The organism is Sphingobacterium sp. SG20118 (genome assembly GCF_044740685.1).
In the GTDB taxonomy this organism is placed as follows: Bacteria; Bacteroidota; Bacteroidia; order Sphingobacteriales; family Sphingobacteriaceae; genus Sphingobacterium.
The window spans coordinates 346,030-807,402 of sequence record NZ_CP172826.1 but is presented as its reverse complement, the minus strand read 5'-3'; the positions used below and the strand labels follow the sequence as shown (position 1 = coordinate 807,402).

Sequence of the window (461,373 nt, the reverse complement as noted above, 5' to 3'; positions counted from 1 at the left end):
ACAAAAGATACTGGATTTTATGCCGTTGGGGTCATTGCCTGGTTTCCAAGTCGTTCAATTTTTAGAAGGTAATGTCATAACTCCAAATATTGTTGGAGGTAAGGTAAGCATCAACCCATTGATGGCTATCATTGCTATCTTGTTGGGCGGGATGATCTTTGGATTGGCGGGTTTAATTTTAGCACTTCCTATGACGGCTACACTTAAAGTTATTTTTGATGCTATCCCTTCTATGGAACCCATTGGTTATTTAATTGGTGAGCCGGAAAAGGAACATCTTAAACGCAATGCAACACAAGAACTCCTACAAAAGTGGGGAATCGTCCGAAAACCGAAAAAAGTGTATAAGCAAAAGGTTCACGAATCGTCAGCGGAAGATACTTCTTCACCGCAATTACCTGATCAGAAATAATCAAGAAATACACATTCTGTTTGTTTTATTCAGCATTTCGACCTGTGTTATGGATAGTCAATAACTATCCATAACACAGGTCGAAACATTTCATGGGATTTGGACACAATCCAAATGTCCATTCCCTTACACCCACATCCTCCAATAGCTATTCTTGTTGAAGATCATTAATTTCTATTAACTTTAGTCCCAAATATCAATAACATGAAATACTTACCTATACTAGAAACGGAAAGATTAATCATTCGCCCTATCACATTGGACGACTTGCAGGGATTCTATGAGATGGATTCACAACCAGAGGTCCATACTTATTTAAAAAAGGAACCTGCAACCGCTATAGAAGATACCAAACTTGTTATCGAGGATCTGTTAGATCAATACCAACAGCATGGTACTGCTCGGGTTGCGGTAGTTGAAAAATCGACCAATCAATTTATCGGTTGGACAGGTTTCAAATTTATGGATGAAGAGACGAATGGTAAAATCTATTTTTTAGATTTCGGATATCGTTTTAGAAAAGAAACTTGGGGTAAAGGTTATGCTACAGAAGCGGCACTCGCTTGTATGGACTTTTACCATCAACACCTCAGCCATTTCCCGCTCCATGCCATGACGGATATCGACAATAAAGCATCTCGAAATGTGTTGGAAAAAGCCGGATTTAAAGTAACGGACACTTTTCATTTGACCGTATGGGGTATCGATTGTTATTGGTATGATTTGGCTTCAGCTTCAAATTAAAGCCATACCGATAAACCCTTTTCATCCTGTTTTAGGCACTTATTTTCACAGGCATTTTGTGGATAAATCTATTTGTTTTACCATTGGATAAAACGAAATGCTTTTCGTATTTTTACGCGTGCAAAAATCTATTCTTTTTGCAGCAAATTAGAATAAAAACACCATATTATTGATTACATGAGTGAAGAAACAAACTATCCTGCAGACGATAATCAAGAAGAATTAAATAACGGACAGACAAATAATAGTAAAACAATCCCACTTTCGGGTTTGTATGAAAACTGGTTTTTGGACTATGCATCTTATGTTATTTTAGATCGCGCAGTACCTCATATCAATGATGGGTTCAAACCTGTACAACGCCGTATCCTGCATTCATTAAAGGAAATGGATGACGGTAGATACAATAAGGCAGCGAATGTTATTGGTAACACGATGAAATATCACCCACACGGTGATGCTTCCATTGGTGATGCCATGGTACAGATAGGTCAGAAAAACCTACTAATAGACTGTCAAGGAAACTGGGGGGACCCGATCACTGGAGATGCTTCGGCAGCACCTCGTTATATTGAGGGCCGATTATCCAAATTCGCTTTGGATGTGGTCTTTAATCCGGAAACTACCAATTGGCAATTGAGCTATGATGGTCGTAACAAGGAGCCGGTTACCTTACCGGTTAAATTCCCTTTATTACTTGCCCAAGGTGCTGAGGGTATCGCCGTAGGTTTGGCGACGAAGATCATGCCGCATAACTTCTTGGAATTGATCGATGGATCTATCCAGGTATTGCATGGTGAAAGACCTCATATCCTACCCGACTTCCCAACAGGAGGAATGGCGGATTGTTCTGCTTATAATGAAGGGCAGCGTGGCGGAAAAATCCGTGTACGTGCCAAAATTGAAGAACGCGATAAAAAAACATTGGCCATTACCGAAATTCCTTTTGGAACCACTACTGGTGGATTAATCGATAGTGTAGTAGCGGCTAATGATAAAGGGAAAATCAAGATTAAGAAAATCGAAGATAACACGGCTGAATTTGTGGAAATCATCGTTCATTTGGCTCCAGGTATCTCTCCTGATGTAACCATTGACGCTTTGTTTGCATTTACGGCCTGTGAAGTTTCTATTTCTCCCAATACCTGTGTCATCAAGAAAGATAAACCTTACTTTTTAAGCGTTAATGATATCTTAATTGAGAACACCAATAATACCAAGAATCTTTTAAAGCAAGAACTGGAAATCAAGTTACATGATCTCCTTGAGAAAATATTCTTCAGCACCTTACTTAAGATTTTCATTCAAGAAGGTATGTATAAGCATTCAGCCTATGAAAATGCTGGAGACTTTGATACCGTTGTAGAAGTACTGGACGGTCTGTTTGAGCCTTTCTTCTCGCAGTTTCTACCGTGCTATCGTTCCTGAAGACTACAAACGTCTGATCGATAAACCGATGAGTAGCATTACGCGATTTGATGTTAAGAAAGCGGATGATCAAATGGCTTCCTTAGAAGAGGAAATCAAAAATGTCAAACGCCACCTTAAAAATCTAACAGAATATGCGATTGCTTGGTATGAGAGGCTGCGTGTGAAGTATGGTAAAGGACGTGAACGTAAAACAGAATTAAGAGCATTCGATAAAGTTGAGGCTACTCAGGTTGCCTTAGCAAATGCCAAACTTTATGTCAACCGTGAAGAGGGTTTCATTGGTTCGAGCATGAAGAAAGATGAGTTTGTTTGCGATTGTTCCGATATCGATGATATCATTGTGTTCCGCTCTGATGGTAAATATGTCGTCACGAAAATTCAGGACAAGGTATTCGTAGGAAAAGATATCATCCATGTTGCAGTCTTCAAAAAAGGCGATGAAAGGACGATCTACAATGCTATCTATAAAGAAGGCGATACAGGTACAAGTTTTATCAAGCGTTTTTCAGTTGTTGGTGTTACGCGCGATAAGGAATATGATATCAGCAAAGGTTCTAAAGGTTCTAAAGTCACCTATTTCACTGCTAACCCTAACGGTGAGGCTGAAATTGTCAACATTCAGCTAAAACCACATACCAAATTAAGAAAACTTAATTTTGATATGAATTTTGCTGAAATTGCAATAAAGGGCCGTGCTTCTCAAGGAAATATCGTGTCGAAGTATCCTGTTAAAAAGATTACATTCAAAAGTGCTGGTGTCTCTACGTTAGCGGGTCGCAAAATTTGGTTTGATAAAACCATGAAGCGCTTAAATGCGGATGAAAGAGGTCAATACTTGGGTGAGTTTGATGGTGATGATAAGATTTTAATGGTGCTATCTGACGGGTCGTATGAATTGTCCAATTTTGATTTGAGCAATTATTTCGATGACAAAATGATTCGTATCGAAAAATATATGCCTGATCATGTCTATACGGCCATTCATCAGGATGGTAAGTCGGGCACCTATTATGTGAAAAGATTCAAGTTTGATGATCTTCCTGTAGGAAAAGGGATGTCGTTTATTAATGATGACCCAGGGTCTAAACTTATTTTATTGACAAATAATACAGATCCACTCGTTCATTTAGACATTCTTAAAGGCAAGTCGCAAATAGAGGAATCTTTGGATCAACCCTTGAACGAAATCATCGATGTTAAGGGGATAAAAGCTCAGGGTAACCGACTTTCATTCCATACGGTGAAAAATGTGAAGTTGCTAACGGAAGAAATTGATTTAGCATTGAGCGTTAAAGAAACAGCTGCGCCTGTTTCGGAAGAAACTACAGCAATAAACGAAGAAAAAACAACAGAACCTGCGGACGCCAGTGATATCAAATTAGAGATAACAAATCCCGATGATATCCAAACAGACAATGGTGGTCAGATTGAGCTGTTTTAAATCAATCTGCTGTTCAATAATTATAATTCATAAAAAATCCGCTTTTAGCGGATTTTTTTATGAATTAAATTCTTTGATGAATTTTTGTAATTTGGGTGCAATCACGACAGAACAGAATGGATTCTCCGGATGCGTATTGAAATAATTATGATGATAGTTTTCTGCCACCCAAAAAGTAACAGCAGGTTCGACAGTAGTGACGATCGGATCTTCAAATATATCTTCACTGTCTAATTCATCAATAAAGTTTTTAGCTAAGATCTCTTGCTCCTCATCATGAAAAAATACAACGGATCTATATTGCGTGCCGACATCATTACCTTGACGGTTTAGTGTCGTTGGATTATGTGTCTTAAAGAAAATCTTCAATAGGTCTTCATAATTCACAAGCTCTTCATCGTATTCGATCTGTACCACTTCAACATGTTCTGTTGTACCTGTACATACTTGTTCGTAGGTAGGGTTATCATTCAATCCCCCCATATATCCTGGTAAAACAGTTTTTACGCCTTCGGTATTTTGAAAAATAACCTCTGTACACCAAAAACAGCCACCTCCAAATGTTGCTTTCATATTTTAATATCTTTATTACTCAAACTTATAAATTATATGACAGAATAAGCGTCATATCAGTTTACTGATTTTAAATTAGCTTTTATAATAATAAGTCCCTGGAATTAAGAGATCTTGTTTTTCTTTATGACAAACAGCGTAAGAAAAACCTTTTTGTAAAGCATAAGATCCATATTCACCCTTCTTATTGAGCGCCAAAAATCCAACTTGGATATCTTTGGCAATATTCGGTTTCTTTTTCACGATACGTTTGACTGCTTCTTTACAGGCATCTTCTGGTGAATATCCCTGACGCATCAGTTCGACTACAAGAAAACTTCCTACCGTACGGATCACCTCTTCCCCTACACCAGTGGATGTTGCCCCTCCTACTTCATTATCTACATACAGACCTGCTCCAATAATAGGGCTATCTCCTACGCGACCATGCATTTTAAAGGCCATGCCACTGGTGGTACAGGCTCCCGAAAGATTTCCTTCGGCATCCAGTGCCAACATACCAATCGTATCGTGATTATATTGATTGCCAGGCAAACGCTCGACAGCGAAAGACTTATTTTCAATATTCATAATCGGTTTATACTGTTTTTCCTTCAGCCATTCTTTCCACGCTTTTTCTCCTTCAGGGGTCAATAGATCTTCTTTTTCAAAACCATTTTCCAATGCGAATTGCAATGCCCCATCACCGGCCAACATCACATGTGGTGTTTTGTCCATAACAAGACGGGCGACAGATATGGGATGAGCGATATGCTCTAATGCGGCTACCGACCCACAGTTTCCTTCTGAATCCATAATACAAGCATCTAGCGTCACAAATCCATCACGATCAGGATAGCCACCTTTACCTACCGTCATATTTTTCAAATCAGCTTCGGGTACGCGGACGCCTTGCTCTACGGCATCAATGGCTTTTCCACCATTTTTAAGCACTTCCCACGCTGCTTGATTGGCTGCAATACCAAAATCCCATGTCGAAATAACAATAGGCTTTATTCCAGCTTTTTTACTGACAGTGGAAAAGCTTGATAATGTTTCTATTGAACCTAAGGCAGTTGCTCCAATAATACCCTTCTTAATAAATTGGCGTCTTGAACTCATATTTTAATCGATTTTTGCAATACAAGTATACACAATTGCGTGTTTCTTTTTGGTAGTTTTTCATCAGAATAATTATTTATGCGTCTCCATTTTTCATTTGTACCCATGAGCTCACTTCTGTCGATTTGTTTAACATACTAGTTATCTTAAATAGAATCTATAAGCTCGTTCCGCTCGTTTTAGAAAAAAAGGCTTATGCATTCGCATTTATGCAAAAGAATCATAAATTAATTCACAAATCGACATCATTTCTTGTGATAATATACAAATTAGTCTATCTTTAAAAAACAAACTAATCAGCATGACAAACAAACTTAGATATGCTATCCTCAGCTGTGCAGGCTTTTTCATGATTAATCATGCTTTTTCACAACAAGTTGATTCAACCATTTATTATCAGGTTAAAGAACTGCAAGAAAACGTAAGGAAAGAATTTGCACCTGATAAACGCACTAAAATATTTGCGCTCACAAAAACTGTAGTTGCAGAAAATGAGTATGAAATTGAAACAACAGAGCCTGCTGCTAAAGCAGCTTTCGAACAACGGTTCAAAAATATCCCGGCTAAGGTAGCAGTAACCCTTCTTCCTGAACAAAACCTCGGTAATAAATGGATCGGTATTGTCAACCTATCGGTTGCCAATATGAGAACCAAGCCCGACCATGCTGCTGAGATGGCCAGTCAGGTATTGATGGGGACACAGGTCGATATCCTACAAAAAGATCGTGGTGATTATCGTATCCGTACGCCAGAGGGGTATATTGCCTGGATCCCGACTTCTTCCATCACAGCCATGACCAAGGAAGAGGCTAAACAATGGAATGAACAGCCTAAAATAATCTATACTTCCGAATTTGGGAAATCACTATCGGAGCCCAATACACAAAGTCAACGCGTTTCAGATCTTGTTTATGGTGATATTTTAGTCCTTAAAGGAGAGAAGAATAATTATTTTGAGGTCTCCTATCCTGATGGTCGTAAAGCTTATATTAAAAAGGATGAGGCTTTATCTTTAAAAAAATGGATTGATTCTCGTAATCCAACTGCTGAAAATTTAATTTCAAGTGCGAAGACCATGTTGGGATTACCTTATCTATGGGGGGGAACATCTGTAAAAGGTGTGGATTGCAGTGGCTTCACTAAAACAGCTTATTTTATGAATGGCTACGTGATTCCCCGCGATGCTTCGCAACAGGTATTGGCTGGTGAAACCGTGGATATTCTCGATTCAGAAGGGCACTTTGACCCCGAAAAAGCACTTAAAAATCTAAAACCTGCCGACCTCTTATTTTTTGCTGCAGGAAAGAACACGAATCCAAATGCGCGCGTAACGCATGTAGCTATCTATATGGGCAATGGAACTTTTATACATGCAGCTGGATCTGTACGGATCAACAGTATGTTGAAAGATGCTGCCAATTATGATGATTTCCAGACACGAACCGTAGTTGCTGCTAAAAGATACCTCGGTGCAAATGACGCTCAAATACAACAAGTACAGCATAACAGCTATTATAGTATCAAATAAAAGATAAGCATGAGCACACATTCAGATTGGATTACTAAAGATTTTGGAGCTTTCAAACTGAGGTTCAAACCGTATACACTAGAAATGCGCTATGTCTTTACTGTGGCATCGTTCAGTAGAACGACTACACCAGTGGTATTGACACAATTGGAATATGATGGAGTGGTTGGTTACGGTGAGGCGAGCATGCCTCCCTACTTGGGTGAATCGCAGGAGAGTGTCATCCATTTTCTTAACAAGTTGGATTTACGTGGATTCAACTCCCCTTTTCAAACGGAAGAACTGTTACAATACATCGATCAGGTCATGGTTAATAATACCGCAGCAAAAGCTGCGGTCGATATTGCGCTCCATGATTTAATCGGTAAACTGCTTGGACAACCTCTATACAAGATTTGGGGTTTAGATCCAGCTATGACGCCGCCGACTTCTTATACCATCGGTATCGATACGGAAGATGTCGTTCGAAAAAAAGTAATGGAAGCAGATCAGTTTAAAATTCTAAAAGTTAAATTGGGACTTGAAACTGATAAAATGATCATCGATACCATCCGTCAATGTACCGACAGACCACTTTGCGCTGATGTAAACCAAGGATGGAAGGTAAAGGAAGAGGCTTTGGAAATGTCACATTGGTTAGCGGAGCGTGGTGTTGTATTTTTGGAACAACCTATGCCAAAAGAACAAGTCGATGATAACGCTTGGCTTACAGCACACAGCCCGATTCCAACCATTGCAGATGAAGCTTGTCAACGATTGGCTGATGTACCTTCCCTGCAAGGTGTGTATTCGGGGATCAATATCAAGTTAATGAAGTGCACGGGGATGCGAGAAGCAAAACGTATGGCCGAATTGGCTCAGACTTTAAAAATGAAGGTTATGATCGGCTGTATGACGGAAACTTCATGTGCCATTTCTGCTGCTGCACAATTGGGTCCTTTAGCGGATTGGGTTGATCTCGATGGTGCACTCCTGATCGGTAATGATATTTATGATGGCATGAAAGTCATCGATGGAAATTGTGTCTTATCTGAGCGACCTGGAATAGGTATTATAGCACAATAAAAAAATACAAATAGCATAAGATCTATGGTTTTTAGGAATAAAACATCATGATCTTATTCTTATCTTATACCTTACTAGGGTATAAAATAGATTGCCTGAACACAATCTATTAAAAGCATAACTAACCAAAACACTCTTATGAATAAAATTTTACTCACCTCGTTATGTACGATGGCTTGCGGGGCACTCCAAGTCGTACATGCACAGCAAATCCAAGTTGCGGGAAAAGTTTCAGATGTGAATGGCACTGCTATTCCAGATGTAACCGTCGCTATCAAAGGAACAAACACCGCTACATCAACAAACTCAAATGGACTGTTCACGCTAAATGCCAGTCAAGATGCAACTCTCATCATCAGTGCGGTGGGCTATGAAAAACAGCAAGTTAAAGTAAGTGGTCGCAAGACATTAACCATTTCCTTGGAAAAAGAAGAAAATGCTTTGGATGAGGTCATGGTAGTTGCTTATGGAACTGCTAAGAAAAGTACATTCACGGGTTCTGCCGCAGTTGTTAAAAATGACGCTATAGATAAACAGCCGGTCACTTCGTTTCAAAATGCTTTGACAGGTCGTGTGGCAGGCTTACAAGTCAGCACGAGTTCGGGGCAAGCAGGCTCTACACCTGCTATCCGTATCCGTGGCATCGGTTCCATGGGTGCTTCGAATGAGCCATTATATGTCATCGACGGTGTTCCCGTAGTATCGGGGTCAACTGGACAGATGAACGATTATCTGGTCAATTCAAATAATGTGATGAGTTCCTTAAATCCTTCTGATATCGAGACAATAACTGTGCTGAAAGATGCCGCGGCATCTTCTTTGTATGGTTCTCGAGCAGCAAATGGTGTTATTATCATCACGACTAAAAAAGGAAAAAATGGAGCTCCAAAAATTAACTTAAAATCTACTCTTGGATTTAGTCCGAGTTGGGCAACAGATAATAATGAAGCGGCACCACTTGAAGACCAGATCAATATGTTGTACAGTCTTCTTTATGATTCTCGTATTGCAGGAGGACTTACAGAAGCAGCTGCCAACAAGTGGGTACTCGATCGATTTGCAACGAAGTTTGGGATACATGGTTACGAGTTTTCTACTCCAGGAACATCCATGTTTGAAAAAGTAAACATTACCGGTAAAACTGATGGTGTCGAAAATCGTGATGGTAAATATTACGATTGGAACAAATCGTTATTCAGAACGGGCATCTTTAATACGAATGATCTATCAGTTAGCGGTGGAACAGATAATACGAACTACTATACTTCGCTTTCTTACACCCAAGATAAAAGTCGCATCATATTGAATGATTATGATCGTATCAGTGGACGTGTAAACCTCAACCAAAAAATCGGTAAATACTTAGAGTTTGGGTCGAATATCAATATTGCTAAAACAAAATTAGTCGGCATGAATGATACTCGTAACACGGGTAGCAACTATTTAATGCAAACGAGAAATCTGTTGTGGCCGCTCTATTGGCCTACAGATTATAAAACGGGTAATGAATGGACTGCGCGATATGGTAGTTTAGCCTACAACCCACTTTACTATAACAAAGAATGGGAAAATAGCTCTAAAACCAGTAAAATATCTGCTGTAGAATCATTGACTTTAAGACTGCTCCCTGAATTGACGCTTAAAACGATCTTTTCATATGATGAGACAGAGTCTAAAGATCATATTTACTACAGTGCAAAACATTATAACGGATCGTCTACAAATGGTACTGTAACTGAAATCACATCGAACAGTCAAAAATTAGTTTCGTCGACTACAGCCAACTATAATAAAACATTTGGACTCCATAATGTGGATTTATTAGCAGGTTTTGAAGCCGAAAAAAATGAGAATAGCTTCGTCCGTGCAACTGGAAAAGACTTACCTTCTTCCGCTTTACATACCGTCTCTACCGCGGGACAATTGGATGCAGGAGCTTATGCTTGGGGCAACAATATGATGTCCGTATTATCACGTGCTGAATATAACTTTGATGAACGCTACTTTGCTTCGGCATCTTTTCGTAGGGATGGTTCTTCTCAATTAGGCCCTATACCTCGCTGGGGTAACTTTTGGTCAGTAGCTGGCTCTTGGAACATTGCTAAAGAAAGTTTTATTTCTCAAGTAGAAGATATCAATGCTTTGAGGATAAGAGCTTCATATGGTGTAAACGGCACTTTACCAACTTCAAATTATGGTTGGCGATCATTGACGAGCTATTCCAATAAATACATGACACAACCGGGTGGCGCTTTAAGTAATATAGCTGACACTAAGCTCACTTGGGAAAGAAATTACACGACCAATCTCGCGTTAGAATTCGGTTTGTTTGAAAATAAAATATTCGGTACCGTTGAATATTTCAATAGAGATTCAAAAGACCTCATCCAAGCGGTCCCTATTTCGACGGTAACTGGCTTCCCCAGTACGATAAAAAACATTGGTGAAATCAACAATAAAGGAATTGAATTTGAATTAGGTTCCGATATCATAAAAAAACAGGATTTCAGATGGACTGCAAGTGTTAATGCTACATTTATTGATTCTAAAGTTAAGAAATTAAGTGATGGTCAATCAATTGTTTGGTACGATCCAACAGGTAAAGACGATCGAGCTCGTTTCATTTATCAAGAAAATCAATCGACATTGGCTTTCTATGGTTTAGAATGGGCAGGTGTTGATAAAACGAATGGTAAAAACATGTGGTTCACGAATGATGATACAGCAGGAGATTTCTTAGTAGATGGCAGAGGTGCGTCTTATAATTATGGTGATGCAAAACAAACCATCATCGGTAACGCTAACCCAAAAGTTTATGGAGGTATCAATACGGATGTGGAATATAAAGGACTATCATTGGGCTTAAATTTTGCATATAAACTAGGTGGTAAATTATACGATGCTAGTTCCCGTGATGTAGCTGATGATGGCTACTATTGGGAAAGACTTCACGCACAATACTTTGTTGATGAGTCATGGTCACCTACCAATATGGATGGTAACTTCCCTATGGTTTCTGGTCGAGATCTAGAAGATGTCAATCAAATCAGTAGCCGCCACCTCTATGATGCTTCATATTTACGATTGAAAAACATTTCATTGTCCTATAAAATTCCCAATGATTATTTGAGCAAAATAGGTATTAACAGTGCCCGTATTTTCTTTAATGGAAGTAATCTTTTGACTTTCTCAAAATACAAATATATGGACCCGGAGGTTAATCAGTATGGTACACGTGGATGGGAAACGCCCACTCCTAAAACCTATACATTTGGATTAGAATTTAATTTTTAACCTATTGAATTAAAAAAAATGAGAAAATTATTTATTGCTTCGTGCATCTTTATATCTGTTTCAGTTTCATCCTGTAAGGACTTCTTAGACGTTAAACCTACAAATTCCGGAGATGCTGAAACCTCCATACAAACGGCTGCTGACGCCAAAGTTATTGTCAATGGCGTGATGAGCATTCTTTCAAATCGAGATTATTATGGTCGAAATTTTCCATTGTATGCCGATGTTAAAGGTGGTGATTTCACTATTTTCGCTGCTGGTCGAGGTTTTGATTATTTGTATACTTTTAACCATAGTGCTTCTTCCAATAGCTATTCTGGTGTTTGGACACAAGGCTTCAATGGTATCGCACAGATCAACAATTTGTTAGCGAGAATTGAAACTTTAAAAGCAGAGGGATCATTGGAAGACTTTAAGTCGTATGAAGGTCAAGCATTAACAAGCCGTGCATTGATTAATTTTGATTTAGTTCGTTTGTATGGAGAACCTTACAATGAGGATAAAACTGCTTGGGGAATTCCAAATATTACAACAAAGTTAGTGTCAAATGCACAAGAATTGAGGTCAAAAGTTGAAGATAACTACAAACAGATATTGATAGATCTAAAAGCTGCTGAAACCTTACTGCCAAAAACTAAATTGAATGGCTATTTAAATTATTATGCCAACAAAGCATTACAAGCACGTGTATATTTATACATGGAAGACTATCCTAATGCTTTGGCTGCTGCAAAAGAAGTAATCGATTCAAAAGTATATACCTTATATAGTAATGCGGAGTGGGTTGACTCTTGGAAATCAGAGTTTGGTAGCGAGTCCATCTTTGAATTGGCGATTTATCCAAATGAAAGCGATTTAGTAAATGCCTCTTTTGGTGCATATTTCAGGAGATCTTACCATGGAAGTTCTGCTATTATAGGAAATTTCTTAGCGAGTGATTATTTATTAAATCGTCTAAAAGAAGATTCTGAAGATGTACGTTGGGGAGTCATGGCTAGGGATGAGACCTCCGCTACACGACTTGGTTCAATCTACAAATACAGTGGTGGTATCAATTTGGAGGGCGACAAAAAATCTTCAAATAGCACTGCTGTCAACTTTAAAGTTATCCGTCTTTCTGAAGTGTACTTAATGGCAGCAGAGGCCGCATTAAAATCAGACAAAGCACTTGCTGCAACTTATTTAAATGCTATCCATATGCGCTCACCTAATTTAGCTCTTGCAGATGCCACTACGATTAATTTAGATATGATCGCAGATGAAAGAAGTAAGGAATTAGCTGGTGAAGGTCATCGATTTTTTGATATGATCCGTTGGAATAAAACCATTGAATTTAATGACGAACTGGGTTCAATTAATACCACTAATCGAGGAAAAACAATTGATAGAAAGTCTAATAAAACAATTCTTCCTATTTTCCTTGATGAAATGAACACTAACCCAGGTATTGCCGCACAACAAAACCCAGGATACTAATTGTATTCCTTTTAATTAAAAAAGAGCCTTCGGATATATAAATCCGAAGGCTCTTTTTTAATATTGTTGAGAATGATTACGAATTGATTTTCTGAAATGCGACACGTGCTGTACCATCACCGACGTAAATAATACCGCAACGTGTGTATCCTAATTTTGTCAATACTTTTTGCATCGGGATATTTGTTTCATGGGTATCCACTCGAATATTAGGACATTGCTCAAAACACCATTCAAAACAACGCATGGCAATGCCTTTCACTTGGCCATTTGATGCCAAACGGTGAACAACAGCATAGGGCTGGTCATTCAACCAATTCCCGCCTTCGATATGGGCGTAATTGGGGTCTGGTTCTAAGGAAAAACAGAATGTGGCTACGATCGTATCTGCTACTAAACAGACATAATTCTCGCCAATATCAATCGTAGATTGGATATATTCGCGAGATGGGTAACCATTTGTCCATTGAACCGTATTGCCACTAGCCCGCATCAAGCCTCGCGCGCTATCAATAATCGCCATGACTTGGTCTATATCCTGTAAATTAGTTTTTCTAATGTCCATATTCAAAAGTAAGCATTCGAACTATTATTCTTTAGAACATCCTGACAAAATTATAGATTTAAGCTATTTTCTGTCCATTCTAAATACCTATATCAGCGTACCACTTGCTTCATATGATCCGGCAGCTTCTTGTCCAAATCAATCAAATAACCGTTGATCACGGCATATCGTATCTCTTCATCTTTTTTTAAGAAAAAATTAGCTTCCTTTCCAAGGTTTAACGTCCTCAAGCTCTGCATCTGCCCTTTTGACAAAACATTGATTGGGTAATGGTGTAAAGGTTCCGCTGGAGAATGTACTATTTTCACAGCTGCATATCCCTTTTTGAGCAAATCTTTGATATCCAATTTTTCTAGATCGCTGATATCGTGAAATAGCTTTTCATATATTTTGCCTTCGACCAGTTCAAATCCGGTTAGATCCAGATCGTCGTAACCAAAAAAATCATGCAGATCTCCTATATCCTCAATATAACCTTTTGCATAATAATCTTCCCCAATGGTAATTTCATCACGGCGAATGGCAATATCTACTTGAAGCGGTAATCCATGTGAAACTGTTGCCACGCGACGTAAGACTAGATCGTGTAATTGTGAGGCATTGACAGGAATCTGTTGATACTCTGCAATGGAATATTGTTGATAACTATCCTCTGCTATTTGTAGTAGCGCACTTAGGATGACTATAAAATTCAACTTTCTGATTTCTTGTTTTTCAGTATCACCTGCAAAGGCTCCAGATTCTATCAATATCGTACTGGATCCCCACTTCTGAAAATTATCGCCAAAAGCTCGTGGTGCATGTTCATCGTCATACTTGGCTACTGCACCGGGGATATACTCTTGTAAGGTATGATTCATACCTGCTATAATTTTCATGGCATTGCCACGCACTTCATTGACTTCCCGTTCCCAATTATAGGCTGGTGCTAATAGGGAAATGGTAACTGGCGTTTTAGTTCCTGGAACATTATAATAAATATTTTGATCGTGCAGATTGAAGCCAAAATGGGGCTTGATAAGTTCTGCTCGACTTCTCAGTACCTTACCTTCTGGTGTTGCGGTATCTCGAGCATCTCGATTCAAATCGATATGCTGAGCATTTCTTCTGGTATATACTTCTGCTCCATCGGGATTGAGCATGGGGATAAAGTGAATTTCTAGTTGTGACTGGAGTATGGTTTCTGATGGGTTCGAATGAATCATCTTTTCCTTCCAAGAAATTGAACAGATCAAAAAGTGCCATCGTTGCGGTAGGCTCATCGCCATGCATTTGGGACCAGAGCATGACTTTCTTTTTCCCTTGCCCGTAGGTCAGCTCGTAAATAGCGCGCTGCTGTACGGACTTCCCTATTGGGGTAACGTGTAAGACTTGACGGTCTTGATGCTTATTGATTAGATCGACAACAGCCTGATGTTTAAATCTTCGCGACTGTAATGCATGTTCTTTATAACGAACATATGCATTCTCGAAATCTTGTTTATTCAAATTCATGGTTTGTGCTGAAATTTTACTCCAGAAAAAAATAAAGATCAAAGAGATGATAATTTTCATCACGTTAATCGGATAACACTTTCTCTAACAACGTGATCGTACCTTGATCGGCATCTATTCTTACCTGTGCACCTACGGGTAAGATAAATTGATTGGCAATATGTCCTATCATCGCTCCTGAATAGGCGGGTATACCTAATGGCTTGATGTAATCGTTCAACACTTGTTCGAAGGTCAGGGATCCATAGCCTGCTGTTGGACTGCAATCTGTACATTTTCCAAACACGAATCCTTTGATCTGGTCTAAGATTCCGGATAGCTTCAATTGACAGAACATACGGTCTACGCGTTCGATATTTTCATCGATTTCTTCGAGGAAGAGGATGGCATTTTTAAAATCAGGTAAATAGTCTGATCCGCATAGTCCAGATATTAAGGTCAGGTTACCTCCTAATAAGATTCCTTCTGCCTGTCCTGAAGTTAGGGTGGTAATCCGCTCTTTATATTGGATGAAATTATCTCCCTTATCAATCGGGTTGGTAAATGTTGTTGTTTTATTCAGGAAAAACTGGTTTTCGAAACTTTGGGCTACGGCATTGGTCCAGGTACTAATTCCAACTGCACCGTGAAAGGATACCAATCCGGTTTTCTTAAATAGAGCCATGATCAGTGCGGTAATGTCACTGTAACCGAGCAGTACTTTTGGATTGGCGGCGATTAATGGATAATCGATATGGGGCAGTAAGCGGGAAGCGCCGGCACCACCTCGTATACAGACAATAGCCTTGACTTCTTGATCTGAAAACATGCTATGGATATCGGCTAGGCGTTCTTCGTCCTTACCGGCGAGGTTACCATATCTACTGCGGATATATTTTCCTTCTTTGACTTTAAATCCAAAGGTCTCGAATATTTCCTTTGTCAGCACGATCGATTCTTCGGTATCAATAACTCCCGCAGGAGCTATTAATCCGATTGTATCTCCTTTACGCAAGACTTGTGCGAGTAGTTTCGTTTGATGGCCAATGGTGTCAAAGAAATCTTCTTGGGCAAATGTTAACGTTGGAATACTTGACGCTACAAAGCCCAAGGATTTTAAAAATGTTCGCTTATCCATAGGTTGTGATGGGATATACTATCTATTAAACAGTAAACGTTGACCTGCACCGTACTCTATTAAACTTCCCTTGGAATAGGCCAATCTTCCGGATACGATGGTATGTTCGATGGATGACTTGAAGGTATGATCTTCAAATGGAGACCAACCACATTTAGATAGGATGTTTGATTTTGATACGGTATAGGGTTTATTCAAATCGACCAAAACAAGATCTGCCCAATAGCCTTCGCGTATAAATCCACGTTCTTCTATCTGGAAACAGATAGCGGTATTGTGTGCTGTTTTTTGAACAATTTGCTCTAAGGTCATCTTACCTGCTTGATACATGTCCAATAAAGCTTGTAAAGCATGCTGCACCAACGGTCCTCCTGATGGAGCTGAACTGTAGGCTTGTGTTTTCTCTGCAATGGTGTGGGGAGCATGATCGGTAGCGATCACATCAATATGGCCATCCAACACTGCTTTCACGATCTCATCCCGATCATGCGCTGTTTTAACTGCTGGATTCCATTTGATAAAATTACCTTTTGTGGCATAATCGACATCGGAGAACCACATATGGTGAATACATGCTTCTGCGGTTATCATCTTTTCTGCCAAGGGTATGTCGTTACGGAATAAAGCAATTTCTTTCGCTGTAGAAATATGTAGGATATGTAAACGTGTGTTATTTTTTTTCGCTAATTCAACTGCTTTTGAAGATGATAGATAACAAGCTTCTGCCGAGCGGATCAACGGGTGCATGTCAATCGTCAGATTCTCTTCTCCAAATTTTTCTTTATAGGCCGCTAAATTCGCTTGGATAGTTGCTTCGTCTTCACAATGTGTAGCTACTAATGTCGGAGAGTTGGCAAATATCTGTTCCAAAGCACGCTCGTTATCAACCAACATATTTCCTGTCGAAGAACCCATGAATACCTTTACACCACAAACATCGCGTGGATTGGTTTTTAGAACTTCATCCAGATTATCATTGGCCGCTCCCATAAAGAAAGAATAATTGGCCAAAGCATTTTGGGATGCGATATCGTATTTATCTTGTAATAATGATTGTGTTAGGGTATTGGGAACGGTATTGGGCATTTCCATAAATGAAGTGGTCCCCCCTGCTACTGCAGCACGACTTTCATGCCAGATATCGGCTTTATAAGTGAGCCCTGGTTCGCGAAAATGCACCTGATCGTCGATCAATCCTGGTAGTAAGTGTAATCCTTCGGCATTGATCTCTTGATCGGCAGGATGATTGATTTCTGCAGCGATCATCTCGATACGACCATTGCTGATATAGACATCCGCAGTGGTTATTTTCCCCTCATTAACGATTTGTGCAGATTTGATAAGTATTGTTGACATTGCTGATTGTAATATTGATATATTAACAAATATAAGCATTTCAATATTTTACAGTCTACTAAATCCACAATTCAATAGCGAATGGCTTTCTTTTATTATGGGACTGCATTTATGATATGACTACTAGGTTAACATGGAGATACGAAAAGTAGTAGTCGGGGTAGTACAACGGGGATTTTATCAAAAATAAGCTCAAACAAAAAAGCAGTAATGAATCATTACTGCTTTTTTGTTTTCTAATATGGACGTCAGCCTTAGGCTACATCAAATTTATATCCTACCCCTTTTACAGTGGTAACATAATCTTCACCTATTTTTTCTCTTAGTTTACGGATATGCACATCGATCGTTCTATTGGTTACTACGACAGAGTCTTCCCAGATACTTTTCAATATCTGTTCTCTCGTAAAAACTTTGTTCGGTTTTGAAGCGAGTAGATACATCAATTCAAACTCTTTTTTTGCGAGAACAATTTTCTGCTCACCACGATAAACTAAAAATGAATCACGATCAATGACCAAATCCATGATTTCTAATCTATCCTGTGCTCTTGCTGCTTCTTCCGAAACATTTCTTCTTAGAATCGCATTGATGCGGCTCATCAAAGCACGAGGTTTGATCGGTTTGGCTATATAATCATCTGCTCCAACATGAAAACCAGCGATTTCAGAATACTCCTCACTTCTTGCCGTCAAAAACACCATAAATGTATTTTTAAACTCAGGCATTGCGCGCATGAGTCGGCAAGCTTCAATACCATCCATCTTAGGCATCATCACATCCAAAATAATTAAATCTGGATTTATATCTTTTGCCACATTGATAGCTTCGTGACCGTTGGATGCAGTAGATACTTGATATCCTTCACGCTTTAAATTAAAAGCAATTAAATCCAAAATATCCTGCTCATCATCAACTACTAATATTTTTTGCTTTGCAATGCTCATGTTCTTTTTTTTGCTAAATTATGAACAAAATGACAACAAAACATTAACGCAGTGTTATTAAATTGTTAAGTAACATTCAGTAAGTTAATATTTAATTTGCGCTATCTTAAAGTTTCTTTTAAAAAATCTTCTAACTCTTTGCCTCTCAGATTTTTAGCAATGATTAGACCTTCGGGATTCAACACATAAGAAGCTGGTATTCCGGTAATACGATACAACCCAACTACGGGTGATCCCCATGCTTTCAGGTCGGATGCATTGGTCCAGCTTAATCCGTCGTCTGCAATGGCACGCATCCATGGTCCTGGATTATCATCCAATGAAACACCGAAAACATCAAAACCTTTTCCTTTATAAGCATTATATAACTTGACTATATTAGGATTTTCTTGACGACAAGGTACGCACCATGATGCCCAAAAATCGACCAATACATACTTCCCTTTAAAATCTGCTAATGATACAGGCTTGTTATTGGGCGTAAAAGATTCGAAACCGGGTGCTGGTTGGCCTATAGCCAAGGTTTCTCAATTTATCTGTTTCTTGCTTAAACTGCGTAACATAATGATTATCTAAAAACTTATCTTTAATCTGATCGGCGTAGGCAATGATTTCGGACTCTGCAATCTCTGGATCTAATGTGCTGATGGCATAAAAACCTGCAATATCATTATGCTGATTAGCAAATGCTACTGCTGCTTTTGTATACGACTGCAATTGCTCCATGAATTTCTGCTTGTACTCGCTTCTCAAATTTTCAATATCATCTGCATCTGCTGCTATACTTCTCTTTCCAAAATCTGCTTGTAAAGAATCGCGAACAGCATCGCGACGATTTCTCATTTTTGAAAAACCCTGAATTGTTGATGATAATTCAGAGCCTTCGATCTGATAATCATTAACATCTTTTTGAAGATCCGCTTTGAACACAATTTCTTCTCCTGGTGAAGCAATCAGGTCATAGCGATTTTTTCCAACACGAAGCGATAATAAGCGTGCTTGACTAGTGGGTCTTTTAAATTGAAACGCATTATTGTCTCCAAAAAACATGGAGTCCAATTTTCGTTCTCCCTCAAATAGGGATATAACTTTCACATTTCCCGTATTTTCAATTTGACCAGAAATCGAAAACTCATCTTTATTTTTACATCCGATAAGAACTAAAAATAAAAATCCTACCATCAGCAACGCCTGTTTCATCATCTTCTCTTTATTATTTTACAAATTCTATTGCTCTTTCTATTGCAGTAACTAAACCTGCGCTATTTTTACCACCTGCTGTTGCAAAAAATGGCTGTCCGCCACCACCACCTTGGATATCTTTTGCTAAATCGCGAATGATATTTCCAGCATTCCAACCTTTAGATTTGGCTAATTCATCAGAAATAACAACTGTCAGACTCGGTTTACCATCAAATTCAGCTCCAATAACCAAGAACAAGTTATTCACGGCACCCTTCAAGGCATAGGCTAACGTTTTGACAGCTTCTGCATTTGGTAGATCAACGATTGTAGCAAGGAAGTTAACTTCTCCAACTTGTTGTAATTTATTTTCTAAATCCGATTTTAACGCTAAGGATTTTTCAGTGATTGTTTTTTCGATTTCTTTTTTCAAAGCACTATTTTCTTCTACGATTTTGCCCATTGCGGAAACAAAGTCTTTCGGATTATTCAATAAAGCTTTGATCTGATCGACCAATTCAAAATGTTCACGGATTACTGCAGCAGATTTTGTCCCACTGATGGCTTCGATACGACGTACCCCAGCGGCAACTGCTGATTCGGATATGATTTTAAAGAATCCGATCTGTCCAGTAGCTTTTACATGTGTACCACCGCATAATTCCTTGGAGAACTTATCTTCGAATGTAATAACGCGTACATAATCGCCATATTTTTCTCCAAACAAAGCCGTTACTCCTGAATCCAATGCTTGTTGGTATGGGATATTACGTTCTTCTTTCAATACAATATTTTCACGAATCTTCGCATTCACGATATCCTCTACTTGTTTGATCTCTTCATCTGTTACTTTTGAGAAGTGTGAGATGTCGAAACGCAGGATATCAGCATTTACTAAGGAGCCTTTTTGATTGACGTGTTCACCTAATACCTGCTTTAATGCTGCATGTAATAAGTGTGTCGCAGAGTGATTATTCTCGGTATCCAAGCGTTTAGCTTGATCCACTTGAGCAACAAATAAACCATCGAAACTTTGGGGCAATTTATCGATAAAGTGAACAAATAGCCCGTTCTCTTTTTTTGTATCTGTAACGTATATTTTCTCTCCTGAAACTTCAGATATCAAGACACCTGTATCCCCTACCTGTCCTCCACCTTCTGCATAAAAAGGAGTCACGGATAGGACCAATTGATACTGATCTTTCCCTTTTGCTGAAACCTTACGGTATTTTATAATTTCTGTTTTTGCAGTTAAGGTATCATACCCTACAAATTCAAAACCTTCATCTTCATTTACTAAAATCCAATCTCCAGTATCAATTGCCGTCGCTGCACGGGAACGCTCTTTTTGAATCTGTAATGCTTTGGTAAAACCATCCATATCGACGCTCAGTCCCTTTTCACGAGCAAGCAGTTCGGTTAAATCAATCGGGAATCCGTAAGTATCATACAATTCGAAGGCAAAATCGCCATCGATAGTGGTATTCGCTTCTGCATAATTCTCAAAACGTTGTACTCCTGTCACTAAAGTTCTCAAGAAAGAAACCTCTTCTTCTAAAATTACTTTTTGAACGAAGCTCTCTTGTGCTTTCAACTCATTAAAGACACCGTCAAATTGGTCTGCCAATAAAGGCACCAACTCGTTGATAAATGGAGTCTTGAAGTTCAAGAATGTATAAGCATAACGTACTGCACGACGCAAGATGCGACGGATAACATAGCCTGCCTTATTATTCGATGGCAATTGACCATCGGCAATGGCGAAACTAATGGCGCGAATATGATCGGCAACAACACGCATTGCGATATCGGTTTTCTCATCTAGCCCATAAGCGATACCCGCTTTCTTGGAGATAAATTGAATCGTAGGTTGGAAAACATCGGTATCGTAATTTGAAGTCTTGCCTTGAATAGAGCGTACCAAACGCTCGAAACCCATCCCTGTATCGACATGTTTTGCTGGTAACGGTTGCAATGATCCGTTTTTAAGGCGATTGAACTGCATGAAAACTAAGTTCCAAACCTCTATTACCTGTGGATGATCTTCATTAACCAACGATTGACCAGACACTTCTTCGCGTTCTTCTGCCGTACGCATATCGTAATGGATCTCAGAACATGGACCACATGGGCCAGTCTCCCCCATTTCCCAGAAGTTATCTTTTTTATTTCCCAATAAAATACGGTCTTCAGGAATCAAGGCTTTCCACAAATCAAAAGCTTCGGTATCACGCGCCAATCCTTCTGAATCATCGCCTTCAAAAATCGTCACGTAAAGACGATCTTTGTCTAATTTATATACTTCGGTAAATAACTCCCAAGCCCATTGAATAGCCTCTTTTTTGAAATAATCACCAAAACTCCAATTTCCTAACATTTCGAATAAGGTGTGGTGATAGGTATCAATACCTACCTCTTCCAAATCGTTATGCTTTCCGGACACACGTAAACAACGTTGTGTGTCGGCAACTCGTGGAAATTTAATGGCGGCTTCGCCCAAAAATAAATCTTTAAATTGATTCATTCCCGCGTTTGTAAACATCAATGTGGGATCATTTTTCACCACAACTGGCGCAGATGGTACGATTTGGTGTCCTTTACTTTTGAAAAAATCCAAAAAAGCCTGACGAATTTCTTTACTTGTCATTGAAATCTAATTGTCTAATTATGATGTTGCAAACTTACTTAAATTTGCCTCGTTATGCAATTAGGCACATGTGTTTTAGTCAATAATAATGTACTCAAATTGTCATGAATTGAAATAAATTTTGACTATTTTTATGAATAATTCAATCCATTACAAAATAAAAAATTAAGATTTAGTGAGATAAGGCATTAAATAATGTATTACAAATCACTTTATTTCATTAATTTAAGCATATGTTTAGGGTAAGGGGTAATTTACCTTTACAGCATAAAAAACTTGACAGGTCTAGTATGTGTTAAGTAAATTCAAAAGACAATAATAACTGTTTTACACCGCGTTGAGGTAGGTGTGAAACACCATACAACTAATGATCTAACACTATGAGCAGTAAAATTTTAGTCCCGATTGATTTTTCAGAAAATGCCAACACCGCAATTCAATTTGCAATTGATTTGGCAATAAAAAGAGGTTTTTCGATTCATTTGTATCATAATTATACGGTTTCATCCAGCAGTTTTGACGATGGTAACGAACAAATCCCTGAAGAATATTTCAAAGCGGATGTTTTGATGTCTAGTTTAATCGATAAACTTAGAGCTGATTACCCCACGCTAACATTTAGTTCAAAGTGCGAACGGGGTATCATTACGGAATCATTATTGAAAGAAACCAAAAATGAAACCTATTTAGCCATCATCATGGGGACAAAAGGAAAAACTGATGATACTAGTGCTATCATGGGAAGTACGACTTATGCGGTGAGTCAAAAAAGTAATATCCCCGTCATCGCTATTCCCTTTAATTACCGTACGAAGAATATCCAAAAAATAGGCTTACTTTCTAATTTCAAATATGAAGAGCTGGATACCCTAAACGAATACATCAAGATTTTCGGTACAAATGTAGAGGTAGAAATTATACACGTACATTATCATGCTGAATCGGAAGCTGATATCGAAGAAAAACTAGAAATCTGGAAGTATCAAATTAAGAAACACACCGAAATCACAGAGGTAGACATTGAAGTGGGCTCCATCAAAACTGACGTGGAAGAACTTGACACGATACCGGAAGTAATCAATAACATGATCAGAGAAGAGGAAATTGATGTCGTGCTAATCACTAAAACACGTCGTTCATTCTTCGAAAGACTATTTAAAAAATCGGTCTCAAAACAAATCATTCATCATCCTATCATTCCTACATTTTTTTCTAAAGCTTAATTATTATGGGTAAAATATTAGTGCCAATCGACTTTTCCAAAAACTCTACCATAGCTGCTCAATATGCAACCAAAATTGCACTTGAAAATCAAGATGAATTGGTCTTCCTGCATGTTTTCACAAAGCATATCAATAAATATGCAAATTTCGTGGTGCATGGCGAAAAAATCATTGATCCAACTGTGCAAGAGTCGCAAGATAAATTAAATGAACTTGTTGAAGAAGTAAAGGCGAAATCTCCAGATTTAACAATAAGCCAACTATTTGACGAAGGTATACTCTCGGAGGTGATTAGTAAAGAAACTGCAAAAAATAGCTACAAGGTTGTTGTGATGGGCACGAAGGGGGCTTCCGGACTTGAATCTGTATTGATTGGAAGCAATACTTATGATGTGATCCGGGAATGTCAAACACCAATATTAGCGATTCCTTCCAATGCTACTGTTTATAGAAAAGATACTGTCGCTTTATTGACAAACTTCAAGCCTGGTGAGATAGAAGTATTAAAACAAGCAATTCCTGTTTTCGGGAAAAACTTCCATTTGCTACTTATCCATATCAACAAACTAGAGGTTGACATGAAAGTCTTGGATAAGAATCTAAGCCAATGGATTAACAAAATCATTACCGAAACAGGAATCGATGATGTTTCATATACTGTAAAAAGTAGAACTTACTTTGCAAATTCTGCTGAGCGCATTGCGAGTGGTATTCAGACGATGATACGCGATGAAAATATCGACATTATCTTAATCACCAAAAGCCGTAAAGCATTTTTCAGAAACCTCTTTTCAGAAAACATCATTAAAGAGATGGCGATGGGCATCGTTATTCCTAATTTTTTTGGCAGAACTGATGCAAATACCCAAATTCCTAAATAAGCGACATTTTAACGTAAGTATGTAAATTATAGTATACATGATGCCAGATTTTAACCTTTTTAACAAGATTTCATGTCACGTATTAACTACACAGACGATAAATTACATGCTAAAAAAAGGAAACGAAACAATATTGGCAACATAATTGTCTTTAACTGGACAGAGAATACGATTTACAATTTAAAGACAAAATTAGATAACATGAAGATTAACCTTAAGAAAACTGGTTTATTAGTGGCGGCTGGATTATTGACATCTGCTTCATTTGCGCAAAATGCAAAAATTGGTTCAATTGAAGGAACTACTCCACTAGGACCATCTACCGAATACAGAAACCTGGTCGATTGGTATCGGTGCTGGAGTTCTCAACCAAACAAATATATTTGGTTTCAACCGTAAAGATTATAACGATTTGGATCATAATATAGGATACTCCGCTTATATTAAGAAACAAATCTCTCCTTCTTTTGGATTTAAAGCATCGTATTTAGGTGGTAAAGTTGGTGGAGCCTATAAAGATGGCACACAATCTTTTGAGACTAAGACACCTTGGTCAGTAGCTTTATCTGGAGAATGGACAATGGCTAACACCAATTGGAGATTCTTCAACAGTTTCATTAAACCTTATGTTTCATTAGGTTTAGGAGTATTGAACTCTGAGGCAACAGTAATGACTGGTTCAACGAGCAATACATTTGATTCGCAATCAAAATTATATGTACCTGCTGACTTTGGTCTAAAATTCGCAATTGCGAAAGGTATTAATCTTGACCTGGGATATCAGTTAAATTGGGCTAATCAACGCTTTGATGGATCTGATCCAGCTGTAGGTCCTGTACCGACTTACAAAAACGACTTATTCTCGTATGCACACGCAGGTTTGGAAATTGCATTAGGAAACTCTTCACTACCTACTTTGAATAATTCAAATCCGGTTGCCACTTTAGTCAATGATTATAATACAAAATATGATGACTTGAAAGCACAACGTGATGCCTTAGTAGCTGCCAACCAAGCATTAGAGTCGAAAGTAGCGTCATTAAACACTGATCTGCAAGATGATGATGGTGATGGTGTAGCTAACAAGTTTGACAAATGCCCAGGTACACCTTCAGGTGTTCAAGTAGATGGTGCTGGCTGTCCAATCCTTGTTAAAAACGAGACTAAAATTGTTGAGAAAGTTGTCATCACTGAAGCTGACAGAAAAACTGTCGATGAAGCGATTAAAAATTTAGAGTTTGAAACTGGTAAATCAGTTATTCGCCCTACTTCTTACAATTCATTGAATAGAGTAGCTGCTTTATTAGTAGAGAAAGATTTCAGTTTAAAATTAGCTGGTCATACCGATAATACAGGTTCTTTACAATTGAACTTAAGATTATCTAAAGAGCGTGCTGAATCAGTAAAAGCTTACTTGGTATCTAAAGGTGCTAATCCTTCACGTATCGAAGCAACTGGCTACGGGCCAAACCAACCTATTGCATCCAATAAAACTGCAGAAGGTCGTCAACAAAACCGTCGTGTTGAATTTACATTATATTAGTAGCATAAGTTAATGCATAATTAAAGGGCTACTCTTCATATGAGTAGCCCTTTTTTATGTCTTACTATTTTCAACTTCGCCAGATTTTTTCGCTTCTTTTTAGTATTTTGAATCGACGAATAGATTATTTTTGTAATCGAAACAGCAGGGTATAGCGATATCAAAGCAACATTGACTGTTGGATTGTCAATCAAAAAACACATTATATCAAATACTTACGGTAAAAATTAGTTTGGTAAAAAATATTTACTTACCTTTGCATCGCCTTAGGCAATTGAGCCTATTGTATAAATTATTTCATGAACCCATTTTTAGAACTGGGAATCCGTGAGGAAATTGTTAATGCCATCTCAGAATTAGGTTTTGAAAAACCTTCTGAAATTCAGGAAAAAGCCATTCCTGTTTTATTGACTGGTAACGACGATTTTGTCGGATTAGCCCAAACCGGCACAGGTAAGACAGCAGCATTTGGTCTTCCATTATTAGAGCAATTAGACTTTTCTCAGAAACACCCTCAAGCGTTGGTATTGTGTCCAACACGTGAGCTTTGTTTGCAAATCTCGAAAGATATAGAAAGATATGCTAAAAACCTTGACAACGTACATGTTGTTGCGGTTTATGGAGGTACAAATATTAGTGACCAGCTTCGTCAAATTAGACGTGGTGTGCAAATTGTAGTAGCGACCCCAGGTCGTATGTTAGATATTATTGGCCGTAATGCCATCGATTTCTCTCAAGTAAGATATGTTGTCCTAGATGAAGCAGATGAAATGCTTAACATGGGCTTCAAAGAAGACATCAACAATATTTTGTCAGAAACCCCTGACACTAAAAAAACATGGTTATTCTCTGCAACGATGCCTTCTGAGGTACGCCGTATAGCTAAAAACTATATGACAGATCCTGTAGAAATGACTGTAGGTACAAAAAACACTGGTAATGCCAATATCGAACATCAGTATTATTTGATTAGAGCAAAAGACAAGTATGCAGCTTTTAAACGCATCGTCGATTCTAATCCTGATATCTTTGGTATCGTGTTTTGTCGTACAAAAATTGAAACGCAAGAAATTGCTGAATCATTAATTAAAGATGGTTACAATGCAGATTCACTTCACGGAGATTTATCTCAACAACAACGTGACAAAGTGATGAAACGTTACCGTGACCGTAGTTTACAATTATTAATTGCTACTGACGTTGCGGCGCGTGGTATTGATGTAAACGACGTAACTCACGTTATTAACTTCTCTTTGCCTGATGAAATTGAAAACTATACTCACCGTTCGGGCCGTACAGCTCGTGCTGGTAAAACTGGTATTTCAATCTCTTTAATCAACATTAAAGAACAAAGTAAAATTCGTCAACTTGAAAAAGTTATCGGAAAACAATTCGAGCGTAAACAAGTTCCTCAAGGACCTGAAGTTGTTGAAAAACAATTGTTAACAATCATCAATAAAGTTCAGAGTGTTGAAGTAAACGAAGAACAAATCAGTCAATTCCTACCTGCTATTATGGAAGGTTTTGAATCGTTATCAAAAGAAGATATCGTGAAAAGATTTGCTTCATTAGAATTCAACAGATTCTTAGATTATTACAAAGGTGCACATGATTTAAATATCGAAGCTCGTGATATCAGTAATGGTCGTGAACGCGGTGAACGCAGCGAAAGAGGTGAACGCGGAGAGCGTGGTGAAAGAGGAGATCGTGGTAGCTCTAAAGGCTTCACTCGTCTATTCATGAACTTAGGCTCTGTGGATGAATTCAGTCGTGGAGACATGTTAGGATTTATCTGTAACAACGCTAAAATTTCTGGAAAATCAATTGGTAAAATTGATTTAAAAGGAGTGTTTACTTTCTTCGAAGTAGAAGATGCTGAGGTAACTAAAGTATTCGAAGGATTCAAAGAAGTAGATTTCAACGGTCGTAACGTACGTATCGAGGTTTCTGGAGACGGAAAAAGCGATAATCGTAGCAGTGGCGGCGGTGGAAGCGGAAGCGGAAGTAGAAGCCGTGGCGGAGAACGCAGAAGCTTCGGCGGTGGCGAAAGACGTGAAGGCGGAGGTGGTTACCGTGGTGGCGGAGAACGCAGAAGCGGTGGTGGTGAAAGACGTGAAGGTGGATACCGTGGTGGAGATCGTAAAGAAGGAAACGGTGGTGGCTTTAGAGACTTTTCTGGAAAAAGAAAAGAGTCTAATAGCAAATACTAATCTGTTCAAGCTATAAATAATAAGAGCGGCTATCGTAAAGATAGCCGCTCTTATTTGTTTATATAACGTTTATATTATTAAACGACCATAACGATATTAATTTATTTTAAACGTTGACGAATAGCTTCGTACAACACAACGCCTGCTGAAACCGATACATTTAATGATCCTATTTCTCCGAACATAGGAATTTTCGCCAAATGGTCGGCAATGCGGATTAAATCATCGGATACACCTACATCTTCAGCTCCCATTATAATACAAGTGGGTACCGTATAGTCCACATCGTAGATGCCATCTTTTGTTTTCTCCGTACTTACTACCAACTGTATACCCGACTCAATCAGAAATTTACCAACTTTAGCTAAACCTTCATGACGACATACTGGAATCTTATATAAAGCGCCTGCCGATGTTTTGATTGCATCGGGATTTACCTCTGCAGATCCTTTTTTCGGCACAATAATAGCATGTACACCAGAACATTCTGCCGTACGGGCAATAGCTCCGAAATTGCGGACATCTGTAACACCATCCAACATTAAAAATAACGGCACCTCCCCTTTCTCATAAACCTCGGGAACGATGTCTTCAATTTTTTGATATATAATAGGGGAAATAATAGCAATAACGCCTTGATGATTTTTGCGTGTGATACGGTTTAATTTTTCGATAGGAACTTGTTGAAATCCAATTTCATGCTCTTTCAAAAGAGCTTTCAATTCTAACAACAAACTTCCGGCTAAACCCCTTTGTACAAATAATGATTCGATTTCTTTACCACTATCTATCGCTTCTATAACGGCACGAATACCGAAAACCATCTGATTGGTTTCACGTTGATCTGATGATCTATCGTGTCTTTGAAAATTTTGCATGCTCAATATTCTAAATAAGAGTTGGTTTCTAGCAATTAGCAAACCAATTTGAAAGGCAAAGATACAAAAAGAAATATGGCTTAGTGCAAGAAAAAGATCTGTAAATATTAACTCAAGCCTAAGTTCAACTCTATTCTTAAAGTCTCGAGTAGTGGATTTTTTTGAACCATGGCCTGATATTTTTCTTGTGAAGTATAGGGTTTACGCACAACATCATGGTTCATGACAACTCCTCTTAAATCTAAAGAAAAATTACGCAGTGCTGGGCGTAGAAAATTTAATAAATCAATTTTCGCCATACTCAGTACATCCATTTGCACCATATTCTCTACATCTACTTCAATTTGAATTCCAACTAACCTAGGAGGGACTGCTGTCATTAAAGTATATAAGTTGATCTTATTTTCTTTTTTGATTTGAATAGCTAATGCATTCCAAACCTGGGAAAATTGCTCAAAGGTCACAATTTCTTGCTCTGTACCTTTAACCAAACTAGGTTCATTATCTGTTTCTTCTACCGATTTTGAATCAAAAATAGCATTCAAATCAGGCAATGACGGCATGGAGCTTTTAGTTGTTCCCCAAGCACCCTTTTTTAGTTTAGGTGGTAGGTTTGTGGCCTCTGGAGATTTTGCTTCCGCAACTATTGGCGTCGTGTTAGCTCCTGCATTTGAATTTTCGACACTATTTTTTTCCGGAACTGGTACTGCGTTTTTTACCTCAGAAATAGGATTATCTGGGATTTGTACTAGATTAGGGAGTTTTTTTTTTAATTCTTCACTAGTATTAGGTAGCTGGATAGTCCCTAACTTACTCAATTGGATGGCACTGGATAAGTGGCACATTTTTAAGAGTGCTAGCTCAACTTGAAGCCTTTGATTTTTACTTGTTTTATAATTAATCTCACATTGATTAGAAATATTCAATGCTGATAATAAAAGTCCTGTTGACGATTTTTGTGCTTGATCTAAGTATTTCGCACGAATACTTTCGCTTACTTCTAATAATTTTAAGGTAGCAGGTTCTTTTGCCACTAATAAATTTCTGAAATGTGATGCTAAACCAGCTATAAAATGACTACCATCAAATCCATTGTTCAAAATATCGTTGAGTACCAATAATGCATTTGCTGGGTTTTCAGTAATAATAGCATCCGTCAGCTTGAAAAAATAATCATAGTCTAAAATATTCAAGTTGTCAATGACAGCTTGATAAGTTACCTGTTTATTTGAGAAGCTGACAATCTGGTCAAACATAGAAAGTGCATCACGCAATCCTCCATCTGCTTTTTGAGCAATGATATGAAGTCCATCTTGATCATATTGAATATTTTCATTCTTAGCAATTCGTGCTAAATGATTGGCCATATCCTCCACAAGAATACGGTTAAAATCAAAAATCTGACATCTTGATAAGATAGTCGGAAGGATTTTATGTTTTTCTGTTGTCGCTAATATAAAGATTGCATAAGCCGGTGGTTCTTCCAATGTTTTCAGAAAAGCATTGAAGGCTTGTTGTGAAAGCATGTGAACCTCATCTATGATATAGATCTTGAACTTTCCTACTTGAGGTGGTATACGTACTTGATCAATTAGACTCCGAATGTCATCGACAGAATTATTCGACGCTGCATCTAACTCATGAATACTAAAGGAGTTTCCATTTTGAAAAGATTTACAACTATCGCATACGCCACAGGCCTCGCTCTTGTCAGAAATATTTTCACAATTTATTGTTTTAGCCAAAATACGTGCGCAAGTTGTCTTACCAACACCTCGAGGTCCGCAGAATAAAAATGCCTGTGCCAACTGATTGTTATGAATAGCATTCTTAAGGGTACCGGTGATGTGTTGCTGACCGACAACCGAATCGAAGGTGACTGGGCGATATTTACGAGCAGAAACAATAAAATTTTCCATTGTACGAAGATACAAATTTTGTATCTCCGTCACAATATAAAAAGTGATACTTCAAAAAAGACCCTTTTTAATAATTATTCCTTAAAATTATACACGAAAAAGAAGTAGCTTCATTTTGCAATGAAGCTACAATTCTTGGGCAAATCTGCGAGTTAATTTCCTTTTGGTTCAAGGGTACGCCAAACAAAAGCAGCAATTATTGCTCCTACTATTGGTGCGATAATGAACAACCACAGTTGCGAAAGGGCTTTTCCTCCAGCTAAAATAGCAGGACCAAAACTACGAGCTGGATTTACAGATGTACCTGTGATCGGAATTGCTACTAGATGGATCAATACCAAGGTAATCCCAATAGCTAATCCGGCCATAGTCGGGTTACCCACTTTAGAAGTTGTGGCAAGAATGACGAATAGAAAAATAAAGGTTAAAACAGCTTCTGTTAAAAATGCAGCTGTTACACCATACTCATTCTGATATTCCTTGCCCCATCCATTTGCTCCATATGCCCACTCTCCAGCATCATAGCCCGCAATTTGCCCACTCAGAATCTGTTGTAAAACAAAAGCTCCCAGTAATGCACCTAAGAATTGTGCAATCATATAAATTACGGCTTCTTTCGCCGTGATTTTTCCGGCGACAAGAACTCCAATGGTTACTGCAGGATTAATATGACAACCGCTTAATCCGCCAATAGCGTAGGCAAAAACAACAACGGAAAGACCGAATGCTAGGGCGATGCCCAACAAGCCTAATCCTGACAACCCGCCCAATGTTGTCGTGCCTGCAACAGCAGCAGCACCACAACCAAATAGCACTAAACCAAAAGTTCCAATTAGCTCAGCAACAAATTTTGTAGAAATTTTTATTTCCATCTCTTTAAATAGTTAATATTTGAATAGGACTCAAATATCTAGCTTCTATTTACAATAACTTTAACAAATTAATTTGAAGTAAGGATTCAACTACATATGCATCATAATTATAAAATCTTATAGATGAATAACGACAATGAACAAAGAAATTATCGAAACATAAAGTCATTTAGCTGTAAACAAATAATTTAGGCATCTATTTTGATATTATTTTTATGTAACTTGATTGTTAACAAATTGTTAAGAACTTGAAATCATTTCATACATATTTGCTTGCTGGCTTATTTTATCTTTTGTTTATTTTTATTCAAAAGCCGAATAGTTATGCACAAGATTATCATGTTGATTTCTATAATGCACCCTTTACATTCTCGTTAGATTCAACATTTTTGATAGACTTTCCTACTGAGGTAAACGAAGGTCATATCCTAGATTTTTACAAAAAAATAGCATCGAATCAAAATTCTTCAATCATAGATGCATTACTAGCTTATAAAAAAAAATACAGACTGAACGATTGGATTTATTATCAACTGATACGTCAGTCGGCTCAAGCGATAAGCGCAAAAGAAGATAACTACAGTAGATACACCCTCTATAAATGGTACTTGATGTGTCGCTCGGGTTATGATGCAAGGCTTGCTGTGGGTAATAACCAGATTATATTTTATATAAAAAATAACGAGGATATCGCTGACATTCCATTTTTTTCTATTGATGACAATCAATATACCTGTTTGAATTATCACGATTATGGAAAACTATTTCAACGTAATGGGGTTTATAAACCCGTCAATATTAAAATAGATGAAGCGGTTCATGATTTCAGCTATAAGGTGACTCAAATGCCTGATTTTAGTCCACAAAAATATGTGGATAGAAAAATTAACTTCAAATACAATGAACGGTTGTATCACTTTAAAGTGAAGATAAATGCTGAGGTAAATAAAATCTTCGCCAATTACCCTGGAGTGGACTATGAAACCTACTTTAATATTCCTTTAAGCAGGGAAACGTATCAAACACTCATTCCTGTCCTGAGAGAAAATATAAAAAAAATGGATACGACAAAAGGTGTTGACTATTTAATGCGTTTTACGCGATATGCATTTCTCTACGAAAATGATGATATTAATTTTGGAAAGGAAAAGAGACTCTCTCCAGAAGAAACGCTCAATACTCCATACAGCGATTGTGATGATCGAGCAGCTTTATTTTTTTACTTGGTGAAAGAGATATACAATCTCCCAATGATTACTTTATTGTTCCCTACACATATTACCATGGCTGTACAATTCGATCAACCCATTGGTGATGCAATTCTATACAATGGCAAATATTATTCTTTATGTGAACCGACACCACAGAAGCAGAATTTAGCCATTGGACAAATGGCGGACAACCTAAAGAATGAAACTTACCAGGTGGTCTATCATTATGAGCCGAAATAGCGCTAAACTTTTATTCTTTCTAATCTAAATTTAGTTGGCTATTAGACCTTGTCATCGCATTGAAAAATAGTAAATCTAAATCCGATGTAGGATACATAAAAACATAAAAAAAGCCCGATCTATTGATCGAGCTTTATATGATTAAGACTATTATTAGTATTTATTATTTTTTGGATCCCAACTAGCCCATCCTTTAGTCCAGTCTTCTGTCGCACCCATCGCACCAACGAAAGTTTCTGTTTTAAAGCTTGCAAAATCAGCACCTTCAAATTTAGCTTTTCCTAACGCAGGAGAGTCAGACTTTAATAATAAATTCGGAGTTGAAAGGGTTGTTGCTGTTAATCCTGCTGCAGCAACAGATGCTACAGTAAAGTCTCCAAATCCATTTAAATAACCTGTTAAATCAGCAACCGACGCAAATGCACTAACATCTTTTAAGCCATAGTTCGCTACATTGCCAAATACCATATTATTTGAGAAGATAGAACGTCCCGCTTTCAATTCTGCAGCAGGGAAATCTGAATTAAATTCTACAGCACTTGTTTTAGCACCTACAATAATTGAATTTGCTAATACAATACGACTATTTAATCCGAAATGAACACCAGCACCATGAGCAGCTGAAGACTCTGTACCTGGGCCAATAAAAGTAAAGTTCGATAATACCGGTCTTGAATATTGATTATTAGCTACTGTACCTTTATTTTCTAATTCGATACCTCTAGAAGTTCCAGCTGCATCAGCAATCATTGGATCTTTAATAGAAATACCATATTGGATCTTACCATTATAACCTTGATCAAAATCAAAATCATCATCCACACCACGGTAAGCGATTAAATGAGAGGCATTAACAGTCCCTCCGAAAAATTCAAAAGAATCATCACCACCATAAGAAACCTGGATATGACTCACTTTTGTTCCCGAACCTACTGCACATAACGTTAAACCATTGATTTCTTTATCTTTCTCAATAGCAATACCTGCAAATTCGATACGAGCATAGGTCAACTCTCCTGAATTATCGTCCAAGACTGGTGATGTTCCACCACCGTAATTTGCTATCGTAGCACCTAAAGCTCCCCCTTCATATTGCGCAGTTCCTGTAGATGTATTCACAAGAGATTTACCACATATTATAATACCTGACCAATCTCCAGTACCTCTGTTACCGTCTGTTTGATCTGACGTGAACACAATTGGCTTCTCGGCAGTACCATTCGCTTTGATTTTACCACCTCGTTCAACAATCAATGCTGCTTTAGTTGATTTTTCACCTTTAATAATAGTACCAGCTGGTATTTCTAAAGTACCACCATCTACTACTTGTACGTACGCTCTTAATAAATAAGTCGTATCTGCACTTAACACTCTACGAGTAGAAATCTTTCCCTCGATAACCGCTTCTTTCTTTTCTTCTGGAGTAGGAGGAGTTACCGGATCATTATCAGATTTACTACAACTTGCAAAACTTACTGAAGTTGCTACTAATGCTAATGCAAACCATTTTGTCGATCTATTCAATTTCATAATCTAATTTTTTGTAAATCTATTTGTTTGTTGTAACCTTAATGTTAAGGAATGATGATTTAATCTTTAAAATTTATAACTAAATGATAGTGAGAAATTTCTACCGTATTTTACTGAATTAATTAATTGATCACTATTGCTGTTATACTTACCACTTTTATCAATGTCTTGGTAAAAAACAACTTTACTATTTAAGATATTACCAGCATTAAATTTCAATTCTGCTTTATTGGCAATGATTTTCTTTGCTAATTGAAAATCCAACATGCTTCTCGGTGCCTCATAGATGGTTGAGTACTCGTCTTCAAACTGACCATTCACATAGTTCCCAAATCCAACAATATCAATCCTACGTCCGATTCTATTGAAAAAAACACTGGACTCCCAGCCACCATCACTCGAGTATTGAAGACCTGTATTTAAAAGGTAAGGTGATTGACCATATAAGGACCTTTTATTTTCCAACAATGATTCTGTTCCTTCAAAATTAACTTCAGACTTAATCAAAGAAGCATTAGCACTGAATGTCAACTTCTTTAAAAAATCAGAGTCTTCATTAAAAATTCCTAAATCATGTCTCACTTCAACTTCGGCTCCCATTATATAAGCTTTCGGCGCATTCGTAAAAGACATTGACTTACTCGCTGATGTAGAACCTGCAATAATATTAGATTCAATAGGGTCTGTTAAGTTCTTGTAAAATGCAGACACTGAAAATAATTTCCCTAAGCTTGGATAAAATTCATAACGAAGGTCGAAATTGGATATTTTTGTTCTTTTCAAATCAGGATTACCGATTTTCACATTACCGGTTACGAAATCATAAAAACTAAATGCTGCGAGTTCACGAAATTGAGCTCTAGCCACTGTATTTGAATAACTGAATCGTAAGTTTGTTTTAGGATTCAACTCATAAGACAAGTTCAATGATGGTAAGAAATCGGTATAAGTATTGTTGACATTATTATCCACATCTGTTGAATTTGATCCTGTCATCAATTTCTCAATATAGTTTTCAACTCTTAACCCTACCGTTGCTTTTAACTTTTCAGAAACGTTACCTGAGATCATACCGAATCCCCCGCTAAGATCCCCAATTCCTTCAAAACTATTCGTTGGATTGGTAATATCATCTAAGAAAAACTTATTCTTCGCAATATTTTCCTCTGCAAACAACTGATCTTGTGGCAACTGTAATAACCTATTGTTTTCTGTATAATCTTCATTTCTATTAACAAAACCTAAAACGCGTGCATTCATATCACGTTTTTTATATTGTTTAAATGCACCAAATTTTAATGTTTGTTCCAATCCTAATAGATTAGCCTTTTGGGACCAATTAAGCGCCGCACTGTAAATATTTTCATTTAAGTTGCTGTAAAACTTTCCAGCTTGCTCGGAAGTAGCCGATCCATTTGGAATAGATGCTTCAAACGGGACAGATGGATCATCTTTATGTGCTATATTCTTCGTGTACGACAACTGTCTTAAATCTGGTGTATCATCATTAATATTGCTGTACGATAAATTCCACGATAGTTTCGTTTGTTTATCCGAATTCAACAGGTATTCACCATCAAGCACTGAGTTCATCATACGTTTTTGGTGCACTTCAAGCAATGTACTTTTACGCAATGACTCATTATCTAAAACACCAAATCTATTGATGAAATTTTGCTCAAGTCCTTGATTGAAAATATTTTTCAAAGAGATTTTAAAATTATCTTTTATATACGATACATTAGCAAGTGCTCCAATTGAAGAATTAAAACGATAATAGGTATCCTCATATTGAGAATAATAACTGTTTAATCCTTGATCACGACCATTAAAATCATTTCTAATTTCATTGGTTATGCTTTCGGAATTGCGATAAGTAAAGGAAACCAATGACTCCGAGCTTACCCTCGTTACGCAAACGATATGAATTACCATAGATAAATTGCATATTTTGATAAGGAAGCGATTTGCCTAGTTTTTTATAACCAAAAGTGTTTTTAAATGCTTTGGTATGATCGGCCTTTTGTTCGGAAGTTAAGTTTGTATAGCTTGCTCTATCTACTGGAAAAGAAGATGGTAAGTTATTATCTGGATTTTTGACTCCAAAATAATTACCCACTGTTCTTTTACTTCCGTAAAAATCTTTAAACGTGGTCTGTGAATTACCACCTAAACCAACACTTATTTCAACAGTTTTTCGCTCTGGAAAATCTTTAGTTTTAACATTAACAGCACCTCCAGTTAAATCGCCAGGTAAATCTGCAGTAGCCGATTTACTAATGACTATATTATCTATTAAAGAAGAAGGAATAATATCAAATGAAAATGCTTTTCGATCTGGCTCTGTACTTGGCAAAGGACTGTTATTTAATAAAGCAGCGTTATAGCGATCACTTAATCCCCTAATAACAATAAATTTATTATCTTGAACACTTGCACCACTCACGCGCTTTAAAACTTCACCTGTATTTTTATCTGGCGTTCTTTTGATGATTTCAGCAGAGATACCATCTGAAATCGAGATGCTATTTTTTTGCTGTGCATATAATGCACCAATAGATTCTTTTTTATAACTCCCTGTTATTACGACCTGCTCTAAAACATTACCTGCCGAATTATCTAAAATAATATCAAGACTTGTGATTTCGCTGTCCTTGATCTCAACGTCTGTTATCTGTTTTGTTGCATATCCGATATAGCTAAATTCCAAGGTATACTTTCCAACAGAAAGTCCAGGAATGCTATAATTACCCGTTACATCTGTACTGCCTGCACGAGCCGAGTTTAAAATTTTCACAGTAACACCTGCAATTGTTTCGCCCGTCTTGCTGTTACTTACTTTTCCAACGACCTTTCCACTACCTTGTGCAAAAATAGCTGTTGCTATTACCAATAGAATTAGGGTAGCAACAAATTTCTTTAGTTTTAATTGTGGTTTCAATTTATTTGTTTTTTTGTTTCTGCAAATCTATTATCATGATATTATGTATATATTATCTTAACATTACTATTGTACTCACTCTGCGTTAAGTAATTGTTAACAACACCATATCGAGACAATGAGGCTACATTATGGGCTTAATATTTGATTAACATGCAAAATGTTAAGTATGGTCGGTCTTAATAATAAATACATATGTGATGTAATATTGTCACAACAATTCGGGTTATGTGCTAGAATTAGGTTAAATTTAGCATTTGAAAAAATGAAGATACCATGCAGACAAATCCGATTATAACAACTCAAGAACTCTCCTTTCAATACAAAGGGGCTGTGTCAATCAGTTTCCCTTCAGTTCAAATTGAAAAAGGTCAACATACTCTTTTGCTTGGAGATTCTGGTACAGGTAAGACAACATTGCTTCATTTATTAGGAGGACTCTCGAAACCGACGCAAGGAAAGGTATGGATCAATCGAGAAGATATCTATCAACTCAATACTTCGAAATTAGATGAATTTCGGTCACAACATATAGGTTTTATTTTCCAAGAGGCACATTTGCTCAAAAATCTGACTATCCTTGAAAACATTCAGCTAGCACAATCACTTGCAAAAAAAACAGTTAATAAAAATGATGTGCTTGATGTATTAACTAAACTTCAACTGGCTGACAAGGCTCACGCCTATCCCAATGAATTAAGTAGAGGCCAGTTGCAGCGTGCTGCTATTGCTCGAGCAGTCATCAATAAACCCTTACTTTTGATTGCAGATGAACCAACAGCTTCACTTGATGATCAAAATACAATACGTGTCTTATCTTTATTGATGGAAATAGCGGATCAACAGGGAGCTACACTCCTCATCGCAACCCATGATAAAAGAATAAAAAACAACTTTTCGAATACCTACGACTTAAATACCCTCAATCCTAATCATAAATAGTATGAATACCATTCAATTAGTTTGGAAGAACATCAGTAAACAAACTGGATCGACTGTACTTAGTATCTTACTCACTGCTTTTGGTGTAGCTATATTATGCGTACTTTCAATTACCAGCGATAGCTTTGAAAAACAACTGGAAAATAATAGTAAAAACATTGATTTAGTAGTAGGGGCCAAAGGAAGCCCACTTCAGCTGATCTTGTCTAGTGTGTATCATATTGATAACCCCACTGGAAATATCTCCCTAGCTGAAGCTGAAAAAATACAGCATAACCCACTTGTAAAACTTGCTGTTCCGGTTTCATTAGGTGACAATTATAAAGGGCATCGCATAGTAGGTACGGATTCGAGTTTTCTTACTTTATATGAAACCAAAATTCAACAAGGGACATTATTTCATCAAGACTACGAGGTCGTTATTGGAACTGATGTTGCCCGCAAGCAGCATATTAAAATTGGTGATCAAATCCATAGTTCACACGGCCTAAGCAAAGATGGCCATAGCCATGCTGAACATCCATTTACAGTTGTAGGGATATTAGCACATAATAACAACATCACGGACAACCTCATTCTGACGAGTCTTAGTAGTGTTTGGGATGTGCATGGAATCGAACATTCGGGCCACCATGACGGGCTGACTACGGAAGAGGCCGAAGCCAAAGAAGATCTAGTGGAGACTAGGGATGCTTATCTCCATCATCATGGTGAAATTAGCGATGATGAACACGATCATACTCATGAGCAACAGAATAATGGTATGATGGTTAAATCCATTGGAGCAGATATGATTCACTCCGCTGGCTTAGAGATTACCGCTTTACTGGTACAATACCGTTCGCCAGCGGCACTTGCTGTATTACCAAAATTTATAGCTCAAAATACACAAATGCAAGCAGCCTCACCTGCGATAGAAAGTTCTCGCTTATTTTCACTATTAGGTGTAGGAATAGACTCTTTACAGATATTAGCCTATATCATTATGTCGATCGCAGGATTAAGTGTTTTTATAAGCTTGTACAACGCGCTGAAACAGCGTAAATATGACTTAGCAATCATGCGCACTTTAGGAGCCTCCAAACTTAAACTATTTTCACTAGTTATTCTTGAAGGTATGGTCATCACAATAATAGGTGGATTTTTAGGTCTTCTTTTTGCACATATCGCACTTTACATGATTAGTTTACAAACAAGTCAAAGTGCTGATTTTATTGATGCTTTCCGTCTAAATCCTATAGAATTTATTTTTATTTTATTAGCTTGTACTATCGGTATCATTTCGGCTTTAATCCCGGCAGTAAAGGCATATAGAACTACCATCTCACAAATTTTATCGCACAATTAGAACACTATGAAACGAGGCGCTTTAAATAACAAACCGAGGGTAACTAGTTCAACTATAACATTCAACTTTATACGCATAAATAATATATTCTGATGAAAAAAATAATCGTATTCTTAAGCTTACTGATAACCTGTTGCTTTACTGCAAATGCGCAGATTGGGCTTGATCCAAGTGTGCCTGACCACACCCCAATGATGAACAAAACTTGGGAAGCAATTGATAAAATGGCCTATCAGGTTTCATATAAAGGGAGTAAAAAAATATACACACCTTTCTACCCTGCTGAATTGAAGGCGTTAGAAAATAAAATTGTTGAGATCCCTGGTTATATGGTTCCCTTGACAAGTGGACGGACGCACAAAAATTTCATGATATCCGTACTTCCGGTAGCACAATGTATGTTTTGTGGATCAAATGGAATCCCACCCATGGTGGAAGTCTTTTTAAAAGGTGATGCGATTAAGTTTACCGAAGAACCTGTCAAACTAAAGGGAAAAATGGTATTCAATAAAGACCCTTTACAAGGGAACTCTGAAATCATGATTATAGATGCAATTCTTATAAAATAAAATAAGCCGCTAAATAGCGGCTTATTTTATTTTATCTATTGAGTAACGAAACTTCAAGACATGAAGTGAGTGCTGCTGTTTCTGTTCTTAATCTTGCTTCTCCTAGTGAAATGGGAAGATAACCTAAGTTTAAAGCTTGTTCGATTTCTGTTGTCGAAAAATCACCTTCCGGACCAATCATTACGATATAATGCTTACCTGGTTGTAATACCTGATTTAGATATTGCTTTTCAGTATCAATACAGTGAGCGATAACTTTTGTAGCGGTATTTTCTTCCTGTTGTTTACAAAACTGAGAAAAAGTAATAGCGGGATTCAGTTTTGGAATATAGGCTTTTAAAGATTGTTTCATCGCCGACACAATTACTTTATTCAAACGATCCAACTTAACTTCTTTACGTTCTGAGTGTTCACATATCAAAGGTGTAATTTCATGGATACCAATCTCTGTTGCTTTTTCTAAAAACCATTCGAAGCGATCGATATTCTTAGTTGGTGCCACAGCGATATGTAGGTGATAAGATGATTTCTGGAAATTCTCTTGAACATGGATTATCGTCAAGACTGTTCTTTTAGGGTGTGGGTCTAAAATTTCCGCTTCATACAATCCGCCGCGACCATCAATGAGATGAACTTTATCCCCTCCTTGAAGTCGAAGTACTCGAATAGCATGTTTACTCTCTTCTTCACTTAGAATAAAGTTTTTGAAATCAGGTCTAATCTCTTCTGTAAAAAATAACTGCATAAGTATTAATCCTCTCGGTCATCATCCATGGATTCAACCAATTCTAATTTTACAAATTCTATATTTTGTTGTGTCTTACGAATAATCGTAAACGTATAACCATATATTTCCTTGTATTCTCCTACTTCTGGAATCTTATCAAATAAATCACTTACCAATCCCGAAACGGTATCGTAATCTTGACTTTCTGGTAAATCAAGAGGTAAAAATTCGTTTACATCATGAATACTTGCACCAGCATCAACCATATATTCTGTTTCAGAAATGCGCTCAACCACTGGGGTCTCCTCGTCGTACTCATCTTGAATCTCTCCTACAAGTTCTTCAACAATATCTTCCAAAGTGACCATACCCGCCGTTCCTCCAAATTCATCTAAAACAATAGCCAACTGAATTCTCTTCAATTGAAACTCGGCCATCAAATCATTAATTTTTTTGGTTTCGGGAATAAAGTATGGTTTACGCATAATATCTTTCAATACGACTTCCTTACCTTTCATAACGATGGGTAGAATATCCTTTGTATGCACGATACCGACAATTTGATCGATGCTATCGTCATAAATAGGAATACGAGAATATCCTTCTTCAGTAACTGTATTAATGAAATCTATGGCTGCACAATCTTCTTCTACAGCAACAATCTTGGTTCGAGGAACCATGATATTCTTTACGATACGTTCATTAAAATCGAAAACATTTTTAATCAACTCATGTTCAGAAGTATCCAAGGCACCACTTTCTTTTCCCTTATCCAATAAATACTGTAATTCTTCTGAAGAATGGGAAGATTCGCTGGAATGAGATTGAATACCGATCAATCTTAATAAAAAGTTAGCAAAGCCATTAAAAACATAAATCAAAGGCATCAATAGCCAATAAAATATCCGTAATGGTATAGCCACTTTCATGGTTGTTGCTACAGGTTTTTGTATGGCGATTGATTTCGGTGCCAATTCACCAAGAACGACATGTAAAAATGTAATGGTACCAAATGCAAGCGCAAAACCTGTCCATTTAGCCCAACTTTGAGAAGTGTCAACATTCAAATATGAAAACATATTTGACACAATTTCGGTCATCACAGCTTCACCTTTCCAGCCTAAGCCTAAGGATGCTAAAGTAATACCTAGCTGGGTTGCAGCTAGGTATTTATCCAAATGCTCTGTAATATTTTTTGCAATTTTAGCAACATTGCTTCCTGATTTTGCTTGGAGCTCAATCTGCGAGGCTCTTACTTTGACAATAGCGAACTCTGCGGCAACAAAAAAACCATTTGCAACTACTAAAAATATTGTCCAAAAAATATCGAGGGCCATTATGGGGTTTATTTATTACCAAATTCTTTATTGTACAATTCTATACTATCCAATAGAATTTGTTGTGCTACCAGACGTCCTTGAACTCCTTCTACAACAACATTTTTCTTTTCTAACGCTTTATAGCTTTCGAAAAATTGAACAATTTCTTTCATACTGTGTGGGGAAAGTTGTTCAATATCTGTAATATAATTATATACAGGATCGTTTTTAGCTACAGCAATGATTTTATCATCTTGTTCACCACCATCAACCATGTTCATCACACCAATGATTTGTGCTTCTACCAACGTCAATGGAAGAATATCAACAGAACAAATCACTAAAATATCTAAAGGATCATTATCATCACAATATGTTTGTGGAATAAAACCGTAATTAGCAGGATAAACAACAGACGAACTCAAAACGCGATCTAATAATAAAAGACCTGTTTCTTTATCTAATTCGTATTTACCTTTTGAACCATTTGAAATTTCAATAATTGCGTTTACTGAATTTGGCACATTAGCACCAGGAGATACTTTATGCCAAGGATTTTGTGTACTCATTTGATTTACTGTATATTATTTTGTTTGTTTTTATTATCATTCAATTTACGTTTGATCAATGCAATGACAATCGGTAAGAAGGCAACGGCAATTAATCCAACAATAATGTATTCGACGTAATCTATTATCCAAGGGAATTCTATCCCCAGAAAATAACCCGATAAGGTTAATAGCAATACCCAAAGCATAGCTCCGGAAATATTGAAAATTACAAATTTCTTAAAATCTAATTTAACGACCCCAGCAAAAATAGGAGCAAAAGTCCTTACTATAGGTACAAATCTTCCAATAATAAGTGCAGTACCACCGTATTTATGGTAAAACTCTTCGGCCATTACGACATATTTACGCTTAAAAATTAAACTATCTTTCCGCTTAAAGAGCATGGGACCCCGCTCGATATCCAAACCAATATCCAGCAAAATTACCGAGTACACCTGCGACAATTAAACCTGCACAAAGTGTAACGATATCAATTTCGATTTTATTTAATGCGCAAAAAAGTCCCGCTAAAAATAACAAATAATCTCCTGGCAAAAAGAAACCAAAAAACAAACCTGTTTCAGCAAATACAATTAGTAAAACTAAATAAAAACCTCCAGAGCTCAATAATTCCTCTGGGTTCAGTAATTGTTGAAAAGACAACAAAAGATCTTGCATAATTTCTTTTTTATGTTTCCACTTATTTTTGTGAAAAAATGTCATGATAATATAATCACAATCTATGACATTTTATATAGACATATAGTTTCTATATAAGCTGCAAAGATATAATATATTATAGTCTTTTTTTATATTTATATTTAAAATACTACTTTAGATAAGCTTCTTTAAGATTAATTATCAGTTGTAACATTGATAATTGACTCTTTTATCGCTTCTGCTATTTCAGTAAATTCTTCGTGTGTAAAGGACAGCCTAGGAAGAGAAAAATTTAAATCAGAAACATTATTAAGGGGAACTAAATGGATATGAGCATGGGCAACTTCTAATCCAATAACTGCTACTCCTATTTTTTTACAAGGAAAAGCACGTTGAATACCTTGAGCAACTATTTTTGAAAAAACCCAAAGGGCCATATACTCGTCGTCATGAATATCAAATATATAGTCTGTTTCACGTTTTGGGATAACTAAGACATGACCTTTAGCTAAAGGGCTAACATCTAGAAAAGCTAAGAAATCATTACTCTCTGCGACCTTATAAGCAGAAATCTCCCCCGACACTATTTTTGAAAAAATTGTAGACATATTTGAGTTGTTTATAAACCAAATATAAAAAAAGGCTGCATGTAATGCAACCTTAATTGATGAGATAATGTTTTAATAATATGCGGTTATGGCAAAACCGCACATAACCGTTATAATTTATCTTGTTATATCGATAATCTCGAATTCGATTTGACCAGCTGGCACATCAATTACCGCTATATCTCCTTTGGATTTACCAAGTAATCCTTTGGCAATAGGAGACTTAACAGAAATCTTACCCAACTTCATATCAGCTTCGGTTTCAGAAACCAGTTGATAAGTCATTTCTGCGCCATTTTTCTTATTTTTAATCTTCACGATAGACAAGGCCAACACTTTTGTCGAATCTAATTTTGATTCATCGATCAATCGCGCACTAGCCATTGTATTTTCCAAGTTAGCAATTTTCGCCTCATGCATACCCTGTGCTTCTTTTGCAGCATCATATTCTGCATTCTCAGATAAATCACCTTTATCTCTAGCTTCAGCGATTGCGTTTGAGATAAGAGTTCTTCCTTCAGTTTTAAGATAGTGCAACTCTTCCTTGAGTTTTTGTAATCCCTCTGCGGTGTAATAAGTTACTTCTGCCATAATTTTAGTTATTATTTTATTTACCTTCTTATTTCAAAAATGAAACAAGACCATGTTATCCTTGTCAGATAACATGGTCTCGCAGTATATAATACGAAGGTAAGAATTGTTTTTAACAAAACAAATTCTTACTCAGCAATTCAGATTAATTCTCTTCTTCGTCTACAAAACGATAACCTAAACCTCTCACAGTCTGTAAATAGTATGGCTTATCTGGATTTTTCTCAATCTTCTTTCTCAATCTCACAACATGCATATCGAGCGTCCTTGTATTGACATTTGAACTATATCCCCATACTACTTCCATTAATTCTTCACGTGTTATTTCTTTACCCACATTTTGTAAAAAATGCAACAAGATCCGGTTCTCTAGAATAGTCAATTCAATCTTTTTACCATCTCTGATGAGCGAATGTATATTTGGTTGATGTTCAGTTTTACCAAAATGATAAACCTCAGGTGTATTTTTAGGTAAGAAAAATCGAACTTTATTTTCAATCATCGCAATCAATACATCCATATTGAAAGGTTTACTGATATAATCCGTTACTCCAAAACTATATGCTTCTATCTTATCTATATCCTGTGATTTAGCAGTCATCATGATGACTATATTTTCAAATCCTGCTTTACGAATGTTTTCACAAATTTCATTACCTTCTTTACCTGGTAACATCCAATCTAACAATACAACATCCGGTTTTTTTTCTAAAATCAACTTTTCAGCTTCATTTCCATCCCCCGTTTGAACAACATTATACCCTTCAGTTTCTAATCTGTGACGAACTAAAAAGCGTAGGTTTTCATCATCCTCAATAACAGCTACAGTTATTTCTTTGCTCATAATTAATTATATTTTTAAACTGAAAAAATGATAGTAAAGGTAGTTTCCCTTACCTATTTCACTTTTAACAGAAATTTCTCCCCCCATAAATTCTGTTATTTCTTTACAAAAGGCTAAACCCAAACCAATACTCCCCTGCTGATTGTATTGACTCTTTATACGATAGAATTTTTTAAATATATTTGAAAACTCACTCTTACTTATACCAATCCCTTCGTCCCTAAAGATAATAACAAAATTCTTTTTATTTTGTTGTATTTTAATATCTAGTATTTTCCGCTTCTGATCTGAGTATTTGTAAGCATTATCCATTAAATTTTGAAATACACTTGTTAATAATACAGGGTCGGCTAGCAAGCTGGATTTCACGTTAATGTCTTTTGATATCTTAAAATCGGTGTGCTTCAACTGGGTAGAAGCAACAATATTATCAACAAAAGAATTTAAATCTATCTCTTCTTTTTTTAGCTTAATTGTCTTATTCTCAATTTGACTAAAGGATAATAGCTTGTTCATTAAATTATTCAGTCGATCTGATTCTTGGTCCAATATATTACCATACATAGTCCGCTCCTCATCGGATAAAGACTGGGCGCTTTTAATGTTATTCCCCGCGATCTTGATCACACTCACCGGAGTCTTAAACTCATGTGTCAAATTATTGATGAAATCATATTGCAATTTAAACAACCTTCCGTTAATTTCTAAATTTCGGTAAATCAAATATAAGATTACAAGTAGTGTAATATACACGAGGGAAATTCCGAGCACAATCGGAAAAAAGCTCCGATTCACCTCCATGGATATAAAAGATTCACTTGAGCGAAAAAGTAATTTATAATCTGCTAAAGCACCTGGCAAAGGCATCTCTGTGACAAATTCTTTAATATCTGAGGTTACCGGTGCTCTGACAATTGGGACTATTTCGATACGTTCATAAAGATTGGGATAGATATTTTTGACTTCTAGAAACGTTGGATCTACATTAAACACAAACATATCTTGTTCGTAATTGACGATGTGATCTAACTTAACATCCATAATATCCTTATATACGAACAAATCATTGATTCTCGGAATGTTGAGATAGGTTATACGCCCGGGCTGTGTAGCATAAAATACCCGAAGTATATCTTTATCCGTCAATTTGGAATTGGCTTGCAATTTATCAATATAACTTGCCACCTTAATCCCCATACTATTGAGTTCTTCATTAAAAGGACCCATCTCTTCTCTTTTGGTAATATACCTTTTGCTTAACCCTCGATTATTAACAGTGAAAACAGATAATGTCTTTGGCCTGATATTTAAGCCATTGATAGAAAATCCGGCAAGTATTCTATTATCGTTACTAAAAAGCATGTCATAAAATACAATCTCTTTCACAAAAGGATAAGAGCTTAAAACGCTGTACGCATATTTCCCAGCCTCCAAAGAATCTAGATAACCCTGATAAAAAGAAACTTCAGGTACTCTATTTTGAAAAAAATCATTGAAGGGCATTAATGTTAAGTCAAATACTTCTGATTTTCTATTTGTAAATTCATTATCAACATGGTTTATCGTGTAATTTCGAGCTGCAAAAATAACGACTAAATACAAAAGCGTAACAAATGCAAAAAAGACAAAAAGCAATCCAAAGTTCTTACGATAGTTATAACTCGTTTCTTTCATCACCCTTAATTACCAATGTATTTATCTAGGAACTTCTCTAATTCTTGATAATATTGAATCACGTTCTCATCCTTTTTAAACGTTCTACCTTCTTCTTCTTTCAAAATATACTGCACTGGAATATTATTATTCTTAAGCTTTTGAACGAATTGATTAGCATCTGTGACAGAACTAAACCGATCTTTACCTCCTTGAGCAATTAAAACTGGAATCTTCACCCGATTGGAATGAAATACGGGTGAAATTTGCTTAAACATGCCCGATTCACGAATAGGATTACCGATAATTTGATAATACTTTTGCAAATATGGTTTTACATATGGTGGTATATCCCTAAAATAGGTAAATAGATTGGTATACCCAGAATAAGATACAGCACATGCATATAGATCTGAATTGAAACAAGCTGCATGGAGTGCCGAGTATCCACCGAACCCCTTCCCTACTATTGCGACCCTATCCTTATCGGCAATGCCTTCCTTAATAAGCCATTTTACACCATCAGTAATATCATCTTGAATCTTACCTCCCCATTCCTTAAATCCAGCAGACCAAAATGATTTCCCATAACCCACCGACCCACGATAATTCATTTGAAACACAACATAACCACGATTCGCAAAAAACTGTGCTTCATGATCAAAGCCCCAAACCTCTCTTTGATTGGGCCCATCATGCGGTAAAACCACAACGGGAAGATTTTTTCGTTTTTCATGCAATGGATAGGTGATAAAGCCCGTAATAATCTTACCATCTCGTGCTTGATATTTCACCAACTCTGTTTGAGACAATTCCCTGTCTTTCAGATTAGGGTTGTTATCTGTAAGCTTATGTAATTCATTATCCTGGCAGTCAAAATAATAAATTGCCCCTGGGTTAGTATCTGTATAAGTTCTGATTATAATTTTACTAAAGGTAGAGTCTGCATCAATAATATCAAATTCAGAGCCTTTTGCCTTATCCGTTATTCTTTTAAAAATTTGGGCTGTATTGCTATTGAAAAAATGACGGTTTTTTTTAGAGATAGTATACGAAGAATACATCATATCGTTCGTGAAGGATGAATAGCCCCCACGGTCAAGATCTACCTCTTTATTACTAAAAACTTCATGAATTTCCAATTTTTGATTCAAGTCGTATTCTACCAAAGACAATTTATCCCTTCCTATGTTGGAAAGTGCATAAATATTAGTCGTCGAATTTTTCACAAAACCCATGGGAATAATAGTAGACCCAAAATCATTTTTTAAAACCTGATGGAAAGGTTGCTGATTGTCTGGCCTATACATCAATGATTCTTCAACACTATCATTAGCCATCACCAATCTTACCTGACCATCATTAGAGACAAACCAAGAATTTAGATTTCCAGGATTTTGAAGAATCATTTCAGATTTTCTACCATCGATATATAGCTTATGTAAGTCAAAAATAGATGAATCCCGATTATTGATTGCCACAATAATTCCATTATCATATAATTGAGCTGGTTGAAACCCAACGGAACTTAGCCTTCATTGGCTTTATTAGTGGTTGAAGCGAATCCGTTAAAATATTAACAGAATAAAGTCTCAGACTATCATTAGAGGTTTGTTCAATTGAGAAAATTATTTCTTTATTATCCCCCCATACAAAACTATTGACATTCATGTCATTCTGATAGGTTAATTGTTTTGAACTATCTCGATTTGCTAAATTCAACAAAAAAATATTTTTACAATGATTATCCAAACCAATGTAGGCGATAAATTTACCATCTGGAGAAATCTTAAAGGAGGTTTTTTCAGGTGTTGAAAAAAAACTTTCTATAGGTATACGCTCTGTTTTATTACTCGAACAGCCAATACCTAGAAATAGTATGATAATTAATGTAGAAAATATAATGTGTGCGCGCATAAAAAACCTCATTCGTCAACCTAATCAAAGATTAAAATTAATTACCAATAACAAATCATGTGCAACTTTAATTTTACAAGAACAACTCATAATTATTGTATTTCAATATATATATTTTATATTTCAATAAGGCAATTAAAGTTTATATTTTTGTCCTCATGTATTTATATAACATATCCATCATATCAGAAGAATCTGTACATCAGGAAATAGTTTCTTGGATTAAAGAAAATCTTCTAAACAATACAACGTTTAATCCTCATTTTTTAGAAATGCTTAATTCTCCACATGAAGGAGTAACCTACTGTTTACAAATACAGGTTCCATCAGAAGAGGATATAGCGTTATTTCAACAAAATCACCTCATTCACCTTCAAAATGAGATTTTATCAAAATATAAGGATAAAGCCTTTATTTTTGATAGTACTATGAAATACTTATAAAAATAAGAGCGATATTAAATATCGCTCTTATTTTTATTCTCCTCTGCAAGCTCCCACTTCGGGTCATAGGCTATTTTTGGAGTCATTAAATGCAACAATACCAATCGGGAATAACGATAGTTGAAAGGTGCAAACATAATAATTGTTGCAAAAAGCACAACCATATATGTCCAAGGTGACTCACTTCCAGTCAATACTCCTGTTATAATTCCTAAAGTAACTACTTGGGCCACGGACAAAGCATAACTAACATACATAGCTGCGTAAAAATATCCGGGTTCGATTTCAAAAGTTAAATTACAAACCGGACATATATCATTTGTCTTTTGTTTACGAAAACCATACGCAGATCCATCAAACATATTTCCCACATGACATCTTGGACATTTTGAATGAATAAGAGCATGAAATTTAGAAGTTGGCATAGTTGCTATTTTTAAAGAATTTTTTCCTGCGATTTATTCGCCTTTGCAATACGAAATTTCTTATACCACAGAAAGCCCAAACCTGCAGCTGCTAAATAAGGAATGGCTAGTAAGAATAAAATGCCATCATTTAAACCTTTCCCTTGCGTATTACCATTCTGTGTAGAATTTTCTGCATTTAAGGAGCACATGGCACATTGTGCTTGTACTGAACTAATAGCCGTTACACTAATCGTGAAAAATAAAACAATCGTAACTAGCAAATACTTAACCGTTTTCATAATACAAAGATACTTAAAAATAGGAGAAAGTTGATTGAGATTAATCTTTAAACTTAGAAAATTTCTCCCAAAAACCGTCATGTTGCAAAGGAGCAGTTAACTTCATAGGTTCTTTTTTGATTGGGTGCACAAAATCTAGAGACCTTGCGTGCAGGCATATACTACCTTTAGAACTACCACGAGGATAACCATATTTATTATCTCCTACAATAGGGCAACCCATAGTCGATAGTTGCACACGAATCTGATGTGTGCGTCCAGTCAACGGCTCAACCTTCAATAAGTGAAAACCATTCAATTCTCCAATCAAGGAGTAATCCAATTCTGCATAACTACTATCTTTGACCTCTTTGTTAAAAGACTTAGTCACCATCTTTTCACGGTTACGCACTAACCAATTAATCAATTTCCCAGTTGGCTCTGCAGGTCTTTGTCTCACAACGGCTAGGTAGGTCTTTTTTACCAGACGCTCTTTGAAAAGTTTATTCATTCGTTCAAGTGCTTTGCTTGTCTTCGCGAAAACTATAAGACCACTTACTGGCCTGTCAAGACGATGAATAACCCCCAAAAAGGCTTCATTAGGTTTGTTGTATTTATTTTTCAAATACTCCTTAACCATTTCTTCTAAGGATTTATCACCTGTATCGTCGACTTGAACAATATCTCCTGCTCTCTTATTTATCGCGATAAGATGATTATCTTCATAGATAACATCTCTATCTGTAATACTATTCATTTATATCAAATAAAATCCAACAATAGTCATAATCAGACTATGATTAATCGAACAAAGATACGGCTAATCAGAATACCTTAAAAAAGTAAAGGACAATTTTTTGAGAAAATTGTCCTTTACTTTCATTCCTATTTTAATTTCTATTGTACAGAGTCCTTTAACAACTCTTCAGTTGCTTTTTTCGCTTCCTTCTCCTTCTTTTTGAAGAAACCTCTCAACAAAAAATTGCTTTGTAAAGCTTCCATATTTTGATCCAATTTAGCTGTACTTGTATTCAAATTACGAACAACATCTCTCAGTTGGTCACCAACTGCAGGGTCATTGATCAGGGTCCCAATGGCGTTATCCTTACTACTTAATTTGTCTGAAGCAGCATTTAAGTTTGTCATCAGCGCATTTGCTGTCTGAGAAACACCTTGCAATTGAGCCGCTGAAGCTCTTAAACTCGCAAACACTGCTGTATCTGTTGTCAGGTCGTGAACCAATCCTTTATTCGAATTCAACTTTTCTGTCAATAACACCAAGTTAGAAGTTGCTGTATTTGCTTTTGCCATTACCAGACTTATTGATTGTAGCGATTGTTGTAAAGAAGAAACCAAAGCCGTATCGGTCAACAAAGAGCCCACGACACCACGTCCTTCAACCAAGCCACGTGAAATCTCAACAAAATCAGTCGTTATTTTTGCTAAATTCTGATTGTTAAGCTGCAATGTTTCCATCATAGCCTCCATATCTGCAGCTTTCGCTGAACGAAGAAAATCATTTGCTTCAATTGAAGGTGCATTTTGAGAAACCGCCTGATATTACAATGATTTTATTACCAATAAGACCATCGGACCCTAATTTGGTAATCGCATCTTTACGAATATATTCAGAAGATTTTTCTTCGATGGTCATAACCACCTCTACGTCTTGCAAGTTCTTGAAATGAATATTTTTTATAATCCCTACTTTCACTCCTGAAAACCAAACATTGCTTCCTACTTTCAATCCTGCAACATCTGGGAAAGACGTAGCTATTTCGAAAGTCTTTGTGAATTTCTTTTGCTGGCTACCCAATACAAAAATACCCGCAATCAGAATAGCTAACCCTATAAAAACGAATAGTCCCACTATTACTGCTCTCTTATTTTCTGCTTTGCTCATTTAATTAAACAATAAAATTATAATCATAAAACGCTTTAACTCGCGCATCATTTGTTTCAAATATTTCCTTAAAAGATCCCTGTCTTTCAAACTTACCATCTAGCAGCATTACCACGCGATCTCCCACCGATTTTGCACAAGACAAATCGTGTGTAATAATAATAGAGGATGTCTTATAACGCTCTTGCACTTCATTTATCAAACTATTGATATCCAAACAAGTTATCGGATCCAAGCCTGCTGTTGGCTCATCATACATCATGATATCTGGTCTTAAGATCAATGTTCGCGCAATACCAATTCTTTTCCGCTGTCCACCAGACAATTCGGAAGGCATCTGATTAATCGCCTGAGATAATCCTACCCCTTCAAGTACATCTTCTACTTCTTTATTAATCTCTGCACGTGTCAGATTTCTTTTATTCCGAATCAGTGGAAATTCCAGATTTTCACGCACGGTCATACTATCGTATAAGGCACTATTTTGAAATGAAAAACCAATACGCAACCGCAATTGCATCAAATCTTTATCTTTTAAATCATTAACAGAGCTGCCTAGAACATGGATTGAGCCCGAATCAGGTTTCAATAAACCTGCTATCAGTTTTATAAGGACCGATTTACCCGTACCGGAACGACCCAATACAACTAAATTTTCTCCGCGATATAAATCTAAATCAACATTTCGTAAAACATGGTTCTCTCCGAATGATTTACTGACGCCACGTATCGTAATGACAGCATCTTGATAATCAATAGGTGTTTTAACTTTTTCCATATCTAACTTATTATCGATAAGATTTGCACGATGATTATTTCCTCAATAAAAACCAAGAACATAGAAGCAACAACAGCTGCATTTGCAGCCTTTCCGACCCCTTCAGTTCCTTTAGAAGAGTAATACCCACAATAGCAGCTCACCGCACCTATAGTAAATCCAAATACAACAGCTCTAAAAACCATTGCCCATATATCTTGATAACCAATTGTTTCAAATACCTGTGTAAAAAAACTCAAAAAACTCAAGTCATCTTTCGCAGCCATACTCAAATATCCGCCCAATAGCCCAACGCCTGCCACATAAAAACATAAAATCGGTATTCCGATTGTAGTTGCAATAATGCGACTGACTATTAAAAATTTAAAAGGATTCGTCCCCGATACTTCCATGGCATCAATTTGTTCTGTGACATTCATAGAAACTCAGCTCTGCCCCCACTTGCGACCCGATTTTACCCGAAGCGATCAATGCGGTAACCAGTGGCGCCAATGCACGAATAATAGCTATAGATATTAAAGATGGTAACCAAGACGTGGCACCAAACTCTTCTAAAGATGGTCGTGATTGTTTCGTAAAAACAAACCCCACAATAAAACCAGTTAAACTGATTAATGGCAAAGATTTATAACCAATCTCAAAACATTGGCGAATTATCTCTTTGAATTCATACGGAGGTGTAACTAGCTCTCGCCAAAAGCGAGTTAAGAACCGATGAATATTTGCAAATTCAGTAAAAAATGAACGAAGTTTATTTAACATTAAAATAAATATTTCCTGTGTATACTATTTTATGACACGATTGAAGGGATAAAGGTACAAAAAATAGATAATTATAATCAACCCATAATCACTTACTTTCATTGTAAGTTCACTTATAGTCTTAAAACACAACAAAATAATATGGATTAAGTTTTCTAATAAAAAAAACCAAAAGTCTAATTAAACCATAGGCCGATTTTAGGTGTCATACTTACCAAATTGAAAGAACTTATTTTTCACGATTTACAAAATTGAATTGTCATGAAAAGAATTAAACATATAAAACTGATAGCACTAACAATATTGAGTGTGCTTTTTTTTACAAATCCAAATGCAACATTTGCCCAGCGCGGGTATAACGATTACCAGAGCGATGTTTCTTTCCAAATGTTCTATGATGAACTCGCTCCTTACGGAGATTGGGTAAATGACCGAGAACATGGTTATATGTGGATTCCGGATGTAGGTCCAAACTTTCAACCCTATTCAACAAATGGCTATTGGACCATGACTGAATATGGAAACACTTGGGTATCTAACTATTCATGGGGTTGGGCACCCTTCCACTATGGCAGATGGGAGTACAATAATAATTATGGTTGGGCATGGACTCCTGATTATGAGTGGGGACCAGCTTGGGTAAATTGGAGACAGGGTTCTGGTTACTATGGTTGGGCACCTTTAGGTATCAATATTTCCATTAACTTACCGATGAATTTATGGGTATTTGTAGGGTCATCCAATATCTATAGTAACCGATTGGATCGCTATTATGTACATCCACGTAATTACAATAATTTCTATAATAAAACCACGATTATCAATAACACAATTATTGTCAACAATAGAAACTATTATGGAGGTCCGAGAAGATCGGATATTGAACGCAGTACAGGCAAACGAGTAAGCGTAAGAAATATCAATAATTCTGGAAGAGCAGGTACTTCACGTGTAACCAAAAACAGTATAGATATGTACCGTCCTAATATTGACCGCAATTCTAGAACAGATGCAAGACCAGGCCGTATTGCTGATGCTTCTTCACGTACTCGTAACAATAATTCGTCATTGCAGAATAGAAATGATAAAGTCATCTCTGGCAGAGACAATATGACAACTACCAGAGGTAACCGAGAACTCTACATTGATAACAAGGGAAACGCTACAGTAAGATCTGGTTCAAATAATAGCACAACAACACGAAACAATGATAGAGCGGCCAACAGAAATCAAAATAGCAGTAACGTAACGGGTAGTAGCCGTACTCGAGATAATTCGAATGCAACGATAAATAACTCTTCTAATACAGGCAACGCCAGAACTGAAACAAATAGTAGTTCAGTTCGCACGGATAGAACTAGGGGTAATACATCATCTTCAAAACAAGAGGAAATACGTAAGAGTGGCCAGCCTGTACAAGGACAAGCTACCAGAAGTAGCAGAAACTACGCAGACACAACCGGCCAGAAACGAACAACCAGCGAAAGTACAATCGACAACAGGTCGTGAAAACAGAAGTAACAGACCTGCACAAGGACAACAGACCAGAAGTGCACAACCTGCAAAGGTACAATCTTCGACAAGCAACGATGCTAGAACAAGTAGACCTGCACAAGGGCAACAGACCAGAAGCGCACAACCTGCAAGGGTACAATCTTCGACAACGGACCGCGGTTCTTCTTCAAGCAGAAGTTCCTCCAGTACAGTAGAAAGGAATACATCTCAATCCGAGAATAATCGTAGTAGTGGATCACGAACTCGATAATCAAAAAATAAAAAAGAGGTTTGATAAATAATATCAAACCTCTTTTTTTGTAAAAAAAATCAGTCATTGATCTATTGGTTTTCTCGAACAATTACCTTAAATTGATGTTAATTAGTAAATTTACATCCTTATTCATATTATATACGAGGCGAATGGCTCAATTAACATCCATACTAGATAACGACTTTTACAAGTTTACAATGCAATATGCTGTTGTCAAGCTCTTTCCCAAAGCAAAGGCTCGCTATCAATTTATCAATCGTGGTCAGCATAAATTTCCTGCAGGGTTTGATTTAAAATTAAGAGCCGCCATCGATGACATGGCGAGTTTAAAGTTGACAAAGGCTGAGAAAACATTTTTCGCTCAAAACTGTCCCTATATCGACCCCACTTATTTTGATTTTCTACAAGGTTATCGCTATGACCCGGATGAGATTACGATCAACCAAACTGGCGATGATCTAGAAGTTAAAATTGAAGGTTACTGGTACCGTACCATCTTATGGGAAGTGCCGATCATGGCTTTAATATGTGAACTATATTACGAAATTACAGCGCAAAAACGCCTCCCTGATAATCAGGTCATTGAAGATGCGAAAAATAAAATTGAAAAATATAAAAAACTAGATATTACAATTGCAGATTTTGGAACGCGAAGACGCCATTCTTTTCATGTTCACCAGCTTGTGGTTGAAACTTTAAAACAATATGGAGCAGGTACCTTCATTGGAACCAGCAATGTATTACTTGCTATGCAATTCCAAACGAAACCAATTGGAACGCATGCACATGAATGGTTTATGTTTCATGCGGCCAAATATGGTTACAAAATGGCAAACCTACTGGGATTGGAGCACTGGTCCGATGTCTATCGTGGCGATTTAGGAATCGCATTATCTGACACCTATACCACAGAAGTTTTTTTCAAACAATTCGACAAAAAGTTAACCAAATTATTTGACGGCGTCAGACATGACAGTGGAGACCCGTTAGAGTTCGCGGAAAAAATTATCATGCACTATGTAAGTAAGGGAATCGACCCTTTATCAAAAACCATTATTTTTTCAGATGGTCTAGATTATGATAAAGTCGCTCATATTACACAATATTGTAAAGGTAGAATTGGCTATTCCTTTGGAGTCGGTACTAATTTCACCAATGATGTAGGTTTGCCACAAATGAATATTGTCCTCAAAATGACAGAAACCCAACCAGAAGATGATGAATGGACACAAGTAATCAAGCTCTCTGATGAACCAAAGAAAAATACAGGTGATCCAGCAACCATTCAATTGGCAAAACAAATTTTAATGATTCATGAATAGAGATATATACGGCGAAGCCTTAAACGATTATTACATTCATCAAAAAGAGATAGCCCCACTGCTTTTACACAGCAGTTATGGTGATATTGAAGAGATGCCTGTAGATATTTTTTTCCGTGACGACGAAGAGATACCAGAGCTAGAATTCATAGCTCTTTCATTGTGTGATGGTCGTGTACTGGATGTTGGTGCGGGTGCTGGATGTCATAGTCTATATTTACAGGATAAGAATTTTGATGTAGAGGCATTAGAAATTTCCAATATCGCCTGCCAAATCATGCAACAAAGAGGTGTTCAAAAAATACATCATGCGGACTTTTATCAATTTGAAAACCAAAAATATGACACCCTTTTATTTTTAATGAATGGTATTGGTCTAGCAGGAGATATTGAAGGTTTTAAGAAATTATTGATCCATGCCGAAACTTTACTGACTGATAGGGGGCAACTTTTATTTGACACGTCAAATATTGATTACTTATATGAAGAGTATAAAATCAAGCGACCTGACCATTATTTTGGGGAGATCAACTTCCAATACCAATACCAGGGGAATTTTGGTGAAAAATTTAAATGGCTCTATCTTGATCAAAAAATGCTTATTAAAATATCCCATGAATTAGGTTGGGTGGTTCAGGTCTTATTCGAAGATGAACATGACCAATACCTTGTACGTATGGAAAAAAGAAAATAATTAGTTATCGCTTAAAGCGATACAATAAAAAAAACACCTTTCAGTACTTCATGCAGAAAGGTGTTTTTTAATGCGCTATGTTTAAATAAAAAAACAAGCGTCCCCATATTCGGGAACTATTTTAATTTAACATAGGTTTCAATGATCACTTGTTTGATTCCCAATTCTGGAAGATTTTCTTCTCCCTTTTGAATTAATGTATCGCCTTTTTGAATCAACTCGAAATCAAATATATTGTTTTCCCAATCCCGCATACTACAATATTGTAAACGCTCTTGGTAATTAACTCCATTAAGCGAATAGGTACCACCACCAGAGACAAATAATGGATCTTTTCCCTTCCCTTTTTCTTTGTCGTGGTTAAAGAACGAGAAATGACTTTCATTAAAGATTTTAATCATTTCTGTTCTTAAAGTATCCGTAAATGCAACAATTGTATCTTTACCCCTAATTGTTTTACTATCTACCAAACGATAGGTGCCAACAATCTTTTGCTTCTGCTCATGTGTTTCTTTATCATGAGTTGAGCAAGATAAAAACATCATTCCGAATAAAATAATAATAAGGCTATGATCTTTTAGGTTTTTCATAAAATGGTTTTAAATAACAGGGGGTCAGCGAATAGCATTGACCTCTGTTAAAATTGCAATAAATTATTTGCCCCACCAAATTCGACCTATCAATTTATTCTAAAATCCTAAATCCATACTTTTTACACCACAAAACATACATCCTAAAATTCAATCATGAAGACTTTAACAACTGTGATAACACTGTTGGAAAAATGAAGGGTCAAGAACCAATTCGTCTATAACCAGGAATACCTACCAAAATTTTTGTTAGGTATTCCCAGCGTTTGTTATTTAAATCTTTTATCCAAATAGCTGCTTAATACTTTGCTCAGCATAGCCAGCACTCGCAGTCATCCCCTTACCGCCGATCCCAGTACGTACATGAATACGATCGCTAACATCGACTTCCAGAATTTCATTTTTATGCTGTGCGTAAAAACCTGCCCATGTGCTAGCGATCATAGTATGATTCATAGGAAGGATACGATTTGCTTCCATTAACATCAATTCATTAATATGGCTATTGATAGAAAACCCCAATTCTTCCAATTGACTGCCTTTAGCATATTCATGCGAATCGCCTATAATGATGCTTCCATCAACAGCTTGCTTAAATAAGATATGGATACCATTTTCACGCAATTCTTTATAATGCTCAGGCACTGCTATCTTGTGAAATGAAGGACAATACTCTTCAAAACTTTCATAACGACGAAGGGTAAGTCCTGTCAGGATATTACCCGGCAGATGCATGGTTTTCATCGGTTTAGTACGCATCATTTGTAATTTACTAATCTTCAAACCACTATCTTCAAATAATGAACGATAGAGCACCTTAAACTCATATCCATTACAGATAACGACTTTATCCGCCTGAAAGGTTTCCAAATCACTTGTTGTTATTTTCACCGAATCAGCATAATCTTCACAAGCCATCACCGTCTTATTAAACCTCAACGTATATTTTTCAAATTTACTTTGCATATACTGATGTAAACGATGGATCATCATCTCAGGCTCCACACTCAGCTCCTGCTTAAATACAATCGCTTCCTTCACATAATCTGCATGCATCATTGGATAGGCTGCCAATATTTGCTCTTTTGACCAAAGCTCATGCTCATAGCCAACTTGCTTATAATGTGTACTCAATTCGTGTGCAATCTGAACTTCGTCACAATCGGATGCAATGTAGATGCTTCCATTATTGCGTACAGAAATATCCATTTCCTTTTGGATAGCCTTATATATTTCTAATCCTCTAACCCCGTAATCAAACCATTTACCGGACATTCCAGAAGGTACGACCTGTCCAAAATTACGAACTGTTGAACTTATAGGAAAATTATCCTTCTCCAATTCTAATACTTTTAATCCTTTTAATAAAGCATGATAAGCGTGAAAAGTCCCCAAAATCCCACCTCCCACAACGATTAAATCATATTTATTTATATCCATTTTATGTTTTATGTTAACTTATTTGAACGTCACTATTTTTTACACACCAAGATTTCACTGTTTCTTGTTCCATTTTGTCGACAGCTTCTTTTTTATCGACAGCATCCTTTTTACGAACAAAATAGTATAATGATAATAAGGATAATCCCCCTCCAATTATTGATGTAAAAAAAACTAATTGTATAAAATAACTTCCCCAAGTCACTGAATTGGGTAATAACTCTTTATTGAGTAAGACAAAGAAACTACCTAAATAGCCAATAGCATCGGCCAAATACATTACAAAACCAATATTACTTTTCATTTTGTATGTAGCAATCATTCTTTCGAAGAATATGGCATTATAGGGGATATAGGCTAAATACAACCCAAGACCTACCATCAACATCCAGCTTAATCCACTGATCATTTGGATACTGAACAGATACGTTGAAACCCCCGCTATAAAAAATCCGCTTATGATGAGCATATGAATTAATTTGAAAGCCTTCAGATTATCCTTGACCAAGATAAGTAGCGCTATTAATATTAAGACAATCAACGCAATCATACCGTCAACTTTTGCAAAAACACCGTTACCTTTTAAATGAAGCATTTCCCATATTTCGATTTCAAAATTATCACGCACATCACGTATTATGGTCAACATAGTATAGATAACCACCGTTAATATAATACCTGGTTTAAACATTTTAAAAAACTCCTTCCTGCTTGTCTTATCCATAGCTACACGTTCTGTCCTTAACGCCTTATCTTGCTCTGTAGGATGGGGTGCCTGCTCTAAAAGCCAGACACAAGCTATAAAAGGTAAAAGAAACAAAAAACCAGTACAGAACGGCATCCAATATTCATTAATCGGAAAAGTGTGCATCAGCCAACGTCCTACCGTCTTGATGAGACCAGAGGCAAAGATTAAACTAACAGCCATCACCGCACCCATTATTTCGGTATATTTCCTACCTTCCAGGTAACTGAAGACTAATCCCCATACCATGCCTAAAGGGAAACCGTTCAACAAAAGAAAGGCAACATTATAAGGACGAGGGAAACCAAGCAAATGCCAATAGACTAAGCCAAGAAATGCAGATCAAAACAATCAGATAGCGCCCACGGTTCTTTTGTTTACTTTCTGCAATAAATTTGATACCGTAAAATTTAGAGCACATATAACCTATCATCTGAGCAATCACCAAGCATACCTTGTAATTAATACCCCAGACCGTAGCATCATCAAAAGAAGCAGCAGTAAACGATTTTCGAAAAGAATACATACAAGTATAACATAGAAATGCTGTGACTGCCAAAAGAATGGCAACAGACTTTTCATCCATTTGACTAATACGCTTTTTAAATCTTTGTGTTATCTCCATTATTTAGTGCTTATATCTGTGATACTTTCTCTACATCCAAAAGTAAACTTCAAAAATTAACACAATACTAAACTTTTGTTAAGTATTTGTAAACAATAAATCGGCTTTTCTAACTCGCTCATATCTTAAAAATAAAAAAGACTTACCTATTAAGGAAAGTCTTTTTTATTTTTAATTTGTCATAGGTTATTTTCGATTTTGATCGAAAAAGTAAATTATCAACATAATCGCTTTATCAGGACCAATATTTCTTGGTGTATGGGACAATCGGCCATTGAAGAAAATAGAGTCACCTTCATCTAACACAATTACCTGATCTTTGAAAACATATTCAACCTGACCACTCAGGATATATTTATATTCAAAAGCCTCGGTTTTGACCATTGGACGTTTGGCGTCAGGCAACAGCTCTAACAATACAATATCTAAAGTTGAACTATCAATAGAGGAAGAAAATATACGCTTGTAATGGAAACCAATTGCTTGCTCTTTTTCAAACGCTTCATAACTATCCTTCTTTCTGACAATTATAGGACCTAATGCATTATCTGAGTTAAAGTCCTTAAAAAACACATTCAAATCCACATCAAGAGCATTGATGATATTGATCAAAACGAACAGAGAAGGAATCGTTCGGTTATTTTCTATCTGTGATATTAATCCCTTACTGACACCAGCTTTATTCGCCAATTCATGAATGGTAATCCCTTTAACTTTACGGATTTCCCTTATTTTACTACTAATTTTAAATATCGTATTATCTTCCATAATCAAATCAAATGTAATCAATTATTTGTTTTCACATACATTAAGTTTCTATTACTTAACATAAGGTGAATCCAATACTGATGATCCCTAATCGCGCAATTCATAACATAAATTTAATATTAAATCAATATAGTATATATAAACATTATTTAGTATTGCAAAACAAATGTGTTGCTTTTTTATTTCTTACTTAAGTTCCGCATCAATAAGAAATAAACATCTTTTGCATAAAAAATCAAGCAATTAAACGTATATTTTTAATCATATTAAAACAAAAAACAAATTAAGCATGAGTAAACTAAAATTAGCTGTATTTGATATGGCAGGAACAACTGTTCAAGATCATAGAGAGGTAGAAAAATGTTTCTTTGACGCCATCACTGCTACTCAATTGGACATTACACCATCTAAAATCAATAGTATGATGGGTTGGTCAAAAATTTTGGTATTCGAGACGATTTGGAAAGAAGCTATAGGTGAAAATCATCCTTCCTTCCATGCTAAAGTAAAAGAATCATACGATTATTTTTGCAATACCTTAGAATCACATTATGAGACAGTGGGTGCTAAACCATATGATGGCGTATTGGAAGTGTTTGAATTTTGCAAAAGCCAAAATATAAAGATAGCACTGACCACTGGCTTTTATAGAAAAGTAACCGATATCATCTTAGCAAAATTGGGTTGGGATAAAGGATTAGACAGTCAGTACTTAAGTCTGGACAATACAGGTCAGAATATCATCAACTGCTCGATTTCCAGTAGCGATGTTATAAATGGTCGCCCAACTCCTGAAATGATCCAATTGGCTATGAAGAAATGCCAAGTAGCCGATCCAAAGCAAGTCATTAATCTGGGTGATACACCATCCGATTTACAATCGGCTGCTAGTGCCCAAGTATTGTACTCAGTTGGTTCGCTTTACGGTACGCATAACGAATCGGAGTTAACTCCATTTGCTCATGACCGATTAATTCACCAACCAACGGATTTAATTGGCCTAATTCAAGAATTAAATCGCTAAAAGTATAAGTCTATAAACAACAAAAGAGGTGAATCATTGGATTCACCTCTTTTGTTAATAGGATTATTGTTTAAAACAGTATACATTCCCCGCAAAATCAGTAACATAGATTAAGTTATCCTTAACCGTCACCTCTGCTAATATCGGTACACCTATATTTATTTCTTCTTTTAGATTACCATTTTTATCCAAGCGATATAGGTATCCATCAGACGCTGCAAAAATAAAGTCATCACCGATACACTGTACAGCTGCTTCGACGGTTGCAACTAGCTTATTTTGATCAGGAGAACTGTAGGAAGAAGTATAGATCAGTGCTTCTTTTGTCATAAAGTTCCAATTCTCATCCAGCGTATTTTTATTTAAAGCGATAACACCATGACCAGAAGTAGACAGTATCAATTGATTATCCCGAATCACTGGGGTAGCCATAACTTTAAAATCATAATCGAAACTTTTTTTACGTAATACATTACCAGTCAATTTATCCAAAACAAATACGGTATTTAATCCCGTTACATACACTTCTTGACCAATAACCGCAGCGCCACCACTTCTAAAGCGGAGACCATCTTCATTCTTCTTCCAAAGTAATTTACCCGATTTGCGATCATGTGCAAATAGACTATTCCAATTGGCACCAGTAAATAACATATCCTCAGTTACCGTTATCTCTCCAGGCATCGCCTCCCCACCATTCCAGTCTTTATTACGCCACAATTCTTGGCCTGTTTTTAAGTCCAATGCCGTTAAATAAGAACCGTAACCTGTATAATATGCTCCATCATAAATAACACCTGCTGTCACAAAACTTGGCAGACTTCCTTGACTTAATTCCTTCTTCCAAATTAATTTTCCAGTTTTAGCCTCCAAAGCATAGGCATTTCCAGCAACATCAGTAGCTGCTACTATCCCATTTTCATAACGCAACTTCTGTTTGATTGAATTAGCTGTCGTAAATGTCCATAAAGTTTTTCCTGATTTTTCATCCAAAGCTGTTATATGAGATTTCCCATTTCCACCATCGTCAAAGGTAGCCCCAAGAACTAATCCCTCTACGACTAAAGGACTTACCTTCCAACTATTCCCTGCTAGATTACCGGTCCATTTAAGTTGAAGGTCATGCTTTTTATCATTCCCTTCAAAATTTTGCTTCTTAATGGACTGTGTGCCATCATTATATTCGACTTCAATGAAAGCCGTAAAAGATTTATTCGTCAACTTCAGAATGGGCTGAGACTCCCATGACCAATCCGAAAGAGCTTTTAAAGGTTCTAGTAACAATTGTTGTCCCTTATCATCAAGCACACGTATATGTACAGACTTTACTTCACGATTACTATCGTATACTTGTACATGAAAATGAATTTTATCCTTTGAGCTTCCTTGCAACGCAGGATCTATAAGTTGAATATGGTCATTTAGATTGCTATATTTTGGAACAACATCAGTCACACCATCTTTAGTCAATTTGATTTGTAGAAATTGACCAACAGCATGATCTATGCCTCCTTTATTAGGTGCGTTTGTTGAAATGACACGTACACCATTTTCCTTATTGACAAAGGAATAATTATTATGCCAGTGACCAAATAACCATGCCTTCAAATTATATTTTTTCAGGTCTATTTCCTCGGTTTTACCCTTCAACACAAAGTCAGGTCCTATTGCAAAATCATGGTTAATAAAAACAACAGGTTTATTTTCATCTTTCAATTCAAGATCCTTTTTCAGCCACGCAATCACCTGATCTTTCGTATAGCTAGGTTGGTAGTCACCACCCCACATAGGTGTCACCACAAAATGAGCTGGGCCAGCATCAAAGGAATAATAGGTAGGGCCAAATAAGTCCTCAAATAATTTTTCTCCATATTCTCCCTTGACCAGATCATGATTACCAACGGCATAATAGACAGGGACTCCCATTAATTGACTATTCACCTGTTGCGCATGGAAACGCATACCTGGTTCGTAACAAATATCGCCAGTATGCATAACCAATGAACTCTGTTGATTTGCTGCATATTTACGCACGTTCTCAACCCAAGAACCATACAATGCCGTTTCGGTATCTGTAATTTGAATAAAATTCAACTCATCGGGATTTTGAGATGGATCCTTAACAAGTCCTATTGAATAATCCTTTTGTTGCGCATCAATCTTCAAAAAGTGAGTTTTAGAAGATTTAAAACCAGTAGGTATTGTTGCAAATACAAAGCGAGCTTTGGGATTGTCAGGCAATTCAAAGTGACCAGCAGCATTTGTTTTTACCACTTGATAACCGTCTGAAACCACTACATTTTCGATTGTATTTTCACCTATATCCTGCTTTCCATTTCCATTAGAATCAATAAAGACCTGACCACGATACTGGGCATTTACCCCTCCTATTCCTAATGCCAATAGGGAGGTTAATAGCATATATTTACTTTTCATTCTAGTGTTTATCATACTTATATAAGTATTCTTCGTTTATAAATGAACCCATAACCACCTATTATTACTAACAAGTCGTTATGGGTTACAACGTTTATTTTTTATCTTACTTAGCCCAATCAAATGGTTGTTTTAAATTTGGATTCAATGTTGTTTGTTGAATTGGTATTGGTCTATAATAATAGTAATCACCCTTCCATTCACGTTTCTGATCCCTGTCTCGCGCAAATAGAATATGACCTTTTGTTCCCTCTGAAAGATAGATTACATTTTCACTAAGGTAATATATCACCAAGTCTTTTTTCTCATCTTCTGGCAAATTTGCAATCGGTGTAACATCATCTTTACTATTTAGGATAGCAATATCGACCTTACCATCACCTGTAACATCAAAAGCACCGAGTCCCTTGACATACATACCTTTCGGATTTTCTGCAAAAAGTTGACCAACATACCAACGATTTAAATCATTTGCGCGAAATCCTTCAGCTGCAAGCTCCACTCTACGCTCCCGACGAATTTCTAAAATCACGGCCTTATTACTTGAGACATTAGGATATCGAGCAGCTAAGATGGGGTCAACAGTAACACTCCCTCCGACTAAATTTGGCATGCCAACACGTTTACGTAATTTGCCAATAGTAGCGTCAAGATCTGCTTGGCTGATATCGTTCAATTCTGCTTTCGCTTCTGCGTAATTCAACAATACTTCTGCATAACGCATGATCGGTAAATCAGTATAGTTTAAATCCCATCCCAAACGGATACTAGGATCACGAGGGTAAAATTTGACTTGTAAATAGCCTCCAAAAGTAGGTTTCAAGATATAAGGAACTGGCAATTCGGGATTCGTTTTAAAACCAGGTTCCATTATGGTCTCTGCTAATCTTGGATCACGATCTTTAAATAGCTCCGTAATTACTTTTTTATCATATCCGGACTGGTTGGTAAAGCGTGTTCCATCCTTCATTAAAAACTCTTCCATCAGATCTTTACTCAAGGCCCATTGATAATCAAATACGGTATGACTATTATTTGCTACCCCTTCTCCAGTACTATTTTTCTTATAGAAGATAACTTCTTTATTTGCTGATAAATCCGTACTTGAAAATAAAGCGCGATAATCTTCCCCTATCTTACCTGTATTGTATATATCAAACCCACCTTGATCCATCACCTGTTTCGCCGCTTTTGCAGCCTTCTCAAAAAAGACATTTGACGTCTGATCTAACTTCAAGTAAGTATGATATTTACGATAACTACCTTCATATAAAGCAATACGGGATAGTAGTGTCAGTGCAGCCCACTTTGTTATTCTGGTATTCGTTCCATCTGGCTTAATATGCTCTGCCGCAAATTCCAGATCAGCCATCACTGAATCTACGACCAATGTTCTAGGATCTTGAGTCTTCATCAACAGCTCTTCTTCATTTTCCTCTATTTTCGCACTATACCAAGGCACATCTCCATAGGTCATGACCATCTTGTAATACCAATTGGCTCTATACAACCTTGCAATACCAATAAAATGATTGATTGATGCCGCATCCCCTTTTGTCTTATGTACATTTTGTAACATAAAATTTATACGGCGTAAACTTTTCCAATCATCCCATCCTCCAGCATTTGCTACAGTCAAATTACTTCTGACCATATTATCAGTTGTTGATGAACCGCTAAGCCCTGCGATATTATCGGAAAACCCATCCGAATAATTTGGCCCTATCATACCATACATGCTATTTGTATAGACTTCCAAATCTTTTACGTTGAGGAAAGTCATATCCTCCGATATATTCGTTTGTGGCATACGGTCTAAAAAATCCTTACTACAAGAACTTAAAAATACCATCAGCATGCCCACACTTAAAAAAATATTAAATCTCTTCATTACCTTATTATTAAAAGCTTAAATTCATTCCAAATGAATAAGTCCGTTGAAAAGGATAGATCTGTCCATCAAGTCCCTCAGGATCTAATGACACTTTCAAATTCGATTTTTCAAATAAATTTTCTCCACTTGCATAAAAGTACAATCTACCCAACCCTGTACGTTCTAACCATTGTTTAGGAATTTCATAACCTACTGTGATATTTTTCACACGCAGGTAACTCGCATCTTGCATATAATGATTATTAGCAGCAGCTAATGATTTTCCACTTTCTTCAGCAGCATAAGCACGAACAGCAGGGAAATAACCGTCTGGATTCTCTGGAGACCAATGGTCCAAATTTTGTTTCGTCACATTCGTCCAAGGTTGTGCGTAGATACCCCAGAAATACACATGACTTCCTCCAGGGTACCAATCTCTTTTACCCACGCCCTGTAAGAACATGCGTAAACTAATGCCTTTCCATTTACCACTCAAGTCCAAACTATACGGATATTGCTTATCACTATTACCAATAATATTCATATCACCATGATCATCCAAGGTATTTTTACCCTTATTAATCCGCTGATCATCATTCTGATCTTTGAATTTTATATCACCGATGTAAGAGTTATTGCCAACATTGGAGTTTCCAATGTCCACCATACTTAAGTCCTTTAATTGCTGTTCATTTTCATACACCCCATCGTAGGTATAGCCCCAAATGGTGCCCAGTCGTTGTCCAACATAATAGTCAGATAACAAATTAGTCGGGTTATCATACTTAGTAATGGTTGCCTTAGAATTGGAAATCACGAAAGCCACATCATAAGAAAATGGAGAGTCGCCTAAATTGAACTGATCACGCCATCCGAGACGAAGATCCCATCCTTGCGTTTTCAAGTCTCCAGCATTCATTTTTGGAGAATTAACACCAAATACACCTGGCAATGTTCTGCCCGGTACCAACATATCTTTGGTCGTTCGGGTGTACATATCTGCTGTCAAGTTCAAACGGTTATTGAGCATGGACACATCAACCCCGAAATTTGTACTTGCCACTTTTTCCCATGTAAAAGATTTTGATATTGCGTTTGGGGGATTGGAACCTATAGGTCTATCTGGGCCGAGAACCCATCCTATTTTTGATACATCCATAGTCGGTATAAAAGAATAGTTACTAACATTCTGATTCCCTAAAGACCCATAAGAACCCCGCAATTTAAATTGGTTAATTGTTTCTTTCAAAGGTTCAAAAAATGACTCTTCTGATATCGTCCAAGCCCCAGCTACCGAAGGAAAGAAGCCCCAGCGATTACCTGTTGGGAAACGTGATGAACCATCATATCGACCATTCAATTCGAGTAAGTATTTACTATCATAGTTATATCCCAGTCTGTAAAAAATACCCTGAACAGCCCAATCACTAATTGTATGTCTAGTTGTCATGGCTCCAGAAGCCAATTCAGGAGATGGTAAATCATTCGATATTAGGTCATTCCTTCTCAATGAAGTCCATTCATTTTTTTGATACTCTTGATTATACCCCAATAAAGCGGACAAATCATGTTTACCAAATGATTTATTAAAATTGGTATATAGATTAAAGACATCATATTTATTATTATCATTACCTTTTGATGCATATGATGTTGTAGATCCAGCATACTTAACCTCCGTCTCAGGGCCAGTGCGGTAAGGAATCGGAATATCAAAAGAACTTGTATTTCCCGAGGTTCTTCTAAATGTTACATCAGCATTCACATCCCAAACATTTTTTATGATGGAAGCTTTAGCATTAAATGTAGTTTGAAATTCGTTAATTTTTCTTCGCGTTCGTCCACCTTCTTGCATACGTCCCAATAGACCTGCTCCAGCCTGAGTCCAACTCCCGTCCGGGTTTTTAGCGACATCAAGTGAACTCGTACGGTTCACATTCCAGAAGAAATCGCCATCCATAAATACAGGAGAGTCAAAATCACGAATGGAAATCATCGAATTATTACCAAAAGACAACCAATCGTTTACTTGAAGATCAACTTTACTACGTGTGTTATATCGATTCATTTTATCGTTACCATATTTCAACATGCCATCCTGTCGTAAATATTCACCAGAAACCAAGTATGATAATTTCTCTGATTTCTTACCTATATTCAGGTTAAAGGTTTGACTTGGTGCATATTTCTTATAGGCTTCTCCCATCCAATCCGTCGAACCATAGTACATGTAATTGAGTGGATTGGTAGGGTCAGTAATAACGCGAGGAAGATCTGGGTTATTTTGGATCTGTTTAGCATATTCACGTACAGCATCTGGAAACAAATCATATAGCGGAGCTGCTGCCAATCTTTTATATTCCATCACTGTTAATGGATCTGTCACAATCTCTGGCAATTTCCCAACTGTTCTCATCGCTGTATTGTAACCAAAATCAACTTGTACCTGATCAGTCTTAGCTGATTTTGTAGTGATCAACACCACACCGAATGCGGCACGAGCACCATAAACTGCTGCCGAAGACGCATCTTTCAATACGGTAACCGTTTCAAAATCGTTGGGATTAAGACGAGCAATCTCATCTGAAGAATAAGGTACATTATCCACTAGAATCAATGGTCCTCCACCATTGATCGATGTTGCACCACGAATATTGAACTCTGCACCTGCAGTTGGACTACCACTTGGATTCGTAATATTTAAGTTAGGAATAAGGCCTTGCAGTGCCGCACCAAGATTCGTCACCGGACGATTCTCCAATTGCTTCGCACTAATTTGATCAACAGCACCGGTCAAGTTCACTTTTTTCTGCTTACCATATCCAACCACAATCAATTCTTCAAGCATTTCACTACTACTCTGCATATTAATGCGCATCGACTCTTCAGCCTTTACTTCCTGAGTTTCGAAGCCGACCGAACTGACCCGAATATAAGCTCCCTGGGGAACTTTAAGTGTAAATTGTCCAGCATCATTAGACATCGTTGCCAGTTGACCGTTTCCTTTAACCACAATTGATACACCTTTTAAAGGTTTCCCATTTTCCAAGATCGTTCCCTTAACAGTGATTTGAGATTGAATGGTTGTTGACGTAGTGGTCGTTTCAGCAAATGCATGCGCGACTCCATTTGCTGATAGAAGCAACAAGGCTAACATTTTTGAGGTACTTGCCTGCTTAAAAAAAGGCAATACCGATCTATCCTTCCATTTGGATACGAAGGAAATCTTTTCCATATTTGAATAATAATTAGGTTATTAAAATTATCTAGAAATTTGATGACTATTTAGAGGAGATGTTGCCGCATCTCCTTTTTTATATTCTTATAATATTTACATAAGCAACTTCATTAGGCATAAGTTATATCTTTATTTATCAACATTTTGCTATTATTAATTTCTGTCAAGAATCATCTCGTTGTTTATAAATAGTAAAACCATAGTGACTCAAATCATTCCAACGATACAAATTTACAACAGATAGTTTAGTATATGTTAAAACTAAAATTAAGGAATTGTTATTTTTAACACACAATTTCTCCTCTTAAAAAGTTTGAAGCACTCTGAAAATAATCCTAATAATACTACTGATACACCTTGACCCAATCGATTACCATTTCTACAGGTAATTGGCTTTGATCAACTTTACCCACCCAGTTTCCTCCTAATTGTTGATCGATAAGTAGAAAGAAAGGTTGATCGTAAGGCCATTGTGACTGATCGACACCAGCTATTCTCGGATACGTAAACGTATCCTTTCCATTTAACTGAAATACGATTCGATCTGGATACCAACTGATACCATAAACGTTGTACTGTCCAGCATCAATTTTCGCTGTACCATGATGTTGCGGGTTCATTTTTTGCCCCAGGTCTAAGGTATAATACGAATGGGTCGTTTGGTAGATTATCGAATCATAATTAAGGTGTTCCATGATATCTATCTCTCCATTCTTAGGATATTTCCCGTACTTATCCAATTCGGCTAACATCCACATGGCAGGCCATGCCCCTTGGGCACTTCCCAATTTAGCCCTTATTTCGACACGACCATATTGAAAGGCAAATTTTCCTTTACTCCAAATTCCTCCAGTCAAAAAAGGACGAGTATCTTTCGTTAAATCGGTATTATTGATCCCTTTTAGGATGAGCTTCCCATCTTTCATTTCGAAACAAGCATCATCGGTGCTCATGTGTCTATTCCAATCCGCACCACCTGAAGGGATACGACTCCATTTAGACGTATCGAGCGTATTTGCATTAAATTGATCTTCCCACACTAACTTCCATTGCTTTGTTGCTCTCCCATCATTTTGAATAAATACATGAGGATGTTGTTTTGGTCGTTGACTGACACTACAACTGGCAAGGAGTATGATGCCTGCGCTAATAAAACTGTAAAATTTAAACATTTATAATTAATCGTTTTGTGTTAGGTATGGTTAGGGTTGAAACAATCCCAATACTTGATATTTACATATTGGGATTGTAGTATAGGTCTATTTTTGAAAAGCTTTAATCGGTTTCCCTCTCCAAACGTCTTCTTGTGCCGCACCTAGTAACCAAGTCAATGTTGGTCCTATATCATACACCATCATCGGTTGATCAATCTGCTTTCCTTTTGGAACACCAGGACCAGTCATGACGAAAGGGATTTCGACTTCCGCTAACGACTTACCCCCATGACCTTTATCGACTCCACCGTGATCAGCAGTTACGACAAATATGGTTTCTTTTTCCATTCCCGCATCCTTAACTGCCTGTACTAATTGCCCAATTTTATGATCTACATTTTTCAGTTCGGCATAATATTCAGGTGTGTTATGACCTATATTATGTCCTACACCATCAGGTTCATCAAAATGTACAAATGTTAAGGTTGGTTTATCATTTTTAATAATCTCGATTGCTTTATGGAGCGCCTTTTCGTCATTATCCTCCATATTGTATACTTGTTGTACAACCTTTTTATCTATCAAATAACCAATACCAGGCCAACTGTGAATAACCGCAAAAGTAGCTTTTGGGTTCTTCGTAGCAACTGCATTAAAAATAGATGGAAATAGTCCGTTTTTGGTTGTAGCTATAGAAGGGATTTCAGGTGTTTGACTTCCCCATTCGGTATACCCATGCATCGTTGGTCCTGCCCCCATCAGCATGGAAGCCCAATTTACAGCACTTGAAGAAGGCAGTACTGTTCTCACATGTAGGCTATGACTACCATTTTGCATCAATTGCTTCAAATTTGGCATATCTGCCTTTGGTATTGCATAAGCACCTAGGCCATCAAAACCGACCATGACGACATGTTTAATTTTCCCAGTTTGGGCTTGACTGATGGTATGCGTAAAAAATAAAGCAAATAAAAAAAATAGATTTTTTTTCATCATTATATATTTAGGTTTTAAGTTCAATCGATATCAATGAGCTCTTTACACTCCGTATTATAATTGCATTAATATATCAACTCTTTAAAGGCCTTTCTGTTTCCTTTGGCCGTTGATTGATTTAATATTTGAATTAAACGGTCTCAAAAAAATCACTCCGCCACGTTTTGTTTCAATGAGGGTATCATGTACCGAATATTACCTCGCGAGCTTGGTACATATCGGCAGTTGAGCTGACTTAAGCTCATAACGGTTTCATTTTTAAAGAATGATAAAGGTTTAGTATAACGTATAAAAATTAAAGAAGAACAATATTACTTAATAAAGTTTAGTAATATTAAACATTAAAAGTTTACTAAAGACATTTGTAACAAAATAGTTGCATAAAGGAGTGTTATTTAAAATTAGCTTCCTTATTCGCTAATCTTAAGTTTACAATTATCAAATAATCCTAAAAAGTATTGTGGGGGTAATTCCTGCAAAAAGGGGATACTAATATTTCTAACTGAGCATATTATAGGAAACCCTCAACATAAAATCAATCATGGATAAATGGAAGAGGATCTTTCAACAGAAATCGGTATTCCTGCTTTACGTTATTTCGCTCAATCTTTAAAATAATCTCTTTTCCCTCTTCGGATTTCAACAAATTGGTAATTTCTTCTAAGCTGAACGAAGTAGCATTTTTACCATTTATGGTTAAAATTAGATCTCCTTTCATAAGCCCAGACAATTCCGCTGGCGATTCTGGTCTCACCATATCAATCTTAAATTGTGGTTTTAGAACAAATTTGAACTGAACTTTATTATCAAAATTTATTTCTTTACTTCCATCTTTTTCCAATGTTACTGGAATCTCCTGTTTTTCCCATTTCACACCATCATGAATAATCTCAAGACCACTCATATTGAGGTAATAGTATTTATTGAAATTCCTATTCTTACTTAAATATATTCGTTTATTGGGATAATCAAATATAATTTTAAATCTTCGTAACAATTCATTCCCAACAGATCCTATTCGTTCGTTCACTATTTTTGCATTCTGCATTGATTGTAACTCGGGATAAGCTACCAAAGGGTAAGACATTTCAAATGGTCCCATACGTAGTGCCTTGATACGGTTACGTAAGCCATATATCTCACCATTAAAACCCTGTCCAATATAATCGGCAATAAATGGAGGGCGTACTTGGTAGTTAGGCATCCGTTCTTTTAACAATAATATAGCATCACTATTCCCCATATCGATTAGTGCCTTCCCAGCAATCAGTTTCTTCATCTTGTTGCACAACAACAGCAATATAAGGTCGACTTCCTATAATCTCAACAGGCAAAACTTCCATTTTAGCTAATGATTTGATTTTATTGTCGTTTGGGAAAATGGTGATTCTCTTTTTTATAAAGTCAAATGCGATCCTGTGGTCAGTAAAGAAACGACTTCCCAAAATACCGTTGACTTCAATCCCTATCCGTGATGAAATATCAATTTGCGCATTTTCTAAGACATAGATTGGATGATCATTATCGACCATTTTTTTTGCGATACGTACCTGATTGTTGATAGCCAATACGCCATCAATACCATCATTCCGTCCCAGACCCTGAAATTTATTTTTAAAGATGGTACTATCGATGTCACCAAGTGACTTACCAAATATCATTGTTTCCTTGACACCGGTATCTAATAAAAAATTCATCATAAATCCATTGACTTCTACGGGAACAATAACAAGATTATGGACGAAAACAAAAGGAAAACTAAGCTTCTTATTTTTATGCAAAACAAAGCCTGACTGCCCAAGAGAATTTTGGCAGAACAAACAGACTAGCAATAGGAGAGCTAATTTCATGAAAGCTTATATTGGTAGATACAATATACGGAAAAAAGCCGAATCACTAATGGAGTGATTCGGCTTCTTTCTAAATAATATTGGTTGATATTAATTTACATCCCAAAATATTTTACTCACTTGTGGATTGATATCTCCTTGAGCATTAACATTCGTACTATTGTAACTATATTCATTTTGAGGGTACATTAAGCGTAAAGGTATTTTTCTATCACCAACACTTGAATTCTTAGAAAGTGGTATATCTTTTGGATAACCCAATCTTCTATAATCAACATATGCTTCAAAATTATTAATCCCAGGAAGAGCTAGGTATTTTTGATTAATAAGTAACTCGAGTTTATTTGAAGCAGTTGCCCAATTTGCAGATGGCGAAGCCAGGAATGCAGTTGCCACAGTATTCGCATTAGTTACTTCTAACCAATTAAATGACTCTTTTACTGCATTTTCATAGGCCGCTTTAGCATCCCCAGAAATCCATCCACGTTGGATAGCCTCAGCCTGCAAAAATAAACTTTCTACAGAAGTCAGCAACCATAATGGTTGCGTTCCATCTTTTAAAACTCCATTACCAATTACGATAGATTCTTGGGAAGATGAGGCTCCTTTCACGTTTGTTGCCCCAAGATCTTTACCAACCCATGGATTACTTGCATCAACTGGATTTCTTGCCTTCAAAAATAAGTATTGATAACGAATATCATTTGTGTTCTTATATCTATTCAATAAATAGTTACTTACACGATTAAAACCATCTGTTAAAGTTCCACTTTGATTCATGACATAAGTGGAATAAATAGGATTAACTTGATTAGCGGCCATAGCAAATGCTATCGTAAGATCCGCAGACTTATCAGCTTCAATAAAGCCACTCCCATCTGCTGTAATTTTAGCAATCTCAGCTGCTGGAGTTTTGTTAAACTCCGACTGATGAATCAATAACTTCAATGCTTGCGTATTAGCCAATTTACGCCATTCAGTCAAATCACCTCCGAATAAAACATCAGAATTTCTGATTTCATCACTAATAGTTAAAGATTGTTTTAAAATAATACGAGCAGAATCGAGCTGTATCAGTAAATCTTTATAAATATCCTCACCTTTATCATATTTTGGAATAACAGAAGCATCACCTTTCAATGCATCTGAATACGGCACATTATTGTACATATCGACCAGATACATAAATCCAATTGACTTCATTATTTTTGCTGTAGCCACGTAGAACAATTCATTTGTGGCTCTACCCTTCTTCTCCATAAAATCAGCATCTGTCAACACATCATACCAAGATGTGGTACTATTCGCCCATTGTGCTTGTTGATATGAAGGTGTAATATCGTAGTTTTCCATCGGCAAACTTGGTCCGAAATCACTACCTCTTCCCCAATATCCTGACCAGGATGCAGCCCAACTATATTGTGTTCCCATTCTTGTAGCAGTTTGCTTCAGAACCATTGGTAACAAATAACTCGCTTTAACTTTAGACTCAGTTGGGTTGTTAGGATTCTCATTAATATCAAAAAAGCTATCTTTGCACCCCGTTATCACCAAAGCTGCTGAAAATAAGGCTATTATAATTTTATTTTTCATTTTAAAATTCTTTTATCGTTAAAACTTAGCATTAATCGTAAATCCGTAGTTTCTCACAGGTGGATTTGCATTTGCATTAACGTTACCATAAGCATTAGGATAATCCGATGTCATACTATTAAAGTCAGGATCCATAAATTTATTTTCTTTCGGCAACCATAATGCTAAATTACGACCAACTAATGCAATTGATAACGATTTCACTACTTTTTGACGTGCTTGCAACCAATCTGAAGGTACATCATAAGTCAGCGAAAGTTCACGAAATCTCCATTGGCTCGCACTAACTATAAAATTGGAAGCTGCATTCCTAAATTCACCAGTGTAGTAATTGTAAATTTCCTCATTTTCACCTATTTTAACTGATGTATTTTCAATATACTGACCAGCATTCTTAGGATCGGCAATAACAGAATTTGGCAATATAAATGGCTCACGATTATTATAGGCCGTTGCTTCAGACACCCCTGTCCACGCCATATCATTCCCTAATCCATAAAAGGATATAACATGACCACCTTTATGTTCTATCATCGCAGATAAATTAAAGTTTTTCCAATTTACTGAAGGAGATAAATTAACAATCCATTTAGGTAAAGTACGACCAAAATTCACATTATCAGAAGATACAGAAGGTCTACCTGTTTTCGAATCTACAATAACACGTCCTAGATCATCACGTTTGTAATCTGTTCCACGCATTTCAAATGCAGGCATTCCCTTTATTGCATAGTTTCCTGCAGCAACATAGCCTCCTATCGAAAGTTCGTTTAGTCCAAGGCTTTCGTCAATACTGGTTACTTCAGAATCGTTCCACAGAAAACTTCCTTTTAAGTTCACCCCACCATTATTAAATTTAATGATAGGTGTTATATTAAAACCAAAATCAACACCATAACTGTTAAATGAAGCTGCATTCCGATAACTTCTAGAATATCCAGATGCTTCTGAAATATTTACACTAATAATTTGATCTGTATTCTTGTTATAAAAATAAGTTGCTTCTAAAGTCAAGCGATTATTCCAAAGTCCGGCTTCAAATCCAGCTTCTGTAGAATTAATACGTTCTGGTTTTAGATTTGGATCAAAAGTAGTATTTCCAGCTGTCAATCCCGACACAGAACCGAAAGGAAATCCACTTGTTGCTGGTTGTGAAAAAGTAGCAGCTAAGAAATATGGTTCAATGTCAGAATTAGCAGTCTTAGTCCATCCTCCTCTAACTTTCAAATAATTAAAAACGTCTGATTTCATTTCAGGAATAGCATCTGTCAAAATAAACGCAGCATTCACACCTGGATAGAAATAAGAATTATTACCCACAGCTAAAGTAGAAGTTTTATCCCAACGTCCTGTCACCTCTACATTTGCCCAATTTTTATAATTTAGTCCCGCACTACCATAAACTGAAAAAAGTCGACTTCTAAATCCATTAGAAGATCCTGATAAAATTCCAATTCTGTTGCTCAAATTATACAGCTCAGATACTACCAAATTATCAGCACCAACCCTTGTTGTTCTCCAATCATTTTGTTTAACGTAAGTACCTAAAATCCCTTTAAAAGTAAAATCATCATCAATTTTAGTATCTACATTAGCAAAGAATTCAGATGTTAGAACTGTTTGATTATAGTTATATTCCTCAATCGCCCCAGGAATTGGATCTTTCCCTCTGTTTATTGCCCAAGTAGAAGGATTAACTCCAACAGTTTTATTTCGCTCAGCAATATTACGTGACGTTAAACCAGCGCGATAGGTGAAGCTCAGCCAATCAGTAGGTTTTAATCCCAATTCTAGATTCGATAATAAATCTTGTTTTTTACCTTCCTTACGCCAGTTTCCAATTGAAAAATATGGATTTAAACCATAATTTGTAAACCAATTCTCATAAGTTGAAAACTTATCATTTTGATAATCTTTATATTTAGACAAAATAATATCTGCAGGTGTATTAATCAGTTGGCTAAATAATCCGGAATTACCTCCAACACCTTGACCTGTAAAATAATCGGCTTGTGCTGTTTGATTATATAGATCGTAATTTTGTTGTGTATAATTAAAATTCATTCCTGCCCTAAAAATGCCAAATTCTCTTTGTGAATTTAACCTTACACCAGTTCTTCTATTTTTATCATCAGGTACAATCCCCTTAACTACCGCATCCTCCAAACTCATGAAGAAATCCTTTGCTGTCAATGAAACACCAGTTTGATTTGTAACTCCTGTATTGTAGAATTTTTCGCGTTCATCAGTTCCACTATAAGTTGTTGTTTGCTGACTTCCATCTGGTAATTTAGGCCCTATATCTATTGTTGACCCATCAAAAGCAGGCCCCCAATTCCAATTTTCTACTGGATCAATTATACCATCATAACCTTGACCAAATTGTTTTTGTAATTTAGGAAAAAATGATACATCCTGCCATTGCGTAGAGTGGCTGACATTTACAGTAGGTGTATCCGAACTTTTCTTAGTCGTCACCATAATTACACCGTTCCTAGCATCAGGTCCATAAATTGCTGCTGCAGCTCCACCTTTTAATACTGAAATGTTATCAACATCATTAGGATTAATGGATGAGAGGTATTTTACATCCATCTGAATCCCATCTAAGACTAATAATGGGTCATTTTTACCTGTTAAGGAGCGAATACCACGTAGATTAATCTTCACATCTTCATTCACGCTTGAACTAGTGGTGGTCACATTTAAACCAGCAACCTTACCTTGAAGACCATTAGCTAAATTAACAGCGCTAGCTTGGTTTACAGTTTTTGAAGATACTTGCTCAGCAGAATAACCCAATTCTCTCTTCTCACGCTTTACACCCAGCGCTGTAACAATTACCTCTTCAAGTTCATTTTCAGAATTACTTAATGTGACGTTAAATGCCGATTGCCCTTCTTTTACAATTAAAGTTTTATCTGAAAATCCAATAGAACGGAAAACGATAACTTTTCCGGTTGGTACAGAGAACGAATAATTTCCATTCGCATCTGTTTGGGTAGCTAGGTTAGATCCTTGAACAGCAATCGTTACTCCAGCCAATGGTTTACCATCAGCTGCAGTCACACGACCACTTACCTTTTTCTCTTGCGCAAAGGCAACAGAGGTCAGGATCATACTACCCACAAAAAAACTGAGTAATGTTTGTTTCATATGTTTGTGTTTATTAAAGTTAAAGTCTCAATAAAAAAAGACTTTGGTTAAGTAAGTTTCTTTTCTTAAAAATCGGTCATTTATCACAATTACTTCAAAATTGAAAATTCTATAAATCAATGATTATAAAATCTAGAATTCAAAGTAAAGTCAATAACGCAATCGATTGCTTTTTTAGATGTAATGAAAAGTCTTTTCAATTACTTTTCAGCTTCAACAAATATTTTATTCGGGCAATGGTAACATGGTTTGCAATTCCATTTTCAACAGTCAAATTGTTAAATAATGTTAAAACAAATATTATAATATATTTTGAATATACAATGCAGACATAATAAAAAAAAAATGAAAAATGACATACAACCACTCAAACAACTGATTAACAAAGAAATAATTTAAAATAGTTTGTAACAAAAACTTAATAAATTATCATTAGATATCCTAAAACATTTATCACACATAATAAAATGGCAGATATATCAATTAAAATGTTACATTAAGAAGGTCCTATATTTGAAAGATTTTAGAATTTACGCGAAAGACGAAGACATCCAATCGATTTTTTAACAAAAAAATAGCTTATCTTAAAGAATAGCTATTTACTTTATTATACTTAGCTTGAAATCAAACCATTAATACCTCTACTTCAGAACGAACAGAGTTCTACATTCGACATCACAGTAACGTCTCGTATTATTATCCTCAGGACAGAAACGGATTATCACTTTACTTAAAACAATCGTATTTAAAAAAAACTAAGATATGCAGTAGGGACTCCGCATATCCTAGTTTAGGAAAATTGCCTTAAATTTTCTCAGAATTATTTACCATATCCAGGATTTTGTTCCAAATTAGGATTTGAAGACATTTCTGATTGTGGCAATGGCCATAAAAATGATTTTTCCTGGTATGGAATACCTGGGAATTTTGGCTCTATTATTAACCCTGGCTTATAATTATCCAAACCCCCAGTAGTAACTTGAGTAGCCTGTACCTTTGACGGCACGCCATTATAACCATACGAACTTAATACCAAGCGATGTATATCAGCCCATCTCTTACCTTCTCCAGCAAATTCAATCCGACGTTCTTGATAAATAGCAAGTTTCAAATCTGCAGGAGCGGTTGCAAATTTTTTATCAGCGGGCACAGATCTATTACGCACTGCATTAAGCAATGAGAATGCCTGTGCATTATTACCATTATAGGCATGAGCTTCCGCCACATTCAATAGCACTTCCGAATAGCGAATAATTGGATTCCAAGAATCTAAAACTGCTACGGCTCTATATTTATAATTAAAAACCATTTGATAGCTCCCTGATTTTTGCACTAATTGTAGTTTAGTTTTTCTGACATCTCCCTCAACCCAAAAAGATGCATTATATAGATTTGGACTTGTCCCAATTAAATCTCGGCCTCGAAGCGAGCTTGCTGAAAACATACTAGCAATAGCTCCATTAACTCCTCCATTTTGCGCTTGAGTTTGTGCAATCGAAAAAATAGACTCTGAATTGTTTTCTTGAGAAGTAAAAGGTGTTTCTGCATCAAGTTCCAATTTATAACCACCAATTAATGATGAAAATTCTCCATTAGAAGCATCAGTACCTAGTTTATTACCTTCGGCAATAACATTCTGATAATCTCCCATATGCAAATATATCCTTGTTTTTAATGCTATAGCTGCACCTTTAGTTGCTTTAGAAATTGAAAGAGATTTATTAGATTTAGTTGCCGGTAAAAATGATTCTGCATTATTAAGATCCTCAATAATTTTGGCATAATCCTCAGCTACGGTTCCACGTTTTTCAGACAAACCCTCTTCTACATCAGTAGTACCCATCATTGCTTTAGTACGATAAGGTACACCTTGATTAGCCCCTTTATTATCAGCATAAGGTTTACAGAAATGCAGCACTAATTCATGATGTGCCAAAGCCCTCAAAAATAGAACCTCACCTTTATATATATCACTCTCTTCTTGTGTTAAAACTCCGCTAGCAACTGCACCTTCAACTCCTTTTATGAAAACATTTGCTTGATTGATCAATGCATAAAGTTGTTCCCAATGATTTACATTGTTTGCTGTAGTAGGAGTATAGGTACCTTCGTATGTTATCTGGTAAAACGCCTGAAGATTTATCATATCTTCCCCACGCATCTCACCTTGTTCTATAGAAGCCCCACCAAAAGGATAACCTCGACCAGTAGTTAAGCCCGTACCCGGATCATAACGCCCTACAGCAGCCTGCCAATAGACACCATTCAAAGCTAAATCAATGTTCTGCTTTGATGTAAATGCCGTCTTATCAGATAATTTATCCAATGGTTGTAGTTCAGTGAATTTCTTACAAGAAGTTACAGATAAAGCCAAAAGTATTGCTGTTAAGGCAATGGTACTTATATATTTTAGTTTCATATTTATTTCAAATTTTATAAAAGCCTAAATTAAAATGATGCATTTACACCAAAAGTAAATGTGCGAGGTATAGGATTAGATCTAAAATCTAATGCAGGTTGTGCATTGGAAGTAGAACTATTTGCCAGATCTGGATCTAAGCCTTTATATCCAGTTAATACAAATGCATTATCTACAGTTGCAAAGACCCGTAATTTGGTAACTAGAATACGTTTCAAGAAATTTGCATTTGAAAAATTATAACCCATTCCAATACGCTGAGCTCTCAGATACGAACCATTTTCTAAGAATCTACTATTCAAACTTCCATTAAGATTAAGTGCATTATCAACACCGTAATACAATTTTGGAACATCCGTTTGTTGACCTGGTGTAGTCCATCTATCTAATAATTCAGTTCCAGCATTAGCAAAATTGGTATTATTCAAAAGCTCTTGTCTGGTTTTATTGTAGATTTTAAATCCTGCTGAAAAACTGAAATTAACCGTCAAATCAAAATCCTTATACTTAAAAGTATTGTTAAATCCACCAAACCACTTTGGATTACCTTGACCTAGCCATTTCTTGTCAGATTCACCCAATGCAGCATTCTCTCTCCGTGAAACATCAGTAGGATTTTCAACATCATAAAAGGCATAATTACTCGTCCCTCCTATATTTTGAACAATGTCTCCATTTCCTTTGTTAAAAAGTGAGTTTCCATTTTGACTATTAACTCCAGCAAATTCATAACCATAAAATGAACCTATCGCATGCCCCACTTCTACTCTATGATAATTATAGGGAATAGGTCTTCCTGCCAAAGTTTCAACATTATTACTTACATAGGTAGCATTTAAATTTGTACTCCATGAGAAGTCTCCTTTATTTAATAAAAGACCTGACAAACTAGCTTCGACACCTCTATTCGACATCAACCCTATATTTTGCGAAATTCTATTATCTGGAATGCCTAATGATGGTGGAGTTGGCACTGCTAGAATCATATTATTAATATCATTCACAAAATAATCCGCAGTAAAGAAAAATCTATCTTGCATAAATGCCAAATCCACACCAAAGTTCCATTTAAAACTCGTTTCAAATTTCAACTTTTCATTTGCCGCTTGAGAGAAATATATACCATTTTCAGCGCCATATTGGGTTGCTGAATACAATCCAGCATATGGATAAAGACCAATTTCAGTATTACCAACCTTAGCGTAACCACCACGAACTTTAAATTGAGAAATTAGGTCACTATTAAAAAAGTTCTCCTTCGCAACGTCCCAACCTGCCGATACACCAGGTAGAAGTGCTCCTTGTTCTCCAAAAGGTAAATCAGACAGCTTATCATGACGTATTGATGCAGATAGCAAATACTTCTCTTTAAAAGCATAATTTACTTTACCAAATATTGAATTGAAAGCCCTCTCTGATGCAGCTCCTCCAAGTAGCTGATTTCCTAGTGATCCAGATATTATATTTTCGTTCTCAGCAAAATAATTAGAAGATAAATCAAATCCATGAGCAAAGAAATAACGTGTTTTAGACTTCTGATATTCAGAACCAACGACAATGGATAAAGAATTATCAGTCCAATCAGCTGAATAGTTTAACAAATTTTGCCAGTTATACAAATTTCTTGGCAACGAGTATTGATACACACGACCATTCACACTTTGTCCATCACCATGACCTGCATCCCAATAAAGAAAATCTTCACCATTTTGAGTAGTCACACCGATTTGTGATCTAAAACTTAAACCTTTGAAGATGTCTACATTAATGAAACCATTGCCATTAAAAGATAAAATGCTTGACTTATAAATATTTTTATCTAAGACATAACGTTGATTCGTATAATTACCATAAATTGGCAATAGATTTGAGCCTTGTCCAAGACTTTTCAAATCACTCGAGAGATTATAGCTACCATCTGCCCATTTGGCTGGAACATTTGGGAATGCAAATATTGCTGCCGCTACATTAGACGATAGTCCAGCTTCAGAAGAATTGAATCCATAATTGGTCTGATTACTTACCGCCGAATTAAACCCGATTGTTACTTTATCATTAAATACCTTTTGCTCAGCTTTAGCTCTTAAAGAAAATTTTTGAAGACTATTGGCATCAGCAATACCCTGCATATTTGTATAGCCTCCAGAAAAGTAATAATTAGTTTTATCAGTAGCTCCACTAAAAGATAATGCGTGATTATGTTGAAGAGCGGTTCTAAAAATTTCTTTTTGCCAATCCTTATTATAAACTTCCCCAGATGTTGGGTCTTTTGTTTCAAATGCAGCAATTGGCCTATTAGAATTAGTCAATTTTTCGTTTGTAATTTCAATAAATTGATTAGCATCTAATAGATCTAAATATTTAGAAGGCGAAGAAACACCTACCCAACCATCATACGTAACGACCGGCGTTCCTACTTTACCTCTTTTAGTCGTAATCAATATGACACCATTTGCAGCTCTAGATCCATAAATAGCGGTTGCAGCACCATCCTTCAAAACCTCTAAATTTGCAATATCATTTGGATTAATATCTGCCAAAGGGTTATTAGCCATAACTGCACCATTATCCGAGGATAAAAAAGGAATTCCATCTATTACATAAAGGGGACTACTTGAACTAGATATTGAATTTGTACCACGAATACGAATTTTTGCAGCTTGTCCCAATACTCCTGAGGTAGTTGAAACTTGGACTCCCGCAGCCTGTCCTTGTAATGCTTTATCTAGAGAGGGAACTGGAACGTCCTGAAGAGATTCTCCTTTTATAGATGTAATAGATCCTGTAATTTCTCGTTTACGTTGTGTACCGTATCCAGTAACGATAACTTCATCCAATGCTGAGGTTGAACCATCTAAAGACACATTATATAAAGCAGAGTTGTTACGAACTACAACAGTTTTATCCGTAAAACCGATGGATCTAAATAATAAAATTTTTCCAATTGGAACATTTATAGAATAGTTTCCGTTAGCATCTGTTTGAGTTGCTTGACTAGTTCCTTGTACGGTTACGGTAACACCTGGCAGTCCACTGCCATCGTCACCTAAAACACGTCCACTAACTTTCTTTTCTTGTGCAAATGCTACTGATGTAAGAATAGCACCACCTAGTAAAAAACTGAGTAATTTTTGTTTCATATGTTTGTGTTTATTAAAGTTAAAGTCTCAATAAAAAAAGACTTTGGTTAAGTAAGTTTCTTTTCTTAAAATCAGACCCTTTCAAAAATTATCTCAAAATTGAAAATTACATAATTAAATGATTATGTAATTTTCAATTCAAAGTATATTGAAGAATTTGGTCGATTGCTCAATTTTTGTATGTTGCAAAAATTACTTTTTCAGCTTCTACAAATATTTTATTCAGTCAATGGAACTGATGGCTCGTAACACATATTTCAACGACCTTATTGTTAAAATATGTTAAAACAAATATTATAATATAATTCGATTTTACAATGAAGAAATAACAAAAAAGAAGTAAAAAGTAGATATCTAAAGTCAAGCAGCTGATTAACAGATAAATACTTTAAAACAAGTTTGTAACAATCACTTAATAAATTATCACTGATAAAAATAAATATCCGAACGCGTTACAAATAATGAATTCTCAGTTTCTTCAATTAAAATGTTAAATTATTAATCTCTTAAACCTGAAATATTCTAGATTTTATGGAATATGAAAAAGTTCAAGCGGTTTTTTTTGAGGTAAAAAAATCGCTTATCTTAAAGAATAGCTATTTATTTTCTATTGACTTAGCTTAAGAAAAAAAAGTAACACCTTTACTTCAAATTGACTAACAAAGGCTCGACATTCGACATCGCAGTAACACTCCAGCTTTATTATCCTCAGGAAAACTGATCATCCCCTTTTGTTCACAAACCAAAAATACCACAAGTATTACATATCTTACTCCCAATCCATCTTATAGTAGACAGCGATAATAAACCATCAACATACTTTCAAATATCCAATTATTTTTAAAAAAAATTATGAATAAAAATAAAATCTACTATATTTGTAGAGTATTCAGAATTGCACGATGCAATACCAACCGAGTTGAGAAACCACGGTGGTAAATTAATATGGGTTTCGACCAAAAATATCTGGATACAGTTTATGGTTTAATCCTTTAAATTTTTAAATTGTATGGCTACAACAAATCTTTATCAACATTTACTAGAAAAATTCAGTTATTACTCGATTAACGAACTGATACAACTCAACAATGATACCATATCCGGAAAAGGTTGGGGTTCCTCCAAATCTACATTTCGTACCGCTCTACTCAGTACCTTCTCAAAAAGAGGCTTAGATCTTTCAAACATTATTTCAAGAGAAGATGGTTTTACCTCGATAAAGCATGTGGCAGTGAGGTTAGAGGAAAATACGCTTATTCCAATTATTCAGTAAAGCAAATTCCGTTTTAGAATGAACTTTCTAGTTGATTTATCACTCACTGAGAAGAACGTTGACTATTTAAACGCTCCTCTTAATGAGTGATAATATTTTAACATATTGTTTTAGCGAGCTCCACCTTTTCAATTCTGACAACCGGTGATAGCTGATAGGATTGGAGTAAGTTACCACAACAACCATATAGTTACACCCTATTAAACCATTGTTACTATGCGATAGTACTCATGAAAAATGTCCTTTAACGCCTGTAGGACCCATTACTAGACTTAATTTACCGCTTACCGGAACTACATTTAGGCTTTCGCTAGTCACTTTTTCGATATCATGCCTCCTATTGTTTAAATCTATTACCACCTTCTCCCAATAACAGCATACCTTCATTTAAATAGAAGACCTTTAGTCGACAAATGATGACATTTATTGTCAACAAGTAGCTAGTTACTAACAACAAGTAGATAATGGCTGTGAATAGATAGATATCTAGTGCCCATAATTTCTCCGCTACGCAAAAAGTATGAACAACTTATCAATAACTAACAGCTTTTTTTTAGTAATGCTGTAGTTATTCAACATAATTCCTTCATTTCAACAGATAACCAAGCAGTATTATAGATTGTTTCCCATTATTAATGTGATATCAAGCTACTAAAATCAAAAAAGGGGTTGTCCATGCATTGACAATAACTACTCATGATGAATAAGTGGATAACATTTGAACCAAAGGCTTTTCCAACAGGCTAACTGTGTTTCATGAAAACAATAAAGTGTTCCTGTTGAAGCCTCCATTATTACAACTTAAGCCCCCAATACAAAAACTATTAGCATGCGAACTATCATGAGACAGATTATTTAGGAATATTTCAGTACTCTTATTTATTTTATGACGGATGTGAACGACAATTTAGTTGTTCAAATATAACTCATAATACCGCTATAAAATATTCCTTATAAAAGAGTGATAGATTGCTAATTGATGCGCCCTTTTCTCATTGTAGACTATATCTCTTTTAAACTCAATATACCCTTATGCCATGATAGCCTGTGATACCTATCACTGGGCATATGTTGTGGTTGTTTATATGGATAGATATGAAGCTTTAGGTCTACTAATAACCAAAAAAACTTAGCTTACCTAAATCAAAGCTTAACTCTATCATAAACTGTTTAAAACTCAAACTTCACCAGCAAAGCCTTATGATCGGTAGGCCATATACCTTTGGGCAATAAAAACTCATCTTGGCTATCTTGCTCTTGTTTTTTACCAAATCTCACCGTTTCTGCAGGACCAACAATTTTGACCGCAGTGACATGAAGCGGTTTATTCGTTGTGTAATAAACATAATCAATCCGGTCACGCTCATCTGCCAAAGGTGCCCAAGTAAGCTTTTCAATGGCTACATCTTTATTAAATGATGAAATGTAAATCCTGGATGTGTAACAGGATCTGGATACTTTTCTCTAAAACTATCTACGAATCCAGCTTTTGTCAATAATACAGAACAATCCCAAGGAAACTACAGCACCTCTATGATCGAACAAATCTTTTGTTGCGTGAATCCAGTCTAGATGTGAGGGTTCGTTAAAATCTCCCGCAATGACAATTGTAGCATCTTTCGATTCTTTGTCGGCGTCTATAATGATATCAAGAATTGCATCATCACGCTTTCCCTTACGATTGGCTTCTAGGATACTTATAGCATTTACAATGGGCGCATCCAATTTTTCCCAGGTAACACCGTCATAACCTCTCGGTAGATAGCAGGCATAATTGGTATAATCTAGATGAACCGAATAAAATGTAAAATTTCTTCCAGCAACTTGAATCTTACTTTTCAACACGCCACCCATTTTACTTACCTCATCATACAAAGGCTGCTGTTGTTTTATAGGAAACTTAGAAATAAATGCTACATCTAATGTTGGTGCACTCGCTATACCATAATATGTAGAACCTTTTCTTTTTAATTCGTCCAAAATACGTTGTACAAAATCGGTCTCCTTATAATTCCTAACTTCGCTGAATAAGATAACATCTGCTTTCTTATCAATGATTTCATCGGCTATAGCCGGAAAACCATTTGGAACGGACGTACCCTCCTGCCAGATATTAATCTGCAAAACGTTCAATTGATTTTTCGTTTGGGAAAGGACCACCTTACCAACAATAAGAATCATTATTGTAAATAGAAACTTCTTCATATATATAATACCACTAATTATTTTAGATTAACATCATAAGTTCTCGATTTAAATTAGAGTGAAGATAATTATTTCTGATATAAAACCAACGTATTCTACTTTTACAGTAATTATGTGCAACCGTAACAAAATAAAAAAAAACGGCAACCTCTTTCGAGATTGCCGTCTAGATTATAAACTATAAACTGATATTATCTTGTTCCACCAGCCCACCATACATTTTCAGTAAAGACATATTGTCCATTACCGTATGCAGCTTGAACATAAGGGTTTGTTGTTGTATCATCGCTACCATATGGCAAACGCAATGGGAACTTACCTGGGTTTTTCAACTCGATCAATTCTTCTCCATTTGCTTTCCAACGACGGATATCGTTGTACATCTCTGTAGACTCACCTGATGCTCCAAAGAAACCTAAGTATTTTTGATTAGCAATTTCTTTTAAAGGATTAGCTACAAATAATGGTTTTACGTTGTCCTCAAAATAATTTGAAATATCCGCATCATTTAAATCTGCTGAAGTTTCAATAATATTTCCACTGTTAAGAACAGTAGCTGCTGAAAAAGCTGCATTTACAGCGATCTCTGAATTTTTAATTGCAGCTGTTATCGCATTCTTTAATACAGGTTCAATAGCGCTAGTACCTTGACCTAAACGTTGCATTGCTTCTGCCTTCAAAAACTGCAATTCATGATAACTCAACAATTGCGTTGGAGCAGTCTGCGCGTAAACAAATGTAGATGTCAAATATTTATTCTGAACTTGCTCATTTTGACCATTCACAGCTAATGAATCATAGGCCGCTTTATTGGTCGCAAGATCCGAAACTTGAATCCAATTAGTTACACGATTAATTGTTTTTGGTGGCGTCATAAAATTACGAGTCAAACGTGGATCTTTACGATCGATCATTTTGTCTACGATACTTCTACTAGCAGCCAATCCATCTCTAGACCATTGAAAGTCAAATAATGGATTTAAGTTAGCCGTACTATATTCTGTAAATTTTGCTTCCTCATTTGCATTGGCAAATGATTTGTCCACATGATTAATTACCGTATTCAACACATCTTGATTACCAACAGTAGTTTTCAACAAACGCATCGCATAACGTGCTTTTAGGCCATGTGCAAATTTCAACCAACTATTTGCATTTCCTCTGAATAATAAATCTTGCCCTCCTGCTGATCCAGTTCCATGCGTATCTCCTTTCGGTAGATTTTCAATTGCTGCATCTAAGTAGGCATTGACCTGTTTGTACAAATCTTCTTGTTTATCCAATTTTGGATTACGAACTTCTAAAGGATTGAATCCTTCAGAATAAGGTACATCACCAAACAAATCGGTCAACAATGCTAAGTTATACGCTGCCATAACCTGACCCATACCTAAAGTGGCATAGTTCCCCTCTTGGCTTCCACCAACTGAACATTTTTCAATGACTAAACGAGCATCGCGCAATGTGGTATACACATTTCCCCAAGTATTATTGAAAGTGGAAGCTACAGCTACCGAGTTACCTCTTTGTTCCGCATTCCACAATTGATTATGCGTACCTATTTCGTGCTCCACATAACTTGATAAATACGTATTGAAATCACCACCAACATTTGAAAATGCAGTACGTGTAATGACGTCTGTTAAAATAAATTTTGCTTGAACGTCTTTTGGTTTATCAACATTCTCGTTGATATTGTCCATCGCATCCTCTGAACAAGAAGTAAAAACCACTGGAGCAGCTAATACTCCCATAGCTAATAATCCTACTATATTTAATTTAAATTTCATTGTCCTAATTTTTAGAATTTAATGTTTACACCTAGACCATAACTTGAGGTTCCTGGAAGAGAGAAACGTTCAAATGCACCTGACATATTGGTGTTTCCTTGAGATACTTCAGGATCATATCCTTTCAGTTCAGACCAAAGAATGATATTACGTGCAAATGCATTGACATCTACTTTGATTTTTGAATTTTGATATACTGGGTAACCTACTGCAATTTCACGCAATTTCACGAATGAGGTACCACGAATCGATGATTCGGAAATATCATTCATTGCAGTGAAATATTTGAAGGCATCTGTATTCGTTTGCTTACCATTTGCATCAAATTCAGGATGTGCATCGATCATAATATCATTCACTTCACCGTTAGCTTTCACCGCTGGCAATTCGAATAAAAATCCATCCCCATTACGGTAATCTGCTGACTGTTGCGTGACACCATAATAACCCAATACTCCTGCTGTTCCATGGAACATCTGTCCACCTTGTTTCCAATCAATCACTGCTGATAAACGGAATTTTTTGTATTCAAAGTTTGTATTGAAACCTAAATTGAAATCAGGAGATACATTACCGATTACTTTTTCTTCACCAGCTTGTGGTAAGCCGTTTTCATCTACAACAATCTGATCTGCCTCGTTTCTTAAGTAAGAAACTCCATAAATAACCGGGAATTTATAACCAATACCTGCACGTACCTGTGGTTTCTACGAAGCCACCCATGAAGATACTGTTTACTCCTTCTTTCAACTCATCTACGTAGTTGTCTATTTTAGTGAAGTTAAAAGCAAAATCCCATTTGAAATCACCGGAACGGTAAGGAGCAACTGCTAAAGTCAACTCATGAACATTTGTATGGATTTTTCCACCATTGGTTACTAAACTTGAATAACCAGTAGAAGCTGCCAATGGCACATCAAAAATCTGATCTTTTACATTCTGACGTGAGAACGTATAGTTCATATTGATCAATCCGTTCAAGAAAGTCAAATCTGTACCCACCTCAATTGCTTGCGTATTTTGAGGTCTCAAGTTTGGATCATAAACTTTAGAATACGGAGTATAAGATGTTATTCCATCACTATTGATTGGGTACAAAATAGGAGTACCTGATGAGAAACCACCACCATATACGGGCTTGTCATAATAACTTTCATAGTAATCACCTGCTTGTCCTACTTCGGCAAATGAAGCCCTGATCTTACCCATGGTTAGGATAGAATTCTTAAGGCTTTCTAGTTCTGTGAAAACAAAACCAGCCGATACTGATGGATAGAAGAACGAACGGTTGTTACGTGGCATCGAAGAAACGATATCGTTACGACCTGTTGCGTTAAAGAACAACATGTTCTTGTAAGCTAACGCTAAACTACCAAAAGTACCGAATGTACGCGTACGGCGTAAGTTCTGCTCTGTAGTAACTGTTGAGGCATTATTGATATTATCCCATCCTGGAAAGTTGAAGTTCATACCAAAGGCATAATCTCTTCTACGTACACGATTAACTATTTCATTACCAACCATCGCATCGAAAACTAAATCATCGTTAATTTTCCAGTTGTATGCTGCAGTACCCAATGAGTTCCACTCCGTTACCGAGATATGGTAGTTCTCCACTTCTCCTTTTCCATTGGAATGTCCATAACCAAAAAGATCGGTATAATTGGATGTATAAGAATCAACACCTGCTTGGTATTTCAATGTCAATTTTTGATTTTCTCCTAAATCAGTCGCATATTGACCAAATCCATTACCAAAAAAACGTTGCGTATCTTCAGAGAATTTATTGTTCTCAGTAGCCCAATATGCCCCATCGAACCCTCCTGTACTACGGTATGTATTTTGTTGTGCAGGATTATTTAAATAGTGAGAAGGGATTCCCTTTAAGTCGTAAGACGAAGGAGCTCCAAATAATGTAGCCATGATACCATTATTGGCACCTGTTTGTTTTGTGATTCTTGAATTGACATAATTACCAGAGAATCCTGTTGTCCATTTATCCGATAATTTAGCTTCACCAGCTAATTTTGCCGTATAACGATCCATACCTGTAGATGGCACTATACCATCGGCATTAGTCGCTCCTAAGGACATCGCATAACTTCCTTTGTCAAATCCTTGCACAATATTGAAAGAGTTGTTAAAAGTACGTCCGATATCGAAGAATTCTTTCGCATTATTGTATGCTTGTGGCGCAGCCCATGGATCTAATCCTGCATTCGCACGTTGCGGCACATAATACATTCCTTCATGCTTACCATATTTCTTTGTATAGTCATTATCAACATTTCCACCATACACTGGATCTAAATGTAATTGATCGATACGTTGTCCCCATGCCGTTGAAGCCATTGGCGAATATTTGCCACCTGCCCCTTGTGCATACGTATTTTGAAAATCTGGAAGAACAGATACTTTATCAAAAGAAACATTAGAATTATAAGAAATCTGAGGTTTCCCTTGTTTTCCTTTTCCACTTTTAGTCGTAATCAAGATAACACCATTGGATGCACGCATACCATATAATGCAGATGCTGCTTGTCCTTTCAAGATATTGATGCTCTCGATATCGTTTGGATCGATATCCAAACCTCTAGAAGCATAATCGGATCCTGTTACGCCATTTCCTGTAGAAACATCATTTCCAGAAGAAATAGGCATACCATCCACTACATATAGTGGTGAGTTGTTACCCGTGAATGAGCGCGCTCCACGAATCGTAATATTAGCAGATGCACCCGGCATACCTGATGAAGGCGTTACCTGTACTCCTGATACTTTACCTTGTAATGCTGTTGCTAAGTTACTATTGGCAGCTTCTGTCAATTTGCTACCTTTTACTTCTTGCGTTGCATAACTTAATGATCTCTTTTGACGAGATTGACCCATTGCCGTAACCACAACTTCTTCAATCGTATTGGTATTATCTTCTAATGAGATATTGAATACTGAAGTATTGTTGTTAACAAGGATTGTTTTTTCGCCAAAACCAATGGAGCGAAATAAAACTACCTTACCTGCAGGTACATTCAATGAATAGTTACCGTTTGCATCAGTTTGAGTAGCTTGATTAGTACCTTGTACAACAACAGTAACACCTGGTACTGCTTGACCAGTTGTTGATGTTACACGGCCACTAATCTTTTTCTCTTGAGCGAATGCTACTGATGATAATATCATCCCCCCTAAAAGAAAACTAAGTAATGTTTGTTTCATGCTATTTAGTTTGTTAATTAATATTTGTTATTAAAATCGGATGTGTAAACAGGAATGTTTAAACTTTAATTGTTAAAACAACCTTAATGACACAACACAAAAATCTACCTCCTATTCAGGTATCCTTTGTTTGTTAACAGATAGAGCGAATGACAGACCGGAAAGAGGACTTTATTATAGTTCCTTTTAAGTGATCTTACGAGAATCTGTAAATTTTCTTTTCAAAAATCTACGATGTATATTGGATAGTAAAATTAACACATGAAGTACATGTGAAAAACGGATAGCAAATATATAGAGTTGTTGTTGTTATTGCAAGTATTTTAATGAAAAAGTTTAAAACAGCAAAGAAACGCAACTGACCACCTCATCTTTTATCAAATAAGCAAAAACATCTAAACATAAACTAAATTTTCATAATAACCGTTATAACAGAATTATATACGGTAATCAATAGATTTAACAAAATTTTAACATAAAAAAAGGCTTGCAATTTTATTACAAGCCCTTCCATTTATATAAAAAAAAATTAATCGATATAGTCAAATCCTGTATATGGAACCAATACTTTTGGTATTTTAATTCCTTTTTCAGACTGATTATTTTCCAACAATGACGCAACTATACGTGGTAATGCTAATGCCGAGCCATTTAAAGTATGCGCCAATTGCATCTTACCGTCTTCGTTTTTAAATCTTACTTTCAATCGGTTAGATTGATAAGTTTCAAAGTTAGATACTGAAGAAACCTCTAACCAACGTTTTTGGGCAGCACTATATACTTCCAAATCGTAAGTCAAAGCTGACGTGAAACTCATATCGCCACCGCATAAGCGCAATACACGATAAGGTAATTCTAATTTCTGCAATAATCCTTGTACATAAGCACTCATCTCTTCCAACACCTCATAAGATTTATCTGGATGAACGATTTGTACCGTTTCTACTTTATCAAACTGATGCAAGCGATTCAATCCGCGGACATGGGCCCCATATGAACCTGCTTCACGGCGGAAACATGGTGTATAAGCACAGTGTCTGATCGGGAATTGCTCTTCCTTAACAATCACATCACGGTACATATTCGTAACTGGAACCTCTGCCGTTGGAATTAAATATAAGTCATCATGTGTCACATGATACATCTGCCCTTCTTTGTCTGGTAACTGCCCAGTAGCAAAAGCCGAAGCTTCATTTACCATAATGGGTACCTGCACTTCTTCATATCCTACTTTTGCAGCCTCATCTAAAAAGAAGTTGATTAATGCACGTTGCAAACGCGCACCTTTTCCTTTATATACTGGAAAACCTGCTCCTGTTACCTTAACACCTAATTCTAAATCGACAATATCGTATTTAGTCAATAGATCCCAATGACTTACGGCATCTTCTGACAATATAGGCACAGCACCCTGCTCTAGTACCACCTCATTATCGTCTGCAGCAACACCAAGTGGGACAGTCTCATGTGGAAGGTTAGGGAGTTGAACGATCTTAGCATTCAATTCCTGCTCGATCGTATTCAACTGTTCAATCAGTTGTTTGATTTGTTCCTTATATCCTGAGGATTGGGATTTCACGGCTTCAGCTTCTTCTTTTTTACCTTGACGCATCAATTCTCCGATTTTTTTTGCGGATGAATTTGCTTCAGCTGAAAGGGCATCTGATTCGGTCTGAATCTTGCGACGTTGTTCATCCAATGCGATGATTTCATCAACTAATCCAGTTTCCTTAAAATTTTTGACACCTAATCTCTCGATTACCTTATCCCTGTTTTCACGGATATAATTCAATTGCAACATAATTGTGTGTATTTTTAAAGAAACAAACTTAGATAAATTTGTTTTATTTACAATTTTAATTCTGTCATTTAATTAAAACAAAGTTATTCGTTCGGGTCCTTTCTATTGGCACTCACGATTGTTATTACAATAATCGATATCTCTTCCTTCATCAAGAAATAGTATGATGAGGAAATATAAATCATTTCCCTCATCATGCTTCTTTATTTAAGAATACTTGTAAATTGCTTATGTAAAATCTAACACCGCGAAAAAGTATGCATTATACACCTAATGACAATCGATATCAAGAAATGGAATACCGCCGCTCAGGTTATTCTGGAATAAAACTACCCGCAATTTCCTTGGGATTATGGCAGAATTTCGGCCATAACAATGACTTTGAAAACAGTCGACAACTAATCCAAACAGCCTTTGATGCTGGTATCACACATTTTGATTTGGCCAATAACTATGGTCCGCCTCCAGGCTCTGCAGAGGAGAAACTTCGGGAAAATAGTACAACGTGACTTCAAAAATTATCGTGATGAAATGATTATTTCGTCTAAAGCTGGATATACGATGTGGGATGGCCCATATGGAGATTGGGGATCAAAAAAATATCTGGTTTCCAGTTTAGATCAAAGTCTAAAAAGAATGCAGCTTGATTACGTTGATATTTTCTATCACCATAGACCTGATCCTGAAACACCACTAGAAGAAACGATGGCCACCTTAAGTCTTCTTGTGCAACAAGGAAAAGCACTCTATGTAGGTATATCAAACTATAAAACCTCTGAAGCGAAGCAAGCAATAGATCTATTGAGAGATATGGGCACTCCCTGCTTGATTCACCAACCCAAATATTCCATGTTCGAACGCTGGGTAGAAGAAAGTTTATTGGATCTTCTGGACGAAGAAGCCGTGGGATGTATTCCTTTCTCACCATTGGCACAAGGTCTATTGACAGATAAATACCTTCACGGTATTCCCAAAGATTCGCGTGCAGCTTCTGACAGCATATCTTTACATGAAAGTGATATCACACCGGAAAAAATTGAAAAAATAAAAACCTTACATGAAATTGCTTCCCAAAGGAATCAAAAACTAGCGCAAATGGCGGTGTCTTGGTTATTGAATAAACCGCAGGTGACTTCAGTTTTGATTGGAGCAAGTAAGGTAAGTCAAATTCAAGATGCAATAGAGGCCGTGAAACACCAACAATTCTCGGAACAAGAATTAAGACAGATTGACCTGATTTTAGCGACATAATAGGAAAGAGAAGGAAAATAGCAAGTCAAAGCCTTGATTGCAATTATTAAAAAAAACTTACCTTTGTAAATGCTTTATTTAGTTCCTACGCCAATTGGCAATTTAGAAGACATGACTTTTCGCGCTATACGTGTGTTAAAAGAAGCAGATGTTATTCTTGCTGAGGATACACGCACAAGTGCGCCCCTTTTAAAACATTTTGGAATCGAGAAAAAAGTGTTCGCGCATCATCAGCACAATGAACATAAAGCGATTTCCGAGATCATTAGATTTCTAAAGGAGGGCCAAAATATTGCTTTGATTTCCGATGCAGGTACACCAGCTATTTCTGACCCCGGTTTTTTATTGGTCCGAGAGGCCATCAAAGAAGGTCTTGAGGTACAATGTCTACCTGGAGCCACTGCTTTTGTTCCCGCTTTGGTAAATTCAGGACTGCCGAACGATCGTTTTTGCTTTGAAGGTTTTCTTCCCGTTAAAAAAGGTCGCCAGACACGCATGAAGTTCCTAGCTGAAGAAAAAAGAACCATGATTTTTTATGAGTCACCGCATCGTATCCTAAAAACAATAGATGAATTTATTCAAGTCTTTGGTGCAGAGCGACAAGCTTCTATTTCCAGAGAATTGAGCAAGTTGTATGAAGAAAATGTGCGCGGAACATTGACTGATTTAAAATTACATTTTGAAAACAATCCTATTAAAGGAGAATTTGTATTTTGTGTGGGAGGTTTAGAATAGGTTTGGCCTTCGTTTATTTAAAATAAATTTAACATGAACTTTGAACTATTTGCCATCGATGGCCAAGATATAAAAATCGTAGAAAGGTTACTCGTCAAATTACAAGATATGATGACTGATGGGGAACGTATCGATTATATTGCAGTACAAAAAAAACCCGCTGTAACTATCCTACCGGATAGTATTACCATCAGTAATAAGCGCATCTTCTTGTGCGAATTCACAAAGTTGGGTCTTGCTACAGATTTCGAAATCTTCAGTTGGAAAGATATTAAGGATATTGCTTTTAAAGAGGAAATATTTGGGTCGAAAGTAACCGTAATCCCCTTTACTGGTGAAAATTTAAGTATCGACTACATTCCTAAAGTTCAAGCTCGAAAACTGTATCAATTGATTAAAGGTGCATTGGAGAATTCCAAGTTAAATGAAATCGCTCCCCCTCCTAGTCAAGTAGCACCAACATTTGAAATCCAGAGACCTATAGAGGTGGAAATCACCAATACTTATATAGAACCTGTTGTAGAAGAAGTTAAAGAAATCGCACTACCACCTATTGCGGAAATAATTATTCCAAAAATAGAGGAAGAAGATGATGAAATGACACTCAAATTAAGGAAATTGAAAAGCTTATTTGACAAACAACTGATTACGCAAGCTGAATACGAAAACAAGAAAAACGAAATCTTATCTCAAATCTAATCGTGAGAAATCAATATTTACTGGCACTTTTAAGTGCCTTTTTATTATGGTTAGGATGGCCTCCTGTGCCCTATAGTAGTCCTATTTTATTAATCGCATTTCTTCCTTTATTAATCGCCATTGAAAATATCATTCGAAGCGATTCTTTTACAAAAAAGGGAAAGAAGGTATTTCTGACTGCTGGACTTACGGCAGTGATCTGGAAACACCGCATCTATCTATTGGGTCTACAACTCCATCTCGGCAGTAATGCCTTGGTATATCGCAATTTTCATTTCACTCATACCCTTCTTATTGGGAGCATTGTTAATGGCAATTGCATTTCGCCTATACTACCAGATGCGTAAGAAAGTATCCATTGGGTTTTCTTTATTCGGATTATTGGCATTTTGGATATCATACGAGTTTTTACATCAATCTTGGGATTTAGCATTTCCTTGGATGACGCTAGGCAATGGTTTTGCTAATTTTCATCAATTGATCCAATGGTACGAATTCACGGGTGTTTATGGTGGAAGTATCTGGATATGGTTGATTAACATATTGGTTTTCTTACTTTATTTGAACAAGAAGAAAATGAATGTATTGATTAGACCGCGTTTGGTGAAGGTCATGCTTGTTCTACTATTGGCAGTCCCAACAATTTATTCTATTGTACGTTACAGTACTTATGAAGAACATATCAATCCTTCTCAAATCGTTACGGTACAACCTAATATTGATCCTTTTGGAAAGTTCGGCTATATCAACCCTGAGGAGCAGCTGCAAACTTTAATGCAATTGTCACGTTCTGTTGCGAAATCGAATACGGAGTTTTTTATCTGGCCAGAAACGGCCTTATCACAAAGAGGTGATTTTGATGAAGAAGATTTCAGAAATTCAAATACGTATCATACCGTTATCGATTTTTTAAATGACTATAAAAATGGAAATGTGCTTTCTGGTATTGAAAGCTATCGACTGTATAACGATAAACGAACGCTTACGGCAAGAGAAATTGCACCAAATGTTTATAAAGACAATTTCAATGCTGCAACACTAATTGACGTATCGTCCAAATTACAGTTTTATCATAAATCAAAATTAGTCCCTGGAGTAGAACAAATGCCGTTTGGTACGGCTATCAACTTCCTTAAACCCTTATTTAGTGCTTTTGGGGGTACTACAGGTGGTTATGGTAAACAGGATAAACCCTCTGTATTCTATTCACAAAGTGGTATAGGAGCAGCACCGGTCATTTGTTATGAATCGATTTGGGGAAGCTATGTAGCACAATATGTGGCGCAAGGCGCTCAATTTATTGCGATCATAACCAATGATGGTTGGTGGGGGAATACTTCTGGAAAAGACCAACATTTAGATTATGCCAAATTAAGGGCTATCGAAAATCGCAGATGGGTAGCGCGCTCGGCTAATACAGGTATCTCCGGCTTTATCAACCAACGTGGTGATATCGTTCAAAAATCGACATGGTGGGAACCAGCAGCGTTAACTCAAGAGATTAATCTCAACGAAGAAATAACACTGTATACTAGAACTGGAGATCTACTTGGATACATAAGTCTTTTCTTTGCCTTACTTGCTATCGTTACTTTTTTCAGAAAAAATCAAAAAAGAGTCAATTCTGTTAAATAATCATGAACAGTACTGTAAGTAAACTTAGTTTTATTTAAATTTGTCCATTATGCAAGTATATTTTGATAATGCTGCAACTACAGCGCTAGATCCAGAAGTCATCCGTGTCATGATAGACACGATGGAAAATAATTTTGGAAACCCTTCTTCTATTCATTCACACGGACGACAAGTAAAAACAATTGTTGAAAAAGCCCGTAAGACAATTGCACATATCTTACATACTTCTCCATCTGAAATATTTTTCACATCTGGCGGTACGGAGGCTGATAATATGGCAATCGTACGTTCAATTGTAGATTTCGGTATCACACATGCGATCACTACGCCCATTGAACATCATGCTGTACTTCATACGCTGGAAGCGATAGAAAAATCAGGAAAAGTTCATCTCGACCTCTTACAGGTAGATGGAGATGGTAACATTGACATGATTCAATTGGAAGATTTATTATCAAAAAATCCAAGAACTTTTGTTTCTATCATGCACGGGAACAATGAGTTGGGAAACTTGAATGATATTGAAAAAATAGCTGAAATTTGTCAAAAATACAATGCCATATTTCATTCGGACACCGTGCAAACAATGGGACATTATCCACATGATCTGAGTAAATTAAAAATCGATTTCATTACTGGAGCTGCGCACAAATTTCATGGACCTAAGGGTGTAGGATTTCTTTATATCAATGCCAACACAAAAATAAAACCAATGATTTACGGTGGTGCCCAAGAGCGAAATATGCGCGGTGGTACCGAGAACGTATATGGTATCGCAGGATTAGCGAAAGCACTTGAGCTGAGCTATGAACACATGGAAGAGCATGCAGCTTACATACAAGGCTTAAAATCCTATATGATGGAACAGCTACAGGCCGCAATACCAGATATCAAGTTCAACGGAGTCACAACTGCTAATAAAGCACTTTATACCGTATTGAATGTATCATTTCCTTGTACCGACATGGCAGATATGTTATTGTTCAATTTGGACATTGCTGGCATTTCTTGTTCAGGAGGAAGTGCCTGTAGCTCTGGAACAGATATTGGTTCGCACGTGCTTGGAGCTATAAGAGCGGATGGCAATAGACCGTCTGTTCGATTTTCATTCTCCCGCGACAATACAAAAGAAGAAATTGACTTTGTTGTCAACCATTTAAAAGATTTATGCAAATAACATCATAAAAAAAGGACCTTCAAATTGAAGGTCCTTTTTTTATCTTGATTGCTGCACAATCATTAATCTTTTATTTTCTCTAATTTATAATTTTCCGCCAATTCCCCAACAATATCATCTCCTGATAAATCCAATTGCCAAAGCTTTGCTTTTTCACCTAGTTTGAATTTATAATCTACTCCTTCTAGCGTAACGATATCGTTTTCAAACTTCCACTTTCCATCTTTTACAAAAACTTCATCGCTCTTATTCAAATATTTAGAGGTATAGCGGTATGAAAAATTTTGATTCAATTTTAATACAGTTTCTATCCCGTCACAATCCGCACAAGGCATAATACCGATATACGCGCCACTAAGCTCTTGTAAGCTAACATATTGTTTATCCACACTATCTTTCACTGCTTCCGCACCCTTACGTTGATTATCGCACGCAATAAACAAAAATTGGATACAACACAGTAAAATTAATAGCCTTTTCATCTTCTTTAAAATCCTCTCTAACAATATTCAAAAAAGTATAGGCAAATTGGATACCAAAAATCAATATCAATATGTTAAAGAAATGTTAATATTCATCTTCATCCTCACCATCGAGTAAATTCAATGCCCCACGTAATTCTCCTAAGGCATGCATATTGCGTTTCTTTTGTGTTATAACGATTCCTTTTTGATAAATATCACGAGCTTCTTCCACACGCGTCATCTTTTCATAAAGCTTCCCCAAATGATAATAGGTTCCAACATAATCACTATGGTTGGTCACTAAATCCAGATACCCCTTAAGTGCTTCCTCTTGGTTGCCTAATTTTAAATATTCTGTAGCCATGGCATATTTCAAAAAGGGATCTTGAGGTGAATCTTTCAAAAATTCCTGTAGTTGTTCTAAACGGTCTGACATCATTTATTTTCTAATTTTATAGAAACAAAGCTACAAATAAATGAACAGGCTCAAAAACCAATATAAAAAACTCATTTACTATGCTAGCATATAAAAATGACAGAATATTGACGAACATGACATCTTGATTATTTTCACAATCTTTAGACAAAAATTACACATTTCATAAAAAATACACCGAATACTCGGAGTTTAAATATAAAATTAGTAATATTTAAACCTAATTTTATTAAAAATAAAATTACAAATCCAAATTGCAGAATGATGAAACTCTCTTAAATTATCTTTACATTTAACCTAATTATAATAAGTTTTAATAAAACGGTAATAGATTATGAAAATATTAGTGTGTATAAGTAATGTCCCTGATACGACATCCAAAATTACATTCACGAATGACAACACCGCTTTTAATAATGCTGGTGTGCAATACATTGTGAATCCATATGATGAAATTGCTTTATCAAAAGCAATAGATCTAGCTGAAGGAGGCAAAGGTACTGTCACTGTTATTTCGGTTGGAGATGTAACCACTGATGCCACCATTCGCAAGGCCTTAGCAACAGGTGCTGATAATGCAATTCGCGTGAATGCCACACCTAGAGATGCTTGGTTTGTAGCCAACCAAATTGCAAACTATGCTAAAGAAAACAACTTTGACCTCATATTGACAGGAAGGGAGTCTATCGATTATAATGGCACACAAGTAGGTGCATTCGTAGCTTCAATTCTAAATATTCCTTCAGTTTCAATCAGTAAAAAATTAACTATTGAAGGCAATACTGCCACTGTTGAGCGTGAGATCGAGGGAGGAAAAGAGGTACTAACCTTAAATCTACCTGCTGTTATTGGAACTGCTGAAGGTGTTGCCGAAACAAAAATCCCTAATATGCGAGGTATCATGACTGCAAGAACAAAACCTCTGGATATTATTGAACCTATTGAGGTCGCGCAATTATCACATATTGTCAAATTTGAAACGCCAGAAACCGCGCGGTGTGGTTACCTTGGTCGATGCGGGAGATGTGGAAAAATTAGTTTCGCTTTTGCACGAAAAAGCAAAAGTTATTTAACCAACACTAAAAGAAAAAGAATATGTCAATATTAGTATATGTAGAAAACACAGATGGTCAGTTTAAGAAATCAGCTTTTGAGGCTGTCTCTTATGCTAAAGCTATTGCTGATCAATCCGGAAATCACGTTATCGCATTATCAATTGGAAATGTAGCAGAAGGTCAGTTAAATCTGTTGGGTAAATATGGTGCTACAAAAGTTCTAAACGTCAATACCGAGCAATTAAAATCTTTTGTTAACCAAGCTTATACTACCATCATCGTCGACGCAGCAAAGTCAATTGAAGCTTCGCTAATTGTCTTATCAAATTCCTTTTCAGGGAAGGGGCTTGCACCACGTGTCGCAGCTAAATTAAATGCGGCTTTAGCCGATGGTGCAATTGAATTACCAACTGGAAGTGGTGACAACTTGCAAGTCAAAACAGGAGCCTTTTCAGGTAAGGCATTTGCATTTGTTGCTTTAACATCGCCCATCAAAGTCATATCGCTCAATCCCAATTCTTTTGAAATCAAAGAGTCGGATATTGCAGCGACGATTGAAAATTATAATCCGAGCATCGATGCTGCAGATTTCAGTACGATTGTCAAGGAAATCGTGAGAGCAACGGATAAAATTTCATTACCAGAAGCAGAAATCGTTGTTTCGGCAGGTCGAGGCTTAAAGGGTCCTGAAAACTGGGCTATGATAGAAGAGTTGGCTAATGTGCTAGGAGCTGCTACCGCTTGTTCAAAACCTGTATCTGATGCTGGCTGGAGACCTCACTCTGAACACGTAGGTCAAACAGGAATCGTCGTGAGCCCTAATTTGTACATTGCCATTGGTATCTCTGGTGCTATTCAACACCTAGCGGGAGTAAGTTCTTCAAAAACTATTGTTGTTATCAATAAAGACCCTGAGGCACCATTTTTTAAAGTAGCTGATTATGGTATTGTAGGGGATGCGTTTGAAGTGGTTCCCAAATTAATTACAGCTTTAAAAACTTATAAAGGATTATAAAATTCTTAATCTAAAAACTCCATTCGCAATAAATTTGTGAATGGAGTTTTTTTTCGCTCCAAATTATTCGCATATTTGTAAACCGTAAAGGTATCATAATGAAGAAAATCAAGTTAGACATCGTTGGTTTATCCTATAGTCAGACACAATCTGGAGCATATGCATTAGTTCTAGGTGAATCTGGTGGCAATCGTCGACTCCCTATCATCATCGGAAGTCATGAAGCACAAGCTATAGCGATTAGAATTGAAAAAATGGTTCCCAGTCGCCCTCTAACCCATGATTTATTTCAAAACTTCGCTAAAGCATTTCAAATTAACCTTCAGGAAGTTCTTATATACAATCTTATTGAAGGTATTTTCTACTCCAAAATCATTTGTTCAGATGGACAAAAAACAGTAGAAATTGATGCGCGGACTTCAGATGCAGTTGCTTTGGCTGTACGCTTTGGTTCCCCCATTTATGCCTATGACTTTATATTATCTTCTGCTGGAATCGTTATAGAAGGCAACGAATTTGCTTTTCTTGAGAATCTAGAGCATGCCGTAAATGCAGATGTTATAACGGATGATATAAAAGAAGAAACAGCAAAGTCACCAATACAGAATCCATTCTCTAGTCTTTCAGACGAGCAATTGAAAACTGTACTCGAGCAGTCACTCCACGATGAGAACTATGAGCAAGCGGCCTTAATTCGAGATGAGATATCTCGAAGAAAATAACGATTGCATAATCGAAACAAAACAAACTCAACTATATATTACTTATGTCTATTAAATTAAGGCTAACCATTATGAGCTTTCTCCAGTTTTTTGTGTGGGGAGCTTGGTTAATTACAATAGCCAATTACTGGTTTGGAACGAAACATTGGGACGGAACACAGTTTGGAGCTATCTTTGCAACAATGGGCTTTGCCTCTTTGTTCATGCCTACTTTAATGGGGATTATTGCTGACCGCTGGGTAAATGCAGAGAAATTATACTTAATACTCCATCTCTTATATGCAGCTGTTCTGTTCTATCTACCTCAAATAAATGACCCCGTTACATTTTTTTATGCGATGCTCTTGGCCATGTGCTTTTACATGCCAACATTAGCTTTATCCAATTCCATAGCTTATACAGTTCTTATACAAGGGAAGTATGATTTGGTCAAAGCTTTTCCTCCTATTCGTGTTTGGGGAACTGTTGGATTTATTGCCGCGATGTGGATTGTCAATTTAACGGGTAGCAAAGCTACGGGCATGCAGTTCTACATAGCTGGTGCTTCAGCAGTGGGATTAGGTCTATTTTCATTTTCCATTCCAAAATGCCCCCCTCGCAATATTAAAAATGAAAATTCATCCCTATTGCATACCTTAGGATTAGAGGCATTCAAATTGTTTGGGAACTATAAAATGGCATTGTTTTTTGTCTTTTCCACTTTTTTAGGTGCCGCTCTTCAATTAACAAATGCCTATGGAGATGTATTCTTAGATGAGTTCAAATTTTTCCCTAAGTACACCGATTCGTTCGTTGTTAAATATTCGACAATTATCATGTCGATTTCACAAATATCAGAAACCCTCTTTATTCTTGCTATTCCATTTTTCTTAAAAAGATTTGGCATCAAAAAAGTAATGCTGATTTCGATGTTTGCATGGGTACTACGTTTCGGACTTTTTGCCTACGGTGATCCATCATCGGGTTTGTGGATGATCGTCCTTTCCTGTATCGTTTACGGTATGGCATTTGACTTTTTTAATATATCAGGTTCATTATTTGTAGAAACATCTACTAGCTCTCAGATTAGAAGTTCCGCTCAAGGCTTATTTATGATGATGACCAATGGTTTTGGAGCCGTATTTGGTAGTTTAGTATCTGGTTTGATCATAGATAAGTATTACTCCATTTCGTTTAACAACATGTCAGATCTTGCGTCTTTTTTAGATACCGATATGCATAATAACACCTTGCTTTCTTTTGTAAAAGAACGAGGGGTATCAATTGGTGAAAATGGGTTATTCAACGCCGATTTAATTCTAAAAGACTGGCATCATATCTGGTTAGCATTTTCGATTTACACCCTAGTATTAGCGATTCTATTTGCAGTACTTTTTAAGCATAAACACGAAAAAACCTTACCTTTGGAGGGTGAATAATTAATATAAAAAAAGCCATTCGTCGAATGGCTTTTTTTATATTTGCACATGCAATTACCGTCTACCGACTTATTAGAGAAAATCAATAAGCAGTCCCAATCAAAAATTTATGATTGGTCATACCAAAAGTTTCTTCAAGCAGGTTTTAATAGCGAATGGTCACATACGATAAATTCTCTATTCTTATTACTAATCGTTATTATTATCTTATTAACGATTGACTTTATTACGCGTAAAGTAGTCCTTACACTGGTAACTCGATTTATCACAAAGTCAAAAAATGTAATTGATGATCATTTAATCAAAAACAAGACCCTAAAATACATCAGTCATTTTATTCCCCTCTTCATTGCTCAACAGATTAGCCCCATTATCTTTTTAGGTTTTCCAAACTGGTTAAAAGCAATCAACAAAGGGATTGAAGTATTGCTCGTTTTAATCATTATGGCCATTATCCATTCTGCTTTAAAAATCATACGCGATATTTTAAAAACCCGGAAAAGCTTTGCTGACAAACCATTAGAAAGTTACTTACAAGTTGCTCAAATTGTCTTAATCTGCATCGGTGGAACAATCATCTTTTCTATATTAACAGGAATTTCACCCAAGACTTTTTTAGTTTCTTTGGGAGCAGCCTCAGCCGTATTAATTTTAGTTTTTAAGGATACAATCCTAGGGTTTGTTGCAAGTATATCAGTGTCTGCTAATGATTCGATACGTGTAGGAGATTGGATCGAAATGCCAAAACATAATGCAGATGGATCTGTCATCGAAATAAACTTGAATAATGTAAAGGTTCAAAATTTCGACAAAACCATCACCACGATACCCACACACACGTTACTTATCGATTCTTTTAAAAATTATAGGGGTATGCAAACCTCTGGTGGACGGAGAATAAAACGTGCGATAAATATTAAAATCTCCACGATCCGTTTTATGACGGAGGAAGAAATAATGGATTTAGAAAAAATCAAACTTCTAAAACCTTTTATAGAGCAGCGAAGATTAGAAATTAACGAATACAACATCAAGAGTCAAGCCGACCAGACAATGCCTGTAAATGGTCGTAAAATGACTAATATCGGATTATTTAGAGCTTATATTACTGCTTACATAAGGCAGAACCCAAATATGCATAAAGAAATGATCAGTATGGTCCGGCAAATGGATCCGACAGAGCATGGTGTACCTTTAGAAATTTACGTTTTCACAAATGATACTCGATTTGAGATCTACGAAGGGATACGTTCGGATTTATTTGATCACTTATTTGCCGCGATTACCTTCTTCAAGCTAGAAGTCTTCGAAAGCCCCGCTTCCGATGATCTGCGAAATTTACGTATCAAAATCGATCAAGAAAAATAAGGTAAAAAAAAAGAAAAGGTAATCTTCTCCAAGATTACCTTTCTTCTTAAAAAACAAACTAAATTTTGGACATGTTTCCCAACAGATCCCACATTAACCCTTACTATATGAATCAAAAATTACTCTGATACAAATATAGAATTGCCATATTAAGCCAGCCTTAAGTAATGTTTAAACTTTCAATAACTTTCATAAAAAAAGCAACCTATTAAAGGTTGCTTACGATATTTTTAGAGTGATTAGTTATTTAACGTGATTGACAACTTGGATTTCTTTCACTGCTGTATGAATGCGATTAAACATATCCGTTGCTTTAATTTCAATTTTATAGTTACCTGCATTTAGCTTCGGTAATTTCAATTTCCATAAATGAGGAGATACTGTACCATCTGATGGTCTTCGCCCTTCTTTGTAACTAATTGCCAAATCAAATTGATTGACACTATCATCGAAAGATGGATCGACTTCTTTCACATGCTTCATATCTTTCCATTCTCCATCATTTATACGGTATTGTACCTGATCATCGCTTTTGCCGATAAAGAAATTGGCATAAATTGGGTAGCGTTGCACATATTTTTGATCAACAACACTTGGCCCTGAAAGCGCTATTTGATATGATGATTCTTTTCCAACCACTTTATAATCAAAACTATATTGATTATCCTTAACATGGAGCATCGCATATCCTTTTGGAGTACCGTCGCGCATGGTCGATTGGGGTATACCATCAGCATCATATTCTCCAGAGTACCAGTCACCAGAGGTGGTTTCCTACATTATATTCATGATGAGGTTTTTCTTGCTTCCACCCTTCCTTATTTCCGAAAAAATTATGCTGTTGATAATGTGTATGCGCTGATAAAGACAATGTGTGCGGATACTCACTTAAGATATCAAATAAACGGTCACGATCCGCCGCACGGAATACAGCAGGATTATCATGTTCTAGTGGAATATGAAAAGCTAAGACGATTAGTTTGTCTTTAGGAACAAATTTCAAATCATTGGCAATAAAATCTAACTGATCTTGACGTAAACCTCCCTTGTATCCTTTGCCTGTATCTGGATTGGGATAAATGATATTGTCGATGATCAAAAAATGAGCATTACCATAATTAAAGGAATATGTTGCAGGACCAAATGACGCTTCGAAAGCTTCATCTGAATATCGATCTTCCTTCGTATCGTAATTTAAATCGTGATTTCCAATTACATTGAACCAAGGTAATCCCATTAATGAAATGGTACTTTTATATGCCGGATGTAAAGACAGATCATCGCCAACTAAATCGCCAAGACTGATACCAAATGCAGCTTCCTTTTTATTCGCTATCCGATCAATGATTCCTCGTTTAAAGTAATCCATCTCTGCCATATTATAAGCTTGAGGATCCCCAAACACAAAAGCAGAAAATTCTTTGGCTTCGGGCTGAGCAGTCAATGCAAAGTTAATCTCTTTTGGCAATTTTCCAGTTGGCGAAACGCCACTATATTTCAAATTTGGACTACCTTCAGGTTTATGAATGTAGTAGAACTGAGGTTCGTGACTCTTGTTCAGTTGTAATCCAAAGTTGGAAGGTTTGATAACAAAGATAATGTTATCCTTAGCAACTGCTAGCTTATAGCGTCCTTTAGCATCTGTTTGAACGACATCTACACCATTACTAACTGAAACATGGGGTATCCCCATCTCATTTCTATCTAAAACACCATTCTTATTGATATCATTAAAAACAATACCTTTCGCGATTTCTTGAGCACTAGCATAGTAACTCAAGGACATAGCTGCAGCAACAGCAAAAATATTTTTCATTTGGATTTGTTACAAAGTTTAGGGCGAAGCTACTGCTCTAATGTGAATGAATAACAACCATATCGTTAACAAACCATTAATTTAACAAATAAAGGGAATCGAATGATTCCCTTTATAATATCTTACTGATTTTTTTTAATTTGATCTAGATTGCGCTGAGGCTAAAATCCTATTGACTTCATCAATCATGGATTTACCAGCATCCCGCATTTTGGGGTTGCCCGCAAAATCCGCATCCATGGTTACTTTTTTAGATTTGTCTTTGTAATTCAGTTCTAAATAATAACGAGGAATAGTAGCGTTCTCTGGGTTTTGCTTTGCTTCAGGACCTGTCATATCATCATCGAGATTCCAAAAACCTAACTCTTGCGCTTTACGGTGTAAGTAAAGTAAATCGTCTTTACTCATGCGTACCGTATCCTTCTCGATTTCATTAGACTTGGTTACATATTGAAAGATACCAGTATTGGAGTCATATTGATTATCCAAATGATTAGGCTCGCCGTACCGAAAGACTACAGATTGGAAATCTGTAAAACGGAAAGGTGCATTACTAATCATGTTACTGTAGTAATAAACACAATACATTAGAAATGGTACAACAATACATAATGCCAAAAAAATCTTTTTACCCTTGATACTCATCTTTACTTTATTTTTGACAAAAATAAGGATAAAAATAGTTTTATAAAGTTTTATCCATTATTTGACACAAAAAAGGGAATTCAAATACTATCACTGTTTAGGATTTGGGTGTCCCTGCATTTTTAAAATATTTAGCATACCAAGAATCTGACAAATCGGAGATAATAACCCCCTTTTTAGTTGATACATGTACAAATTTATTATTATGAAGATAAACCCCTACATGATCCACATTACGTCCGCCAAATGAGAAAAATACCAAATCTCCTTCCTTAAGTTGCGAATTTCTCTTTTTCTTAACCGCAACACTCATATCTCGTGAAGAGCGAGGTAAATCCTCCTGATATACTTTTAGATAAAGGATATTGACAAACCCTGAGCAATCTACTCCGCGTTTTGTACCACCGCCCATGCGATGTGGTATGCCCATCCAATCATCGATAAAAGAGTACAAATTAGGATTGAGTTCTTTTTTCTTCACTTGAAGTAAATCGGCATAACTTTCTAGAGAGCTTTTGCTATAATTCTTTCCTCTTGCCTCACTGGCATCAGTCAACACTCTATTTTTCCCTCCTGAACCAGCTACTTTTTTATTCACGGAACAACTGCTCAAGAAAAATACGAGACTAATAAAAAATAAGAAAATGCGCTGTAGAGCCATGATAAAAAAGATAAATTGTTAATCAAATGTAATAAAACCATATTTAACAGCCAAACACTCGTCTGGTTCTTCTTATACCTCTGCAAATTGTAATTTTGTCCAAATCGGTAAAAAATTCATATGGAAAAATTAAAGGGGGCAATTGCGGTATTTGTGGGGGCTAGCAGTTTCGGGCTGTTATCCACATTTGTCAAAAAAGCATATGCCCAAGATTATACGTTAGGACAAGTTACGGGTGTACAAGCCATATTTGGTATGCTCATCTTATGGATGGTATATGGGTTCATCCAACTATTCAGCCCTAAAGTGAATCAAGCTTATGTTAAGAAAACTAATAAATGGAAAATAGTCATCAGTGGCATCTCTACAGGCTTAGTTAGCATTGTTTATTATAAATGCGTACAAGTGGTACCTGCCTCCTTGGCAATTGTATTGTTGATGCAATATATTTGGATCGGTACTTTAATTGAATTTATTTTCTTTAAAAATAAGCCTTCAAACCGTCAATTGACTGGAATAGCTATTGTTCTTGTCGGAACCTTGCTAGCGACGGGCCTTATAGAACAAGGGATTGATAAACTCAATTGGACTGGCATCCTATATGGTCTTTTGGCAGCAACCGCATACGCCGTATTTTTGATTGTAAATGGACGGGTCGGAAACGACTACCCCCCTATTCAAAAAAGTGCTCTTATGGTTACAGGGTCGTGCATAATGATTTGCTGCCTATTTCCACCCACATTTTTAGTCACTGGAGCATTAGGCGATAGCATATGGCATTTTGGATTTATCCTTTCCTTTTTCGGAACTGTAATACCACCCCTTCTTTTTGCTTATGGGATTCCAAAGATTGGTTACTCATTAAGTGGAATTTTAAGTTCTGCAGAATTGCCAGTAGCAGTTTGTATGTCTTACTTCATACTAAAGGAGGCCGTAACCCCCATACAATGGCTGGGTGTAATCCTGATATTAGCGACTGTTATCTGGCTGAATGCTAAAACTAAAGAGTCAACATTATAATCGATAAAAAAGGATCGGCTCAATTCCAATGGAATTGAGCCGATCCTTTTTTATATTCTTTATTTTGCAAAACCTTAGTGAACTAACTGTTCCTTCAATTCTTCTATTTCTACTTCACCATTTTCAGTTATGGATAAGAATTTCACGTTGGCTACTTCATTGACCAACAAAGGGTCGTAAGCTGTACGTACTTTTACATAATTTTTAGAAAACCCATGCATAAAGCCTTCCTTCTCGTCACTTTCAAAGAGTACCTCCCCCACTTTATCCAGCTGTTTTTCATAAAAAGCACGACGTTTTTTCTCTGATAAAATGTGTAACATCTTACTCCGCTCACTGCGTTGAGATCCAGGTACAGCACCTTCCATCTGCGCTGCTATCGTATTCTCACGTTCGGAATAAGTAAACACATGCAAATAAGAAATATCCATCTCATTCAAGAAATTGTAAGTATCGATAAAATCTTCACGAGTTTCACCAGGGAATCCAACAATTACATCCACTCCAATACAACAATCGGGCATTAATTGTTTAATTTTCTCCACACGCTGTGCATAAAGTTCTCGCTTATAACGGCGGCGCATCATACTCAACACTTTATTATTACCAGATTGTAGTGGCATATGAAAATGAGGGACAAAACGTTTTGATTGTGCTACAAATTCGATAATCTCATTTGCTAAAAGATTAGGTTCAATCGAGGAGATACGAATACGATCAATCCCTTGTACTTCATCCAAAGCTTTTACAAGATCCAAGAATTTATCTTGTCTTAGCCCATCACGAATCCCAAAATCACCAATATTAACTCCTGTAAGTACGATTTCTTTCACACCTGAGGCTGCAATTTCTTCTGCTTGACGCACAATATCATCGATTTTACCCGACCGACTTGCACCACGCGCAAGAGGGATGGTGCAAAAAGTACAAGAATAGTCACAACCATCCTGAACTTTCAAGAATGTACGCGTACGATCCCCAATGGAATAAGCTGACACAAATTGATTCGTTTCATCAATAGGTGCATTATGAACGATTGCTTTTTCGTTTTTTGTCAAATCATTGATGTGTTCAATAATATTGAATTTCTCAGCTGCACCTAAAACCATATCTACTCCTGGAATTTCGGCAATTTCAGCAGGTTTTAATTGGGCATAACAACCAACAATTGTGATATAGGCGTTTGGTGAATACTTGAGTGCTTCCTTTACCACCTTACGACATTTCTTATCTGCATGATCGGTTACTGAACATGTATTAATAACATAAACATCTGCGGCACTATTAAATGGTGTCGTTTCATAACCCGCGTCTTGAAAGACGCGACCTATGGAGGATGTTTCTGAAAAATTCAATTTACATCCTAAGGTATAGAAAGCTACTTTTTTACTCATAATGATTTTGCAAAAATACAACAAAAAGCACCAAATGAAAATTCTTAATCCTGATTTAATCGCTTTTCCACTAATTATGAGATTTTAATGATCCTAAAAGCAGTGATGGACCAAGAGAGAACACACTAAATTCCGTGCAGTCAAAAGCATGCTCTTTAATTTTATATCCCGAGTGAATTCATATATTCTTTGCACCATTTTACTGTTAATTATAGAAAACTTTATGGTGCTCTGACACCTGCTCACTTTTTTTTATGATGACGTAAATCCTTCGAAAATATCTTATCTTCGTATATTAATTTAAACATGAATATACTGTTGGTTAAGATGATTGCTATGAAAACAAACTTAACCACTTAATAATCACAACAAAAGCAGCCGTAACATGAAACAATATCTTGATTTACTACAACACGTATATACCAATGGGGTGACTAAAACTGACAGAACAGGAACAGGAACTAAGAGTGTATTTGGACATCAGATGCGTTTCAATTTAAAAGAAGGATTTCCTCTTGTCACGACAAAAAAGCTACACCTTAGATCTATATTACATGAGTTAATCTGGTTTTTGAAAGGTGAAACAAATATCAAATATTTAAAAGATAACGGTGTTAGTATTTGGGATGAATGGGCTGATGAAAATGGCAATTTAGGTCCTGTTTACGGGTCACAGTGGCGTTCTTGGCCAACACCTAATGGTGGCCATATTGATCAAATTGAGAAAATAATCAAGCAATTAAAAACTACTCCGGACTCAAGGAGAATCATTGTTTCTGCATGGAATGTAGCAGAAATTGAAAATATGGCTTTACCTCCCTGCCATGCTTTTTTTCAATTTTATGTGGCACCTGCCGATCCTGAAAACGGAATTTTGAAACCACAGCTTTCCTGTCAACTATATCAGAGAAGTGCAGATATATTTTTAGGCGTACCTTTTAACATTGCTTCTTATGCTTTGTTAACGATGATGGTGGCACAAGTTTGTGATATGGAAGCGGCCGAGTTTATTCACACCCTAGGAGATGCCCACATCTACAGCAATCACTTCGAACAAACAACATTGCAATTGAGTCGTGAACCCAAACCTTTGCCTCAATTAAAAATCAATCCTGAGATAAAGGATATTTTCGAATTTAAATTTGAGGACTTCGAATTGTTGAATTACGAATCACATCCGCATATTAAAGCCCCAGTAGCAGTATAAGTACAATTATCCGTATACAATTGTGTAAAATATAAAATGAGCAAACTAAAAATAACATTAATCGTAGCCGCTACTGATAACAATGTAATCGGCAAAGGAAATAAAATGCCTTGGCATTTACCCAATGATCTGAAGTATTTCAAAAAAAACACATTAGAACATAGTGTTGTAATGGGTAGAAAAACTTTTGAATCTATAGGAAAACCACTTCCTGACCGTAGAAATATCATCCTAACACGCGACATGACAGCAAAATCAAATGAGGTCGATATCGCCAATAGCTTTCAAGAAGTATTGAATTATTGTAGAGATGAAAGAGAAATTTTTATCATTGGTGGAGGTGAGATTTTTAAACAAACTTTACCATTTGCCAATAGAGTACTACTCACGCGACTGCATACTACGATTGATGGAGATGCATACTTTCCTGAATTACCAGCTCATGAATGGACATTAGAAAGTGAAGACAAACATGAGAAAGATGAAAAACATGCTTTTGACTACAGTTTTCAGGTATATGTAAGAAAATAAAAAAGAGGCTTCCACACTAGGAGGCCTTTGTTATAAATCAACTTTTGAACTAACAGAACATGTACAAATACCTAACATTTTTTTGTATCAGCATCATGTCAAATTCTTTTGCTCAAAATATGGACACTGTTTACCTTGAAAAATTATTGCAAGGTCATCCTGAGCTGTTTCGACATATTTTAGATCACCCGACTAAAAATGAAGTTCAAATTCTTTATACACAGATTGATCGGGACAAAAACAATATTCCTCATTTTACATCCTATAGCTACAGATTAAATCCGAATTGGTACTTCTACCCTGCCAGTACCGTGAAATTACCTACAGCTATCTTAGCTTTAGAAAAAATAAATGAGTTAAACATAACTGGATTATCAAAAGACACGCCGTTACGTATCGACTCAGCTTATGAAAAACAAACAACTGTACTGCGCGATGAGTCTGCCGCCAATGGACTTCCTTCTGTAGCACAATACATCAAAAAAATTTTACTGACCAGTGATAATGATGCGCAAAATAGGCTCTATGAATTTATTGGTCGTGCTGAGCTCAATCGTAAATTAAAAAAACATGGAACCAAAAATAGTCGAATAGTTAACAGATTAGCAATTGGGGATAAAGGTATCTGGGCTAAACATACCAATCCTATTACTTTCTACCAAAATCAAAAAACCATCTATCATCAGGCAGCGCAATTTGACCCAAAGGATTATCCTATTCTGCTTCAAAATACAATTCAGGGTGTCGGCTATATGAATGATAAGGATGAAATTGTTAATGAGCCCTGGAGTTTTGAAGGCCTCAATGTTTACCCACTAGAAGATCAACAATTGGTCTTGAAAAAGCTACTTTTCCCAGAGGCATTCAATCGTGAAGACAGATTCAGATTAACAAAAGAAGACTATGCTCTTATATATGATTATATGTCAAGGTATCCATTTGAATCTGATTATCCGAATTACGACACGAACGAATTTTGGCCTGCGTATAGTAAATTACTTTTTTACGGTCGATATAAAAATGCTTTAATAGACGCTAATGTGCGCATTTTCAATAAATATGGCGATTCATATGGCTACAACATTGACAATGCCTATATCGTTGATTTTGAAAATGGTGTTGAATTTTTATTAGCAGTAGTTATTCAATCTAATGAAAATGGTATATACAATGACGGAGTTTATGAATATGAAACCGTCACCTATCCATTTCTGAAAAATATCGGTCAGCTTATCTATCAAGAGGAGCTGAAGAGAAGTAAAAAATTTAAACCCAATCTCGCTAAGTTCGACTTTAGAAAATAATAAAAAAAGGCTTATCAATAATTTGATAAGCCTTTTTTTATTTCTATATGTCTTTATCTTTTCAGAGCAACTTCAATTAATTCCCCATAAAACTCCTGTTCTGTTATACCTGCCGCTCTTACTTGTTGCGGAATAAAACTCTGCGGCGTTTGTCCTGGAATTGTATTGATTTCAATAAAATAAAACTTATCTGAATCGTTTTCCAAAAAGAAATCAATACGGACCATTCCTTTACAATTCAATCGTACATATACTTCCTTCAGTATCTTAGATATGCGTAATTGTTGCTCTTCATTTAGGCTTGCAGGAGTTATTTCTTCCGTTAAACCTGGAATATATTTTGCCTCAAAATCAAAAAACTCACGTGTAGTTTTAACTTCCGTGGCAGGAAGTACAATCAATTCACCATCAATATTCCGATAAATACCTTCAGAAAATTCACGACCATGAACGAATTCTTCAACAATAACTTGACTTCCTGTATTTTCAGCATCAAATGCCTTATCAATAGCTTCTTTTAATTCTTCTGCTACTTTTACCTTCGTCATGCCAATACTACTACCACCAGCATTTGGTTTGACAAAATACGGCAACGCTAATTTCTCTTCTACAAGAGCAACACCTTCAGCGCGCTGCGCTTCAAATAACAAGACAGATTTTGCGAGGTACAAATCACTGATATCTGCTAGAATAGCTTTTGTATAGCCCTTATTCATCGTTAGAGCTGAAGTAAGTGCATCGCATGATGAGTAGGGCATGCCCACTAAATCAAAATAGCTTTGTAATCGACCATCTTCACCAGGGGAAACCATGAACCATAATAAATGCTAAATCAAATTTTATGATGCTATTATCAAGCGCTAAAGTAAAATTTTCTTTGTTTATCGGAACCTTAATTCCAGAATCACTCACATAAAACCAAGAATCCTGAGTAATAGTAATTTGATAGATATCATACTTATCTTGATCCAGCTGCGAGTAGACAAATGCAGAACTTTTGAAAGAAACTTCTGCTTCGCCTGTATAACCTCCAGTTATTAATGCTATTTTTGTTTTCATAAAAATTATTGTGATTCTTGTAACAAATATAATTTGCTATACACAGAAAAACGAATAATTTTGTTCATTATTTAGCTGGTAGGATAAACGAAACAAATAATGGCTTTAATCTTGCTTGATGAGAATAGTATAAAATGATTTTTTAAAGAAATATAAATGTCAAAGATATTACAATATTTAAGAACGAATACGTTTAGAAACAACCTTCTTATTGCCATCGGATTTGTTGCAGCAATTTTTCTATTTATATATTTAGGCTTAAAGGTTTATACGAAACATGATGAATCAATCGATGTGCCCCTTGTAAAAGGCCTGCATATTAACGCCGCTATTACAGCTTTGGAAAATGCTAATTTGGAGTATCAAATTGACTCTGTATATCAAATGGATGCTAAACCAGGTTTAGTAATTGAACAAGATCCAGAGGCAAAATTTCATGTTAAAAGCGGCCGTACCATCTACCTGACAATTATTACGGAGGTAGCACCGGAGATTGCATTTCCTAAAATTAAGGACAAGACATTAATTGAGGCCTCTTCTATACTAAAAAATCATAATTTGCGTATAGGTGATACCACTTACATCGCCGATATCGCAAGGGATATTGTTTTAGATGCACAATTTGCGGGACAGTCAATCCGTGATGGTAGAATGATTCCAAAAGGATCAAAAATAGATTTAATTCTAGGTAATGGACAAGGTGCTAATGAAGTACAGATACCAAACTTATCTGGCTTAACTGTAGCAGAAGCAAGGTTTGCTTTACAGGGTATCGGTTTATCACTAGGAACAGTGACTTATGATATTGGCGTTTCAGATACGAGCACTGCTCGAGTCATTACGCAATCACCTGGTTTGGAAGTAGGTATTACCAGTATAGGTGCAAAAATAGACCTGACACTATCGAATAGCATTCCAGTAACAACAACTCCCTAATTAGAAAAAAATAAAAAGATCCATAAAAAATGGAAAATAAAAAGAAAATACCAACTTGGATAAAATTAATTGTTCTTCTTTTTCTAGTTATAGGAGGATATTTCGGATGGACAGCATATCGTACTTTTTTAGCTCCAAATGTAACGGATATTCAAAAATATCTCTATATCAATACAGGCGACACCTATGAAAATGTATTGCAAAAGATTAAAGATCAAAAAATTGTGTCAGACCCTGTTAGCTTTGACCGTGCTGCTCAATATCAAAATTACAAGGAAAGTGTTAAAGCTGGCCGATATGCTTTGACTCCTGGTATGAACAACAGAAGATTCATCGGAAATCTAAGAGGTGGCTATCAGGATGCCGTGAAATTTAGATTCGAAAACATTCGTTTAAAAGATAATTTCGCTGGCAAACTAGGAGAAAATTTTGAAGCCGACTCGCTCACATTCCTTAACCTATTGAATAATGAAAGTTTAGCGAAGTCATATGGGTTTACTGCGGATAATTTCTTAGCCATGTTTATTCCTAATACTTATGAGCTATACTGGAACACAGAAACCTGAAAAGCTATTCGCTCGATTTCACGATGAATGGACTAAATTTTGGACTAGTGAACGCCTTGCTAAAGCAAAAGCAATCAATCTAACACCACAAGAGGTAAGTTCACTTGCTGCGATTGTAAAGGGAGAAGCTTTACATAAGGATGAGATGCCTGCAATAGCGGGATTATACCTGAATAGATTGCAAAAGGGAATATTATTGCAAGCTGACCCAACGGTAATTTTCGCCAATAACGACTTTACAATCCGTAGAGTTTTAAATAAACATCTAAGAACGGATAATCCGTACAATACTTACATCTATAAAGGTCTTCCTCCAGGTCCTATTATGATGCCAAGTATCGCGTCAATAGATGCAGTATTGAATTACAAAAAACACGATTTCATCTATATGTGTGCCAAAGAGGATTTTTCGGGTTACCATGCTTTTGCTACAAATATTGCAGAACACCTCGTTAATGCCCGTAAATTTCAAAAAGCTTTAGACGACCGAAATATCAAAAAATAATATGTTTCAATCCGAATATCAAACAAGGGTACGTTATGCCGAGACCGATCAAATGGGATATGTTTACTATGGTAACTATGCTGCATTTTATGAGATAGCACGTACCGAAATGTTGAGAAGTACGGGTATCTCTTATCGAGAACTGGAGGAAATGGGCGTCATGTTACCCGTAATGGAAATGAAATGTAAATACATCAAGCCTGCGCGTTATGATGACTTAATAACGATTAAGACCACTATTCGAAAAAAACCAGCTGTCAGAATTATCTTTGAATATGAACTCTTCAATCAGAATGGAGACTTGCTAAATACAGGCGAAACAACATTGGTATTTGTTGATATCAATAAGAATAAACCAACAATGCCACCCGCTATTTTTCTAGAGAAAATGGCTCAATATTTTGAATAATCATGTCAAATATCCATCCATACTTATTGAAATTAAAACTTTACAATCAAGTTATTGAATGGAGTAAAACGGTCATTTTACCTGGATTCGGCTCTTTACCTTTATATACTGTCGCGGTATTTTTTTTTCAAGAGATATCACGTGATTCCATCTTAAGTAAAGCGTCTTCGCTATCATATAGTTTTATGTTGGCTATTTTCCCGGGTATTATCTTTCTTTTCACATTGATACCTTATATACCGATTGACAATTTCCAAGAGAAACTGCTCGAGTTCCTTGAAGTAGTAATCCCTCACAATGCCTATGAGGTTGTCGAAACGACATTAGAGGATATCATCAAAAATCAAAATGGAGGACTTTTATCTTTTGGTTTTATATTAGCGACATATTTTGCCACCAATGGCATGGCCTCTATGATGCGAGCTTTTAATAAATCGTCTCTTATCGCTGAAAAACGCAGTTGGGTTAAACGTAGAATAATTGCCCTAGGCTTGGCCTTTCTAATCATTACTGCCCTCACAATAGGAATGACCATATTTACTTATGCTGGTATTATTGTCAACTATTTAAAAGATAGCATAGCCATCACTAATAGCTTTTGGGCATTTGTTATTAAAGCTGCACGCTGGCTGGTTATATTTGGAATTTATTTTTTTACGGTTAGTTGTCTCTATAAATTTGCTCCAACATCTTCACGAAGATGGAAATTATTTAGTCCCGGTGCTACATTAGCAACTATTTTAGCCATCTTAACCTTCTCCGGTTTTGCATTTTATATTAATAATTTCGGCACGTACAATAAACTTTACGGTTCGATCGGTACACTGATTGTCATCATGATCTGGATGTACCTTAATACCTTAATATTATTGATAGGTTATGAACTAAATGCTGCAATAGCCCTCTCTAAACAAAGTATAAAATTTGTGAGACCAAAATCATATAACTCTTTCCGGGGTAACGACGACCAATAATATCAAGTTTCTGCCACTCCCCCTCAAACGGTTAAGTATTCGCCAATGCAACTGAAAAGGATATATATTGGCACGCTAGATCATTAGGCATCCTATCAGAACTGTTATTAAAGACACCTAAATTATTCAATAGAAATGCTGTTGACAGATAGCACTTATATAAAATCATGACATCTTCTTGAAGATGTTACAAAGACCTCCTATAATGTTATGAAAATTTCATTTAGCGTACTAACAGTACGCTAGCCTCATAAACATGGAGTAAAAGCTAAAATTAAACTAAAACAAGAACCCAAACTTAATATCTAGGCATTTTAAACTATAAAAGCAGTTGTCTTTTCTGACGTTAATTCGTTCGAAATAACATGATATAAGTAGAATGTGGATAACAATTTAAAAAAAACAAGATATAAATCCTTGTTAATAAAAGTTTTTCGTATTTTTGCAGTCCCTACAATGTGGGGAAAAGGAGAAAAAATAATTAATGGCAAAAAAACAAGAAGTAGAAAAAGAGCTAGCAGCGAAAAACGCGGAGCTACAAGGCGCTGACACCAAAGTGGTGAAAGACACAGAAAAAATTGAATCAGAGGCTGATTCAAAACTAATCGAAGAAATCAAATCTAACACGTGGATCACTCCTGAGGGTGAATTCGACTGGGATGCAGATGACAAAGGTTTCGGAAATTACAGCGATGCTGAGCGCGCTAAATTAGAAGAACAATACGCAGGTACTTTCAACCAAATTAATCAAGGTGAAATTATCGAAGGTACTGTTGTGTCTATCAACAATAAAGACGTTGTCTTAAATGTTGGTTTCAAATCTGACGGTTTGGTTTCATTATCTGAATTCCGTGACTTACCAGAATTGGCAGTTGGCGATGTAGTTGACGTTTTTGTAGAGTCGCAAGAAGATGCTAATGGACAATTAGTATTATCTCGCAAACGTGCTAAAACTCAAAAATCTTGGGAAGCTATCAATGAGGCATTGGAAAATGATGCTATCATTAACGGTTATGTTAAAAGTCGTACTAAAGGTGGTCTTATCGTTGATATCAAAGGTGTGGAAGCATTCTTACCTGGATCTCAAATCGATATCAAACCTATCCGTGATTACGATATTTACGTAGGTAAAACAATGGAATTCAAAGTTGTTAAAATCAACCACGAATTCAAAAACGTTGTCGTATCTCACAAAGTATTAATTGAAAACGACTTAGAGAACCAAAAATCTGAAATCGTATCTAAATTAGAAAAAGGTCAGGTATTAGAAGGTACTGTTAAAAATATCACAGATTTCGGTGTGTTCATCGATTTAGGTGGTGTTGATGGTTTACTTCACATTACTGATATTTCATGGGGTCGTATCGAGCATCCAAAAGAGGTATTAACATTAGATCAAACTATCAACGTAGTTGTGTTAGATTTTGATGATGAGAAAAAACGTATCGCTTTAGGCTTGAAACAACTTTCTGAGCATCCTTGGGAATCTTTAGATAAAGAATTAGTTGTTGGTTCTAAAGTAAAAGGTAAAATCGTAACAGTTGCTGATTACGGTGCTTTCTTAGAAATCATCCCTGGTGTTGAAGGATTAATCCACGTTTCTGAAATGTCTTGGTCTCAAAACTTACGTTCTCCACAAGAGTTCTTAAAAGTAAGTGATGAAATCGAAGCTGAGATCTTAACTTTAGATCGCGATGAGCGTAAAATGAGCTTAGGTATCAAACAATTGACTCCTGATCCATGGAAAAATATCGTTGAACGTTACCCAGTAGGTTCTAAACAAACTGCAGTAGTTAAAAACATGACTAACTTCGGTGTGTTCGTAGAATTAGAAGAAGGTATCGATGGTTTAATCCATATCTCTGACTTATCTTGGTCTAAGAAAATCAACCACCCTAACGAATTCACTAAAGTTGGTGAAAGATTAGATGTTGTTGTTTTAGAATTAGATGAAGAAAATAGAAAATTATCTTTAGGTCATAAACAATTAGAAGAAAACCCTTGGGATACTTTCGAAACTATCTTCACAATTGATTCAGTTCATGAAGGTACTGTATTGAAAGTTGGTGACAAAGGTGATATCGTTGCTTTACAATACGGTGTTGAAGGATTCTGTCCATCTAAACACTCTGTAAAAGAAGATAATTCTGCACTTAAAGTTGATGAAGTTGCTTCATTCAAAATCATTGAATTCAACAAAGAAAACAAACGTTTAGTTATTTCTCACTCTCGTATTTGGGAAGATGAAAGAGCTGAAGCACGTGTTGAAGAATTCAATGCTCGTAAGAAAGAAGCTAAAGTAGCTAACAATGCTGTTAAAAAAGTGAAAGATTCAGTTGAGAAATCTACATTAGGTGACTTAGACGTTCTTGCACAATTGAAAGAGCAAATGGAAGGTGATGAGAAAAACGCTAAATAGTTTTTAATATCAACTCAATAATATAAAGCCCTAGCATTTTGCTAGGGCTTTTTTGTTTATATCAAAAACATAACTAAATTTAGGTTACATAAATTTAGTTAACCATGCACTTTGAAACTTCATTAATAACAATTAAACAACTACAAGAGAACTTTGACAATCCTAAAATAGTAGTAGTAGACTGTACAATTGATAAAGTTGGACAATCCATGAAAGGTTTCTCAACTACGATTGATTCCAAATTCCCTATTTTTTGATATCGAAAATAAGTTTTCAGATGTAAAAAGCTCATTACCCCATACCCTCGTTGCTGCAGATGAATTTACAAAAGAAATACAAACGTTAGGAATTGATAACGATAATATGATAATCCTCTACGATCGATGGGGTATATATTCTAGTCCTAGAGCTTGGTGGATGTTTAAAGTGATGGGATTTGAACAAGTATTCGTATTAGACGGTGGCCTCCCAGCATGGGAAAAAGAAAAACTTCCAGTAAAGAATACATATTTAATTCCGACAAAGGCAGGTAATGCTACTGCGCAATTCAACCCCCAATATTATGCGGGCAAAGCAACTATATTAAGCGCCTATAACAACAGAGATATTAGCATCATTGATGCTAGGAGCCAAGAAAGGTTTAATGCGACAGCTCCAGAACCCAGAGCAGGATTATTGGGCGGACATATTCCTTATTCACATAATCTTCCATTCGACCGTGTATTTGATGGCAATTACTACCGTTCAAAAGAAGAATTAACCTCACTTTTCTCCGACTATTGCGACCATCAGATTTACACATGTGGCTCTGGTGTCACTGCATCCATTCTTGCTTTCGCAAGTTATCTCTCCGGGAATAAAAACATCAGTGTATACGATGGATCTTGGTCTGAATGGGGACAAAAAGAACTTAAATTACCAATCGAACGTTAATCAGCTAGACTGATATAGATAAAATAAACAAATGGACGGGAGAATTATTGACCTTACGTCTCATAAATGAGCAGTTTGCTCCTGTAGAAGTAACTAGGTGGGGTAGTTCAATATTTAAATTCCAAAATAAAAAATGTAATTTCTTTTGCTGGATTTAATGGCCATTTTGTATGCTGGTTCTTTAACAGTTCGCATCTCCAGGATTTAGCAGCAGTATTAACAACGACTAGATTTTCGTGTTCCAATGATACAAATCCTCTACAACGCGTATTTTCAAATGATCAATCAAGCTTCTCACTATTCCCAATTTTGTTTCGTCGTCGCCGAAGGAAATATGCTCTATTAAATCATGGATAGTTTTAGGTTCCTTCAATAAAATCCGTTCTATCTCTAATTTTATATTCATGTGCATCTTAGCCTGATGATTTCGAATAAGGCAAAGATCGCATACTTGGCAAAATAATGCATGCTGTTCACCAAAATAATGCAATAGTGATTGACTACGACATTGCGAATGATCAATATAGTTGAGCATTGCCTCGACCTGCTTTGTCTTTACACGCTTTCTTTCCCTTATAAAAATATGATCTACATATAGATTTTTATAATCTACTCGATCTTGCAAAAAAGATAACTGTGGTGCATCTGTTGGAGGTATATAACTCGCTATTTCCATTTGTACTAGGCCTTGGATTAAGCTTACTATTTGATCAAATGATACGCCAAGCTTCTTGGCAAACTCATATTCATTTATGGTGATGTAATCATCAAATACGCCACCATAAGATCGCAATATAGCCTTGATAAGTTTATCGAATCGCTCATATTGAACTTGGATTTTATAGAGTTCCTGATGATGGACCTCAAATTTAAATCGCGAAGGTATAAATACTGCCTCTGATAATGCTAACCATCCATCTTTCTCCAAAAACTTGAGCGCACTTAGCGTGGGTATTGTTTCTATTTTATACTTTTTTATAAAAGCAACAACATCGAAATCAAAGTTAAGTCCTTCCCCTGCACCATAAGGGATTTGAAAATGATTACATAAGTGATGATAAACTTGTTGAATGAAAGCCACAGTAGGGAAACTGAGTTCTGCATTTTTCAAAAGTCGATTTTTATCTTCTTGTTGATACAATAGGACTGGGAATGCTTTTTTCCCATCCCGCCCCGCACGACCTGCTTCTTGATAATACGCCTCTAGCGATTCAGGAATGCCCAAATGGATAACGAATCTTACGTCAGATTTGTCAATCCCCATCCCAAAGGCATTTGTAGCAACGATAACGCGTGTTCTATTTTGCATCCAATCCTCCTGCTTACGATCTCGATCCTTTCCAGGCAAACCAGCATGATAAAAATCTGCTGCAATACCATTATTCGTTAAAAATTGAGCAATCTCTTGGGTCTCTCTCCTATTCCGCACATATACTACTCCACAACCACCTAATTTTTGAATGATACGAATCATGCGTGCCGATTTATTTTCTTCTTCCAGCGCCATGTATCCAAGGTTATCCCGTAAAAAGCTTTTAACAAATACATGTTTAGTTTTAAACTGCAACTTATCCTGAATATCTGCAATTACTTCTGTTGTGGCTGTCGCTGTAAGTGCTAAATAAGGTACATCGGGATGTAATTCTTTAAGCTTAGAAAGATGTAAGTAAGGTGGTCTAAAATCATACCCCCATTGAGAAATACAATGTGCTTCATCGATTGCGAAAAGATTAACAGACATATGTCTTATTCGCTCTTGAACCAAATCACTATACAGCCGCTCCGGTGAAAGATAAAGAAACTTAATATGACCAAAAATACAGTTATCTAAAATAATATCTACTTCCCTTGGCTTCAGTCCAGAATAGATGGCAACCGCATCAATACCAATATCCTTAAGATGTTGTACTTGATCCTTCATCAATGCAATTAAAGGTGTCACCACGATGCAAATACCTGGCATCAACATCGCAGGAACTTGAAAACAGATTGATTTTCCTCCACCAGTGGGCAGTAAAGCTAATGTATCCTTCTTATCTAAAACAGATTGAATTATTTCCTCCTGCAGTGGTCTAAAACCATCATGTCCCCAGTATTGCCTTAATATGCTAACGCTATCTACACTCATAATAACTCCTTATCCCAAACATACGCAAAATTATTTTTTATGCTATAATGCGGTATCGCCAAACTGTCCAACTGATGCTGCCATACCTGAATATTATGATCACTATTTGTCCCATCAAACAAAACAATTTTAGGTTTAATAAGCTTTACATTATCCACAAAGTTCCATTTACTATTTTTTCTTACAATCAATACATCCGTAGGTAAAACTTGAAGTGTTGCATGCTCCATAATCTGAATAATTAAGCCCGATTTTTGAATGAGATAATTAACTCGTAAAGAATCATCAGAAATCAATTTATGATAACCACTCCTATTCCAATTGGAAAATCTACTCAAATCCCGATATATACTGTACTTTAATGCCCTAGTATTAAGTGAATCAAAAGAACTTATCACAGTCACTTTATTCCTTTTAATAAATGCAAGCGTTATATCTTTTCCTGTATTGTATACTCGAAAACCTTTATAGGTTAATTTAAGATGTTGTTGGTAGTTAAAAATTACGACGAAAATCAATACAAAAAACAGACTAAAATACATTGCATTTTTACTTTTCCATTGAAAGGCATAGGTAAGGGTCAAAAGCATGGTTAAGCTTACAAACACCATAATAGGGGAAAGAACAATTCCTGTCCATGTCGAATAGGGTAATTTATCCAAAAATTTAAGCATAAGAAACATATACTTAACGAGCCATTGTAGCACATGCCCTAGCCATATATTAATAGAATCAAATGGTAAGAACATCAAGACTAAACCAACATACATGATAATCGTGACAGGTAGCACGACAAGCACATTTGCAATCAAGAAATAATTGGGAAACTGACCAAAATAAAATAAAGACAACGGTGCCGTAGAGGTTTGAGCACTTAATGAAATACCAATACTGTCCCATATATGATGACTAAAACGACCGTCCGTATAGGGTGCGATTCTTTTATATAATGGAAAAAGAAAAACAATACCTAAGACGGCACTATACGATAATTGAAAACCAATGTCAAAGAGCATATTTGGTTGAAACAGTAAGAGTAGAAATGCTGATGCAGCTAGTGTATTTAAAATATTCACCTCTCTCCTTAGTAAACGGGTTATAAGAAAAAAACTTAACATAATTGCAGCCCTTAATATGGACGGAGCCATCCCAGTGAGAATGGTATAACTCCAGATTGCTAACAACAACAAAACCGTGCGAGTGATGTGGAGAACATGATTTCCTTTTACCTGCTGCAACAACCACAACAGCAATAAAAAAACTATACCTACATGCATACCCGAAACACTCAATACATGTATCGTACCTGTATTACTAAAGGTCTGTAAGGTATCTGTCGACATAGTAGTACGATATCCGAAAATAAGAGCTGTTGCTATTTGAAATGCTTCTTCATCATCCAAATATTTTCTAAACTTATGGACTAACCCTTGTCTCAAGTTCAATCCTAATGCTTTAATACGATTGCCCTTATTCCGACCGATGACTTTATATTCACCTAAACTTAACCTGTTTTGAAAATAAATACCGCGGTTTGCTAAATAGTTTTTATAATCAAATTCAAGAGGGTTGTAATGGTTGGGTATAGCTTTAATCTTGTTGATAAAAATGATTTCATCTCCGTATTGAATGGGGGCTGTACGATCTAATTCCACAGTCATCATCAGATTACCCGTCGCTTTTCGAAATGTTGACTTTGTTTCTTTTGCACGCAATAGAGCAGAAAATCTCACCGTATTATTTTTAACAATTGGTTCATCGTCCACTATTGCTATAAATTGATCGCTAGCTCCTAAGTGAAAATGATTGGCATCATTCTTAAAGTGTGTTCTAGATATATTCCATAAGCCAAATACAAAAAGTATGACATAGCTGTTAATGATATAAAGGCTCCGAAATCTTGGTTGCATAATGAACCACACAACTTGACTCAGTAAAACAGTGATAAGTATAGCATTCAAAATAGAAAATGTCGCATTACCTGCTGGTATAAAATGCGCAAGTCCAATACCCATACCATAAAAAATTACAATTTTGAGAAATGGGACCTTCTTTACTTGTTCATGGAAGTTAGTCTTCATCAGAATTGAATCCTCAACTGTACTTTAAGTTCTGACTTAATATTTCCTTTAATCTCATCTAGACCAGAACCTATCTGATCTAATTCTGGATAGTAGAAAGCCGAAATTTTAGTCCATAAATCAACATGACGATTTATTCTATACCTCATGTTATTATAGATACGCCATCCCTTTTGATAATACAACGGAAAAGATGATGCGTATAAAACATCGTTTTCAAATGCATAGATTCGAGTATTATAGCTATCTGTATGAAAATAGGCTAATCGTACATTAGTAGTTATTTTACTTTGGTTATGACTGTAAAACAAATCTTGATACACCATCCATCCCAATTCTTTATCTTGATATTCTTTCTCATATTGGATAGCCTCAATGCGATTACGGATGCTCCAAATACTACTTAACTTATACTTGTACTCCAAACGGATTTGATGCCTCTTAACTTCTGCTAAAATGACTTTTTGAGTCTTCGAACTAGGAGTATTTTCTTCCCGCAGACGATAGCGCAAGCGCAGGGATAGCTGTCCCTTCTTATACCATATATAAGAAAATTGGGACATCATATCGTAACCTGAAGAAGGCTCTAATGCCCGATATCGTAACCAAGGAAACTTAAAAAAATCAACATAAGTTGTCCATTGAATTTTCCGTGATGGATGATAGACTATGCCGGAATAAAATCCTTTTTCATTTTGAGTACCACTAGTCTCCCCGATAGCCTGCGAGAAGAAACTATGGTAATTTTTTTGATAATCCCGATACAAGAACACGGTCGAGAACTTCGGAGTAATGCTCGTAATCAATCCCGTTAACCAAGCATACCCCTCGTCTAAACTAGTGGCAACTTCACCAAAGAAATAAGCGCTTTTATAAGAATAGTTATAATAGAGACTTGTATTTCGTAATAAATTACCTTCAAAATCGAATTTATTTTCAGGGGCCTTACCTAGGGTTTTTATACCTTCAAGCTGTGTTGCGACAAAATTTGCCCCTATCTTAAATCTGTTCTTTCCGTAGCGTATATTGCTTCCGTAGACAAGTTGACCAATAGCCTTTCTATAGTTTTGTTCTGTCGGTGTTCGATGTAATCCTGAAATGGCTAAAGTTGATATAGCCCATTCGTCATGCATCTTTTCGACCTTACCATCGATATGTCTATAGGAAACGTAAGGGGTCAACTCAAAACTGCCTAATGAAATGGTACCGGATATTCCTCTTAAAAAATTTGCTTCATTTAAAGATGTATAGGACCGCAACCCTGCTCCTTGCCTAGCTGCACTTTCAATCATACTCCCTTTCCCAAAACTCAATCCATTCCACATGGTTAGCCCCTGCCCTAGCTGCAATGCAAAATCACCAATCACCACATGTTTCAGCTTTCCCAAATCTCGGATGGAAAGACTTGCGGAGTAAAAATCAAAACCGTATTGTTGTTTATCATTAAAAAATGGTTCTCCTGCATCCTTATCCATATTGACTGCTAAGCGAATCTTATTATTATAATTGAACCTATAGCGTAGCAAGTACCTGTTAGGGTCTCCAAGATATCGAGAACGCGCAGTATCTGTTATTGCATAACCTTTAGCCTTATGTGGTATACGCCCGTAACGCATCATAACTTCTTGTTTAGATTTGGTCAATAAATTCTTAACAGTAAAATCTCGATAATGAATGATATTATTCACAGTCACGAAGGGAAGCAAATTTTGAATAGTACTTAATTCAAATCCAGTAATGCTTTGCAACTCTTGTACAGATAGAAAATCACCCGACTCCTTCCGGTGTGTCAATAAATTTTCCACTTGAATTGCGCTTAAAAATATTAAGTCACGCAGTTCTTCTCCATTTGTTTTATTTAGATCTATTGGGTTTTTCAAATAGTAACTCCATTTTTCAGATAGCTCACTAGCATCAACACCCTCTTCCAACTCCTCCAACAGTTGTTCAAATAACTGGTCTAGTGCTAACTGTTCATACTCCTGCCCATAAAGGTAATATGGTGTTAAAAAGGATGACCAAATCAATAAGTAAAGTTTTATTTTCATAGGCTGATTCCATAAAAAGTGAAATATTAAAAAATTAAATTATTAAAAATGTTAACTGTATATTTTTTGATAATATTAGGCGTAACTGATTCGAAAAACCTCCATTCTAAACATGATTTTATCGCACTGATTTGTAACAAGATATATCCAGATTATTAAAAATAAATCCAAATTACCTTTAAATCAAAAAATAAAAATCAAACTATTGAAGTTTAACACAACGCTATCGAACCGGCTATAAACCATCAGAAATTTAACAGACCAGAAAACACAAAACGTAGTTCTACAGACTCGAAATCTTTTTAGAGTTGAGTCAAATCGTTAAAAAACCAGAAATGAACTTATAATCAGTAAGGTTTTATCTTATAATTGGTATAGCATCTACTCCATCAACCTATCCCTTTATCTTATAAAAAAGGGCTGGTTTTAAAAGAAACATATAATCGTAAACTATAAGTTACTTGTAATCTCCAAATTTCACAAAATATTATTTCAAATTTTAAGCAAAAAATAATGAACAAAAAAAGGTCTAACTACGATAGTAGTTAGACCTTTATAAAGTTTATGAAATAAAAACTATTAGATATCTATCTTAGCATAACGTGCATTTCGTTCAATAAACTCACGACGTGGAGCAACTTCATCGCCCATTAGCATTGAGAATATACGATCACATTCAGCAGCATTTTCTATCGTTACTTGACGTAATGTACGCGTCTCAGGATTCATAGTTGTATCCCATAGTTGTTCTGCGTTCATTTCTCCAAGACCTTTATAGCGCTGTACATGTACACTATCTTCTTTACCTCCACCCTTTAATTGCTGAATAGCATTTAAGCGTTGGTCTTCGTTCCAAGCATATTGAAATTCCTTACCTTTTTTCACTAAATATAAAGGTGGCGTTGCGATGTAGATATACCCCTTCTCAATCAACTCTTTCATATACCTAAAATAAAATGTTAGGATAAGAGTTGTAATGTGAGAACCATCTACGTCCGCATCGGTCATAATGATGATGCGATGATAGCGTAATTTATCTAAATTTAAAGCTTTGGGATCATCCGCAGTACCCAAACTAACACCCAGGGCAGTAAACATATTTTTGATCTCTTCATTTTCATAGATCTTATGTTCCATTGCCTTTTCTACGTTTAGGATTTTACCACGTAGCGGCATAATCGCTTGATATTTTCGGTCACGACCAGATTTTGCTGTACCACCAGCTGAATCTCCCTCGACGAAATAAATCTCACATTTAGTAGGGTCATTATCTTGACAATCGGCCAATTTACCTGGTAAACCAGAACCACCCATTACTGTTTTACGTTGTACTAAATCGCGCGCTTTACGAGCAGCAGCACGAGCTTGAGCAGCGATAACAACTTTTTGTACAATTGCTTTTGCTTCTCTAGGGTTTTCTTCCAAATAAATATTTAAAATTTCACCTACAGCAATATCAACAGCACCCATTACTTCTGAGTTACCTAATTTTGTTTTGGTTTGCCCCTCAAACTGAGGTTCTGCTACCTTAACCGAAATCACCGCAGTCAACCCCTCTCGGAAATCATCTCCAGTTATTTCAATCTTCAAATTTTTCAATAAGCCAGACTTATCAGCATACGCTTTTAAGGTACGTGTCAAACCACGACGAAAACCAGCAACATGAGAACCACCTTCAATGGTATTGATGTTATTCACGTACGAATGTACATTCTCTGTATAAGTCTCGTTATATTGCAACGCTAATTCTACAGGAATACCTTGTTTAATACCTTCCACATAAATTGGATGTGGTATAATCGGATGACGATTGCTATCTAAAAACTGTACAAACTCTTGTAAACCGCCTTCAGATAAAAATACGTCCTGACGTAAAGTACCATCTTCTAAGGTTTCTCTTTCATCTACTAAAGATAATTTAAGTCCCTTATTCAAGAAAGACAGCTCGCGAAGTCGACTTGCTAGGGTATCATAATTATAAATAGTGGTAGTTGTGAAAATCTCTTGGTCAGGTCTAAAAGTAACAATTGTTCCTGTTATATCTGATTCACCAATTTCTTTTACCGTATATAAAGGTTTCCCTTTTTCGTATTCTTGCTGAAATACCTTACCATCACGATGGATCACTGCAGATAAATGCGCCGATAAAGCGTTTACACAAGAAACCCCCACACCGTGAAGACCACCTGATACTTTATAAGTATCTTTATCAAATTTACCACCGGCGTGTAATACAGTCATTACAATCTCCAGTGCGGATCTATTTTCTTTTTTATTGATACCTGTTGGAATACCACGTCCGTTATCTTTTACAGAAATAGAATTGTCTGTATGGATAGTGACAAAAATATCTGTACAATAACCTGCAACGGCTTCATCGATAGAGTTATCGACTACCTCATAGACCAAATGGTGCAAACCTTTAACCCCAGTGTCTCCAATATACATGGAAGGGCGTTTACGTACAGCCTCTAATCCCTCTAAAACTTGGATATTATCGGCTGAATAGGATGATGCATTTTTGTTTTCTTCGCTCATTGAAAATAATTAAATACTTGTAATCAAAAATACGAAATTTTAACCACTTTAACAAGTCAAGTATCAGTACTATCAGCCAATATAACCACACTATTATTCCATATTTTTTTTATATTTTAGCAATCTCAAAACTAAAATGTAATTTTTTTATAGTAGGTTTGTTCTTATAATAAACGTGTAATCTAAATAAACAATGAGTAATATATTTTCAACTTTATCAAAAGTAACCTTAGGTCTAGCTATTTCAGTGGCTGCTGTTTCCTGTAATCAAGCATCAAAAACTCCAAGTACTACCTCGACAAAAGATGCTGCATTAACAGAAGAAGCTTCAACAAAAGCTGAAAAAATTGTCTATATCAATTCTGATTCATTATCTCAAAAATATGAATACTTCAAAGATATCAGAACGAAATTAGAAGCAAAGGTTAAGAAGGCTCAAGCAGATTTACAAGGTAAAAGCCAAGCTTTCCAACGTGAAGTTGCAGATTATCAACAAAAAGCACCAAATATGAGTGCCAATGAAAGACAAGCAACAGAAGAGAAATTAGCACGTAAACAAGATGAGTTAAGCCGTCTGGATCAAAATGCTTCTTCTTCATTAGCACAAGATGAGTCTTCAGAATTCAACAATGTCTATAATAAGATAACTGAATTTTTGAAAAAACATGCTAGCGACAATGGTTATACACTTGTTTTAACCTATTCAAAAACAAACCCAACTGTTTTATACGCGGATTCGAAATTGGAAATCACCAATGAGGTGGTAAAACAATTAAATGAAGAGTATAAAAAAGAAAAAAAATAAGATTATAAAAATGTCAATAAAGAAAGCCGCTGATTAGCGGCTTTCTTTATTTATTAACGATTTGCAATTTGAAATTGTGTTCGGTATATTAACATCTAAATCTAATGTAACCTATGATATCCACAATAATAAGTAAAGAGCAGGCTAGTTACGAATGGATTGATGTATTCGAACCCAGTATTGCGGATTTAGAGATCTTGAAAGAAAAGTATAATCTCAATCAAGCATCGATTAAAGACTCGTTAGAACCCGAACATTTACCAAAAATAGAAGAGTTTGATAATTACACCTTCATCATATTACGTATGGTCTCTTCTACATTTAAAGATAATTCCGACAATATTGGTGAAATTACCGACCGGTTGACTATTTTTTATGGTTCAGACTTCGTCATTACGCTTCATAAAAAAAATGTAGAATTCATACATAAGATGAAACTGCTGGATTTTAAATCTGCTAAATTAAAAGATAGTAAACACTTGGCTAATTATTTAAGTATGGCAGCACTCGGAACCTTTGAAAAGATACTACCTAAAATCTCTACTAAATTAGATGAGTACGAGGAAGGTGTCTTTCTAACGCGTCAAAAAAAGTTAGTTCTCAAGCATGTTTATTTTATTAAAAGACAGATTGATGTCGTTCGAAAAGTGATTATCCTTTACAAAGAAATAGTAGAACACTTTCATGCGAGCCAAAAAAGAGATGTCTATAGTCGCGATCTAAAAGATCTATATTTACGAACGAATACCCTTTATGATAATCTTTCGGAAAATACGAGTCAACTATTAAATATCTACTTTAATATCTCTTCTAACCATACCAATGAGATTATGCGTATTCTGACCATTTTCTCTGTTTTTTTCATGCCAATCACATTTGTTGCTGGCATATACGGTATGAACTTTAAAAACATGCCAGAACTGGAATGGTATTATGGGTACCCTGTTGCAATAGGAATAATGCTCGGAATTTGTATTGCAATTTATTATTGGTTCAAAAGAAAAGGGTGGTTATAATACCGGTCTTTTCTTTGGAGTAGTGGCAACAAAATCCTTTAAATAATAAGGTTCAAAGTAGGCGACATCTTCAAATTCCTTAGCTTGATATCGATTGAAAGCTATTTGACTTATATCAACGGCATTGGTCTGAACCCCTGTAATGACCTCTACACCCTTCTCTGCCTTGAAAGTGGCTTCTAGTTTATCTGCACCCGGCCCGAATAGGCATATGCGAGGATATTTAGCCAAATAGTGATCCATACTAGCTTCATCTACAATCAGTGCCTGTGTCGCTGTAACGACCAATCCTTCTTTGTTAAATGCAGTACAGTAGACTTCCATCCTTCTGGCATCTAGCATCGGGATATAAAGATCGTATTCCTGAGCATTAGCATGATGAGCAAGAAATCCAGCGTAAATTCCATATAAGGTATTTACCGCTATTAAGGGAATATCCAAAGCATAACAAAGTCCTTTAGCTGTAGAAACACCAATCCTCAGGCCAGTGTAAGAGCCGGGCCCCATACTCACGGCAATGGCATCTAATTCCGTGAAACCTATATTTTGACGATCTAGCAAAGCCTGTATGAGGAGTGTGAGCTTAGTTGCATGAACATTAGGTTCATCCACACTTTCGTGTTGACAGATTTTGCCTGATTCAACTAAAGCTACTGAACATACAGAAGTAGAGGTCTCGATTTGTAAAATATAAGTATGCATATGATAGTAAAGATATTAAGGAACAGGATCATGACCATGCCCACCCCAAGGATTACAACTCAGAATACGTTTAAGGGTTAACCAGCCTCCTCTAAAAGGACCATGCTTCTGAATAGCCTGATAGCCATATTGGGAACAGGTTGGTGTATAACGGCAATTTGCTCCCAAAAAAGGAGAGATAAAAATTTGATAAATCCTAATAATCGCTAAAAATAACAGACTAAAAATCTGCTTGATTATCTTTTGCCAAATATAATTTAGAACATTCATTCTTTAACTTTATCAACGCTTTTTCCATATGACTATATAAAAAGTCATAGGCTAACTTGCCCTTACCTACATATTGTATCGTGAATAACAAAGGTAAGTGATGTTGTTGTAAAAACGGTGTCAAACCTACGTTTTTTTGCAAGCGAAAACACTCCCTCATACGTCGTTTCATCAAATTGCGATCAACAGCTCTTTTAAAGCGCCTCTTAGAAACCGATATGATGACTTGTGATGCTGTATTTTCTAAAACAAGGTGGTTATCATCTTTTGGAGAATAAAAGACAACACGATAGGGATAACAAACAAAAGAAGAACCTTTATGAAACAATGTATCAATCAACTTGACACTACATAAACGTTCTTCTTTCTTAAATGTATTTTTAATCATAATCGATGACTGAAAAGTCGGCCATGTTATTACACGAGCCTCCTGGCCACCAGCTACGCAAAAAATATTAACCTTTGTGACGACCCTCGTCAGAAACTGTAAGGCGTTTTCTACCCTTTGCTCTACGAGAAGCTAAAATTCTTCTACCATTTGCAGAACTCATGCGATCTCTGAATCCGTGCTTGTTTCTTCTTTTTCTTTGCGATGGCTGAAATGTTCTTTTCATGACGCTTAATATGCTAAATTATTTTTGATTCTATTAATAATACTCCCTAAAGAGGAATGCAAAAGTAAAATATTTTTTAGAGAATTACAAACAATTATTACAACTTCTCTAAAAAATTGGAATATTCCATAAAAAAACAGATAAAGAGTCTAGATTCTTTATCTGTTTATCGTACAACGATATTCGCTTACTTATTCTTAAGTAAATCTCTGATTTCTGTTAAAAGTGTTTCTTCTTTTGTTGGAGGAACTACCGCTTCTGGAGCCTTTTCCTCTTTACGTTTCATCGAATTCAAGGCTTTTATCACCATAAAAATACAAAGTGCAACAATAAGAAATTGAATCACAACGTTAATGAAATTCCCTAAATTAATCGCTACTTCAGGCTTTTTTGCAACTTCGTCTGCTGCTTTAAGTACATACTTAATTTGCGAAAAATCAACACCGCCCGTTAAAAATCCTATCGGAGGCATAATAATATCGTCTACCAACGATGTTACAATTTTTCCAAATGCACCGCCGATAACAACACCGACTGCCAAATCAACTACGCTACCGCGCATAGCAAATTCTTTAAACTCTTTCAAAAATCCCATAAAATAAATTGTTTAATTTTGCAATTATCGTAATAATCTACCTAAATATAAGGTTATTTCAATAAAATCAATATAAAAATATAGCAATTTGTATTACCTTATCGCCAATCTGATTAAAACACAAAGTGCAAAGAAATAAAATAAACAGGAGAGAACTAATCTTTGACTATATTTACACAAATTTTACAACCCGTAACCCAATATTTTTATTTATTTTTAAACAACAAATTTGCAAAATAATATTTACTAAATATTTATCATGAAAAAAATATTAATTGCCGACGACCATAGTATTGTTCGATTAGGAGCATCTGTCATTATAAAAGAGAGTATACCCGAGTGCGCCATTACACAGGCACAAGACTACAAAGAGGTCATACAGTTGCTTAATGAAGAGGATTTCGATTTGCTTTTGCTAGATATCAATATGCCAGGTGGCAACAATATTAGCGTCGTGAAAGAAATTCTCGAAATGCAGCCTAACATCAAAATTCTAATATTCTCTTCTTATGACGAATCGCTTTACGCCTTACGCTATATAGAAGCTGGTGCTGCTGGGTTTGTCAATAAAAGCACTGCTATGGCTGAATTAAACAATGCCATTTTAACGATACAGGAAAGAGGTAAATATATGTCAAACGAAGTAAAAGATCTTTACGTTAAAAAATTGACACAAAGTAAGGCGAAGATGAATACGTTGAGCCCGCTTTCGAGGCTTTCAAATAGAGAAGTTGATGTTGCTAAATACTTAATTCAAGGATATGGAATTATCGAAGTGTCGACAACTTTGGACTTGAGCCCCTCAACAGTAAGTACCTACAAAAGTAGAATCTTCGATAAGTTAAATGTATCCAATATTCCAGAACTTATAGAAATATTTAGAATTCACTCTGCCAATTAGCTGACAAAGTGAATTCTAAAATTCACTATCTCAATTGATCGATAGTCATCACAGGAATATCTTTATCAGTAGTAAATGACAAATCCGATTCCGCTTTATAAGCATATCCATTCTTTTCATCCAAATCCCAAAGCATGGGCGCAAAGTAATTAACACAGGTGGTAAAACCTTGTAAAATCGCTGACATAACACCTGTATCTTTTGAATTCTTAGCTTCGTTTTCGATTTCAAATACACCCGAAAACTTTTTACTTTGAAGCGTATCTACAAACGCTCTCCAATCCATGCTATCCGAACCACCAAAACCAGGAAGCATTGCTTCATAATGATGTCTGTCCCAATCATGTGCTGGTATAGCAATATTAGCCCTCCTAGCAAGTTCGGTATCCACATGTTGCATTGGATACATCCCTCCCCAATCTACACGTGCCTGTGTGCTTAGATTGCGTGTAGTCTTAATGTGAATACGGTGTAGCCTATTGATGTCCATGGCATTTATCACAGCTACAGGGTCGGTATTCTGCCAAACATCGTGTGATGGATCATAAATCTCACCATGAGCCTTACTTGGTATCACTTCGTACATTAATTTTCGCGCAGCCAATACTGCAGGTAAATTATTATAAGTACTGCTATATCGTGATGACCTCCAGCCTTCCATTGGACAGTTCTCATACAACACAGTTACTCCCAGATCTTCCGCATATTTTATAATTGGAGCAAAAACACGTTTATACTCATCGAGATTTTTCTGAAACCCATCAATTTGATTTCCAAGATCATGATTATACCCTACAAAAGTTCCTACCTTAACATTATTAGCATCACCTCCTAATAAATGGGCAATACGAATCAACTTCAATAAATGGTTTTGATTTTTCACACGCTCGCTCTCCTCTCCACCAATCATATTTTCAAATGCACCTAAAGATAGATGCAGTTTTGCCTGATTGAAAATATCAATGGTATGTTTTGCATCCTTAAGAGTAAAACCTTCATAATTCAGGTGAGTCGCAGTATGATCCTGCCGTGTTCCATCTTTTCTAAACACACACAAGTCAATACCCGAAGCGCCTACTTGTTTTGTCTTATCGATTAATTGCGGTAAATCCAGCTTGTCAAATGCCGAACTCATTACCCATATTGGATTATTCATTTTGCTATTCATATGTATACTACTTGTTTTTTATCGATCATATGAAATACCCATAGTACATTCCTCCGCATTCGACAGCTTCTGCTACATGGATATTTCATAAATATTATGCAATTCTATATAAAGGGCACAAATTTAAAGGTACAAAAAAAAGCCATCTCATAAGAGATAGCTTTCATATTATTTATCTTAAAATAAACTAGTCTACATTGTCATGTAGAAAAGAATTATTTGGTCTAATCTCCGTATTTCCGTCTTCGAAAGACAACGTAAATCGTGAAACTTGGGATTGTGAAGAGTGTGGAGTATCATCCAATGACATCTGCTTTCTTTTATAAGCAGGCTCATTTTCTAATTCTTGAAGTCCGTTTGAAGACTTCAACTTCATACTTAATTCCTTTAATCTCAAGATACGTTCTTTTGTACGAACCAATTGGTCCTCAAATGAAACTTGTTCTTCTTCTACCTGCTCGATTTCAGCTCTATTATTGACAGAGGCTGAAAAGTTGCTATTTTGATCTTCTTGTGGAGAAACTGAATTTGTTGAAAAATCATCAAAAACAGTTGGCATCTGAAATTGAAATACAGAAGGTGACGTTTTTAATTGGAAATCATTGCCCTTTTGTTGAGTAGAAGTCTCTTCTTCAATCACTTCCTCAAAATTTAATTCATGACGTATAATTGTATTTTCTTCAACAGCGACTTGTTGAACAACATTCTTAGGTGTTGAAAATAAATCATTCGTTATATTAGGAGCTGATACGTTTTCTGTATTGGTTTGGACAGGATTCACTAAAGGAGTATTTGATACCTCTTTTTGCACAAACTGATTCACCGGTTTAATGAAAGATGCCACTTGTTCTGCAGCTGTCAAGGGTAAAGTAACCTTTGTATTTTCACGTTCAATATCTCTTTCTTCAGAAGTTTGAAAACCTGTAGCAATAATTGTTACTGATAATTCTTCACCGAAATTTTCATCGATACAATTACCCCAAATCAAATCAGCTGAAAGTCCAGCTTTCTCCTGAATATAATCCGTCACAATTGCCACTTCATCCATCGTTACTTCTTTTAAACCTGAAGTAATATTCAATAAGATATAGCGAGCGCCTTCAATTTCATTATCTTTCAATAATGGAGAAGCCAAAGCTCCTTCTACAGCTTTAATCGCACGATCTTCACCTTCAGCGACAGCATTACCCATAATGGCTACGCCACTATCATTCATAACTGTACGCACATCCTTAAAATCGACATTCACATAACCAGGGATTGTTATAATCTCAGCTATACCTTTAGCAGCTGTTGTCAAAATGTCATCAGCTTTTGCAAAAGCTGCTGTCATGGTGAGATTGCCAAATATTTCTCTTAGACGGTCATTAGAAATAACCAAATAAGAATCAACATATTTCCGCAATTCGGCCAAGCCTTCCTCCGCTTGAGAGCGTCGGCGCTTACCTTCGAAAGTAAAAGGAGTAGTAATTATAGCTACAGTCAAAATGCCCAATTCCTTAGCAGCTTTCGCTAATACCGGACTTGCTCCAGTACCTGTTCCACCTCCCATACCTGCGGTGATAAAAAGCATCTTCGTATTCGTACCCAACATACGTTTGATATCATCAATACTCTCGATAGCTGAATTTTCACCAACATCAGGATCTGCACCTGCACCCATACCTTCTGTCAAACTCATACCCAACTGAACTTTATTAGGTATCGGACTTAATTCCAAAGCTTGAGCATCGGTATTACACACGATGAAATCTACTCCACTAATTCCTTGCTTATACATGTGGTTAACGGCATTCCCGCCACCACCACCAACCCCAATAACCTTAATTATTGATGATTGTTCTTTTAACATTTCAAACTGTATCGACATAACTTATCCCTATTTAACTCATAATGAACTCAGTACAAACCTCACTTAAACTCAATATTCGTAATGTAATAATAACATATTTTCAACAATTTTTTTCCACAATTGTTTAAAATGTGGAAAAAAACATTTTATGTTGAAAACTATTTTTTATCTAAGAAAGTGGCATCATCAATTTCGTTGCCATCTTTCATTAATTTCTTGAACCAGGTCAATAAACCGTGTTCCTTTTGTTGCTGCTCACCGACCTCTTTGACGGACTCAACATCTTTCTTTACAACCTTAGGTGTGCGACGGCTTTCTACCTCATCCTCGTGCGCTTGAATACCCTTCATCAACAAGCCTATACTCGTTGCATACAAGGGACTCTTCAATTCCTCGTACAAAGGTTTTGGTAAAACTTCATTTTTTGCTAGGTATTCATTAGGAAAACCTATACGGCAATCGATACCCGTTATGTATTCAACGAGTTGCACTAAATGTTTCAACTGTGCACCACCACCAGTAATAACGATACCTCCGATTAATTTATTTTCATAGCCCGAAGATTTGATTTCATAATAGACATGCTCGATGATTTCTTCCATGCGTGCCTGTATGATATAAGCTAGATTTTTAACCGATATCTCCTTTGGTTCACGACCCTTTAGCCCGGGAACACAAATAACTTCATTTTCTTTATTTTCATCAGCAAGTGCAGAACCAAAGCGTGTTTTTAACAACTCCGCTTGACTTCTTAATACAGAACAACCTTGGCGAATATCCTCTGTTACGATATTCCCACCCAAAGGAATAACAGCAGTATGACGGATTATTCCCTCATGGAAAATAGCCACATCTGTAGTACCTCCACCAATATCAACTAAAACAACACCAGCATTTTTTTCGTCATCATCTAATACAGCTTCAGATGATGCCAAAGGTTCAAGAATCAATTCTGAAACTTCTAAATTTGAATTATCAATACATCTTTTTATGTTACGGATATCCGTAACACGCCCCGAAATAATATGGAAATTCGCCTCAATACGACGACCAGCCATACCAATAGGTTCTCGGATACCAGGCTCATTGTCTATGGTAAACTCCTGAGGCAACACATGGATAATTTCTTCTCCCGGAGGCAACACTAATTTATACATATCTGAAATGAGACGTTCAATATCTTTTCTTGTCACTTCATCATCGCTATCAGTCTTGGTAAAAATACCACGATGTTGGATACTTTTAATATGTTGACCAGCTATACCAACATTCACAACTTTGATATCAACATTCGATTGATTTTCGGCTATTTCAACCGCTTCAAGAATGCTGCTAACTGTTTTCTGAATATTGGCAACTACACCTCGACTTACTCCTGCCGAATCTGCCTTACCAACGCCTAAAAGTTCTATTTTATTTGCACCGCTACGTCTTCCGACCGTAACACAAATCTTGGTCGTGCCAATATCGAGTCCGACAATAATCGGGTTCTCTCTTTCAATTTCTGCTGATTTTGGGTTCATAATATTCTGTATTGATGCTGTATACTATAATGTGTTATTCTTTACTTTCTTCTCTGGATTATACAAGTCGTCAAATGTCCAAGCACCGCGTTTTTCGCAAATAATCTGACCTGCATATTTTACATTCACTTTATTATAAGCATCCACTCCAACTTTTGGAATGATTTCCTTATAGAATGTCTGTAATAAACTAAATTTCTGGGCCAACGAATCAGCAGTTCCAATAATAAGCTGCTGATTACCAACCCGTGGGACCAATTCGATATCCTTATCCTGATTAACAAATACTTGGACTACTTGATTACTCCATAATTCGTCCCTTTCGATAAACTGTGTCACTCGGAATAAATCTTTTACCAAAGTAGAACTAACAGAGTCTAACGGGTTTTTATATCCTTCATCGATGTTACCTGTTGCAATCATCACATGTGGCACATACTTTAACGTAGTAGGTACTTTCAGCCCATTTAAGTCAATGTAATATTCGCGGCCATTCTTATTGATGACACGCATGACAACCTCACGTTGTGCGATATTAATAGCCAATATACCTGTCATATCCAAATGCACCGTTGCTTCTGAGACATAAGGCAATTTTCTTAACATCTGTTCAATCTTATGTAAAGGAATATCTACCAATGGTTTTCCAGTGATATTACCGTAATTTTTACTAATAAGTGCGGAAATATCTCCCTGATCAATAAAAGCTTCCTTTCCTTCAATAAAAATATTGATTTCACGACATACTTGTTGATCATCCTTACGGTTGACCAAAGACATCACGATAACTACAGCTATGACTCCTAGAAAAAAGAGCGATAGATACAGTACGCGATTCCATTGTATGTTGTGTAAAAATTTAAGCATGTTCTATAATTTCCTTCAACGGTTTTACTAATTTGTCAATATCACCGGCTCCAACTGTTACCAATAATTCAAGCTTTTCAGTTTTAGCTATCGCCAACACCTCTTCTGCAGTAACAATTGCTTTTTCCGGAGCTGTAATTTTACTTAACAGCCAAGATGAATTTACGCCTTCAATCGGCAATTCACGTGCAGGATAGATTTCCATTAAAAGTAAACGATCGGCCATCGAAAGCACTTCTGCAAATCCATCTATAAAATCACGTGTTCTTGTGAATAAGTGCGGTTGAAAAACAACTGTTAACTTCTTGTTTGGATACAACTTCCGCATTGAAGACAAAAATGCGCGTAACTCCTCAGGATGATGTGCATAGTCATCAATATAAATAGCAGATTGATTTCTTACAATGTATTCAAACCTTCTCTTGACTCCTTTAAAATTCGTCAAAGCTGATTTAATTTTATCATCTTCGATACCCAAAATACGAGCAACTGTTATCGCCGCTACTGCGTTTTCAACATTGTGTGTTCCTGGTAATCCTAAATGGATATCAACGATCTTCGTCGTTCCCGAAATATAATCAAAATAAAACTCGCCATCTCTAACATGTACATGAGAAGCATAAACATCTGCTACTTCATGCCCTGAATAAGAGATTTCTCCATCAAAAGGTAAACCTTTCTTCACGATGCGTGTCCCCCCATCAACGACCCGATCCAAATACATTTGGAATGATGCCAACAATTGACCTGCATCGCCATAAATATCCAAATGGTCGGCATCAGCAGAAGTCACAATCGCAATATTGGGATGCAATGTTAAAAATGAGCGATCATATTCATCTGCTTCTACAACAACGACATTATTATTCCCGTATAAAACGTTGGTATCGTAATTGGAACTGATTCCTCCCAAAAAGGCAGAACAATCAAAACCACTATCTTTTAAAATATGAGCGACCATTGTCGAAGTAGTTGTTTTACCATGCGTACCAGCCACACCTATTGTAAAACGACTTTCACTAATGATACCTAAGACTTCCGATCTTTTATGCAAGGTATGCCCCACCGCCTCCAAAAAATGTTTAATTTTTGAATCCTTAGGTATAGCAGGGGTAAAAATGATTAATGTTTCCTCATTTGAACAACTAAAAATAGGATCCAACGTGTCTACCTCATCCACGTATGAAATAACGATTCCTTCTGAAACCAATTTTTTAGTCAATTCCGTTTCTGTACGATCATACCCATTTACCACACATCCTAAATGAGCAAAATAACGAGCAAGTCCACTCATTCCAATTCCACCTATCCCGATCAGATATACTTGTTTGATTGCATCAATTTTCATCATCTACCTCCTTTATTTGCCAATTTTAAAACTTCTCTAGCGATGACAACATCTGCATCAAGAAGTGCTAATCTCTTTATATTATAAGCCAAAGAATTTGATTCGACAGCGTTATTCAGCAAAGCTAGAGCTGAGTCGAACAAAGTTACTACGGCCTGATCATCTTTCACCAATACAGCAGCCTGCTTTTGCACCAAAGCCATTGCATTTTTCGTTTGATGATCTTCAGCTACATTAGGTGAAGGAACCAAAATCACCGGTTTACCAACAACACATAATTCGGAGATTGTACCAGCACCAGCCCTACCGATGATTACATCAGCTGCGGCATACGCAAAGTCCATTCGTTGCAAAAAAGCTAACATATGAATTCCCGCTGGCAATTTACCCTGTAGTTCTTGACTTAATTTATCGTAATAATAACTACCACATTGCCAGATCAATTGTACATCTGCATGCTTGAGTTTCTCTAATGAAGCGATAACACTTTCATTTAAAGTACGCGCTCCCAAACTCCCTCCTGTTACTAAAATGGTCTTTTTATCAGGATCTAGACCAAAAAAAGCAAATGCCTCATCACGCTTACCATCAATCTCAACAGAAGCGCGACGAATCGGGTTACCCGTTAACAAAACTTTATCTGAAGGGAAAAATTGTTCCATGCCCTCATAAGCGACACAAATCTTAGCTGCCTTATTTCCCAACCTTTTATTGGTAACACCCGCATACGAATTCTGCTCCTGTACAAGAGTTGGTATATGCAATCGATTTGCAACCATCAATAATGGTCCCGAAGCAAAACCACCAACACCAACTGCAACATCGGGTTTAAACTCCCTGACTATCTTACGTGCCTTGTTCATACTTTTAAAAAGTTTGAATGGTAGAAAGATGTTTTTCCACAACACTTGTCTATTTATCCCTTGAATATCTAAACCAACAATTTTATAACCAGCAGCAGGAACTTTTTCCATTTCCATACGACCATTGGCGCCAACGAAAAGAATTTCGTTTTGCGGATCCAATGCTTTCAGTGCATTAGCAATTGCTACTGCTGGAAAAATATGTCCGCCAGTACCACCTCCACTTATGATCACACGTATAGCCATTCGTTATCTATATTTATGCTGGAATAGTACCAACAACCACTCTTTTTGCTTTAGGTCGTTCGTCCAATTCCTGCTTACCCTTTAATTCTTCAATATTTCTACTTACACTCAGGATAATCCCTAATGCAATACTTGTAAATAAAATAGATGTCCCTCCCATACTGACCAATGGAAGCGGCACCCCTGTAACGGGCCCTAAACCTACTGCTACGGCCATATTTGCAAATGCCTGAATGGTCAAGCTAAATCCTAAACCCGCAGCCAAAAAAGCACCAAACGCTTTAGGGCTTAATGTTACGATGCGAATACACCTATACATCAATGCGAGGTATAGAAAAATCAATACAACTCCACCTATCGTCCCATACTCCTCGATAATGATGGCAAATATAAAATCTGAATAAGGGTGTGGCAGCACATTCCTTTGAATACTATTGCCCGGCCCCTTACCGAATACACCTCCAGTCGCTATTGCAATCTTCGCATTGTTTGCTTGGTAGTTTTTATCATCTTGAAAAGAAACAGGCATACCTTCCTGTCTATCTTTTTCTACCCCCATAAATGTTTTAACACGGCTATAATAAGTGGCACGTCTTGGTCCTACGGAAACAACGATAATCCCTAACAAAAACACACCAGCTGATACAATAGCAATCTGCTTAAAACTAATACGTCCGATCAAAAGCAACAATACACATACCCCAAACAACATAATTGCTGTAGACATATTCGCCCAAGCAATTAACACAAAGACACCACAAACAGCACCCATTATTGGAATAAATGACTTTTTTACATCTTTGATTTCCTCTTGCTTTCTTGAAAGCATACGAGCCAAAAAAGTAATCAACGCCAACTTTGCCAAATCGGAAGTTTGAAATGTTTGATTGATAACAGGTATGGTTACCCAACGACTTGCATCATTTACCTTACTACCAAAAATCAACGTATATAATAACAGTGGAACTGTTATCACCATTAATAATTTGGATATACCCGCATAGTACCGGTAATCCAGTTTATGCGATAAATACATCAAAACAAACCCTACAACAATTAATGAGAAGTGCTTGAACAAATACAACTCCGTTCCCTTTCCTTCTTTATAGGCCAATGTTCCTACAGAACTGTAAACCGCCAACAAAGACCACCCCGAGAGCAGGATCACAATAATCCAGATCCAACGATCGCCTTTTAATTTAGAAAGTAGCTGCTCTACCATAATTAATCCCTTTAGATTTATTTTAAAAACCTATTCTACTACAATTCCATAACCGCAGCTTTAAATTTATCACCACGATCTTCATAATTTTTAAACCAATCGAAACTTGCACAAGCTGGGGACAACAATACCGTATCTCCTTTTTGTGCTAAATGCGATGCCAACTGAACTGCATCATGCATAGAAGAACTGTTTACGATCAGATCCGTATCCTCTTCAAAAGCAGCATGAATAGCTGCATTATCTTTCCCAATACAGACAATTGCGCGTACTTTATTTTTCACTAGATCACGTAACATCTCATAATCATTGCCTTTATCTACTCCTCCCAACATCAAAACGATAGGCGTAGACACACTTTCCAGCGCATACCACACAGAATTGACATTTGTTGCTTTTGAATCATTGATATATTGAACACCTCCAATACATGCAACTTGCTCCAAACGGTGTGCAATATTGACATATGAACTCATACTTTCCTTCATAGCTTGATTCCTCAATTCTTGAACCTTGGCAATAAGGCCAGAAGCCATATTGTTGTACACATTGTGTTTCCCTGTCAAAGACAACTCTTCCGTTCTCATAGTAAATGTATCGCTATTAGGTATGTTAATTATAATATCTTTAATTGAAGACAAATACGCTCCAAATGCTACTTTTTGCTCCTGTGTAAAGGGTAAATGTGTCGCAGCGGTATGATGCCTTTTCAACCCTTCTGTTGTTTGTGGATCATCCAGACAATAAATGAAATAATCATTTTTCGTCTGATTTTGAATCATTCTAAATTTAGAATCCACATAATTCTCCACTTTATAATCATAGCGATCCAAATGATCAGCTGTAATATTCAAAATCACTGCGATGTCAGCTCTAAATTGATACATATCATCCAACATAAAACTTGAAATCTCCAGTACATAAACATCAAATTGCTCGCGCGCCACCTGCAATGCAAAACTTTTACCGATATTCCCAGCTAAACCGACATGTTTTCCGGCATGTTTCAGCATCTCGTACGTCAACATCGTTGTTGTGGATTTCCCATTTGATCCTGTGATGCAAATCAACTTTGCATCGGTATATTGTGCTGCAAATTCTATTTCTGCAATCACGGGAATTTGTTTTGCCTTCAAGGCAACAACAAGAGGAGCATGCTCCGGAATTCCAGGACTTTTAACAACAAGATCAGCTTGTAAAATATGATCTTCACTATGCTCACCCTCTTCATAAGAGATTTGCTCACCCTCTAATTGTGCTTTATACTGTTCAGTAATCATTCCTTTATCAGAAACAAAAACATCAAATCCTTTTTGCTTAGCTAAGATCGCAGTACCGACACCACTTTCACCTGCACCAAGAACAATTAGTTTTCCCGACTGTGGATAATATGTTGATGAAATGTTTGCCATGTCGATTATCTAATTTTTAAAGTTACGATGGTCAAAATGGCCAAAATAATTCCTACGATAACAAAACGGGTCACAATCTTAGCCTCATGGTAACCTTTCTTCTGAAAGTGATGATGCAAAGGAGACATTAAAAATATACGACGTCCTTCCCCATACTTTTTCTTTGTGTATTTGAAATAAGAAACCTGCAGAATTACAGAAACCAGCTCCAATAAGAAAACACCACATAAAATCGGAATCAACAACTCTTTACGAATCAATATTGCAAAAGCAGCGATAATCCCACCGATAGCCAAACTACCAGTATCACCCATAAATACTTGAGCAGGGTAAGTATTGTACCATAAAAATCCAACACAGGCACCAACAAAAGCACCTGCAAAAATCACAAGCTCTCCAGAATTAGGAATATACATGATATTCAAATAATCAGAAAAGATAACGTTACCAGATACATAGGCCAATATCGCCAAGGTAACACCAATGATTGCAGAAGTTTCCCGTTGCCAGACCATCAATACCATCTGTTATATTAGCGCCATTGGAAACGGCTGTTACGATAAAAACAACCACAACCAAGAAGACAATAAATGTTAAAATATCATTATGCAAACCAAACATCTTGAATACTTTAGCATAATCAAATTCATTATTCTTATAAAATGGAATGTTTGTTTTTGATGATTTTACATTCTCTGCATACGTCTTCTCGCCCGTACTTTGATTGATTACAACCTCAACTGGCTTAGTCGATGTGGGTGATGCTACATTTTGACGCACGACAATCTCTGGGTGAAAATACATCGTACAAGCAATGAAAATACCTAAACCTGTCTGACCTATTACTTTAAAACGTCCAGCCAAGCCATCCTTATTATGACGAAAAACCTTAATATAATCATCCAAAAAACCGACAGCTCCCATCCATAATGTGGAAACAATCATAATGATGACGTAAATATTGGTCAACTTAGCAAACAACAAAGTTGGAATCAAAATTCCAGCAATAATGATTAAGCCACCCATTGTTGGTGTACCCTGCTTCTTTTTCTCCCCCTCTAATCCTAAATCACGAATAGTCTCTCCCACTTGCTTATTCTGAAGCACCTGAATCAGTTTCCCTCCAAAAACAGTAGTAATGATCAATGAAGAAATCACTGCCATCGATGTTCTGAAAGAAATATACTGAAACAAACCAGCTCCTGGAATGTGCATGTATTCGTTTAACCATGTGAATAAATGGTACAACATATTATTATACTTCGTTAAATGTTAATTCTAAAATCTCTTTATCATCAAAATGCTGACGTACACCATTTATCTCTTGATATTTCTCATGTCCTTTTCCTGCGACCACAATGATATCCCCTGGTTTTGCCAATTGATAAGCAACACGAATTGCTTCTTTACGGTCTGCAATGGAAAGAACTTTACTTTTTTGTTCGGGAGCAACACCTGCTTCCATTTCTTTAATGATTACGAGCGGATCCTCCGTTCTCGGATTATCTGATGTAATAATCAATCGATTGCTATAGCGCAAAGCCGCTTGTGACATTTCCGGTCGCTTTGTTTTATCACGATCACCACCACAACCTAATACGGTAATGATCTGTTGATTCTGATTGCGCAATTTTTCAATAGTCTGCAATACATTTTCAACCGCATCAGGAGTATGTGCATAATCCACAATTCCAAAGACACCATTTGGCGCTTTCATGGTTTCAAACCGCCCTTCAGCACCTGTCAATACGCTCATCGCTGTTAACACCCGAACAGTTTCTTGTTCAAGCAAAATAGCTGCCCCATAGACCGCTAATAAGTTATAAGCATTAAAGCCTCCAACCAACTTCACCCATACATCATGACCGTCGATATTCAGCAACATACCATCGAAATGACTTTCCACTATTCTAGCACTAAAATCAGCACCTGAATGTAAACCATAAGTCTTTTTATATGCAAATGTGTTTTGCAACATCACTTGGCCATTTCGGTCATCTTCATTTGTAAGCGCAAAAGCAGCTGTATCTAAATCATCAAAGAACTTTTTCTTTGCCTTAATGTAACTATTGAATGTTTTATGAAAATCTAAATGATCATGTGTTATATTGGTGAAAATAGCACCCGTAAATTTTAACCCAGCTATTCGCTGCTGTACAACTGCATGCGAACTCACCTCCATAAAACAATAATCACAGCCTTCTTCCACCATTTCATGTAGCAAGTAATTCAATTGAATAGGATCTGGTGTTGTATGTGTTGCTGGAATGACACGGTCACCAATTTGATTTTGCACTGTTGATAACAAACCAACGTGATAGCCCAATTCTGTGAACAATTGAAATAATAAAGTTGCAACGGTTGTTTTACCATTAGTACCTGTAACCCCTACCAACTTCATTTTCTTCGACGGATTATCATAAAAATTAGCCGCAACTATTCCCAATGCAAGAGCAGAATCTGCTACGACAATATAAACTACCGAATCCAATGTCTCCACCGGCAATTCTTCTACGATAACCGCCCTGGCTCCAAATGCAATAGCTTTATCGATAAATAGATGTCCATCTGTGTGCACACCCCTAACTGCAATAAACAAACTACCCAATACAACTTGACGAGAATCAAAACAAAGCGATACTACCTCAACATCTAGCTGACCGACTACTTCCTGTACGGGAATAGCGTGTAATATGGTTTTTAAATTCTTCATCCTACTTCAATTCTATTGTTACTGCTGTACCAATTGGTAACTTTTGACTAGCAATCAAAGACTGCTTCATCACTTTTCCTTTTCCGATCACGCTTGTTTTAAATCCAGAATTTTCTAAAGCAAACAATGCATCGATCAATCCCATCCCCATAACGTTCGGCACTACACCTTCTTTTATTTGATATTCCACAAATGGAACCCCAAGAGTCGAACTTGTTGTGTCATTCTGTGCAATTGAATTCCAATTTACAATCTTCAAACCTAACTGCTCATATACCTTTTGAGTTGCTTCACGCGACCCTTTAAGTGTCAATGCCTTCGTGTTTAATGCCGAAGTATTCAGTTTTTTTCTATTAAAGGCACTATGCATATCCAAATCATTTGCATATACCATATCAGCCAACTCTTTAAACACAGGTCCTGCAGTAGATGCACCATAATATCCATTTCTTGGATTTCGAATCACTACGATAATCGAGTACTTCGGATCTTCAGCAGGAAAATATCCCGCGAAAGAAGATTGGTATTTACGGTTGCGATATCCCATCGCGCCATCCGCCATCTGTGCCGTTCCGGTTTTACCACCTGAGGTATACAAAGGATTCCGTAACGTTTTTCCAGTCCCCTGCTTCATTGTACCCTCCAACATTCCTCTAACTTGTCCTATTGCTTTATCTGAAGCAATTTTTTCATTGATAACGCGAGCTTCAAATGTTTCAATCGTATTCCCCAGATGTCTGATTTCCTTAACAAATAAGGGTGAAATCATTCTACCGTTATTTGCAACAGCATTATACAATGCCAGCATCTGCAATGGTGTCACCTTCAATTCATAGCCATAGGCCATTTGTACAAGTGACAAACCACTCCAACTTTTACTCTTTGGAGTTTTTATTAATGGAGCTCCCTCTCCTGTTATTTGTAATCCTAATTTTTGATCTAAACCAAAAGAATGCAGTTTAGCTGAAAATTTACCTGGATTATCTTTATAACTCTCATAAATCAGCTTCGTAATACCAACATTTGATGACTGCTCGAAAGCCTCCTGTGCACTCATCACCGATTTTTTAGGTGCATGTGAATCTTTAATCGTATGACGATAGATTGGCCAATTGCCATTTCCAACATTCACATGCGTGCTTGAGTCAATCAAACCATCATCGATAGCCGCTAGATAAGAAGCTAATTTAAACGTAGAAACCTGGCTCTGCACTTTGCGCAATTGCGATATTCATCTTTTCACGATAGACTCCATCTTTGTCTTTCGTGAAATTAGCTACAGCACGAACTTCCCCAGTCTTGACTTCCATCATCACCACACAACCCTCATCTGCATTACTTGCGATCATCTGCTTTTCTAAGGCTCTCTGCGCCATATCCTGCATATTGATATCAATAGTCGAAATAATATCAGCACCATCAACAGGAGCCACCTCAATATCTCGATTTACCGGAATCCAAACTCCTCCAGCTATTCTTTGCATCAATCGTTTACCGCTTTTTCCATCAATATATTCGCCGTACGCACCCTCTAAGCCTACATGAATGTTTTCTTTAACATTCTTATAACCTATTGTACGTGCAGCTAAATTCACAAATGGTAGAATACGCTTATTTTGACGCTCAGTAATCAAGCCTCCAGGATATCGTTCTTTACCCACCCGTACAGCTTTAAAAAGCGGAAAGCTTTTAAGAACCTTCAAATCTTGATGCGAAACAGCACGTTTAATCAAAACATAACGCTGTTTTTTATTTCTCGCCTGCTTCAATAATGTCAAATACTGCCTGGAAGATTTATCTTTAAAAAAACCAGACAACTTAATTGCTAAAGAGTCAACCTTCAGATTAAAATAATCATTTTCCTCTTCTGGAATCGCCATTGCATCGAAACGCAAATCATACTCCGGAACAGACGTAGCCAAAAGACTTCCGTCATTGGAATAGATATTTCCTCTTGCAGCCTCTACTTCACGCTCCTGAATAGACAAACTATCCGATAGAGCACGCCACTTATCACCATCAACGTATTGTAAATGAAAAAGCTTCGTAAACACAGCAATCGCCACAAGGACGATTAAACCGAAAGCAATATAAACACGAAATAGAATGGTAGTTCTGATATTCATAAACGTCTCCTATTTCTTTTTTTCTTTTACAATTTCAATCTTAATTGGTGGTTTCCACTCGCTCTTTCAAACCTAAAGAATCCACACGCTTTGCTATTTCTGTCTGGGTGGACATTTTCATGAGTTCAGCAGAGAGCGATTTATGATCCCAGCCCAACTCTTTGACTTCCCTACTCAATTTATCTATTTTACGTATCGTACGCTCAGCGTAATGCCTATTCGTAATATAAAGCAACATCAACAAGGTAACAAAACCAGCAAAAGGCAAGTAATTTACAATCGAGTAAATTGATAGATTTCCCGCAGTAAGCAACGTCCTCAAAAACTTTTGCGTTTCCTCAGCTTTCTCCTCAACTGCTTCTTGCAACTCCTCTTGAACCTCTTCGCTTAATTCTTGCTGTCTTATCGTATTCTTACCCATCCTGACAATCAATTAAAGCATTAAGCTATATCCAACTTTTCAGCAATGCGTAGTTTCGCACTACGCGATCTATTATTTTCCACCAACTCATTCTCATTTGCCGTAATTGCCTTACGACTAATAACTAGAAATGGTTTAATTTCATTTCCAAAAAAATCCTTTTCCACATCTCCTCTGAATTTACCCTTAGCCATAAAGTTCTTCACCAAACGATCTTCCAATGAATGATAGGACATTACCACTAAGCGCCCTTCAGGCTTTAAGACATCTACAGTTTGCAACAGAAACTCCTGCAGAGCCTCAAGCTCTCTGTTAACCTCAATACGCAAAGCCTGAAAAACCTGCGCATGATATTTATGTTCTTTCCCTCTGGGAACTAACTTTTTTATAGCATCTTTTAACTCTGAGACAGTATTAATGGGTGATGTTAACCGCGCAGTGACAATAGTTTTTGCTAATGTCTTCGCATTGATAATCTCCCCATACATCCCAAATATCCGATGAAGATCTTCTTCCGCATATGTCGCCAATACAGTTCGAGCATCCACATCAGAAATCTGATCCATCCGCATGTCCAAATCAGCATCAAAACGGATGGAGAAACCACGATCGGCAGCATCAAACTGATGAGAAGACACTCCTAAATCCGCTAAAATACCATCTACCTGTTTTACGCCATTTAAACGAAGGTTATTTTTTAGGAAACGAAAATTTTGATGAATCAAAGTAAATCTCGAATCATCAATTACATTATTCAAAGCGTCTGGATCCTGATCAAAAGCAAACAATCGACCTTCTGGTCCTAAGTGTTTTAAAATTTCTCTGGAGTGCCCTCCTCCCCCAAATGTCACATCCACATAAATGCCGTTTGGCTTTATCGCCAATGCATCCATGCATTCCCTCAACATAACTGGCACATGATAAACATTATCCATTTGCTAATCCTCCTAAATCAAAACCTCCCATAACCTGTTCAGCTAAAGCCGAGAAATCCTCTCCCAAATCACCATTCATAAAATCCTCGTACCCGTCTTTAGACCAAACTTCAATCTTATTAACCTGACAAGCCAAAACAACTTCTCCGGTTATACCTGAATATTCCAATAAGCTTTTTGGTAATAAAACCCGACCTGCCGCATCTAAACTCAACTCGGTTGCCCCTCTTGTGAAACTCCGAATAAACATTCGATTTTTCTCAACATATTGATTCAACTGAGCCAAACGAGCAGTTATCGCATTCCATTCCTCGCGCGTATAGATCACCAAATGCTTTTCAAATCCACGATTGATTACAAGCCCCTCGCGCTCAACATCAGGCAACTGCCTTTTGAGCGCTGCAGGCAACACCATTCTTCCTTTGGTGTCCATCTTGCATTCATATTCGCCAATTAAAAAACTCATTTTGTACGCATTGGTTTCAAATTCAATGTAAAAGTATACACTTTCACCCACTTTTACCCACTTTTACCCACAAAAAAGTTTTCCACATAGTGAAAGCGCTACATTTAAGCAAAAACAACCGCATTACAGAGACAACAAAAAGCTGAAAAATAGCTCCCAAATGTAGTTTTTGAACCGTTTTCAAAAACGGTTCACCACAAAAAAAAACTATCAAGAAATTACATTTTTTCGCTATAAATTGTTGAAAGTATAGGTGAAATATCAAATTATTTTAAAAAAATCATGATTTTATGAAATAAAAATTAGATTTTCTACCCTATTTCTTAGTAAATCACAAAATGTTAATAATCAACTTATACTTACAAAACAATGACGTTAAAAACGCGCCATTTATAGCAAAAAAACATCTAAAAGGGGAAACAGAAATAAGAAGAAAGATTGGCAAAGCAATCTTTCTTTAAAATGATTAAAAGTCAGATTTACACGTAGAGAAATACTTCATGCTCACCACAAAGTTGATGTTTCAAAAAAGACAAAAATTGAAGCTATAACGAGTCCCAACTACACTCGAACTTCCCATGTAAATCAGACCTTAGTGAACCTGTTTTAAAACAAAATATCAGGTGTATTTTACCTTAACAAAAAAATGGAAAGGTTAAGCTAAAAACAAATGAAACGAATCGCTATTCCATTCTCAACAATGCGTATTAACTTAATTGAAATGAATAGTTTAAAATTAAAAACGAGTAATTAAATACCATATAAACAATACAAAAATTTACGTTTCGAAATTTTATTTATAGCTCAAATGAAACGAACTAAAAAAAAACGATTGATCTTTCTTTCAATAAAACAAAATTGCCATTCGTTATTCTCCCGAAAAACAGATAATTTTGTATAAAATTATAATTAGAGTATGCATAGAACAAACACGTGCGGAGAATTAACAATAGCTGACTTAGGTAAAACGGTTTCACTAAGCGGTTGGGTTCAAAAATCACGCGATTTAGGCGGGATGACTTTCATAGATGTAAGAGATCGCTATGGCATTACACAATTAACATTTAATTCTGATGACGATGATTCTTTACGTGCTAGCGCTCGTGAACTAGGCCGTGAATACGTAATTAAGGTAACTGGAACTGTTATTGAACGTTCTAGCAAAAACTTAAAGATTCCAACTGGAGAAATTGAAATCAAGGTATCTTCTCTGGAAATATTAAATTCGTCTAAAACACCCCCATTTACTATCGAAGATGAAACAGATGGAGGAGAAGATATTAGAATGAAATTCAGATATTTAGATTTACGTCGTACACCTGTAAGAGAAAATTTAATATTACGTCATAAAACTGCGCAGGAAGTTCGTCGATTTCTTGATGAGCAAAATTTTATTGAAGTTGAAACTCCTGTTTTAATCAAATCTACACCAGAAGGTGCACGCGATTTTGTTGTCCCTTCACGTATGAATCCAGGAGAGTTTTATGCATTACCGCAATCTCCACAAACTTTCAAGCAATTATTGATGGTATCTGGTTTTGACCGTTATTTTCAAATTGTAAAATGTTTCCGTGATGAAGATTTGCGTGCTGACCGCCAACCAGAATTTACACAGATCGATTGCGAGATGTCATTTGTCGAACAAGAAGATGTATTAAATCTCTTCGAAGGTTTGGCAAAGCATATATTCAAAAAAATTAAAAATATTGACCTAGGAGAAGTACCGCGTATGACGTATGCCGATGCGATGCGCTTATATGGTTCTGATAAACCTGATATTCGTTTCGGCATGCAATTCGTAGAATTGAATGAGGTTGCAAAAGATAAAGGATTCCCAGTTTTTGACGCTGCTGAATTAGTCGTTGGCATCAACGCTGAGGGTTGTGCGCACTACACGCGTAAACAATTGGATGCATTAACTGATTATGTGAAGCGTCCTCAAGTTGGTGCAACGGGTCTGGTATATGCACGTTATAACGAAGACGGTACAGTTAAGTCTTCCGTAGACAAATTCTATTCCCCTGAGCAATTATTAGAATTCGCAAAATTACTACAAGCAAAACCTGGAGATCTATTCTTAATCATGGCAGGTCCGAAGGACAAAGTTCGTAAGCAATTAAATGAACTTCGCTTAGAAGTTGCCAATCAATTAGGTCTTCGCGATAAGAATAAATTTGCTCCACTTTGGGTATTGGATTTCCCATTGTTAGAATGGGACGAAGAATCGGAGCGTTATCATGCGATGCACCACCCGTTTACTTCACCAAAACCTGAAGATATAGCTTTATTGGATACTAATCCAGGTGAAGTGAGGGCCAATGCATATGATTTCGTCCTGAACGGAAACTGAAGTCGGCGGTGGCTCGATACGTATTCACGACCGTGAATTACAATCACTCATGTTTAAGCATTTGGGCTTTACACCAGAAGAAGCACAAAAACAATTCGGCTTCTTAATGGAAGCATTTACCTATGGCGCTCCTCCACATGGTGGACTGGCATTTGGATTTGATCGTTTGGTAGCTTTATTAGCAGGAATAGATTCTATTCGTGATGTCATCGCTTTCCCTAAAAACAATTCAGGTAGAGATGTGATGATTGATGCTCCTTCTACAATACATCAAAATCAATTGGATGAGTTGAGCTTAAATTTGAACTTAAAAATTAAATAAATTGATCGCATCATGCGAGAAATAATTTATAAGCGTTATCTTTAAAAGTTGGTAATTTATTACCAACTTTTTTTATAAAATTAAAAGAATTAGATGTCAGTAAGCTCTGCAGATAAATTTTTGAAAGAAAGTGCAACCAAATCTTTCGACAGTAAGCATCGCGATATTATCAATTATAATATCGACAAGTATAATATTGCTTTCGAAAAAGGGAAGAGTAAATTTGTGAATCTGGAGAACTCTCGTTTAGAAGCAAATCTAACAAAATGGAGAGCTATTGAACATTTAGATAAATATCTATTAGAGTTTGAAAGCAAATTCATAAAAAGAGGTGGAAAAGTGATATGGGCCAATGACGCTGAAGAGGCCCGTCATGAAATCTGGAAAATCATGGAACGAAATAATGCCAAAAGCATTATCAAATCCAAATCCATGGCTTCAGAAGAAATTGAACTGAATCATTTTTTAGAGGAAAAAGGAATTGAGGCTTTGGAAAGTGACCTTGGTGAATTTATCATTCAATTACTAGGTCAAAAACCTTATCACATCGTCACTCCAGCGATGCATTTGAGTCTAGCCGATATCGCCCAGTTATTTCACGATAAATTTGGAACACCACTTGAAGCTACTGCAGAAGAATTAACAATGAAAGCGCGCGAACTGTTGCGCGAAAAATATAAAACAGCTGATATAGGCATATCGGGAGCCAATTTTCTAATAGCAGATACTGGTAGTATTGCCATTACGGAAAACGAAGGTAATGCACGTTTAACAACAGCTTTTCCTAAAATTCATATTGCTATTGTTGGTATTGAGAAAATATTACCATCGATAAACGACCTTGATTTATTTTGGCCGTTGCTTTCCACTCATGGAACAGGACAAAATTTAACGGTTTATAACACCTTGCTAAGTGGTCCCAGACAAGCTTACGAGTCTGATGGTCCTGAAGAAATGTACGTAGTCCTATTAGACAATGGCCGCACCAATCTTTTAGCCCAAAAGGAACAACGACAAGGTTTATACTGCATTCGTTGCGGAGCATGCTTAAATGTATGCCCTATCTATCAAAATATTGGTGGGCACACCTATGAAACTACTTATCAAGGTCCTATTGGTTCTCTCATATCGCCACATCTTAGTGGAATGAAAGAATTTAAACACTTAAGCTACGCCTCTTCCCTTTGTGGTAAATGTACAGAGGTATGTCCTGTTGGTATTGACATTCAACGAATGCTATTGTTAAATAGAAGAGATGCTGTAGCGGAAGATTTAGCCCCGTCAATAGAGAAAAAAGCATGGAAAGGCTTTACGTACTTCATACAGAGAAGAAAGCTAATTGATTTATTCGGAGGTAAGTTGAAAAACTTTTTTATAAGTACATTCTTTAAAAAAATATGGGGCAAAAACAGACAGCTGCCAAAACTAGCCGACAAATCTTTCTCTAAACAATGGAAAGAGCAACAAAAGAATAAAGATTAACAAAAATGTAGCAATTGGTTTGAAATCAATTGCTATTTTTCTTGTTAGCTTAGCGCCATCAATAAAAACCTCACTTATTTATGGATTCACAAACAAAAAGAACTTACATTCCCTGGATTGATTTTTTAAGAATTTTCGCTTGCTTTTTAGTCGTATTATGTCACAGTTGTGATGCTTTTGTAGCGTCATTTGACAATAGTATTTCGTTTCATACTGCGGTGTTTATAGGAAGTCTCGTTAGGCCTTGTGTACCACTTTTTGCGATGATGTCTGGCATCTTATTGTTCCCTGTCAAGACAGATCTGGCCACATTTTATAAAAAACGTATTGGACGCATCATTATTCCATTATTATTTTGGTCCATAGCCCTTCCCATAGCATTCGCCCTTTATGCCTATTTTATCAAATCGAGTCCAAATGGGCTAATATCAATTGAAAAATATACTGTAGAGGGTACGCTAACTAAGATAATCACTTCTATTTTCAATTTTAATTATGACACGACTCCGCTATGGTATATTTATATGCTCATAGGTATCTACTTAATCATTCCCATTTTTGGTTCTTGGTTAGATCGTGCCTCAAAAAAAGATATTCAAATCTTTTTGAGTTTTTGGATCATAACCTTGATCTTACCCTACATTAAAATGGCTGCACCTTTACTCGGTTATACAGGTAATTATGGCGATACAGGAATCTGGGGTGTATGTACATGGAATGAATTTGGGACATTTTATTATTTCTCAGGTTTCATTGGTTACATTGTCCTTGCCTATTATTTAGTCAAATTCCCTTTAACTTGGTCTTGGAACAAAACATTAGCGATTTCAATACCGGTATTTCTAGTCGGATTTGCCATCACTTTTTCTGGTTTTTTAATTACTCAAAAGTTCTATCCTGCTAATTATGCTAATTTGGAAATTGTATGGTATTTCTGTTCTATTAATGTTGCCATGATGACTTTTTCGGTCTTTATTATTTTTCAAAAACTAAAAATTAAAGAATCAAAAGCGCTCAAGGATTGGTCACTCACCACCTTCGGTATATTCCTGTCTCACTTTATAATTGTACAAGGAATATCAGATCTATTTTTCAAAGTACCTTACCTGCCAGCAGGTGTAAAAATAGTATTGATTTCGATCATTAGTTTTGTATTAAGTTATTTGGTTACTAAAATATTTGATATGAATCCAATAACTAGAAGGTTTATTAAATAACAAAAAGGTCCGTTCTTACGAGCGGACCTTTCTGAAAAAAAATTAACACAAAACCTTAAAACACATTAACTATTCTTTACCAAAGTTTCTTTACTAACTTCTATATTACCTTTCCCCTCTTTATGATTTCTTTCTATACGATCACGACGCACGGGACGATCACCTGATTTACGCATACGATGCTGTTTACGATTTTCCGCAAATGACTCTTTATACACTTTTTGTTGCTCAGGATTCAAACTTTGAATCAACTTTTCACGTTGCGTCATGCGATCTTTTTTCATTTGTTCCATCGCGACTCGACGATCGGCAAAGTTCTTTTTATCTTTTTTAGCCTGATCCAACTGCAATGAATAAATTTCCTTACGCTGCTTATCTGTAAATTTTAATTTTTTATCCATCCGATCAGTACGGATTTGCGCAATCTCTTCTGCTGTCTTTTTTTCTAACTTAAATTCTTTTTTCGTAGCATGACGGCCATCACGGCTTACATTTTCCTTCGCATTACTTTTTTCTTGTGCAACACCAGCAAATATAACTCCAGATAGCAACAAGCTTAACATTAACTTTTTCATGATATTTCTCTTTTAATACAATTCACATATTTTTGTCTGCGCAATTATGAACACATACTTTTGCAGACATGTGTTAGTAAGATGTTGAAAACTGTCTAAAGTTTAAATCGCTCACTGTTAAATAAAGTTAAACCCGAAAAGCGACATGTCTATTGTGAAACTGTATTCAAACGAATAGGCAATGTATAGGCTACTCGAACGGGTCTTCCATTTTGAATACCGGGCCTCCATTTCTTCGCTTTAAGCAATAATTCGATAGCAGCTTTTCCTGTATCATAGGAGATATCTCTTTTAACCAAAATATCCGTCAGTGTCCCATCCTTTTCTACCACAAAAGAAACTTCAACCACCCCATTCACACCATGCTGTAAAGCTGCTTCAGGATATTGGTAATACTCACCCACCCATTTCATAAAAGCTTGCATCCCTCCATGTGGAGTTGGCATTACTTCTACAGTTTTAAAATCATTAACAACATCCGAATTTCCATATACTGCCCCTTCTTTGACACCTGTAATACCGCCATCGCGTTTTACAGAGCCAAACTCACCCCTAGGTATAGAAGTGCCCGTGGCGCTTGCTTTCAAACTCAAACGTGCCGACATCCTGTTCGTTTTAGTCAATTCATCTTGCGTTGCAATATCTTCTGTAACTCGATCTCTATGCGTCACTTTCGGTTCTACGAAACGTATCAATTCCTCTTTTGGTAAATCTACAGCAATCTGCAAAGAGGTTTTTTCTTGAACAGGAACAGGTTCTTCTACTTGCTTTTCCTTCACTTTTTCTTCCATTTCATACAAAGTGCTAAGATCAACAACAATTTCTCTTTGCTGAACAACTGGCACATCAGGTTTGAAATATCGATTATAAATACTGTTGCCCACCACACCTAAAGCAACCAAACTCAAGACAATCACAATAGACCAATTCGTAGCCCTATTCGATAAATTTCGTAATTCAAAAGCGCCGTAAGATTGATTACGCCCTGCAAAGACAACCTCTAACCATTCTCTTTTATAAATATTCAATTTCGAATTTAGCATAGCTTTAAAAATTAAGTTTACATTTTAAACTAGGATGCACAGTTAATAAAATTCCATAAAAAAGAAAATTTTACTTTCACGATATTTACCGTATTTTTAAAATACAGAATAGAAAAACATACAAGAACAAGGATGAGAACAACCTTAAAAATATGGCTATCATTTAGCATACTGAGCACAATATTAACAAGTTGCATGCAAGAAAAAATAAAAGAAAGCAGTCAAGAAAAAAAAGATAGTACCAAAGACCTAATAATCTTTTCTTTTTTAAATGAGAAAAAAGATTCTTTAGTCAGCTTGCCAGTAGAGAATGAGAAAATAAATCCCAAACTCGCAACATATGCCATCATCAATAATAAAATGACTCCAATTATTTATTCAGCAACAAAACCTGAAAGTGAAGCCTCTAATGGACGTCAAACGAGTTTCAATTTCTCAAACAATGGTGGCGATTTTTTCATTATAAAAGAAAAAATAAATGAGGGGGATTTTGCACTATTAGTGAATCAAAAATTCATTGATGACAACAAATTTTTACCTTTCAAAAAGACCGAAAAAGAGACCAGTCATCAGACAAAAACTACATTATCAAATAAATATAATCGACATATAACAAAAAGCCTAACGATAGCAGAACTGAATAATCAAGATGAAATAAACTTAACGCTTTTTGAAGTTAAAAATGATTCCGCACTCGCTGTACTATCGTATCTACACAATAATCAAATCATCACATTAGATTTTCCTGCAAAATACGATGAAATGAGCACCTGGCGTGTAGATGACGGTGGAATATTCGACTTCGAAAATCTACAAGTATTATCTATTTTTCAATCCGGTAAATCCATCAAAATAGCAACCGTATTTTGGGGAGCTGAGGGCTACAATTTGAACTTTTATGAATCAACTGCCGGAGTTTTTAAAAGTATCGCTGAAGCATACGGTTATAGTGCTCCTCAATAAAATAAAAAAAGACTAGCTGTTTGGGGGTATTGCTGTTTAACTAGTCTTTTTTTACGGTCAAGATCAACGGACTACATATGCATACGTGCCAATGGCCCTACATCCTGTCCGACGAAATCTTTGATTACATATTTCTGATATCCGGCAATAGCAATCATTGCCGCATTATCTGTACAATACTCAAACTTAGGGATAAATACATTCCAATGATAACGCTCCCCCATTGCAACCAATTCTTTACGCAAACCTGAGTTTGCAGAGACTCCTCCAGCAATAGCAATATCTTTGACACCGGTTTCCTTTGCAGCCTTTTTCAACTTATTAAGCAATATCGATACAATACGAGATTGAACAGATGCACACACATCATCAATATGATTTTTTAAAAAATCAGAATCTGACTTTTCTTCCTTTTGCACCATATAAAGAATTGCAGTCTTCAGCCCCGAAAAGCTAAAATCTAAACCCTGTATTTGGGGTTCTGGGAGTTTGTAAGCATCCGGGTTTCCATTTTGAGCATGCTTATCGATCAATGGTCCGCCAGGATATGGCAAATTTAAAATCTTTGCTGTTTTATCAAATGCCTCTCCAGCCGCATCATCTAAAGTTTGTCCCAAAATTTCCATTTCAAAATAATCCTTTACCAATACGATTTGTGTGTGTCCACCAGATACCGTAAGACATAAAAAAGGGAAAGTAGGCTTAGGTCCTTCAATAAAATGTGCTAATATATGAGCTTGCATATGATTTACATCAATCAATGGGATATTACGAGCTAAAGCAAAAGACTTTGCAAATGAAGTTCCAACCAATAAAGCACCTAATAATCCTGGGCCGCGCGTAAAAGCTACTGCATCTATTTGATTTTTATGTATTTTTGCAACACGAATGGCTTCTTCAACCGTTGGTATAATATTTTGTTGGTGCGCACGTGATGCTAATTCTGGAACTACACCTCCATATTTTGCATGAATCGCCTGAGTAGCAATAACATTGGAAAATATTTCTCCATCGATACAAATTGAAGCAGATGTTTCATCGCAAGATGATTCAATACCTAAAATAACAGCCATAGCTTTGGGGTAATTAATATTGTACAAAAGTATCAAAAAAATAATTAAAATAGCACTCATTACATTGGTTAGCATACTCCTTTTGCTAGCTGGATTGGTGCTATCGTTACAATTGAAACCCGTTCAGAACTTTATTGCCAAAAAAGCGGTATCCTATCTCTCTAAAGAGTTAAACACAAAAATTGCGCTAAAAAATATTTATTTCAAGCCTTTCCATTCTTTGATTTTAGAAGGATTTGAATTATATGATACCAAAGGTGATACGATTTTAATCGCTGAAAGATTAAATGCGTCTATCAATCTAAATCAGTATTGGGGAAACAATAAAATTGTTATCAATAAATTGACCTTAGAAAATACATCAGCTTATTATCAAGTATACAAAGATAGTTCAAACATTAAGTTCTTATTAGATTATCTAAACCCTCCTAAAAAGGATAAAAAACAGGTGAGTAAAAATCTGATTTTTGACTTAAAACAGTTGAAATTAGTAAACAATCAATTTCGCTATATTGATCATACGAAGAAGCATTATGCTAAAGTAGTTGATTTCGGAGACCTAGATATTAAACATCTCAATGCAGATTTTCAAGGAATAAAATTTGATAATAATACAATCCAACTTGATATAAAACAACTTAATTTAATCGAAAAAAAAGGGCTAGAAATAAAAGGTCTAGCTACCAATGCTTTTGTAAGCAATCGCAAAATCGAATTAAAAAAATTATTACTGATTACGAATAGTTCTATTATAAAAGATTATGTTAAGCTAGAGTTCAATGGTTTTGAGGATTTCTCAGATTTTAACAATCGTGTTGATGTTGATTTAAATATTAAAAATTCAGTTCTAAATTCATCAGATATTGCCTTTTTTTCTTCCGCAATGCATCGCGTAAAATTTGATTTAAAAATAAAAAAAGCAACTGCAAAAGGTAAAGTAAATCACATAGATGCAAAAAATATTCACATTGAGACCGAAAAATCAACGAAATTAATTGGAAATGTTAAAATAACAGGTCTTCCAGATATCGAGCAAACAGAATTCAAGTTATCTAACCTCAAACTTGAGTCTACGTATAAAGACTTACAAAACATTCTCCCTAAGCTTAGTAATCGAAAAGATTTTAAACTTCCTGAACTTCTAAAAAGTGCAAATACAATCATATACAACGGAAGTTTGAACGGCTTATATAATAACTTCAAAATTCATGGAGAAGTAAAAACTGATTTAGGTTCAATTTATACCGAGTCATCCTTAAACTTTCAGAATGATTTTCAATATGATGGGCTATATCAGTCAAAAGCTTTTAGCATAGGCACACTATTGGACAATCAGGTTTTAAAAACAAGTGGTTTTGATCTTAATCTAAAAGGTAGTGGCACCAGCTCCGACAATTTGTTGTTAGCGATTGATGGTCATTTAGAAAATGTAGACTTCAAGAATTATACCTATCAGCACATTCCATTGACAGGTAAAATTGTTGATAAAAAATTTATAGGCTCAGGAGCAATTGAAGATCCAAATGCTAAAATTGATTTTCAAACTGAGGTAGACTGGTCAAATCCAGCTATTCGATATAACCTTACCGCGGATATTAATGATACTGATTTATACGCACTTCATTTCTCACAACAAAACGGTATCATTGTGCATAGCACAACAATCGAGACTAACTTAATGGGAAGCAATATCAATAACCTAGTCGGAGAAACTACAGGCAAATAATATTAACTTCAGCACACAAAAAGGAAATTTTGATATCAACACATTTTCATTCGAAGCTATCGGAGATGAAAATAACAGAGTACTAACCCTTTCTTCTGATGTCGTCGACGCTTCTCTAAATGGTCGAATCGATTTAAATACCATAGTATCTTACTTCAAGATGCTTGCTATGCGCTATGCCCCAGCAATCGGTTTTGAAACAAAAACATACAATACGCAAAATTTTGAACTTAACCTTGACATCAAGTCATTTGAACCCATAGCCACTTTTTTTAAAAAAGAAATTAGCTTAGATAGTGGTGCAACACTTCATGCGAAATTTTCAAGTGATGATCATCATGCACAATTCAACTTGTATAGCCCCATCTTTAATTATAGTGGCATTAAGGTGGCAAACCTAATTGTTGATCAAATTTCGAATACGGAATCTATGTCAGTCTCTGCCTCAGCGGACCGTATTAATCTCACTGATAGCACCTATATTAAGAATATAAACATTGCTAATATTCTTGCTAACGATAGTCTAAGGTTTAACATCAAATTATCAGAACTAGATGCTAGCAATAATTTAGATCTCAACGGAGTAATTCAATTTGCCCATCAGAAACCTGCATTTATTAACTTCGACCCGTCAACCATTATAATAAATAAGAATAAATGGACATTAAACCAGGGCTCAGAATTAAAAGTTTCAAAAGGAAAATGGTATATTCAAGATTTAGTATTAAAACACGATGAACAAAAAGTACAGCTTAATGGGGTGTTATCGAATGAAGAAAGCGATCGCGTAAATATTTTATTCAAAGATTTTAACCTCAGTTCATTAAATGGTATTACAAAACCACTTGGCATCAATATGCTCGGTGAAATGAATGGAAACTTAGAGATTAATTCCATTTTCAAATCACCCTATTTTATTGCAAATTTATCTACGAGCCCAATAATTTATAATCAAATCCCCATTGGTCAGTTAAAATTAACAGCAAATTATGATCAGAATGCAGATCTCGTTCATCTAGATAGCAAAATTGAAGATGGAAGTAAACGTATTGCACTATCTGGCACATACAACATCAATGACAAAAATGATAAATTAGATCTTAAGGCTGCACTACAAAATACGGACCTGATTCTTTTTCAACCATTTCTTAAATCTTTGGTATCAAATCTCCATGGAAAAGCGGATGCTGAACTAAATATCAAAGGAGATATACAAAACCCCAAAATTAGCGGAAATGCTAATTTTACAGACGCAGCATTTATCATCAACTATTTAAAAACACCTTATCACCTATCAGATAAGGTGATTATACTTTCCAATGGGATTTTCCTAAATAACTTTAAACTCCTTGATCCAAAAGATAATGAGGCCATCATCAATGGCATGATCGATTTGAATAAACTATCTGACCCTAATATTGATATCAAAATTAAAGCAAATAATTTTTTAACACTTAATACCACAATTAAAGATAACAACCTCTATTATGGAACAGCATATGCCAGTGGTGATTTCAATTTCAAAGGAGTAACTTCAGCTATCAATATTGATATCAAAGCTAAATCGAACGATAATACCATTATAAATATTCCATTCAATAGTTCAATGACCATTAGTGATAATGATTTCATTTATTTTGTTTCGAAAGATAGTCTGAATAGCACTGATCAAATGAAAAGGAAAAGTTTCAATGGTATTACTATGAATATGGATCTTTCCCTCACTCCTAATGCCGAAATGAACCTCTACACATCTCTAGGGGGTGTATCGGGTCGTGGGACAGGTAACATTACCATGAAGATCGCTTCTTTAGGTGATTTTGGAATGTTTGGAGATTATATCATTAGTTCTGGAAAATTCAATTTTAAAGCCCAAGATTATATCAACAAAATATTTGATCTTAAAGAAGGAGGTACCATTCGCTGGGCGGGCAACCCATCTGAAGCGAATATTAACTTAACGGCAATTTACCAACAGAGGACTTCTTTATCTGCTTTGTATAATGCCGCTGGACAAACAGACAATCCACAACGTATATTAGCGCAGGCAGATATGAATTTAAAAGGGTTATTAAGCCAACCTGAAATCAATTTTGATTTAAACTTCCCTCAGGATCCGTATGTTAAGGATGAATTACAAGGATATCTTTCCGATGTAAATAATATCAACCAACAAGCGCTGAGTTTAATCGTCAGACGCAGTTTTACACCAGGTTCACAGACTGATTTTGGAAAAGAGGTGAATAATACATTATTATCTGCCGGTACCGAAATAGCCTTCAATCAATTGAATAATATCATTGCTGAATCATTAAACATTAACTTTTTCGACATCAATATCAAGTCTTTAAACGATGCCTCAGCATCCCTTAGACTTTTCAACGATCGCTTAATTCTTACTGGAGGAATCACCGATAACAGAAGTAATCAATTGACAGATTTAAATGTATTCTCAGATCGTGTTTCCACCGATGCAGAAGCCCTATTCTACCTTAGAAAGGACGGTCGCTTGTTATTAAGAGGTTCAAACCGCCTCAATACACGAAATTTTCTTATTAACCCTAATGGTGAGGAATATGTAAGCGCAGTAGGATTAGTCTACCGTCAAGAATTTAATTCATTTTCTGAATTTATAAAACGTATGTTTCCTTTCGGAAAAAAGAAAAAAGCTGTCCAACAATAAGCTTATAAATACACTGAAAGCATATCTACATAATTAAAGAACACTGTAATTCTAAAAGCTTCTTGAACAGCTAATTCAAAACCTACAAGTAGCTGCTTATAGCATATCTACCCTTCTGTATACAAAAAACAAAGAGAACAACAGGACAGATCACAAATAAAAAAAGCCCTTCCAATTAAGGAAAGGCTTTCTATAAAGTTAGAAGGAATTAGCTTATGCTAATTTTTCGAATGCTGTGTATTCAATCTCTTCCTTGTTAATTTTAATTTGACCTTTTAAGAATTCAAACACTTTAAGTGCTTTTGCTTCTTCGAACAAACGGTTACCCTGCTCTTTATCTTGCAATAATTGAATAGCATATTGTGATAATTGCTCATCAGTAGGCTCTTCATTGATATTATACATTTTAATTTGTGCGTAGATACGCTCTTTTGCCAAGTTGATTACCTCATCATACTTAACTTCAAGATTATTCTCAGTTACGACACGGTTTTCGATAATAGTCCATTTCAAGTTATTCAAGAAATCAGCAAAACCTTCGGTCAATTCCTCTTCAGAAATACTTGGGTTTGTAGCTTTTAACCATCTTTTCAAGAATTCTTCAGGGAAAGAAACAGCAACTTTTTCCATACCGAAAGTATACATATCATTACGTAAACGTTGGTCAGAATTTTGTTTGAACAAGTTTTCAACTTCTTCTTTTACTTTTTCTCTGAACTGAGACTCTTCTGTTACTTCTCCTTCAGCAAACAATTTATTGAAAAATTCCTGATTTAAATCAGACTCTTCAAGACGATTGATGTTTTTTACTGTAAGATCGAATTTAGTAACATCTAGAGCTTCAACTTCTTCAGGAGTAATACCTAATAAGCGAGCAATGTCTTCTGCTTTGAATGCTTTTTTGATATCAATTTTAACTGAATCATCTTGTTTAAGACCTATCAAAGATTTTTTAATCTTTGCATCTTCGATAATATCAGTACGCACAGAAGTTGTTTTCTCAATACCTTCTTCTTTATCTTGTTTCAAAGTAGCATATAACACATCACCTTCTTCAGAAACTTCAGGGTTGGTCATTTTACCATAGCTACGACGTAAATTTTTGATACGAGACTCCAAAGTTTCGTCATCCGCTTTAATATCGTACTCTTTAAATTCTGCATCTTTAGTAAAAGGATTAGCAAATTCTGGAGCTAAACCAATTTCATATTTGAACTGGAAAGTATCTTTATAATCCCAATTGTATTCAGCTGTCTCTTCTAGAGGAAGAGGTTGACCCAATACTTCTAGTTTATTTTCTCCAATATACGCTGTAATGCTATCATTAACCACTTTGTTGACTGTGTCAAGCAAAATTGATTTACCATAAGTACGTCTAATATGTGCAGCAGGCACTAATCCAGGACGGAATCCAGGTAATTTCGCTTTTTTGGCTTGATCCTTGATTTCTTTGTCTACTTGTGGGTTATAATCTTCTGGCGCTAATTCAACTTTAATTACTGCGTTGATCGCGTCAACTTTTTCGTGTGAAATGTTCATACTCTTTCTAAACCTTTACGCATTATTTTGATAAAAAAAATCCTCCCGAGGATTTTAAATTCGGGAGGACATTCAAGTGCGGAAGAAGGGACTCGAACCCCCACGTCTTGCGACGCCAGATCCTAAGTCTGGTGCGGCTACCAATTACGCCACTTCCGCATTAGGATTTCTTGTTGGCACAAAGATAGAAACCATATGCATACAATGCAAGTCTTTTCTCAATAAATTTTCATTATTTTTTGATTTATTTTTCCGGTCAAAAAATAAATTTGCATAATTCATTCTTATTCATTTACTTTGAAAAACAAAGTACTTTTATGAAACAAGAAGATTTAGTAAAAGAAATAGCAAGTATTCGAAATTTGATGGAAAAATCCAGCAAATTTATCTCCATTAGCGGAATTTCCAGTGTACTCATAGGTACATATGCACTACTCGGATCAGCATATGCTTATTATGAAGTGTATGGTTTTAATAGCCAGATGGGCTATCGGGACCATTATGTCAATGAGCCATTGGTTATAACGAAACTTTTAACAACAGCAACGCTCGTTTTATTAGCTTCTATTTTTACAGGAGTATATATGGCCATAAAAAAAGCCAAAACCACCCGCCAAAGTATCTGGAATACGACAAGTCGCTCCCTATTGTTTGCGATGGCCGTCCCCCTATGTACCGGAGGTCTTTTTGCAATCATATCCATCTTCAAAGAAAACTATGCTATAGTTGCCTCTATCCTATTGATTTTTTATGGTTTAGCACTTACAGCAGGTAGTCATTATACATTTAATGAAATAAAAGGCCTTGGAATTTTAGAAATCGTGCTAGGACTATTAGCTTTGCTTTTCCCTGGTAACGGGATTATCTTTTGGGCTTTGGGATTTGGTGTACTGCACATCATATATGGAATAATCGTTCATAAAAAATACGAATAGTGAATTTCGACTTAACACAATACAATAAAATATTTGAAAATAAAGTCCGCCTCCAAATTATGAGCGTATTGATGGCTAATGACGAATATGATTTTAATTCTTTGAAAGCTATTTTGGATGTTACTGATGGTAACCTCGCTTCTAATTTAAAGACTTTAGAAAAGGAAAGCTACATCGAAGTGTTCAAAACATTCGTTGACAGGAAACCAAACACACGGTATAGAAGGACTATTGCTGGTGAAAGAGCTTTCGAAGATCATTTAAAAGCGCTTGAAAAATTGATCAAACAACAGTACTAATATTTTTTTTACCCATTTACTTTGAAATTCAAAGTACTTTTAAAACAAATAAAATGAATATACGACTAACCATAATGATTGCCTTATACAACTCAAGTCAAAAGATTTACACACAATTATTCAAGCAACATAAACTAGCTTGGAATATTCGCAAAGAAGATTTTTTGAGCTTCCCAAAAGAATCGTTGGGATATCACCTCGGTTTATTTTATCATGAAAAAGGCTTTGATGTTATTCCAAAATTAGAAAATCACGATGTTTTTCATGTCATCACGGATTCTGGTACTGAAATACAAGATGAAGTTGCTATGCAATATTTATTATTGGGCAATGGGAAAATAAGTTTATACCAATTTGCTATGATTGGAATCGGAACCTGCATCTACCCTGAATACTTCAAAATGTACTTAATGGCTTTTTCAAAAGGTAATACCATGCAAAAATTCTATGATTTAGATTTCGAAAATTTATTAAAGATTCCACTGCATGAAATTAAAAGCTCATTAGCATTTGACTTAAAAAAATACCTCAACCATCATAATTTAACAACACTATAAATCCAAAAATCATGGAAACGAATCAAACATCCCTTTTAGACCGTATTGGAACTTCTGTCTTCACTAAACTGATCACAATTGTTATTCTTGTCTTACTACTTCTTATTCCCCTATTCTGGGTCAAAAATCTAATTGAAGAAAGAAAAAATCGCCAATCTGAAGTTAGTGATGAGATTGCCTTTAAATGGGCTGGTCAACAGGTCATTTCAGGCCCTGTTATCGCCATCCCCTATCAGGTTGTAAAAGAAATCGTCACTACTGATAAAAATATCATTTCTACCAAGAATACTTATGTAACACAGTACGTGTACTTGTTACCAAAGACATTAAACATCAACAGTACCATCTCCCCTGAATCGCTAAAAAGAGGTATTTATAAAAGTGTTGTATATAATGCTCAATTAAACCTAAAAGGTTCATTCGATGAAATTGATTTTAATAAATTAGATCTGAATGGAGTTGATCTAGAATGGAAAAATGCTAAGATAATAATTGGTCTAAGTGATCTTAAAGGACTTGGAGCATCTCCCACTCTTGTCTTCAACCAAAAGGATATAGAATTTGAACCCAATATGTCAGTATTGAATCCTTTTGAAAACAATATGATTGCAGCAATTGATCTTTCTACTACAAAAACCACCTTAGGTGATTTTCAGATTAAGTTTAATATCAGAGGTTCACAATCCATCAACTTTCTCCCCCTTGCAAAACAAACGACCATTCAAGCAAAAGGTACTTGGGCAAATCCAAGCTTCAATGGAGCAGTTTTAGCTGACGACCGAAAAATAACAAACAATAGTTTTGAAGCAACTTGGAATATCCCAAGTTTCAACAGGAAGTTTTCTCAGCAGTGGACAGGCGCCGTTGAGAAGTTATATGAAATAAATAACAATTATGCGATCAACGCCCCCATGAATGACGGCTATAATAACCAGACAGAAACCTGCTCCTTCCACGAATAATCATATTGCATCTGAAAAAGATATGATTCAAATCAATTTCTTAGAAGAAGTCAATAATTATCAAAAAACAATGCGGGTAGCCAAATATGGGATACTCATTATTATTTTGACATTTGCAGCACTATTTTTCACAGAAATCATTAAAAAACAACGCATCCACCTCATACAATATATGTTGATTGGTTTTGCTATGGTCCTATTTTATTCGCTACTTCTATCAATTAGTGAACACCTCGGTTTCAATATGGCCTATCTCTTAGCCGCAATAGCAACAATCATCTTAATTGCATCATTCATCAAGTCCATTACTCGAGATATAAAATCAGCCTTTATATTCTCTGGAGTTTTAGGGCTTTTCTATAGTTTCATATTTATCCTGATGCAACTTCGTGATTATTCGCTTATCGTAGGCACTATAGGTATATTTATTATATTAGCTATACTCATGCGACTATCTACAAAAATCAATTGGTATCAATTCGATAAACGATGAGATTAACAACAGAAGGGATCAAGATGTATTTAACATACATCTTGATCCTACTAAAAAAGAAAGTATTATAATAGGAATGGTAGTTTTATCCCCAAATGCCATCAGCTTTCATATATTCTTCAGAAATTGAACATGACCTACATTCTCATCCAATTAATTAACTTGAATTCACGGAAAATCCTTTTCATACCCATCTGATAATGCACGAATAATAATTTCATCTATAGGTAGGTATATGACACATCACTTTATATACTTTGATACAAATGCATTTGAAGGGTAACAAAAAACAGACAGACCAAAGAATCGTATTGGGTTAGATAAGGTAGATTTTTGTATCTTGCATGCTCATATTCGTATTTTTATGAAAAAAAAATCTTTAATAACACTTTCTCTTTTGTTGGGTGCTTCGGCAATAATAGCACAAGAAAAAAAAGAAGCTAAACTTATTCTCAATATGGAAACACCTACAAAAACTCCATTAGATGCTCAGACACTTTGGAAGTTAGGTCGTGTTTCTGCAGAGGGGATTTCAGCAGATGGAAAGACCCTTGTTTATGGTGTCTCGAATTATGCCATGGAAACCAATAGTTCCGAGAAAAATCTCTACACGCTATCTTTGGTAACAGGCACCTCAGCTCCATTAACAAATGAAAAGGGTGCAGAATCTGTTGTGCAGATTACAGAAAATGGTGATATCATTTATTTGTTAAATGGCCAATTGTGGAAAAGGAACCGATACAAAGGCGAAGCCACACAATTGACCAATAATGTTACAGAACTAGAAAATGTAAAACTATCGCCAGATGGAAAGCATATCTTATTCAGTAAATCAGTATTATTAAAAAAGTATCACAGTACCGACAAGTATCCAGATCTTCCAAAATCTGATGCATATGTATTCGATAATCTGGATTATCGTCATTGGGATACCTTCAATGATGGAAAATTTATTCACCCGTTTGTAGCTCCATATGATAATGGCAAACTTGGAGAAGCAATAGATTTATTAAAAGACGAGCCATTTTATAGCCCCCAAATGCCATTTGGAGGTTCTGAAGATTTTGAATGGACACCAGATAGTAAAGGCATCTTATACGTAAGTAAAAAAAGATTTGGAACGGATTATGCCCTTAGTACCAATACCGACATCTATCGCTATGATCTTAAATCGAAAGAAACCATCAACTTAACAGAAGGAATGTCCGGATACGACACCAACCCCACTTATAGTCCGGACGGCAACAAGTTAACCTGGTTAAGCATGAAAACGGATGGTTATGAAGCAGATAAAAATGACATCATCATATTTGATAAATCCTCATCCCAAAGATTAAATTTAACGGCACATTGGGATGGTACGGTAAACTCATTTATGTGGAGTAAGGACAACCGTAAAATTTATTTTGTAGCACCATCCAAAGGTACAGTTCAACTTTTCGAATTAACCATTCCAACCAACTTCAAAAACAAATCCCTAGCTACCATCAAACAAATATCAGAAGGGAACTTCGATATTACAGGTATTGTCGGACAAGTAGATAATCAATTAATTGTTACTTCCACGAAATTCACACGTGCTACTGAAATTTATAAATATGACTTAGCTACGAAAGAATTAACCACTCTAACAACTGTTAACGATAATATGTATGCTAAAATTAGTGATAACAAAGTTGAATCAAGAGTTACAAAAGCCTCAGATGGTGCTGATTTATTTTCTTGGGTAATTTATCCCCCTGATTTTGACCCTACAAAAAAGTACCCCACTATTCTATACTGTGAAGGAGGTCCACAATCTGCTTTAACCCAATTTTATTCATTCCGTTGGAACTTACAGTTAATCGCTTCTCAAGGTTATATTGTTATCGCACCTAACCGTCGTGGTATGCCAGGTTGGGGTGTTAAGTGGAATGAAGCCATATCAAAAGATTGGGGTGGACAACCCATCCGTGATTATCTATCTGCTATAGACGATATCTCCACAGAAAAATACGTAGATACAGCACGCCGCGCCGCTATTGGAGCAAGTTACGGCGGTTACTCAGTTTATATGCTCGCTGGAGTCCATGAAAACAGATTTAAATCATTAATTGCTCACAATGGGCTATTTGATATGAGAAGCTGGTACGGTACAACAGAGGAAATGTTTTTTGCAAATCATGAATTAGGTGGCCCTTATTGGGATAAAGCAAATGAAAAATCATACACAACATTCAATCCATCGGAATATATTGAGAAATGGAATACGCCAATTTTAATCTTTCAAGGTGGTCATGACTATCGTGTACCAATCGGTCAAGGACTTGGAGCTTTCCAAGCAGCGCAATTAAAGAAAATTAAAAGTAGATTAGTTTATCTACCTGACGAAAATCATTGGGTACTCTCTGGTCACAACGCTCAAGTATGGCAAAGAGAATTTTTCGGATGGTTAAAGGAAACCTTATAAAAAATAAAAAGGCTTGATTTGAATCAAGCCTTTTTATTTGCTATTGTTCTCCCTTTTTACCAAAAATGGATAACTTGATATATTTACCCGGTTTTTCTTTTATATCCTTCATCAAATGATCAAGACTTTGTGATGCATTATTCAAATTATCATAAAGCTTATCATCATTGATCAATAAGCCTATTGAACCTTGCCCCTTATTGATCTTATCTACTATCATTTGGAAATCGGTCATGGCAGTATTTGCTTTATCCATCGTCTGTTGGAAATCCAACTTAGCAGCTTTATCTGTAACAGTACCTAAGTTTGACATAATCGTTGTAATTTGATCGCTATTATTTCTAAATGTATTGGTAATAACTTCCAAATTACCCAAAATAACAGATAATCTTTTTCTTTCCGAACCAACAAGTCCTTCTACATCTTTTGTAATGACCTCCACATTTTTTAATGATGTCGAAATACTGTGAATACTTTTCTTAAAATCTGCTTGAAACTGATCGTCCAGTACTGAATTGACCACTGTTAACACAGAATCTAACTTCACGGTAATCGTTTCCACCCTTTTTTGAATAGGTTCTACCTTATCCATGATATTAGCCTGGATACCCGAAGCCAACATATCCCCATCTTTGGCAAACTCTGGACTGTCTCCCATATCAAAAACAATCGCTTTTCCTCCTAACAAATCTGTACTGGATATCCGTGCTACTGTATTTTTAGGCACTTGATATTCGGCGTTGATTTTAAATTGAGTCAAGATACTACCATCAGCTTGCAGCGTCATTTTAGAAACACGACCAATCTGATAACCATTAACCAATACAGGTTTGGAAGCTGTCAAACCATCTACTGATTCATAGGTACTATAATAAGTATTGTCGCTACTAAAAACATCGTTACCTTTTAAAAAACTATAACCTATAAATAATAATGCTACAGCAACTACAGCTAAAATTCCGACCTTGGTCTCGTTTGATACTTTCAAAATAATATTTCCTTAAGATTTTTTAATGAATTCTATTTATCCTTTAAACAAGACAATAGTAAATATGTTTATCGTTCTACACTTTTTTTGAAAGCACTAACCGCATCCACCAAGTTCTGAACAATTTCCTGCTGCCCTTGATCAGATATCATAAAAGCTTCCTCTTCTCGATTGTTCATAAAACCAATTTCTGTTAACACCGCGGGCATTCCTGCTTCTGCTAAAACCGCCAACCCTTGCTCTAAAATACCCCTGCTTACACGGCCAGATTTCACGTACTCTTGCTGCATCAAATTCGCCAATTTGACACTTTTCTCTCGATATTGATTTTTCATCAATGAAAAAATAATGTAGCTTTCTGGATCTTTAGGATCAAAACCTTGATAGTTTTCCTTATAATTTTCTTCTAATAATAAGGAAGCATTCTCACGTATCGCCGCAGCTTGTTCTCCTAATCGATGAGAACCTGATACGATAGTTTCTGTACCTCTAGCAGAACGGCCAGGGGCAGAATTACAATGGATTGAAATAAATATATCCGCCTTAGCAGCATTAGCCATACGAATACGCTTATATAAATCAATAAACTCATCTGTTCTACGCGTATACAATACACGCACACCTGGCAATTGGCGCTCTATTTCCTTTCCCAATTTCAAGGCCACTTCCAATGCCAGATTTTTCTCCAAAGATCGAGACCCCTTTGCTCCTGAATCTTTACCTCCATGCCCCGCATCAATGACAATCGTTCGAATTTGATAAGCCTGCGGCGGAGTAGCACTGGTTAAAACCATTAATAAAAAAATCGCTGGGGCTAAAAAAAATATAAATTTCCGCTTACTACTATTCAAATCTGATTTCATGTATATATTTTATAAATTCTGTAATTTAATAACAAAATGTAATGAGTATTATTGTACAACAAAAGTAGGAAATGTTAATCTCGTTAAAAAACATCACTTTCTATTTGTTTTTGACTAATTTTGTCAAGCTTAGTTTAATATATTTACAAAAATAACATTTGTCTTTAATTTTGAAGTCGTTAACACACATTTTAACAATATTTCTTATTCTTTCGCTAAGTGTTCATGCAGCATTTTCGCAAGGAAAAATTCCAGTAAAGACAACGTCAACGAGTCTAAAAGATTCAGTTTCGGTCAAAGGAAACCCCGACTCCGTTAAAATGACGCGGGACTCTACGCTAATTAACAAAGACAGTACCAAAAATAATGGTGGACTTCAAGCAGAAGTGAGCATTATCGCGCGCGATTCACAGCGTACCGAAGTGGATAAAAACATAAGTCATTTATATAAAGGCGCTAAGGTTAAATATCAAGATTTTGAATTATCTGCAGATTATATCAGACTCGACCGAAATAAAAAACAGATATTTGCTTCAGGTATTTTAGACCACAACGGAAAATACACCGGACGTCCTATTGTCATGATGGGTGGAGAAAGCCCTAAAACGGTAGATTCACTGCTATATGATTACGAGAAACAAGAAGGTAATACTTATGGTATTATGACCGATGTAGAAGGAGGTTTCATCCAAGCGAAAGTAGTTCGTAAAAACCTATACGATGAAATGTCTTTATATCATGGACTTTATAGTACCTGTAATCTGCCTGAACCACATACACACTTTGGTATTTTTCTGAGCAAAGGTATTGTTACTAAAAATCAGATCATAGCCGGGCCTTCCTACCTTGTTTTACAAAACATTCCTTTAAAGTTTATAGGATTCCCTTTCGCCTTTTTCCCAAAACCAGACAAAAGGTCTTCAGGATTTTTATTTCCTTCATTTGGGGAAGATTATACGCGCGGATTTGCTATTCGAGACGCAGGTTGGTATTTAGCATTTAATGATTACTGGGATAGTGAAATACGCGGTAGTATCTATTCAAAAGGATCTTGGGAAGCCTCTGTTAACACGAGGTATATGGTCAATTATAAGTACAACGGTGGCTTTAACATACGTTACGCGTCTACAAAAACAGGCATTGAAGGAACTGATAATTATGGTGCTAACAAAGATTTTAATGTGACCTGGAATCACTCTCAAAGACAGGAAGCTAATCCTGGAACCTCCTTTTCCGCCAATGTGAATTTTGGAACTACATCCTATTTTAGAAATACCGGAGTAAATGGCACCAATAATATTGATGACTTAACTAAAAATAGGATGGGCTCTTCCATTGCGTATGGACGTGTATTTGCAGATGGAAAAGTCAACTTTACTTCAACCATAAGTCATAATCAAGACATGGCGTCAGGTAGTGTACAGTTACAACTTCCTAATTTTAGTTTAAACGTTTCTTCTTTCAATCCTTTTGATTCTAAAGACCGTGTGGATGAACAAAAATGGTATCAACGAATCAATGTCGGTTATAGTTTACAAGGAACAAACACGTTAAACACAGGTGATTCTACTTTATTCTCTAAACAGACCTTAAAAAAATTTACAAACGGCTTTCAACATAATATCCCCATCAGTTTATCTTTAAATGCATTCAAGCATTTCCAGTTCAATACAAGTGTCAACTATACGGAAAGATGGTACCTACAAAGTACCCGTCAAAGGATGGAAAACACGAAAGAAGGATATATTCCTGTAACTGATACAGTGCAAGGATTTAAAAGAGCATACGATTATTCGGTATCAACTGGTTTGTCTACCAAAATTTATGGTAGCTATCCAAAAATGGGTAAAATACAAGCAATAAGACATGTCATCACGCCATCGGTTAATCTAAACTATAGACCCGATTTTTCGGATGCTATGTACGGTTTTTACAAGAATTATATTGATGAATTTGGTATGCTTAACCGTTACTCAATTTTCCAAACCAATGTTTATGGCTCACCTTCTGCAGGAAAATCAATGGGTATTGGCTTCTCGATCGACAATAATATCGAAGCAAAAATAAAAAGTAAATCGGACACGACAGATGGTGGAATTAAGAAAATCCCTTTACTTCAAGGATTGTCCCTGAGTGGAAATTACAATTTTGTAGCAGATTCATTGAAATTATCACCCCTTAATTTTTCAGGTAGAACGGCATTATTCAAAGAAAAGGTAAATATCAACTTCAATGGTACTTTAGACCCTTATGCTATTGACCAAATGGGGCAGCGTTACGACAAATATGTATTTAATGACGGTAAGTTAGCGCGATTAACTAATTTCGGTCTTTCTTTTGATTATAGTTTTAATCCCAAAGCAGCTCAAAATAGGAATAACAATATTGACTCCCTTCGGAACCAAATGGGAGGCAATATGACACCGGAAACAAGCGCAGGCTTTATCACGCATCAGCGCCGATCCGAATGCATTTGTCAATTTTAGTATTCCCTGGAATTTAGCGGGCTCATTTAGCTTTCAATACTCTAAACCGGGTCATACTTCTTCCATTACGAGTACTGTAAATATTCATGGAGACTTTAGTTTAACACCAAAATGGAAAGTTACATTTAACTCCGGATACGACTTAAAAGCGAAAGAAATTACCTTAACACAATTCAATATTTATAGAGACCTTCACTGTTGGGATATCGCAATGGGATGGACACCCTTTGGAAGGTACCAAAGTTACAATGTTACCATCAGGGCTAAATCTTCGATTCTCCAAGATTTAAAACTTTCGAAAAGAAATAGTTCGGGCGGCAGTTATTATTAATAACTGCTTTTTTATTTTTCAATTGTACACCAATTCTTCTAGAAATTTTCATAGCTTATGCTATTTAATATAACAAGGATTTTTAAACATATCTATGAAAGCGCACATCATCACTATAGGAGATGAGATCCTAATTGGTCAAATTGTAGATACCAATTCAGCTTGGATAGCATCCCAACTCCAAAACAACCACATTTCGGTATCACAAATCCGTTCTATATCCGACAAAGAAGGTGAAATTTTAGCAGCATTATCCGAAAGTCATAATCAAGTTGACCTGGTATTTATAACTGGTGGATTAGGTCCCACAAATGACGATATTACAAAACAGACTGCTGCAAAATACTTTAATACCCACCTCCGAAGAGATCAAACAGTCCTTCATCATGTAACGCAATTATTCGAACAACGCGGAAAAAAGATGCTTGATATAAACAAGCAGCAAGCAGATGTTTTAGATGGATGCAAAGTACTATTCAACCAATATGGTACAGCACCAGGGATGTTAATTGAAAAAGAGAAAACTACTTATATCTTTATGCCTGGTGTCCCTTTTGAAATGAAACACTTAATGGGCACACAAATATTACCCCTATTTTCAAACCAAAATAATAACACTTTCCTTTCTCAAGAAAATATTATCATAGGAGGAATCGGAGAATCATATCTTGCCGAAAAAATAGCCGATATCGAATCCGAATTACCGGCATTTATAAAATTGGCTTATCTTCCAACACTAGCATTCGTTCGATTACGACTATCGGGTAGCGGAAGCAATAAAGAGGAGATTGAAAACAATACGAAGCGTTATGCCCAAAAGCTAATAGACAGACTAACTGGTCATGTTATCGCGGATTATGATACATCAATAGAGAATTTTTTGATTAAAAATTCATCCATCTAAAATTAACATTGACAACCGCAGAAAGTTGTACTGGTGGTAGTCTTGCTGCCCTAATAACAGCTGTAGCTGGTTGCAGTGAAATGTATGTAGGTGGAACCGTCCCCTATTCGAACAAACTAAAACAAGAGTTATTAGGTGTTCAAGCAGAGACTTTAGCTCAATTTGGTGCCGTAAGTGAACAAACAGTAATTGAAATGGCTGAAGGCTCCAAAAGTAGATTTGAAACCAACTATGCTATTGCTACAAGCGGTATTGCAGGTCCAGGCGGTGGAACAACAGAAAAGCCTGTCGGTACTGTTTGGATTGCAATTGCAGGTGAACAGGAAACAGTAACTAAAAAATTTCAATTTCAAAATGACCGAGCCACAAATATTGAACGGACGAAACAGTTAGCGCTTTTTATGCTTTGGCAACTTCTTGTCAAAGAACATCAAATAGGTATCAGTTTTTAAAATATTATTCCGTAAAAGTTGATTTATCAAAAATTATATTTTACTTTGTAAAATATAAACCTTAAAATAACTAACTTAGTGTTTAAAAGGATTGCAGTTGAATTATTATGGCATTATATAAATTATTACTTCCTAAAATGGGGGAAAGTGTATCTGAAGCTACTGTAACGAAATGGTTAAAACAACCAGGTGATACCATTAGTGAAGATGAAGCAGTTTTAGAAATCGCAACAGATAAAGTAGACTCTGATGTGCCTTCTCCAGTAAAAGGAATATTAAAGGAACAACTTTTTTCAGTTGACCAAGTTGCACAAGTAGGTGATATAATCGCTATTATCGAAATTGAAAATGGGGAAAATGAAATACCTCAATCAAGTTCGAAACAACCCCAAGATCAAATTGTTGAGAAATTAGAGATCGTTTCAACGGAGGTACAACTTGAAGATAAAGGAATTGAAATACCTGGATTGAATCAAATTCAGCCTACTATTCAAAGTCAACAACCCAACCTCCATAATGGAATCAGGTTCTATTCTCCGTTAGTTAAAAATATAGCTGCTCATGAAGGTTTGAGTCAACAAGAACTAGATCAGGTTATAGGTACTGGCTCGGAAGGCCGTGTCACAAAAGAAGACATTTTAAAGTATGTAGCGAGTAAGGGTGGACAAATCGTTCATACAAGCCCAAATACGCCACATACTACTCCAGCAGCTTCTGTACCTAGTGCCGAAAAAGTTAAATGTTGTAAAGCAACTACAGAAACAGCTCATACCATAAATTCTGGTGGCGATGAAATCATCGAAATGGATAGGATGCGCAAAATCATAGCGGATCACATGGTAAAAAGTGTTCAAACTTCGCCACATGTATGCTCATTCGTAGAGGCTGATGTCACAAATTTGGTCACTTGGCGTACTAAAGCTAAGGAAATTTACAAAAAGAGAGATGGTGAAAACATTACCTTCACTCCTATCTTTATTGAGGCAATTGCCAAGGCATTAAAAGATTTTCCAATGGTTAACATTTCCGTAGATGGAAATCATATTATCAAAAAGAAAAACATCAATATCGGAATGGCTGCAGCATTACCAAACGGAAATTTAATCGTTCCCGTCATAAAAAATGCTGATCAGTTGAGTCTAGTAGGACTTAGTAAGTCGGTCAATGACCTTGCTAACCGTTCCCGTTCAAACAAATTAAAACCAGATGATACACAAGGAGGAACATTTACCTTCACAAATATTGGTGCTTTTGGTAATATTATGGGGACTCCGATCATTAACCAACCACAAGCTGCCATCCTAGCAGTCGGTTCGATTAAGAAGAAACCTGCTGTCATAGAAACAGAGCATGGTGATCTGATTGGTATCAGGCAAATGATGTACCTTTCCCTATCTTATGACCATCGGGTTATAGATGGAGCTTTAGGAGGTACATTTTTGAAACGCGTGGCCGATTATTTAGAAAATTGGGATATCAATCGAGAAATATAAAGTGCGCTATCGCATAAAAAAGCCTTCTTTGAACATTCAAAGAAGGCTTTTTTATGCCGAAAAACAATTGTACTATGAGTTTAAATGCTTTTGAATAACAATTCTATAGCGCCAATATAGTAAAACGGATGATGTCAATAACCCTAAGGTTAAGCCATACCAGATTCCTTCTACCCCCATTCTTAAATGTACTCCCATAAAATATCCACTTGGCAATCCAATTACCCAATAGGCTATAAAAGTAATAAGTGTTGGGATATTTACATCCCCCATTCCTCTTAATACACCAAGTCCGACTACCTGCGTTCCATCAAAAAGTTGAAACAAACCCGCTATAATTAATAAATGTGAAGCAATGGTGACAACTGCCATATCCTTAGTGAAAATAAAAGGTAAGTAATTGTTGAAAATTGCAAAAATAGAGGCTGTTAACAGCATAAATACCAAAACCAATTGATAAGATGAAATCGCGAAACGCTGCAAACGGAAATAATTTTTATTACCAAAACTATTTCCAGTTTTAATGGTTGCAGCTGCTGCAATACCACTTGCCATCATATAAGTCATCGCTGCGAGTTGAATCGCAACTTGATGCGAGGCCTGTTCAACAGCCCCAATAGTCCCAGCTATAAGTGCAGCACCAGCAAATGCACCAATTTCAAAAACATATTGCATAGCCACTGGTGTACCTATCTTAAGTATTTTACCGACACGAATGGTATCCACGGCCCATATACTAAACTTACTGATATAGGGCTTAAAATAAGAAGATCTCATCACATAAAATAACATGACTACCATCATCATGACACGATCGATTAAAGTACTATATCCAACTCCACTTACACCCATTGGCTTTATACCAAACATCCCATTGACAAAAATAATAGCCAAAATGATATTCAGCAGATTACCCCAAATGGTAATATTCATGGCTTGCTTTGTAAAACCCAGACCCTCAGCAAATTGTTTAAAGGCACTGAAAATCATTAATGGAACAATAGAGAGGCTTAAAATAAGCAAATAAGGTTTTGCTTCCTTCACAACTGCTGGATCTTGATCTAAATGATCAATAGCTAACATGGATCCAAAATATACAAGACAAAATAAAAGAATGCCTGCCAGCGCATTAATCCAAATACTATTAGACAATAATTTAGCACACTCCTCTTTATTACCCCGTCCATTCTCTTGCGCAATCAAGGGTGTGATCCCATAAGCAATTCCTAAACCAATAACCATGACAATCATAAAGACCGAATTGACCAATGATACCGCAGCTAAAGGGATGGTGCCAGCAAAGTGACCGACAATAACACTATCAGCCATATGAACCATAGTGTGTCCAAGTTGAGAAATTACAACTGGCCCAGCCAATATAAATGTACTCCAATAATAAGGCTTATAAGATTTTAATCGCTTCAACATATTTCCTGCTACTTAATTAGAAAAGATTGCAAAAGTACGAGATTTTTATCAATCTTACATTTCTTATCTATGAATAAACCAAAATGAAATTATCAAATTTGCCTACAAGATTTTTACAATCGAATTGTTAATATTTCTTGAAACACTATTTCATTTTTAAAATATTGCTGTAACTTAGCATTTATAATTTATTAAAAAGATAGTAAGATGTACAGTCAAATATTTGCATTTCTTAACATAGGAACATCAGAAATGATGTTGATTTTGGTAATCGCTCTTTTATTATTTGGTGGTAAAAAGCTTCCAGAATTAGCCCGAGGCCTAGGTCGTGGGATAAGAGAATTTAAGGATGCCTCAGAAGGCATTAAAAGAGAAATCTCAGATCAAATTAATAATTTCGAAAAAGATATAGATTTAAAAATTGAGGAAAATCCTTTAGCAGAAGCACAAGCTGCAGAGCAAAAGGTAAAAGAAGAAGCTGAAAACACGGAGGAATCAGAAAAAAAGACTCCACAGTTAACAGCGCCTGAAGGTACGATGCAATATAATCGTCAGCCTGAATATGGCGAAGAACCTAATCATTTTCAGTATGGTTATTCCGATCATTTTGCTGAAAAAGAGCAAACTACATCCTCAGAAGAAAACCCAACAACTTCTGTAGAAAAAACAACTCCAGATATAGCTAAGAATCCTTCGGAACCTTCTAAAGAAGCATAGATTTAAAGCGAGTATTATCAATAAGATATTGTCGAATAAAGCTGTTGGATTATCTCCAACAGCTTTCTATTTTAATACATATTACATTCCCTATTTATGGCACATGAAATTATAGTCTCGAAGGAATTAGCAATAAGCGAAAAACAGGTACGAACAACGATTGCGTTATTAGACGAAGGTGCTACTGTCCCTTTCATCTCTCGCTATAGAAAAGAGATGACTGGTAGTTTGGATGAGGTACAAATTACAACGATTCGCGATCGTATGCAGCAATTACGCGACTTGCTAAAAAGGAAGGATGCTATTTTAAAATCCATTTCAGAACAAGGAAAACTAACTGCAGAGCTGGAACTTAAAATTCAAACGGTGGAGACAATGGCAAATTTGGAAGATATTTATCTTCCGTATAAGCCAAAACGTAAAACACGTGCTAGCATTGCGCGTGAAAAAGGCCTTCAACCGCTTGCCGACATTTTATTAGCACAAAAGTCTACAGATTTTAATACGTTAGCAAACGATCTAGTAGATGAAGAGAAGGGCGTGAAATCAGTGGAAGAAGCACTTTCAGGAGCAAGAGATATTATTGCTGAAACGATCGCTGAAAATGCAGAAGTAAGAGATAAGACACGTAAGGTATTCTTAGAAAAAGGTCAATTCGTATCGCGCGTAGTTCCAGGTAAAGAGGAAGCAGCAATAAAATATAAAGATTATTACGAATGGTCCGAATCACTAAGAAATGCGCCATCTCATCGCGTATTAGCGATGCGTCGTGGGGAGAAAGAAGAACTCCTTTACTTAGATATTGAAGTTTCGGAAGAATTGGTTATCCCTGCTATTGAACAGGTATATATAGTAGCGAAAAATGATGCCGCTACACAGGTTCGTTTAGCATTATTAGATAGTTATAAACGTTTATTAAAACCTTCCATGGAAACGGAAATCCGGGTCTTAACACGTCAGAAAGCAGACGAAGAAGCGATTAAAGTATTTGCTGATAATGTACGCCAATTACTTCTTTCTGCTCCCTTAGGACAAAAACGAATCTTAGCAATCGACCCGGGCTTTAGAACAGGCTGCAAAACTGTAGTATTAGATCAACAGGGTGCATTATTAGAAAATACGGCAATCTTTCCACACAGTGGTTCTGGAGGTCTAGCAGAGGCAACACGAACGATTCCTTTTTTAGTAAAAAAATACGATATCGAAGCTATTGCCATTGGTAATGGAACTGCAGGTCGAGAGACAGAAGAGTTTATTCGTAAACTTAATTTAGAGCATGCCACTATCGTCATGGTCAACGAGAGCGGTGCATCCATTTACTCTGCTTCAGAAACTGCAAGAGAAGAATTTCCCGATCAAGACATCACAGTCCGCGGCGCTGTTTCAATAGGGAGACGATTGATGGATCCCCTTGCAGAATTAGTTAAAATCGATGCAAAATCAATAGGTGTTGGACAATATCAACATGATGTAGATCAAAACAAACTGCAAACATCTCTTGACGACACGGTCATGAGTTGTGTCAACAATGTTGGTGTTGAGTTGAATACAGCTTCAAAACAAATCCTAGCTTATGTATCTGGTTTAGGTCCTGCTTTGGCACAATCCATTATCAACTATAGAAAGGAAAATGGTCCATTTAAGTCACGTCGTGAATTGAAAAAGGTTCCTCGTTTAGGAGAAAAAGCATTTGAGCAGGCAGCAGGTTTTTTAAGAATCCGAAATGCTGAAAATCCACTAGACGCTTCAGCAGTACATCCTGAACGCTATAAATTGGTCGAACAAATGGCAAAGGATTTAGCAACCAGTGTCCAAGACTTACTGAAAGATTCAGAGTTAAGAAAAACGATACCTTTAAAAAACTACATCACAGATGAAGTTGGTCTTCCGACTCTCAATGACATCATCGCTGAATTGGCGAAGCCTGGATTGGATCCGCGTGAAAAATTCGAAGCCTTTTCCTTTACAGATGGGGTAAATGCTGTTTCAGACCTACGAGTGGGAATGAAATTGCCAGGCATAATTACCAATATCACCAATTTTGGTGCTTTTGTTGACATTGGTGTTCACCAAGATGGTCTTGTACACTTAAGTCAACTGTCAAATCGTTTTATTTCAGACCCACATGAGGTCGTAAAAGTACAGCAACATGTGGAAGTTACAGTGACTGAAATCGACGAAAAAAGAAATCGCATAGGTCTTTCCATGAAGACTAACGAAGTTCCCTCATCCCCAAAACCTAAAAGGGAAATGAAGAACTTCAACAATAAAGATAAGAAAGAAAAAGAACCAGTAACAGATATGGCCTCTAAATTGGCTGCACTGGCAAGTAAATTTAAATAAACAAAAGGGTGATTATTAAATAATCACCCTTTTTTATGGCAAAATTAATTATTTTAGAATCATGTTAACATTCGAAAAATTTTCATCCTCTACAGCTATGGCTCTCCCTCCTGCTGAGCTATCGGTATGGTTAGAATCCTTATGGTGGGATAAAAAAGGAGATTGGCAAAAAGCCCATGATCTTATCGATCATCTACAGGATTCTAAATCTGCACATATTCATGCATACCTCCATCGTAAAGAAAAAGACCTATGGAATGCACAATATTGGTATAACCGTGCAAAAAAAACTGAATTTAAAGGTTCCTTAGATGAAGAATGGGAACAATTGGTCCGCACTTACCTCTACTAACATCAATAAAAAGGGGGAACTTCAAATATTTAAGCAAATCCATACATTGAGAACTTTACCTATAATTTGAAATACCCCCTTTAGCTATATAGCCTGATTTTGAAATTAATATCCTGGATTTTGAACTAATTTGTTGTTTCTATTGATTTCATCACGATGAATAGAAATAAAATACATTTTATCAAGCCAGTTTCTATTTTCAATACCTGGAGCTATGGTATTCACCTTATATGAATAGGTGTAATTACCTGTATTGTATTGATAAAGACTTACTTTTTTCCCTGTATTTAAAGACCCAAAGACACTAATATAAGTCACTGGTCTTCCGACCGTTTCTTTCGCTATCATCCAACGACGGGTATCAAAAAAGCGATGTTCTTCATACGCTAATTCTACACGTCTTTCATTACGGTATCTCGCTTTTAAATCTTGTCCCGATTCCGTCTTAGGAATAGCTGGCATACCTGCTCTGAAGCGTATTTTATTGAGCCAATTGCGAGCTTCATCATTTTCTCCCAATTCAATACAAGCCTCTACATAATTGAGCACGACCTCCGTATAACGAAGTATTGGCCACGGTATACGCTGTCTAGAGTTTTGATCTATGATCGTGGGATCCCCATCAACAAACTTGCGCATATAATAGCCCATATAACTACCATTCCAATCTTCCACCGGAGAATTACGGGTATCCAATCCATATTGAATCACTTTAACCCCCTTCTCATTTAACACTTCATACTGTCCTGTTTGGATTTGATTTGCAGGATCTCTTTCCTTCACGTCATCAGTCCTAGGTTTCCAATTTGCACCATCATAGAGGATGGAAGCACTTAATCTTGGATCACGATTGGCATAAATATTCGAGGAGTGTGATGGCTTATTCCAATCAAATTTCTCACCTGACAACATCTCGTAATCATCAACTAAAAGTTGTGTTGGGGTGTTACCGGACCAGTTATGGTAGCCATTAGGACCATTATTTCGTCCTACATAAGCGCCACCTTCATCTTTTAAATCATTAAAAAAGCGACCGAGAATTAAATCGCGTTTAGCATCAATTTCACTCACCTTTGACTTTCCTCCCATAGCTAAAGCAATGTAGTTTGCCTTTCCTTCTGCTGCCGTTACGCTATCTAATAAATCTAGTTTATAAGCCAAAGCGGTTTGATCTAATACGACTTTTGCCGCAGCTTTAGCTTTTTGCCATCTCTCCACACGGCTACCAGAAACATAGCCTAGATACTCCGAATTACCATATGCAGCAATGGTTGGAGACTTTCCTTTTGCTGTGGGTACATCATGGAGGTCAGATGCAGCATAGGTTAATACGCGCGCTTTTAATGCTTGCGCCGCCGCTTGGCTTGTGCGCCCTTCAACCTTAACCGCATCTTGCAACAGCGCTGCTGCCTCGTCACAATCTTTTACGATAAAATCTACACATTCTTCATAAGTATTTCGTGCAGCTGTGAAATCCGTATCTTCTAACAAATAAATTTTTGTAATCAGTGGAATTGCTCCATAAAAACGTAACAATTGTTGATAATAATAGGCTCTTAAGAAATAAGCTTCTCCCAACATTTGCTTAGCCTGCGTTGCATTACTAAACTTAGGCTCTTTTAAATTCTCAATAGCTGTATTTGCAGCTCGAATATACTTGTACATATTTCCATACTCGTAAGAATCTACAATCCAGCCCTGATCTGTTGGCGTTGACCTACTTTCTGTAATCGTGTTGATTCCTCTTCCCGGGTGTGTAAACATAGACTCGTCAGATAAAGAGGCTAACATTTGTTCATTAAAACCACCTTGTCCAAACCCATTATACAAATCATTTACAAATGCCTGTGCTAATCCTGCATCTGCCCAGACCAATTCTTTAGGTGCTTCGTTAAGAGGCTTCGTATTTACAAAATCATCATTACAGCTTGTAAATAAGCCCGTAAATAATAATGCCGAAATAGGTATATAAAATAATTTTATTGTTTTCATAATAATAGCGAATTAGAAAGATAAAAGTATGCCCGTGTTGATTAATCGTGCTTGCGGATAATATTGTCCTATAGCATTCGTCGATTCAGGATCGTACATTTTCAATTTAGACCAGGTCAATAAGTTCATACCACTTGCATAGACTCTAAAACTTGAAATACCTAAGCGTTCCGTAAGTTTTGAACTTAAATTATAACCAATCTCCACATTTTTTAAACGGAGATAATTATTAGAATGCATCCAATAAGAGTTACCACTAGAATAGTACTGATCTGATCGGTCTGCAATACGTGGGTGTATACTACTCGGATTATCTATAGTCCATCTATTTTCGTAAAACTCATGTAGGTAGTTTCCAATTGCACCAGATTCATCTGTACCGACTCTAACCTCGCCTCCTGTAGCTCCTTGAAATAATACGGATAAATCAAAATTCTTATAACGAAGTCCCAGATTCAAACCTCCTTGAAATGTAGGACTTGAATTTTTATCTGACCGTACACGATCATCACCTGTAATTTTACCATCACCGTCATAATCCTTGTATTTCATATCCCCAGGTCTGAGGTTTTTATTAATATCGGAATAATCGAGGGTATTGGCATCAATTTCCGCTTGGTTCTTAAATATGCCATCATATTGATAATACAGTTGAGAATTTATTACACGACCTGTTGATTTTTGCCAATCTGGGGCTCCAGGAGCTTCATCCCAAAAGATAATTTTATTTTTAGCATAACCTCCATTAATGGAAGCACTGTAACCCCAATCTCCTTTTTGATCGCGATATCCTAAATTAAACTCCCAACCTTTATTATCAACCTTCCCAATATTTTCAGCTGGCAATTTCATACCTGTGCTTTGTGGTATCGAAGCATTTCTTAACCACAGAATAGAATTTCTACTATTTTTAAAGACATCAAATTCAAAATTTATTTTACCACCAAGAAATTGTGCGTCAATTCCGAAGTTGTAATTATTAGATACCTCCCAAGTAATAAATTTATTAGGCACGCGACTCTCTGAAAGCGTTTTTACAACTTCATCACCAATCACATAAGATCCAAAACCATAAGTAGAAAAATATTGATATTCTTTAAGTACACCATCATACTCGACGTTATCATTTCCCATCTGACCATATGATGCTCGAACTTTGAAATAATTAATTGCTTTTATATTGTCTTTCCAAAATGTTTCTTCTGAAGCTACCCAACCTAACATTGCTCCAGGAAAAAATCCATAACGTGTATTTTCTGGGAACATATACGAACCGTCATACCGCCATAGTAATTCTGCAATATACTTAGATTTATAATTGTAATTAAAACGACCAAAATAATTTAATCTGGCACGCTCCCAAGCAGAACCATCATTATTCTTTTCCACATCCCCACCAGCAAATAGATAATCAATATTATCGGATAAGAAATACCTACGATATGCTGAAAAATTATCATTTTGAATGGTTTCTCTGTTCACCCCTGCCAATACGTTAAAAGTATGGTCACCAATAACTTTATCATAAGTCAGCACACCGCCCAATAAAATATTTAGCTGATCTTCATCAGATTGATTAAGTCTTGGGTCCGCAGGTCCACGTTTACCAGGAACCAATTGTGGAGTCACTCCATCGGCCTCATAGGCACCTTGCCAAGTATAAAGGTACCAAGGTGTTTCCCAACGTTTGATCTTTTTTATATACTTGTCGACCGCTGCATTTCCAGAAAACTTAAGTCCTTCAACCCATGGAATCGTGATATCGATTTGACCATTAGTTTGAAAGTAATATCGCTTATCGCGCTCATAACCAGTCTCATTAGTCGTAATTACAACTGGATTTTCACCGTACTCGATATCCGGTCCAGGCTTACCATTTGGCCAGTAAGCAGGTTCAGTCGGATTCCCGCGCATTAACATTCTAAAGATAGTTCCTGACGACTTAGTTGGGAAACTACGATTTTCCTGACGCCCTAAGACTCCAAATTTGGTGGTAATGTATTTGCTGATTTTTGCATCCAAATTAATTCTCAGATCATATTGCTTGTAACCTGTTGCTGATTTTTTATAAAAAGCATCTTGATTTTGATACCCAATTGAAGTTAAATATTTAACATTCTCGTTACCACCTGAGATCTGCAGATTATGCTTTTCTTGAGGTGACCAATCTTTTAAGGTCTCACCATACCAATCTGTATTTGGATGCCCCCATGGATCACTTCCATCTTTTAAGAGTCGGATATCCTCTGGTGTAAAAGGTGCAGAAATAGTCGTTTTATCCGGTCGGATATAGTTCCCTGTTGTATTAAATGCATTTTGTGCATCAGCCCATTCTGAAACATTGAGTTTATAGATCTCCAACTCATTTCGCATTTCAGCATATTCAGCTGCATCTGCCAGCTTTGGAATAACAGTAGGTTGCGAAAATCCTTTATTAAAATTGTAAGATAATTTAGGTTTCCCCTCTGCTCCTCGTTTAGTTGTAACAAGAATGACACCATTTGCAGCCCGAGCTCCATAAATAGCTGCAGAAGCATCTTTTAAGATAGAGATGTTATCAATATCAGCTGGGTTTAAGCGTTCAAAACCACCTTCACGTGCAGGAATTCCATCAATAACAATAAGAGGACTTGAGTTTCCTAAGGTATTGGTTCCACGTATACGAATGCTAGACCCATCATATCCTGGCTCTGCAGAGCCATTCGTAGCAATAACCCCTGGTACACGTCCTGCTAACGAGTTAGAAACATTTAAGGCGGGTGATTTTGATAGCTCAGTACCTTTTACAGAAACAACGGATCCTGTCACAGTTTCTTTTTTCTGAACGCCATACCCAACCACCACGACCTCATCTAAATTTGAATTAGAATTTGCTAAGCTTACCATGATACGGGTTCTCCCCTTTACATCTTCATCCGTTGATGTCATACCAACCATTCGGAAACTTATCTTCCCATTACTAGGAACATTTGCTAACACATACTCCCCCTGTTGGTTAGTCTTTGCAGCAATAGTGGTACCGATTACCGAAACGGTCACTCCAGCTATTGGAGAGCCATCATCAGAGTTGGTAACAATACCCTGAACAGAGATTTTCTCTTGTGCTAACATCATAAGGGTTCCTCCCTTAGCATTTGCAAGCACCGGAGATTGGCAAATCGTAGATAAAGAGACTATTGCTCCCATCCAAAAAGCCTTTTTCCAATGACATTGACTTAAATTAAGATTACTCATAATTTCTAGGTTTGGTTTAAAAATAATTGATAACTAAATAAAAGCACAGACAGCCGAAATAGGTCATACTATATAACAATAGACTGTATATGTCTTTGATTCAATGGTTTAAATTGGTGATGTATACATAACACTAAGATTGTATTATGTACACAATCTAAGATAAATGAAATTGTCTGAATCCAAAAAAGAAAATATAAAACCTTAGAAATAATAAAGCAACTACTTGATATTCAATTAAATAATTAAAAGGAAACTTAAATCAATTGTATCATAGCGGTTACGATAACAGTTATTAACATTTTTATGTTAATAACTGTTGCAAATTGTGTAGAATTCAAAAACGAAAGTCGTATTATGGTTACTATATCCTAATATTAACGAGTTACTTAAATTACACCTTAGCATAAATTAAATAAACATATACTCTTCTTTAAAATGTGGAATACTTATTTCACAAAAAATAATTACACATTAAAACAACGTATTATTCACTCATAAACAACAAGTTATATAATACATGTTTTAAAATAATTATTAACATAGTGTATAATTAATGTGGATAACTATCAGAGTCACTTATACAGTTTTCCACATTATGGATTCACATTGTGGAAAACCAAAACCGGTTTATAACAAACGAATTGTAATACAAGCATATAACCTGCATTACATCTTTAACTATAGACTGCCGATATATTCATCTCATATAAATTATCCACAAAAAAAGAGCTATTCATAGGTGAACAGCTCTTTTTTAATATAATATAAGGTAAATTTAAGCGAATAGGTCTGAGCTTAAATAACGATCACCGCGATCACAAGCAATGAACACAATCACACCCTCCTCAATCTCATTCGCTATTTTTAAGGCAGCAGCAAATGCTCCTCCAGTACTCATCCCAGCAAAAACACCTTCTTTTTTGACTAATGCGCGCGCCATCTCAGTAGATTCTTTTTGTGAAATATCAATAATACGGTCGACACGAGAAGGATCAAATATTTTAGGTAAATACTCTTCTGGCCAACGACGTATGCCAGGAATTGAAGATTCCGCTGTTGGTTGACAACCCACAATCTGAATGACAGGGTTTCTATCTTTCAAATAAATGGAATTCCCCATAATGGTACCAGTTGTACCCATTGCGCTCACAAAGTGGGTAATCTTCCCCTCAGTGTCACGCCAAATTTCGGGACCTGTAGTCTTAATATGCGCTTGGTAATTATCAGGATTAGCAAATTGATTCAAGATAAAATAACCTTCAGAAGCAGCCTTCTCTTCGGCATAATCACGACATATTTCCATGGTGTCCAATAAAGTAACCTCTGCACCAAATGCTTCCATGGTAAGCGTTCGTTCCCGGGTTGACGTTATTGGCATCACTAATTCCAAATGCAGTCCATACATTCCAGCAATCATTGCTAATGCAATTCCAGTATTACCACTTGTTGCTTCAATTAATTTGGTGTTTTTTGTAATTTCACCTCTTTCCATTGCCGATCGAATCATATTCAATGCAGCTCGGTCTTTTACACTACCAGCAGGATTATTCCCCTCCATTTTAGCATAAATTTTCACATTTTTATTGGCGTGGAATTTTGTAATTTCAACCAATGGTGTATTTCCAATTGTATCAATGATATTTCCCATATTTAGATTAAAGGTTTGGAATCTATAAATTTAGCATTTGCTTGGTGATAAACGGTGGTATAGGGTTCGACTGAATTAGTCAACCAAACATTTCCACCGATTATTGAATGATGCCCTACGATAGTCTCTCCCCCCAATATCGTTGCTCCTGCATAAATAATCGTATGATCTTCAATTGTAGGGTGCCTTTTCACATCAGATAAGATTTTCTCCACACTTAATGCCCCTAGTGTGACCCCCTGATACAGTTTTACATAATTACCGATAACGCAAGTCTCCCCAACCACTAAGCCTGTACCATGATCGATATACAAATGGTGTCCAATGGTCGCTCCAGGATGAATATCGATACCTGTCTTCGAATGTGCGTGTTCCGTTAAAATTCGTGGAATTAAGGGGACTCCAAGTCGATAAAGACTATTTGCTATCCTAAAGATACTAACGGCAAAAAAGCCGGGATATGTTCTAATTACTTCCCGCTGATTCTTTGCTGCTGGATCGCCCGAAATCAAAGCATCGGCATCCGAGCACATCAATTCATAGAGTTGGGGTAAAGATTGAAAAAAACTATGGGCAACTCGATAATGATCGCATGCTTCACAAGCCTTAGATTTACTCAACAACTGTTCCAGTTCGATTTCAGCTTGTTGAAAAGCAAGTTGCACTCCTTCTACAGATTTTATACTTCCAGCATTACGCTCCGGAAACAACAAGTCTAGGATACCAACTGCCCAACCCGAAATTTTTTTATTGGAGGGCATCTCAAATACCTCTAATTGTTTTTGATAAATATGTTCGTAAAAATTACTCATGGGCTTCATCCCTATTTAAATATGACAACACAAATATACTATACTTATATGATAGACAAAACAGACAATTATAAAACTAACTTTTCAAAAAGTAACTGTAGTGTTACTGCTGGATCATTGCATAATCCTGGATGAACTGGAGAACATTGAATAACCGTACTACGATTTGCAGTCAACCATCGAAAACGTTCGGTGAGATCCAGTGTTGCCAATTTTCCACCATCTTTGTCACCAACACAAATTTTCACAAAAGATTCCAAGTGTTTCCGAATCATCTCCAAATCAACATCCGGACATAACAAATGGGCACGTGTTTCATCGATATGGAACAATACATTTGCAAAACGATTTTTTCGACAATAAAGTGCTACGCCAACATTAATAAATTCTTCCCGTTCCACACGTGGCACCAAACGTACCACAGCATACTCATATAATGTTTTTTCTGGCATCTTCAATTTGGTTTAAAAAATAATCAGCATGTGATAACCGCTTCATAAAAAATGACACATAAACATCGCGCGCTTCAGCGGCCGTTAAATCCCTAGATTCATCGTGAAGCCATTCATCAGGCACAATAGCTACAATATCCCGAATAACCTCCTCTGTAAATCGTGAACGGTAGTATTTGTCTACTGCTCCAACTTGATCAGCAAACCTTAATAACACATGGTCCTTAATTTGAACAAAAGGTTTCAATGCCTGTTCTTCCCAATTATCCCAACTATGATGAAAATATAAAGAAGCACCATGATCAATTAACCATAACTCTTTATGCCAAATTAGCATGTTCGTATTCCGAACAGTCCGATCCACATTCATCAACAGCGCATCCAACCATACGATTCGAGAAGCTTCTTCACCACCGATCTTGTCTACATTTGCATCAAATGTAATCGCGCCATTTAAAAAGTGAACACCTAGATTTTTACCAACACTAAACTTTAGTAAATCTTGAATTTCCTCATCAGGTTCTGTCCGACCAAATGACTCATCCAAATCGGCAAAAACTAGTTCAGGCATCCTGAGTTTGAGAATACGAGCCAATTCTCCACCGATCAACTCTGCAATTAGCGCTTTTCTTCCTTGGCCAGCCCCTCTAAACTTTATCACGTAATTAAAGCCATCATCGGCATCTACCAAAGCCGGCAAAGAAACCACCTTCACGAAAAGGCTGTATATACCGGGTGATCGTTACCTCCCTTATTTCTGGTTTTTTAATACTCATTTGTTATCCTTTTACAATTTACCGATACACAGGCGATAAATCCTTTAATCAAATATCAACAATTTTATTTTTTATTATCGATATTCAGCCAAATTGGACATAATTGTGACGTATAAAAATGGTTAATTCTGATTATATTTGTAACAATAGTTCAATCACTTTCTCGTGAAATACGCAAAAAATAGTTATGAATACGACTCAGGAATACAATACAGTTATCGAGCACTGCCAAGATTTATTTATCAAGAAAACGAAAGATTATGGAACAGCGTGGCGTATTATGCGACTTCCTTCTATAACGGATCAAATTTACATCAAAGCCCAACGCATCCGCACCTTAGAGATTAAAAAAGTCTCCAAAGTAGGCGAAGGTATTTTGGAAGAATATATTGGCATCATCAATTACTGTATTATGGGCATGATCCAACTTGAATTAGGTGAGGGTGGAGAAGAAAATTTAAGTCCTGAATTCGTCAATGAAAAATACAAGGAGAAGGTAACCGAAACGCGCGACCTCATGTTTGCCAAAAACCATGACTATGGCGAAGCGTGGCGCGATATGCGTATTTCTTCTTTAACTGACCTGATACTCATGAAGATTTACCGTGTCAAACAGATTGAAGATAATAATGGTAGCACAATTGCTTCAGAGGGAATCCATGCCAACTATCAAGATATGTTAAACTACGCTGTTTTTGCATTAATAAAAATGGGATTAGCTAATACAAAATAAAGTTATGTCAGAAGTCATTAACCATAAACCACAAAAAACAAACTATCTTTTGTGGTTTGCTAGATTATTTACAGGTTTTCTATTTATATTCTCCGGCTTTATTAAAGCAAATGATCCTACAGGATTTGGATATAAACTTGAAGAATATTTCCATGTATTTCATACCGATTTTTTAAATGATTATGCCACCGGCATCGCAATCGTGGTATGTGCTTTAGAAATTATTTTAGGACTATGGCTTTTACTAGGTTTTTATAAAAAGCTTGTCGCCTGGGGATTATTACTCCTGATTATATTCTTTACTTTTCTAACGTTCTATTCTGCATTTTTCGAAGTCGTTACCTCCTGTGGATGTTTTGGAGATGCAATCCCACTAACACCTTGGCAATCTTTCGGTAAAGACCTAGTGTTACTGGCATTCATATTAATTATATTTGTCTATCGAAATCAAATTACACCAGTCATTAAGGAACCCTTTAATCGTACTCTTATAGCCACTATTACTGCTATCATATCTTTCGCCATCGGAATTTACACCTTTATGTATTTACCATTTATTGACTTTTTACCTTACAAGGTAGGTAATAATATCCCTTCGCTTATGGTTTTGCCAGAAGGAAAAGAAGGTGACGTATATGAACAGATCTACAGTATGAAAAATACGAAAACTGGAGCGACTAAAAAAATTACGGATAAAATCTATATGTCTGAGAAAGTTTGGGAAGATACTGCTTGGGAAATAATAGGGGAACCACAAAGCAGATTGGTAAAAAAAGGATATCAGATACCCATTACCGATTTGTTGATTACAGATGCAGAAGGCAATGATCATACACAAGAAATAATCAACAATCCTTATTATAACCTAATAATTGTTGCTAAAGATCTCTCAAAAACTAATTTAGAAGCGATTGAAAGAGTAAATAAGATTGCCACAAAACTAACGCAAGATTACAATCTTCGCATTGTTTTATTGACAGCAAGCTCTTCTGAAGACGCTGATTATCTAAGTGACAAATTACAGTTAATTTCAGAAATATTTTATGCAGATCTAATTCCGCTTAAGAGTATGATACGTGCCAATCCAGGCATCATCTTATTAAAATCAGGAACAGTGATGCAAAAATGGCATTATAATGCGCTACCTGATGCGATAGAAATTGAAAATAGATACTTAAGTTTAGATAAATAATAGCATGCCAAAACCAATATACTTAATTGGCTATATGGGAAGTGGAAAAACCACATTAGCCAAAAAATTAACGAGCAAATTAGCATTACCATTTATTGATACGGACGAAGAAATCGTTAAAGAAATTGGCATGTCCATTACAGAATATTTTCAACTACACGGTGAAGATAAGTTCAGGGCACTAGAACGCAGACACTTACAAAATACCGCCCTACAAGAAGCAATCGTTTCTACAGGTGGTGGTTCGCCATGCTTCTTTGATAATATGCAGTGGATGAATGAAAATGGTATCACGGTATATCTCGAGATGTCACCTAAGTCGCTATTTGACCGTCTTTCTCAGTCAAAACCTAACAAAAGACCTATATTAATTGGAAAAACCGAAGAAGAATTGTTTCATTTCATTAGTGAAAAATTAATAGAAAGAGAACCTTTTTATAAACAAGCACATTTGACAATTGACCATATCAACACTTCTATTGAAGAGCTCATTTTATTACTAAAGAAACACTCATAATCCTTATTATATGCATCATAGAATAAATCTCATTCTATTTGTAACCTTTATTACAGTCATTTTTGCGTCCTGCTTTAGAAGTGGTACTTCCTCAGACGTACTGACTAACAATAAAAATCTTAACTTACAGACAGTAGAGGAGCTTTATCAATTCTTAACATATGATGAAAACCGATATCCGCTTATCAGCTTGCATCGTGGCGGGCCAACAACAGGCTATCCAGAGAACGCTATAGAAACTTTTGCATTCAATGCTAGCTACAGACCCGTTATCGTCGAATGCGATGTCCAATTAACAAAAGATTCCGCATTAATATTAATGCATGATAAAAATCTGGACAGAACCTCAAATGGTTTCTGGCCCTCTTGATAATAAGACACTTCATGAATTGAAGAACTTAAGATTAAAAGACCCCAATGGAAAATTGACACCCTACCGAATTCCAACATTAGAAGAAGCCTTATCATGGGGGAAAGGAAAAGTTATTTTCACTTTAGATGTCAAGCAAGGAGTGCCATACGATTTAGTGATAAGTGCCATTCGTAAGCAAAAAGCAGAAGGCTACGCTGTTATTATCACCTATTCGGCAGATCAAGCAACGGTTGTCCACAATTTAGCACCAGACTTAATGCTATCAGCACCTATAAAAAATACTGCCGACCTAACAAGGCTCAATGAGCGAGATATCCCAGATAATCGTATTATAGCATTTATAGGTACCAGAGAAGCAGACCGAACGCTAATAGAGCATATTCATGGTCATGGCATCATGTGTATTTTAGGTACATTAGGAAACTTGGACAGACAGGCTAAGCAAAAAGGTGATCAGCTATATGCCCGGTTTATCGAAAATGGTGCGGACATCTTGAGCACCGATAGACCCCTTGAAGCGGGTAGAATTTTGGATTTTTATATCAAAAAACGAAATATCACTTCAAAATTCATTCAGTAATGATGAATAGAAGTAATGTTAAAAGCCGTCACAAAAAATAATATCATCCTATCAGATCTCTATATTAAACTGGAGTATTATAAAACGATTACAAGACGTTATTAACCCAAGTTAATCCACATAACACTGGGCATTGTTCTTTACAAGTAAAGTATTCAAATAAAAACAGAGCAGTCCATCTGGATTGCTCTGTTTTTATTTGAATATTATTATTTCTTCATAGTACCCTGATCGCGCAAATGTACATGCCAGCTAAAAGCCTCCTCAATAATATGTGGTGTATGCCCTCCTCGCTCACAAGCACGGTCATAGTAGTCTTGTAGCTGCTCTTTATAATCAGGATGCACACAGTTATCAATAATAACTTGAGCGCGCTCACGAGGCGCTAAACCCCTTAAATCCGCCAAGCCGATATCCGTGACTAAAATATCAACATCATGCTCGGTATGATCCACATGTGAAGCCATTGGTAATACATGCGAAATACGATCCTCTTTGGAAGCCGCTTGTGTTACGAATATACTCAAGTAGGCGTTTCTAGCAAAATCACCAGATCCACCAATACCATTCATAATATTTGTTCCCGAAATATGTGTTGAATTTACATTACCATAAATATCAAATTCAATAGCTGTATTAATAGCGATAACACCTAGACGACGGATTAATCCTGGTGTATTGGATATATTTTGAGGTCTCAAAACCATCTTATCGCGATATTTGTCCAAATTACCAAATACACGATCGTAGCATGGTTTTGAAACGGTAATTGAAGAAGCAGAAGCAAAATCCATTACCCCAGCATCAATCAAATCAAAAGTACTGTCCTGTAGTACTTCTGAAAACATCGTTAAATTACGGAAACTACTATCCTTAAATCCAGTTAAAACTGCATTTGCAACCTTACCAATACCCGCTTGAAGTGGTAATAAACTAGACGTCAAATGCCCCATTTCAACTTCCTTCTCAAAGAAATTTAAAATATGACCAGCAATAGCCGTTGTTTTACTATCGGGCTCCGCTATTTCAGCTGGGCTATCCTCAATATTACTAAAAACGATACCAACAACTTTTGAAGGATCCAGCGCAATTGTTTTACGCCCAATTTTATTTTCAGGAGCAACAATAGGAATCACATTTCGTCTCGGATAATCTTCTGCTTGATAAATATCATGGATACCACGGATTTCCAAGGGAACAGCTGTGTTAATTTCTAAGATCACTTGCTTTGCCAAGGCTGCAAAAGTGGCCGAGTTACCAACTGAGGTTGTTGGAACAATACTCCCATCAGCTTCAATAGCAGCAACTTCCAATACAGCAATATCAACAGCTGCCAAATTTTTATTATGTAATAATTCAGCAGTTTCACTCAGATGTTGATCGATAAATAAGACTTCCCCACTATTAATCTTCGCCCTAAGTGTACGATCAACCTGAAAAGGCATACGTTTCGCCAAAACACCAGCTTCTGCTAATTTACCATCTGTACCATGGCCTAAAGAGGCACCAGTAATCAATGTTATTTTCAAAGGATCAATTCGTGCTCGTTCAGCCAATGCTGGCAAAACAACCTTGCTATCACCCGCTTTTGTAAAACCACTAGAGCCAACTATCATACCATTTTCAAATAGCTGCGCTGCTTGCTCTGCAGTAATTACTTTATCATGTAAACTTTTAAGTTTAATTCTATCGTACGACATATACCTTTAACTTATTTCCTCAATTCACTCATATTAAACATTACATTTTCTTAGTAATTGTTTGAATATTAGAACAAACAATAATAAGCTATTTTTTTCGTGTCAATTTATTGCAACTAGTCACAAAATTATCCAATAAAGACGATATATTTGTAATTATTTAATAATCAGCATCTAATATTTTAAATGCAACAAAGCCATTCGAATTCAATATTTAAAAAAAACAACTAAACAATTGATATACAGGTGTTTAAATATTGTTAAATTCAGGTAAAATTAGCACACACATACTTACAAGAGCAAAACCACAAACATTAACGGTGAGTACCAACTTACATTCATAAAGAAATACGTCGCTTTTGTATAAAAATTTTAACTTTGTAACGGGAAAGGGAAGAAAAACATGAATAAAAAAAGCACTATTATAGACTCAAAATACGTCCATCGTTATTATGTAACAGAGGTTGACTCCTTTGAAGATAGTATCTATTGTCATCACGCCATTATTGGCGAAAATTTCATTGCAGAGCATGTTCATAATAAAGATCAGTTTTTATATACAGAAGGTGGTGTTGTTTTTTTAAAAACTGCAGAAAAATCGTACTTTCTACCTGCTCGCCACTATATTTGGATACCGGCAGGTATTCGACACAGCATTCATCCCAGTACGCCTGACGTCGTCATGCGTAACCTCTATTTTCCAAAATATGAGACCGATCAAGAGTTTTATAAAAAAATTAGTATCTACCCCGTCGATGATCTCTTAAATGAATTGATCATGTTTACAAATAGATGGAATGGTAATATTTTCCCTGTAGAAGAACCGAAGTACTCGCTAGCAAAGGCTTTTAAATTACTATTACCCGAAATATCACAGCATGAATTACCCCTGGCACTTCCTTACCCGAGTAATCAAAAACTAAAAGATATCGTTACTTTCTTAGAAAGTAGAATTGAGGAGAATGTGAGTTTCAAAACACTCTCTCAGAAATTCAACATCAGCGAACGTACTTTAGCGCGACTTTTTCAAAAAGAACTAAACATGTCTTTTATTCAGTACTATACCATATTGAGAATGTTGACGGCACTTAAACTCCTTTTGGATGAAAAATTGAGCGTTAACGAAGTTGCATTAAAGGTTGGATACAGCAGCTTACCCACATTTAGCAATACATTCAATAAAGTAATTGGGGTCAGACCAAGCGAGTATGTTAAGCAAAAACAATTGTTAATCTAATTTTTTTAAGTATTTTAGGTCTCTAATACCTAAAATCTTAATCATGAATTATAAAAAACTATTTTTTAGTTTAGCAGGAATTGCCCTGTGTGTTACAGTTAGCGCCAGTTCATTAAACAAAAAACCAAAAGCAGTACAATTGTTCAACGGCAAGGACATAAAAAATTGGACAGTAAAAATTAGTAAACACGAAGTTGGAGAAAACTATGCAAACACTTTTCGTGTAGAAGATGGTTTATTAAAAGTTAGATACGATGGTTATGATCAATTTGATCAACAATATGGCCACTTATTCTACAATAAAGAATTTTCTGCCTATATCCTTCGTGTCCAATACCGATTCGTAGGTGAGCAAGCAAAAGGAGGAGAAGGCTGGGCGTTCCGCAACAGTGGCGCGATGCTGCATGGTCAAGACCCTAAAACAATGTCAAAAGACCAAGATTTCCCTGTTTCAATTGAAGGTCAATTGCTCGGTGGCGACGGAGAGAACGAGCGCACAACAAGTAATCTATGTACTCCAGGAACCAATGTTGTCATGGATGGAAAATTATTCACTCCTCATTGTGTCAGTTCAACATCAAAAACTTACCACGGTGATCAATGGGTAACAGCAGATTTCCTTGTATTAGGTGATTCTATTATCCAACATTTTGTAAATGGGGAGAAAGTTTTGGAATATCAAAAACCTCAATATGGTGGTGGTAATGTATCCCACTCAGACCTTGCAAAAGAGAAAGCGGGTCAGTTAATCAGTAAAGGCACCATCTCACTACAAAGTGAAAGTCATCCTATTGATTTCAAAAAAGTTGAAATCTATAATCTAGAACCTTATATGAAAAACCCTGCAACTTTAGAAAAGGCAATTGCAGCAGTAATGGAAAAATAAAAGTAAATAAAAAAGTGTCGAATAATTCGACACTTTTTTTTACATTCATTCGCTTGGAAAAGAGAAAATCCAGGGTAAAGTAAAAACATAAAGAAAAGGGATACAGAGAAACTGTATCCCTTTATATATTATACTGAAAGCTTAAACTAATCCGTTAACGAATTTCGTTAACTTAGATTTGTTGTTAGAAGCTTTTTTCTTGTGGATTACATTTTTCTTAGCCAAACGATCAAGCATAGAAATTATACGTGGCAATAAAGTTTTAGCTTCTTCTGGTGTAGCAGAAGTGCGTAATTTTTTAATTGCGTTACGCGTAGTTTTTGCTTGGTAACGGTTTCTTAAACGCTTTGTAGCGTTTGCTCTAATTCTTTTGATCGCTGATTTATGATTTGCCATTTTTTAGCTAATTTTTATTCGTTCTTTACTTAAAATTCGGAATGCAAAAATAACATCTTATTTCTAATATTCAAAATCTATTTTAAAGTTTTCTATACTTATCTTTGCAATATGCAAAAATTATCAATGGATCAGCTTCAACGCGCTGATGTTGAATCGTTCAAAAAACAGGAGAAAACAGCCATAACACTAGTCCTAGACAATGTGAGGAGTATGCATAACGTCGGATCAGCTTTTAGAACAGCTGATGGATTTGCTATAGAAAAAATATTCTTATGTGGAATCACGGCTACACCTCCACATCGCGAAATTGAAAAGACTGCTTTAGGTGCAACCCAATCTATTCCTTGGGAACACATCAAAGAAACCACTGAAGCGATTAACATATTAAAGGAACAAGGATATACCATTATTGCTATCGAACAAGCTGAGAATAGCGTGCTATTGCAAAACTTTATTCCATCAAAAGATGCTAAATATGCTTTAGTATTTGGCAATGAAGTAAATGGTGTAGACGAAGAAGTTATGGAACAAATAGATCATTGCATTGAAATTCCACAATTTGGAACAAAACATTCATTCAATGTCTCTGTCACAATTGGCATTGTAACTTGGGATTTTATTCAAAAAAGCAAGTTCTGCTAACATTTTATCAACTAAGGACATATAAGTATTCATATTACTTCCTATTTCCAATGCAAAATGGTAGATTTGTGATGCAAAATTTTAAGAAGAAATGAGTGTATTAGTTAATAAAGATTCAAAAGTAGTTGTTCAAGGTTTCACCGGAACAGAAGGTACTTATCATGCTAGTCAAATGATCGAGTACGGAACAACCGTAGTTGGTGGTGTTACACCAGGAAAAGGTGGTCAAACGCATTTAGACCGTCCCGTATTCAATACTGTTAAAGATGCCGTAGAAAAAGCTGGTGCTAACGTTTCTATTATTTTCGTACCTCCTGCATTTGCAGCAGATGCGATTATGGAAGCAGCTGAAGCTGGTATCGAAGTAATCGTATGTATTACTGAAGGTATCCCTACTAAAGATATGATTCAAGTAAAATCATACTTGAGCGACAAAAATTCTCGTTTAATCGGACCTAACTGCCCAGGTATTATCACTGCAGATGAAGCTAAAATCGGTATCATGCCAGGCTTTATCTTCAAAAAAGGTAATGTTGGTATTGTTTCTAAATCAGGAACATTAACTTACGAAGCGGTTGATCAAACAGTAAAAGCTGGTCTTGGTATCACTACTGCCATCGGTATTGGTGGTGACCCAATCATTGGTACTACAACGAAAGAAGCTGTAGAGTTATTAATGAATGATCCAGAAACAGAAGCAATCATCATGATTGGTGAAATCGGTGGTGGTATGGAAGCTGAAGCTGCTCTTTGGATCAAAGAAAATGGTACTAAACCAGTAGTAGGTTTCATCGCAGGCCAAACAGCGCCTCCAGGACGCCGTATGGGTCATGCTGGTGCTATTGTTGGTGGTGCTGATGATACTGCAGCTGCTAAGATGAAAATCATGGCTGAGTGCGGTATTCGTGTGGTACAGTCTCCTGCTGAAATCGGAATAGCAATCGCTGAAGAATTAGCTAAGAAAAAATAAGCGTAAGCTGTATACATAAAAAAAGCCTTGCAAGAACTGCAAGGCTTTTTTTATGTATAGCATCTTTTACTTTCCTTTACTCGTAAATTCCCTTAGATTCTTCCCCATTAACATCACCGTCATTCTAGAGTTATCGTACGATTTTACATCAATTAATAAATCTTCCATATTAACGTCATCCTCAATGTTTGACGTTAACATTTGGACCAGTACGCCTTCTTGCTCTATGGCATACAAGGTTTTCAAGTCTGCTTTTTTAATCACATTTTCAAGAGATTTTGATTCATTGGCTTGTTCTGTACCAATTTGGCAGATGACTAAATCTTGAAGATTCATCAACACTGAATCGGAGAGCATTGGCTTAATATCGAAAAATAGGTCTCCATCCTTAAGTTTAGCAACGTCTTTTATATTCTCATTATTAAATCTAAAAATTTTTATTTCTTTTTGATTTTTTGATAGTGAATTTATAAATTCATTAACTTTTGACACTTGCGCCTGTGCGGTAAACCCACTAAAAACGAGTGCGATTGCAATTATTAATTTTTCCATAACTAGTTTATAATTTTAGCTTTTTCATTTTTGTTTTCATAGTATTCAATCATCTTGGATAATTCATTTAAATCCAAATCGGCTTTTATGTCGACAAATACATAATCTTCATCATCTGCTATCCCGAGTAATACGCGTTTAACTTGATCGTTTTTTATCTCCGTATTAATGGTGATTTTTGACCCCTCGCTGTACAAACTCATCAATTCTTCAAACTTATTTTTAACCAAATAGGCATTAAACTTCTTCATGAGGTCATCTTTCCCATTTCCAGAAATTGTCATAATTTTCATTTTTTTAATTTTCCTTAATGCTAAGGCTACAATTGCATCATCTTCATTAAGTTCCTTAATCTTACCTCTCAAAAATGCCTTCGTCATAAACATAGGTACCCGCACTGAAACGACCTCTGTATCATTTGTTAAATCTTTTTTATCAATAAAAGACATGTTCGGACTGGTTTTTACAAAACAACTCTGTAGTGTCAAGCAAAAAAATAAAAGGGCTCCAATAATTATTGATTGTTTCATATCCCGCTTATTTATTATTCACTAACTTATTCACATCATCATAACTCACCTTACCATCGAGAATCATAAAAATCGTGCTCCCATCAGATTGAATACTGAGCAATAAATTTTTAATAACATCTGTAGCCGTATCTTCAGCTAAAAATTTAATTCTATTACCTTCCGAATTTATCGTTATCAGTTCTTCATATTTCAACTTATCAATAGCTTTTGATACATCAGATTGAACTGTTTGATCGGCCTCTTCTAAGATCAGCATCTTTATACTGTTAATTTTAGAAAGCAGAGGTTTAATACTATTAACCTCATTATCGGACAATTTCATTTTATTCAACATACTAAACATCGGTTTACCGATTTTGATCGAAGTCACCCCCTTACCTTCTTTATATTGCTCGAAAATCTCATCTAATTTTGAAATTTGAGCCTGTGCTAAAGTAGAGCACAGCAATCCAATTATTAATAATATCGTTTTCATAATTTCTATAATTCAATACTTAAACATTTTATATTTTCAACTTCTTTCATTCCTTTTTTTAAATTCAAAGAAGCGAATTGCAAGGCGTTTTCAGTAATCCTTAATGCTTCCTCCTCATTTGTTATCCTTACACCATTTACCTCTACATAAAACTCTTCTGGTTCCAGCTGATTATCTGTAGAAGCTAACTCCTTAGCCAAGACCGGTTCTGAATCTGTAGCTGTACCTCTCTGAACTACTGGTGGTCTATGTGACATTTTTTTTGAATGATCTTGAGCCAACCGATCTACTCTACTCCTATCCGTTATAGATGTCTCTTTGAAAGGAACTGCAACATCCGCTGTTTGCTGGATAGGCTGCACTACTTGTTGATCAGGAAAGAACCATACTCCCAAACAAATCAGTAAAACTGCCGCCGCAATGGATGAAGATATGACCCAAATCTTTCTTTTATGTAGCGGATAAACATGCGGTACGTCATTGGTTTTCGCTAAAAAAGAATCAAAATCTAACGGCATCGCATCAGAATTTTGTTCTGACAAAATTGAAAAATAACCATCCTCACTATATTCCTTCAGTAATCTTTCTTCAGCTAAAGTTGTTTCTCCAGCCAAATATTTAGCCTCTAATTGCTTTAATTCTTCTTTCTTCATAATCAAATACTTTTGTCAAATTGACTTTTACAACATTTCGAGCTCGGGACAAATTCACACGTACTGCATTTTCATCTATTCCAACTAAAGTGACAATATCTGCAATTTCATATTCCTCTATATCTCTTAAGAACATAACCAATCTTTGCTTTTCAGGGAGACGATCAATTAATTTCAAAATTAACTCTCTCGTCAATGACGGATATTTTTCCTTTTGAATATCCTCATCAAGCTGTGCCATATATTTAATCTTTACTCCTTCACGGTTCAATCTATTCAATGCTAGATTTTTTGTCATTCGCATGGCATATGCCTCGATATTCGTTATTTTTAATAGCTCATTCCTCGATTCCCACAATTTCAATAAAACCTCCTGAACCAAATCAAAGGCATCATCTTGATCTAGTAAAAACCTATTTGCAAAACGAAATAAGCGATCCTTATGGATGAAGACTGTCGTTTTAAAGGTTTCTTGGTTCATAAATTTTAATTGCTTTTATATAGAAGACAAACTAGGGTATAGAAACATTACATAATTTTAAAAAATATAATTAGTATCATTTCATTATAGAAAATATGCACCCTATACTAAGGAACATAAAAAAACCGAAGCTTTCGGCTTCGGTTAATACATTTAATTATTCATCGGCAGAAGGGCCATATAATCCTGGTACCGGAATATTAAGCAATCTCAAATACACCGTTAACTGACCTCTATGGTGAATAAGGTGATTGGTAATAATGTAACGTACAGCGCCAACTTTTGGCATTCTTGCCATTTCATAGTCACCAGCCTTTAATACCCATTCCTTTAGCCAATATTCTTCAGGCAATTGTTCAATCATTTCCTGATTAGCAATTAAGCCCTTTGCTAGAATACCTTTCAACTCTTCAATGGCATTAATTTTCAACGGTTGATAATCTGTGTTAAAATCGAAGACATCATTTGAAAGAGCCTTAGAGACCCAATTGTGTAGTTCCACTATATGTGCTGCCAATTCTCCTAAACTCCTCGATTTCTCATGCGGTCGCCAATCCAGATGTTCGTCTGTAATACGTTCTAAAATACGCCCAGTATTGTGTGTTTCTCTTTCTAATTCTATTAGAATACTCTTTTTAATACTCATAAACTTACTTTTAAAAAAATTGATTTATTTACACTATCCAAAAATTAACATTAGTATTCCATACCCTCATGAAGATCATGTAAAACCCAATGTTAGTAAAATGATAAGACCAATGTACTTAAACATCATATTGAAGCCTATTTGTTTCATCGAAAAATTACATCAATAAGTCCAAAGCGTATAATGAGTTAAGGGAGTAATGCTATAAGGTTGAATCGTGGCAGCATGGGCAGCTTGCTTTGCAATTTTACTTTCTACATAACTTATAGAAAGCGGAACAAAAGCATTGTACTGGACATTTTCGTTAAATAAAGCCTCATACCAGACACAGGCGGCAATAAATCGGCCATAATTCAAATTAAGATGGTATCCATCACGCGTGAAATGATCGCCTATATAGGTAGTCCTTGCATTTTGTATTGCTGTGCCAGTAGGAACTAAAATAGAGAAATTACCCCAGTGATAAACTTTTTCAGATGTCGATACAATAGCATTGTACATGTTATTTTGGTTGCGCTCATAAAAACTAAACCCACTATGATCAGCATCATGTTGATAGGCCCATGTTTGATGCAAAATATACTTTGTCTCTGGGTATTTTACATGTTGCGTTACATAAGCATATAAAAGAGGTAAATCTTTTACATAGGTTTCATACTTTCCTGAAAGTGGACTTGCTTGTTGAAAACTGATATAATCCCATTGCTCATCCGCCAAAGCTGTAGAAATTTTCATGTGCTCAATTACAGTTTTTTCACCCGACTCATTTATCTTTCGGTAGCTGTAGGCACTGCTATCCCCCAATGCATTTTTAACATGCAATGCTAATGGAGCCCCTCCAATGTATAGATTCCCAATTACTATTTTTTTACCACGAGCATGTGCCAATTCAAATAAATTGTTTTCAATAGCATCTTCCGAAAAACTATTTCCTATGGCCAATATGCGAATAACACCATCATCTAAAGTATTATCACTGGTTTGTGCAACAAGTTTTGATAAAGAAATAAATATAAAAAAAGTAAGAATAAAACTAATTCGAGAACTATACATATGATCGCCTTTTAGAAAGATAATCTCTAAATTAAAGAATATCTTTCAATATGAACAAAGAAAAAGAGCTTCTCTATGGAGAAGCTCTTTCTAAAAGCATTTTTTCTTAAATCTTATCTTTAATCCGTAATACAGATAACGCACCTAATAACATAAAAATACCAGCTAATAAAATTCCATAAATAGAATTGCTATTGAAAAATAGCTTAATCATATAACCACCTAAAAAACCACAAACAATTTGTGGAAATGTGATAAAAAAGTTGAAAATCCCCATATAAACACCCATTTTTTTTGCCGGTAAAGTATCACTAAGAATGGCATACGGCATCGCTAAAATACTTCCCCATGCTAACCCTACACCAATCATAGGAATAATTAAGAAAATAGGATCACTAATAAGAAATATAGAGATCAAACCAAGACCACCCATAGTCAATGAAAAAGCGTGTGTCTGCTTACGACCATATTTATTGGCAATTTTTGCCAAAAACAAAGCGTATATTGCTGAAACACCATTATAAATACCAAACAAGACACCCACCCAATTCGCTGCATCCATATAGAGTTTCGATTTTTCACCATCTTTCAAATAAAAAATATGCTCTGCAATAGCAGGAGTTGTATACACCCACATCATGAAAAGAGCAAACCACGAAAAAAATTGAACTGTACCTAACTGCTTCATGGTGATGGGCATTAATTTAAAATCTTCTGCGATAGCAAGTAGGCCAGAACGATGCTTCGTATTTTCTACTTCTAAAACAGCATCTTCAAAAGAAACAATTTCTTCGGGCGAATACTCTTTGGTAGTACACAACGTCCATAATATGGATAGCAACAATATTGCAGCTCCACAATAAAAAGAATAAATGACATTTGGAGGAATCATTCCTTCAGCAGCAGTTCCTTCCACTCCAAAATAATGAGCTAGTACATAAGGTAACCAAGAAACCTACCACTGCCCCAAAACCGATAATAAAAGTTTGGATAGAGAACCCTAAACTTCGCTGTGCGCTCGGTAAATTATCCGCGACCAAAGCTCTAAAAGGTTCCATGGTAACATTTATTGAAGCATCCATAATGGTTAACATACCAGCTCCTACTAACAAAGGAGGTAACAAGGCCGTGAATAAAGCGGCATTTGGCATTAATATCAGCGCTATTGCTGTTAAAATGGCACCAATCAAAAAATAAGGTTTCCTACGACCTATCTTATTCCATGTGCGATCACTATAATAGCCAATAATCGGCTGTACGACCATCCCCGTAATGGGAGCTGCTAACCAAAAAAGTGATAAATGCTCAACATCTGCTCCAAATGTTTGAAGAATGCGTGATGCATTACCATTTTGAAGGGCAAACCCTGTTTGAATGCCCAAAAAACCGATGCTCATATTGATGATTTGAACCGTCGACATTTTTGGTTTATGCAGTTTTGAAGTCATAATTTTTATAGCTTAGTGGTTATGCACATGGTTTAACTGTACCTTCCTCTCCGTTAAAAATAACACTAATTTCTTGATTAGACTTATTGATCAGTTCAAAATCATCTTGCTTTATTTTTACAAATAATTTAACCCCTCTAAACTGAACATGAAACGCATAGCTCTCCCAAGTTTTGGGAATAAAAGTTTTAAAACTTAAGGTATTGTCTTTCACGCGCATACCCGCAAACCCTTCTACTATTGACATCCAAGATCCAGCCATCGATGTAATATGTAACCCATCTTCAGTATCGTTATTATAATCATCTAAGTCCAATCGAGCAGTTCTTAAATAGAACTCATAAGCTTTAGCCTCATTTCCAAGTTTTGAAGCTAAAATAGCATGAACACAAGGCGATAACGAACTTTCATGAACGGTTCTTGGTTCATAAAAATCATAATTTCTTCTTATGGTTTCCAAGTCATATTGATCTTCGAAAAAATATAAGCCTTGCAATACATCGGCTTGCTTAATAAAACATGATCTTAAAATACGATCCCAACTCCATTTTTGATTGATAGGCCGCTCCTTCTCCGGTAAATCAGAAACTAAGACTTGCTCTTTATCTAGATAGCCATCCTGCTGTAAGAAAATATCCAATTCGGTATCTATTGGATAATACAAATGATCAATAATATGTTGCCATTCTACAGATTCCTCGTTATTAAAACCAACTTTTTCAAACAGACAAACTAATTTAGTATGGTTACTGTCTTTTAAAGTAAGGATGGATTCCAAGGTATATTTTAGACACCAACCTGCAATGGTATTGGTATACCAGTTATTATTGACATTGTTTTCATATTCATTCGGACCAGTAACTCCCAATATGACATACTTCTCCTTCTCAGCACTCCAGTTCACCCGCTGGGCCCAAAAACGACTGATTGCAATCAACACTTCAAGTCCATAATTTTCGATATAAGACCAATCGCCAGTATACCTTTGATAATTATAGATGGCAAATGCAATTGCTCCATTACGATGAATCTCCTCAAAAGTAATCTCCCATTCGTTATGACATTCTTCTCCATTCATCGTTACCATAGGATATAGAGCAGCGCCATTTGAAAAACCAAGTTTCGTCGCATTCTCAATCGCCTTATCCAGATGTTGATAACGATATAACAATAGATTGCGCGCAACATCAGCTGGTTGCGTTGCCAGATAGAAAGGCACACAATAAGCTTCTGTATCCCAATACGTCACCCCACCATATTTTTCTCCTGTAAAACCTTTTGGGCCAATATTAAGGCGCGAATCTTCACCCGTATAAGTTTGGTATAATTGAAATATATTAAATCGAATAGCTTGCTGAGCAGCAACATCTCCTGTAATTTGGATATCACTTTCATTCCAGAAATTTCCCCATGCCAAGGCTTGTTTATTTCTTATTTCTTGATAGGACAAAGAAGAGATGTTTTCGAGGTTTGCTTTTCCTAATGACATCAATTCTGCTGCTGCATGATTTTGAGAACTTACAATAGAAACACGTTTTTCAATGGAAAACACATCATTAATACCCACAGAAACTGCTACAGTTTCAGAAATACATGATCGTTCTTTTGATAATTCAGATTCAATTGCCACATCATTAATCGTAAATTTATTCACTAAATCGGCTCGAACAATAAAATTAGTTTTCTTTGTTTTCATCGTTACATGTAGCTGTGAATTCAGCGAACCACTTGAAATAAAACTCCAAAAATGTTCATCATAATTACTATCGCGATTCACAACATCCCCTTCCATATATGACACAACCTGTAGAGAGGCTTGCTGATTAAGCACCTGAATAGTATACTTTAAGGAAGCCGTCTCAGATTGGAAAAGGTGAAATATTCTCGTACTCTCAATACGAACCTCTGTACCATTTTGAAGTTTTGCATCAAAAGATCTTATTAGCAATCCATTTTTCATATCGAGTCTACGTTGAAAACTCCGCACATCACAATTTGCTAAATCCAATAATTCATCATTTATTTTTACATGAAGTCCGATCCAATTTACTGCGTTAATTACTTTAGCAAAATATTCAGGATATCCATTCTTCCACCAGCCTACTCGCGTTTTGTCAGGATAATAAATCCCCGCTAAATATGATCCCGAAAGTGTTTTTCCACTGTAATCTTCTTCAAAATTCGCACGCTGTCCCATTCTTCCGTTTCCAATAGAAAATAAACTTTCTGAAACTTCATTATATGCAGGACGAAAGCCTTCTTCTATAATATTCCACTCATCGTGGACAATATAATTCTTCATTACAAAATCAAATTACTAATTCAAAACCTCCATCAAACTACAGACTGACAAGTCAGCTCCCTTTAAATGAGAAACCAACGCCAATTACTTTCATCCCTGCGGTTACTGCTGCATCAACCCCAGCCTGTGCATCTTCAAATACAAGGCATTCTGATGGTTTCAATTTTAGTTGACCTGCCGCTTGTAAAAATACTTCTGGATGAGGTTTAGACAGCGTAACACTATTACCATCTACAAGGGCATCAAAAAAACAAAACATGCCCGTTTTCTCGAGAATAAGTGGTGCATTCTTACTTGCAGATCCTAATGCAATCAGAAAACCATGCTGCTTTAACCAATGTAGCAACGCTATAGATCCCGGTAAAATATCATCTTCTTTCATCTGGGCAACAAATTCCAAGTACCATCTATTTTTTAATGCTGCCCATGCTATTTTTTGATTTTCGGATGCGACTACATGTGCCCAATTCAATATCTTTTCCAATGAATCGATTCGACTAACACCTTTTAACTGTTCATTTTGAATCTCTGTAAAATCAAAATCGAATTCTTGAGCAAGCCTTTTCCAAGCTTGAAAATGGAACACAGCGGTATCTACCAAAACACCATCCAGGTCAAAAATCACCCCTTTTACTTTCTCCAAGAGATCTAATACGCTTTTCATTTTTATTTTTTTAAATCAAACATGCGTGTTTGATAAGGATAGCATGTTATTACTAATGGTATATCTTATTCAACATCTGTTAAGCTATTTTTCATTTGTATGACGCCTTTTTAAATTTCCCTAAAACCGAGGTAAGCACAGCATAATTTTTTGCGCATTACGATTTGTAAAAATGGATACCCTTTATTCTCTCGAACATGCGGTGTAATTCCATATTATAATACCGGATTACTTTAACGAGTATGTGCGGATCAATTGTAGATTGTCGGCTTTCATTCCGTAACATTTATGCAATGATTCGATCCTTTAAATCGGAAAATTATCTTGATAAACGGCATAGGACAGCTGAAGTAGTATAAAAACACTACTCAACAATAGGCATATCATCAGGTAATAAAAGTTTGGTAAATAGGGAGCATGAGCTCCCTATATTTTAGTTCTTAGAAATTTTTGCAGAATACCCTGATGCCGTCCGCGACAGTTCAATCTCATACTTGCCTGCAGCCTCAATCACTATATTTGCTCCATCTTGTTGCAAAGACGAAAGTGTGCCACCAATATTGATTGTCCAATCATCATCCATTCTGAATTTTAATTCCCCAGCAGTCAAGTTTAATGTTACTTTCCAGGTATAGATACCTTTACTGCCGACAAATTTCATGTCCGTATCACTGTCCCAGCCATCCGGAGTCGCACTACCGATAACACCCCACGTTGATTTGGTCAATTCATATGTTTTCGCTTCTGAATCCATACGAATTCTATAAAAATCATCCTCAGAAACTGTGATATTTCCAGCATCGCCATCTTGTAATAAAATTCCCTCAGACGCACCTTTACCAAAAGCATCCGTCCAGTCTACATTCGTCGGCAAAAACTTGATTCCTGAACCATCAACTGTGACGTATTCAAAAATTTCGAACTTTGTTTTACTTTCTTCATCGTACAGACTCATCGGAAGTGCTAACGTTGGCTCCCATCCTGCAGCTATGGAACCCCCTACCACAAACATCTGTGGATTACTCTCCGTAAATGTTATAGGTTTTGTCTTCTCTATAACCTGTCCTCCAGAAGTATAAGTTATTTTCAGCAATGCCTCTCCAATCCAGGATTTTTCATTTGGAATATCAAAATCCTTTGACAAAATAAAGGTATTGGGATCAACAGTAATATGTTCTGTAAGCAGCATTTCGCTGTCATTTACCGGAACAATCGCAAATGTAAATTCCTTAATATTATTAGCTATAAAACCAACTTTTAGTTTTTTCCCAACTTGGATAGTGGACAATGTATTTTCATTGATTGAAACGATAGGGTCATCGATACCATGTTCTACTTTTTTACAAGAAGACAAGAAGCTAAAAACCCCAATACATAAAACTAATAGTAATCGAAATATTTTAGATATTTTCATAATTTATATCATTTAAAGATTATAACCAGGATTCTGATCCAATTTATTATTATTTGCTCTAGCCCTTGCTGGGATTGGAAACAATCGTTTATATTCTTCGCCAGGATTTGCAGGCTTAAACAATTGCGCATCTTCCCATTTACCAAAGCGGATCATGTCTGTTCTTCGAGTCAATTCAAATGTAAATTCCAAGGCACGCTCTTTATAGATAGCTGCCAATGTCAATGTACTTGCTGTAAAATGTTTCTCTGGATTGATAGGAAATGCACGTTTACGTACCTGATTAGCGGCGTCCACTGCTTGCGTTACACTAGCTGCTGTAGCCCCCCTTAAAACGGCCTCTGCTTTCATTAATAGCACATCTGCTAGACGGAAAACAACGACGTCATTTCCTGCATTATTACTGATTTGATTTTTATCAGGATAATATTTAATGCATCGAGCTCCAGCTAAACGCCCACCATCATCTGCCCCACCTATATCAAAATCAGAACCAGGTAACAAGTTATAAGCATATGGATCCAAAACCACATTAAGACCATTATAATCCAACGGCTGTCCCGTAGAATTATATTGCTGACCAAATAGCCATTGTTTTTTGCGATTATCCGCATTATCAAACAGATCAAAATAAGCAGGTTGAGCACTCCATCCATTCCAAGGATTAATACTCAATTCAAAAGTTTGACGATGTCCGTAATGCAACACCCGATTAAACAAGGTATTACCTGTAGCACGAGAAGCATCATATGGAATAGAAAAAATTGGTTCAGGATTTGATGCGCCATTATCTGGTTTAAACTGTGTCAGGAAATCATTTTCTAAAGCATATTTCCCAGAATTAATCACGGCATCACTATGTTCGACCACCTTGTTCCAATTCGCAGTACCACTATATACCTGTGCATTTAGATAAAGTCTTGCTAATAAAGTATGTGCAAACCACTTGGTAGGTCGACCATAAGTAGCCTCACTTTTATCCTCGCTTAAATTTGGCAGATTTTCTTCTAAATCTTGAACAATAAATTGATAAACTTCTGCTCTAGGAGTAGTTGCAGGCAACTCTGTACCGGTATCAAAACTGATTACCAAAGGTATATTTCCATATGCATCCAGCATCAAGAAATAATACCAAGCACGCATAGCCTTTATTTCAGAAATAGTCTGAGCTTTTGTTTCTGATTCTGGAGCTTTTTCTAAAACACTTAATACACGGTTACAAGTACCAATGGCATTGAATCCCCAATCCCAATTATTCTGAACCACTTCATGTGAAGCTGACCAAGTATGATAATGCATATCGCGCCATTTTCCCCCATCAAACCAATCGCCTCCTCTTGTTGGAATAATCACTTCATCGGTTCCCGCAGATTGCAGGCTGAAATAATTATCAAAGTAACCTCTAGCAGCAGTATATACAGGCCCTGTTACTGCAATAAATTGTTCCGGCGTTTTAGGAAACGTATCTTCGGTATATGCGGAATACATCTTATCGTCGAACTTTGTGCAAGACTGTCCTGCTAACAAAAGCCCCGCGAATAAGAATAAATTAATTTTACTGAATCTCTTTTTCATAACTAATTGTGAATAAAGGTTAAAAAGCTAATTTTACACCTACTAAAAATGATCTTGTCTTTGGATAATAATTTCTATTATCAAGACCTGGAGCTAAACCTCCTAAACTAACCTCTGGATCGACACCTGAATATTTGGTAATCGTAAACAGGTTTTGACCAGACACATACAACCTTGCATTTTTAATATACTTTGATTCTTTCGTATCAAAAGTGTAACCCACAGTTGCATTATCCAATCGTAAGAACGAACCATCTTCAATGAATCTGCTCGAGGCAATCAATGGTGTTTCAAATATTCCTTCTTTAACAGCATCCTTAGAGATATTAGTTACATTCGCTTGTTGAAGACGACTCAAATCAGCTCTTGTGGCATTAAAAATTTTATTGCCATACATCCCACGTAGAAAGAAATTTAAATCCCATTTTTTATATTGAAAACTATTATTCCAACCGTAAGTGAATTGAGGAAGCGCCTGTCCCATGACCATATAGTCATCCGGTGCCGAAATCTGATCTTGTGTTACGAGTTCACCTGATGATTTTTGATAAATTGTCTTTTGAGAAGTTTCATCATAACCAATATAATTAGCAACATAAAAGGTTCCCAATGCATGCCCTGGCAGAACAATAGCTGACGTTTGACCTGTCCAACCATCTAAGCCTACACCCCCTTCATAACGTTCTGACACACCAATATTTTCAATATTTGATGATAATGATCCAACTTTATTAATATTACGGGCAAAGTTGACAGTCGTATTGTATGAAAAATTACTATTGCGGTAAACGACAGCATTTAAAGTAATTTCAACACCTTTATTACTCATGCTTGCCCCATTAGCCAATAAGCGATTGAATTGGTACGGGGGCGAAGGCACATCATACTCATACAGTAGATCTTTGGTTTCCTTATTATAATATTCTATGGTACCACCAAAACGACCTTTCCATAATTCAAAGTCCAATCCAGCATTGAACATGGATGTACTTTCCCATTTTAAGTCGGGATTCTCATTTTGATTGACACCATAGGCATTCATCCATTTACCATTGTATAAAAATTGTCCGTTTTGAGGACCAAAAATAATAATCTGACGATAAGGATCTATATTCTGATTACCCGAGATACCATATCCTAAACGTAACTTTAATTCACTGAACAAATCCTGGTCTTGCATGAAACTTTCTTTACCGATTCTCCATGCTCCAGAAATAGACGGAAATGTTGCCCATCTATTATTAACCCCGAATTTTGAAGAACCATCACGACGTACAGATGCACTCAACATATATCGATCATCATAATTATAACCAACGCGAGCATAATAAGAAATTAATAATGACTCAAGAAGATATTGTTTATTTGAGTTATCTTCCACTAAAAAAGGATTGTAACCTTCTGGCAAAGTACCTAGATTCAAATTATTTGATCCCAAATCATCGGACATAAATCCAACCGAAGACGCCCATAGGCCGTCATTATTGTTTGTTTTCTGATAAGAATAGCCAGCCAATGCATCTATATTATGACTATTAATGGAATAACTATAAGTAAGGTAAGATTCTAAAATTTTATCTATATTTTTTAAAATTGTACGTGAACCATACCCCCTACCTAATGCTTTCGAATCAAAATCTGTTCGATGCATATAGTATTTTTTATCAAATTGATTTTGTTGATACGAGATGACATTCGTCCAGGTCAATCCTTTGAAAATTGTAAGATCTGCCTTTAAACTAGCAAGTAAAGTATTATTATTCCGTTCCTCATCGCGTTGATTCAACATCGCAACTGGATTGAAATAGTTTGTTCTACCTGGTACTTGGAAATAACCATCATACGCTGCGTAACCTGCGTCATCTGAGCGTATAGGAGAGGTTGGTAAATAACGTGCAGCACCGTTAAATATTCCATAATCAACATGGTTTGACTTATTCATACTATTGGCTATATTTAATGCCAATTTTAATCGATCGTCAAAAGCATTTTGATCAATTCCAACTCTTGCTACAACACGTTCAAGATCACTTCTCTTAACAATACCTTGATTATTGAAATAATTAACAGAAGCATTATATCGCGTACCTTCCGAGCCACCTGTTAATGATAGATTATGATTATGTGAAACCCCAGTTCTTGTTATTTCGTCCTGCCAATCGGTATCAAAACCAGTTTCAGAAGGAGCAACGGTCAAACCATTATCCATAACAAATTGCTTATGTTCAGCAGCACTTAGCACATTAACGCTATTCGCGACACGCTCAATAGCAGCATAACCACTATAAGATAAAACTGGTTTACCTGCTTTTCCACGTTTTGTCGTCACGAAAATAACACCATTTGCCGCCCTCGATCCATATATAGCAGTTGACGAGGCATCTTTCATGACATCCATAGAAACAATATCATCTGGTGCTACCAATTCAATACTTGCACCAACTACGCCATCCACAACATATAAAGGTGAAGAGCTGGCTGTTAATGATGAGGGTCCACGTAATTGAATCGTCGATGCAGCTGTTGGGTCTCCACCTGATCTATTCACGGTCAAACCAGCAACTTTACCGGCTAATAACTGATCCGGTGAACTCACTACACCTGTATTAAATTCTTTAGGACCTACACTAGAAATGGAACCCGTAATTTGTTTCTTCTTAGCCACACCATAACCGATGACTACGACTTCCTCTAAATCACTCGTTGTTGAGTTTAAGTTAAAGTTTAAAACATTAGCACCATTAATAATTTGAATAGACTGATCTACAGTACCATAACCAATCATATTGACCGTGACAGTCGCCTTACCAACTGGTACTTTACTAAATTGATACTCCCCGTTTTGATTTGTAGCTGTCGAGATTTGACTTCCTTTGATTAGAATGGTTGCTCCCACTAATGTTTCCCCCTTATCATCGACCACTTTACCAGAAAGTGATGAGTTTTGAGAAAAAGCATTTACCCAAAGCAACATCAGAAGACCAAAGGTCATTACAGCTTGTAATGTAAATTTGCTCATAATGTAATTGATTTAAATTTGTTTAGTTTATTAGTTTAGTTTTACTTAAAAGGTAGTATTCACCAGGTTTAATAGCAATATGATGACCTACTTCCCAGTTTAAAATTGAATGTTGCATATTATCATACCAAGTACCCGATAAAGCATTTGTTATGGAAAGGTCCCTATTCACGATATCAAAATTACCGATCACGAGTACCCTTTGATCACCAGCAGTCATAACATAATATTTCAAACCATCCTTTAAAGAGGATAGCTGTAAAGTAGCATTTCGAAAAATTGGATTTGTTTTTTTTAGACGTATCAATTTGGCATAATGGTCGAACAAACCGCTACGAGAAGCATTTTTCAAATAATCCCATTTCAAAGGTTTTTCTCCCGTTCTATCATTTTCATCAATAGAAATATCATAACCAAATTCACCAAATTGCCAAATCATTTTAGGTCCTGGACTTGTTAGTAAGAAAGTCGCAGCAGCTTTAATTCTATCTAAAGCAGTTGAAAGATTTTTAACAGAATAAGAACCAGCCACATTTCCATACTGTGCATTTTTAAACTGAATACGTTCCTCATCATGAGATTCCATATAGCTAATCAAATTGGGCGTTTCAAATCCATGTGCTTCCGCAAATAATCTACTCAAGTCAGATTGAGAGGCCGTATGATAACCCATTGTGGCCTCATTGAAACTCCTATTCATATTATTCCATAACAGCATACCTGTCGCCGCCAATTCCCGTTCTTCTTCATCTACGGCAAAATGTTCTAAAATCACATAGCAGGTAGGGTCAATTGTTTTTAGATAATTATGATAATCTTTCCAGATTGCTATTCGACCAGCATCATAAGCTGACCATGAAGCAACATCATCCCCTGAAACACCTGTATTTTTCTGTGTAAATCCTTTTGATAAGTCGAATCGAAAACCATCTATTTTAAATTCAACCATCCAATACTTCAAGACATCCTTAACAAAATCTTGTGTGTATGCACTTTCATGATTGAAATCATATCCTACATTATAAGGATGACGCGCTTGCATATTAAACCAAATGTTACTAGACGAAGTCGTAATGTTTTCAAAATATAGCTGAGCAAGCGGAGACTGCCCAAATGCATGGTTCAAGACCACATCAACAATAACGGCGATTCCTTGCAAATGCAGATTGTCAACCAAACTTTTCAGTTCATTTTCACGGCCATAATATTTGTCCAAAGCCAAATGAAAAGAAGGATTATAACCCCAACTGGAATTTCCTTCACTTTCTTGAATAGGCAGCAATTCTACTGCATTAATTCCCAACCGTTTCAAATAAGGTATCGAATCACGAATTGACAAAAAATCGTGTGCCATGGAAAAATCACGAGTAAGCAATTCGTATATCACTAAATCATATGGATTTGGTTTAATGAAATTCTGAACTTTCCAATGATATTCCTCATTATTTAAGTCCAATACACTCACATTACCCGCTGTATTTTCTTTAGGATAGGAAGGCAAATAAGCAATTGATTTGCCTATACTGCCATCATAAATTGGATCTAAAATAATATGACTATAAGGATCTGCTATCTTGAATTGACCGTCTATTAAAAATTGGTAAGTATGCTTTTTTGAAAAGTCCAAATCTGTTAAAGTAAGCCACCAAGTATCGCCATTGGGTGTTTGCTTCAAGACATACTTTGATTCAGCCTGGTAATTATTAAAACTACCCAACAGGAAAACATTCAACTTCCCTGGAGCTGTTAGGGCAAAAGTTACAGCTTTACTTTGCTTATCGATAGTTATACCGTTTTTATTGGCATGCAAAGGCAATTCTTCAATTTCAGGCTTATCATTAACAAAGACTCGAATCTGCTCTTCAAAAGTACTTCCATTAGCCTCAATCCGTGCATTAATAATATGAAAACCAAGCTTCCCAAATTTACATGTAAACGTATGTTTTAATACGTCATTTACACTTTCCTGTAATACATTATCAATCCGAATAGAAAGTTTCCCTCTTATATTAGACAAGACATCTATAGCTAATTCTTCGTTTAACATATATGACTCTTTCTCCGTTGTTAAAATATAGGTCGGCTGCGTATTGGGCTGTAAAAATACAAGCGCAGCTTTATTTTTCAGCACTACTGGTATATAGATATCAGATCCATCCTTATTTCTTTGCACTAAAGTACCTGCAGCATTTCGTATCAATAGCGCAATTTTAAAAACTTCACTTCCATTAATGCCTTTAAAAATCTGCGTGGGGTTAATGGTTATAGAATAGCTACCATTAGGTTGACGATTGAGTTTATAAGCTTCTATATTTTTAGACCAATCTGTAGCAACTTCCTTCCAATCGTGCTCATCTTTACTTGCTGTTGTAATGAGACCGATATGTAGGTATAAAGATTCATTTTCAGAAACTAGCGCACGATTACCTTTATTTAAATCAAAAAACAACGTAATCGATTCATCCCAATAATTAAATAGTTGATTTGTGGTTGCTAAACCTATATCATTTGGTGCTACCTCCTCTACTGTTGTTTCAGATGAGGGATTGTTTTTTTTACAACCAAAAAACACGATCGATACACTAAAAAATAGAGAAATAAAATAATGTTTCATAACTATCTATAATTGGTTGCAACATCACTGGGAACGTTCCCATTATTTAGTTCAAATAATGGCTCATTCTATAAAATATACTATAAATTAAACAGTAAAATCTTGTTACAATTGGCTTCATTATACTGGGAACGTTCCCAATATTTATCTAAGATAAAAAGCTAAAGAGTTAAATCCAAACTTTTTAGTAACTTTTTTTACTCGATTTTTGAAAAATTAATGAAGAATCGAGATAAGTAATCTCTTGATTAGTGAAGATAAACGGTTTAGCAATTAATTGGCAAAGGTATTCTGTTGCCATCTTTCCCATTTCATATGCTGGTTGTTTAACAACACTTAAGGCAGGTTCAATGAGGTCTGCTATATCTAAACATGAAAAACAAATCAGTTTTAACTCGGAGGGAATCAATATACCTTCATTCTTGGCAACACGCATAGCTGATATTGCCAAACGTTCAACTGAAGCAAGTAACCCATCGGGTTTTTGTATACGATAAAGATTTCTAATATCTTCCATATTGCCTTCCGGCTCATTTACCGTATCAAGGATTAAATTTGAATCGAAGGGAATTTGATATTTCTCTAAAGCGGCCCTGTAGCCAGCCATACGTATTTTACCAATAGAAACGTTTTGATTGATAACTAAATAAGCTATGCGCTTACAATCATTTTCGATGAGATGTTCCGTAGCTAAGAAGCTCGCTTCAAAATCATTACCTGTCACAAATGGAGTGTATACATCATCATAAGTTCTATCAAAAAAAACGATAGGTAAGTCATTATCCTTTAAAACCTGAAGGTGGCTATGATCATGTCCTTCGCCGGATGCAGACATAACAACCCCATCTACTCGACCATTGATTAATGAACGTATAATAGAGGCTTCTTTGTCTACACGATGATCTGTTACATAAATTAAGGTATGATAATTTTTCGATCTAGCGACCAATTCGATTCCTTTAATAGCTTGGCTAAAGAATTTATTACCAAATTCAGGAATAATAATAGCAATGGTATTGCTTTTATTAGCTCTTAGGTTACTGGCATACATATTAGGCGAGAAGCCTAATTCATCGGCCATTTTCAAAATACGTGCCTTAGTATTTGGATTAATATCATTGCCATCCCTAAAAGCTCGAGATACTGTTGATTTGGATAATCCCAATCGTTCTGCTAGTTCTATAATCGTTATCTGTGACATTATTGCTGAAATAAAGGCATTCCAAATATAGAACAAATTTAGCAGTTTAACTTAGCCTATAACACAAAAAAGGCAACCTTCTAACCCCCAATATTTACGACTACTTACGACATAACATCGGTTGCTGGGTGATGTCCGGTCCGGAGGTGCTCTCCCCCAGAAAATCCAGAACACAAAAAAGCCCTTGCTGTACTGCAAGGGCTTCTGTATAAAAAAAGGCACCGACCTACTCTCCCACCTGTTACGGCAATACCATCGGCTCTGGCGGGCTTGACTTCTCTGTTCGGAATGGGAAGAGGTAGACACCGCCGATATAGGCACCTAAAATAAGGTTATCAGAATATAGAAACAATATCCATTACGGATAAAGTGACCATCTGATCTATAGACAATTGAAAGAAAAACTAAAAGAGGAAGACAACAGTGTCTGCGTTGCTTGAGAAAGCTTCGGGTGATTAGTATTGCTCAGCTATGGTATCTCTACCTTTACACCTGCAACCTATCGACGTAGTAGTCTTCTACGGCCCTATAAGGAAGTCTCATCTCGTGGCTAGTTTCGCACTTAGATGCTTTCAGCGCTTATCTATTCCCGACGTAGCTACCCAGCCGTACACCTGGCGGCATAACTGGTTTACCAGCGGTCAGTCCATCCCGGTCCTCTCGTACTAAGGACAGATCCACTCAAACTTCCAACGCCCACAACAGATAGGGACCGAACTGTCTCGCGACGTTCTGAACCCAGCTCGCGTGCCACTTTAATGGGCGAACAGCCCAACCCTTGGGACCTTCTCCAGCCCCAGGATGTGACGAGCCGACATCGAGGTGCCAAACCTCCCCGTCGATATGAGCTCTTGGGGGAGATCAGCCTGTTATCCCCAGCGTACCTTTTATCCTTTGAGCGATGGCCCTTCCATACAGAACCACCGGATCACTATGTCCGTCTTTCGACCCTGTTCGACTTGTTGGTCTCACAGTCAAGCAAGCTTATGCCATTGCACTCCTCGTACGGTTACCAAGCGTACTGAGCTTACCTTTGAAAGCCTCCGTTACCTTTTTGGAGGCGACCACCCCAGTCAAACTACCCACCAAACAATGTCCTCGATATAACCGAGTTAGAAACCGGATACAGAAAGGGCGGTATTTCAAGGTTGATTCCATGACTCCTAGCGAAGCCACTTCAACATCTCCCGCCTATCCTACACATCCTGTACCCAATTCCAATGTTAAGCTATAGTGAAGGTGCATGGGGTCTTTCCGTCCCGTTGCGGGTAATCGGCGTCTTCACCGATACCACAATTTCACCGAGCTCATGGCTGAGACAGCGCCCAGATCGTTACACCATTCGTGCAGGTCGGAACTTACCCGACAAGGAATTTCGCTACCTTAGGACCGTTATAGTTACGGCCGCCGTTTACTGGGGCTTCGATTCAATGCTTCTCTTACGATGACATCCCCTCTTAACCTTCCAGCACCGGGCAGGTGTCAGGCCTTATACTTCATCTTTCGATTTTGCAAAGCCATATGTTTTTGTTAAACAGTCGCCTGGGCCTTTTCACTGCGGCTTCTCCATTGCTGGAGGAAGCGCCCCTTCTCCCGAAGTTACAGGGCCATTTTGCCGAGTTCCTTAGCCATGATTCACTCGAGCACCTTAGGATTCTCTCCTCGACTACCTGTGTCGGTTTACGGTACGGGTTTTTATAACCTGAAGCTTAGCGGGTTTTCTTGGAAGTCTGTTTACCTGCTCTATCAACGCCGCCGAAGCTTTGCTGTACTATTGGGTTTCAGCAGGGTCGGCGGATTTGCCTACCGTCCCTATACCTACGCCTTTCAACGAACTATTCCGTCAGTTCGCGGCAGTGTCACTACTCCGTCACCACATCGCAGTTATAAAAAGTACTGGAATATTGACCAGTTGTCCATCGGCTTACTCCCTTCGGATGCGCCTTAGGCCCCGACTAACCCTGATCCGATTAGCGTTGATCAGGAAACCTTAGTCTTTCGGTGGGCGGGTTTCTCACCCGCCTTATCGTTACTTATGCCTACATTTGCTTTTCTATGCACTCCACGACCCATTACCAGATCGCTTCACCGTAAATAGAATGCTCCCCTACCAGATGCAACGTATGTTGCAAATCCATAGCTTCGGTAATACACTTGATGCCCGTTTATTATCCACGCCCGGCCGCTCGACTAGTGAGCTGTTACGCACTCTTTAAATGAATGGCTGCTTCCAAGCCAACATCCTAGCTGTCTAGGCAACCGGACCTCGTTAGTTCAACTTAGCGTATATTTAGGGACCTTAGCTGATGGTCTGGGTTCTTTCCCTCTCGGCCTTGGACCTTAGCACCCAAAGCCTCACTGCCGGCCATATCTTATAGCATTCGGAGTTCGTCTGGATTTGGTAGGATTTGACTCCCCCGCACCCAATCGGTAGCTCTACCTCTATAAGACTCTATGCCGACGCTGTTCCTAAAAACATTTCGGGGAGTACGAGCTATTTCCCAGTTTGATTAGCCTTTCACCCCTACCCTCAGGTCATCCGAAAACTTTTCAACGTTTATCGGTTCGGTCCTCCATTACATGTTACTGCAACTTCAACCTGCCCAAGGGTAGATCACAAGGTTTCGCGTCTACCTCATCTGACTATGCGCCCTATTAAGACTCGCTTTCGCTTCGGCTGCGTGGCTGAACCACTTAACCTTGCCAGACAAGAGTAACTCGTAGGCTCATTATGCAAAAGGCACGCCGTCACTGCACCTGGCAGCTCCGACCGCTTGTAAGCACACGGTTTCAGGTTCTTTTCACTCCTCTGTTCGAGGTTCTTTTCACCTTTCCCTCACGGTACTAGTTCACTATCGGTCTCTCAGGAGTATTTAGCCTTATCAGATGGTGCTGACAGATTCCCACAGGGCGTCTCCGACCCCGCGGTACTCAGGGTACTGCTAGGCTAGCATTCTATACGTGTACCGGGCTATCACCGTTTATAGCTGGGCTTCCCATCCCATTCCACTTCTGTTTGCTAATGCCACATCGCAGCCCTACAACCCCACTGATGCCGTAACATCAATGGTTTGGGCTCTTTCCCGTTCGCTCGCCACTACTTGGGAAATCATTATTATTTTCTTCTCCTACGCCTACTTAGATGTTTCAGTTCAGCGCGTTCGCGTATTATACAACATACCTTCAGTATGCTAGGTTGCCCCATTCGGAAATCTTCGGATCGAACTCACATTTGCTGATCCCCGAAGCTTATCGCAGCTTATCACGTCCTTCATCGCCTCTGAGAGCCTAGGCATCCCCCGTGTGCCCTTATTTACTTTCTTCACCTCATAGCCCTTTTGCTACTATGGGTTGCTTTTTGATATATATAACCATGATGCTACGCATTAATCCGTTCGGCCTTGACCGAGGGTCTTCATAATACATCGAGCACATCACAGTATTGTCTCTACTGTTGTCTTCTCTTGTAATTTTTTTCTTTCAATATGTCAAAGAACTCTTTGTCCCCCTTATAATGAACACAATATCTTGGTGTTCGGGCAGACCTGTGGAGAATATCGGAGTCGAACCGATGACCCCCTGCGTGCAAGGCAGGTGCTCTAGCCAGCTGAGCTAATTCCCCGTATCGTTTTATGGTAGTCCCGAGCAGATTTGAACTGCTGACCCCTACATTATCAGTGTAGTGCTCTAACCAACTGAGCTACGGGACTAGCTTATCATTCTCTCTCTGGACCATCCTACAGGGATGGGCACATTTCTTCAAATGTTTCTTTTTGTTTCTATAATATAAATCATGTGTATACGTAACGAGCTTCAATCTTGAATGCTCTAGAAAGGAGGTATTCCAGCCGCACCTTCCGGTACGGCTACCTTGTTACGACTTAGCCCCAATTATCGGTTTTACCCTAACACGCTCCTTGCGGTTACATGCTTTAGGTACCCCCAACTTTCATGGCTTGACGGGCGGTGTGTACAAGGCCCGGGAACGTATTCACCGCGTCATTGCTGATACGCGATTACTAGCGAATCCAACTTCATGAGGTCGAGTTGCAGACCTCAATCCGAACTGTGAATGGCTTTTAGAGATTAGCATCATATTGCTATGTAGCTGCCCGCTGTACCATCCATTGTAGCACGTGTGTAGCCCCGGACGTAAGGGCCATGATGACTTGACGTCGTCCCCACCTTCCTCACTGTTTGCACAGGCAGTCTGTTTAGAGTCCCCGACATAACTCGCTGGCAACTAAACATAGGGGTTGCGCTCGTTGCGGGACTTAACCCAACACCTCACGGCACGAGCTGACGACAGCCATGCAGCACCTAGTTTCGTGTCCCGAAGGACTGATCCGTCTCTGGATCATTCACTAACTTTCAAGCCCGGGTAAGGTTCCTCGCGTATCATCGAATTAAACCACATGCTCCTCCGCTTGTGCGGGCCCCCGTCAATTCCTTTGAGTTTCAATCTTGCGACCGTACTCCCCAGGTGGATAACTTAACGCTTTCGCTTGGACGCTTACTGTGTATCGCAAACATCGAGTTATCATCGTTTAGGGCGTGGACTACCAGGGTATCTAATCCTGTTTGATCCCCACGCTTTCGTGCATCAGCGTCAATGCTAACTTAGTGAGCTGCCTTCGCAATCGGAGTTCTAAGACATATCTATGCATTTCACCGCTACTTGTCTTATTCCGCCCACTTCAAATAGATTCAAGTCCTACAGTATCAAAGGCACTGCGACAGTTAAGCTGCCGTCTTTCACCACTGACTTATAGGACCGCCTACGCACCCTTTAAACCCAATAAATCCGGATAACGCTTGGATCCTCCGTATTACCGCGGCTGCTGGCACGGAGTTAGCCGATCCTTATTCTTCAGGTACATTCAGCTACTTACACGTAAGTAGGTTTATTCCCTGACAAAAGCAGTTTACAACCCATAGGGCAGTCATCCTGCACGCGGCATGGCTGGTTCAGAGTTGCCTCCATTGACCAATATTCCTTACTGCTGCCTCCCGTAGGAGTCTGGTCCGTGTCTCAGTACCAGTGTGGGGGATTCTCCTCTCAGAGCCCCTAGACATCGTAGCCTTGGTGAGCCGTTACCTCTCCAACTAGCTAATGTCACGCGAGCCCATCCATATCCTATGAATATTTGATCATCGAGTGATGCCACTCGATGATGTTATGCGGTGTTAATCTCTCTTTCGAGAGGCTATCCCCCAGATATGGGTAGGTTGCTCACGCGTTACGCACCCGTGCGCCACTCTCATCGGTTCGTAGCAAGCTACTCCCCGAATCCCGTCCGACTTGCATGTATTAGGCCTGCCGCTAGCGTTCATCCTGAGCCAGGATCAAACTCTCCATTGTAAAATGAAGTGTAAGATCAAGACTATTTATAATAAATAGAATTGTCTTGTATTTTATTTCTAATTCTAAAATTGAACAGGTTGATTTTTTTTAACTTTCGTCGTTTCTCAACACTACTCGTTACGTTACATGATTATATTTTTAAAGAACTTTTTTCGCTTCCGCATCTCGCTTCGGCCATATGATGTCGGCATTGCGCCGTTATCGATCTTGTTTTGGTTCCCTTCGTTTCCGTTGGGACTGCAAAGGTAGAGATCTTTTTGGTATATCCAAAATAAATGTGAAAATTTATTTTTGGAGACCTTTTCGATTTCTGCGTCTAAATTAAATAGACCCTCTTTTTTTCAGTGTCAGCCCTTTCGAACCGACCGTTCCTCCCTTGCGGAGTGGTGCAAAGATAGACCATTTTTATAATCACTTCCAAACGTTTTCTTGCTTATTTATTGAGAAAGGGGGTAACTTGCTGTATCATTGGATGATTGTTTTCAATCCTCATTATTAATCCGTATTTTCTCAGTACTCAAATAGGATTAAAACCATTCTTTACCTTTTAAAATGCGGCTTACTCCATTCCCTAATTTTACGCTTTAAATATGAATCTATATTCATCTGCTAATCGTACAGGTATTAAAAACGGTCACATGCAGTAACAATAATAGTCTAAAAAATAAAAACTTCTTCTAAAATGGGACTATGATTACAAAATGCTTATATATTTTCCAAGCATCAGACTTGAAAAAAAGGTCCAGAACAATCTAATCATTATATATTCTTATTTATTTTCTCTTTTATTCTGAATAAAAGAGAAAATAAATAAAGCATGACCTCCCCTAGCTAGCTATTTTTGTCATATATGATACCGTATTATAGATAAAGACCAACTACACTTAGCTAACATACAAGCCTATCATTTCTAAATCGGATAAAAATCAAAAATACACCTGCCACAAACAATAGGATCCATCATAGTAACTACTATAAGGCAGTATCAAGAGATGTTCAGACAGCAGAAATCATCTGTTGAAGATAACGTATGAACAAATATAAAGATGACAATACAGCATTTGAAAAGAAGGGCTACAATGTGTTCCAAAACAAAAAAGGGTTGCAGATAAAATCTGCAACCCTTTTTGTTATTTTAAGAATTATTAATCTTCTTCTTTAGAAGCTAATAATTGATCGTATTCTTCACGAGAAACCAACGATAATACTACTGTACTGACGAAGACCTGTACCTGAAGGGATCAAGTGACCCACAATTACGTTCTCTTTCAATCCTAATAAATTATCACGCTTACCTGCAATAGCCGCTTCGTTCAAGACTTTAGTTGTCTCTTGGAATGATGCTGCTGAGATAAATGATTTTGTTCCTAAGGAAGCTCTAGTGATACCTTGCAATAAAGGACTAGAAGTTGCAGGAATTGCATCTCTAACCTCTACTAATTTAAGATCACGGCGTCTCAAGCTAGAGTTTTCTTCACGTAATTTACGTAACGAAACAATCTGACCAGGACGTAAGTCATTAGAATCACCCGATTCAACAACAACTTTTTTGTCATATAATGAATCATTTTCTTCCATGAAATCCCATTTGTTAACAGCTTCTTTTTCTAAGAAACGTGTATCTCCTGGATCCTCGATATTAACTTTTTGCATCATTTGGTGAACAATCGTTTCAAAGTGCTTATCATTGATTTTCACACCTTGAAGACGGTAGACCTCTTGGATACCATTTACAATATAATGCTGTACTGCTGAAGGACCTTTGATTGATAAGATATCTGCTGGAGAAATCGAACCATCTGATAAAGGCATACCTGCTTTGATAAAGTCATTATCCTGAACTAAAATATGCTTAGAAAGTGGAACTAGGTATCTTTTAATTTGACCATCACGAGACTCAATAGAAATCTCACGGTTACCACGTTTAACACCACCTAAAGTTACAACACCATCAATTTCCGTTACAACAGCTGGATTAGAAGGGTTACGTGCTTCGAATAATTCCGTTACACGAGGTAGACCCCCTGTAATATCTCGAGTTTTACCTGTAGAACGAGGAATCTTAACTAAGATACCACCTTCTTTTACAGTTACACCATCCGATACCGAAACGTGAGCTCCTACTGGAATATTATAGGTACGAATTACTTCCCCTTTTTTATCCATAATCTTGATAGCAGGGTTTTTCGTTTTATCACGAGTTTCAATAATTACTTTCTCTTTGTGACCAGTTTGCTCATCTGATTCTTCGCGGAAAGTAACACCTTCAACGATTGCATCAAATTCAACTTTACCGGCAAACTCAGAGATAATAACAGCATTATATGGATCCCATGCTACTAACTTATCACCTTTAGCTACTTGATTTCCTTCTTCAACGAATAATTGGGAACCGTATGGGATATTTTGTTGGAATACAACTTTTCTCGTTTCATCCAAAATTTTAATCTCACCAGAACGACCCAATACTACTTGATGTGTACCATCTTCACCTTCTTGTGATACTGTACGTAAGTTTTCAAACTCAACCGTACCAGCATATTTAGAAGAAATCTGAGACTCATTGGCAATGTTAGATGCCGTACCACCGACGTGGAACGTACGAAGCGTTAACTGTGTACCTGGCTCACCAATTGATTGTGCTGCAATTACTCCGACAGCCTCACCCAATTGAACACGTTTACCAGATGCTAAGTTACGACCGTAACAAGAAGCACATACCCCACGTTTACACTCACAAGTCAATACTGTACGAATCTCGATACCTTCAATACCTGAAGCTTCGATACGTTCAGCAGTAGCTTCTTCAATATCTTCATTTTCAGAAACAAGTAACTCACCTGTTTCAGGATCATATACATTGTATAAGGATACACGACCTAAAATACGGTCATATAACGGTTCTACAACATCATCATTATCTTTTAATGCAGTCGTGTAAATACCTCTTAAACCACCACAATCTTGAATCATGACAATCATATCTTGTGCCACATCATGTAAACGACGTGTTAAGTAACCCGCATCGGCAGTTTTCAATGCCGTATCGGCAAGACCTTTACGAGCACCGTGGGTAGAGATAAAGTATTCTAATACTGAAAGTCCTTCTTTAAAGTTTGATAAAATCGGGTTTTCAATAATTTCACCACCTGCTGAACCTGATTTCTGAGGTTTAGCCATCAAACCACGCATACCACACAACTGACGAATTTGCTCTTTCGAACCACGCGCTCCAGAATCAAGCATCATATATACTGAGTTGAAACCTTGATTGTCATTCGATAAGATATCCATTACGTGTGATGTCAACTTATTGTTGATACGTGTCCAAATATCGATGATTTGATTATAACGTTCGTTGTTTGTAATGAAACCCATATTATAGTTACCCATTACATCTTCAACTTCGTTAGTAGCTTGTTGAATTAAATCAGTTTTAGCGGCAGGAATATTCAAATCTTGCAAGTTGAACGATAAACCACCTGTAAAAGCTGTTTGGAAACCTAATTCTTTCATATCATCCAAGAACTGCGCAGCACGAGCCATACCCGTAGTTTTTACAATTTCTCCAATGATATTACGCAAAGATTTCTTTGTCAATAACTCGTTGATAAAACCCACTTCATGAGGAACAACTTGGTTGAATATAACACGACCAACTGTTGTATCAATTAATGCATCAACGATATTACCTTCTTTATTTCTGATCTTAGTTTTTACCTTGATAAAAGCATGCGTATCAATTTTCTTCTCATTTAAAGCGATAATAACCTCTTCAGAAGAGTAGAAAGTCATTCCTTCACCATGTACAATTTGCTCTTCAGTACTTTTACGGCCTTTAGTAATGTAATAAAGACCCAAAACCATATCCTGAGAAGGTACAGTTACTGGAGAACCATTTGCAGGGTTAAGAATATTATGCGCAGCTAACATCAATACTTGGGCTTCCAAAACTGCAGCATTACCTAAAGGTAAGTGGACTGCCATCTGGTCACCATCAAAATCCGCGTTAAATGCTGTACACACTAATGGGTGTAATTGAATTGCTTTACCCTCTACTAAAGTAGGTTGGAAAGCTTGAATACCCAATCTGTGTAACGTAGGAGCACGGTTTAATAATACCGGGTGACCTTTCAACACGTTTTCTAAAATATCCCAAACAACTGGATCTTTACGATCAACAATTTTCTTGGCTGATTTTACAGTTTTCACGATACCACGCTCAATCATCTTACGAATGATAAACGGTTTGTAAAGTTCTGCTGCCATATCTTTAGGGATACCACACTCATGTAATTTCAAGTGAGGTCCAACGACGATTACCGAACGAGCCGAATAATCCACACGTTTACCCAATAAGTTTTGACGGAAACGACCTTGTTTACCTTTTAAGATATCAGACAATGATTTCAACGCACGGTTACCTTCAGTTTTCACTGCGTTAACTTTACGTGAGTTATCGAATAATGAATCGACAGCCTCTTGTAACATACGTTTCTCATTACGTAAAATTACTTCTGGAGCTTTGATTTCAATTAAACGTTTCAAACGGTTATTACGGATAATAACACGACGGTATAAATCATTTAAATCTGAAGTCGCAAAACGACCACCATCTAAAGGCACTAATGGACGCAATTCCGGTGGAATAATCGGAACGATCTTAACAATCATCCACTCCGGACGATTCTCAATACGATCTCTTGAACCACGGAATGCTTCTACAACGTGAAGACGCTTTAAAGCCTCATTTTTACGTTGTTGAGAAGTTTCGTTAGCCGCTTGGTGACGTAAATCATAAGATAATTTATCTAAATCAATACGTTTCAACAACTCTTCTAACGCTTCAGCACCCATTTTAGCAACGAATTTCTGAGGATCGTTGTCATCTAAATATTGGTTTTCTTTAGGTAAAGTATCTAAAATATCTAAATATTCTTCTTCAGTCAAGAAGTCCATGTAGTTGATACCATCATCCTCTTTAATACCAGCCTGAATAACTACATATCTTTCGTAGTAGATAATCATGTCTAGTCTCTTAGTAGGAAGACCTAATAAATAACCAATTTTATTTGGAAGAGAACGGAAATACCAGATATGTGCAACAGGAACCACTAATGAAATGTGTCCCATACGCTCACGACGTACTTTTTTCTCCGTAACTTCAACACCACAACGGTCACATACGATACCTTTATAACGGATACGTTTGTATTTACCACAGTGACATTCATAATCCTTTACAGGACCAAAGATACGCTCACAGAATAAACCATCACGTTCTGGTTTGTAGGTACGATAGTTAATCGTCTCCGGTTTTACAACTTCACCACTAGAACGCTCTAAGATTGTTTCTGGAGATGCCAAGCTTACAGTAATTGATGTAAAGTTGCTTTTAATTTTATTATCTTTTTTGTAAGACATACTTATTCAAAAGTTAAAGCTTTATAAAGAAGTTTTAGTGACCAAAGTAGCCACTAAAACTCTATCTTTTGCTTAATTAATCCAATGTGATATCTAGACCTAAACCACGTAACTCATGTACCAATACGTTGAACGATTCTGGCACCGATGGAGTTGGTAAGTTGTTTCCTTTTACGATAGCCTCGTAAGTTTTAGCACGACCAACAACATCATCAGACTTAACAGTTAAGATTTCTTGCAAGATATTAGATGCACCAAATGCCTCTAATGCCCAAACCTCCATCTCACCGAAACGCTGACCCCCGAATTGGGCTTTACCACCCAATGGTTGTTGAGTAATCAATGAGTATGGTCCGATAGAACGAGCGTGCATTTTATCATCAACCATGTGACCTAATTTTAACATATAAATCACACCAACTGTAGTTGGTTGGTCAAAACGATCACCCGTTAAACCATTATAAAGGTAAGTTTCTACCTGAAGCTGGTAAACCTGCTTTAGCTACCCAGTCTTCTACCTCTTCTTTTTCTGCACCATCAAAAATAGGAGTTGCAAATTTAACACCTAATTTTTGACCAGCCCAACCCAAAACAGTTTCGTAAATCTGTCCTAAGTTCATACGAGAAGGTACACCCAATGGGTTTAACACGATATCTACTGGTGTTCCGTCATCTAAGAAAGGCATATCTTCATCACGTACGATACGTGCAACAATACCTTTATTACCGTGACGACCAGCCATCTTATCCCCTACTTTCAATTTACGTTTCTTCGCTACGTAAACTTTAGCCATTTGAACAATACCCGATGGCAATTCATCACCGACAGAAATAGCGAATTTATCACGTTTAAAACTACCCAACTCTTCGTTTAACTTGATGTTATAGAAGTGCAAAGAAGCTTTAATCATTTCATTCTTATCTTCGTCTGTTGTCCAACCTGTTGGGTTGATATTATTATAGTCTAGTTCAGCTAAGATTTTTTGCGTAAACTTAGCACCTTTTGCTACTAATAATTCTTTATAAACATTATAGATGCCTTGAGCAGTTTTACCATTTACAATCGTAAACAACTTCTCTATTAGGCGTTCTTTCAAAATCTTAACAGCTCTATCGTGTGCTATTTCCAATTTATCTAATGTCTTACGTTCAACTTCTTTAGACATCTTTTTAGCACGTGCGAATAACTTCGTATCGATAACTACACCTTTCAATGAAGGAGAAGCTTTCAATGAAGCATCTTTCACGTCGCCAGCTTTGTCACCAAAGATTGCACGTAACAACTTTTCTTCTGGAGAAGGATCAGATTCACCTTTTGGCGTAATTTTACCAATCAAGATATCACCACCATTCACTTCAGCACCAATACGGATGATTCCGTTTTCGTCCAAGTCTTTAGTCGCTTCTTCCGAAACGTTAGGGATATCTGCTGTTAACTCTTCTTCACCACGTTTTGTATCACGAACTTCAAGTTCAAACTCTTCGATATGAAGAGAAGTAAACCAATCTTCTTTTGCTACACGCTCAGAAATTACGATCGCATCCTCAAAGTTATATCCTTGCCAAGGCATGAATGCAACTTTCAAGTTACGTCCTAAAGCTAATTCACCATTTTCAGTTGCATAACCCTCACACAATACTTGACCTTTAGTCACGCGTTGACCTTTACCTACGATAGGTTTTAAGTTCATACACGTATTCTGGTTGGTTTTCTTGAATTTAATCAATCTATAAGTCATGACATCATCATCAAATGACACTAAACGGTCATCATCAGTACGGTCATAACGAATTTTGATTTCATCCGCATCTACGTACTCAACCACACCATTACCCTCAGCATTAATTAATGTACGAGAATCTTTCGCGACACGGCCTTCTAGACCAGTACCCACGATAGGTGCTTGTGGACGTAAAATAGGAACAGCTTGACGCTGCATGTTTGATCCCATCAATGCACGGTTGGCATCATCATGCTCCAAGAAAGGAATTAATGAAGCCGCAATAGATGTAATTTGATTAGGAGCAACATCCATATAATCCAAACGCGTAGGTTCGATTACCGGGAAATCACCAAAATATCTCGCTTTTACTTTAGCATCGATAAAATTACCATTATCATCATATTGTGCATTTGCTTGACCGATTGTTTTCTCATCTTCGTCCTCTGCAGATAAATAATGAACAGGTTCTTCAACCACAACACGACCATCTTCAACACGACGGTATGGCGTTTCGATAAAACCTAAATTATTAATCTTAGCGTGAACAGCTAATGATGAAATCAAACCAATATTTGGTCCCTCAGGAGTTTCGATAGTACACAAACGACCGTAGTGCGTATAGTGAACGTCACGAACCTCGAAACCTGCACGCTCACGAGAAAGACCACCTGGACCTAAAGCTGAAAGACGACGCTTGTGCGTAATTTCTGCTAAAGGATTCGTCTGGTCCATGAACTGCGATAACTGGTTAGTACCAAAGAAAGAATTAATAACAGACGATAACGTACGTGCATTAATTAAATCTGTAGGTGTAAACACCTCATTATCACGAATGTTCATGCGCTCACGAATTGTACGTGCCATACGAGAAAGACCTACTCCAAATTGTGCGTATAATTGCTCACCTACTGTACGTACACGACGGTTAGATAAGTGGTCAATATCATCGACTTCAGCTTTAGAGTTGATTAAGTTAATCAAATACTTCACGATAGCGATGATATCTTCACGAGTCAATACCTTCGTTTCATCTGGCGTATTTAATTTCAATTTACGGTTAATGCGGTAACGACCAACATCCCCCAAATCGTAACGTTTGTCCGAGAAGAATAAACGATCGATGATACCACGAGCAGTTTCCTCATCAGGTGGTTCAGCGTTACGCAATTGACGATAGATATGCTCTACCGCTTCTTTCTCAGAGTTCGACGTATCTTTTTGTAATGTATTATATATAATCGAATAGTCAGCATTATTAGACGCATCTTCTTTCGCTAGAATAATAGATTTAACTCCAGCATCGATGATCATGTCAATGTGATCTTCTTCTAAAACAGTCTCACGTTCAAGGATGATTTCATTACGATCGATGGATACTACTTCACCCGTATCTTCATCAACGAAATCTTCAATCCATTTTTTTAATACCCTTGCCGCCAAACGACGACCAACGTATTTTTTAAGACCAGATTTACTAACTTTAACCTCATCAGCAAGATCGAATAATTCTAAGATATCCTTATCCGAGTCATAACCAATAGCACGTAATAAAGTAGTAACTGGGAATTTTTTCTTACGGTCGATATAAGCATACATGACGTTATTAACATCCGTTGCAAATTCAATCCAAGACCCTTTAAAAGGGATTACCCTTGCAGAATAAAGTTTAGTACCATTTGTGTGTCTACTTTGACCAAAGAAAACGCCAGGTGAACGGTGTAATTGAGATACGATCACGCGCTCCGCACCATTAATCACGAAAGTACCTTTCGGTGTCATATATGGGATAGTTTCCCAAATATACGTCCTGTACAATAGTTTCGAAATCTTCGTGTTCTTCATCATTACATGATAACTTCAGCTTAGCCTTTAAAGGTACGCTATAAGTTAACCCACGTTCGATACATTCTTGAATATCATAGCGAGGAGGATCAATGAAATAATCCAAAAACTCGAGCACAAAAATGTTTCTTGAATCAGAAATAGGGAAGTTTTCCGAGAATACCTTGAACAGCCCTTCCTGATGGCGGTTGTCAGAAGTAGTTTCTAATTGAAAAAACTCCTTGAAAGATTGCAATTGCACATCTAAGAAATCTGGATATTCCAGAACTTTCCTGCTTGTCGCAAAATTTACTCTTTCTTGTTGAATATTATTGTTTGCCAAGGGGATATGAATTTTAGTTTTAAAAAAACTGAGCTTAACTATGCTGTTATTACTACATCTCGACTATGTTCAGCACACACATAGACTAGTAGTCAAATATCATAAATAGGAATAGACTCTAACGAAAATACGTCAGAGTCTAAACCTTTTAAGGGCTTGTTAGCTAAGATTATTTAATCTCAACAACAGCTCCAGCTTCTTCTAATTGTTGTTTCAAAGCTTCTGCTTCGTCTTTAGAAACACCAGTTTTGATTTCTTTAGGAGCACCATCAACTAAATCTTTAGCTTCTTTCAAGCCTAATCCAGCTAAATCTTTTACTAATTTAACTACAGCTAATTTAGCACCACCAGCTTCTTTCAAGATAACATCGAAAGATGTTTTCTCTTCAGCAGCAGCAGCTTCAGCTGGAGCAGCAGCAACTGCAACAGCAGCAGCAGCAGGCTCGATACCGTACTCGTCTTTTAAGATATCAGCTAATTCTTTAACTTCTTTTACTGTTAAGTTTACTAACTGTTCAGCAAGTTGTTTTAAATCTGCCATTTTATTTTGAATTTTTGAATGTCGTTATGAAAAATTGTTATTAATAATAGTACGAATGTTTTATTTTAAAAGAGTATTCGTTAACCTCTTTGTTCTAAAGCTTTTACTAAACCTGAAATCGTATTTCCACCCGATTGAAGAGCTGAAATAACATTCTTAGCAGGAGATTCCAATGCAGCGATAACATCAGCAATGAGTTCATTTTTAGATTTAAGACTCACTAATGCTTTCAACTGATCATCACCTACAAATGCAGTTTCTTGGATATAAGCAGCTTTTAACAAAGGTTTAGCACCTTCTTTACGTAAAGCTTGGATTAATTTAGCTGGAGCATTTGCGATTTCAGAGAACATGATAGTTGACGCACCTTTCAATGCTCCTACTAATTCCTCTGACTCAATGCCAGCTTCGATTAATGCTTTTTTGATTAAAGTGTTTTTAACAGCTTTAATTTGAATATCACTTTCGAAACATTTGCGACGAATGCCATTCACTTTCTCCACCGATAAATCAGAAGTATCAGTAATATAGAAATTACCGAAGGATTTAATCTGCTCGGCCAAAGCTAGAACAATTTCTTGTTTTTCTTCTTTTCTCATGATTAAATACCCGCTACTGATTTAGTTTCAATATGAATACCAGGACTCATAGTTGAGGAAATGTGAATGCTTTTAAAGTATGTTCCTTTAGCTGCAGACGGTTTCAAACGAGAGATAGTTTGTAATACCTCTAATGCGTTTTCATAAATTTTGTCTGCATCGAACGACGCTTTACCAACTGAAGTATGGATGATACCAGTTTTATCAACTTTGAAATCAATCTTACCGCCTTTAACATCTGTTACTGCTTTACCTACATCTGTAGTTACAGTTCCAGTTTTAGGATTTGGCATTAAGTTTCTTGGACCTAAAATACGACCCAATTTACCTACTTTAGCCATCACACTAGGCATTGTAATAATGATATCAACGTCAGTCCAACCGCCTTCAATTTTACTGATATACTCATCTAAACCTACGAAATCAGCTCCTGCCGCTTTAGCTTCTTCTTCCTTATCAGGAGTACATAAAACTAAAACACGAACAGTTTTACCAGTTCCGTGAGGTAAAGTTGCAATACCACGAACCATTTGATTTGCTTTACGAGGATCTACGCCTAAACGAACGTCGATATCCACAGAAGCATCGAATTTGGTCAATGAGATTTCTTTAACTAAAGCCGCAGCTTCTTTTAAAGAGTATGCTTTACCAGCTTCAATTTTGGATAGTGCCGCTTTTTGATTTTTTGTTAATCTAGCCACTTTTCTTAAATTGATTTTAATTAATTGTTCCAAGGAGCATTACCGGCAACGGTAATCCCCATACTACGTGCTGTCCCAGCTACCATTCTCATAGCAGCATCTAAAGTGAACGCGTTTAAATCTACCATTTTATCTTTAGCGATAACTTCAACTTGTTCCCAAGTAACTGAAGCTACCTTTTTACGGTTAGGCTCACCTGAACCGCTTTTCAACCCTGCAGTTTCTTTCAATTGAATAGCAACTGGTGGAGTTTTAATGATAAAATCAAAAGATTTATCGGCGTAAACTGTAATGACAACAGGCAATACTTTTCCTGGTTTGTCTTGCGTACGAGCATTGAACTGTTTACAGAAATCCATAATGTTCACACCTTTAGCACCTAATGCAGGTCCTACCGGTGGTGATGGATTCGCAGCTCCGCCCTTAACTTGTAATTTTACTAACGCACTGACTTCTTTTGCCATCTTGTTTTGAATTAAATTATTAAATGTTTGTTAGTAAGTTGGAAGCAAATAACGTAACATTTATTATTTCACTTGGCGATTAACTTGCGTTTAACCACCAAATGAGGTGCAAAGATATATAGAATTAAATCTAAATGCAAATTTTATTTAACATAAAAAGAGCAAAGTTGAACTTCGCTCTTTTTATTATTCTTTTTCTACTTGCATGTAGTTTAATTCCAATGGTGTTTTTCTTCCGAAAACTTTCACCATTACGATTAATTTTTTCTTGTCTTCGTGAACTTCTTCAATCTCACCTGTGAAACCATTAAACGGACCATCATTCACCTTCACAGTCTCACCAACGTAATATGGTACATTAATTGTCTCACCTTGCTCAGCCATCTCATCTACTTTACCTAGAATACGATTAACCTCTGCTTGGCGCAATGGAATAGCATTACCTGCTTTATCCCCTAAAAATCCAATAACACTATTAACTCCTTTAATGATGTGTTCCAACTCACCATCTAAAGCAACCTCTATTAAAACGTACCCAGGATAATAGTTACGCTCTTTAGCCACTTTCTTCCCATCACGCATCAAATAGTACTTCTCCATCGGAATCAACACTTGAGTAACCAAATGCTCAATTCCTAAACGGCTAACTTCGGCATCAATATATTGCTTTACCTTCTTCTCCTTACCACTCACTGCACGAACTACGTACCATTTTAAACTTTGATCTGCCATAAATAATGTTTGATGAAATTAAGAAGCAATACCGTACAATAACTCTAATACGTTACTTGAAGCTTTATCCATTACAAAAACCAATAATGCTATTATAACAGAAGCAACAAGTACAATTACAGCGGAGTTTTGCAACTGAGCCCAAGTAGGCCAAGTAACCTTCTCTGTAATCTCGACATAAGAGTCTTTAAAAAAATCCAGTACTTTTGCCATTTTCAGTTTATTTATTAAGCACGGGAACAAGGATTCGAACCCTGATCAAAGGTTTTGGAGACCTCTATTCTACCGTTGAACTATTCCCGTGTATTTCTTATTTTGATGATGCAAATATAGTGTTTTAAACTATTCCCTGCAAATATTTTTACTCTTTTTTTATTGTTTTTTAATCAATATTCCGGATGGAAAAAATAAGCTAATCAGTATGAACTGATTAGCTTATTATATGGTATTTTAAAATCTTTTCAGATTATAAAATTTCAGTTACCTGACCAGCACCTACAGTTCTACCACCTTCACGGATAGCGAAACGTAGACCTTTTTCCATAGCGATAGCAGAGATCAATTTAACAGTGATCGTAACGTTATCACCTGGCATTACCATCTCAGTACCTTCAGCTAAAGTGATTTCACCTGTAACATCTGTTGTACGGAAATAGAATTGAGGACGGTATTTGTTAAAGAATGGTGTGTGACGACCACCTTCAGCTTTTGATAAAACGTAAACCTCAGCTTTGAAATAATCGTGAGGAGTTACTGTACCTGGTTTAACGATAACCATACCACGTTTGATATCAGTTTTCTCAATACCACGTAATAATAAACCTACGTTATCACCAGCTTCACCGTAATCCAAAATTTTACGGAACATCTCAACACCTGTTACTGTAGATTTCAAACCTTCAGCAGCACCCATACCTAAAATCTCAACTGGATCTCCAGAGTTGATTACACCTCTTTCAATACGACCTGTAGCAACAGTACCACGACCTGTGATCGAGAATACATCCTCTACTGGCATTAAGAAAGGTAATTCAGTTAAACGTGGAGGAATTGGAATGTAGTTATCAACAGCATCCATTAATTCCATAATTTTAGCAACCCACTCAGGCTCTCCGTTAAGGGCACCTAAAGCAGAACCTTTGATTACTGGAACATCATCTCCTGGATAATCGTAGAATGATAACAATTCACGAATTTCCATTTCAACTAAATCTAATAATTCTTCATCATCTACTAAGTCAGTTTTGTTTAAGAAAACAACAATTGCAGGAATACCTACTTGACGACCTAATAAGATGTGCTCACGCGTTTGAGGCATTGGACCATCAGTAGCAGCAACTACAATGATAGCACCATCCATTTGAGCAGCACCAGTAACCATGTTTTTCACGTAATCCGCGTGACCTGGACAGTCAACGTGTGCATAGTGACGACTAGCTGTTGAATACTCAACGTGTGAAGTATTAATTGTGATACCACGTTCTTTTTCTTCAGGAGCAGAGTCAATTGAATCAAATGAACGAGCTTCTGATAAACCTGCATCTGCTAATACTTTAGTAATAGCTGCAGTTGTAGTAGTTTTACCGTGGTCAACGTGACCGATTGTACCAATGTTTAAGTGTGGTTTACTACGGTCAAATTTCTCTTTTGCCATGTTTATGCGAATTAGTAATTATAAATATTTCTATACTTGTTATACAATGTTGTACGAGCCAAAGATGGGAATTGAACCCACGACCTCTTCCTTACCAAGGAAGTGCTCTACCCCTGAGCTACTTCGGCTTTAAAAAATCCTATCTACAGATTAATGCCCCCACCTTTAGATATAATATTATCAAAGAAGACAGAGACTAAAAATCAATACTTAAAAATTTGAGCGAAAGACGAGGTTCGAACTCGCGACCTATAGCTTGGAAGGCTATCGCTCTACCAACTGAGCTACTTTCGCTTTTTTGCGTTTTTCTTAGACTTTCGTCACCAACAGTACGCTAACTGCTTAGTGTGGGGGGAGAAGGATTCGAACCTTCGAAACCGAAGTAACGGATTTACAGTCCGTCCCATTTGACCGCTCTGGAACCCCCCCATAACTCTAAAGTTATGTTTGAGCCTCTTATCGGAATCGAACCAATGACCTACTGATTACAAGTCAGTTGCTCTACCAGCTGAGCTAAAGAGGCATCTTTATTTAAAAGCTTTCTTAATCTCTAAACGTTATTTCTTTTGTTTAGCGAGTGCAAATATCTATTTAATTTTTGATATGTGCAAGCTTTTTTTTATTTTTTTTCAATCTTAAAAGAACTATCAAACTTTCGGTCAGTAGCAGCGCTATTTCCCTGTTTGCTGATGCAAAGATATACACTAAACCCACATTACAAAAATATTTATTTAAAAAAAACTACACTTTTTCACAACCCCACTGATATGCAGATAAATAAAATTCACTTGAAATCTTGCGATTTATAATGTTGGCACAAAATTCGTTATTTCCGTTATTAAATAATTATTGATCGCAGAGGTGAGGTTGCTAAACCAAAGCCATCATATGTAACACTAAATAAATGTGGATGCATAAATTTGTTCTATATATGACGCAATAAAAATTGTAAATAAAACAAATTTATCTAAGTTTGGCCATGCAAAATCAAGATCATAAAAAGGTCATCAATATATTAGTTTCAGTACTACTCCTTGTTTTCATCACCGATACACAAACATTAAGAGCTCAAAACCCTGTCAAAAAAATTGTCAAAAAAGTCTTTTCCACAGAAAAAGATTCCACTCGATCTGGAGTTTTCATGATTTTACCCGCTTTGGGTTATGCCCAGGAAACAGGTGTTGAATATGGAGTCGCCAGTAATTACAATTTTTATTTAAATAAAAAAGACAGCAGCATCAGGTCATCCAATATACTATTGATGGGAACCTATACTTCAAAAAAACAATCCAATATAAAATTACAAGCAGATCTTTGGACTACTAATAATGATTACCACATTATCTCTGAAATCCGATACCGCGATTGGCCTTCCAATTTCTATGGTATTGGCATGGATACCAAAAAGGCAGATGAAGATTTGATCAGTCAAAAATTATTTCGTGCTAAGATTGAAGTGGAAAAAAAAATTGCTCCTAAATACTATACGGGTATAAATTTACAATACGATTATTTTAAATTTAGGGACAAAGAAACCGACGGTATTTTCAACGAGGCTCCTTTACTGGGGAAAGCAGGCGGCCAACAACTGCTGGTGGGAATCTCACAATTATACGACAACCGAAACAATGTATCCTATACGACAAAAGGCTATTATGCACGCGCAAAATTGGCATATGCTCCAAAACTTTGGACTAAGGAGGATTTTGAAGGTGTAAATTTCGATGCCGATCTGCGTGTATTTTTTCCTTTGCATCAAAAAGTGACACTTGCTGGACAAGCAATATATAGAAGTACGTTCGGTAAGACAGTACCTTATTATGCTTATCGTGACCTTGGCGGTGATATGATGATGAGAGGCTATTATATAGGCCGGTACAAGGATAAAAATTACTTGGCGTCACAAGCTGAGCTTCGATACAGGTTTCATCCTCGATTTGCAATCGCGGGCTTTACAGGATTGGGATCCGTATTCTCAAAAGAATACCAAGCGAGGTTTGTTCCCTCATATGGTGGTGGACTACGCTATTTCTTTAGCTTAGAGCATAGCAGTAATATTCGTCTCGAATATGCATATGGTGAACAACGTCCTGGCGAAAAAAGACAATCAGGCTTTTATTTATCACTAAGTGAAGCTTTTTAAATAGATTATAGTTATTTCAATGATCACCTTTATATGGAGGTGATCACTTTATTTTCTAAGCGGTCGCTTCTCCCCTTAAAAACGAATTAGAAAATTTTCTTTTCTTTGCCCTTTTCTAAAAAACACCAAACCCAGGTGAAAAAGGTCAATCGTTACGACAACATTTTGAGCTCTTTTTAAAAATTCCCAATGCTTTTCCCTGTTCTCAGATAGATGTGGTTCTTCTATAATCAGGATATCATGTTCAGTAATGTCAACCAATATTTCTGAATAATCTGCATCAGTATTGATATAATGAATAGTTCTCTTAAACGAGACATGGCTATGACGTTCAAATAATTGCACAAGATCATGCTGCATTGATTTGTCCGCTATTTTGAATTCCTCAAATGCAAATGCTTTCAACAAGCGTTCCAAGAACAAAAATTTTTTCACAGCCTTCTTCCCTCCCCTTTTATACACTAAAGGCACAGCTTCGACCGCAATCGAGCTGGGTCTCTGATAAAGGACCTCATCCACCAATCGATATACAAAAGGTGAATGCGTACCATGCCGACTATGAGAAACTAAATAATGGCGTAAGTATTTTAAATAATAATGCATTTCGGGTACAAATGTACATAGAGTGCTACAATTTCCAACCAAGTAGGTACCAAATTATAGATTAATATAGCTATTAAAAAGTGCTTACTTAGGGTTAGTAGGGGGTTAATAGGGATATACCCCTATTAACCCCCTACTAACCCCCTGTTAAACCCCTATTAGTACCCACTTAATTACACCTTTGGTAATAAGCTAATCCCTATAGAATAGGAATTTAATTTTCATTGTAAACATGTAACATGAAGCATCTGAAATTTGGTAAGTTAAAAGAAGAGTAGGTGCATTTTTAGGAACAGCTATTTTTCACATGGAACATCCCTCAAACAAGTGAAAGAAAGAAAGAAAGAAAGAAAGAATCTTTATGCAATGACTATTAAAGATAGTATTGATTGGAGGTATACCTAGGTAATACTTTGATAATGATTTAAAATTGCAGAATAAAAACACTTCCTTTTCCCTCTTCACTAGTCACGAAGATCGTCCCTTTATGGAGTAGCATAATTTGCTTGCTCAAGGTCAACCCAACTCCTGTCCCAGTCTTCTTCGTGGTAAAGAAGGGCGTAAAAATCTGTTCCTGTAAATCAGCAGGAATACCAATGCCATTATCTTCGATTCTTACCTGTATTTTACCGTCGACCTCAACCGCAGATAGACTGATATAAGCATCGTCTTTTGTTTTGACAGCATCTATGGCATTTAACATCAAATTGATGATAACCTGTTCGATCAGATTAACATCAGCATGCAGCACCAGTCTGGTATTTTTAAGAATGATATCAACATCTACATTTTTCTGAATAATCGTGGGTTCCAATAATTGATAGATATGCTCAAAGAGCTGGGCCACAGAGATCGGTATCAGCAGCGGTTCATCCACTTTATTGATCATCCGATAACTTTTTGCAAAGTGCAATAGCCCTTGGCTCCTTCTTTGGATTGTAGAGATACCAACTTTTAAATCCTCAATATCTTCCTGACCCCTGAAATGATCCAGTCTACCATTTAAAGTTTCTGCCAATGAACTGATTGGAGCAATAGAATTCATGATTTCATGCGTCAACACTCTAAGGAGCTTATGCCATGCTTTCGTTTCCGTTTCATCCATAGCTTCATTGATATTTTGATAAACTACAATTCGAAATACCGCTTCTTGCGTTTCAAAACTAGAGCTTTGAATGAGTAGCTTTATTTTTCCTTTACTCGATTGCACGGACTCCATCTGTTGCTCCCCTACCTTCAGACGCATCGTTTTTTCATAAAGCTCCGCATGTTTTTTTTTCAAAGCAGCAATATTCCCTAAATGTGGCATATGGAAAAACTGCTTAAAAGCGTCGTTGACCCACATGACTTTACCATTGTCCAATTGATAAAAGATAATGGCCGAATTCAACATATTGATTACCCGATCCAGATACTGATGTTGAATTTCTTTTTCAATGCTGATTTCTTTGTAAGTACTGTTTATTTGATTAAAAGCAGTAAAAAGCTGTCCTTGTTCCGTTTTAGGATTTTTAACAACAAATCTTCGTGTAAAATCATGGTATTTAACCGCTTCGGCAAACTCAACCAACTGTTTGGATAGGAAATGGAACTGCTGATAGAAGCGGTAAGCCAAAACAAGAAGAAGCATAAAAGTTAGAAAAGCATATAGATGCATGCCTAATATCAAAAGATAGGCTGTTGCCACAGATCCTAACAGCAAAAAGAGTAATTTAAAGAAAATCAACAATCGATTACCCATTATTAAATATCATACTTTTCCAATCTCCGATATAAAGCAGCTCGCGTTAAGCCCAATTCTTTGGCAGCTTTGCTAATGTTTCCATTAAACCGTTCAATGGCTGCTTTAATCGCTTTCCGTTCCAATTCTTCCAAATTGCTACCAGAAATTGACACATCGAGAGGTGTTTCTTCAGGTAATTGTTCAATTGGGGAGAAAAAGATATCATTCCCAGTGATACTCACCTCATCAGCCATGATGACTGCACGTTCTATACTATATTGTAACTCGCGCACATTACCAGGGAAATGGTAAGCAAAAAGCTTTTTCAATGCATCGGATTCAAAACCATCAATACGCTTATTATATTTCTTAGCATAGAGTCCTAAAAAATATTCTGCCAATAGTTGAACATCCTGTCCCCTTTGTCGTAAGGGTGGCACTTGAATTTCAACAGTATTGATCCGATAAATCAAATCTTTTCGGAATCTATTTTCATCTGCGAGCACTTTTAGAGTGGCATTTGTAGCGGTAATCAACCGAATATCAACAGGTATCATCTGATGTGACCCTAACGGAGTTACATACCGATTTTGGAGAACCGTCAAAAGTTTAGCCTGTTGCTGTAGCGATATGTTACCAATTTCATCCAGAAACAAGGTGCCACCATGTGCCGCTTCAAAACGACCTTGGCGATCTTCGCGAGCATCTGTAAAAGCGCCTTTTTTGTAACCAAACAGTTCACTTTCAAATAAACTTTCAGTCAACGATCCTACATCTACTTTAACATAGACTTCATGTGAACGGAGCGATCGTTTTTGAATAGCCTGAGCGATTAAATCCTTCCCTGTTTCCATTCTCTCCTAAAATAAGAATATTAGCGTCAGTAGGTGCTATTTTCTCCAATTTATATTGGAGCTCATCCATAATAACAGATTGTCCAATAATATCTGGGGCACCATTTCCACTTAAAAAATCATTTTTTAATTTTTTTTCCTGGTTTTTATTCTCAGATAAAGTACTCGATATGGTCGTTAATAGCTGTTCATTTACCCATGGTTTCACGACAAAATCAGAAGCTCCCTGTTTGAGTGATTTAACAGCGAGATCCACTGCTCCATAAGCTGTGATCATAATGACCCGAATAGCTGGGTATTTTTCTTTTATTCGAGACAGCCAAAATAAACCCTCATTACCGGTATTGATTGTACTTTTAAAATTCATGTCCAACAATACCAGATCATAGGCCATTTTATCTAGGTGTCCTATCAGATTTTCTGGATTAGGTTCCACCTGGACATGCCCTACTTTCGGTTTGAGTAGTATCCTTACGGCTGTTAATAAATCTTGATCGTCATCAACGACCAATATAGCTGCTTTTTTCATTTACAAATCTAAGGTAGTTATAAATTCAAAGAGCCTGCATAGTAATCATTGATATATTTTTGCAATAACCATTCATACTGCTTCACGAGCAATTGATTCCGGCTATTATCCAATTTATTCTTTGCGGTCAAGAAGACAACAGAATTGCTATTCCCGGCTTCAAAATGAACTTGTGCTATACGAAACGATTCGGTATAGCTCTGCTCTTGTTCCCTTAAGTGTACAATATTACTGCTTACATTTTTTAGATTAAATACAGCCTTTGAAGTTTCCATTCGTAGCTCATTTAAGGCAATTTCCTTTTGTAGTTTAGTCGTCTCTAAATCCAATTTAGCTAATTTCACCTGATTATAGACCGCTAGATTATTAAAAATCGGAATCGCTAGATTTAATGATACAGATTTTCCTAAATTATTATTAAACTGTTTCCAATAACCAAAATCGGCCACATTGGAATAGTTTGTCGACAATCCGGCACTTAAAGAAAGTGATGGCCAATAACTCGATTTTGCTAATTTGATATTTCTTTCAGCTGCTTTTATCCGCCAGTCTAAGGCAGGAATGATGGGCAAACTTTCGCGGGCAGTGGCATATAATTGTGATGAAGTTCTGATTTCGGCATCATGCTTCAGCTCCACAGGTTTCAATTCTCCTAAATCCACTTCTTCTATATTAAGCAAATTAGCAAGGCGTAGCCGATTCATATATAAGAGCTGCTTATTATTTTCGATCGTATTGATATCATTCGCATATTGACCTTTTAAATCATAATAATCCCCCGGAGCAAATGCACCTTCCGCATGCATCACATCTGCCCTACGCAACTGTTCTTTTGTCACTTCAGTTTGTAATTCCGATTGTTTCAATACATCCTGTGCCGTTAAAATTTGGATATACGCTTCAATAACATCCAGTTTTAATTCATTGATTTGGGTATCAAATTCCAATTTACTTGCTGCTTTTGCATCTGCTTTCATGCGGATATCATGTAAAATACGAAACCCATTAAAAATAGGAACGTTGGCCCCTACTGAAAAGCCACCTGAAGAATTGTTGGTTGTGGTGTATTGATTGAGTGTTTTATCCAAATAGCGTCCGGAGCTCAAGCCATGGTTTAAATTGGCATTGACATCTGGCAGGCGATTGGCTTTTGCTTGATTCAGTTGGATATTCGCACGCTTAACTTCATATCCATTTTGTAACAAGGTCGGATTTTCCTGTACGGCCAATTGCACACATTCGGCAAGTGAGCGTTCTTGAGCATGTATATGTGTCAAACTATAAAAAAAGCATATACTATATAGGACGATTCGTTTCATATTCCATATTTTTGATTCATTAACCATAGGCCATGCCAAACAAACAAGAAGTTAATTATCAGCGCAATAACAAATACGGTTAATGATACATGTTCATCTTCGTACAATCAGGTGTTCGATTACGAACACCTGTCCTTGGATGGATTTATTTGGGGAATTGTATCCAATTTAATCACTGTTTTTATACAGGATGTTCGACTACGTACAGCTAGTGTCCGTAATCGAACAGTACGACCATTAGCTAAAGCAACCAAACAACTAATTAACAGCAACTTATATTTATGGCACAGCTTTCATAGTTACTTGTGAAATTGATACGAATTATGGACAGACCCTTAGAGAAGAAAAAGTGGAACAATAAACGCATATTAACCTTGGTAGGTATCGCAGGTTTGGTCGGTCTTATTTCAGCTAGTTTTTATTTTACAAGTGGAAACAGTAAGCTGAATGTTGAGGCAGACCGTATCTCTATCGTGGAGGTTACCAACAACAATTTTCAGGAATTTATACCCATTAACGGTAGTGTTCTACCGATTAGCAGCATCTATCTAGATGCTTCTGTAGGAGGTCGTGTGGAGGAAAAATATGTAGAAGATGGAGCAATATTAAAAAAAGGTGATCCCATTATGCGTCTTTCCAACATGGATCAGGAACTCAACCTCATACAACAGGAAACCCAGGTATTAAACTTACTTACGCAATCTCAGATTGCTCAAACCAATGCACAACAGGTTTCGATCAACAACCGTAATCAGATGGCCGATGTAGAGCAGGCTTATAAAGAGGCTGAACGGGTATATCAGTTAAATCAAAAATTATTGAACGAGAAAGCTATTGGTTCGCAAGAATTTGAAAAATCTAAAAATGAATATAATTATCAAAAAGAGCGTGTCAATCTGACTAAACAGATTTTAAAGCAAGATGAAGTTTCAACGAACCAAAAAGCAAATCAGGATAAAGAGACTTATCACCGCACACAAAGTGCGTTGGAGTTAATGAAACGAAAAATAGGTGATTTGGTCATCCGTTCCCCTGTTGATGGACAACTGACTTCATTTGACGCGGAAATAGGGCAAAACAAGAATGCTGGAGAAAGATTAGGGCAGATCGATGTATTGACTGGCTTCAAAGTTAGGGCAGATATCGATGAACATTATATCAGCCGCATCTTTCCAGATTTACAGGGAGAATTCAGCATCGGTGATAAAAACTATAAACTGAGTATCAAAAAGGTTTATACACAAGTGACCAATGGTCGCTTTCAAGTCGACATGGAATTTATCAATGAAGTACCTAAAGGTATTCGCCGTGGACAAACCTTACAGATTCGATTGGCTTTAAGCGATGAAACCAAGGCGCTCTTACTGGCTAAAGGAGGTTTCTACCAACAAACTGGTGGTAACTGGATCTTCAAATTAGATAAAAATGGAACAACTGCTTATCGCGTAGACATCCAATTGGGTAGACAGAATCCAGAGTATTACGAAGTCATTAAAGGTTTGCAACCTGGAGATAAAGTTATTGTTTCGAGTTATGAAACTTATGACAAAGTGCAGGAACTGAATATCAAACGATAGTGGTCATCAAAAAGTATACACACGTTTAATAAAAAAAAACATAAAAAGAGGACAAAAGTATAGGAATGCTCATTGGAATGAGCCCTAAACTGATTAACCAAAACATGCATTAAAATGATTAAGAATTTTTTCACATCCGCCTTTCGTAATCTCTGGAAAACCAAAGGTTACAGCTTTCTGAATATCTTTGGACTAGCCATTGGAATTGCGGCAGCGTCTCTGATTTTTCTATGGGTGGAGAATGAAGTGACCCGAAATGATCACTTTTCAAACAAAAAAGATATCTATGTCGTAAAATCCCAACAGAAATACGATGACGCCATCAGTGTTTTTGAGGCTACTCCAGGGTTGTTAGGTCCTGCTATTCAAGCGGAAATTCCGGGTATCAAAAATGTAGCCCGCTTGGATTGGAGCAATTCGTTTCTTTTCTCGGTGGGTGATAAAAACTTATATCAACGTGGGTACCATGCCGACCCCGCTATACTAGATATCTTATCCGTCGAGTTTTTAGCAGGAAATCGAGCATCTGCCTTAACTGATTTAAACAATATTGTTTTAAATGAACGTGTTGCTCAGAATCTCTTTGGAAAAGAATCTGCTATCGGAAAGACCGTTCGCGTAAACAATAAGGAAAGCTATATCGTATCTGGTATCGTGAAAGAGTTTCCAAAAAATAGTAGTTATCGCTTTGACTGGTTGATTAATTTCAAAAAATATGAAGCGACTAATCAGTGGTTAAACCAATGGGGTAGTAACAGTGTGATGACGTTAGTGCAAACGGAAACAAATGCTGATATCACTAAAATCAATGCTGCAATGCTCGAATTTGTAGCGCGTAAGACTGATGGTCAAGTTACATTTTCCAAAAACTTCATCTACCCCATGGAGCGTTGGAACCTGTATAATCGATTTGATAAAGACGGTCATGAACAAGAAGGGTTTATTAAATACGTCCGTTTGTTTAGCGTGATTGCTTGGGTTGTGCTTTTGATTGCATGTATTAATTTTATGAACCTAGCTACTGCCCGTTCCGAGAAAAGAGCCAAAGAAGTGGGGATGCGTAAAGTCGTGGGGGCAAGTCGTCAAACACTTATATTCCAATTTTTGAGCGAATCACTTTTATATGCCTTTCTATCAACTTTAGTCGCTATAGGATTCGTTTATTTATCCATCAGTTCTTTCAACAGCCTTATCTATAAAGAGCTAAACGTAAACCTATTCAAATCTACACACCTATTTTTTATGATCGGCATCATATTCAGCTGTGGACTATTAGCCGGTAGCTATCCTGCATTTTATTTATCATCATTGAACCCGTTAAAATCAATAAAGGGAGGTAAACAAAAAGGGAAATCGGCTGGTTTTATCCGTAAAGGTCTTGTAATCTTACAATACAGTGCTTCTGTTGTTTTGATTATCTGCACGATTATTATCTATCAGCAAATTCAACATGCCAAAAATAGAGATATGGGCTACGACCGTAGTCAGGTCATCACGACTCCATTACGTGGCGACATGGCAGAGCACTTAGCTGTTATTAAAGATGAACTTAAAGCGACTGGCCATATTGAGGCCGTTGGCATAAGCGATATGAATGTCATGGAGATTTACTCAAATAGTGGCGGCTTTGATTGGGACGGTAAAGACAAAAACACGAACCCTCTCATCGGTATTTTAAAAACAGATGAAGATCTGATCACGAGCTTAGGCATGAAATTATATGATGGTCGCAATTTTCGTTCAAAATTTGTAGGCGATAGCAGTTCCATTATTATCAATGAAACCTTTGCTAAAATGATAAAAGCAGATGGCAAGGCCGCTGGACAGATAATCCGTTTTGGTAGCGACTCTTATATCGTAGCAGGTGTTGTACATGATTTTGTTTACAATAATGTGTATGCTGCATCACCTGAACCTGTAGCTTTTGCTCCTTTTAACGATGTAACGGGGATTGTCAATATCAGAACAAAAGCAGGAACAGATTTACCAAAAGCGATAGCACAAATTGAAAAAATTATAAAAACGAATAATCCTGGTTACCCCTTTGAATATAAGTTTTTGGACGAAACATTTAATACGAAATTTAGTTCAGAGCTGATGATTCAAAAACTAGCATCCGTATTTGCAGTACTTTCTATCATTATTTCTTGTTTAGGCTTATTTGGATTAGCATCCTATTCAGCCGAACAACGCTCTAAAGAAATCGGTATCCGAAAAGTATTGGGTGCATCTGTCAACCAATTAATAGGCATGCTCAATAGAGACTTCATTATACTCGTCGGCGTATCGTGTCTCATCGCTTTTCCGCTCGCTTGGTGGTTTATGCAGGACTGGTTAAACTCCTATCATTATAAAATAGAAATAGGTTGGATTGTATTTGCCCTGGCCGCATTAGCTGCCCTAGCAATTGCTACACTAACGGTAAGCTCACAAGCCTTACGGGCTGCCCTAGCAAATCCAACTAAAACGTTACGGGACGAATAAGGCCTGAATAAAATGGAAGACAACGTAAAAATAAACTTAATTACCCATTGATAACTGAAATAACATACACTTAGCTATGAGCACAAAAAATATGATCAAAATCAGCAACCTTCAAAAGTACTACCGTACAGAAGAAGTGGAAACCGTGGCACTCAACAATTTGAATATCCATGTGAAAGAGGGTGAATTTGTTGCCGTCATGGGCCCCTCAGGATGTGGTAAATCTACTTTGCTCAATATCATAGGTCTCTTAGATGATTTGGATGAAGGAAGCTACCTGTTCAATGATATTGAAGTGGCTAAGTTCAAAGAGCGTGGTCGCTCGGACTTACGGAAGCACAATATTGGTTTCGTCTTTCAGAGTTTTAACCTCATTGATGAACTGACGGTATTTGAAAACGTTGAACTTCCTTTGGTTTATACCAACGTACCTGCAGCTGAGCGCAAGCGTCGTGTAGAAGAGGTCTTGGAAAAAGTACAGATCATGCACCGTCGCAATCACTTTCCACAACAGCTTTCTGGAGGACAACAACAACGTGTTGCCGTGGCTCGTGCGGTGGTCAATAATCCGAAACTGATTTTGGCCGATGAGCCTACAGGTAACTTGGATTCGAATAATGGTAATGAAGTTATGCAATTATTGACCGAATTGAATGAAGCAGGTACAACGATCGTGATGGTTACCCACAGTGAGCATGATGCTAAATTTTCAGACCGTGTGATCCGCATGCTTGATGGGCAGGTGATTATGGAGACAGCAGCTTTGTAAAGAGAATTGCATACACTGATTGAGGACAAATACCATAACAATACATTAGAACCATATCACTTAGTGATACTCAGCAAAAATTAAAAGAGATATCCATACTCCAACACGAAATAATATGATAAAGAACTATTTGAAGTTAACCTTTCGGAACCTTTGGAAAATCAAAGGATACTCGGCCATCAATATTCTTGGACTAACCGTAGGTTTAACCAGTTTTTTGATCATCTTATTATACCTTAATTATGAGCTGAATTATGATCGTTGGGATCCGGAGTTGGAAAAAGTATACAAAGTTTCTTTACGTAAAGCCGAGAGTGATATTTCTCCCAACACACAAGCTCCTTTGGCAAATTTGTTGCGAGAAAAGGGGGCACAAATAGAAGCAAGTACGAAGATTTCGCCAGATGCCACTTTTGAAGCACCCCTTTCGGTGGGTGAAAAAACATTCTCACAAAGCGGTATGATTTCAGCTGATTCGCTATTTTTCAACGTGTTTCCTTATAAGATCGTAGCGGGTGATGCCTTAAATCCACTGCAAAAACCCAATGCTATGGTCATCAGTGAAGCAATGGCATCCAAGTTTTTCGGAAAAGAAAACCCAATAGGAAAAACCATTAAAGTATTCAATTCGTTTGAGTTGGAGGTCACTGCCGTTATGGAAAATCCAAAAGGACCTACCCACTTAGCTATTGAAATCGTACACCGTTCGCCATTTGAAAATGACAATTATCATTGGGGAAATTGGTCATTCCATACCTATGTCAAAACCAAAAATGTCCTAGCGGGAAATGAGCTAGAATCTGCCATCGATCAAATCTACTACAGGGAAAGACTACAGAAAGAAAAAGGGAAAACTTATCCGGAGTATATCAAATCTACTAATCGTGAAAGTCTTTTTGTCGATGCGGTACATGATATCCATAACTTCCCCAAGTATGGAAGCAGTCAAATTAGTACGATTTCCATTTTACTCATTTTAGCCATATTGTTGCTCTTTACTGGTGCGATTAACTTCAGCAACCTTTCCATTGCTTCCTCTTTACGTCGTGCTAAGGAAGTGGGTATAAAAAAAGTATTAGGTTCCAGCCGAGGTAATTTATTTTGGCAGTTTATGATCGAGATTGCGTTGCAATGTATCATCGCTTTACTCCTATCCATCTTAATTCTGAGTATCGCTATTCCCTATTTCAATCGTGAGTTTCCACGTATCGCTAAGCTTATTCGGACTAGGTTCTTCTTGGACATTAATAGCCCAAGTCATCGGATGTCTCCTAGTAGTCACCTTACTTTCTGGTCTTTACCCCGCTATTTTCCTCTCGCGCTACAATACGACAAAGGTACTTAAAGGTGATTATTCTACGGGTAAACAGGGTCTTGCTCTGCGCAATGGGTTGATCGTGGTTCAGTTTGTGGTAGCTGCTTTTTTCATTATCAGCATCGTTGTTGTCAACCGTCAATTAACGTATATGCAGCATTCGGACAAGGGTTTTTCTAGCGAACAGGTATTACGTGTACAGGCATTCATGATGAAAACTCGAGAAGAGAATTTTGATCAGGTGAAAAATGAACTGCTTCGTATCCCAGGGGTACAGTCCGTAGCGAAAACAACAAAAGTACCTGGCGATGTTTTGTCGGATACGTCGACCACAGACTTTAAACATAAAGGTGAATCGTATCGCATGGGATCGGTCAAGGTTAGTCAGGATTATTTTAAAACACTCCATATCGATTTAGTTGACGGTAGGTTATTCAATAATAACCATGGGGACCAACATACCCGTTCGGCGATTATTAATGAAGCTGCTGCTCATAAACTAGGCCTTCAACACGCAAACGGCGGGATGTATATCAGCTACCTTGGTTGTGACAGCATCCCTATTGAAGTGGTTGGAATCGTAAAAAACTTCAATGTATCGGGTTTTGAGCAAGAAATACAACCTACAGTCTTCACCATTGGTAATGAAGCTTGTTACTTTCAATCTGGTGGTGCCATATTGATTAAAATTTCTGGCAGTGATAGCCACAAAACGGTTGCGGGAATTGAAAAACTTTGGAAAGATATCGAACCAGGTTTAGGCATCCGCTACTCCTTTTTAGATGAAAATTTTCAGCAATTATTTGCCAGTCATATCCGTTTGCAACGCATTGTTACCTTTTTCGGATTTACGGCTATTGCGTTGGCCATTGTGGGCCTTTTCGCGCTTACCGCTTTTTTGATCGGACGTCGGACGAAAGAAATCAGTATCCGTAAAATATTGGGTGCAGACTTGGGCGATCTAGGTATTTTACTTGGTAAGGATTTTATTCGACTTGTGGCATTGGCGGTATTGATTGCTCTCCCTCTTGGCTGGTGGGCAGCTGATGCTTGGCTACAAAGCTTTGTCTACCGGATATCGCTTAATGTGTGGCTATTCACGATTTCTGCTGCTGTCCTTCTCGTCATCGCAGCCTGTACGATAGGTGTCCATATCTTAAAAGCATCGCGTTCGAATATTTCTGACAACCTGAGGAATGAGTAAAAAGTAATAGTGCCTTTACAGGCAATAAAATTAGTGTTATAAAAAATACCATGTTAAAAAATTATATCAAAATCGCTTGGCGTAGCCTTTGGAAGAATCGTTTTTTCAGTATGCTAAACATTTTTGGCTTAGCCATCAGTTTAGCCATTGCTATCTTATTGATTACCTATGGCCGTCAAGAATTAAGTTATAATGGACAATTTAAGAAAGAGGCTGACATTTATCGTGTCATCATGCAGGCAAATGCTGAATACAATCACGAAAAAAGGAGTAACCTTCCTAATGCTGTTGGCCCAGCAATGCAGAGTGACATTCCGGAAGTAAACACAACTGCTCGTTTGGTACGCTTAGATTTTACTGGATTTGGATCTATTCGTGCTAATGATCATAATTTCATTGAAAAAAACATTTACCTCACGGATTCTTCCCTGTTTAATCTTTTCGATGTGAAATTTACAGAAGGAAATAGCCTTACCGCTTTTTCGACCCCCAATAGTGTCGTCATTTCTTCCAGTAAGAAGGACAAAATATTTGGTAAAGAACCTGCATTAAACAAAAAAATAATCATCAATCAGCGAGACACACTCAACATATCGGGCGTATTTCAGGACTTCCCGGTGAATAGTTCTTTTGAAGGAGACATTTTCCTGAATATCCTGGATTCGTGGATGGGTAAAAATGTCCATTGGTCCAATGCCAGCTATTTTACTTTTTGTTTATTGAACAAACATGCTGACCCTACAATCATAGCAGAAAAGGCGACTGCTCTCATTGATAAATATGTACCAAAAGAGAATCAATACTTGACCCAATTTCATTTACAACCGTTATCGCATGTTTACCTAAATTCACAGGATTTACGGGATAATATGTCCACCCGTAAAGGAAATATGAAAACGGTAAATACTGTATTTTTCCTTTCTTTTCTTATTATTCTTATCGCTTGCATTAACTACATGAACTTAGCGACTGCCCGCTCCCAAAAAAATGGTAAGGAAGTCGGAATTAATAAAGTATTGGGTGCCCACCGCAACCAAATCAAGTTGCGATTTTACCTTGAAACAGGAATTATCGCCTTTTTTTCCATTATGTTTGGATTGTTGTTGGCAATAATAGCCCTCCCTTCGTTCAGCCATGTCATTGGCTCTGACATTACCATTGCTAACCTGCTCAGCATGGCGAATATAGGTATCTCTTTGGCCATATGGTTCATCATAACACTCCTGGGGGGAAGTTATCCAGCCTTCGTGATGGCCAATATCCCAAGCCTTTCGTTGATGAAAAATAGCATCACGCAAAGTAAGATTGCACAGTACCTTCGTAACGGATTGGTTATATTCCAATTCACCTGTTCCATTGTTCTGATTATTGGTGTTATCATTATTTCCTTACAAATGCGTCATATCGCTAAAAAGGACCTTGGCTATCAACCAACCAACATCGTTACGATGCCAATACGTTACATCACATCGATGGATAAGTTGAAAAATTTAAATGAGTCCATTCAAAGTTTGACTGGTACCCAAAGTATTGCTACGCTACAGACCTTCCCAGGTTTTGGTGAAAGTGGCAAAAAAATCCATCGTCCTGGCGAGACTAAAGAAGGCTTACCGGTCAATACCTCCAGTAGTTTAGGAACCGTAGTTCCTACCCTTGGTCTTCACCTCATTGCTGGGAAAGATTTACCGAATGACCTAGCACCTACGGATTCCTCCTGCTACCTGTTGATCAATGAAGTGATTGCGTCTTATTTAGGTTATACAAACCCCAATGATGCTGTGGGACAGATCATTCCCACTGAACTATCTCCCCGCACAACTATTGTAGGGGTGGTACGCAACTTTAATTTTCAAAGTTTAAAAGATGCTGTAGGTGGTTATATGTATTATCGCACCAATAGCCCGAATGAAAGCTACCGCTACTTACTCATTCGTTACGATACGCAAAGCGTACCATCTTATATCGCTCAGATACAGCAATTATTCAATCATCAGTTCCCTGAAGTGGCATTCGATTACCAATTTTTAGACGAACACATCCAGAAATATTACACAGCGGAAAACCGAACAAACCATATCATTTCAACCTTCTCAGTGCTCACCATTTTTATTGCCTGTTTGGGTTTATTTGGATTGGCTGCTTTCACTGCGGAACAACGAAAAAAAGAAATCGGCGTTCGGAAGGTTTTAGGGTCAAGTTCATTTAAAATTGTTCAATTGCTCTCCACGAAATTTATAGGCTTAATTATCCTGTCTTTACTTATCGCGACCCCTATAGCTTGGTGGATATTCTCTCATTGGCTACAAGACTTTAATGATAAGATTACATTTCCATTGTGGTCATTTGCGGTCGCTGGGGTATTTGCGCTAAGCATTGCTTTAATTACAGTAGGCTATCAGGCATTAAAAGCCGCCCTTATAAACCCCGTAGAAAGTTTACGTGATGAATAGCGATAGATGAATAAAGGTTAAAATCATAAATCCATGATAACATCTTAAAAAACAACAGCCATGATCAAGAGCTACATCAAAATAGCAGTAAGAAACCTAAAGCGGAATATTTCGATTTCATTAATCAACGTATGTGGATTGGCTTTAGGCATCGCGACATGCTTACTCATCAGCCTATATATTACGGATGAGCTCAGCTATGATCGGTACAATAAACAAGCCGACCGCATCGTTCGTGTTGTTTTTAAAGGAAATGTAAAAGGGGGTGATATCAAGGAAGCTCATGTCATGCCGCCTGTAGCATCTACCATGAAGGCTGAATTAACGGATGTCCAAGAAACTGCCCGTCTACGAATAGGTGGTACCCCACTATTTCAAGTTGGTGACAAGGTTTTCCACGAAGAGCAGCTGGCTTATGTGGATGCATCCTTCTTTAGCATGTTTACATTACCCTTATTAAAAGGAGATATGCTGACGGCACTGGCAGAACCTAATACCGCCATCATATCTGAAAAAATGGCTCAAAAGTACTTCAATACGATTGATGTAATCGGAAAAGAGTTGCCGATGAAAGGGAGTGAGTCTATTTTAAAAATAACAGGTGTGATGCAGGCCATCCCCAAAAATTCTCATTTCAATTTTGATATCTTCACTTCTATTGAAGCCCTCGAAGATGCTAGGTCCACTTCCTGGATGACCTCCGAATATTATACGTATGCCCTATTGAAAAAGGATGCTTCTCTAAAACAGGTTGAAAGCAAGCTCGCTTCTTTATTTGATAAACATGTAGGGCCACAGTTTATGGCTGGTTTTGGAATGAGTTATGAGGATTATAAAAAAACTGGAAATAAAATTGGACTTTACCTGCAACCTTTAACCGATATCCACTTACATTCCGATTTCGTTTACGACCTGAGCCCTTCTGGAAATATCAGCTACCTCTACATTTTTGGCGTAATCGGCCTTTTTATGCTATTGATCGCTACCATCAATTTCATGAACCTATCCACTGCTAGTGGATCTAAAAGATTTAAAGAAATTGGCGTAAGAAAAGTCTTGGGAGCGGGAAAGCAAAAGTTATTGATCCAATTTTTCACAGAGGGGATTCTCATCACCTATATCGCACTCCTATTAGCAGTGGTTATTGTCCTGCTCAGCCTTCCAGTATTCAATCATTTTTCAGGAAAATCGCTAGAGATACAACAGCTATCTCCATTTACAACCATTCCCATGTTAATTGGTTTTGGTTTACTGATTGGATTATTCTCGAGTAGCTACCCTGCTTTATATTTATCTTCCTTTAATCCAATAATGATCTTAAGAAACAGATTTAATGTTTCGACAAAAGGTTTGGGACTACGGAGTGGTCTCGTGGTATTTCAATTTATAGTTTCAGTGGGTTTGATCTTCTGTACGGTCGTGGTTAGCCGCCAACTGGATTTCATGCGCCATATCAAATTGGGTTACGATAAGGAAAATGTTATTATTGTTCAAAGTTGGCCTTTAGGTTCAAATGAAAAAGCATTTGCAGACCGATTGGTTCAAGATAGTCGGATATTACATATCTCCCACTCTTCTTACCTACCCGCTGGAGCGACCTATAATAACAATTTTTTCATCTATCCTAAGGAGAACCCAAATCAATGGGTAAAAACACTGCGATATGATGTAGACGATCAATACATTCCTACCATGGGAATGAAGTTAAAGGAAGGACGCAATTTTTCAAAGACATATGGTAACGACAGCCTTTCGGTAGTCATCAATGAAACAGCAGCTAAAAATCTGGGGTGGAATGACAATATCATTGGAAGAACATTGACTGATAAGGATAATCAGGTGCTACAGGTGATTGGTGTGGTCGAAGATTTTCATTTCAAGCCCCTACATGAAACCATTGCTCCCTTAGTGATGGTCTTAAGTGATCAGGCAGGAAATCTGATTATCAAAACCAAAGCAACAAACATGGAAAAATTACTGACAACAGTAAAACAGCAGTACAATGCCTTTCCTTCGGATCTTCCTTTCGACTATTCTTTTCTTGATGAGCGCTATAACCAAACCTATCAATCGGAGCTTAAGACTGGACAGCTTTTAACCATTTTTGCGACACTGACCATTTTTGTGGCCTGTTTGGGACTACTGGGCTTGGCCATATTCACTGCACATCAACGTAAAAAAGAAATCGGGATTCGAAAAGTCATCGGGGCTAAGGTATCCGATATTGCGCGGATGTTATCCTTCGAATTTATCCGGCTGGTGTTCATCGCCATCATCATCGCATCGCCTATAGCTTGGTGGATGATGCACATGTGGTTGCAAGACTTTGCTTATCGTATCCAGGTGCAATGGTGGATGTTTGCTGTCGCAGGACTTCTAGCCATCATCATCGCTTTATTTACGGTCAGTACCCAAGCCATCCGAGCGGCAATAGCCAATCCTGTTAATAGTTTAAAAGATGAATAATGCAATTAAAGCTTAAATGCTCCAACGAAATTAACTACCTAAATTATAAAAAATGATTAAGAACTATATAAAAACAGCATGGAGAAACCTTTGGAAAAACAAGGGTTACTCTTCCATCAACATCGTTGGGTTAGCCATAGGGTTAGCTTGCTGTTTATTAATCGTCTTATATATTCATGATGAGCTATCTTATGATAAATACCATGTTAAAAAAGACCGTATTTACCGCGTTATCAATTCTATCGAAGACAACGAAAAACTAATCAGAAATTATGTATGGGGGGTTGCCCCCATAGGTCCAGCTTTAAAAGCGGATTTTCCAGAAGTCAAAAATGTGGTTCAATTTTCAGGAGTAACCTCTATTTCTTTAAAAAATAAAGAAAAGGTATTCCAAGAAGAACGTGTCTTTTTCATGGACTCAACCGCATTTGATGTTTTTAGCTGGAAAGTATTGGCTGGTAATCCAACAACCGCTTTGACAGCACCCTATACTGCTGTTTTAACAGCAAGTACGGCAAAAAAATATTTCGGAAATGAAAATCCGATTGGGAAAACATTAGAAGGGGGACTTACCGCTGGACGTGCAGACCCGGGACTATACAAAGTCACAGCGGTTATTGAAGATGTACCTACCAACTCTCACTTTACATTTGATGCCTTGTTATCGATGAGAACATTTAAACAAGCGCGTTCAGATGTTTTTGACTCTTGGGGATATGTCGATTTTTATACCTACATACTGGTATCCGATCAATTTAACCTTTCTAATTTTAATCAGAAAATTCCTCAATTTCTCGAAAAGCATGTTCCTTCTGCAAAAGGTAAATTTAAATTCTATCTTGAACCGATGCTGGATGCGTATATGCATTCGGCTGCAGGTAGACAGCCCGGTGTAACAGGTAGTGTACAGAATCTATACATATTTGCCATCATAGGTCTATTTATCCTTTTTATAGCTTGTGTAAATTTCATGAATTTGGCGACTTCCCGATCTATGGAAAGAGCAAAAGAAGTAGGTGTCCGTAAAGCTATCGGTGCAAACCACCGTAATTTGATCCTTCAATTTATGTGTGAATCGTTAGCTTTAGTTTTTATCGCGGCATTATTGGCGTTGCTATTGGTTATCATTCTTCTTCCTTCCATGGAGGCCTTTGCAGGAAAACACTTTGCCTGGAGCAATCTATTCAATTTGACCACACTCGGTATCTTCTTGGGTATTGTGACGATAACCGGTATTGTTGCAGCCAGTTATCCTGCTTTTATTTTAGCGCGTTTTAAACCTATTGAAGTTTTAAAGGGAACATTTAAAACTGCTGCTGGAGGCCAATTTTTAAGAAAAGGATTAGTGATCTTTCAATTCGGTTTATCCATTGTACTTATTTCAGGAACCTGTATTGTCTTTTCACAATTATATCACCTGCAACATACGAATCTTGGTTTTCAGCAAGATCAGATGCTTGTTATCGATTATAATTTTGACGATGAGGTCAACAAAAATTTAGAAGCAATTAAAAATACGTTTAAGAGAGATAAGGACGTCATTGCGGTATCATCATCGCGCAGTGTTCCGGGTACATTTTTTCCTAATGCTGGCACAGAGATAGAATCTACTGAGGGGAAAATGGTTCAAATGGGTCCTGCACTTTTTGAGGTAGATATTGATTTTATCCCTAACATGGGTATTGAAATGGTTGCAGGACGGGCTTATTCCCGGGATTTCCCCGCCGACAGTGCGCATTCCATGATCATCAATGAAGCTGCGGCTAAACTTTGGGGTTATAGCAATCCGCAGGAGATTATTGGGAAACGATTTGCTCAATGGGGTAAAGAGGGACAGGTTATTGGCGTTGTAAAAGACTTTAATTACCTATCTCTACATAATAAGGTTGAAGCACTTGCTTTACGATTAGAGCCGTCGAGCAGCAAGTTTATAACGATTAAATTGCAGCAAGCAAATCAACCGGAAACTATTGCCCGTATCGAAAAGATCTGGACAGGTCTCGCTCCCCAGATTCCATTTAATTATACATTTTTGGATCAGAGTTTTAAACGTCAATATGAAGCAGATTACCGTTTCCAAAGAATTTTCACCACCTTTTCAGGATTTGCTCTTTTTATTGCCTGTTTGGGACTCTTAGGTCTGGTTACTTATACTGCGCAACAACGTACTAAAGAGATTGGAATTCGTAAAGTCTTGGGAGCAAGTGTTTTTGGAATCATACAATTATTGTCTCTTGATTTTATCAAACTTGTCATTATTGCTATCTGTATCGCGACACCTATCGCATATTGGGCGATGCATAAATGGTTGGATAATTTTGCTTACCATATTGATATGCATTGGTGGATGTTTGCCGTAGCTGGCGTTAGTGCCTTGCTCATTGCCTTGTTAACAGTCAGTTACCAGGCTTTAAAAGCAGCTAAAGCTAATCCGGTGACAAGTTTACGGGATCAGTAACTTTTCTTAAAGTGTACGCTTACGAACGCTAAGTGTTCGTAAGCGTACACTTTAACGAATGAAAAAAAATAGCTAAAAATCTATATATGAGCGAATTAAAACAATGGCTTAGGTATTGGACTTTAAAATTAAATAGAAAATTCGAAAAGTGATAACTACCAACTAGAACATAATTTCCTTATGATTTTTAAATATATCAAAACTGGATGGCGTAATCTTAAAAAAAGTAAGTTTTACACAGCCATCAATATTTTAGGACTTTCCATCAGTATTGCAGCTGCCATCTTGATCTTATTTTGGGTACAGGATGAAATTAATTATGACCGGTTTCACCAAGATTACAAACGTATCTACAATGTTCATCACATTTGGAAAGACGGAGATAAGGAACAAATTTCCAATAGTACACCTGGCCCTGTTGGCTTTTATGCAAAAGACGTCCCTGCCATTGAAACATCTGTCAGGATAGCGGCTGAAGATTATGGAATCATAAGTTTAAAGGAGCAAAAAGATGTCTATACGGGACTTGCGATAGCCTATGCTGATAGTTCGTTCTTTAAGTTCTTTTCATTCCCTATTCTACAATCCAGTAAGCCTAACTTATTGACAAACATAGACGAGGTCACCATTAGCGAAACGCTGCGTCAAAAACTTTTCAATGGACAAGATGCCTTAGGCAAAACGCTCCTATTAGGTAAAATACCATTTTTAGTGACAGGGATCTTTGCGGATATGCCTCAACACTCATCAATCAAATATGATGCTATATTTCCCATGGGATATCTTGCTAAATCATTTACTGAAAATGGTGGCAATGGGGCATGGAAAACGATTGATGAAGATTTGGGTAATTATTACTTTAATACCTATTTAAAATTAAATCCAGCAGCTGATCCGGAACAAGCAATTGCACACATTAATAACGCATATATCAAAGCACGGAAAGGAGATACAAAGACGACCTTCAAACTTGGATCACTTACTGATCAGCATTTGATCGCTCCAGACGGTAATAAATCGGCATTGCGCATGGTGCAGATTTTTGGAATAGTGGCCTTGCTATTATTGTTTATTGGTGCTATCAATTATGTCAACCTTTCTACTGCCAGAGCTATGGATAGGGCGAAGGAAGTCAGTATCCGAAAAATTGTAGGAGCCAGTCGAAAGCAGTTGTTCTTTCAATTTATGGCCGAAACCTTCTTAACCTTTATTATAGCGACTTTTGTCGCCGCTCTCTGGGTCGGATTATCCTTCTCTGCGTACAACAGCATCTCTGGGAAATCAATGGTTTTTAACCTGTATAATCCTGCACTTTGGATTTTAATTGGGTCTGCATTATTGTTGACAGTATTACTGTCTAGCATCTACCCATCCATTCAACTATCCTCGTTTAAACCAATAGCAGCATTAAAAGGTAAATCATCGAAACCTATTAATAGTATTTTTCGAAAAGCTTTGGTCGTATTTCAATATGTAACTTCGATTATTTTGATCATCTGTACTTTAGTCATTCAAAAACAGATGAAATTTATCCGTGAATTTAACCTAGGGTACGACACTTCGTATATTTTTACTGTAAAGCTGAATGAAGGGGCCTTTGAAAATAAATCCACTGTAGCTGCTAAACTTGCCGAAGATCCTAGCATTGTTTCTTATTCCATCAATGGTTTTTACGACCCCATGAGTTATGGCAATTCTACCAGCGATATCGACTGGCCAAACCGTCCAAAAGATTATTCGCTCATTGTTGGTAGAGCTACTATAGACAAAAATTTCATTCCATTAATGGGTATGAAATTTGTTGAGGGTGGTAATATCAAAGGTGTGCCTGCTGACTCTTCAAGTTATATTATCAACGAAACCATGGCCAAACAGATGGGGTTGAAACAACCTTATGTGGGAGCTCAAATATCGTTGCATGACGTACCTGGGACAGTCGTTGGAGTAGTGAAGGACTTCAACTTCAATAATTTGAAAAAACCGATTGGTCCGATGGTCTTTTGGACACATAGTTTCGCAGGTACATTGTATATCAAAACCACAGCTTTAAATGCACAAAAAGCGATTGAAAAAGTAAAAACGATTTACAATAGTTATCCTTCGGAACAACCTTTTGAATATACCTTTTTGGATAGTAAGTTTGATCAGATGTACAAGTCGGATTTACGTACCGGACTGCTTTTCAACATCTTTGCTTCGATTGCAATTTTTGTTTCTTCACTGGGGCTCTTAGCGTTAGCGGCCAATTCAGCCCAGACAAAAGTGAAAGAAATCGGAATCCGCAAAGTCTTAGGTGCAACCATACCACAAATCGTTCAATTACTGGGAAAAGAATTTGTTGGTTTATTGGTCATTTCTATTTTAATTTCAGGCCCCTTAGCTTGGTACTTTTCAAATGAATGGTTGACCAATTTTAGTTTTAGAACGGACTTGAATATCGGGTTGTTCTTAATCGGTGGAAGCATCGCACTATTGCTAGCAGGATTGACCATTGGTTATCAAGCTATACGAGCAGCGAAGGTAAATGTCATCGATAGTTTAAGGGATGAGTAATTATAATATGTTGAGTTTGTTAAGTGTTAAGTATAAGAATGAAGGTCGTCGATTTATTGAAATCGACGGCTTTCTATGTTAAAAAAAAAGATAATATTAATTGACCCAATCGATCTAATAACCGACCAATCATGATAAAGAATTATATCAAAATCGCCTGGCGAAGTATTTTTTCTAATAAATTCTATACTGCCATTAATATTTTAGGATTGTCGGCGGGACTAGTCGTAGGCATATTTCTCATGCTTTGGATACAGGATGAATTATCCTTCGACCGATTCCATAAGAATGAGCGGGTTATTTACAAAATTGGCATTGAAGGAGGCACTGGAATATCTAAAAAAATCTTTGAGAATATTATTGCCCCTGTCGGAACTGTTGCAAAAAAAGAGATTCCGGAAGTTAAAGATGCCGTACGTATATTCAAAATTGGTGATGCTCCTATCAAGTATAAAGAAAAAAGATTTATCGAAAAAAGTTTCGCTTTTGTAGATCCTAGCTACTTTTCTGTTTTTAGTTTCCCTTTAATTCAAGGCAACAAACAGTTACCATTTCCTGACAACAATTCGATCATCATCACAGCAAGTACCGCTCGTCGTTATTTTGGAGATGAAAACGCAATTGGTAAGACTGTCACGATTGGAGTAGATGAGCTATGTGTGGTGTCTGGTGTTATAGCAGATTACCCCGAAAACTCGAGTATGCAATTTCAGGTCCTTCTTCCCATTTCGAGATTCAATGAGCAAGCTTATATAAAAAAGAAAACCACCTACGACAATAAGACCTATTTGTCATCAATGGATATGGATTGGTCTAGTTTTTCATTTGAGACTTATCTGATGTTAACACCGCATGCGAACTTAACTGCTTTAACCCAAAAATTACAGCAGATACATGAACGCAATAAGCCAGAGGATACACCTGTACCCTATGTGGCCCAACTTTTGTCTCAAGTACACTTGTACCACATGGATGGCAGCGATGGTGGAATCGGTACGGTACATATTTTTATAGGCGTTGCCCTGATGATTCTGGTGATAGCAAGTATTAATTACATCAATCTGTCGACCGCGCGCTCCTTATATCGTGCAAAAGAGGTTGGTATTCGCAAAATTATAGGTGCAGGAAGAAAGGAACTTTTTTTTCAATTCATCTTAGAGACTACGATGTTATTTCTTTTTGCTGTGGCAATAGCACTAACCGTTGTTTTCATTTTCCTCCCGCTTTTCAATAGCTTCTCTGGTAAACAGCTATCTCTTCATATAAATCAGATTAATTTATGGTGCTATATCTTGATCTTACTTGTTGGTACATTGCTGCTTGTAAGTATCTATCCTGCATTTTTACTTTCAACTTTTGACCCTATCCAGGTATTAAAAGGTAATCTTGGTATAAAGAAATCAAGTTTTCGCAAGGTATTGGTCATCTTGCAGTTTACTGTTTCTATTGTTCTAATAACAATGACTCTTGTAATCGGTCGGCAATTAGAGTTTATACGCAGCAAAAATCTCGGTTACGAAAAGAGTCATATCTTTTCGGTTCCTATGGGTCCAAAAATGGGGCAACATTTTGATGCTATCAAAAATGAATTGCTAAAAAACGAAGGGATAAGTGATGTCATCCGACTTGGCCGAGATATGGTTTATGGTGGTGATGCTACAGGAGATAACGATTGGGAGGGAAAACCTGCAAAGTCAAATCTTTGGTTTAATATTACACATTCAGATCAACATACGCTCGATTTCTTTAAGATAAAACTATTAGAAGGACGAAATTTCACTGGTTCATTGGCGGACTCTACTCATTTCATCATTAATGAAACGGCTGTCAGAGAAATGGGATTAAAAAATCCTATTGGCACACGTTTGAGAATCAGAACTGTACCGGGAACTATTATTGGTGTTGTAAAGGATTTTAATTATGCTAGTGTACGTCAGAAGATCGAACCTATCGTCTTCAAGTTTAATCCAAAAGATGCTTGGCAGCTTTATATAAAAACAAATGAAAATAAAACTGTTGCTGCTATACATGTCATGGAACAAGTTTGGAAGCAATATTATAATGATATGCCTTTCACTTACAATTTCCTGGATGAAAGCTATCAAAAATTGTATACTACTGACCAAAAACAAGGCACTATCTTTAATTTCTTTGCAATAATAACAATATTAATATCCTGTTTAGGACTTTTAGGTTTATGTACGTATACGGCAAAAGTGAAAACCAAGGAAATTGGAATTAGAAAGGTGCTCGGCGCAACAGTATTCAATATTATTCAAATGCTCAATAAGGAATTTTTCATCTTGGTTATTATAGCAAATATAATTGCGATACCTATTGCTTTATATTTTGCTACAAACTGGCTTCAGGAGTTTGCTTTTAGAACTACCCTACCGATATCAGTGTTTTTTCTCTCGGGTATTTTGACTCTTTTAATCACATTACTTACCGTGAGCTTTCAATCTATCAAAGCAGCAATCGTTAACCCTGTAAACAGTTTAAGAGACGAATGATTTCATATATTCAAATAAAGAGACCCTCAATAAGATAATTGTTCAAAAATTATGATAAAGCTATTTTTCAAAACTTTCTTACGTAATATAAAAATTAGTCCATTACATGCAGCGATCAACATTATCGGTCTTGCTCTTGGTTTCACCGTTGCATTGGTAAGTACGCTTTGGATATGGAAACAGTTTTCCTTTGATAAAAACTTTAAGAACTATGATAGCATATATCAAGTCATGGTTACCGGCACTTTCAATAATGAGATATCGACCGACCCGTCAACACCGATTCCGTTGGCAAAACTGATCGAATCTGATTATAAAAATGAAATGGAGGAAGTCACCTTGACGACAGGTTTAGAAAATAGCAGTTTGAAAGTTGGTGACAAAAAACTAACTGCAAACGGGTTCTATACTTTAGGGAAGTTTACCGAAATTTTTAGTTTTGAAGCCACACAAGGAGAAATCTCTACTCCTACTCGAGCTAATACATTCATTATCTCACAATCATTGGCCTCTCGTTTATTTGGAAATGAAAATGCTATTGGAAAAATTGTACAGTTTAATGGAAAGGAGCAATACCAGGTAAAAGGTGTTTATACCGACTTACCTAATAACAGCACCTTTTACGGATTGGACTATATACTTCCAATTTCAGACTATTTGCAAAAAAATGAAGGGATTTCAGATGGATGGAACAATTGCTACTTTAATACCTATGTTAAGATATCCAACAACGCGCTTATTTCTTCACTTGAATCAAAGCTAACGAATTTTTTCAAAACGAAACTTACGGATATCAAGCCAGAAATACTCCTGCATCCCATGGCAAAATGGCATCTATTTGAGTCTTTTAAAAATGGTAAAAATAATGGTGGACAGATTCAATATGTTTGGATGTTTGCCCTTATCAGTATCTTGATCCTCGCATTGGCCTGTATCAACTTTATCAATCTCAGTACGGCTAGAAGTCTAAAAAAAGGTAAAGAAATTGGCGTCCTTAAATCCATAGGGGTCAATAGAAAACAGCTCATTCAAGGTTTTTTGGTGGAATCGATATGTTCGGTAGGTGTTGCCTATATCTTCTCTTTATTATTCACCCTTTTGCTTTTACCTTGGATAAATAAACTTACACAAGCTCAACTTGAACTTCCTTGGAATTCTCCGCTATTTTATTGTATATCTTTAGTTGCGATTATACTGCTTGGATTATTAGCAGGCATTTATCCTTCATTGTTTCTTTCCTCATTCAATCCAATCCTTGCACTTAAGGGAAAACTGCAGTTCAGCAAAGGAAGGTTTCAACCGCGCAAAGTCATGGTGGTGGTTCAGTTTGCTATTTCTATCTTTATGATGATTGCTACCTACCTGGTCATACAGCAATTATACCATGTCAAAGATCGACCGATAGGTTATAACAATCATAATTTAGTTAATGTAACAAGCAGCAGTTCAGAAATCATCAAAAATTTTGACGTCCTTAAGCGGAACCTACAAAATGAAAGTCTCATTCAGGAAGCCACACTTTCTTCCAACTTTGTCAATAACCTTGGACTATCGGGTGGTGGATTTATTTGGGAAGGCAACGACCCTATAGCGGGTTCAATAATGGGTATCTCTACTGTAGATGAAAATTTTGCAAATACGGTACAATGGGATTTTATAAAAGGTAGAAACTTCTCCAAAGATTTCAAGACTGACTCCGCTGGTGTTATTCTGAATGAAGCTGCCGCAAAATTTATGGGATTGACTTCATTGACGAGCAAAGAAATAACGAAACGGGGAAATACCTATAAAATCTTGGGTGTTATCCAAAATACCGTTTCACAATCTCCTTTCAAATCTATAATACCAACCGTTTATTTCTTAGACTTCCTGCCTAGAAATAAGATTACTCTTCGCTTAAAAGATGGGAAGGATCAAAGTGAAACGCTCAAGGCTATCGGAAAGATGTTCACTGCCATAGATCCTAATCTTGTATTTGAATATACTTTTACGGATCAAGCCTACGCTAAACAGTTCGTGCAGATGGAGATGATTCGAAGTCTGACCAGCCTGTTTACCGGCCTAGCAATTTTAATCTCTTGTCTTGGACTATATGCGCTTGTTTCTTTCTTAACTGAACAACGCGAGAAAGAAATTGGTATCCGTAAAGTACTTGGGGCTTCCGAACTGAGTTTGTGGCGATTGCTTTCTACTGAATATATTTGGCTGACAATAATTGGTTTTGCTATAGCCGCACCATTAGCATACCTATTTATGGAGAAATGGTTAGAAAATTATGTTTATCGTATTTCTATAAACTGGTCTATTTTTATTGTGACGGGTGTCCTCGCTTTATTGATAACACTTGCGACCGTAAGTTTTCAGGCCATTAAATCAGCATTGGCAAATCCAGTTGACTCTTTAAAGAATAAATAAGGGAGCATGTTCGAGAACGAACGATCAACTGTCCGTTTTCGAACAACTCGAAAGTGGGTGAATGACAACAAATTATTAATAATCAATACATTATAACTATGGCAATGCAATTGTCTTTCATCACTGTGAACCCTTAACTTAACGATTAAACTATCGCTTCTAGCTAATAAACACTAGCAAAAGGCATAATGCATTACAATCCATGAGACTGAACTATATCAAATTCGCTTGGCGTAATCTTTGGAAAAACAAAGGATATGCCACTATCAATATCACAGGACTAGCCATTGGAATGACTGCAGTCTTGCTTATTGGCATTTGGGTGCAAAATCAATTTCAATTTGACAATTTCTATAGCAATAAAGACAATCTCTATAGACTTTGGAACAAATATGAGGATGAAGGAGAAATCGGACTGCAGAATATCACATCGGGAAAAGCATCTCCCGCTCTAATAGCCGAATATCCCGAAGTGGAGCATACTGCTCGCATGTATTGGGACACGGATAGATTATTATCCTTTGGCGATAAAAAAATCAAATCTAAAGGAACTGAGGTTGACGCATCTTTTATCCAAATGTTTGATTTTAAATTCTTGAAAGGTAATCGAAATCAAGCTCTTGGGGATCCGAAAAATATCGTCTTGACCAAAAGCCTCGCGGAAAATATATTTGGCGATACAGATCCATTGGACAAAACCCTTATTCTAGACAATAAAGAACCTTATAAAGTAACCGGAATCATAGCGGATTTGCCTAGCAATACCGATTTTAATTTCACCTATTTAATTCCCTTGAGCAAGGCAGATAGCTATTCCCCTAATTGGAATACGAATACATTCTTAACTTACATACAACTTAAAGATGGAACAGATGTCACTGCTTTCAATAAAAAACTCGTCAATATCATAGCCAATAAAACGAGTAATGAACTGAAAGGATCGCTCTTCTTATACCCCGTATCCAAAATGCACCTGTATTCAAAATTTGAACAGGGCATCCCCGTTGGTGGTAAGATAGACCAGGTAAAACTAGTTGCTGGCATTGGGCTACTGATTCTGTTGATTGCATGTATCAATTTCATTAATCTCAGTACCGCTCGGAGCCAAAAAAGAGCAAAAGAAGTAGCTGTACGTAAAGTCGTGGGTGCTCAACGCAGCAGTTTAATCACACAGTTTTTAATGGAATCGGTCTTACTTTCTTTCATTTCAGGAATTCTCGCTCTAGCTTTAACGACCTTGGTACTTCCGCTATTCAATAAGATATTGGACAAACCATTGGAATTTTCGCTAGCTGATCCTATGATTTGGGCTTGTTTAATCGGATTTATACTATTAACAGGAGCACTGGCAGGATTATACCCTGCCTTTGTCCTATCCTCTTTCAAACCCATTAAATCATTGAAAGTATTTGGAAATTCTAAAAAATTTAATCTCAATTTCCGTGAAATACTAGTTATTTTTCAATTTGGAATTGCCATTGTCTTGATTATTGCTACTCTAATTATACGTAAGCAGGTTGAATATGCAGGCAAACGCGACGTTGGTTATTCAGCCTCGCAACTTATCGAAATCCCTATGGAGGGTGATATGAACGATAATTATGAGGTCCTCAAATCTGAATTGATCAATAAGGGCATTGCGCAAGCTGTAACACGAACCGGATGGTCAATTACCAATAATGCGTCAAGCGCCAGTGGTAGTTTTTCATGGGAGGGGTCAACGCCTGAACAGGGTGAAAAAATCGTATTTAATATCTCCAAAGCAGAAAGTGATTTTGTAAAAACGCTTGGATTAAAATTATTGGAAGGCCGTGATATTGATTATGAACGATTGGCAGCTGATAGTGCATCTGTATTGGTAAATGAAACTGCCATCAAAGAAATGAAATTAAAAAATCCCATTGGAAGTTACTTTAAATGGGGGAATAAGACATTTACTATCGTAGGGGTAGTAAATGATTACATTAGTGGTTCGCCTTATAGTCCAGTAACACCTTTACTCATCTATCCAACAAAACAATGGATGTTTAATATGGTCGTACGTACCAATGTATCGTCTTCCATGGAACAGAATTTGAAACAAATGGAACAGCTTCTCAAAAAATTCAATCCAGCCTATCCTTTCGAATACAAATTTGTCGACCAACAGTTTGCTGCCAAGTTTAAAGAGCAACAGCAAACAGCACAACTCGCATTCATATTCTCATCTTTGGCTATTTTTATTTCATGCCTTGGGTTATTTGGTTTAGCGTCCTATATCACAGAACTGCGCACGAAAGAAATTGGTATCCGGAAAGTACTGGGAGCATCTGTATCAGGTATTACGGGTATGCTATCAAAAGATTTTATCAAGTTAGTTCTAATCGCGATTCTTATTGCCTCTCCTATCGCTTGGTGGGCCATGTACAAATGGTTACAGGATTTTCCTTACCGCATCGATATGCAATGGTCGGTATTTGTTTTAGCAGGTTTAGCTGCTTTAACTTTGGCAATTGTTACTGTAAGCATGCAATCGATAAAAGCTGCGCTTTCAAATCCTGTAAAAAGTTTACGTGATGAGTAATACAATCAGAAGATTAGCGTTGTTCGGTCTTGAACAGACACTGTTCGAAATCGAACACTTAAACCTTCTGTAATTAATTGTTAGCATTTGACCAGCAGATAGTTATATAAATGGATTGAAGATTGGTATTGTAAATTTCAACTGTAAGTAAATTGTAGCGCAATAGTATCTGTGAACTCATATGATTAATAAGCTAAAGAGAAAACCATGATTAAAAATTATATCAAAATCGCTTGGCGTAATTTATTAAAAAATAAAACTTTTTCTTTCATCAATATCATTGGCTTGGCTATTGGCATGGCAGGTGCTTTGCTCATCGCATTGTGGCTACAGAATATGTTGACCATGGATCGCTTTCATGAGAAGAGCGACAGACTCTACATCATCAGTAATCACGACACTTACCAAGGGGAGATACATGCGTGGACCAATACGCCCAAAATAATGGGTCCTACCTTAAAAAATGATTTTCCAGAAATTGAAAGTTTTAGCCGTATAGATGATGGCAATGAATTCTTAACAACTTATGGTAACAAAAAATTAGTATCCAGTGCCAGTTTTGTTGATCCTGGTTTTTTTAAGATGTTTAGTTACCCTTTGGTAATAGGAGACAAAACGAATCTTCTTAAAGATGCCAATTCAGTTGTAATCACTGAAAAATATGCTAAATCTCTTTTTGGAGATGAAGATCCTATAGGAAAATCTATTAAAATAGAATCCGATAACTTGGTCACAGTTCAGGCTGTAATTAAAGATCCTACAAGTTATAGCAGTATCCAATTTGATTATCTCCTATCATGGGACTTTGCGAAAAAATTAGGATTTGTTGACGAAAACTGGTCCAATAATTCGACCTATACTTATATTTTACTGAAAGAAGGGACGTCTCTATCAAAATTTAATAACAAGATCAAACTTGTTAGCCAAAAACATGTAAACGTAGGCAACAATAAAATTAAGTCAACAAATGAGATTTTCGCATTCCCATACAAAGACACCTATTTATATAATAAAAGCATAAATGGAGCATATACTGCAGGTCGTATTCAATTGGTTCATTTATTTACTTGGATTGGAGCATTTATCTTGCTTGTAGCCTGCATCAATTTTATGAACTTAAGTACAGCGCGTTCTGAAAGAAGAGCCAAAGAAGTGGGTGTCCGCAAAGTGGTAGGTGCTGATCGCAAAAGTTTAATTTTTCAATTTATTGTAGAAAGTATCTTAATCAGTTTTGCAGCCATGATCGTTGCCATCATTTGCATCCTATTGGTCCTACCAGCTTTTAACAATTTGGTTGAAAAAAACCTCACGATATCCGTGCTATCAGGAAGCACTTGGCTATTTTTAATAGGGTTCACTTTACTGACGGGTGTCTTAGCAGGAAGTTATCCCGCATTTTTCCTTTCCGCATTCAAACCATTGAAAACCCTGAAGGGAAAATTGAACACTTATAATAAAGGTATCAGCGTGCGTTCCATTTTAGTAATCATACAATTTTCACTCGCGATTATTTTGACTATAGCAACTATAATCGTTTCCCAACAGATCCGACATACGAAGGATCGCGATCGGGGGTATAATGATAATGGATTACTAACGTCACGGTTTTCGGGAGAACTAGACAAGAATTATTTGAGTCTCCGTAATGAATTACTAGCCAGCAATGCCGTACTTTCGGTATCGAAAAACATGTCTCCTGTGACAGATCGCTACAGTAATGGCTGGGGATTCAGCTGGCCTGGAAGTAATGAAAGTGATAAAAAAATATCTTTCAATCGTTTCAGTACCGATGCTGATGCCGTGAAAAACCTGGGATTCACACTGGTGACGGGACGTGATATTGATGTATACAAATATAAGACCGACAGCAATGCAATGCTGTTAACAGAAACTGCTGTTCGGAAGATGCGTTTACAAAATCCGTTGGGTCAAACCATCAATGGCGACGGTAAAGACTGGACTGTAGTTGGTGTAATTAAAGATTTTATTGTTGAATCTCCGTTTGATGAAATCATACCTATGGTTATATTCGGTCCTAGGTCTTGGTTTACAAATATTCATTACCGATTAAATCCAAACAATGATACCGCAACCAATTTAAAAACGATAGCAGCTATTTTCAAAAAATTCAATCCTGATTACCCTTTTGAATATAAATTCATTGATAAAAATTTTGAAACAAAATTTAAAGAAACACAATCCATTGGTACGATTTCTATGCTTTTTGCAGGCTTGACCATTTTTATTTCTTGTTTGGGATTATTTGCCTTAATTGCCTATATGGCGGAAACACGTATGAAAGAAATTGCTGTTCGGAAGGTACTGGGGGCTAGTATTGCTCAAATTACGGCATTACTTTCGACTGACTTTCTCAAATTGGTGATTATCGCTATACTAATTGCTTCTCCTATTGCGTGGTGGACGATGGATATGTGGTTGAAAGATTATAGCTATCGCATTGAAATCCAATGGCAATATTTTGGCATTGCAGGTCTTATGGCTATTATCATCAGCTTAGTAACCATCAGTTACCAAGCGATAAGAGCAGCACTTGGCAACCCTGTTGATAGTTTGCGTGATGAATAATCTAAAAAGACTGCTATGCTAAACAACAATATAAAAATCGCTTGGCGCAACATCATAAAGCGCAAGTACGAAAGTTTAATCAACCTGTTAGGTCTCCTGTGTAGCATTACTTTTGTTATGTTGGTCGGTGCATATGTATGGGAGGTGCATCAAGTTAATAGTCAGGTACGTAACAAGGAGCAGCAATACATACTTCAGAGTCAATATAAACAAGAAGGTTTTGGTATTCCTTTCACCAGTATTGGTGCCTTACCAAAAGCGTTGAAGGATGAATATCCACAATTAGTGGCCAATTATTATCGGTTCGATGGGTTGACATGTATCGTTTCCAATGGTCAGCAAGTTTTTCAGGAAGCAACAACTATTGGTGATGCCACGCTATTGGATATGTTTGGTTTTTCTTTATTTGAAGGAAACCCGAACACCGCTTTAACAAAACCTTTCTCCGTAGTCATAACAGAAAAGGCGGCTATTAAATATTTTGGGAAAGTAGATGTGTTGGGGGAAACACTGGAGATAAAAAATTTCAATGGCGAGAAGCATCCATTCAACATCACCGGAGTTATTAAAGCTAGTGCGCAAAATTCGGTGATGCACTTTAACGAAGCGACAAAGAGCGATTTTTTTTTACCAATAGCAAGCGAAACGTATTTTGGAAGATCGATCGACAGCTGGCATAACCCTTATATTGTTTCTTTTATCGAATTGCAAAAAGGTGTTTCTGCCGATCAATTGCGCGCTCCTATTGTAGACCTTGTGAAACGCAATACGGATGGAGAATTTTCAGCAAACTATGCTCCAGATATCAAACCTTTAACAAGCTATTTTCTTGATGATAACAACGGCGCTATCCGAAAAATGATTTCCACATTATTTTGGATAGCTGGGTTCGTGTTATTGATGGCTGTGATCAACTTTATTAATATTTCAATCAGTCAGAACTTCACGCGTCTAAAAGAAATCGGGATTCGCAAAGTAATGGGCTCATCCCGTATCCAGATTATCTGGCAATTGCTCACCGAATATATCATCACACTCGTCGTTGCGGTGACCATTAGTCTTCCGCTATATATTTTAGTTGCTCCTGTTTTTGAAGGTATCTTTATGCGTAAGTTACCTGCATTGACGGCTCTTCCTTTTGAGTTTTTTATGTTTCTATTCCTCTTCGCATGTATAGTCGGTCTTTTAGCGGGCATCTACCCTGCTGTCAAATTATCTAGCAATGGTATTCTAGCATCTGTGAAGAACAAATTCACAAGAAATAACAGCAAACAAATCGTCCGTCGAGTCCTCATCTTTATTCAGTTTGCCGTTGCCATCATCATCTTAATGGCTACCATCATCATATCTAAACAGATCAATTTATTTATAGATGGCAACTTAGGCTATAACAAAGAATCGTTATTAGCGGTACAAGTGCCACGAGACTGGAGTGAACAGGGGCTTAAAAAGATGGAGACTACACGAGATGAATTCCGGAGACTTCCACAAATTGCGTCTTTAAGTCTTTCTTATGAAATTCCAGGATTTGTAGGAGGAAATACCGGGACATTGATGAACAGTAAAGCAGAGAAAAAGGTCCATACTCAGATTATTCTATCTGATGATCAGTTTGCTCAGACTTATCAGATTCCAGTATTAGCAGGAAACTTTTTCTCGAAAAATACGGCTGACAATAAGAAAAATTTCTATGTTGTCATCAATAAAAAAGCACTGCATGCATTAGGCTTTGAACATGCCGAAGACGCTGTTGGTCAAACAATAAGTTTGGATGATGCCCATCAACATGTCACCATATCGGGTGTAACGGCAGATTTTATTCCAAATTCGATGTTGGAAGAGACTCCAGCTCTTGCCTGGATCGATATTAACAAATCAATGCAGTTCCGATATTTAAGCTTCCGCTTAAAACCAGGAAATCTGAGTTCTTCTATGTCGGCCTTAGCTGAAAAGTGGAAAGAGCTTCTTCCTGATGCACCATTTGAATATCAATTTATGGATGAACGCATCCAAAAACTATATGAGACGGAACTCCAGTTGCAGCGTGCTTCGCAAGTCGCCACTATTGCATCCTTATTAATTGTTTCATTGGGTATCATCGGGTTGATTACTTTATCCATTAATTTACGCAATAAAGAAGTTGGAGTACGCAAAGTGCTAGGTGCTTCTGCTGTCCATTTAATTTTACTTTTTTCTAAGGAGTTTTATATGATTTTTGTTTTAGCATTGTTTGCGACAATACCCTTAAGTTATTTATTGATGCATATTTGGTTACAGAATTACAGTAACCGGATTGATATTGATTTCATGACTTACTTGCTCCCATTGGGCTTTTTGACTTTATTACTGGGTACATTGATTATAGGCATTATATACCGAGCTACACGGTTTAATCCTATTGAAAAGTTAAGGGATGAATAAAAAAAGCCGTAGGTGCTACTAATTAAAAAAGTGCAAAAACCGACTGAGGAGTGGCGGTTTATAATTGGTGTTTTCCTACGGCTTAAGATTTTTAGAATTCGATGTAAATTTTCATCAACAGTGTACAAGTAAATCTGACTTCCACAACTGCATTAGTATCTATAGACTAACATTATAGATATTCTATACAAAGAAACATAATATGCGGCAATATTCAAAACAATTGTATATTTAAAAATAACATTTAATAATTTTATCTATACATACAAATAGACTTTAATAAGTATTATCAGGGCTAAATCAGGAGAGACTTTAGCGAAAAACTCCTTCAATAAATCGATAGTTACACGCAAGACTGGACTGAGCAAAGCGCATCCATGAACTGACGATAAATGGTACGCAATTTTTCAAATAGCTCAATATTTTATTCTAACAGGTTTGTACGATAATGGACGTAAACTGTTCAATATCGTACAAATACCAACCCTACATAAATAGTAACTTATTAATACACAAATAGATATACATTTGGCAATGCTATTGTCTTTATAAGACATAATCCTTGTTGTAAGATGGATGGGATTTTCTAAATATTCGTAATTGTTATGTTGGTAAATAATCTTAAAATCGCTTGGCGAAATATCACAAAAAATAAGCTGTATTCCAGTATTAAGATTGGTGGCTTTGCATTTAGCATCGCGATTTGTATCCTTATTGTTTTATATATTAAACATGAAACGAGCTATAACAAGTTTTATCCAAATGTAGATCGGATCTATCGTATCGTGTCACAAATTCCAGATGGGGACGATGTAATGAGGGGATTATCTTTGACCGCACCTGCTGCAAAAGCAATCAAAGATGAGGTTCCGGCAGTAGAACAATCGGGTCGTATATTACCTAATCCGCTTTTTGGTGCTGGAGGTAATCAATTGACGCTCGGGTCCAAACCCGAAAACTATTATGACGATGGATTCGTTTATGTTGATCAATCGATTTTGGAAATGTTTCCTTCGCCAATTATTTATGGGCAATTGGATCATGCTCTGGACAATCCGAATACAATTGTCTTGACAAAAGGTAAAGCTGCTAAATATTTCAAGGATAACCCAGTTGGTCAACAGATCTACCTCAACAATGATAAATCAAAACCTTATACGATTACCGCAGTCATCGATGATATCCCGAGCAATTCAACGCTATACGGCTATACTTTTTTTATGTCTTTGGCAGGCGAGCCATTTTATCTTGGTGAGCAAAATAATTGGATGGCAACAAACTATACCGTTTATGTCAAACTGAAAGAAAACAGTGATCCAGAACAGACGCAAAGCATTATTCAAAAAGTATACATCGAAGGTCATCTGATCCCCGAAACGCTGAAGGCAGGAGGTAAAATAAGGTCTTACGTTCATCAGCTAAAAATGACATTGCAAAATGCTGTTGATATCCATCTGTACTCTTCAGGTATTCGTGATGACAAGGTATCTACGCTCAATCGGGGGGATATTAAAATGATCTGGGCATTTGCATCTATTGCGGCCTTTATATTGCTGATAGCTTGCATCAATTTCATAAATCTTTCTACTGCAAATGCAGCGACAAGAGCTAAAGAAATTGGTATTCGTAAAACGATTGGCTCTGACCGAAAATCCTTAATTGACCAATTTATGGTCGAAGCAATCTGCTATAGCTTAATCTCTTTGATCATTGGCCTAATATTAGCCTGGGTACTGTTGCCCTTATTTAACAACCTCGCTAATAAAAGTTTGGACATCCCCATATTTAGCTGGTATTTTATTCCAACACTCCTTGTTGCTTTGATATTCATTGGAAGTATAGCGGGTATTTATCCCGCACTCTATCTTTCTGGATTCAAACCTATTTCAGCATTAAAAAATAAACAGCAATCTAATCCTAAAAGTTCTTTGTTACGCAATGGTCTTGTAACGTTTCAATTTGCAACCTCCATTATTCTAATCGTGAGTGCACTTGTCGCAAATCAACAGATCAATTTTATTTTGAATAAAGATCTCGGATACAGTAAAGATCAGGTCATCGTATTGCGTGGACTTAAAACCTTATCTCAAGATTTAGGTAGCCTAAAAAATGAATTAAAATCCCTTCCTTATATCTCTAATGTTTCTGTGGGAGACTACCTTCCTGTACCTATTGATGGTGTGAAACGTAATGGTAATGCTTTTTCACTTGATGATAAAAAAGACGTGGAACTTCCTAGAGGAGGGCAAGTCTGGCTCGTTGATGATGATTATTTATCCACTTTTGAACTGCGGTTGTCTGAAGGGCGTAATTTCAATCCCAAATTAGCCTCAGACAGTTCTGCGACTATTGTTAACAAAAAGCTTGTAGAACAATTGGGAATCACTCATCCAATCGGAGAAAAAATAAATAACGGCCAGTCTTTGACTATCATCGGAGTGGTGGATGATTTTATATTTGAATCGCTAAAAGAAGAATCTGGACCAGTCTCTTTAGTGCTTGGAAACAGTCCTTCTCTCCTATCCATAAAAGTTAAAGCAGGTCATATAGATCAATCTCTTGCTCAGATTACCAAAGTCTGGGACAAGTTTTCCCCAAGTCAAAAAATCAATTATAGTTTTTTAGATGAAGGTTTTGAAAGTTTATATCAGGATGTTGAACGTACAAAAAATATTTTCACCTGCTTTGCTTTTATCGCTATTTTTATTGCATCACTGGGTTTATTTGGGCTCGCTACCTATATCACTCAACAGCGTACAAAAGAAATCGGAATCCGGAAGGTGCTTGGAGCGAGCAGCATAGGGCTTTTAACACTGCTTTCCAGCAACTTTATAAAATTAGTATTTATTGCTATTGTAATTGCTGTTCCTATTTCTTGGTGGACGATGGATACTTGGCTACAGGACTTTAACTATCGCATAGAAATAAATTGGTTATACTTCATACTGGCAGGTTTTTCAGCTATTCTTATTGCTATTGTCACAATCAGTTACCAAACATTGAAGGTTATTCGAGCTAATCCTGTAAATAGTCTTCGCGATGAGTAGGTTGTGTATTTCTTTCTATTTTTTTCCGAAATCATATCTTTCTGAATGGTTATTCTATACAAATAGCTATAATAAATATGAATATCAAAAACGATTGTATATTTAATAATAACATTATGTAATTTTATCTATACAGATGAACTGATAATAAAAGGTATTATAATGACAAAACTCGGAGAAATTTTAGCAAAGAAATCAGTCAATAAATCGATGGTAGCACGTAAGACCGGATTAAGTAAGGCGCGTATCAATGAACTTACGATGAACGAAACCGCAAAATTGCGATTGGATGAAATGTATCTCATTGCGCTAGCTACGGATAGTGACCCGAATGAAATGATGCTTAGATTATGTGAAGACCTACAATTAAAAGATTTAGATTAACTTAATAGGAACGGATAGCAGAATTTTAAAATAAAGTAATGCACTATCCAATCAGATGATATCGCAAGTATCTTAAATAAAAATTTGTACGATACCGAACGAAAACTGTTCGATATCGTACAAACCCCATCCCAAATAAACCACAACACACTAATAAACAGTAAACTACATATTTGGCAATGCAATTGTTTGATGAACTATAACTCATCATTTCAATTGTAGTATGAGATTTTCTAAGTAAACGCTATCCTAATGATTGGAAATAATCTTAAAATCACTTGGCGAAATATCACAAAGAATAAATTATATTCCAGCATCAAAATTGGTGGATTTGCCTTTAGTATTACGATCTGTATCCTGATCGTTCTTTATATTAAACATGAAACCAGTTACAATAAGTTCTATCCAGAAATGGATCGGGTTTACCGTCTTATTGTCCAAGCGCCGGAAGGTAATAAAATCAATCGTTGGGTATCGCTTTCTGCTCCTGGGGCAGCAACATTAAAGGCGGAAATTCCTGCTATCGAAACATCGGGTCGAATACTTTCCAATCCGCTATTTGGTGCGGGGAGTAATCAATTATCGATAAACCAAGCTGCGGACATTTATTACGATGATGGATTTGTCTATATGGATCAGTCTATATTGGACATGTTCCCCTCTCCAATGCAATATGGGCAACTGCAACATGCACTGGATAAGCCAAACTCTTTAGTCTTAACAAAAAGTAAAGCTGCTAAATATTTCAAAGGAAATCCTATTGGTCAACAGATTTATTTAAATAACAATAAATCCAATGCTTATACCATAACAGGTGTTATCGATGATATACCTAGTAGCTCTACCTTGTCTGGTTATAGCTACTTTATGTCCTTGGCTGGAGAACCATTTTATCCAGGTGAACAGATCAAGTGGACTAGCAATAATTACACCATCTACGTTAAATTGAAACCTCAGGCAAATGTTAAACTTGCGGAAGAAGAAATTTTCAAAAATTACATCACAGGGCACTATATTCCAGAACTCATTAAAGCGGGACGAAAAATTGGTCCCATCGTCCATCAAATCAGAATCAACCTGCAGCCTGCTCTGGATATCCATTTGCATTCATCGGATATCGAGGACGATCAGGTTTCTACTTTGAGTCGTGGCGATATTCGCATGGTATGGACATTTGCTGCAGTAGCATTTTTTATCCTGATGATTGCTTGTATTAATTTCGTTAACTTATCAACAGCTAATGCCGCAACTCGAGCAAAGGAAATCGGCATTCGTAAAACAATTGGATCTGATCGAAAAAGCTTAATCAAGCAGTTTATATCTGAAGCAATGACCTATAGCTTCTTATCCTTGCTTCTTGCTTTACTCTTGGCTTACCTATTGCTCCCTTTGTTTAATAACCTCGCGAACAAAACCATTGAAATCCCTTGGCTAACGTGGTATTTTGTCCCCTGCTTGATTCTTTCGACTGTTGTCATTGGTTTAATTGCAGGTATTTACCCTGCGCTTTATCTCTCTAGTTTTAAGCCTATATCTGCTATAAAAAGTAAATCGGTGAGCAATCCTCGCAATTCTTTGTTGCGCAATGGCCTGGTCATTTTTCAATTTACAACTTCCATCGTTCTGATCATCGGTGCATTGATCAGTAACCAGCAGATTCAATATATCTTACAGAAGGATTTGGGCTTCAACAAAGATCAGTTGATCGTACTACGAGGATTAAATACAATAACCGACCAACTCACACCCCTTAAAAATGAACTCAGGAATATCCCTTCGGTAAACAACGTTTCCATTGGCGAATACCTTCCGGTACCCATCGACGGGGTAAAAAGAAATGGTAACCCTTTTTGGCTAGAGGGAAAGCGAGAGCTGGATCTAGCAACTCAGGGACAGTTCTGGAGAATAGATGCTGATTATCTGGCCACTTTTGGCATCCAGCTGGTAGAAGGTCGCAATTTCAACCCACAAATGGCATCAGATAGTTCGGGTATAATCGTCAACAAAAAAATGATTGAAGAACTGGGTATCAAGAATCCAATAGGTACAAAAATCACCAATGGGGAAACTTGGACCATCGTGGGCGTAGTCGATGATTTCATTTTCGAATCTCTAAAAGGAGAAGGAATGGCCCCCATTGGTTTAGTATTGCGCGATAGCCCCACGCTGCTGACCATTAAAGTAAAACCGCAACATATGGATGAAACGCTGATGGCTATCACAAAAGTATGGAACCAATTTAGTCCTAATCAAAAAATAAATTACAGTTTTTTGGATGAGGGATTTGAGTCGCTATATCGGGATGTGGAACGAACAAAAAATATATTCACCTGCTTTGCAATAATCGCGATCTGTATTGCTTCCCTTGGTTTATTTGGACTGGTTACTTATATCACGCAACAACGGACTAAGGAAATAGGAATCAGAAAAGTTCTTGGCGCAAGTAACATCCGTATATTAACATTATTATCTGAAGATTTCATGAAATTGGTGTTTGCCGCAATTGTCATCGCCATACCAATTGCTTGGTGGGCAATGAACCAATGGCTTGCTGATTTTAATTACCGAATTGCGATTGGCTGGGGATATTTTATGCTAGCTGGATGCTGTGCGACTTTCATTGCCTTGGGAACAATCAGTTTCCAAACACTAAAGGTGATTCGTACTAATCCTGTGGATAGCCTGAAAAATGAATAGGATGAGCTACGATCACCAATTTTCTACTGAGCTGTCTCGGCGCAATTTGATACCAAGTGCGCTTTGTCCAGAACTGAACGTTAACTGTTCAATAACGAACAGTTACTGCTTAAAATAAAAATAGTAAAACACTGACTACCAACTAATAATCAGTGTGGCAAAGCAATTGTATATTTTCATTCCATGTATTGTCCTTATAATTTTTTAACAAGGGACTAAATAGTCAAGTATATTTTTAATAAAACACTTATATGAAAAGGTTTATTCAGACCACAGTATTATTACTGTTGGTACAAGTTTCTTTCGGTCAAAAAATGATACGTAAAGAAACTTTTCAGAACAACAAAATCAAAGATCTCGAAGTCAGCACATCAGGAGGGGCCATCAAAGTAAATGGATCAGATAAAGAATCTGCTTCGGTGGAAATCTGGATATCTCGCAATGGCAACATCCTCGGTTCCTCGGCTGATCTAGAAAAAATATTGAATGAGCACTTTGACGTAACCATTCAATTAGAGGCTGGAAAATTGACAGCATCTGCTAAACGTAAAAGTGGAAAAAGTGGTAACAATCCGATCTCAGTAGCTTTCTATGTCACCGTCCCCGAATCGGTCAATAGCAATCTGAAAACCGCTGGAGGTAGTATACAGTTAAGTGCATTGAATGGCAATCAAATGTTCCAAACCTCGGGTGGCAGCTTACAAATTAGATCGTTATCAGGAAACATTACAGGTAAGACTTCGGGCGGAAGTATCAATGCAAGCAACAGCCAGGGTGATCTCCAACTCAACACCTCAGGAGGTTCCATAACGCTGGATAATTGTTCTGGTAATATCCGGGTTGCTACTAGCGGTGGATCGATTAATGGGAAGAATCTAAAAGGATCGATTGATGCGCACACAAGTGGTGGAAGTATCAATATGGATATGGATACGCTATCGGATGATATGGTATTGGCTACATCGGGTGGTAGCGTGCGGGTTAAGGTACCAAAAGGAAAATACAACATAAACCTCAAAGGATCACGCGTCAGCCTTCCTTCCGCTAGTAATTTTTCGGGTACATCTAAAAAAACTTTGGCTCAAGGAACAATAAATGGTGGCGGCAAAAAAATAGATGCACGCACTTCTGCAGGTTCTGTATCGCTAGATTTTCATTAACTGGTCCTTTATTAAGAACTTACGATATAAAATCAACAGATAATACGTTGTTGAATCAGATTCAACAGCAAGCTTTTAGGGTTACTCGCTTGCTTTTCTGGAAGAAGTAAGCGAGTAAAAATGAGAAAAATTTTCAACGACAGATCTCCCTTTTATAAGGTGTTTCATAAGTCTGAAGTGTCTAACACGAATTGGTCAATTCTGGATAATAAAATAATAATGATCAGACATTACTTCAAAGTAGCCTATCGAAATATGTTTAAGCACAAGACATTGAGCTTTATCCATATTATTGGACTTGCTGTCGCCATTGCTACGGCTACCTTACTCTATCTGACAGCAACGTTTGAGTTATCTTATAATAAGCACCTAAAAGATTATTCAAAAATAGGCCTGCTTTATTTTCAAACGCAGCCACAAAATGGGCTACAAAACAGTGCAACTGCCCCTACACCTCTCGCTCCGCTATTGAAGACACAGATACCGGAAATAGCATACATCAGTCGCTATTATAATGAAGGTATCCATTTGCGTCATGGAGAAAAACAGCTGCAGTCGAATAACAAATACGTAGATGCTGACTTTCTTCCCATATTTAGCTTGCCCACTGTACAGGGGGATAACCATGCTTTGGAAGATCTTGACAATATCGTCATCGATGAAGACATCGCTAAAAATCTGTTTAGTAGCAACGATGTTATCGGAAAGCAAGTAGAAGTATTAGCTGGAGGACAGTGGCAAACAAAAACAATCAGTGCTGTACTCGAGAAACTGCCGTCCAATTCTAGTCTCAACTTCAATACCCTTTTACGCTTCGAACAGAAACCCAACTACAAACAATATAAAGAAGAATGGGGCCATCAGGATCACAATCTTTTTGTAAAAATGAAATCTGATCCTATCAATGATATTGCCTTTACACAGGCTACCCGTTCTTTTATCAAACAATATTATAAAGATAGTGAGCGTATTTTGAAACGAGATGGGGCACTTGCCAATAAAGCCGGTGATTACCTGTCACTACATATCCTCCCTATAGCCGATTATCATTTGAACAATAAAGGTTTGGGAGATGCAGCTTCTCCGACATTCCCGTGGATCCTGCTGCTCATTTCAGGACTCATCTTGTTTGTTGCCTGCTCCAACTTCATCAACCTCTCGCTGGCCAGTTCCTTGGTCCGCAACCGAGAGATAGGTACGAGAAAGACTCTTGGTGGAACTATCAGTAGTTTAACCACACAACTATGGATAGAAGCGCTCTTACTTTGTTTCATCGCCCTATTTCTGGGGCTAGGGATAGCTTTTATACTTCTCCCAGAATATAACGCCAATATGAATTACAGACTGAGTATAGGACAACTGTTTGTTCCGCAAAACCTCCTTATATTCACACTATCGTTTATCACATTAACGCTCTTTGCTGGAGGATATCCCGCTTGGCGCATAGCCCGTACAAATGTCATTGCCAATTTAAAAGGTACGGCTAATATTAGATCAGGTCGATTACGAAACAGCCTTACTGTTATACAATTTACCATAGCTATGGTGCTTATTGTGGCTACAATTGTTATCGGTTCACAATTGCATTATATCACCAACCGTCCACTAGGATTTGATAAAACTGATGTTATCAGTATTCCAATAGGTAGTGGCATTGACCAAGAACGTGCTTTACAACAGATGAGAATCGAACTAGCGTCTCTACCTTGGGTAAAAGGCATCACCGCTTCTGACATCAATTTAGGTTTGGGGAGAGATGGAAGTACAGCTAATAGTCGATTTGGATTCGAATACGAAGGCAAACAAATCTATTCGAATTTTATGCGTATCGATTATGATTATGCCAAGACTCTGGGGATTAAAGTCTTGAAGGGGCGAGATTTTGACCGTACATTTTCGAGCGATACGGCGGCCATCTTAATCAATAGACGGATGGCTGAGCAGCTTGGCGATGTCGAAAATATCGTCGGCAAGACGTTGGACCTAGATGGTAACCCTCAAGTGATTGGTATTATTGACGATTTTAATTTTCAGACACTGCACAGCGAAGTACAACCACTCACGCTATCGATTAATCCAAATCAATCTTCCGTTGAATATTTATTTGTACGAGTAGAAAGTAACAATCCGTCCGAGACTATCCAAGCAATAGAAAATACTTGGAAAAAAATCAATCCAAAAGCCAATGTATCTCCATCCTACTTAGACGAAAATACCAACAATATGTATAAAGCAGAGCAGCGTTTTTCGCGTATTATCATTGGGGGGGCGAGCACTGCTATCTTAATCGCTTGCTTAGGACTATTTGCCTTGTCTTTGTTAATGATAAACCGACGTGTCAAGGAAATTGGCATACGTAAAACACTGGGTTCATCGGTATCGGGGATCGTCCTACTGCTGTCCAAGGATTTTATGAAATTACTGTTTATCTCCTTTCTTTTGGCTTCACCCTTGAGTTGGTGGATGATGAGTGGTTGGTTGGATGACTTTGCATACCATATCGATATAAGTTGGTGGATGATTACCTTAGCAGGTATGGCTATTATGACGATTGCGCTATCCACTGTCGCGGTACAAGCAATACAAGCAGCACGAGCGAATCCTGTAGATAGTCTGAAGGATGATTAACATCATCTGTTTAAATAATCTGCTATTAACAATTGTAAAGGTGCAATATGGATAAATAAATTTTTCTTGTCCAAAACTGAACGTTAACTGTACGATAATGAACAGTGATCATCGTGATTTAAACTACAAGACACTGATTATCAAAACACAAACAAAATGGCAAAGCAATTGTATCCTTTCAGCAAAGTTGGATACCATTTCATTTTTTAACAACGGACTAAATAGGCAACTTATGATCTTGAAGGAAGAGCCAACCCTGTAGATAGTCTGCGCAATGAGTAATATATGGGAGGTAAGGTGATATTTACTTATTGGCTTAGGGAAGCCTAAATGAGAATACATAATAAGCTTTAAAAAATTAACAACGAAAAATAGATGATATGATCCAATTAAAGAACTTATTTAAATGGTATAATGTAGGGAGCACACGTTCATTCGTACTCAAAGATGTCAGTCTGAATATCGAAGAAGGGGACTTTGTATCGATTATGGGCCCGTCGGGTTCTGGAAAATCGACCTTACTGAACATCATCGGTATGTTGGATGAACCGGATGAGGGGGAGTACTTATTTAAAGGAGAAAGTATTTTAGAACTGAAACAAAAGAAAAGAACGCAGCTTTTTCAATCGCATATTGGCTATGTATTTCAATCTTATCATTTGCTTGATGAGATGACGGTATATGAAAACATCGAAACTCCATTAATCTATAAGAACAAATCTTCTTCTGAGCGTAAGTCAATCGTGAGCGATCTGTTGGACCGTTTTAATATTGTGGGAAAGAAGGATTTATTTCCTTCTCAGTTATCTGGAGGCCAACAACAGATTGTTGGGATTGCCAGAGCATTGGCGGGTTCGCCATCCCTCCTGCTCGCGGATGAGCCTACGGGAAATCTGAACTCGAAACAAGGAGAGGAAATCATGGAGCTATTCCAGCAACTCAATGCAGAGGGAGTAACGATTATTCAGGTAACACATTCTGAAAAAAATGCCACTTATGGAAAAAGAACGGTGCACATGATGGACGGTCAATTAAAATAATCAGTACCAATATACCTAAATATATCCCTGCATATGCTTCATTTGGCATATCGCGGGGATTTTTATTAAATTTGTGTATGGATGAAAAAGAATTACAGGCTTTGGTTACCTTATTGGATGATCCTGATCAATTGATTGCAGAAGAAATCGAGCATAAGCTTTTAAGCTTAGGACCTGATATCATTCCTGCTTTGGAGGAATATTGGGAGTCTGCATTTGACCCCTTTATACAAGAGCGTCTAGAGCGTATCATCCATGAAATACAATTTGCCCAAATTAAAAATGAACTCTTGGTATGGAAGATGAGCAACTCTTTTGACCTCTTAGAGGGATTGTTGATCATCAATAGCTACCAGTATCCTTCCTACAACAATAACCTTATACGGGTCACCTTAGAAGAGCTAAAACGAGAAATATGGATAGCGCTAAGGTACGAGATGACTCCTTTGGAGAAAGTGTCCTTGATCAATCATATCTTGTTTGATAAATTTGGCCTATCGGGAAATACACATGACTATCACAATCCTCAAAACTCATTTATTGGCAGGGTATTGGAATCTAAAAAAGGAAACCCTTTGACACTTTCTTGTATCTACAGTATTGTTGCACAAAAACTTGATATCCCTATTTTTGGTATTAATCTACCCAAACATTTTATCCTATCTTATCAAAATGAGTTGCAACCGGAAGATGATTTGTTATTTTACTTGAATGCCTTCAATAAGGGACAGGTGATGCAAAAATCGGATGTTGTATCATTCCTGAGACAACTCAACTTACCCCTATCAAAGGAATATATGTTGCCTTGCGATCACGTGACCATACTAAAAAGAGTACTTCGTAATCTCATGACTGCTTACGAACAAAATGAAAGTACAAGCAAGAAACTAGAAATCGAAACACTCTTTAGGCTCTTAGATGAATAAGTTTTATTCGACACCTTCGCCAGGTCCTCTTGCATCCAATGATAGGGCAACTGGAGTTAATCTAAATTCTTTTGTAATATTCGGTTTGACGTTACCATCATCTGTATTCAAGAAACGCGAGACAGTCTTTGTATCAGCATCGGCAACATAGATGTATTCTGCTCCATCACGGTTATCAATAGCAACGTCCAATGGTCTTTTTAAGCCTGTTAACACGCCTGTAATAATGCGTGTAGGTGTGATAGCGCGATCACTGGTACTGGACAATAATAAAGAAGCTTTTTCAAATAACAAAATCTTACCAACTGATACATCTCCAGTCTTTGTATAAGCAGCAACGGCTAGTAAGTCTTGGCGATCAGAATAACTAAATCCTCTAATTTCACCTTGATCAGCTATGGTCAATACTGCCCTTGGGGGAAAAGACTCAGCATTCAATATGGAATCTACTCCGGGGTTCTTTCTTAAGATATCACTGAATATGGCAATTCCCTTCTTAACCCCTGTGACAGACATATAGAGATCTGAATTCTCTTCAGTTCCTTTAAAAGCCATAGACCATGGCGTAAGTGAACCTAAGGCAATACTTTGTTTTATGTCTGCCCTTCCTCTATAATTACCAGGTCTTTGAAACAAATAGATAGATGATGGTCTGGTCTCGTTACCGATATTGGCTACATAAAGATTTTCCGTCCCTCTGTTATGGTGGTATGCCAATCCTCTGACTTTGGTTAGCAAACCATTTGAAATCAAACCTTTTGCAGCTGGGGCACCTGTTTCTGGGTGTACGGACATGACCTGAATACTGGTATCTTTAACATTTCCACTATTGTCACTGCTTTGGAAAACATATTTTGCAATCGGACTGAATAATATTGCTGCACCACCTTTGATCCCAGAATTATGCGACAAAGAGGATTGAAAAGATGTACTGGAATCTGCACGATCGATAATATCCAGGTTATTATAAGGAGTCTGCGCTTCATCCAATTGAAATTCCGAAAAAGAAACGTAAAGCCTGGATATCGATACTTCGGATAAAGCGGGCTCGTCGTCTTCTCGCACACAAGAAGTTAAACATGTTACAATCGCAAAAAATAGAACAGCTATATATGTTGTTAGTGATTTCATTTTTAATCTGATATAGGTACAAATCTACAAATATGAACGCATATAAAGATAAAAAAAACGAGATTCGGTAGGACTCTCTAAAATCTATTAATCAAATATTTGCTAGTTCAGTACTTTTTGAGTAAAATTGCCAAACTTTTATCAGTAAATAGCAATGGAAGAGAAGGAGTTCGTCAGAGAAAAGTTAACATTACCCAACGAAGGCAAAAAACTGCTTTTACATTCGTGTTGTGCACCCTGCGCTGGAGAAGTAATGGAGGCTTTAATTAGCTCGGATATCGCATTCACGATCTATTTCTACAATCCCAATATTCACCCACGTAAAGAATACGACTTACGAAAAGAGGAGAATATTCGTTTTGCAGAAAAACATAATATTCCCTTTATTGATGCCGATTACGATGTTGATCATTGGTTTGAATTGGCAAAGGGAATGGAAAACGAGCCTGAGAAAGGTTCTCGTTGTACCATGTGCTTTGATATGCGGTTTGAGAAAACAGCAGAATATGCTGCTGCAAATGGATTTGATGTGATTTCAAGCTCATTGGGTATTTCGAGGTGGAAAAACATGGATCAGATCAATGACTGTGGTGTACGAGCTGCATCCCGTTATCAAGATATGGACTATTGGACGTTCAATTGGCGAAAAAAAGGAGGTGCAATTCGCATGCTAGAAATATCTAAAAAGGAACGTTTTTACATGCAGGAATATTGCGGCTGTGCCTATTCCCTTCGCGATACCAATCGATGGAGAATGGAGACTGGTAGAGCAAAAATAGAATTGGGTAAAAATTTTTATGAATAACCGCTTGCAGAAAGGCTAATATCTATAATAACAATTGAAATATATTTTACAAAAAAATTTCAATTCTAACTTATTTATATATACCTTTGCAGGCTCAAATGCAAGATTGTGAAACATCTAAAACAATATAGAATACCGTTTTCGGGGCTAAATGCAGGAAAGCATAATTTTGAGTTTGAAATAAATAAAGAGTTCTTTGATTGTTTTGAGCATTCCATTGTTAAAAGTGGAAATCTAATGGCAAATGTTGAATTACAAAAGCAAGAAAATTTGCTTATATTGAATTTCACAATTGCTGGAGATATCCAATTAACATGCGACGTTTGTTTAAGCGAGTTTCCATCGCCGATTGCAGTTAAAGAGCGTGTTTTAGTCAAATTCACAGCTGAAGACTGGACCGATAATACCGAAGAAGTACTGGTATTATCCAAAAGCGATCATGAGCTAGACCTGACCGAATTGCTATATGAATATATTAATTTAGCAGTTCCTTTGTTCGCTAAATGCAGTGACCAAGGAGAAGATAATACTTGTGACCCGGTGATGTTAGCCCACTTATCAGTTGAGCAAAGCAAGGAAGATCAAGCAAAAAAAGAAAACATTGACCCACGTTGGGCCGCACTAAGAAATATTAAAAATAACTAAAACAGAAATACGAGATGGCACATCCAAAGCGTAAGACTTCTAAATCAAGAAGAGACAAGAGAAGAACACATTATAAAGCAGACAGACCTAGCTTAAGCATTTGTAAAGAAACTGGTGCAGTTCATTTACCACACCGTGCATACACAGTAGATGGTAATTTATACTACAACGGTAAATTGATCATTGATAATACAGCTGTTGTCTAACTTAGATCTTTCAAAACATAAAACATCCCAAAACGAGTATAATTTTCAAATTATACTTTAATTTGGGATGTTTTTTGCGTATTATTGACTTGAAAAATAATCACGAATGAAGATTGGTTTAGACATTTTAGGTGGCGACTATGCCCCTAAAGCAACAATATTAGGTGCAATAGAAGCTCAACAAATTTTATCAAATGATCAAAAACTTGTTCTATTTGGTAATGAAGAAGAGACTAAGTTGCTTATCGAACAAGCTGGGGGTAATCCTTCAGACTTTGAATACGTGCATGCACCTGAAAATATTAGTATGGGAGAACACCCTACTAAAGCGATTACGCAAAAACCTAATTCTAGTATAGCCAAAGGCTTTGAATTACTAAAACGAGGGGAAATTGACTCATTTGCATCTGCCGGTAACACGGGAGCAATGCTTGTCGGCTCACTTTTTAGTGTAAAAGCAGTACCTGGAGTACTAAGACCTGCTATAACGACAATTGTACCAAAACTTAAATCAGGTTTTGGATTACTACTTGACGTCGGCGCAAATGCAGATTGCAAACCCGAAATGCTGAATCAATTTGCGGTTTTGGGTAGCCTGTATTCGCAACATATGTTTGGTATCCCTTCACCGAGGATTGGTTTATTAAATATCGGTGAAGAAGAAGAAAAAGGAAATATCCTCACCACATCCACCTATCCCCTTTTAAAAAACAACGAACACATTAATTTCATCGGAAATGCGGAAGGCCGAGATCTGTTTTCAGATATAGCTGACGTATATGTCTGTGATGGTTTTACTGGAAATGTTGTTTTAAAGCTAGCAGAATCATTTTATGTAGTGACATTGAAAAAAGGATTCAAAGATGAATTCTTCGATCGATTCAACTACGAGCAATATGGAGGTAGTCCTGTTTTAGGAGTTAATGCTCCTGTGATAATAGGTCATGGAATATCAACTCCACAGGCTATTAAAAATATGGTTTTACAATCTAGAGATATGATCCAGTCAGACTTAATTGACAAAATCAGATCTGCATTTAATTAAATTTTATGTCAAAAATTCATGCTGCAATTACGGCAGTTGGTGGATATGTACCTGATTATATCCTCACAAATAAAGAGTTGGAAACGATGGTTGATACCAATGACGAGTGGATTGTATCTCGTACGGGTATCAAAGAACGTAGAATCTTAAAAGGAGAAGGTAAAGCGACTTCAGATCTTGCTGTACCTGCGGTACAACAGTTATTAGAAAAAAGAGGAATTGCCGCAACAGATATTGAATTGATCATTTTCTGTACAAGTACACCAGATATGCTGTTTCCAGCGACAGCAAATATTTTGGCGGATAAAATTGGTGCTACCAATGCTTGGGGATATGATCTACAAGCCGCTTGTTCTGGCTTTCTTTTTGGCCTAACAACTGGTGTTCAATTTATTGAATCAGGTAAACACAAAAAGGTATTGGTTATTGGCGCAGATAAAATGTCTTCAGTAGTCAACTATCAAGATCGCAACACGTGTATCTTGTTTGGTGATGGCTGTGGTGTCGTTCTATTGGAGCCAAATACTGAAGGTATGGGTATTCAAGATAGTATTTTGAAAACTGACGGTTCTGGTGGTCAATATCTAAATATCAAAGGTGGTGGTTCTTTAAACCCTGCTTCGCATGCAACTGTAGACGCTGGTCTACACTACGCTTATCAAGAAGGTAAAACTGTCTTCAAATTTGCGGTTACCAATATGGCCAACGTAGCGGCAGAGATCATGGAGAAAAATAATCTTCAAGCTTCGGATATTGCTTATTTAGTACCGCATCAAGCGAACAAACGTATTATCGATGCAACAGCTGATCGCGCTGGTTTACCTGAGGAAAAGGTAATGATCAACATTCAGAAATACGGTAATACAACAAGCGCTACTATTCCTTTATGTTTATGGGAATGGGAAAGTAAGTTAAAGAAGGGTGATAACCTGATTTTAGCTGCTTTCGGTGGTGGATTTACTTGGGGATCTGTATACTTAAAATGGGCTTACTAAGTACAATAATTATTTTGTAACTTTGAAAGTTGTTTTAAGAATTTTAAAAATTAAAACTAAAATATTTAACCTGCATAACTATGGGTATGGACATTAAACAAATTCAAGACTTGATTAAATTCGTTTCAAAATCAGGTGTGAATGAAGTAGCAATCGAAGAAAAAGATTTCAAAATTACGATAAAAACAAATCAAGAACCTACTTACGTAACAGCTTCGGCTCCAGTTGCTACTGCACCAATCGCAGCCGCTGCTCAACCAACTGCAGTTACTCCTGCAGCAGCTCCAGCGGTAGTTTCTGAAGAGGCTAATTTTATCACCATTAAATCTCCAATGATCGGAACATTTTACCGTTCAGCAGGACCAGGAAAACCAACATTTGCAAATGTTGGCGACGAAATCAATAATGGTAAAGTATTGTGCATCATTGAGGCAATGAAATTATTCAATGAAATTGAATCTGAAGTTTCAGGTAAAATTGTTAAAATCTTGGTGGAAGATGCTCAACCAGTTGAGTTCGACCAACCTTTATTCTTGGTAGATCCTAGATAAGCAATCGTCAATATTTTTATTGCCGATTAACATGAGCGCACAGGAACTGTGCACTCATACCCGAAAACTTCACAGAAAATACAATGTTTAAAAAAATATTAATAGCTAATAGAGGAGAAATCGCTTTACGTATCATTCGCACTTGTCGCGAAATGGGTATCAAAAGTGTAGCTGTTTATTCAACAGCTGATAAAGATAGTTTACACGTTCGTTTTGCGGATGAAGCTGTTTGTATCGGTCCTCCTGCCAGTAAAGATTCTTACTTAAACATTCCAAATATTATCTCAGCTGCAGAGTTAACAAATGCAGATGCGATTCACCCTGGATATGGTTTCTTAGCAGAAAACGCAAGATTTTCATCAATATGTGCGCAGTATGGTATCAAATTTATTGGTCCCACAGCAGAGCAGATTGAAAAAATGGGCGATAAATCGCAAGCAAAAGATACGATGAAAAAAGCTGGTGTACCTACGGTACCTGGTTCAGACGGTCTTTTGGGCTCATTACAAGAAGGTGTTAAACTTGCTAAAGAAATTGGCTACCCTGTTATCATCAAAGCTACTGCTGGTGGTGGTGGTAAAGGTATGCGCATTATTTGGAACGAAGAAGAATTTGAACATGCTTGGGACTCTGCTCGTCAAGAATCTGCTGCTGCCTTCGGTAATGACGGTATGTATCTAGAGAAATATGTAGAAGAGCCAAGACATATCGAAATTCAAGTAGTGGGTGATCAATACGGTACCGTATGTCACTTATCTGAAAGAGATTGTTCTATTCAACGTCGTCACCAAAAACTATTAGAAGAAGCTCCTTCACCATTTATTACGCCTGAATTGCGTCAGAAAATGGGCGAAGCTGCAATCAAAGGAGCTAAGGCGGTCAATTATGAAGGTGCAGGTACGGTAGAGTTTTTAGTTGATAAAAACCGTAACTTCTACTTCATGGAAATGAATACCCGTATTCAGGTTGAGCATCCAGTAACGGAAGAGGTCATTAATTTTGATTTAATCAAAGAACAAATCAAAGTTGCGGCTGGTATCCCAATTTCTGGAAAAAACTATGAGCCTACGATGCATGCTATCGAATGCCGTATCAATGCTGAGGATCCATTCCATAATTTCCGTCCTTCACCAGGAAAAATAACAAATTTCCATTCACCAGGTGGACACGGTGTACGTATCGATACGCATGTTTACGCTGGATACACGATTCCACCGTATTACGATTCGATGATCGCAAAAGTTATCTGCGTGGCACAAACACGTGAAGAAGCAATTTCAACAATGGAAAGAGCTTTAAGCGAATTTGTTATCGAAGGTATTAAAACAACTATACCTCTTCATTTACGCTTAATGCGTGACCCAAACTTTAGAGCGGGTAACTTTACGACGAAGTTTATGGAGACTTTTGACCTTTCAGAAGATAATGTATAATAATATTATCTTTACATAGATAAAAAAATACCATTCTTTTCAATAAGAATGGTATTTTTGTTTACAAACAATTTTTATGAGTACTACAGATCGCAAAAGCCTAATTGAATCTATAAAAGATAAAGGAAAAAATATAGAAGCAGAAATGTCTTTCTTTGATCATCTCGAAGTTCTGAGATGGCATTTGGTTCGTTCGGTGATAGCAATATTTATTTTTGCAGGTTTATCGTTCACCTTTTACGATTTCGTCTTCAACGAAATCATAATGGGACCTAAAAATCTTAATTTCTGGACATATAGAATGATGTGTCTTGTGGGTGACAAGTTTAATATTGATGGGTTTTGTGTGGAACATATTCCTTTCAATATTATCAATACGGAATTGGCCGGACAGTTTATGTTACAGATAAACTCTTGTTTATTGATGTCGTTGCTCTTAGGGTTTCCCTTACATCTTGTTTGAGATTTGGCTTTTTATAAAGCCCGCATTAACAGATTTAGAGCGTAGATCTGCTCGTGGATTTGTTTTTTATGCAACCTTGTTATTTGTATTAGGAGTTTTATTTGGATACTATGTTGTTGTTCCTCTTTCGGTCAACTTTTTAGCGAATATCTCCCTGAGTATAGAAATTACGAATCAGATTACTATTGATTCTTATCTTTCAACGATAGCGACATTATCATTAGGTTGTGGGATCGTGTTCTTATTACCGATATTGATTTTTATCTTATCAAAAATGGGTATCATGACTCCTGAGTTTATGCGTGCTAGTAGAAGATATGCAACGGTAATTATCTTAGTTATTGCCGCTATCATCACCCCTACTGCAGATGTCATCACGATGTTAACGGTAGCGACTCCGATGTTTATATTATACGAAATCAGTATTTTAGTATCGGCGAAAGTAAAAAAACAAAAATTAGCACAAGAAAAAAATAATATATAATGAGTACTTTAAAAACAATTGCGATAGGAAGTGATCACGCAGGAATTGAATACAAAACTGCTATCGTAGCTTTATTAAAAGAATTAGGATACGAGGTAAAAGATTTCGGTCCTTACAATACCGATTCTGTTGATTACCCAGACTATGCACACCCTGTTGCAACTGAAGTTGAGGATAATAAAGCAGCTTTAGGCGTGTTGATCTGCGGAAGCGCAAATGGCGTTGCTATTACCGCGAATAAACACCAAGGAATCCGTGCTTCTATAGCATGGTTAGAAGAAATTGCAGCGTTAGCTCGTCAACATAATGATGCGAACGTAATCTGTATTCCGGCTCGATTTATTGATCTAGAATTAGCAAAATCAATCGTTAAAACTTTTGTTTCCACAGATTTCGAAGGTGGTAGACATGCAACTCGTGTCAATAAAATTGCTTGTGGTTGTTAATTTAACATAATTTAAAGGACGGAGAAAAGGTGTCGAAATACTTTTTCTCCGTTTTTTTTGTTCTAAATAGAAAACAATGAAACAATCATGTTTTTATGTATATCAAATGAATACGCATGATCGCTTCATTACTATTAAAAATAAATTTTATTTCAATGAAAAAAATAGTTAGTCTAATTTGTTTTGTCTCTTCTATCTACAGTTGTGCCATTGCTCAGAATCCAGCTGAAAAATACGCCCGTACGATTACTGAGGAATCAACTAAGAAACACTTGTCAGTCTTAGCATCTGTTGATTTAGAAGGACGTGGTACAGGTCAGAAAGGTGGACGTTTGGCGACCGAATACATCGCGAATGAATTTATGAAATTGGGATTGACTCCACCCGTTGAAGGTAAGTATTTTCAACCCGTAAGTCTGTTGAAAAATAGCTATCAGGTTAAAAGTTTCAAAATCGCTGGTCGACCATTTTTACATGGTCAAGATTTATTGGCCTTAGGAAACAATGAGTTGAAAACTATCGATGATAATGAAATCATATTTGTAGGTTACGGCATTGATGATCCAAAATATTCTGATATCAAAGGACTTGATTTAAAAGATAAGGTCGTTTTTCTGATTAATGATAAAGAGCCTGTTGATGAAAAAGGAAATTCTATTATTACAGGAACAACAAAATTATCTGAATGGTCAACAGTACGCAATAAGAAGGTGAAAGAAATCCTGAAGCATAAACCTAAATTGGTTTTAGCTTATACTGAGGATCTTGGAAAATGGCTTGAAAGCGCAGGTGATCGTGCAACAGACGGACGCTTTAATCTGGCTCAAGACCAAGTTGCACCTGAAACTAATCCGATGCCTATCGTGGTCAATATAACAGATCACGTTGCAAACTATATCCTAAATCTAGGGAAATCAAGCCTAGCCAATGTTATTACCAAAATAAACAGGACTCAGAAGCCGCAATCTTTTGCTATAAAGAGCACATTCAATGCGCAGATGGGGATGGTCACCGAGCAGTTTTCAGACCCCAATGTATTGGGTTACTTAGCAGGTTCGGACTTAAAAGATGAAATCATTGTCATCGGTGGTCATTATGACCATGATGGTAAAAGTTCGAATGGTACTATTTTCCCTGGAGCGGACGATAATGCTTCAGGTACTACTGCTGTTTTAGAATTAGCCAAGGCATTTAGTCAAGCAAAGGCAGAAGGTAATGGCCCTCGAAGAAGCATTTTATTTATCACGTATGCTGCTGAAGAAAAAGGATTGTTAGGCTCTAAATACTATACTGAAAACCCCGTTTTTCCACTCGAAAATACGGTGACTTGTATCAATATAGATATGATAGGCCGTATTGATGACAAACATTTGAATGGTAACCATAACTACATCCACTCCATTGGTGCTGATAAGCTGAGTTCTGAATTGTCAGCGATCAACAAAGAAGCTAATGAGAAATCCAGCCAATTGGAATTAGATTTTATGTATGATGATCCTAAAGATCCAATGAAATTATATTACCGTTCAGATCATTATAATTTTGCAAGTAAAGGAATTCCTTCAATATTTTACTTCTCAGGATTACATCCACATTATCACACACCAGAAGATACGATCGATAAAATTGACTTCCCTGTTATGGTTAAAAGAGAAAAATTTATTTTTCAAACGGCTTGGGATGTTGCTAATCGTGATACTAAACCTGCTGTAGATAGTAAAAAAGATTAAAATTACATATAAGATAAAAAGGTGGCCTTTTCTAAGTAGAAGGCCACCTTTTTTTTGTTAGCATAAGCCACCTTGGTTGATGTGGCAATAATATTAGCAATGGCCCCCATTGTATCCTATGAATAGTTTAAGCCTACCTAAAACAAGAAGTCAGCACTCCAATTTCGAGGTATCATACTGTTAAAATACGTTAATTTACCCTTTATCGGGAAAATTAAATTTATATTAGATGTGGATAAACTAACCGTATCTAAACCAAATATGAAACTATATCTTATAGTATTGCTATCTTTTTTTTCCCAGTATGCACTATGTCAGAATTCGGGCGTGTTAAAGGGAACTGTTATTGGTCAGGACAATAAACCTCTTGAAAAAGCGACTGTATCCTTACTCATGCAACAAGATTCTGCTGTTCTCTCGTATTCCTTAACCAATGATAAGGGTGAATTTAATCTGGTCAAACTTCCTACAAACAAAAATCTGATCTTGTATATCTCTCATGTCAATAGTAGCAACCATCATCAAAATATTCTATTACAACCTGATGAGAAGAAACAATTAGATACAATCAAGCTTGGTGGAAAACTTTTGGATGAGGTGGTCATATCTGTTGATCCCCCAGTTCGAATGAATAAAGATACACTAGAATACAATACTGATTTTTTTAAAACAAGGCCTAATGCCAATGCAGAAGAGCTTTTAAAGCAGCTCCCTGGATTACAGATTAATATGGACGGGACTATCTATTACGAGGGTAAGGAAGTTTCGCAGGTGAAAGTAAATGGCAAAGATTTTTTTTCAAGCGATCTACGTATAGCAACACGTAATCTGGATGCTTCCTTAATCAAGACGGTACAGGTCTATCGGGATAAGGGTGAATCAAAAAAAATAGTGGAAGATGAAGAAAAATTACCCATTACCATTAATCTTAAATTTAAAAAGGATTTTCTGAATGCAAGTTTTGGTAAACTTTACGGTAGTGCGGGTACAAGAGGTCGCTATGAAGCTGGGGGGTTGGTCAATACTTTTCAAGATACGCTACAATTGAGTTTTATAGGCTTTGGCAATAATATCAATCGTGAAAGTTTTGATTATAATGAACTGAATCAACATGCTGGATTAGGGAGAGCGGAAAACTATGGTTTTGGAGATTTTGGTGGTAGAAATTACAATGGTAAGGCGAACGATATGGCGATTGGATTTAACCTCAATAATGACTGGGGTAAAAAGAGCAAGCTAAACGTGATGTACATGTTGAAATACAAAAAAGAGGAAGGCCAAAACTCTGGAAACCAAACTTCCCTGTATGATAATATCGAACAGTTCAACGAAAATTCATATAACACCAATAATAAATCTTTAGCTCACAATATCAATACCCTGTTTAGGCATCGGATGGATACGACTGCCTATTTCGAGTTTACACCAAAATTTAGTATTTCGAACAATGATGGAAATAGTAACAGCTGGATGAAAACCTATACCAATGACAAAGTTTTAAATACGAGTACGGACAGCTCGACTACGGATCAATACAATATTAATTATAGCCATAGCTTCTATATTGAAAAACAGTTGCATAAAAACCATATTATAAATTTTAGAAATAGCAGTAATATCAACAAAATCGAATCGGGTGAAATCGGCAATCACCTTACTGCAATTTTTCAAAACCCTATACCTAATGCGAGTCTATTCGAGGACAAGTTTAAAAAACAAAAATCGAGTAGTAGCAATACTCATCTAGGTTATAATAATAAAAGTATCGAAAAGCTGAATTTTGACTTCTATATTTCCCATAATATGGAGAATAGGAGCCCCACAGAAAGTTTACACTACAATCGGGACAGTACAGGGGTAATTCACGGTGACCAATTCGAAAACAGTTATCGCGTTAAATCACAATATTATATATCGGGTATTCGGTTTTTCTGGAAGCCCTTTAAAAAATTGGCCATAAATTTTGGTACTGCTTATTCACTACGAGACAATCAGTTTGAGTTATTCAAGATCAATGAACGTAAAAAGACTTCAAATGGATATTGGCTTCCGAATATTAATATTCGGTATAAGGATTTCGATTTTTCATGGGCTAAAGATCTTCAAGGGCCTTCAACAAATAGAATGCAGACTGTAACAGACTCATTAAACCCACTTATGACCCGATTGCCCGCATTTTTTTATGAAAACATCCTACTACAAAATGTGCGGTTTTCATTTAATAAATATGCGCAAAAATACCAGTTTGGTCTATATGCCAATGTGGATTACAAAGATAAAAGCGAGGGATATAAGAGCTGGAGAGATGCCACCACAGGACACTATACTGCTCTGGCTTTTCAAGCCGGTTCGACAACGAATTATAATGCTTACCTGTATGGAAGATATAATTTTAAATCTGATAAAGATTGGGTATTCTACATTTCCCAGAATAGTAGCTTCTATACTTATCAACAATATGCCACAATCAATGATGTGGATAATAAAATGAATAATCTTAGCATTCATCTCGCTCAAGAATTTTCTGTAACTTGGAAAAACCTGATTGGGCTTACCCCAAAATATACTTACAGTTGGAGCAAATCCATGAATTCAGTCAAAAACAATCCTGATTTTATTCAAAGTGCCTATGTAACGCATAAAATTGGTGTGGGATTAAATATAAATCCAATAAAAGGTTTTTCATTGGAAACTTCTTATTCTTTGGATAATAGAGCAAGTGGCTTAAATGATAGGGCAAATTATCATATCTTAAATTCTTCGCTTTACTATACGCTAAAAAACGATTCACAGATTAAGTTAACGGGTTTTGATATCTTAAACCAGAACAGACAAAATTATTGGGGTACTCACGGAAATACTACTTATTACCAAAACACCGTTACATTGCAACAATACTTTTTAGTGGGGTATATTTATAAATTTAAAATAACAAAACTCAAAAATTAAACAAACAGGCTCTTAGATTGTTGAAACTGTAGAAATTAAAATTAATATGGCATTTGTAGATTACTATAAAGTACTTGGTATTGACAAAACTGCATCCATAGATGCTGTAAAAAAGGCTTATCGGAAATTAGCGCGAAAGTATCATCCAGATTTAAATCCGAATGATGAGGCGGCAAAACAAAAATTTCAAGAGATAAATGAAGCAAACGAAGTGCTCTCAGATAGTGAAAAACGTAAAAAGTACGATCAATATGGCGAGAAACTGGGAACGTGGTGAAGAATACGAAAGGGCACAACAACAATATCGTCAACCAGATGGCAACCCATTTGGGGGATCGCAAAGCTATTCGGGTAATTTTGATGACGGACAATTTTCTGATTTTTTCGAACAAATGTTTGGCAGTCGTACAGGTGGGGGAAGAAGAAATAACTTTCGAGGTCAAGATTTCAATGCTGAACTGGAATTAACGCAGCAACAGGCTTATACTACCCACCCGCAGACCTTTACGATAAATGGTAAAAACATTCGCATCAACATTCAGGCTGGTGTAGAAGATGGTCAAAAAATAAAGCTGAAAGGTCTTGGCAGTGATGGCGTAAATGGAGGACCTAAGGGTGATCTCTACATCACTTTCAACATCATTCCCGATCATAAGTTCAAAAGACAGGGTAACGACCTTTATACCTCACTAGATATCGATTTATATACTGCAGTCTTAGGGGGTGAAGCAATCATTGATACGTATGGTGGTAAAATAAAACTTAAGATTCAACCTGAAACACAAAACAATGCCAAGGTAAGGTTGAAGGGAAAGGGCTTCCCTATCTATAAAAAAGAAGGTGAATTTGGTGATTTATATGTCAGCATGAATGTGCTTATCCCAACAAATTTAAGTGATAAAGAAAAAGAACTTTTTAAACAATTAGCAGATTTAAAAAAATAATCTAATGGAAAGAACGCTAATCCGATTATCAGATTACTGCCATTCTAGGAAAGCAGAAATTACTTTTATAGAGACATTAAATGAATATGGACTTCTACATATTATCATCCAACAGGAGGAAAAATACATCGAAGAGGAGCAGCTGAGGGATTTAGAAAGGTTTTCAGATTGGTATTATGACCTTGACGTCAATCCTGCAGGTATTGAGGTTGCCCATTATCTTGTCCAAAAAGTAGAGGAGCTGCAACATGAATTACAAAAGTTAAAAAATCAACTCAAAGCATTGGAATCATAGTCCTATGCTTTGAGTTAACCCGATAGTGATGTAAAATCTTAGACTTACTAATCACTTAGGTCTTTGTCGACAATTACTTTATCTTGCCAAATGGTACGGTGATGCAAATCTGTCAGTTCTATGCGATAGAGCCCTTTACAAACGACAAAAGAACCATACGATTGTCCTGGTGCTACTACACGGTAGATAATCAATTTATTTGAGTCTGACTCCCCTCCTAAAAAACCTTTCAGTAATGTGTAATTATCCTTTTGTATAAACTGATCCGGTATTCGGTAATCAAAATGACCTCTACTGCTATCATCTGGACAAAGAATTTCGGTACGACTGGGTGTGAAAATATAATTACTTCGGAACATAGAGGCATTTGAAATCGCCAGATCTTCGATGATATCGAAATTCTTAAAATCTTGCTTAGGAATTATATAAATCAAACTCAGGTATTCTTCTCGTCCCAAGGACTGCTTAAAGGGTACTATAGCATGGTAGATGAACTGATTTTTCACAGCCGTAGTTTGATAATAGTACTTCCCCTCGACCGTTTTCTTAATTGAGAATCCATCCCTAGAAATGAGGGTTTTCGTATTTTTAAAGCGATCTTCCGATTTATTATTAATAAGGGTAATCAATCTAAATGCGGTATCATTCTTGCTTTTTCCTGTAAACAAAACGGTATAATCATCGGCTTTATATCCCAATCTCTTGATGAGATGTTGATCAGCTCTTGAAATATGCAGGTTCTGTAATCCTTTTTTTGATTTTTTATCATAATTTAAAAAATTATCACCTACATAAACGGACAAATTACGTTCGATGTTCACAAAGTAGTCATCGCCATCAACAAGAAAACCTTTTGGTGTAAATTGATACGCAGATTGACAGGAGGTGAATAAGGTTATATAGAATAATAGATAGATAGCTCTCATAATGATGCGAATAAAAGCTCCATCAACTGGAGCTTTTTATTTTACTTCGATATACTTAAACGTATAGGCAACGTGTATGCTACGCGTACATTTTGACCATTTTGAATTGCTGGCTTCCATTTCTCTGGATAATTTTTCAACAAATTGAAAGCAGCTTGACCAGCCCCATATTTTAAGTCTTTCTTAATCTTCAAGTTGCTCAGACTTCCATCTTTTTCAACAATAAAGCTCAACTCGATAACCCCATTGATTCCATTTTTTAATGCCTCTTCAGGATATTCATAATTCTCTCCTACATACTTCATAAATTCATTCATGCCATTAGGTGGAGAAGGCTTTACTTCTACTGCCGAGAATAATGTGACATCTTCTTGCGAGTTTTTTGGTTCAGGGAATTTCACCTCTTTTTCATTATCGGAAAAATCAGCATCTTGTTTTGCCTTGAAATTTTGATTGTCTTTTTTGTCAGCTTTTCCTTGAGCTGGCTTGCTACTCTCTTGCTTATTTTGGTCTATTTTTGTCACCGTTGGCTCTGGATAACGACCTGCTTCAAACTTTATCGGTATCAAATATGAAGACCGGACTGCTTTACCATGATGAACTGCTGGTCTCCACTTTTTACCATCTTTTATCACTTGCTCTGCAACTTTTGCGGAACCATAACCTAAATCATTTTTCGCTTTAACACGTGAAACAGTACCATCCTTATCGATCATAAACTGAACTTCAATAGTGCCGTTAATGCCATTTTTAATCATTTCTTCAGAATACTTAAAATTTTGGCCTACATACTTCATAAAAGCATTCATACCCCCTGCAGGTTCTGCCTTAACTTCAGGATTGACAACAATATTTTCTTGTTGTGTATGGTCACTCTGTAGCTCTATAAGCGAACTTACAACATTGGATACCACGGGCAAACGTACATCGTTCACCGTATTGATGATTTCTGTTTTAGCATCGACGGTATTATTCAATACCAATCCTACTAATGCTATGATACCAACGAATGGAAACCATGAGCATATATTTCCATTGACTGGATTTTTTTGATTTATTTTGAAATAACATCATAATTCTCTTTTTTAAAATGGACTCGCTGGCAAACTGATGTGATAACATATCAGTTGACACCCGAAGCGCATTTGCAATTAATAATTCTGCATAAGATGTTTTATCTTCTGCAGCACAAAGTTCATCAGCAATACATTCATGCTGAAATTTTAATTCTTTGATATAAAAAAAGAGTACAGGGTTGAACCAATTAAATACACGCACAAATTCCAACAATAAGATATCATATGAATGCCCTTGTTGCACATGGACCATTTCATGTCGATGAATGATCGCATTTGATTTTGCTGCTTCACCGAGGTAAATAAAATTTAAAAAGGAAAATGATGCATTCCCATCTATTTCATGAAATCGTCGATATAGTTTAAGCAATCTTATCAATAAAAATACGATCATTCCCAGAATGGAAATTGTATAGAGTATTTCAAAATTCCAATCCAAATATCCTAATGGGTGCTTGCCTACAATCTCGATTTCAGGTAATCTCAAATCTGCGAATTCTAACGAAATGGCTGGTAACAACTTCGTCCTATAATCCAGTCTAGATAGATCCATAAATTGTACTGCTGGTACAGTATAAGACAATATCACAGCACTTAATAAGTAGATTCTATTTCCTTGAAAAAATGTCAGCTTCCTTAAGAAAACATGATAAATGAAATAAAATACAATTAAACTTATATTCGCTAAAATTAGGTAAGCCATCATAATATGAGTTTTTAGGTTTTGAAATACACTAAGTTTTCTTTTGTTTCGCAATCAATTCTAATAAGTCATTCACGTCATTGAGATCCAATTTATTTTCTTCCAAAAAATAAGACATCATACTCGAAGCTGAATTATCAAAATAATTATGTAATAGTTTCCCTGTAATTAGTTTTTTATACTCCTCTTTCGTAATCTTAGGGATATAGCGGTGGCTTTTTCCAAAAGACTCGTGCACCAAGAAACCCTTGGTTTCCAAGATGCGCACTATTGTGGAGACTGTATTATAAGCTGGTTTTGGTTCTGGTAAACGGTCAATCACTTCTTTTACAAAGGCACCTTCCATTTCCCATAACTCCTGCATAATTTGCTCTTCAGCTTTTGTAAGTTCTTTAATTTCGTTCATAACACTTCTATTAATACGGCACGTCTGCCTATAATCGATTATACAACAAGATAGAACTAAAAACTTAGTTATCAAACTAAGTTTTTAGTTCTTAACACAATTAACTGATAATCAATTGTATAATTTTAAGGTTCAGATTAAATTGTCATCATTATTCGCTTTGGGATTATTTTATTTCCCAGAAAATCTAATGGAGCACTAGAAATAATTTTGCTCAATCCATACTCCACCTACGGTTATTTTTCTTTTCCGATTGTTTAGCCTTACGATCCAAACGATTGAGTACTTTCCCATAAGGGATTTTTGTTTTCTTCCGTCTTTTAGTAGGTATTAGTGTTGTTGTAATGATATTTAAAAATCGTGCGATTGCTATTTCCTTATTTTTCAATTGTGAACGATCGGTATCGCATTCTAATTGAAATACTGCATCTTTATTAATACGGTTACTCCATGTCTCCATGATCAACAGCTTTTCTTCTTCATCCAAACACGCACTTGCTAATACTGGCCATTGTAAAAGCACTTTAGACGATACCTTATTCACATGCTGACCTCCTGCCCCACCTGAACGTGTAAATTTAAATGTTAACTCTTTTAATAATTCTTCTTTATCTACTATGCTCATTTCTTTTCCAGTTTATCTATCTTTTCAATAAGATCTTTTATTATTTCCAATTGATATTGTTGCATTTCTATCAATTCTTGTTCTTTATGAATCAATAAATGATCTATTTTTTCGTGTAAAGTCCGTATTTCTAATTCGGCTTTAAGATTGACCATATAATCATTTTGTGCCCGTTGACGGTCTTTTTCTTCTTGTCTATTTTGGCTCATCATGATTACCGGCGCCTGGAGGGCAGCTATACATGATAATAACAAATTGAGCAAAATAAAAGGATATGGATCAAAGCCTTTATCGCTCAACCAGTATATATTTAATATAATCCAGCATACTAAAAATCCTAGAAAGGATAATATAAAAGTCCAACTCCCCCCAAAAGCTGCAACTTTATCCGCAACTTTTCCACCAAATGTTTCGGCTTTGATTTCTTGATCAATAGAAGCTGTAATAACCTGATTATTGCTTAGGCTTTGTAAAACTAATTCATCCAAACGATTCAGTTCACCTAACTCATTTTTTAAAATAGTAGAAATATATTTTTCTTTGTAGCCATCCAATTCGCTGGAAGCTATAAGCGAATCTTTAGAAAACTCTGGAAAATCTTCCTTTACGAGATCAAAAATCGAAGTTCGCAATGTTGCTCCCCTCACCTTACTTGTTACCGGGAAGGTCTTTCCTGATATATTACTAACAAAAGTCTTCATAATAAGCTTACTTAATATGCTACAAGATAATTTTTTTCCGTGAATAATGCCCCAATTACCTTCCCTGAGCATAAATCTATAGCTTCAGAAATTATTGCATTCGTGTGATTGGCTGTTTTCCAAAATAATCTTTAATTTGCAGTAAATAAATAAGCATTATGAAAATAGGGATTGTATGTTATCCAACATTTGGCGGTAGTGGCGTCGTAGCTACAGAAACTTGGAAAGGCATTGGCAACGCACGGACACCAAGTGCACTTTATTACCTATCGTCAACCTGCTCGTTTGGACTTTTTTTCGGAAAATCTATTTTATCACGAAGTTGCCGTATCACAATACCCGCTTTTTGACTTTTTGCCTTATGAGTCTGCTCTAGCAAGTAAACTGGTCGATGTGGTTCGTTTTGAAAAACTGGATGTCATTCATGTTCATTATGCTATTCCTCATGCTTCTGCAGCCTTTATGGCTAAACAGATATTATTGACCTATGGTATTAATATTCCGGTCGTGACCACCTTACATGGTACAGATATTACTTTGGTAGGTAAAGATAAAAGTTTCAGCCCAGTTGTTACCTTCTCCATCAATCAATCTGACGGAGTAACGACCGTATCACAAAGCTTGAAAGACCAGACCCTTACTTTCTTTGATATTAAACGAGATATTGAAGTCATTCCAAATTTCATCGACTTGGAACGATTCAGCATAAAAGATCGCTCGCACTTCAAAAGAGCTATTGCACCCGGAAATGAGCGTATACTTATCCATACTTCAAACTTTAGAAAAGTAAAGAATACAGGCGATGTCATCCGTATCTTCCAGAAAGTGAACGAACATATACCAAGCAAGCTATTGATGGTTGGCGATGGTCCAGAACGTACAAATGCGGAAGAATTATGCCGTGACTTAGGTGTCTGTCAAGATGTACGATTCTTAGGTAAACAAGATGCAGTTGAAGAGATTTTATCCGTTTCGGATCTATTCTTGATGCCTTCAAGCTCCGAAAGTTTTGGACTTGCTGCCTTAGAGGCAATGGCTTGTAAAGTACCTGTTGTATCTACAAATACAGGAGGCCTACCTGAATTAAATGTGAACGGTGAAACTGGTTTTTTAAGTGATATCGGTGATGTCGCTGATATGGCCAAAAACGCCATTTATATTTTGGAAGATGAAGAACGCTTAGAAAAGTTTAAAGATGCTGCATTAGCACGTGCAAAGACATTTCAATTGAGCAATATTATGCCTCAATATGAGGAATACTATAGAAATGTGATAGAAAAAGTTAAAAATTCTTAATAAATGTAACATTCGTCCTCATCGGATGAAAAAAAAATTTTATCTTTGGCCTTTGGAGAATTTCCAAAAAAACAATTATGAAATACAAACGTATCCTATTAAAACTTAGCGGCGAATCCTTAATGGGTGATCAAAGCTATGGCATTGATATCAAGAGAGTTGCCCAATATGCGAAAGATATCAAAGAGTTACATACTCAAGGTTTAGAAATTGCTATTGTTATTGGTGGAGGTAATATCTATAGAGGTTTAAGTGCAGAACAGTCAGGTATGGACCGTGTACAAGCGGATTATATGGGTATGTTGGCCACTGTTATCAACAGTATGGCATTACAAGATGGTCTTGAAAAAGTAGGTTTGAAAACTCGATTGTTGACAGCTATTAAGATGGAACAGATCTGTGAACCATTTATTCGAAGAAGAGCCGTGCGTCACTTAGAAAAAGGACGTATTGTTATCTTTGGTGCTGGAACTGGTAACCCCTACTTCACGACCGATACTGCAGCTTCACTCCGTGCTATCGAAATCAATGCAGACGCAGTATTAAAAGGTACTCGTGTGGATGGTATCTATACTGCTGATCCGGAAAAAGATCCTACAGCAACACGTTTTGACGAAATTTCATTTACTGAAGTTTATGAAAAAGGTTTAAATGTAATGGATATGACTGCATTTACGCTATGTCAAGAAAACAATTTACCGATTATCGTATTTGATATGAATAAACCAGGTAATTTGCTAAAATTAGCTAACGGAGAGCCAGTAGGTACTGTCGTACGCTAATCATAAAAAGATAAAAACGATATTAAGATATGAATGAATTAATTTCACTTGAATTGGACGATTGTAAGGAGAATATGTCCAAAGCTGTTTCTTTTTTAGAATCAGAATTAACTAAAATACGTGCTGGGAAAGCTTCTCCTTCTATGTTAGATGGTATTTCAGTTGATTATTATGGATCTCCAACTGCATTGTCTCAAGTTAGTAATATTAATACAACTGACGCACGTACGATTGTTATCCAACCATGGGAAAAGCAACTAATATCTGCAATTGAAAAAGCAATTACAGATGCGAATTTAGGTGTCAACCCTCAAAACGATGGTATTGTCATACGTATGGTTATCCCTGCTTTGACAGAAGAAAGAAGACGTGACTTAGTGAAGAAAGCTAAAGAAGAAACTGAAAAAGGTCGTGTTGTCGTTCGTAATATCCGCAAAGAGACAAATGAGTCGATTAAAAAATTGAAAAACGATGGAGCTTCTGAAGACGAAATTAAAGTTGGTGAAGCTGAAGTTCAAAAATTGACAGATTTATTTATTGCAAAAGTTGATAAATTAGCTGAATTAAAAGAAAAAGATATCATGACGGTATAATTTTCTTATTTTAAGAATATTAGAATGGGGATGTATCATATACATCCCCATTTTTTATTTGTGATAATAGTTTTATTTAAAATTAGTCGTAACTTGATCTTAAAACTAAATTTAAATCAAATTAAACAGTATGAATAATTCACGCCGTCAATTTATCAAAAAAGCTGGTCTTGGGCTTTCTGCAGCGTATTTTTTACCACATTTCGTGTCTTGCGAAAATAATACAAAAGTTCTTGATTCACCATTTGCAAATATTGGTGTCCAACTCTATTCCATTCGTGATCTCATGGCTGCAAATCCGACAGCATCATTACAAGAGGTTTCTAAAATCGGTTATAAGCACGTAGAAACATACGGAATCGACCCTGTCGCTAAATCTTTTTGGGGTCTCGATTATAGGAGTTTAAAAAAAGTATTGGATGATAATGGTTTAAAATCACACAGTGGTCACTATGATATGTCAAAATATTTCAGCCGTAACCACCAAGATAAGGAAGATTTAAACATTTATTTTGATGCTGCAAAAGAACTAGGTCAAGAATACGTTATCGCACCAGTGTCGCCTATGTTTGACATTTCATCGTTGAAAAAAGATGACTTTCTATATATAGCAGAACAATTAAATAAAGCTGGAGAGCAAGCTAAAAGCCATGGATTGAAAGTAGCCTTCCATAACCATTTTTGGGAATTTAGAGATTTAGGAAATGGTACTCGAGGTGAGGAAGTCCTATTAGCTTTTACAGAACCCGATTTAGTAGATTTTGAACTCGACTTATATTGGGCAGAAAAAGCTGGAATTAACCCGGTAAGCTTATTCGAAAAATTTCCAGACCGATTCAAGTTATGGCATATTAAGGATATGGATAAAGCGTTTACCAAAACTATTGTCGGACCTGAGTATGACAAGCTGGACTTTGGCGGAATCGCTAAGGAAGTAAGATATACGGAAGTAGGTACTGGTCACATCGACTTTATCGCAATTGCACAAGCGAAAGCGAAAGCTGGTTTAAAATATGCATTTGTAGAACAGGATGATATTTACCTTCCAAACAAATTTGAGAGCTTAAAGAAAAGCTACGATTACGTTGAGCAACATTTAGCAAAAATATAATATATAAAAAAAGGGCTACATGCCCTTTTTTTATATATTATAGCGAGCTGTACTAAAAAGTCATTTTCTCTACTTCTTCAGCTGTCTCAATCACTTTTGCCGCTAATTCAGCTTTAAAAGCAATAACGTTCTTCTCGATTTCCTTATCTTGGGTCCCAAGAATCTGTGCAGCAAGGATACCTGCATTTTTAGCAGCATTCAATGCAACGGTAGCTACTGGTATACCATTTGGCATCTGCAAGATAGACAGAACAGAGTCCCAGCCATCTATTGAATTCGATGATTTGACCGGAACACCGATAACAGGTAAATGTGTAATCGACGCGACCATGCCTGGTAGATGTGCTGCGCCACCTGCTCCAGCAATGATCACTTTCAAACCTCTCTCCGCAGCATCTTGTGCATAATCAAACATGCGCTGTGGAGTACGATGTGCTGAAACAATAGTGACCTCAAAAGGGACTCCTAATGTTTTCAATACATCCACTGCATCTTGCATTACAGGTAAGTCTGACTTACTTCCCATAATAATTCCAACTAAGGCTTGGTTCACTGTTGACATATATATTAAGCTTTTACTTTCAAAATTTCTTGTACTTTTCTTGCATTACTGATGGCCAATTCACGATCATCATTTATAATACACACATGGCCCATTTTACGGTAAGGTTTTGTAAATTTCTTTCCATATAAATGGACATATACGCCTTCCATAGCCAAAATCTCTTCAACACCTTCATATTTTGCCAATCCTTCATATCCTTCCTCTCCCAAAAGATTGATCATTACTGCATTTGACCGACAACGGGTGTCTCCAAGAGGTAGATTAAAAATAGCTCTCAAATGTTGTGCAAACTGTGAAACGTAGTTACCTTCGATGGTTTGATGTCCACTATTATGTGTGCGAGGAGCAATTTCATTGACCAAAATATCTCCATCGTTCGTTAAAAACATTTCAACAGCCAATAATCCAACAATCTGTAGATCATTCGCAATCTTCTTGGCTAGTTCTTCAGCTCTCTGTTGGATATCGAATCCATAAGTAGAAGGTGCTATCAAAAACTCAACTAAGTTAGCTTCAGGATTGAATTCCATTTCCACCATTGGGAAAGTAGCTACATCACCATCATCATTTCGAGCTACGATAACAGCAATCTCTTTTTCAAAATCAACCCATTCTTCTATCAAAGAGGGTTCATTAAATGCGGTCTCTAAATCAGCTATTGCATTTATTTTCTTTACGCCCTTACCATCGTAACCATCTTTACGTAATTTCTGAATATAAGGAATGGTTAAATTGGCATTATTAAGGTGCTCTTTTGTGGAGATGAGCTGAAATGCTGAAGTTGGTATATCATTTTGTTTAAAAAACTGTTTCTGTAGTCCTTTATCTTGTATCAAACGAATGATACGAGATTGTGGATAGACAAGCACTCCTTCTTCTTCCAATTTTTCCAACGCATCTACATTCACTTTTTCAATCTCGATCGTTATCATATCAAGATCTTTTCCAAAATTGTATACGGTTTCAAAATCGCTCAAAGAGCCACATTCAAAACGATTGCATAATTTACGGCAAGGTGCATTCTTATCTGGATCAAGAATATGAACATTAACGTTGTAATTAATGGCCTCTTGAATCAACATCCGGCCTAATTGACCACCGCCAAGAATACCTAATTGCAAATCACCATAAAAATCTTTTCCCATGTCTATTTTTCTATTTCTATTCTATTTAAGCCTTTTGGTTAAACAACTGTTCTCCCAACAAACTTTCTTTTTCAATTTTCTTTTGTAATTCTAAAAATGCACCAATCAGTGCTTCAGGTCTTGGGGGACATCCCTGTACATACACATCTACAGGTATTACACGATCGACTCCTTTTACTACATGATAGCCGTGCTGCCAATAGGGTCCTCCACAATTGGAACATGAGCCCATTGAAATCACATACTTCGGTTCGGGCATCTGCTCATATAGTTTACGGATACGATCTGCCATTTTAAAGGTTACCGTACCTGCTATAATCATCACATCTGATTGTCTTGGAGAAGGGCGCGGAAAAACACCTAAACGATCCAAATCATAATTGGCAGCCATAGCTCCCATCATCTCGATTGCGCAACAAGCGATACCAAAACTGATAGGCCACATAGATGACAATCTTGCCCAATTTAGTAAATCGTCTAATTTAGCGACAATCACACCATTATTTTGTATTTGGCTTTCTAAACTCATGATGATGCTCCTGGTTTTTTGAATCTGGGTTTAAAGGCGATTTTTGAAGTAACTGTTTCATGCTCGACCTTAGCGCTATCGTCTTTATGAAATGTTTCCTTATAATCCCTCAAGGGATAGGTTGCTTGATTAATGGCATGGTAAGCAGCGTTTGGAATATTAACATCTACTACTGGTCGTTGATGAATGGGCTTCACCCACTCGAGATCGCCTTTTACCCACACAAATATCAACCCTAAAATTAGGACACCCACAAAAAGTGCCATTTCAATTAGTGTAAACCAGCCCCATCTTCCGTCTGCAGCGATATATTCTACTTGTCCAAAAACAGTGGCCCAAGGAAAAATAAAAATTAATTCAACATCAAATAGCAAGAAAATAAGTGCAATCACATAAAATCTTGGATTAAATTGAACCCAAGAAGAACCGACTGCATCTTCACCACATTCATAAGTACTTAATTTTTGGGGAGTTGGTTTTTTTACAGACAGTATTCTACCTGCCATAATGGTCATCGCAACTAAAAATATCCCTACCAAAATTATGATAAGTATCTTTCCGTATTCCGATAATTGCCCGGGGTCATCCATTGTGTTACAAAGTTAAAAAATAAATCTATTACAATCAGAACTAAGTCTAAAATACAAAAAATAAATACGAAATATAAATCGATAATGAGGTCTAATCAAATATTTCAATATAACTATGCCCTAACTTTGATGCGATATCATTCATCTTGCAGAGGCGGCAGCCTATTATATTATAAAAATACCCTAAAAATAAGATATTTTTAGGGTATTTTTATAATATAAGAAATACACTCTCTCTTATCTTCCTGGCATTTTAGGCATGTTTTTCATTAGCTTAGCCGCCATTGCTGGATTTGACATTTGTTTCATGACTTTACGCATATCTCCAAATTGTTTCATCAGCTTATTTACTTCATTAATATCAGTACCTGATCCTTTTGCGATGCGGATACGACGTTTCTGATCGATTGCATCAGGATTTTCTCTTTCAAAAGGAGTCATCGAATCAATAATTGCTTCGATTGGTTTAAAAGCATTATCATCAACTTCAATATCTTTCATTGCTTTACCAACTCCAGGAATCATCCCCATCAAATCTTTCATGTTACCCATTTTTTTGATTTGCTGGATCTGCGATTTAAAATCGTTGAAGTCGAATTTATTTTTACGAATTTTCTTTTGTAGTTCAGCCGCTTGTTTTTCATCAAACTGATGTTGCGCACGTTCTACCAAAGAAACAACGTCACCCATACCCAAGATACGAGAGGCCATACGATCTGGATAAAACACATCCAATGCATCCATCTTCTCGCCAGTACCAATAAATTTGATTGGTTTATTGACAACAGATTTAATAGACAATGCAGCACCACCACGGGTATCGCCGTCTAATTTTGTCAATACAACTCCAGTAAAATCCAATCGATCGTTGAATGTCTTCGCTGTATTCACCGCATCTTGACCTGTCATTGAATCGACAACAAAAAGAATTTCATGTGGTTGAGTAGCTTCTTTTACAGCCGTAATCTCCACCATCAATGGTTCATCGATTGCTAAGCGACCTGCGGTATCAATAATAACCACATTATGTCCATTTCTTTTTGCCTCTTCTACCCCTGCTCTTGCAATAGCAATAGGATCTGTGGAATTACGATCCACATATACAGGAACGCCTACTTGTTCGGCCAATATTTCCAATTGGTCAATAGCTGCTGGACGATAAACGTCACCTGCCACCAATAAAGGTTTTTTGCCTTTTTTATCTTTTAAATGTAATGCTAACTTTCCTGCAAATGTCGTTTTACCAGCACCATTCAATCCAGCGATAAGGATAACAGTTGGGTTTTTTGAAGTTTCTAATTCTGTAACAGAAACCACCCATCAACGCTGTCAACTCATCATTCATGATTTTTGTCAACAATTGACCTGGAGAAATACTTGTTAGTACATTTTCCCCTAGGGCTTTTTGTTTAACATCATCCGTAAATACTTTTGCAGTTTTATAATTCACATCGGCATCTAATAATGCCTTACGAATTTCTTTCATCGTTTCTGCAACGTTGATCTCGGTAATACTACCTTGGCCTTTTAAAACCTTAAAGGCTCTATCTAATTTATCCTGTAAGTTCTGAAACATGATAATTGTAAGTCTATGCTATTATAAAAAGCAAAGTTAAAAAAATTGTCGGAAGCTGAAGCATATAGATTTCAATTCCAAGCATTAAAGCATGAAAAAAGCGAACATTTTTAAAGATATTCGCTTTTCTATGCTTTAAGTATAATTAAAATGATTAATCTCTTCTTCCGAATAACATAGAAGCATAATATAATAAAGTTACCAAAGCACTTAATGCCGCAACTACATAAGTCATAGCAGCCCATTTCAATGCATCTTTCACTCCCTCATCTTCTGATGAACTATATGTTACGCCATTGTTGCTCAACCAGGCTTTCGCACGGTTAGATGCATCAAACTCTACAGGCAATGTTACGAAACTAAAGATTGTCGTAATCGCCAATGCTGCTACTCCTACCGCCAATACAATATAATTTTGGGAGAAAATCATCAACATAACACCTAACATCAATACCCAAGACGTTAATTTTGATGCAAAACTAACCATTGGTACCATAGCAGATCTAAACCCTAGCCATTTGTAAGCTGTTGCATGCTGAACTGCGTGTCCACATTCGTGTGCTGAAACAGCTGCAGCAGCAATACTGCGTCCACTATATACTTCGGGACTTAAATTTACTGTTTTATCAGCTGGATTATAGTGATCTCCTAAGCGATCTGGAATGGATACGACTTTAACATCATAAATACCATTATCATTCAGCATTTTTTGTGCAATATCTGCTCCCGTCAGTCCACTTGTTAACGGAATTTCAGAATATTTTTTAAACTTATTTTTAAATCGGGTTTGTACGACCAGGCTGACAACCATGATCCCTATAAATAAAATCCAATACATAATATTTTCCTTGTTTTAATAATTACCTAATCAAAATACATTCCATCTTATCAAAGTAGACAAAATTTCACTTGCTAAAATACCAAAATCATTCTTAAATATGAAAATGATGACCAAGCGAATTAAAAATATGACATTATTACATCTATTTTACCTTACATATTTCAAAATTGACAGTATAATTTAGATTAATCATCAAGCTTAATTAAAATAAAATACAAATATCCACTATTTTATAGAAAAGAATATTTCTTCTGAGTGGAATAAAAAAATACATGATTATATTTGCGCCAACGTAAACAATTTATTAAACCAAGTTAAAACAAAAAATGAATCAAAGTAAAATTTCAGCTTTATTAACAGCTGTTGTAGTCTTATTATTATCCTCGTGCGCCTCTAAATTCCATTCTATTACTCCTGAGCAGCTATATTACAAATCTGATCAATCTGATAAAGAAGTAATTTTAGGGTACAACTATGATCTTTTATCTGGAAAGTACAAAAAGAAAGAAACTAAAAAAAACATTAAAATAGTATCACTAAAAATCCAAAACGAATCTGATAGAGATTTGATTTTCGGTCAAAATCTACACTTATGTTATGCAAATGGCAGTGAGGTAGATATATTAAATATTGACCAAGCGTTTAATGCACTTAAACAAAGGCCTGCAACTTACTTATGGTATCTACCCTTATCCATTTTACAGCTTAATATTACAAAAACTGAAAACGGATATACTACAGACAAAACAAGTATTCCAGTTGGTCTCGCTATCGGGCCAGGTATTGCATTTGGAAATCTTGCTGTTGCAAGTGCTGCAAACAAAAAGTTTAGAACAAATTTGGTCGAAAACAACCTAATTGGTAGAACCATAAAAAAAGGAGAAACAGTTTTTGGACTAGTTGGAATAATGTCTTCAAATTATGAAGGACTACAACTCAAAACCAATACTAGAAAATAGTTTAGTATAGAAAAGGGGAAGAACCGTTTGACTCTTCCCCCTTTTCTATACTATTTATATTTATTAATTTATCTGCAACATGAGACTTTGTCCTTCAATCATTTTTCTCAGATTGGCCAAAGCATAGCGCATGCGACCTAATGCAGTATTGATACTCACCTCTGTAATTTCAGCAATATCTTTAAAACTCATATCACAAAAATGTCTCATTATTAACACTTCTTTTTGGTCATCAGGAAGTTTTTGAATCATTTTTTTCAAATCAATATCACGCTGTTCTTTCAACATCTTGGATTCGACATTTTCATCACTAAAGTCAAGTACATCGAAAATATCAAAGCCGTCTGTATTGACAATATTTGGTGCTCTTTTCTCTTTTCTAAAATGATCAATAATCATATTATGCGCTATACGCATGACCCAAGGTAAAAATTTACCCTCATCATTATATTTGCCCCCTTTTAACGTATTGATTACTTTTATAAAAGTCTCTTGAAAAATATCTTCTGCAAGATATTCATCTTTTACTTTCATATAAATGGAAGTATATATTTTAGATCTATAACGTTCTAACAAAGCTGCTAACGCTGTTTCTTTACCATCTAAATATATGTGGATTAATTCTTGATCCGTTTTCTTATTTAAAATACTCATACCTCACCTATTTTTAGCAGTTACCAAATTAATTTATTAACACCTGTATAAAAAAAGTAAATGTATCCCGTATAGTATTTTAATTTAATGATATAATCCTGTTTGTATACTCAAAACAAGAGAAAATTATCGAGTAATCAAATTATTACAATGTTATTTAAGACTTTTTAACATTTTGCACAAAAAAAGTGCCTCGATTTACATCAGAGGCACTTCATAGTTATTGACATGTTACAGTCGCTCTTATTTATAAAGAGGGAAAGCTGCCATCATCTCTTTTACTTTTACTTGTATTTTAGCAAGCTCTGCGTCATTCGCTGAATTAACAATAGCTGCATCAATCAATTCACCGATTTGAACGATCTCTGTTTCTTTAATACCACGAGTTGTAATTGCTGCTGTACCAAAACGTACACCTGAAGTTACAAATGGAGAACGAGAATCAAAAGGAACCATATTTTTGTTAGTTGTGATTCCAGCTTTTCCTAATACCGCTTCTGCTGCTTTACCAGAGATATCTTTGTTGCGTAAGTCTACCAACATTAAATGGTTGTCTGTACCGCCTGAAATAATTTTGTAATCTCTTTCAACGAAGAATTGAGCTAATGCAGCCGCATTTTTCTTCACCTGAATGATATACTCCATGTATTCGTCTGTAAGAGCTTCACCATAGGCGATTGCTTTAGCAGCGATTGTATGTTCCAATGGTCCACCTTGTGTACCAGGAAATACTGCTAAATCCAATAATTGTGTAATGGTACGTGTTTCTCCTTTAGGTGTTTTCACTCCCCAAGTATTCTCGAAGTCTTTCCCTACCATGATCATACCACCACGAGGTCCACGAAGTGTTTTATGTGTGGTTGTAGTTACGATATGACAATGTGGAAGTGGATCGTTTAATAACCCTCTTGCAATAAGACCTGCAGGATGTGAGATATCTGCTAATACTAAAGCACCAATTTCATCAGCTACCTTACGGATACGTGCATAATCCCAATCACGAGAATATGCTGATGCACCACAGATAATCATCTTAGGTTTTTCACGAAGAGCAGTTTCTTCTAATTGTTCATAATCAATTAAACCAGTATCCTCTTTTACACCATAAAACAACGGTTGGTAAATTTTACCTGAAAGATTCGCAGGAGAACCATGCGTCAGGTGACCACCATGTGATAAATCAAGGCCTAAAATTTTATCTCCTGGTTTGATCGTTGCTAAAAAAACTGCAGCATTTGCTTGCGCTCCTGAGTGAGGTTGAACATTTACCCATTCTGCACCAAATAATTGCTTAGCACGATCAATAGCAATAGTTTCTATTTGATCGACTACCTCGCAACCACCATAGTAACGTTTTCCCGGTAAGCCTTCAGCATATTTATTTGTCAAAACTGAACCTGCAGCTTCCATAACTTGTTTTGAAACGAAGTTTTCTGAAGCAATTAATTCGATACCTTCTTCTTGGCGTTTAAGCTCATCAGATATCAAATTGAAAATGGCTTGATCTCTTTCCATTGTTTAATGTAATATAAAATATGAATATTGTGATTTTATTCTACAAATATAGTATAATACTTAAAAAACACTCCACTAAACAGCCTTTATTATTACAAAATATCACAAAAAAGACATAATTATTATCATTTATCTAATTTTACTACCTTAATCCTTAAAATATTCACATTAGAGTTGCTTGTCGTAATTTCATTATATAAAACCCCTCATTCTTAAATAACTACCTATTTATTCCAATAATCCGAAAACTTCATGCTGTTTTTAATTTCGCGCATAACAAATGACCTTGTAAATAATCTAAATCATGGGTAAATGCGAACTCTGTTTAATCAATGTCATAAAATAGAAGCGCTCCAATTTTCGGTTTAAAATATGTAATTTTGTTTAAGCTGGTTAAAATAATATCACGATGAGTACAGAAAATATAACAGAAAAAGCTCCATTAACATTAACTGAAGGAGCGATAAAGGAGCTAAATAAACTAAAAGATCAACAAGAGATTTCCGATGATTTTGGATTGCGTATTGGTGTTGAAGGTGGAGGTTGTTCTGGAATGAGCTATATTTTGGGATTCGACCAAAAGAAAGAAGGCGATAGCGAATATGAAATCGCTGGTATCCGAGTTTTTATGAATAAAGCGCATGGCTTATATTTAGCAGGCATGGAAGTCGATTTTAAAAATGGGTTAGATGCACGCGGTTTTACTTTCAACAATCCAAATGCTGCGAGCACCTGTGGTTGTGGAAGTTCTTTCTCCGCATAAGAATTCCATTTTAATAAAAACACAAAGCCTGATATTCTAATAATATTAGGCTTTTTTCATTTTCAAAGAATTGTTGAAAGTAAATCGTTCATAAGCGTTACCCCATCAAGAAGATATCTGCTATGATGCAGCTAAAAGAACGAGGAAGCGTTCTCTTCATAGCGGGTTCATTATTTAGCTTTCAGCTTTCAGCTTAATTCATTAAATTAGCGACCTTTAGTAAAAGAATACGAGACACGGATGTATAAAGAATATAAGCAACTTAATTTGCCGGAAATAGGCAAAGAAATATTGACCCGTTGGGAACAGGAGAAAATATTCGAAAAAAGTATCACAAACCGCCCAGAAAATAAGCCCTACACTTTTTACGAGGGACCACCTTCTGCCAACGGTATGCCTGGTATTCACCATGTAATGGGTCGTACAATCAAAGACATCTTCTGTCGCTATAAAACCTTAAAGGGCTTTCAAGTAAAACGTAAAGGAGGCTGGGATACACACGGTCTTCCAATTGAACTTGCTGTAGAGAAGAAACTAGGAATTACGAAAGAAGATATTGGAAAAAAGATAACGGTTAAAGCATACAACGATGCATGTCGTACAGAAGTAATGAAATACACAGATGTATGGAATGATCTAACGACTAAAATGGGGTATTGGGTAGATTTGGAAAACCCATATGTCACGTATGAAAATGAGTACATTGAAACACTATGGTACTTGTTGAAAGAATTTTATAAAAAAGGCCTTTTATACAAAGGTTACACCATACAACCTTATTCTCCTGCTGCAGGAACGGGATTGAGTTCTCATGAATTGAATCAGCCCGGCACTTACAAGGATGTAAAGGATACTACTATCGTTGCACAATTCAGATTGGTCAAAGATCAGTTGCACCCGATCATGGCGACATTAGTTGAAGATGAAGCCGAAGACGTTGCGTTTATCGCATGGACAACAACCCCTTGGACACTTCCTTCTAATACAGCGTTAATAGTTGGTAAAAAAATCAACTATGTCAAAATCAAAACATTCAATCAATATACAGGAGCTCCTGTTTCCGTAATATTGGCAAATGATCTGATTTCAAAACATTTCAAGGCAGAAGGTAAAGAAGCCGAATTTCAGGATTATAAATTAGGTGATAAAGTTATTCCTTGGGAAATAGCGGCAACATTTACAGGTGAAGAGCTTATCGGTTTACGTTATGAGCAACTGATGCCTTATATTACTTCGGATGAACTGCAAGAAAAAGCTTTTCGTGTCATCCCTGGTGATTTTGTAACAACAGAAGATGGTACTGGTATCGTGCATGCTGCGCCAACATATGGTGCAGATGACTTTAGAGTAGCTAAAGAACAGGGCGTACCAGGAATCTTGATTAAGGATGAAAATGGCAAAGATGTTCCTACTGTTGATCGCACAGGACGTTTTGTTAAAGAAATAACGGACTTTGCTGGCCGTTTCGTTAAAGAGGAATATTATTCTGATGCTGAACGTGCCGATAAAGATTTTCGTCCGACAGATGTGCTTATTGCTATCAAACTAAAAGAAGATAACAAAGCATTTGATGTTAAAAAATACGAGCATACTTACCCGCATTGCTGGCGTACAGATAAACCTGTTTTATACTATCCATTGGACAGTTGGTTTATCAAATCTACAGCGGTAAAGGATGATTTAGTTGCTTTAAATAAAACCATTAACTGGAAGCCTGAAGCTACTGGATCTGGACGATTCGGTAACTGGTTAGAAAATCTAGTTGACTGGAATTTGTCTCGTTCTCGCTACTGGGGGACTCCTCTTCCAATCTGGCGTTCTGAAGATGAAAATGAAGAGATCTGTGTAGGTTCTATGCCTGAATTAAAGGCTCTATTGGAAGCTTCCTTAGTTTCAGACGTTTTATCCGAAAAAGAAAAAGAGACAAACAAATCATATTTAGATAAATTCGGCACCAAGGAACTAGATTTACACCGTCCTTATGTAGATGATATCGTTTTCGTTTCTGATGCTGGTCAAAAACTATTCCGCGAGCCTGATTTAATCGATGTTTGGTTTGATTCTGGTGCCATGCCCTATGCGCAATGGGGTTTGGATTATGACAAACTGGCTAAGGGGGAAGCGCTCCCGTTTAAGGAGGGATACAACAAGGCATTTCCAGCGGATTTTATTGCTGAGGGTGTGGATCAGACACGTGGTTGGTTTCTTTACATTGCATGCTATATCAACGATGCTTCAGAAATCTGTTGCTTTTAAGAATGTAGTTTCCAATGGTTTGGTTTTAGACAAAAATGGCAATAAAATGTCTAAACGCCTTGGCAATGGTATTGATCCATTTGCTACGTTAGATAAATACAGCGCTGATGCAACTCGTTGGTACATGATTAGTAATGCTTCACCGTGGGATAACTTAAAATTTAACGAAGAAGGATTGGATGAGGTACGACGTAAGTTTTTCGGAACCTTATATAATACGTATGCTTTCTTTGCTCTATATGCTAATATTGATAAATTCAGCTATGCTGAAGCAGATATCGCGTTAGAGAATCGTCCGGAAATCGATCGTTGGGTAATCTCACTATTGAATAGTTTAACTAAGGAGGTTGACGATTTTTATGCAGACTTCGAACCTACGAAAGCTGCACGTGCGATTCAAAATTTTGTCGACGAACATTTAAGTAATTGGTACGTTCGTCTGTGTCGTCGTCGTTTCTGGAAGGGTGAATACTCCGAAGACAAAATCTCGGCTTACCAGACTTTATTTACTTGCTTGGACACGGTTGCGAAATTGATGTCGCCAATCTCTCCTTTCTTCTCTGATCAGTTGTACTTGGATTTAAACACCGCAACAGGAAAAGAAATCTTTGAGTCTGTACATTTAGCTAATTTCCCAATTTACCAAGAACAATTGGTCGATAAGGATTTAGAAGAGCGCATGTCATTGGCCCAAGATATTTCGTCATTAACACTTTCACTGCGTAAAAAAGTAGGCATCAATGTACGCCAACCATTAAATAAAATCTTACTTCCGGTCTTGGATAATAGCTTCCAAGAACGTGTAGAAAAGGTAAAAGATTTGATACTTTCTGAAACGAATATCAAAGATATTCAATTCATTACGGACACTACAGGTATCATCAAGAAAAAAATAAAGCCAAATTTTAAAGCTCTTGGCTCGAAAGTTGGTAAAGACATGAAGTTAGTGTCTGCAAAGATCAATGCACTTTCTATGGATGAGGTTGCGAAATTGGAAAGCGAAGGCGAAATTACATTAGCTGATACGCCTTATACGATCCAATTAACTGATGTAGAAATTATAGCAGAGGATGTTGCTGGGTGGCAGGTCGCTAATTTAGCTAAATTAACCGTTGCGCTAGATATCCATATTTCTGACGAATTGAAACAAGAAGGACTGTCAAGAGAGTTGGTTAACCGTATCCAAAACCTAAGAAAAGATAAAGGTTTTGAGGTTACTGACCGCATTCATGTTTTAGTCAGCAAAGATGCTGATATTGAGGAGGCCACGAATAAAAATTTATCTTATATTTGTACCGAAATTCTAGCTGATTCGTTGAGATTTGAAGAATCACTAACTACCGGAGATAAGGTTGATATCGACGGAAAGGAATTGAAAGTTTTAATCGAAAAAATTTAAATTATGGTAACTAACTATGTAAAGACACGCTATAGCGATTCAGAGCTTCAAGAGTTTAAAAGCATTATCTTGGAAAAATTGAGAATAGCAAAAGAGGAACTTGCTTCATTGACCGCATCCCTGAATAATAGCGATGCGAATGGCACTGATGATACTGCTGGTACTTATAAAACATTGGAAGATGGTTCGGCAACATTAGAAAAAGAGCAAACCAATCAATTGGCTGCTCGTCAACGCAAATTCATAGACAACTTAGAAGCTGCTTTAATTCGTATTGAGAACCAAACTTATGGCATTTGTAGAGAAACAGGTAAATTAATCCAAAAAGAAAGATTGAAAGCTGTTCCACATACTACGCTAAGTATTGAAGCTAAAAACAAACAGTATTAATTTTATTCAAATACAAAAAAACAATGGTCTTTACTGTCGGTAAAGACCATTTTTACAACTATGAAAGGCTATACTAAACCTGTAATATTAATTATTCTTGTTCTTTTAATTGACCAAATATCAAAAATTTGGGTAAAATTAAATATGACCATCGGTCAAAGCTATGAAGTGATTGGCAAATTTGTACAAATACATTTTATAGAAAATAATGGGATGGCATATGGAATGGAATTCGGCGGTGAATTTGGAAAACTCATGCTAACACTTTTCCGTATTATCGCTGTTGCAGCAATTGGTTATGGTCTGCATTACATGGTCAAAAAGAAATATAATAGAGGATTTATCCTCAATATTGCTTTAATATTTGCAGGAGCACTCGGTAATATCATCGATTCCACTTTTTACGGCTTAATCTTTAGTGAAAGTACATGGTACGACAAAGCATCTCTCTTTCCTGCTGATGGGGGTTATGCCACACTCTTTCACGGAAAAGTAGTCGACATGCTTTACCTTCCTCTTGTTGAAGGGACCTTTCCAACATGGCTCCCAATTTGGGGAGGTGAAGACTTTCTATTCTTCCGACCAGTTTTCAATGTTGCCGATTCAGCTATTTCTGTCGGAGTGGTCTTAATATTACTCTTTCAAAAGAAATATTTTAAAGAAGAAAAGGAAGAAAAAACGAGTATTCACAGCGAAATTGTGGAGGATTAAATATGGCTTACTAAAGTCTTGAATTATCAAGGCTTTTTTTATTGCATAATAACAATAACTCAAATGAACTTATACATTAAATGGACGCTATTGACACTCCTCAGTGTCCTAAGTCTACCTAGTATAGCACAATACAGCGATACTAATTTGGTGAAAAAACATATTAACTACCTTGCGAACGATAAAATGAAAGGTCGCGGAACGGGCAGCAAGGAAGTGTTCAAGGCCGCAAATTATATTGAAAAATATTTTAAAAAGCTGCATCTTCAACCTTTGGGAGAAAAAGGATACCGTCAATCTTTCGATGCTAAAGTCTGGAAAGTAAAGGTGAGTGATAGTATTCGAAAAGCAGATAATATTATCGCTTTTTTAGATAATGGCGCTCCGCTAACGATTGTAATTGGCGCTCACTATGACCATTTGGGAACAGGTCATCAAGGGAGTTCGAAGGACTCTTTAGGTGTTGGTAAAATTCATAATGGTGCAGATGACAATGCCTCTGGGGTGGCTGGACTATTAGAACTGGCTCGTTATTACAGCACCAATAATGTAAAAGAAAGTTACAATTTTCTTTTTATCGCATTCGGAGCTGAGGAATTAGGCTTAATAGGTTCTAAGTACTTTACTGAACACCCAACATTGCCTCTAAACAAAATAACAGCCATGTTGAATATGGACATGATCGGAAGATTAAACCCTGAACAAGGTGTAGCTGTAATCGGTTACGGTACAAGTAAAGCATGGCCAGAAATATTTGAAGGAATTACCCCTAGTATCAAGTTCTATACAGGACATGATGGAAATGGTGGCTCTGATCAAACTTCATTCTACAAAAAAGATATCCCTGTTCTATTTTTTCATACTGGTGGACATCCTGATTACCATATGCCGACAGATGATCCTGAAAAAATCAATTATACAGGGCTTACAGGTATAATTGACTTCGAAGTCATGGTTATAAACAATATGTTGAAACAAACTGAAAAACTAAAATTTCAATTCACAAATTAATGATGATTACCAACAAAGTGTTAATAACTGGCTCTAATGGTTTTTTAGGACAGAAATTAATTGATTTACTTAGTAAGAACCCAAATTATGAGGTTTTTGCTATTTCAATGAATAAAAACAATAATCCAAACGTAGAAAATTATCATTTTCAACAATTGGATTTAATGAATTCGGAACTTCTAGACAGCTACCTATCAGAAGTTAAACCCAATTATATCATTCATACTGCGGCTATCACAAGTGTTGAAGGATGTGAAGCCGATAAGGCTCTCAGTGAAAAGATGAATGTTGAAGTTGTTGAGCAATTAGCAAAATTCTGCGAGCGTACAAACGCCTTTTTAGTACAGTTATCCACAGATTTTGTTTTTGATGGAAAAAATGGACCATATAATGAGGATGATTCGACCAATCCACTGAGTGAATATGGGAAAAGCAAACTACGTTCTGAACAAGTTATCCACAGCTCTGGATGTGCGTATGCTATCTTAAGAACCATATTGGTTTATGGAATAAATGCCAATCCAAATCGCTCTAACTTAGTGCTTTGGGCAAAAGAAAAACTTTCAAAAAATGAAGCAATAAAAGTAGTAAATGATCAATGGCGCATGCCAACTTTTGTTGATGATTTAGCAGAAGCCTGTCTTTTAGCTATTGAAAAACGTATAACTGGAGTTTTCCACATCAGCGGAGAAGAAATGTTTACAATTGCAGAAGCCGTCTATCAAATTGCAGATTTTTGGAACTTTGATAAATCATTAATTTCAGAAATAACGGCAGCATCCATAAATCAATCTGAAAATCGTCCACAAAAAACAGGTTTTATATTATCAAAAGCCAAATCGATTTTGGGCTTTCAACCAACTCCTTTCAAAGCGAGTTTAGAAATAATCGACAAACAATACGGAATCTTCCGTTAATAATAAAAATAGAGATGAAGGATAAATGTGCTAAAGAGTCTACTACGGTAATGAATGAATTAGTATTACCGAATGATACGAATACTTTTGGTAATTTAATGGGAGGTAGATTACTGTATTGGATGGATATCTGCTCTGCCATGGCAGCGCAGAAACATTGTAACAGTCCTGTCGTAACCGTATCTGTTGATAACGTTTCATTCAAAAGGTCTATTCGACTGGGCGAGGTTGTCACAATTGAAGCAAAAGTAACACGTGCTTTTAACACTTCAATTGAAGTAAGAATGGAAGTTTTTGCTCAAGATCTTCCATTAGGAACAAAAGAAAAATCAAACGAGGCCTATTATACATTCGTGGCCATAGATGAGCATGCTAAGCCGCAACCTATTCCAAAAGTCGTTCCTGAAACAGAATTGGAACATAGGCTGTATGACGAGGCGATGAGGCGTCGTGAATTACGCTTAATATTAAGTGGTAAATTAGACCCAAGTAAAGCTACTGAATTAAAAAATCTGGTTAATCTATTTGATCACAAAGGTTAATTTAAAAAGCCTCAGATTATATAATCTGAGGCTTTTCTATTTTTTCCTATTGAAAGATGTTATTATTCGTTACCTAAAGCTACAATACGATCAAACTCCTCTGCTTTCAAAGGCATAACGGATAATCTACCTTGTCGTACCAATGCTATATCCTGCAAAAACTCATCAGCCTTAACTTGTTCTAAGGTTACTGCCTTCTTAAAGGTTTGGACCGGAGCTAAGTCTACAACCACCCATTTTGGATCTTCTGTTGTTGGATCTTGATAATATTCTTTTACCACTTTAGCAATCCCTACGACTTCCTTTCCTTCGTTACTATGATAAAATAAAACAAGATCACCCTCTTTCATTGCTTTGAGGTTGTTACGCGCTTGATAATTGCGTACCCCATCCCAAAACGTCTCGCCATCTTTATTGAATTGTTCCCAACTGTATTTGAAAGGTTCTGATTTGACTAAAAAGTAATTCATATCGGAGAAAATTTAATTTTGTTGTTCCAGAAACTTCCATCTTATCTGCAAAATGTGCGCAGTAATCACGTAAATCTGCAATAACTTTTTCTGCCACGGGGTCGCCACCTGAGGAACGTAAAAAAGTATCACCTAATGTTTGCAAAGTTTCATAAAAGAAACGTTTCATCTCATCATATGGCATATCCTTTGTCCATAAATCGATACGCATAGAATTCTTATAAGCGGAATCCCATAGCGCTAAAAACATGGCTTTTGCAGGAAGTTCATCCGAAGATTCGCCATCACTAGAAGACCAAGTAATCGTATTTGGAACATTAGTTTCATCCAGTTCAATCTGTAATTTTATTTCTGCTTTTTTCATATTAATCATGCTATTTAAAAAGGCTTAAGTTATTTTTATAAGGAGCGTTAATATAGCAACTACTACTACAAAACCCAACTCGTAAAGCCAAAGTTTTCTATCTTGTTTTATGAAGACACGGAAGAAAACATCCACTAATAAAAGTACAACAAGCAATATCACTAGCGCAGTTGTAGAAAGTAATGGATTGTTGTCTCCCATATCTTCTACGATATACCACGCCACTAAACATGCCGATACGATATTAATTGGTGTTAACCTCACTATTTTGTCCTATAATTCCTTTTAGTCGAAGTTTTAGGTCCTTGCTTATTGGATCTAAATCCTGATGCACGTTGAGATGCTTTCGCTTCTTTTTGTTTGATCACAAATTTTTTCTCATGGAATGCACCTAGAAAATCAGGATCTGCTTTTCTTTTCTGATTATCGATTTCCTTCGCAATCAACTGACGTTCAAAATAAGGAGTCTCTTCTATAAATACTTCATCTGGTAATGGGATAACATCAACAGATTGACGGATTAATTTCTCGATTTTTCTGAAATAGTGTTTCTCCGCGTCATTACAAAAAGTAATAGCATCGCCCGAGTTAAAGGCTCTTCCAGTTCTTCCGATACGGTGAACATAATCTTCTGTTACAATAGGTACCTCGAAATTAATCACATGGGACACATTGGAAACATCTAAACCACGAGCAGCTACATCAGTCGCAACAAGGATCCTAATATTACCTTCTTTGAATGCGTTTATAGAATTAATACGCGTATTTTGACCTTTATTCGCATGTATAACACGAACTTGATCTTTACCATATTTACGTTCTAAGAAGGAAAAAACATTATCTGCAACAGTTCTTGTTTTACAAAATACAATTAAACGATGGAATGATGCATCATCTTTCAACAATTGCTGTAAGAGATTCAATTTCGTTTTTTGATTTGGGACAAAATAAACACACTGACTGATTGTCGTTGCAGGAGTTGCTTGTTCAGACACTTCAATAACAGTAGGGAATGCCAAAAAATCACCGGCAATTTTACGAACCAATTCACTCATAGTCGCGGAGTATAAAAGATTTTGTCTCCTACGTGGTACAACTTCTAAAATACGATGAAGTTTGGAAATAAACCCCATATCCATCATTTTATCGGCTTCATCCATGACTAAGAACTTCAATGATTTTACATTGATATGCCCTTCTAAGTATAGGTCTAAGAAACGACCTGGTGTTGCTACAATAATATCCACTCCCTTTTCAAGGATTTCAATCTGGGTTTTAGGCCCTAAACCACCATATAATACGACTGTACGTAAATCAAGATATTTTGAATATGTTCGAATACTTTCTTCGATTTGCATAGCAAGCTCACGAGTCGGAGACAAAATTAAAGCACGCGCGTCTTGTCCTTGTGCATATTTTAATTTCATCAATATAGGTAAGACAAATGCAGCAGTCTTCCCAGTGCCTGTTTGTGCTACTCCCATGATATCTTGACCGGCTAGCGTCGGTATAATAGCTTTCTGTTGTATTTCTGTTGGAAACTGTATAACCTGCTTCTTCAATTGCGTTCAAAAGCTGCTTATTCAATTTAAAATTTTCAAATGTTTGCTGCATTTTACAAAGGTAAGGAAAAGCATCCACTTGCTTATCCTCAGCATTCAATGAATCTCAGATTGACGAAAAATTGACACAACTATTTCATTTTTATACAAATTGGGGGGCAAAAGTAGGTGCATTTTGATTTAAAGCAGAATTAAACCACCTTTGTAGTAAATAACTAAACTTTTTTATCAAGTTTGTATGAAAAAATTATGGATCTTATTGCTGCTAATCACAGCAAGTTTGACCACTTTCGCAGATGAGGGAATGTGGTTCCTAATGCATTTGAAGCGCCTAAATGAGGCTGATATGCAAAAGAAGGGATTGAAATTGACGGCTGAAGAAATCTACAGTATCAACAATTCAAGTTTAAAAGACGCGATTGTACAATTTAACGGTGGTTGTACTGCAGAAATCGTTTCTAATCAAGGACTAGTATTTACAAACCACCATTGTGGTTATGGTGCTATTGCCGAGCTATCTACTCCAGAAAACGATCATCTTACCGATGGGTTTTGGGCAAAAACAAAATCAGAGGAGTTAAAACCAAAATCTTTATACGTGCGCTTTTTCGTTCGTATGGATGACGTCTCTAAAAGAATCTTATCTTTAGTAAATGATAAGATGTCTGAATCTGAACGCCAAAAAGTAGTTAACCAAGAAATTGCCAAAATCGAAAAAGAGAACAGCGAGAATGGCAAGTACATCGTTAATGTAAAATCGTTTTACAATGGTAACGAATATTACTACTTCGTGTATCAGGATTATACAGACGTTAGACTAGTAGGTACTCCGCCTAATAGCATCGGTAAATTTGGTGGAGATACAGACAATTGGGAATGGCCTCGCCATACAGGTGACTTTTCCATTTTCCGTGTATATGGGGATAGCAATGGCAACCCTGCTGAATATGCAAAAGATAATGTTCCTTTAAAACCGAAACACTTTCTACCGATCAGCTTAAAAGGTTTCAAAGAAGGTGATTTTGCCATGATCCTAGGTTATCCTGGTCGTACAAATCGTTGGATGCCTGCTGGTGGAATTGACCAAAACGTAAAGTTTGCTTATCCGGCATGGGTAGAAGCTTCGAAAACAGGAATGGATGCCATGAAAAAATACATGGACAAGGACCAAGCTGTTAAGATTAATTATGCTTCAAAATATTCTCAAGTTGCAAACTATTGGAAAAACCGTCAAGGTATGATTGACGCTTTAACATTACACAAAACCGCAATCACAAAAGCGCAGGATGAAGCTAAATTCAATAAATGGGCCAATAAAAAAGAAAACAAAGCGCAATATGGCGATGTTATCGCTACGATCAACGACTATTACGCTTCTACAAATGAAAAAGCACGTCATGACAACTACCTAAGTGGTATGTTACGTTCTAGTTCATTAGCTGCATTGCCGTTCTCAATTGGTAATGGATTGGATATATATGTGAAGTCAAATGAGGCTAAGCGTCAAGAATTGTTACCAAAATTGCAAGCAGCTATTAGTTCTGGTTATGAAAAATTATACTTACCTCTTGAGGAAGATGTATTGATCGACGAACTTAATCTTTATGCAAAAAAAGGTGGCAATATAGCGCCATATGTTGCAGAATTAGCAAATCAAAACAACAATGATTTATCTTCATATGTAAGCGAAGCTATAAAAAACAGTATTTTTGCATCTGAAGAGCGCTTAAACAACTTTTTGGAGAATCCAACTGCCTTGGCTTTAGAAAACGATCCATTGTATAAATTATCTTCTGCCCTATTAAACAAATACCGTGAATCATCTGCAAATGATCAAGCAGCAACTGATAGATTTGAAGCAGCACACCGTAAATATGTTGCTGGTGTATTAGCATCAAATCCAAAAGGTAAATTTTATCCTGATGCAAATAGTACCTTACGTTTAACTTACGGTTCGATCAAAGCATTACCTGCTGATAAACGCAATGATGCAGCTGAAAACTTCTATACAACCTTACAGGGTACAGTTGCTAAGTATAAAAAAGGTGATGAAGAATTTGATTTACCTCAGCGATTGATCGATTTACAGAACAATAAAGATTACGGCCGTTATGCAGATAAAGCAGGATATTTACCCGTTAACTTCCTGAGTGATAATGATATTACAGGTGGAAACTCAGGTTCTCCTGTAATAAATGCAAATGGAGAGCTAATTGGCTTGGCTTTTGATGGTAATATTGAAGCAATGGCAGGAGACGTCATTTTTGACCACAAATTGCAACGTACGATATCTGTTGATATTCGCTATGTACTATTTGTGATTGACAAATTCGCCGGAGCTACAAATATTATAAATGAATTAAAAATTGTAGATTAATATTATTTCACGTTTTTTAACACAAAAATTTCAGAAAAATATTTTCTATTAAATTGGTTTTTGTATATTTATTGTGTTAATTAGAGTAATAAACAAGACCATAAAACTAAAATTATAATTATTAAAATGGAAAACTACGTAAAATTAAAAGAGTTAGTAGCATCAATCGAAGCAGATGCAGACAAATTTTTCAACAATGGTAACTCTGCTGCCGGTACTCGTGTACGCAAAGGATTACAGGACATTAAAACATTAGCACAAGAAATTCGTAACGACGTTACGTCTAAAAAAAATGATGGTAAATAGTTTTTATTTATCTTGTTAAACGTAAAAGGCGCTTTTAAAGCGCCTTTTACGTTTAACCTTATATAGTAATCATTAAGGCCCATGAACTTAAAAGTTTATGGGCCTTAATGTATTCAAATGGCAATCTAAATTTCACTACATTAAAAGTAATTGCATAATATATTTAACCATCTCTTTTGTCATCATTCCTGAAGAAAGAGTCTGTGTAAATTGCTTATCGACTTCAGCTCTTGATAATACTTTAACCTTTTTGGCTTCAAATACCTTCTTATCCATCACTGGAGCACTAGAAAGTTCCACCTTAGAAGCAAAGTAGGAGACGTGTTGATTAGGTACTACAAGTCCTAAAATCATTCCTGGTAGGCCATTTATTGATTCAGGGCCACCATATACAGGTAATTCATTGGCATAAAATCCGATTACATATATTGAATCAGAGGTAACTCCATTTGCCCTTCGGCAATTATAGCCTGCTATTTCACGATATTCATCTGTTATTTTCCATTTTATTGTCTTCAATGTATCTGCAATAACAATCTTTTCTCCAAAGATATCATTGAATCGCCTATAGCTATTTTGTTCAAGATTAGAAGATGTGACACCGTCAAAATCTAATGCTAATTGCATAATGAAACGAGAGGATGCTGGATCCAGCTCTTTCTTCACGGGTTCGAAAAGTGTTTCACTTCCATTAAACTTCAAGGTTTTTTGAATTGTGACACTTTGAGGGGCTGTTGAAACCATCTCTTGAAACCAATGGCGAGAATTCTCATCAGCTTTTGCTACGAATTGCTTAGCGATGATATTTTTAATATACATCGTCTTATCATATGTAATTGTCCCTGATTTTGAAAACAAGGTATATTGTGCTTTACTCTCCCCTACTACAAACAGTAGTAATAAAACCGCTAAAAATTTTAATATTTTCATAAATAAATTTTAATTCATAAACATTTTAGTGAAATCCCAACTCAATTTCAACATGTAATAACGTTGAATCGTGTCATAACGACGTTGTGTGAAAACGGAGTTATTTTGACTACGTGTAAATCCTTTATTTTGATTCAAGACGTCATTTACCGTAAAGTCCAATTCTAAAGATTCATTTTTCAAGAATTTCTTACTCACTCCAGGGTGAATAAGTAATTGATCAAATTTGGTTGCAAAAGCCTTAGTTGATGCCTCGTAAGTATAATCATAGTTGACATACACTTTAAATTTCTTAGGAAAAAAATAGCTCATGCCTCCATATGAAACCGAAAGTAAAACCATTACTATTTACATCAGGCTGTAAAGAAGAACTCATTGTTTTGAACCCAGGAGTCAAGTTGATATCGAAATCGAAACCTTTTTTCATATTTCTAGAGATCGCATATGTAAAATTATAATTTAACACATCAACTTTATTTAAAGCTCCGTTAATCATATTATAATTTTTTGATCCATTAACTGCTATTCTAGGAGAATTTTCGATTCCCAAATCTTTATTCAACTTAAAATGGAATCCTCCATAGATATTGATGGATTGATTCGTTTTATCCGTTAAATTTTCCCAACGATAAACACTCTTACCACTTTCTTCATCAGTTGTAATGTTCTGAACAAAAGCATCATTTTGATTACTGTAGTTCGCTCCTAAATAGGTATAAGAGCCGGAAAGAATTTTAAACGAGTTATAATTCACATTAAAACTATTACTAAAAGAAGGTTTCAAATTCTCATTACCTATCACCAAGTTTAATTGATCGGTATTATCGAGGATAGGCTGAATCTGATTCAAAGATGGTAATTGATTTCTTCCTGAATAACTAACATAAATTCCCTTTGCTTTTGTAATATTGTAGCCAATATTCAAATTAGGATTGTAAGTTAAAAAGGAACGTTCAACTTTATCTTTCGATCGGTTATTTGATTGTTTTAACTGATCATCGTTTAGACTATTCGTGAAATTGACTCTAAGTTTTTCGTCTTTATAACTTAATGCCACTTTATAATTATTAGAAAATCGATCATAACTATAATCATTACTGAAACGATCATCCAATACATCATACTTACCCGATTCATTCTTATTATAAGAGAATTGTGTTGAATTATTATCATTCTTATTCAAACCATAATTTAAAGAAAGATTCAGTTTTTTCGTTAAAGGTTCGGTATAAGTCAATGTAGCACCTTTACTTGTATTATTACCATTGTTTAATTTATACTGATCGGTAATTGTATCCCTTGAAAATACATTATCTTTATAATACGTAATTTTAGAAAGTAAATAGCCATCACCATCATTTTCATCTCTATTGATATTCATATTTAAGGAGACTGAACGTCCGGCTTTTTTGAATTTCTTAGTTAGGAAAGCGTTAAGACCAAAAGATTGCGCATCCGAATTTCTACTATTATTCGTCGAATCAGAGTTTAATAAAAAACCATCTTTATTTGTCATTTTTGACAACGATCGATCATCATTCCAATTTTTACTTTTTGAGGCATTACCTTGAATGGTTAAAGTAGTCAACGAATCAAACTTCAAGTCATACTTCAAATTCATCCTTTGCTTCGTTAAATCTGATTTAGCATTTCTTACTTTATCCGTAAATTGAATATCGTTTTCTAAATTATTTTGTTTATTTGTTGTCTCATTACCGTCACTTTCAATTTTCCCGTATTTGTAACTTAAATTCAGTTTATGTTTATCGGTCTTCCACTTATCAAAAAAGCTGACACCGGTATTCATTACTTTAGGTACTCCTATAGCATTAGACCCTGAGAAATCGTCACCTCCTGAATTGTAATACATACCATCTTCGTTATAGCTAACTCCTGAATCCGACCCATATTTCTGAGCATCTTCCCAAGACAAAGACGTACCACCATTATTACCAAATAATCCGTAAGCAGATATCTTTTGTGAGCCTTTAAATTTATTCAGCATTAATTGACCATTGTAATAATCATCAGTTCCGGCACCAGCAACAGCTTTCCCAAACACCCCATTTTTAGAACCTTCTTTTAGCTTCACATTGATCGTTTGTTCTTTATTTCCATCATCGACACCTGTTCGTTCTGCTTGCTCAGATTGTTTTTCATAAACCTGAACTTTGTCTACCATATCCGAACGGATATTACGGGTAACTAATTTTGGATCATCACCAAAGAACTCCTCGCCATCCACCAAAACCTTTTTAACCGTCTTTCCTTGTGCAGTGATATTACCCGCCGCATCGACTGTAATACCCGGCAATACTTTTAACAAGTCCTCGACTTTGGCATTTTTCTCCACTTTGTAGCTACCAGCATCATACTCTGTCGTATCACCTTTTATAGTAACCGGAATACGACCTGTTACGATAACCTCTTGTAAAAGCTGCGTAGTACTCGTCAGACCAACCTTTAAGGCTGAATAATCTTGATTAGGTAATATTGAGGTATAATAATCGCCGTATTTAGGATAACTCACAATAAGCACCCCTTCACTCTCAAGTGGTGTATTTAACGAAAAATTTCCATTTTCATCAGATCTGGTAAAATCTAGAAGAATAGAATCTTTGGCACTCAAAAGCATGATCGTTGCATTTGACAACTTCTGCTGATCTTTGGCATCGCTAATTTTACCTTGTATTTTACTTTGAGCAAAGCAGAAGCTCACAAGCATCGGTAAAAGCAATAACAAATGGAAAACTGTTTTTCTTTTCATTTAAAAACTATAATTATCAGGTTGGTTAATAAAACTGCACAAATATATTGTATAGTTATTCCTATTAGATAGCGTTTCCATGGAAATGTTACAAAAATTGTTATATTTTTTTTTATTACTCTAATTATGGTTGTAAAAGCATAATTATCAAAGTGAAATTACAATGTTTTACCTATTTTTGTTATAAATACATTCATACTATGCAAACTATACAAGAATATGTTGAGGCAAACAAACAACGATTTTTAGATGAGTTGTTTGACTTATTACGCCTTCCTTCAGTAAGTGCTGATCCGAAATTCAAAGGAGATGTTGAGAAAACTGCAGCATTTGTTGCAGAAAAATTAAAAGAAGCTGGCGCTGATAATGTTGAAATCTGTCAAACCGCTGGTTATCCTATAGTTTATGGAGAAAAGATCATTGATCCTGCATTACCTACGGTATTGACTTACGGCCATTATGATGTACAACCTGCGGATCCATATGAATTGTGGGATACGCCGCCATTCGAACCTACTATTCGTGATGGAAAGATTTATGCTCGCGGTTCTGCAGATGATAAAGGGCAGTTCTATATGCATGTAAAAGCATTCGAATATATGATGAAAAATAATGCGCTACCGTGCAATATTAAATTCATGATCGAAGGAGAAGAAGAAGTCGGTTCAATTAACTTAGGAAACTTTGTTAAAGAAAATAAAGAAAAATTAAAAGCCGATGTAATTGTTATCTCTGACACATCGATGATTAGCTTAGAGACTCCTTCATTGGAAACAGGATTAAGAGGCCTATCGTATGTAGAAGTTGAAGTTACTGGTCCTAATAGAGATTTGCACTCGGGCGTATACGGTGGAGCTGTTGCAAATCCTGCGACTATCCTTGCTAAATTAATTGCTTCCTTACACGATGAGCATAATCATATTGCGATTCCTGGCTTTTATGATGACGTAGTAGAATTGACACAAGAAGAGCGAGATGAACTCAATAAAGCTCCATTTGAAATTGAAGCTTATCAAGAAGATTTAGGTATCCAAGAAGTATGGGGTGAAGAAGGATATTCAACAATCGAGCGCACGGGCACTAGACCAACATTAGAAGTGAATGGCATCTGGGGTGGGTATATCGGTGAGGGTGCTAAAACGGTACTTCCTTCTAAAGCATATGCAAAGATTTCGATGCGACTGGTTCCCAACCAGAACTCACAGCGCATCACTGATTTGTTTAAAAAACATTTTGAAGCTATTGCTCCAGATTGCGTTAAAGTTGAAGTTAAACCGCATCATGGTGGCGAACCCGTGGTCACTCCTACAGACAGTATCGCATACAAAGCTGCAGAAAAAGCATTAACAGAAACCTTTGGCATAAAACCTATTCCAACTCGAGGTGGAGGTTCTATTCCTATTGTCGCTTTATTTGAAGAAGTTCTTGGATTGAAGACCGTTTTACTTGGATTTGGCTTAAATAGTGACAACCTACATTCTCCAAATGAAAAATATGGTGTTGAGAACTACCTTAAAGGTATTTCTACTATTCCTTTATTTCACAAATATTATGCTGAATTAAATAAATAAAGATCCGTATAATTAATAAAAAAAGGGGTTCAAATATTGAACCCCTTTTCCATGATAATAAAACTTTGATAAGATATCCCACCAATAGAAACATAGATGATTAAATTCTTGAAGAGCGTACATCGCTGTTTTTACTTTGCCAATGTCTTTATTGTTTTCTGCATACTATTTCCTCTGATATGGTTTTATGCTAGAAATGTTTCCAAAAACTATAGCAAAATAGCATTCCTCAGGAGGTGGATGAGTTTAATCGGCTCCTATTGCTCCGGAATTTTTTATTCCGTTAAATTTGAAAAAGAAATCGACTGGTCAAAACCCTATATTTTATGTGCCAATCATACCTCTGTTTTAGATATTACAGCAATAAACTATGTCTCTCCCAAAGCGATTACATTTATTGGTAAAGTTGAATTACTGAAAAATCCAGTAACGCGTATATTTTTTAAAACAATCGATATCCCTGTTGATCGTAAAAGTAGAATGTCCTCTTTCAGATCTTTTAAAAAAGCCAATGAAATGTTAAAAGAAGGTAAATCTATAGCAATTTTTCCAGAAGGTAAGATCGCAGACCATTATCCTCCAGATTTACACGCATTTAAATCCGGAGCATTTCGTATGGCAATCGAAAACAATATTCCAATAATACCCATCGTCATCGAGAACGCATGGGAAATTCTCTGGGACGATGGAAGCAAAACGGGATCACATCCTGGTCGTGTAAATATTCAAGTACTTGCACCAATAAACACCGAAGAATACAACGAACAAAATGCCACTGAATTAGAAAATCACGTCTATAATAAGATGCTTTCACATTGGAAATCACAGAATAAATCGTAATTTCAAATCATATTTAAACAAGTACACTATGGCCTCCTCAACATTAATTGAAATTCAAGAAATTGCCCGACAATATACAATAGGGACTGAAACTATACATGCCTTAAAATCTGTTTCCTTGAATATAAATAAAGGTGAATTTGTTGCTTTAATGGGGCCATCTGGATCTGGAAAATCTACGCTAATGAATATTTTAGGGTGTTTGGACACGCCCAACAAAGGTGCGTATATCCTAAATGGAATAAATGTAAGTGACATGTCTGACGATGAGTTAGCCGAAGTTCGAAACAAAGAAATTGGTTTTGTTTTTCAAACATTTAATCTCTTACCGAAAAGTACCGCTTTAGAAAATGTTGCATTACCCTTAATTTATGCAGGGATTAAACAAAATATCCGTGAGGAAAAAGCAACACAGGCGCTTAACAGTGTTGGCTTAGGTAATCGTGTGGATCATCGCCCCAATGAACTTTCTGGAGGGCAAAGACAACGAGTAGCTGTTGCGCGGGCACTGATTAACAATCCATCGATCATACTTGCCGATGAGCCAACCGGAAATCTAGACACGAAGACCTCCATTGAAATCATGGGGCTTTTAGAAGAAATACACTCGAAGGGTAATACGATAATACTCGTCACGCACGAAGAAGATATAGCACTTCATGCTCATCGAATCGTACGTATGAGAGATGGACTTATTGAGGCTGATTATCCAAACACGGATATCAAATCGGTATCACCAAGGTTATCTGCCTTACATGAAAAAGGTGACGATTTCGAAAAAATGTAGAAAGCTGGCTATTGACAGTGATTTTTTTTCGCGCTGAATACCAGACGTTTAATACATTGCGTCAAAAATAAATGCTAAATAACTTGCTAAAGACAAATTAAATTATATTTTTGCGAAAATTGAAAACTTAATCTGTTTTTATTATGTATTGGACATTAGAGTTAGCTTCACATTTAGAAGATGCCCCTTGGCCGGCAACAAAAGATGAATTAATCGACTACGGTATTCGTTCTGGTGCGCCTGTTGAAGTAATCGAAAATTTACAAGATTTAGAAGACGACGGTGAGCCCTATGAGAATATTGAAGAAATCTGGCCAGATTATCCAACAAAGGATGATTTCTTCTTTAACGAAGACGAGTATTAATAAAAAATGCCTTGCTATAAATTGTAAGGCATTTTTTATTCATTTTAACTTTTTCAATTTAACTTAAGCCGCTTACTATGATGTCGACATTTTTAAGAAAAATAGGAATTATAACTTTATTATTGATTCCAAATATCATGTTCGCACAGGAAAATAAATATGCTGAGGAACAGGTAACTTATATCAAAAAGTTTACGGATGATTTGAACGATACAACTGTTGCTACTGATGTCATACTGAGTCAGTATATTGTAATATCCAATGAATTGACCGATGAATTATTTGATTACCTTAAAGCAAGCCTTGATGAAATACGACTCAACATACAAATGAAAGATAAAAGTCAAATACAGTATTTCAACTATTTTGATCTTCAGAAAAAAGAAACACGAGATATTGACTTAGAAGGCAAAAATCCAAATAACATCTATTTTCTGAAAGTAAAAGATAGACTTATTGTTGCACTTTACTTAGACAATGAGAAAATAGCATCTTTTACATTGGTATCCAAAGGAAATAATTTAGCCCATTTTGTAACATATTAAATTTATTCACCAAATCCCTTGCTTTTTTTAAAATAATCAACCATATTTGTTTAGTACAATAAAGAAATGAATATAAACGTATTAAATAAGTCGTGGTGGTGGCATAGCAGTTAAAACTGTTGTGGCAAAAAACTATTGCTTAGATTTATCTATACATCAAAATAGTAGGCTTGCCTTTTTTAGGCGAGCCTTTTTTTATTTTAATAGCAGAATGAAAAAAATATTAGCACATTTATTTGAATACAAATCTTTCAGTCGTAAAGAGGCTTACGATATCCTCATTAATATAACAGAAGGAAAATATGAAAGCCATCAAATAGCAGCATTTATGACCGCTTATGGCATGCGCAGTATCCGTGTTGAAGAACTCGGCGGGTTTCGAGATGCTATGTATGACCTTTGCCTTAAGGTCGATTTCGATGGGTATGACCTCATTGACCTATGTGGTACTGGTGGCGACGGTAAAAACACCTTTAATATTTCCACATTGGCTTCATTCGTAGTTGCAGGTGCTGGTTACCACGTTGCGAAACATGGAAATATCGGTGTCTCTTCAGGATGCGGATCTTCCAATGTAATGGAATATCTGGGCTATCAATTTACAAACGATAAGGATGAATTGACAAGACAACTGGATCAGGCTAACATCTGCTTTTTACACGCTCCACTATTTCATCCTGCGATGAAAATTGTAGCTCCAATTCGAAAAGCGTTAGGTGTCAAAACCTTTTTCAACATGCTAGGGCCGTTAACCAATCCGGCAAATCCAAAATTTCAATCAGTGGGTGTATTTAGTTTAGAATTAGCACGATTATACGGTTATCTATACCAAGAGTCTGCTAAACAATATTCAATAATACATGCGCTTGATGGCTATGATGAAATATCGCTAACGGGAGATTTTAAAGTCATTACGAATAGTGGAGAACATTATTACAACATACCCGAACTTGGTTTTGAACCTGTATCACCTGCTTCTTTAGCTAGTGGAGAAACAATTCGTGAGGCTGCCGAAACATTCTTAAAAATTATCAGCAATGAGGGAAACGAGGTTCAAAACAATGTCGTACTCACAAATGCTGCATTTGCTATTAAAACATTTAATCCAGAAAGGACTTTTGGAGACTGCTTTTATGAAGCCGAGGAATCATTAAAAAGTGGTAGCGCATTCAATAGTTTCAATAAAATTATAAACAAATAACATGAGCTTAAAAATAAAAGTTTGTGGTATGAAAGATCTAGACAATATGTTAGATCTAATTAAATTACCAATCGACTATATGGGTTTGATTTTCTACGAGAAATCAAAACGATATGTCAGTGCCTTGGATGCCCATTTTATAAAATCAATCCAAGGGATAAAAAAAATAGGCGTTTTTGTAAATGCCAATGAACAAGAAATCATACAACAAGCCAATAATTTTGGCCTAATGGGAATACAATTACATGGGCAAGAAAGTCCTGAGCTTTGTCAAATACTAAAGTCTCAAGATTTCATGGTAATCAAAGCCTTTGGTATAGACGAAAATTTCGACTGGAAATCGTTAAAACCGTACGAGGATGTTGTTGATTATTTTCTATTTGATACTAAAAGTAAAAACCATGGCGGTTCTGGAGAACAGTTTGAATGGGACCTACTCGCTCATTATCCTTTGGATAAACCTTACTTTTTAAGCGGCGGTTTGAGCTCCGAGAATATTGCTTCAGCAATCCAGTTTCCTGACCATCGTTTGTACGGACTCGATTTAAATTCAAAATTTGAATTTAAATCAGGAATAAAAAATGTAGAATTATTAGAACAGACTTTGAAAAATATTAGAAATGAGCAAATACCAAGTTAATGAAAAAGGATATTACGGTCAATTTGGGGGAGCTTACATACCTGAAATGTTATATCCGAATGTTGAAGAACTTCGTCTAAAATATTTAGATATCATCCAAGAGGCGAGTTTCCAAGAAGAATTTAATCAACTTTTAAGAGATTATGTTGGTCGACCATCACCATTATATTTTGCCAGTCGGCTTTCTGAAAAATACGGTACCAACGTTTACTTGAAAAGAGAGGACCTCAATCATACAGGTGCACATAAGATAAACAATACCATTGGGCAAATCTTATTAGCCGAAAGGTTAGGAAAAAAGAGAATAATTGCAGAGACAGGCGCAGGACAACATGGTGTCGCTACTGCCACTGTTTGCGCTTTAAAAGGCTTACAATGCGTCGTCTATATGGGGGCAGTAGATATTGCAAGACAGGCACCTAATGTCGCTCGGATGAAGATGATGGGTGCTGAAGTAATTGCTGCTGAATCAGGTAGTAAAACTTTGAAAGACGCAACAAATGAGGCATTAAGAGATTGGATAAATAACCCCGTGGATACACACTATATTATTGGTTCGGTGGTAGGCCCTCATCCCTATCCAGATATGGTAGCTCGTTTTCAATCTATCATTTCTGAAGAGACAAAAAAACAGCTCTTGGAAAAAACTGGGAAATCAACCCCTGATTATGCCATTGCATGTGTGGGAGGTGGGTCGAATGCTGCTGGTATGTTTTATCATTTTTTAGATGAAGAATCGGTCCAACTTATAGCTGTTGAAGCGGCTGGACATGGAGTATCCTCCGGAGAATCTGCAGCAACCACCGCTTTGGGAAAAGAAGGTGTATTACACGGAAGCCGATCACTGCTTATGCAAACTCCAGATGGACAAGTAGTAGAACCATACTCGATATCTGCAGGTTTGGATTACCCGGGTATTGGTCCTCAGCATGCCTGGTTATTTAAATCAGGTCGCGGTAATTATGTTAGTGCGACGGATAAAGAAGCAATGGAAGCGGGTCTATTATTAACGAGACTTGAAGGTATTATCCCTGCGATTGAAAGCGCCCATGCACTCGCTTATTTAGAAAAGAAAAAATGGAAACCGGAAGAAACAATCGTTATCTGCCTATCTGGTCGTGGGGATAAGGATTTGGACAATTATATGAAATACTTTGGTTTTTAAACAATGAGAAAAATAGAAAAAAAAGGAGATCAAGGTCTCCTATCCATATATTATACAGCCGGCTATCCTACTCTTGATAGTACAGTAGCTATTGCTAAAAAACTTGAAGAGTCTGGAGCTGATTTTTTAGAGATCGGATTTCCATATTCTGATCCCGTTGCTGATGGTCCAACCATACAACATAGTTCCGAGATTTCGCTAAAGAATGGCATGACAGTTGAAATTCTTTTTGAACAATTAAAAGACCTCCGTAAACATGTCAGCATTCCTGTGTACTTGATGGGCTATGTAAACCCTTTGTTACAATATGGGGTAGAACGTTTTTGCAAAGCTTGTAAAAGTGTAGGAGTTGATGGAATTATTGTACCCGACCTACCTATGTATGAGTATGAAGAACTGTATAAGGATATTTTTGAGCAAAATGATGTTGCAAATATATTTATTGTCACTCCGCAAACATCGGAAGATCGCATTAGAAAAATTGATAATTTATCTAACAGTTTTATATACCTGCTTTCGTCCAATGCAACTACAGGTACTGAATTGAATGTAGGCGATAAAACAGCAGCTTACTTTCAACGCATAAAAGATCTGAATCTTAAAAGTCCAATCGCAATTGGTTTTGGCATCTCCAGTAAAGAATCTTTCGAGCAGGCAGTATCTTATGCTACCGGCGCAATTATTGGAACTGCATTCGTTAAACTATTGACTAAGGACAATTATTTGGACGAAATTCCCCACTTTATTGAATCCATCAAAGCATAATAAAAAAATCCTTGCAAAGCAGGGATTTTTTATTTTTCAACCCTATATATTTTATATAGCATATTGACTTCACCATAAATACTGATCGAGTAACAAAGCATATAATGACTTAATATACTCATGCCTCATCTCCCATTGATCTTTCAATCCATATTGTCGCAAACAACAATTATTGGAATCATTTTCGCATTCAAAATATATTAATGTAGCAATATTATGACACCAAGTATGCACCAGATAGCAAGTTCTTTGTTAGATTTGTCACAATGAAACAGTTGATTGTATTATTTTTAATCTTACACTATTCCCTTACGGCGACTAGCGCAACTGTATATTTTCATTTTTGCCATGGTGAAACACAGTCTATCTCTCTGAGTAATGACAAGACATCGCATTCAGAATGTTCATTGTGCAAAAAGAATGATACCTGCCACAAGACAACTTCCACTGAAGATAACAAATGTAAAAACGTTTCTGTTGATTTGAAAAATGTAGATGACAATCACTTTTCCTCCGACAGTACAAAGATTTATCCGACTTTCAGTCCGGCTATACTTGTTTTGAATTGGATTATTATCAATCAATTTTATTTTGAAAATATTACCAATCCTAAAAGTGTCTTACCTTGTAGTAAGCCCATAAGTGAATCGGATATCCCCCCTTATTTAGTCAATTGTAATTTCAGAATCTGATTAAAATAAATTTTTATTGGTCTCTATGAGACACGGAAATCAAACTTCAACTATACATATTGAAGTGTATTACTATTTTAAAAATTTAAAAAATCATGAAGCAAATTATTCAATACGCACTTATACCTTTATTTCTTTTTCTATCAAATTCATTAAAAGCAGAATTTAATTTCGCTAAGCAAGATAGCACAACTACATTACACGTAGCAGGTAATTGTGGTATGTGTAAAAAACGTATCGAAAAGGCAGCCAAACTTCCGGGTGTTTCTGCTGCAACTTGGAATGAGGATACCCAGAAATTAAACTTAACCTACAATAACAAAAAGTCTACATTAGAAGATATTAAAAAAAGTATTGCTCATGTAGGCCACGATGTTGAAAATCTTCGTGGAGATGATAAAGCATATGCAGAATTGCATGAATGTTGTTTGTATCCACGATTAGAAAGTTCAAATGCACTTCCGACTGCGAATGTTGGTAATGCAACGAGCAGTGCAATGCATACCGTACCATCGGCCGATAGTACAGTGACTATGCAGGTTGCAGGAAACTGCCCAATGTGTAAAAAGCGTATAGAGACTGCTGCAAATATTACGGGTGTTTCCGCAGCAGTTTGGGATGTCGACACAAAAAAATTAATTGTAAAATACAATAACCAATCCGCTAATTCAGATGCTATAAGAAAAAGTATTGCGGCAGCTGGACATGATGTTGACCATATACCTGCTGATGATCAAGCATATGAAGCACTGCATGAATGTTGCCTATATCCAAGAATGGAAAATGGTCAAATAACGGCAGAAAAAGTAAAGGAAGAGAATCACCAAGATCATAACCATATCGTTACAGGTGTCGTTGTTGAAGAAAATGAGAAAGGAGATTTAAATCCTATTATTGGTGTTAACATCCATTGGTTAGAAGATAAAAACAAAAATACAAGAACCAATGAAAACGGTGTTTTCAAATTGCAGCATTACGGTAACTTCAAACAACTTGTAGTTAGTTTTGCGGGTATGCAATCGGATACCATCACGGTCAAAGACTTACACGAAGTTCTTATGATCAATGCCAAAAGTAATGTATTAGCAGAAGTAGTCATTACAGGTAGTAGAAAGTCCAATTTCATAAACCGAATGAATCCAGCTCGTGTAGAAGTCATAACTGCTAAGGAATTGTTTAAAGCGGCATGTTGTGATTTAAGTGAGAGCTTCGAAACAAATGCATCCGTAGACGTGGTCAGCAATGATGCAGTGACAGGTTCAAAACAGATTCAAATGCTTGGACTCAGTGGTATTTATACGCAATTAACCGTTGAGAACTTACCGGGACCTCGTGGTCTAGCAGCACCGCTTGGCCTTAATTCCATTTCTGGAACTTGGATTGAGTCTATTCAAATAGCAAAAGGTATTGGTTCTGTCGCTAACGGATATGAGAACATGGCCGGTCAAATTAATATTGAATTAAAAAAACCTCAAAATTCTGATCGTTTATTCTTCAATGCTTATGCAAATAACATGGGGAGGACTGATGTAAATTTGAACTTAGCACAAAAAATCAATGACAATTGGTCAACGTCATTCCTGTTACACGATAATTTCATGTTCAACAAAAGCATGAATTTTAGTGACAATGGATTTCGTGACATTCCAGTTGGTAATCTATTTTCAGGAATCAATCGATGGAATTATGAAAACGGCAAAGGCTTTATAGCACAATTTGGTGTCAAATACTTAAATGATGACCGTACAGGTGGTCAAACAGATTTTAATAAAAAAACTGATAAAGGCACAACAAACAAATATGGCTTGGGTTTTGACATCGAAAGAATTGAGGGGTTTGCGAAAATTGGCTATGTCTTTCCTGAAAATAGACACCGTAGTATAGGCTTACAGTTAGCAGGTTCCAATTATAATCAAAAAAGCTACTTTGGCTTGAAGAATTATAATGGAGAGCAACAGAACGGTTATGCAAATTTGATTTTCCAAGATGTTCTTGGAACTGTAGCTCATAAATACCGCGTTGGGGCTTCCGTGAATTACGATAACTATGACGAATTATACTTAGATGTTCAAAACTTCAAAAGAAAAGAAACTGTTTCGGGGGCTTTCTTAGAGTATACATTTAGCCCAAATGAAAAATTTGATGCCGTAGTAGGCCTTAGACAAGATTACAATTCATTATATGGATGGTTTACTACGCCTCGCCTAAACTTACGTTATGCACCATTTACTGGCAATACAATGCGTTTAAGCGCAGGAAGAGGCCAAAGAACGGCGAATATCATTGCTGAAAACATGTCCGCATTAGCAAGTAGCCGTACATTAATCATCAAAAATGAAGACAACTTTAAAAATGCCTACGGTCTACAGCCTGAGGTCTCCTGGAATACAGGATTTACAATAGACCAAACTTTTAGGTTATTTAATAGAGAAGCAACTGCATCAGTAGAATTGTTTAGAAACAATTTTGAAAACCAAGTCGTTGTAGATTATGAAAACCCAAGAGAAATCTCATTCTATAACCTCGACGGAAAATCATACTCCAATAGCCTACAAGCAGAATTACGATTCAACCCATTGCCACGTTTAGAGACGAGACTAGCGTATCGCTTATTAGACGTACAAACAGATTTTGAAAGTGGACGAAACAGCAAGCCGCTATTGGCTAAACATAGAGGATTTACAAACCTAGCATATTCACTTCCTTCAGGTTGGAGCTTTGATTATACACTCAACATCGTTGGTGATAAGAGAATTCCATCTACCATTGAAAATCCAATAGCATATCAAGTACCAACAAAATCAAACGCTTATGTAACAATGAATGCGCAAGTCAGTAAAGATTTTGGAAAACATAAAAATTTCACAATATATGTGGGAGGAGAAAATTTAACGAACCATTTTCAACAAAACCCAATTATAGGTGCTGATGATCCATTCGGTTCTTATTTTGACACCTCACTATTATGGGGTCCACTAACTGGTAGAATGTTCTATACAGGAGTAAGATTTCATATCAATTAGCAATAGAAAGGGGGACTATACTTATAGTTCCCCTTTTTTATGTGCAGCTATTTTCTTCAATTCCTGATAAAGACGAGCTGTTGGTAAGCCTACGACATTCGTATATTCTCCTTTTATACTTTTAATGCCAATACGACCAATCCATTCCTGTATACCATACGAACCCGCTTTATCCATAGGTTGAAATTCATCGATATAAAAATTTATTTCCTCATCACTCAAAGGATAAAATTCAACTTCAGTAGATTCTGAAAAAGTCGTTAATGTCTGATTATTCAGAATACAAACCGCAGTTATCACTTCATGAACAGTTCCTGAAAGCATCTTAAGAACCTTAAATGCCTCCTCTTTATTTTTAGGCTTTCCCAAGATATCCTGCCCCAAAGTTACGACAATCGTATCTGCAGTAATGATCAATGCATGTTCAAAATCGTTTAAAAAAGCTGCAGCCTTCTTTTCCGCAATTGATCGGACCACGTCTATTGGTTTCAATAGCGCATCAACCACTTCGTCGGTCTCACGAACAATAACTTCGAATTTCAATCCCAACTCACTTAATAATTGACTTCGTCTTGGAGACTGAGATCCCAATATGATATGTTTCTCAATTAAATTCACCATCATCTAAATGCTTTTAATTTCATGATCCAGTTCCCATCTTCCCTGTATTTTCAAGACTTTTTCCATCACATCGCGAACAGCACCAAAGCCACCTGCTACAGGCGATATATAGTGACAAACTTTTTTAACCTCCTCGATAGCATCAGAAGGACAGGTAGCCAAACCCGCAAATTGCATACATGGTAAATCAGGCATATCATCCCCCATATAGAGAATATCTTCAAATTCTAAATTATAGCGTTCCAATATTTCTTTTAGCTTCTCCATTTTATTAGAAATCCCAGAATGAACTTCTTTGATTCCTAGTCCTTCTAGCCTCTTTACTACACCTTTCGAATTACCTCCTGTAATAATGATGACCGGATAACCCCGCTTAACAGCCAACTGCAATACATATCCATCCTTAATATTGAAAGATCGCATCTGATGCCCATCTTCATTTACAAGTACTCGACCATCAGTTAATACACCGTCTACATCCAATACAAAAGCTTTCACTTTTTTTAGATTATCAAAAATCATAACTCTTTTTTTTCAAAAATAAGTATTAATAAATTCGAAATACGATATATTTTTATGAATATTAATCCTTCAAATAGACATCTTTTTATTCCATTTAGACAAAAAATCATATTAATGTCACAACACATATTGTGACGACAACTTTATGTTAAAATATTTGGATGCAACTGCTATTTTCATGTATCTTTGTAGAAGATAATTAAGGTTATCTATTACTAAAAAGTAATGATGAGTGTCATGAAGAATTAATCGAAATGACATTCACACAACATTAAATCAAATGTTTATCATTAATTTTGCAGTAACAAATCACCACAAGATGGCGATTTATTTAAAATGTCTTTTCATAATTTAGGTTTATAATTGGTTAGTAACAAACCCTGGTGCCCATCATCAGGGTTTTGTTTTTTAAACAACTAGACTAAAAAAAATAGCTGCAAATGAATCATTTACAGCTATAATCAGATTTAACAAAGTTCTATTTTTTCGGAAGCATCTTTAAATTAATTTTTGGCTTTACTCCATTAGGTTTTCTAGTAAACGTACTTCCTGCAGGAACATAATCGTTAAAAAAACCAAAATTCCTGAGGTAAAATCTGTTATCATTAACCCCTCCTGCATAATCCATACGATAGCCTTTATGTCCTGTGTTATCAACCGTAAATCTACCTGCAGTACATTCGTACCAATTTCCCTTATCGTCAGCTACCCATTGATTTGAAAACTGTACCTCTCTTTGATAAATACCTTGCTCTGGATTGAAATTCTCTAAAAAAGAATGAAATCTGGATAGATATTGATTCGTTTGAGGACGTTCAAATTCCGCAATAATCTGCCATTCACCTACCTCTGGAGCATAAAACCAAGCAGTGTAAGCCGTATAATTATTTGCTATAGGTCTACCACGCAATAAAAATTTATAGGTATTTCCAGCGACCCAATTAAACTTTAAATAACTTTGACCACCAGAAACCTTCATTTCCGAATTCTCCGGTATGAACTGCTTGACCTTTAGTTTTTAAAATAATCTTGTGATCATCAGGGATCTCATTTGGATCATCTGTCGTAAAAGGACTCCAGACAGAAAATAAAATGCGGCGTTCGGTACTGCTATTTACCTGCATACCGAAGTAACCGACATTAAAGCCATTAGACATAAAATAAGAACCCTCTACGTCATTTCCTTTCGGAACGGTAACTTCATTATAAAAATATTCAATATTCTTATCTTTAGGTTGCTCATAGCCCATATGAGTTGATGGTCCTCTTCTACCCCAGTAAAAGAAATTATCCTCATTATTTCTAACAAAATTCATTTGTTCTGAAGCAGCTCCCGTCAAAACATAACCATCAATGGTAGGATACAATGAAGCTACAGTTTTTGCTTTTAATTCAATTGCATAGTATCCCGTGTCTGCAATTGTAAAATCAGCAATATTTATCTGACCTTTTTGGTTCGGCGATATGCTAACATCGACACTTTTACCCGCCAATGTAAAGGTAAATTCTCCACCATCATTAGCCTTAATAACTTGAACTGAAACATGCACACTGCCTGTTTTGCCAAAGCGAACAAATGTTTTGACCGTACGTCCTGCATCATTCCAATGCTCGATCTTCCCGGTCTTCACAATCGATTCTTTATCATCGCTTTGCGGATACTCCCAAGTATTGCCACCGATAGGCACAAAACTCTCCTTTTCAGATGTCAAAGACTGAGCGAAAGCGAACGTCAGATTTAAAAAGAAAAATAGGAATAATAACTTTTTTATTGATTTCATGTTCATAACAATTAATTATAACATTAAATATAATGATAGGAATATGAATATCGAACCGTTAGAAACACTTAAAAAAAAACAACCGATTGCAGTTACGATGCAATCGGTTGTTAAATTGTATAAAAATACTGTTACAACAGTATTTAATCTTTTTGAGGTCCCCTAGTGTCATGACCAGGCTTAGAAATAGAACTTCGCATATCAGTATCTGCTTGGATATTCTGCATCTTATAATAATCCATAATACCTAAATTTCCATTTTTAAAAGCTTCTGCCATTGCTAACGGTAATTGAGATTCAGCCTCAATCACTTTTGCTCTTGCTTCTTGCGCCTTGGCACGCATTTCCTGCTCATTGGCTACAGCCATAGCTCTGCGCTCTTCCGCTCTTGCATTAGCAACTTTTAAATCGGCCTCAGCTTGATCTGTTTGCAATTTTGCACCTACGTTTTCACCAATATCAATATCTGCAATATCGATAGATAAAATTTCGAAAGCTGTACCACTATCCAATCCTTTAGCAAGGACTGTCTTTGATATGCGGTCTGGATTTTCTAAAACCTGCTTATGGCTTTCCGAAGATCCAATCGTTGTCACGATACCTTCACCAACACGAGCTAAAATAGTTTCTTCACCTGCACCTCCGACTAATTGATTAATATTAGCTCGGACAGTAACACGTGCTTTCGCTATTAATTGAATACCATCCTTTGCAACAGCAGCTACTGGAGGAGTATTGATAACTTGTGGATTAACCGATAATTGAACTGCGTCAAAAACATCACGCCCAGCCAAATCAATAGCTGTAGCTAATTTAAAACTTAGGGGAATATTCGCCTTATCTGCTGAGATTAAAGCTTTAATCACTCTATTCACATTCCCACCTGCTAAATAATGGGTCTCAATTTCGTTGGATGTAATATTTAAGCCTGCCTTTGTCGAAATTATCATCGCATTTGTCACCAAAGAGGGTGGCACTTTACGCAATCTCATCAATACCAAATTCAATAAGCTAATTTTAACATTAGACAGTTGAGCCGTGAACCAAAGATTGACGGGTAATAAATAAAGCAAAAGAAACAAGGCTACTACACAGCCTATAATCATTAAAGCAAAAGAAAAATTTGGATCCATCTGATTAGATTAATTAAATAGTAATTGTTTTAAAGATATTAAATAATGAGCAGACATTTACTATTGTAGAAAAAAAAACAGCATTAATTATAAGCATAAGCGATTATCTGATTGCGTTAAATTTATTTTCAATAATCTAATCACGTAAAAAAAACAGACTTTGTGTCGATAAACAATTGCAAAACTTTTGCAACTCACCAACCTTGTCGTATATTTAGAAATTATTACGAAAAAGAAACAATTAAAAGCAATATTTTGCTTATTTTTAGGGAAAAACACAAATACAATAACATAATGAAAAAATTATTTGTTTTACCAGCTATTGCATTGGCAATAACTTTTGCTTCTTGCGGAGGCAATACAACAAAAGAAAACAGTTCAACTACTGAACAATCAACTCCAGAAGTTGTTGAGGCGGAAACAGAAACAATTCCTGGAATTGAGAACGTTGAGCTTTCTAACACGTTAGCATTAGAAGGTAATGATGCAATGAAATATGATAAAAACCTTTTCCGCGTAAAAGCTGGAGAAAGCGTTGAATTAACATTTAAGAATGCAGGTACGATGCCAAAAGAATCTATGGGACATAACGTGGTAATCTTAAAACCAGGAACTGACCTAGCTACTTTTGGTGGAGAAGCAGCTGCTGCACAAGCGGATGAATATCTTCCAAAATCGGCACTTTCTTCTGTAGTAGCACATACAAAATTACTAGGTCCAGGTGAAACTGATAAAATTACCTTTACACTAGAAAAAGGAACTTACGATTTCATCTGTAGCTTCCCTGGTCACTACGGAGTAATGCAAGGTAAAATTGTTGCCGAATAATCTTTAAGAAATAATTCTGAAAGGCATTCCTTCAAAAGGGATGCCTTTTTTATTGAGTAATAGACTATATCTTATCAAATTTATACAGCATTTTAACAAAATAGATTTCCTATAATGTTAATTATAACTAAATTTGCTAAAACATTTAAAACGTAATCGATGCAATACGACGTAATAGTAATTGGAAGTGGGCCAGGCGGATATGTAGCAGCAATCCGTTGTGCACAGTTAGGGTTAAAAACTGCTATAATTGAGAAATATAACTCTTTTGGGGGAACTTGTTTAAATGTAGGCTGTATCCCTTCAAAAGCATTATTAGATTCATCAGAGCATTACCACAATGCTGCACACTCATTCGAAGCACATGGTATCAGCGTAAGTGACTTAAAAGTTGATATCAAAAAAATGATTGCTCGTAAAGACGATGTAATTAACCAAAATACTGCAGGTATCACTTACCTCTTCAAAAAGAACAAAGTTGAAAGTTTCCAAGGTATTGGTTCATTTATTGACAAGAACACCATCAAAATCACAAAAGAAGATGGTACTTCGGAGCAGATTACGGGTAAAAACGTAATTATCGCAACAGGTTCAAAACCGACTTATCTACCCTTCCTACCTGTAGATAAAAAAAGAATCATTACTTCGACAGAAGCATTAAACTTAACTGAAATCCCTAAACACTTAATCGTTATTGGCGGTGGTGTTATTGGACTTGAATTAGGTTCTGTTTACGCTCGTTTAGGTGCTAAAGTTTCGGTTGTAGAATTTGCGAAATCAATCATCGGCACGATGGACGGTGGTTTAGGTAAAGAGCTACAACGCGTTTTGAAAAAATCACTTGGCATGGAGTTCTATATGGGCCACAAAGTAACAGGTGCAACCTCTAAAGGTAAAACGGTTACAGTAACAGCTGAAAACCCAAAAGGAGAAACTGTCTCTTTAGAAGGTGATTACTGTATCGTAGCAGTGGGCCGTACCGCTTATACGGAGAATTTAGGTCTTGAGAATATCGGTATTACCGTTGAGGAAAGAGGTAAGAAAATCAGCGTAAATGATCATTTAGAAACAATCGTACCTGGTGTTTATGCAATTGGAGATGTGATTACAGGTCCTATGCTTGCTCATAAGGCAGAGGATGAAGGTGTTTTTGTAGCAGAAAGCATCGTGGGTCAAAAACCACATATCGATTACAACTTAATTCCAGGAGTTGTTTACACTTGGCCAGAGGTTGCTTCAGTTGGTAAAACAGAAGAGCAATTAAAAGAAGCTGGTGTAAAATATAAGACTGGTTCATTCTCTTTCAAAGCTTCTGGTCGTGCCAAAGCGTCGATGGACACAGACGGATTTGTTAAGATATTAGCAGATGCTGAAACAGATGAAGTTATTGGTGTACATATGATTGGACCACGAGCTGCAGATATGATTGCGGAAGCGGTAGTAGCTATGGAATACCGTGCTTCGGCAGAAGATATCGGTCGTATTTGTCATGCACACCCGACCTATACTGAAGCGATTAAAGAAGCTGCTTTAGCAGCAACTTCTAATAGAGCAATTCATGCTTAAAAATACTAAAGGGGAAAAGTAAAATTTTCCCCTTTTTCTTTCATCTAACTACCTAAGCCAAGAAAACATATGAATTTCTATACGCGAAAATGGGTGAAACCAGAGGATTTAAACCCAAATGGCTCACTATTTGGAGGAACACTCCTAAGATGGATTGACGAGGAAGCTGTAATTTATGCTATCGTTCAATTAGCCAACTCACATGTCGTGACTAAATACATCTCTGAAATTAATTTCGTGAGTTCTGCAAAAAAAGGTGACATTATAGAATTAGGCATCGAAGCTATTAAATTTGGAACAACTTCCATAACGATGCGCTGCGAAGTCCGTAATAAAATTACAAGAAAAACAATTCTATCCATCGATAAACTCGTTTTTGTCAACCTCAATAAAGAAGGATTACCAACAGCACATGGTAAGACTGAAATTACCTACGCTTATGCAAGTAATGATAAAATAAAAAAGGATGATCTCTAAATCATCCTTTTTTATTTTCTATTTCTTTTGACCATTGATTACTTTTTTCAAATCTAACTCCACCCAAAATCCTACAATGGGAATGAGCGAGGCAAACATATATGCCAATGGACGCTTCCAATTCCATTTATATTCAATTGTACACATAATCAGCATGATTACAAATACAACCACAAAAAAACCATGAATTGAACCTGCTATCTTTACCGCCTCAGGAGTATCAAAAAAATACTTCATCGGCATAGCAATGAAAAACAAACAAATGGTTGAAACAGCTTCCCAAAGTGCTATTTGTCTAAAAATTCGGAGCATAAAAACGTGATTTAAAAAATGTGTAATCCCAAAAATAGAATTATTTTACGAGATGAATATTTTATAATTTATGCTTTGACCTTCTTTTGACATAATTAGAAATCAACTGACTCCCGTTTATTAAAATCTGCCAATATAATGTCGATCAATTTTATAACATTCAGAAAAAATGCTTACTTTTGAAGAAGCTTGGTTATTCTGAAACGCTAGATGTAAAGAATAAATTGAGCATTCAACTACACAATAATTATTTTATGAATTACGACATCATTGTAATTGGTAGTGGTCCTGGTGGATATGTTGCTGCCATTAGAGCCTCACAATTAGGTTTCAAAACTGCTATCATCGAGCGCGAATCTTTAGGAGGTATTTGTTTAAATTGGGGATGTATCCCAACCAAAGCTCTTTTAAAAAGTGCACAAGTTTTTGAATATTTAAATCATGCTGCTGAATATGGTATCAATGTACAAGGCGGTGAGCCTGATTTTGATGCTATCGTTAAAAGAAGTCGTGGCGTAGCTGATGGAATGAGCAAAGGTATTCAATTCTTAATGAAGAAGAATAAAATCGACATCATCATGGGTACTGCTAAAATTAAAAAAGGTGGTAAAATTGATGTAAAAGCAGCAGATGGCTCTTCTAAAGAATATACCGCAAAACATACGATATTAGCAACAGGTGCACGTTCTCGTGAATTACCTAATCTGCCTCAAGATGGTAAAAAAATCATTGGATATAGACAGGCATTAGTTCTCCCTAAACAACCAAAATCACTTGTGATCGTTGGCTCAGGAGCTATCGGAATTGAATTCGCATATTTTTACAATGCAATTGGCACGAAAGTGACTGTTGTTGAATTCATGGATCGCATTGTTCCAGTTGAAGATGAGGAAATATCAAAACAATTAGAAAAAAGCTTAAAGAAACAAGGTATTAACATTTTAACTTCATCTGAAGTACAATCTGTTGACACATCAGGTACTTTAAGTAAAGTAAATATCAAATCGGCAAAAGGCATGGAAGTTATCGAGGCTGAAGTTGTATTATCAGCTGTAGGTATCATGCCAAACATTGAAAACATTGGTCTTGAAGAAGTTGGAGTAAAAACTGAACGCGGTCGTGTTGTTGTTGACGATTTTTACAAAACAAATATCGATGGCGTATATGCTATTGGTGATATCGTAAAAGGACAGGCCCTTGCCCACGTAGCATCAGCAGAAGGAATTTTATGTATCGAAGCCATCAAAGGACTTCATGTAGAAGCTATTGACTATAACAACATTCCTGGCTGTACGTATTGCTCTCCTGAAGTTGCTTCAGTAGGATATACGGAGAAAGCTGCAAAAGAAGCTGGTTACGAAGTAAAAGTAGGGAAATTCCCTTTCTCTGCTTCAGGTAAAGCTTCTGCATCTGGTGCAAAAGACGGCTTTGTGAAAGTTATCTTTGACGCAAAATATGGAGAATTCCTAGGAGCACATATGATTGGTGCGAACGTTACCGAGCTGATTGCTGAAATTGTAGTTGCAAGAAAACTTGAAACAACTGGTCATGAAATGATTAAAGCAATTCATCCACATCCAACCATGAGTGAAGCAATTATGGAAGCTTGTGCGGATGCTTATGATGAAGTTATTCATTTATAATCGAACCAGCACTATATTAAAACAGAAAAGGCTTATCATAGGATAAGCCTTTTCTGTTTTAATATAACATCAGATTACATAATCAATCGTGATTTAAAAACAATCTGTTGCGGTGCTAAATCTGCATTATTTATTTTTTCAAATAAAATTTCAGCTGCTTTTTTAGCTTGGTTACCAGGAAATTGTTCAATACAGCCCATTGGTGGATTTTCCATATATTTCCACAGTGGGTAATTGGCATAACTAATAAAGTGGATATCATGGTTTCAGCACCAGACCTCTATTACGAGCAGCCTTCATAACGTCTAAGGTCACAAAATCATTAAAAGAAACTACAGCCGTTGGTCTTTCAGAAAGTGCATATAGCTTTTCCATTGCCGCCTCATTGCCTTCTGTTGTTAAATCCGTATTAACGATATATTTCTCATCATAATCCAACCCATTTCGTTTTAGGGCAGACAAGAAAGAATGCTTACGTTCTTCACTAGCAGGAAGTAGCTGCGGCCCATTAATAAGCGCAATTTTAGCATGTCCACGAACTACAAATGCATCAATAGCTTCATTCATTCCTGTGGCCAAATCGCTCTCTACTTTATTAATTTTTGGGATATCTGGCACACAATCGAAAAATACTATTGGTGTTCCCGAATTTTCTATTTTCTCAAGAAATTCTAAATTTGTTGTGTTTTTCCCCACAGACATCAATACACCATCAACACGATGACTTTTGAATGTCTTCAATATCCGCTCTTCCCTTTCAGCATCATCCAAAGACTGCCCCATAATTACCGTATACTTACGTTCATTAGACACATTTTCAATTTCACTGATAGCAGATGAGAAAAATGGTTCAGACAGGCTTGGCAATAAAACGCCTATTGTAAAAGTCTTGCGCTGCTTGAAAAAAATCGCCGTTTGGTTAGGTTCATAATTCAATTCCTCCGCAACTTTTTTCACTCGCATTGTCGTCACTAATCCGATACTTGGATGGTCATTCAACGCTCGAGATACAGTAGACGGCGAAATTTTCAGCTTCTTAGCTATTTCTTTAATTGTTGTTGGTTTATCCCCTTGCATACTCATAGTCGAATCTCACTAAATTTACATTCCGATAAATATACCATTTTTTAGCCTATTTTTAGAATAAGAGTTTAATTTAAGAAACTAACTAATCCAAAAAAAACACATTAACTACCTGTAATATAATCGATTAAACAGATGTCGCACCATCGATATAAATTAGTTGATTTTTAGCAATTTGCAATTCTTCTGCGATATAATCCAGCGGTTCCAAATCACGAAATTTTAATTCATCAACAAAATAAACTTTTAATTTAGAAGCTAAACTTCCCCATTCAATATGTTTAATCTTATTCAATTGCATTAAGGGATTACCTTTTGTCAAAATACAAATCGGTTTACCTGCATTAACAATCTCATGGAGCAAGTCCTCCATCCCTTCTTTCATTAATAATTTAACCGGCAATACGGCATTGACAAATAATCGTTCAAAATGCTCTTTGTATTTTAAATCAAATTGAAAAGCTTCCGCAGCATGTTCAAAAATCATTTCTTCACCTCTAGCATCCAGATGCTTCTTAAAAAAAGAAACCAAATCATCCTGAGGAGGATACGTTTCCGTAAATTCTAGAAAATTAGCGAACAAATAATAAACCTGCAATAAGTAATCGCGTTTTGGATAAATTACCTCATCCAATTCAAAAACGAAGACTTGTTTATCCAATGGGAAATCCTGATATCTTAACATAAAATTATTAGTCTTTAGAAACCGCGCATAAAGCGAAATCATCGCCAGAGTCTGAAACGACAAACAAACCATCCAATCGGGTATCCGGAGTGCTAAAATCATCAATTAAAGACTTACCATTAACCAGGATAGTCAATGAAAGGTCCTTAGGAGGATTTTCAATTATAAAATAATCTTGTAGCACATCTTGGGCAGGAACAATTACCTTAATACCATATTCTTCAAATAAAACTTTAGCTTCAGCCAAAGGTTCAAATTCAAAACCTCCCAAAGGCAGAATGTAATCAATCTGATTATCTAAACTTATCTTTAATATCTCGTGCGCATAGGTAGGCATCAAACCGGTCGGTACTTTAAAGTATTTTCCGGAACCAATTAAAAGGGATGGAATTTCCTCCGAGCTCGCAAAGAAGATATCAAATTTATCTCCCAATAATTTTGCAATACGTTGTCCTAGACCCCTTGTCCCAAATGTTATTAATATTCTTTTTCTCATCAGAAAATAAGTTGTTTTGATTAATGAGTGTTAGCTCTAATTATACCATTGAGCTGGTTTCACTCGGTTTTAAAGGCGATGAAGAGATCATGAGCGCGAGATTACAGTTTGTGCATTCATCTTACTCATGATGATTTCATATCTATACGATCACATTTCCATCTCGCATATGAATCGTGCGATCAGAAATACGAGCTAAATCTTCATTATGAGTTACAATCACAAAAGTTTGTTGAAATTTATCCCTAAGATCAAAAAATAACTGATGCAGGGCAGTAGCATTCTCCGAATCCAGATTACCTGACGGTTCATCTGCTAAAATAATAGCCGGGTTATTAATCAAAGCACGGGCAACAGAAACCCGTTGTTGTTCACCACCAGACATTTCCGTCGGCTTGTGCCCTGCACGATGCGAGACTCCTAACAAATCTAAGATTTCCATCGCACGGACTTCCGCAACTTTACGTCCTTCTCCTTTTATAAAAGCCGGAATGCAAACATTTTCCAAAGCCGTAAACTCAGGAAGTAAATGATGAAACTGAAAGACAAATCCGATATGTTCATTACGAAATGCACTTAGTTTTTTTGTATTCAAACTACTTATGTCAATTCCATTGATAAATAATTCACCCTTATCAGCCGAATCCAATGTACCTATAATATGTAGAAGCGTACTTTTTCCAGCACCCGAAGCACCAACAATACTCACAATTTCTCCTTTCGCTACTTCGATATCAACACCTTTTAAAATGGGTAATGGACCGTACGATTTGAAAATACTTTTGGCTTGTAACATCATATCACAAAGTTAAATATTTTTTACAAACTAAAGCTTTGAATAAATAAACACCTAAATAGTCCATATCCGCCAAATAGTATTTAATAAAAGTCAATTTAAGCTAATATTATGCTCAATAGCTTGACCATTCGCTTAAAAAATAATACTTTTACAACACAAACATTTTTGCAATGAACATTCACGAATATCAAGGAAAAGAAATACTTAAAAGTTTTGGCGTAAGAGTACAAGAAGGTATTGTTGCTGAAACTCCAGAGCAAGCTGTAGAAGCTGCTAAAAAATTGAAAGAAGAATACAATTCTGACTGGGTTGTAATCAAAGCTCAAATTCATGCTGGTGGCCGCGGTAAAGGTGGTGGCGTTAAATTAGCTAAAAACCTAGATGAGGTATCACAACGTGCTACCGATATCATCGGGATGCAATTAGTAACTCCTCAAACTGGTCCTGAAGGTAAAAAAGTTAGCAAAGTATTAGTTGCTCAAGATGTTTACTATCCTGGTGAAAGTGAAACAAAAGAATTCTATGTGTCTGTTTTACTAGACCGTGCTAAAGGTCGTAATATCATTATGTATTCTACAGAAGGTGGAATGGACATTGAAGAAGTAGCAGAAAAAACTCCAAACTTAATCTTCAAAGAAGAAATCGACCCTAAAGTTGGTCTTCAAGGTTTCCAAGCTCGTAAAATTGCTTTCAACTTAGGCTTAACTGGTGGTGCACAGAAAGAAATGGTAAAATTTGTTGCTGCTTTATACAAAGCTTATGAGTCAACAGATTCTGCTATGTTCGAAATCAACCCTGTATTAAAAACATCTGACGACAAAATCTTAGCAGTAGATGCGAAAGTAGACTTAGATGAGAATGCATTATACCGTCACCCAGATTATGCAGCAATGCGTGATGTAACGGAAGAGGATCCTACAGAAGTTGAAGCTGGTAAATCTAACCTAAACTATGTGAAACTTGACGGTAACGTAGGTTGTATGGTAAATGGTGCTGGTCTTGCAATGGCTACAATGGATATCATCAAAATTGCTGGTGGTGAGCCTGCTAACTTCTTAGATGTTGGTGGTACTGCTAATGCTGAAACAGTAAAAGCTGGTTTTAATATCATCTTATCTGATCCAAATGTAAAAGCAATCTTAATTAACATCTTCGGTGGTATCGTTCGTTGTGACCGTGTAGCACAAGGTGTGATTGATGCTTACAATGAAATTGGAAATATCCCTGTACCAATTATCGTACGTCTTCAAGGTACTAATGCCGCTGAAGCGAAAAAATTAATCGATGATTCAGGATTAAAAGTTTATTCTGCAATTCAATTACATGAAGCTGCTGAATTGGTAACTAAAGTATTAAAAGGTTAATTTTCCCTTTAAAACAATATCAAAGCCTCTGGAAAATTCCAGAGGCTTTTTCAATTTAACAAATACAGACAATTTCTAAATAAATCAAGGATAATTATAAATTATACCCTATTTTTGAGTTTCGTATAAAAAAATAAGATCCTGAACAAATATTTAGACCTTATTTGAAATGCTATATCACAATGGAACATACTCGTATAAAAGAATTATTAAATGCCACTGAATTTGGGCATGAAGTTGTTGTTAAAGGTTGGGTTAAAACTTTCCGTAACAATCAATTTATAGCAATTAATGATGGATCTTCCATTCACAATATACAAGCAGTAGTTGATTTTGAAAACACACCAGAAGGTCTTTTAAAAAGAATCAACACAGGTGCTGCATTACGTATAAAAGGGAATTTAATCGAATCACAAGGAAAAGGTCAGAAAGTTGAAATCAAAGTAAACGAATTGACGATCTTAGGCGATTCTGACGCTGAGAAATATCCGCTACAACCTAAGAAGCATAGTTTGGAATTTTTACGTGAAATCGCGCACTTACGTTTCCGTACAACTACTTTCAATGCTGTTTTTAAAGTTCGTAATGCATTAGCATACGCTGTTCACAAATTCTTTAATGAAAAAGAATTTGTATACATGCACACGCCAATTATCACAGGATCTGATGCTGAAGGTGCTGGTGAGATGTTTCGCGTCACCTCATTAGACTTGAACAACCTCCCACGTACAGAAAATGGTGATATTGATTTTAAAGAAGATTTTTTCGGTAAATCCACTAATCTAACTGTATCAGGACAATTAGAAGGCGAATTAGCAGCAATGGCATTGGGTAATATCTATACCTTTGGACCTACATTCCGCGCCGAAAATTCAAACACAACGCGTCACTTAGCCGAGTTTTGGATGATCGAGCCAGAAATGGCATTCTATGAATTGGAAGACAACATGGATTTAGCAGAAGAGCTGTTAAAATATGTCATCAAATATGCACTAGATACATGTCCAGATGAAATTGACTTCTTAAAAACACGTTTATTAGAAGAGGAAAAAAATAAGCCTGCAGCAGAAAGAGCAGAATTGAATCTGATCGATAAGTTAACGTTTGTTTTAAATAACGACTTTGAGCGTGTTACTTACACTGAAGCAATTGAAATATTGAAACGTAGTAAGCCGAACCAAAAGAAACAATTCAAATATTTAATTGATGAATGGGGAGCTGACCTACAATCTGAGCACGAACGTTACTTAGTAGAGAAGCACTACAAAAAACCGGTTATTCTAATCGATTATCCAGCAGAAATCAAATCATTTTATATGAAACAGAATGATGTAGATGCCAATGGACACAAAACAGTACGTGCAATGGATATTCTTTTCCCAGGTATCGGTGAAATGGTGGGCGGATCTCAACGTGAAGAAAACTTAGAGAAGTTATTAGCACGTATGGATGAAGTCAATATCCCTGCTGAAGAAATGGAGTGGTTCTTAGATACACGTCGTTACGGTTCAGCACCGCACTCAGGCTTTGGACTAGGATTCGAGCGTTTGGTATTATTTGTGACCGGTATGACCAATATTAGAGATGTCATCCCATTCCCACGTACGCCGAACAATGCAGAATTTTAATTAATAGCAATCACATAGTAAGCGGTCAAAACACATTCAGTTTTGACCGCTTTTCGTTTATCTATAATTTATTTGTAATTTAGTATATATCTCAACGTTATGTTAGTCCGAATCTACGATAATAATCCCAATGAAAAGTCAATACAGCAAGTAGTTGATGTTCTAAAAAAAGGTGGAGTCATCATCTACCCCACCGATACGGTTTATGGTATCGGATGCGACATTACGAATCAGAAAGCAATAGAAAAAGTTTGTGAAATTCGTGGATTAAAAGCCGATAAAGCGAATCTATCTTTTATTTGTTACGACTTAACAGATATAGCATTGTACACAAAGCCTTTCGATACAGCAGTCTTTCGAGTATTAAAAAAAGCCCTTCCAGGCCCGTTTACATTTATTTTTAATGCCAGTGGTCAGGTACCAAAATTATTAAGCTCCAAAAAGAAAACAGTCGGTATCCGAGTTCCTGACAACAATATCGTACGCGAAATTGTACGCGTGCTTGGCAATCCCATTGTTACAGCCTCTATCCGGGATGAAGATGACATTCTAGAATATTCCACCGATCCCGAATTAATCCACGAAAAGTATGAAAATCTTGTTGACCTAGTCATTGATGGTGGTTACGGTGACAATGTGGCTTCTACAGTCGTTGATCTTACAGAAGGTGAATTTGAAGTTATCAGAGCGGGTAAGGGAAATTTAGAGGAATATCTATAAGATATTCCCACGCTCAGCTTGTATTTTTAAAGCTTTATTAAAAAGCTTTAAACCATCGTAACTCCGCAGATCATCTTTCGAAAAAAGTAAATCAAAATTCCTAAAAAGTATTTCCCCTGATTCAGAAGCGTTTCATGATCAGCTATTTTTTCGAGTATAAAATAGTGTCCCCATCAAATAAACCAGAAATAAACAGGTTGCCTTTCCACCGAAGCTCTTTTAGAAGAGTGATGATTAGAAACAGTGGATTCATCGTCATACTTGACCCATTGGGCTGTTCTAATCTAACTTGCGCACTATGTCCAACTTTGGGTACAGAAACAAATTGCTTAATGGTAGGGATCAAATTAGGAATTAGTCATGAAAAAATCCATCCATTTGATGGATATACTAATTTAATATTACAGTACGACCAGCTCTTCTACGATAACATGGCCCACATGTTCATTTACACGTCCTAAAATTTGCTTGCGCATTAAGACCAGTTCATTTTTGATTACAGCAGACTCAACCTTCACAAACAGCTTCTTATCTTTGATATAGATTTGTTTTGTTCGATTAGCAATAGCCTTACCGATCAACGATGGCCATACAGCCAAAATAGAGGTTTCTTCAAATTTACGTTTCAGCTTGTAGGCATCAAGAAGGCGATCAATTGCCTCTTTGATGGTGATATCATCACTAGACCGAATATATTCTAACCCGCCCTTATACTTCTTATTATACATAAACTTCACCTCCTGCTATGTCAAAGATACGCACTGGACTGGCAATAGCATCAAAAATCCGCTTAATTCTTTTTGAATCCGTATCTGTCAGAAAAATTTGACCAAACTCATCATCCGAAACCATCTGCATCAATTTATGCGTGCGTTTATCGTCCAATTTATCAAAGATATCATCCAATAGCAAAAGCGGTTTAAAACCTTTCTTTTGTTGAAAAAATGAATACTGTGCGAGTTTTAAGGCAATCAAAAAAGATTTTTGCTGACCTTGAGATCCAAATTTTTTCAAAGGCATACCTCCATGTATGGTAAAGATCAGATCATCCTTATGAATACCAACAGAGGTTCTTTCTAAAATACGGTCCCGCTCCAAGTTTTTCTCTAAAATATTCAGGAATGAATCCTGCATCAATGGAGAGTCATACACCAGCTGAACGGTTTCTGCGCCCTCCGTAAGATAGAGATAATGGCGATCAAACTCCGGCTGAAACTCCGCCATAAAAGCAATACGCTTATTATATATAACAGTTCCAACCTCTTCAAGTTGCATATTCAGCACTTCAACAAGACTCAAATCCAATACACCACTCTGCCTCGCTAGCTTCAACAACATGTTGCGCTGAGCGATTATCTTATTATAGATGATCAGTGTATCGAGATATTTATTATCCGTCTGCGAGATGACATTATCAATAAACTTTCGACGCTCTTCACTCCCATCTGTAATAATTAGACTGTCATTAGGAGAAATCATCACCAAAGGAAATTGACCAATATGATCAGCCAATCTAGGATAATCCTTCTTGTTTTTCTTAAATTGTTTTTTCTGATTTCGTTTGATGCTACAGGAGATAACATCATGGAGTTCGTCCTTCTCAAAAGAACCTTGCAACATAAACCAGTCTTGGCCCTGTTTTATATGCTGCGAATCAATAGGATTAAAATAGCTCTTGCACAAAGAAAGATAATGGATAGCGTCCAACAAATTGGTTTTCCCAACACCATTATCACCCGCAAAAGCATTTACTTCGGGCAAGAATTCTAAAGAAGATTCTGTATAGTTCTTAAAATTTAAAACTGAAAGCTGACGCAACCACATAGCACAAAGATACGCTATTTAGCGTAGCAACTCATTTATTTTATTTCCTCAAAGTCTACAAATTCCCCCGCATTATCAGCTACTTTTCTTTTTTGTTCTTGTTTAGGAGGTACATAATCTACCGATATACGTCCATCATTTTTTGGAGCAGATTGTGCGTTATTATTATTTTGACCAAAAGTCTCATAACGGAAACTCCCTCCTCCATTTGTATAAGTAGAGCCACCTTGCTGCTGCTGTGCTTTTTTCATCAGCTTCTCTGCAGCTTTTCGCATTGCAAATGGTAGTAATAATCGAATTAAAAATTTAACTAAATACCAAACAGCAAATGCAATCAATAAAAATTTTAATAATCCTGCCATAACTTTATATTCGTTGTCATTTTATCAAAAATAAAGAATCTCGCTGAAAACACTTGTCTTAAAAATGTCAGTATATTTGATTTAACAATTTTTAAGAATTTCCATTACCAACTTTCGCTTGCTGAATAGCGCGAAATAACTCTTCTTGACGTTGCGTTCCTATTACATAAACCAACCCGTCTTTATCCGTTAACCAAACAGCATCTTTACCACCAGCATAAAATTTAATCTTACCATTGATATGGAGGTTATAAACCGGATTGTTAAAAAAGAACCTACTGAATGGTTTTTTCTCAACCTTCACTATTGAGCTCAATTCAATCTTTACTAATCGCGTTGTCCACAAACCACTCAGCATGACCTTGCCTTCAAACACTTCGATACGGTACAACAACAAATACATCATGACCACAGATGTGATAATAATGGCTATGCCAACTAATAAAAACAATTGACTGGATAGTAATTGGTCAATATTCAAATAAACCGCCGTGAAACAAAATAGCGCAAGTACCAGACGCACACTTATCCAAACACGGTCTCGACCTAAATATTGGTTTTCTGTATATAGGAGTCCTTCTTTCATCATGTTATTTACAAACTAAAATAAACACTTTTTTAGTATTACCACTTATCTTGTATCGATTATCAAGTCGATAGTTAGCTACCCAAATAATATCCCCATTACCATTTACCAAAATCGGAATGTTTCCCTTCTCGAAAACATTGATTTTGTAATTATTAAACAGATCACTTATTTTTTTTCTTCCAGTCATACCCAATGGGTAAAAATAATCGCCGGTTTCGCCATGCTCTTAAAGTAAGCGGAAAAACCAAAAGGTCGCTATCTATTTTTGCTACTGCCCTATCCGGATAGATAGATAAGTCATAGCTATTGTCACAACTAAAATTATAACCTCTCCAAGATACTGATTTTGTTTCTGAAGTAATAACAGTTTCATCCTCCTGCACATACTCTTTTTCTCGAATAATTAGAAAATCGCGATCCAACAATAAATCATAATGTTCAGATTGAAAAAGCCTCCCAGACTCCTTATCAAAACACGATTGCAAATCCTTCAATACACTTTTCGTAAAGCCAAAAGAAGAAAACAATTCATAGAGCAATGGTAAGTCTTGGATGTATTGACGTAATTTCAACTTTTCGATTACCCATGCATCTTGGTCCTTCTTAAAAAGCGTTTCCCGTATAGGCGTTATAAACTGCTGCAACAACGTATAACTTTCTTTAAAATGCATGATATTCTGTTCAAAAATACGCTCAAAATCAGGTTGCATTTTTTTGAACTGCGGAATGATATCGATACGAACTTTATTTCGAGCATACTTCGTCGAAAAGTTAGATTGATCATCACGATACGGAATCTGATACTCCTCAACATATTGCAGCACTTCATCGGCTTTCAAAAATAACAAAGGACGAATCAATCGGTCTCGTTTCAACTGAATGCCCTGTAACCCTTGTAGACCTGTCCCGCGAGTAAGGTTGAGTAAAACAGTTTCAATATGGTCATTCAAGTGTTGCGCAACAGCAATTTTATCAAAACCAATTGCTTGTCTCAATTCCTCGAACCAAGCATATCGTAATTCACGAGCAGCCATTTGGATAGAGATTCCTCTCTCACCAGCTATCCGTTCCGTTTCAAAATGATTTACGTAGCAGGGTATACCGTGCATAATCGCAAAATCTCGCACTAGATTTTCATCCAAATCAGACTCTACATCACGCAATTGAAAATTACAATGTGCAATTGCAATCTGGTAACCCGCTTTAGCCAATAAATAGGTCATCAGCATGGAGTCCCGACCACCGCTTACAGTCAACAATATCTTATCATTAACCTCAAAAAGATTATTATCTTCGATAAAAAAAGTCAATCTCTCCAGCAAATTCATACATCAAAGATAATGTATATTTTTTGAGCGTATATTTGTTTATGTGAAAATTTACCAATAATCTACAAGTTCAATTAAAATACATATTTTTGCTTCTGTGAAACAATACCTTTTGTCTTTTATATTTCTGGCCTTGAGCCTTATGCTAGTGTCAGCGCAACAGCAAGATGAACTTCGTTTACTTTCGTCTTCCAATATGATCACTGGCATGTCTAATAATGCCATGTTCTACCGCCCTGTATTTGAACATAAAGGGTCTACGCTTTCCGCAGATAGCGGATACCTACATAAAGATGAAATAGGAAGACAGTTTTTTGAAGCCTACAGTAATGTTATCATTACACAACCAACTGGAACACAGATCTTCGCAGATAAGCTACATTATGAAGCAGCATCTCAAAATGCGACTTTAACGCAAAATGTTCGGATGGTTAGTCGTTCCTCCGTATTAACGACCAATCACTTGCAATATAATATGCGGAGCAGCATCGGAAACTATTACGATGGTGGGCGTATAACCAGTGGTACCGATACCATCACAAGTACGAATGCCACCTATTTCGAAAACACTCAAGATGCATTTTTCAACAAAAAGGTAGTGGTACGTAGTCAGAATGTTAAAATTTATACAGACTCGATGAAATACAACTCTCCAAGTAGCATGACGTACTTTTTTACCCCCACTAATATTCAGGGGAATAAAGGCGAAAATCTCTACACAGAGAAAGGAGATTATAATACTACTACAGGTGTTGCCAACTTCACTAAAAAGAATCTTTACACAGAAGGAAGTAAACTACTAAAGGGCGATACGCTACACTATGACAGACGTACGGGTGAAGGCCAAGCCATTCATAATGTTGTTTTTATTGACACCACCGATAAGTTTTATGCCTATGGTAACAAAGGTCTTTACCGCCAATCGGATGAGTCCATTACGATGACCGATAAGCCTTTAATCATATCTGTTGTAAAGAAAGATAATGCACCAAGCGATTCAACCGATACAGCAATCGCAAATACCGAAACAAAAGGTGCTAAAGAGGTAAAGAAAAAAGAAAAAAATGACAAAAAAGAAAAGGATGAAGTCGTTTCGACAGCTGAAAATGAGGCTAGGGAAAACAAGCTCGTAAAGCTTGAACCTGTAGACCTACCGAAAGACTCTGTTCAGATGGATTCTATTTTCATGACCGCAGATACACTTTTCTCTAAAATGATTCTCCGCAGTGAATACATACCCAAAGATTTCAAGTTAAGTCGAGATGGAGGTGAACTAGATGATGAGGTGGATGAAGATTATGGTGACGATGATAGTACAGGCACTGTTTTCACCGATGGATTAGATTCATTGCAATTTAAAAAGGACTCTTTAGGTAATAAAGAAATCATTACGGAGAAACCCGAAAAAGAAATAAAGAATACCACCAACACTTTAAAAGATAAAGCTGCGCCAGAAACTAAAAAAGAAAAATCAAATACAAATAAGGCCGCAACAAAACCTGTGGCTAAAGATTTAAATCGATTTGAATTAGAAAAAAACAGCAATGCTGATAGCCTTTTACGAAAAAATGCCGTTATACCCAAGGCGGACTATAGCGACCAAATTTTCAATAAAGCACTCCGTTCAGCTAAAAACAATGATGCCGAATCTGCAAGTCCACCGGACACTGCTAAAACCCGCATTGTCAAAGCATATCATAGTGTACGTATGTTTAAATCGGATTTTCAAGCCGTAGCCGATTCTGTTTACTATGGCATGGCAGATTCTATGTTCAGACTAATGGGAAAACCAATGATTTGGGCAGAAAAGTCACAAATGACGGGCGATACTATTTTCCTACAATTTGTCAATCAAAAGCTAGATAATACCTTAATCTTGGGCAATGCCTTTATGGTAAACTCTACCTTAGACTCAAGCAAATACAATCAATTAAAGGGTCGTAAAATAACCGGGTTCTTTAATAAGAATAGCTTAGAACGTATGTTCGTAGATGGTAATGCCGAAAACATCATTTATGTCGTCAATGAAGTAACTAATGTCGCAACAGAATTGTTCCATGACAAAAGTAGTCGCATCAAGATCTTTATGGAAAACAATAAATTGAAAGAATATATTTCCGTTCGAAAAGTAGATGGCAAGGTTTACCCGGTTGCCCAATTAACTCAAGAAAAAGAATTTCTACCTGGCTTTATTTGGAAACCAGAAGATAGGCCAAAATCCAAAGAAGATCTTCTCAATAGAAAAAGAATCTTAACAAAAGAGGAGGTCAAAGCACCTGGAGATGAAAATAAAGACGGAAAACAGAAAGAGAAGGCTAATAGCAATTTAGACAGTGAAACCGAGAATAAAGAAACTGAAAATAAAGAGGCAGGACAAAAAAAGAAAGTGAATGACAATCTGGACATCTTAGTTGAAGATAAAACTTCAGAGGTGGATAATAAATCAGCAGAACCTAAGGATAAGGATCTCAAAAAGGTTTTGCCCAAAACAATAGAAAGCTTAGAAAAAATCAGCCCGTTACAGAAGGACTCTTTAAAGACAGAACCTATTAAAAAAAATGAAGCACCATTAAAAGAGTCCAGTAAATCTTAAATGTAGCACGCTTACAAGGATAAAAAAAGGTCGGATTGCAATGCGCAAATCCGACCTTTCTTATTCTTCCTACACAAGAAGGGTTATCGATTAATAAGTGAATACCAATCCAGCTCCAGCCCCCATATCACTATCGTAGTGTGCACCTAACGAAATATACTTCGTCATGATATATCGGGAACCAATAGTATATTCCTTATCCGTATTCACCATCCAATTCATACGTAAACGAGGAGTTAGTGGTATGTCTTCCCTGCCCAATTGAAATCGTAGTTTCCCATTTGTATCCACACGCATATCTGCAGTCACCAACCAAGGCAAGGTATAGGCGATACCAAATACAGGTACCCTTCGATTACTTCTATTCGCTTTTTGACCAAACATATTCCGCTCCGTGTTACCAAACAGGTTCTTTTCATGGTCCGTTATTTTTTTATAGTGGTAATCAAAACCGACATAAGGCATTAAATATTGCATTTTACCAATAAAGCGTCCCACAGTCGTTTCACTTTCGTAACCATGCGTAGCTTTATAGCCTACATTCCACATCTGCGATACTTGCCAACGTGTATTAGCATAGGTAACCAATCCTTCTGTACCATTACTCTGCAGACTACCTTCGCCTGATAAGGTAAACATCCTATCATCCATCTTAATCATGCGATAAGCTTCTTCAGGATTCGGAATCTCAGGGTTAGCTTCCGAATTCTCCATGTTGAATATCCGCCCCATACCGCTCATCATGTGGTACAGAATATGACAATGGAAAAACCAATCACCATCCTCCGTAGGTGCAAACTCCAAAGTCAGGGTTTCCATCGGCATGATATCGACTACATTTTTCAAAGGTGATCGCTCGCCATATTGATTGATTAATCTAAAATCATGTCCGTGAAGATGCATCGGGTGACGCATCATCGAATTATTATACAGTTTTATACGCACATTTTCACCGCGTTTAATCAAAATTTTATCTGACTCCGAAACCGTCTTATTATTTATTGTCCATACATAACGGTTCATATTACCCGTCAGTTCAAAATCCAGCTCTTTCCATGTCCCAGCAGGTAAAGTCGTTTTCTCAACAGACTCAAGCATATTGTAGTTTAGGGTTACCAAATCACCCGCACCTTTGGTAGCATGATGATGCGTTGATTCAGTCTGGTGAGATGGCTTCTTTAACTCCAATTGCATCCCACATTTCGGACAACTGCCTGGTTGATCAGAAACAACATCGGGATGCATAGGACATACGTATACTTTTTTTGCATGAGAACCACTGGAATCATCTTCTACATCCTTTTTCAACTCAGGATACATCACCGCATTCATATCGACCTGTTGCAAACTCATTTCATGCCCCATGGGTTTCATATCCCCATTCATTTTCATCATGTCATTCATCATCTTCATTCCCTCAAAATAAGCCAACTTGGGCAATTTATCAGCAGGCATTTCCATACCAGACCCCAGCCATAATGAAGCATGATTCGTTCGGTCTTCTGCCGTCGCCAAGAACTCGTACTTCATATTTTCAGGGATGGTAACCACAACATCGTATGTTTCAGAAGGAGCAATCAGCATTCTGTCCACCTCTACAGGAGTAACATCATTGGCATCATTGGCGATAACTTTCAATTTACCTCCAGAGAAGCTCAACCAAAAATAGGTGGAAGCGCCACCATTTACGATCCTTAGTCGAACTTGATCACCCGCTTTAAATTGAGACAAATGCTGCGCTGGGGCACCATTTATTAAGAACTTCTCATAGTACACATCACTGACATCCATTGCAGTCATCCGCTTCCACTCATTCGTCAATTTCACTTTTAAACGTCCTGCTTTGATAGCCTCACTGTAACTCTGGGTCGCTTTCTTTTTGATGGCAAACCAGTCACTTCCCGCATGTAAACTCCGATTAATCTCATGTGGATTCATATCACTCCAATCACTCAAAACAACAGGTATTGTCGGAATATCAGGTTCCGTCCTTTTATTAAAAATCAGGGCTCCGTATAAACCAATTTGCTCTTGTAAGGAATAGTGGCTATGATACCAAAATGTACCATCCTGCAACACTGGGAATTTATAGACATAAGTTGCATGAGGAGGTATCGGGTGCTGGGTTAAATGCGCAACACCATCCATACGGTTTGGGAGGAATATACCGTGCCAATGTATAGACGTAGGTTCATCACTTTTATTATGCACATAAATCAAAGCCGTATCGCCTACAGTAAATACCAACGGGGGTGCTGGAAGGCTTCCATTCACAGCAATAGCTTTCCGATTTTTGCCCGTAAAGTTTACAATCGAGTCCGATACAAATAAATCATAACGAACAGTCTTTACTCCTTCCGTCCCAACAGGCAGATGCAAACCTGCACGAGCCCCTGCTATCGTCTTGGTCTCGATATCCTTTTCTAGATTCGATAAAGTAAATGCTGGAATCCCCGAAGGGTCAGTGGTTGGTTTTGCAACTGGAATAGCAAAATTCTGAAAAATGGTATATTTGCTATTATTTCCTAAGTAAGGATTTTCACCCTGAGACTGATGATGCACGGTATCTTGTTTTTTTCCTTCCTTCTTTACAAGCGCCATACCACATTTAGGGCAGGCTCCAGGCTTATTAGAAGTTACATCAGGGTGCATCGGGCACACATATAATGCTTCCGATTGACTTACTTCCTGATGATGATGCTGGGCAAATGTATGTGGAAAAGCAACAAATAAACCAACGACGAGTGTAATGTATTTTAATAACATAAAACCTATTTTAATGATTGTTCAACATGTTAAAAAACCGCCTAGACTGGGAACATTCAGAGAGCACAAATAGCTCTCCAAAAAAAGACTAAGCAGATTTTAAAATGTACATCACAAAAATAGTCTTTAGAAAAGCCTAAGGATTATACTATTTTAGGTTAAATTTATAGAATTTCCGATAGATTATCAATGACTTAACGTTTCAACAATCGCTTAGCACCATCTGATGCAATAACCAGACCAGCAGCCATCATAATGATATCCTTTATAACCAATCGACCAGCACCCGACAGATAAGGGAAACCCAAAATGAGGCGTAGGAAAATCACCACCCAAATTTGGAACAAATGTTTCTGGAGTCGTCAACAGGAAAGAAAGCGTTACCAATGACATTCCGAAAGTCAATATTCCACCAATCACCGCAATTTTCGGAAACCAAATCCCCAACAAAACACACAATCCAATCCCTAAGATTACAGTACCTAAACCATAAGAAAACAAATAGGTTCCATTTTCCTTATGCCAGTCTATATTTTTTTGAACAGTTTTACCTTCGGGATTTTTATATTGCTGGTATTCGGGTGCAGCTTTGGTATACAAAAAAGACATTGCAGGACTATTTGCAACAAATGGAACAATCCCATCAGCCTCGTATTGAAAAGCCTTTAAGCCCCCTATCCATGCCATCACAACAAAAATAGCGATACATAAAAAATTAATAAATTGATGTTGTAACTTGGCTAAAAAAGAAATAAATTCGTTCATAAGTATCTAAATTTAATGTACTTACAAAGTACCTATAAATAAACCAGATATTACATGGACAAATCCGTAAATTCTATAGATTATTTTGCTACAATAGAGATACCTACCCGATCTCGAAAGCCAGAAGGAGAAATTCCTACATTTTTTTTAAAATAGCGGCTAAAATAAAATTCATCTTCAAACTGTAGTTGAGCAGCAATTTCCTTAATAGACAAGTAGGTTAGATGCAACATTTTCTTTGCTTCAAGAACAACACGATCTTGTATCAATTGAGAAGGAGATTTACCCAATTCCTTTTTTATCCGCTTACTAAACGTGTCCAAAGCCAATGCAAGTTCTTGAGCATAAAAATGCACAGATTTCTCCTTCAAAAAATAAGATTCCAATAAATTCTGAAACTTCAGACCAACCGTCAATTCATCTTGACAAATCATTTGTTGACCAATTTGTGAAGATTTCGCCTTGCTACAAAGCGCCAAAATTAATTGCAAGTAAGCCTTCAGTACAGATTCCGAAAAACTATTCTTTAAAGATTGTTCATCATTGATCTTATCAAAAATCAACGATATTTCATCAAAGAGCATTTTAGACACGGTTACAAAAGGCTCTAAATAAATATTATTAAACAATAGTCCATTACAGGCTACCTCTTTCTTATGATACTCTATACAATAGAAATCACCATGAAATTCTAATTTTTTTATTAAAGATGTCCCTTTACCTTGCCATTGAAAATGTTGATAAGGAGAAAGAAAAACCAAAGAGTAACTTGGACTGGTATAAGAAGTAAAATCAACGGAAAATTCCGAACAGTTCTCCAGCATCATAATTTGATAAAATGGAGATTGAACATCACCTTCCAATACAGCAGACTCAAGATTTTGTATTTCGATTAGCATAATTTGTCCATGTGGTTTAGAATACCTAAGAATAATGCTAATGAAAGCACATTAAATTGTTGACCATACTATGGTGCCGTTAACTTAAAAAACTTTTATAAAACCAAGAAGAGCGTAAAGTTGAAATTAGTAGATTTGAAACCCCTAAAATTTACCCAAGAATTCGGCTAATTTACTGACCGCTATAGCGCGATGGCTAATTTTATTTTTCTCCTCCGCAGTCATTTCTGCAAATGTTTTACTAAAACCATTCGGAATAAAAATAGGGTCGTAACCAAATCCGTCAGTACCTTTAAGTTCCATTATAATTTTCCCTTCAATACTTCCTTCAAAAAAATATTGTTGTTGATTCAGATAAAGAGAAATTACAGTCTTAAAACGAGCATTGCGATTTGATTCATGTGTTAATTTCTCCAACACCAAACTGATATTTTTTTGCATATCTCGAGTACCAGAGTAACGTGCTGAATAAACACCAGGCTCACCGTTTAAGGCATCAATCTCTAGTCCAGAATCATCTCCAAAACAATTTAATCCGTATTTATTGACCAAGAAATCTGTTTTCTGCTTTGCGTTTTCGTGAAAAGTAACCCCTGTCTCAGGGATATCATCATGGCAATCTATGTCTGCCAAAGATTTAAGCAGGAATTGCTCGCCCACAATAGCTTGCACCTCGTCCAATTTATGTGCATTATTAGTCGCAAAAATAAGTTCAATCATCTGAATAGGAATTTACCCAAATGTATAAATATATTAGAAAAATAGCTAATTATAGCGTAACAACGTTAGCGCTGATGCTGAATTAATGATTTAAACTCAGACCAAAAGGCTTTTTTCTTGGCCATATCTGCAAACATTTCTTCAAAACTATAAGTGTTGAAAACAGTAGCAATACGTCCATGCATATAAGAATTATGCGCGATGGCAGGCAATTTTAAAGATTCAGGCTCCACACCTAAAAGAATAATCTTTTGCGGCGTGAAAAATGTCATGATTCTTTTAAATTCATTTGGATTATGAGCATTGGCCAAATTAACGACCGCAACATCAGACGGTGTTAACTTCAAGGCACCAATCGTTTTAATAAAAGCATCCTCAGCCTCAGGAGAGAAATAAGGATAAGCAGGATATCTTAAGATAAAAAGTATTCCCTGTGCTTTATCACCTTGATAAATAAATTCCTCAACAGGTTCTGGATGAGCAGCAGCCTGTTGAGGAATTAAGGATGAAGATACAGACTCCGATTGAACCAGCATAGCATCAACAGCATCAGAAGTCGCGAAAATAGTTTCGGTCATAAATGCTTGTAAAGCAATGGGATCAGAAGTCAGTAAATTCGACATATTTTTATTATTTACCCAAGATGTAAGAGAAAATCAAAGGAGCAACAATTGTTGCATCGGACTCAACCACAAATTTTGGTGTATCGATATCTAATTTACCCCAAGTGATTTTTTCATTTGGAACAGCACCAGAATAAGAAACCATAAGAAGTAGTTGAATCAGAAATCTGACAGAAGTAAGACCAGAAAGGTACACCTTCCCACTCTAAATCTTGGTACATCATCGGAACAACACAAATAGGGAAGTCACCAGAAATACCACCACCAATTTGGAAGAAACCAACACCCTTACCCGAAGAGTTTGCACGGTACCATTCCGTTAAATAAATCATATATTCAATACCAGATTTTACAGTATGAACATTCAATTTACCTTTTATCACATTGGAAGTAAAGATGTTACCCGTTGTAGAATCTTCCCATCCTGGACAGATAATTGGCAAGTTTTTCTCTGCAGCAGCAACAATCCAAGAATTTTTAGGATCAATCTCGTAGTATTGTTCCAACACACCAGAATTAACCACTTGGTATAAAAATTCATGTGGTAAATAACGTTCACCTTTCGCTTCAGCAGCATGCCATACATCTTCCAAATGCTTTTGTAGACGACGGAAAGCCTCCTCTTCAGGAATACAAGTATCTGTTACGCGATTATAATGTTGATCTAATAATTCTTTTTCTTGCTCTGGTGTCAAGTCACGGTAATTAGGGACACGCTTATAGTGTGAGTGTGCCACTAAGTTCATCACATCCTCTTCCAGGTTTGCACCTGTACATGAAATGATTTGTACCTTATCTTGACGGATCATTTCAGCCAAAGAAATTCCCAATTCAGCAGTACTCATCGCACCACCTAAAGAAATTAACATTTTACCACCTTCCAATAGATGAGCCTCATAACCTTTAGCTGCATCCACCAATGCCGCAGCATTGAAGTGAAGGTAATTTTCCTCAATAAACTGAGAAATAGGACCTTTTTGTGTACTCATAATATTTTGCTACTTTTAATACAATAATAAGTGCCACAAAGGTACTGAATATTATTTATTTTAAATCCAGAGGACTAGCAAACAACATGCTCTGCTATCATTTTTTAACAAATGTTAAAAAATGATAGCGAGGACTAAATAATCCAAGACTCGCAGGAATTCAAATACTCCTGTTCCATATCAGCCCCAATCCCTGGATTATCTGAAATGCTTATCCGATAACCATTATACTGAATACCCCCAATAACAGGATCTGCCAAATGGCCGACCATACACGTATCCAAATCATAAAATTTCACAATTGGCGCAGCATATGCAAAATGAACTTTAGCGGATAGTGCCAAACGACTTTCCAACATCCCTCCTATCATACATGGCATATTAAATTCAGATGCCACTGCAGCAATTTTCAATGCTTCATGAATACCTCCAGATTTTGAAAATTTGATATTCAAATAATCACAAGCATCAGCACGACAAAGGCGCTCAGCATCGTGATGCGAATAAACAGACTCATCGGCCATGATCAACACCGTAGTTTCTGTTCTAAGTTGAGGCAGCATATGATCTAAATAAGTCCGCATAGGCTGTTCGCAAAATTGAATCTTGAATGGTTCCAAACCTTGCAAAACCTCCACCGCATCATGATAAGACCACCCTTGGTTGGCATCTATACGAATAGGCATATCAAATCCAACAGCTTTTCGAATTTCACGAACACGTGCAATATCTGTTTTAGCTTCTTTTCCTAATTTTACTTTCAACATGACAGCACCAGCATCGTACAACAACTTGGCCTTAGCTGCCATTTCCTCTGGAGAACCAATACCTATAGTAATATCGGTGACTATTTCTCGAGGAGCACCCTTTAAGAATTGATATAAGGGTAATCCCGCATTTTTTGCAGCAATATCATATAAAGCCATATCAAATGCAGACTTTATGGTTGTGTTTCCAGCGATATATAGATCCAACTCGGCAAGACGTTCACTGATTTGTAAAGGGTCTTTCCCCTTCCATATTTTAGCAAAATCACGTGCTATGACTAGACAAGTATCCTGTGTTTCGCCAACAATCATCGGAAACGCCGAACATTCCCCAACGCCAAAAATACCTGCATCCGTATGGATACGAATAAAAGTATTCTGGGCAAAATCCATGGTTCCTGTTGCAATCACAAAAGGTTCCATTGGGATACTTAGTCGATATATTTCTATTTCAGTAATCTTCATGGTTAAACTGTCTTCTACTTCCTTCTATAAGGAAAATAATAAAAGCTAAGATATAGAAAGAATATCAAATATATAGAGCAGAAAAAACAAGTTGCAGAACTTATCCTATCCTGAAAATGTTCTTTTTTAAGAAAACAAAGAAATTATATCCTCCTTTTAAGATCTGAATACACTGAACGACAATAAGCCTATAAAAGTCCACGGATGTCCATAGATGTCCATGAAAGTGCATACAATACTTAACAACTCTCTGAAAATGCTAGGATACAGATAGGACAATGCTTCGGGGCTTGTTCGACTTGCATTCGGCTGTTGTTCAACTTGGGGTCGACAAAAAGACAAACAACAACCGAACAAACCCCGATAAACAACCGTACTTGGCTCCTACAAGTCCTATAGCAAGCTCAATTGTACGTCGAACATCAATCATGCGGTCATAATAATAAGCGTTTGCTACGGCTTTTATCAGGACCAGTACTTAAGAAGATGAAATATTTTACTGCCTTTTTCCAATTTCATCAGACAATTTTTAAGACCGCGCTTTAACCTATAACACCAAAATAACAGCGGCAGTACAATTGAAAAAAATAAAATCCAAAAGCACAAGCAAATACAATATCTTTAATAAAAGCAGTATTAATTATCAATAACACAACTTAATGTAAAATAACTTATAATATCTATAATATTATAGTGATTTTATTCGTATATTAGCAAAGTAATAATTGAAAAGGAAGATGATTGAAAGTAACAAAAATCAGCAAGGTCTATACGACCCAAGCTTTGAACATGATGCCTGTGGGGTTGGTTTTGTAGCGCATATTAAAGGAATAAAATCACATAATCAGGTAAAAGATGCACTAACCATGTTAGAAAACATGGAACATCGCGGTGCATGTGGCTGCGACCCAGAAAGTGGTGACGGAGCAGGTATTATGATCCAATTACCGCATGAGTTCCTATGGGAAGAGTGTATTAACCTCGGTATACAATTAAAAGAACCCGGATATTATGGGACTGGAATGGTTTTTCTTCCCAAAGAACCGGAAATGAATAAAATCTGTAGAACAGTTATTCATGAAGCAGCAACTGAAAGAGAAATGAAGTTCCTTGGATTTCGGGAAGTCCCAGTAAACAGAGCTGGCATAGGACCTACCGCATTAAGTGCAGAGCCCGAAATCGTTCAATTCTTTATCGACAGACCCGATACCATTCACAACACTGAAGAATTTGAACGCAAACTATTTGTCCTAAGACGCTTGATTATCCAAAAAATCAAACAGTACCAAGAATACCCACTCCCGCTTTACTTCGCTTCCTTATCTTGCAAAACAATTATTTATAAAGGTCAACTAACCACCTATCAAGTTGGATCCTATTTCGAAGATCTCCGAGACCCACGAGTAATATCAGCATTCGGCTTAGTACACTCCAGATTTTCAACCAATACATTCCCTTCTTGGTCATTAGCACAACCATTTCGGATGTTAGCACACAATGGTGAAATCAATACCCTAACAGGCAATCTCAATTGGTTTCTATGCAGGCATGCGAGCACTATCGTCGCCCTACTTTACCCCAGAAGAAATGGAAATCTTATTACCTGTGGTAGATTATGGACAATCGGATTCGGCCTGCTTGGATAATGTTGCAGAACTCTTATTGCATAGTGGCCGAAGCCTTGCACACGTTATGTTGATGCTTGTACCCGAAGCATGGGATGGCAATACCCAGATGGATCCACTCAAAAGAGCATTCTATGAATATCATGCTACACTAATGGAACCTTGGGACGGTCCCGCAGCCCTTTGTTTCACAGATGGAAAATCGATCGGTGCTACCTTAGATCGCAATGGACTACGTCCCCTTCGCTATGCCATAACAGCTGACCATCGCGTTATTGTCGCTTCCGAGGCAGGCGCTCTTCCTATTGACGAATCCTTAATCATTAAAAAAGGAAGACAACAAGCTGGGAAAATTTTCTTGGTGGATATGGAGCAAGGGAAAATTTTATCCGATGAAGAAGTGAAAGGAGCATTAGTACGTCAACAACCTTATGGCAATTGGTTAGACAGTTACAAAATAAAATTAGCAGAATTAGCAGAACCACGCGTTACATACACCTACTTATCCAAAGAATCGGTATTTAAATACCAACAGACATTCGGATATTCTCGAGAAGACCTCGAAACAATATTGACACCCATGGCAATCAATGGCTATGAGCCTACAGGGTCTATGGGATCCGATGTGCCATTGGCCATTCTATCGGATCACCCACAACATCTTTCAAGTTACTTTAAACAGTTTTTTGCACAAGTTACAAATCCTCCCATTGATCCTATTCGCGAAAGATTAGTGATGAGCTTAGCCACATTCATTGGAAATGCTGGGAACATATTGATTGAAGATAAAAAGTTCTGTCATTGTGTAACTCTTGAACACCCCATCCTAACATCAAAAGAATTAGAGAAACTACGTTCCATTGATACAGGGGCTTTTCAAGCAAAAACTCTACAAGCATACTTCAGAGCAGATGGACAAAGCGGTTCACTAGAAGCAGGGTTAGAGCGACTGTGCCGTTATGCAGATGATGCGGTAAAAGATGGATTCGAGGTATTGATCCTTTCTGACCGTGCGATCGATTCGCAACATGCACCAATCCCATCAATTTTAGCGGTATCAGCAGTACATCACCATCTCATTAAAACCGGTAATCGCGGAGCAGTTGGACTTGTTGTGGAAGCTGGAGATACTTGGGAAGTACATCACTTTGCATGTCTACTCGCCTTTGGTGCCACCGCAATAAACCCTTACATGGCCTTAGCAAGTATCCGAACCATGAAAGAACAAGGTAAATTGGATACCGAATTGACCTGGCCAGAACTTTCTAAAAACTACGTAAAAGCGGTTAATGCAGGACTCTTAAAAATATTCTCCAAAATGGGGATATCCACCCTACAATCTTATCATGGAGCACAAATATTTGAAGTACTAGGAATAGACAAAACCGTAGTTGATAAGTATTTTTGTGGAGCCGTATCTCGTATTGGGGGTCTAAATCTCGATGATATTGCACAAGAAGTATTGACTAAACATTGGAGCAATTTCAAAGAAAGTAGAACTGTAAAAACATTACTTCCAGAAGGGGGTATATATCAGTGGAAACGTCGTGGCGAAGGACACCTTTGGAATCCAGAGACCGTACATTTACTGCAACAAGCCTGTCGAAATGATGACTATTTAACCTATAAAAAATATGCTGAAAAAATAAACAATCAAAAAGAACAGCTATTTACATTACGAGGGTTGTTGGATTTCGCAAAACATAGAACTGCCATTCCCTTGGATCAGGTAGAATCTGCCAATGAGATCTTAAAACGTTTTGCAACTGGTGCGATGTCTTTTGGATCCATTTCGCATGAAGCGCATAGCACGTTAGCAATCGCGATGAACCGCATTGGAGCAAAATCAAATACCGGAGAAGGAGGTGAAGATGAATTACGATACCAACCTTTACCCAATGGTGATTCTATGCGATCGGCAATCAAACAAGTGGCATCGGCACGTTTTGGCGTAACCTCTAATTATTTGACACAAGCAGATGAAATACAGATTAAGATGGCTCAAGGTGCCAAACCAGGAGAAGGTGGCCAGCTCCCGGGTCCTAAAGTCAACGAATGGATCGCTAAAACACGACATTCCACACCGGGTGTCGGGTTAATCTCCCCGCCCCCACATCATGATATCTATTCCATTGAAGATCTAGCCCAATTAATTTTTGATCTAAAAAATGCAAATCGGGCAGCACGTATCAATGTAAAGCTAGTTTCCAAAGCAGGTGTAGGTACCATAGCCGCTGGTGTAGCAAAGGCACATGCCGACGTCATCTTAATAGCAGGATTCGATGGCGGAACAGGTGCTTCTCCCATCAGTTCGACCAAACATGCTGGTTTACCTTGGGAACTGGGTCTAGCGGAAGCGCATCAAACTTTAGTTAAAAACAAACTAAGAAGCCGCATAGTATTGCAAGCAGATGGTCAAGTAAAAACAGGCCGTGATATTGTTGTAGCAACCTTATTAGGTGCTGAAGAATGGGGTGTCTCGACCGCAGCTCTTATTGCTGGGGGATGTATCATGATGCGTAAGTGCCACTTAAACACCTGTCCTGTTGGCGTAGCGACGCAAGATCCTGAATTAAGGAAATTATTTACGGGAAAACCAGAAGACATTGTTAACTTATTTCGCTTCATGGCAGAGGAAATCCGCGAAACGATGGCTGAATTGGGATTCCGAACCATCAATGAAATGGTAGGAAAAGCTCAGTTCTTAAAAAAAAGAGAGAACATAGATCATTGGAAAGCCTCAAAGATAGATTTTTCAGGAATCCTATATGTCGAGCCTAATGATTCCGATCAATCGCTATACAATACCGAAGAACAGGATCATGGTATGGGTATGATTTTAGATTGGGGATTGCTTACACAAGCAAAACAAGCTTTAGAAAACAAAACGCCTGTCTTTGGAACTTTCCTTGTCAAAAACACCGATCGTACTATTGGCACCTTGCTCTCGAATGAAATATCCAAAAAATATGGCTCAGTAGGGCTACCTGACAACACGATTAATTATAAATTCGAAGGGTCCGCAGGACAAAGCTTCGGAGCATTTTCGACCAAAGGATTATCTTTCGAACTGGAAGGTGAAGCAAACGATTACGTCGGAAAAGGGTTATCTGGAGCACAATTGGCTATTTACCCAAAAGCCGAAAGCATATTAGTACCTCATGAAAATATTATCATCGGCAATGTCGCCCTATTTGGCGCCACATCAGGTCATCTTTTTATTAATGGACAAGCAGGTGAACGCTTTGCTGTCCGTAATTCTGGTGCTACGGCTGTCGTAGAGGGAGTTGGAGATCATGGTTGTGAGTATATGACAGGGGGTAGAGCACTTATCTTAGGAGAGACTGGACGTAATTTTGGCGCCGGTATGAGCGGTGGTATCGCATGGGTATATAATCCATTAGGAACTTTTAGAGAAAACTGCAATACTGAAATGATTGACTTAGACCCATTAGAACAAGAAGATGAGATGGCGATCATTGCCCTTTTAAAAAGACACATTTCATTGACTAGTAGTATCATTGCACAAGATATACTCGAAAATTGGACAACGAAAAAGGTCAGTTTTATCAAGGTATTTCCAAAAGAATACAAACAGGTATTACGGACAAAATTAGTAGAAGCATAATCAGGAGGAAAAATCATGGGAAAAATAACAGGATTTAAAGAATACACGCGCGAGCTTCCACAAAAAGAACCGGTAGCAAGCAGGATACAAAATTATCAAGAATTTAACAAAGGCTATTCCGATAGCCAACTACATAAACAAGCAGCACGTTGCATGGACTGTGGTATACCATTTTGTCATTCAGGCTGTCCCTTAGGCAATGTTATTCCTGAATTTAACGATGCCGTATACGATGGAAAATGGGAGGATGCCTACAATATCCTTTCCTCAACAAATAACTTCCCTGAATTTACGGGACGAATTTGTCCAGCCCCCTGCGAGTCTGCTTGTGTTCTCGGCATTCATAGTTCACCTATTGCCATTGAAGAGATTGAAAAGCATATTATCGAAATCGCCTTTAACAAAGGCTACGTAAAACCACATAAAAATTATATTAAAACGAATAAAAAAATCGCTATAATCGGTTCTGGCCCTGCAGGATTAGCAGCCGCAGCACAATTGAATAAGGCTGGACATGATGTGGTGGTGTTTGAACGCGATGATCAAGTAGGCGGTTTATTACGCTATGGTATCCCTGATTTTAAATTGGATAAAAAAATTATCGACAGACGAATTTCCATCATGCAAGCATCAGGTATCTTGTTTAAGGTAAATGCTGAAGTCGGAAAAAATATTCCTATCCACGAATTGCTGGCCTATGATGCTGTTATTATAGCCACAGGATCTACTGTGCCATGGCAGCTCGATATCCCCGGAAAAGACTTAAAAGGTATTCATTTTGCAATGGATTTCTTAAAACAGCAAAATAAGAAAGTAAGTGGAATTGAAAATCATGAGTTTCAAATCATGACAACTGGAAAGCATGTTGTCGTTGTTGGTGATGGTGACACAGGGTCAGATTGCATCGGAACGGCCAATCGTCAACAAGCCAAAAGCATCAGACAGATCGCCCGCAAACCCATCCCTGCAAAACAAAGATTGAAAAACAACCCTTGGCCAATGGATAAAATCACGTTCAATACAACCTCTTCTCAAGAAGAGGGATGCGAGCGCCTCTGGGCAACAGAAACAAAAGCATTTATTGGTGATGAAAATGGGAATGTCAAAACTGTACAAATCATAGAAGTCGAATATGAAGTGGATGACTATGGACGAAAAACCCAGATAAGTAAATCCGAACCAAAAGAAATTCCGGCAGATTTGGTGCTACTAGCTGTTGGTTATCAACATACAGAACAACAATTACCAGAAAAATTAGGTGTTCAAGTCGATATCCATGGTCATATCATAGCAACAGATAAAGCCTTTAAAACCTCGGTCGATCATATTTTTACCGCCGGAGATTGTAGAAAAGGGCAATCATTAGTCGTATGGGCGATAGCAGAAGGTCGTGAATGCGCCCGAAAAGTCGATGAATTTCTCATGGGAGTATCCGAACTTGAAAGCAAAGAAATGATCCATCAATTCTCTTAAATACCAGTTATTAAAAATAAATAAGCCTCGTAAAGTATATTTACGAGGCTTATTCAATGAAGAAAATATAACGCAAAGTCAGCTGCGTTTTACCATGCTAATAAATCTTTCTAATAATCAAATCCTGTTTCCGTTTTTCAATTTTTGTCTTCAGATAAGGATAAAAGAATACCGCACCCAAAACAATAGCAGCACCACCATAGAATCCCAGACTCATCGTTTCCTTCTGTCCAAAGATGAGCATCGCCAACAGAATACCATATACAGGTTCCAAGTTAGTGGTTAGCGCAACCGTAAAGGCACTCAATTCTTTCATCACCGCAACACCTAACACATACGCAACAGCAGTACAAAGAACACCTAAAATCAATAAATAGATGAGATCCGATTGATTCAATGCCATCTGCTCATTGAAGTCTCCACTAAAAACCATGAATAGAGATACCCAAAAGAAAGCACCCACCATTTCATAAAAAGTGATTAAGGTAGCACTCGATTTTTTAACCATCCTTGAGTTTGCAATAGAAAAAATACTCGCACAAAATGCACAGGACAGACCTGCAATAATACCCTCGATATAATTCGATTCAAATTGGAATATCATATAGATTCCCATTATAATCACAATACCGACAACCATATCCATCATCGCTATCTTTTGCTTATTGATAAGAGGTTCCAAAATAGAAGTATACAGCGTGAGGGAAGACAAAGTGACCAAAGCCACTGATACTGTCGATATTTTTATCGCATAAAAAAACAAGACCCAGTGCAGACCTACTATCCCCCCAACCATAGTAAAGGAGAGCAAGTCTCTGCGCGTCACACGGATTTGTTGCTTACTTACAATAAGATATATAAATAAGGAAATCGCCGCAATGGCAACCCGATACCAAACAAGATGTATCGCAGAAATCGAAATTAAATTCCCCAAAATACCGGTAAAGCCCCATATCAGAATCGTTAAATGCAGAATAAGAACATTCTGATTAATTTTTATTTTAGACATCAGTGGAAATATTTATTTTGGCGCTCTAATCGCCAAATAGATTGCAATAATTAAAAATGTTACATTGGGAATTAATACCGCAATCAAAGGTGGAAGCCCACCCTTTAACGAGAACATATTGGCAAATTGGATAAAAACGATATAGGTAAAACTCAAACCAATACCAATCCCTAGACTCAAACCAATACCCCCTCTTACTTTTTTAGAAGACAATGCTACCCCCATCAGAGTCAATACAAATGCCGAAAAAGGATAAACATACCGCTTATACTTTTCCAACTTAAGGTCCGTCATCATCCCTGTCCCCCTAATCTCTTCTTTATAGATACGCTCATTCAGCTCCTTGGTATCCATTGCTGTAAAAATATTATCGTACAGTTCGAAATCGCTTGGTTTCATATCCAAGGTCGTATCTTTTACCACCCCTTTATCCATCCGTTCATGAAGACCATTAATAACCCGATTTGTATAATCGTGTATTTTCCATTTCGTCGAAACAGAATCCCAAGTAATACGTTCAGCGATCATCTTTTCCAACAAGGTATCGCCCTTAAATTTCTCTAAGACAAACTTATAGCCAACCTTCGAATTATTATCAAAATTGTCTATATACACATAACTGTTTTTATCAATCTGCATATGCGTAGAAATCTTGGTATTATCTTTAAGTGGTTTCACATAGATATTCTCAAATCCAATCTTAATTCTATTCGTTTTCGGAATAATGTAGAGATTGAAAATAAAAGAAACCGCAAATATTAAGGTTGCAGAGAACGCATACGGCCTTAGAAGACGATTAAAACTATATCCAGCACTTAATATGGGGACAATTTCCGTTTGATCGGCCATCTTCGAAGTAAAGAAAATGACAGCGATAAAGTTGATTAAAGGACACAAAAAATTCAAATAAAACGGAATAAATCCCGCATAATATTCAAATATGATCTTGTCCATAGGAGCATTATACTTCAAGAAATCGTCCAACCGCTCTGAAATATCAAAAATAACCATGACAACTGTAAAAATAGCCATCGTGAACACAAATGTGCTCAAGTACTTTTTAATAATATAACGATCAATGATAGAAAACATAATGTTACTAAGATGCAAAAAATTACAAACGTTGACCCAAAACCTTTACCATTTTATTTTTCCAATCGTAGAATGTACCATCTACAATTTTCTCACGTGCTTCCTTCACCAACCACAAATAGAAGTGTAAGTTATGTAAAGAAGCAATTTGTGCACCTAAAAGTTCTTGAGAACGAATTAAATGACGCAAATAAGCTTTTGTATATACCTGATCTGCAAAAAGATCACTATCAGGATCAATCGGAGAAAAATCATCTTTCCATTTTTCATTCTTGATATTAATGGTGCCATGACGTGTAAATAACATGCCATTACGTGCATTACGTGTAGGCATCACACAATCAAACATATCGATACCCAATGCGATATTTTCCAATAAATTAATCGGTGTACCCACTCCCATCAAATATCGCGGTTTATCTTCTGGAAGGATATTACAGACAACTTCTGTCATCGCATACATATCCTCTGCCGGTTCACCAACAGATAAGCCTCCGATCGCATTTCCTTCACGATTGAAAGAAGCAATTTTCTCAGCAGATCTTTCACGTAAGTCTTTATAAACAGACCCCTGAACAATTGGGAATAACGTCTGGTCATAACCATATAAAGGTTCTGTACTATCAAAACGGTCACAACACCTCTTCAACCAACGATGCGTCATTTCAATCGAACGTCGCGCATAACCATAATCACATGGGTATGGCGTACACTCATCAAATGCCATAATAATATCTGCACCGATGACACGTTGGGTATCCATCACATTCTCTGGCGTAAACAAATGCTTAGAGCCGTCTATATGCGAACGAAAAGTAACCCCTTCTTCCTTTATCTTACGGTTGTCAGATAAAGAGTACACCTGATAGCCTCCTGAATCCGTTAAAATCGGTTGATCCCAACCGATAAACTTATGAAGTCCTCCAGCTTTATTCAAAACATCCAATCCCGGTCTTAAGTACAGGTGATAGGTATTACCCAATATTATTTGAGCCTCAATATCATTCTTTAATTCATGTTGATGAATACCTTTAACCGTACCAGCGGTACCAACAGGCATGAAAATAGGCGTTTGAATTTTTCCGTGAGCAGTCTCAACAACACCTGCACGCGCTTTCGAAAATTTATCTTGTACTTGAAGGGTGAATTTCATTAAATATTTATTTTTTTGGGGAGTCTAATTTGATGATTCTTAAAGTTTCAGAAAACAAATTCCCCGACTTGCTTTTTTCAAAAATCTCTGCAAAAATACTATAAAAACCAATGCAAAGATTGACCTTTCACAACATTTTAACATTTATGCTACAAAAAACAATAATAAAACAAATATCCTTCGAACATACTATCTTTGCAACATATGACCATCGTACAACAATACGCCCTCTATTACCCTTACATCGCCTTCGGCATCATTGCACTATTGTTGCTCTTCCAATTGTACTATATTATAGTTGTATATGGAAAATTAAGTCGACACCAAGTACAATCCTATGAACAACAAGAGACAGTAGACCCTATATCGGTCATTATATGTGCACATAACGAACAGGAAAACCTCAAACAGTTTCTAACCTCTATTTTAGAACAAGATTACCCTGATTTTGAAGTTATTGTTGTCAACGATTATTCTACCGATGAAACCAGGTGGGTTCTAAAAGATTTTGAATCAAAATATAAGCACTTACGTGTTGTCGATATAAAAGAACATATACGTCTTAAACATGGCAAAAAATTCGCAGTCTCACTCGGTATCAAATCCGCTAAACATGAAAAGTTGGTATTTACAGATGCTGATTGCAATCCAAACTCCAACAATTGGTTAAAAGAAACTGCTGGCGCATTAAGTCAACCAGATAAGGAGATTGTGATCGGCTATTCTCCCTATTTCAAATATAATGGATTTTTAAACAAGCTCATCCGTTTTGAAACCACACACACGGCAATGAGCTACCTCTCGTATGCCTTAAAAAAAGACGCTTATATGGCTGTTGGAAGAAATATGGGATATACGAAATCCTTATTCTTTCGCAATAAGGGGTTTGCTTCCCATATGCATATCAAATCGGGAGATGATGACCTTTTTGTCAATCAAAATGCCACCAAAAGCAATACCATTATATCCATCCATCCGGATGCTATCGTATACTCCGAACCCAAAACAACATGGAAAAGCTACTATAAGCAAAAAGCAAGACATTCCGGTGCTTCCGTTATCTACAAGAAAAAGCATCAACGTATGCTCGGTATCCAACTGATTACTTCTTTTATGTTTTATTGCGCTATCATCATAACAGCAATATTATTTCCCAATTACTGGTATGTGCCAGTAGCAGCTTACCTCATTCGCTTACTTGCACAGCTTATCACTTTTAGCTCCATTTATAAGAAATTAGCAGTTTTTGATCTCATTTGGTGGTTACCATTATTAGACATCATCTACTATTTCTATATTTGTACCAACGGTTTATTTAACCGAAAAAAGAAATCCATTAGCTGGAAATAATATTCATTTTAAAACTTTCGCTTTGAATCCTACAGTAGATATCATATATCAATATTTTCCGAACTTAACAGAAGTTCAGAAAACCCAGTTTGCACAACTAGCAGAGCTATATCCATTCTGGAATAACCAAATCAATGTCATTTCACGCAAAGACGTGGAAAGCCTTTATTTGCACCATGTGTTACATTCACTGGGCATCGCTAAGTATGCGATGACATTTGCACCAGGCACACGTATCTTAGACGTAGGCACAGGAGGTGGATTTCCAGGGATTCCACTCGCTATACTATTTCCAGAAGTCCACTTTCACTTAGTAGATTCCATAGGAAAAAAGATAAAAGTCGTACGCGAAATTGCAGCAGCATTGGGGTTAAAGAATGTAGAAGCCGATCACATCCGTGCAGAACAGTTAGATGATAAATATGATTTTGTCGTATCACGAGCAGTAACACGATTAGCTGATTTTGCACCTTGGATACGCAACAAGTTTCTCAAACAAGATAAAAACGGAGTCCCTAACGGTATCTTATACCTCAAAGGTGGCGATTTAAAAGAAGAGATTAAAGAATCACGCTTAAAAGCAGAATTGCATCCCTTATCAGATTACTTCAAAGAAGATTTCTTTGAAACAAAATATGTCGTTTATGTCCCTATGTAATTTAGGGATTTAAGATTTCCAATTTTGGGAGACTCAAACGTTGATGGATGATTACAACAGAATCCAGATAGTTTTTTAAATTATTTTGTACATAAGCAATTTGATCATAATGGTCTGAATGCCGTAACCATTTGTAAGAAGGTTGATAGTAAATACGAAATTTTATCAACGAGTCTCCCGTTAAAGGAGTATACGCCTCGGATAGGGCATTCCATTGCTCTAATACCTTGTCTTGTTCAAACTCCCGTTCGAACTGCCGCTGAAGTCGTCGCGATGCTCTACCCTGCCTGCTCAACAGATTATATAACTTATTGAGATTAACAGCGAGGCCACCCTGATGGGGTAAGGTTACCATATTTTTGGTATCTCCCCAAAAATAAATCGACTTATATGCGACTTGCTTTTCCGCCATCTTTTCTTCCGCCGACAATTTTTCACCAACGACTAGCGCAGTATCCATTTTAGTCGTATCAAAGTTAACCACCTTTTTGTCCCGACGACTGGTATCCTGACTGTAAAGAGCTATACGAGCAGATGAAGATTTCGCCCTGCTAAAAAACAAAAGGAAACAGATAGACAGCAAAAAAAGTAAACGACCTGGATTCATTTCTTATAATTTGGTTATTTAAACATAACAACAAAAGAAACGCAACACAAGATTTTAACTTTGTTTAACTGTCTATCAATCTTAAAAAATTAACCCAATTCTTCTATAATTTTTTTGCCAATAGCGTTCACCTCTTCATCCATACCAAACATCGGCAAACCCGTCTCTGGATTAGTTTTTAACCATAAGCTCTCCGTATCCTTAATGATCTGCACATACTCCACCCCCTCTTTAAAAATAACGTAAGTATCTTCCTCCTCAGGGAAAACAGAATAAACAACATCCTCAATTTCTATATCAAAAGGTTCTTTCATTTCCATAGTCAAATCTTTTTATTTAGTACAAAGATACAAGCTATCTCAATATTCTCTAAAAATGCCTCAAAAATTCTTGCCAAAACCATTAAAAAAATCCAACAAATAAACGTTAACAACTGAAATTCAATAAAATATTACTATCTTTAAATAACCAACTATGAACTTTTATCATCAAATAGCACTCACCAAAATCAAGGGAGTAGGTCCTAAAACTGCGCGGATTTTACTCGCTCAGTGTGGATCTGTACAAGAGATTTTAGAAACAAAGGCCAGCACATTAGCAACAATACCAGGTGTAAATAGTAAAACAGCCGCAGAAATAGCCAGTAAAAACTATCAAGAAGCCACAGAAAAAGAAATTGAATTTATTAAAAAGCATCAAATCCAAGTATTATGGATTGCAAATCCAGACTACCCACAGAAATTAAAAAATTGTGAAGATGCACCGCTAGTCCTATACTACAAAGGCAATGCAGACCTCAATAAAGAACGAGTAGTCAGTATTGTAGGAACAAGAAATGCAACAAACTATGGTCGGCATATTTGCGAAATGCTCCTAGAACAGCTGAAACCATTAGATACCACCATCATCAGTGGACTTGCTTACGGTATCGATATCATGGCCCATAAAAATGCTTTAAAACAACAAATACCCACAATTGGTGTATTGGGACACGGGTTAGACCGTATCTATCCAGCCAGTCATAGAGAAGTCGCCTCAGCAATGCTACAACAAGGGGGCTTAATAACCGAATTCCCCTCAGACAGCAATTTAGATCGTCAGAACTTCCCCATGCGCAACCGCATAATTGCAGGTATGTCCGACGTCACTATTGTCGTAGAAGCCGCCACAAAAGGAGGAGCACTTATTACTGCAGAAATAGCCAACAGCTACAACCGCGATGTATGTGCATTTCCAGGAGCAATAGACAAACCCTATTCTGCCGGATGCAATTACCTGATTAAAACCAATCGCGCTCATCTCATCAGAGATGTTAAAGATTTATGCTATCTCATGAATTGGGAAAACCAAAAAGTAAAAGAGGCTATTCAGCTCACGCTCATGCCTCCAGAGCTCAATGAAGCACAGCTTTACCTCTATCTTTTCATCCAAGATAAACAACAAGTGGGCATTGACGAAATCAGTAGATACTGCGCATGGCCACAAAGTAAGCTAGCCATGGTACTTCTAGAAATGGAAATGAGTGGCCATATCACTTCTTTACCCGGAAAAATATACCAACTATAAGACAACCTAATCCAATAAACCATCAACCTAAATGAAACAAAGTCCAAACAATAAAACCATTTGGAAAGTAATTGGTGCCTCTTCAATGGGCACACTCATCGAGTGGTACGACTTCTTTATTTTCGGAAGCCTTTCCATCGTGATTTCGACCAAATTCTTTCCTGCTGACAATCCAACAGCGGCATTTCTATCCACCTTAGCGACATTTGCCGCAGGATTTGTCGTCAGACCATTTGGCGCCCTATTCTTCGGAAGACTTGGTGATCTAATAGGCCGAAAATACACCTTTATGGTCACACTACTACTCATGGGTGGAGCTACATTTTTAATCGGGTGTATACCAAGTTACCAAAGCATCGGTTTCTTGGCCCCTTTACTCGTGCTCATCCTTCGCCTATTGCAAGGCCTTGCATTGGGCGGTGAATATGGCGGCGCAGCCACATACGTCGCTGAACATGCTCCAGAAGGACAAAGAGGCTATTGGACATCTTGGATTCAGACAACAGCTACCTTTGGTCTTTTTATATCGCTTGTCGTTATTCTCGTCACCAAAAATATCCTCACCGAACAGCAATTTGATGACTGGGGCTGGCGGGTTTCCTTTTATTCTATCCCTTCTGATGGTCTATGTATCTTATCTCATCCGTAAAAACATGAGTGAATCACCAGAATTTGCCAAGGCTAAAGAAGAGGGTACAACCAGTAAAAATCCGTTAAAAGAAAGTTTCGGCAATCGCTATAACCTTAAATTTGTACTGCTCGCCTTATTCGGTGCAGCTATGGGACAAGGTGTCGTCTGGTATACAGGCCAATTCTACTCCATGAGCTATATGAAGACCGTTATGCACCTGAACTCAGATGAAGCGGATATGATATTGGGCACAGCATTACTCGTAGGTACACCATTTTTTATCTTTTTTGGTTGGCTAAGCGACAAAGTTGGACGAAAGTGGATCATGCTTTTAGGTATGTTACTCGCGTTATGCACCTACCGACCAATATATAAAGCCATGTACCAACTCGCAGATACCACTACAAAAGATATCCGTTCGACCGAAACATTAAAGTTGGAAGAGAATAAGGTACAAACCATCACGCACTATACAGATGACACATATGAACAGCAGATAAGCCAAGAAAAGTCCAATACAAAAGAAACCGTCATCAAAAAAACAGTGACCGTACACGGCAAAAACAGATTGTGGCTAACAGCACTCATTTTTATCCAGATCATCTATATCACCATGGTTTATGGGCCAATTGCTGCTTTTCTAGTAGAGATGTTCCCAGTCAAGATCCGATATACGTCCATGTCGCTTCCCTACCATGTAGGAAACGGCATATTTGGAGGCTTATTACCCGCCATATCCACATATCTTACCACCAATGCCCAACTTGCTCTTGACCCCGAATTCTATTTGGCTGGCCTATGGTATCCCATCATAATTGCTGCAGTATGCTTTATCATTGGTACCATTTACATTAAAAACAAACCTAATCATCTCAACAATGGATAATCTAAAAAGAATATTAGGCATCCTATGGATAGCACTCGCCCTATACACCGCATATTTTTGCCTATTTGAATTGGCGATTCCTAAAATAAAAATAGGACATCAAGAAGATTTAGTCTTCGGAATCATCATTATGTTCATTTTAACGCCAATTATTTCAATTGGACTTGGGCTTTTTGGGTATTATTCGCTCTGCGGAGACTACGCAAAAGATAAGACATAAAATTATTCTCCCTGACTATCAGCGGGCTAAGCACAATTAGCAAAAAATCTTTCTTTAGAACGATTTTTTTTCTACTTTTGTGGTGGGTAAGTCTTTTACGACCAGCTCCCATTGACTCCCCCAGGTTGGGAACAAAGCAAGGGTATCTGGTTGAGCGGTGCGATAAAAGGAGCTTACCCATTTTTTATGCCCAAAATTTCGGGTAGCTTCCTTTCACAAATCGTAAATACACAGCAATTTTAAGGAATACTTCTACTAAACAAAATAATTTTGTTTATTTGTAACTGAATTAGAACTATCGTATGAGTTGGTTTAAAAGAGATAAAGCCGGAATTAACACGGCAACAGAAAATAAAAAAGAGGCCCCAGACGGATTGTGGAACAAATGTCCATCATGTAAAAAACCGTTGTTGAACCTTGAACAAATCGAAAACAATTACGTTTGTCAATACTGTGGATACCACCTTAGAATTGGTTCTGCAGCCTATTTTTCAATCATTTTTGATAATAATGAGTTTACAGAATTATTCCCTACATTAAGCTCAGGAGACCCGATTAATTTCTTCGATTCAAAACCTTACGCGGAACGCTTAAAAGAAAGTCAAGCTAAAACAGGTTTGGTAGATGCGATTCGTTCAGGACATGGTAAGATTGATGGCCAAGAGCTTGTTATTGCTTGTATGGACTTCACTTTCATCGGAGGTTCAATGGGATCCGTTGTCGGCGAAAAAATTGCACGCTCCATAGATTATTGTATCGAACATAAAATTCCGTTTATGCTGATTTCCAAATCAGGCGGAGCACGTATGATGGAAGCTGCATTTTCTTTAATGCAAATGGCTAAAACTGCAGCAAAATTAGCCCTATTAGCTAAAGCTGGTTTACCTTATGTATGTTTATTAACAGATCCAACAACAGGTGGTGTAACTGCTTCCTATGCCATGTTAGGAGATATTAATATCGCTGAACCTGGTGCCTTAATTGGTTTCGCAGGACCTCGTGTTATCAAAGAAACAATCAAAAAAGACCTTCCAAAAGGATTTCAAACTTCAGAATTTATTTTAGAGCATGGATTCTTAGACTTCATCGTAGATAGAAGACAATTAAAAGAAAAAGTATCCACTTACTTGAGATTGCTTAAATAAAAGGCAGTCTATTTAATAAGGAAAAGAATAAAATAAGAGCTCCACAAAATGGAGCTCTTATTTTTTGATATAATCCTTAAAGGCCCAAAACTTTCGTTGCGATAGATAATCAAAATTGGCTTCATTCGCATAAGCTTCTCTTTCATACGATATATTCAAATAAGCCTGATGGAAATTCCGATATTGTACATATCGGAATAAAAACTCGAGTAGATAGCTGATATAGAAAAACACGATCAATAGCTCTGTAGCCTGTCTCATATGAATCCTTTCATGATTGATAAGCTGCAGATTATGCTTAAAAATCCTGCTCTTCAAAAAAACAAACGGATAGATAGTGATCGCATCAGCTTTTCCCAATGAAAATACTTTCGTCCAGAAGCGGCTTATCACAATCATATTATTTTTAAAATCTAATCTTTAAATACGTTGAATCAAGATAACCAATTATTCCTATCAATCAAACAGGATATTGCTATACCCGATACACATCTCAAAAGCAGAAGAAAAATAGCCAAGATACATCAGTATTAAGTACATGATAACGAATAACTTCACTTAGATACACAATACAATTGCGTATCTAAGTAAATTTATCTAAGTTTGTTATATATAAATTAACAAATTAGTATGCCTTACAAAGAGCGCGAAATTAATAAATTGTATTATACGATGGGTGAAGTGACTGCAATGTTCAATGTCAATGCTTCCCAAATTCGTTTTTATGAGCGTGAATTTGACATTATTCAACCCAAAAAGAATAAAAAAGGAAACCGTCTGTTCACACAAGATGATATTGCTAATTTAAAAATAATCTTCAATCTGGTAAAAGACAAAGGTTACACCCTTCAAGGTGCGCGAGAATACCTTCGGACTAACAAATCAGAAGCTAAAGAAAATCAGCGCGTTTTGGATTCATTAGAGAAATTAAAAAACTTCCTATTAGAGGTTCGTGATAGCCTATAATTATTTATAGATCCAGCAACAGATATACTTAATTTTAATAGCAACTATTAATAGCAACTCAACCTATTGATTTTTGACTTATATTTTTAAAAAACAGGTTTGTTTTCTACAATCTAATAGCATACTCAATGCCGCAATCCATAAACTTTTGCTGTAGATCATCTTGTTCTTCAAAGTATTCAACTTTATCATTATGGATCAATGAATGGTCCAAGATTACTTTTTTAATTCCCTTCCTTTTAAAATACCATAGCACCTAAGCCCCATTAAAAATTTAGTTTAGAGAAAGGCACTTCCGGACGAACATCATGGAACAAACATAACGCTGCTAAAAGTAATAATTACAATGGTAAAGCCGATATGGGACGATAAAAAGGAGAAAAAGTGAAATACCCCCTCCAAAAACTAATCACTTGTTGGCTTTCACTGTTCACTTGTTTAAAAGTAGTGAACATTTTTTAAAAAAAAGTGAACCAAACTGGAGAACATGTGAACACTTATTCACAAGAGGTGCCACTTATTCACAAGATGTGGATAGATTCTCTAAAGAACGAGCACCTTCTTTCCAACAAGTAAACACTTATTCAGAAGCAGTACTCCCTTATCCATAAGAACAAACGACTTATTAACAAGATATGAACATATATTCAAAACTAGTGGACACTTTTTCACAATTCCTGTTCACTTGTTCACAACAAGTGAATAACTCTTATAAACTAGCATTCACTTTTGATAAAAAGAGACTAGTTGTTCACAACAAGTGTTCACTCATTGTCAAAGAGTACACACAACATTCAAAGAAGTGTATCCTTATCCGAAACAACTAGCACATATTGCCCACAACTGTCTACATCTTGTGGATAAGTATTTCCTATTTAAAAACAAGAGAACACTTATCCAAACGAAGTGACTACCAAAACCAAAGAAGTGGCTAGAGAAAGCGGTGCTTTATAGCGATATTTTCAATTTATTGGATAAGTTAAGGATATCAGTCTTCAAAAAATGAAATATAATCCACCGATGTATATACTACTTATCGGCCTGCGAGTTCAATAACCTCTAGATGCTCGATTTTACTTCCATTAATCTCAAATCGCATCAATGTTCTTACCGTATGCCAACCTTGTTTTCCTGCTGCACCTGGGTTCAGATGTAGACATTTCAACTTTTGATCATACATCACTTTTAATATATGCGAATGGCCTGTTATAAATAGTTGTGGTGGATGCTCCGTGATCTCCTTCTTTATCCTAGGTGCATATTTACCAGGATAACCTCCAATGTGGATCAACCATACATCCACCCCCTCGCAAGTGAATCGCAAGTCTTCAGGAAAACGAAGACGCAACTGATGGTCATCAATATTACCATACACTCCCCGCAAAGGTTTAAACCCTTCCAACTGATCAGCAACAGCAGCATTACCGAAATCACCAATATGCCAAATTTCATCACAATGCTCAAAATGTTTAAATACAGCTTCATCCAAATAAGCATGTGTATCTGATATCAATCCAATCCTAGTCATATTAAAAAGCTAAAAAATAAGGCTTCAAAGTGGCTCTATACATATCCGAATAGACACCCTTTGCTTGATAAATAATAAAATCAGAAATGGCAACGTCGCCACCAAAACCCTGTTGAAAAATAACAATCTTACGAATGATATCCTCTCCTTCAAAAGAACGAATCTGGATAACCTCTAAAAGATTCAAACCAAAAGATTGTGCTATTACCCCCAACTCTTCCGCTAATAAAGTAGGCAAGATCAACGCCAATCTACCCTGTTGCTGGAGAGAAGCAGCCGAAAACTGCAACAATTCGTTAAAAAACTCCAAATTAGTATGTCGAGCCAATTTTTTTCGAGCATCCGGATTATGCAAAGAATCGGTATAGAAAGGTGGGTTGGAAATGATGAAATCGAATAAGCCAATGTCATCTAAATTTTGAAAAGAACAAGCGTGTAGCTTCATGCGTTCGGCATATGGAGAACTATTAAAATTCATTTCAGCACGCTTTGCTGCAAGCAAATCCACTTCCACAGCAGCGATCTCACTTTCTAAACACCGCTGTGCCAACATCAAAGCAATGACCCCGGTTTCCTGTACCAATGTCCAATATACGTGCGGAAGAACCAACATCGACCAATGAAGCCAATAAAACACCGTCTGTATTAATTTTCATCGCACAATCCGACTGATCTACTGCAAACTTTTTAAACTGAAATATAGAAGCCATGACCACAAAGATAAATCTTTTAATAATGCTAGCTTATGAGCTTACCATAATATTTAGATAAATTTTCTTTACTTTGGTTTATTAATAACACACCATATGAATCGTTATCTACTACTTACGTTATGCAGCATTATTTCATTCGTCTATATCGTACCTTCTTCTTTTGCACAAGAAAAATGTGAAGCCACGCTGAAGAACTCGTTAGAACCCTTGACAATCGCATTAAATGGAAATCAATATGAAACACTCATGCCATTATTAGCAGATATCGAGCGCAGCTGTGGACCAACCGAATTATCGCTGCGTATCCAGATATTAAAGTTGATCATAGCGAAAGAAAGCAGTTCTCATGCTATCAATAAATATTTAGAAATGCACTTTGATGAGCAATTGATAAAGCGTTTTCAAGATGCTGAACGAGAGGATTATGCTTATCAATATGAATCCAATAAAGTGCAATACAATTATTTTCCATTACGTCATCCGATCGATCTTTTAATTAAGACTCGTGCAAAAGCCTTGTTGCTATCCCAATCTTATAAGCTGTCCGATTCAGAAATTGATATCCTCAACCTCTTTTCTAATGAAGAGTTATTAAAAAAACAGGTTGTTGAAAGCATAGCCCCACCCCTAATTAAAGAAGAACCTGTAATACAAGAAGAGCAACAAGCAGAAACGGAATTAGAATTGGAAGAGTACTACAATAAGTCGAAATTGGGTTTCCTACCCTATATTGGGATATATGGACCACTAGGCGGTAAAAACACCACATTTGGAACCAATATGTCCCTTGGATTTACGGTCATGAGTTCCTTGGAAAAATCCTTTATTTTCGAAGGTGGTTTTAAAGTCCGAATTAATAGCAATGACCGAAATTTCGACTACAATTATGACAATCAAACAGAATCCGTTAACGCTAACTTTAGTTTATTTTTCGGAGGCTCAGTAGGCTATAAAATCTATGATAATACCAAATTCATTATTATTCCGAAACTCAATCTAGGAATAGATATGATTGATACAGGAATCTCAGAAGATGTTTATACAGACGATTATTACGATGGATATGGCGATTATAACTACGGCGGAAGCTCAAAAAAATTATATACAGTCAATACCATGCACCTTGGCCTGAGTTTAGCCACCATGCGTCAACTAAAAGGAAAAAATTACATCGGGCTCGAGGCAGGTTATCATTATACCCCATACCAGTGGGATAGTAAGCTCATGAGTGCTATTTATAATCACTACGGAAGCCTCGAACTATTTTTCCGCTTCTAGTTCTTCAATAACCTTTGGATTTCATCCAGCTTCATCAGTGCCTCAACAGGAGTCAACGTATTGACATCCAAATTATTCAACATATCACGAATTTTTTCCAAAACAGGGTCATCAATAGAAAACATCTGCAATTGATATGCTTGTTTTTGAATTTTCCGCATACTATCCTTGATCTGCTCTCCCCCAGTTCGCTCCTGTTCCAATCTTTTCAATATTTCATTGGCACGTGAAAGTAGCTTAGAGGGCATACCTGCCAATTTTGCAACATGAATACCAAAGCTATGCTCTGACCCACCCGGAACTAATTTACGTAAGAATATAACCTTATTGTTCATCTCCTTTACCGTCACATTATAATTCTTGATACGGGGCATCGAATTTGTCAATTCGTTCAACTCATGATAATGCGTGGCAAATAAAGTTTTTGCCTTAGCAGTAGGGTGATTATGTAAGAACTCTGCAATAGCCCAAGCAATGGAAATACCATCATAAGTACTCGTACCACGACCGATCTCATCCAACAAGATTAAACTACGATCCGAAAGGTTATTCATAATACTTGCCGTCTCATTCATCTCAACCATAAAAGTCGATTCACCTGAAGACAGATTATCGGAAGCCCCTACCCGAGTGAAAATCTTATCAACAAGACCAATCTTAGCTTCCTTTACAGGCACAAAAGAGCCTATTTGAGCCATCAAAACAATCAAAGCAGTCTGACGTAAGAGCGCAGACTTACCCGCCATATTCGGACCTGTTATAATGATAATCTGCTGTGTATCGTTATCCAAATAAACATCATTGGTAATATAATCCTCACCAATAGCCATTTTTCTTTCAATAACCGGATGACGACCACCTTTTATATCCAAAACCTTACTTTCAGAAATCTCAGGCTGAACATAATAATTTTTCTCTGCGATAACCGAGAAATTCAACAACACATCTAACTTCGCTAGCAACTGTGCATTCAATTGTATCGGTTTTATATAAGCAGCGATAGCAATCAGCAACTCCGCATAGAGACGATTCTCAATAACTTGGATTTTTTCTTCAGCTCCTAAAATCTGATCTTCATACTCTTTTAACTCTTCCGTAATATAACGCTCTGCATTCACCAACGTTTGTTTACGAATCCAGCCCTCAGGTACTTTATCGCGGTGCGTATTGGTCACTTCCAGATAGTAACCAAAGACATTATTAAAAGCAATCTTAAGCGAAGGAATACCCGTTAATTCAGCCTCTCTTTTTTGTATCTCAATGAGGTAATCCTTACCCCCGAAAGCAATTTTTCGTAGACGATCCAAATCTTCATCCACTCCATCAGCAATCACATTACCTTTATTCAGTGCTACTGGAGGTTCTGGAAAAACCTCTCTTTCGATTTTATCACGAATGATAAAGCAGACATTCAATTGTTCGGCAATCACCCGAAGGGCTTCAGAATTTTCCTGATTGGTTAATTCTTTGAGTTTCTCAACGGCATATAATGCGCGCTTCAATTGCACAATCTCCCGAGGAGAAGCTTTCTGTAGACCGATTTTGGAGATTAAACGTTCCAAATCCCCAACATATTTGATTTCTTGAATCAATGCATCACGCAATTCTTTATGTTCCGAAAAATAGGCGACAACATCCAAGCGTTCTTGAATAGATTTACGATCTTTCAAAGGCATTACGATCCATCGTTTCAGTAAACGAGCTCCCATTGGTGAAGCTGTTTGATCTAATACATCAGATAACGTAGTTGCATTCTCATTAGCAGAACCAATCAATTCCAAGTTACGTACTGTAAAACGATCCAACCACATATGGCGATCTTCTTCGATACGAGCAATATTTGAGATATGTTGCAAATTGCGATGCTCGGTCTCATTCAAATAATGCAACGCAACACCTGCAGCAATAACACCTACAGGCATACGATCAATACCAAAACCTTTCATCGAATTAACTTCGAAATGTTTTAATAGATTTTCTGTCGCGTAGTCACCTGTATATGGCCACTCATCCAAAGTATAGGTATAATACTGGTTACCGAAATGTTCCGTAAATTCTTTTGATTGTTTTCTGGACATGATTACTTCTGTCGGTTTAAATCCCTGTAGAAGCTTATCAATATAAGAAGAGGTGCCTTGAGCAACAAGAAACTCACCTGTCGAGATATCTAAAAAAGAAATCCCAATCTGAGTCTTATCAAAATAAATAGAAGCTAAATAATTATTAGATTTCTGCTGTACGATATTATCATTATACGACACACCTGGGGTAACCAATTCAGTAACCCCACGTTTCACGATTGTTTTCGTTTGTTTTGGATCTTCCAATTGGTCGCAAATTGCCACCCGTTGTCCAGCACGAACCAATTTGGGTAAATAAGTCTCCAAAGAATGATGCGGGAAACCTGCCAAAGCAGTTTCGGATTCGGTACCATTCCCCCTCTTCGTTTGTACAATTCCTAAAATACTGGCCGCCTTTATGGCATCTTCACCAAATGTCTCATAAAAATCACCTACACGGAACAACAATAACGCTCCTGGATATTTCACCTTGATTGCATTATACTGCTGCATTAATGGAGTTACCTTTTTTTCTGCCTTTGCCAATTGGATTTCGTTTATTGATAATAAGCTGTAAAAATAACATAATCTACCTGATTAGACAAATGAACAAGGATAATATGAAAAACTAAATCCAATTTAAGTAATTTGACGGCACACCAGTATAAGGCATGACATCGGTTATGCGGCCGATTCTTTCGCATATACAAACCCATCTTCAAATGCAATAAGACAATCCTAAAATCACACGCTTACCATTGAGAAAATATTTCGTTCCTTTGCATAGTTTTTCAAAAGATATGGCAATAAAAAGAACGAACAACGTTAAGAAAAAAAAGGGTCAAGCAAGTTGGAAGAAAAAAATCAAAACCTGGTCAATACGAATTATAGGAGGTTTCTTCGCCGTCACGCTATTCTGGGTCATTGCTCTTAAATTTATCAACCCACCTATCACTTGGTTAATGATACAGCGTGGTTTTGAATTAAAAGCAGCAGATAAAGGATTTAAATTAGATAAAGACTGGCGAAATTACGACGAGCTATCTGATAATTTAAAGCGAGCAGCAATAGCTGGAGAAGATGCGCATTTCTTGACCCACTGGGGATTTGATACAGATGCGATTCAAAAAGCAATAGAAAAAAATAAAGATGGCAAAAAACTACGTGGTGGCAGCACCATTAGTCAACAAGTAGCAAAGAATGTATTCCTTTGGCCCAAACGATCTTGGTTAAGAAAAGGATTGGAAACCTACTTTACAGGATTGATAGAGATATTCTGGAGTAAGAAAAGAATCTTGGAGGTATATCTCAATGTCATTGAGATGGGACAAGGTGTATATGGTGCAGAAGCAGCATCGCAATACTATTTCAAGAAATCGGCTTCTTCCCTATCGAAAAAGCAAGCAGCATTGATCATCGCCATATTACCCAATCCAAGGCAATGGGATGCACGTAACCCCTCTGTATACGTCAATCGTAGGGCAAATGCCATTGTTAGGTATCTCAATCATTATCAAATACCCGAATAGCGATAAAGCCCGCTGCGCAAAATAGTATAGCAATAAAAAAAGCGATGATTCACTATCATCGCTTTTTTATTTAACCAAATACACGTTTGTGCCAGCTTTCGACAAAAGGAACTTCCCATTTTTCTGCAAGAGCAGCAAGCGATGTAATGGTATTATCATATACCAACGCATCGTCATGGATAGCGCCACCTTTTACCAGGCCTTCAAATTCACTCCTTGAAGCGACTTGAAGTTCACCAGCAGTTTTAAAAGCAACATTCATACGATCAAAAAGTTGAATATTAAATTCCTCCTCCAAAACTTTTAGAAAACGAACGGAGCTATCGATCGAACAGCCAGAAGCCGCCGCAATATGTTCGTCAACCGAAAGTACCACGAACAAATTAAACTTAACTTCCGCTTGGGCAGATAATGGCTCTCCATGAACTTTCCAACCCGCTGCAAAATCAGTTAATCTATTTTGAATCAATAAAGCTTCTTCATCAGTAAAGAAACGATTCGATTGATATACCCATGCACTTGTCATACCTTTTAATTTAATTATTAAACATAATAAGGTGAAATCATCAAATAAACAATAACGCCCGTTATGGCAACATACAACCACATTGGATAGGTTATACGTGCTATTTTTTTATGCCTTTCATAAGATCCTGCCATACCTCTTACATAAGTAATCAATACAAAAGGAATAATGATGACCGACAAAATAATATGCGTGATTAAGATAAAATAATAAATTGGACGTAATATGCCTTCACCACCATATGATGTTGAATTAGAAGTCATGTGATAAGCCACATACATTCCTAAAAAAGCAACAGAACAACAAACGCATAATTTAATAAGTCGCTCATGTAAAATTCTATTACCATTTTTTATAGCCATAACAGCAGCAATCAATAAAACAGCTGTAAGACCATTGATCGTTGCATATATCGGAGGTAAAAAACTCAAAGGCTCAACATCATAACCTAGTTTCCTTAAGTTAACGCCAAATAACGCAGCAACGACAAGTGGAATAACAACCGACAAAACGATGATCCACTTGTTATATTTTTTCTCTTCTGCAGTCTGTCCCATTTTATTTATTTTCAATCTTTGGTGGATGATTTCTTATTTCTTCCACAACCAATAATTTAATTTCATCACTCAAACGCTCAACCTCCTTTTTCATCGTGATATCGTAAAATCCACGAATTCTTCTTTTTGAATCTATCAAAACATAGGAAGAACCGATAACAAATGGTTTATTAACATCGTCACTTGCTAAAGCATCTTGCAATAAACCCTGCTGTGCGAATTTGAAAATATCCGATGACGGCTTGGTCACAAAATACCATCTTTTCCCCGAAGGATCTATATTCTGAATGTAATTTTTTATTACTTCTGGACTATCATAGGTGGTATCCACAGTAACAGAATAAAATTTAACCATTCCGTTATGTCTAAAATCACCCGAAACCTTATTCAAGTTATTGATCAATGAAGTTGAAAATGATTTATCTCGAGAATAAAACAGATGCACAACAGAAATAGCACTATCTTGATCAAACAGCTGTATAGGCTGACCATCGTAATTTACAAAGGAGATGTTGGGAACCTCATGATAGATGGTATCCATACGCTCTCGACCCCATTTTTTATGAGTAGTACCAGGAACTTCCTTCTCACCAAAAATAGGCAGTGTGGCATACGAATTTGCCATCCCATTTCTATTCAATACTACATACAAAAATCCTGGCAATAATAATATTATTGCCAGGATCATGATAGTTTGAATACCTTTCTTTTTACCAGTATTTTTACTCATTTACATTATTTATTTTCCCACACTTCGTGAGGTACCAAATCTGTCAATAAGAAATTACCTTCAGTAAGTAGTAAAATGATAAAGTAAATAATAAAAAGAAATACAATACTTACGGTAATTATAAAACTAGATTTCTCAAATTTTAAGTGCATAAAGTAAGCAACAATATAGTATGCTTTTACTAATGTCAACACGATATAAATCGTATTAACAAAAGCACCCTTTGTTAAAATTTGCCAGTGATGAACAAATCCCAATGCGATTAAGAATTCTAAAGCCGTTAAAGCTAAAAGTACGAAGAAAATTCTCCAGATACCTTTCTTATCCATTCCGTGTGCATGCTCATCGTGAGCGGCAATATTATCTTGATGTTGTGACATAGCTTTTCTAAAATTAAAAACTTATAATTATACTAAATAGAAGAATGTAAATACAAACACCCAAACTAAATCCACAAAGTGCCAGTATAAACCTACTTTTTCAATCATTAAATATGAACCACGATTCTGGAATGTGTTATTCATGGTCATGAACAATACAATAATATTTAATAAAATACCGATACTAACGTGGAATCCGTGGAAACCAGTAATTGTAAAGAATAGATTCGCAAATTGAAGTGCAGACGTATAGGAAATATCACTCGTAAAATATGGCTGTAAAGCTTCTTTAATAGCTTCACCCTCTAAACCTGTTGCCGGGTTTCTTCCAAACCAAAAACCAGCATGGTGTAAGTGAGTCCACTCAATAGCTTGACATCCTACGAAACAAATACCTCCTAGAATTGTCCATAACATCCATTTAACAACTTCTTGTTTCGAATTTCTATGTCCTGCTTCTACAGCCATTACCATCGTTACAGATGACATGATCAAAATAAAGGTCATGATACCTACGAAAACTAAAGGCTGTCCGCTTTCAGCAATACCCGGAATCGATTGGAAAATCTTATCAGGATCAGGCCATGTACTGTGTGCAAAACGTTGCGCTCCGTAATAAAGCAAAAACGAAGAAAATGTAAAAGCATCTCCTACCAAGAAAAACCACATCATGATTTTTCCGTATTCCAAATTCCAAGGTGATTTTCCACCATTCCATGGACCAGTTTTTACCTTATCCAATTGTGATACAGTTGTACTCATTGTTTACTATTATTGATTCAAAAGTAAGAAAACATATATATAAATCCATAAAAGATCGAGAAAATGCCAAAATATAGTGGCTAAATTCATGCGGAATTGATTGCTATCAGCAGGAAGTGGCTTAAACACACCTACTAAGGCAACAATCAATACGATCAAACCCGCAATTATATGTGCTAAGTGCATCCCTGTAAAAATATAAACAAAAGATTGCGACGCGTTATTATTCACAAAATAAACGCCACGCTCTGTCAATATTTCCCAAGAATCAACTTGAAACACAAAAAATATAACACCCAATAACAAAGTCACAAATAATAGTGCCTTCTGTCTAGCTAATTGACCTGCTTGCGCAGCTTTATAAGCCAAGTGCATACTGATACTGCTCAATACAATAGCAATTGTACTATAGATAAACGTATGGGGTAACAATGTTTTGATACCTTTATCCACACCACTGGCCGTATAAACAATAAAACCACTTGATAGTGCGGCAAATATCATAAACATACCCAGCATACCTAACCATAGCGCAAATTTTTGAGCCCTACGCGTTACTAACTTCTCGTCAGTTTGTTGTTCTCCTTGATTTAACATTATTTCAAAGGTAAAAAGTCAAATAATAAGACCAGTTGCGTAATAGGAAGGTAGAAAAACGATGTAAACATCACTTTTCTAGCTGAAGCAATATCCTGATTCTTAAAGAGCAAAAACCCATAATAAGCAAAGAACACACCTCCAATTACTGAAACAGCGGTAAAGATCCAACCAGCGAAACCGTAATACATGGGTAGAAAACCCGCAGGTATCATAATTAAAGCCGAAAAGAAAACCATAAAAGCAGAAATCTTATCACGCTTAGTGGTCGGTAACAACCTAAAACCAGCTTGTTTATAATCATCATCAATCACCCAGGCCAAAGACCAAAAATGAGGAAACTGCCATAGAAACTGAATTCCAAATAAGATAAATGGAATCATAATGATAGCACTCTCATTCGTTTGGCTGTACATCGCTAAATCGTCTTGACTAAAAGCCGCGAAATATCCGATTAGCGGAGGCAATGCCCCAGGGAAAGCCCCAACAAATACAGCGATTGGTGATTTTCTTTTTAATGGTGTATACACAAAAGCATATAACAATATAGAAAAAACCGATAACAGGCCTGCAACGAAATTTAAACGCACTAAAACTAAAGTACCCAAGATCCCCATAATTAAACTTAGGATCAAAGCCTGACCTGTTGTCATTCTACCCGAAGGTAACGGACGATCAGCGGTACGAGTCATTAATTTGTCCAAATCCTTTTCAATGATTTCATTGAATCCATTAGCTGCACCAGTCACTAGGAAACCTCCTACTGTTAATAACAACCAATTCACCCACAACAAATCTCCACCTAGTTGCTTAGCACCAATCAAAAAAGAGATAGACGCCGAGAAAACAACCGTTAATGTCAGTCTTAACTTAACTAATTTCTTGAAATCAGAAATAAACTCTTTCATAGCGACAAATGTCCTCTTTTTAATTTCGTGTACAAATCAATATCACATTGTACATCCATTTCATTCATTCAATTAACGTTGCGATTTTCCTAGTAACAACATCAAGTAATATTGAGTGCCAAATAAAAGGCAACCAACCACTAAGTGAGTTGTCTGTGCGAATGCCGGAACTGCAAACTTTGCCAAAACAATACCTGACAACATTTGAATACCGACTAAAATAAAGAGTATAGTAACAAACCTCGCTTGATCTGTACTTCCACTAAATTTAGTACGCACTAAAAAGAACAATACAATTACTAAAATCAAAGAACTATATGCTAGCCAACGATGAATTTCAAAATGTTGGCCGATATTTTGTATAAAGTCTTCTCTTGGCATACCTGAAGCTGTCAACATATCAACAATTTCACGCACTTCCGTTCCGAAGACAACTTGCACCAACATCAACAAAAGTGAGATGAAAGCAAGTATTTTTAATCCACTTGAATCGCGATTAACTAAAATTGATTTATCGCGCCAAGTTGTTGCTTTAAAATAGGTATATATGGCGATAGCAACAATAACTAAAGCTAAAAGCATATGTACCGTAATTACCCAAGGTGTTAAATTAGTTGAAACAACTATAGAACCTAACCATGCTTGAACAACAACAACAAAAACATTAACTACAGACCAAATAAAGATCGATCGCTTAGATTTAATATAGGTAAAGGAATAAATGGCCGTAAACAATAAACAAAAACCTGCTATCACACCAACCAGACGATTGGCATACTCCGTCCAAGTCTTCGCTACGTTAAACTCCTCATGCTCAAGAATAGTCTTGTCATGACGAATTTTAGTGGCCAATTCACGGTAACCAAAGAATTCAATCATTTTGGCAAACCGCTCATTCTTATTTGCTCTACCCGTAATATAATGTTCTTCATAACCCACAGGCAACTGCGATACATCTGTGGGAGGAATAACCTGATTAAAACACTTAGGCCAATCAGGGCAACCCATGCCAGACCCCGTACTGCGTACGACCCCTCCAGCTACAATAACTAAAAACAAAACAATAATAGTAATGAAATTAGATCGAATAAAACGCTTTTCAGCAGCTGGAAACATATCTTTAACCCTTTTATGTTATGAATAATGTTTAGTGTAAGTCACGCTGTGCGACATACACTAAACATCATCAATTATTTATTTTTTATTTTGAGCATCCCATTCTGCTTGGATACGCTCTGCCTCTTCGTTGCCTTCGAAATCATGAATGAAATTCGAACTCATAGTTTCAGAGAAAGGAACAGTCTGAGGGATAAAATCCGCATCATGACCTGGCTTACTGTAATCATAAGGCCAACGGTATACAGTCGGGATTTCTCCTGGCCAGTTACCATGAATGTGCTCAACTGGAGTAGTCCACTCCAATGTATTGGAGTTCCATGGATTCTGAGGAGCACGCTCACCAAAGAAGATAGAGTAGAAAAAGTTAAACAAGAAAGCTACTTGACCAAAACCAGCGATGATCGCAGCCCAAGTAATCAATATGTTAACGGATACCCATTTCTCCATGAAAGTAAATTCAGTGAATGCATAGTAACGACGAGGAACACCATCAATACCCATAAAGTGCATTGGGAAGAATACCAAGTACGCTCCGATGAAAGTCATCCAGAAGTGTAAGTAACCCAACTTCGTGTTCATCATACGACCAAACATTTTTGGGAACCAGTGGTATACACCACATAACATACCAAAAATTGAAGCAGATCCCATTACCAAGTGAAAGTGGGCAACAACAAAGTAAGTATCGTGTAAGTTGATATCTAATGCCGCATTACCTACGAACAATCCTGTAAGACCACCTGAGATAAAGAAGGATACCAAACCAATAGCAAACATCATCGCTGGAGTGAAACGAATGTTACCTCTCCATAATGTAGCCATATAGTTAAAAGCCTTAACAGCTGAAGGAACCGCAATAATCAATGTTGTGATCATAAATACCCCTCCTAAGAAAGGATTCATACCCGTCACAAACATGTGGTGACCCCATACGATAAATGATAAAACAGTAATACCAATTAACGAGTAAACCATCGCGTGGTAACCAAAGATTGGTTTACGAGAGTTTGTTGAAATAACTTCCGAAGTAAGACCCAATGCAGGCATAACAACGATATATACTTCTGGGTGACCTAAGAACCAGAATAAGTGTTGGAACAATAGTGGTGAACCACCTTCATTCGGTAAAATCTGACCAGCAATAACTAAATCTGATAAATAAAATGAAGTACCAAATGAACGGTCAAAGATTAATAGAACAACAGCTGCAACTAAAACTGGGAAAGATAACATACCTACAATAGCAGTTAAGAAGAATGCCCAAATTGTTAATGGCATTTTCCATAAATCCATCCCTTTAGTACGCATGTTCAAAATTGTACTCACGTAATTGATACCACCAATAATTTGTGATGCCACAAATAAAACCATACTGATCAACCATAATGTCATACCAGTACCAGAACCAGCAATGGCCTTGGGAACAGCAGATAACGGTGGATAAATTGTCCAACCAGCTGATGCAGGTCCACTTTCAACAAAGAAAGAAGCAATCATAATAACAGATGCTACAAAGAACATCCAATATGACAACATATTCATTAGTGGAGACGCCATATCGCGCGCACCAATTTGATAAGGAATCAGTAAATTACTAAAAGTACCCGATAACCCCGCTGTTAATACGAAGAATACCATGATGGTACCGTGAATGGTAACCAATGAGAGAAAAAATTCAGGATTGATACGACCACCATCAGCCCATTTACCTAAGAATACTTCTAAAATTGGAAATTCTTTATCCGGCCAAGCAAGTTGGATACGGAATAAGATCGATAAGATCATGGCAAATACCGCCATGAAAATACCCGTGATCAAAAATTGCTTGGCAATCATCTTGTGGTCACCACTGAAGATATACTTCGAGATGAATGACTCTTGATGATGTCCGTGCGAATCGTGATGCTCAGCGCTATGAGAAATAACTGTACTTGACATATTCGTTTTTAAAATTCAATTATTCTAATTAATTTAATGAAGCAGTAACGTTTACACTATTATTTACTTCCTGAGTTGTTGAATTATCAGCAAACTCTTTCTGTAAATCCTCAGTAAAATATTTACTTTGAGTTGCTAACCATTCCTTGTATTCAGCTTCAGAAACAATTATAACCTTTTTACCCATAGCATAGTGACCTTGACCACATACTTTATTACATAACATAATAAAATCGTACTTAGGATCATCCATACGCTCACGCATTTCTTCAGTAGTCACCGTTGGTGTAAACTGGAAGTAATTCGTCATACCTGGTACTGCGTTGATTTGAACACGGAAATCAGGAATATAGAACGAGTGAATAATGTCTTTAGAAAGGATATGAAAACGAACTGATTTATTAACAGGTAATACAATGTCGTCAGATTTGATATCATCCCAAGATCTTTTATCCTTGAAATCGATACCATAACCATTCGTTGGAGTTGTTAATTTGTAGTTACGTTTTCCGATTTCACCATCAGATCCAGCATAACGGATATTCCAAGCAAATTGCTCTGCTAATACCTCAACTTGGATAGCTGATTTTTGTAAATCTTCAGGTACATTTGTAATTGATCTCCAAGTAAAGAAACCAAATAAAACCAATACCGTTAATACAACAGCTGGAATAATCGTCCAGATTTTCTCCAATGTATTATTATGTGGCAAATAATATGCTTTATGATCTTTACGCATTCTATAGATAAACGTGAACGTCAACAATAAAATGTGTGTAACCACCAATACGAACGTTGTAATGACCGTCGTAATGATAAACATCGTGTCAATCTTAGCACCATGTTCAGTAGCAGCATCTCTCCAAGCCATACCACCATGTACATGGAAGGAATAGTAAACTCCACCTAAGAAAACAAATAGGAAGATGAATAACAAACTAGCTTGAACATTATTTGATGCTAAAGGATTATATTTTCTATTCATCTTGTTCGTCAACTCATAAATAGAGATAACTTTACCTATAACAGCAACAACTGTACAGATAACCAAGAATAGTAAAACATAATAAACGAAGTTTTTATAAACCTGAGGGTCTATCGATTTAACTTCTGCTGCAGCTGCAGCGTCAACTTTTGTCGTAGACGCACCTGCTGAAACCGCTACTTCTGCTTTTGCAGTAGCCGCTGAATCAACAACATTTGCTCCATCAGCTGTTGCATTAACTGCAACAGCTTCCGTAGCTTTAGTCGTATCTACCACTACAGTATCTTGACTTGCGAAAGAAGGGACTGCGAAAAACAATCCGACTGCAAGTACAAAACCCAAGATGGATTTGAATCTATTATTTAATTTAAAGCTCATTTCTTTATAACGATTTTACGTAATATCCCTTTAAAAGCGAAACTATATTTGGTGATGCAAACTCTCATCCAAGAAAGGATGATTTTTCGCTACCAAACCTTGCTTACTCAATTTATTCATTACCAAGAATGTAAACAAACCTACAAAACCAAGTGCTGTACCAATTTCTACAACACCAAATCCACGATTCTCCTCAACTGTACCTGGCATGATCATAATATAGTAATCTAACCAGTGACCCGCTAATAACAAGATAGCAACGAATAACATCCAGTTTCTGTCTACGTTTTGCATGACGATCTACTAATAGCAATAAAGGAGCTAAGAAATTGATGATAAGGCTTAACCAGAACCATGGTTTATATTCCGGCTCCCAACGTTTGTAGAAATACACAGTCTCCTCAGGCATATTTGCATACCAAATAAGGATAAATTGTGCAAACCAAACATAAGTCCAGAAGATAGAGAAACCAAAGATTAAGTTACCTAAATCATGTAAATGATTCTCATTTACCCAATTCATATAACCTGCTTTTTTCAATACGACTAAGATAACCGTGATTACACATAAAGCACTAACCCACATGGCAGCAAAGTTGTACCAACCAAACATCGTAGAGAACCAGTGTGCTTCCAATGACATGATCGTATCGAATGACCAAATTGGAGTTGTGAAACCAAAAATTACTAAAAATAAAGCTGATAATTTAAAGCTCTTTTTATAAGAGTTTAAACCACCGTCTAAATCTTCTTTGTAAGACAATTTAGCAAGGATAACAGCAAAAATACTGTACGCTCCCATGAAAATTACTTGACGTGTTAAAAATCCTGAAAAATTCAAATACCAAGACTTACCAGCAATGATACTATCGTAATTCGGACTATTTGGATCTGTAAGACCCTCTGCATACCAATGGTGGTATAGATTGTGAGTGCTTAATCCTAACACAACAATCACTAATAATATGATTGAAGCAATAGGCAAAATAGCTGCCATTGCCTGAGGTATACGAACGATACCTGCTGACCAAGCAGATTGAGTTACATATTGTAACGCTACGAAAAACGCTCCCGCAGCACATACGCATGTAAAATAATAACCCATCAATAATAAGTTAGCATAAGTACGCTCTACTAGAATATGATCGCCCATAAGCATTCCGTAGGCTACTGCAGCTATACCAACAACGATTGCGATAATACTGTATATCTTTGCTTTACCAGCAAACTCGTATCGCTCGTTGAAATTATAATCGTGATGATGATTGTGAGTTCCCATTTATTTATCTGATGTTAGATTATTTCTTTTGTAATTCATGAACGTACATAACTACTTCCCAACGTTCTTCAGGAGACATCTGCGATGCATGCGATCCCATAGAGTTGTGACCGTAATAAATCGTATGGTAAATTTTACCAGCTGTCAAATCAGCCATCAAACCACCTCTTGAAGAGTTTGCACCATCCGTTTTATGATATGACGGTGGATTAGGGAAGTTTTCTAACTTACGAGTTCCTTTTGAATCGGTAATACTACGATCCTTTGTAATATTGCCATCACCTTTACCTTCTGGACCGTGACAAACAGCACAGTAAGTTGCAAACAAAGCTTGCCCTTTTTCCAAATTAAGTGCTGTGTATTCCAAAGGATTGCTAACCTCACGTCCTGCACGTTCGTAATCTTCTAAAGTATTCGCATACTCAAAACGGATAAAACCAATAGGATCTGTTCCTTGAGGTGGCGTTTGAGCAGTTTGCTTATTTTTGAAATTCTCGTTTGGTTGATCCGGGTTATACGCAATTGGATCATACATGTTACGAGAGAATTCCCAACCTGTACTACGAGTTGTCTTGTCACCACAAGAAGAAACGACTGCTGTCAACGACAGAGCTGCACATACTGTAACGAGTAAATTCTTCTTATTCATAACTAACATATTTTCTATCATTGTACTTAACTTCTACAGCACCCGTTTCTTTCAATATAGAATCGATCAACGCATGGTCTGTGTTTTCACGAGCATCAATAGCGATGATGAAACGATCATCTGTAGCTCTTAAATCCATTACTCGAGGTGTACGACCTGGGAATAAGTGATTGCGATAAAAGAATGTCGCAACCATACCTAAAGCACAGACTAAAATAGTCACCTCAAATGTTACTGGAACAAAGTTCGGAATAGCAAACGATGGTTTACCACCGATATTCATTGGCCAATCGTGTACCATTGTATAATACAATAAACTAAAGCCCAATGTTGTTCCTAACACTCCAAAGCAAAATGCTGCAATAGGCAAACGCGAAGGTTTAACGCCCAATTTAGCTTCAATACCGTGAATTGGCATTGGAGTAAAGCAATCATAAATGCTTACATTATTTTTCTGCAATTTGTCGATCCCATGCATCATATCATCCGGATCAGCAAAACTACCTATTATATATTTTGTATTGCCCATTGCTATTATTTTAACTCTTTAATTTCCTGTTCTGTTACCGAATCATATTTGCCTAAAGAATTTCTAAAGTGTTCCACTTGCTCTGCAGGGAAAGCACCTTCTTTAACCAATTTCGTTTTGTGTTGTAAACTTGAGCTTTTCAACAACAATTTAACTTCCGCAATCGCGATACCTGGTAAGAAACGTAAGAACAATAAGAACATCGTAAAGAATAGACCGATAGATCCAACGAAAATACCAACGTCTGTCCAAGTAGGGTAAAACATAGCCCAAGATGATGGTAAGTAATCGCGGTGTAAAGAAGTCACGATAATTACGAAACGCTCAAACCACATACCAATATTTACTACAATAGATAATATCCATGAAATTGGAATACTTGTACGAATTTTCTTAAACCAGAATAGTTGTGGTGAAACTACGTTACAAGTCATCATCGTCCAGTAAGCCCAAGCATATGGACCAAACATACGGTTTTCGAAAGCATACATCTCGTACTCTGATTGCGAGTACATCGCGATGAATAACTCCGTTAAGTATGCGATACCTACGATAGAAACCTGTTACCATGATAATTTTATTCATGGATTCAATGTGGAACATCGTGATGTAGTTCTCAAAATTCATCACTTTACGTAAGATCAACAATAAGGTCTGCACCATCGCAAAACCTGAGAAGATCGCACCTGCAACGAAATATGGAGGGAAGATTGTTGTATGCCATCCTGGGATAACAGAAGTTGCAAAGTCAAAAGATACGATCGTGTGTACCGAAAGTACCAATGGAGTTGAAATACCTGCTAAGATTAAACAGACAATTTCGAAACGTTGCCAAGTCTTCACAGATCCGTTCCAACCAAATGACATGACAGAATAGATTTTTTGTCTTAGACCTGTAGCACGGTCACGAATAGTAGCAATATCAGGTAACAATCCACAGTACCAGAATACCAATGATACCGTGAAGTACGTAGAAATTGCAAATGCATCCCATACTAAAGGTGAGTTGAAGTTAACCCATAAAGATCCGAATTGGTTTGGCAATGGGAAAATCCAGTATGCTAACCAAGGTCGTCCCATGTGAGCAACAACATACGTTGCAGCACAGATAACGGCAAAGATCGTCATTGCCTCTGCTGAACGGTTAATGGAGTTACGCCAGTTTTGACGGAAAATTAATAATACGGCCGAAATTAACGTACCTGCGTGACCGATACCTACCCACCATACAAAGTCGGTGATATCCCAAGCCCAGCCTACAGTTTTATTCAGACCCCAAGCGCCGATACCTGTCCAAAAGGTATAACTAACGCTGACTACCCATAATAAAGCACCTAATACGGCTATAGTGAAGCCAATCCACCATGCTTTATTCGGTTTATTCTCAACCGGTAGTAAGATATCATCCGTAATTTTAGCATACGTGATGTCCTTACCGGTCATTAATGGTTCTCTTAATATTGATTCGTTATGCGATGACATAGTATTTTTATTTCAAATAATGAACAAGATTACGCCTCAAAAGTGTTTCTAACTTTTGTCATATAACCGATACCCGGCTGTACATTGATTTCCTCAAGTACGTAATAAACACGCTCATTGCGCAATGCTTTAGATACTTCTGATTCTGGATCATTAGCATCACCAAAGATAATTGCATTCGCTGAACATGCTTGTTGACATGCCATTTGGATATCACCGTCTTTTACTTTACGATTTTCCATTTTCGCATGTAACTTACCAGCTTGGATACGTTGGATACACATCGAACATTTCTCCATAACCCCACGTGAACGTGTTGTTACATCTGGATTCAACACCAATTGTGTAAACTCATTGTTCAAGTAGTTGTCAAAACGCGAATCATTCCAGTAATTAAACCAGTTAAAACGACGTACTTTATATGGACAGTTATTCGCACAGTAACGTGTTCCGAAACATCTGTTGTAAGCCATGTGGTTCAACCCTTCTGATGAGTGTACAGTAGCTAATACTGGACAAACTGTCTCACATGGTGCATGCGCACAATGTTGACACAACATCGGTTGGTGAACAACAGTTACATTTTCGAAATCGCTCAACTGTTTGATATCATCCTCTTTTGTATACTCTTTACCATCTTCCTCGATTGTATAGTAACGATCAATACGTAACCAGTGCATTTCACGACGACGGCGAACCTCATCACGACCTACAACAGGAATGTTATTTTCTACGTTACAAGCAACAATACAAGAAACCACAACCTGTACAAGCATTCAAATCGATTGCCATGACCCATTTGTGACCTGGTTGCTCATACTTATTCCACAAATCATAAGTTTTGTGTTTATCTGTAAAGCGACCTGACTCTGAGTTAGGATCTTTTAAATATTTAGCGAAAGTAGTCTCACGAATGATGTTACGACCTTCGATGGTATGGTGTGTTTGCGTTTGTGCTAATTGATAGATACGAGTTGATTTAGCAATAGTTGCTTTTGCTACAAATTGAATTGTACCATTTACCAAGCTCGCAAAAGGATAAGCATTCTGACCAACATTGTTACCAGCTTTACCCACTTTAGTACGTCCGTAACCAATGGCTACTGAAACTGTACCCAAAGCTTGACCTGGTTGTTGCACAACTGGCAGCTCAACTTTGTAACCATTAGCTTCAACTGTTACCGTTGAATCTTCAGCTAAACCTAATTTTTCAGCGTCTTTCGGGTTGATAGCAGCATAATTGTCCCAAGTTACCTTAGAAACTGGATCTGGCACCTCTTGTAAATAGGCATTATTTGCAAATTTACCATCACGAATAGCACTTGGCTCATATAATTTCAACTCGAAATCACCAACTACAGTTTTAGCGGCAGCAAGAGCTGCACTAGCAGCAGCCTCTACATTACCAGAGAAAGAATAAGAAGAAGCTGTTTTAGCACCTTTATATTCAAAACCAGTCTGTAATACTGCATTCCAGTTTTTAGCACTTCCAGCTAAAATAGTTGAAGTCCAAAGATCCTTAACGAAAGTATAGATATCTGTCGTATCACCCGCCCATACCAATAAAGATTGATCTGCTTGACGTGTGTTGAATACAGGATTGATTGTCGGTTGAACGATAGAGAATAATCCTTCTTTTGGAGAAGCATCACCCCATGATTCCAAGAACGTACTTGTTGGAGCAATCGCCGTCAATTCAGAAGCAGTCTCATCAGCACGTTGTGAGAAAGATAATGTAAAATCAACTTTCTTTAACGCAGCTTTAACTTCTTCAGCTTTGAAATAATCATAAACAGGGTTACTGTTCAAGAATAAAGCAACACCTACTTGACCTGCTTGAGCACTTGTTAAGAATTGTGTAAAAGCAGCATCAGAACCTTGATGTTGTTTAGAATAATTATCTAAATCAATTGTCGACCCGTATGAAGCCAATGCACTGTTGATCGCATTTGCTAAGGTTTGAATGTTAACATCATTCGAACCAGCAACTACAACTGCAGCACCTTTATTACTTAATAATTCTTTAGCAGCTAAAGTAACTGCCGTTTGTGCTCTTTTAGTAGCAATACCACCTGCTAAAGATGAACCTGTAATTTCATTATACAATGAAATTAAAACAGCAACTTCTTCCGAAGGTTTAATTGCGATACGCACATCCGCATTAGAACCCGTCATACTTAGACCAGATTCAAATTGAATATGACGTGACATTTTACCATTTTTCAATGATTTGTGATCACGATTTTTAACATATTGCTGCGTGTGTTCTTCGCCAGCTAACCAAGTTCCTAAGAAATCAGCAGCTACAGAAACAACAACATTTGCTTTATCAAAATTGTAAGAAGGAACGACTGCTTTTCCAAAAGTGTTTTTGTTCGCTTCAATAATAGCGCTGTAAGAAACAGCATCTACTTGTACCAAATTAGTCGTTGGGTACTTCGCTGTTAATTTTGCGATAGCAGCCAATGTAGTAGGACTATTTACAGTACTAGCAACAATAGTAATTTGTTTACCAGCACTTGAAGCTGCATTTAAAGCAGCAACAACAGTACTATCTAATTTAGACCATTCAACATCTTGCCCTTTTAATTGAGCTGTTTTTAATTTAGACTCATCATATAAATCTAAAACTGATGCTGCAGTTCCTGAATCCGTACCTTGATTTAAACCAATGGCATTCGGGTTAGCCTCTACGTTAATAGGACGACCTTCACGTGTTCTTACTAAAATACTTTGACCATTGAATGTCGAAGTATAAAAGTTAGGAATACCAGGAGTAATCTCCTCTGGTTTTATTAAATAAGGAACTGCTTTATGCACAGGAGTGCTATTACAAGCTGCTAAAGTAACAGCCCCAACACCAAAACCTAATGCTTTTAAGAAGTCACGGCGTGGAGTTTTTGTACTCAACCCTGCTTCATTTAAAACATCTTCTACAGGAATAGATTCGGCAAACTCACCCTTACTCTTTTGAACAAAAGCAGGTGTTTGTTTCAATTCTTCCAAACCTTTCCAATATTTTTTATTGCTATCCATTTAAGCTGTATATAAGATTGCGTATTTCTGAATAATTATTAATAGTGACATTTACCACACTCAAGACCACCGATCATAGCCGCTGTCATTTTCTCACCTTTTTTGATGCTTTCATGCGCCTTGATTAAATCTTCGTAGTATTTGTTATCTGACTTCACATCTGTAGTTTGGTGACAATCCACACACCACTTCATCGTCAAAGGAGAGTATTGATATACTTCTTCCATTGTTTCTATAGGGCCGTGACATGTTTGACACTCCACTCCTGCCACTGTAACGTGTTGAGAGTGATTAAAGTAAGCAAAATCTGGTAAATTATGGATACGAACCCACTGAATCGGCTTAGGATTATTACCATAGGCACGTGTCTCAGGATTCCAATCCAACGCACGGTAGATTTTCGCAATTTCTGGTGAAATCTCACCATCATAATGCTCAGAACCGGTTATTGTATTGTGACAGTTCATACAAACATTTGCAGAAGGAATAGAGGCATTTTTAGATTTAAAAGCGCCACCATGACAATATTGACATTCAATCTTGTTTACACCAGCATGCAATTGGTGAGAGAACTTAATGGGCTGAACCGGTTGATAACCTGTATGAACACCTACGTTCCACATCGTTTTCCAACCACCAACACCTAATAAAGCAACCAACATCAATACAGCAAAACCAACTAACTTTTTGTTTTTAATAAAACCTTGAGCGAAAGAAAGGAATTTCTTGCTCGTTTTTGGCTCCTCTTCTGCCTCTATAGCAGCTTGATTAGTAGCGATTACTTTTTCTAAGGTACGGATTACTCTGTTTAAAACTACGATAACAACAATAGCCAAAATAACTACACCTACCAATCCGAAGATCATAAATAAGTTAGCATTGTCATCTTTCGCAGCTCCACCACCAGCAGCAGCACCTTCTTTAGGCTTCTCTGTAGATTCATCTTTGATATAAGCCAACACAGATTTCACTTGTTCATCTGGCATATCTGTAAAGTTTGTCATTACAGACTTGTTGTACTCCTCAAAGATTGCAACAGCATCTGGATCTCCAGATTTAATTAAAGCCGCTGAGTTTTGAACCCATTTAATCAACCATTCTTCAGATTTTGTATCGGTAATACCCTTTAAAGCAGGACCAACACGCTTCTGACCAATAGCGTGACAGCTTGCACATTTAGATTTGAAGATTTTTTCACCTTCCTTGACATCTTGCGCACGCAACGTCGTAACGGCAAATAATAGCGCCAAACTCATTGACACTATCCTCGCAAGTTTTCCCAAAACGGATGAGACATTTCTCATATTTAGCACTTTATACTATTTATTTGTGAATATAAAAATTTAAACACCATTCTAGACAGAACATACCCCTGCCTATTAATGCCACAAAAGTATAACTTATTAATAAATCCCTGACAATTTTGTGACGTAATTTATCAATTTATAATCGTTCTAAATAAATTAAAACAACTATATTGAGCGGGAACAAACCACCTCTTGTACTTCGAGGCAGAAATCGATAAACGTCAAATTTAAGACTTAAAGATGACATAAAAAAATACAGCCCACCCACTTCAGCTTTCTTCATAACAGTATGTTGACAAAGAATTGATTACAGATGTGTAACTTTACAGCTATAGATTATCATGAAAAAATTGCTAATTTTATAGGGCTTGGTTTTTTGACGACTAGATGCGTCCCAAGAGCTCCATATCGCCTAATACAGACATTAATCTTTAATACAATGGAAGATTCAAAAAAATACAATGCATTAACACCCGAAGAAGAACATGTCATTCTTCACAAAGGAACAGAACGTCCTTACACAGGAACTTTATTAGATAACAAAACCAAAGGAACATACGTATGCAAAAGATGCAACTCCGCCCTTTACCGATCGGAAGACAAATTTGATTCGCAATGCGGATGGCCAAGTTTTGACGATGAAATCAAAGGTGCCATTCGAAAAGAAACGGATGCCGATGGAAGAAGAACAGAAATCCTGTGCAATACTTGCGGTGCACATTTAGGCCATGTTTTTACCGGTGAAAGATTAACCGATAAAAACATGCGTCATTGCGTTAATTCCATCGCTATGAAATTTGTCGCAGATACGTCCGAATCTACTTCATAATAGAAGATTCGCGTATTTTCAACTCACAGGGTAAGGTCAAGCATTTAATAGACTTGGCTTTACCTTGTAATTTTAAAAGTAAGATATTGATGATCTGATTTGCAATCTCTTCAATAGGTTGAGAAACAACCGTAATAGCAGGCTCATGCAATTTGAAAAGCGTATGATCATCAAATGCAATCAATGCAGGCAATTTGTATTCATTTCTCTTACCCGATTTAAGACCGGTAATGGCCAGATAGTTGGTCGCAAATAAGACGGCATCCAACCGATTGTCTACCACAAACTCATGCAGCTCATCCATAGCCTCCTCCTCCGAAACATCCAGTTGGATCTTTTTAATATACGCCTGCTTCTTAAATTGATCCATAGCCTTCATGTACCCATCCAATCGGTCACGCATCTGCGTTTGATTCGAATATAGTGAAACCAGACCAATACGCTTATATCCCTGTTCATTAAAATGAACAGTGGCATCAAACGAACCTTGAAAGTTATCCGCGATCACATAGTCAGTCTCCACTTCTGGCAAGTAACGATCAAATAAAACCACAGGCACGTTTGCTTGCAATAAATTTGAAATCGTATCCTCTATACCCTCAGAAGGCGTAATGATAAAACCATCCACCTGTCTATCATTGAACATACCAATCAACTCCTTCGTCTTCTCAGTATCGTTATTCGTACTACAATAAATAATCCGATAACCCTGCTCATAGACCTTCGTCTCGATCAAGCGCGCTATATTACTAAAAAATGGATTTGAAATATCCTCAATAATTAATCCGATAATTTTCGTCTTACCTGTACGCAAACTCTTGGCTAGTTCATTGGGTTTATAACCCACTTTTTTCACATAATCAAGAACACGCTTTGTCAATGACTCACTGATCCGCTTTTCTTTGGCTTTATCATTCAATATAAAAGATACTGTCGTAACCGAAACCCCTAAAGCTTTAGCGATGTCACTAATCAAAATTCTTTTCTTCATTAAGTATAATATTTTTAGATTTATCAGTTACTAAACTAAAAAAAATTATATAATTAATGCCATATAATCTAAAAATATTTAAGCTAAAAGGTTTTATTAAACAAAAAAAATACTATATTTCGCCCTTAAATGAGACCAAATTAATTACTTATGATTCGATTGAATTACAATAAATTTTTATTCAGCATTCTTGCATTATCACCCTTAAGTCTAGTAGCACAACAAAATTTGACACCTTACGTCAACCCATTAATAGGTTCCGAAGATCATGGCCATGTATTCGTAGGCGCCAATGTTCCACTAGGAGCAGTACAATTGGGACCATCACAAATCGCCCAAACCTGGGACCAATTCAATGGTTGGGATTGGTGCAGTGGATACAATTACAAAAGCAAAGAAATATTAGGATTTACACATACACATCTGAGCGGAACAGGAATCGGTGACCTCAATGATATCATGATTGTACCAGCAAACGGAAAAGTACAATTGAAGCCGGCAGAATTCAATAAGATGGATACAGGCTACGGATCTAGCTTTAAAAAAGAAAATGAAATTGCCCAACCGGGATTCTACAGCGTACAATTGGACGATTACCAAGTACAGGCTAATCTGACCGCCACCGAACGTGTAGGTTACCATCAATATGTCTACAATAAATCGGACAATGCCCACCTATTCATTGACCTCTCCTTTAAGATGAATTGGGATAAGACAACAGACTCTTATATCAAGCAAATCAACGATAGCACCTTTGTTGGCTACCGCTTTTCTTCAGGATGGGCAAGCGATCAAAAAGTATATTTTGCATTAAGAACATCAGTTCCAATCCAAAAGGTACAATTCTACGATGATAACGATCAAAAGTTTGGTTCTTCCACAGTAAAAGGCCAAGCCATTAAAGCGGCTTTGTTTTTTGATGCAATCAAAAATAAAACCATCGAAGTGAAAGTAGGTATTTCAGCAGTGAGCACAACAAATGCGTTAGAAAACATACAAGTAGAAATTCCTACTTGGAATTTTGCGCAAACGAAAAAACAAGCAAACGACAAATGGAATAGCACGCTGAATAAAATCCAATTTGAAGGAGACGCAGATACCAAAACGATATTCTACACCGCACTCTATCATACCTATTTTGCTCCAACAATTTTCAACGATGCAAATGGCGATTACTTAGGCACAGATAAACAAGTATACGAGAAGCAAGATTTCACGAATCACACCGTTTTTTCATTATGGGATACCTACCGTGGACTACATCCATTGATGAATTTATTAGAAGATCGTAAGATCAATCAAGATTTTATTAAAACCATGTTGGCCATCTATCAGCAACAGGGCAAACTACCCGTATGGCACTTACAAGGCAACGAAACCAATACGATGGTAGGCCTACCGGCTATACCAGTAGTTGCTGATGCAGTCATAAAAGGAATCTTGGATGAAAAAGACTATGAATTGGCTTGGGAAGCAGTCAAAACAACTGCAATGGGCTATGACAATGGTTTGAAATTCGTTCGTGATCTAACGTATATCCCTATAGACAGCATGGATCACGAATCTGTAGCATGGGCATTGGAATATGCTATTGCAGATTACAGTGCATTCAAAATGGCAGAGAAACTTGGTAAAAAAGAAGATGCTATTTACTTCCAAAAGAGATATAAACTATATGAACAATATTTCGACAAAGAAGTCGGTCACTTTGTTGGAAGAAAAGCAACAGGTGAGTTCAGGAGACCCTTCAATGCTTTGATGGCCAAACACCGTGAAAATGATTATTGTGAAGGGAATGCTTGGCAATATACTTGGTTGGTGCCTCAAGATGTTAAGGGTTTGATCAACCTCTTTGGAGGAGACAAAAACTTCTTAAAGAAATTAGATGAATTCACAACCATGTCATCCGATTTGGGCGACGAAGCATCGAATGATATCACCGGCCTTATCGGTCAGTACGCACAAGGAAATGAGCCGAATCACCATGTTCCTTATCTATATGCTTACGCAGGAGAACCTTGGAAAGGCTCAGCGCTTGTCCGTAAAGCCATGACAGAGTTCTACACGAGCAAACCAAATGGACTATGTGGTAATGATGACGCAGGACAGATGAGTGCTTGGTATGTATTCTCTGCCATGGGTATGTATCCGTTAAACCCTATTAGCGGTATATACGTCTTTGGCTCTCCTTTGATGGAGAAAGCGACTATGAGTCTTCCAAACGGAAAACAATTGAACATAGTGGTTAAAAACCAAGCTAAAGAGAACAGCTATATTAAAAACATCAAACGTAATGGTAGCGCTTACTCAAAATCATACATCACCTATGAAGACATCTTAAAAGGAGGAACGATTGAAATTGAGATGAGCAGTACACCAAACAAGAACTGGGGAAAAGGAGTACAAGATAGGCCCGTCTCAGTCAATAACTAGGAAGGAATAAAAAGACAGCTAAAAGCTGTCTTTTTTGTTTTTAAACGATTTATTTCTTTAATTTTGACACTTTATAATAAAATCAGCTTTCATTTGAATAATCGAAAGTAACTAAAATTCATAAGGAATGAAATTTTTCATCAATAATCCCAAAGATATCCTCCAAGAAGCTTTGCAGGTATCTCTTTTACACCAGCCCTTAAAAAGAATCAAATCAGACGAAGTCAATGTCGTCATTCGTTCAGATTGGGATAAGAAAAAAGTATCGCTTATTTCTGGTGGAGGATCTGGTCACGAACCAGCGCATGTTGGTTTTGTTGGAAAAGGACTATTGACAGCCGCCGTTTGTGGAGAGGTTTTCGCGAGCCCCTCTGTTGACGCCGTACTCACGGCCATTATCAGCACAACCGGAGAATCTGGTTGTCTTTTGATTATCAAAAATTACACAGGTGACCGATTAAATTTCGGCTTAGCAGCAGAACAGGCAAAAGCTTTAGGATACCAGGTAGAAATGGTCATTGTAGGAGATGATATTGCACTTGGAACATCTGGAAAAAGACGTGGCTTGGCAGGTACTATTCTTGCTCACAAAATCGCAGGCTATTATGCTGAAAAAGGAAAATCCCTATTCGAAATTAAACAAATCGTTGAAGAGGCATTAAATGATACGTTCACTATTGGGTTATCATTAACCTCTTGTCAAAAATTTGATCAACAAGCACCTGAACGTCTTCATGAAGATCAAGCTGAATTAGGACTAGGTATTCATGGTGAGCCTGGCATTAAAACCATTCCTTACTCAACAGCAGATAATTTATTAAAAGAAGCCGTCGATCTATTAATCCCCTACCTCACTACGGATTCAAAATATACGCTATTACTGAACAATCTAGGAACGGTAACTTCTTTAGAACTTTCTGTAATTCTTAATTCATTATTACACCAAAAAGATTTACAGCCAGTTGTCAACCATATCCTAGGCCCACATACTTTCATGACAGCACTCAATATGAAAGGTATTTCCATTACACTTATAAAAGAAACACCTGCTGTATTAGAAGCGTTAGCAGCAGATTCAAATAGTAACTGGTTTCAATTACAACAAATCAGAAAACCTGACTACATGGAGGTTCCAGATTTACCAAAAATAATACAATCAAAAGCCTCTTCAAATGCAAAAAATGAAATAATTATTAAAGAAATTACAGCGCTATTGATTAAATCTGAAACAGAATTGAATGCTATTGATCAATTAGTAGGTGATGGCGATGCAGGTTCCACTTTTGCTATTATAGGAAACCAAATTACACGTTACGCGCAACAACTTCCCTACGATGACATTCAAGCTTTACTTGCAACTATAGGTCGATTAACGGCTCGTGATGCAGGAGGATCATCTGGAGTATTACTTTCCATCATGTTTACAAAAGCAGCAGAAGCATATTCAGTAAACCAAAATTTAGGAACAGCTCTATCAGCGGGTTTAGATCAAATGATGGCATACGGAGGAGCGAAAGAGGGTGCCCGTACGATGATAGATGCTTTAAGTCCAGCTTTCAAAGCAATATCTGACAAAAAAGATTTAACACAAATTGCTGACGCTGCCAGACAGGGTGCTGAAAGCACTAAGAAAATCACCAAAACAAATTTCGGAAGGTCATCGTATTTAAATGAAGAGACTTTGAAAAATATCGTAGATCCAGGAGCTGAAATTGTAGCACGTATATTTGAACAATTAGCACTAAAAACTGCCAAATAGACACCAAAAAAGCCAAGGTACAATTATTGTATTAGTTAGGCTAAAATAAGGAGATTAAAAATGTCAGAATTGAACAACAACATCAACATAGAAGATATCCAAGACGGAGATAACAATAAAGACTTCTACACCAATTTCAGAGAAAAATTAATTGCTGTAGAAAAATTTCCATCCTTGTACAAATTCAAATTCATTGTAAAAGCCGATTTGGAAAAAATAGCGCAAGTAAAGCAGGTATTTACACATGCTAGTACCAAATACGCTGAAAAAGAATCATCTGGTGGTAAATACAAATCCATCACGGTTGAGACTTTTGTGAACAATGCAGATGAAGTAATTGATTATTACAAAGAAGTATCGAAAATAGAATCTGTTATTATGTTATAATAAGACGAAAACAGGCTGTCAATAAGACAGCCTGTTTTTTTTTGTCAACAAAAAAAGCTCACTTTTCAGTGAGCTTTTTTAATATTTAAGTTTTTATAACTTACGCTTTAGGAGCATCATTTTTTGGAGCTTCATCAGCTGGTTTGTCTTCACGAGGAGGACGAGGTAATAAAGCTTTACGAGAAAGTTTCAATTTACCTTGCTTGTCGATATCCAATAACTTAACCGTTACTTGATCACCTTCTGTAAAGATACCATCCATGGTTTCAAAACGTTTCCAATCAATTTCAGAGATGTGCAATAAACCATCTTTTCCTGGCATGATTTCAACGAAAGCACCAAAAGGCATGATAGACTTCACCTTACCTTCGTAAGTAGCTCCAACCTCAGGTTTAGCAGCGATATTCTTAATACGTGTACTCGCATCATCAATTGCCGCTTTATTATCAGCAAAGATCTGAACGATACCTTTACCATCTACCTCTTCAATAGAGATAGTAGCGCCAGTTTCACGTTGCATTTCTTGGATGATTTTACCACCGGGGCCAATAATCGCACCAATAAATTCTTTATCGATGATGATCTGAACGATACGAGGAGCATGTGGTTTGTAATCTTCACGAGGAGCAGCAATCGTTTTCTTCATCTCACCTAAGATATGAAGACGAGCCTCTTTCGCTTGATCCAACGCCTGTGTTAATACTTCCCATTTCAATCCATTGATCTTTAAGTCCATTTGACAAGCAACGATACCTTTTTCAGTACCTGTTACTTTAAAGTCCATATCACCTAAGTGATCTTCATCACCTAAGATATCCGAAAGAATCGCATATTTACCTGTTTTCTCATCCGAGATTAAACCCATAGCAATACCAGAAACTGGCGCTTTCAATTTAATACCTGCGTCTAATAATGCCAATGTACCAGCACAAACTGTTGCCATTGAAGAAGAACCATTAGATTCTAAGATATCAGAAACAACACGGATGGTGTAAGGATTCTCCGCTACTGGAGGCAATACTTGTCTCAATGAACGTAGTGCCAAGTTTCCGTGACCTACTTCACGACGGCCTGGACCTCTATTTGGTCTAGTTTCACCTGTAGAGAATGCCGGGAAGTTATAGTGAAGGATAAATTTATTATAACCGTTGATGAATGCACCATCAATCATTTGTTCTGCATCTTTAGCACCTAAAGTTACCGAAGTCAATGCTTGTGTTTCACCACGTGTAAATACTGCTGAAACCGTGAGCTGCTGGTAAGTAATTTACTTCTGACCAGATAGGACGTACTGTACGTACATCACGACCGTCAAGACGTTTTCCTTCATCCAGTACTAAATTACGAACGGCATCATATTGTACATCGTGAAAGTATTTTTTGAATAAGAATTTAGTATCCTCATCCAATTCTTCAGGAAGAGTAGCTCTGAATTCGTCAGCAATCTTCGCGAAAGCTTCAGAACGATCATGCTTAGCAGACGCTGAAGCAGCAACTGCATATACTTTATCGTAAGTTGCGCTGAAGATTTCAGCTCTCAACGTATCATTTGTAGGTTCGTGGTTATACTCACGTTTTACTTTCTTACCAACTAAGTTAGCCAATTCAACTTGAGCAGCAACTTGTTTTTTGATCGCTTCATGCGCAAAAGCAATTGCTTCTACCATTTCAGCCTCAGAAATTTCGCTACATTCACCCTCAACCATACCAATATCTTGAGCAGAACCAGCAACGATGAATTCTAAAGTTGCTCTTTCTAATTCAGACATTTTTGGATTGATCACCAATTGTCCATCGATTTTCGCTACGCGAACTTCTGAAATAGGACCATTGAAAGGAATATCAGACACTGCAATAGCAGCAGAAGCTGCTAAACCAGCTAATGCATCTGGCATAATATCTTTATCTGCAGAGATCAAAGAGATCATCACTTGTGTATCTGCGTGATAATTTTCAGGGAATAAAGGACGTAAAGCTCTATCAACCAAACGAGAAATTAAAATCTCGTAATCTGACAAACGTGCTTCACGACGTAAGAAACCACCAGGAATACGACCTGTAGCCGCATATTTTTCTTGGTAATCTACTGACAAAGGTAAAAAGTCAACTCCAGATTTCGCTTCTTTAGCAGAAACTACCGTCGCAAGAATCATCGTATCACCTTGTTTTAAAACTACTGCACCATCAGCCTGTTTAGCCAATTTACCAGTAGAAAGCTCGATCTGGGAGCCATTGCCCATATCAATTACTGTTTTGATTTCGTTATAACTCATTCGTTGTTATTTGCGATATGCTTTTCATCTTTTGGCGGCATACCTATTATTAAAACTATTTAATTTCATCGCAAAGATAAGGTAAAATTTTCAGAATCAAACTTAGATAACTTGCTTTTATATACTACTATAATTGCATGTCAAAGCAACTTAACATTATCTCCTCCACCATAGCAGATTATTTTAGCGCGACATTGAGCAGTTAAAAACAACATTTCAAAAAACAGGGGAACAAAAAAAAGCCATCTCGAAGGAGACGGCTTTTCTAAAGTTTTATACTAAAAGCTTATTTGATGATATCACGTAAACCTAGACCTTTAATGATCGCACGGTAACGGTTGATATCAGTTTTGAACAGGTAAGCTAATAATGAACGACGTTTACCTACTAACATTTGTAGGGCACGTTGTGTGTTAAAATCTTTTCTGTTTTTTTTCAAATGCTCAGTTAAGTGAGCAATTCTCTTAGTGAATAAAGCTACTTGTCCTTCTGTAGAACCTGTGTTCGTTGCCGAACCTGCAAATTCCGCGAAGATATCTGCTTTGTACTCTTTACTTAAATACATCTCTGAAATAATATTAAAGCGTTAAAAATTTTTGTTAATTGACTGCAAAGGTAGCAATAAACTTTAACCCACAAAAATTAATGCAGATTAAAATTCAGGTATACCCTCACTATCAAGGCATAGACGCTTGTGTGCAGATCTACCAATCATTGGCTTATCACTTATACGCAGCGCTACTTTGCCGTATGACAACAGTGTAGCAATTGCATAGCATACTTAACTAAGTATAGAGCTAGACTTTTACATAGATTTTCTTTTTATCCAAGTAAAAACAGATCAGCCACATGAATGCTAAAAAACATAGGGAATAAAAGAACGAACCCACTTCAGGAGGCCCCGGTAAAGGCTTACAAATTGTCGTATAAAACCAGGTAAATGCATTGGTATACACTTGCTGCCCCTCTTCCCCTACCCCATTTGGTATTCGAATAAGCCCGACTAAACGCGGTAAGACACCACTCAATACAAAGATAAATAAGGGGTTCTTACCAAATACATCAAAAAATTTAGTAACACCATTTTTCACTCCCTGCACTTCGATAAACCAAATCATACCACCAATTGTCATCATACCAAGTCCTGTTGTATACAACACATAGGAACTTGACCATATTTTCTTATTGATTGGAAAGCCCAAGGACCAAACCCATCCCAATACCACCAAAATAAATCCGGTAACAAATAAGCCCGAAAGCAATTTAAAATGGGGTTCTTTACTCTCTGGAACTTTAGACCATAGCCAATCTACCTGTCCATGTTTCTTGATAAACGTACCGGCTAAATAACCAAATACGACCTGTACAATAGTAGGCAATGTACTCATCAATCCTTCAGGATCAAAAGGGACACCCTCACCTTTATAAACGTGGGCTATACCCAAAATCTTAATATCGATTGCTGTACCAAACCAGCCCGCTAAACTATATGGATCTCCCGCTTGACCAGCAAAAGCACAAATACCCCAATAGACCAACAAGATAAGCGCAGAAATCCAAATGAGCGTTTTCTCTTTAAAATAATAAGCTAAAACCGAAGCAAAACAATATGCCAAAGCAATACGCTGCAAAACACCAAAGATTCGAATACCTTTTTCAGCATTATCCGGATTCACCCAATGTTTCAATCCCAGAGTATCGCCATTCCATTGGACAAAAGGTGCCCAATTCAGAAATAAACCTATGGCAAAAATCAGAACAGTACGCTTGATTACTTTTTTCCAGAAGATGGCATCACCCGACTCTTGCAAGCGTGGGATAACAAATGACATCGCATTACCTACTGCAAATAAGAAAAAGGGGAAAACCAGATCTGTTGGTGAGCAGCCATGCCATCCTGCATGCTTTAAGGGTGCGAACATATGCGACCATGTCCCCGGATTATTGACCATAATCATCAGCGCAACTGTAGCACCGCGAAATACGTCAAGTGAATAATAACGTTGTTTCATAAAATAGTTTATTTGAACCAAAGATATTGTTTTTAGGGCAGAAAATAGACCGTTTTCACCAATCAAAATCGTTCGATTACTCCAAACAAATAACAAATAGCACAAACAATGCCGATATTCCATTAATTGTGTTCCAATAAACTTTTGAAGTTTAACAAATATTATCTTATTCCAAAAAAGTAAAAATAAAACCTAAAACATTTTAAATCTATCAAGATTTTAATTTCATAATTGAAACTAACACCATTCCTAATAATAATTTTAAGCAATAACAATTCATACTTCTTAAAAAAAAATAAAAAGTATTTCATCTTTTAGAAATATTATCATAACTTTGTCTTAACGGAAAACCAATCCAGTTATGAATAGTCAAATTATTAAAGCTATATACTTTCAAAAATTGCAATCGATTGCCCAACTGAGTAAGGTTTTTAACAAAAGCATACCAGTCATTACAAAGTCGATAAATTCATTATTAGAAATGGATTTAATTGAAGGCAATGACCTCGCTGTGTCTACAGGAGGAAGAAGAGCAATCCAATTTAAACTTAACAACAAACTCCCTATCTATACATTAGTCATAGCTCTGGATCAATATTACACGTCTATTTACATTTTTGATTTAGAAAACAATAGTGTTTCAGAAAATGTGGATTTATATAATCCACTAAAAAATAATAAAGCTTTAGAAATTATCATCAATGCAACAGAAGAAGTAATAGCTTCATCCAAAATCCCTGAAGCAAATTTTTTAGGTATCGGCATCAGTATGCCTGGCTTCGTTGACACAGAAAAAGGAATCAATGATTCGTTTAATAAACAATCTAAATTACACCATATCAAAAAACATATCTCCGAACACTTCAAAATACCGACTATTATTGAAAACGATTCTACCTGCATCGCCTTTTCAGAACAAAAATTTGGTGCGGCTAAAAATATAAAAAACTCATTAGTCATCAATTTAAATTGGGGAGTAGGCCTAGGTATGATTGTAAACGATCAGATATTTAAAGGATCGAGCGGTTACGCCGGAGAATTTAGCCATATTCCGCTTAGTGACAGTAATGAATTATGTTCGTGCGGAAAAAAAGGTTGTTTAGAAGTCGAAGCATCATTAACCGCTGCAGTAAAAAATGTCCAAGCTGCATTAAATTCAGGAGAAAAGTCAAGTTTAGAATCCGAACAACATAATAATCTTTTAGCTCAAGGAGATGCACTATTGGAAAGTGCTATCAATGGCGATCAACTTGCCGTAGCCAGCCTAGGGAAAATTGGTTATATGCTCGGAAAAGGTATTGCAACATTAATTCACATCCTCAATCCAGAAGCAATAATCATTAGTGGAAGAGGAGCCAAGGCAGGAAACTATACTCATGCCCCAGATACAAACAGCTATTAATGAATTTTGCATACCAAGACTAGCTCAAGCAACAGAATTAAAAATATCAAATACAAATAAGCAGGCACAGAGCTTAGGCACTGCCGCCTTCGTCATAGAAAACTTAACACAAACCCTAATAAAAGCTAACTAATCACACTTATAAATCACTTATTATGAGTTATTTCTACAAAAAAAGTGCAGGTTTGGCATTATGCACCCTATTTAGTGCATCATCCTTATTCGCACAGCAAACTATTACTGGAACGGTAACAGATGCTACAGGCCCAGTTTCTGGCGTTACCGTATCCGTAAAAGGTACAGCGCGCGGAACACAAACAAGCGCAAATGGTACATTTACCATCCAAGCAGCAGCAGGCGAAACACTGCGATTTTCAAACATTGGTTATAAAGCAACAGAAATTGTAGTCGGTTCAACTAAAACGATTAATGTTTCCTTAGTACAAGATTCGGAAGCTTTGGGTGAAGTGGTGGTAACCGCTATGGGAATAAAACGTGAGAAAAAAGCACTTGGATATTCTTTTCAAGAAGTAAAGTCAGAGCAATTATTAGAAACTAAAGAAAATAATATTGCGAATGCCTTAGTCGGAAAAGTATCTGGTTTACAAGTTATTAAAGGGTCAAACGGCCCTGCATCCTCCACCAAATTAACATTAAGAGGAAATAACTCACTAACAGGAGATAATCAACCATTAATTATTGTCGATGGTGTACCGGTTAACAACTTCATTGGAGCAAAAAATAATGATTATTGGAATCCCTCATTAGATATGGGGAGTGGACTTGGTGATATCAACCCAGAAGACATTGAAAGCATGTCTGTTTTAAAATCTGGAGCAGCATCTGCCATTTATGGTTCAAGAGCAGGAAATGGAGCAATTGTTATTACTACGAAATCTGGTAAGCTGCAAAAAGGAACAGGAATCACCTTTTCTTCTACACTTGGTCTAGAATCCATTTTTATGACCCCAGAGATCCAAAATAATTTTGGTCAGGGAAAGGATGGGGTAGGTGAGAAAACGAGCACTGAAAATTGGGGCCCAGAAATTGAGACTGCCTATGATAATATCGGCAATTTTTTTAAAACTGGTATCAACCACACTCAAAATCTTTCGTTTCAACAACAAATAGGAGAAAACACAAATGTATATACTTCGGCAACCTATTTGAATGATGATAGTAAAATCCCTGGCTCAACATTTAGAAGAATAAACCTACTATCTAAAGTCAATACGACATTTGGTCCGAATAAGCGGTGGATTACTGATGTCAAAGTTCAATATATGAACACCGAAGCTTTAAATCGCCCACAAGCAGGTCAAAACTCGTCAAACGTATATTCGACTTTGTTTAGAATGCCCAGAGATTTGAATATTTTGGATTTCAAAAACCCAATCAATGAAGATGGTAAGATGAACTGGTATGGTACATCAAATTCAACAAATCCATATTGGTTAGCTAAATATAGACTCAATCAGGATGTTCGTGATCGTTACATCATGAATGCAAACATCAAGTATGTCCTAACTGATTGGTTAGATGTAGAAGGTAGAGTTGGGTCGGATCGTTATTCAACGAATTACAATGATAGAATCTATTCAGGAAGTCCTTTAGCAACAACAGGTCGATATTCGCTAGGAAAAAATACTTTCTTTGAAAACAATTACACCATTGCTTTGAATGCAAGAAAGGATGATTTGGTAGGCAAATGGGGAGGATCAGCATCCCTTTTTGGACAAATAATGAACACCAAAGAAACTGGGTTGAGTGCAAATGCTGGAGACTTACAAGTACCTGATATTTTCACCATCAACAATGGTAAAAACAATCCTTCAGTTGATGAAACCTTCTATAGAAAACAAATCAATTCACTTTATGCTACTGCCGAAATTGATTATGATAACTTTTGGTTTATTAACCTGACAGGAAGAAATGACTGGTCCTCAGCGTTACTTGAGGAGAACCGTTCCTTCTTTTACCCATCAATAAGTACATCACTTATTTTATCTGAAATGATATCGAAGAATGGTGGTACAATGCCTTCATGGTTAAATTTCACGAAATTAAGGGCTTCATACGCTGCTGTAGGAAATGATTTACGTTCGTATAAATTATTCAATGTCTATAGTACTGGAAAAGATCCTGATGGAAATACAGTTGCAAATCGAGACAACACCAAATACAATCCAAATATTGTCAGTGAGTTAATCAAAACAGTAGAAGCAGGTTTTGAATTAAGAATGTTCAATAGCCGCTTAGGATTCGATTTCTCTTGGTATAAAACAAATGCAACAAACCAACTTATTGCATTACCGATGAATCCAATGAGTGGGTATAGCTTTGAGATGGTAAACGCTGGTAATATACAAAATCAGGGTATTGAAATCATGTTGAATGGTACAATTCTAGATAACAAAGAAGGTTTATCATGGAATACCAGTGTTAACTTCTCTAAAAACAAAAATAAAATCATTTCACTAACGTCAGACCGCGATTATTACCCTCTAGGAGGTTTTGACAATGTTGCCGTACGTGCAGTAACAGGAAGTCTATATGGCGATATCTTAGGTACAAAATTTTTGAGAGTAACAGATGAAAAAAGCCCTTACCTGGGACAGCTTTTATTGGACGGAAATGGCTTACCACAAGCAACATCTGAAATTGAAAAACTAGGAAATCAATCTCCTACAGCACTAGTTGGCTGGACAAACTCCTTTAATTATAAAAACTTTGCATTCAATTTCCAAATCGACGGAAGATTTGGTGGAGAATTTTTCTCTGGAACCAATGTAGCACTTCAAGGAAACGGAAACTGCAGCAGCCACAGTAATTGACGGTAAAAGAGACAATTTTATCGTAGATGGTGTTTTTAATAATAATGGCAAATTAGAGCAAAATAATAAAGAAGTTTCTCCACAGCGTTATTGGAAAGCAATAGCTGAAAATGGAAACTTAGGAATTGGAGAAGCGAACATTTATGATGCTACAAACATCCGTTTACGAAATGTTAACTTAACCTATTCATTACCATCTACACTATTTAAGGGCAATTTTATACAACGTGCGAAAATCGGCATTACAGCAAATAATGTTTGGATGATCAAAAGTTATGGAAATGGTGTTGATCCAGAATCAGTATTTTCAATTAGTAGCAACGCTAGTGGCTTTGAAAACTTCTCAACCCCTACATCACGTTCATATTTCTTTAACGTAACATTAGGCTTTTAAAACTTACTATAATGAAAACTATCATATCAAAAATCAGCTTAGCCCTACTGATCAGTACAGGCTTCGCTTCTTGTAGCAAATTCGAAGAAATAAACACCTCTCCTACAGCAGCAAATGGTGATCAGGTGCAAATTGAATATTTCATAAATGGCTCAATTACTGGAGCACAGATGAATCCAGATGTAGCTGAAAGATCATTCGTATTGTATTGGAAAACTGCAGCTAGACAGCATTTCACAACTGGTATTTCAGGAGGTTCTTATAACGATGAATGGTCTGGAGTATATTGGAGTCAAATTTCAAAATGGCTCAATAATACCAATACTGGAATTCAGGTCGCAGAAGAACAAAAAGCAAAAGGAGCTGGCAAAGAATACACCGACAACTTAATACAGGTATCAAGAATTTGGAGAGCATATCTATTGAGTGAAGCCTCAGATTTATTCGGACCGCTTCCAATTGAAGCTTTTCAAGGTATCAACCCGGAATTTAATTCGGTTAAAGATGTTTATGAATACATGTTGGTCGAACTTAAAGATGCCAGTGAAAAATTAGATCCTGCAATAAAAATTCCGGGAGATATTGAGAAATTTGACCGTGTTTACAAGTTTGATTTTGCTAAATGGCAAAAATATGCAAACTCAATGCGTTTAAGGTTAGCGATGCGTCTATCAGAAGTTGACCCTGCAAAAGCAAAAACTGAGTTCGAAGCAGCAATAGCCACAAATAATTTGATTACAACTGCTGCAGACAATTTTACTGTTAAAGAAGCTGACGGATGGAATGATCTAGCTGGTGTCATGTCCAGAGAATGGAATTCACAGGTATTATCCACAACACTCAATAATATGTACATTGGATTGGGCGGAATAAAATCTAATGACCAATTAGGAGCGGCTTTTCAAAGTGCCATTAAAGAAAACGATTATATCGGTAAAAGATATTTGAATCACTATTCTGTAATGACCAATGATCCTTCTGCAGGATATTGGTTAGATGGATTACCAAACACTATCGATCCAAGAGCATATAAAGCATTTTTTATACCTGGTGATTTAACTGGTTCTACTTTTTCTAATTTCCCTTCGTATACGACAGATGCAATCACAACAACAACCAAGTTAGTTATTGGAAAAGATGATGATGACAAAGATGCCAATGAAAGCAATGACATTAAGTTAGATGCTAAATACACTTGGAATACATTTGCAATCGGAGATTGGGCTGCAAAAGGAACTTTAAACAAAGCAAAAACAACGTTAGTAGGAAAAGTACCGGGCTTATCAAAAGAGTTTAGATTAAGCAATAGTTCGAGAATATTTTTCGCGAGCTGGGAAACATATTTCTTGATGGCAGAAGCTGCTGTTAGGGGATGGAATACCGGAACCTCTGCACAAACTGCTTATGAAAATGGTGTTAAAGCCAATTTCGAGTATTGGAAAGTAGAGCAATTTGCTACCCAATATTTAGCTTCGGAAAGCTATAACCGCCTTGGTACTTCGGCAAAATTCAGCCATACTGCTGAGCCAGGCAGCTCGCATACAATGAAATACATTGACGGTTATACAGGAACTGCAGGAACTGCAAATATCGAATATCCGGTAAATAACCTCTACAAAAGTGGATCTGTAAAAAATGATATCCTGACCAAAATCATCACGCAAAAATATATTGCAAATATGCCTTGGTTACCATTAGAATCATGGAACGATCAACGAAGATTAGGTTTACCATTCTTTGAAAATCCTGCTATAGAAAATACTTTAACCAATTTACCAGATCTTAATAGTGGAAATTATAAAACAAGTAATATTAAGTTTTTTCCACAACGTATACCATACCCATCTTCGCTTAGAGAAAGTGATCCGAATGGCTATGACAAAGCAAAAGAACTACTTGGTGGAACTGACGCTGTCTTAACTCCATTATGGTGGGCTAAACAGAATTAATAGATTTTGATTTAGTAAACTGAATCTAACCGCTTCATAAGAAATTATGAAGCGGTTTTTTATTTTAGCTATTGAATAGAAAACTCAATAATCACATAAAGAGAGCCACTTCTGTGGCTCTCTTTATGTTTTCCCTACAAATAATCTTTCTTCAATTCCAGTACACCTTCCAATCGCAAATCATCCGAACCAGCGCCGATAAGCAATTTGAACTTTCCTTTCTCTGTTTTCCAAACGCTATCCACAGCCCATAGTTTCAAATCTTCTTTTGTCAATTGAAAAGAGATACGCACACGCTCCCCTACTCCAATAGACTTACGTTCAAAACGTTTTAATTGTTTTACAGCTGTTACGACAGAACTCACCTCATCTACAACGTACAATTGTGCGACTTCATCGCCACTCATCGACCCTTTATTTTCCACATCAAAAGAAACTGTACAAATAAAATCATCAGTGTTTTCTTTCAAATCAACATGAAGACTTGAATAATCAAATGCACTATAACTCAAACCATAACCAAAAGTATACAAAGGTTTAGCCGTCATCTCTACATAATCATGATGCTTCGGTTTGTTATGATTGTAATGTACCGGCAATTGTCCTACGGAGCGTGGTATTGAAATTGGCAAACGACCTGCAGGGTTATAGTCTCCAAAAAGCACATCTGCTATCGCCAAGCCCCCCTCCTGTCCTGGGTACCAAGCATTGACAATAGCAGGAATATGTTCAGATGCCCAATTTAAATTCAACGGTCTCCCCATGATGGTCACCAATACAATTGGCTTACCCGTTTTTTCCAATGCTTTTAATAATTTCAATTGATCTCCCATCATATCCAAAGAAACACGATCAAAGCCCTCACCACTCTCCATATCGCTGATGGCATTGATGTCCACGTTAGCCGCACCAGTAGCTTGATAAGAAGTCTTAAAATCACGCGCACTAGAACCTCCTAATACGACCACGACAACATCGGACAACTGAGCAGCAGCAACCGCCTCTTGAACATGACTGTGTAAAGTATCCCTTATCGCACAACCTTTTACATAATCAATCTGAGTACCCTTTCCCACCGCAGCACGGATACCATCGAGCACCGTCTTCACCTTAGCCTCTGCCTGCGGAGCGGTGTAATCACCCAATTGGTTATAGACATTATCCGCATTAGGACCTACAACAGCGATGCGCTTGATTGTCTTTTTTAAAGGCAGCAGATTCGCATCATTTTTCAGCAACACAATGGATTCCTGAGCAACCTTTCTTGCCATTTCCCTATTAGCTTGAGTACCTACTTTTTTCAAGACAAGCTTTTCATCCACAAAAGGACGGTCAAACAAACCCAAGTTAAATTTCATCCGTAATACCCGAGCCACGGCCGTATCTAACACAGCACTTTCCACAAGTCCAGCCTGTACAGCCTGCAATAAATTAGCGCCATAACCTGTACCACTCAAATCGACATCAAGACCGGCATGTATACTTTGTGAAGCGGCTTCTGCACCATTTGATGCCGTAGCATGGCCACCATTCAATCCCGATATACTCAATAAGTCAGAGACGACAAAACCATTAAAACCCCATTCCTTACGCAATATATCCTTCAAAAGCCAAGGGTTTGCCGAACATGGAATACCATCAATACTATTATAAGCTGTCATCACCGAACCAACACCTGCCTTTACTGCTTGTTCAAAAGGATACAAAAAATGATGTCTTAAAGCCCTTTCACCAATGGAAACAGCCTCACCATTATGCCCCCCCTCAGGAACTGCATACGCAACAAAATGTTTAAGCGTTCCAATAATCTTATCTTCTTTCCCTAAGCCATCACCCTGGAAACCCTTCACCATCGCTTTTCCCATCTGCCCGATCAAATATGCATCTTCACCATAAGTCTCTTCGGTACGCGACCAACGGGGGTCGCGAGCTAAATCTAAAACAGGACCGTAACCATTTTTACCACCAACGGCATAAGTCTCCTTTGCAATCGTTCCAGCCATTTGTTCTATTAATGCTGGATTCCAGGTACTCGCCTGTCCGATAGCTGTTGGAAAAACTGTTGCGCCGATAGCCATATGGCCATGGGGAGCTTCTTCCGACAATAATAAAGGAATACCCAAACGCGTACTATCCAACATATACCGTTGGATTGCATTTGTAGCACGAGCCGCCTCCACAGGACTTAGACCATTTAAAAGTGTTTTCTGTGTCCACGGATCAGCACGTAAGGTTGCCCATAGCAAACCAATATGCTGTTCTTTGACTGCTTTTTTAAGTTTTGCACTCACCCCAACACCAGCAGGTCCCTTCTCATACATTTCCCATCCTAACAATTTCGATAATTGTCCCACTTTTTCATCCACTGTCATCCTACCCAATAGATCCTGAACTCTATTTTCTACCGGAAGTTTACTGTTTTTATACGGAATTTGCTGCGCTTGTAGATTAGGGCTTGTAAGGAATAGCATTCCACCAAAAAAGATACTGCTGAGTTTCATTTATAATTTTATAAAAGGGTAAGTAGTCGGTTTCTAAACCACTAAAATAAAGCTTTAGTATTAGAAATCCGTAATTCGGAATTAATATTTCCAGAAACATAGGGATAAAAAAAGGAAGAATAAATCTTCCTTTTTTTGTAATTTAAAACGCATGATCCTATTCCTACCGAATCTTGATAATTTCTTTATCAAAAAACTCAAATTATTGCGCTTTCACACCTTTAAAATAATACTTCACTGGTACTACATTGGCCGCAGGGTTATTATTTTGACTGGCCAGCACCAATTTATCGCCATTAACCACCGCCAAGTAAGAAGAGTATTGATCTTGATCCTCAAACTTAATCGTACCCCTTTCTTTATTAAAAGTAAAATTGGAACTATTTTTCTTCTTAAAAACGATCTGTTCAAAGCGCCCCGTATTAGCCTTACAAACCTTAGTTCCTGGGTCAAAATTCAACTGATTTAAATTTTCTTGAAACAGAAAGTGGTAACTATTGTCCATTTCACAGTCAAGCAATTTGTAGTTAGCAAACTCATTTTCATCTTTTATATCAGCGGTAATATGATACCAGACATAAGCTCCTAATTGCTTTTGAACATCTTTTGGGATTTCTAAAATTGGTGTACCACTATCTTCACTGCAATTGCTGAAGAGAGCCAAGATCGCGACACCGCAAAAATACTTTTTAATCATAATCTATATTGTTAGTCATATGATAACGTTAAATCTCAATAAAATGTGACAACGAAATCACTTATTAAAAGATGTTCTGCATGTTAGGTTGCAAACAAACGTGGCCATTTTTCCATATTCCAACTATAAATTAATTGAGCTGCTTCAATCACGCGACGCAAATATTCATAAATTTCTTTTAGATAAGCATCTCCACGACTATCATCAGAAACTTGTATAGTCCATACTTACAACAAGCCACCAATAGAATGCTACTATTCTTCTAATTTACCTTCGTCGGCGTTCATAATCTTATTGATACGCTCTTCCAACACAGCCTTATGCCAGTTCTCCAATAATTTTTTAGTCTTTTCGACAGCATTTTTATCGCCAGATCTCATAATCTCAACCCATTTTTCACCAAATTGAAGGTAACCTTTCAATGCATTTTCAGATTCCGTGTATTTAATCAAATACTCCATCATGAACAGATTTGCCCATCGATCAGGATCCATTGGAAAGCACATGTACTGTGCAATATCCACTTTATCAACAAAATCCTGAATCACCTTTTCAGGTGTAAAATTAAAAATGTCACAAAACTGCTTAAACTCATTTGTGAGCTTAATGTCCTTTAAATTATTCATATCTAATAAATTGAAATTTTATTCTCTAAATAGTTATCTAACCATTCCTGATAAAACGAGATTCTTTGCTCCACATCTTGACAAAAGAAGTAACGTTTATTTAACTCTTGAATTTCCATAATCAGCTCACGGCATGCTTTAGATTCTTGATATTCCTTATCACAGATATTACCAAAACCGTCAAATACCCTAATATATACTGCTACAACAGGGTTGTATATACCTTTATCCAAATGCATTCTAGCAAGATAGTCAGGGAGGGTTAAACATTGCATGATGCTATTCAGAAACTGTGGTACCGAAAAACCCGTAAGAAGAGACATTAACAACAAATCCTTGTTTAAGCTTATCTTGGTTTCTTCATCGAGGTAAATCACATTCTTCAATTCACAGCCTTTTGAACAAAGGTCAAAGAGTTGATTAGTCAACAACTTCCCTTTATTTCTTCTTTGTCCATAACTATAGTTCCTGTTTATGGAGAGCTTAATTTGCTGCTGCACAAGTTTCGCCCCTCGAGCACGGTCCATTTCATTCAGTTCAACATTCAAGTCATCCTTTTCAGGAAGCACATAGTCGAAAGATTTAGTCACCAAATCATAAACGGAGTTGTCATGAAAATACTGATCCATGTAGGAAAAATGATTTACATATAATTGTAAAAAATCAGGTACTGCAATACCAAAAAGCTGACAGGCAAGTCTAAAACTTTTTGGTACTACAATAGCTTCGGGCTGCTTATTTTCCATAAATATTTAGTTTAAAAATTTTAACATCTTTTTATTTGTGTAGGCTATACCGATAACCAAAGCTCTTGGCCTTACTTCTTTTTAGAGGAGCAGCGCCCTTTCTGCCCCATAGCAAATCCAACTCTTCTTTAAGATGAATAACGGGGATTTTAATATCCGAATGATTATCAAGTTGAAACTTAACTTCTCTAGCTGACTTAGGTTTTTTAAAAAAGTCTGTAGGCAATAAAAACTCAAAAAACGTTCGGCATATACCCCGTTTCAATGCACTTGATTCTTCTGCCTGCTTGATGCTTTTTATGTTGATATTTTCCATTAATCTGAAAAAAGACATGCTTTCAACGGAATTAATAAAATAATCCATTTGGTAGTATCTCACCCCATCCTCCATCCAGATATCGAGTTCGAAATCATATGCTATTTCATCATCATAAGATTCAAAACAAAGATTCCTCCCTTCAAATACCCAATTTAGATGAATCATCAATTCGAGATTCCCCATAGCTATCTTAAGTCGTTCTAATTGCCACACAAAGTCATCTTCCTGCCCTAACAAAAACGAAAGCTCTTCAGGACTATATTCGTAACTTATTCGATTCAATAGCAGAAAATAGATTGAACTTGCATACCGCATAGTTGTCTGGAAACGATATTTTTCCCTCGCATTCTCATATAATTCTATCATAACAAATCACCTATATTTATACTATGGAACTAAAACAATAACGATTCTCCACATTGCGCACCACTACCCTCCCCTGCTGGATCATGGTATACAAACAGTTTTTCAAATGCCTAGGATAAATTGTCAATTGCGATAATCCTGTCGTACAAACTTCCTGAAACAGTTCCCAAGATGATTTTCCTCTTTCAAGAATTTTCTTGTCCAATAAAAAATCCAATTTAGCCCGAACATGTATCATCGCATCCGACTCCAATTGCAAGTCCTTCTCAGCTTTCCATTCCTCCATATATAATAAAGGTGCCGCAGAACACTTTTTCCCTAGCTCAAATCGCCAAGGAATTTCAATTGTATAGTTCCACTTAACATCATCTTCCTCTATTTTGACACGAACGATACGTTCAGTTGAAACCTCATGCGGTTCAAGATGAAAGGCCATTGGCACGACCTCCGAACTGAAATATACGCGATCTAATAGCAGAGACTCGGCAGATAAAAATTTAGAAACCTGAAACATTTTCTCAAAATCCATATAGAAATGATCCGGTTTACCCAGTAAAAATGACAGGTCTTGCGGACTCCAACCTTGATTAAGCCTACGACTTAAATACGTGTACCATAATTGAAAATCACGTGAATACATCATTCCTGAATAGGAGCTTTTAATAATATGAGCTGTTTTCATAATTTAAGTTTATAGTTATTTAACGTTCCCCTCATGAGCAGCAACACGTTGTTCAATAGAGTGAAACTACCCCTTTAAACAAGCGCTCATACAATTCAACAACAGCGCGGCCTTGTGTAATGACAACCGCTTCATGTTTTTCATCCATATCCATCGCCAAACTTTTCCACCAGATATCGTTTGGTTTTAGAATAATCGAAAAAATCAACTTATCGAGCTCATTACCCCCTAAAACACCATCCAATACTTCACAAGTAGCAATGGCAGACCAATCCATAAGTTCTTGCAAATCCATATTTTTAGGGATAAAACCAACAGCACAACGGAGGTAAGTATGAATACCGATATGATGCAACTCGCGCAGTAATAGCAAAGCCGTGTCAGTCATCAATAATGGAGCATCTGTCATCGTCATTAAGAGGTTTCGCATGACAGCAATCGCATTGTCTGCTATCACTTTTATCTTCTCCAGTTTACGGCTCCAGTCTACTTCTCCAGGTACCAGCTGCGAGTTGAAAGTAGACTTTTGCCGCAAAACGTAAGATTTTTCCCATACGATATTCACAAACCGGCTTCCCATTGCCAGATGCTTCTCCACATAGGGAAGATCTAGAAAGACTAATGAAGCGCCCACATCCCCTAAATGCCTTCGTCGAAATGAAAAGGGTAAGCTTTTCTTTGTTAAAACAACCAAATAAAGCTCCATTTTGATGTCATTCGCCCCAACATCAACTTTATCATGAAAAGGATTACCTTTTGAAAATCCTACGGTTTGATAATTGACCAATAAAATCTGCTCCGGATGATAACTTGTATAAATTTTATCTATCAGTGCATTCGCATCATCCTTATACTTTTGAGGCCAAGGAAAACTGGAGAAATTTTCCATGATGATAGGTCCAGCAACAATCGACTGAGCTTTTTTAACCATGACAACAGCAGATTCTTTAGCTACCGGTACAGTAGCAGCATGATCACTTCTCTCTTTAAGATATACAGCTACGCCATTCCATATAAAATCAACCATACTATCCAAAGCCTGACCAAATGCCTGACAATGCGCCAATAAAAACTCAAATTCTTCTTCTAAAATATCGAGACGATCTTTTTTCTTTGAATAAACATGACAAGTATCCAATAACCGCAGCAAAGGCGTACTATGCGTATCATAAGTAAAAATCTTAAAAAGTCCCGGTAAAGTGCCACGCATCAGTTTGAGAATATGCTCCAGATTTTGCGCTTTACCAATCGTTACACCCGCCATGGTTTGAAACCCTTTTAACCGCAACACAATAAACTGATGCAACATGGCAGTTGCTTGAAAATAATCCGTTTTAGATTGAAAATTGTAACAGGCGAACATGAATTCATCTGCTAAATTTTTGCCTTTAGCATAGTCCACATGAGACATTTCCATTAAACTGACCACTAGCTTACCCTCTAAAATGGGGATCTTTTTGCTGTCTGCCTGATAAAGCAGGTGCGCAGGCAGAGACGCGTACGTATAATAAAGACTTCCCTTTTTCAACTGATTGCTCCACTCCCCTGTCCATATCACATGGAATGGAATATCGGGCATATCGGCCATACAAAGGCGAATAATAGGTTCAATACTTTGAACAGAGATACCTTTTACAGGATTCACGACCAACAATAGATGTGGACTTTCGACGCTATCATTGAGAAAATTAAACAAAAAAATACGATCTAAATCAATCCGCTGAACCAATCGATCGACCAATAATTGGGTGTTAAGTTGCATAATTAGAGATTTATAATAAATAATATGTATTGATTTACTATACAAAAGTATAGTATTTTTTAATATTATCAAATAAAAGTTTAAATTTTCTATACAATTGAGCAGAAATACAATAAAAACAGATTCTAAAATTGCTAGGGCACATCTTCGCACCAAGAAATACCCGTTTGACCATCCATAAAATATTTTCACTATCTTAGTTAATCTAAATTTCCATGACCTTTATGATACATTTGAAAAGAATCCTATTCAGTTTTTGTTTATTATTAAGCTTTACTTCTACAACTTTCGCACAAGAAAATCCTAAAACCAAATGGTTCAGCCACGATCGCTTTGGCATGTTTATCCACTGGGGACTGTACAGTGGAGCAGAAGGACTATGGAAAGGTGAAAAGCTACGCTATATGAACAATTACGCGGAATGGCTTCGCTACCGTAACCGCGTATCTAAAGAGGAATACGGAGAACTTGCACAACGGTTTGTTTGGGATCAGATCAACCCTGAAGAATGGGTCTTGCTTGCCAAAAAAGCTGGAATGAAATATATTATCATGACGACTAAGCACCACGATGGTGTAGCTATTTGGGATACCAAAATAGGTAACTATAGCCTCAGCAAGCTAAGTGGGAACAATCGTGATATCATTAAAGAACTGGCTGAAGCCTGTAAAAAGCATGATATGAAACTTGGCTTCTACTATTCACATTGGATCGATTGGGAGCATACATACGGTTGGGACCATAATCAAGAACTGGCAGGCCATGTCAGCGATGCGCAATACAATCAATATTGGCAAGAAAAAGTCATCCCCCAATTAAGGGAACTTTTGACCAATTATGGAGATATCGCGCTGATGTGGTTCGACATGTGGATACCTTACCAAAAATCAATTATTAAAAAAGAACAGTTGGAACAAGTGGCTCAACTTATCCATACCCTACAACCCAATTGTTTAATCAATTCGAGATTGGGTCTTCCTACTGATAAACAAAATGTAGATTTTGAAACTTTTGGCGACAATCAGTTTGGTACTTCCTATATCGATCATCCTTGGGAAACTCCAGGTACTATTGCCCATTCATGGGGATATAATGGGCAGGAAAATGAATGGAAATCGACGAGTCAAATCTTCAACTCCTTAATATCAAATGTAAGCTTAAATGGTGGTTTCACCCTCAATATAGGACCACGTGCCGACGGTACTGTTCCTTACGAAAGTGTTTCTAGACTTGAAGATATTGGAAATTGGTTAAACGAGCATGGTGAAGGAATCTATGGTGCTACAGGATTGGCCTTACGTGCCAATCAACATGATTGGGGATCTTTGACCACAAAAACATCAGGTAAACAGACCCAAGTTTTTGCACAAGTATTCAATTGGCCATTAGATCGCGTACTTCGCATTTCAGGAATTAAGACAAAACCGAAACAGATCGCCATTCAAAATGACAGCAATAACGCAAATTTAAAATTTGAACAAATAGGCGGTATCTTACATGTTCACCTTCCAACAAAACAAAGTGATAAATTTGTATCTACAGTTGTGCTGACTTTCGACCAAGAACTACAACTCGATCAGCAGATGGTTGCCGAATCTACTTTTGGAGGATTCGCGTTAAATAGTACCAATGCAATCCATAATGATCAATTAAAAGTTGTTCGCTATAATGGTAAAAACCCGAGGCATATACTGTCTACAGGTGAAGATATCGAGTGGGAAGTAGAATTCCCTGCAGCAGGAACATATAAAGTCGATGTGTCTGCGCATAATCCAAATAAAGAGGATATCAGCATCACGATTCGCACAAACACCGAAACCCTCAGTGGAAAATTAACACCAAATGGAATGATGGTGGTAGAGCCGAACGAAAACAACTATACAGAAGAATTTGTCAACACTCGGATCGGTACATTTAAAATTGAAAAACCTGGCCGTCAAAAAATAACATTCCATACCAGTGGGAGCCAACAACTTTGGCTGAATAGTATATGGACAGAGAAACTGAAATAAAGATGACTTTCCTATCGTATGCGCGAGTTGGTAAACAATAACGTTCATTTTTAATTATTAAGTTAAACAAAATTTGCACATTTGTCTTAAATGATATCAAAGTAAAAGCATAATAATTCAGGTTATTTAACCCGACTCGAGCATGGAAATTGACAATAACGCAAGGAGCACTAAATTTCCCCTAGATCAAACATTTAGTTTAGAAGGACTTATTGTGCTCGATGCAGAAGGCTATTTTAAATCCTTAAATGAGCAAGCGAAATTGTTATTAGCAATTGACCATGTAGAAAACAGGAAAATTCAGGAATGCATATGCTTCTATGACATGGAAAACCTGCACCCGCTTTCTTTTGATGAACTTTCATTTCATCAGACCCTAGCAACGGATACAGACCACTTTGATATGACCTATGGTATTAAACTGGAGGACAACACCTTAAGGTGGTTATCCTTCAGCTCAAGAATCCAGAAAGACAAATCACAGACCTATGTATTACTCGCATTTCATGATGTTTCTAAGCTCGTCAACCAAAACAAGGAGCTATTTGAAAAGAAGGAGCAATTACAGCTTTTGATTGCCTCTCTGGATGATTTGGTATTTGAAGTAACCCACGAAGGTATTTTCACAAATTACTGGACCAACACACCGGATCTATTGTTCTACAAACCTGAATATTTTCTCGGGAAAAATTTAGGCGACCTCTTTTCAGGACCATTAGTAGCGACCACGCTTGCTCTTATCCGTAAGGCTATAGATCGAGATAAGGTATACAAACTGCAATTTCCATCCCCATTTGAGTCTCATAAGGGTAAATGGTATAGGCTCAAAGTAAAGCCCATTCACTTAACCACGGATCGCGTCATCTTGGTCATCTCCGATATTTCAAAGCATGTGGCATCTTTAGAAAAAATCAGATTCAATGTGCATAAATTCGATCAAGCTTTCCAATTTTCTGGTTTAGGAATGTCCTTGACCAGCTTACAGGGCTATTGCATTGAATCAAATAAAAACCTAAGTAAAATTTTAGGGTATTCGCAAGAAGAGCTATCTGAACTTAATTTTTTAGATCTCACACATCCCGATGATTTAGAAAATGACTATCATCAACGCCAAAGATTAGTCACAGGTGAAATGGATAGCTTTACATTAGAAAAAAGATATCGCCACAAATTAGGTCATTACTTTTGGTGCTCCGTCACCATCTCTGCTGTACAGAATCAAGATAATGAGGTTTCCTTTTTTATTGTTCAACTGCAAGATATATCGGTTGCTAAAAAAAACATGGATATCCTAGAAAGCCAAAAACAAGAACTGGAATTTGTCAAGGTAAATCTGGAAACAAAAGTAAGGCAACTGGAAGAGTTCAATCAGATTGTTGCCCATCACTTAAGAGGACCTGTTAGTAATATCCATATGCTTATCGAAGAATTGAAAAAAGAAAGCAGTACTGAAGTAAAGCATGAATACTTAACGCTAATTGAAAGCAGCAACAATAATTTAACAGACACGCTTCAAGAACTGTCTGACATACTAGAGCTACGCATTGACAATCAAACCATTGCACACGATAATTGTCATTTTCAAACTATCTTCGAAACAGTATCGCATCAATTTTCGGAAGACATACAACAAAAAAAATCAATTATCACAACAGACTTTCAGGTTGAAAATATCATTTATCCGAAAATTTATTTGGAAAACATCTTCAATAATCTGCTGAGTAACGCATTAAATTATACCGATCCAGAGGTAAGTCCCGTTATCCATTTAAAAACGTACATGGAAGATAATTCGACCATTTTAAGTATTCAAGATAATGGAATAGGTATAGATTTACCTAAATTTAAATCACAAATTTTTATGTTTAGAAAAGTATTTCATCGCGGTTTTGACAGTAAAGGCATCGGCTTATTTATGACTCGCTATCAGGTGGAGGCTTTGGGTGGTAAAATCGATATCGAAAGTGCTCTTCATAAAGGCTCTACATTTTTAGTGAAATTTTTAGAAAACAAATAAATGCATACGTCTGAAAACACCGGAAATAGAACAGTAACACTTGTAGATGATAATGCTATTTTACGTGTTATCTTCAGTAATATGATCAAAAACTTTCCCGACTTTCCTATTACGGTTAACTTATTTGAAAATGCATTGGATGCATTGGACTACTTTGAAAATAAAAGGAAAACGGGATTGTCCTTTACGGATCTTTTATTTGTTGATATCAATATGCCTTTCATGACGGGATGGGAAATGATGGATAGGTTCGAAATGTATCCTGTAGATTTTTTAAATCAAATGGATATCTATATCCTGAGCTCATCTACGAGCAAGACTGACCAAGAATTGATCCTGCAATATCCATTCATCAACGGTTATCTACCAAAGCCTATCATGAAGTCCGATCTTTACGATATCATTCGACAGCTGAATTGCCCCCCCTGCGCAAGCGACAATAGCAATTTCTTATAAAAAATAATGCCTTTCCATTGCGTACAATAGAAAGGCATTATGGTATCTCCTAATAGCAATAGTGGGTTAGTAAACCGTCAACTCATCCACAAATAACCAAGCAGGGAGACCGGCACCTGCATGTCCTACAGGTATCTGATTCAGATGTTGCACTTCAACCTTGATAAACGGTGCCTTCTGTTTCTCAAAAGTCAATTTAATCGTTCCTTTTGATGCAGCTATTGCTTCTTTTCCAACCTCCTTAATCAGGCTGAAGTTTTGGTTATCGTTAGATACATATACTTTCACTGCCTGTGGATAAAAAATCCAGCTTGCATTTTGGTCCACTACATTCAACTCCACATTTGAATAGGATGCCGCAGACCCCATATCGATTGTCGCGACCAAATCCTCTCCATTGAAACCTAACCAATTTTTCTTAAAATATTGCTTATTCCCATATACACCATCAACTAAAGTCGCTGCACCATTTGCTAGGTATGCCTCGTTAGGCTCATGCTGCAATTGAATAGCTTTACCCGTAGATTGGCTAATGACAAAGTCTTGCTTTAAAACAGATCCAATCATACGATCATTCGCAAAGCTTGCAGCAAGGATGGTCATCGTTTTATCGACCAAAATGGGTCCTTGATAAACAGGGCTCTGCGCATTAGGTGCTGAACCATCATTGGTGTATCGGATCGTCCCATCTTGTTTGATGGTGGATAGTTCATAGTACATTTTCCCTTCTTTGGATACGATATGACCATTCAGTTCAAAAATAGCTTTACTATAATTGATATTCATTTTATCGAGATAAGCAAACTCATGAATCACTCTTTGCTCAAATGACTTATATGCCGCAGGGTCTGAAGTTCCCCATGCCACCTCAGACAAAGCCAACAAACGTGGAAACAACATGTACTCTACATGTTTGAAATCCGTGATATATTCCGTCCACATATTCGCTTGTGGTCCTAAAATATGTTTTGCTTCCGTTGCATTCAATTCCTTTGGAATCGGATTGAAGCTATAGACTTTATCCAGACGCAATTCGGCATTGAATGCTAAAGGTTTCTGATTGTGGATTTCCCTGATAATAATCCAAATACATATGGCTCACTGGAGTCATGATCGCATCGTGTCCTTCCTTTGCAGCATGGATAGCACCTGCTATACCCGTCCAACTCATAACCGTTGCATTAGGGGCTAATCCTCCTTCAAGGATTTCATCCCAACCAATGATGCTTTTGCCTTTGCCATTGATATATTTCTCCATACGTTTGATGAAGTAGGACTGCAATTCGAACTCATCTTTTAAGCCTTCTTTTTTGATCAATTCCTGGCAATGCGCACAAGTTTTCCAACGTGTCTTTGGTGCTTCATCGCCACCAATATGGATATAGTGACTTGGGAATAACGTGATCACCTCATCGATGACATCTTCTAGTAAAGCAAAAGTCTCTTCTTTTGGACAATAGATATCATCCATAACGCCCCAGGACGTCCCCACTTGAAATGGTCCACCAGTACAAGAAAGCTCTGGATATGCAGCCAATGCCGCTTGAGCATGACCCGGCATCTCTATTTCAGGAATGACCTCAATTTGTAGCTTCTTGGCATAGGCAACAACATCCTTGATTTGTTCTTGTGTGTAAAAACCACCATAACGACCGTCTTTAGTCAATTTAGAATGTTTCACATCTTCCGTTACCGCACGATACCCTCCAATAGAAGTTAACTTCGGATGACTTTTTATTTCTATTCTCCAGCCTTGATCATCCGTCAAATGCCAATGGAATTTATTCAATTTGTAACGCGACAGGTAATCCAAAAACAACTTAACCTCATCTACAGTAAAAAAGTGCCTACAGACATCCAGGTGCGCTCCTCTATAGGTAAATTTTGCATAATCCTTTATTTCTAAAGCAGGAATACTTCCTGTGATTTGGTTTTCTTCGGCAAGTTGTAACAACGTTTGGACAGCATAGAATGCCGCACTCTCGCTGGTTGCTGAAATGATGATGCCCTTAGCATCGATTTTCAACTCGTAATAATCATGTTGCTCGGCAACCGTATGGGATATTTTTTGAAATCGAATCGCTCCGGATTTCTTTAAGTTAACGTTAACCTTTAACAGACTTTCTAATTCATTGGCCAGATATTTCGCTTGTGGCTCAAATGTATTTGATGCTAGGGATAGATTTCCTTTCAATGGAAATGCACCCTGTGGTAATAACTCCAAATGCTGAGGCATCGGAATTAAGTTCTTCTGTGCTAATGCCACAAAAGAATACAAAAAAATAAAACTTAATAGTAAGATTTTACGCATGATTATCATTTGGTCTTTCAACAAAAATAGTATTAATTTTAATTAATTTAAAACGTGACAGCAAACCAACCCTATAAAAAGAGGCAGGAAATCTTATGACCTCCTGCCTCTTTTTATAGGGTTTATAACGTATTTAGATCGCTTTAGTCTTATTTTTCAACCAAGCTTTTTCCTCTTCATTTAAACGGCCTTCGAGTTTCTCGAATACCCATTGGTTGTACTGGTTCAACCAATCGATATGCTGTTGGTCCAATAATGTTTTGTCAACAAGATCCGTAGCAATATAGCAAATGGTCAAGGTCTCAAAATCCATGAAATCACCAAATATAGAAGATGCTGCGTTTCTAGATAAGACCAAATTTTCGATACGGATACCATGTTTTCCTTCGCGGTATAATCCCGGCTCGATCGAACTGATCATTCCAGCCTCAATAGCAACATCAATATTAGCGGAGTTAAATGTCTGCGGCCCTTCATGTACGTTCAAGAAGAAACCGACACCATGTCCTGTTCCATGCCCGTAGTTACGTAAAGTAGCCCAAATCGAACGTCTTGTGATTGCATCAATCTGATATCCTTTTGATCCTTGTGGATAAATCGCTTGGCTACCTTCAATCGTACCTTTCAATACGATCGTATAATCTTCTTTCTCTTCCTGCGTAATCGCTCCTAGTGAAACCACACGCGTAATGTCCGTCGTACCGGTCTGGTATTGACCGCCAGAATCTACAAGTAAAAGACCTTTTGATTTCAATTCGTAATTGCTTTTTTCAGTAGCCGAATAATGGGGCAATGCACCATGATCTAAATACCCTGCAATGGTATTGAAACTGATATCGTTAAAACCGGGTTGTTCCTCTCTAAATTCTTGCAATCTTGCTGCAATCGAAACTTCAGATTGATTACCCTGAGGTACTGCCGCTTCCAACCATTTAAAGAATTTTGTCATCGCTATCCCATCATTGATCATGGTTTCGCGTGTATGGCCAATCTCAACTTCATTTTTAATCGCTTTCAATGAAGTCGATGGATTGATCTTCTCTATAATGTTTACTTCCGATGGGATGGAGTCATAAATAGCAAAGCAAGTGCGCTTCGGATCAATCAAAATGGATGATACTGCGAGCTTGCTCACTTGTGCATATACTTCCGCATAAGGTTTCACCTCCACACCTGAAGTTTTTAGGCTTGCTACGGTAGCTGCTTCTAGCTTACTTGGTTCGATATATAAAATAGCTTCATCTGCAGTAATATAAACAAAACCAAGAACTACCGGATTACATGGAACATCGCGACCACGAATATTCAATAACCAAGCTAAATCATCAAGTGAAGAAACGAGATGCGCTTGAGCTCTATTTTTAGCAAGAACGGCACGAACCGCCGCTAATTTGGATGCGGTCGACTGACCCGTTGTACTGTCTGCTAATAAATATGCTTTTTCTAAAGGTAATGAAGGTCTGCCTTCCCATAAGGTGGTTAACAGGTCCACATGTCCATCAACAACGATATCAAGTGGATTCAAAATTTGTTGAACAGATTGCGCGACTAACAAAGATGCTAGATTACCATCAAATGCAACCTTTGCTCCTTGAGGTAGATGCTCTCCCAACCAATCTGCATATTCCGCATTACCTTGTATTTTTAATTTTACCAATTCAAATCCGCTTCCTGCCAATTGTTCATTTGCTTGAACAAAATAGCGTGTATCGGTCCATAAACCTGCAAAGTCTTGTGTAATGACCAACGTACCTGCCGAACCTGTAAAGCCGGAGGTCCATGCGATACATTTATAACGTTCTGGTAAATATTCACTTATATGTGGATCAGAAGAAGGGATAATATAACCATCGACACCTTGGTCTTTCATCAAACTTCTTATTGCCGCTAATTTTTCTGAATGCGTCATTGTTTCTCTAATTTTATCATGCAAGTTAGGAAAATTTCAAGAAGTAAGTAGGGTATAAATGCTAACTTTTGACTTTCATATTAAACACTTTTGACCAAACAACAGTATCTTTATGAAAACAGAAAGATTATAATTAATGAAAATCAGTGCAACCTTTACCCTTCTTAGTATATTTATATTACCCCTATGCAGTACACCTGCATTTCCACAATCAACCTCCAAAAGCAAAATTGAAGAAGCTTATCGTCAGTTTGAAAAAGACCCAGCTTTAAAAAATGGGACAGTTTCATTGACGGTATTGAATGCCAATACCGGAGAGCCCATTTTCCAACAGAACCAACAGGTCGGCTTAGCAACGGCATCGACAATGAAAATTATCACCGCAGCAACGGCGTTCGATATTTTGGGGAAGGATTTTAAATTTAAAACCAATTTATATTATACCGGATCTATTCAAGCTGGTGGCGTATTACATGGCGATATTATCATCGAAGGAAGCGGAGATCCTACCTTAGGTAGCAACCGTTATCCTGAATCGCAAGAAGAACAATTGCTAAACAAATGGATCTATACGATCCAAAGTGCAGGCATTAAAGAAATCCAAGGACGTATCATTGGCGACGATAGCCGATATGGGGGTTATCAAGTCCCAGGTGGATGGATCTGGTCAGATATCGGCAACTATTATGGAGCTGGTGTATCTTCGTTAAATTGGCGCGAAAATGCCGTTGGTGTGGTATTCAATCCGAACAGCACGATTGGTAAACCTGCTACAATTGAAAAATTGACAGCAGATCTTTCTTATCTAAAAATCGTCAATGAAGTTTCTACCGGTAAAAATGGATCCGGAGATAATGTGTATGCGTATTCAGGCCCCTATGCTTCTAATATCTACATCAGGGGAACATACGGATTGGACCTCAAAAAAACGATTGAAATTTCCGTACCTGACCCGGCCTATGATGTTGCCTTTCAACTGTCAAAGGCTTTATCACATGTGGGCATCAAAACTGCTGAACCACCCAGCAACGGCAAAGCTATCGCATCGACAAATATTGCGAAACAACTTTTGGATACGCATGAATCGCCCGACTTAGCGAACATCATCTATTGGTTTAATCAGAAAAGTATCAACCTCTATGGCGAAGCGTTAGTAAAAGCAATTGCCTATCAGACGGCTCAAAAAACAGAAACAAATGAAGGAACTTCCTTGATACAGAAATATTGGGAGAATAAATTGCAGATCAGTAGTAGCGAACTCAATAATCAAGATGGATCGGGGCTATCTCCCCAGAATCGTGTCACCACCGCTGCAATGGCGAAAATCATGCAGTATGCACAATCGCAATCGTGGTTTCCGGAATTTTACAAAAGCTTACCTGAATACAATAACATGAAAATGAAAAGTGGTACGATTAACGGGGCCTTGGGCTATACTGGTATCCATCAAAATAGCTCGGGTGAAAAATTCACATTCGCTCTTTTGATAAACAACTACTCGGGGTCCAGTAGTGCGATGCGCAAACGTATGTTCACACTGTTGGACGTCCTCAAATAAATTGACACTTCAGAATAAATTTTTGACTATTTATCGTTTCTTTCTCAAAAAAAGAATGATACATTTGTAACCTAAGTTGAACAAACTAGCACTATATAATAAGAATTAAAATGAGTAATGTAAATCGTAAACAAGCAGCATTAGACTACCACTCAAAGGGTAGACCTGGTAAAATAGCAGTTGTGCCCACTAAGCCAACAAATTCTCAAAGAGACTTATCGCTAGCTTATTCACCTGGGGTTGCTGAACCTTGTTTAGCTATCGCTGCAAATAATGAAGACGCTTATAAATATACCGCAAAAGGTAATTTAGTTGCAGTAATTAGTAATGGTACCGCAGTATTAGGTCTTGGTGATATCGGAGCTGTAGCTGGTAAGCCTGTGATGGAGGGTAAAGGTTTGTTATTTAAAATCTTTGCTGATATCGATGTTTTTGATATCGAACTTGACACCAAGAATGTTGATGAATTCGTCAATATCGTAAAGGCAATGGAACCTACTTTTGGAGGAATCAACCTGGAAGATATTAAAGCACCAGAGTGTTTTGAAATCGAAAGACGTTTAAAAGAGGAAATGAATATTCCAGTGATGCACGATGACCAACATGGTACGGCTATTATTTCTTGTGCAGCTTTGATCAACGCATGTGAATTGATCGGTAAAAAGATTGAGGATGTGAAAATCGTTGTGAATGGTGCTGGTGCAGCTGCTATTTCATGTACAGGTATGTATGTGGCAGCAGGTGCAAAAAAAGAAAATATCGTCATGTTGGATAGCAAAGGTGTTATCCGTCGTGACCGCGAGACATTGGATACGATGAAAGCGATGTATGCTACGGATCGCGATATCCGTACGCTTGCTGATGCGGTAGATGCTGCTGATGTATTCATCGGGCTTTCAGCTGCTGATGTCTTGACTGCTGAGATGTTATTGACCATGGCCAACCAACCAATTGTATTGGCGATGGCAAACCCTAATCCAGAAATTGATTACGATTTAGCGCTAGCTACGCGTAACGATGTAATCATGGGTACAGGCCGTTCGGATTATCCGAACCAAGTAAACAATGTACTGGGCTTCCCTTATATCTTCCGTGGTGCTTTAGACGTACGTGCAACAGTAATCAATGAAGAGATGAAAGTAGCGGCTACTAAAGCCATTGCCGATCTTGCTAAACAACCTGTTCCAGAAGAAGTCAACTTAGCTTATAATACAAGTAACCTTAAATTCTCCGCAGATTACATTATTCCAAAACCGAATGACCCACGTTTGATCACAGAAGTTTCGGTAGCGGTAGCAAAAGCTGCAATTGAATCTGGTGTGGCGAAACATACCATTGAAGATTGGGATAAATACAGAGAAACACTTCGTAAAAGATTAGGTCAGGATGATGCTATCATGCGTAATTTGACCATGGCAGCAAAACGCAATCCTAAGCGTGTTGTATTTGCTGAAGCGGATAATTATAAAACACTTCGTGCTGCGCAAATCGTAAAAGAAGAAGGTATTGCAGTTCCAATTTTACTAGGTAAGAAAGCTAAAATCAATGCTTTAATTGCTGAATATAGTTTTGAATTGAGCGGTGTACAAATCATCGACCCTTTTGAAGAAGCAGATTCGGAACGTGTAAATCAATATGTCGATCATTTATTTGTTAAAAGACAACGTCGTGGTCTTTCAAAATTAGATGCTAAAAAGCTTTTAATTGATCGCAATTACTTCGGTGCAAGTATGGTACAATTTGGAGATGCAGATACCTTAATCTCTGGTTTGACGAAAAACTATGCGAACACGATCAAGCCTGCCATCCATGTTATTGGAGCTAAAGAAGGTAGTCGTATTGCGGGGATGTACATGATGTTGACGAAAAAAGGTCCGATATTCTTAGGAGACACAACAGTCAACAAAGAGCCTTCTGCAAAAGAATTAGCAGATATCACCGTATTGTTAGATAAAGCGGTCAGAAGAATGAACGTGAGTCCACGTATTGCCTTACTTTCC

General features: G+C 36.8%; 371 protein-coding genes, 8 tRNA genes, 3 rRNA genes, 1 other RNA gene, 20 pseudogenes and 1 riboswitch (2 of these 404 cut by a window edge). Of the genes and pseudogenes, 169 read left to right on the top strand and 234 right to left on the bottom strand.

Annotation, left to right across the window (positions count from 1 at the left end; genetic code table 11):
• The 4 genes and pseudogenes from ACFX5U_RS03740 to ACFX5U_RS03725 all read left to right on the top strand — a co-directional run.
• Positions 1 to 72 carry the 3' end of an AI-2E family transporter gene (locus ACFX5U_RS03740; RefSeq protein WP_400262542.1) on the top strand. It extends 789 nt beyond the left edge of the window, so 72 of the gene's 861 nt are visible here — the last part of the coding sequence; the start codon falls outside the window, past its left edge; the stop codon is at positions 70 to 72.
• On the top strand, positions 20 to 412 hold the full coding sequence (locus ACFX5U_RS03735) for an AI-2E family transporter (protein WP_400262541.1): 393 nt from the start codon (positions 20 to 22) through the stop codon (positions 410 to 412). The genes ACFX5U_RS03740 and ACFX5U_RS03735 overlap by 53 nt, the downstream gene beginning before the upstream one ends.
• A gap of 204 nt (positions 413 to 616) precedes the next feature.
• A complete protein-coding gene (locus ACFX5U_RS03730; protein ID WP_038696371.1) occupies positions 617 to 1,156 on the top strand; it encodes a GNAT family N-acetyltransferase in 540 nt (179 codons plus the stop codon).
• 177 nt (positions 1,157 to 1,333) lie between these two features.
• Positions 1,334 to 4,028, top strand: a pseudogene (locus ACFX5U_RS03725) (DNA gyrase/topoisomerase IV subunit A).
• 57 nt (positions 4,029 to 4,085) lie between these two features.
• On the opposite strand, the gene msrA reads toward ACFX5U_RS03725, so the two are convergent.
• Together msrA and ACFX5U_RS03715 are read right to left on the bottom strand one after the other, a co-directional pair.
• Complete coding sequence (gene msrA, locus ACFX5U_RS03720; protein WP_038696367.1) at positions 4,086 to 4,601, bottom strand: peptide-methionine (S)-S-oxide reductase MsrA; 516 nt, start codon at positions 4,599 to 4,601, stop codon at positions 4,086 to 4,088.
• Between the two features lie 75 nt (positions 4,602 to 4,676).
• Positions 4,677 to 5,702, bottom strand: coding sequence for a N(4)-(beta-N-acetylglucosaminyl)-L-asparaginase (locus tag ACFX5U_RS03715; protein WP_280570252.1), 1,026 nt, complete (start codon positions 5,700 to 5,702; stop codon positions 4,677 to 4,679).
• A gap of 301 nt (positions 5,703 to 6,003) precedes the next feature.
• Here ACFX5U_RS03715 and ACFX5U_RS03710 point away from each other — a divergent pair, with 301 nt between their 5' ends.
• From ACFX5U_RS03710 to ACFX5U_RS03695, 4 genes are all read left to right on the top strand, one after another.
• Entirely contained in the window at positions 6,004 to 7,230 is a 1,227-nt protein-coding gene (locus ACFX5U_RS03710; protein ID WP_280570255.1) for an NlpC/P60 family protein, read from the top strand.
• Between the two features lie 9 nt (positions 7,231 to 7,239).
• Complete coding sequence (locus ACFX5U_RS03705; protein WP_400262540.1) at positions 7,240 to 8,295, top strand: dipeptide epimerase; 1,056 nt, start codon at positions 7,240 to 7,242, stop codon at positions 8,293 to 8,295.
• 138 nt (positions 8,296 to 8,433) lie between these two features.
• A complete protein-coding gene (locus ACFX5U_RS03700; protein ID WP_400262539.1) occupies positions 8,434 to 11,589 on the top strand; it encodes a SusC/RagA family TonB-linked outer membrane protein in 3,156 nt (1,051 codons plus the stop codon).
• Between the two features lie 18 nt (positions 11,590 to 11,607).
• Positions 11,608 to 13,065 carry a RagB/SusD family nutrient uptake outer membrane protein gene (locus ACFX5U_RS03695; RefSeq protein ID WP_038696360.1) on the top strand — a complete coding sequence of 486 codons (1,458 nt, stop codon included), beginning with the start codon at positions 11,608 to 11,610 and terminating at the stop codon, positions 13,063 to 13,065.
• 76 nt (positions 13,066 to 13,141) lie between these two features.
• On the opposite strand, the gene ACFX5U_RS03690 is transcribed toward ACFX5U_RS03695, so the two are convergent.
• The 9 genes from ACFX5U_RS03690 to alaS all read right to left on the bottom strand — a co-directional run bounded on the left by ACFX5U_RS03690 (position 13,142) and on the right by alaS (position 22,373).
• Positions 13,142 to 13,630 carry a GNAT family N-acetyltransferase gene (locus ACFX5U_RS03690; RefSeq protein ID WP_038696358.1) on the bottom strand — a complete coding sequence of 163 codons (489 nt, stop codon included), beginning with the start codon at positions 13,628 to 13,630 and terminating at the stop codon, positions 13,142 to 13,144.
• A 92-nt stretch (positions 13,631 to 13,722) separates the two neighbouring features.
• Complete coding sequence (locus tag ACFX5U_RS03685) at positions 13,723 to 14,772, bottom strand: peptidase M14 (protein ID WP_400262538.1); 1,050 nt, start codon at positions 14,770 to 14,772, stop codon at positions 13,723 to 13,725.
• Positions 14,675 to 15,184 (bottom strand): hypothetical protein, encoded by a 510-nt coding sequence (locus ACFX5U_RS03680; protein WP_400262537.1) that lies wholly within the window; start codon positions 15,182 to 15,184, stop codon positions 14,675 to 14,677. The genes ACFX5U_RS03685 and ACFX5U_RS03680 overlap by 98 nt, the downstream gene beginning before the upstream one ends.
• Positions 15,185 to 15,188: 4 nt before the next feature.
• On the bottom strand, positions 15,189 to 16,241 hold the full coding sequence (locus ACFX5U_RS03675; protein WP_400262536.1) for an LD-carboxypeptidase: 1,053 nt from the start codon (positions 16,239 to 16,241) through the stop codon (positions 15,189 to 15,191).
• Between the two features lie 18 nt (positions 16,242 to 16,259).
• On the bottom strand, positions 16,260 to 17,597 hold the full coding sequence (locus ACFX5U_RS03670; protein WP_400262535.1) for a dihydroorotase: 1,338 nt from the start codon (positions 17,595 to 17,597) through the stop codon (positions 16,260 to 16,262).
• Positions 17,598 to 17,851: 254 nt separating this feature from the next.
• Entirely contained in the window at positions 17,852 to 18,544 is a 693-nt protein-coding gene (locus tag ACFX5U_RS03665; protein ID WP_038696352.1) for a response regulator transcription factor, read from the bottom strand.
• Between the two features lie 101 nt (positions 18,545 to 18,645).
• A complete protein-coding gene (locus ACFX5U_RS03660) occupies positions 18,646 to 19,065 on the bottom strand; it encodes a TlpA family protein disulfide reductase (RefSeq protein ID WP_400262534.1) in 420 nt (139 codons plus the stop codon).
• Positions 19,016 to 19,747 (bottom strand): hypothetical protein, encoded by a 732-nt coding sequence (locus ACFX5U_RS03655; RefSeq protein WP_400262533.1) that lies wholly within the window; start codon positions 19,745 to 19,747, stop codon positions 19,016 to 19,018. Before ACFX5U_RS03655 ends, ACFX5U_RS03660 begins: the two co-directional genes overlap by 50 nt.
• A gap of 10 nt (positions 19,748 to 19,757) precedes the next feature.
• Entirely contained in the window at positions 19,758 to 22,373 is a 2,616-nt protein-coding gene (gene alaS / locus ACFX5U_RS03650; RefSeq protein ID WP_280570280.1) for an alanine--tRNA ligase, read from the bottom strand.
• Between the two features lie 380 nt (positions 22,374 to 22,753).
• On the opposite strand from alaS, the gene ACFX5U_RS03645 reads away from it, so the two are divergent.
• From ACFX5U_RS03645 to ACFX5U_RS03625, 5 genes are all read left to right on the top strand, one after another.
• The gene (locus ACFX5U_RS03645; RefSeq protein ID WP_280570283.1) at positions 22,754 to 23,596 is read left to right on the top strand and encodes a universal stress protein; all 843 of its coding nucleotides are present in this window, start codon (positions 22,754 to 22,756) and stop codon (positions 23,594 to 23,596) included.
• A gap of 5 nt (positions 23,597 to 23,601) precedes the next feature.
• Positions 23,602 to 24,477 carry a universal stress protein gene (locus ACFX5U_RS03640; protein ID WP_400262532.1) on the top strand — a complete coding sequence of 292 codons (876 nt, stop codon included), beginning with the start codon at positions 23,602 to 23,604 and terminating at the stop codon, positions 24,475 to 24,477.
• A 72-nt stretch (positions 24,478 to 24,549) separates the two neighbouring features.
• Complete coding sequence (locus ACFX5U_RS03635) at positions 24,550 to 24,876, top strand: hypothetical protein (RefSeq protein WP_400262531.1); 327 nt, start codon at positions 24,550 to 24,552, stop codon at positions 24,874 to 24,876.
• A gap of 13 nt (positions 24,877 to 24,889) precedes the next feature.
• Positions 24,890 to 26,020: an OmpA family protein gene (locus ACFX5U_RS03630; RefSeq protein WP_400262530.1), complete on the top strand. Its 1,131-nt coding sequence runs from the start codon at positions 24,890 to 24,892 to the stop codon at positions 26,018 to 26,020.
• Positions 26,021 to 26,319: 299 nt separating this feature from the next.
• Positions 26,320 to 28,230, top strand: a complete 1,911-nt coding sequence (locus ACFX5U_RS03625; RefSeq protein WP_400262529.1) for a DEAD/DEAH box helicase — start codon at positions 26,320 to 26,322, stop codon at positions 28,228 to 28,230.
• Between the two features lie 101 nt (positions 28,231 to 28,331).
• On the opposite strand, the gene rlmB is transcribed toward ACFX5U_RS03625, so the two are convergent.
• From rlmB to ACFX5U_RS03610, 3 genes are all read right to left on the bottom strand, one after another.
• Positions 28,332 to 29,108: a 23S rRNA (guanosine(2251)-2'-O)-methyltransferase RlmB gene (rlmB, locus tag ACFX5U_RS03620; RefSeq protein WP_400262528.1), complete on the bottom strand. Its 777-nt coding sequence runs from the start codon at positions 29,106 to 29,108 to the stop codon at positions 28,332 to 28,334.
• Between the two features lie 107 nt (positions 29,109 to 29,215).
• Entirely contained in the window at positions 29,216 to 31,027 is a 1,812-nt protein-coding gene (locus ACFX5U_RS03615; protein ID WP_038696338.1) for a DNA polymerase III subunit gamma/tau, read from the bottom strand.
• Between the two features lie 152 nt (positions 31,028 to 31,179).
• Positions 31,180 to 31,899: an MIP family channel protein gene (locus ACFX5U_RS03610; protein WP_400262527.1), complete on the bottom strand. Its 720-nt coding sequence runs from the start codon at positions 31,897 to 31,899 to the stop codon at positions 31,180 to 31,182.
• Positions 31,900 to 32,147: 248 nt separating this feature from the next.
• On the opposite strand from ACFX5U_RS03610, the gene ACFX5U_RS03605 reads away from it, so the two are divergent.
• Positions 32,148 to 33,350, top strand: coding sequence for a hypothetical protein (locus ACFX5U_RS03605; RefSeq protein WP_400262526.1), 1,203 nt, complete (start codon positions 32,148 to 32,150; stop codon positions 33,348 to 33,350).
• A gap of 153 nt (positions 33,351 to 33,503) precedes the next feature.
• On the opposite strand, the gene ACFX5U_RS03600 is transcribed toward ACFX5U_RS03605, so the two are convergent.
• The 3 genes from ACFX5U_RS03600 to ACFX5U_RS03590 all read right to left on the bottom strand — a co-directional run bounded on the left by ACFX5U_RS03600 (position 33,504) and on the right by ACFX5U_RS03590 (position 37,821).
• Positions 33,504 to 34,880 carry a hypothetical protein gene (locus ACFX5U_RS03600; protein WP_400262525.1) on the bottom strand — a complete coding sequence of 459 codons (1,377 nt, stop codon included), beginning with the start codon at positions 34,878 to 34,880 and terminating at the stop codon, positions 33,504 to 33,506.
• A 66-nt stretch (positions 34,881 to 34,946) separates the two neighbouring features.
• A complete protein-coding gene (locus ACFX5U_RS03595; RefSeq protein ID WP_400262524.1) occupies positions 34,947 to 36,815 on the bottom strand; it encodes a TonB-dependent receptor domain-containing protein in 1,869 nt (622 codons plus the stop codon).
• Entirely contained in the window at positions 36,727 to 37,821 is a 1,095-nt protein-coding gene (locus ACFX5U_RS03590; protein ID WP_400262523.1) for a carboxypeptidase regulatory-like domain-containing protein, read from the bottom strand. The genes ACFX5U_RS03595 and ACFX5U_RS03590 overlap by 89 nt, the downstream gene beginning before the upstream one ends.
• A gap of 276 nt (positions 37,822 to 38,097) precedes the next feature.
• Between ACFX5U_RS03590 and ACFX5U_RS03585 the strand changes: the two genes are divergently transcribed.
• The 3 genes from ACFX5U_RS03585 to ACFX5U_RS03575 all read left to right on the top strand — a co-directional run bounded on the left by ACFX5U_RS03585 (position 38,098) and on the right by ACFX5U_RS03575 (position 40,680).
• Positions 38,098 to 38,763, top strand: a complete 666-nt coding sequence (locus tag ACFX5U_RS03585) for an ABC transporter ATP-binding protein (protein ID WP_038696330.1) — start codon at positions 38,098 to 38,100, stop codon at positions 38,761 to 38,763.
• Between the two features lies 1 nt (position 38,764).
• Complete coding sequence (locus tag ACFX5U_RS03580; RefSeq protein WP_400262522.1) at positions 38,765 to 40,111, top strand: ABC transporter permease; 1,347 nt, start codon at positions 38,765 to 38,767, stop codon at positions 40,109 to 40,111.
• 92 nt (positions 40,112 to 40,203) lie between these two features.
• Positions 40,204 to 40,680 carry a hypothetical protein gene (locus ACFX5U_RS03575; protein ID WP_038696326.1) on the top strand — a complete coding sequence of 159 codons (477 nt, stop codon included), beginning with the start codon at positions 40,204 to 40,206 and terminating at the stop codon, positions 40,678 to 40,680.
• Between the two features lie 31 nt (positions 40,681 to 40,711).
• Here ACFX5U_RS03575 and ACFX5U_RS03570 read toward each other — a convergent pair whose 3' ends face one another.
• The 11 genes from ACFX5U_RS03570 to ACFX5U_RS03520 all read right to left on the bottom strand — a co-directional run bounded on the left by ACFX5U_RS03570 (position 40,712) and on the right by ACFX5U_RS03520 (position 49,550).
• A complete protein-coding gene (locus ACFX5U_RS03570; protein ID WP_038696324.1) occupies positions 40,712 to 41,425 on the bottom strand; it encodes a 16S rRNA (uracil(1498)-N(3))-methyltransferase in 714 nt (237 codons plus the stop codon).
• 5 nt (positions 41,426 to 41,430) lie between these two features.
• Positions 41,431 to 42,744, bottom strand: coding sequence for a hemolysin family protein (locus tag ACFX5U_RS03565; protein WP_038696322.1), 1,314 nt, complete (start codon positions 42,742 to 42,744; stop codon positions 41,431 to 41,433).
• 8 nt (positions 42,745 to 42,752) lie between these two features.
• Positions 42,753 to 43,295, bottom strand: coding sequence for an inorganic diphosphatase (locus ACFX5U_RS03560; RefSeq protein ID WP_038696320.1), 543 nt, complete (start codon positions 43,293 to 43,295; stop codon positions 42,753 to 42,755).
• Between the two features lie 5 nt (positions 43,296 to 43,300).
• Positions 43,301 to 43,732 carry a DedA family protein gene (locus ACFX5U_RS03555; protein ID WP_400262521.1) on the bottom strand — a complete coding sequence of 144 codons (432 nt, stop codon included), beginning with the start codon at positions 43,730 to 43,732 and terminating at the stop codon, positions 43,301 to 43,303.
• Complete coding sequence (locus ACFX5U_RS03550; protein WP_400262520.1) at positions 43,671 to 43,955, bottom strand: DedA family protein; 285 nt, start codon at positions 43,953 to 43,955, stop codon at positions 43,671 to 43,673. Before ACFX5U_RS03550 ends, ACFX5U_RS03555 begins: the two co-directional genes overlap by 62 nt.
• Before the next feature lie 176 nt (positions 43,956 to 44,131).
• On the bottom strand, positions 44,132 to 44,545 hold the full coding sequence (locus ACFX5U_RS03545) for an HIT family protein (protein ID WP_038696319.1): 414 nt from the start codon (positions 44,543 to 44,545) through the stop codon (positions 44,132 to 44,134).
• Positions 44,546 to 44,662: 117 nt separating this feature from the next.
• The gene (greA, locus tag ACFX5U_RS03540; protein ID WP_400262519.1) at positions 44,663 to 45,136 is read right to left on the bottom strand and encodes a transcription elongation factor GreA; all 474 of its coding nucleotides are present in this window, start codon (positions 45,134 to 45,136) and stop codon (positions 44,663 to 44,665) included.
• Positions 45,137 to 45,281: 145 nt separating this feature from the next.
• Entirely contained in the window at positions 45,282 to 45,980 is a 699-nt protein-coding gene (locus ACFX5U_RS03535) for a response regulator transcription factor (RefSeq protein ID WP_038696317.1), read from the bottom strand.
• Positions 45,981 to 45,986: 6 nt separating this feature from the next.
• Positions 45,987 to 47,654 (bottom strand): sensor histidine kinase, encoded by a 1,668-nt coding sequence (locus tag ACFX5U_RS03530; RefSeq protein ID WP_400262518.1) that lies wholly within the window; start codon positions 47,652 to 47,654, stop codon positions 45,987 to 45,989.
• 5 nt (positions 47,655 to 47,659) lie between these two features.
• Positions 47,660 to 49,114 carry an alpha/beta hydrolase family protein gene (locus ACFX5U_RS03525; RefSeq protein ID WP_400262517.1) on the bottom strand — a complete coding sequence of 485 codons (1,455 nt, stop codon included), beginning with the start codon at positions 49,112 to 49,114 and terminating at the stop codon, positions 47,660 to 47,662.
• Between the two features lie 13 nt (positions 49,115 to 49,127).
• Positions 49,128 to 49,550, bottom strand: coding sequence for a hypothetical protein (locus ACFX5U_RS03520; protein ID WP_400262516.1), 423 nt, complete (start codon positions 49,548 to 49,550; stop codon positions 49,128 to 49,130).
• A 158-nt stretch (positions 49,551 to 49,708) separates the two neighbouring features.
• Between ACFX5U_RS03520 and ACFX5U_RS03515 the strand changes: the two genes are divergently transcribed.
• Positions 49,709 to 49,993: a DUF4286 family protein gene (locus tag ACFX5U_RS03515; RefSeq protein ID WP_038696311.1), complete on the top strand. Its 285-nt coding sequence runs from the start codon at positions 49,709 to 49,711 to the stop codon at positions 49,991 to 49,993.
• A 14-nt stretch (positions 49,994 to 50,007) separates the two neighbouring features.
• Here the strand turns inward: ACFX5U_RS03515 and ACFX5U_RS03510 are convergent, their stop codons facing one another.
• From ACFX5U_RS03510 to ACFX5U_RS03480, 7 genes and pseudogenes are all read right to left on the bottom strand, one after another.
• On the bottom strand, positions 50,008 to 50,418 hold the full coding sequence (locus ACFX5U_RS03510) for a DUF983 domain-containing protein (protein WP_280570320.1): 411 nt from the start codon (positions 50,416 to 50,418) through the stop codon (positions 50,008 to 50,010).
• Between the two features lie 11 nt (positions 50,419 to 50,429).
• On the bottom strand, positions 50,430 to 50,699 hold the full coding sequence (locus tag ACFX5U_RS03505; protein ID WP_280570323.1) for a hypothetical protein: 270 nt from the start codon (positions 50,697 to 50,699) through the stop codon (positions 50,430 to 50,432).
• A 40-nt stretch (positions 50,700 to 50,739) separates the two neighbouring features.
• Positions 50,740 to 51,435: an RluA family pseudouridine synthase gene (locus ACFX5U_RS03500; protein WP_400262515.1), complete on the bottom strand. Its 696-nt coding sequence runs from the start codon at positions 51,433 to 51,435 to the stop codon at positions 50,740 to 50,742.
• A gap of 140 nt (positions 51,436 to 51,575) precedes the next feature.
• Entirely contained in the window at positions 51,576 to 52,157 is a 582-nt protein-coding gene (locus ACFX5U_RS03495) for a hypothetical protein (RefSeq protein WP_400262514.1), read from the bottom strand.
• Positions 52,158 to 52,203: 46 nt separating this feature from the next.
• Positions 52,204 to 52,581, bottom strand: coding sequence for an MlaD family protein (locus ACFX5U_RS03490; RefSeq protein ID WP_400262513.1), 378 nt, complete (start codon positions 52,579 to 52,581; stop codon positions 52,204 to 52,206).
• A 4-nt stretch (positions 52,582 to 52,585) separates the two neighbouring features.
• Positions 52,586 to 53,359 carry an ABC transporter ATP-binding protein gene (locus ACFX5U_RS03485; protein ID WP_400262512.1) on the bottom strand — a complete coding sequence of 258 codons (774 nt, stop codon included), beginning with the start codon at positions 53,357 to 53,359 and terminating at the stop codon, positions 52,586 to 52,588.
• Between the two features lie 2 nt (positions 53,360 to 53,361).
• Positions 53,362 to 54,121: pseudogene (locus ACFX5U_RS03480) on the bottom strand (MlaE family ABC transporter permease).
• A 261-nt stretch (positions 54,122 to 54,382) separates the two neighbouring features.
• Here ACFX5U_RS03480 and ACFX5U_RS03475 point away from each other — a divergent pair.
• The 3 genes from ACFX5U_RS03475 (at position 54,383) to ACFX5U_RS03465 (ending at position 57,905) form a co-directional block, all read left to right on the top strand.
• Positions 54,383 to 55,630 carry a DUF6600 domain-containing protein gene (locus ACFX5U_RS03475; protein ID WP_400262511.1) on the top strand — a complete coding sequence of 416 codons (1,248 nt, stop codon included), beginning with the start codon at positions 54,383 to 54,385 and terminating at the stop codon, positions 55,628 to 55,630.
• A gap of 408 nt (positions 55,631 to 56,038) precedes the next feature.
• Complete coding sequence (gene pncB, locus ACFX5U_RS03470) at positions 56,039 to 57,211, top strand: nicotinate phosphoribosyltransferase (RefSeq protein ID WP_280570343.1); 1,173 nt, start codon at positions 56,039 to 56,041, stop codon at positions 57,209 to 57,211.
• Positions 57,204 to 57,905 (top strand): bifunctional 2-polyprenyl-6-hydroxyphenol methylase/3-demethylubiquinol 3-O-methyltransferase UbiG, encoded by a 702-nt coding sequence (locus tag ACFX5U_RS03465; RefSeq protein ID WP_038696301.1) that lies wholly within the window; start codon positions 57,204 to 57,206, stop codon positions 57,903 to 57,905. Before pncB ends, ACFX5U_RS03465 begins: the two co-directional genes overlap by 8 nt.
• A gap of 116 nt (positions 57,906 to 58,021) precedes the next feature.
• On the opposite strand, the gene ACFX5U_RS03460 is transcribed toward ACFX5U_RS03465, so the two are convergent.
• From ACFX5U_RS03460 to ACFX5U_RS03440, 5 genes are all read right to left on the bottom strand, one after another.
• Entirely contained in the window at positions 58,022 to 58,495 is a 474-nt protein-coding gene (locus ACFX5U_RS03460) for a hypothetical protein (RefSeq protein WP_400262510.1), read from the bottom strand.
• Positions 58,496 to 58,777: 282 nt separating this feature from the next.
• Complete coding sequence (locus ACFX5U_RS03455) at positions 58,778 to 59,935, bottom strand: TIGR03364 family FAD-dependent oxidoreductase (RefSeq protein ID WP_400262509.1); 1,158 nt, start codon at positions 59,933 to 59,935, stop codon at positions 58,778 to 58,780.
• 13 nt (positions 59,936 to 59,948) lie between these two features.
• Positions 59,949 to 60,992, bottom strand: a complete 1,044-nt coding sequence (locus tag ACFX5U_RS03450) for a DUF5690 family protein (RefSeq protein ID WP_400262508.1) — start codon at positions 60,990 to 60,992, stop codon at positions 59,949 to 59,951.
• Complete coding sequence (locus ACFX5U_RS03445; protein WP_400262507.1) at positions 60,967 to 61,305, bottom strand: DUF5690 family protein; 339 nt, start codon at positions 61,303 to 61,305, stop codon at positions 60,967 to 60,969. Before ACFX5U_RS03445 ends, ACFX5U_RS03450 begins: the two co-directional genes overlap by 26 nt.
• A gap of 186 nt (positions 61,306 to 61,491) precedes the next feature.
• Positions 61,492 to 62,073, bottom strand: coding sequence for a helix-turn-helix domain-containing protein (locus ACFX5U_RS03440; RefSeq protein WP_038696296.1), 582 nt, complete (start codon positions 62,071 to 62,073; stop codon positions 61,492 to 61,494).
• Positions 62,074 to 62,362: 289 nt separating this feature from the next.
• On the opposite strand from ACFX5U_RS03440, the gene ACFX5U_RS03435 reads away from it, so the two are divergent.
• Positions 62,363 to 63,097 carry an HAD family hydrolase gene (locus ACFX5U_RS03435; protein ID WP_400262506.1) on the top strand — a complete coding sequence of 245 codons (735 nt, stop codon included), beginning with the start codon at positions 62,363 to 62,365 and terminating at the stop codon, positions 63,095 to 63,097.
• A gap of 63 nt (positions 63,098 to 63,160) precedes the next feature.
• On the opposite strand, the gene ACFX5U_RS03430 is transcribed toward ACFX5U_RS03435, so the two are convergent.
• The 11 genes from ACFX5U_RS03430 to ACFX5U_RS03380 form a co-directional block, all read right to left on the bottom strand.
• Entirely contained in the window at positions 63,161 to 65,533 is a 2,373-nt protein-coding gene (locus tag ACFX5U_RS03430; RefSeq protein ID WP_400262505.1) for a PQQ-binding-like beta-propeller repeat protein, read from the bottom strand.
• 106 nt (positions 65,534 to 65,639) lie between these two features.
• On the bottom strand, positions 65,640 to 67,424 hold the full coding sequence (locus tag ACFX5U_RS03425; protein ID WP_400262504.1) for a RagB/SusD family nutrient uptake outer membrane protein: 1,785 nt from the start codon (positions 67,422 to 67,424) through the stop codon (positions 65,640 to 65,642).
• Between the two features lie 10 nt (positions 67,425 to 67,434).
• Positions 67,435 to 70,641, bottom strand: a complete 3,207-nt coding sequence (locus ACFX5U_RS03420) for a SusC/RagA family TonB-linked outer membrane protein (RefSeq protein WP_400262503.1) — start codon at positions 70,639 to 70,641, stop codon at positions 67,435 to 67,437.
• Positions 70,642 to 70,988: 347 nt separating this feature from the next.
• Positions 70,989 to 71,816 carry a glycoside hydrolase family 16 protein gene (locus ACFX5U_RS03415; RefSeq protein ID WP_400262502.1) on the bottom strand — a complete coding sequence of 276 codons (828 nt, stop codon included), beginning with the start codon at positions 71,814 to 71,816 and terminating at the stop codon, positions 70,989 to 70,991.
• Between the two features lie 87 nt (positions 71,817 to 71,903).
• The gene (locus tag ACFX5U_RS03410) at positions 71,904 to 72,794 is read right to left on the bottom strand and encodes an alkaline phosphatase (RefSeq protein WP_280570376.1); all 891 of its coding nucleotides are present in this window, start codon (positions 72,792 to 72,794) and stop codon (positions 71,904 to 71,906) included.
• 535 nt (positions 72,795 to 73,329) lie between these two features.
• Positions 73,330 to 74,073: a PDZ domain-containing protein gene (locus ACFX5U_RS03405; protein ID WP_400262501.1), complete on the bottom strand. Its 744-nt coding sequence runs from the start codon at positions 74,071 to 74,073 to the stop codon at positions 73,330 to 73,332.
• Positions 74,027 to 74,644, bottom strand: a complete 618-nt coding sequence (locus ACFX5U_RS03400) for a hypothetical protein (RefSeq protein WP_400262500.1) — start codon at positions 74,642 to 74,644, stop codon at positions 74,027 to 74,029. The genes ACFX5U_RS03405 and ACFX5U_RS03400 overlap by 47 nt, the downstream gene beginning before the upstream one ends.
• A gap of 90 nt (positions 74,645 to 74,734) precedes the next feature.
• Positions 74,735 to 76,237 carry a SusD/RagB family nutrient-binding outer membrane lipoprotein gene (locus tag ACFX5U_RS03395; RefSeq protein ID WP_400262499.1) on the bottom strand — a complete coding sequence of 501 codons (1,503 nt, stop codon included), beginning with the start codon at positions 76,235 to 76,237 and terminating at the stop codon, positions 74,735 to 74,737.
• Between the two features lie 18 nt (positions 76,238 to 76,255).
• A complete protein-coding gene (locus ACFX5U_RS03390; RefSeq protein ID WP_400262498.1) occupies positions 76,256 to 79,393 on the bottom strand; it encodes a SusC/RagA family TonB-linked outer membrane protein in 3,138 nt (1,045 codons plus the stop codon).
• A gap of 820 nt (positions 79,394 to 80,213) precedes the next feature.
• Positions 80,214 to 81,812, bottom strand: coding sequence for a RagB/SusD family nutrient uptake outer membrane protein (locus ACFX5U_RS03385; RefSeq protein ID WP_400262497.1), 1,599 nt, complete (start codon positions 81,810 to 81,812; stop codon positions 80,214 to 80,216).
• 29 nt (positions 81,813 to 81,841) lie between these two features.
• Positions 81,842 to 84,952 (bottom strand): SusC/RagA family TonB-linked outer membrane protein, encoded by a 3,111-nt coding sequence (locus ACFX5U_RS03380; RefSeq protein ID WP_400262496.1) that lies wholly within the window; start codon positions 84,950 to 84,952, stop codon positions 81,842 to 81,844.
• 880 nt (positions 84,953 to 85,832) lie between these two features.
• Positions 85,833 to 85,926, top strand: a riboswitch (SAM-I-IV-variant riboswitch).
• Between the two features lie 35 nt (positions 85,927 to 85,961).
• Between ACFX5U_RS03380 and ACFX5U_RS03375 the strand changes: the two genes are divergently transcribed.
• The gene (locus ACFX5U_RS03375) at positions 85,962 to 86,225 is read left to right on the top strand and encodes a 5-oxoprolinase (protein WP_400262495.1); all 264 of its coding nucleotides are present in this window, start codon (positions 85,962 to 85,964) and stop codon (positions 86,223 to 86,225) included.
• A gap of 1,170 nt (positions 86,226 to 87,395) precedes the next feature.
• Here the strand turns inward: ACFX5U_RS03375 and ACFX5U_RS03370 are convergent.
• From ACFX5U_RS03370 to serS, 6 genes are all read right to left on the bottom strand, one after another.
• Positions 87,396 to 87,599, bottom strand: coding sequence for a hypothetical protein (locus ACFX5U_RS03370; RefSeq protein WP_400262494.1), 204 nt, complete (start codon positions 87,597 to 87,599; stop codon positions 87,396 to 87,398).
• A 96-nt stretch (positions 87,600 to 87,695) separates the two neighbouring features.
• On the bottom strand, positions 87,696 to 88,430 hold the full coding sequence (locus tag ACFX5U_RS03365) for an endonuclease/exonuclease/phosphatase family protein (RefSeq protein ID WP_400262493.1): 735 nt from the start codon (positions 88,428 to 88,430) through the stop codon (positions 87,696 to 87,698).
• Positions 88,431 to 88,621: 191 nt separating this feature from the next.
• Complete coding sequence (locus tag ACFX5U_RS03360; RefSeq protein ID WP_038696255.1) at positions 88,622 to 90,220, bottom strand: SusD/RagB family nutrient-binding outer membrane lipoprotein; 1,599 nt, start codon at positions 90,218 to 90,220, stop codon at positions 88,622 to 88,624.
• A gap of 11 nt (positions 90,221 to 90,231) precedes the next feature.
• Positions 90,232 to 90,723 carry a hypothetical protein gene (locus ACFX5U_RS03355; RefSeq protein ID WP_400262492.1) on the bottom strand — a complete coding sequence of 164 codons (492 nt, stop codon included), beginning with the start codon at positions 90,721 to 90,723 and terminating at the stop codon, positions 90,232 to 90,234.
• Positions 90,724 to 90,895: 172 nt separating this feature from the next.
• Complete coding sequence (locus ACFX5U_RS03350; RefSeq protein ID WP_400262491.1) at positions 90,896 to 93,436, bottom strand: SusC/RagA family TonB-linked outer membrane protein; 2,541 nt, start codon at positions 93,434 to 93,436, stop codon at positions 90,896 to 90,898.
• Positions 93,437 to 93,965: 529 nt separating this feature from the next.
• Entirely contained in the window at positions 93,966 to 95,237 is a 1,272-nt protein-coding gene (serS, locus tag ACFX5U_RS03345; protein WP_400262490.1) for a serine--tRNA ligase, read from the bottom strand.
• A 257-nt stretch (positions 95,238 to 95,494) separates the two neighbouring features.
• Between serS and mgrA the strand changes: the two are divergent.
• The 6 genes and pseudogenes from mgrA (at position 95,495) to ACFX5U_RS03315 (ending at position 100,734) form a co-directional block, all read left to right on the top strand.
• Positions 95,495 to 96,488 (top strand): annotated as a pseudogene (gene mgrA, locus ACFX5U_RS03340) (L-glyceraldehyde 3-phosphate reductase).
• A gap of 69 nt (positions 96,489 to 96,557) precedes the next feature.
• Entirely contained in the window at positions 96,558 to 97,223 is a 666-nt protein-coding gene (gene rsmI / locus ACFX5U_RS03335; protein ID WP_038696247.1) for a 16S rRNA (cytidine(1402)-2'-O)-methyltransferase, read from the top strand.
• Positions 97,224 to 97,256: 33 nt separating this feature from the next.
• Positions 97,257 to 97,922, top strand: coding sequence for a PH domain-containing protein (locus ACFX5U_RS03330; protein ID WP_400262489.1), 666 nt, complete (start codon positions 97,257 to 97,259; stop codon positions 97,920 to 97,922).
• A 2-nt stretch (positions 97,923 to 97,924) separates the two neighbouring features.
• Positions 97,925 to 98,269 carry a hypothetical protein gene (locus tag ACFX5U_RS03325; protein ID WP_400262488.1) on the top strand — a complete coding sequence of 115 codons (345 nt, stop codon included), beginning with the start codon at positions 97,925 to 97,927 and terminating at the stop codon, positions 98,267 to 98,269.
• Complete coding sequence (gene lnt, locus ACFX5U_RS03320) at positions 98,172 to 99,557, top strand: apolipoprotein N-acyltransferase (protein ID WP_400262487.1); 1,386 nt, start codon at positions 98,172 to 98,174, stop codon at positions 99,555 to 99,557. The genes ACFX5U_RS03325 and lnt overlap by 98 nt, the downstream gene beginning before the upstream one ends.
• 49 nt (positions 99,558 to 99,606) lie before the next feature.
• Complete coding sequence (locus ACFX5U_RS03315) at positions 99,607 to 100,734, top strand: cysteine desulfurase family protein (RefSeq protein WP_280570425.1); 1,128 nt, start codon at positions 99,607 to 99,609, stop codon at positions 100,732 to 100,734.
• Positions 100,735 to 100,796: 62 nt separating this feature from the next.
• Here the strand turns inward: ACFX5U_RS03315 and ACFX5U_RS03310 are convergent, their stop codons facing one another.
• Both ACFX5U_RS03310 and ACFX5U_RS03305 read right to left on the bottom strand, forming a co-directional pair.
• Positions 100,797 to 101,216 (bottom strand): copper resistance protein NlpE, encoded by a 420-nt coding sequence (locus ACFX5U_RS03310; RefSeq protein WP_280570427.1) that lies wholly within the window; start codon positions 101,214 to 101,216, stop codon positions 100,797 to 100,799.
• A gap of 85 nt (positions 101,217 to 101,301) precedes the next feature.
• Positions 101,302 to 101,637: a tetratricopeptide repeat protein gene (locus tag ACFX5U_RS03305; RefSeq protein WP_200878600.1), complete on the bottom strand. Its 336-nt coding sequence runs from the start codon at positions 101,635 to 101,637 to the stop codon at positions 101,302 to 101,304.
• A 331-nt stretch (positions 101,638 to 101,968) separates the two neighbouring features.
• On the opposite strand from ACFX5U_RS03305, the pseudogene ACFX5U_RS03300 reads away from it, so the two are divergent.
• From ACFX5U_RS03300 to ACFX5U_RS03280, 5 genes and pseudogenes are all read left to right on the top strand, one after another.
• Positions 101,969 to 102,707: pseudogene (locus ACFX5U_RS03300) on the top strand (electron transfer flavoprotein subunit beta/FixA family protein).
• Between the two features lie 22 nt (positions 102,708 to 102,729).
• Positions 102,730 to 103,704, top strand: a complete 975-nt coding sequence (locus ACFX5U_RS03295) for an electron transfer flavoprotein subunit alpha/FixB family protein (RefSeq protein WP_400262486.1) — start codon at positions 102,730 to 102,732, stop codon at positions 103,702 to 103,704.
• A gap of 98 nt (positions 103,705 to 103,802) precedes the next feature.
• Complete coding sequence (locus ACFX5U_RS03290) at positions 103,803 to 104,426, top strand: bifunctional nuclease family protein (protein ID WP_280570436.1); 624 nt, start codon at positions 103,803 to 103,805, stop codon at positions 104,424 to 104,426.
• 44 nt (positions 104,427 to 104,470) lie between these two features.
• Complete coding sequence (locus ACFX5U_RS03285; RefSeq protein WP_280570438.1) at positions 104,471 to 105,844, top strand: nucleoside permease; 1,374 nt, start codon at positions 104,471 to 104,473, stop codon at positions 105,842 to 105,844.
• 48 nt (positions 105,845 to 105,892) lie between these two features.
• Positions 105,893 to 107,212, top strand: coding sequence for a mechanosensitive ion channel family protein (locus ACFX5U_RS03280; protein WP_400262485.1), 1,320 nt, complete (start codon positions 105,893 to 105,895; stop codon positions 107,210 to 107,212).
• A 243-nt stretch (positions 107,213 to 107,455) separates the two neighbouring features.
• Here ACFX5U_RS03280 and ACFX5U_RS03275 read toward each other — a convergent pair whose 3' ends face one another.
• The 4 genes from ACFX5U_RS03275 to ACFX5U_RS03260 all read right to left on the bottom strand — a co-directional run bounded on the left by ACFX5U_RS03275 (position 107,456) and on the right by ACFX5U_RS03260 (position 110,271).
• Complete coding sequence (locus tag ACFX5U_RS03275) at positions 107,456 to 107,923, bottom strand: calcineurin-like phosphoesterase C-terminal domain-containing protein (RefSeq protein WP_400262484.1); 468 nt, start codon at positions 107,921 to 107,923, stop codon at positions 107,456 to 107,458.
• Positions 107,924 to 107,969: 46 nt separating this feature from the next.
• Complete coding sequence (locus ACFX5U_RS03270) at positions 107,970 to 109,028, bottom strand: metallophosphoesterase N-terminal domain-containing protein (protein ID WP_400262483.1); 1,059 nt, start codon at positions 109,026 to 109,028, stop codon at positions 107,970 to 107,972.
• 135 nt (positions 109,029 to 109,163) lie between these two features.
• On the bottom strand, positions 109,164 to 109,589 hold the full coding sequence (locus ACFX5U_RS03265) for a hypothetical protein (RefSeq protein WP_280570442.1): 426 nt from the start codon (positions 109,587 to 109,589) through the stop codon (positions 109,164 to 109,166).
• Between the two features lie 181 nt (positions 109,590 to 109,770).
• Positions 109,771 to 110,271 (bottom strand): C40 family peptidase, encoded by a 501-nt coding sequence (locus ACFX5U_RS03260; protein WP_280570443.1) that lies wholly within the window; start codon positions 110,269 to 110,271, stop codon positions 109,771 to 109,773.
• Between the two features lie 183 nt (positions 110,272 to 110,454).
• Here ACFX5U_RS03260 and ACFX5U_RS03255 point away from each other — a divergent pair, with 183 nt between their 5' ends.
• The gene (locus tag ACFX5U_RS03255; protein WP_038696218.1) at positions 110,455 to 111,354 is read left to right on the top strand and encodes a DMT family transporter; all 900 of its coding nucleotides are present in this window, start codon (positions 110,455 to 110,457) and stop codon (positions 111,352 to 111,354) included.
• A gap of 74 nt (positions 111,355 to 111,428) precedes the next feature.
• Here ACFX5U_RS03255 and mtaB read toward each other — a convergent pair whose 3' ends face one another.
• Positions 111,429 to 112,748 (bottom strand): tRNA (N(6)-L-threonylcarbamoyladenosine(37)-C(2))-methylthiotransferase MtaB, encoded by a 1,320-nt coding sequence (gene mtaB, locus ACFX5U_RS03250; protein ID WP_280570446.1) that lies wholly within the window; start codon positions 112,746 to 112,748, stop codon positions 111,429 to 111,431.
• 385 nt (positions 112,749 to 113,133) lie between these two features.
• Between mtaB and ACFX5U_RS03245 the strand changes: the two genes are divergently transcribed.
• The 3 genes from ACFX5U_RS03245 (at position 113,134) to ACFX5U_RS03235 (ending at position 115,790) form a co-directional block, all read left to right on the top strand.
• Positions 113,134 to 113,955, top strand: a complete 822-nt coding sequence (locus ACFX5U_RS03245) for a thymidylate synthase (protein ID WP_038696214.1) — start codon at positions 113,134 to 113,136, stop codon at positions 113,953 to 113,955.
• Positions 113,956 to 113,991: 36 nt separating this feature from the next.
• Positions 113,992 to 114,486 carry a dihydrofolate reductase gene (locus tag ACFX5U_RS03240; RefSeq protein WP_400262482.1) on the top strand — a complete coding sequence of 165 codons (495 nt, stop codon included), beginning with the start codon at positions 113,992 to 113,994 and terminating at the stop codon, positions 114,484 to 114,486.
• A gap of 119 nt (positions 114,487 to 114,605) precedes the next feature.
• A complete protein-coding gene (locus tag ACFX5U_RS03235) occupies positions 114,606 to 115,790 on the top strand; it encodes a serine hydrolase (protein ID WP_400262481.1) in 1,185 nt (394 codons plus the stop codon).
• A gap of 53 nt (positions 115,791 to 115,843) precedes the next feature.
• On the opposite strand, the gene ACFX5U_RS03230 is transcribed toward ACFX5U_RS03235, so the two are convergent.
• Both ACFX5U_RS03230 and ACFX5U_RS03225 read right to left on the bottom strand, forming a co-directional pair.
• Positions 115,844 to 116,602: an ATP-grasp domain-containing protein gene (locus ACFX5U_RS03230; RefSeq protein WP_400262480.1), complete on the bottom strand. Its 759-nt coding sequence runs from the start codon at positions 116,600 to 116,602 to the stop codon at positions 115,844 to 115,846.
• Positions 116,586 to 116,849 carry a hypothetical protein gene (locus ACFX5U_RS03225; protein ID WP_400262479.1) on the bottom strand — a complete coding sequence of 88 codons (264 nt, stop codon included), beginning with the start codon at positions 116,847 to 116,849 and terminating at the stop codon, positions 116,586 to 116,588. The genes ACFX5U_RS03230 and ACFX5U_RS03225 overlap by 17 nt, the downstream gene beginning before the upstream one ends.
• Before the next feature lie 156 nt (positions 116,850 to 117,005).
• Between ACFX5U_RS03225 and ACFX5U_RS03220 the strand changes: the two genes are divergently transcribed.
• The 7 genes from ACFX5U_RS03220 (at position 117,006) to ACFX5U_RS03190 (ending at position 123,591) form a co-directional block, all read left to right on the top strand.
• The gene (locus ACFX5U_RS03220) at positions 117,006 to 117,785 is read left to right on the top strand and encodes a PASTA domain-containing protein (RefSeq protein WP_280570456.1); all 780 of its coding nucleotides are present in this window, start codon (positions 117,006 to 117,008) and stop codon (positions 117,783 to 117,785) included.
• A 29-nt stretch (positions 117,786 to 117,814) separates the two neighbouring features.
• Positions 117,815 to 118,351 carry an endolytic transglycosylase MltG gene (locus ACFX5U_RS03215; RefSeq protein WP_400262478.1) on the top strand — a complete coding sequence of 179 codons (537 nt, stop codon included), beginning with the start codon at positions 117,815 to 117,817 and terminating at the stop codon, positions 118,349 to 118,351.
• Positions 118,323 to 118,856 carry an endolytic transglycosylase MltG gene (gene mltG, locus ACFX5U_RS03210; protein ID WP_400262477.1) on the top strand — a complete coding sequence of 178 codons (534 nt, stop codon included), beginning with the start codon at positions 118,323 to 118,325 and terminating at the stop codon, positions 118,854 to 118,856. Before ACFX5U_RS03215 ends, mltG begins: the two co-directional genes overlap by 29 nt.
• Before the next feature lies 1 nt (position 118,857).
• Entirely contained in the window at positions 118,858 to 119,265 is a 408-nt protein-coding gene (locus ACFX5U_RS03205; RefSeq protein ID WP_400262476.1) for an acyl-CoA thioesterase, read from the top strand.
• Positions 119,266 to 119,267: 2 nt separating this feature from the next.
• The gene (locus ACFX5U_RS03200; RefSeq protein WP_280570463.1) at positions 119,268 to 120,239 is read left to right on the top strand and encodes a YihY/virulence factor BrkB family protein; all 972 of its coding nucleotides are present in this window, start codon (positions 119,268 to 119,270) and stop codon (positions 120,237 to 120,239) included.
• 484 nt (positions 120,240 to 120,723) lie between these two features.
• Complete coding sequence (gene rpsA / locus ACFX5U_RS03195; RefSeq protein ID WP_038696198.1) at positions 120,724 to 122,658, top strand: 30S ribosomal protein S1; 1,935 nt, start codon at positions 120,724 to 120,726, stop codon at positions 122,656 to 122,658.
• Positions 122,659 to 122,889: 231 nt separating this feature from the next.
• On the top strand, positions 122,890 to 123,591 hold the full coding sequence (locus ACFX5U_RS03190; protein ID WP_400262475.1) for a sulfurtransferase: 702 nt from the start codon (positions 122,890 to 122,892) through the stop codon (positions 123,589 to 123,591).
• 226 nt (positions 123,592 to 123,817) lie between these two features.
• Here the strand turns inward: ACFX5U_RS03190 and ACFX5U_RS03185 are convergent, their stop codons facing one another.
• From ACFX5U_RS03185 to gyrB, 4 genes are all read right to left on the bottom strand, one after another.
• Positions 123,818 to 125,719 (bottom strand): ATP-dependent DNA helicase RecQ, encoded by a 1,902-nt coding sequence (locus tag ACFX5U_RS03185; RefSeq protein WP_400262474.1) that lies wholly within the window; start codon positions 125,717 to 125,719, stop codon positions 123,818 to 123,820.
• Entirely contained in the window at positions 125,716 to 127,800 is a 2,085-nt protein-coding gene (locus ACFX5U_RS03180; protein WP_400262473.1) for a ComEC/Rec2 family competence protein, read from the bottom strand. Before ACFX5U_RS03180 ends, ACFX5U_RS03185 begins: the two co-directional genes overlap by 4 nt.
• Complete coding sequence (locus ACFX5U_RS03175) at positions 127,800 to 129,848, bottom strand: ComEA family DNA-binding protein (protein WP_400262472.1); 2,049 nt, start codon at positions 129,846 to 129,848, stop codon at positions 127,800 to 127,802. Before ACFX5U_RS03175 ends, ACFX5U_RS03180 begins: the two co-directional genes overlap by 1 nt.
• Before the next feature lie 579 nt (positions 129,849 to 130,427).
• Entirely contained in the window at positions 130,428 to 132,386 is a 1,959-nt protein-coding gene (gyrB, locus tag ACFX5U_RS03170; protein ID WP_038696188.1) for a DNA topoisomerase (ATP-hydrolyzing) subunit B, read from the bottom strand.
• Between the two features lie 193 nt (positions 132,387 to 132,579).
• Between gyrB and ACFX5U_RS03165 the strand changes: the two genes are divergently transcribed.
• Positions 132,580 to 133,191 (top strand): OmpH family outer membrane protein, encoded by a 612-nt coding sequence (locus ACFX5U_RS03165; protein ID WP_038696186.1) that lies wholly within the window; start codon positions 132,580 to 132,582, stop codon positions 133,189 to 133,191.
• 113 nt (positions 133,192 to 133,304) lie between these two features.
• Positions 133,305 to 134,207, top strand: a complete 903-nt coding sequence (locus ACFX5U_RS03160) for a CorA family divalent cation transporter (RefSeq protein WP_038696184.1) — start codon at positions 133,305 to 133,307, stop codon at positions 134,205 to 134,207.
• On the opposite strand, the gene tsaB is transcribed toward ACFX5U_RS03160, so the two are convergent.
• The 5 genes from tsaB to mscL all read right to left on the bottom strand — a co-directional run bounded on the left by tsaB (position 134,202) and on the right by mscL (position 136,388).
• Positions 134,202 to 134,909 carry a tRNA (adenosine(37)-N6)-threonylcarbamoyltransferase complex dimerization subunit type 1 TsaB gene (tsaB, locus tag ACFX5U_RS03155; protein ID WP_400262471.1) on the bottom strand — a complete coding sequence of 236 codons (708 nt, stop codon included), beginning with the start codon at positions 134,907 to 134,909 and terminating at the stop codon, positions 134,202 to 134,204. The two genes, ACFX5U_RS03160 and tsaB, sit on opposite strands and share 6 nt — an antisense overlap.
• A 15-nt stretch (positions 134,910 to 134,924) precedes the next feature.
• Positions 134,925 to 135,179, bottom strand: a complete 255-nt coding sequence (gene yidD, locus ACFX5U_RS03150; protein ID WP_081918303.1) for a membrane protein insertion efficiency factor YidD — start codon at positions 135,177 to 135,179, stop codon at positions 134,925 to 134,927.
• Positions 135,130 to 135,567, bottom strand: a complete 438-nt coding sequence (locus tag ACFX5U_RS03145) for a ribonuclease P protein component (RefSeq protein ID WP_038696180.1) — start codon at positions 135,565 to 135,567, stop codon at positions 135,130 to 135,132. The genes yidD and ACFX5U_RS03145 overlap by 50 nt, the downstream gene beginning before the upstream one ends.
• 67 nt (positions 135,568 to 135,634) lie before the next feature.
• Positions 135,635 to 135,793: a 50S ribosomal protein L34 gene (gene rpmH, locus ACFX5U_RS03140; RefSeq protein WP_045753170.1), complete on the bottom strand. Its 159-nt coding sequence runs from the start codon at positions 135,791 to 135,793 to the stop codon at positions 135,635 to 135,637.
• A 187-nt stretch (positions 135,794 to 135,980) separates the two neighbouring features.
• Positions 135,981 to 136,388 carry a large-conductance mechanosensitive channel protein MscL gene (gene mscL / locus ACFX5U_RS03135; RefSeq protein WP_038696178.1) on the bottom strand — a complete coding sequence of 136 codons (408 nt, stop codon included), beginning with the start codon at positions 136,386 to 136,388 and terminating at the stop codon, positions 135,981 to 135,983.
• Between the two features lie 259 nt (positions 136,389 to 136,647).
• On the opposite strand from mscL, the gene ACFX5U_RS03130 reads away from it, so the two are divergent.
• Complete coding sequence (locus ACFX5U_RS03130) at positions 136,648 to 137,289, top strand: response regulator transcription factor (RefSeq protein WP_038696176.1); 642 nt, start codon at positions 136,648 to 136,650, stop codon at positions 137,287 to 137,289.
• A gap of 25 nt (positions 137,290 to 137,314) precedes the next feature.
• On the opposite strand, the gene ACFX5U_RS03125 is transcribed toward ACFX5U_RS03130, so the two are convergent.
• The 15 genes and pseudogenes from ACFX5U_RS03125 to mraZ all read right to left on the bottom strand — a co-directional run bounded on the left by ACFX5U_RS03125 (position 137,315) and on the right by mraZ (position 154,451).
• On the bottom strand, positions 137,315 to 138,457 hold the full coding sequence (locus tag ACFX5U_RS03125) for a sugar phosphate isomerase/epimerase family protein (RefSeq protein ID WP_400262470.1): 1,143 nt from the start codon (positions 138,455 to 138,457) through the stop codon (positions 137,315 to 137,317).
• Between the two features lie 187 nt (positions 138,458 to 138,644).
• A complete protein-coding gene (gene ftsZ, locus ACFX5U_RS03120; RefSeq protein ID WP_400262469.1) occupies positions 138,645 to 140,327 on the bottom strand; it encodes a cell division protein FtsZ in 1,683 nt (560 codons plus the stop codon).
• A 140-nt stretch (positions 140,328 to 140,467) separates the two neighbouring features.
• Positions 140,468 to 141,832 (bottom strand): cell division protein FtsA, encoded by a 1,365-nt coding sequence (gene ftsA, locus ACFX5U_RS03115; protein ID WP_038696165.1) that lies wholly within the window; start codon positions 141,830 to 141,832, stop codon positions 140,468 to 140,470.
• A gap of 24 nt (positions 141,833 to 141,856) precedes the next feature.
• A complete protein-coding gene (locus ACFX5U_RS03110) occupies positions 141,857 to 142,699 on the bottom strand; it encodes a cell division protein FtsQ (protein ID WP_280570499.1) in 843 nt (280 codons plus the stop codon).
• Positions 142,692 to 144,047 carry a UDP-N-acetylmuramate--L-alanine ligase gene (gene murC / locus ACFX5U_RS03105; protein ID WP_038702131.1) on the bottom strand — a complete coding sequence of 452 codons (1,356 nt, stop codon included), beginning with the start codon at positions 144,045 to 144,047 and terminating at the stop codon, positions 142,692 to 142,694. The genes ACFX5U_RS03110 and murC overlap by 8 nt, the downstream gene beginning before the upstream one ends.
• Positions 144,047 to 145,156, bottom strand: a complete 1,110-nt coding sequence (gene murG / locus ACFX5U_RS03100; RefSeq protein WP_400262468.1) for an undecaprenyldiphospho-muramoylpentapeptide beta-N-acetylglucosaminyltransferase — start codon at positions 145,154 to 145,156, stop codon at positions 144,047 to 144,049. The genes murC and murG overlap by 1 nt, the downstream gene beginning before the upstream one ends.
• A gap of 13 nt (positions 145,157 to 145,169) precedes the next feature.
• Positions 145,170 to 146,378 (bottom strand): FtsW/RodA/SpoVE family cell cycle protein, encoded by a 1,209-nt coding sequence (locus ACFX5U_RS03095; protein ID WP_038696159.1) that lies wholly within the window; start codon positions 146,376 to 146,378, stop codon positions 145,170 to 145,172.
• 38 nt (positions 146,379 to 146,416) lie between these two features.
• Positions 146,417 to 147,790 (bottom strand): UDP-N-acetylmuramoyl-L-alanine--D-glutamate ligase, encoded by a 1,374-nt coding sequence (gene murD, locus ACFX5U_RS03090; RefSeq protein WP_038696157.1) that lies wholly within the window; start codon positions 147,788 to 147,790, stop codon positions 146,417 to 146,419.
• A 5-nt stretch (positions 147,791 to 147,795) separates the two neighbouring features.
• Positions 147,796 to 149,041 (bottom strand): annotated as a pseudogene (mraY, locus tag ACFX5U_RS03085) (phospho-N-acetylmuramoyl-pentapeptide-transferase).
• 4 nt (positions 149,042 to 149,045) lie between these two features.
• Positions 149,046 to 150,503, bottom strand: coding sequence for a UDP-N-acetylmuramoyl-L-alanyl-D-glutamate--2,6-diaminopimelate ligase (locus ACFX5U_RS03080; protein WP_038696153.1), 1,458 nt, complete (start codon positions 150,501 to 150,503; stop codon positions 149,046 to 149,048).
• Position 150,504: 1 nt separating this feature from the next.
• On the bottom strand, positions 150,505 to 151,716 hold the full coding sequence (locus ACFX5U_RS03075; protein WP_400262467.1) for a penicillin-binding transpeptidase domain-containing protein: 1,212 nt from the start codon (positions 151,714 to 151,716) through the stop codon (positions 150,505 to 150,507).
• A complete protein-coding gene (locus tag ACFX5U_RS03070) occupies positions 151,691 to 152,629 on the bottom strand; it encodes a hypothetical protein (RefSeq protein ID WP_400262466.1) in 939 nt (312 codons plus the stop codon). Before ACFX5U_RS03070 ends, ACFX5U_RS03075 begins: the two co-directional genes overlap by 26 nt.
• A gap of 40 nt (positions 152,630 to 152,669) precedes the next feature.
• On the bottom strand, positions 152,670 to 153,050 hold the full coding sequence (locus ACFX5U_RS03065; protein ID WP_400262465.1) for an FtsL-like putative cell division protein: 381 nt from the start codon (positions 153,048 to 153,050) through the stop codon (positions 152,670 to 152,672).
• A 20-nt stretch (positions 153,051 to 153,070) separates the two neighbouring features.
• Positions 153,071 to 153,985 (bottom strand): 16S rRNA (cytosine(1402)-N(4))-methyltransferase RsmH, encoded by a 915-nt coding sequence (gene rsmH / locus ACFX5U_RS03060; protein WP_400262464.1) that lies wholly within the window; start codon positions 153,983 to 153,985, stop codon positions 153,071 to 153,073.
• Positions 153,978 to 154,451, bottom strand: a complete 474-nt coding sequence (mraZ, locus tag ACFX5U_RS03055) for a division/cell wall cluster transcriptional repressor MraZ (RefSeq protein ID WP_038702129.1) — start codon at positions 154,449 to 154,451, stop codon at positions 153,978 to 153,980. The genes rsmH and mraZ overlap by 8 nt, the downstream gene beginning before the upstream one ends.
• Before the next feature lie 916 nt (positions 154,452 to 155,367).
• On the opposite strand from mraZ, the pseudogene aspS reads away from it, so the two are divergent.
• The 3 genes and pseudogenes from aspS (at position 155,368) to ACFX5U_RS03040 (ending at position 159,822) form a co-directional block, all read left to right on the top strand.
• Positions 155,368 to 157,123 (top strand): annotated as a pseudogene (aspS, locus tag ACFX5U_RS03050) (aspartate--tRNA ligase).
• Positions 157,124 to 157,216: 93 nt separating this feature from the next.
• Entirely contained in the window at positions 157,217 to 158,605 is a 1,389-nt protein-coding gene (locus tag ACFX5U_RS03045) for a LutB/LldF family L-lactate oxidation iron-sulfur protein (protein WP_280570520.1), read from the top strand.
• Between the two features lie 80 nt (positions 158,606 to 158,685).
• Entirely contained in the window at positions 158,686 to 159,822 is a 1,137-nt protein-coding gene (locus ACFX5U_RS03040) for an acyltransferase (protein ID WP_280570522.1), read from the top strand.
• 65 nt (positions 159,823 to 159,887) lie between these two features.
• On the opposite strand, the gene ACFX5U_RS03035 is transcribed toward ACFX5U_RS03040, so the two are convergent.
• On the bottom strand, positions 159,888 to 160,397 hold the full coding sequence (locus ACFX5U_RS03035) for a hypothetical protein (protein ID WP_400262463.1): 510 nt from the start codon (positions 160,395 to 160,397) through the stop codon (positions 159,888 to 159,890).
• A gap of 149 nt (positions 160,398 to 160,546) precedes the next feature.
• Positions 160,547 to 161,440, bottom strand: coding sequence for an energy transducer TonB (locus tag ACFX5U_RS03030; protein WP_400262462.1), 894 nt, complete (start codon positions 161,438 to 161,440; stop codon positions 160,547 to 160,549).
• A 195-nt stretch (positions 161,441 to 161,635) separates the two neighbouring features.
• On the opposite strand from ACFX5U_RS03030, the gene ACFX5U_RS03025 reads away from it, so the two are divergent.
• The gene (locus tag ACFX5U_RS03025) at positions 161,636 to 162,403 is read left to right on the top strand and encodes a hypothetical protein (protein ID WP_400262461.1); all 768 of its coding nucleotides are present in this window, start codon (positions 161,636 to 161,638) and stop codon (positions 162,401 to 162,403) included.
• Between the two features lie 71 nt (positions 162,404 to 162,474).
• Here ACFX5U_RS03025 and tsaD read toward each other — a convergent pair whose 3' ends face one another.
• Entirely contained in the window at positions 162,475 to 163,476 is a 1,002-nt protein-coding gene (gene tsaD / locus ACFX5U_RS03020; RefSeq protein WP_038702128.1) for a tRNA (adenosine(37)-N6)-threonylcarbamoyltransferase complex transferase subunit TsaD, read from the bottom strand.
• Between the two features lie 19 nt (positions 163,477 to 163,495).
• Here tsaD and ACFX5U_RS03015 point away from each other — a divergent pair, with 19 nt between their 5' ends.
• Both ACFX5U_RS03015 and ACFX5U_RS03010 read left to right on the top strand, forming a co-directional pair.
• Positions 163,496 to 165,202 (top strand): hypothetical protein, encoded by a 1,707-nt coding sequence (locus ACFX5U_RS03015; RefSeq protein ID WP_400262460.1) that lies wholly within the window; start codon positions 163,496 to 163,498, stop codon positions 165,200 to 165,202.
• Positions 165,203 to 165,371: 169 nt separating this feature from the next.
• Positions 165,372 to 167,885 (top strand): translocation/assembly module TamB domain-containing protein, encoded by a 2,514-nt coding sequence (locus ACFX5U_RS03010; RefSeq protein WP_400262459.1) that lies wholly within the window; start codon positions 165,372 to 165,374, stop codon positions 167,883 to 167,885.
• 213 nt (positions 167,886 to 168,098) lie between these two features.
• On the opposite strand, the gene ACFX5U_RS03005 is transcribed toward ACFX5U_RS03010, so the two are convergent.
• Together ACFX5U_RS03005 and ACFX5U_RS03000 are read right to left on the bottom strand one after the other, a co-directional pair.
• A complete protein-coding gene (locus ACFX5U_RS03005) occupies positions 168,099 to 169,424 on the bottom strand; it encodes a trigger factor (protein WP_038696132.1) in 1,326 nt (441 codons plus the stop codon).
• Positions 169,425 to 169,501: 77 nt separating this feature from the next.
• A tRNA-Leu gene (locus ACFX5U_RS03000) sits at positions 169,502 to 169,583 on the bottom strand.
• Positions 169,584 to 169,741: 158 nt separating this feature from the next.
• On the opposite strand from ACFX5U_RS03000, the gene ACFX5U_RS02995 reads away from it, so the two are divergent.
• The 6 genes from ACFX5U_RS02995 (at position 169,742) to ACFX5U_RS02970 (ending at position 175,119) form a co-directional block, all read left to right on the top strand.
• A complete protein-coding gene (locus ACFX5U_RS02995) occupies positions 169,742 to 170,359 on the top strand; it encodes a hypothetical protein (protein WP_280570535.1) in 618 nt (205 codons plus the stop codon).
• Positions 170,359 to 170,658: a transcriptional regulator gene (locus ACFX5U_RS02990; protein ID WP_280570537.1), complete on the top strand. Its 300-nt coding sequence runs from the start codon at positions 170,359 to 170,361 to the stop codon at positions 170,656 to 170,658. The genes ACFX5U_RS02995 and ACFX5U_RS02990 overlap by 1 nt, the downstream gene beginning before the upstream one ends.
• A 53-nt stretch (positions 170,659 to 170,711) precedes the next feature.
• A complete protein-coding gene (locus ACFX5U_RS02985; RefSeq protein WP_400262458.1) occupies positions 170,712 to 171,215 on the top strand; it encodes a Coq4 family protein in 504 nt (167 codons plus the stop codon).
• An 11-nt stretch (positions 171,216 to 171,226) separates the two neighbouring features.
• On the top strand, positions 171,227 to 172,177 hold the full coding sequence (locus tag ACFX5U_RS02980) for an inner membrane CreD family protein (RefSeq protein ID WP_400262457.1): 951 nt from the start codon (positions 171,227 to 171,229) through the stop codon (positions 172,175 to 172,177).
• The gene (locus tag ACFX5U_RS02975) at positions 172,131 to 172,670 is read left to right on the top strand and encodes an inner membrane CreD family protein (RefSeq protein ID WP_400262456.1); all 540 of its coding nucleotides are present in this window, start codon (positions 172,131 to 172,133) and stop codon (positions 172,668 to 172,670) included. Before ACFX5U_RS02980 ends, ACFX5U_RS02975 begins: the two co-directional genes overlap by 47 nt.
• Positions 172,671 to 173,034: 364 nt before the next feature.
• Positions 173,035 to 175,119 carry a S9 family peptidase gene (locus tag ACFX5U_RS02970; RefSeq protein ID WP_400262455.1) on the top strand — a complete coding sequence of 695 codons (2,085 nt, stop codon included), beginning with the start codon at positions 173,035 to 173,037 and terminating at the stop codon, positions 175,117 to 175,119.
• A 40-nt stretch (positions 175,120 to 175,159) separates the two neighbouring features.
• Here ACFX5U_RS02970 and ACFX5U_RS02965 read toward each other — a convergent pair whose 3' ends face one another.
• Both ACFX5U_RS02965 and ACFX5U_RS02960 read right to left on the bottom strand, forming a co-directional pair.
• Positions 175,160 to 176,107 (bottom strand): MlaD family protein, encoded by a 948-nt coding sequence (locus ACFX5U_RS02965; protein ID WP_038696125.1) that lies wholly within the window; start codon positions 176,105 to 176,107, stop codon positions 175,160 to 175,162.
• A gap of 68 nt (positions 176,108 to 176,175) precedes the next feature.
• Positions 176,176 to 176,970 (bottom strand): N-acetylmuramoyl-L-alanine amidase, encoded by a 795-nt coding sequence (locus ACFX5U_RS02960; RefSeq protein WP_400262454.1) that lies wholly within the window; start codon positions 176,968 to 176,970, stop codon positions 176,176 to 176,178.
• Between the two features lie 170 nt (positions 176,971 to 177,140).
• On the opposite strand from ACFX5U_RS02960, the gene ACFX5U_RS02955 reads away from it, so the two are divergent.
• The 4 genes from ACFX5U_RS02955 to ACFX5U_RS02940 all read left to right on the top strand — a co-directional run bounded on the left by ACFX5U_RS02955 (position 177,141) and on the right by ACFX5U_RS02940 (position 182,636).
• Positions 177,141 to 179,456, top strand: coding sequence for a putative LPS assembly protein LptD (locus tag ACFX5U_RS02955; protein ID WP_400262453.1), 2,316 nt, complete (start codon positions 177,141 to 177,143; stop codon positions 179,454 to 179,456).
• Between the two features lie 425 nt (positions 179,457 to 179,881).
• A complete protein-coding gene (locus ACFX5U_RS02950; RefSeq protein WP_400262452.1) occupies positions 179,882 to 180,691 on the top strand; it encodes a competence/damage-inducible protein A in 810 nt (269 codons plus the stop codon).
• An 8-nt stretch (positions 180,692 to 180,699) separates the two neighbouring features.
• Positions 180,700 to 181,143 carry a CinA family protein gene (locus ACFX5U_RS02945; protein WP_400262451.1) on the top strand — a complete coding sequence of 148 codons (444 nt, stop codon included), beginning with the start codon at positions 180,700 to 180,702 and terminating at the stop codon, positions 181,141 to 181,143.
• 107 nt (positions 181,144 to 181,250) lie between these two features.
• Positions 181,251 to 182,636: a dihydrolipoamide acetyltransferase family protein gene (locus tag ACFX5U_RS02940; RefSeq protein WP_400262450.1), complete on the top strand. Its 1,386-nt coding sequence runs from the start codon at positions 181,251 to 181,253 to the stop codon at positions 182,634 to 182,636.
• A gap of 72 nt (positions 182,637 to 182,708) precedes the next feature.
• Here the strand turns inward: ACFX5U_RS02940 and ACFX5U_RS02935 are convergent, their stop codons facing one another.
• Complete coding sequence (locus ACFX5U_RS02935; protein ID WP_038696119.1) at positions 182,709 to 184,064, bottom strand: MATE family efflux transporter; 1,356 nt, start codon at positions 184,062 to 184,064, stop codon at positions 182,709 to 182,711.
• Positions 184,065 to 184,271: 207 nt separating this feature from the next.
• Between ACFX5U_RS02935 and ACFX5U_RS02930 the strand changes: the two genes are divergently transcribed.
• From ACFX5U_RS02930 to ACFX5U_RS02920, 3 genes are all read left to right on the top strand, one after another.
• A complete protein-coding gene (locus ACFX5U_RS02930) occupies positions 184,272 to 184,781 on the top strand; it encodes a twin-arginine translocase TatA/TatE family subunit (RefSeq protein WP_081918300.1) in 510 nt (169 codons plus the stop codon).
• 96 nt (positions 184,782 to 184,877) lie between these two features.
• Complete coding sequence (locus ACFX5U_RS02925) at positions 184,878 to 187,124, top strand: Tex family protein (RefSeq protein ID WP_400262449.1); 2,247 nt, start codon at positions 184,878 to 184,880, stop codon at positions 187,122 to 187,124.
• A gap of 61 nt (positions 187,125 to 187,185) precedes the next feature.
• A complete protein-coding gene (locus tag ACFX5U_RS02920; protein WP_051959756.1) occupies positions 187,186 to 187,476 on the top strand; it encodes a hypothetical protein in 291 nt (96 codons plus the stop codon).
• A 105-nt stretch (positions 187,477 to 187,581) separates the two neighbouring features.
• On the opposite strand, the gene ACFX5U_RS02915 is transcribed toward ACFX5U_RS02920, so the two are convergent.
• The 6 genes from ACFX5U_RS02915 to ACFX5U_RS02890 form a co-directional block, all read right to left on the bottom strand.
• A complete protein-coding gene (locus ACFX5U_RS02915; RefSeq protein WP_400262448.1) occupies positions 187,582 to 189,468 on the bottom strand; it encodes a RagB/SusD family nutrient uptake outer membrane protein in 1,887 nt (628 codons plus the stop codon).
• Between the two features lie 12 nt (positions 189,469 to 189,480).
• Complete coding sequence (locus tag ACFX5U_RS02910; RefSeq protein ID WP_400262447.1) at positions 189,481 to 192,702, bottom strand: SusC/RagA family TonB-linked outer membrane protein; 3,222 nt, start codon at positions 192,700 to 192,702, stop codon at positions 189,481 to 189,483.
• A 778-nt stretch (positions 192,703 to 193,480) separates the two neighbouring features.
• Positions 193,481 to 194,353 carry a cysteine synthase CysM gene (cysM, locus tag ACFX5U_RS02905; RefSeq protein ID WP_400262446.1) on the bottom strand — a complete coding sequence of 291 codons (873 nt, stop codon included), beginning with the start codon at positions 194,351 to 194,353 and terminating at the stop codon, positions 193,481 to 193,483.
• A 2-nt stretch (positions 194,354 to 194,355) separates the two neighbouring features.
• Positions 194,356 to 195,165, bottom strand: a complete 810-nt coding sequence (locus ACFX5U_RS02900; protein ID WP_400262445.1) for a serine O-acetyltransferase — start codon at positions 195,163 to 195,165, stop codon at positions 194,356 to 194,358.
• 68 nt (positions 195,166 to 195,233) lie between these two features.
• A complete protein-coding gene (locus ACFX5U_RS02895; protein WP_038696109.1) occupies positions 195,234 to 195,617 on the bottom strand; it encodes a DUF3037 domain-containing protein in 384 nt (127 codons plus the stop codon).
• Positions 195,595 to 196,332 (bottom strand): HipA family kinase, encoded by a 738-nt coding sequence (locus ACFX5U_RS02890; protein ID WP_400262444.1) that lies wholly within the window; start codon positions 196,330 to 196,332, stop codon positions 195,595 to 195,597. Before ACFX5U_RS02890 ends, ACFX5U_RS02895 begins: the two co-directional genes overlap by 23 nt.
• Before the next feature lie 248 nt (positions 196,333 to 196,580).
• Between ACFX5U_RS02890 and ACFX5U_RS02885 the strand changes: the two genes are divergently transcribed.
• Genes ACFX5U_RS02885 through ACFX5U_RS02865 form a run of 5 tightly spaced genes read left to right on the top strand, consistent with a single transcriptional unit; the run spans position 196,581 to position 199,788 of the window.
• Positions 196,581 to 197,126, top strand: coding sequence for a DUF1599 domain-containing protein (locus tag ACFX5U_RS02885; protein WP_280570574.1), 546 nt, complete (start codon positions 196,581 to 196,583; stop codon positions 197,124 to 197,126).
• Positions 197,127 to 197,130: 4 nt separating this feature from the next.
• Positions 197,131 to 198,318, top strand: a complete 1,188-nt coding sequence (locus ACFX5U_RS02880; protein WP_400262443.1) for a BT_3928 family protein — start codon at positions 197,131 to 197,133, stop codon at positions 198,316 to 198,318.
• A gap of 4 nt (positions 198,319 to 198,322) precedes the next feature.
• A complete protein-coding gene (locus tag ACFX5U_RS02875; protein ID WP_038696101.1) occupies positions 198,323 to 198,835 on the top strand; it encodes a shikimate kinase in 513 nt (170 codons plus the stop codon).
• Between the two features lie 10 nt (positions 198,836 to 198,845).
• Positions 198,846 to 199,205, top strand: a complete 360-nt coding sequence (locus ACFX5U_RS02870) for a glycerophosphodiester phosphodiesterase family protein (RefSeq protein WP_400262442.1) — start codon at positions 198,846 to 198,848, stop codon at positions 199,203 to 199,205.
• The gene (locus ACFX5U_RS02865; protein WP_400262441.1) at positions 199,159 to 199,788 is read left to right on the top strand and encodes a glycerophosphodiester phosphodiesterase family protein; all 630 of its coding nucleotides are present in this window, start codon (positions 199,159 to 199,161) and stop codon (positions 199,786 to 199,788) included. The genes ACFX5U_RS02870 and ACFX5U_RS02865 overlap by 47 nt, the downstream gene beginning before the upstream one ends.
• 209 nt (positions 199,789 to 199,997) lie before the next feature.
• Here the strand turns inward: ACFX5U_RS02865 and ACFX5U_RS02860 are convergent, their stop codons facing one another.
• Positions 199,998 to 201,488 (bottom strand): succinate CoA transferase, encoded by a 1,491-nt coding sequence (locus ACFX5U_RS02860; protein WP_400262440.1) that lies wholly within the window; start codon positions 201,486 to 201,488, stop codon positions 199,998 to 200,000.
• A gap of 403 nt (positions 201,489 to 201,891) precedes the next feature.
• Between ACFX5U_RS02860 and ACFX5U_RS02855 the strand changes: the two genes are divergently transcribed.
• On the top strand, positions 201,892 to 202,725 hold the full coding sequence (locus ACFX5U_RS02855; RefSeq protein WP_280570583.1) for an AraC family transcriptional regulator: 834 nt from the start codon (positions 201,892 to 201,894) through the stop codon (positions 202,723 to 202,725).
• Between the two features lie 43 nt (positions 202,726 to 202,768).
• Positions 202,769 to 203,611 carry a DUF1080 domain-containing protein gene (locus tag ACFX5U_RS02850; RefSeq protein ID WP_280570585.1) on the top strand — a complete coding sequence of 281 codons (843 nt, stop codon included), beginning with the start codon at positions 202,769 to 202,771 and terminating at the stop codon, positions 203,609 to 203,611.
• A gap of 141 nt (positions 203,612 to 203,752) precedes the next feature.
• On the opposite strand, the gene rpsT is transcribed toward ACFX5U_RS02850, so the two are convergent.
• Positions 203,753 to 204,007: a 30S ribosomal protein S20 gene (gene rpsT, locus ACFX5U_RS02845; protein ID WP_038696094.1), complete on the bottom strand. Its 255-nt coding sequence runs from the start codon at positions 204,005 to 204,007 to the stop codon at positions 203,753 to 203,755.
• Between the two features lie 111 nt (positions 204,008 to 204,118).
• On the opposite strand from rpsT, the gene ACFX5U_RS02840 reads away from it, so the two are divergent.
• Together ACFX5U_RS02840 and sucD are read left to right on the top strand one after the other, a co-directional pair.
• Positions 204,119 to 204,652: an RNA methyltransferase gene (locus ACFX5U_RS02840; protein ID WP_038696092.1), complete on the top strand. Its 534-nt coding sequence runs from the start codon at positions 204,119 to 204,121 to the stop codon at positions 204,650 to 204,652.
• A 91-nt stretch (positions 204,653 to 204,743) separates the two neighbouring features.
• Complete coding sequence (gene sucD, locus ACFX5U_RS02835) at positions 204,744 to 205,622, top strand: succinate--CoA ligase subunit alpha (RefSeq protein WP_038696090.1); 879 nt, start codon at positions 204,744 to 204,746, stop codon at positions 205,620 to 205,622.
• A gap of 66 nt (positions 205,623 to 205,688) precedes the next feature.
• Here the strand turns inward: sucD and ACFX5U_RS02830 are convergent, their stop codons facing one another.
• From ACFX5U_RS02830 to ACFX5U_RS02660, 35 genes and pseudogenes are all read right to left on the bottom strand, one after another.
• Entirely contained in the window at positions 205,689 to 206,174 is a 486-nt protein-coding gene (locus ACFX5U_RS02830; protein ID WP_400262439.1) for a hypothetical protein, read from the bottom strand.
• Positions 206,175 to 206,176: 2 nt separating this feature from the next.
• Positions 206,177 to 206,704: a DUF4252 domain-containing protein gene (locus ACFX5U_RS02825; protein WP_400262438.1), complete on the bottom strand. Its 528-nt coding sequence runs from the start codon at positions 206,702 to 206,704 to the stop codon at positions 206,177 to 206,179.
• A gap of 7 nt (positions 206,705 to 206,711) precedes the next feature.
• On the bottom strand, positions 206,712 to 207,182 hold the full coding sequence (locus ACFX5U_RS02820) for a DUF4252 domain-containing protein (RefSeq protein WP_280570593.1): 471 nt from the start codon (positions 207,180 to 207,182) through the stop codon (positions 206,712 to 206,714).
• A 5-nt stretch (positions 207,183 to 207,187) separates the two neighbouring features.
• Positions 207,188 to 207,835, bottom strand: coding sequence for a hypothetical protein (locus ACFX5U_RS02815; protein WP_400262437.1), 648 nt, complete (start codon positions 207,833 to 207,835; stop codon positions 207,188 to 207,190).
• Positions 207,801 to 208,316: an RNA polymerase sigma factor gene (locus ACFX5U_RS02810; protein WP_038696080.1), complete on the bottom strand. Its 516-nt coding sequence runs from the start codon at positions 208,314 to 208,316 to the stop codon at positions 207,801 to 207,803. The genes ACFX5U_RS02815 and ACFX5U_RS02810 overlap by 35 nt, the downstream gene beginning before the upstream one ends.
• Positions 208,317 to 208,473: 157 nt before the next feature.
• Positions 208,474 to 208,962, bottom strand: coding sequence for a DinB family protein (locus ACFX5U_RS02805; RefSeq protein ID WP_400262436.1), 489 nt, complete (start codon positions 208,960 to 208,962; stop codon positions 208,474 to 208,476).
• A 162-nt stretch (positions 208,963 to 209,124) separates the two neighbouring features.
• Complete coding sequence (locus ACFX5U_RS02800) at positions 209,125 to 210,015, bottom strand: DUF4886 domain-containing protein (protein WP_400262435.1); 891 nt, start codon at positions 210,013 to 210,015, stop codon at positions 209,125 to 209,127.
• 106 nt (positions 210,016 to 210,121) lie between these two features.
• Positions 210,122 to 210,931: an MFS transporter gene (locus tag ACFX5U_RS02795; RefSeq protein WP_400262434.1), complete on the bottom strand. Its 810-nt coding sequence runs from the start codon at positions 210,929 to 210,931 to the stop codon at positions 210,122 to 210,124.
• On the bottom strand, positions 210,912 to 211,463 hold the full coding sequence (locus ACFX5U_RS02790; RefSeq protein WP_400262433.1) for an MFS transporter: 552 nt from the start codon (positions 211,461 to 211,463) through the stop codon (positions 210,912 to 210,914). Before ACFX5U_RS02790 ends, ACFX5U_RS02795 begins: the two co-directional genes overlap by 20 nt.
• 19 nt (positions 211,464 to 211,482) lie before the next feature.
• Positions 211,483 to 213,765: a family 65 glycosyl hydrolase domain-containing protein gene (locus ACFX5U_RS02785; RefSeq protein ID WP_400262432.1), complete on the bottom strand. Its 2,283-nt coding sequence runs from the start codon at positions 213,763 to 213,765 to the stop codon at positions 211,483 to 211,485.
• A gap of 52 nt (positions 213,766 to 213,817) precedes the next feature.
• A complete protein-coding gene (gene pgmB, locus ACFX5U_RS02780; RefSeq protein ID WP_400262431.1) occupies positions 213,818 to 214,429 on the bottom strand; it encodes a beta-phosphoglucomutase in 612 nt (203 codons plus the stop codon).
• A 433-nt stretch (positions 214,430 to 214,862) separates the two neighbouring features.
• Positions 214,863 to 215,843 (bottom strand): SusF/SusE family outer membrane protein, encoded by a 981-nt coding sequence (locus ACFX5U_RS02775; protein ID WP_280570614.1) that lies wholly within the window; start codon positions 215,841 to 215,843, stop codon positions 214,863 to 214,865.
• Positions 215,844 to 215,855: 12 nt separating this feature from the next.
• A complete protein-coding gene (locus ACFX5U_RS02770; RefSeq protein WP_400262430.1) occupies positions 215,856 to 217,418 on the bottom strand; it encodes a RagB/SusD family nutrient uptake outer membrane protein in 1,563 nt (520 codons plus the stop codon).
• A gap of 19 nt (positions 217,419 to 217,437) precedes the next feature.
• Entirely contained in the window at positions 217,438 to 220,437 is a 3,000-nt protein-coding gene (locus tag ACFX5U_RS02765) for a SusC/RagA family TonB-linked outer membrane protein (protein WP_400262429.1), read from the bottom strand.
• Positions 220,438 to 220,459: 22 nt separating this feature from the next.
• Positions 220,460 to 223,051 (bottom strand): alpha-amylase family glycosyl hydrolase, encoded by a 2,592-nt coding sequence (locus ACFX5U_RS02760; RefSeq protein ID WP_400262428.1) that lies wholly within the window; start codon positions 223,049 to 223,051, stop codon positions 220,460 to 220,462.
• Positions 223,052 to 223,235: 184 nt separating this feature from the next.
• Positions 223,236 to 224,252, bottom strand: a complete 1,017-nt coding sequence (locus tag ACFX5U_RS02755) for a LacI family DNA-binding transcriptional regulator (protein WP_038696065.1) — start codon at positions 224,250 to 224,252, stop codon at positions 223,236 to 223,238.
• Positions 224,253 to 224,465: 213 nt separating this feature from the next.
• Positions 224,466 to 224,577: ribosomal RNA gene (rrf, locus tag ACFX5U_RS02750) — 5S ribosomal RNA — on the bottom strand.
• Positions 224,578 to 224,688: 111 nt separating this feature from the next.
• Positions 224,689 to 227,575: ribosomal RNA gene (locus tag ACFX5U_RS02745) — 23S ribosomal RNA — on the bottom strand.
• A 225-nt stretch (positions 227,576 to 227,800) separates the two neighbouring features.
• Positions 227,801 to 227,874: transfer RNA gene (locus ACFX5U_RS02740), tRNA-Ala, on the bottom strand.
• Between the two features lie 11 nt (positions 227,875 to 227,885).
• A tRNA-Ile gene (locus ACFX5U_RS02735) sits at positions 227,886 to 227,962 on the bottom strand.
• Between the two features lie 122 nt (positions 227,963 to 228,084).
• Positions 228,085 to 229,614, bottom strand: a 16S ribosomal RNA gene (locus ACFX5U_RS02730).
• The 16S, 23S and 5S rRNA genes sit together here with 2 tRNA genes alongside, the layout of an rRNA operon.
• Before the next feature lie 1,212 nt (positions 229,615 to 230,826).
• Positions 230,827 to 235,041, bottom strand: a pseudogene (gene rpoC / locus ACFX5U_RS02725) (DNA-directed RNA polymerase subunit beta'); the annotation flags it as partial.
• 76 nt (positions 235,042 to 235,117) lie between these two features.
• Positions 235,118 to 238,929: pseudogene (gene rpoB / locus ACFX5U_RS02720) on the bottom strand (DNA-directed RNA polymerase subunit beta).
• Positions 238,930 to 239,098: 169 nt separating this feature from the next.
• The gene (gene rplL / locus ACFX5U_RS02715) at positions 239,099 to 239,470 is read right to left on the bottom strand and encodes a 50S ribosomal protein L7/L12 (protein ID WP_038696059.1); all 372 of its coding nucleotides are present in this window, start codon (positions 239,468 to 239,470) and stop codon (positions 239,099 to 239,101) included.
• Positions 239,471 to 239,550: 80 nt separating this feature from the next.
• On the bottom strand, positions 239,551 to 240,069 hold the full coding sequence (gene rplJ / locus ACFX5U_RS02710; RefSeq protein ID WP_038696057.1) for a 50S ribosomal protein L10: 519 nt from the start codon (positions 240,067 to 240,069) through the stop codon (positions 239,551 to 239,553).
• 2 nt (positions 240,070 to 240,071) lie between these two features.
• A complete protein-coding gene (gene rplA, locus ACFX5U_RS02705) occupies positions 240,072 to 240,770 on the bottom strand; it encodes a 50S ribosomal protein L1 (protein ID WP_038702107.1) in 699 nt (232 codons plus the stop codon).
• Between the two features lie 20 nt (positions 240,771 to 240,790).
• Entirely contained in the window at positions 240,791 to 241,234 is a 444-nt protein-coding gene (gene rplK, locus ACFX5U_RS02700; RefSeq protein WP_021191050.1) for a 50S ribosomal protein L11, read from the bottom strand.
• Between the two features lie 186 nt (positions 241,235 to 241,420).
• Positions 241,421 to 241,966: a transcription termination/antitermination protein NusG gene (gene nusG / locus ACFX5U_RS02695; protein ID WP_038696055.1), complete on the bottom strand. Its 546-nt coding sequence runs from the start codon at positions 241,964 to 241,966 to the stop codon at positions 241,421 to 241,423.
• Positions 241,967 to 241,984: 18 nt separating this feature from the next.
• A complete protein-coding gene (gene secE, locus ACFX5U_RS02690) occupies positions 241,985 to 242,179 on the bottom strand; it encodes a preprotein translocase subunit SecE (RefSeq protein ID WP_038702104.1) in 195 nt (64 codons plus the stop codon).
• A 19-nt stretch (positions 242,180 to 242,198) separates the two neighbouring features.
• A tRNA-Trp gene (locus ACFX5U_RS02685) sits at positions 242,199 to 242,269 on the bottom strand.
• Positions 242,270 to 242,432: 163 nt separating this feature from the next.
• A complete protein-coding gene (gene tuf, locus ACFX5U_RS02680; protein WP_038696053.1) occupies positions 242,433 to 243,620 on the bottom strand; it encodes an elongation factor Tu in 1,188 nt (395 codons plus the stop codon).
• 56 nt (positions 243,621 to 243,676) lie between these two features.
• A tRNA-Thr gene (locus ACFX5U_RS02675) sits at positions 243,677 to 243,748 on the bottom strand.
• 93 nt (positions 243,749 to 243,841) lie between these two features.
• Positions 243,842 to 243,914: transfer RNA gene (locus tag ACFX5U_RS02670), tRNA-Gly, on the bottom strand.
• Positions 243,915 to 243,968: 54 nt separating this feature from the next.
• Positions 243,969 to 244,049, bottom strand: a tRNA-Tyr gene (locus tag ACFX5U_RS02665).
• Positions 244,050 to 244,070: 21 nt separating this feature from the next.
• A tRNA-Thr gene (locus ACFX5U_RS02660) sits at positions 244,071 to 244,143 on the bottom strand.
• 456 nt (positions 244,144 to 244,599) lie between these two features.
• Here ACFX5U_RS02660 and ACFX5U_RS02655 point away from each other — a divergent pair.
• Positions 244,600 to 245,763 carry a BamA/TamA family outer membrane protein gene (locus ACFX5U_RS02655; protein WP_038696052.1) on the top strand — a complete coding sequence of 388 codons (1,164 nt, stop codon included), beginning with the start codon at positions 244,600 to 244,602 and terminating at the stop codon, positions 245,761 to 245,763.
• A gap of 75 nt (positions 245,764 to 245,838) precedes the next feature.
• Here the strand turns inward: ACFX5U_RS02655 and ACFX5U_RS02650 are convergent, their stop codons facing one another.
• The 5 genes from ACFX5U_RS02650 to ACFX5U_RS02630 all read right to left on the bottom strand — a co-directional run bounded on the left by ACFX5U_RS02650 (position 245,839) and on the right by ACFX5U_RS02630 (position 250,791).
• The gene (locus tag ACFX5U_RS02650; RefSeq protein ID WP_400262427.1) at positions 245,839 to 246,366 is read right to left on the bottom strand and encodes a hypothetical protein; all 528 of its coding nucleotides are present in this window, start codon (positions 246,364 to 246,366) and stop codon (positions 245,839 to 245,841) included.
• Positions 246,367 to 246,790: 424 nt separating this feature from the next.
• Entirely contained in the window at positions 246,791 to 248,068 is a 1,278-nt protein-coding gene (locus tag ACFX5U_RS02645; RefSeq protein ID WP_400262426.1) for a sensor histidine kinase, read from the bottom strand.
• A gap of 41 nt (positions 248,069 to 248,109) precedes the next feature.
• Positions 248,110 to 248,943, bottom strand: a complete 834-nt coding sequence (locus tag ACFX5U_RS02640; protein WP_400262425.1) for a sigma 54-interacting transcriptional regulator — start codon at positions 248,941 to 248,943, stop codon at positions 248,110 to 248,112.
• Positions 248,882 to 249,472 (bottom strand): sigma-54-dependent transcriptional regulator, encoded by a 591-nt coding sequence (locus tag ACFX5U_RS02635; RefSeq protein WP_400262424.1) that lies wholly within the window; start codon positions 249,470 to 249,472, stop codon positions 248,882 to 248,884. Before ACFX5U_RS02635 ends, ACFX5U_RS02640 begins: the two co-directional genes overlap by 62 nt.
• A gap of 17 nt (positions 249,473 to 249,489) precedes the next feature.
• A complete protein-coding gene (locus ACFX5U_RS02630) occupies positions 249,490 to 250,791 on the bottom strand; it encodes a TolC family protein (RefSeq protein ID WP_400262423.1) in 1,302 nt (433 codons plus the stop codon).
• A gap of 323 nt (positions 250,792 to 251,114) precedes the next feature.
• Between ACFX5U_RS02630 and ACFX5U_RS02625 the strand changes: the two genes are divergently transcribed.
• The 21 genes from ACFX5U_RS02625 (at position 251,115) to ACFX5U_RS02525 (ending at position 292,447) form a co-directional block, all read left to right on the top strand.
• Positions 251,115 to 252,368 carry an efflux RND transporter periplasmic adaptor subunit gene (locus ACFX5U_RS02625; RefSeq protein ID WP_280570649.1) on the top strand — a complete coding sequence of 418 codons (1,254 nt, stop codon included), beginning with the start codon at positions 251,115 to 251,117 and terminating at the stop codon, positions 252,366 to 252,368.
• Between the two features lie 114 nt (positions 252,369 to 252,482).
• Positions 252,483 to 254,852 (top strand): ABC transporter permease, encoded by a 2,370-nt coding sequence (locus tag ACFX5U_RS02620; protein WP_400262422.1) that lies wholly within the window; start codon positions 252,483 to 252,485, stop codon positions 254,850 to 254,852.
• 91 nt (positions 254,853 to 254,943) lie between these two features.
• Complete coding sequence (locus tag ACFX5U_RS02615) at positions 254,944 to 255,621, top strand: ABC transporter ATP-binding protein (RefSeq protein ID WP_038702102.1); 678 nt, start codon at positions 254,944 to 254,946, stop codon at positions 255,619 to 255,621.
• A gap of 115 nt (positions 255,622 to 255,736) precedes the next feature.
• The gene (locus ACFX5U_RS02610) at positions 255,737 to 256,966 is read left to right on the top strand and encodes an ABC transporter permease (protein WP_400262421.1); all 1,230 of its coding nucleotides are present in this window, start codon (positions 255,737 to 255,739) and stop codon (positions 256,964 to 256,966) included.
• A 52-nt stretch (positions 256,967 to 257,018) separates the two neighbouring features.
• On the top strand, positions 257,019 to 258,140 hold the full coding sequence (locus ACFX5U_RS02605; RefSeq protein WP_400263563.1) for an ABC transporter permease: 1,122 nt from the start codon (positions 257,019 to 257,021) through the stop codon (positions 258,138 to 258,140).
• Between the two features lie 50 nt (positions 258,141 to 258,190).
• Entirely contained in the window at positions 258,191 to 260,590 is a 2,400-nt protein-coding gene (locus ACFX5U_RS02600; protein WP_400262420.1) for an ABC transporter permease, read from the top strand.
• A gap of 60 nt (positions 260,591 to 260,650) precedes the next feature.
• Positions 260,651 to 263,056, top strand: coding sequence for an ABC transporter permease (locus tag ACFX5U_RS02595; protein ID WP_400262419.1), 2,406 nt, complete (start codon positions 260,651 to 260,653; stop codon positions 263,054 to 263,056).
• 52 nt (positions 263,057 to 263,108) lie between these two features.
• Positions 263,109 to 265,514: an ABC transporter permease gene (locus ACFX5U_RS02590; RefSeq protein WP_400262418.1), complete on the top strand. Its 2,406-nt coding sequence runs from the start codon at positions 263,109 to 263,111 to the stop codon at positions 265,512 to 265,514.
• A gap of 180 nt (positions 265,515 to 265,694) precedes the next feature.
• Positions 265,695 to 268,067, top strand: a complete 2,373-nt coding sequence (locus ACFX5U_RS02585) for an ABC transporter permease (RefSeq protein ID WP_400262417.1) — start codon at positions 265,695 to 265,697, stop codon at positions 268,065 to 268,067.
• 131 nt (positions 268,068 to 268,198) lie between these two features.
• On the top strand, positions 268,199 to 270,580 hold the full coding sequence (locus ACFX5U_RS02580) for an ABC transporter permease (RefSeq protein WP_400262416.1): 2,382 nt from the start codon (positions 268,199 to 268,201) through the stop codon (positions 270,578 to 270,580).
• Between the two features lie 51 nt (positions 270,581 to 270,631).
• Positions 270,632 to 272,995, top strand: a complete 2,364-nt coding sequence (locus ACFX5U_RS02575) for an ABC transporter permease (RefSeq protein WP_400262415.1) — start codon at positions 270,632 to 270,634, stop codon at positions 272,993 to 272,995.
• A gap of 202 nt (positions 272,996 to 273,197) precedes the next feature.
• On the top strand, positions 273,198 to 275,558 hold the full coding sequence (locus ACFX5U_RS02570) for an ABC transporter permease (protein WP_400262414.1): 2,361 nt from the start codon (positions 273,198 to 273,200) through the stop codon (positions 275,556 to 275,558).
• 207 nt (positions 275,559 to 275,765) lie between these two features.
• Positions 275,766 to 278,144, top strand: a complete 2,379-nt coding sequence (locus ACFX5U_RS02565; protein ID WP_400262413.1) for an ABC transporter permease — start codon at positions 275,766 to 275,768, stop codon at positions 278,142 to 278,144.
• A 15-nt stretch (positions 278,145 to 278,159) separates the two neighbouring features.
• Positions 278,160 to 280,565, top strand: coding sequence for an ABC transporter permease (locus tag ACFX5U_RS02560; RefSeq protein ID WP_400262412.1), 2,406 nt, complete (start codon positions 278,160 to 278,162; stop codon positions 280,563 to 280,565).
• A gap of 605 nt (positions 280,566 to 281,170) precedes the next feature.
• Positions 281,171 to 283,612, top strand: a complete 2,442-nt coding sequence (locus ACFX5U_RS02555) for an ABC transporter permease (RefSeq protein WP_400262411.1) — start codon at positions 281,171 to 281,173, stop codon at positions 283,610 to 283,612.
• 162 nt (positions 283,613 to 283,774) lie between these two features.
• On the top strand, positions 283,775 to 283,996 hold the full coding sequence (locus ACFX5U_RS02550) for a helix-turn-helix transcriptional regulator (protein ID WP_038696019.1): 222 nt from the start codon (positions 283,775 to 283,777) through the stop codon (positions 283,994 to 283,996).
• A 252-nt stretch (positions 283,997 to 284,248) separates the two neighbouring features.
• Complete coding sequence (locus ACFX5U_RS02545) at positions 284,249 to 286,693, top strand: ABC transporter permease (protein WP_400262410.1); 2,445 nt, start codon at positions 284,249 to 284,251, stop codon at positions 286,691 to 286,693.
• Between the two features lie 251 nt (positions 286,694 to 286,944).
• Entirely contained in the window at positions 286,945 to 287,853 is a 909-nt protein-coding gene (locus ACFX5U_RS02540; RefSeq protein WP_038696015.1) for a DUF4097 family beta strand repeat protein, read from the top strand.
• A gap of 219 nt (positions 287,854 to 288,072) precedes the next feature.
• Complete coding sequence (locus ACFX5U_RS02535) at positions 288,073 to 290,481, top strand: ABC transporter permease (RefSeq protein WP_400262409.1); 2,409 nt, start codon at positions 288,073 to 288,075, stop codon at positions 290,479 to 290,481.
• Between the two features lie 380 nt (positions 290,482 to 290,861).
• Positions 290,862 to 291,521 carry an ABC transporter ATP-binding protein gene (locus tag ACFX5U_RS02530; RefSeq protein ID WP_038696010.1) on the top strand — a complete coding sequence of 220 codons (660 nt, stop codon included), beginning with the start codon at positions 290,862 to 290,864 and terminating at the stop codon, positions 291,519 to 291,521.
• 77 nt (positions 291,522 to 291,598) lie between these two features.
• Positions 291,599 to 292,447, top strand: coding sequence for a transglutaminase-like domain-containing protein (locus ACFX5U_RS02525; RefSeq protein ID WP_400262408.1), 849 nt, complete (start codon positions 291,599 to 291,601; stop codon positions 292,445 to 292,447).
• A 3-nt stretch (positions 292,448 to 292,450) separates the two neighbouring features.
• On the opposite strand, the gene ACFX5U_RS02520 is transcribed toward ACFX5U_RS02525, so the two are convergent.
• Positions 292,451 to 293,578: a hypothetical protein gene (locus ACFX5U_RS02520; RefSeq protein WP_400262407.1), complete on the bottom strand. Its 1,128-nt coding sequence runs from the start codon at positions 293,576 to 293,578 to the stop codon at positions 292,451 to 292,453.
• Positions 293,579 to 293,732: 154 nt separating this feature from the next.
• On the opposite strand from ACFX5U_RS02520, the gene ACFX5U_RS02515 reads away from it, so the two are divergent.
• From ACFX5U_RS02515 to ACFX5U_RS02450, 14 genes and pseudogenes are all read left to right on the top strand, one after another.
• Complete coding sequence (locus ACFX5U_RS02515) at positions 293,733 to 294,383, top strand: epoxyqueuosine reductase QueH (protein WP_280570685.1); 651 nt, start codon at positions 293,733 to 293,735, stop codon at positions 294,381 to 294,383.
• 108 nt (positions 294,384 to 294,491) lie between these two features.
• Entirely contained in the window at positions 294,492 to 295,028 is a 537-nt protein-coding gene (locus tag ACFX5U_RS02510; RefSeq protein ID WP_038696002.1) for a DUF177 domain-containing protein, read from the top strand.
• A 14-nt stretch (positions 295,029 to 295,042) separates the two neighbouring features.
• Entirely contained in the window at positions 295,043 to 295,234 is a 192-nt protein-coding gene (gene rpmF / locus ACFX5U_RS02505) for a 50S ribosomal protein L32 (protein WP_038696000.1), read from the top strand.
• Between the two features lie 106 nt (positions 295,235 to 295,340).
• A complete protein-coding gene (gene plsX, locus ACFX5U_RS02500; protein WP_038695998.1) occupies positions 295,341 to 296,279 on the top strand; it encodes a phosphate acyltransferase PlsX in 939 nt (312 codons plus the stop codon).
• A gap of 5 nt (positions 296,280 to 296,284) precedes the next feature.
• Entirely contained in the window at positions 296,285 to 297,274 is a 990-nt protein-coding gene (locus ACFX5U_RS02495; RefSeq protein WP_038695996.1) for a beta-ketoacyl-ACP synthase III, read from the top strand.
• Between the two features lie 80 nt (positions 297,275 to 297,354).
• Entirely contained in the window at positions 297,355 to 297,825 is a 471-nt protein-coding gene (gene accB / locus ACFX5U_RS02490; protein WP_400262406.1) for an acetyl-CoA carboxylase biotin carboxyl carrier protein, read from the top strand.
• 83 nt (positions 297,826 to 297,908) lie between these two features.
• Positions 297,909 to 299,258 carry an acetyl-CoA carboxylase biotin carboxylase subunit gene (accC, locus tag ACFX5U_RS02485; protein ID WP_280570692.1) on the top strand — a complete coding sequence of 450 codons (1,350 nt, stop codon included), beginning with the start codon at positions 297,909 to 297,911 and terminating at the stop codon, positions 299,256 to 299,258.
• Positions 299,259 to 299,334: 76 nt separating this feature from the next.
• Positions 299,335 to 300,205: pseudogene (tatC, locus tag ACFX5U_RS02480) on the top strand (twin-arginine translocase subunit TatC).
• Positions 300,205 to 300,651 carry a ribose 5-phosphate isomerase B gene (rpiB, locus tag ACFX5U_RS02475; protein ID WP_038695988.1) on the top strand — a complete coding sequence of 149 codons (447 nt, stop codon included), beginning with the start codon at positions 300,205 to 300,207 and terminating at the stop codon, positions 300,649 to 300,651. The pseudogene tatC and the gene rpiB overlap by 1 nt, the downstream one beginning before the upstream one ends.
• Positions 300,652 to 300,806: 155 nt before the next feature.
• Entirely contained in the window at positions 300,807 to 302,381 is a 1,575-nt protein-coding gene (locus ACFX5U_RS02470) for a M28 family peptidase (RefSeq protein ID WP_038702100.1), read from the top strand.
• Between the two features lie 261 nt (positions 302,382 to 302,642).
• Positions 302,643 to 305,330 (top strand): hypothetical protein, encoded by a 2,688-nt coding sequence (locus ACFX5U_RS02465; RefSeq protein ID WP_400262405.1) that lies wholly within the window; start codon positions 302,643 to 302,645, stop codon positions 305,328 to 305,330.
• A gap of 46 nt (positions 305,331 to 305,376) precedes the next feature.
• The gene (locus ACFX5U_RS02460; protein ID WP_400262404.1) at positions 305,377 to 305,607 is read left to right on the top strand and encodes a DnaJ domain-containing protein; all 231 of its coding nucleotides are present in this window, start codon (positions 305,377 to 305,379) and stop codon (positions 305,605 to 305,607) included.
• On the top strand, positions 305,582 to 306,274 hold the full coding sequence (locus ACFX5U_RS02455; protein ID WP_400262403.1) for a J domain-containing protein: 693 nt from the start codon (positions 305,582 to 305,584) through the stop codon (positions 306,272 to 306,274). Before ACFX5U_RS02460 ends, ACFX5U_RS02455 begins: the two co-directional genes overlap by 26 nt.
• A 4-nt stretch (positions 306,275 to 306,278) precedes the next feature.
• Positions 306,279 to 306,569, top strand: coding sequence for a chaperone modulator CbpM (locus ACFX5U_RS02450; RefSeq protein WP_038695982.1), 291 nt, complete (start codon positions 306,279 to 306,281; stop codon positions 306,567 to 306,569).
• Positions 306,570 to 306,616: 47 nt separating this feature from the next.
• Here ACFX5U_RS02450 and ACFX5U_RS02445 read toward each other — a convergent pair whose 3' ends face one another.
• The 6 genes from ACFX5U_RS02445 to ACFX5U_RS02420 all read right to left on the bottom strand — a co-directional run bounded on the left by ACFX5U_RS02445 (position 306,617) and on the right by ACFX5U_RS02420 (position 311,006).
• Entirely contained in the window at positions 306,617 to 307,495 is an 879-nt protein-coding gene (locus ACFX5U_RS02445) for a hypothetical protein (RefSeq protein WP_400262402.1), read from the bottom strand.
• A gap of 41 nt (positions 307,496 to 307,536) precedes the next feature.
• Positions 307,537 to 308,472, bottom strand: a complete 936-nt coding sequence (locus ACFX5U_RS02440) for an energy transducer TonB (RefSeq protein ID WP_400262401.1) — start codon at positions 308,470 to 308,472, stop codon at positions 307,537 to 307,539.
• A complete protein-coding gene (locus ACFX5U_RS02435; protein ID WP_400262400.1) occupies positions 308,465 to 309,277 on the bottom strand; it encodes a M56 family metallopeptidase in 813 nt (270 codons plus the stop codon). The genes ACFX5U_RS02440 and ACFX5U_RS02435 overlap by 8 nt, the downstream gene beginning before the upstream one ends.
• 28 nt (positions 309,278 to 309,305) lie before the next feature.
• On the bottom strand, positions 309,306 to 309,680 hold the full coding sequence (locus ACFX5U_RS02430; protein ID WP_038695976.1) for a BlaI/MecI/CopY family transcriptional regulator: 375 nt from the start codon (positions 309,678 to 309,680) through the stop codon (positions 309,306 to 309,308).
• A gap of 214 nt (positions 309,681 to 309,894) precedes the next feature.
• Positions 309,895 to 310,305: an alternative ribosome rescue aminoacyl-tRNA hydrolase ArfB gene (arfB, locus tag ACFX5U_RS02425; RefSeq protein ID WP_280570707.1), complete on the bottom strand. Its 411-nt coding sequence runs from the start codon at positions 310,303 to 310,305 to the stop codon at positions 309,895 to 309,897.
• Positions 310,302 to 311,006, bottom strand: a complete 705-nt coding sequence (locus ACFX5U_RS02420; protein ID WP_038702091.1) for a DUF1003 domain-containing protein — start codon at positions 311,004 to 311,006, stop codon at positions 310,302 to 310,304. Before ACFX5U_RS02420 ends, arfB begins: the two co-directional genes overlap by 4 nt.
• A 158-nt stretch (positions 311,007 to 311,164) precedes the next feature.
• Between ACFX5U_RS02420 and bshA the strand changes: the two are divergent.
• The 4 genes and pseudogenes from bshA to ACFX5U_RS02400 all read left to right on the top strand — a co-directional run bounded on the left by bshA (position 311,165) and on the right by ACFX5U_RS02400 (position 314,788).
• A pseudogene (gene bshA / locus ACFX5U_RS02415) lies at positions 311,165 to 312,302 on the top strand (N-acetyl-alpha-D-glucosaminyl L-malate synthase BshA).
• Positions 312,303 to 312,379: 77 nt separating this feature from the next.
• Positions 312,380 to 313,084: a UMP kinase gene (gene pyrH / locus ACFX5U_RS02410; RefSeq protein ID WP_038695970.1), complete on the top strand. Its 705-nt coding sequence runs from the start codon at positions 312,380 to 312,382 to the stop codon at positions 313,082 to 313,084.
• 29 nt (positions 313,085 to 313,113) lie between these two features.
• Entirely contained in the window at positions 313,114 to 313,677 is a 564-nt protein-coding gene (gene frr / locus ACFX5U_RS02405; protein WP_038695968.1) for a ribosome recycling factor, read from the top strand.
• A 130-nt stretch (positions 313,678 to 313,807) separates the two neighbouring features.
• On the top strand, positions 313,808 to 314,788 hold the full coding sequence (locus ACFX5U_RS02400; protein WP_400262399.1) for a sugar phosphate isomerase/epimerase family protein: 981 nt from the start codon (positions 313,808 to 313,810) through the stop codon (positions 314,786 to 314,788).
• Positions 314,789 to 314,840: 52 nt separating this feature from the next.
• Here ACFX5U_RS02400 and purE read toward each other — a convergent pair whose 3' ends face one another.
• The 6 genes and pseudogenes from purE to ACFX5U_RS02370 form a co-directional block, all read right to left on the bottom strand.
• On the bottom strand, positions 314,841 to 315,350 hold the full coding sequence (gene purE / locus ACFX5U_RS02395; protein ID WP_038695964.1) for a 5-(carboxyamino)imidazole ribonucleotide mutase: 510 nt from the start codon (positions 315,348 to 315,350) through the stop codon (positions 314,841 to 314,843).
• A 5-nt stretch (positions 315,351 to 315,355) separates the two neighbouring features.
• Positions 315,356 to 316,498, bottom strand: coding sequence for a 5-(carboxyamino)imidazole ribonucleotide synthase (locus ACFX5U_RS02390; protein ID WP_038695962.1), 1,143 nt, complete (start codon positions 316,496 to 316,498; stop codon positions 315,356 to 315,358).
• A 25-nt stretch (positions 316,499 to 316,523) separates the two neighbouring features.
• The gene (locus ACFX5U_RS02385; RefSeq protein WP_021188837.1) at positions 316,524 to 317,027 is read right to left on the bottom strand and encodes an NADH-quinone oxidoreductase subunit B; all 504 of its coding nucleotides are present in this window, start codon (positions 317,025 to 317,027) and stop codon (positions 316,524 to 316,526) included.
• Positions 317,024 to 317,617 (bottom strand): NADH-quinone oxidoreductase subunit A, encoded by a 594-nt coding sequence (locus ACFX5U_RS02380; protein ID WP_280570724.1) that lies wholly within the window; start codon positions 317,615 to 317,617, stop codon positions 317,024 to 317,026. The genes ACFX5U_RS02385 and ACFX5U_RS02380 overlap by 4 nt, the downstream gene beginning before the upstream one ends.
• A 237-nt stretch (positions 317,618 to 317,854) precedes the next feature.
• A pseudogene (ffh, locus tag ACFX5U_RS02375) lies at positions 317,855 to 319,193 on the bottom strand (signal recognition particle protein).
• Positions 319,194 to 319,347: 154 nt separating this feature from the next.
• Positions 319,348 to 320,031, bottom strand: a complete 684-nt coding sequence (locus tag ACFX5U_RS02370; protein ID WP_038695957.1) for a zinc metallopeptidase — start codon at positions 320,029 to 320,031, stop codon at positions 319,348 to 319,350.
• Positions 320,032 to 320,360: 329 nt separating this feature from the next.
• Here ACFX5U_RS02370 and ACFX5U_RS02365 point away from each other — a divergent pair, with 329 nt between their 5' ends.
• The gene (locus tag ACFX5U_RS02365; RefSeq protein WP_400262398.1) at positions 320,361 to 320,993 is read left to right on the top strand and encodes a hypothetical protein; all 633 of its coding nucleotides are present in this window, start codon (positions 320,361 to 320,363) and stop codon (positions 320,991 to 320,993) included.
• Between the two features lie 63 nt (positions 320,994 to 321,056).
• Here the strand turns inward: ACFX5U_RS02365 and ACFX5U_RS02360 are convergent, their stop codons facing one another.
• Both ACFX5U_RS02360 and glyA read right to left on the bottom strand, forming a co-directional pair.
• Complete coding sequence (locus tag ACFX5U_RS02360) at positions 321,057 to 321,647, bottom strand: RNA polymerase sigma factor (RefSeq protein ID WP_038695952.1); 591 nt, start codon at positions 321,645 to 321,647, stop codon at positions 321,057 to 321,059.
• Positions 321,648 to 321,890: 243 nt separating this feature from the next.
• Positions 321,891 to 323,162, bottom strand: a complete 1,272-nt coding sequence (glyA, locus tag ACFX5U_RS02355) for a serine hydroxymethyltransferase (RefSeq protein WP_280570731.1) — start codon at positions 323,160 to 323,162, stop codon at positions 321,891 to 321,893.
• 409 nt (positions 323,163 to 323,571) lie between these two features.
• On the opposite strand from glyA, the gene ACFX5U_RS02350 reads away from it, so the two are divergent.
• From ACFX5U_RS02350 to ACFX5U_RS02320, 7 genes and pseudogenes are all read left to right on the top strand, one after another.
• Positions 323,572 to 323,925, top strand: a complete 354-nt coding sequence (locus ACFX5U_RS02350; RefSeq protein ID WP_038695948.1) for an iron-sulfur cluster assembly accessory protein — start codon at positions 323,572 to 323,574, stop codon at positions 323,923 to 323,925.
• 240 nt (positions 323,926 to 324,165) lie between these two features.
• Positions 324,166 to 327,580: pseudogene (gene ileS / locus ACFX5U_RS02345) on the top strand (isoleucine--tRNA ligase).
• 3 nt (positions 327,581 to 327,583) lie between these two features.
• Positions 327,584 to 327,970 carry a TraR/DksA family transcriptional regulator gene (locus ACFX5U_RS02340; RefSeq protein WP_400262397.1) on the top strand — a complete coding sequence of 129 codons (387 nt, stop codon included), beginning with the start codon at positions 327,584 to 327,586 and terminating at the stop codon, positions 327,968 to 327,970.
• A gap of 60 nt (positions 327,971 to 328,030) precedes the next feature.
• Positions 328,031 to 328,681 (top strand): lipoprotein signal peptidase, encoded by a 651-nt coding sequence (locus tag ACFX5U_RS02335; protein ID WP_038695942.1) that lies wholly within the window; start codon positions 328,031 to 328,033, stop codon positions 328,679 to 328,681.
• 63 nt (positions 328,682 to 328,744) lie between these two features.
• Positions 328,745 to 329,692, top strand: coding sequence for a M20/M25/M40 family metallo-hydrolase (locus tag ACFX5U_RS02330; protein WP_400262396.1), 948 nt, complete (start codon positions 328,745 to 328,747; stop codon positions 329,690 to 329,692).
• Positions 329,692 to 330,609 carry an SDR family oxidoreductase gene (locus ACFX5U_RS02325; RefSeq protein ID WP_235212344.1) on the top strand — a complete coding sequence of 306 codons (918 nt, stop codon included), beginning with the start codon at positions 329,692 to 329,694 and terminating at the stop codon, positions 330,607 to 330,609. Before ACFX5U_RS02330 ends, ACFX5U_RS02325 begins: the two co-directional genes overlap by 1 nt.
• A 14-nt stretch (positions 330,610 to 330,623) precedes the next feature.
• Entirely contained in the window at positions 330,624 to 331,151 is a 528-nt protein-coding gene (locus ACFX5U_RS02320; protein ID WP_038695939.1) for an acyl-CoA thioesterase, read from the top strand.
• A 62-nt stretch (positions 331,152 to 331,213) separates the two neighbouring features.
• Here ACFX5U_RS02320 and ACFX5U_RS02315 read toward each other — a convergent pair whose 3' ends face one another.
• The 4 genes and pseudogenes from ACFX5U_RS02315 to ACFX5U_RS02300 all read right to left on the bottom strand — a co-directional run bounded on the left by ACFX5U_RS02315 (position 331,214) and on the right by ACFX5U_RS02300 (position 333,599).
• Positions 331,214 to 331,621 (bottom strand): EVE domain-containing protein, encoded by a 408-nt coding sequence (locus ACFX5U_RS02315; protein ID WP_038695937.1) that lies wholly within the window; start codon positions 331,619 to 331,621, stop codon positions 331,214 to 331,216.
• On the bottom strand, positions 331,563 to 331,985 hold the full coding sequence (gene gldC, locus ACFX5U_RS02310) for a gliding motility protein GldC (RefSeq protein ID WP_400262395.1): 423 nt from the start codon (positions 331,983 to 331,985) through the stop codon (positions 331,563 to 331,565). The genes ACFX5U_RS02315 and gldC overlap by 59 nt, the downstream gene beginning before the upstream one ends.
• A gap of 24 nt (positions 331,986 to 332,009) precedes the next feature.
• The gene (locus ACFX5U_RS02305; protein ID WP_144243254.1) at positions 332,010 to 332,249 is read right to left on the bottom strand and encodes a hypothetical protein; all 240 of its coding nucleotides are present in this window, start codon (positions 332,247 to 332,249) and stop codon (positions 332,010 to 332,012) included.
• A pseudogene (locus ACFX5U_RS02300) lies at positions 332,249 to 333,599 on the bottom strand (DEAD/DEAH box helicase). The gene ACFX5U_RS02305 and the pseudogene ACFX5U_RS02300 overlap by 1 nt, the downstream one beginning before the upstream one ends.
• 186 nt (positions 333,600 to 333,785) lie before the next feature.
• On the opposite strand from ACFX5U_RS02300, the gene ACFX5U_RS02295 reads away from it, so the two are divergent.
• Positions 333,786 to 335,924: a S46 family peptidase gene (locus ACFX5U_RS02295; RefSeq protein ID WP_400262394.1), complete on the top strand. Its 2,139-nt coding sequence runs from the start codon at positions 333,786 to 333,788 to the stop codon at positions 335,922 to 335,924.
• 126 nt (positions 335,925 to 336,050) lie between these two features.
• On the top strand, positions 336,051 to 336,230 hold the full coding sequence (locus ACFX5U_RS02290) for a hypothetical protein (protein WP_038695931.1): 180 nt from the start codon (positions 336,051 to 336,053) through the stop codon (positions 336,228 to 336,230).
• 135 nt (positions 336,231 to 336,365) lie between these two features.
• Here ACFX5U_RS02290 and ACFX5U_RS02285 read toward each other — a convergent pair whose 3' ends face one another.
• The 3 genes from ACFX5U_RS02285 to ACFX5U_RS02275 are packed head-to-tail and all read right to left on the bottom strand — an operon-like array spanning position 336,366 to position 339,927.
• On the bottom strand, positions 336,366 to 337,160 hold the full coding sequence (locus ACFX5U_RS02285) for a GLPGLI family protein (protein WP_038695929.1): 795 nt from the start codon (positions 337,158 to 337,160) through the stop codon (positions 336,366 to 336,368).
• A 9-nt stretch (positions 337,161 to 337,169) separates the two neighbouring features.
• On the bottom strand, positions 337,170 to 337,472 hold the full coding sequence (locus ACFX5U_RS02280) for an outer membrane beta-barrel protein (protein WP_400262393.1): 303 nt from the start codon (positions 337,470 to 337,472) through the stop codon (positions 337,170 to 337,172).
• A complete protein-coding gene (locus ACFX5U_RS02275) occupies positions 337,453 to 339,927 on the bottom strand; it encodes an outer membrane beta-barrel protein (protein ID WP_400262392.1) in 2,475 nt (824 codons plus the stop codon). The genes ACFX5U_RS02280 and ACFX5U_RS02275 overlap by 20 nt, the downstream gene beginning before the upstream one ends.
• Positions 339,928 to 340,127: 200 nt before the next feature.
• Between ACFX5U_RS02275 and ACFX5U_RS02270 the strand changes: the two genes are divergently transcribed.
• From ACFX5U_RS02270 to ACFX5U_RS02220, 11 genes are all read left to right on the top strand, one after another.
• On the top strand, positions 340,128 to 341,498 hold the full coding sequence (locus tag ACFX5U_RS02270) for a dipeptidase (RefSeq protein WP_400262391.1): 1,371 nt from the start codon (positions 340,128 to 340,130) through the stop codon (positions 341,496 to 341,498).
• A gap of 240 nt (positions 341,499 to 341,738) precedes the next feature.
• The gene (locus tag ACFX5U_RS02265; protein WP_235212343.1) at positions 341,739 to 342,338 is read left to right on the top strand and encodes a 1-acyl-sn-glycerol-3-phosphate acyltransferase; all 600 of its coding nucleotides are present in this window, start codon (positions 341,739 to 341,741) and stop codon (positions 342,336 to 342,338) included.
• Between the two features lie 28 nt (positions 342,339 to 342,366).
• Positions 342,367 to 343,125 carry an ABC transporter ATP-binding protein gene (locus tag ACFX5U_RS02260; protein WP_038695923.1) on the top strand — a complete coding sequence of 253 codons (759 nt, stop codon included), beginning with the start codon at positions 342,367 to 342,369 and terminating at the stop codon, positions 343,123 to 343,125.
• Positions 343,126 to 343,268: 143 nt separating this feature from the next.
• On the top strand, positions 343,269 to 343,490 hold the full coding sequence (locus ACFX5U_RS02255; RefSeq protein ID WP_021188822.1) for a DUF2795 domain-containing protein: 222 nt from the start codon (positions 343,269 to 343,271) through the stop codon (positions 343,488 to 343,490).
• A gap of 77 nt (positions 343,491 to 343,567) precedes the next feature.
• The gene (locus ACFX5U_RS02250; protein WP_400262390.1) at positions 343,568 to 344,035 is read left to right on the top strand and encodes a hypothetical protein; all 468 of its coding nucleotides are present in this window, start codon (positions 343,568 to 343,570) and stop codon (positions 344,033 to 344,035) included.
• A 211-nt stretch (positions 344,036 to 344,246) separates the two neighbouring features.
• Complete coding sequence (gene trpD, locus ACFX5U_RS02245; protein WP_038695918.1) at positions 344,247 to 345,236, top strand: anthranilate phosphoribosyltransferase; 990 nt, start codon at positions 344,247 to 344,249, stop codon at positions 345,234 to 345,236.
• A 1-nt stretch (position 345,237) separates the two neighbouring features.
• Positions 345,238 to 345,876 (top strand): phosphoribosylanthranilate isomerase, encoded by a 639-nt coding sequence (locus tag ACFX5U_RS02240; protein ID WP_038695916.1) that lies wholly within the window; start codon positions 345,238 to 345,240, stop codon positions 345,874 to 345,876.
• The gene (trpB, locus tag ACFX5U_RS02235; RefSeq protein WP_038695914.1) at positions 345,857 to 347,041 is read left to right on the top strand and encodes a tryptophan synthase subunit beta; all 1,185 of its coding nucleotides are present in this window, start codon (positions 345,857 to 345,859) and stop codon (positions 347,039 to 347,041) included. Before ACFX5U_RS02240 ends, trpB begins: the two co-directional genes overlap by 20 nt.
• Positions 347,042 to 347,044: 3 nt before the next feature.
• Entirely contained in the window at positions 347,045 to 347,806 is a 762-nt protein-coding gene (gene trpA / locus ACFX5U_RS02230; protein ID WP_400262389.1) for a tryptophan synthase subunit alpha, read from the top strand.
• A 266-nt stretch (positions 347,807 to 348,072) separates the two neighbouring features.
• Positions 348,073 to 348,498: an HYC_CC_PP family protein gene (locus ACFX5U_RS02225; RefSeq protein WP_038695910.1), complete on the top strand. Its 426-nt coding sequence runs from the start codon at positions 348,073 to 348,075 to the stop codon at positions 348,496 to 348,498.
• Positions 348,499 to 348,593: 95 nt separating this feature from the next.
• Positions 348,594 to 351,521 (top strand): TonB-dependent receptor domain-containing protein, encoded by a 2,928-nt coding sequence (locus tag ACFX5U_RS02220; protein ID WP_400262388.1) that lies wholly within the window; start codon positions 348,594 to 348,596, stop codon positions 351,519 to 351,521.
• 21 nt (positions 351,522 to 351,542) lie between these two features.
• On the opposite strand, the gene ACFX5U_RS02215 is transcribed toward ACFX5U_RS02220, so the two are convergent.
• From ACFX5U_RS02215 to floA, 5 genes are all read right to left on the bottom strand, one after another.
• Positions 351,543 to 352,145 (bottom strand): Maf family nucleotide pyrophosphatase, encoded by a 603-nt coding sequence (locus ACFX5U_RS02215; RefSeq protein ID WP_400262387.1) that lies wholly within the window; start codon positions 352,143 to 352,145, stop codon positions 351,543 to 351,545.
• On the bottom strand, positions 352,146 to 352,664 hold the full coding sequence (locus ACFX5U_RS02210; RefSeq protein WP_400262386.1) for a KdsC family phosphatase: 519 nt from the start codon (positions 352,662 to 352,664) through the stop codon (positions 352,146 to 352,148).
• A gap of 478 nt (positions 352,665 to 353,142) precedes the next feature.
• Complete coding sequence (locus ACFX5U_RS02205) at positions 353,143 to 353,643, bottom strand: DUF3472 domain-containing protein (RefSeq protein ID WP_400262385.1); 501 nt, start codon at positions 353,641 to 353,643, stop codon at positions 353,143 to 353,145.
• Entirely contained in the window at positions 353,606 to 354,445 is an 840-nt protein-coding gene (locus tag ACFX5U_RS02200) for a DUF3472 domain-containing protein (RefSeq protein WP_400262384.1), read from the bottom strand. Before ACFX5U_RS02200 ends, ACFX5U_RS02205 begins: the two co-directional genes overlap by 38 nt.
• A 143-nt stretch (positions 354,446 to 354,588) precedes the next feature.
• Complete coding sequence (gene floA, locus ACFX5U_RS02195) at positions 354,589 to 355,578, bottom strand: flotillin-like protein FloA (protein WP_038695902.1); 990 nt, start codon at positions 355,576 to 355,578, stop codon at positions 354,589 to 354,591.
• 294 nt (positions 355,579 to 355,872) lie between these two features.
• On the opposite strand from floA, the gene ACFX5U_RS02190 reads away from it, so the two are divergent.
• The 3 genes from ACFX5U_RS02190 to ACFX5U_RS02180 all read left to right on the top strand — a co-directional run bounded on the left by ACFX5U_RS02190 (position 355,873) and on the right by ACFX5U_RS02180 (position 358,449).
• Positions 355,873 to 356,406 carry an azurin gene (locus ACFX5U_RS02190; RefSeq protein ID WP_280570783.1) on the top strand — a complete coding sequence of 178 codons (534 nt, stop codon included), beginning with the start codon at positions 355,873 to 355,875 and terminating at the stop codon, positions 356,404 to 356,406.
• A gap of 159 nt (positions 356,407 to 356,565) precedes the next feature.
• Complete coding sequence (lpdA, locus tag ACFX5U_RS02185; RefSeq protein WP_280570785.1) at positions 356,566 to 357,972, top strand: dihydrolipoyl dehydrogenase; 1,407 nt, start codon at positions 356,566 to 356,568, stop codon at positions 357,970 to 357,972.
• A gap of 69 nt (positions 357,973 to 358,041) precedes the next feature.
• Entirely contained in the window at positions 358,042 to 358,449 is a 408-nt protein-coding gene (locus ACFX5U_RS02180) for an acyl-CoA thioesterase (RefSeq protein WP_038695896.1), read from the top strand.
• Between the two features lie 18 nt (positions 358,450 to 358,467).
• Here the strand turns inward: ACFX5U_RS02180 and ACFX5U_RS02175 are convergent, their stop codons facing one another.
• Positions 358,468 to 358,761: a DUF3817 domain-containing protein gene (locus tag ACFX5U_RS02175; protein ID WP_038695894.1), complete on the bottom strand. Its 294-nt coding sequence runs from the start codon at positions 358,759 to 358,761 to the stop codon at positions 358,468 to 358,470.
• A 254-nt stretch (positions 358,762 to 359,015) separates the two neighbouring features.
• On the opposite strand from ACFX5U_RS02175, the gene lpdA (ACFX5U_RS02170) reads away from it, so the two are divergent.
• Positions 359,016 to 360,404: a dihydrolipoyl dehydrogenase gene (gene lpdA, locus ACFX5U_RS02170; RefSeq protein ID WP_400263562.1), complete on the top strand. Its 1,389-nt coding sequence runs from the start codon at positions 359,016 to 359,018 to the stop codon at positions 360,402 to 360,404.
• A gap of 74 nt (positions 360,405 to 360,478) precedes the next feature.
• Here lpdA (ACFX5U_RS02170) and ACFX5U_RS02165 read toward each other — a convergent pair whose 3' ends face one another.
• The 5 genes from ACFX5U_RS02165 to ACFX5U_RS02145 form a co-directional block, all read right to left on the bottom strand.
• Positions 360,479 to 360,619, bottom strand: a complete 141-nt coding sequence (locus ACFX5U_RS02165; protein ID WP_400262383.1) for a hypothetical protein — start codon at positions 360,617 to 360,619, stop codon at positions 360,479 to 360,481.
• 43 nt (positions 360,620 to 360,662) lie between these two features.
• Entirely contained in the window at positions 360,663 to 361,487 is an 825-nt protein-coding gene (locus tag ACFX5U_RS02160) for a LacI family DNA-binding transcriptional regulator (RefSeq protein ID WP_400262382.1), read from the bottom strand.
• Between the two features lie 127 nt (positions 361,488 to 361,614).
• Positions 361,615 to 362,172 carry an HAD hydrolase-like protein gene (locus tag ACFX5U_RS02155; protein WP_400262381.1) on the bottom strand — a complete coding sequence of 186 codons (558 nt, stop codon included), beginning with the start codon at positions 362,170 to 362,172 and terminating at the stop codon, positions 361,615 to 361,617.
• 7 nt (positions 362,173 to 362,179) lie between these two features.
• On the bottom strand, positions 362,180 to 362,668 hold the full coding sequence (locus tag ACFX5U_RS02150; protein ID WP_400262380.1) for a hypothetical protein: 489 nt from the start codon (positions 362,666 to 362,668) through the stop codon (positions 362,180 to 362,182).
• Positions 362,669 to 362,810: 142 nt separating this feature from the next.
• Positions 362,811 to 363,464 carry an ABC transporter ATP-binding protein gene (locus ACFX5U_RS02145; protein ID WP_200878654.1) on the bottom strand — a complete coding sequence of 218 codons (654 nt, stop codon included), beginning with the start codon at positions 363,462 to 363,464 and terminating at the stop codon, positions 362,811 to 362,813.
• A 173-nt stretch (positions 363,465 to 363,637) separates the two neighbouring features.
• On the opposite strand from ACFX5U_RS02145, the gene sucC reads away from it, so the two are divergent.
• The 3 genes from sucC to ACFX5U_RS02130 all read left to right on the top strand — a co-directional run bounded on the left by sucC (position 363,638) and on the right by ACFX5U_RS02130 (position 367,179).
• Positions 363,638 to 364,831: an ADP-forming succinate--CoA ligase subunit beta gene (gene sucC / locus ACFX5U_RS02140; protein WP_038695886.1), complete on the top strand. Its 1,194-nt coding sequence runs from the start codon at positions 363,638 to 363,640 to the stop codon at positions 364,829 to 364,831.
• Between the two features lie 182 nt (positions 364,832 to 365,013).
• Entirely contained in the window at positions 365,014 to 366,459 is a 1,446-nt protein-coding gene (gene asnS / locus ACFX5U_RS02135) for an asparagine--tRNA ligase (protein WP_280570796.1), read from the top strand.
• Positions 366,460 to 366,558: 99 nt separating this feature from the next.
• Positions 366,559 to 367,179: an L-threonylcarbamoyladenylate synthase gene (locus tag ACFX5U_RS02130; protein ID WP_038695882.1), complete on the top strand. Its 621-nt coding sequence runs from the start codon at positions 366,559 to 366,561 to the stop codon at positions 367,177 to 367,179.
• Positions 367,180 to 367,580: 401 nt separating this feature from the next.
• On the opposite strand, the gene ACFX5U_RS02125 is transcribed toward ACFX5U_RS02130, so the two are convergent.
• From ACFX5U_RS02125 to tilS (ACFX5U_RS02100), 6 genes are all read right to left on the bottom strand, one after another.
• Positions 367,581 to 367,907, bottom strand: coding sequence for a DUF721 domain-containing protein (locus ACFX5U_RS02125; protein ID WP_051959750.1), 327 nt, complete (start codon positions 367,905 to 367,907; stop codon positions 367,581 to 367,583).
• A complete protein-coding gene (recF, locus tag ACFX5U_RS02120; RefSeq protein ID WP_400262379.1) occupies positions 367,900 to 369,003 on the bottom strand; it encodes a DNA replication/repair protein RecF in 1,104 nt (367 codons plus the stop codon). The genes ACFX5U_RS02125 and recF overlap by 8 nt, the downstream gene beginning before the upstream one ends.
• A gap of 35 nt (positions 369,004 to 369,038) precedes the next feature.
• On the bottom strand, positions 369,039 to 369,365 hold the full coding sequence (locus ACFX5U_RS02115; protein WP_280570803.1) for a DUF4834 family protein: 327 nt from the start codon (positions 369,363 to 369,365) through the stop codon (positions 369,039 to 369,041).
• Between the two features lie 91 nt (positions 369,366 to 369,456).
• On the bottom strand, positions 369,457 to 369,954 hold the full coding sequence (locus ACFX5U_RS02110) for a hypothetical protein (protein ID WP_349775120.1): 498 nt from the start codon (positions 369,952 to 369,954) through the stop codon (positions 369,457 to 369,459).
• Between the two features lies 1 nt (position 369,955).
• On the bottom strand, positions 369,956 to 370,141 hold the full coding sequence (gene tilS, locus ACFX5U_RS02105; protein WP_400262378.1) for a tRNA lysidine(34) synthetase TilS: 186 nt from the start codon (positions 370,139 to 370,141) through the stop codon (positions 369,956 to 369,958).
• Positions 370,116 to 371,282, bottom strand: a complete 1,167-nt coding sequence (gene tilS / locus ACFX5U_RS02100; RefSeq protein WP_400262377.1) for a tRNA lysidine(34) synthetase TilS — start codon at positions 371,280 to 371,282, stop codon at positions 370,116 to 370,118. The genes tilS (ACFX5U_RS02105) and tilS (ACFX5U_RS02100) overlap by 26 nt, the downstream gene beginning before the upstream one ends.
• 112 nt (positions 371,283 to 371,394) lie before the next feature.
• Between tilS (ACFX5U_RS02100) and ACFX5U_RS02095 the strand changes: the two genes are divergently transcribed.
• Positions 371,395 to 373,875 carry an OstA-like protein gene (locus ACFX5U_RS02095; protein WP_400262376.1) on the top strand — a complete coding sequence of 827 codons (2,481 nt, stop codon included), beginning with the start codon at positions 371,395 to 371,397 and terminating at the stop codon, positions 373,873 to 373,875.
• Between the two features lie 90 nt (positions 373,876 to 373,965).
• Here ACFX5U_RS02095 and ACFX5U_RS02090 read toward each other — a convergent pair whose 3' ends face one another.
• From ACFX5U_RS02090 to ACFX5U_RS02055, 8 genes and pseudogenes are all read right to left on the bottom strand, one after another.
• Complete coding sequence (locus ACFX5U_RS02090) at positions 373,966 to 376,641, bottom strand: multicopper oxidase domain-containing protein (protein ID WP_400262375.1); 2,676 nt, start codon at positions 376,639 to 376,641, stop codon at positions 373,966 to 373,968.
• A 194-nt stretch (positions 376,642 to 376,835) separates the two neighbouring features.
• Positions 376,836 to 376,970, bottom strand: coding sequence for a DUF417 family protein (locus tag ACFX5U_RS02085; protein WP_400262374.1), 135 nt, complete (start codon positions 376,968 to 376,970; stop codon positions 376,836 to 376,838).
• A gap of 58 nt (positions 376,971 to 377,028) precedes the next feature.
• Positions 377,029 to 377,328, bottom strand: a pseudogene (locus tag ACFX5U_RS02080) (DUF417 family protein); the annotation flags it as partial.
• Positions 377,329 to 377,486: 158 nt separating this feature from the next.
• On the bottom strand, positions 377,487 to 378,305 hold the full coding sequence (locus ACFX5U_RS02075) for a helix-turn-helix domain-containing protein (protein WP_400262373.1): 819 nt from the start codon (positions 378,303 to 378,305) through the stop codon (positions 377,487 to 377,489).
• Between the two features lie 144 nt (positions 378,306 to 378,449).
• The gene (locus ACFX5U_RS02070; RefSeq protein ID WP_400262372.1) at positions 378,450 to 379,025 is read right to left on the bottom strand and encodes a non-canonical purine NTP diphosphatase; all 576 of its coding nucleotides are present in this window, start codon (positions 379,023 to 379,025) and stop codon (positions 378,450 to 378,452) included.
• A 65-nt stretch (positions 379,026 to 379,090) separates the two neighbouring features.
• Positions 379,091 to 379,648, bottom strand: coding sequence for a hypothetical protein (locus ACFX5U_RS02065; RefSeq protein WP_280570815.1), 558 nt, complete (start codon positions 379,646 to 379,648; stop codon positions 379,091 to 379,093).
• A gap of 7 nt (positions 379,649 to 379,655) precedes the next feature.
• A pseudogene (locus ACFX5U_RS02060) lies at positions 379,656 to 380,637 on the bottom strand (deoxyhypusine synthase family protein).
• A gap of 134 nt (positions 380,638 to 380,771) precedes the next feature.
• The gene (locus tag ACFX5U_RS02055; RefSeq protein WP_280570818.1) at positions 380,772 to 381,869 is read right to left on the bottom strand and encodes a dipeptide epimerase; all 1,098 of its coding nucleotides are present in this window, start codon (positions 381,867 to 381,869) and stop codon (positions 380,772 to 380,774) included.
• A 737-nt stretch (positions 381,870 to 382,606) separates the two neighbouring features.
• Between ACFX5U_RS02055 and gltB the strand changes: the two are divergent.
• Together gltB and ACFX5U_RS02045 are read left to right on the top strand one after the other, a co-directional pair.
• Positions 382,607 to 387,122 (top strand): annotated as a pseudogene (gltB, locus tag ACFX5U_RS02050) (glutamate synthase large subunit).
• 15 nt (positions 387,123 to 387,137) lie between these two features.
• Positions 387,138 to 388,595 carry a glutamate synthase subunit beta gene (locus tag ACFX5U_RS02045; protein ID WP_400262371.1) on the top strand — a complete coding sequence of 486 codons (1,458 nt, stop codon included), beginning with the start codon at positions 387,138 to 387,140 and terminating at the stop codon, positions 388,593 to 388,595.
• 97 nt (positions 388,596 to 388,692) lie between these two features.
• Here the strand turns inward: ACFX5U_RS02045 and ACFX5U_RS02040 are convergent, their stop codons facing one another.
• The 3 genes from ACFX5U_RS02040 to tgt are packed head-to-tail and all read right to left on the bottom strand — an operon-like array spanning position 388,693 to position 391,849.
• Positions 388,693 to 389,604: a DMT family transporter gene (locus tag ACFX5U_RS02040; RefSeq protein ID WP_038695857.1), complete on the bottom strand. Its 912-nt coding sequence runs from the start codon at positions 389,602 to 389,604 to the stop codon at positions 388,693 to 388,695.
• Between the two features lie 12 nt (positions 389,605 to 389,616).
• Positions 389,617 to 390,696: an LptF/LptG family permease gene (locus tag ACFX5U_RS02035; protein ID WP_038695855.1), complete on the bottom strand. Its 1,080-nt coding sequence runs from the start codon at positions 390,694 to 390,696 to the stop codon at positions 389,617 to 389,619.
• Between the two features lie 22 nt (positions 390,697 to 390,718).
• Entirely contained in the window at positions 390,719 to 391,849 is a 1,131-nt protein-coding gene (gene tgt / locus ACFX5U_RS02030; protein WP_038695853.1) for a tRNA guanosine(34) transglycosylase Tgt, read from the bottom strand.
• A 204-nt stretch (positions 391,850 to 392,053) separates the two neighbouring features.
• Between tgt and ACFX5U_RS02025 the strand changes: the two genes are divergently transcribed.
• Entirely contained in the window at positions 392,054 to 393,199 is a 1,146-nt protein-coding gene (locus tag ACFX5U_RS02025; protein ID WP_280570827.1) for a glycosyltransferase, read from the top strand.
• Positions 393,200 to 393,221: 22 nt separating this feature from the next.
• Positions 393,222 to 393,857: a 16S rRNA (guanine(527)-N(7))-methyltransferase RsmG gene (gene rsmG / locus ACFX5U_RS02020; RefSeq protein WP_038695851.1), complete on the top strand. Its 636-nt coding sequence runs from the start codon at positions 393,222 to 393,224 to the stop codon at positions 393,855 to 393,857.
• Between the two features lies 1 nt (position 393,858).
• Here rsmG and ACFX5U_RS02015 read toward each other — a convergent pair whose 3' ends face one another.
• Together ACFX5U_RS02015 and ACFX5U_RS02010 are read right to left on the bottom strand one after the other, a co-directional pair.
• The gene (locus ACFX5U_RS02015) at positions 393,859 to 394,464 is read right to left on the bottom strand and encodes a hypothetical protein (RefSeq protein ID WP_280570829.1); all 606 of its coding nucleotides are present in this window, start codon (positions 394,462 to 394,464) and stop codon (positions 393,859 to 393,861) included.
• 89 nt (positions 394,465 to 394,553) lie between these two features.
• Positions 394,554 to 394,784, bottom strand: coding sequence for a hypothetical protein (locus tag ACFX5U_RS02010; protein ID WP_038695847.1), 231 nt, complete (start codon positions 394,782 to 394,784; stop codon positions 394,554 to 394,556).
• Positions 394,785 to 394,938: 154 nt separating this feature from the next.
• Here ACFX5U_RS02010 and dprA point away from each other — a divergent pair, with 154 nt between their 5' ends.
• The 5 genes and pseudogenes from dprA to accD all read left to right on the top strand — a co-directional run bounded on the left by dprA (position 394,939) and on the right by accD (position 398,912).
• A complete protein-coding gene (dprA, locus tag ACFX5U_RS02005) occupies positions 394,939 to 396,030 on the top strand; it encodes a DNA-processing protein DprA (RefSeq protein WP_400262370.1) in 1,092 nt (363 codons plus the stop codon).
• Between the two features lie 31 nt (positions 396,031 to 396,061).
• Positions 396,062 to 397,547: pseudogene (locus tag ACFX5U_RS02000) on the top strand (MFS transporter).
• Positions 397,540 to 397,767, top strand: coding sequence for a DUF6814 family protein (locus tag ACFX5U_RS01995; protein WP_038695842.1), 228 nt, complete (start codon positions 397,540 to 397,542; stop codon positions 397,765 to 397,767). The pseudogene ACFX5U_RS02000 and the gene ACFX5U_RS01995 overlap by 8 nt, the downstream one beginning before the upstream one ends.
• 84 nt (positions 397,768 to 397,851) lie before the next feature.
• An RNA gene (gene ffs, locus ACFX5U_RS01990) (signal recognition particle sRNA small type) lies at positions 397,852 to 397,949 on the top strand.
• A gap of 120 nt (positions 397,950 to 398,069) precedes the next feature.
• Positions 398,070 to 398,912: an acetyl-CoA carboxylase, carboxyltransferase subunit beta gene (accD, locus tag ACFX5U_RS01985; protein ID WP_280570837.1), complete on the top strand. Its 843-nt coding sequence runs from the start codon at positions 398,070 to 398,072 to the stop codon at positions 398,910 to 398,912.
• A gap of 57 nt (positions 398,913 to 398,969) precedes the next feature.
• Here accD and ACFX5U_RS01980 read toward each other — a convergent pair whose 3' ends face one another.
• Positions 398,970 to 399,311: a hypothetical protein gene (locus tag ACFX5U_RS01980; protein ID WP_280570839.1), complete on the bottom strand. Its 342-nt coding sequence runs from the start codon at positions 399,309 to 399,311 to the stop codon at positions 398,970 to 398,972.
• 231 nt (positions 399,312 to 399,542) lie between these two features.
• Here ACFX5U_RS01980 and ACFX5U_RS01975 point away from each other — a divergent pair, with 231 nt between their 5' ends.
• Entirely contained in the window at positions 399,543 to 399,878 is a 336-nt protein-coding gene (locus ACFX5U_RS01975; protein ID WP_038695836.1) for a MerR family transcriptional regulator, read from the top strand.
• 1,033 nt (positions 399,879 to 400,911) lie between these two features.
• Here the strand turns inward: ACFX5U_RS01975 and ACFX5U_RS01970 are convergent.
• From ACFX5U_RS01970 to ACFX5U_RS01960, 3 genes are read right to left on the bottom strand one after another with little or no spacing between them, the layout of a single operon-like run.
• Complete coding sequence (locus ACFX5U_RS01970) at positions 400,912 to 401,406, bottom strand: metallophosphoesterase family protein (protein WP_400262369.1); 495 nt, start codon at positions 401,404 to 401,406, stop codon at positions 400,912 to 400,914.
• Between the two features lies 1 nt (position 401,407).
• The gene (locus ACFX5U_RS01965) at positions 401,408 to 401,989 is read right to left on the bottom strand and encodes a methyltransferase (RefSeq protein WP_400262368.1); all 582 of its coding nucleotides are present in this window, start codon (positions 401,987 to 401,989) and stop codon (positions 401,408 to 401,410) included.
• Complete coding sequence (locus tag ACFX5U_RS01960) at positions 401,931 to 402,116, bottom strand: hypothetical protein (protein WP_400262367.1); 186 nt, start codon at positions 402,114 to 402,116, stop codon at positions 401,931 to 401,933. Before ACFX5U_RS01960 ends, ACFX5U_RS01965 begins: the two co-directional genes overlap by 59 nt.
• A 96-nt stretch (positions 402,117 to 402,212) precedes the next feature.
• Here ACFX5U_RS01960 and ACFX5U_RS01955 point away from each other — a divergent pair, with 96 nt between their 5' ends.
• Positions 402,213 to 403,397, top strand: coding sequence for a hypothetical protein (locus ACFX5U_RS01955; protein WP_400262366.1), 1,185 nt, complete (start codon positions 402,213 to 402,215; stop codon positions 403,395 to 403,397).
• Here the strand turns inward: ACFX5U_RS01955 and mutS are convergent.
• Positions 403,394 to 406,003: a DNA mismatch repair protein MutS gene (mutS, locus tag ACFX5U_RS01950; RefSeq protein WP_400262365.1), complete on the bottom strand. Its 2,610-nt coding sequence runs from the start codon at positions 406,001 to 406,003 to the stop codon at positions 403,394 to 403,396. The two genes, ACFX5U_RS01955 and mutS, sit on opposite strands and share 4 nt — an antisense overlap.
• Positions 406,004 to 406,257: 254 nt before the next feature.
• Here mutS and mtgA point away from each other — a divergent pair, with 254 nt between their 5' ends.
• Positions 406,258 to 406,986 (top strand): monofunctional biosynthetic peptidoglycan transglycosylase, encoded by a 729-nt coding sequence (gene mtgA / locus ACFX5U_RS01945; RefSeq protein ID WP_280570849.1) that lies wholly within the window; start codon positions 406,258 to 406,260, stop codon positions 406,984 to 406,986.
• 70 nt (positions 406,987 to 407,056) lie between these two features.
• On the opposite strand, the gene ACFX5U_RS01940 is transcribed toward mtgA, so the two are convergent.
• The 17 genes and pseudogenes from ACFX5U_RS01940 to ACFX5U_RS01860 all read right to left on the bottom strand — a co-directional run bounded on the left by ACFX5U_RS01940 (position 407,057) and on the right by ACFX5U_RS01860 (position 424,145).
• The gene (locus ACFX5U_RS01940) at positions 407,057 to 407,512 is read right to left on the bottom strand and encodes an ABC transporter ATPase (protein WP_400262364.1); all 456 of its coding nucleotides are present in this window, start codon (positions 407,510 to 407,512) and stop codon (positions 407,057 to 407,059) included.
• Positions 407,513 to 407,529: 17 nt separating this feature from the next.
• The gene (locus ACFX5U_RS01935; RefSeq protein ID WP_400262363.1) at positions 407,530 to 408,069 is read right to left on the bottom strand and encodes a DUF420 domain-containing protein; all 540 of its coding nucleotides are present in this window, start codon (positions 408,067 to 408,069) and stop codon (positions 407,530 to 407,532) included.
• A 1-nt stretch (position 408,070) separates the two neighbouring features.
• Entirely contained in the window at positions 408,071 to 408,799 is a 729-nt protein-coding gene (locus ACFX5U_RS01930; protein ID WP_400262362.1) for an SCO family protein, read from the bottom strand.
• A 5-nt stretch (positions 408,800 to 408,804) separates the two neighbouring features.
• Entirely contained in the window at positions 408,805 to 409,179 is a 375-nt protein-coding gene (locus ACFX5U_RS01925) for a cytochrome C oxidase subunit IV family protein (RefSeq protein ID WP_038695817.1), read from the bottom strand.
• Between the two features lie 27 nt (positions 409,180 to 409,206).
• Complete coding sequence (locus tag ACFX5U_RS01920; protein WP_038695815.1) at positions 409,207 to 409,941, bottom strand: cytochrome c oxidase subunit 3; 735 nt, start codon at positions 409,939 to 409,941, stop codon at positions 409,207 to 409,209.
• 9 nt (positions 409,942 to 409,950) lie between these two features.
• Positions 409,951 to 410,538, bottom strand: coding sequence for a cytochrome c oxidase subunit 3 (locus tag ACFX5U_RS01915; RefSeq protein WP_038695813.1), 588 nt, complete (start codon positions 410,536 to 410,538; stop codon positions 409,951 to 409,953).
• Entirely contained in the window at positions 410,538 to 411,446 is a 909-nt protein-coding gene (cyoE, locus tag ACFX5U_RS01910; RefSeq protein ID WP_038695811.1) for a heme o synthase, read from the bottom strand. Before cyoE ends, ACFX5U_RS01915 begins: the two co-directional genes overlap by 1 nt.
• Before the next feature lie 72 nt (positions 411,447 to 411,518).
• Positions 411,519 to 412,562 (bottom strand): heme A synthase, encoded by a 1,044-nt coding sequence (locus ACFX5U_RS01905; protein ID WP_038695809.1) that lies wholly within the window; start codon positions 412,560 to 412,562, stop codon positions 411,519 to 411,521.
• Between the two features lie 78 nt (positions 412,563 to 412,640).
• Positions 412,641 to 414,503, bottom strand: a complete 1,863-nt coding sequence (locus ACFX5U_RS01900; protein WP_400262361.1) for a cbb3-type cytochrome c oxidase subunit I — start codon at positions 414,501 to 414,503, stop codon at positions 412,641 to 412,643.
• A 28-nt stretch (positions 414,504 to 414,531) separates the two neighbouring features.
• The gene (locus ACFX5U_RS01895) at positions 414,532 to 415,866 is read right to left on the bottom strand and encodes a cytochrome c oxidase subunit II (protein WP_400262360.1); all 1,335 of its coding nucleotides are present in this window, start codon (positions 415,864 to 415,866) and stop codon (positions 414,532 to 414,534) included.
• 42 nt (positions 415,867 to 415,908) lie between these two features.
• A pseudogene (locus ACFX5U_RS01890) lies at positions 415,909 to 417,145 on the bottom strand (quinol:cytochrome C oxidoreductase).
• Positions 417,146 to 417,164: 19 nt separating this feature from the next.
• Positions 417,165 to 417,794 (bottom strand): c-type cytochrome, encoded by a 630-nt coding sequence (locus tag ACFX5U_RS01885; RefSeq protein WP_400262359.1) that lies wholly within the window; start codon positions 417,792 to 417,794, stop codon positions 417,165 to 417,167.
• Positions 417,787 to 418,323 (bottom strand): DUF3341 domain-containing protein, encoded by a 537-nt coding sequence (locus ACFX5U_RS01880; RefSeq protein WP_280570867.1) that lies wholly within the window; start codon positions 418,321 to 418,323, stop codon positions 417,787 to 417,789. Before ACFX5U_RS01880 ends, ACFX5U_RS01885 begins: the two co-directional genes overlap by 8 nt.
• Positions 418,324 to 418,328: 5 nt before the next feature.
• Positions 418,329 to 419,805: pseudogene (gene nrfD / locus ACFX5U_RS01875) on the bottom strand (NrfD/PsrC family molybdoenzyme membrane anchor subunit).
• 29 nt (positions 419,806 to 419,834) lie between these two features.
• Complete coding sequence (locus ACFX5U_RS01870) at positions 419,835 to 420,581, bottom strand: 4Fe-4S dicluster domain-containing protein (RefSeq protein ID WP_400262358.1); 747 nt, start codon at positions 420,579 to 420,581, stop codon at positions 419,835 to 419,837.
• Positions 420,541 to 422,841 (bottom strand): TAT-variant-translocated molybdopterin oxidoreductase, encoded by a 2,301-nt coding sequence (locus ACFX5U_RS01865; RefSeq protein WP_400262357.1) that lies wholly within the window; start codon positions 422,839 to 422,841, stop codon positions 420,541 to 420,543. Before ACFX5U_RS01865 ends, ACFX5U_RS01870 begins: the two co-directional genes overlap by 41 nt.
• A 38-nt stretch (positions 422,842 to 422,879) precedes the next feature.
• Complete coding sequence (locus tag ACFX5U_RS01860; protein ID WP_400262356.1) at positions 422,880 to 424,145, bottom strand: c-type cytochrome; 1,266 nt, start codon at positions 424,143 to 424,145, stop codon at positions 422,880 to 422,882.
• A gap of 316 nt (positions 424,146 to 424,461) precedes the next feature.
• Here ACFX5U_RS01860 and ACFX5U_RS01855 point away from each other — a divergent pair, with 316 nt between their 5' ends.
• Complete coding sequence (locus ACFX5U_RS01855) at positions 424,462 to 424,977, top strand: methionine-R-sulfoxide reductase (RefSeq protein WP_400262355.1); 516 nt, start codon at positions 424,462 to 424,464, stop codon at positions 424,975 to 424,977.
• Here ACFX5U_RS01855 and ACFX5U_RS01850 read toward each other — a convergent pair.
• Entirely contained in the window at positions 424,967 to 425,968 is a 1,002-nt protein-coding gene (locus ACFX5U_RS01850) for a LacI family DNA-binding transcriptional regulator (RefSeq protein WP_038695797.1), read from the bottom strand. The two genes, ACFX5U_RS01855 and ACFX5U_RS01850, sit on opposite strands and share 11 nt — an antisense overlap.
• Before the next feature lie 150 nt (positions 425,969 to 426,118).
• Here ACFX5U_RS01850 and ACFX5U_RS01845 point away from each other — a divergent pair, with 150 nt between their 5' ends.
• The 3 genes from ACFX5U_RS01845 to ACFX5U_RS01835 all read left to right on the top strand — a co-directional run bounded on the left by ACFX5U_RS01845 (position 426,119) and on the right by ACFX5U_RS01835 (position 430,547).
• On the top strand, positions 426,119 to 428,401 hold the full coding sequence (locus ACFX5U_RS01845) for a GH92 family glycosyl hydrolase (protein WP_400262354.1): 2,283 nt from the start codon (positions 426,119 to 426,121) through the stop codon (positions 428,399 to 428,401).
• 127 nt (positions 428,402 to 428,528) lie between these two features.
• On the top strand, positions 428,529 to 430,160 hold the full coding sequence (locus ACFX5U_RS01840) for a dihydroxyacetone kinase subunit DhaK (RefSeq protein WP_400262353.1): 1,632 nt from the start codon (positions 428,529 to 428,531) through the stop codon (positions 430,158 to 430,160).
• A 60-nt stretch (positions 430,161 to 430,220) separates the two neighbouring features.
• A complete protein-coding gene (locus tag ACFX5U_RS01835; protein WP_038695791.1) occupies positions 430,221 to 430,547 on the top strand; it encodes a DUF493 domain-containing protein in 327 nt (108 codons plus the stop codon).
• A 100-nt stretch (positions 430,548 to 430,647) separates the two neighbouring features.
• On the opposite strand, the pseudogene pnp reads toward ACFX5U_RS01835, so the two are convergent.
• The 3 genes and pseudogenes from pnp to ACFX5U_RS01820 form a co-directional block, all read right to left on the bottom strand.
• Positions 430,648 to 432,820: pseudogene (gene pnp / locus ACFX5U_RS01830) on the bottom strand (polyribonucleotide nucleotidyltransferase).
• Between the two features lie 286 nt (positions 432,821 to 433,106).
• Positions 433,107 to 433,385, bottom strand: coding sequence for a 30S ribosomal protein S15 (gene rpsO, locus ACFX5U_RS01825; protein WP_038695787.1), 279 nt, complete (start codon positions 433,383 to 433,385; stop codon positions 433,107 to 433,109).
• Between the two features lie 232 nt (positions 433,386 to 433,617).
• Positions 433,618 to 434,832: an acyltransferase family protein gene (locus ACFX5U_RS01820; protein ID WP_400262352.1), complete on the bottom strand. Its 1,215-nt coding sequence runs from the start codon at positions 434,830 to 434,832 to the stop codon at positions 433,618 to 433,620.
• Positions 434,833 to 435,193: 361 nt separating this feature from the next.
• Between ACFX5U_RS01820 and ACFX5U_RS01815 the strand changes: the two genes are divergently transcribed.
• From ACFX5U_RS01815 to ACFX5U_RS01805, 3 genes are all read left to right on the top strand, one after another.
• Positions 435,194 to 436,234: an ROK family protein gene (locus tag ACFX5U_RS01815; RefSeq protein ID WP_400262351.1), complete on the top strand. Its 1,041-nt coding sequence runs from the start codon at positions 435,194 to 435,196 to the stop codon at positions 436,232 to 436,234.
• A gap of 155 nt (positions 436,235 to 436,389) precedes the next feature.
• On the top strand, positions 436,390 to 439,068 hold the full coding sequence (locus tag ACFX5U_RS01810; protein WP_400262350.1) for a SusC/RagA family TonB-linked outer membrane protein: 2,679 nt from the start codon (positions 436,390 to 436,392) through the stop codon (positions 439,066 to 439,068).
• 405 nt (positions 439,069 to 439,473) lie between these two features.
• The gene (locus tag ACFX5U_RS01805) at positions 439,474 to 441,411 is read left to right on the top strand and encodes a SusD/RagB family nutrient-binding outer membrane lipoprotein (RefSeq protein WP_400262349.1); all 1,938 of its coding nucleotides are present in this window, start codon (positions 439,474 to 439,476) and stop codon (positions 441,409 to 441,411) included.
• A gap of 134 nt (positions 441,412 to 441,545) precedes the next feature.
• Here the strand turns inward: ACFX5U_RS01805 and ACFX5U_RS01800 are convergent, their stop codons facing one another.
• The 7 genes from ACFX5U_RS01800 to ACFX5U_RS01770 form a co-directional block, all read right to left on the bottom strand.
• Positions 441,546 to 443,912, bottom strand: a complete 2,367-nt coding sequence (locus ACFX5U_RS01800; protein ID WP_400262348.1) for a glycoside hydrolase family 3 N-terminal domain-containing protein — start codon at positions 443,910 to 443,912, stop codon at positions 441,546 to 441,548.
• A 202-nt stretch (positions 443,913 to 444,114) separates the two neighbouring features.
• A complete protein-coding gene (locus ACFX5U_RS01795) occupies positions 444,115 to 444,609 on the bottom strand; it encodes a hypothetical protein (protein WP_400262347.1) in 495 nt (164 codons plus the stop codon).
• A gap of 254 nt (positions 444,610 to 444,863) precedes the next feature.
• Entirely contained in the window at positions 444,864 to 445,235 is a 372-nt protein-coding gene (locus tag ACFX5U_RS01790) for a hypothetical protein (protein ID WP_038695773.1), read from the bottom strand.
• A 2-nt stretch (positions 445,236 to 445,237) separates the two neighbouring features.
• Entirely contained in the window at positions 445,238 to 445,981 is a 744-nt protein-coding gene (locus ACFX5U_RS01785; RefSeq protein WP_038695771.1) for a hypothetical protein, read from the bottom strand.
• 31 nt (positions 445,982 to 446,012) lie between these two features.
• Positions 446,013 to 446,666, bottom strand: coding sequence for a hypothetical protein (locus tag ACFX5U_RS01780; protein WP_400262346.1), 654 nt, complete (start codon positions 446,664 to 446,666; stop codon positions 446,013 to 446,015).
• A 16-nt stretch (positions 446,667 to 446,682) separates the two neighbouring features.
• Positions 446,683 to 447,348, bottom strand: coding sequence for a hypothetical protein (locus ACFX5U_RS01775; RefSeq protein WP_400262345.1), 666 nt, complete (start codon positions 447,346 to 447,348; stop codon positions 446,683 to 446,685).
• Between the two features lie 52 nt (positions 447,349 to 447,400).
• Positions 447,401 to 449,110, bottom strand: coding sequence for a hypothetical protein (locus tag ACFX5U_RS01770; RefSeq protein ID WP_400262344.1), 1,710 nt, complete (start codon positions 449,108 to 449,110; stop codon positions 447,401 to 447,403).
• 224 nt (positions 449,111 to 449,334) lie between these two features.
• Here ACFX5U_RS01770 and ACFX5U_RS01765 point away from each other — a divergent pair, with 224 nt between their 5' ends.
• The 3 genes from ACFX5U_RS01765 (at position 449,335) to ACFX5U_RS01755 (ending at position 453,595) form a co-directional block, all read left to right on the top strand.
• On the top strand, positions 449,335 to 451,122 hold the full coding sequence (locus ACFX5U_RS01765) for an alpha-L-fucosidase (RefSeq protein ID WP_400262343.1): 1,788 nt from the start codon (positions 449,335 to 449,337) through the stop codon (positions 451,120 to 451,122).
• A gap of 142 nt (positions 451,123 to 451,264) precedes the next feature.
• Complete coding sequence (locus ACFX5U_RS01760) at positions 451,265 to 453,139, top strand: PAS domain S-box protein (RefSeq protein ID WP_400262342.1); 1,875 nt, start codon at positions 451,265 to 451,267, stop codon at positions 453,137 to 453,139.
• On the top strand, positions 453,140 to 453,595 hold the full coding sequence (locus tag ACFX5U_RS01755) for a response regulator (protein WP_280570908.1): 456 nt from the start codon (positions 453,140 to 453,142) through the stop codon (positions 453,593 to 453,595).
• Positions 453,596 to 453,661: 66 nt separating this feature from the next.
• On the opposite strand, the gene ACFX5U_RS01750 is transcribed toward ACFX5U_RS01755, so the two are convergent.
• The 3 genes from ACFX5U_RS01750 to ACFX5U_RS01740 form a co-directional block, all read right to left on the bottom strand.
• On the bottom strand, positions 453,662 to 454,627 hold the full coding sequence (locus ACFX5U_RS01750) for a family 20 glycosylhydrolase (protein ID WP_400262341.1): 966 nt from the start codon (positions 454,625 to 454,627) through the stop codon (positions 453,662 to 453,664).
• Positions 454,614 to 455,906, bottom strand: a complete 1,293-nt coding sequence (locus tag ACFX5U_RS01745) for a beta-N-acetylhexosaminidase (RefSeq protein ID WP_400262340.1) — start codon at positions 455,904 to 455,906, stop codon at positions 454,614 to 454,616. The genes ACFX5U_RS01750 and ACFX5U_RS01745 overlap by 14 nt, the downstream gene beginning before the upstream one ends.
• Positions 455,907 to 456,039: 133 nt before the next feature.
• The gene (locus ACFX5U_RS01740; protein WP_400262339.1) at positions 456,040 to 457,815 is read right to left on the bottom strand and encodes an aminopeptidase P family protein; all 1,776 of its coding nucleotides are present in this window, start codon (positions 457,813 to 457,815) and stop codon (positions 456,040 to 456,042) included.
• A 136-nt stretch (positions 457,816 to 457,951) separates the two neighbouring features.
• Between ACFX5U_RS01740 and dacB the strand changes: the two genes are divergently transcribed.
• Positions 457,952 to 459,373, top strand: coding sequence for a D-alanyl-D-alanine carboxypeptidase/D-alanyl-D-alanine-endopeptidase (gene dacB, locus ACFX5U_RS01735; protein ID WP_400262338.1), 1,422 nt, complete (start codon positions 457,952 to 457,954; stop codon positions 459,371 to 459,373).
• A 110-nt stretch (positions 459,374 to 459,483) separates the two neighbouring features.
• A protein-coding gene (locus ACFX5U_RS01730; RefSeq protein WP_038695760.1) for an NADP-dependent malic enzyme crosses the window boundary here: on the top strand, positions 459,484 to 461,373 show its 5' portion. The gene runs 390 nt beyond the window's last position; the window shows 1,890 of its 2,280 coding nt (coding positions 1-1,890); the start codon lies at positions 459,484 to 459,486; its stop codon lies off the right edge, out of view.

What these genes read in the sequence shown, in the direction of transcription:
- ACFX5U_RS03735 (WP_400262541.1), top strand. Translation starts at nt 20, where the DNA reads ATGCCGTTGGGGTCATTGCCTGGTTTCCAAGTCGTTCAATTTTTAGAA.
- ACFX5U_RS03730 (WP_038696371.1), top strand. Translation starts at nt 617, where the DNA reads ATGAAATACTTACCTATACTAGAAACGGAAAGATTAATCATTCGCCCT.
- msrA (WP_038696367.1), bottom strand. Translation starts at nt 4,601, where the DNA reads ATGAAAGCAACATTTGGAGGTGGCTGTTTTTGGTGTACAGAGGTTATT.
- ACFX5U_RS03715 (WP_280570252.1), bottom strand. Translation starts at nt 5,702, where the DNA reads ATGAGTTCAAGACGCCAATTTATTAAGAAGGGTATTATTGGAGCAACT.
- ACFX5U_RS03710 (WP_280570255.1), top strand. Translation starts at nt 6,004, where the DNA reads ATGACAAACAAACTTAGATATGCTATCCTCAGCTGTGCAGGCTTTTTC.
- ACFX5U_RS03705 (WP_400262540.1), top strand. Translation starts at nt 7,240, where the DNA reads ATGAGCACACATTCAGATTGGATTACTAAAGATTTTGGAGCTTTCAAA.
- ACFX5U_RS03700 (WP_400262539.1), top strand. Translation starts at nt 8,434, where the DNA reads ATGAATAAAATTTTACTCACCTCGTTATGTACGATGGCTTGCGGGGCA.
- ACFX5U_RS03695 (WP_038696360.1), top strand. Translation starts at nt 11,608, where the DNA reads ATGAGAAAATTATTTATTGCTTCGTGCATCTTTATATCTGTTTCAGTT.
- ACFX5U_RS03690 (WP_038696358.1), bottom strand. Translation starts at nt 13,630, where the DNA reads ATGGACATTAGAAAAACTAATTTACAGGATATAGACCAAGTCATGGCG.
- ACFX5U_RS03685 (WP_400262538.1), bottom strand. Translation starts at nt 14,772, where the DNA reads ATGCTCAATCCCGATGGAGCAGAAGTATATACCAGAAGAAATGCTCAG.
- ACFX5U_RS03680 (WP_400262537.1), bottom strand. Translation starts at nt 15,184, where the DNA reads ATGAAAATTATCATCTCTTTGATCTTTATTTTTTTCTGGAGTAAAATT.
- ACFX5U_RS03675 (WP_400262536.1), bottom strand. Translation starts at nt 16,241, where the DNA reads ATGGATAAGCGAACATTTTTAAAATCCTTGGGCTTTGTAGCGTCAAGT.
- ACFX5U_RS03670 (WP_400262535.1), bottom strand. Translation starts at nt 17,597, where the DNA reads ATGTCAACAATACTTATCAAATCTGCACAAATCGTTAATGAGGGGAAA.
- ACFX5U_RS03665 (WP_038696352.1), bottom strand. Translation starts at nt 18,544, where the DNA reads ATGAGCATTGCAAAGCAAAAAATATTAGTAGTTGATGATGAGCAGGAT.
- ACFX5U_RS03655 (WP_400262533.1), bottom strand. Translation starts at nt 19,747, where the DNA reads ATGATGAAACAGGCGTTGCTGATGGTAGGATTTTTATTTTTAGTTCTT.
- alaS (WP_280570280.1), bottom strand. Translation starts at nt 22,373, where the DNA reads ATGACAAGTAAAGAAATTCGTCAGGCTTTTTTGGATTTTTTCAAAAGT.
- ACFX5U_RS03645 (WP_280570283.1), top strand. Translation starts at nt 22,754, where the DNA reads ATGAGCAGTAAAATTTTAGTCCCGATTGATTTTTCAGAAAATGCCAAC.
- ACFX5U_RS03640 (WP_400262532.1), top strand. Translation starts at nt 23,602, where the DNA reads ATGGGTAAAATATTAGTGCCAATCGACTTTTCCAAAAACTCTACCATA.
- ACFX5U_RS03635 (WP_400262531.1), top strand. Translation starts at nt 24,550, where the DNA reads ATGTCACGTATTAACTACACAGACGATAAATTACATGCTAAAAAAAGG.
- ACFX5U_RS03625 (WP_400262529.1), top strand. Translation starts at nt 26,320, where the DNA reads ATGAACCCATTTTTAGAACTGGGAATCCGTGAGGAAATTGTTAATGCC.
- rlmB (WP_400262528.1), bottom strand. Translation starts at nt 29,108, where the DNA reads ATGCAAAATTTTCAAAGACACGATAGATCATCAGATCAACGTGAAACC.
- ACFX5U_RS03615 (WP_038696338.1), bottom strand. Translation starts at nt 31,027, where the DNA reads ATGGAAAATTTTATTGTTTCTGCTCGTAAATATCGCCCAGTCACCTTC.
- ACFX5U_RS03610 (WP_400262527.1), bottom strand. Translation starts at nt 31,899, where the DNA reads ATGGAAATAAAAATTTCTACAAAATTTGTTGCTGAGCTAATTGGAACT.
- ACFX5U_RS03600 (WP_400262525.1), bottom strand. Translation starts at nt 34,880, where the DNA reads ATGAAATTGAATAGATCGACAAAATGGTTTGCATTAGCATTAGTAGCA.
- ACFX5U_RS03595 (WP_400262524.1), bottom strand. Translation starts at nt 36,815, where the DNA reads ATGGTAATTCATATCGTTTGCGTAACGAGGGTAAGCTCGGAGTCATTG.
- ACFX5U_RS03585 (WP_038696330.1), top strand. Translation starts at nt 38,098, where the DNA reads ATGCAGACAAATCCGATTATAACAACTCAAGAACTCTCCTTTCAATAC.
- ACFX5U_RS03580 (WP_400262522.1), top strand. Translation starts at nt 38,765, where the DNA reads ATGAATACCATTCAATTAGTTTGGAAGAACATCAGTAAACAAACTGGA.
- ACFX5U_RS03575 (WP_038696326.1), top strand. Translation starts at nt 40,204, where the DNA reads ATGAAAAAAATAATCGTATTCTTAAGCTTACTGATAACCTGTTGCTTT.
- ACFX5U_RS03570 (WP_038696324.1), bottom strand. Translation starts at nt 41,425, where the DNA reads ATGCAGTTATTTTTTACAGAAGAGATTAGACCTGATTTCAAAAACTTT.
- ACFX5U_RS03565 (WP_038696322.1), bottom strand. Translation starts at nt 42,744, where the DNA reads ATGGCCCTCGATATTTTTTGGACAATATTTTTAGTAGTTGCAAATGGT.
- ACFX5U_RS03560 (WP_038696320.1), bottom strand. Translation starts at nt 43,295, where the DNA reads ATGAGTACACAAAATCCTTGGCATAAAGTATCTCCTGGTGCTAATGTG.
- ACFX5U_RS03550 (WP_400262520.1), bottom strand. Translation starts at nt 43,955, where the DNA reads ATGCAAGATCTTTTGTTGTCTTTTCAACAATTACTGAACCCAGAGGAA.
- ACFX5U_RS03545 (WP_038696319.1), bottom strand. Translation starts at nt 44,545, where the DNA reads ATGTCTACAATTTTTTCAAAAATAGTGTCGGGGGAGATTTCTGCTTAT.
- greA (WP_400262519.1), bottom strand. Translation starts at nt 45,136, where the DNA reads ATGGCAGAAGTAACTTATTACACCGCAGAGGGATTACAAAAACTCAAG.
- ACFX5U_RS03535 (WP_038696317.1), bottom strand. Translation starts at nt 45,980, where the DNA reads ATGAGCAAAGAAATAACTGTAGCTGTTATTGAGGATGATGAAAACCTA.
- ACFX5U_RS03530 (WP_400262518.1), bottom strand. Translation starts at nt 47,654, where the DNA reads ATGAAAGAAACGAGTTATAACTATCGTAAGAACTTTGGATTGCTTTTT.
- ACFX5U_RS03520 (WP_400262516.1), bottom strand. Translation starts at nt 49,550, where the DNA reads ATGCGCGCACACATTATATTTTCTACATTAATTATCATACTATTTCTA.
- ACFX5U_RS03515 (WP_038696311.1), top strand. Translation starts at nt 49,709, where the DNA reads ATGTATTTATATAACATATCCATCATATCAGAAGAATCTGTACATCAG.
- ACFX5U_RS03510 (WP_280570320.1), bottom strand. Translation starts at nt 50,418, where the DNA reads ATGCCAACTTCTAAATTTCATGCTCTTATTCATTCAAAATGTCCAAGA.
- ACFX5U_RS03505 (WP_280570323.1), bottom strand. Translation starts at nt 50,699, where the DNA reads ATGAAAACGGTTAAGTATTTGCTAGTTACGATTGTTTTATTTTTCACG.
- ACFX5U_RS03500 (WP_400262515.1), bottom strand. Translation starts at nt 51,435, where the DNA reads ATGAATAGTATTACAGATAGAGATGTTATCTATGAAGATAATCATCTT.
- ACFX5U_RS03495 (WP_400262514.1), bottom strand. Translation starts at nt 52,157, where the DNA reads ATGATGGAAACATTGCAGCTTAACAATCAGAATTTAGCAAAAATAACG.
- ACFX5U_RS03490 (WP_400262513.1), bottom strand. Translation starts at nt 52,581, where the DNA reads ATGAGCAAAGCAGAAAATAAGAGAGCAGTAATAGTGGGACTATTCGTT.
- ACFX5U_RS03485 (WP_400262512.1), bottom strand. Translation starts at nt 53,359, where the DNA reads ATGGAAAAAGTTAAAACACCTATTGATTATCAAGATGCTGTCATTACG.
- ACFX5U_RS03475 (WP_400262511.1), top strand. Translation starts at nt 54,383, where the DNA reads ATGAAAAGAATTAAACATATAAAACTGATAGCACTAACAATATTGAGT.
- pncB (WP_280570343.1), top strand. Translation starts at nt 56,039, where the DNA reads ATGGCTCAATTAACATCCATACTAGATAACGACTTTTACAAGTTTACA.
- ACFX5U_RS03465 (WP_038696301.1), top strand. Translation starts at nt 57,204, where the DNA reads ATGAATAGAGATATATACGGCGAAGCCTTAAACGATTATTACATTCAT.
- ACFX5U_RS03460 (WP_400262510.1), bottom strand. Translation starts at nt 58,495, where the DNA reads ATGAAAAACCTAAAAGATCATAGCCTTATTATTATTTTATTCGGAATG.
- ACFX5U_RS03455 (WP_400262509.1), bottom strand. Translation starts at nt 59,935, where the DNA reads ATGGATATAAATAAATATGATTTAATCGTTGTGGGAGGTGGGATTTTG.
- ACFX5U_RS03445 (WP_400262507.1), bottom strand. Translation starts at nt 61,305, where the DNA reads ATGGAGATAACACAAAGATTTAAAAAGCGTATTAGTCAAATGGATGAA.
- ACFX5U_RS03440 (WP_038696296.1), bottom strand. Translation starts at nt 62,073, where the DNA reads ATGGAAGATAATACGATATTTAAAATTAGTAGTAAAATAAGGGAAATC.
- ACFX5U_RS03435 (WP_400262506.1), top strand. Translation starts at nt 62,363, where the DNA reads ATGAGTAAACTAAAATTAGCTGTATTTGATATGGCAGGAACAACTGTT.
- ACFX5U_RS03430 (WP_400262505.1), bottom strand. Translation starts at nt 65,533, where the DNA reads ATGAAAAGTAAATATATGCTATTAACCTCCCTATTGGCATTAGGAATA.
- ACFX5U_RS03425 (WP_400262504.1), bottom strand. Translation starts at nt 67,424, where the DNA reads ATGAAGAGATTTAATATTTTTTTAAGTGTGGGCATGCTGATGGTATTT.
- ACFX5U_RS03420 (WP_400262503.1), bottom strand. Translation starts at nt 70,641, where the DNA reads ATGGAAAAGATTTCCTTCGTATCCAAATGGAAGGATAGATCGGTATTG.
- ACFX5U_RS03415 (WP_400262502.1), bottom strand. Translation starts at nt 71,816, where the DNA reads ATGTTTAAATTTTACAGTTTTATTAGCGCAGGCATCATACTCCTTGCC.
- ACFX5U_RS03410 (WP_280570376.1), bottom strand. Translation starts at nt 72,794, where the DNA reads ATGATGAAAAAAAATCTATTTTTTTTATTTGCTTTATTTTTTACGCAT.
- ACFX5U_RS03405 (WP_400262501.1), bottom strand. Translation starts at nt 74,073, where the DNA reads ATGAAGAAACTGATTGCTGGGAAGGCACTAATCGATATGGGGAATAGT.
- ACFX5U_RS03400 (WP_400262500.1), bottom strand. Translation starts at nt 74,644, where the DNA reads ATGAAATTAGCTCTCCTATTGCTAGTCTGTTTGTTCTGCCAAAATTCT.
- ACFX5U_RS03395 (WP_400262499.1), bottom strand. Translation starts at nt 76,237, where the DNA reads ATGAAAAATAAAATTATAATAGCCTTATTTTCAGCAGCTTTGGTGATA.
- ACFX5U_RS03390 (WP_400262498.1), bottom strand. Translation starts at nt 79,393, where the DNA reads ATGAAACAAACATTACTCAGTTTTTTTGTGGGTAGTATGATCCTGACC.
- ACFX5U_RS03385 (WP_400262497.1), bottom strand. Translation starts at nt 81,812, where the DNA reads ATGAAACTAAAATATATAAGTACCATTGCCTTAACAGCAATACTTTTG.
- ACFX5U_RS03380 (WP_400262496.1), bottom strand. Translation starts at nt 84,952, where the DNA reads ATGAAACAAAAATTACTCAGTTTTTTACTAGGTGGTGCTATTCTTACA.
- ACFX5U_RS03375 (WP_400262495.1), top strand. Translation starts at nt 85,962, where the DNA reads ATGGCTACAACAAATCTTTATCAACATTTACTAGAAAAATTCAGTTAT.
- ACFX5U_RS03365 (WP_400262493.1), bottom strand. Translation starts at nt 88,430, where the DNA reads ATGAAGAAGTTTCTATTTACAATAATGATTCTTATTGTTGGTAAGGTG.
- ACFX5U_RS03360 (WP_038696255.1), bottom strand. Translation starts at nt 90,220, where the DNA reads ATGAAATTTAAATTAAATATAGTAGGATTATTAGCTATGGGAGTATTA.
- ACFX5U_RS03350 (WP_400262491.1), bottom strand. Translation starts at nt 93,436, where the DNA reads ATGAAACAAACATTACTTAGTTTTCTTTTAGGGGGGATGATATTATCA.
- serS (WP_400262490.1), bottom strand. Translation starts at nt 95,237, where the DNA reads ATGTTGCAATTGAATTATATCCGTGAAAACAGGGATAAGGTAATCGAG.
- rsmI (WP_038696247.1), top strand. Translation starts at nt 96,558, where the DNA reads ATGCTTTATTTAGTTCCTACGCCAATTGGCAATTTAGAAGACATGACT.
- ACFX5U_RS03330 (WP_400262489.1), top strand. Translation starts at nt 97,257, where the DNA reads ATGAACTTTGAACTATTTGCCATCGATGGCCAAGATATAAAAATCGTA.
- lnt (WP_400262487.1), top strand. Translation starts at nt 98,172, where the DNA reads ATGCCTTGGTATATCGCAATTTTCATTTCACTCATACCCTTCTTATTG.
- ACFX5U_RS03315 (WP_280570425.1), top strand. Translation starts at nt 99,607, where the DNA reads ATGCAAGTATATTTTGATAATGCTGCAACTACAGCGCTAGATCCAGAA.
- ACFX5U_RS03310 (WP_280570427.1), bottom strand. Translation starts at nt 101,216, where the DNA reads ATGAAAAGGCTATTAATTTTACTGTGTTGTATCCAATTTTTGTTTATT.
- ACFX5U_RS03305 (WP_200878600.1), bottom strand. Translation starts at nt 101,637, where the DNA reads ATGATGTCAGACCGTTTAGAACAACTACAGGAATTTTTGAAAGATTCA.
- ACFX5U_RS03295 (WP_400262486.1), top strand. Translation starts at nt 102,730, where the DNA reads ATGTCAATATTAGTATATGTAGAAAACACAGATGGTCAGTTTAAGAAA.
- ACFX5U_RS03290 (WP_280570436.1), top strand. Translation starts at nt 103,803, where the DNA reads ATGAAGAAAATCAAGTTAGACATCGTTGGTTTATCCTATAGTCAGACA.
- ACFX5U_RS03285 (WP_280570438.1), top strand. Translation starts at nt 104,471, where the DNA reads ATGTCTATTAAATTAAGGCTAACCATTATGAGCTTTCTCCAGTTTTTT.
- ACFX5U_RS03280 (WP_400262485.1), top strand. Translation starts at nt 105,893, where the DNA reads ATGCAATTACCGTCTACCGACTTATTAGAGAAAATCAATAAGCAGTCC.
- ACFX5U_RS03275 (WP_400262484.1), bottom strand. Translation starts at nt 107,923, where the DNA reads ATGCGCGACGGTACTCCAAAAGGATATGCGATGCTCCATGTTAAGGAT.
- ACFX5U_RS03270 (WP_400262483.1), bottom strand. Translation starts at nt 109,028, where the DNA reads ATGAAAAATATTTTTGCTGTTGCTGCAGCTATGTCCTTGAGTTACTAT.
- ACFX5U_RS03265 (WP_280570442.1), bottom strand. Translation starts at nt 109,589, where the DNA reads ATGATTAGTAATGCACCTTTCCGTTTTACAGATTTCCAATCTGTAGTC.
- ACFX5U_RS03255 (WP_038696218.1), top strand. Translation starts at nt 110,455, where the DNA reads ATGGAAAAATTAAAGGGGGCAATTGCGGTATTTGTGGGGGCTAGCAGT.
- mtaB (WP_280570446.1), bottom strand. Translation starts at nt 112,748, where the DNA reads ATGAGTAAAAAAGTAGCTTTCTATACCTTAGGATGTAAATTGAATTTT.
- ACFX5U_RS03245 (WP_038696214.1), top strand. Translation starts at nt 113,134, where the DNA reads ATGAAACAATATCTTGATTTACTACAACACGTATATACCAATGGGGTG.
- ACFX5U_RS03240 (WP_400262482.1), top strand. Translation starts at nt 113,992, where the DNA reads ATGAGCAAACTAAAAATAACATTAATCGTAGCCGCTACTGATAACAAT.
- ACFX5U_RS03235 (WP_400262481.1), top strand. Translation starts at nt 114,606, where the DNA reads ATGGACACTGTTTACCTTGAAAAATTATTGCAAGGTCATCCTGAGCTG.
- ACFX5U_RS03230 (WP_400262480.1), bottom strand. Translation starts at nt 116,602, where the DNA reads ATGGTTTCCCCTGGTGAAGATGGTCGATTACAAAGCTATTTTGATTTA.
- ACFX5U_RS03225 (WP_400262479.1), bottom strand. Translation starts at nt 116,849, where the DNA reads ATGAAAACAAAAATAGCATTAATAACTGGAGGTTATACAGGCGAAGCA.
- ACFX5U_RS03220 (WP_280570456.1), top strand. Translation starts at nt 117,006, where the DNA reads ATGTCAAAGATATTACAATATTTAAGAACGAATACGTTTAGAAACAAC.
- ACFX5U_RS03215 (WP_400262478.1), top strand. Translation starts at nt 117,815, where the DNA reads ATGGAAAATAAAAAGAAAATACCAACTTGGATAAAATTAATTGTTCTT.
- mltG (WP_400262477.1), top strand. Translation starts at nt 118,323, where the DNA reads ATGAGCTATACTGGAACACAGAAACCTGAAAAGCTATTCGCTCGATTT.
- ACFX5U_RS03205 (WP_400262476.1), top strand. Translation starts at nt 118,858, where the DNA reads ATGTTTCAATCCGAATATCAAACAAGGGTACGTTATGCCGAGACCGAT.
- ACFX5U_RS03200 (WP_280570463.1), top strand. Translation starts at nt 119,268, where the DNA reads ATGTCAAATATCCATCCATACTTATTGAAATTAAAACTTTACAATCAA.
- rpsA (WP_038696198.1), top strand. Translation starts at nt 120,724, where the DNA reads ATGGCAAAAAAACAAGAAGTAGAAAAAGAGCTAGCAGCGAAAAACGCG.
- ACFX5U_RS03185 (WP_400262474.1), bottom strand. Translation starts at nt 125,719, where the DNA reads ATGAGTGTAGATAGCGTTAGCATATTAAGGCAATACTGGGGACATGAT.
- ACFX5U_RS03180 (WP_400262473.1), bottom strand. Translation starts at nt 127,800, where the DNA reads ATGAAGACTAACTTCCATGAACAAGTAAAGAAGGTCCCATTTCTCAAA.
- ACFX5U_RS03175 (WP_400262472.1), bottom strand. Translation starts at nt 129,848, where the DNA reads ATGAAAATAAAACTTTACTTATTGATTTGGTCATCCTTTTTAACACCA.
- gyrB (WP_038696188.1), bottom strand. Translation starts at nt 132,386, where the DNA reads ATGAGCGAAGAAAACAAAAATGCATCATCCTATTCAGCCGATAATATC.
- ACFX5U_RS03165 (WP_038696186.1), top strand. Translation starts at nt 132,580, where the DNA reads ATGAGTAATATATTTTCAACTTTATCAAAAGTAACCTTAGGTCTAGCT.
- ACFX5U_RS03160 (WP_038696184.1), top strand. Translation starts at nt 133,305, where the DNA reads ATGATATCCACAATAATAAGTAAAGAGCAGGCTAGTTACGAATGGATT.
- tsaB (WP_400262471.1), bottom strand. Translation starts at nt 134,909, where the DNA reads ATGCATACTTATATTTTACAAATCGAGACCTCTACTTCTGTATGTTCA.
- yidD (WP_081918303.1), bottom strand. Translation starts at nt 135,179, where the DNA reads ATGAATGTTCTAAATTATATTTGGCAAAAGATAATCAAGCAGATTTTT.
- ACFX5U_RS03145 (WP_038696180.1), bottom strand. Translation starts at nt 135,567, where the DNA reads ATGATTAAAAATACATTTAAGAAAGAAGAACGTTTATGTAGTGTCAAG.
- rpmH (WP_045753170.1), bottom strand. Translation starts at nt 135,793, where the DNA reads ATGAAAAGAACATTTCAGCCATCGCAAAGAAAAAGAAGAAACAAGCAC.
- mscL (WP_038696178.1), bottom strand. Translation starts at nt 136,388, where the DNA reads ATGGGATTTTTGAAAGAGTTTAAAGAATTTGCTATGCGCGGTAGCGTA.
- ACFX5U_RS03130 (WP_038696176.1), top strand. Translation starts at nt 136,648, where the DNA reads ATGAAAAAAATATTAATTGCCGACGACCATAGTATTGTTCGATTAGGA.
- ACFX5U_RS03125 (WP_400262470.1), bottom strand. Translation starts at nt 138,457, where the DNA reads ATGAATAGCAAAATGAATAATCCAATATGGGTAATGAGTTCGGCATTT.
- ftsZ (WP_400262469.1), bottom strand. Translation starts at nt 140,327, where the DNA reads ATGTCGATACAGTTTGAAATGTTAAAAGAACAATCATCAATAATTAAG.
- ftsA (WP_038696165.1), bottom strand. Translation starts at nt 141,832, where the DNA reads ATGAACCCAAAATCAGCAGAAATTGAAAGAGAGAACCCGATTATTGTC.
- ACFX5U_RS03110 (WP_280570499.1), bottom strand. Translation starts at nt 142,699, where the DNA reads ATGCTTAAATTTTTACACAACATACAATGGAATCGCGTACTGTATCTA.
- murC (WP_038702131.1), bottom strand. Translation starts at nt 144,047, where the DNA reads ATGAAAATTGATGCAATCAAACAAGTATATCTGATCGGGATAGGTGGA.
- murG (WP_400262468.1), bottom strand. Translation starts at nt 145,156, where the DNA reads ATGGCTATACGTGTGATCATAAGTGGAGGTGGTACTGGCGGACATATT.
- ACFX5U_RS03095 (WP_038696159.1), bottom strand. Translation starts at nt 146,378, where the DNA reads ATGGTAGAGCAGCTACTTTCTAAATTAAAAGGCGATCGTTGGATCTGG.
- murD (WP_038696157.1), bottom strand. Translation starts at nt 147,790, where the DNA reads ATGGCAAACATTTCATCAACATATTATCCACAGTCGGGAAAACTAATT.
- ACFX5U_RS03080 (WP_038696153.1), bottom strand. Translation starts at nt 150,503, where the DNA reads ATGAAGAATTTAAAAACCATATTACACGCTATTCCCGTACAGGAAGTA.
- ACFX5U_RS03070 (WP_400262466.1), bottom strand. Translation starts at nt 152,629, where the DNA reads ATGAATATCAGAACTACCATTCTATTTCGTGTTTATATTGCTTTCGGT.
- ACFX5U_RS03065 (WP_400262465.1), bottom strand. Translation starts at nt 153,050, where the DNA reads ATGGGTAAGAATACGATAAGACAGCAAGAATTAAGCGAAGAGGTTCAA.
- rsmH (WP_400262464.1), bottom strand. Translation starts at nt 153,985, where the DNA reads ATGGATAATGTTTATCATGTGCCAGTTATGTTGAGGGAATGCATGGAT.
- mraZ (WP_038702129.1), bottom strand. Translation starts at nt 154,451, where the DNA reads ATGAGTTTTTTAATTGGCGAATATGAATGCAAGATGGACACCAAAGGA.
- ACFX5U_RS03045 (WP_280570520.1), top strand. Translation starts at nt 157,217, where the DNA reads ATGTCAGTAAGCTCTGCAGATAAATTTTTGAAAGAAAGTGCAACCAAA.
- ACFX5U_RS03040 (WP_280570522.1), top strand. Translation starts at nt 158,686, where the DNA reads ATGGATTCACAAACAAAAAGAACTTACATTCCCTGGATTGATTTTTTA.
- ACFX5U_RS03035 (WP_400262463.1), bottom strand. Translation starts at nt 160,397, where the DNA reads ATGAAAAAGTTAATGTTAAGCTTGTTGCTATCTGGAGTTATATTTGCT.
- ACFX5U_RS03030 (WP_400262462.1), bottom strand. Translation starts at nt 161,440, where the DNA reads ATGCTAAATTCGAAATTGAATATTTATAAAAGAGAATGGTTAGAGGTT.
- ACFX5U_RS03025 (WP_400262461.1), top strand. Translation starts at nt 161,636, where the DNA reads ATGCAAGAAAAAATAAAAGAAAGCAGTCAAGAAAAAAAAGATAGTACC.
- tsaD (WP_038702128.1), bottom strand. Translation starts at nt 163,476, where the DNA reads ATGGCTGTTATTTTAGGTATTGAATCATCTTGCGATGAAACATCTGCT.
- ACFX5U_RS03010 (WP_400262459.1), top strand. Translation starts at nt 165,372, where the DNA reads ATGCGCTATGCCCCAGCAATCGGTTTTGAAACAAAAACATACAATACG.
- ACFX5U_RS03005 (WP_038696132.1), bottom strand. Translation starts at nt 169,424, where the DNA reads ATGAACATTTCACACGAAAAAGTTGACGCGATCAACGCAGTAATTAAA.
- ACFX5U_RS02995 (WP_280570535.1), top strand. Translation starts at nt 169,742, where the DNA reads ATGAAACAAGAAGATTTAGTAAAAGAAATAGCAAGTATTCGAAATTTG.
- ACFX5U_RS02985 (WP_400262458.1), top strand. Translation starts at nt 170,712, where the DNA reads ATGAATATACGACTAACCATAATGATTGCCTTATACAACTCAAGTCAA.
- ACFX5U_RS02980 (WP_400262457.1), top strand. Translation starts at nt 171,227, where the DNA reads ATGGAAACGAATCAAACATCCCTTTTAGACCGTATTGGAACTTCTGTC.
- ACFX5U_RS02975 (WP_400262456.1), top strand. Translation starts at nt 172,131, where the DNA reads ATGACGGCTATAATAACCAGACAGAAACCTGCTCCTTCCACGAATAAT.
- ACFX5U_RS02970 (WP_400262455.1), top strand. Translation starts at nt 173,035, where the DNA reads ATGAAAAAAAAATCTTTAATAACACTTTCTCTTTTGTTGGGTGCTTCG.
- ACFX5U_RS02960 (WP_400262454.1), bottom strand. Translation starts at nt 176,970, where the DNA reads ATGAAATCAGATTTGAATAGTAGTAAGCGGAAATTTATATTTTTTTTA.
- ACFX5U_RS02950 (WP_400262452.1), top strand. Translation starts at nt 179,882, where the DNA reads ATGAAAGCGCACATCATCACTATAGGAGATGAGATCCTAATTGGTCAA.
- ACFX5U_RS02940 (WP_400262450.1), top strand. Translation starts at nt 181,251, where the DNA reads ATGGCATTATATAAATTATTACTTCCTAAAATGGGGGAAAGTGTATCT.
- ACFX5U_RS02935 (WP_038696119.1), bottom strand. Translation starts at nt 184,064, where the DNA reads ATGTTGAAGCGATTAAAATCTTATAAGCCTTATTATTGGAGTACATTT.
- ACFX5U_RS02930 (WP_081918300.1), top strand. Translation starts at nt 184,272, where the DNA reads ATGTACAGTCAAATATTTGCATTTCTTAACATAGGAACATCAGAAATG.
- ACFX5U_RS02925 (WP_400262449.1), top strand. Translation starts at nt 184,878, where the DNA reads ATGGCACATGAAATTATAGTCTCGAAGGAATTAGCAATAAGCGAAAAA.
- ACFX5U_RS02920 (WP_051959756.1), top strand. Translation starts at nt 187,186, where the DNA reads ATGTTAACATTCGAAAAATTTTCATCCTCTACAGCTATGGCTCTCCCT.
- ACFX5U_RS02915 (WP_400262448.1), bottom strand. Translation starts at nt 189,468, where the DNA reads ATGAAAACAATAAAATTATTTTATATACCTATTTCGGCATTATTATTT.
- ACFX5U_RS02910 (WP_400262447.1), bottom strand. Translation starts at nt 192,702, where the DNA reads ATGAGTAATCTTAATTTAAGTCAATGTCATTGGAAAAAGGCTTTTTGG.
- cysM (WP_400262446.1), bottom strand. Translation starts at nt 194,353, where the DNA reads ATGGGAAATATCATTGATACAATTGGAAATACACCATTGGTTGAAATT.
- ACFX5U_RS02900 (WP_400262445.1), bottom strand. Translation starts at nt 195,165, where the DNA reads ATGAGTAATTTTTACGAACATATTTATCAAAAACAATTAGAGGTATTT.
- ACFX5U_RS02895 (WP_038696109.1), bottom strand. Translation starts at nt 195,617, where the DNA reads ATGCCAGAAAAAACATTATATGAGTATGCTGTGGTACGTTTGGTGCCA.
- ACFX5U_RS02885 (WP_280570574.1), top strand. Translation starts at nt 196,581, where the DNA reads ATGAATACGACTCAGGAATACAATACAGTTATCGAGCACTGCCAAGAT.
- ACFX5U_RS02880 (WP_400262443.1), top strand. Translation starts at nt 197,131, where the DNA reads ATGTCAGAAGTCATTAACCATAAACCACAAAAAACAAACTATCTTTTG.
- ACFX5U_RS02875 (WP_038696101.1), top strand. Translation starts at nt 198,323, where the DNA reads ATGCCAAAACCAATATACTTAATTGGCTATATGGGAAGTGGAAAAACC.
- ACFX5U_RS02870 (WP_400262442.1), top strand. Translation starts at nt 198,846, where the DNA reads ATGCATCATAGAATAAATCTCATTCTATTTGTAACCTTTATTACAGTC.
- ACFX5U_RS02865 (WP_400262441.1), top strand. Translation starts at nt 199,159, where the DNA reads ATGATAAAAATCTGGACAGAACCTCAAATGGTTTCTGGCCCTCTTGAT.
- ACFX5U_RS02860 (WP_400262440.1), bottom strand. Translation starts at nt 201,488, where the DNA reads ATGTCGTACGATAGAATTAAACTTAAAAGTTTACATGATAAAGTAATT.
- ACFX5U_RS02855 (WP_280570583.1), top strand. Translation starts at nt 201,892, where the DNA reads ATGAATAAAAAAAGCACTATTATAGACTCAAAATACGTCCATCGTTAT.
- ACFX5U_RS02850 (WP_280570585.1), top strand. Translation starts at nt 202,769, where the DNA reads ATGAATTATAAAAAACTATTTTTTAGTTTAGCAGGAATTGCCCTGTGT.
- rpsT (WP_038696094.1), bottom strand. Translation starts at nt 204,007, where the DNA reads ATGGCAAATCATAAATCAGCGATCAAAAGAATTAGAGCAAACGCTACA.
- ACFX5U_RS02840 (WP_038696092.1), top strand. Translation starts at nt 204,119, where the DNA reads ATGCAAAAATTATCAATGGATCAGCTTCAACGCGCTGATGTTGAATCG.
- sucD (WP_038696090.1), top strand. Translation starts at nt 204,744, where the DNA reads ATGAGTGTATTAGTTAATAAAGATTCAAAAGTAGTTGTTCAAGGTTTC.
- ACFX5U_RS02830 (WP_400262439.1), bottom strand. Translation starts at nt 206,174, where the DNA reads ATGGAAAAATTAATAATTGCAATCGCACTCGTTTTTAGTGGGTTTACC.
- ACFX5U_RS02825 (WP_400262438.1), bottom strand. Translation starts at nt 206,704, where the DNA reads ATGAAACAATCAATAATTATTGGAGCCCTTTTATTTTTTTGCTTGACA.
- ACFX5U_RS02820 (WP_280570593.1), bottom strand. Translation starts at nt 207,182, where the DNA reads ATGAAAACGATATTATTAATAATTGGATTGCTGTGCTCTACTTTAGCA.
- ACFX5U_RS02815 (WP_400262437.1), bottom strand. Translation starts at nt 207,835, where the DNA reads ATGAAGAAAGAAGAATTAAAGCAATTAGAGGCTAAATATTTGGCTGGA.
- ACFX5U_RS02810 (WP_038696080.1), bottom strand. Translation starts at nt 208,316, where the DNA reads ATGAACCAAGAAACCTTTAAAACGACAGTCTTCATCCATAAGGATCGC.
- ACFX5U_RS02805 (WP_400262436.1), bottom strand. Translation starts at nt 208,962, where the DNA reads ATGAGTATTAAAAAGAGTATTCTAATAGAATTAGAAAGAGAAACACAC.
- ACFX5U_RS02800 (WP_400262435.1), bottom strand. Translation starts at nt 210,015, where the DNA reads ATGTATAGTTCTCGAATTAGTTTTATTCTTACTTTTTTTATATTTATT.
- ACFX5U_RS02790 (WP_400262433.1), bottom strand. Translation starts at nt 211,463, where the DNA reads ATGACTTCAAAACTGCATAAACCAAAAATGTCGACGGTTCAAATCATC.
- ACFX5U_RS02785 (WP_400262432.1), bottom strand. Translation starts at nt 213,765, where the DNA reads ATGAAGAATTATATTGTCCACGATGAGTGGAATATTATAGAAGAAGGC.
- pgmB (WP_400262431.1), bottom strand. Translation starts at nt 214,429, where the DNA reads ATGAAAAGCGTATTAGATCTCTTGGAGAAAGTAAAAGGGGTGATTTTT.
- ACFX5U_RS02775 (WP_280570614.1), bottom strand. Translation starts at nt 215,843, where the DNA reads ATGAAAATATCTAAAATATTTCGATTACTATTAGTTTTATGTATTGGG.
- ACFX5U_RS02770 (WP_400262430.1), bottom strand. Translation starts at nt 217,418, where the DNA reads ATGAAAAAGAGATTCAGTAAAATTAATTTATTCTTATTCGCGGGGCTT.
- ACFX5U_RS02765 (WP_400262429.1), bottom strand. Translation starts at nt 220,437, where the DNA reads ATGAGCAAATTTACATTACAAGCTGTAATGACCTTTGGTCTTCTGATG.
- ACFX5U_RS02760 (WP_400262428.1), bottom strand. Translation starts at nt 223,051, where the DNA reads ATGAAACATTATTTTATTTCTCTATTTTTTAGTGTATCGATCGTGTTT.
- ACFX5U_RS02755 (WP_038696065.1), bottom strand. Translation starts at nt 224,252, where the DNA reads ATGTCACAGATAACGATTATAGAACTAGCAGAACGATTGGGATTATCC.
- rplL (WP_038696059.1), bottom strand. Translation starts at nt 239,470, where the DNA reads ATGGCAGATTTAAAACAACTTGCTGAACAGTTAGTAAACTTAACAGTA.
- rplJ (WP_038696057.1), bottom strand. Translation starts at nt 240,069, where the DNA reads ATGAGAAAAGAAGAAAAACAAGAAATTGTTCTAGCTTTGGCCGAGCAG.
- rplK (WP_021191050.1), bottom strand. Translation starts at nt 241,234, where the DNA reads ATGGCAAAAGAAGTCAGTGCGTTAGTAAAATTACAAGTTAAGGGCGGA.
- nusG (WP_038696055.1), bottom strand. Translation starts at nt 241,966, where the DNA reads ATGGCAGATCAAAGTTTAAAATGGTACGTAGTTCGTGCAGTGAGTGGT.
- secE (WP_038702104.1), bottom strand. Translation starts at nt 242,179, where the DNA reads ATGGCAAAAGTACTGGATTTTTTTAAAGACTCTTATGTCGAGATTACA.
- tuf (WP_038696053.1), bottom strand. Translation starts at nt 243,620, where the DNA reads ATGGCAAAAGAGAAATTTGACCGTAGTAAACCACACTTAAACATTGGT.
- ACFX5U_RS02655 (WP_038696052.1), top strand. Translation starts at nt 244,600, where the DNA reads ATGCAAAATCAAGATCATAAAAAGGTCATCAATATATTAGTTTCAGTA.
- ACFX5U_RS02650 (WP_400262427.1), bottom strand. Translation starts at nt 246,366, where the DNA reads ATGCATTATTATTTAAAATACTTACGCCATTATTTAGTTTCTCATAGT.
- ACFX5U_RS02640 (WP_400262425.1), bottom strand. Translation starts at nt 248,943, where the DNA reads ATGGAAACAGGGAAGGATTTAATCGCTCAGGCTATTCAAAAACGATCG.
- ACFX5U_RS02635 (WP_400262424.1), bottom strand. Translation starts at nt 249,472, where the DNA reads ATGAAAAAAGCAGCTATATTGGTCGTTGATGACGATCAAGATTTATTA.
- ACFX5U_RS02630 (WP_400262423.1), bottom strand. Translation starts at nt 250,791, where the DNA reads ATGAAACGAATCGTCCTATATAGTATATGCTTTTTTTATAGTTTGACA.
- ACFX5U_RS02625 (WP_280570649.1), top strand. Translation starts at nt 251,115, where the DNA reads ATGGACAGACCCTTAGAGAAGAAAAAGTGGAACAATAAACGCATATTA.
- ACFX5U_RS02620 (WP_400262422.1), top strand. Translation starts at nt 252,483, where the DNA reads ATGATTAAGAATTTTTTCACATCCGCCTTTCGTAATCTCTGGAAAACC.
- ACFX5U_RS02615 (WP_038702102.1), top strand. Translation starts at nt 254,944, where the DNA reads ATGATCAAAATCAGCAACCTTCAAAAGTACTACCGTACAGAAGAAGTG.
- ACFX5U_RS02610 (WP_400262421.1), top strand. Translation starts at nt 255,737, where the DNA reads ATGATAAAGAACTATTTGAAGTTAACCTTTCGGAACCTTTGGAAAATC.
- ACFX5U_RS02600 (WP_400262420.1), top strand. Translation starts at nt 258,191, where the DNA reads ATGTTAAAAAATTATATCAAAATCGCTTGGCGTAGCCTTTGGAAGAAT.
- ACFX5U_RS02595 (WP_400262419.1), top strand. Translation starts at nt 260,651, where the DNA reads ATGATCAAGAGCTACATCAAAATAGCAGTAAGAAACCTAAAGCGGAAT.
- ACFX5U_RS02590 (WP_400262418.1), top strand. Translation starts at nt 263,109, where the DNA reads ATGATTAAGAACTATATAAAAACAGCATGGAGAAACCTTTGGAAAAAC.
- ACFX5U_RS02585 (WP_400262417.1), top strand. Translation starts at nt 265,695, where the DNA reads ATGATTTTTAAATATATCAAAACTGGATGGCGTAATCTTAAAAAAAGT.
- ACFX5U_RS02580 (WP_400262416.1), top strand. Translation starts at nt 268,199, where the DNA reads ATGATAAAGAATTATATCAAAATCGCCTGGCGAAGTATTTTTTCTAAT.
- ACFX5U_RS02575 (WP_400262415.1), top strand. Translation starts at nt 270,632, where the DNA reads ATGATAAAGCTATTTTTCAAAACTTTCTTACGTAATATAAAAATTAGT.
- ACFX5U_RS02570 (WP_400262414.1), top strand. Translation starts at nt 273,198, where the DNA reads ATGAGACTGAACTATATCAAATTCGCTTGGCGTAATCTTTGGAAAAAC.
- ACFX5U_RS02565 (WP_400262413.1), top strand. Translation starts at nt 275,766, where the DNA reads ATGATTAAAAATTATATCAAAATCGCTTGGCGTAATTTATTAAAAAAT.
- ACFX5U_RS02560 (WP_400262412.1), top strand. Translation starts at nt 278,160, where the DNA reads ATGCTAAACAACAATATAAAAATCGCTTGGCGCAACATCATAAAGCGC.
- ACFX5U_RS02555 (WP_400262411.1), top strand. Translation starts at nt 281,171, where the DNA reads ATGTTGGTAAATAATCTTAAAATCGCTTGGCGAAATATCACAAAAAAT.
- ACFX5U_RS02550 (WP_038696019.1), top strand. Translation starts at nt 283,775, where the DNA reads ATGACAAAACTCGGAGAAATTTTAGCAAAGAAATCAGTCAATAAATCG.
- ACFX5U_RS02545 (WP_400262410.1), top strand. Translation starts at nt 284,249, where the DNA reads ATGATTGGAAATAATCTTAAAATCACTTGGCGAAATATCACAAAGAAT.
- ACFX5U_RS02540 (WP_038696015.1), top strand. Translation starts at nt 286,945, where the DNA reads ATGAAAAGGTTTATTCAGACCACAGTATTATTACTGTTGGTACAAGTT.
- ACFX5U_RS02535 (WP_400262409.1), top strand. Translation starts at nt 288,073, where the DNA reads ATGATCAGACATTACTTCAAAGTAGCCTATCGAAATATGTTTAAGCAC.
- ACFX5U_RS02530 (WP_038696010.1), top strand. Translation starts at nt 290,862, where the DNA reads ATGATCCAATTAAAGAACTTATTTAAATGGTATAATGTAGGGAGCACA.
- ACFX5U_RS02525 (WP_400262408.1), top strand. Translation starts at nt 291,599, where the DNA reads ATGGATGAAAAAGAATTACAGGCTTTGGTTACCTTATTGGATGATCCT.
- ACFX5U_RS02520 (WP_400262407.1), bottom strand. Translation starts at nt 293,578, where the DNA reads ATGAAATCACTAACAACATATATAGCTGTTCTATTTTTTGCGATTGTA.
- ACFX5U_RS02515 (WP_280570685.1), top strand. Translation starts at nt 293,733, where the DNA reads ATGGAAGAGAAGGAGTTCGTCAGAGAAAAGTTAACATTACCCAACGAA.
- rpmF (WP_038696000.1), top strand. Translation starts at nt 295,043, where the DNA reads ATGGCACATCCAAAGCGTAAGACTTCTAAATCAAGAAGAGACAAGAGA.
- plsX (WP_038695998.1), top strand. Translation starts at nt 295,341, where the DNA reads ATGAAGATTGGTTTAGACATTTTAGGTGGCGACTATGCCCCTAAAGCA.
- ACFX5U_RS02495 (WP_038695996.1), top strand. Translation starts at nt 296,285, where the DNA reads ATGTCAAAAATTCATGCTGCAATTACGGCAGTTGGTGGATATGTACCT.
- accB (WP_400262406.1), top strand. Translation starts at nt 297,355, where the DNA reads ATGGGTATGGACATTAAACAAATTCAAGACTTGATTAAATTCGTTTCA.
- accC (WP_280570692.1), top strand. Translation starts at nt 297,909, where the DNA reads ATGTTTAAAAAAATATTAATAGCTAATAGAGGAGAAATCGCTTTACGT.
- rpiB (WP_038695988.1), top strand. Translation starts at nt 300,205, where the DNA reads ATGAGTACTTTAAAAACAATTGCGATAGGAAGTGATCACGCAGGAATT.
- ACFX5U_RS02470 (WP_038702100.1), top strand. Translation starts at nt 300,807, where the DNA reads ATGAAAAAAATAGTTAGTCTAATTTGTTTTGTCTCTTCTATCTACAGT.
- ACFX5U_RS02465 (WP_400262405.1), top strand. Translation starts at nt 302,643, where the DNA reads ATGAAACTATATCTTATAGTATTGCTATCTTTTTTTTCCCAGTATGCA.
- ACFX5U_RS02460 (WP_400262404.1), top strand. Translation starts at nt 305,377, where the DNA reads ATGGCATTTGTAGATTACTATAAAGTACTTGGTATTGACAAAACTGCA.
- ACFX5U_RS02455 (WP_400262403.1), top strand. Translation starts at nt 305,582, where the DNA reads ATGGCGAGAAACTGGGAACGTGGTGAAGAATACGAAAGGGCACAACAA.
- ACFX5U_RS02450 (WP_038695982.1), top strand. Translation starts at nt 306,279, where the DNA reads ATGGAAAGAACGCTAATCCGATTATCAGATTACTGCCATTCTAGGAAA.
- ACFX5U_RS02445 (WP_400262402.1), bottom strand. Translation starts at nt 307,495, where the DNA reads ATGAGAGCTATCTATCTATTATTCTATATAACCTTATTCACCTCCTGT.
- ACFX5U_RS02435 (WP_400262400.1), bottom strand. Translation starts at nt 309,277, where the DNA reads ATGATGGCTTACCTAATTTTAGCGAATATAAGTTTAATTGTATTTTAT.
- ACFX5U_RS02430 (WP_038695976.1), bottom strand. Translation starts at nt 309,680, where the DNA reads ATGAACGAAATTAAAGAACTTACAAAAGCTGAAGAGCAAATTATGCAG.
- arfB (WP_280570707.1), bottom strand. Translation starts at nt 310,305, where the DNA reads ATGAGCATAGTAGATAAAGAAGAATTATTAAAAGAGTTAACATTTAAA.
- ACFX5U_RS02420 (WP_038702091.1), bottom strand. Translation starts at nt 311,006, where the DNA reads ATGAAGACTTTTGTTAGTAATATATCAGGAAAGACCTTCCCGGTAACA.
- pyrH (WP_038695970.1), top strand. Translation starts at nt 312,380, where the DNA reads ATGAAATACAAACGTATCCTATTAAAACTTAGCGGCGAATCCTTAATG.
- frr (WP_038695968.1), top strand. Translation starts at nt 313,114, where the DNA reads ATGAATGAATTAATTTCACTTGAATTGGACGATTGTAAGGAGAATATG.
- ACFX5U_RS02400 (WP_400262399.1), top strand. Translation starts at nt 313,808, where the DNA reads ATGAATAATTCACGCCGTCAATTTATCAAAAAAGCTGGTCTTGGGCTT.
- purE (WP_038695964.1), bottom strand. Translation starts at nt 315,350, where the DNA reads ATGTCAACAGTGAACCAAGCCTTAGTTGGAATTATTATGGGAAGTAAG.
- ACFX5U_RS02390 (WP_038695962.1), bottom strand. Translation starts at nt 316,498, where the DNA reads ATGGGAAAAGATTTTTATGGTGATTTGCAATTAGGTATTCTTGGCGGT.
- ACFX5U_RS02385 (WP_021188837.1), bottom strand. Translation starts at nt 317,027, where the DNA reads ATGAGTTTAGAAAGCCAAATACAAAATAATGGTGTGATTGTCGCTAAA.
- ACFX5U_RS02380 (WP_280570724.1), bottom strand. Translation starts at nt 317,617, where the DNA reads ATGGATGACCCCGGGCAATTATCGGAATACGGAAAGATACTTATCATA.
- ACFX5U_RS02370 (WP_038695957.1), bottom strand. Translation starts at nt 320,031, where the DNA reads ATGTATTGGATTTTATTTATAGGGATCATGGTTGTCAGCCTGGTCGTA.
- ACFX5U_RS02365 (WP_400262398.1), top strand. Translation starts at nt 320,361, where the DNA reads ATGAATCAAAGTAAAATTTCAGCTTTATTAACAGCTGTTGTAGTCTTA.
- ACFX5U_RS02360 (WP_038695952.1), bottom strand. Translation starts at nt 321,647, where the DNA reads ATGAGTATTTTAAATAAGAAAACGGATCAAGAATTAATCCACATATAT.
- glyA (WP_280570731.1), bottom strand. Translation starts at nt 323,162, where the DNA reads ATGGAAAGAGATCAAGCCATTTTCAATTTGATATCTGATGAGCTTAAA.
- ACFX5U_RS02350 (WP_038695948.1), top strand. Translation starts at nt 323,572, where the DNA reads ATGAGTACAGAAAATATAACAGAAAAAGCTCCATTAACATTAACTGAA.
- ACFX5U_RS02340 (WP_400262397.1), top strand. Translation starts at nt 327,584, where the DNA reads ATGGTAACTAACTATGTAAAGACACGCTATAGCGATTCAGAGCTTCAA.
- ACFX5U_RS02335 (WP_038695942.1), top strand. Translation starts at nt 328,031, where the DNA reads ATGAAAGGCTATACTAAACCTGTAATATTAATTATTCTTGTTCTTTTA.
- ACFX5U_RS02330 (WP_400262396.1), top strand. Translation starts at nt 328,745, where the DNA reads ATGAACTTATACATTAAATGGACGCTATTGACACTCCTCAGTGTCCTA.
- ACFX5U_RS02325 (WP_235212344.1), top strand. Translation starts at nt 329,692, where the DNA reads ATGATGATTACCAACAAAGTGTTAATAACTGGCTCTAATGGTTTTTTA.
- ACFX5U_RS02320 (WP_038695939.1), top strand. Translation starts at nt 330,624, where the DNA reads ATGAAGGATAAATGTGCTAAAGAGTCTACTACGGTAATGAATGAATTA.
- ACFX5U_RS02315 (WP_038695937.1), bottom strand. Translation starts at nt 331,621, where the DNA reads ATGAATTACTTTTTAGTCAAATCAGAACCTTTCAAATACAGTTGGGAA.
- gldC (WP_400262395.1), bottom strand. Translation starts at nt 331,985, where the DNA reads ATGAAAAAAGCAGAAATAAAATTACAGATTGAACTGGATGAAACTAAT.
- ACFX5U_RS02295 (WP_400262394.1), top strand. Translation starts at nt 333,786, where the DNA reads ATGAAAAAATTATGGATCTTATTGCTGCTAATCACAGCAAGTTTGACC.
- ACFX5U_RS02290 (WP_038695931.1), top strand. Translation starts at nt 336,051, where the DNA reads ATGGAAAACTACGTAAAATTAAAAGAGTTAGTAGCATCAATCGAAGCA.
- ACFX5U_RS02285 (WP_038695929.1), bottom strand. Translation starts at nt 337,160, where the DNA reads ATGAAAATATTAAAATTTTTAGCGGTTTTATTACTACTGTTTGTAGTA.
- ACFX5U_RS02280 (WP_400262393.1), bottom strand. Translation starts at nt 337,472, where the DNA reads ATGAGCTATTTTTTTCCTAAGAAATTTAAAGTGTATGTCAACTATGAT.
- ACFX5U_RS02275 (WP_400262392.1), bottom strand. Translation starts at nt 339,927, where the DNA reads ATGAAAAGAAAAACAGTTTTCCATTTGTTATTGCTTTTACCGATGCTT.
- ACFX5U_RS02270 (WP_400262391.1), top strand. Translation starts at nt 340,128, where the DNA reads ATGCAAACTATACAAGAATATGTTGAGGCAAACAAACAACGATTTTTA.
- ACFX5U_RS02265 (WP_235212343.1), top strand. Translation starts at nt 341,739, where the DNA reads ATGAGTTTAATCGGCTCCTATTGCTCCGGAATTTTTTATTCCGTTAAA.
- ACFX5U_RS02260 (WP_038695923.1), top strand. Translation starts at nt 342,367, where the DNA reads ATGGCCTCCTCAACATTAATTGAAATTCAAGAAATTGCCCGACAATAT.
- ACFX5U_RS02255 (WP_021188822.1), top strand. Translation starts at nt 343,269, where the DNA reads ATGTATTGGACATTAGAGTTAGCTTCACATTTAGAAGATGCCCCTTGG.
- ACFX5U_RS02250 (WP_400262390.1), top strand. Translation starts at nt 343,568, where the DNA reads ATGATGTCGACATTTTTAAGAAAAATAGGAATTATAACTTTATTATTG.
- trpD (WP_038695918.1), top strand. Translation starts at nt 344,247, where the DNA reads ATGAAAAAAATATTAGCACATTTATTTGAATACAAATCTTTCAGTCGT.
- ACFX5U_RS02240 (WP_038695916.1), top strand. Translation starts at nt 345,238, where the DNA reads ATGAGCTTAAAAATAAAAGTTTGTGGTATGAAAGATCTAGACAATATG.
- trpB (WP_038695914.1), top strand. Translation starts at nt 345,857, where the DNA reads ATGAGCAAATACCAAGTTAATGAAAAAGGATATTACGGTCAATTTGGG.
- trpA (WP_400262389.1), top strand. Translation starts at nt 347,045, where the DNA reads ATGAGAAAAATAGAAAAAAAAGGAGATCAAGGTCTCCTATCCATATAT.
- ACFX5U_RS02225 (WP_038695910.1), top strand. Translation starts at nt 348,073, where the DNA reads ATGAAACAGTTGATTGTATTATTTTTAATCTTACACTATTCCCTTACG.
- ACFX5U_RS02220 (WP_400262388.1), top strand. Translation starts at nt 348,594, where the DNA reads ATGAAGCAAATTATTCAATACGCACTTATACCTTTATTTCTTTTTCTA.
- ACFX5U_RS02215 (WP_400262387.1), bottom strand. Translation starts at nt 352,145, where the DNA reads ATGATGGTGAATTTAATTGAGAAACATATCATATTGGGATCTCAGTCT.
- ACFX5U_RS02210 (WP_400262386.1), bottom strand. Translation starts at nt 352,664, where the DNA reads ATGATTTTTGATAATCTAAAAAAAGTGAAAGCTTTTGTATTGGATGTA.
- ACFX5U_RS02205 (WP_400262385.1), bottom strand. Translation starts at nt 353,643, where the DNA reads ATGAAGGTTTCTGGTGGTCAAAGTTATTTAAAGTTTAATTGGGTCGCT.
- ACFX5U_RS02200 (WP_400262384.1), bottom strand. Translation starts at nt 354,445, where the DNA reads ATGAAATCAATAAAAAAGTTATTATTCCTATTTTTCTTTTTAAATCTG.
- floA (WP_038695902.1), bottom strand. Translation starts at nt 355,578, where the DNA reads ATGGATCCAAATTTTTCTTTTGCTTTAATGATTATAGGCTGTGTAGTA.
- ACFX5U_RS02190 (WP_280570783.1), top strand. Translation starts at nt 355,873, where the DNA reads ATGAAAAAATTATTTGTTTTACCAGCTATTGCATTGGCAATAACTTTT.
- lpdA (WP_280570785.1), top strand. Translation starts at nt 356,566, where the DNA reads ATGCAATACGACGTAATAGTAATTGGAAGTGGGCCAGGCGGATATGTA.
- ACFX5U_RS02180 (WP_038695896.1), top strand. Translation starts at nt 358,042, where the DNA reads ATGAATTTCTATACGCGAAAATGGGTGAAACCAGAGGATTTAAACCCA.
- ACFX5U_RS02175 (WP_038695894.1), bottom strand. Translation starts at nt 358,761, where the DNA reads ATGCTCCGAATTTTTAGACAAATAGCACTTTGGGAAGCTGTTTCAACC.
- lpdA (WP_400263562.1), top strand. Translation starts at nt 359,016, where the DNA reads ATGAATTACGACATCATTGTAATTGGTAGTGGTCCTGGTGGATATGTT.
- ACFX5U_RS02165 (WP_400262383.1), bottom strand. Translation starts at nt 360,619, where the DNA reads ATGGAAAATCCACCAATGGGCTGTATTGAACAATTTCCTGGTAACCAA.
- ACFX5U_RS02160 (WP_400262382.1), bottom strand. Translation starts at nt 361,487, where the DNA reads ATGAGTATGCAAGGGGATAAACCAACAACAATTAAAGAAATAGCTAAG.
- ACFX5U_RS02155 (WP_400262381.1), bottom strand. Translation starts at nt 362,172, where the DNA reads ATGTTAAGATATCAGGATTTCCCATTGGATAAACAAGTCTTCGTTTTT.
- ACFX5U_RS02150 (WP_400262380.1), bottom strand. Translation starts at nt 362,668, where the DNA reads ATGAGAAAAAGAATATTAATAACATTTGGGACAAGGGGTCTAGGACAA.
- ACFX5U_RS02145 (WP_200878654.1), bottom strand. Translation starts at nt 363,464, where the DNA reads ATGTTACAAGCCAAAAGTATTTTCAAATCGTACGGTCCATTACCCATT.
- sucC (WP_038695886.1), top strand. Translation starts at nt 363,638, where the DNA reads ATGAACATTCACGAATATCAAGGAAAAGAAATACTTAAAAGTTTTGGC.
- asnS (WP_280570796.1), top strand. Translation starts at nt 365,014, where the DNA reads ATGGAACATACTCGTATAAAAGAATTATTAAATGCCACTGAATTTGGG.
- ACFX5U_RS02130 (WP_038695882.1), top strand. Translation starts at nt 366,559, where the DNA reads ATGTTAGTCCGAATCTACGATAATAATCCCAATGAAAAGTCAATACAG.
- ACFX5U_RS02125 (WP_051959750.1), bottom strand. Translation starts at nt 367,907, where the DNA reads ATGTATAATAAGAAGTATAAGGGCGGGTTAGAATATATTCGGTCTAGT.
- recF (WP_400262379.1), bottom strand. Translation starts at nt 369,003, where the DNA reads ATGTGGTTGCGTCAGCTTTCAGTTTTAAATTTTAAGAACTATACAGAA.
- ACFX5U_RS02115 (WP_280570803.1), bottom strand. Translation starts at nt 369,365, where the DNA reads ATGGCAGGATTATTAAAATTTTTATTGATTGCATTTGCTGTTTGGTAT.
- ACFX5U_RS02110 (WP_349775120.1), bottom strand. Translation starts at nt 369,954, where the DNA reads ATGATGAAAGAAGGACTCCTATATACAGAAAACCAATATTTAGGTCGA.
- tilS (WP_400262378.1), bottom strand. Translation starts at nt 370,141, where the DNA reads ATGACTGGAAGAAAAAAAATAAGTGATCTGTTTAATAATTACAAAATC.
- tilS (WP_400262377.1), bottom strand. Translation starts at nt 371,282, where the DNA reads ATGAATTTGCTGGAGAGATTGACTTTTTTTATCGAAGATAATAATCTT.
- ACFX5U_RS02090 (WP_400262375.1), bottom strand. Translation starts at nt 376,641, where the DNA reads ATGTTATTAAAATACATTACACTCGTCGTTGGTTTATTTGTTGCTTTT.
- ACFX5U_RS02075 (WP_400262373.1), bottom strand. Translation starts at nt 378,305, where the DNA reads ATGCTAATCGAAATACAAAATCTTGAGTCTGCTGTATTGGAAGGTGAT.
- ACFX5U_RS02070 (WP_400262372.1), bottom strand. Translation starts at nt 379,025, where the DNA reads ATGATTGAACTTATTTTTGCGACTAATAATGCACATAAATTGGACGAG.
- ACFX5U_RS02065 (WP_280570815.1), bottom strand. Translation starts at nt 379,648, where the DNA reads ATGTCGAATTTACTGACTTCTGATCCCATTGCTTTACAAGCATTTATG.
- ACFX5U_RS02055 (WP_280570818.1), bottom strand. Translation starts at nt 381,869, where the DNA reads ATGAAGATTACTGAAATAGAAATATATCGACTAAGTATCCCAATGGAA.
- ACFX5U_RS02045 (WP_400262371.1), top strand. Translation starts at nt 387,138, where the DNA reads ATGGGAAAAATAACAGGATTTAAAGAATACACGCGCGAGCTTCCACAA.
- ACFX5U_RS02040 (WP_038695857.1), bottom strand. Translation starts at nt 389,604, where the DNA reads ATGTCTAAAATAAAAATTAATCAGAATGTTCTTATTCTGCATTTAACG.
- ACFX5U_RS02035 (WP_038695855.1), bottom strand. Translation starts at nt 390,696, where the DNA reads ATGTTTTCTATCATTGATCGTTATATTATTAAAAAGTACTTGAGCACA.
- tgt (WP_038695853.1), bottom strand. Translation starts at nt 391,849, where the DNA reads ATGAAATTCACCCTTCAAGTACAAGATAAATTTTCGAAAGCGCGTGCA.
- ACFX5U_RS02025 (WP_280570827.1), top strand. Translation starts at nt 392,054, where the DNA reads ATGACCATCGTACAACAATACGCCCTCTATTACCCTTACATCGCCTTC.
- ACFX5U_RS02015 (WP_280570829.1), bottom strand. Translation starts at nt 394,464, where the DNA reads ATGAATCCAGGTCGTTTACTTTTTTTGCTGTCTATCTGTTTCCTTTTG.
- ACFX5U_RS02010 (WP_038695847.1), bottom strand. Translation starts at nt 394,784, where the DNA reads ATGGAAATGAAAGAACCTTTTGATATAGAAATTGAGGATGTTGTTTAT.
- dprA (WP_400262370.1), top strand. Translation starts at nt 394,939, where the DNA reads ATGAACTTTTATCATCAAATAGCACTCACCAAAATCAAGGGAGTAGGT.
- ACFX5U_RS01995 (WP_038695842.1), top strand. Translation starts at nt 397,540, where the DNA reads ATGGATAATCTAAAAAGAATATTAGGCATCCTATGGATAGCACTCGCC.
- accD (WP_280570837.1), top strand. Translation starts at nt 398,070, where the DNA reads ATGAGTTGGTTTAAAAGAGATAAAGCCGGAATTAACACGGCAACAGAA.
- ACFX5U_RS01980 (WP_280570839.1), bottom strand. Translation starts at nt 399,311, where the DNA reads ATGATTGTGATAAGCCGCTTCTGGACGAAAGTATTTTCATTGGGAAAA.
- ACFX5U_RS01975 (WP_038695836.1), top strand. Translation starts at nt 399,543, where the DNA reads ATGCCTTACAAAGAGCGCGAAATTAATAAATTGTATTATACGATGGGT.
- ACFX5U_RS01970 (WP_400262369.1), bottom strand. Translation starts at nt 401,406, where the DNA reads ATGACTAGGATTGGATTGATATCAGATACACATGCTTATTTGGATGAA.
- ACFX5U_RS01960 (WP_400262367.1), bottom strand. Translation starts at nt 402,116, where the DNA reads ATGGCTTCTATATTTCAGTTTAAAAAGTTTGCAGTAGATCAGTCGGAT.
- ACFX5U_RS01955 (WP_400262366.1), top strand. Translation starts at nt 402,213, where the DNA reads ATGAATCGTTATCTACTACTTACGTTATGCAGCATTATTTCATTCGTC.
- mtgA (WP_280570849.1), top strand. Translation starts at nt 406,258, where the DNA reads ATGGCAATAAAAAGAACGAACAACGTTAAGAAAAAAAAGGGTCAAGCA.
- ACFX5U_RS01940 (WP_400262364.1), bottom strand. Translation starts at nt 407,512, where the DNA reads ATGACAAGTGCATGGGTATATCAATCGAATCGTTTCTTTACTGATGAA.
- ACFX5U_RS01935 (WP_400262363.1), bottom strand. Translation starts at nt 408,069, where the DNA reads ATGGGACAGACTGCAGAAGAGAAAAAATATAACAAGTGGATCATCGTT.
- ACFX5U_RS01930 (WP_400262362.1), bottom strand. Translation starts at nt 408,799, where the DNA reads ATGAGTAAAAATACTGGTAAAAAGAAAGGTATTCAAACTATCATGATC.
- ACFX5U_RS01925 (WP_038695817.1), bottom strand. Translation starts at nt 409,179, where the DNA reads ATGTCACAACATCAAGATAATATTGCCGCTCACGATGAGCATGCACAC.
- ACFX5U_RS01920 (WP_038695815.1), bottom strand. Translation starts at nt 409,941, where the DNA reads ATGAGTACAACTGTATCACAATTGGATAAGGTAAAAACTGGTCCATGG.
- ACFX5U_RS01915 (WP_038695813.1), bottom strand. Translation starts at nt 410,538, where the DNA reads ATGTTAAATCAAGGAGAACAACAAACTGACGAGAAGTTAGTAACGCGT.
- cyoE (WP_038695811.1), bottom strand. Translation starts at nt 411,446, where the DNA reads ATGAAAGAGTTTATTTCTGATTTCAAGAAATTAGTTAAGTTAAGACTG.
- ACFX5U_RS01905 (WP_038695809.1), bottom strand. Translation starts at nt 412,562, where the DNA reads ATGTTTCCAGCTGCTGAAAAGCGTTTTATTCGATCTAATTTCATTACT.
- ACFX5U_RS01900 (WP_400262361.1), bottom strand. Translation starts at nt 414,503, where the DNA reads ATGTCAAGTACAGTTATTTCTCATAGCGCTGAGCATCACGATTCGCAC.
- ACFX5U_RS01895 (WP_400262360.1), bottom strand. Translation starts at nt 415,866, where the DNA reads ATGAGCTTTAAATTAAATAATAGATTCAAATCCATCTTGGGTTTTGTA.
- ACFX5U_RS01885 (WP_400262359.1), bottom strand. Translation starts at nt 417,794, where the DNA reads ATGAATAAGAAGAATTTACTCGTTACAGTATGTGCAGCTCTGTCGTTG.
- ACFX5U_RS01880 (WP_280570867.1), bottom strand. Translation starts at nt 418,323, where the DNA reads ATGGGCAATACAAAATATATAATAGGTAGTTTTGCTGATCCGGATGAT.
- ACFX5U_RS01870 (WP_400262358.1), bottom strand. Translation starts at nt 420,581, where the DNA reads ATGCTTGTACAGGTTGTGGTTTCTTGTATTGTTGCTTGTAACGTAGAA.
- ACFX5U_RS01865 (WP_400262357.1), bottom strand. Translation starts at nt 422,841, where the DNA reads ATGGATAGCAATAAAAAATATTGGAAAGGTTTGGAAGAATTGAAACAA.
- ACFX5U_RS01860 (WP_400262356.1), bottom strand. Translation starts at nt 424,145, where the DNA reads ATGAGAAATGTCTCATCCGTTTTGGGAAAACTTGCGAGGATAGTGTCA.
- ACFX5U_RS01855 (WP_400262355.1), top strand. Translation starts at nt 424,462, where the DNA reads ATGTGTAACTTTACAGCTATAGATTATCATGAAAAAATTGCTAATTTT.
- ACFX5U_RS01850 (WP_038695797.1), bottom strand. Translation starts at nt 425,968, where the DNA reads ATGAAGAAAAGAATTTTGATTAGTGACATCGCTAAAGCTTTAGGGGTT.
- ACFX5U_RS01845 (WP_400262354.1), top strand. Translation starts at nt 426,119, where the DNA reads ATGATTCGATTGAATTACAATAAATTTTTATTCAGCATTCTTGCATTA.
- ACFX5U_RS01840 (WP_400262353.1), top strand. Translation starts at nt 428,529, where the DNA reads ATGAAATTTTTCATCAATAATCCCAAAGATATCCTCCAAGAAGCTTTG.
- ACFX5U_RS01835 (WP_038695791.1), top strand. Translation starts at nt 430,221, where the DNA reads ATGTCAGAATTGAACAACAACATCAACATAGAAGATATCCAAGACGGA.
- rpsO (WP_038695787.1), bottom strand. Translation starts at nt 433,385, where the DNA reads ATGTATTTAAGTAAAGAGTACAAAGCAGATATCTTCGCGGAATTTGCA.
- ACFX5U_RS01820 (WP_400262352.1), bottom strand. Translation starts at nt 434,832, where the DNA reads ATGAAACAACGTTATTATTCACTTGACGTATTTCGCGGTGCTACAGTT.
- ACFX5U_RS01815 (WP_400262351.1), top strand. Translation starts at nt 435,194, where the DNA reads ATGAATAGTCAAATTATTAAAGCTATATACTTTCAAAAATTGCAATCG.
- ACFX5U_RS01810 (WP_400262350.1), top strand. Translation starts at nt 436,390, where the DNA reads ATGAGTTATTTCTACAAAAAAAGTGCAGGTTTGGCATTATGCACCCTA.
- ACFX5U_RS01805 (WP_400262349.1), top strand. Translation starts at nt 439,474, where the DNA reads ATGAAAACTATCATATCAAAAATCAGCTTAGCCCTACTGATCAGTACA.
- ACFX5U_RS01800 (WP_400262348.1), bottom strand. Translation starts at nt 443,912, where the DNA reads ATGAAACTCAGCAGTATCTTTTTTGGTGGAATGCTATTCCTTACAAGC.
- ACFX5U_RS01795 (WP_400262347.1), bottom strand. Translation starts at nt 444,609, where the DNA reads ATGATTAAAAAGTATTTTTGCGGTGTCGCGATCTTGGCTCTCTTCAGC.
- ACFX5U_RS01790 (WP_038695773.1), bottom strand. Translation starts at nt 445,235, where the DNA reads ATGAATAATTTAAAGGACATTAAGCTCACAAATGAGTTTAAGCAGTTT.
- ACFX5U_RS01785 (WP_038695771.1), bottom strand. Translation starts at nt 445,981, where the DNA reads ATGGAAAATAAGCAGCCCGAAGCTATTGTAGTACCAAAAAGTTTTAGA.
- ACFX5U_RS01780 (WP_400262346.1), bottom strand. Translation starts at nt 446,666, where the DNA reads ATGATAGAATTATATGAGAATGCGAGGGAAAAATATCGTTTCCAGACA.
- ACFX5U_RS01775 (WP_400262345.1), bottom strand. Translation starts at nt 447,348, where the DNA reads ATGAAAACAGCTCATATTATTAAAAGCTCCTATTCAGGAATGATGTAT.
- ACFX5U_RS01770 (WP_400262344.1), bottom strand. Translation starts at nt 449,110, where the DNA reads ATGCAACTTAACACCCAATTATTGGTCGATCGATTGGTTCAGCGGATT.
- ACFX5U_RS01765 (WP_400262343.1), top strand. Translation starts at nt 449,335, where the DNA reads ATGATACATTTGAAAAGAATCCTATTCAGTTTTTGTTTATTATTAAGC.
- ACFX5U_RS01760 (WP_400262342.1), top strand. Translation starts at nt 451,265, where the DNA reads ATGGAAATTGACAATAACGCAAGGAGCACTAAATTTCCCCTAGATCAA.
- ACFX5U_RS01755 (WP_280570908.1), top strand. Translation starts at nt 453,140, where the DNA reads ATGCATACGTCTGAAAACACCGGAAATAGAACAGTAACACTTGTAGAT.
- ACFX5U_RS01745 (WP_400262340.1), bottom strand. Translation starts at nt 455,906, where the DNA reads ATGCGTAAAATCTTACTATTAAGTTTTATTTTTTTGTATTCTTTTGTG.
- ACFX5U_RS01740 (WP_400262339.1), bottom strand. Translation starts at nt 457,815, where the DNA reads ATGACGCATTCAGAAAAATTAGCGGCAATAAGAAGTTTGATGAAAGAC.
- dacB (WP_400262338.1), top strand. Translation starts at nt 457,952, where the DNA reads ATGAAAATCAGTGCAACCTTTACCCTTCTTAGTATATTTATATTACCC.